This is a genomic window from Cyanobacteria bacterium FACHB-DQ100 (assembly GCA_014695195.1).
Taxonomy (GTDB): Bacteria; Cyanobacteriota; Cyanobacteriia; order Leptolyngbyales; family Leptolyngbyaceae; genus Leptolyngbya.
Genome location: JACJNW010000028.1, coordinates 346,029 through 807,401 on the forward strand (window position 1 = coordinate 346,029; position 461,373 = coordinate 807,401).

Genomic DNA, 461,373 nt, shown 5'->3' on the forward strand with positions numbered 1-461,373 from the left:
TGAGCGGGGTCGATCTTCGATCGAAGAATATGGCACGGGCAGATCTAATCGAAGCAACACTGGTGAGAGCCAGCCTGATTAGCACGGATTTAACCGATGCGCGGCTCATTAGTAGCAATCTGGCACATGCAAATCTGACCGATGCGACGCTGACGGGAGCAAACTTAATCAATGCAGATTTAACGGGTGCGGTCTTGGTGAACGCCACTTTAGATGGTGCGAATCTGACGGGTGCAATTTTGACCGAGGCGAAGTTGAGCTATGCAGATGTACGACGATCGACATTAACGAGTGCAGACTTGAATGGAACGAAGCTGAGTGAGACGAACTTAAGCTACGCAACGCTGCGGCGGGCACACTTGATCAATGCAGACTTGAGTGGGGCAAGTTTGTATGGAGCCGACCTGACTGGAGCAGATCTACGAGGCGCAGTATTGTCTGATACGAATCTTGTGGGCACAAAGGTTGAGAGAACGCGGTTTAATGATTCCCGCTGGTTTTCGAGAGATGCAAAGCGGGATTTGATCCAGCGCGGCGCGATGTTTGAAGCTTAGATATTTGAAGCTTAAAGGTGCCAACGCACCGCTTCTTGTCCGGCAGGCGGCTGAACTTGCTTTGCCTCAACTGCATACAGCCTCACCGACTCTGGTAGCTTATAGAGTGAGAGTGCAGTTGCTTCAGCATGACGAACTTGGCTGGAGAGAGGCTATTGAGGGTTGCGAGCAACAGAAGAGGGAGTAATGTAGCTTGCTGTAAGGCGGAGTCGATCGAATCGATATAGTGAGTATGCCTCATGATAGAGGCTTCTAGCTTCAGCAATGAGAGCGCTTAAAAACACGCTAGGATCAAGGACACACCTCGATTTCGAAAACTTGGTCATGGCGCAAGAAAAACCTCCTCAGTCTGGCGGTGGAATGGCAGTCGTGCAATATTGGGCGGAGCAAACGTTATCGCCGGATGGAGCCAAGATTTGGCAAACGCTGTTTCATAAAAGCGCGTGTTTGTCCTGTGCCTGGGGAACTGGCGGACAGAAAGGTGGATTTGTCAACGAAGACGGGGAAGTGTTCCAGCGATGTGCCAAAAGTGTGGAAGCGATCGCGTCTGAGCTACAACCTGCCACGGCTTTTGAGCAAGAGTATACGATCGCTCAATTGCAAGCTTTAACTTCCCAAGAAGCAAACAATCTAGGGCGCTTAAGTCATCCCCTGATTCTGAGAAAGGGTAGTAACCGCTATGAGCGCATTAGCTGGGATGAAGTCTATCAGATTGCAGAAGCAGCCTTTCAGAAAGCTCCAGAACGAGTGGCATCTTATAGTTCAGGACGATCTTCAAATGAAGCTGCCTATCTATTACAATTGATGATGCGAGCTTTGGGATCGAACAACTTAGCCGATTGTTCCGATTTGTGTCATTCTGCTTCGACAGTAGGGCTGAAAGATATGTTTGGCTCCGGCACATCAATGGTGAGCTTAGAGAGTCTGAAAAAAGCGGATTGTGTTGTGTTGATTGGATCAAATGCGCCTGCAAACCATCCGCGATTGATGAATGAATTGATTCAACTGCGCGATCGTGGCGGTAAGGTGATTGTGATCAATCCTACGATCGAGGTTGGATTGGTTAAATTCGGTTCTCCTGCATTTCCGATTAAATCCATGTTGAAGGGCGGCTCTGACATTTCTTCACTATATCTACAACCTATTCCCGGAAGTGATGTTGCATTGTTCGTGGGGTTGCAAAAAGCACTAATCGAGCAGAATTTAGTGAAACAAGACTTTCTTGAAGCCTATACAGAACAATGGCAAGCGGTGATTGACTATGCCCAATCAACTTCTTGGGAAACCATCACCGAAGTCTGCGGAGTGTCTAAGCCTGAAATTGATCTCGCTGCAAATTTCATTGGCACTTCAGAAGGAGTCGTTTTCGCCTGGGCAATGGGTGTGACTCAACAAGAAAATGGAGTCGATAACATCTATAGCATTGCCAATACAGCCCTGATTAGTGGCAATGTGGGGAAAGAAGGGGCAGGAACCATGCCGATTCGGGGACACTCGAATGTGCAGGGCTTTGGATCAATGGGTGTCACCATTCACCTGAAGAAAGAGATTCAGCAAGCATTAGAGAAATTATTGCAAAAGCCTTTGAGCCGGATTCAGGGCTATGATACTCGCGCCTTGATTGAAGCCGCAGATGCAGGTCAGATCGATACTTTAATCTGTTTAGGTGGTAATTTATATGCTGCAAACCCTGATTTAACTCAGGCAAAACGCGCTCTCGGCAGCATCGAAACTATCTTCTATGTTGCAACTAAGCCAAACTTAGGACATTTTCACGGACTCGCTCGCCACAATACGATCGTCATTCCTGTGCTCACTCGGTTTGAGAATCCTCATAAAACGACGGCTGAATCCGGCAACAACTTCGTGCGCCTAAATGATGAGGGTCACACTCATCTGAAAAATGCGGAGTTGATTTCTGAAGTGGGATTTTTAACGGAGATTGCCGATCGCGCCCTCCAAGAATCTCCAGTCCAGTGGCGCAAGCTTCAAGATACAAAGTATGTGCGGCAGTTGATCGCTCAAACGATTCCAGGCTATGAAAAGATCGGTGAAATCGATGACACCGAAGAAGAGTTTACGATCGCCAATCGCGTGTTTACAACGCCGAAGTTCCCCACAGCTAGCGGAAAAGCTTCAATGTTTGTCGCACCTTTACCAAGGCTCTCAATTCCAACAAAACAAGACTTTGGTCTACCAGACTCAATTCCCGGATTGACACTGATTTTAGGTACAGGACGCAGCTACGCACAGCACAATACTGTGGTGTACAAGCCTGGAGATAAATATCGCGCTATGCCGCACCGTAATTGTATTTTGATGAATCAAGCAGATGCAGAGCGGGCAGGATTTCGAGAGCATCAGCGCGTCACGGTGCAGGGCGATGCAGGTAAGCTCGAACAAGTTGAAATCATCTACGGCATGATTCGATCGGGTGCCGCGATGATGTTTTATCCTGAGGTTAATGCTATTTTCAAGGCTAAGATTGATCCACGATCGGGAACGCCCGCTTATAAACGAGTTCCCGTTGTCGTTTACGCACCTGAAGCAGTCTCGACTAAATAGAGCGAATGAGAAGAGAAGCCTCTAGAGCAGCAACTTACGGATTGATTGCAATCCTACTGATGGCAGCAATTCTTCGGTTTTATAAAGTTGATCAGCCCTTTATTGATGCAACAAGTTGGAGACAGTCTGATACTGCCACGATCGCGGATAACTTTTACAGAGGAAACTGGAATATCTTTTATCCGAAAATTAGCTGGAATGGGCCAGGAGATCAAGTTGTCGGATATGAGTTTCAGACGATCAGTTATCTTGCGGCGTTGTTGTACCGCATTGTCGGGCAGCATGATTGGGTTTGTCGCGCGATTGCAATCGTCTTTGGCGTGTGGGGCATTTTCGCGTTTTACCAACTGTTGCGCCGCGTTTGGGGTCAGAACTATGCCGTTGTCGGGGCCGCAGTCCTAGCGCTGTTACCCGGTGCAGTTTATGTCGATCGCTCCTTTCTCCCCGATCCAGTTATGCTATCGCTGGTGATTACGAGCGTTTGGCTACTTGTCGCCTACCTGCAAACAGAAAAACTGCATTACTTACTACTCGCAAGCTTGGCTGGGATATTCGGCTTTCTGACCAAGATCTCCGGCTTGATTGTAGGAATCCCGATGCTTTATGCGATCGTTACCATTCTAGGCCAGAAACAAAATCGACGCTTAAAGCAGCTTACTTTAATTGCGGGTGCTGGCGTTGTCACTCTAATTCCGGTCATTGCCTATTACGCTTGGGCACTCCACCTTTTTCGCACCCAGCCGCCTTACTATGTAGCCGCTGGCGAATACTGGGTTTGGAAATATGGGCTATCGCGGTTTCTAGAACAGAATTACTTTTTACCAAAACTTTTATATCAATTGCGCTGGTTCTGGACATTGCCCGTCATAGTTCTCGCGATCGTTGGATTGTTTCTGCGTCCACCGTCTCACAACGAGTATAAAGCGCCTTGGCTATTTCACATTTGGATGCTTGCATTTGGGTTTTACTACGCGATCGCCGCTCAAGGCTTAGTGAATAATCCGACAAACCTGAACCTATCAAATCCTGCTACAGCGGCTCTCACCGCCCATAGTCTGATTAAAATCGCTGCATGGATTCGAGCAAAACTGGGAACACGAGCATCATTAGCGTGGATGGCTGTGGTTTTACTCTTGATTGGTGGACTTGGGCAAAGAGCATTGCACCGATTTGCGCTGCGACCTTTTGCCGAACAGGACTTCAAACTCGGACTCGCTTTACGGCAGGCGGCTCAAACCAATGAACTGGTTGTCACTGCGACTTCAACACCTGGGGATGCTGTTACAGTTTATTACAGCCAGCGTCGAGGATGGGTGTTTCCTCCGCTTTATGCTTGGTCTTCGTCACTCTCTCAGTTGGAGGATGAAGAAGGAATTCGATTGTTAAAAGAGCTTGCAGGCAAAGGAGCAGATTGGTTTGGACTGGTTAAACCCGAGCAGTTTGCGAGCCAGCATCCTCAGCTCATGGAATATCTCGATCGCAACCTATCTCGCTATCAAGCTAGTCCGGAGTTCACAATCTACCGCATTGGGCCAAAAAAAGGGACATCGATCAATGCCCCTTTTTCATCTGATGTGAGAAACGAAACTAACTAGCAATATACTCGCGAACGTTTGCTTTGCGACGACGTAGATGATCCAACGCTTGCCGCTCAAGCTGACGAACCCGCTCACGGCTCAGATTCAAACGATCGCCCACCTTCGCCAGCGATAGCTCGTAACCATCCTGCAAACCGTAGCGCAGGCTTAGAACTTCGCGCTGTTGCGGAGTCAAGTCAGTCATCAACGTCTCAAGATCCTGGCGTAAAAGCTCCTGAGTCAAGTGCATATCCGGCGAAGGGCCGTTATCCTCTAACAACTCCTGAAGCTCGGTATCTTGGTTGTCCCCGACGCGCAGATCGAGCGAAACCGGCTGACGTGACATCATCAGAAACTCACGAATCTGATCGGGCTCAAGCTCTAACTCGGTGGCAATCTCAGCTGCAGTCGCAGCCCGTCCAAGCTTCTGCGCTAACTCACGCTGAACACGCTTGATCTTGTTGAGCTTCTCGGTGATGTGAATCGGTAAACGAATCGTGCGGGCTTGCTGAGCGATCGCTCTCGTAATCGCCTGACGAATCCACCAGTACGCATAAGTTGAGAACTTATAGCCGCGAGTCGGGTCAAACTTCTCAACCCCGCGCTCTAAGCCCAGCGATCCTTCTTGAATCAGATCCAGAAACTCAAGATTGCGCTTCTGATACTTCTTGGCGATCGACACCACTAGGCGCAGATTCGCTTCGATCATCTTCTGCTTAGCACGACGACCCCGCGTAAAGATGCCAGTCAACTCAGCATCGCTCAGATGAACGTGCTCAGAAAACTCTTGCTGCGTCGGCTCGTGACCAAGCTTCTTAGCAAGCTTCTCTTTCTTCTCTTGCAGCGTCATCATCTGCTGCACTTGCTTGCCGTAGAGAATCTCTTGCTCGTGGGTCAGCATCGGCACACGACCAATCTCATGCAGGTAAGTACGCACCATATCGGCGCTGTAGGTGGACTTGGGAGCGGATTTAGATTTGGTGTTGGCAGTAGCCATGTGCAGTCAACTCCATGAAATGAAAACGATTGGGGCGGCGAAACTCTGATGGATCGAGGGTAAAGACTAAGAAGCAGGTGCGCTCAGAACTGAGGCATCACGAAGGCAATCACTTAAACACAGAATGTGGAAGAGAACAACCTGAACTGAAGGGAAATAGGGTAAAGGTCTACGCTGTAAACCTGACGACAAAAGTAAGAGCTGGGTTCCTATGTCGAAGTCAATTCGACTTTAATTTAATAATAGGACGAACTCGAACAAAAGTAAAGAGCCTCGCAGGACTTTCTGGGAAAATCTCAGAAAATATATCGCTTGAGAGAACAAAACGCGAGGCATAGAGCGATCCAAAATAGAACTGAAGGTCGGTTAAATTCTTCTTTTATCATGACGGGTCTGTGAGGGAATGAATAGACGATCGCGTGGGGGATAACCGTACCATTTTTAACAATAGGAGTTGTGATTTCTACCAGTTAGATTCTTTAGCGATGCTAAACGCTCGGAAGTCTTGCCACGTGCCACTTTTGAGAGTTCGAGAAAATTTGCTCTAACAGTTTCAGGACAGCTTTATGTTTGTTAGATTGTGGCTGTTCTAACCTAGTTTTTAAATGTGAAAATGCAGTGACATTTAGATGACGATCGCATAAAAAAATAACGATCCTTAATACTTTCAATCGTATGTAGATTGATTGATCCATCGTCCTCAATTTGATAGAAATGGCACTTATACTCAACGCGATTTTGTATGCGTTCGTTAAGCTGACAGGTAAGTTGTTTCAACATGAGGAAAAAGGCTTATGCTGACTGTCGCTCAATCTCGACCGACAGAGCGTGCCCAGTTTATCCAGAAGACCTATCTACACTTAGCTGGAGCCGTGGGCGCGTTCATTGTTCTTGAAGTGCTGCTGTTTCAGTCTGGAATTGCTGCCGCCATTACTGGGTTTATCGCATCGAGTCGATTTACCTGGCTGGCGATTTTGGGAGCGTTTGCGCTGTTGGGCTGGCTGTCTCGATCGCTCGCTGCAAAAGCGGATTCTGTACAAACGCAATACACAGGTTTGGCAATCTACGTCATTGCAGAAGCCCTGATTTTTGCGCCGATTCTTTACATCGCCGCGACCTTTTCTGATCCCAGCGTGATTCCGACTGCCGCAATTTTGACCTTGCTCTTATTTGCAGGTCTGACGGCGGTTGCCCTGACGACGAAAAGAGATTTCTCGTTTTTGGGCGGTGTTTTGACGATCGGTGGATTTATCGCGCTGGGTCTGATTCTGTGCAGCGTGATCTTCGGCTTTACGCTGGGGCTGATCTTCTCGGTTGCAATGGTGCTCTTTGCCTCGGTTGCGATCCTGTATGACACCTCAAAAGTCATGCACCATTACGCGACGCACCAATATGTCGCAGCCTCCCTAGAGCTATTTGCATCGGTGGCATTGCTATTTTGGTACGTGCTGCGGATTGTCATGTCGCTATCTTCGCGCCGATAGGTTCGGAATGCTCAAGCGTCGATCGCCTGAGCACTTCCTTATTCCAGTTCAGAAATCGCTCGATTACTCGCGGCTTGCAGCATCGCTTTCAGGCTTTGGGGTTCTGGATAGGCAGGAGTCGGGCGCTCGAACTTCAGCGGCAGATTTGTGAATTTTGGCAAAATTTCTCGGCAGAACGCATCCGCAGCTTTCGATCGATATCGAGTCGGGTTAATAATCACCGAGAGATTGCGCTTCACGACTACATCTTCAATTCTGGCGCGATGCAGCATTCCCATTTGCAACTCTTTCTCAATCGCAGACACCGACACAAACGACGCGCCTAAACCCGACTGAACCGCGTTTTTAATCGCTTCGATCGAATTCAGCTCCATCTCAATTTTGAGGCGGCGGGTTTCAATGCCACAGCGTCCTAAAACTTGGTCGATCACCTTGCGAATCGTCGATTGAGAGTCGAGGGCAATAAACTGCAAACGATACAAATCGTCTTTCTGGATCGTTTCTAGGCGGGATAAAGGGTGAGACGGAGGCAAAATCAGCGCGAGTTCGTCTTCGGCATAGGGAATAATTTCAAGCGAGTCTTGAAGTTCAGGAGAAATCTCACCGCCAATAATCGCCAGATCGATCTGACCATTCGCCACGCTCCAAGAGGTTCGTCGTGTGGAGTGGACGTGCAACTGAACCGCTACATCCGGATACTGCTGTCGAAACAACCCAATCATGCGCGGCAACAAATAGGTTCCCGTCGTTTGACTTGCGCCAATAATCAGCGTCCCGCCCTGGAGATTCTGCAAATCTTCGATCGCGCGGCAAGTCTCCTGACAAAGCGTTAGGATTTTCTCCCCATAATTTAGAAGCAAATGTCCTGCTTCGGTCAATTGCGCTCGTCGTCCACCACGATCAAATAAGGGCACGTCAAGCTGGCGTTCTAAATTCTGAACCTGTAGACTTACCGCTGGTTGAGAAACGTATAAGCTATCAGCAGCCCGCTTAAAGCTGCCCTCAGACGCGATCGCCTTCAAAATACGTAACTGATCGAGAGTGAAAGGAAGGTCAGACATACGGCTAAGCCTAAAGTGTGAGGAGCTTGAATTACACCGGGAGATCAATGCGTTCACTCTAAACTGGGAAGCCAGCTAGAGAGTGTGAACAATTATGAAGAACAATCAAAAATGGAAAAAATAGGCAAGCTTTAGTTGCGCGATCGCGCTGAGTCAAATTTCCTCCAGCGATTGATGTGGCAAGTATTGTACAAAACGATGAGCAAATCAGCCTATGAACCAGGAAGTTATTCAGGACTTTCTGAATGTACCAGGAATCACGGGAATCGCCCTATTTATTAGACAGTCTGAGCCAGTTTTTTACAGCAGTCATCCTGAGATTTTTCAAGGGTGATCGCAATTGCTGGCTGAAGGCATTCTACGAGTTGTCGAAACTATCCCAACTGAATATGAAGTGCTTGAGTTTCAGTGCGCTCAAACTCAAGTGGTGCTGCACGACTGGTTTCGCGCTTGGGTGGCTCAGTTTATTCGTCGCTGTTCTCAAGCGGTGAGCGATTATGCCGTCCTCGTCGAACAACACGCCCTCACGGATACCCAAAAAGCTCTTTTATTGCCCTAAACACTATTGCCCTAAATATGGTGAAAACGTTACGCCTTGAACCGATCGCCCAAGACAGCGCGATCGAAACAATGGGGAATCTCCTCTCGGTGCTTCTCAACAAAGATTTAGATGTTTTAAAAGAATGTGGCGGGCATGGAAGGTGCGCGACTTGTCATATCTACGTCAGGGATGGAATGGCTTCTTTGACTCCAATCGCTCGACGTGAGCAGCGCACTTTGGAAGTGATCACCTCTTGTAAGCCGAATTCACGATTGGCGTGTCAAGCGAGAGTTATCGGGAGTGGAGTCGTCGTGGAGCTACCTCCAGGAATGTATGTCAACTCGATCAAAGACATCGAAGCGCTAATTGGTCGCAGAGCTGAACAGGATCTCCTACATCCTTTGACCGGGCAAGTTCTGGTGGAAGCGGGAAAATTAATTACCTGATCGATGCTGAAAAAAATCGAAGACACGACCCCTTTCAATCCGTCAAATTACTTCTCGAATTCGTCTAGCGTTTAGATTCACAAAGAAACAGGGAACGCTTCAAACAACTCTAAATCGATAACGCTTATGTTGAGTCAGATCCAGCGGTTAACGCAAGAAACCGAAGGACGCTACGCCACCGATGAGGAACTCCGTTTTCTAATTGAGTATGCTCGATCGTATGAGTTGCGCGTCCAAACCTATCAGAAGCTGCAAGCCTTTGAAGCGGTAATCATACAGCAGGTACAAGCGAAAATGAGAGCGATCGATCCGATGTTGTTTCGTCAGGGCAACGAGGATTTAACAAATAAATGGAAGCGCGATACAGTGCGAGTTCTGCGCTACTCTGCCGCTACGATGCTGATTGACGACCCAGAGTCGATGCGGGAACGGTTTCTCTTTTGGTTTCAGACGATGATGCGGGCGTTTAATGCTCAGAAAAGCTGTGGTGTCACTTACACAGTAATGCAGGATGTGATTAAACAGGTTTTAACGGTCAATGAAGCGAATTTGATTTTACCGATTCTAGAATTGAATCGCCGGATGCTTGGAACAGTTTAGCAGCCAGCTTTTCGCTTCGTTCTAGACAGAGAGATGCTCCTAACTTCCCCATGAGTAGAAGACTTGAAGCAGGAAAGTTTCAAAACTCCGAATCTGGGCACACTGAAACCCATCAGCGCATCTGTTGTCGCTTCACTGATTGGCTACTTATTGCTTGACCCCCCTAGAAAACTTATGCCCATTGCACTTTCTCATCAAACCTCAGCAAAGCTCAAGAATCCGAAAAAACATAACCACTACGGATTCAAAGACTTTTATCAATTCAATTCGGATACAGGCACGATCGTTGATTGGAACAACAGTCAAAACATTCTCACATCTGAAGATTTCATCATTGGTTTGGTTGAAGGACTCGAAGAAGAAGTGGGTGATGCTTCAGCGGCAACGATGTACACGATCGGCTGCGAGTGGGGTCAAAAAGATGCGTTCTTTTTCGAGAAATGGTTTGAAAAAGAATACGATCGCCCGATGCGTCAAACCAATCTAATGTTCTTGCTTGAAACTTGGTGGTGGTCGTTTACCGCCCAGGGTTGGGGACGCTGGGAAGTGGATTTGGGCGATCGCAAACAAGGATTCATGTTCATCAGTGTGTTTGACTCAGCCGTGGCGCGGACGCTGGGGGATGTGGGTAAACCGGTTTGCTTTTTATATGCTGGATTGTTTGCTGGCTTTTTTACGGAATTGGTGAAAAAACAGCTTAGCTGCATCGAAATTCAGTGCTATTCGATGGGCGAAACCTACTGTAAGTTCCTCCTTGGCGGACAAGAACGGATTGATGCAGCATCCTTTTGGCTGAATGAAGGCGCGACTGCAAGAGACATCGAAAAACGGCTCAGAGCAGGAGAACTCCGATGACTCTCATGCTGGAACAGAACGACCTCCAAGGTACTCAGAATTGGCTATATTCTTCGGTTCAAACGTTTTTCACAACCTGCAATTGGGAAGATCAACCTATTGCTCCAACGCCGCAGGTGGTTCAACAGTTGGAACAAGCCGCCGCGATCGAGCCATTGACAGAACTTTCATTCAACTTACCAGTCGGTCAATTTTTCGCTGCAATTCATTGGGAAGGAACCGCAGCCCGACTTTCCCTAGTTGAACCTCTCGAATCTTCTTCAGAACCGACAGATGACTTTACCTTGACTGATTTTTCTGATTTGTTTTAATGTGACAGGAACGCTTATGCAATCTCCCATTCACGAAATTTTTGATGAAGCCGAACACCGCTACCTCAAACCCGAAGAACTTCAATTAATCGGGCACTATGTTGGCTCAATCACAGACCGCATCCATGCTTATCGAGCCTTGCGCGATCGAGAGCTTGACTTAATTCAACAAGCTGCCGATCAGCTCCAATTCGATCTGCCTGATGCAGAACTCGCCGTGTTAGAGCGAGCAATTAAAAACGGAATGTTAATCTTACGCCACTGTGGAATGGCGATGCTGCTAAATGACCCGAACTTTGTGCAGTCTCGGCTGCTAGATTGGCTCAAAGACTCGATCGAACTGCATCAAGCACAAGGTGCAGATGCTGCTTTCTTTGAATTGATGAAACAGCAACTGCGTCTGTCACTGGCTCCACAGCAGATGGCGCTTCTACAACCGTTTCTCAATCAAGCCGAAGCGATCATGCCAGCGCAGCCCGAAGAAATGCTCACCGTCGCAGGGATTTTCTAATCATGATTTCTGTTAGCGATTTATTGATTCGCGATCGTCTGCCCGCGAACTACTACGCCAGCGATATCTATGTGCGCGGCGATCTAGAAATGGGGTTGCTTGAAAGTCGACGGGGAGATCGATTGCTCTCGCTGCCTGAAGCATTCATTCAGGGGATTTACTCTGGGCTGAACAAAGAAACAGGTCAAGCTTCGCGATTGGTTTTATTTAACTGCGGTCGCTGGTGGGGGAGAAATTTCTTTAATCGCTTCCGGGATGAAATGAGCGATTATTATAGAGCGCCGCTAGTTGAAATGCCAATGGCAGACTTTTTGCAAGCTTTGAAGCAATGCTGGATGACTTACGGTTTAGGCAAACTGAGCTTAGATCAGACCTATCACGATCGCGGATTTCTCGTTGTGGAGACAACAAATTCGCCGTTTGCGCGAGTTGCGATCGATCCTGTGCTGCCATCTTGTCATCTAGAAGCAGGAGTGTTTGCGGCAATCTTTAGTCAGCTTGCAGAGCGAGAGCTACACTGTGTGCAAACGCGCTGTGAATCTTTGGGAGCTGCAAGTAATCTGTTTGTGGTTGGGCTGAAAAAGCGGCTAGAGCAGGCTGAGAGTTTGGTGGAAAAACAGCTTGACCACGAATCTATTCTGCCTCGTTTATTGGTCTAGCGTGGGATCGATTGAGAGGTGTCTACGCTATCAGACGCTAAGTTCAAGCCATTCAAGTATCGCATTCTAGGATTGGTGGGTCGGGGGCAGTTTGGGCTTTTCGGGTCTGCACACAGAAATCATAGCGGCGCATCTCAATCAACCTGTGCGTATTCCAGCGCATATTCCAACATCGCTGCAAACTGCGATTTCTACAGCGCTTGAGAAGTTAAAGGCGCGAAGATTTCAGTCTGCGGCTCAAATGCGGGCTGCGCTGCAGTCTGCGGCTGCACAAACATTTCAAGTAGGTGCTCAAAATCGAACAACTCCGATCGCTCCGCTATTCTATCTGCCTGAGATTTTGCGGAACGAACGGTTGCCCGCTCAATCTGGGCAGATTGGAGTCGTAGAGACGGCTACCCTTCCCCAGTACGATCGCTATGTTCGTCGATCCGCCTTAATTTTTCTCAGTCACGTCGAAACGCTGCAAGCTCGTTCGTATCCGATGGGATTCGTCGATCGCCGAAGTGGAAAAGCTTTACCCATTGCTACCCTTGCAGAGCCAATTCGGGAATTAACTGTGCGATCGCAAGGCTGTTTTGCGGTGACAGAGCGATCTGTTTACCGGCTTTCTGAGCAAGCGCCGCAATTGATAACTCGACTGCATCACCCATCGCGAATCGCGATCGAGCCACAAGGGCGCTGGATGGTAGTTGCAACGTTGAGAGACCAGGAGAGTGCAAAGCTTTTGGGCTTTTGGACGCTGCCGCAGCCTTGCTGCAACCGAAGTTGAACATGAACGATCGCTGCTGTTAGTGCATCTCAAACCGTATCGGTTAATTCGGCTTACGATCGCAATTCGTCCTCAATTTGTTGCGGCTTTTCCTTGGGGAGTGGTTGTTTGCGACGAGGAGCAACTCATTGCAATGGATTACAACGGGCAGCAAATTGGACAATCAGAAATTCCGCAAGGCATTTGCGCGATCGCGGCGCATGGAGAAACGGGACTCGCGATCGCAACGTGGCATCAAGCGGAAAGCGCACTTTACAGCTTGAATCTTGAAGCGATGCGCTCCGCGAGCTTGTAAGCTAGATTTATTCTTCAAAGTTCGGTTAGGTATGGCTTTTGACTGGTTGACTTCCAGCCATTTCATTATGTTTGGATGGCTCGTCGGGTTCGCGATCGCGCATAGTGGGCTGGCATCACTGCGAATGGTGGCAGAAAAACGGATCGGGGCACGACTGTATCGGGTGATTTTTGCGCTGGTGAGTCTGAGTATTGCGGTACCCATGCTGATCTACTTTTTCAATCATCGCTATGACGGCTTACAGCTTTGGAATGTTCAGGGCGTTCCAGGCGTTTCTACGATCGTTTGGATTTTGTCAGCAATTTCGTTTTTGTTCCTCTATCCTGCGACGTTTAATCTGTTAGAAATCGCGGCGATTCAAAAACCGCAAGTGCATCTATATGAAACGGGCATTATTCGGATTACGCGACACCCGCAAATGGTCGGACAGATTATCTGGTGCGTTGCCCATACCTTGTGGGTGGGCAGCAGTTTTATGGTTGTCACTTCGATCGGGTTAATTCTGCATCACTTGTTCGGAGTGTGGAACGGCGATCGGCGGTTGACGGCGCGATATGGTGAAGCGTTTGCAGCGGTGAAAGCGAGAACCTCGATCGTGCCGTTTGCCGCGATCGTCCAAGGTAAGCAGACGCTTGAACTCAAAGAGTTTTTGCGGGTTGCTTATGTCGGAGTGGGGGCATTCACTCTATTATTTTGGTGGCTTCACCCAATCGTAATTCGTGCATCTGGGAACGTAGGCTGGTAGCATGATCCCAAGCCTTAGTAAAAGCAAATAATAATTTTTGGAGAACTATGCAAGCAGGAATTAGCGAAGGGGCGTTTAACCAAGAAGTTCTTGAATCAACGACCCCGGTTCTTGTGCATTTCTGGGCACCTTGGTGTGGGATCTGTCGCTTGATCGAGCCATCGCTGAATTTACTCTTGAAGCAGTATGGCGATCGACTCAAATTGGTCGGAATCAACGCAGATGAAAATTTGAAGCTGGCAAGTCGCTATCGAATTACCACACTGCCAACAGTATTGCTGTTTGAAGGGGGTCAGGTGCTGCATCGGTTAGATAGTTATCAGCGGCGTGAAGAGCTACGATCAATTCTCCAAGAACTTCTGGTTGCGCCTGCGAGATCTCGGTAAAGCCGCGATTTATCGCGGCTTTGCGAGGGCACTGGTACTAATCCAAAGGCGCTTCCAACTTGACTAGAATTCTGCAACTCGTGACGATCGTCTGCGCTTAGAAGCCAAATTAGATTTTTCCTTGAAATTCTAAAAATTCGATCGCGTCTTCCAACTGGTAGATGCGAACTTGTAGACCTATGTTCTTTGATAGATGGAAACGGCTCGACTGGGACGAGGCTCTCATTAGCGTGTAGATCGGGTAAGAATTACCCAATTGGGATCGACTCATCACACGTAAAGGAGAGAATCGCCCCTGCAAAGTGCAGAGTGCATGAGTTGGAACACCGCCCATGATGACTTTGAGTTTGCCTGTATGACCCATAACCTCATGCGGAATCTGTCCTTTGATCCTCAGCCATGTAATCTGTTACCCAATCCGACATCTTATACAGCGAGCGGAGTGCTGCAACTGGCAAGAGGCAGAATTCAGGGATGCGATGCGATCGCGGCTCAGCTACTCGGTTACTCAGTGGAAGCGTTACTTGGTCGCCGATTGTTTGATCAAGCTTGGCAGATTACGCATCTAGATGGATCACCCTTGCCGCTCGACACCGCGATCAACTGCAAGTATCACCGTGAGATCCGGCTAGGGTTAAATCGACCTGATGGCAAACGCCTCTGGCTGCATCTCGCCCTTACCCCCTTATTCCAAGCGACGACAACCGATACTGTCATTGCGACCCTTACTCCCATCACTTCACCTCAACCCCTAACCGAGCAGCAACCGCAGTTTCAGCACCTAATTCAGCAGATCGCCGCTACAGTTCCCGGCATGCTGTATGTGTATGACCTGATTGAGCAGCGCAACGTTTATATCAATCGCCAAGTTGGTGAGATTCTAGGTTACACACCCGAACAGTTCGAGCAATTGGGCGATCGCGTACTTGCGCTACTGATTCATCCGGAGGATTCAGTGCGATTAATAGATCACTTGGGTCGGTTTCAAACGGCGATCGATTCCGAAGTGCTGGAATTTGAATACCGAATGCGCCGATCGGATGGCGAATGGTGCTGGCTGTTGTCGAAAGAGACCATCTTCAGCCGAACTGATGCAGGTGCGCCCAGACAGATTCTCGGTGTAGCTCAAGAAATTACCGCTCTTAAGCAGCGAGAAACCGAACGCCAACAAGCAGAAGCAAGTTTACGCGAGAGTGAAGCGCGATTTCGTCTCATGACTGAACTCTTGCCCCAAATCTTCTGGACAACGACGATCGACGGCTCGTTTGATTACTTTAGCCCGCGCTGGGAGGAGTATGTCGGCATCGATCAAACTCTGACGATGGGATGGAATTGGAGCCCGGTCGTTCACCCAGACGATTTGCAAACCACAGTCGATCGCTGGACAGAAGCCCTGCAAACCGGGCAGTTTTACGAATGTGAACACCGACTGCGACGCTATGACGGTGAATATCGCTGGCATCTCAGTCGCGCCATGCCCCTGCGCGATCAGGCTGGGCAAATCATCCAATGGTACGGAACCGCGATCGACATTCACGACCTGAAACAAACGACAGCCGCGCTGCACCAAAGTAACGCAATTTTAAACACGATTAACGAATCGACTCCGACGCTAGTTTATGTTAAAGACCGAGCCGGACGAATGCTGGTGGTCAATCCGGCAGTTCTCGCTCTCATCGGCAAACCCGCAGAAAAAATTGTGGGTAAAACTGCGCTGGAATTTGTTGAGCCGATCGACGAAGCTGAGAAAATCATGGACAACGATCGCGTTGTGATGCGGACTGGAGAGCCACAGCAGTTTGAAGAAATTGTCGAAGTGGTTGGGGGGCGAAGAGTCTTTCTCTCAGTGAAAGCGCCTTACCGGGATGAGCGAGGCGAGATTATCGGCATTATTGGGGTTTCGAGCGATATCACCGATCGCAAGCAAGCGGAACTAAAGCGAGAACAGCTTTTAGCCCTTGAACGACAATACACGAACCAATTGCAAGGGTTGACCGCAGCCTCGATCGCGATTAATTCTGCGTTTTCGGTTGAACAAGTGCTGCAAACCATTACGGATCAAGCGGCAGCGATCGTCGGGGCGCATCAATCAGTAACGAGTTTGACGAGCGATCAAAACTGGGCACAGGCAATTACTGCCGTTTACCTTTCGGAAAAATACGCGCAGTGGCGGGACTATCACGCCCCATCTGATGGCGCTGGCATCTATAGCTGTGTGTGTCATAACCAACCCATGCGAATGACTGAGGCTGAACTCGAAGCCCATCCCCATTGGAAAGGATTTGGTAAAGAGGCAGAGCATCATCCGCCGATGCGGGGGTGGCTGGCGGCTCCCTTGGTTGGGCACAACGGGCAAAATATTGGCTTGATTCAACTTTCGGACAAACTCGACGGAGAGTTTACCGAAGCCGACGAAGCAATTTTGGTGCAACTGGCGCAGCTCGCGTCGATCGCGGTTGAGAATGCTCGCCTCTACGAAGCCGAACAACAAGCGAGATCGATCGCAGAAGCGTCTCGTGAAGAAGCGCAAGCGGCAAACCGAATCAAAGATGAATTTCTGGCGGTCTTATCTCACGAACTCCGCACTCCCCTGAATCCAATTCTGGGCTGGATTAAGCTGCTGCAAAACGGGCGTTTAGATGCGGAAAAATCTAACGCAGCGCTGGCAACGATCGAGCGCAATGCTCGATTACAGTCGCAACTGGTCGAAGACTTGCTCGACATTTCTCGTATCATGCGCGGCAAGCTCACCCTAAACAAAAGCAGCATCAACCTCAAGGCGATCATCGGCGCGGCGATCGAGACGGTGCGGTTAGCGGCGGAGGCAAAGTCAATCCAGCTTCACTCAATCCTTGACTCTAATCCACAGGGTGCGATCGGCGATGCGGTGCGGCTTCAGCAGGTAGTCTGGAACTTGCTCTCAAATGCGGTAAAGTTCACACCAGGAGGCGGGCAGATTTGGGTGCAGTTAGCTCAGGTGGGTGATTACGCTCGCATTCAGGTCAGCGATAACGGCAAAGGCATTGATCCTAACTTTCTGCCGTATGTGTTTGACTATTTCCGCCAGGAAGATAGTTCGACCACCCGCAAGTTTGGTGGACTCGGCTTGGGACTCGCGATCGTGCGTCAAATTGTCGAGCTTCATGGAGGAACAGTTGCAGTAGACAGCAACGGAGAAGGGCGAGGAGCAACCTTTACCGTGAGATTACCGTTGCAGGTGAAGTTTGATTCTAATCACTAAGTGTTGTGCGCGATACTGCTGACGTGACTCTAGAGTTTTACAGCGAGATGAATCAAGACTCGATTGAGAAGAAACGAACGGGTAAGGACATAGGGCGCAGTGGGTTGTAATAGGTATACCCAACATTCTGTGAAGGGGGATTAGGCTTTAGAGCCGTATATTTCCCGAAATCGGTCGTTGAATTTAGAAGAGTGCAAACAGATGGCATCGGTGAGGCTTATGCTAGAGGTGATCTTGAGCCTCTGATGTTTATGCCTACTCCCTGTCACATCGTAGTCGAAGGAAATCCAGCGATCGTTTATGCCAGTCGGAATGGTGCGCCGGAGAAGATGCTGCCGATTTTGGAATCGTTTCTAGATACGTTTTGGCAAGAGCGGGATGCGTTGGGTGAAACGCAGGATACACCCGAATGCCTGGTGGCTCAGGTGGTCGTGCGGTTTGGGTTTGAGATTTGCGAGGATGATTTCTCGAATCTCAAAGTGGGCTTGAAATACGATCCGAATGCGGCATATCTCTATTTCATCTCGACGGAGCGGCAGTTGAGCGTGTGGATACCGAGCGACGATTATCGATCGAACCCTACTTTGGGATTAAGAGGGTGTCATCAACTGAGAACCGTGTCGATCGGGTGACGAAAAGGTGTTAGGAGTTAAATAGCTCATGCGATCGCACGATTAAATTTTATGGCAACGATTTGGGAACTTGACTACTACTCACGTCCAATTTTGGACGAGCAAAATAAGAAGGTTTGGGAAGTGCTAATTTGCGAAAGCCCAACCGCTGTGGATGTTGAACCGGAGAAGCTGTTTCAGTTTTCCAAATACTGTCCGAGTACAGAAGTGAATTCCGGCTGGTTAAAAGATGCGATCGAGGCGGCAATTGCGAACGCGCCGAATCCCCCGGACAAAATTCGCTTTTTTCGGCAGGCGATGTCGAATATGATTACGACCGCCTGCAAGGGATTGGATGTGCCTGCTGTGCTAAGTCGCCGTACTTTTGCGCTAACGACTTGGATGCAGGATCGCGCTCAAAACGTCTATCCAAAGGATCCGGGGTATCAGCCGTCGATTAATCCTTCGGTCGTGTTTCCGGTGCTACCGCCGCAAGTCCTGCCCGACGCATTACAGGGTCAGAAATGGACGTTTGCAACCTTGCCGCTAGAGGCGTTTGCGGATATGGGCGAATGGTCGATCGATTTTGGGGAAGCATTTCCCTTGAGTTTGACGCAGCTTGAACCGGATACGCCTGTGCCGGGGCTGATTATTTTCACGAAACGCGCGACCGCAATGGCGGCTTGGATGTCGGGATTAGAGATTGCTGCGGTTAAATATGATCTAGCGTTGCCGAATCGGTTGTTGTTGGAAACTGGGGTGAACGATCGCTGGTTTTTGACCACCTTGGACCAAAGAGCGGTTCCAGAAGCGCAGCAATTTGAAGCGGCAAAGGAGCGATCGAATCAAGTTCATTTTCTAGCAATTCAGGAAAGTCCCGATGTCGAGGCGTTTGCAGGATTTTGGCTGATGCAGGAGATTGGGTTTTAAGGTGACAATGCTCATTTCAAAAGTGTCTCTTTGATAAACATGATGGTGGAATAGAACTGAAAGTCAATGTTTTTCTTCTTGGAGAATCCGTGTCCTTCATCTTTTGCCATCAGATACCACACAGGAACACCATTATCTCTCACGGTTTTAACGATCTGTTCTGCCTCGTTCAAGGGAACACGCGGATCGTTTTTACCGTGAATGACAAACAAGGGCTTTTTGATTTTTTGGGCATTGTTAAGCGGCGAAATTTTTAACAGAAACTCGCGCATTTTTGGATCGCGTTCATCTCCGTATTCAACGCGGCGCAAATCTCGACGGTAACTCTCAGTGCGCTCTAAGAAGCTAACGAAGTTTGAGATTCCCACAATGTCGATCGAAGCGCGAATGCGATCGCTGTAATTTGTTGAAACTGCCAGCGACATATAGCCGCCATAGCTTCCACCTGTGACCAAAATTCGGTCTTTGTCCAAATTTGGTTGAGTCGCAATCCAATCGAGTAATGCACCAATATCTTTAACCGAATCTTCTCGCAAAGCACCGTTATCAAGCTGCAAAAATGTTTTACCGTAGCCCGTAGAGCCGCGCACATTTGGAAACAGAATTGCAACACCTAACTCATTTAGGTAATAGTTATTGCGTCCTAAAAAGCTCGGTCTAAATTGTGCTTCAGGCCCACCGTGGATATTGATAATCACAGGGCGCTTACCCTGAAATTTTGCAGGAGGACGATAGAGAAATGCCGAAATTGTCCGATCGTCAAAACTCTTCCACCGCACTAATTCAGGTTCAGAAAAGTTAGTGGTATTTAATCCGCCTGTTTCGCTTTCTGTCCAGCGATCGATCTGATTTGTCACCACATTGAGCGAATACGCATCCGCCGTCGATCGAGCTGAAACGAGCGTAAATCCTAAATCCTGACTGTTCCGATGCCAGCTAATGCCGCTAACTTGTCCGATCGGTAATTTTGGTAAAGGCTTCTCCTGATTCGTTGCCGTATCAATCAAATGCAGAACACTAATTCCATCTTCATTTGAGACATACGCCAGGGATTTCCCATCTTCTGAGAGATCAAATTCTTCAACATCCCAAGGAATTTGACTGGTCAAATAAGTGTGCTTGAAAGTGGCAAGATCAATATAGGCAAGTCGTTGAAATTCCGAGTCGCGATCGGTAACAACGTATAAACCTTTTCCATCTTTACTAAACACGCCGCCTTGATAAGAGACTTTCTCTTTTCCATCTTTTGGCGTAATCAGTTTCTTCTCACCGGAATTCGTGTCAAATATCCAAAGATAACTCTCGTTTACAGAAACGAACTCCATCACCAATAGCTGTCGATCGTCTGGCGACCAGCTCATGCCACCCCAACCGCCTCCTTCCACCTGAGCCAGTAAACGATCGCTCTTTGGATTCGTCGGATCAATGCTGTAAAAATCGTTATCTTTTCCGGTGCGACGAGTCGAATTGTAAATCATGCGATCGCCTTTATTCGACCACACCCCGCCACTGTTGCGCGATTTTCCATCGCTCAGCAGCGTTACATCACCTGTCGCCAAATCATAGCGATACAGTTGACTAAATTCATTGCCACCAATGTCTTTACTAAAGACAAAGTAATCGCCTTTTGTCGGTTGATACGATGCCCGAAACACAGGTTCACTGAAGAAGGTCATCTGCTGTCTGCTGCCGAGCGGAAACGCGACGCGATGCACTTGAGCTACATCGCCGAACCGAGTTGTAATCAAAACCTCTCGACGCTGGGGATGCCAGCTTAATAAGCCCGCCGATCGAAATTGCGTGTAGCGATCGACCGTTTGCGCTAATGCTGCGGGAATCGGCGGAATGCTTTCGACGACAAGGTTATCGCCCGGAGTGATGTCTGCTGCTTGTGCGACTGTCATAAGCCCTGAAAGAAGGAGAACCGCGAGAACTGTGGCAAGAAAACGGGTAAAAAATTTCATTGTCTAAGTGTAATCCGTTCGGACAGTCGTGCTTAACGCTTTAAATTTCTTGTTAATGATCGCCATCGTACGGTCAATTTGTCGAAATCGCGAGTTGCGGGATCAATCTTTAATAAGTCCTCTTGCTGCACTTGCGATCGACGCTCCAACAATTGGATCTCATGGATCTCACGCTCGAATTGTGCTTGTCCCTGCTTAAAGAAGTCCTGAGCATTCGTCGGGGTTAAATCGCGGGTGAGGCATTGACGATCAACAATCGGTAAGCTCGGAAGCGACTGAGCAAACGCCGGAAAACTTGCCATCAACACAACACCAGGAACAATCAGGAACATAGGTCTAAACATAGATCTAAACATTGCGACCTCAGCAAGTACAATCAGCAAGTACAAATTGATGCTTTTAATCTATCGAATCTTCGTGTCCTTGCACTTCATCAGGTAGGCATAACAATGCTGGAAGATGCGATCGTACCCTGATCGAATGTCCTTCCGTCGGGTGAGTCAAACACAGCTCATAGCTGTGCAACAAATACCCACAATCACTCGGAATCGAAGTCTGATTGATCGGAATTCCACCCGTCCCATAAAGCGGATCGCCCCAAAGTGGGTGTCCTGCTGCTGCTAAATGAATTCTGATTTGATGTGGTCTACCTGTTGGAATCGTCACCTCTAGCAAAGTTGTATTTGAACAACGATCGCGCCTCAGCACAACACAATGACTCATGGCTTCTTTTCCGGTTTTTGTTGCTGCGTACAAATAGCCCAACTGAGGATAAGCCACCTTGCCAATCTGAGCCGTTACTGTGAAGCGATCGAGGTCTGGAATACCTGTTGCTAGAGCACGATAGCGTTTTTGCAGTGTGCGATCGCGCAAATCCTTCGAGAGTTGCGATCGAGCCTTCTCCGTTTTCGCAAGTACCATCACTCCCGATGTCCCTCGCCCTAACCGATGAATGGGAACTGGAGGAATCACATACTGCCGTCTTAGCCATCCCCACACCGTATTCTCAAGAAAGCGTCCTCCCGGTAATACAGGCAATCCAGAAGGCTTATCAATGATCAATAAATCATTGTCCTCGTAGAGTGTAATCACATTAAATGGAACATCCGGTTCAGCCCAGGGCGATCGCTGATAAGCAAGTTGTTGTCCTGAGCCAAGCAATGTCTCTGGATCAGTAACCGGAACATCATTGATCGAAATCGCTCCAGATTGAATGCGATCGCGCCATTCCTGCTGAGTCGAATGCGTATAGCGCTGAGTGTAATACTCCAGCAACGTTATTCCTGACTGACTGACTCGATCTGTATAAATCCAGCCTTGATTCAAATGGATCATTCTGGCTGTTCAACAAACACCGTCACCGCTGCAACCGCAACATACATATCGTCGTTTTTATCGTTGAACTCTGCGATCGCTCGTCCCTGCACAATCATGCCTCCCGATTCGAGCTTGAGCGTTTTACGCCCAAACGGTAGAACTTGTAACACCTCGTCTTCTCGCACCTGCTCAGGATGAGGAACCGCCACTTGCACTTCGATCACCATCTCGCTCGGATGCTCCAATTTAGCAACTTCCCAAATTCCGGGTAAGGCATTGTGCGCGATCGCATTTCTCACGGCTCTTGCTGCCGCAACGGTCGGATCTTGTCCATGCTGATCCACACCCATTCCCATCTCGATCACAAACCGTTTTAGCGCCATTTCACTTTCGAAACACAGCCTCTTGATCGTATCAATCGATCGCATTCAACGATTCACTAAGTTATCAACGTATGGAACATTTGGGGACTACTTAAATACCCAAATGAAGCGAACGTTTTTGATTGAACTCACGCTAAATTAAAGGGTGAAGTATCAGATTGACGATCGCTTGCTACAAAAAAAGATTCTCCAAGTTCAGCTTGATTTCGATGACTTAACCACTGTTCCTGCTGCGTATATTGAAGTCGGATCAGGAATTCCATTGCTAATGCTACATGGATTTATGGGGAATGCGTCCTGCTGGGTGCCACTCAGCGATCGCCTAAAATCCAATTTTCGCTGCATCAGTTTAGACTTATTGGGATTTGGAGAATCGGCACGCCCGACAATTCGCTACGACATTGCTAAAGAAGTCGCCTTTTTGCGGCAAGTCGTCGAAGCCCTGCATTTAAACTCGTTTTACTTGATGGGGCATTCCTTTGGCGGATGGGTCTCTGCGGCTTATGCACTGAAGTACCCGGACTCGCTCAAAGGATTGATTCTCGCGGCTCCCGCCGGAATTCGCGACGACAGTTTTGTGGGACGCTACGATCACCTCCGCCCGATCTTATGGCAGACTCCGGTGATCGACTGGGCGCTAGACTTAATTAAACCGATCGCACCCCTGATCGCCCAAGAAAAAACGATCGCTCAGATCGCCTGGATACGCCGCGAACTGAATACTCAACCCGCCGCCCGATCGTTTCTCGTCGATCGGATGCGTCCTGAAGACGCGATCGACACGGTGGAAAAAGAGATCGATCGCTTAACTGTTCCGACTCTGGTGATTACAGGCGACCAAGACGAAACAATCCCGCTCTGGCATAGTCAAACCTACGCCAATCAAATCCCCAACGCCCAGTTGGTAATTCTGCCCAATGCTGACCACAGCCTACCGCAGAAATTTGTCCCTGAACTCGCTGCACAGCTATCCGCCTGGTGTCTGTCCCTGACGTAACCGTTTATCCCGATACGATTGTGGGCAAGATAAATACAGTACCGTCGCATTTCCTGTATTCTGGTGCAGAATATTGCGATCACGCTTTATCAGTTGACGTGAAAAATCGAACTCATTCACACAACAAATTTAATAAGGTGTGTTTCCTTCTGAATTGCATTATCTCTTCAAGGTAGCAGGCATGGCAAAGTCGATCGATCCGGAGTGCTCTAACCAGCCCGCAGCAACCGATCCCAGCCCTGCATCCGCGCTGATTCAAGAATCTGAGTGGTTGCTGCAAACCGTCGTGGAAAATCTCAGCGACGGAGTTGTGATCACCGATTTGCAAGATCAGGTACTCTACGTCAACTCACGTCTTGCCAAACTGGTGGGATGTTCCGCCGCAGAAATGGTGGGTAAACCTGCCCATGACTTTTTTCATGAAATTGAAGGATGGCGCGATTTTCAGGACGCTGCCGAACCACAACCGTTCTATGGCTGGAAAGAAGGACAGTTACGCCGCAAAGATGGTCGCAAGTTCTGGGCAGAAGTAAACGTCACCCAACTCGAAGATGCAGCCGGATCAGCGACCGCAACCCTGATTACCGTCAAAGACATCACTGAGCGCAAATGGCTTGAAGAATACCTGCGCCTGTTGGAGTCGGTGGTGGTGAACGCAAATGAAATCGTGATGATTTCGCAGACTGAAGAAGCGGTCGCTGACCCACTCAGCTTAAGAATTATCTATGTCAATGATGCCTTCTCACGCACCACAGGCTATTCCTCTGGCGAAGCGATCGGGAAATCAGCGCTGGTGCTGCTGGGCGAAAAAACCTCAATGGCAGAAGTGAATCGCATCCGTACAGCCTTAAGAAGCTATCAACCTGTACGGGCTGAAGTCGTTCTCTACCGCAAGAACGGCACTCATTTTTGGGTCGATGTCAACATGGTGCCGATTCGCAATGAGCAAGGACAGGTGACCCACTTTGTTTCGGTCATGCGCGAAGTCACCGAACGCAAAATTGTCGAAGAACAACTGCGCCGCAATGCGTTTCACGACTCGCTGACCGGCTTGCCGAATCGGTTGCTGTTTATGGAGCGTTTAACCCAAACGGTTGAGCGTGCTCATGAAGATGAGTCTTATCAGTTTGCGCTGCTGTTTTTGGATCTCGATCGCTTCAAGGTGATCAACGACAGTCTCGGACATATGCTGGGGGATCAGTTGCTAGTTGCGATCGCTCGCCGGCTCGAAGGCTGCCTCAAACAGGAAGATATGGTCGCAAGGCTCGGCGGCGACGAATTCACGATTTTGCTAGAGAACATTCAGCAAGATAGCGATGCGGAAAAGATTGCAGAACGAGTTCAACAAGCCCTTTCAGCGCCGTTTAATCTGAGTGGGCATGAGGTGTTTACTTCTGCGAGTATTGGGATTACGCTCTCTTCAACTGAGTTCGATCGTCCAGAAGATTTGCTCAGGGGTGCAGATATTGCCATGTATCGCGCCAAAGCACAGGGGAAAGCGTGTCATGAAGTGTTTGACACTGATATGCACACGCATGTCGTCGCGCTGATGCAGCTTGAGAATGACTTACGCAAAGCGGTCGAGCGGCAGGAATTTGAGTTGTATTATCAGCCGATTATCGAGCTTGCCAATGGGCGGATTACGGGGTTTGAGGCGCTAGTGCGGTGGCAGCACCCGGAGCAAGGCACGATTTCTCCGGCAAAATTTGTGCCGATCGCCGAAGAAACTGGACTGGTGATTCCGCTGGGACAGTGGGTACTGCGCGAAGCTTGCCGGCAACTGAAGCAATGGCAAGACCAATTTGCATCAGAGCCACCGCTGAGCGTTAGCGTTAACCTTTCGAGCCGACAGTTTTCACAGCCCTATTTGATCGACCAAGTGCGGAAAATTTTGGCTGAAACAGGAGTCGATGCTCGCTGCTTAAAGCTCGAAATTACCGAAAGCGCGATCATGGAAAACACCAAATTTGCTATGGATATGCTGCTGCAACTCAAAGCAATGGGCATTCAGCTATCGGTGGATGACTTTGGCACCGGATATTCTTCACTGGGATATCTCTACCGCTTCCCAATGGATGTGCTGAAAATCGATCAGTCTTTTATCAGTCGGGTCGATGTGGATGGAGAGAAGCTCGAACTGGTTCGCACCATTATTACCCTCGCTTGGAATTTGGGCATGGATGTGGTTGCGGAAGGGGTAGAAACCATGAAGCAACTGACACAGCTAAAAGCGCTGAAGTGTGAGTATGCTCAAGGGTTTCTGTTTTCGGAGCCAGTACCTCAGAGGGATGCAGAAAAACTGATTGTGCAGTCCCAACCTTTTTTGCACCTGAGCCAGACTTTGCCTACCAGCAGCCGATTAGCTGAAGATGCTTAACGCGATCGTTTCGGCGCGTTTATCAAAGTTCGCTAAAGATATCGAGTTGTTGGGTGGGATCTTTCACGGGTTCATTCGGTTTCGCTTTGCTTTTTCGCAGACCGATCGCGATTTTGCTGTGTTTTTCAATTTGTGCCATGACTTGCCGCGCTCGATCAATCACCGAACTGGGTAAGCCTGCGAGCCGTCCGGCTTCGATGCCATAAGAGCGATCGGCTCCTCCGGGCTGGACTTTGTGCAGAAAGATGATCTGCTCTGGCATTTCACGTACCGTAACTTGATAGTTTGCCACGTTGGGCAGGATCGAGGCGAGTTCGTTGAGTTCGTGGTAGTGCGTGGCAAAAATGGTGCGGGCGCGGATTTCGGCGGCGAGATGTTCGGCGACTGCCCAGGCGATCGACAATCCATCAAAGGTGGCTGTCCCGCGTCCGATTTCGTCGAGCAGAACGAGCGAGCGATCCGTTGCGTGATTGAGAATGTTTGCGGTTTCGTTCATTTCCACCATAAACGTGGATTGTCCGGTCGCGAGATCATCAACTGCACCGACGCGGGTAAAGATGCGATCGCAAATTCCTAAACGGGTGGATTCTGCCGGGACGAAGCTTCCGGTCTGAGCTAACAGTTGAATTAAGCCAATTTGCCGCAGGTAACAGCTTTTACCGCTGGCATTGGGGCCTGTCAGGACGATTAGATCGGGTGCAGGGGTTCCGAGTTCTGCCGAGTTGGGGACAAAGAAACCCGCAGGAATCGACTGTTCAACGACGGGATGGCGACCTTCGACGATCGAGATCTCCCGCCCCGGTAAGAGTTTGGGACGACAGTAGTTTTTGAATACAGCTAGTTCAGCGAGTCCCGTAAGGGCATCGACTGCCGCGACTGCGTGAGCGACTTTGCGAATCAGTTCTGCGTGTTCTCCGACTTGCGATCGCAGTCCGACAAAAATCTCGTATTCCAGTTCGCTGATTTCTCGCCGCGCATTCATGATGCGGTTTTCGCGCAGCTTCAGTTCGTCGGTGGTAAAGCGTTCTTCGTTGGTTAAGGTTTGCTTGCGCTCGTAGCCTTCCGGGGGGTGTCCGGCTTTGGCGCGAGAGATACTGATGTAGTAGCCAAAGGCTTTGTTGTAGCCGACTTTGAGCGTTTGAATGCCGGTACGATCGCGTTCGTTTTTCTCTAGTTCTGCCAGCCACTTTTCGTCTTCTGCGGCTTGCGATCGCATTTCGTCGAGTTGAGCCACCCTGTTTGATCGAATCAGTCCGCCCTCTTTGACGGAGATCGGGGGACGTTCGACAAAATGCGTGAGCAGCGTTTGTCCCAACTGTTCTAGAACAGGCGGAACGGTTTGCAAAGCGCGGAGATGCGGAGAGTTTGCACGCGCTACCAAACGCGCCAATTCTGGCAGTTTATTCAGCGATTCTCCGATATGCACTAAATCGCGGGGGGTTGCAGTTCCCGATCCGGCTCGACCTGCTAAACGCTCTAGATCGTAGATTTGGTGCAGCATTTGCTTGAGATCTTCGCGCAGAACCCCATCTTTTACCAGTTCCTCGATCGTGTCTTGGCGCGTTTCAATCTCAGCAATATCAAGCAGGGGCTGTAATAGCCAGCGTCGGAGGGCGCGACTGCCCATCGGGGTTTCAGTGCAATCGACTGCCCACAGCAATGATCCATGAAACGTGCCATCTCGAACGGTTTGAGTGATTTCTAGGTTACGTCGAGTTTGCGGATCAAGCGTGAGATATTCGGTAATTGTGTAGGTGCAAATGTGCTGGAGGGGAACTTGGGTCGCTTCTGGGATTTTTGATTTTGTGGTGTCGAGAACATTGCGTTCTGAAGTTGATTCGATGTATTCCAGCAATCCACCCGCCGCCCGAACCGCTAACGGTAAATGCTCACAGCCCATGCCTTCAAGAGATCGCACCTTGAAGCGCTCTAACAATCGCTGTCGGGCTTCGGCTTGAGAAAACGGAGTCTGCGATCGCAGTGTGTAGCAAAATTGCGTGGGTAGAGATGCAGGAATGTGAGGCGATCGTTCTCCGGGTCGCAGCAGTCCGCCTAAATCGGGTGCATTCGTCGGAATTAGCACTTCCGCAGGCTGTAACCGCATCAATTCACTGCTGAGCTGATCAAATCCGGTTGATTGCGTGGTTAAAAATTCCCCTGTTGAAATGTCTGCGTATGATAATCCCCAATGATTTCCAGCAATCACAATTGCTGCCAAAAAATTATTGCGCTTCGCGTTCAACATTCCTTCTTCGAGAATGGTTCCCGGAGTAATCACGCGAGTGATTTCACGACGAACTAATCCTTGGGCTTCAGACGGATCTTCTACTTGATCACAAACCGCGATCGCGTATCCTTTTTCCACTAACTGAGCCGAATAGCGATCGAGCGCGTGATGCGGAATACCGGACAATGGAACCCGCCCGACTTCTTTGCCGCCATCTTTTGAAGTCAGAACAATCTCTAATTCACGGGAAACAATCAGCGCATCTTGGAAGAACGTTTCATAAAAATCCCCCACTCGATACACCAAAATCGCATGAGGATATTGATCTTTGAGATCCGCATAGTGCCGCATCATCGGCGTGAGATGCTCACGCTTAACGGCGCGATGATCTGCATAGCGAACCGAATGCTTGATTAAGCGATCGGGCACCCCTTGAGTTGGATCAGGTTGAGTCGGAGAAACAGACATGAAATAGTACGATTTTACTAAATTTAGCTTACCTTAACTCCTCATCTTACCGTGACCTATTTGGGGCCAACTGAATCAAAGCAGGCTCGATTGAGCAACGATCGCTTTAATCAATCCATCTAAAGTGAATTCTTCTGCTTCGATTTCCACGCGTCCAAGCAGAGCGCGACAGGTTTTTGAAGTTTGAGGGCCGATCGACGCAAACTTAACAGTCTTGAGCGATTCAACCCAGTGATCCCCGATCGTTTGCTGCAACAGTTCACAGAAATGTTTCACCGTTTTGGAACTGGCGAACGTGACCAGGTTGGCTGCTTGCTCTTGAATCACAGCGATTGATTTGGCATCGGGAATTCTTGGGCAAGTCGATTGATAGGCGGCAACTTCAGTGATGATCGCACCACGATCGCTAAAGGCTCTCACCAGCACATCGCGTCCACCTGTTTCGACTCTGGGAAAGAGAATTTTTTTCCCATCGACCGACTCTGGGAAATTCACTACCATTGCATCCGCAATATACTCAGGCGGAATAAAATCAGGCTGCAATCCCCGTTGTCTTAAGCGCTGCGCCGTTTTTTCTCCCACAACCGCAATCTTAATCGCTGCTAGACCGCGCAAATCTTTGAGCTGAGACGCTAACCGCTCGAAAAAGTAATCCACGGCATTGGTAGAAGTCAAAATTAGCCAGTCAAACTCACTCAGGCTTGCGATCGCGTGATCTAATTGATCCCAACTTGACGGCGGCACAATTTCGATCGTCGGCATCTCGATCACCTTTGCACCATAATTTTGCAGCGAGTACGAAAACTGACTCGACTGCCCTGCTGCACGAGTGACGACAATGGTTTTTCCAAATAAAGGCAAATTCATAAGAACGATCGTAGCCTAACAACTTCCCCAATCACAATCACACAAGGCGACAATCGTTGCGGATTGACCTCTGCTAGAATCTCCGAGAGTGTACTGCTCCAGATCTCCTGCTGTGGATGACCCGCCCAGCGAATAATCGCGATCGGGGTCTGTTCTGATTTTCCCTGATGGCGTAGCTGTTCGACAATCAGAGGCAAATGTTTTCCTCCCATCAGAATGACAAGTGTATCGAGTTGGGCAAGATTCTGCCAGTTGAGCCGTTCTGGCTCGTGGGCAGTGATCACCGTAAATCCGCGACTTAGGACAGGATCGGTAAGCGGAATGTTGGCAAACAATGGAGCCGCTAATGCTGAAGAAATTCCCGGAACGACTTCGTAAGCACAATTTGCAGATTTGAGTGCCTGAATTTCTGAGGTGGTTCGCCCGAAAATGAACGGATCACCGCTTTTGAGCCGGACGACTTGCTTACCTTGCTGACATTGTTCAACGAGGAGTCGATCGATCTCGTCTTGTTTCATGCTCGGCTGTCCGCCCCGTTTGCCCACATTGAGCTTGAGACAAGTTTCTGGAGCAAGTTCTAGAAATTGCGAATCGATTAGCGCATCGTAAACGAGGACTTCTGCTTGAGTAAGCAGTTGATAAGCTCGCATGGTTAAATTGCCGATGTCGCCAGGACCTGATCCGACAAGGAAGACTTTACCTGACATAAAATAGCGTTCCTGCAATCATTTCCGAATAAAAGCGATCGGATCTTCTGCCACCCACCCTAATTTAGAGTTCGATCGCACTTCAAAATGCAAATGAGGTTGCGAGGTCGTTGGGGTTCCAGTCTGTCCAACGGTTCCGATCGTCGTACCGCGCTTGATCTTTTGCCCCACTTTGACGTTAATTCTTGCCAATTGAGCATAGCGCGTTTGATAGCCCTGCTGGTGATTGATCACAACCAGGTTTCCATATGCGCCTTGATTACCCGCAAACGCAACGGTACCCTCGCCGATCGCTTGAGCCGGAGTTCCCAGACTTGCCAGTAAATCAATCCCACTGTGAAACACAGGTTTCGTCGCTCTATTCGGCAAGTACCAACCGAAACCAAGCGCGATCGGGGCTGATCCCGACAAAGGTGAACCCGATAACACGCTGGAAACTCCCACCAAGGTTGGTGCGGTTGCTTCATTCGGCGACCAGTTCACACCCGGAACAAATACCACTTTTGGCGATCGCTGACAGCCATTTACCTCATACAGCACATCGGGGCGCACTCGATACCGCGCTGCCAAATCCTTTAGGCTCTGTCCAGAGGGCACTTCTACGCGAATTCCGTTGTAGGGGGGAATCATCAGTTGTTGTCCCACCGTGGCTTTTCCCGATCGCACATTTGGATTCAATCCCATAAGGGTTGCCGGGATTAGATTGTAGCGAGACGCGATCGACTCTAAGCTTTCTCCAGATTTAACGGTATGCCGCGCCATACGAGATAGAGCCGGAGCCGGACAGCCCACCTCAGCCGACTGAGCCAGCGGCATCATTCCAAAACTCAACATTCCAGCAAGGAGCCACCCACGGTACTGCATAGCTTGATCAATCAATATAGTGCTGCCGATTGTTGGACGAGTCTAGCACTGGGTTGTTTCACATTGGGCTAAACTGCTTGTCTTTTCAGAAATGGAATTAGGGCTTCGCACACTTTTTCGTGCCAGTCTTCTTGCGGGTAATGTCCCACTTCATCAAGCTCAGCGAGTTCGGCTTTGAGCGATCGTGCCGGAGCGATCGACAACCAAGGATCACGCATTCCCCAGCCGATCAGGAGTGGATTTTTCCAAGTCGCCAAGCCTGCCTCAATTTCTGCGGTCGCTTGCTTAAGCTGTAAGTTTTGAAGAATCGCCAGCAGCGATCGACCCACATCCGAAGTTTTCAGCCACGGACGACGATACACATCGAGATCAGAATCTTCGATCCGATAACCACCAGCGCCCTCTAGGGTGCGATCAACCAGAAGTGGATCTTGCGTCATCATGTCGCCCACCAATGGAATGCTCATTTGTTGTAGTTTCCAAGGCAGTTTTGCACCTTCAGCGATCGGACAGTTAAAAATCGCCAGTCGCTCAACCTGCTCCGGGTGTCTGAGCGCGTATTGAATTCCGACTGAACCGAGAAAGCCTTGAGCGACGATCGACACCTTTTCAAATCCAAACTGAGCAATCAACGCTTCGAGTGCCGAAATAAACGCATCGGGCGTATAAGCAAAGTCGCGGCGATCCGGCATACTCGAATACCCACAGCCGATCCAATCGGGTGCGATCGCTCTAAATCCTTGTTCTGCTAGAACGGGTAAAACATTGCGCCAGCTGTAACCCTGAGAAACTAAGCCATGCAGCAAAATGACCGGAGTGCGAGCGCTATCATTCGTCGGTTCTGCCTCACGGTAAAACCAATTCAGCGATCCAACCTCAATCCGCTTGCCTGACTCCATATTTGTTCCTCCTGCGCCTTCCTGTGAGCTTACCGTGTTTCGGAACGCTAATCTATTGTCAGGAACTTATAACAAAGTAATATTTTGTAGTTTTAGATACAGAATTTATCTGTTATATTAGTCATATAGACAAAAAGGAGAACAGAGTATGTCGATTCAAGATCAAGCACGGGCATTAATGGTGCGTCACCGTCAAATGGCGCGGAACCGCGAACAGTCCATGTTGACTCGTCAAGCAAATGAAATTGGAATGCCTTCAGAATCTGCGCAAGTGGTTCACAACAAAACAACGAACCTCGAAGGCTACGATCGCAGCAACGTCGGCTTAAGCTGAGCAGAAATTTTGGAATTAAAGTTAAACAGGCGTTCTTCAAATGAAGAGCGCCTTTTAATGTTGGGTTGAGTCTTAGTGGGGCGAATCAATTCGCTCCCTCCAAAAACGAAATAAATGTGTCAAAGTTAAAATATGTAGCTATTGTGAAGTGTCACGGTGGCGGCTTTTCTTCGTCACCAGATTCAACTTAAAAAGAACTCAGGGTTTTTACTCAATCTGTTGTTTAGTTGCTGAAGTTTCTGTTATGAATAGTGCCTTCCTAACCCGCCTTCATAGTCCTGAGCGCCCTGTCATTGTATTTGATGGCGCAATGGGAACAAATATCCAGTCACAGAATTTAACGGCTGAAGACTTTGGAGGGGCAGAGTACGAGGGCTGTAATGAGTATTTAGTGCAAACAAAACCAGAAGCGATCGCCAAAGTTCACTGTGATTTTCTAGCAGCAGGCGCAGACGTAATTGAAACCGATACGTTCGGTACCAGCCCGTTTGTGTTAGCAGAATATGGATTACAGGATCAAGCGTATGATTTGAGCAAAAAAGCCGCAGAACTGGCGAAACACTGTGCAGCAGAGTTTTCAACTCCGGAGAAACCTAGATTTGTTGCGGGTTCAATGGGCCCTGGAACAAAGCTGCCGACGTTGGGACACATTACTTACGACGAACTCAAAGAAGCCTTTACGATTCAGGCAGAAGGTTTGTTTGACGGTGGCGTGGATTTATTTATCATCGAAACTTGTCAGGATGTACTGCAAATTAAAGCAGCATTAAACGCAGTAGAAGCGGTGTTTGCCAAAAAAGGAGAGCGTCGTCCTTTGATGGTTTCGGTCACGATGGAAGTTCAGGGCACGATGCTCGTCGGAACCGATATTAGCGGTGTGTTAGCGATTTTAGAGCCGTATCCGATCGATATTCTCGGTTTGAACTGTGCGACCGGGCCCGATCGCATGGCAGAACACATTAAATATCTAACTGAAAATGCGCCATTTGTTGTCTCCTGTATCCCCAACGCAGGCTTACCCGAAAATATCGGCGGTCATGCTCATTACAAATTAACGCCTATTGAACTTCAAATGGCGCTGCATAAATTCATTGAAGATTGGGGCGTTCAAGTGATCGGTGGTTGTTGTGGCACTCGTCCAGACCACATCAAAGCATTGGCAGAAGCAGCCGCGACGATGACACCGAAGGAACGTAAAGTTCGAGTCAGTGAACGCGCTTGGATGAATGGTCAGGTCTTTGAATCTAAAACACCCAGACCAACGCTCGGATACACACCTTCAGCAGCATCAATTTACACAGCACAACCCTATGAGCAAGATAATTCTTTCTTGATCGTCGGTGAAAGATTGAACGCTAGCGGCTCAAAGAAAGTCCGCGAATTGTTGAATGTGGATGATTGGGATGGATTAATTGCGATCGCAAAATCCCAAGTCAAAGAAGGTGCTCACGTTCTCGATGTCAACGTCGATTATGTCGGACGCGATGGCGAACGTGACATGAAAGAATTGGTGTCGCGCTTAGTTACAAATGTCACGATCCCCCTGATGCTTGACTCGACCGAATGGCAAAAGATGGAGGCAGGGCTGAAAGTCGCGGGCGGTAAGTGCATTCTCAACTCGACCAACTACGAAGACGGTGATGAGCGATTCTTCAAAGTGTTAGAGCTTGCCAAGGAATATGGCGCAGGTGTCGTGATTGGAACGATCGACGAAGAAGGCATGGCGAGAACGGCGGAGAAGAAATTCCAGATTGCTCAACGGGCTTATCGGGATGCGCTAGAGTTCGGCATTCCGCCGCATGAAATCTTTTTCGATACCTTAGCGTTGCCGATTTCAACGGGGATCGAAGAAGACCGTGAGAATGCCAAAGCGACGATCGAGTCGATTCGGATGATCCGCGAGAATTTGCCGGGTGTGCATTTCATGGTGGGTGTCTCGAATATCTCATTCGGGTTGAGTCCAGCCGCTCGGATTACACTGAATTCTATGTTTCTGCACGAAGCCACGATCGCAGGAATGGACGGCGCGATCGTCTCGGCAGCAAAAATTTTGCCGATCGCGAAAATTGACCCCGAACATCAAGAAGTTTGTCGAGATTTGATCTACGATCGTCGCCGCTTTGAAGGAGATATCTGCGTTTACGATCCGCTGACGAAGCTGACCGAACTGTTTGAAGGCGTGAGCGCGAAAGATGCGCGATCAAATAATACCCTGGCGGATTTACCGATCGAAGAACGCCTGAAGCAGCACATTATTGATGGCGAACGCATTGGATTAGAAGATGCGTTGAAGATTGCATTAGAAACCTATGCACCTTTGCACATCATTAATACTTTCTTGCTTGATGGCATGAAAGTCGTCGGTGAGTTGTTCGGTTCTGGTCAAATGCAATTACCGTTTGTGTTGCAGTCTGCGGAAACGATGAAGTCTGCTGTAGCATTTCTCGAACCATTCATGGAAAAAACCGAGAGCAATGACAGTGGTAAAGGTAAGTTCTTGATTGCAACGGTTAAAGGTGATGTTCACGATATCGGTAAGAATCTCGTTGACATTATCTTGACTAACAACGGTTACAAAGTGATTAACTTAGGTATTAAACAACCTGTTGACGCAATTATTGATGCTTACGTTCAGCATCAACCCGATTGTATTGCGATGAGTGGTTTGCTGGTGAAATCTACCGCATTCATGAAGGAGAATCTGGAAGTTTTCAACGAAAAAGGGATCAATGTTCCGGTGATTTTGGGGGGTGCGGCACTGACTCCAAAATTTGTCTATGAGGACTGCCAGAATGTTTACAAAGGTCAAGTGATCTACGGTCGAGATGCGTTCGCAGATTTGACCTTTATGGATCGATTGATGCCTGCGAAGAAAGAAGGGTTCTGGAGTGAGACCGAAGGCTTTCAAGGCGATTACGCTCAGTTTAATCAGAAAGGTCGTAAAGCGATCGAACAAGCCGAAAGCGAATTGAACGGTGAACCAAAGCAGAAATCGGACGAACCGGAAGCGATCGATTTAGTGCGATCGGAATCGGTCGCGATCGACGTTCCGCGCCCAACGCCGCCCTTCTGGGGAACGAAGGTTCTCAATCCTGAAAATCTTCCGATCGATGAACTCTTCTGGCATTTGGATCTGCAAGCGCTAGTGGTGGGGCAGTGGCAATTCCGCAAGCCAAAAGACCAATCGCGTGAAGAATACGATGCGTTTCTGGCTGAGAAAGTTTATCCGGTCCTCGATCGTTGGAAGCAGCGCATCTGCACCGAACATCTTTTGCATCCTCAATTGATTTACGGCTATTTCCCTTGCGTTGCCGAAGGCAATTCCGTTCACGTTTACGATCCGGCTGTGATTGAGAAAGGCTTAACGCCTGAAACTGCCACTCCGCTCGTCACCTGGACTTTTCCGCGCCAGAAGTCACTCCGCCGTTTGTGCATTGCTGACTTCTTCCGCCCGATCGCCGAAAATCAGTTCGATGTTCTGCCGATGCAAGCCGTCACAATGGGACATATTGCCACCGAAGTAGCACAGGAGCTTTTCAAAGCAAACAACTACACCGAATATCTCTACTTCCACGGTATGGCGGTACAGATGGCGGAAGCGCTGGCAGAGTGGGCACACGCTCGAATTCGTCGCGAGTTGGGCTACGGTGATTCCGAACCCGATAACATTCGCGATATGTTAGCGCAGCGTTATCAAGGGTCGCGCTATAGCTTCGGCTACCCGGCTTGCCCGAATGTGTCTGATCAGTTTAAACAGTTAGAGCTATTAGACACAGAGCGAATCGGAATGTCGATGGATGAAAGTGAGCAGCTTTATCCAGAGCAATCGACGACGGCATTTGCGGTCTATCACCCGACTGCGAAATACTTCAGCGCGTAGGAAGCGATCGATTTTAGGATTGGCGAGGTGCGATTGCTCCAGAGTGCGATCGTATCTCTCTTGCTATCGTATAAGCAGAACATTGCAGGAAATTATCATGCAATCTACTGAAGTTACACGCTACACACCTGAAGAGTACCTAGCTCTAGAAGAGACAGCCGAATTTAAAAGTGAATATCATGATGGAGAAATCATCCCAGTGACGGGTGGATCGCTGAATCACAACGAAGTTATCACAAATTTGTGCGCCTTAAAGCCTCTGTTGCGCCGTCAAGGATGTCGTTTCTTCTCTAGTGATGTTCGATTGTGGCTTCCGCAGTATCGTAAGTTCGTTTATCCAGATGTAATGGTGATTGAGGGTGAACCTGTTCTCTACCAAAATCGAGTTGATACCGTGGTCAATCCTAAAGTGATTATCGAAGTTCTGTCGAAATCAACACAGGACTATGACATGACTGATAAATTTAGATATTACCGATCGATTCCCGAACTTCAAGAATATATTGTGGTAAGCCAGTATTTTGCAGATGTGCAGCAATACACAAAAACCGATCAAGACTTTTGGATTTATCGCAGCTATGAATTGATCGAAAACACTTTGAAGTTTGGCACGATCAACGCTGAAATTACATTATCCGAAATCTACGAAGGCATCTCTTTTGATGCAGTTTAAAAACCAAAAGACGATCGCGCATTTTAATCTCGGTAAGGCGTTAAAAGTATCCGAGTAGCGCGATCGTCGAAAAATTGTTTCTTATCAATCTAAATCTAATCTCGATGTTCTTGAGACTCGCAGCCTTGCATCAAACAGCGTTCTAGCAATGCAACGCGGTAATAATACGAATAGCGCCGCGGATTTAGAATTAACGGGCAGGCGATGTGAAAAATTGGCTGATTAAGATATTGCCAAAGCGGGAATCGAAGTTTTAACATGAGCAGCCATGATGAAAGTACCAAGTGAAGGGCGACACTGAGGAAGTTAAAACTTCGCCCCCTGAGTCGTCTACTGGTTCTAGAATGACAAACTTGCCCCCTAATTTTCCTGGTAAGGATTGCGGATTCTGCTTGAGCGCTTCACTCCCAAAGATCAGTAATTTTAATGAGAGAATCTAGCGTGTAATAGGGACACCAAAGATTTTCCTAGATACTCGTATTGCTCAGGGGTGTTGTAAAGCTGAGCAGAAATGCGAACTAACCGATGCGGGGCTTGGGGAAACGGCACGATCGGCACTTCGATCTCAAATTTCTCGAATAGCGCATCCTGGAGTTCAACATAAGAGCCATCGGGAAGCGGAATCGTTGCCAGTGAGCCGACCATTTCTTCAGGACAAGGTGGCGCGACATCCAGCAGTTCACAAAGTCGAGTTCGAGCCGCGATCGTGGTCGATCGATTTCTCGCTCTCAGTTCTGCCCAGCCGCCCGGAAGCAGCGAACCCATAAACTCGATCGCGCTCTTAACTGATAAATAAGCCGTTGGATCATCGGTTCCCATCCAATCAAACTCAAGCTGAAACCGAGAACGATCGCGCCTTGGAGAATTCGCGCCATGACTGATCGTGAGCGGTCGAATCTCAGCTTGTCTCTCCTTTTTCACGTACAGAAAAGCTGCTCCTTTCGGCGCACACATCCACTTATGACAAGTCGAAGCGTAATACGTTGCGCCCAGTTCGGTTAGATTCAAATCCACCATGCCAGGAGCATGAGCACCATCGATGAGCGTATCGATTCCACGATCGGACAAAGCCCGAACTATCTGTGCGATCGGAAAAACCATCCCCGTTTGGCTCACCACGTGATCAATTAAAGCGAGTCGCGTTCGATCGCTCACTTTAGAAAGCACTGCTCCAGTCACTTGCTCCGGAGACTCGATCGGATAGGGAATCTCTGCCACAACAACCGATGCCCCTGATCTCGCCGCCACAAAATCGAGCGCATTTCGACAGGCGTTGTATTCCTGACTCGTGGTGAGAAGTTCATCGCTTGGAGAGAAGGTGAGCGATCGCAACACCGCATTCACGCCCGTTGTCGCATTCGGCACAAACACCAATTCCTCAACCTCTGCCCCAACAAACGCCGCTAGTGCTTCTCGCGCTTGATCCAATAGCCCTTCAAATTCGCGACCTAAAAATCGGAGCGGCTGCCGTTCTAGCCTTGCGCGCAATTCTTGCTGCACTTCTAGAACCGCGATCGGGCAGGCACCGAACGATCCGTGATTCAAAAATGTGCAGATCGGATCAAGTGACCAAAACTGCAAAAACTGATTCTTCATTTAAACTCCCCAGACAGGATTCGAACCTGTGACCAATCGATTAACAGTCGATCGCTCTACCGCTGAGCTACTGAGGATTGCGCTCTCTTGCGAAAACAATAATAACAACAAAGCAGCGATCTTTGCAAGATATTTCTCAAAATTGCTAAATCATCAATCAGACAGCGGAGTATGGTCAAATGAAAAAACCGCGATCGAGGCAAGCTTCATGGTATCAGAACCCCCCACCCTTCACCGTTTACTCAGACTCTCCAGCGCGATCGACCGATTCAACGAAGTGATCGGACGCTTGACGCTTTGGCTCGTTTTGCTGATGGTTGCACTCGGCGTGTGGAACGTCATTGGACGGTATGTGGGCAAAGCGATCGGGCAAAATCTCACCTCGAACTCTTTAATTGAGGGTCAGTGGTATGTGTTTGATTTGGTCTTTCTGCTCGGAGCCGCCTACACGCTAAAGCACGATGAGCACGTTCGGGTGGATGTGTTCTACAGCCGTTGGAGCCGCAAAACGAAAGCACTGGCTGATTTTTTAGGGACGCTGTTCTTTTTGATTCCGTTTTGTGGGCTGGTGATTTATTTTTCCTGGGGGACGATCGTGGAATCGTGGATCACGCGCGAAGGTTCTCCTGATCCGGGTGGCTTAGCACGCTATCCCATTAAAACGATGATTATTGTCAGCTTTACGCTGTTAATCGTGCAGGGCATTTCGGAACTAATCAAGAACTGGGCGATTTATCGCGGACATCTACAGGAGCGCGAGTAATGGACTTCTGGAATCAATACGAGATTGTTTTCGATTCGGAGTGGTTGGGGCCGCTGATGTTTGTTGGGGCGCTGGTGCTGCTATCGTTTGGCTATCCGGTGGCGTTCGCGCTGGGGGGAGTTGCGATCGTCTTTGCCATTATCGGGATTGTATTAGGCGTATTTGATCCGGTGTTTCTCACGGCAATGCCTCAACGGATCTTTGGCACGATGTCAAACTATACGCTGTTGGCGATTCCCTATTTTATCTTTATGGGATCGATGTTAGAGCGATCGGGCATTGCAGAACGATTGCTCGAAACCGTTGGAATTTTGCTGGGAAAGTTACGGGGCGGTTTAGCCTTAGCGGTGGTGTTAGTCGGCGCATTGTTGGCGGCAACCACCGGAGTCGTCGCGGCAACAGTTGTGGCAATGGGACTGATATCGCTGCCGATTATGCTGCGGTATGGCTACAACAAAGAATTAGCAACCGGGGTAATTGCAGCATCGGGAACGCTGGGACAAATTATTCCGCCGAGTGTGGTGCTGGTGGTGTTGGGCGATCAGTTGGGGGTGTCGGTCGGGGATTTGTTCGTCGGATCGGTGATTCCTGGATTGATGATGGCGGGAGCGTTTGCGCTGCACGTCTTGATTGTGGCTTGGATTCGTCCCGATGTTGCGCCTGCCTTGCCCGAAGCAGTGCGGAAAGACTTTGGCGGAAAAGGGTTTCTGCAGCGGGTGTTTAGCGCGATCGTGCCTCCTCTGGTTTTAATCCTGCTTGTTTTAGGCAGTATTTTCTTCGGGTATGCCACCCCGACCGAAGCGGGGGCAGTCGGAAGTTTAGGCGCGATCGTGCTGGCAGCGTTAAACCGCCAATTGAGTTGGGAATCGCTCAGAGGCGTGTGCGATGTGACGCTGCGAAATACCAGCATGGTCGTGTTTATTTTGTTTGGTTCAACTGCGTTTAGTTTGGTATTTCGGGGATTGGATGGCGATCGCTTTGTGTTTGATGCGCTGACAAACTTACCGGGCGAAGAAGTAGGATTTCTAGCGGTCAGCATGTTTGTGGTGTTTCTGCTAGGATTTTTTATTGATTTCTTTGAGATTTGTTTTATCGTTGTACCGCTATTTGTTCCGGTGGCGCGGGAGTTAAATCTGGATCTCGTTTGGTATGGGGTAGTGTTGGGCGCAAATCTGCAAACTTCCTTTCTCACCCCACCGTTTGGATTTGCACTGTTTTATCTTCGGAGTGTTGCGCCCAAAGGTGTAACCACTACCAACATTTATAAAGGCGTGGTTCCGTTTATTTTGCTGCAATTGTTGGTGTTGGTGTTGATCATTGTATTTCCGGGAATTGTAGGATTCTTGCCGTCGCTCGCAAAAACATAAATTCGGTGAAACACTGTCCATAGAATCGGTTTTACCAGTAAGCTGAACAGTGCTGCTTACTCAGGGCTATGCAAGTTCAGATTCAGACCTTCACAGTTCATAAACGGTTCGCGCTTAAAATTAGTCGCGGCACAACGGCTCAAACCACTAATGTCTGGATCAAAATTGAGCAGGATGGAATCGAAGGTTGGGGCGAAGCATCCCCGTTTTCGATCGGCGAACAACCGCAAACAACCGAAATCATTGCCCGCTCTTTGCAAGCGATCGCGCCTCTCTTCAAAGCGATTCATCCGCTCGAACGTCAGCGAATTGATCAGCTTTTGACTCAATCAAAACTGCCTTCTGCGGCTCGTGCTGCGATCGATCTTGCTTTACACGATTGGTTAGGAAAATCCGCCAATCTACCCCTGTGGAAACTGTGGGGCTTGGAGCGCGACCGGATTGTGCCAACTTCGGTAACGATCGGAATTAACACGCCTGAAGGCGCAAAACAACGAGTTAAAGACTGGCTTGGTCAAGGAACGATCGAATCTCCCTGGCAGGATATTCAAGCGCTGAAAGTCAAGCTCGGCAGTCCTGAAGGAATTGCAGCAGACCAAGCTATGTTTGAAGCGGTGCGAGAAGCGGCTCCAAACATTAATCAGATTAGTGTCGATGCAAATGGGGGCTGGACAGTTGAAACAGCGCTGAAGATGGCGCATTGGTTAAACGATCGCAATGTCACTTACATCGAGCAACCTTTAGCGAAAGGACAAGAAGCTGAATTACCTAAACTATTCAATCTTTCACCATTGCCGATTTTTGTTGATGAGAGTTGTTTTGATAGTCGATCGATTCCAGCGTTGAGCGATCGGGTTCACGGTATCAATATTAAGCTGATGAAATCAGGCGGTTTGAGCGAAGCGCTCCGAATGATTTATGTCGCTAAAGCACACAATCTCAAAGTGATGTTTGGCTGTTATTCAGATAGTTCATTGTTGAATAGCGCGATCGCACAGTTATCTCCTTTAGCAGATTATCTCGATCTCGATAGTCATTTGAATTTGATTGATGATCCATTTGTCGGTGCAAGCTTTCAAAACGGGCGCGTCATTCCAAGTGATCGTTCAGGGTTAGGAGTTGTCCTCAGAGGAGAGAGATGATGCTGAGATCGAACGATCGGGTTGCAGTGCTTTTACACAAGGGCATTCAGGGCACACAGGGAAAAACAGGACTCACTTTTACTCGCTATCGTTCTGATGCAGTAGTTGCAATCATTGATCAAGACTGTGCAGGACAATCTTTTCGAGCATTAACCTCGATCGCGTGTGATGCCCCGATTGTCAGTTCGATAGTTGAAGCACTTAAGTATCAGCCAACTGTGCTGTTAATTGGAATTGCACCATCGGGCGGAGTGTTACCGGATGCTTGGTTAACAGAGATTGAGCAAGCGGTTGATGCGGGACTGTCGATCGTGAATGGACTTCATACAAAACTCACGCCCAGACTGAAAGATCGCTTACAGTCTGGACAATGGAGCTGGGATATTCGCCAAGAGCCGATCGGACTAAAAGTTGGAAGTGGTGCAGCGCGATCGCTCCCCTGCTTAAGAGTATTAACTGTGGGAACTGATATGAGCATCGGTAAGATGTCTACCAGTTTAGAACTGGATCGCGTGGCTCAAAAACGGGGGATACGATCGAAGTTTCTCGGTACAGGTCAAGCCGGCATGATGATTTCCGGTGATGGCATTCCTTTAGATGCGATTCGAGTAGACTTTGCTTCTGGAGCCGTTGAACAGTTAGTCATGCGCTCTGCGAACTTTGATCTGCTCCACATTGAAGGACAAGGTTCAATCTTTAATCCCGCTTCGACTGCAACTTTACCCTTGATTCGAGGTTCCCAGCCTACGCATTTAATTCTGGTACACAGAGCCGGACAAACACACATCCGCAACTTTCCTCACGTCCCGATTCCACCCCTGAAAACTGCGGTTCAGGTTTACGAGTCGCTGGCAGCAGGGGGTGGAGCGTTTACAGCGTGTAAAGTTGCGGCGATCGCGCTCAATACCGCTCATCTGGATCAAGAAGCAGCAGAACGAGCGATCGCACAAACTCAGACAGAAACAAACTTACCTTGTACCGATCCCGTTCGATTTGGAGCAGATCTGCTTTTAGATGCAATTCTGAATACTGAACCCGCAATCTAAGTGCAAAGCTCCATCCACATTACTTCCCAAACTAGCTGCGGTTGTACATAAGCCAGCAATTGTTCTTTTGCTTTCTCAAGCAATTGAATCGATCGAGAACTACGGCTCTGTGCCCAATACACCTGCTGCAAATAATCAATTAGCCAAAGCTGCGTTTCACCATCGATCGTTTTTGCGATCGTTCTTGCCACGGTTAAAGCTTGCCTCAACGACTTCGGAGGATTGACGACCGATTGAATCAGTTCTGGTGGAATCGATTCGAGCGTCTGTTGATGAGCGATCGCCGCTCCCGGACTGCCTTGTGCTAAGGCTAACAATTGCGGTTTCGATAAAATCTCTGCGTGTCCCACTTGTTTCAGGACTTGCGCCATTGAATCAGTATCGAGTCGTGCAAACGGAATGCGCTGACAGCGAGACACGATCGTCGGCAAAACCGAATCTACACTGGTTGCTAATAAAATAATCGTTGCTCTTCCCGGTTCTTCGAGCGTTTTTAGTAACGCATTTGCGGCGGCTTCCGGCATCGTTTCTGCTTGTTCGATCACGATCGCCGATCGTCGAGCTTCTAGCGGCGGACGACTGAGAAACTGACTCACTTCCCGAATTTGCTCTAATCGAATCATCGGCGGCGTTTTGCGCTTGACTCCAGCCGCTTCGGCCTCGATCGCGCTCAGTCGTTTTCCTTGATGCAAGTAAGTCGGCCCAACCCAAAGTAAATCGGGATGATTGCGACTGAGAATCCGAGCGCGTGAAGACGACAATAGCGATTCGAGAAAGCATTCAGCCGCAAGACGCTTTCCGATGCCCGCCGTTCCAGTGAAGAGATAAGCGGGCGCGAGACGATCGACCGTGATCGCTCGTTCTAACAGTTCAACGGCGTGAGACTGACCGATCAGGGTTGCAAAAGCAGACATGAGCTAGCGCAATGGTGAATGCTTAGTGTAATTCAATTAGAAGCACGTTGCATATGGTTTAGCTTTGCTGACCACAACTGCAATTTTTCGCCGATCTTGTTCAGCAATAATTAGCTTTTCTACGCCGAGGTCAAAGAAGAGACTAGTAAGGCCTGGGATCGGAAGCGTGTACGGTTCCTGGTGATTGTCCAACCCTCCTTTTGCAGTGCGGTTTTTACAATGCCGTGAAAGCGGTCTTTTGCAAACATTACGATACGATCGCAATTCTGAGAAACTCATTTCCATCCCAATTTTAACTTGATAGCTTTTTGCCGATGATTTCTCGCTTAAATTCAGCTTGGCAAAACTTAATAAAGAGTCAATCCACTTTGAAGAACCGCCTTTTGGTAGGATTGATAACTGAGATTGCCCATCAAAACGGCGACAAATCAGCAGTTGGAGGACTTATTACGTGGAAAACACGCTTGGTTTAGAAATCATTGAAGTCGTAGAACAGGCGGCGATCGCCTCGGCTCGTCTGATGGGAAAAGGCGACAAGAATGAAGCCGATCGCGTGGCAGTCGAAGCGATGCGCGAACGTATGAATAAAATTTATATGCGCGGTCGGATCGTAATCGGAGAAGGAGAACGCGACGACGCACCGATGCTCTACATCGGCGAAGAAGTCGGAATTTGCTCTCAGCCAGATGCTGCAAATTACTGTAACGTCGATGAATTGATCGAAATCGATATCGCCGTTGACCCCTGCGAGGGAACTAACCTCTGTGCCTACGGTCAGCCCGGATCGATGGCAGTATTGGCAATTTCGGAAAAAGGAGGTTTGTTTGCGGCTCCTGACTTCTACATGAAGAAGCTGGCTGCTCCTCCGGCTGCAAAAGGAAAAGTAGACATCACCAAGTCGGCAACCGAAAACCTGAAGATTTTATCCGAATGTCTCGATCGAGCGATCGATGAACTTGTGGTCGTCGTGATGAAGCGCGAACGCCACAACGACTTGATCAAAGAAATCCGGGAAGCCGGCGCACGAGTGCAACTGATCAGCGATGGCGATGTCGGTGCAGCGATTAACTGCGGTTTTGCTGGAACCAACATTCACGCGCTAATGGGTATTGGTGCGGCTCCTGAAGGCGTAATTTCGGCGGCAGCACTCCGTTGTTTGGGCGCACACTTCCAAGGGCAACTGATCTACGACCCGGAAGTGGTCAAAACCGGACTAATCGGAGAAAGCAAAGAAGCGAACATTGCTCGACTCAAAGAAATGGGCATCAATGACCCGGATAAAGTGTATTCTGCCGAAGAACTGGCATCCGGTGAAACGGTGCTGTTCGCGGGAACGGGCATCACTCCGGGTAACATTATGAACGGAGTGCGCTTCTTCAAAGGTGGCGCAAGAACTCAAACGCTGGTCATTTCTAGCCAATCGAAGACGGCTCGATTTGTAGACACGATCCATATGTTTGATCAACCGAAGATCGTTCAATTGCACTAATTGAGTGTGGGGAGTCGGGGTAGGGAGTGGAGAGTCGAGCGATAATAGTAGAAGCGTCTGACTCCCCACTCCCCACTTTCCCACTCCCCATCTCTTCTCCTTCACCCTGATCGACTTATTAGAGCGTCTTTTAATATGAACATTGCTGTTGTTGGGCTGACTCACAAAACTGCACCGGTCGAAGTTCGTGAGAAGTTGAGCATTCCGGAACCTGTGTGTGATAAAGCGATCGCACAACTCTGTAGCTACCCGCATATTGAAGAAGTCGCAGTCTTGAGTACCTGCAATCGGCTGGAACTCTATCTGGTGACTTCTGACACTGAACAAGGAATTCGCGAAGTTAATCAGTTTTTATCAGAACACAGTAAGTTACCGAGTGCGCGTCTGCGTCCCTATTTATTTACCTTGCTGCATCAGGATGCGGTAATGCACTTGATGCGAGTGTCGGCAGGGTTAGATAGTTTGGTGTTGGGAGAAGGTCAGATTCTCGCCCAGGTGAAACAATGTCATAAGCTTGGACAACAGCATCGCGGTATCGGACGCATTCTCAATCAATTGTTTAAACAAGGCATTAGCGCTGGAAAACGGGTGCGGACGGAGACGAGCATCGGAACGGGTGCCGTGTCGATCAGTTCGGCGGCGGTAGAACTGGCGCAGATGAAGGTCGATCAGCTTGCGGATCAGCGCGTGACGATCATTGGTGCCGGGAAGATGTCGCGGTTGCTCGTGCAGCACTTGTTGTCAAAAGGTGCAACCAACATTGTAATTTTGAATCGATCGATGGATCGAGCGCGAGAATTAGCGAATCTGTTCCCGGATGCTCATCTAAGACTATTGCCGATTCACGACATGATGGACGCGATCGCACAGTCGGACATTGTATTTACGAGTACGTCTTCGACGGAGCCGATTCTTGATCGTGCCAATCTTGAAGCCGTTCTCGATCCGAATCAGCCTTTGATGGTGATTGATATCGCTGTGCCCCGGAACGTTGCAGCCGATGTGAACGAATTACCGACGGTTCGAGCCTTTAACGTGGATGACCTCAAGGCGGTAGTTGCCCAAAACCAGGAAAGTCGGCGGCAGATGGCGATGGAAGCGGAAGCGTTGCTAGAGGAAGAGGTCGAAACCTTTGAAGCTTGGTGGCGATCGCTTGAAACCGTATCGACGATTAGCTGTCTGCGCGACAAAGTAGAAGCAATTCGGGCGCAGGAACTGGAGAAAGCGCTATCGAGACTGGGGACGGAGTTTGGCGATCGACATCGCGAGGTGATTGAAGCGCTGACCAAAGGAATTGTGAATAAGATTCTGCATGATCCGATGGTGCAATTGAGAGCGCAGCAGGATATTGAAGCGCGGCGGCAGGCGATGGAAACGCTGGAGGTATTGTTTAACTTGGATCGGCAACAAGCAGGCATTTAATCGAGACGATCGTCGGAGTTCAATCGGCTATCACAATCCTAAATCGTGTTCCGACGATCGATTTGTTCTTGCTTAAATAGTTCTAGCGTACTAAAATCACCAGCGAAATCACTTTTTTGGTAGAGGAGTGATTTTCGGCAGTACACTAAGCTCTGTTTAAGGGACAAGGATATAGAGTAATGGATTCAGTCGCACATCTCACCCCGGAGCTTCAACAACGCGTACAAGAACTCAAACGTCTGTTACAGAAAGCAAGTTACGAGTATTACGTGCTAGACGCGCCGACGATCGACGATGCGGTTTACGATCAGCTTTATCGCGAACTTCAAGCCCTTGAGACACAGTACCCAGAATTAATTTCACCGGACAGTCCGACTCAGCGCGTGGGTGAACGTCCTGCCAGTCAATTTACTTCGGTCAAGCACAATATCTCACTCTATAGTTTAGAGAACGCTTTCGGAAATGCAGACTTAGCCAACTGGGAACAGCGATGGCGCAAAGTTGCGCCAGAAGTCAGCGAGTTTGATTATATTTGTGAACTGAAAATCGATGGAAATGCGATCGCGCTCACTTACGAAAAGGGTGTTCTAGTGCGGGGCGCAACTCGCGGTGATGGCGTTACAGGCGAGGAAATTACCCAAAATGTGAAAGCCATCCGATCGATTCCCCTCCGCCTCAATCTAGAAAATCCGCCTGAGATTGTAGAAGTCCGGGGTGAAGCGTTTCTCTCGCTTGATACCTTTGAGCAAATTAACCGCGATCGTGAAAAAGCCGGAGAATCCCTGTTTGCGAATCCCCGGAATGCAACGGCAGGAACGTTACGCCAGCTAGATTCTCGGATTGTGGCTCAGCGTCAACTCGATTTTTTTGCCTATACGCTGCATTTTCCCGGTGAGTTGAAAACGCAGGCAGAAGCATTAGAAACCCTGAAAAAAATGGGGTTTCGCGTGAATCCAGAGCGATCGCTCTGTGCCAACTTACAAGAAGTGCAGGAATACTGCGATCGCTGGGCAATCGATCGCACCAAACTGCGCTATATGACCGATGGCGTTGTGATTAAGATTAACTCCCTCTCGCTACAAGAAAGATTAGGATTTACGCAAAAATTTCCGCGTTGGGCGATCGCGCTCAAGTACCCTGCTGAAGAAGCTCCAACGATTTTAGAAAACATCAGCGTCAATGTGGGACGCACCGGAGCGATTACACCTGTTGCAGAACTTCGTCCGGTACAGTTAGCTGGAACGACTGTATCACGGGCGACTTTGCATAATCGCGATCGAATTGCCGAACTCGATTGCCGAATTGGTGATACTGTTATCATTCGCAAAGCAGGTGAAATCATTCCTGAAGTGCTGCGCGTTCTTACAGAGTTACGACCCCCTAAAGCGCAACCGTATCAAATGCCCTCGCATTGCCCAGAGTGTGGCGAACCTGTGGTTAAACCTGAAGATGAAGCGGTAACTCGATGTATTAACGCTTCCTGTCCAGCAATTTTACGCGGAGCGATCACGCATTGGGTCAGTCGTGATGCTTTAGATATTAACGGTGTCGGTGAGAAACTGGTTGCACAATTGGTTGATAGTAATGTTGTTCATTCAGTTGCAGATTTATATGGTTTGACGATCGAAAAACTGCTCACCCTGGAGCGCATGGGCAAAAAGTCGGCTGAGAAAATTGTCGCAGCGATTCAGCACTCAAAATCTCAACCTTGGTCGCGGGTTCTCTACGGCTTGGGCATTCGGCATATCGGTAGCGTCAACGCTCAAACACTCACCGGAACTTTTCCGAAAGTTGAGCTACTCGCGCAAGCCACACCGGAACAGATTGAAGCCGTACCTGGATTTGGATCTGAAATTGCTCAATCGGTGTTTCAGTGGTTTCAGAATCATGGAAATCAGAAATTAATCGATCGCCTCCGTCAAGCGGGAGTTCAACTTGCAGGCGAAATAACTCCAGTTGTCAAAGACACAGCCATTACAGGCAAAGCCTTCGTAATCACTGGAACCTTACCGACGCTGAAACGCGATGAGGCAAAGGCTTTGATTCAAGCAGCAGGCGGTAAAGTAAGCGATTCTGTGAGCAAGAAAACAAATTATGTCGTGGCGGGTGAAGAAGCAGGCTCAAAGCTCGAAAAAGCTCAGGCATTAGGAATCACAATTCTCTCGGAAGCGGAGTTAGTGGCGCTGATTCAAGCTTAGTGATTCGTTATGATAGCGGTATCCAAATCGGTCGATCGATGCGTTATGAACAAGGTAGGTGTAGCTTACGTTCTCTGGCTGGGCGGTCTATTCGGCTTATCTGGGCTACATCGTTTGTACAATGGCGAGAAAAAAACGGGCTTGCTCTGGTTGGGAACGTTTGGACTATTTGGCTTTGGGCAATTGTTGGATCTGATTTTGATTCCAAAGATGGTTCAGGTGCATAACGAGCGATTGAGCGAAAAGTACAAGCCGCTTTTAGAGCAAAACCCAATGACTCTAACCATTGGGCAAATCACGCTCCGACCCTCAAAATTCACAGGGGTCAAATCCCCGAAACTGATTGATTCAACGCCGCCGATTTCTCAACAACAAGCCACGATCGCGCTTCTCAAAGCAGCAGAAGCAAGAGGTGGAAAGCTTTCTGTGACTCAGGGGGTAATGGCAACGGGGCTGAGTTTTAAGCAAGTTGAAGCGCTGCTGATAGAGATGCTGAAGAGCGGATATGTCGAGATCGGCAACGACGCAGAAACGGGGACTGTGCTGTACGAATTTCGAGAGCTTTAGAGGGATTTTCAGCCTCCGCTTTTTATCTTATGAGTCTCCATAGATTCAATCAGGATAATTAATAGCTATTTTTACCTAACAAAATTCCAAATTTGACAGCAATCCGGGCGAAAATTGCCTTAAGATTATCGTAACAATTAAGTTTGTGAACATAGAACTTGCTGAGATAACCAGGAGAACTTGATATGGCGCTTGTCCCGATGCGGCTATTGCTGGATCACGCGGCTGAAAACGGTTACGGCATCCCTGCATTTAACGTCAACAACATGGAGCAAATCCAGTCGATCATGCTGGCTGCCCACGAAACCAATAGCCCAGTCATTCTGCAAGCTTCCCGTGGCGCTCGAAACTACGCAGGCGAAAATTTCCTTCGCCACTTGATCTTGGCAGCGGCGGAAACCTATCCTCATATTCCGATCGCGATGCACCAAGACCACGGTAACGAGCCTGCAACCTGCTATTCAGCAATGAAGAACGGCTTCACCAGCGTCATGATGGACGGTTCACTCGAAGCGGATGCGAAAACTCCCGCCAGCTACGAGTACAACGTCGCAGTCACCGCAGAAGTGGTGAAAGTGGCTCACGCGATCGGAGCTTCGGTCGAAGGTGAATTGGGCTGTCTTGGATCGCTCGAAACCGGAAAAGGCGAAGCAGAAGACGGTCACGGATTTGAAGGTGAATTGGATCACTCGATGCTGCTCACCGATCCCGATGAAGCGGTTGATTTCGTTGAGCGGACTCAAGTGGATGCGTTGGCAGTTGCGATCGGAACCAGCCACGGTGCATACAAGTTCACCCGCAAACCGACCGGAGAAATCCTCGCAATCAGCCGCATCGAAGAAATCCACCGCCGCTTGCCGAACACCCACTTGGTGATGCACGGTTCTTCTTCGGTTCCTGAAGACCTGATCGCAATCATCAACCAATACGGCGGTACGATTCCTGAAACCTACGGTGTTCCGGTTGAAGAAATTCAAAAGGGCATTAAGTCAGGTGTGCGTAAGATCAACATCGACACCGATAACCGTTTGGCGATCACCGCAGCCGTGCGTGAAGCGCTGATGCAGAACTCGAAAGAATTTGATCCGCGCCACTTCTTGAAGCCATCGATCAAGTACATGCAGAAGGTTTGTGCCGATCGCTATAACCAGTTTGGTGCAGCAGGTCAAGCAAGCTCGATCAAGCAAGACTCGATGGAGATCTTCGCTGTGAAGTACAAGAAAGGCGAACTGAACGCTGTGACCAAAACCGCAGCAGCAGTCTAAGCTAGAAGCTTGAATAAAAAAACTGGGTAGTTTCACCGCTACCCAGTTTTTTTATTCAGTTTTTTTAAGTGCATTTGCTGAAGCCTATTAAGTAACAGTTTTATCGATAAATTATTATAATTTCGCTCCTTGAAATAAACAGCAATGTATTAGCAGAGTCCAGATTTATTAAGCTAAGTCGATTAGATATTTATATCGCATTAAGTAAATGCAATGAACGAAGGTACACTCTTCGAAGTTCGTTTCATCATTACTTGAATGACTTTTAATTTGCAAGCGAAAGGGATTTTCGCCCGGTTTCATTTGTCTAAAATTACAAGCGCGATCGTCCTTACGATTGGGATTCCGATTTGCGCTGCTACTGTAGCTCCAGGAAGAACATTTGCGATTCCGGAAACTGCTGCAATTTTTCAGACCCAAAGTGATATCGCCCCTGAAGTTATCCTGATTCGGCAAGCCATTATTGGTCAGGAAAGTGGCGCGAATTTTAGGGCGGTTAATCCACATTCTGGTGCATTGGGCTATGCACAAATCATGCCGGAAAACTTGCCGAGATGGTCAAAAGAAGCCCTTGGATATGTAGTTTCAAGAAAAGAGTTTTTAGCGCGTCCCGATTTGCAAATCGCGATCGTCGATTACAAATTAAACCAATATTGGCAGAGATCATTTGCAGCAAGTAACGGAAATGTTGCGGTTGCAATTCAGCGAGTCGCGGCATGGTGGTACAGCGGCAGACCAGAGAAATACACTTCAACGACTACACAGTTTTATAACGGACACCGCTATCCCAGTATTGCGTCATATAGTCGAGCCGTTTTAATGCGCTATCAAGCGATTTGGGACGCACAGAACGCCATGCGGAATGCAGCAGTGCAAAATGTCGGCGGTTAATTGCGCTGCAAAATCTTAGAGGTGTTTGGGATTTGGAGTAGATCGGGCGTGAATTAAATCACGCTCTTCAATTACGCGATCGCTTTGGCGGCATCTTTTGATCGATATAAAATCTCTTCTTGGACAACTTCAAAATTCTGGTTCAACCAAACCAGCGATGCTTCTATGACGCTGCTGTCTTGTAAGGTGACGATCGAGAAGTTTCGCAGGCGATCGCCATTTTGCTCAATGATTCTCGGCACTCTTGCAGCGTTAAGATGAACCGTTCCAGCAGCATCCACGTGAATCGGGCGGCGTAGCTCGGTTTTGGTGTGTCTCAGCGAATGGTGCATATGTCCAAATACAGCTAGCGGCACCGATTTTCCGCGATCGCGGGTTTGAACGATCGCTTCTGCGAAATCAGGATCACCATGATCACCGCCGATCGGCTGCCAATCTCGACCGCAGGGATCTTCGGGGCGATCTCCCAAGCCTTTCGCGCCGTTGTGACCGATGAAAAGGATCGTGTCGGTTTCAGTTTGATCAACTGCATCGAGGATACGATCGACCGACTGATCAAAGCTCTCAACTCCGTAGCGTTCCCGATAGAATCTCTCATTTTTCCAGCCAGGGCCACCCCAGCTAAACGGGCGGCTCCCGACCACGCTGAGATTCAACTGCGGAAAATCAAGCTTGCCATACCCAACGTGCGCTTCACCCAGTAGATCTAATTGTTGCTGCACCCGATCCTCTTTTTTGCGATCGTAAGGGCATTTACTAATTCCCCAATCGGTTGCTGTGTACCAAGCATCGTGATTTCCCATAATGGCGGCTTTGGGAATCTGCATTTCGGCGATCAGCTTGACAATATTGACTGATTCATTACCAAAGTCGCCTACGAACAATGCCAGATCAACGCCGAGAGATTTAAGCGCTGCTTCATCTTCAGCTTCCCATCGATCGTGAACATCACCGATCGCAGCTAATTTGATTGTCTGGTTCGCCACCTTCCGTTCTCCCTTGTTTTCTCTGTTTCTAGAATAGGCGGGGTAGGTAAATTTGGCATAGATCTAAGGATCAGCCTTCGTCCTTTACCCAGGTAGATTTCCAGGCGAGCTGGGCTTGAGCGATCGACTGCTCGCGGCGTTTCTTCTGGTAGTCCCGCGCCATTCCTTGGAGTTGCTGCTTGAGATCGCGCAGTTTGTTGCGCCAGGATGAAACGGCTGGGTCATTAAATTCGAGTTCTGAAACCCGCAGATTGACGGCGACAACGTGCATTAGGGCGGTAATGACGGGCTGCGAAGTTTCCGCGTCCTCGGTTTTTTCACTGGCGTTGACGAGAACGTTAAGCAGGTTGGCTGCGTTGGAGGCGCTGCCTTCTGCTTTTGCTGCGGCATCCAGGACGGCTTGTGGGAGGCGCTTGGGTAGGATTTCAGCGTCTTGGAGTAGGCGATTGGCGGCGCTGGAGGCAGTTTTTAGGGTTTTATTAATCGATCGCTCTAGCTGTTCTTGCCAGATGGTAAGGGCTTCGAGTGGCGTGAGCGAAGATTCGCTGGGCAAGTCGTAGTCTGTTTCGGACAAGAGGGCTTCGAGTTCATCAGGGAGATCTTCGGATTCGGGTTCAAGGGTGATTTGGGCGATCGGGATGAGCAGATCGTTGAGGTCGGTTATGGTTTGACGCGCTAGGGCTTGCAGGTTTTCCTGGAGCTGCTGCCGCTGATTGAGGGAAAGCGATAAGAAGCGGGTGGGATAGTTTTCAGTGCAAATCCGATAGCACGACAGGATGATTTGCTGCTTGACAGTTTGTCCAAGCTGCTTGAGATAGCCGCGATAGGTTTCGGTGAAGGTGTCGCCCATTGCCTCGATCTTTTGATCGAGGGCGGCAAGCTGTTGTGTAATTTGTTCGATCGATCCAGCCATGTTTAATGTTTTAATCCCTATTCTTTTTTAGGATAGCGATCGCGGTTGAATTTAGCGCAGTGTTGCACAAAGCGTTTGGGAATTTCTGGAGTTGCGCCCCAGTGTAAATGCAGGTAGGAGGCGTGTAAGTTGGGCGATCGCCAGCCGTCGAATTGCTCGGTTTCGGTGAATTGGAACAGGGGGTGGGGGGGTGGAGAGGTGGGGGTGGAGCGATGGAATTCGTGTCCGTGAACGATCGTATTTTGAGCGACGATCGGTGTGTCTTCCAGCGTCATGGCACGACGATAACCGAGTGTCAGCCGCGATCGCATGACTGTTGTTGTGGGAATTGCTCCAACCATTGGAAAAGTATCGCCGGAGAAATCCACAATATTTTCACTCAGATACATTAATCCACCACATTCTGCATACGTAGGCATTTCCGATTGAATTGCAGTTTGGATGGCTTTGCGTGTCGCTTGATTTTCACTTAGCGTTACGGCAAACATTTCAGGAAAGCCGCCACCGAAATACAAACCGTCGATGTCTTCGGGGAAATCGTCGTTTAGAGGACTCCATTCAATCAAGCTTGCACCGGATTGTTTGAGGAGTTCTAGATTGTCTTCGTAATAGAAATTAAAAGCGGCATCACGGGCGATCGCGATTCGATACGTTTGGCTACGTTTGGGTTGATCGCTGCCCCCTAAATTCTCCACTTGTGGGGGACTTTGAACGGAAGTTAGGGGCATTAATGCTGCCCAATCGAAACAGGTTTCGCCGAGGTGAGCTAAGCGATCGATGAGTTCATTTAATCCGGGTAGCTCGTCGGTCGGGACTAAACCGAGATGGCGATCAGGAATTTCTATCGCATTCTGTCGCCTTAATACTCCTAAAATCGGAATTTCTAACGGTTCTAGAGCAGATTTGAGCAATTCTAAATGTCGATCGCTGCCGACTCGATTCAGTACGACCCCTGCGAATTTCAAGCGGGGATCGAGTGAGCGATATCCATGCACGATCGCGGCAACTGAATACGACAAACGGCTACAATCGACCACCAGTAAAATCGGTAAATCGAGCAGTCGAGCAATGTGAGCGGTACTGGCAAAATCTTTTTGTCCGGCTGCACCGTCGAATAGTCCCATTACGCCTTCAACGATCGCGCAATTTCCCGCCTTTTGGGAAAAACACTGCTGCACATACGCTTCCGAAGTCAGCCTCGGATCAAGGTTGTAACAAGCCTGACCGGTGACATGGCGATGAAACAGCGGATCAATATAATCAGGCCCGACCTTAAACGATCGTACCTGCAAATTTCGCCGTTTCAGAGCCGCTAACAGCGCTAACGTGACTGTGGTTTTCCCGGCTCCGCTCCGTTCCCCTGCAATTACAAACGCCATACTTTAGAGCAAAACACTATATTGATGTCAGTTGTTCGCTTCGATCATAAGTTCGAGTTGCCCCCAAATCCCCCTGAGTGGGGGATTTGGGGGACACGATAACTCAAAACGCAGCGAAACCGATCGCACTGACACCAACCTACAGCTTAATGATTTTTGCTGTTACTGCCATGCTTTCTTCGTACAGCACATCCTGACCGACTCGGTGAAGCTGCTCACTCAAGAGCGTTTCTGCCTTTTGATCATTCAGCGGTGTCACCTGATTGATTCGACAAGACTGTGCGCCGCCGCTCGCTTCCATTCGCATACAGCCCGTTGTGCCAGAACACAAGACCGTACAGCAATCCACATTCGGATTCGTCGAAGACAGCTTCAGGCTCACCATGTCGCCCTTGATTTCTCCGATCGCAGCCGTCGGAATTCCGGCTAATTCCGCCTCAATCTTGCGACCGTTTGAAGCCGTAAAATATACCCGTTGTAAATCGTAGATATCTCCTTCGTGTTCACGAGAATCCGGTTCCCAGCCGAGCCGACCTGCTAACCAGCCGAGATACATCAGCGCTTGTGCCGGATTGCCCTTCTCGTAGTCGATCACCACACGATCGACTTCCCAAATTGCCTCGCGTCGTCCAGGCGCATCGAACGCCTCTGCCGCAAGTTCTTGCCAGGCGGCTAACCGTCGCCAGTTCAAATCGATCACAGAAACACCATCGTCAATCAGCGCGGACAGCTTCAGCAGGTCGCCCTCGGTATCCGCAGTAAATCGGCTCGAATCGAAAATCACCTGGCTTGAGAACTTTGCCAACCGTTGAAACAACGTTTGGTCAAGATTGGGCGTACCCTTCCACCAGATAATTCTAGGCAATTCACTAATCAACAGCGACGAAGTGAGATCGTCCACTCGCTCAAGCGCAGATTCCGTTCCCCGGAGCATGATGTATTCGCAGCACACCAGCGTTCCGTGATTTAATTTATTAATCGGACAGTACGCCGAGACCTGAGCTGAGACGCCTTCATCTTCGCCTGCAATCGGAAACAGCGAAATAATGCGGCAAGGGTTCTGGCTGGCAACTACATCAGCAATTCCACTTCCAGCAGCATCAGACACATAGCGGGGTGCGTTGCTATCTCCGATCGATTCACCCTTACGTTTAGCCAGGTCTTCACGCAGTTTCGTCAGCAGTCCGGGGCTGGACTTGCCATCGATCGGTAAGCCGTAAGCCGCTTGAGCCGCATGAAGTGCGGCTTCGGTGCGAGGGCCATCAATACCATCGACAGGCCCGGTATAAAAGCCCATCATCGCAAGCAATTGCTGGGTTTCTTCTGGCTCATAAACCACCAGGGTAAACGATGTCGCACGAGTCGCAACCATGGATGAGCCGTCGCCTGTCGCGCTGTAGGACTGCCAGATCTGATTGAGTTCCTGCTCGATGTCGTTCAGTGAGACATCTTTTGGGGCTTGGAGGGAAACGAGCGGGGCGGTTTTAGTAGCCATAAGAGAGTAGGGGTTTAGATTTTAGGGGTTAAATTTTGGCTTTTAGCGTTTGCATCACATCGCTGATCTAAAAGCCAAAATGGCTAGAGTCTGCGCCAACGGCGACCATCGCGGTTAATCAGTTGCTCGGCTTCGGCGGGTTCCCAGGTTCCTGCTTCGTACTGCGGGATCAAGCTGGGATCAGTGGGAGCTTCCCAAGCGGTGAGCGCGGGAGTCACTACGCGCCAAGCGGCTTCTACTTCGTCAGAGCGAGTAAACAGCGTTTGGTCGCCCATCATGCAGTCGAGTAAGAGGCGATCGTAGGCTTCTCCCCCAGTCACACCGAACGAACTGCCGTAGCTGAAATCCATCTCGACCGATCGGGTTCTCAAATCTGCTCCCGGCATTTTGACTTCAAACCGCATTCCGATGCCTTCGTTCGGTTGAATTCGCATGACGAGAACATTGGCGTTCGCTTGTTTTGCCGCCGACTGGAAGATCAAAAACGGCACATCGCGGAATTGAATGGCAATCTCGCTCACTTTCTTCGGCAATCGCTTTCCGGTTCGCAGATAGAAGGGCACACCCTGCCAGCGCCAGTTATCCACTAAAAACTTCATTGCCACATAAGTTGGTGTGGTGGAGTTCCGATCGACTCCGGGTTCTTGCCGATAGCCGGGAACCTCCTTGCCTTTCATCCAGCCTTCAGAGTATTGCCCGCGAATGGCCGAATTTTCTAGGCGATTAGTATCTGCCAGTCGAGTTGCCTGAATCACCTTCACCTTCTCAGTCCGAATACTATCGGCATCGAGTGAGTTCGGGGGTTCCATTGCGGTGAGACAGAACAGTTGCATCAAATGGTTTTGTACCATGTCGCGCAATGCTCCAGAAGATTCGTAGTACCCCGCCCGATCTTCGACACCGACGGTTTCAGCCACCGTAATTTGAACGTGATCAATGAATTGGCGATTCCATAGGGGTTCAAAGATGGCGTTGCCAAATCGGAACACCAATAAGTTTTGAACCGTTTCTTTTCCTAAGTAGTGGTCAATCCGATAAACCTGATTTTCCTGACAGACTTTGTTGACCACGCGGTTGAGGTTCTGAGCCGAGCTGAGATCGCGACCAAAGGGTTTCTCGATCACAAGCCGCGTCTTTTGGGCATCTTTCAGCATTCCTGCATCGCCCAACTGCCGAATCGCTTCGGGAAAGAACTTGGGCGCAACAGACAGATAGAAAACGCGATTGCCTCTGGTGCCGCGTATATTATCAATTTCTTCTAGCCGCTGTTTCAGCTTTTGATAGCTTTCGGCATTGTCAATGTCTCCAGGACAGTAGAACAATCCTTGGGCGAAATCTTGCCACAGCGCCTCAGAGCCGACTCCATCAGAGAATTCTTCGACTCCTTCGCGCATTTGCTCCCGAAAATAATCGTCACTCCATTCGCGACGGGCAACCCCGACGATCGTTAATTCAGGCGGTAGTCTGCGCTCTCGTTTGAGGTGATACAGCGCGGGAACGAGCTTGCGTTTGGTTAAGTCACCGGACGCACCAAAAAACACAATGATATTCGGTTCGGGCATCCGCTGCTGTTGGAGTCCAACACGGAGCGGGTTTTGTAGGAGAGTGACCATAGTGAAGGGGTGGAGAGTAGCCTGTGTGGTGGTGTGCCCTCATCCCCCAACCCCTTCTCCCACGAGGAGAAGGGGAGCCGGACTCTTGCTCCCTCTCCCTGTGGGAGAGGGCGGGGGTGAGGACAGAGTTTCTAGACTTTAGCGAGCCGATCGACCTTTTCTTGCATTGAACTCATCAGCGAGTTGAACGGCTGGACGAATTTATCAATGCCGTCTTCGAGCAGGTCGCTCATGACTTGATCCAAGTTGATATCAATGTCCGGATCTTTCAAGCTTTCAATCAAGTTGTAGGCTTCTTCGACTCTGGTATCAATTCGGGGAGCTACATCGCAATGATCGGCACAAGCTTCGATCGTGTTCGGCGGCAAGGTATTCACCGTCTCGGCTCCAATCAGTTCATCGACATACATCACGTCGCTGTAATCGGGGTTCTTGGTGCTGGTGCTTGCCCAGAGCAGTCGCTGTACGTTTGCGCCTTTTTCTTTCAGGGCTAACCAACGGGGATCAGCCACGATCTTCTTGTATTCTTGGTAGGCGACTTTGGCGTTTGCGATCGCCACCTTGCCTTTAACTGCAGCCAGTTTGGCTTCTTCTTGCAACATATCTGCGCCCTTAGCTAGTTTCGCATCGATCATTTCATCGATCTTGCTATCGATGCGGCTGAGGAAGAAGCTGGCAACTGACGCGAGCTTGCTGATGTCTTCACCTTTTTCGACTCGTTTCTCTAGTCCACGAATGTAAGCCCATGCAGTGTTGATATAGCTTTGAACTGAGAACAGCAAAGTAACGTTAACGTTGATGCCTTCTGAGATCACTTGTTCAACGGCGGGTAAACCTGCTGAAGTTCCCGGAATCTTGATCATCACGTTCGGACGACCAATTTCTGTGTAGTAGCGCCGAGCTTCGCTGATTGTTTTCTCAGTGTCGTTTGCGATGTTGGGCGGAACTTCGATACTGACATAGCCATCCAATCCACCCGACTCTTCGTAGATCCCAGCGAAGATGTCACACGCATTGCGAATATCCTCGAAAATCAGCGACTCATAGATATCAAGCAGTGGCTTACCAGCGCTGATGCCTGCCTCAATGTCCGCATCGTAAATCTTGTTGCCGTTAATTGCTTTTTCAAAGATTGCAGGATTGGAAGTAATGCCGCGCAAGCCTCGATCGTCGATCATGCGCTTGAGTTCGCCCGACTGAATCAGATCGCGGGTCAAGTTGTCCATCCAAATGCTTTGACCGTAATCTTTGATTTCTAAGAGATGGTTTGTCATTGGGAATCTGCTCCTATTTAAGGTGTGTGGTGAACTACGCTTTACAAAACGGCTTTTTCTCGAATGCGCTCTTTTACAAATGATTCAACCAGCGCAACATCATTTTTACTGCCAATAATCAACGGCACTCTGGCATGAAGTCGATCGGGCACAAAATCAAGAATGTCCTGAGTTCCAGTGCTAGCCCGTCCACCTGCCTGCTCAACCAAAAAGGCTAAGGGTGAGGCTTCGTACAGCAGTCGCAGCTTACCGTCCGGTTGCTTTCCAGTGCCGGGATAAAGGAATACACCGCCTTGATAGAGAATGCGATGAAAGTCCCCGATCAATGCGCCACCGTAGCGGGCGGTATAACCTTCATGCCGATGCACATAGCGAATAAAATCGCGATACGACTCTTCCCACTGCCAGAAGTTCCCTTCGTTCACGCTGTAGATCGGCCCGTGCTCAGGAATGCGAATGTTTTCGTCTGCCAGAATGAACTCGCCTAAGCTGGGATCAAGCACGAATGAGTGAACCCCATTGCCGATCGAATACACGAGCATCGTACTCGGCCCGTACAGAATGTAGCCTGCAGCAAGCTGATTGCGTCCACTCTGCAACAAGTCCTGCGCTTGCCCGTCGGTGTCCTCGCCTTCTTGCTGCCGAATCGCAAAGATTGATCCCACGTTGATGTTGATATCGACATTCGAGGAACCATCGATCGGGTCATACAGCAAGGTGTAGCGCCCGATCGGGCAGTTTTCTGGAATGTAGTAAGGCTGCTCCATTTCTTCAGAAGCGAGACGGCAGACTAAACCGCTTTGCTTGAATACAGAGATAAATACCTCGTTGGCATAAACATCCATCCGTTTAACGGATTCGCCTTGCACATTGGTATCGCCCGTAAAGCCTAGAACCCCTTCCATCAGTCCAGCTCGACTGAGGCGACGTGCAATCAGCTTTCCGGCAAGCGCAATGCGCGTCATGATGGCGCTGAGATCTTGTGCCTCGGCTGAAAAACTGTGGAGTTGTTCTAGCACATGACGCGAGAGCGTCGTGCAGTCTCGATCGAGCAGAGTATCGCGATCGGTAAGCTGCGGATAAGCATCGACCATTCGAGTTTCCTCCCCTGAGATTCAGGGTTTTCACATTCACACTCTCTGTAGCGTAGTCAAGACAAGAGAGTGCTTACTTCTATCTTAAGAAGGCATTTCTTAACCGTGGAGTTCTTTAAGACCAACTACAGAAAGTCTCGATTCACTCGTAGCCAAAGCTACAAATTGGAAGCCGCTTGCTGGGATTGATTGAGATAGCCCTTATCGCTAATCTAGCAAGCCGCGAATCCTCTTCGACAACTGGTTCACTCAGGTAAAGTATGTACGACAATATCTGCAAGTTTCTAGCTGAAACCTTTTCCAGCGATTTTGCCTCGTGGCTTTTGGGAGAAGCGATCGAGCTAACCGAACTCAGTTCATCGGAGCTATCGCTCGAACCGATTCGCGCCGATAGCTTAATTTTGCTGCAATCTGAAGCAACCGTGCTGCATCTCGAATTTCAAACCGAACCCAGCGCAACGATTCCCTTCAGAATGCTCGATTATCGCGTTCGGCTCTACCGCCGATTTCCGAGTAAAACGGTGCGTCAATTTGTGATTTATCTTCAGCCCACGACTTCAGAACTGGTGCAACAGTCAAGCTTTGTCCTAGAGGAAACTCGGCATAATTTTGGTGTAATTCGGCTTTGGGAGCAACCGACAGATCTTTTCTTGCAGTCTCCTGGACTTTTACCGTTTGCAACGCTGAGTCAAACGAGCGATCGTACTCAAGCGCTTCAGCAAGTCGCCCAAGTGATCGAGCGCATACCAAACAAAGAAACGCAGCAAAATGTCGCTGCCTCCGCATTTATCCTAGCTGGATTACTATTAGATAAAAGTATCGTTCAACGACTTCTACGGCAGGACATTATGAAAGAATCTGTCACTTACCAAGCACTGATGGAAGAAGGAAGAGAAGAAGGAAGAGAGCAAGGAAGAGAACAAGCGCAAAGAGAGGTCGCGATCGCAATGCTACAAGAAGGCATGGAGATCGAGGTGATTGCTCGGATTACAAAGCTCTCGATCGAGCAAATCCAAGCAATCCAATCGGCTGACAGTTCTCAAGCTTGAATGACCTGATCAACCACCCAATCTTGAATCAATTGGTTGACGTGATCGGGAATTTCATCATGCGGACAATGCCCTGCATCCAGATAGTATTCCGTTAGTTGCGGATGATAGCTGCGGAACTTTGCACCCCGCTCTCGGGCATTAATCCACGGATCGCCTTCGCCCCAGAGCATTAAGAGCGGTCGAGTTAATTGATGCAGCAATACATCAACCTTTTCACCTTGGGGAGTGCGGAACACTGAAGCAAACACCTTTTCCGCTCCGGTATCAAAGGCAGGGCGCTGAATCTCTTCGATTAAGCGATCGGTAACTGCGCTCTGATCCAGATACACCTTTTGCAGCGTGTTCCGAATCACCGACTTCTGCCGCACATATTGAAACAGCAGCCAGCTCGCCCAATCTTGATGAAACAGCGTCATCACAAAGCTGCCCATCACCTGACGAATCGGATCAGGTTTGGTGGTGCCTTGAATATCCGTAAACGGGCCAGCACTGTTAATCAGAATTAACCCGGCTGCGGATTCGGGACGTTGAGAGGCAACCGTGAGCGCGACGTATCCACCGAGTGAATTTCCGGCAAGCACCGCAGGCGCACCGATCACCTCATTCATAAATTCGTGAATTTGATCGCGCCACAGCTCACCGCTATAGCGCCAATCTGGTTTTGACGATCGCCCAAACCCCAATAGATCGATCGCCCAAACCTCAAACTCGGAACTTAAACCGATCACATTCTTGCGCCAGTGATCGGTAGAAGCTCCAAACCCGTGAATCAACAACAACGGGGGGCGATTTTTCCGCTCCCCCATTCGCACATAGTAAACTGGCTCATTCCGCCAGTTCCAATACTGTCCCGGAACCGACTCGATCGAAGAAGCGACCTGCATGACACAATCCGCAATACATCATGTATTCAATTGTAAAACCTAAAAGCGATCGACGTTTTCAAAGGTCTTTTGTCCATACGCTTTCGCTGCTTCTCCGCAAGTCCGGGGAGTCGGAAATAACTTCGTCGGATTGGCGATGCCTTTCGGGTCAAAGGCTTGTCTTACCCATTGCATCGTTTCCAAATCCGCAGGCGTAAACATTTCCGGCATATAGCAGCGTTTATCGGCTCCGATACCGTGTTCGCCAGAAATACTGCCCCCAACTTTGACACAGAGCTTGAGAATTTCGCCGCCTAACTCTTCGACTTGCTCTAATGCACCGGGAATTGCATTATCGTACAGAATTAACGGATGTAAGTTGCCGTCTCCTGCGTGGAAAACATTCGCCACTTTGTAGCCATGCTTTGTGCCTAATGCTTCAATCTCACTCAGCACATATTCCAACTTCGTTCTGGGAATGACTCCATCTTGCACATAGTAATCCGGACTCATTTTGCCCATTGCGGCGAATGCTGCCTTACGACCTTTCCAGATGGTGAGACGTTCATCGGCTGCGGTGGCAACTGTAACGTTACGCGCCCCATTTTGCTTGCAGATTTCTGCGACTCGCTGACAGTTGACTTCGGCTTCGACCTCTAATCCATCGACTTCGACTAGCAAAATTGCAGTCGCATCACGCGGATAACAGCCGGTCGCAACCACATCCTCGACCGCATTAATGCTCATGTTGTCCATCATTTCCATCCCACCGGGAATGATGCCTGCACTGATAATGTCGGAAACGGTTGCACCTGCGGCTTCTACACTGGTAAAGTCTGCCAACAGAACGCGAATCGATTCTGGCGTTTTGAGAATTTTGAGCGTGACTTCGGTAGCAATTCCGAGCGTTCCTTCTGAACCGACAAACACACCCGTTAAGTCATATCCCGGCATTTCAGGAATTTCACCGCCCAGATCGACGATCGATCCATCGGGTGTGACAATTTTCACGCCCAATACGTGATTCGTCGTTACACCGTATTTGAGGCAATGCACCCCGCCCGAATTTTCAGCGACGTTCCCGCCGATCGAGCAAATGATCTGACTCGATGGATCAGGCGCATAGTAGAATCCCGCGCCGCTTACCGTCTGCGTCACCCAGCTATTAATCACGCCAGGCTGAACGACGACGCGCTGATTTTCCAAATCGACCTTGAGAATCTTCCGCATCAGCGACGTGACAATCAAAACGCAGTTCTCGATCGGTAAAGCACCCCCCGATAATCCCGTGCCCGACCCCCGCGCCACAAACGGCACCGAAGCGCGATCGCACACTTTCACCACCGCCGCCACTTCTTCAGTCGTGCGCGGCAGAACGACGATCGCCGGACGTTCTCGATAGCTAGTCAAGCCGTCGCACTCATAAACCAACAATTCTTCGCGTTTCCGCACGACTCCAGACTTTCCAACAATGGCTTCAAAGTCGCGTGCGATCGCTTGCCAATTGGGTTGAGTGCTTACCGCCGTCATGATCCTGCCCATACAACGTCACCCTTAACCTACCAAAAATAAGCCCCTGCGTACCGAATGGCAGCATTTGTAATCTTGTAGATTGAGCATTACAAAAAATCCGATCGCCCTGCCTGAGTTCGGCTGAAGACTGCTTTAAGCTCTGTCCAGCGCTCCTGTTCAATCAGATCAATGATGTTATCGAGATGCTTACGGTAGGACAACAGCGATCGCAGCACCTCTGGCTTGTTGTACTGCGCCATCATTAGCCCCAATTCAGGATTACCGCCCCCAACACGGCTAGTATCTCGAAATCCAGAACTTGCTAATGCTTCAGCCAGCTTTAACACCCTTGAATCTGACTCATCTAAACAGGTCGCAATTAAACTTGCACTCACCATCACAGGCAAATGAGAAATCGCAGCGACGGCGCGATCGTGATCTTCAGGTTCGCAATGAAACAATTTCACCTGTAGCGGACGCAACAACAATTCAACTCGTGCGATCGCGGCTTCGGGTGTCGTTTTAGTCGGGGTTAGGACGTAGGGATTTCCGACAAGCAATCCATGCACTGCCGCTTCAATTCCGCTATCTGCTGTGCCTGCCATCGGATGCCCGCCGACAAAATTGCTCCATAACGGTGCGATCTCGTTCACGATCGCAGCCTTCACCGAGCCCACATCGGTTAAAACGGTGCTGGGTGTGAGATGTGGAATTAATTGCTGCACGGTCGGAACAATCTGAGCGATCGGCGTACAAATAAAAATCACATCAGTATCAGATAGCAGCGACACATCCGTTTCCGCCGTATCGACTGCGCCCCGCGCCACCGCAATCTCACAGGTTCTCGGTCTTCGACTCACACCCAGCACCGTATGTCCCTGCGATCGCAAATCCAGTCCCAGCGATCCACCAATCAATCCCAGTCCCACAATTCCAATCTGCATCATCTCTTCCTTAACGCTTTACTCTGACCTACATCTGGGTACGTTAACGCTAAAGCCACCCGAATTTCTAGGATAAGGATCAAAACAAGCTCATGAAGGTTGAGGAACTGCTGGAAAAATACGCTGATAATATCCGGGAATTTTCGGAGCTAAATCTGAGTGGGGTACATCTTCCAGGCGTGAATTTAAGTCGATCGACCCTGCGGAACGCTAACTTCAAAGCGGCAAAACTCACAAGCGCAGATTTTAGCTACTCGATTTGCCAGAAGGCTAAATTTCATGGTGCAAATCTTATCCTGGCAGACTTCCGGCATACCGACCTTGAGCAAGCCGACCTCAGCAAAGCAGAACTGACCCGCACCGATTTTAGCGCTGCAAATTTACAAGGAGCTGATTTGAGCTGCGCGGATCTGCGGGATGCCAAACTTCGCGGCGCGAATCTCAATCGAGCCAACCTGAATCGATCGGATGTGCGGTACGCCAAGCTGATTTCTGCCAATTTACACTCGGCAAATCTCAGCAGCTGTGACCTGAGCAGTGCAGATTTGTCTGGAACCGATTTGCGTCAGGCAGAACTGCGACAGGCGACCCTCAATCGGGCAAATTTGCAAGGTGCGAACCTGCAAGGGGCAAATTTACGCTGGGCAGACTTGAGCGGGGCGGATTTGCGCTGGGCAGATTTGAGTGGGGCAAAATTGAGCGGCGCGAATTTGACGGGAGCCAATCTCAGTCATGCCACACTGCTGGATGCCACCTTAGTTCACGTCGATCTATCCCGATCGAACCTTGCCTTCGCTGACTGGACAGGTGCAGATTTAAGCGGCTCAAATCTCACAGGCGCAAAACTTCACGCCGTTGTTCCGTATGGCATTAAAACCACTGGAGCCACTTGTCACTGGATCGATTTGAGTCAAAACGGAGATCAAAGCCAAATCTACCGCTTTATTAGCCAAGATCCGAGCGAGTATTTTCACGAAACGCCGCCGATCGTTGAGGTGGTGATCGACGACCGCCTCAGCCCGGATGCTCATTGTGCGTTAGCCGTGGCTTATCAGCAATTCGCTCGACGAGGCAACGCGATCGTGCCGCCGCAGATCCAAACCCACAAACAAAGAACGGTGCTAAGATTTCAGCTCGATCGAGACCAAGACCTGTTTTGGACTGCGTTTATCGCTATTTTGCCGTTTGCCGATGCGAACTTGACGCAGCAAGCATTAACAACGCTGGTGCGATCGATTCCCATGCAAGCCGTGAGCCACAGTCCAGAAAGCCTACAGATGTTTCAGACGCTTGTAACCACGCTGAGCCAGTCGATTCAGAAAGTGGACACCGCAAAACTTTTACGGGCAATTCCGGTCGCGATTCAGAAAATCCGATTTTTTCGCGCTCCGACGCGATCGACGTTATTCAACTCAGCCCATCGCTCTATCTTGCTGTACGACAATCCACAGTTTGGTAAACGGCGAATTAAATATTCTGAAGCGGAGGCAGAGTTCGCATTTCTGGCTCAGCCCGCGACCTTTGTACCGCCAACGCAGACTGAGGCGATCGACTTTCTGCAAGGATTTCATATTCGGTAGGCGTGCAGGATTCGAGAATGTCCAAATCCTGCACGCCGATTACACTAGCGGAGACGCTTGCAGTTGAGTGGCCTGCCACAGTTTGTAGACAAAGAACTCGGTACGATCGCTCAACGCCGTAACAAACATTCCAGCGTGTGCTTCCACTGTCGTTGCAATCCAGCTTCCTTCGACGCTAATTTCGACAAACTGATCATCGACAGGCACGATCGACACTGGCACCTGCTCTAACCGCACCAGCTTTTCTAACTCTGCAAACCCAGGAGCCGCGATCGACAGTAAAAATGCAGCTCGGCTTGGCTCGATATGTAGCGTTTGTCCGGTTCGCAGCGCCAGAACGATTCGCTGGGAAACCAGCGCTTCTAAGGAAATCGTGACACGCTCTAAGTGCAGTCCAGATTCGGTGTAGATGAGCTTTAACATCCGTTTGCTCCATTGAAATTGGCGAAAAATTAACCCCCGTCTCAGTGGTTTGAGCGGGGGTTATCAGAACTCTGTATCCTGATGTGCTGCCTCAGATTGGTGTTAGACGGAAACACCACCCGCTTTTTGTGTTGAATAGATTAAATTTTTGTTCTTCGCTGCCGTGAAGGTCGAATGGACGAACACCTGCTGGTGTAGCGAAGCTAACGAAGTGAATCGCCTGCACACTCACTCTGATCCATGCTGTTATCATCCATAGCCGCGCCAATACCGCACACCCTTGTTGGGGTGAGTCGGATGGTTTGATATGGCGCGACGAGATGGAACGAGTCATAGTCCTGAGTAAAAATCTGTCTTTCTATACTACAAGTGTAATATCGAATTGTCTACACCTTTTAGAAGAAAAATTTGAGCAAGTTAGTGGGTACGAAGTAACTCCAGTTCTTCAGGGGTTAAGTCGCGCCATTGTCCCGGAGATAAATCGCTGAGGCAGAGCTGGGCGATCGCAACTCGAATCAATCTGAGAGTGGGAAATCCCACGGCTGCGGTCATGCGCCGAACTTGACGATTTTTTCCTTCGGTTAGCGTGATTTCGAGCCAAGCGGTTGGAATGTTTTTGCGAAATCGAATGGGTGGATCGCGGGGGGGTAGATCGGGTTCATCGAGACGATCGACGGTCGCCGGACGAGTGCGATAGTTCTGGATCGTCACGCCTTGACGCAGTTGAGCGATCGCGCGCTCCGTGGGAATGTTTTCAACTTGTACCCAGTAGGTTTTGGTGTGGTGGAATTTTGGGTCGCTGAGCCGATGTTGGAGTTGTCCATTGTTTGTCAGCAGCATCAAGCCTTCGCTATCTTGATCGAGCCGCCCGACTGGATAAACATCGGGAACCGGAATAAAGTCTTTGAGGGTGAGTCGCGGTTCTGAAGGGGGCGAGTCGTCTGTAAACTGGCTCAGGACGTTGTACGGTTTGTAGAACAGGAGATAGCGATTGGGCATATCGCCTAAGAGAATTTGGTGCTGTACGATTCTACAAGATCAAGCAGACTGAGGTTGGTGAATCAAACTTCTAAATTTCAGCCATAATGATCAAGCTGTTCGCACTGAAATAATGGATCGCCCTTTGCCCTTGTTTAAATTTCCGTTGTCTTGGACATTAGTGTTAGTGATTGCGATCGCCCTCTGTTTCAATACGCCGATCGCTCAGACTGCTAAACCCCTCAGCGAGTTAAAGATTGCGCTGCAAGTTTCAGAAGCAACCTCAACCGGACGATCGCGCCGTTGGATCAAAGTATCGCTGCTGGGATTTTAGGAAATTTGTCCTTCGATCACGCCTTCTGCTTCAAGCACGATCTCTCTTAGTTGCTCTAGGGTTTTCTCGTTGGCTTGTTGCCAAAATCCGCGCTGATTGGCTTCGAGCAATCGTTCTGCCATATCTCGCAGTGCCCAAGGATTTTTAGATTGAATAAAATTCTGTACAGTCGAATCGAATAGATACGCTTCGGCAACCCCTTGATACATATAGTCTTCAACGCATTGAGCCGTGGCATCGTAAGCGAAGAGGAAGTCGATCGTCGCCGCCAGTTCAAATGCGCCTTTATAACCGTGTCGCATCGCGCCTGCAATCCATTTAGGGTTAATCACCCGCGATCGATACACTCGCGCAATTTGTTGTTTGAGCGATCGGATCTTCGGATTTTCAGGCAGGGAATGATCACCAAAGTAAGTCGTGGGATTTTTGCCTTGAGTCGAGCGAACGGCTGCGGTTAATCCACCTTGAAATTGATAGTAATCGTCGGAATCGAGTAGATCATGTTCCTGGTTATCCTGATTTTGCAGAACGATTTGCATTTGGTTTAATCGATTCTGGAATGCTTCAGGAGCAGATTGAGCAACACCGGAACTACTGTAAGCGTAACTACTCCAGTTAATGTAAGCGCGAGCGAGATCTCCATCGGTTTCCCAATTCTGAGATTCAATCAATCCTTGGAGTCCAGCCCCATACGCACCCGGTTTTGAGCCGAAAATGCGATGGCGCGATCGACGATCGGCAAGTTCAGCACTCAATCCGGATGCTTGCCAAACTTCTGATTCTTGCTTGACCTGAGCCGCTAAGGGATTTTGATCGGGGGGTTCATCGAGTTGAGCGATCGCACTTACTGCTTGATCAAATAAATCAATCAAATTCGGAAACGCATCGCGGAAAAATCCTGAAATCCTCAAAGTGACATCGACACGCGGACGACTCAGCACCGATAACGGCAGAATTTCAAAATCAACCACGCGGCGAGAAATGCCATCCCAAACAGGTTGAACTCCGAGTAATGCTAAGGCTTCTGCTAAATCGTCTCCGCCTGTTCGCATCGTCGAAGTCCCCCAGATTGAAAGCCCGATCGTGCGGGGATATTCGCCGTTTTCCTGGGTGTAGCGTTCGACGATCGCTTCTGCGGCTTTACGTCCGACTTGCCATGCGCTTTCGGTGGGAATCGATCGGATATCAACCGAGTAGAAATTCCGTCCGGTAGGTAGAACTTCGGGTCGTCCGCGTGTGGGTGCACCTGATGGTGCGGCGGGGACGTAACCGCCATTTAAGCCATGCAGCAGGAAGTCGATTTCTTGATGAGTGTTTTGCAAAGCTGGAAGCAAAAAGGATCGAATCCAGTTGAGTTCGGCGGTGTAGGCGCGGTCTTGGGGGATGTCTTGCTGGAGTAGGCGATCGATTAAGTTTGCGGCTTCGGTTTCGATCGCGGCGATCGCGTCTCCGACGGTTCGGAATTTTGCGCTTCGGTTGGGTGAGTTCTGCCCCCTAAATCCCCCACGAGTGGGGGACTTTGAAGTGCGTGAATTCCCTTGCAGTTGGAAAACCTCCTCGATCTCAAAGTCCCCCAGAATGGGGGATTTAGGGGGCTTCCCGGACTCCTCATCGCAGCGAATCACTTCAAGCGACTCGTCTAAACGCTCTGCCGGATCAGCCGTTAACGGATCAAAATCAAGTCCCCAATCTTCAGCAATGGCGCGGGTTAACCCAACTCGATCGGGCTGCGGATGACGTGCGATCGCCACAATCAAATCTCTCAATTGCCGCCCTTCTGGACATTTTCCGAAAATATGTAATCCATCTCGAATCTGTGCTTCTTTTAATTCGCAGAGATAGCGATCGGTATCCGTAATCAAATCGAGAATCGAATCCGCATCGCTAGGAAGTTCAGATTTAAGATTATCTTGTTCAACCAGATCAATAATGCGATCGCGAACCACATTTAACCGGGATGGATCAAGATTTTGCGCTTCGTAATATTCATCGATCAGCGCCTCTAATTTCTGCAAGCCACCATAAAGCTCTGCACGAGTCATCGGTGGCGTAAGGTGATCGAGAATGACCGCTTGGGCGCGACGTTTAGCTTGGGAGCCTTCACCCGGATCATTGACGATAAACGGATAGAAATGCGGTAAAGCGCCGATCGCAATCTCAGGAAAACAATTCTCAGAAAGCGCCACGCTTTTTCCCGGAAGCCATTCGAGATTTCCGTGTTTGCCAACGTGAACGATCGCTTGTGCGCCAAAGGTTTCTCTCACCCAGTAGTAAAACGCTAAATATTGATGCGTAGGTTCTAAATCTGGAGCGTGATAGTTCAAAGACGGATCAAGATCATATCCGCGTGCAGGCTGAATTCCAACGAACACATTACCAAACTGAATTCCAGGAATCGCAAACGATTCTGCGGCTGAACTCCAGCGATCGACGATCGATTCTTGAACCGATGGCGGTAATGTTGAAAAATAGGTTTGATATTCCGATAACGATAGCGACTGATTCACATTGCGTAATTCTCTCGCCTCTGGATCATTGGTCACACCTCTCGTTAATTGCAGAACTAATTCATCTCCATTCTCAGGAATATTATCAACCGTATATCCTTCGCGTTGTAGCGCTTTGAGAATTTCAATACAGCTTGCAGGTGTATCCAAACCAACACCATTGGCTAGGCGACCATCGCGAGTTGGGTAATTCGCTAAAATCAGCGCAACTTTACGATCGCGCTTCTCACTCCGCCGCAGTTCGACCCAATTTCGAGTTAAATCCGCAACGAATTCGACGCGATCGTGTACCGCCTGATAAGTTACAACTTCCGTTTGCAACTCCGGATGTCTTGCTTGCACCGCCTTAAACGAAATTGCTCGACTAATAATCCGTCCATCCACTTCCGGCAATGCCACATTAATTGCAGTATCTCGCGGCGAAAGTCCCCGCAGTTGTGCCTGCCATTGTTCCACTGTGCCACCGCTTAAAATCACTTGCAGCACCGGAATATCTAACGTTTGCCAGAGTTCAGGTGCATCCGCAGCAGCAGTCATTCCAAACGGAATCGCAGAACCCAGCGAGAAGCTTGTGGTATTCAGCAGAATATCAATACTCGATCGATCCTTCGGTTGAAAATAAGTCAGCAATTCACTTTGAACATCCGGATCACGCAGCGAAGAAACAAAAACGGGAACGGGACATAAATCACGATCGCATAACGCTGCACACAGGTCATCGATCACCGCAGTATTACTCGAAAGATAATGAGCGCGATAAAATAAAATTCCAACTTTGCGATCGCTGCAACGTTTACCCGATCGATAGCTACACTGCTCACCTGTTCGATACAATCCCACACGTGGCACAACCTGTGGATCAGCGAACTCAGCCTCAACGCCCAAATAAGTCTTCGCTAAAAACTGAAGCGCATTGCGATAGTTCTCGGCTCCACCTTCGTTGAAATAGCGCCAAACTCGCTCAACCTGAGCAAACGGAACCGTTGAATGGCTCATCAAATCTAAATCCGGTCGATCGTCCCCTGGCAGCACAATCAAAGTCGCCCCCGAATTTTCTGCCGTTTCGCGCACGACTTCCAACCCATACGACCAATACGACCGCCCCCCAATAATCCGCAGCACAATCACCTTTGCTGCTTCTAACACCTCTTCTGCATAGGTATCGATCGTCAATTGCTGCTGAAGCTGAAGCAAATTCACACCCCGCACTTCGGGAAATCCGGAGGGCAATTGAGTAATCGCGCTGGAGAGCGTTTGAATATCGGTATCTGCTGCCGTGATCACCACGATCGGGGCAGGAGCTTGCTCGATAAAGACAACGCCTTCGAGATCAGGAGTCCAACCTCCAGGAGTCGCAGCGATTCGGTGCATAAACACATCGTGAGAGGGCAAGCTCTTAATCTACCGTGAATTCGCCGAAACGCCGAATTACTGCATCGAACAATCCACAATTTTTGGCTTATTGCGATCGCCCATTATGATCGAAGCTGAGAGTGAGGAAAAACCATGACGCAATCTTCTCCGATCGTTCAAAACTACATCAATGGTGAATGGTCTACACCGACTGCCGAAACCTATCTAGAAGTGATCAATCCCGCCACGATCGAAGTCCTCAGCAAAGTTCCTCTCTCTCCCGCAAGCGAAGTCGATCGCGCTGCCACCGCCGCTCAAACTGCCTTTCCTGCCTGGAGACGCACCCCCGCGACCGAGCGAGTTCAGTACCTTTTCAAACTCAAAGCACTGCTCGAAGCACACTTTGAAGACATCGCCCAAACCATCACCCTCGAATGCGGTAAAACGATCGCAGAATCCAAAGGCGAAATGCGACGAGCGATCGAAAACGTTGAAGTCGCTTGCGGCATTCCCATTCTGATGCAGGGCTACAACTCCGAAGACATTGCCCGTGGCATTGATGAACACATGATCCGGCAACCTTTGGGAGTCACGGCAATCATTACGCCGTTTAACTTTCCAGGCATGATTCCCTTCTGGTTTATGCCGTATGCGATCGCCTGTGGCAATACCTGCATCATCAAGCCTTCTGAACGGGTTCCGCTGACGATGCAAAAGATTTTCAATCTGATCGAGCAAACAGGCTTACCCAAGGGTGTGATCAATTTAGTCAATGGTGCGAAAGAAGTCGTTGATGCCTTGCTCGATCATCCAAACATTCGAGCCATTAGCTTTGTGGGTTCCAGCCCAGTCGCGAAGTATGTTTACAGCCGCGCCGCCGCAAACGGGAAACGATCGCAGTGTCAAGGGGGTGCCAAAAATCCGGTGATTGTTCTGCCCGATGCAGACATTACTATGACTACGAAAATTATGGCGGATAGCGCTTTTGGCTGTGCGGGTCAGCGCTGTTTAGCCGCCTCGATCGCCATCACCGTCGGCAGTGCCAAAACCACTTTTACGGATGCGATCGCCCAGGCTGCTACCACTCGACAAGTCGGATTCGGGCTCGATACGGGAGTGCAAATGGGCCCTGTCATCACCGATCAAAGCAAAACCCGCATCGAAACAATCATCAATCAAGCTGAAACCGAAGGCGCAAATATTCTAGTCGATGGTCGATCGCCGCGAATTTCCGGCTACGAAAACGGCTACTTTGTGCGCCCAACCATTCTGCAAAACATCGATCCGACCGGGAAAATTGCTCAGACTGAGATTTTTGGCCCGGTGCTGAGTCTGATTCACTTAGACTCGATCGACGACGCGATCGCCCTGATTAATCGCAGTCAGTACGGCAACATGGCATCGCTATTTACCTCAAGCGGAGCCGCCGCCCGCAAATTCCGCTATGAAGCCGAAGCCGGAAACATCGGCATCAATATTGGCGTTGCCGCGCCGATGGCTTTCTTTCCGTTTAGCGGCTGGAAAGAAAGCTTCTTCGGAGATCTCCACGGTCAGGGCTGGCAGGCGATCGAATTTTTCACCCAAACGAAAGTGATTGTCGAACGCTGGCAAGATTGGACGCGGCAATTCTAATCCGTTTTATTCAGATTGAACGAAATCTCTTCTTGGAGTTCCGAAAAGTCAATAAATGCACCATTCCGCACTTCTGCATTGTTTAACCGCTCCAGCACTTCAGGATGTAGCGCCTGAACGACCCGTTCTTGAACACTCACAAAAAAGAAAAATCGAGTGCTCCCCACATAGATGCAATCTCCATCGTGAAGTGGCTGGCGCTGTTGAACCCGAACACCATTGACGTAAGACCCATTCATACTGTTGAGATCGATCAGATAAAACCGACCCTCGCGATACAGAATTACCGCATGACGACGCGATAGTTTGCGATCTTGCAGAGGTAGCGCTGCTGATCGATTCCGCCCGATCGTCCAGACTCTCTGCGACTGTCTTAGGGTGATCGATTCCTGTTTTAGTAAGTTGGTCACAAGATGAGCTTGTGTCCCGATGACAACACCTTGAATGTAGCGGGGCTTCGCATCCGGCAGTCCGGGCGGTGGCTCGATCGTCGCCTGAGCATCGCGCTCGATCGTTAATGTCTCGTTTCTGTTGCTCTGCGGGTCTTCAAAATTCTCCTCATCGAGTCCATCCCAAAACTCAGCCAAGGCATCCGGTGGATTCACAGATGCCGGAAACGCAGCGTAACGATCGTCAGGGCTGTAGAATTCTTGCTTCATGAGAACTTCTTAAATCAAAGACGCACTTCCGGTGTATCCCCCTAGACTTCCCCAACATCGCGCAGATTCTGACTATAAGAATGAAGAACTGTTATAAATCACGATTCACCTGCCCATAATGAAAATTTTGGATAAAAGAAATTCAAAGTCGCAAGTCGTGCAGAATGAAGAGTAATAGCAGTTTCCAGAAGTCCTGCGACACATCACTTCCCTCGTAAAAGCGTAGTAGAGGAATGCTAAATTAACGCACGATCGCTAAAGCACTTTGAACCGTTGGCGGTAGTCGTCTTAAAATCTTGCCTTTTTCCATATCCACCGCAACCAGCACCACCCGACCACTGACGTACAGCACCGTGTGATCGAGCGAGCGAATCTCATACCCAACCGGAAGCTTGACACCCTCGATCGGCATCAATTGCGTTCTCACGATCGCCTTCATCCCCATGCGAAGCGACTGATGATAGCGAATCGAGAGATCAATCACAGGCAAATTGCAGCCCATTTCTACCAACTGCGCGAAATCAATGCCACGCGACTTGAGAAACTCGATCCGGGCTTCTTCCAGCCAAGCAATATAGCTACCGTGCCAAACAATCCCGGCAAAATCCGTATGGTGAGCGTAGACCGTGATCGGATAATCAAACCAATTAGGCGAGATCGGCGCAGGAACGAGATCCGAAGGGGGTAGCTGGGGAGATTGAGGCACGATCGTACTTTACAAACCATAATGAACACAGAGTAGCGCCACCGCCTAGACTTGAAACAGGCGCAGACCGAGAAAAATCACTCTCGATCTCTAAACACCACTCTGTTTTAAAGTCTACGCAGAAACGAGGCGAAGCGATGATAGAAAAAATTTTATTAGCGGATTCGGGTACAGGACGTTCCGAGGATATGCTGAAAGCGCTGATGGCGATTCCGTCGATCCAGCGAGCCATGGTAACAGTGCTGCACGTCGTTCCCCCGCAAACTAGCGCAGACGCGATGACTGAAAAGTGGGAAGAAGGCGGAAAAGTGCTGGCACAGGCGGTACAGTCGCTTAAACTAGAGCCGAATCACGTTTCGGCAATGCTGCGGCAGGGCGATCCCAAAACGGAAGTGCTAAAAGCTGCCGACGAAGTGAATGCAGACTTGATCATCATGGGATCGCGAGGACTCAAGCGACTGGTTTCGATCCTAGAAAATTCTGTCAGTCAGTATGTGTTTCAGCTTTCGTCACGTCCGATGCTGCTGGTCAAAGATGACATCTACGTGCGGGCAATCAATCGGATTGCAGTGGCGATCGACAAGTCCGAAGCCTCAAAGCAATGTCTCTCTTTAGCACTCTCTCTACTGCGGGATATCAAAGGCGGACAGTTGACGCTCATCCACATCGACTCTAATCCCAAAGCCAGTGAAAAAACCGGAGCCGAAGCCGAGAAAGATTCGGTTTTTGCAGAAGCGATCGCTCAAGCGAAACAGTACGGAGTGAGCTATCGCGCAGTTACAGCAGTCGGTAAGGCAGGTCAAGCGATTTGCCGTGTCGCTGATGAAACAAAAGCAGATTTATTGATGCTCGGATCACCCGATCGCAGACCTTCGGTTGCCAAAGGACTGCCAGATCTCGATCGCCTGTTGGGAACATCGCTATCCGATTATGTGCGAGTGTATGCAAACTGTCCGGTGCTGTTAACGCGAACCGTTAGCTAATCACGATCACTCACATTTGAATTTTCAACCGGAAGCGGATTGGCAAATGCAAATCGACCTTTTCCGGTTTTTTTTGCCTCATACATGGCCTTGTCTGCCAGTTCAATCAGGGCTTCTAAGCGATCGCTGTGATTGGGAAACAAGGCAATCCCAATGCTTGCCGTAACGGATAATGTTTCTCCCGAAATCGCAAAGGCTTGCGATAAGGTATTGAGAATTTTGCGTCCAACTTGTGCGACATCCTGTACCCCTGGAATCGTGGGCAGTAGCACCACAAACTCATCTCCGCCCAATCGCGCAACCGTGTCACTCGTTCTTAAACATCCGGTCAATCGTTTCGCAACTGCTTGCAACAATAGATCGCCGATCGGATGACCTAATCGATCATTAATCTGTTTAAATCCATCTAAATCAATGAACATCAATGCCAGAATTTGATCGCTTGATCTTGCAATCCCCAAAGCTTGACTAATGCGATCGTAAAGCAATGCACGATTGGGTAATCCGGTTAATACGTCGTGATTTGCAATATAGTTTAATCGCTCTTGACTTAAGCGGAGTTGCGCGTTCGACTGAGACAATTCTTCTGCGGTTTGTCTGAGTTGAGCTTCGATCGTTTTTCGCTGTGTGATATCTCGAATCACGCCCACTAAGAAAAAATTGCCCGCTGCATCTTTATGCAGCGATCGTTTTGTAGCAATTTTATAGGTGATACCGTGCGCATTGGTGAATTCTTCTTCGTGTTCTATTTCATTCCCATGTTTGAAAACTAGATCATCTTGCTGCCAAAAGACTTCCGCTTCATGTTCGGGAAAGACTTCATAATCTGACTTTTCAATCATCTCGGAGATCGGCTTTCCGAGCAGTTTCGAGTAAGCCTCGTTCAGCACAATCCAGCGATGCTGCTGATCTTTCACAAAGACCGGATCAGGAATCGACTGAATAATCGAATGTAAAAATTCCTTCGATCGCTTCAATTCTTCTTCAGAATGCGCGATCGCAGCAATCACCGCAGCAGTTGAAGCGGACAGTACGATGCCTGCCGGGATTAATGGCACAATCCAGCCCGCCAGAAATAAGCCGTAGCAAATTGCAACCAAGCCGCTACCGATCACAAACACAGCGATCAAATTTCGCTGAGGAAGCCGCAGATGCCAACTCACGCTGATACCCACGATCGACCAGACCCAGATCCAAATCGCATCGATCGGCTCACTCCAGGATTTAAGCTGCGTTCGCCCATCCAGTGTTTCACTCAAAATCTGGCTAATAATATTCGCCTGAATCTCCACTCCTGCCACGTCTTCCGGGGGACGATTGATGCTGCCAGAATACGAGGTCGCGGAAAAATCCTTCAGGCTGGGGGCAAATGAACCAATTAACACAATGCGATCGCGCAGTTTCTCAGCCGGAACCTTACCTTCTAGAATGTCCTGCATCCAAACGGTGCGAAAGCGTCCCGCCCCACCCCGGAAGTTTGCCAAAATCTGATACCCGCCTGCATCGGCATTCGCATAAACGCCATCGCTAGACTGAAAGCGTTGAAATACTGCCTGTCCAAGCTGCAACTGTCTACGATCGAGCTTTGCGCCTTCTTCTTGAATGCCCTTTTGTTTGAGATACAGCAGCGCCAACTGCATTGCAAAGCTGCGATGCTTGCGCTTGTCGGCATCAAACCAGTACAGCAGCGACCGCCGAATTTTGCGATCGGCATCATAGATCACATTGTTAAAACCGACCTGTTTTAGCTCCTCCAGTACGGGCGGAGGTGCAACCCCTCGTCCTGATGAATCGGGCATCTGCTGAATTCCAATCAGGTTCGGCATCGCTCTAAAGGTAGTCAACAGTTCGGCGTGTCCATCATCAACTCGGACATCACGATAGATATCTAGCCCGACCGCACGGGGCTTTGCAGACTGAATGGTTTCCAGCAGTCTTGCCAGCGTGCGATCGCCCAGCGGCCATTTGTAGCGCTGCAACTCTTCTTCGCGAATGCCGACAATGACGATGCGATCGTCTACGGCTTCAAGCGGACGCAACCGAAAGAAGATGTCGAGACTGCCGAGTTCCCAGGATTGGAGCGCGCCTGTGAATCGGAGTCCAATCACGCAGCCTGCAATAACAGAGGCGGGAAGCCAAATTTTGGCGCTCCGTCGCAGCTTAGTTGAGACTTTTCTGCAAAATCCGAGTGGTCGCGTGAAAGGTTTACTCATTGCAGTTCACATTAGTCTGACAGACAGAACGCTTTGACTAACAAGCACGATACCAACAGGGAGTGAGTTCGATCGTCGGCTGAGAGTGAAGTTTTCCGATTCGGTCATATCTTCATCGTCTGGTTGTAATTTCTTTACCTCGCCTTGACCGATGCAGCTGATCCGTTAGGTTAGCTTGGGTGCAGCAAGGGTTGGTAGGTCACCCTTGTCAGGGGTAGTTAGCGCAAGGGGGCTTGTCGCTGGCTACCTTCTTTGGAGCCGTTAACTCAGGAAACACCTTATTTCTGCTTCACAAGCTCGATCGATTGAATCACCTGCACCGCTAACTGAGTATTGTTGAGTCGATCGACCTCACGAATTCCGGTCGGACTGGTGACATTGACTTCAGTGAGGTAGCCACCAATTACGTCGATACCGACGAAAAATAGACCGTCTTTCTGTAGAGTTGGAGCGAGTTGGGCACAGATTTCGCGTTCTCGATCGGTGATGTCAGTTTGAGCGCTCCGTCCGCCGACTGCCATATTGCCGCGAAATTCGTTGCCTGTGGGAATGCGGTTGACGGCTCCGATCGGTTCTCCATTCAGCAGAATAATCCGCTTGTCGCCGTCTTTAGCTTGTGGGAGGTAGGTTTGCACCATGATCGGGAGTGTCCCTTGCTGGGTGCTAATTTCGATCATGGAATTGAGATTGCGATCGCCCGATTGCAGAAAGAGAATACCCTCACCCGCTTTGCCGCCTAGAGGTTTGAGGACAGCGGTTCCTTGTTGTTCGAGAAATTGTAGAATCACGCGCTTTTCTTGCGTCACGATCGTTTCGGGAATCGCTTCGGTAAATTGCAGCGCATACATTTTTTCGTTTGCTGCCCGGATGCCGGAGGAGGAGTTAATGACTTTAGTTTTGGTCGGGTCGATGTAGTCGAGGATGTAGGTCGCGTAGAGATAGGCAGTGTTGACTGGAGGATCGGTTCGCATAAACACGGCATCCATCGTTTCGAGCGGCGCAAAGCTGGGCGGCTCGATTTCAAACCAGCGATCGACGGCGATCCAGCGATTATCACCCAAGGTGACGGGAACCAGTTTGACTCGTTCGAGCGTTGCCCAAGCTTTCCCTTCGACGACGCTGAGCCGATTTGCCTGTGTGATCCAGACTTCATGCCCTAGCTGTTGTGCTGCTTCCATAAACGCCACGCTGGTGTCGTGGGTGGGGTCGAGGCGATCGATGGGGTCGATGATGAATGCAATTTTCACGGTAGTTAAGATGTGTGGTGGAGAGTGGGGAGTGGGGAGTGGGGGAGTAGATGGCGTTACGCTTTGCAAGCGGGAAAAGTGAAGTCACAGTTCTTTCTTCCTACTCTCCACTCCCTACCCATCTTCGGATCAACTATGCTGCCAGCAGCGGATCAAGCTTGCCCGATCGCTCTAGAGCGTGAATATCGTCGCAGCCGCCGATGTGCTGGTCGTTGATGAAAATTTGGGGGACAGAGCGGCGACCGTTAGCGCGTTCTGCCATTTTTGCGCGTCCGGGTTCGTCTCCGTCTAGACAGTATTCGGTGTATTGAACGCCTTTACGATCGAGCAGAGCTTTGGCGCGGATACAGAAGGGGCAGGTGCTCCAGGTGTAGATTTCAACGTTCGGACTCATAAGTGTCTCAAGCATTAGCAACGCTTTTAATTTTAGTCATAGTGTGACGTTGTGTGACGTTTCGCGACGAATCCAACCATTCAGAGTGAAGCGACTATCGGCAAAGTGGCGCGATCGACAAGTCACAGGTAGCACTTCATGGAGAAAATGACTGGGAAAGAACACGATACTGTTGTTAATCGGTTCGATGTCTTGATAAGAATCAGCTTGAATATAGGAGCTATTTTCTAAATTTAGATCGTATATTCTTAATGCACCTCCGAAGAAACTCTTAGGTTCTCGATGGAAGTAGTAGACATAGGAGATAATTCGATTTGCAGCTTCTTCACTTCCATTATCGTTGTGAACTTTGTAATAGTTTCCATCGTTATGGGCTGTGAGTTGAATTTCGATTTGAGAAATCGAAAAAGCTTGAATGTTCCAGGCTTCTATTAAAGACGGGATAATCAGCTTAACCTTCTCAATCATCCAGTTCTCGTATTCTTTGAAGTAGTAAAGAATGCTGGATTGGCGATAGTTGATCGCACCTGTTGAGGTTGTAGTCGCAGCAAATTGATCCTCGCGAGCAAGGACGTAATTTAACAGATTAGTGCGATCCTCGAACGATAGAAAATCATGAAGCTGAATGAATTGAGCGGGTTGATAGCAAGACAATTGATAGCAAGACATAGTAGCGTTCGATCGTAATACACCCATTTCATCCTAAGTCGAGCAAACAGGAATAAGCGTTCAATAATCTTTGATGATTTTAGCGATCAACCTAAACCGGGCGATATTCCCGCGCCAAAAGATCAAATTCACGGTTCGCAGAACGTCCTGGATCATATCCCTCATTTCGGACTCGACGACGCAAATCGCCCAGATCTGGTGAGGCTTTCACCGCATCTTCTGGCGTAATCTTACCCAGTAGAATTAACTCACACAGCGCTTGATTCATCACCTGCATTCCTTCATTCGTATCCGTTTCCATCAATCGGAATGCATCAATCTCGTTGCCTTTGATCAAGTAATCTTGCATGGCAGGCGTGTTAATTAGAATCTCGTGTGCCGCTGTTCTTTGCCCGTCTGTTGTGGGTAATAGCTGCTGAGAAATGATGGCAAGTAAAGAGTCTACAATCTGAATTTTCATTGCAGCCTGCTCATCAGGATTGTAGAAATTGAGTAAGCGATTGAGCGTTGGAATTGCACCCCGCGTATGCAGCGTTCCTAATACTAAGTGTCCGGTTTGTGCCGCCTTTAATGCCGTATCGATCGTCACGCGATCGCGCATTTCTCCAATCAAAATCACGTCCGGATCTTCACGTAATACTGCTCTTAAAGCCTGATGAAATTCGTGCGTATGTAAACCAACTTCTCGTTGACTAATCAAACATTTTTCAGAGGTGTGAACATATTCGATCGGCTCTTCGATGGTCACAACATGGCGCTGCTCGGTTTCGTTCAGATGGCGAATCATGGCTGCGATCGAAGTCGATTTTCCTGATCCGGTGGGTCCTGTCACCAGAATTAAGCCTTGCTGATGACTGACGAGATATTTCAGCACCGAAGGCAATCCTAAATAATCGATCGTCGGCACTTTTAGCGAAATTAGCCGCAGCACGATCGCGCCCCCCGTCAAACTCTCAAAGCAGTTCACTCGACAGCGCAGCAATCCCGGATAGTGAATTGCGGTATCAAGTTCTTTTTCTTGCCGAAATCGATCGCGCTGTTCTGGAGTGAGAATTTCCGAGAGAAACTGAGCAAACAGTTCTGAAGAAATCGCAGGCTGAGACTGAAGTACCATCTGTCCACCCACTCGATAGCGCGGCGGTTCTCCAACCCGAAGATGAATATCAGATGCCTGTTTTGCAAAAGCGTCTCGTACCATCTGGCGAATCGTGGGTGTAGCCAACTGCTCCCGATTAGCTCGTGCCGGCATCATTGGTGGTGGTGGAACATTGGATTTGGCGATCACCGGATCGAACGATCGCGCTCGGATTGGCTCATTACTAGGATTTTGTGTCATAAACTCAGGCTGACATGAAGACCATCATCGGAAGCAATGGGCAAATCGGGGGCAAGGTGAGAAGTGCAATGTGAGAAACGTGAGAAATACTTTAATTTTTACGACTGTAGCGGAAATTCTGGATCGTATAAACACAGAGAAACTAAATTTGCAGAAAGTTTGTGAACGTAAAATCACGGAAGGTGCGATCGAGTCTGCTAGAAATTACTGAAGCACTTGCAGCAAAAGGTTCGTAAAAGGTTCGCCAATGGCTCAGTCTGTGCATCCTCAACTTAGACTTCTTTATAAATCCTTCACAGATCATGCGTAGCGTTACTCGGCTGACCGATTGGCTCGAATCTCGGTGGACAAATCCTGCTTATAGTGGCTGGCTTCTGGGAGGGATGGGGTTATTTTTCTTTCTCGCCGCGACCAACTCGATGGCGGGTTGGCTGTATGTCATGAGTGGCGTTGTATTTGCGCTGATGGCGATCGCAGCCGTTCTCTCCCGGCGAACCCTGCAAGGACTCACGCTCACCCGCCGCCCGATTCAGCCTGTAAGCGTCGGAGAACCCGTGACGATCGAGCTATTGATCCAGAACTCAACCCGCCAGCGTAAATCACTCATTCAAGCGGAGGATTTAATTCCTTCGGTGCTGGGATCGCCCGTCCAGCGGGTAGTGGAGTTGATTAACCCCAACAATTCCTACTACTGGGTGTACCAGCATCCTGCAACGCGACGCGGCATTTATCGATGGCATGAGGTTCGATTACGCACGGCTGCTCCTTTGGGGTTGTTTTGGTCGCGCAAATCTTTTCAAATCGACGCGATCGCGCTGATTTACCCCACCGTTCTTCCACTACAACGCTGTCCTTTAATTGATCAACTCGGACAGCAAAACAGTTTGCAGCTTCAAGCGCAGCGCCCGATTCCAGCCACCGAGGGCATGACGCGATCGCTCAGACCCTATCGCTGGGGCGATCCGATGCGGATGATTCACTGGCGCAGTAGTGCCCGATACGGAGAATTACGGGTGCGCGAGTTGGAAACCTTCACCAGTGGGCGGGAGATTGTGGTTGCGATCGACAGTGCAGCCAACTGGAAGGCGGAAGCGTTTGAAGAAGCCGTGACCGCAGCGGCATCGCTGTACTTTTATGGCGATCGTCAAACTCTACCGATCCGACTTTGGACAGCAGGAACCGGACTGATTCGGGGACGTTCAGCCGTGTTAGAAACTTTGGCAGAAATTCAGCCCAACGAAGACACACAATTCTCCCCGTTGCTAGATGCAACAGTGATTTGGTTAACGCAAAATCCACAAAGCTTGAACACTTTACCAAACGATAGCCGATGGGTGTTGTGGGGCGATCGAATGCCAAGTTCGGCGCGTCCGGGGATTATTGTGGGAAAGGAGCGATCGTTGCAGTCGCAATTACAGGATAAGGTTTAGGAGGGAGATGGACACCGAAGTTTCAGAAGAATTTTGGCAAGGCATCGATCAGTTTAATCAGGGTGAATTTTACGCTTGTCACGACACGCTAGAAGCGATTTGGATTGAAGCTCCGATGTTCGAGAAGAAGTTTTATCAGGGCATTCTACAAATCGCAGTGGGGCTGTATCACCTCGGAAATCACAATTGGCGAGGGGCTGTGATTCTGATGGGAGAAGGCTTAAACCGTCTGCGAGAGTACCAACCGGAATATGGTGGAATAGACGTGGAGCAATTGATCGATGAGGGTTCTGAATTGCTGAGCAAAATTCAAGCGGCTGGAGCCGATCGTGTTGCTCAAATCGTTCTCACTGCCGATCCACCGCAGGACGGTGACGATCGCATTTTCCTACGTCCGCCAATGATCCAAAAGCGTTAGATGGACTTGATCTGAAACATGTTAGGCTCGCCACTCGTCGTTAGATACAGCACACTATTTAGATACAGCACACTAGATTGACGGAATATTCAAAGATGCAGTTGATCAAATTTGATTAACTTTCTTACAGTGATATATTCGAGGTCATCCCGATCCTTTATGCAGTTCTCAGCCATGCTTCGTCTCCGATCGCTCTTCTTCCTCCCGATCCTTGCTGCCTCAGTGATTGCCAGCGGCAGCAGTTCTGCTCAAGCTCCCGCCGCTACTTCAACCCCGCTCACCCTCCGAGCCAACACCACCGAAGCCAACGCCAAAACTGGAGTCGTGGTAGCAAGGGGCAATGTGCAAATTAATTACCCCGCACGTCAAATTCAAGCGACTTCTGCCCAAGCGATTTACTACAGCAACGAGCGGCGCATCGTGCTGTCGGGCGATGTCTACGTGCTGCAACAGGGCAACAGCCTGCGCGGGGAAGTCATTACCTATTTAGTCGATGAAGGGCGATTCGTTGCGCTGCCCCAGCCGAACAAGCAAGTCGAAGCCATTTATCTGATCGAAGCTCCCGCGACACCTGCCCAGCCTACACCCGCAACTCCCGCCCCGTTCAGTCCGAGACCTCAGTTTCAATCGAAGAATCGCTAACCAGTTGTCTTTCTCTGTTGATAGTCCCAGGAGCGGGTTTTGAGAATCGTTCTAGAAAACATTCACAAATCGTTTGGCGATCGCTTGATCGTCAATCGGGTTAGTTTGTCAGTCGCTCAGGGCGAAGTGGTTGGGCTGTTGGGGCCAAATGGAGCCGGGAAAACGACGACATTCTATATCGCAACTGGGTTAGAAAAGCCTGATAGCGGTAAAGTTTGGCTAAACGATCAAGATGTGACCGATCTACCGATTAACAAACGCGCTCATTTAGGGATTGGCTATCTGGCGCAGGAACCCAGCATCTTTCGGTATTTAACCGTGCGAGACAACATTCTGCTGGTGCTGGAGCAAACCAAAGTTCCGCGCTGGCAATGGCGCGATCGCCTCAACAACCTGCTGAAAGAATTTCGGCTCGAAAAAGTTGCCTCGTCGCTAGGCATTCAGGTTTCTGGAGGAGAACGCCGCCGCACCGAACTGGCAAGAGCGCTGGCAACCGGAGTCGAAGGCCCGAAATTTCTCTTTCTCGATGAACCGTTTGCCGGGGTTGATCCGATCGCCGTTGCCGAAATTCAAGAGATCATTGCTCAACTGCGCGATCGCCAAATGGGTATTCTGATTACCGATCACAATGTTCGCGAAACTCTAGCAATTATCGATCGCGCCTACATTATGCGAGACGGTCAGATTCTCGCCTCTGGCAGCGCTGAGGAACTTTACAACAATCCCTTAGTCCGTCAGTATTACCTTGGAGATAACTTCCAGCGTTAAAGCCTTATGTCTTCCGCTTCCTTCCGACTGCGATCGCCAATTTCTGTGCTTGATCGCTATATTGCTCGTCAATTAGCAAGTCCGTTTATATTTGGCGTAGCGGCGTTTTCGTCGATTTTGGTGTCGGTTGGGGCGATTTTCGATCTCATCCGGCAGATGACCGAACTGGGACTGCCGATCGCGATCGCTGCCCGTGTTCTCCTGTTAAGAACACCAGAATTTATTGCGCTGTCGTTTCCGATGGCAACGCTGCTTTCCGCCTTAATGGTTTATAGCCGTCTGTCTACAGATAGCGAACTGATTGCGCTCCGGAGTGCGGGGATTAGCATTTATCGCTTGATCGTGCCTGTGGTAGTGCTGAGTTTTCTGGTTTCGCTGCTGACCTTTGCATTTAATGAAGCGATCGTTCCCGCCGCGAAATATCAAGCAGGAGTCACCCTAGAGCAAGCCTTAAAGCAAGACAAGCCGAGGTTTGACGAAAAGAATATTGTGTTCCAGCAGTATCGCGAGGTGAAGCAGGATGGAGCGTCGCAGCAGCAGCTTGAGCGAATTTTTTACGCCCAGCGATTCGACGGAGTGCAGATGAAAACCTTAACGGTGCTGGATTTTTCCCAAGAAGGACTCAACCAGATTATCACCGCTAATTCTGCCCAATGGAACTTCGAGCAGCAAACCTGGGACTTCTCCGACGGCACGATTTATCTCGTCGATCCGAATGGCTCATACCGAAATATTCTCAAATTCGAGCGGCAGCAGATCCAACTCCCCCGCACCCCGCTCGACCTTGCCACTCGTAAAACCGATTCCGCCGAGATGAATATCGCTGAGGTGCAGGACTATATCAAGCTGGTGGAGCAGAGCGGCAACCAAAAGAGCGTCAACCAGCTCACGATGAGAATTCAGCAAAAAATCGCGTTTCCGTTTGTCTGCTTGGTCTTTGGGTTGGCAGGGGCAACGCTGGGAACTCGTCCTCGACGCGGCGGCAAAGGCACCAGTTTTGCGATTAGCATTTTGATTATCTTTACGTATTACCTGCTTTCGTTTGTGTGTGATGCGTTCGGGCGATTGGAGATTTTCACCCCAGTTCTGGCGGCTTGGTTGCCCACGGTGGTAGGACTGAGCGCGGTGAGTTGGCTATTGGTACGGGCAGCACGATAAGCATGGATAAACCGCTCTTTCTTCGGAATCTCTGGTATTACGCGCTTCCGGGCGGAGCGCTGAAGCCGGGACAAACGATCGCAAAAACTCTTCTAAACGAACCGATTTTATTCGGACGAACGCGATCGGGTGACGTTTTCGCGCTGCGAGATATTTGTCCGCATCGCGCAGTTCCCTTAAGCTGTGGACGATTTGACGGCGCTGAAGTGGAATGTGCCTATCACGGCTGGCGATTTAATCAAACTGGAAAATGTTCAGCAATTCCAGCCTTAACTGAGGATCAAACGCTTGATTTTTCTCGATTTCGGGTGCGATCGTATCCGGTGCGAGAGCTTCAGGGGAATGTCTGGATTTTTATGGGAGCTGAGGATCAGAGCCTTCCCGAAGATGAACCGCCGCAGGTTCCAGGGTTCGACAGTACCTATCAAGCTGTGGTCGTGATGAATTTCCCCGCGTATCTCGATCATGCGGTCGTTGGATTAATGGACCCGGCTCATGTGCCATTTGTCCATCGATCGTGGTGGTGGCGTTCTGATCCAACCTTAGCGGAAGAAGTGAAAACCTTTGATCCATCGCCGTTAGGGTTCACAATGCGGCGGCACAAACTGGAGCGATCGACGCTGCTCTACGATTTAGTTGGTGGTGGTCCAGAGGTCGAGATTTCGTTTCAGCTTCCGGGTGTGCGGTTTGAGCAAGTGATTACCAAGCAGCATCGCGTTTGTAATTTAACAACGATGACCCCCTTGAATGACAATGAAACTGAGGTCACAACGCTGTTTTATTCAACCATTCCTTGGTTTAATCTACTCAAGCCGTTTTTGGTTCCAGCGACTCGGACATTTCTGAATCAGGATCGTGAAATGGTGGTGAAACAGCAAATCGGGCTAAAACACAATCCTGGATTAATGCTAATTAAAGACGCAGATACTCAGGCGCGGTGGTATTACCAATTAAAGGCGGAATTTACGCGATCGCAAGCCGAGATGAGATCGTTTGTAAATCCCGTAAAAGAGCAGATTCTCCGGTGGCGGTGTTGATAGCGTTCTACTTTTTTTCAGGCGATCGGCACACAAATTCCATCACTTTATGCGTACTGCTCCCCGCTTTCGGTTGCAGCAACATTCCCGTATCGCCATAGTCGAATTTTTGAATCAGCTTCCGATTCGTTGTGTAAGCGTTCACTTTTCTAAGACGCTGCGATTGAGCAGCACAATCCGCCGACCAGCGCATGACTGCACCATGTACAGGCTGATCAACCTTCACGTCGAGTAGCGCATTATTCGCGTCTGGAAACTGGCGATATTCCCAGTACCAGACGATCGAGCCATTTCGCTGAATCGAACTGGTATCGACAAAAAACTGGTCTTTGACCGAATTTTCTGTGATCTTTGTCCACTGAGCCGTCTGAGCAAGAGTCGATCGCATTGGGAGAATCGTCGCGCCCAACAGTAAAGTAGCGCTACTCAAAAATGCAGCAGAGCGATTTACAAACTTCAAAGCATTCATAACTTTCCTAACGGTTCGTCGGTTTCTCAGTCATCGGAGTGGTGCGGCTAGAGCCGCGATTTGCAGTCCCTAGATTGCGGAGGGCTTGCAGGGCAAATTGATCCTGTGGACGCTCATCGAGTGCCCGTTGGAAGTAGAGCCGAGCCGCTTTTTGATCCTTGCGCTGAGCAGCGGCATAGCCCGCGGTCATGTAGCGATCGTAGAATGTTTCGTTTCGGCTCGGTTTCTCAGGCTTTTCCGCAACGGTGGGCTGGTAGGCCCTCAGTGCTTTTTGCACATAAGGCGCGATTTCTCGTGCATTGAACTTATTCGCGTCGCCCGTCATCCACCAAGCTGCGACTCGTTGAACCGCAGCCGTTTCATTATTGCCGATCGCTTTTGCTTCTTCTTTCAGCACGTCGCGCACGATGCACGTCACAATCGATCGAGCAATGCCTGAATTTGCTTCAAATTCAGATGGAGACAGCGATCGTCCGGTACAGGCTTTTGACCAGCGTGGGATATTGTCGGGCTTGACTTGCCAATCACTGAATAGTCCAGTGTTGGGCTTTTCGGGTTTTGAGGCTTGGCGTAGGGCTTCAACGATCCGATCGACTTGAGCATTGCTCAACTGCGCCGATGCGGGCAGCGCAATTAAACCGAAAGCGCTGATCACGAGTAATGGTCTGATTAGCTGTTTACAAAAGTGCATAGCCGCTAAAGGTTGCATCAAAAATATGATCGTTATTTTGATCTTAAAGTGCCTGACCCTAACAAATCTTGTTTGGATCGAGCAGTGCTGATATCAAAAAACTATGAAGGAATCAGGCTTCGAGGTCAAGCCATTGTGTGACAGCCAATTCAACAAAAACAGGGGGCTGATTTACAGCCCCCCGATTTCACGACCGTTGCGACTGCGCTCTATTGCGTCACACGACCAACCACTTGTTCTTTGAGCTTGTTGAACTCCTGCCCTAATTCCTCACGGTTGGAGGCTTTCAGCAAATATCGATACACAAACCAGATGCTGTAACCCAATCCAACCAGTTCAAAGGTCGGCTGTAATAGGGGAACGTCGTTGATCGCACCTAAAAGGGCGAGGGTAAGCTTGACCGAAACGATCGAGCCAAAAATCAGTCCGACCGTCACCAAAGGTTTGCGGTACTCTGAGAAAAATCGACCGAGATATTCCGGCAGCGATGCCAAAACCGAATAAGTCTTGTCGGCGATTTCGCGCCACTGTTCGCTGCTTGAATTGCTAGAGACAGGCGCAAGCGTTCCAGCTTCGTCCATTTTGATCGTCGGAGTTTCGACGGTGGAGGCTTCCATTTCTTTCACTTCAGGTTCCATACTAAATACCTTGGAAACAATAACCTAGTTTGTCTCGCTGGAGCAAAATTCCAGCATTCGGACAGTAGCAGAATTCAACTTTAATTTTCGCTATCTTTCAAACATAGCGAAAGTTCAGAGATAAACTTGTCTCTTGCAAGATAGATAATCCTCAAAAATCTGAACTCTGTAAACCCTACTTTCGAGCAGATTTACCCTCCAGTTAGGAGATGTAAAGGTTAATAGTGTATTTGTTCTATAACTTACCATTAGTCAAACGCGATTGCATCACTAAGATTTTATAAGCTGCAAAATTCCTGAATCGCTTGCCAAATCTGCGCTTCTTGATTCACTAGGCTGTGATTGCTATCCAATTCGATCAAATTTACCCACGATCGATCTTTTACATACAAGCGGCTTTGAGCGATCGGAATCACTTCGTCGTGGACTCCATGTAAGACCAAGGTTGGAATGGGTTTCTTGATCTGGGCTTCGTCGTAGTTTTTGAGGTCTGAAACAATATCGTAATTCAAAGACGCTGATCCACCTAGGCCATAGTGATAGATCAAAATTGGCACCCCGGATCGCCATCGCTCTAGGTCAGATGGGTCGAATGCGGGAAGCCAATGATTTAAATAATTAAATGCAGGTGCAAGCAAAACGACGCGATCGATTTGATCACACTGCTCGGCAATCCAAGCGGCAGTTAATCCCCCAAAGCTAGAACCAATTAACGTTACAGGTTCGTCGTGCAACAGGCTTTTAACCTGCTGAATTTGGCGAGTCAGGGTGAGATGTGGAAAATCGTTTTGATTTAGATCAGGAACTTCTAGGGAGAGATGAATCGATCGGAAACGATCGCAAAGTTGACGAGCTTTGGTCGATCTTGGACTTGAAGCAAATCCATGCAGATAAAAATATTTCATCTCTCCGCAGAAGCTAGTAACTGATTTGTAATGTGACCGATCCTTCGACTCGTTGTTCTCCCCCAACGACCGGACTCGGAGCGGCTTGAACCTTTGTATTTCGTAACTCCATCACCGCAGCATCCCGGAAAATAGGCGGCGGTGCAGAGGCTCCATTCACCTGAACATTCACAATGTCTTTACGGGTTAGATTCAAGGCACTGAATACTGCATCTGCTTGAGCTTGTGCCTCTTGAGTGGCTTTACGGAGCGCTTGTTTTTGGGCGGCGGTGATCGCTTCATCTGACGCGACAAAGCTGACCCCATCGATCCGACTTGCGCCTCTCTTCACCGCTTCATCGATGATCTCGCCTGATCGCTCGGTCGGAACTCGAAACGAAACATTATTCGATCCCGTGTAGCCGACTAGGGTTTGACGGTTGTTGGTGTAATCATATCGAGGACTCAAATTGATTCCCGTGGTTTCGAGCTTATCGACTTGGCGCGATCGCAAGAAGGTGACGACTGCATTCGATTTGCGAGCCACTTCTTGCTGCACTTCATTAGCGGTTTTGCCTTGGACTTCGACGCCCAATCGCACTTGCGCCAGTGTCGTTTGGATATCTTCGAACCCGCGACCTGTGACAGTTAAGGTTCGCACTAATTTCTCCTGAGCCTGAACCGGACTGATCATCGATAAGCTAACAATACCGATTGCCATTGGGATGGCACTCAACCGTTGCCAAGGTGACTTCTGAATGGATTTCTGAACTGGACTCATCATCACAATTGCCGTACTTAAGAATGTACCTACTTTGCCATCGCATTGGATGAATCGTGCGATCGGTTACACTTTTCGCAACTTAAGACGGGTTGTGCTTGCGCTCATGAAGTTTCAGACGAATCTCTGCGTGAACTTCTCGCGTGATCGGATAGAAATACACCAACACCATGCCAATGAGCAGCGCGATCGTGGGAACAGGGCCGATCGACAGTCGAATCGCTAACAACACCTCATCTGGCTGAACAGGCAGTTGAACTGCTTCAGTTGGCTTGACGTATCCTGCCCACCCTAAACTTTGCAGCACGATCGCCACCGCAATCCCCAAAGAAACCTTTTGCAGAAATGTCACAAAGCTATAGAAAATTCCTTCGCGGCGCTGTCCAGTTTGCAGCTCATCGAGTTCGATCACATCCGGCAACATTGACCAGGGAATTAAATACGCGACCGATACCCCAAATCCTGACATCACTGCCAACACGTACATCAAGGTCAACTGTCCCGGCTGTAAAAAGAACAATCCGCCTTGTGCAATAATCCACAGCACCATGCCCGCAGCATAAACGCCCCGTTTGCCAATTCGCTGACTCGCCGCATTCCACAGCGGAAGGACGAGCATTGCAGTCAGTTGCACGGCTAATACCACGCTTGGAACTGCCCACGGGCTATTTAGTCTCATCCAGCTTCCGACAAAGTAAGGAATAATCGCTGCTGTAAGCTGAAAACTCAGCCAAGAACACAGATAAATCCCAACGACAAATAGAAATGGACGGTTGCTGAAGGCAATTTTGATTTGTTGCGCGATCGGTATCGAGACAGGTTGCTCTGATTCAGGACGCTGTAGCCCGATCGCTTTCATCCGATCGAACGTCCCCCAAACACACCAAAACAACGGCAACGATCCCAAAACGGCACAGACGGCACCAATCACCAGATAGCGCTGCCGCACTTCGGGAAACATTGATCCAATGATGCCGACCAGCACGACTGAGAGAATACTGCCGCCGATCGAGAACGCAAATCGGTAACTGTTTAAACTGGTGCGCTCATCGTAATCCTGCGTCATCTCCGGCGTGAGTGCTGTGTAAGGCAAATTCACCACCGTATAGAGCCACCCAAACGCGATCGAAATAAAGGTGTAATACCAAAACAACCCCCACTGCTGCCCGTCTGGATTGTTGCTAAACTTGGGCACAATCCATTGCAGGAAAAAGAAAAAACCGAACGGAATTGCACCCGCCAAAATCCAGGGGTAGCGGCGACCAAGGCGCGATCGAGTCTTATCGCTCATCACCCCAACCATTGGATCGTTGACTGCATCCCAGACCTTCCCGACCAATTGTGTCTGTCCAGCCAGTCCGGGATTTAACCCCGCCACGTCCGTCAGAAACGGCGAGAGATAGAAGATCAAAATATTTGCCGTGATTGCAGGGCCTAAATCTCCGGCTCCATAAGCAATTTTTGTTTTGAGGTCGAGTTTTTCAGAAATCGGCTCGTTAGCAGAATTATTCATAACAAAGTCGCAGAATCCGGGGTAACAGTTGTATTATTTTCATCGTCTTCACCTGTGTAATCCGCAGGTTGCAGAAAAACTTATCTATTTTTGACTTCACTATGCCCGATTCCACTCAGTCCGATCTTCATGTCAGTTGGCCAGATTATCATCTGTTAATCGAAAAGCTTGCAGCTCAAATTTACCGATCGGACTGGCAGTTTAATCAAATCGTCTGCTTGGCAAAGGGGGGATTGCGCGTCGGCGATGTGCTTGCCCGCATCTTCGATATGCCGCTGGCGATTTTATCGACTTCCTCATATCGCAGCGGCAGTCAGTCGAGGAGTACACTCGTCTTCTCAAAAGATCTGACGATGACGACGCTGAATTTGGGCAGTCATGTTTTGTTGGTCGATGATCTAGTGGATTCGGGCGTGACGTTGCAAAAGGCGATTCCTTGGCTCGATCGGCACTACGGCTTCTATATCGAGGAGGTTCGTACTGCCGTTCTCTGGTACAAAGCCTGTTCTGTGATCAAGCCCGATTATTATGTGGATTATTTGGAGCATAATCCCTGGATTCATCAACCGTTTGAGAAATATGAAAAGATGGAACCGTCGGAACTCTTGAAGCTTCCTGAGTAAAACCTGTGCCCTAGTAAATAGAGCTGAGTTTCTCCTGTCCAGATGTCATCTGCAATATAAGGCTAGGAGCGGCTAATCATGTATGGAGCAGACCCAAAAGATAAGCATCCAATGAAGGGATTTCCGCAAATCTGCTTCATTCAAAATACGGTGTCAAATCCCAATATCATTATTGGTGATTATACTTACTACGATGATCCAGAGGATTCAGAAAATTTTGAGCGCAACGTTCTATATCATTTCCCATTCATTGGCGATCGCTTAATCATTGGAAAATTCTGTGCTTTGGCAACAGGAATTAAGTTCATCATGAATGGTGCAAATCACAAATTGAGCGGGTTCTCGACTTATCCGTTTGACATCTTTAACAACGGTTGGGAAAAAGTAACTCCTCAACCTGAAGAACTCCCCTACAAAGGCGATACCGTCATCGGTAATGATGTGTGGATTGGTTATGAAGCGGTGATTATGCCAGGAGTGAAGGTGGGAGACGGAGCCATTATTGCTGCAAAATCTGTCGTGGTCGGTAATGTGTCACCCTACACGATCGTGGGGGGCAATCCAGCCAAGCCTATTCGTCAGCGCTTTGACGATGACGTAATCCAATCGTTGCTTGAAGTTGCTTGGTGGAATTGGGACATTGAGAAAATTACGCGCAACCTGGAAACGATCGTAGCAGCAGATATTGAAGCCCTAATCAATTGCAAGTAAGTAGCCTAATCGCTCAAACAAAAAAACGGGTTAACTGTAAGAAGTTAACCCGCCAGCTTGGGAACGCGCAGAGAAACTATTTTTGAACAACCAATTTCACGTTTGCATTGTTCAAACCAGGGCGCTTGACTTCAGCCAAGGTCTTGTTCACAGCGTACTTCTGGTTGATCGAGTTGATCAGCTCAGTTTGGTTGTGCTTCTTCGCAACACCCCAGAGGTCAGCGATCAGGTCAAACGAACCATCAGCGTTACGCGACCAGCCCAAATCATATTCGCCGTCGAGAACTGCAACAATGTCAGAACGAACGCGCTGACCGTTGTAGCCACGAACATCAGCTTCGGTCTTAACCGAGATGCCCAGATCGCGAAGCGAGGACTTGAGGATTTCAGCGTCGGTGATTTTGGTGCGAAGAGTGCTAAAGTGAGACATTTTAGGTTTCCTCCGTGGAAAGTTGATAACAACGACAACGTTTAGGTTTTAGATGTTTTGTAACTCCAAGTACTTGCGTACTCAAGTTGCAAAACAGGTGTTCATACTGCTGGACGGTTGCCCAGCCCTTTGTCCTGTGGGAAGCAGGACAAAAGCCTTTTAGAACTCAAGTCGCTGATATTCAGCAACTGAGGCTGCCGCAGGTCGCGCACGCTGCCTAGCCCAATCCCGAAGGGCTGTAACCTGCTCAGTCATTGTCTTGGACAGCGGCAGAGTCGCTCTCGATGCCGCGATGATGTCCAACTGGGTAAACTCTCGATCTTGAGCGAATGCCTCGTACATGGCTGCCACTAAGGCTTGCTCAATTTCCGCTCCCGAAAAGCCGTCGCAGACGTTTGCGAGTTGGTCGAGATCAAAGCGTTCGATCTCTCGGCGGCGTTTCGCGAGGTGAATTCGGAAAATCTCTTTACGCTCTTCAGCGGTCGGGAGGTCAACGAAGAAGATTTCGTCAAATCGACCTTTTCTAAGGAATTCTCCCGGAAGGCGCTCGACTCGGTTCGCAGTCGCCATCACAAACACTGGAGAGGTTTTCTCTTGCATCCAGGTGAGGAAGGAACCAAAGATCCGACTGGAAGTCCCGCCATCAGAATCGGCTGAGCCAGTGGTTCCAGCAAATGCCTTATCCATTTCATCGATGAAAAGGATCGCGGGTGAAATCGATTCCGCAGTTTTGAGCGCGTTGCGGAGGTTCGCCTCCGATCGACCCACCATTGAGCCGTCGTAAACTCGACCCATATCTAATCGCAGGAGAGGCAAGCCCCACAGCCGTGAAGTCGTCTTGGCAATCAGTGACTTTCCGCAACCGGGAACACCCAGAATTAGCATTCCTTTAGGTTGGGGCAGTCCATACTCTCTTGCTCTTTCGGTAAAGGCATCGGATCGCTGTCTTAACCAGTGCTTCAGTTCATCGAGTCCACCCACCGAATCGATCGTTTCATCTTCTTCGATGTACTCTAAAATGCCATTGCGTCGAATCAGTTGCTTTTTCTCAGAAAGAACAATGTCAACTTCTTCTTCGGTTAAGCGTCCGGCAGTTACCTGAGCTTTACGATAAACTTTTTCTGCCTCGTCGCGGGTCAGACCTAACGCCGCTTTTAGAAGCTTTTCGCGGGTCTCGGTCGTAATCCGGCGAGTCCGAACTTGATCAAGCTGAGCGGTGAGAACTTGATTCAACTCAGCCATGTTGGGGAGTGGGAAGTCCATCACAACGACTTCTTTCTCCAGCTCGATCGGGATGTTTTGCATCGGAGACATCAGCACGATCGCTTTTTGCGTTCCTTTGAAGCTGGCGATCGCGTCACGCAACCACCGAGTCACCGCAGGGGAATCAATAAACGGGTGCAAATCCTTGAAAACAAAGATGCCGGGTTCGCGCTGTCGCATCACCCACTCGATCGCAGCTTCTGGAGAAACTGTGTTGTGCTGGGTCACGCTGCGAGGCTGACCATACTCCACAATTCCGTGAGTCACTGTCCACAAATACAACCGCTTGGAAGGTTTCGTCTGAGCAAGAATCGAGATCGCTTGCTCTGCCCGCTCTTCTTCCGAAGTTACAAGATAAATTAAAGGATATTGAGCCTGTAACAGGATATTTAGCTCTTCTTGCATAACCGCGACCCACTAACAACGGTGCAGATGTGTGAAGCGAACCGATCAGACTGCGAACTCTGCGATGGAAACTAGCAGGGAACGACAACCTTCTCTTCGCTGGAAGACCCGATCGAAACGGTCGATAGCTCATCCTGAGTAACAGCGTTCGAGGAGTGCCCTAAAGCAGTCAACTCGCCGTTTCGCAGGACTACCGGAGTGGTACAACTGGGACAGTCGTAAATCCGATGGGTTTGACCATGAGCTTCTTCTTGCTGCTCGACAACCTCCGGGTATGTGAGGTAAAAGTCGAGCGCCCTCTCTGCGAGGACTGACATCGCCTCTGAACTCATCGCCGCTTGGATTTTTAGCTTGCGGTGCAATTCGGGCGGGAGATACAACGTAACTTTCTGCTTGTCTTGCATAGAACTTTCAGTCGTTTTACCCGGGTATGCAATTACGATATCTGGCATATCTGGGGCTGTCAAGACGGTATGCCAGCATGACGGCAATATTGTTACATTCATTTACATTATGAAGCAGGGTTTGAGTTGGATTTTGGTGGGAGTGATTGGGCTGACAAGCTGCAATGGCTTGCCGTGGGAGCGATCAAGTTCTCAGCAGGACAGTCTTCCTGACCGCTGGCAGACCTACCGGAATCCTCGATTTGGTTTTGAGTTTTTGTATCCGGAGGGCTGGATTGATTCGATTCCACCGGAAAATCAAGACGGCATTGTGTTTAGCGATCCGAAGAATGCGGGGTTTGAAATTCGCAGTTGGGCGCAGTTAAAGCGATCGACTCAAAAATCGCAGCCGACGAACTTTACAACGGCGCAGGGGATACCCGGACGATTAGAGGTGAAGGTCGAGGCGCAGACTAGCACGATGATGTTAACGATCGACCATAAAGACGTGAGATATCACTGGCGCGGCATTGCTCCGAGTGGGCAGTTCAGCAACTACTACCGATTTTTCTCGTTTATTGCTACTCGGTATCGAGTTCCGAATTAGAGGGATTGTTGAGAGCGATGGGGTTAAATCAACCTTCTGTATAAAGCGAAGAATATATGGAAAGTTTCTGTATATGCAGCCGTAAGAGCGTACTATAAAAAATCTTTCTCCATATTGCTCTGCACCAGCGTGATAACCCGAAGTAATTCATTCTAGTCAGCCAATTTGGGACGCTATGCGGAAAAATTCAGTGCAGTTAGACCGCTAATCTTTCTGTGGGGCGTAGCGAGAGATGATCGGTGAGTTTGCGATGACCAAGCTATTACGAGTTCTCTCCGAGGGCATCGTTAGGGCATTATTTGGTGAGGTGCAATCAGCTTTGCTGCTGTCCGCTGCACACGTGAAGGTTAAGTTGTAAAATTAATAAGATTTCCTGATACCTAGATTTAGCTTGGTATATAACTCAATTAGAGTAGTTGAACACTGAATCAATTTGCGCCAAAACTTAAGAAACAGAAGCAAACTTGTCGATTAACAATTCGTTTAACTCCCATGAGAGGCTACTTAGGAAAACTACTGGAGTGGTTCAAAACCCTCCTTCGGAGATTGAAACGATCCCGCGATCAGAAGCCAAAGTATACGCTTCTGACCCGAAAGTCGTCTGAAGCTGAGTTGGAAAAATCTGTAGGTGAGTCTTCCTCCTTTTCAGCAAAGGTAGAATCACCTGATGAACAAGCTAACCCACAGCCACCTCCTTCCATAGAAATAGATACGTCTCAGAAGCCGGCAAATTACCCACCAATGCCACAACGGGATCTTCTGATTGATAGACCATTTGAGGTTAAGCCGTCTCAGAAGCCGGCAAATTACCCACCAATGCCACAACGGGATCTTCTGATTGATAGACCATCTGGGGTTAAACCTGAACAGGATAGAGCTAGCTCGCCTGCGGCTTCAATACAAGAAGAAAACACCTCTGTTCGTGTTACTCCACAGTCATCAACATTTAGAAATAAAACTCAATATACTGATAAATTCAGCCGAAAGCGTCCATATATCAAATGTCATGTTGACAAGCTTGAGAGAATTGTGAATTCGGAATGGAATAATCCGGATGTTTTGAGGGAAGTACATCATGAGTTACAGTTCCGAACTCGAAAAAAAGCTCGAACTTTGCTCGCCCGTATTTCAGCAAGATTAACAGAGTTAAAGGACACAAAAACATTTGTTTGGCCAACTACCACTGCAACAGTAAAGGTTGGATCAAAAAATTTATCTGAAGATGTTTTCAAATATGAGGAAGGACTTCTGAAACTCTATGGGTATAAAGTTGGTGTAAATGGGCTACCAGAAAATCAACGTAGGCAGATTCTTGATGATATCTTCTTGCATTCTTTGCCATCCATAGATAACGTCGCCTACTTAAGTGAGTGGGGTCAACTAGGTACGGCTAAGAGACTGAAAAAGCTAGCTGACTCTATTGCAGCATTTACACGCAATGCGAGACGCCGTAACGCAGGTGCTTTTGATAAGGCAATTCGGGATTGGGAAGCTGACTTAGCTTATTTGAAGCGCACTTACTATGATGAGCGATTTAGTTTTCAATGGCCTCGGACAAACACTGCGAGTCGTGAGTAGCATGGTTTAACAATGTCCATGTACCCGACCGGAGGTTTTCTGTTAGAGTCTAAGGCTGTTAGCGGCAAGTGATGGGCAACGTTAGTTCGGATTACGATCGCTCCCAATATTCTTCGCCAAAGCGCGATCGCGCTACTTTCAGGCTGATACCCAAGACGAGCGATCGTAACTATATGCCAATGACTTTGAGCGTAATGCGATCGCGCCCCTGTCGCTTTGACTCGTACAAACCTTCATCAGCGGCTTGAATTAAATCGTTTACCTGCAAACTAGGATTGGGAAGACAGATCGCAACGCCCAAGCTAGCAGTTACATAAGCCGCAACGGAAGAACCGGGATGGGGAATTCGCTTTTGATGGAGTCGCTGACGAATCAGTTGGGCAATACGAACCGCTCCTTCCGCATCTGTATCCGGTAAGATGACAACAAATTCTTCACCGCCATAGCGTGCAACCACATCCCCAGCGCGATTCACGACCGTCAGGAGTAGGTTGGCAAATTGAATCAGGCAGGCATCCCCAGCTAAGTGCCCGTAAGCATCGTTGTAGCGCTTGAATTCATCGATATCCAGCAAAATTAGGGAAAGGGGTTTCTGGATACGGCTACAGCGTCGCCATTCTGCTTCAGCCGATTCCTGAAAATGAAGTCGATTCGGAATCGCAGTAAGACTATCTCTGCGAGCTTGCAGTTGAAGTTGTAATTCCATTTTTTTGCGATCGCTAATATCCATCACAATGACCCCCACCTTGGAAGGTGCATGATGAGTCGATGTAATGGGGAAATAGGAGGTTAACCAGGTACGCTTCACTTCTGGCTGTACAGGACTTTTACCACTTTCCTCCTGATTTAAAACGGGTTGCCCAGTCATGAGCACCTTTTGATAAACGGGTTCCAGGTTGGGAGCCAAATTCGGAAGCACCTGCCAGATGGTTTGACCTAGATGTCGCTCGATCGACAAACCATTCATCTTTGACAGGAGTTGGTTAATCCGCACGTATCGCAACTGGTGATCCACAATCCCTAAACCGACTGGAGCTGCTGCAAAAAAACCATCGAGAGTTGCCTTGCTCTCCTGCAACTCAGCCGTCCGCTCTTCGATTTGCTGCTCTAAAGAGTCCAGCGTTCGTTCTAGAGCCAGCTCCGCTGCTCTACGCTCCTGGATCACCGCCCCCAATACTAATGTCGTAATAGAACACACGGCAATAAACGACTGCAACAACAACAGGGAACCTGTTGTAGAGTTGGTTATGAATGATCCCAATCCCTGAGAGGTCATCACGATCGCGATCACCGAGATGATGCAAACCAGTACACTGGTGAAAAATCCACCGCACCGAAAAACTGACCAAATTAAGATAGGCAAGAACGTATATTCAATGGGATAGTTCTGAATAAACACGACCCAACCGATCACCAGGCTCAGTCCTAAAGCGAGAACCATCCCGCAGAACTGAGCGCGTGAACAAAATCTCCCGTTTGATCGCCACAGGAGTAGAGGAGGGGTGAACAGCAGATGAGCCAGCATACTCGCCAGCCACCAGGTCAACCAAGCGACACCATAGTCTATCCACGGCGTAAGCTGTACTGAGCACGTAGAAGTAATCCCGATCGTGGCGGATAACATCGGCGAAACTACTGCTGCTACGATAAAACCGTTCACAGACTGGACTTGATTAAATGCAGGCGACGTACCGGTTAACCGTTTAATGAGGGCAACGCCAGCAGCTGGCTGAAGGCAATTAGCAACAACGCATACAAGATTTAGGAAAACGAAAACAGGAATTGAAAGGGGCGGCTCTACTTTGAGAAAATCCGGTACTACCCCAATCAGTGACCCTAGAGCAATCCCTGGAAATGCCAACCATCCACACCAGGTAAAAAATGCCAGAGTTAATCCGGAGGGCAACCAGATAGCGGTCACTTTACCTGGTAAGGGGGCAAAAACTAGACAAAGGGTAGCGGAAACGCTGTAAGCGATCGCAATGCTCAAAGTAACAATGACCCATTTCACTATCTGGTTCAACCTAGTAGAGGACATAGCTGACAATCAATTCCCAAGTAGAATGAATCACTCGCACAACTTATCACACGTTCAAATGCCAAAATTTGGGTGATAATTCGGGATGAGCAAGAGGAGCGCGATCGACCCACACCGTATCTTCCACTCTATGCGGAATGAGGAGACACCGATAGAGACCTCGAAGTGCTTCAGATTTTCGGAACAGAAGGAAAAGCTTTTAGACGCTTACTCTGTGGTTCGGTATTGGTAGCTTGACCGCGTTTATTTCTGAATGCGCTATCGTTTCAGGATGCGTGAGAGACTAAATCAAGTGAACAAGAGTTTAGGCAATGATGCGATCGGTGCAAAACAGTCAAATCAGTCCGCGTGAACGATCGTGGTTTTATTGGTTTACAGTGCCAATTTATCCCTATAGCCAGCGTCGGACGATCAGGCGCGAAGTCGTCGAAAATGCTGTTTGGATATTTGAACAGCTTCAGGGAATTTTCTACGTTGTTACACCGATTCGGATGACGGTTGTAAAGCTTGATGCAGGTGGGCTTTTAGTATATGCGCCTGTTGCCCCAACTGTTGAATGCTTGCGATTGCTGGATGATGTTGTTTCCGTTCACGGTGATGTTAAATATATTATTCTCCCAACTGCTTCGGGTTTAGAGCATAAAGTATTTATTCCACCATTCGCTCGGAAGTTCCCTAATGCTCAAATTTATGTTGCACCCGACCAATGGAGCTATCCAGTTAATCTACCGTTGTCTTGGTTGGGATTTCCTCGCGATCGGACGCATTTACTCGATGGTCGATCGGTTCCCTTTGGCGATCAGTTTGAGTATGCGAAATTAGGCCCAATTCGATTGGGATTAGGCCCGTTTGAAGAGATTGCCTTGTTCGATCGACGCTCTAAAACACTGATGGTGACGGATTCTGTTGTATCGGTTCCAGAAGTTGCGCCAGAAATCCTGCAAATTGATCCTTACCCGTTGTTGTTTCATTCGCGTGAGACGGGAGCGGAGGGCATTGAAGATACCGAAGCCAATCGCCGTAAAGGCTGGCAGCGCGTTGCATTATTTACGTTTTACTTTCAACCCAGTGGTTTAGAGGTTGCCGATTTAGTTCCGTCGGTACGTGAAGTCGCCAAAGCGCCCGATCGCTCGAAAAAAGCCTTTTTCGGTTGGTATCCGTTCCACTGGAAAGCAGGGTGGCAGCGATCGTTTGAAGCATTGCGAAAACATCGATTGATCGTTGCGCCAATTTTGCAGAGATTGATCCTGAATCGGGAACCGCAGATCGTGATTGATTGGGCGGAAAAGGTTGCTAGTTGGGACTTTGAGCGCGTGATTCCCTGTCATTTGGAGGCACCGATCGCAGCCGATGCTAAAGAGTTTCGGGCGGCGTTTAACTTTCTAGAGAAGAACGGCGATCGAACTTTACCTGATCAAGATTTTGAACTGTTGAAACAACTTGAACAGGGCTTGATTAAAACGAAAGTGACACCCCCACCAAAAGACAAGATCTAGAGAAACAGGATAAGGAATTTTCCCTATCCTGTAGGCGCTAAACGATACAGGGCTGGATCTAACTTACGTATATTTAACGCACCGCCTCTAACATTCGCGAAAAATAGAATTTCGTACTGGTCATTGCTGTGCGCTTAACCTTAAAGCCACAGCTTTCCAGCACTTTCACAATATCGGCTTCACGATGCTGATAAGCGCGAGTGGTTTTACTAGGGCCCGGAAAAAACTCTCCGATCCGCTTCAGAATCGTTAGCAAAAAGGTTTTTGGTGCAAAACTCAAAACCAAACGATCGTCCGCCAAACTTGCCAAATGCTTGATCATCTCTGTCGCTTGTTCCGTCGGATAGTGAATCAACACATCCAAACAAACAACCGTGTGATACTTGCCGCTCAGTGTTTCTAAGTCTTGTACAGCGAAAGCCGGATTGTCTTGAAGCCCAAGTTCGCTCGCTCGCTCCTTTGCTTCACCCACCATCTTTTCGGAAATGTCGCTAGAAAACAGCTTCGCGCCTTCTTGCGCTAGCGGAATGCTCAAACTTCCGACCCCGCAACCCGCATCACAAATGGTTAAACTTGCTAAATTTCCATCACTTCTGAGCCAGCCAAGCAGCGTATCAACCGTCTGTTGATGTCCAGTGCGGATATCAAGCTGGACTTTATTTACCTCACCATCGCCATAAATTCTGCGCCAGCGATCGAAGCCCGTTGCGTTGAAATACTCACGCACTTCGGTTTTATCATCGACTCCGTTCATAAATCTGTGTTTCTTTTTGTTGATTCCCTTTTACCTATCGTATTACTCGATCGTCCCCGGCCTACGAAAAAGTTAAACGAGCCAGTCCGCAGCAATTTTTCTCAATTAGCAATCAAGAGAATTTTTGAATTGCTAATAATTTCTGTAGAAACATGAGGTTCTGATGAAATTTTGATGTAGGGGCACCTATGGCACAAATCACTCAGGTATTCTACGGAGAGGCAAAACCCCAAATACCTCAACAGTGGCTCGTGATTCTACGGGTTTGTTCGAGGCTGTGAGGGAACTTTTGCTTTGACAAGTCAATCTGAGTATCTTGGGGGCACCTGAACCGTGCCCCGTTTTTTATGCAAGCTTTTTATCAAACGTGAGTCGCTGCGGTGCGATCGTTCCATTTTTTCGCCATCTCAAAAAATTAGCAGGTTGCTTCAGGAAAGAATGAGGTAGATTGATCGCAGCGCGTGGAGCGGTTGTTGCAAGCGCGATCGCGGTTCCAAGATCACAGATATTCCAGTTCACTAAATTTTGCACCCCAGACAAGAGTGATCGCGTCGTTCCCGCAAGTGTGCCATCAAGTAATCTTGCTGTTCCGTGAATCACCTCAATCTCACGCGAATCCCAAGGGTAGCGCCCATCGGGTAATCCAAGCGGCGAAAGCGCATCGCTGACCAAAAAAATTCCACGATCGTACTGACTAGAGCGCAGCAAAATCTCGATCATGCTCGGTGAAACATGCTGTCCATCTGCAATCAAACCGCAGTACACACTCGGATTAATGATCGCGGCTCCGAGCAGTCCGGGTTCCCGGTGGTGCAAACTCGGCATCGCGTTAAAAGCATGTGTCACCATCGAAGCGCCCTGATCAAAGGCTTGCTGCGCTTGCTCCGCAGTGGCTTGCGAATGTCCCAAACTCACCGTAATTCCCAAAGATTTGAGATATGCGATCGCTTCACCAGTTGGATCAAGTTCGGGAGCCAGCGTGATCACTTTAACAATTTCCGCATAATCACCTAACACCCGCTTTACAGTTTCCACATCAAGCGGCAGAAGAAATTCTTCGGGATGTGCGCCGCGCTTCTGTCGATTGAGAAAAGGCCCTTCGAGATGGACACCCAGGATTTGAGGTAGGTTAGAGTCGGAAAGAACCGAGAGCGATCGTTGGATATTGTCGATTGAAGTCGTAACGATCGTCGGCAAAAATCCATCCACACCTTGATTCCAGAGAAACTGACAAATTTTCTCTAACTGGTCGCAGTTTTCCGAATTGAGATCTGGAAATGCTAGTCCCAATGCACCATTAATCTGTAAATCAATACCGCCCAGAGAAATCCAATCCCCGACAACATCAACGATCGGAGCCGTTATTTCAATCCGAGGCGCAATCTCTAAAACCACCTCATCGATCAAAATTTGCTGCAATCCTTGGAAACCGGGTACTTGAGCATTGATAATCAAAAAGCGCATTTGTCACACTTGATTGCATTCGTTTTGGATCTTCGCATATGACTCAGCCGTTGATTGGAATTATTATGGGCAGCGACTCGGATCTGCCGACGATGCAAGCTGCGATCGCGGTTTGCGAAGAATTCGGTGTCCCTTGCGAGGTCGAAATTGTCTCAGCCCATCGCACCCCAGAACGGATGATGGAGTACGCAAAACAGGCACACACAAAAGGTTTGAAAGTTATTATTGCCGGGGCAGGAGGCGCAGCGCATTTGCCAGGAATGGTGGCATCGATGACAGCTTTACCTGTGATCGGCGTTCCGGTACAAACAAAAACGCTGCAAGGTGTGGATTCGCTGTACTCGATCGTGCAGATGCCGGCTGGAATTCCGGTGGCGACGGTTGCGATCGGCAATGCCAAAAATGCAGGACTCCTCGCGGTGCAAATTCTCGCAAGCCACGATGCCGAGTTATTTGCCAAAGTGCAAGGTTACCGTCAAAGCCTTGCAGAAATGGTACGCGGAAAACAAGCGAAACTTGATGAATTGGGCTACAAACAATATCTAACAGAATCTTAAACGACCCACACATTCAACCTTCAATCTCATCCCAAACGAACAAGTACAGCTTGATCTCGCTTATCAGATCCGGCGCTTTCTCAAGGGCTACAACCTAGCCCCTGAATCACTCGACCGGGGCAAATCGCGCTAGAATAGTACCAATGTATCGATGCGAAACGCCATGCCGTTACGATTTCGGCAGCAACGCCATGATCTGATCCACAAAGGCTTGATGATCAACGACAGGCTTCGAGATATATCCATCTGCACCGCTTTGCTTCAGAAAGTTCTCTCGATCGCCCTCCATCGCGTGTGCTGTCACCAAAATAATCGGCAAGGTTACAGTTTTGGCATCGGCTTTCAGCAGTTGAGTCAACTGAATTCCATTCATCGCCTTACCTTGGTACATACTGCGAGAGAGAGACACATCCATCAAGATAATGTCTGCCTCTCCGGACTGTGCAATCTGAATCACTTCGTCTACATTCTCAGTATGCTTGACTGCCAGACCTCCGCGTTTTGTCAGAATTTTGGAGAAGACCCTCGCGTTAATCAGATCATCCTCCACAATCAGAACGGTTTGCATTATAAATTCCTCTTACGAAATGCACTGGATACGGCAAAATAGAACGATTGTAAGGTAGCTCAACTGTATTAGTATTTTCAGGCAAGAGCGATCGACCCTTCGGAACCCCCAAAACTCCGACTATTGTAAAAGTTCAGCAGGATAAATAGGCTCATGGCGCGGACGCAACCTCAATCACAACAGTTAAACATTCTCCCAACCGGACAGGTGATCCCAACTGCTCTACATACGGAGATGCAGCAGTCCTATCTAGAATATGCCATGAGCGTGATCGTAGGACGTGCGCTGCCGGATGTCCGCGATGGTTTAAAGCCTGTTCATCGTCGTATTTTATACGCGATGCACGAATTAGGCTTAACTCCCGATCGACCTTACCGTAAATGCGCCCGTGTCGTCGGGGATGTCTTAGGTAAATATCACCCGCACGGCGATCAGGCGGTTTACGATGCGCTGGTGCGAATGGTGCAGGATTTTTCTAGTCGCTATCCGTTAGTTGGGGGTCACGGAAACTTTGGATCAGTTGATAATGATCCGGCTGCGGCGATGCGATACACCGAGACGCGACTCTCTGCGATCGGGAATGAAGCTTTATTAAATGAAATTGGCGAGGCAACGGTTGATTTTGTTGGTAACTTTGATAATTCACAACAAGAACCAACCGTATTACCCGCGCAGTTACCGATTCTGTTGCTAAATGGCAGTTCAGGGATTGCGGTGGGGATGGCGACGAATATTCCACCCCATAATTTAGGTGAAGTTATTGATGGGTTGGTGGCGTTGATCGATCGACCTACCTTATCAGATGATGAATTACTCGCACTAATTCCGGGGCCTGACTTCCCTACAGGCGGCGAAATTATTGACACAAATGGAATTCGAGAAGCTTACTTAACCGGACGCGGAAGTATTCCCGTTCGCGGAATTGCTAATCTTGAAGAAGTTAGCACTGGACGCGGCAAGCATCGTAGAAGCGCGATCGTGATTACAGAGTTGCCTTTCCAAGTGAATAAGGCAGGGCTGATCGAAAAGATTGCGGAACTTGTGAACACAGGCAAGATCGAAGGCATTGGGGACTTGCGGGATGAGAGTGATCGCGAGGGGATTCGCGTGGTGATCGAACTGCGCCGCGATGCGAATCCTCAAAAAATTCTTAACCTGCTCTACCGGCAAACTCCACTGCAAACCAATTTCGGCGTAATTTTGCTGGCGTTAGACAATGCTCAACCGCGCCAAATGACGCTGCGAGAATTACTGAATTCATTCTTATTGTTCCGCGAAACCACCCTAACTCGGCAATATCGCAACGAATACGAGCAAGCCGAAAGCCAACTTCACATTGTTGAAGGTCGATTAAAAGCGTTGTCGAACCTTGATGACGTGATTCAAATTCTGCGGAATGCTCCAGATGGCGGCACTGCTAAACTTCAGCTGCAAGAGCGGCTAGATTTGAGCGATCGACAAGCCGATGCAATTCTTTCGATGCCGCTGCGTCGTCTCACCGGAATGGAGCGTCAAAGCCTGCAAACCGAGCATGACGAACTTGTTGTGAAAATGCAGGAGTTGAATAAGCTCCTCAGCGATCGCCGTGAATTACTGAAAGCGCTGAAGAAAGACTTACGATCGCTAAAGAAAAAATACAGCGACGATCGACGAACTAAAATCGTTGCGGCTACAGAAATTGCAGCCGAAGTCAGCGAAAAAGATGATGTTCCTGCGGCAAAATCAACAACAAATTTATCATTTGAGTTTGAGGAAGAAGAACAGTCCGCAGTCGTGGAAGTGACACGGCGCGGATATGTGCGGCGAATGACTCCGAAAGTGTACGATCGCGTCAGCAAGAATCGCAACGATGACACCGCCACGAAAGAACTTGAAGACGGAGACGATTTCGCAACGCAAACCGATTTCACCACCACAGGTAAAACGCTAGTTGTGTTTACGCGCAGTGGAAAAGCTTTTGCGGTGAAAGTCCGCGACATCCCACAAGCGAATAACGGCAAATCGAAAGGCACACCGCTTGTAACTCTCCTGCCACCTGCCGCACAAGCAGAACCGGATTCGATCGCAGGCACGTTCATCCTGCCAGACGCGATCGAGGATCAATTTGTCCTGCTGCTCACCGAACAAGGACGCATCAAACGATTACCACTCTCTGAATTTACAGATTTAACCGGGCGGGGACTCACCGCATTGAAGCTCAAAGAGGGCGATCAGCTTTTGTGTGTGAGTCCGGTGCAAGTCGGAGAACAAGTCTTACTCGCAACTTCAAGCGGACGAGTCTTAAGATTTGAGGTGAACGATTTGCAGATTCCGATCGCAACTCGCACCTCTCAAGGTCAAACCGGAATGCGCGTTTCTAAGAAAGAACAGATTGTCGGTTGGGCGATCGCTAACGAAGACGATACGTTTCTGATGATTTCTGATCAAGGTTACGCGAAACACATGGAGGTGAGAGCCTTACGTCGAGCAAGCGCGGGAGAACTCGGAACCCAATCCTTCCACTTCAACAACAAAACCGATGTAGTGGCAGGAATCGTTGCCGTATTACCTCAATCGCTGGTGTTCCTGTTAACGAATGAGAATCACTTAGCGCGGATTGATGTAGACGAGATCGATCTGAGCGCGAGAGACGATCGTGGTAGTCGAGTCGTCAAACTGAGCAAAACTGAGCGGGTGACTCATGTAAGTTTGCCTGTGCTGTATGGAGACGAGGAAGCGATCGAATAGATCGATGTTGCGGTGGGCAGATGGCTAAATCTCTGATCACCGCGACACAAATGAATTAAAGCTGCGACTTAAAGGATCTTGTTAGCTTAGGTAGCGCAAAAAAATGATTTGTGAATCTTGTAGCGGACAACCTATCTTCAGAAAAGTGAGACGACAACATTGGCTAAACGACAGCCTCTACATTGTTGAAAATGTTGATGCTGAAGTTTGTCCAGACTGTGGAGAGCGCTATTTTCATGCCACCGTTTTAGACAAAATCGATCGACTACTCACCGCAGAACATATCCGGTCAAGCAGCTCTCCGCAAGGAGCATGACTTCCCAGATGGTGATAGGACTTAACCATAATTCAGTGTCGGAGTCTGAGATTATATTCTTCAAGTTCTGGGAAAGTTGTGGGTCATCAAACAGATACCAGAGTCAAATATGCGTATCCAGCAGGATTTTTATTGCAGCACTTCCCAAGGCTGCTCAATGGGAGAAACGATATCACCTAAAATTTCACCACGACCTTTCATACATCCAGCAGCAGGACGGGGCTTATGAGATTGCGCTGGAGTGATGATCGCAATAGGTTTGCCCTCATGAATTACAGTGAGGGGTGTATTGGTTCGTTGAAGTTCTAGTTGAAGTTCTAACAGTATTGCTTGCAGAGCTTCAGGAAGCTCATTCGTCGTAATCGTCATTGAGTTAGATTAAATGAATAAACTCTATGTTTATTCGTTACTCATTTTCTTGAGTTGATTTGAGGCATTCGCGATCGCACCCTCACACGACGAAATGTAACAATTTGTCAAGGCAAATGAGAGAATCCCCTTTCGCATCGTGCCCGAAACTCGGTAAACTACAAAGTGACTTCTGAGATACTGCAATAACAACATGAGCGTAGTTAGCCAAGTTATCCTACAAGCCGACGACGAGCTTCGTTACCCAACGAGAGGCGAACTCAACGGGATAAGAGAGTTTTTTCAAACCGGAGAACAGCGCACTCGGATCGCGAGTGTTTTGTCTGAGAGCGAAAAGAAAATCGTAGAACAAGCCAGCAAGCAATTGTGGAAAAAACGCCCCGATTTCATTTCTCCGGGCGGTAACGCTTACGGAAACCGGGAACGGGCGCTGTGTTTACGCGATTACGGCTGGTATTTACGCCTAGTGACTTATGGCATCCTCTGCGGTAGCACTGACCCGATCGAGAAAATTGGCGTGATCGGTGCGCGGGAAATGTACAACGCGCTCGGTGTTCCAGTTCCGGGAATGGCAGAGGCAATTCGTTGTCTCAAAGAAGCTTCTCTGGGTCTCCTGAGTGAAGCTGATGCAACAGAAGCGGCTCCCTATTTCGATTTCATTATTCAAGCGATGTCATAAGGCATTCAACTTATCGACTCCCCGGAGTCTCTGGCAGACGATCGTGACACTATCGCGGCGTTTTTGGAGGCTTTGGGGAATTTTGCTTTTTAAAGTTCCGAAATTTTATAGAGATTGATTGGAGAAAAAGATGACTGCTGTTGAAGTTTTATCGTTCTGGTTCGGGGACAAGCTAGAAATGCGGAAGGAATGGTTTACCAAAAATCCAATTTTTGATGCAGAGGTACGATCGCGCTTTCTCCCCCTTTACGAGCAAGCCGCATCGAATCAGCTTGACGACTGGAGCAGTTCTCCCGAAAGCTGTTTAGCGTTGATCATTGTGTTAGATCAATTTCCGCGCAATCTGTTTCGGGACACACCTCGATCGTTTGCGACAGATACTAAAGCATTAGAAATTGCGAAAGATGCGATCGATCAGCAGTTTGATCAGCAAGTTGCCCCAGTCCAGCGATTCTTCTTCTATTTGCCGCTCGAACACAGTGAAAATCTCGACGATCAAAACGAATCAGTCCGTTTATTTGAGCAATTTAAAGGCAATCCTGAGTTAGAAGAAATTTACGATTACGCTTTGCGCCATCGAGCGGTAATCGAGCAGTTTGGGCGGTTTCCTCACCGCAATCAAATTCTGGGTCGTTCTTCTACGCCAGAAGAAATCGAGTTCCTGAAACAGCCCGGATCGTCGTTCTGAAATCTTTTTAAGCCAAAATCATGAACATTGCCGCTGACACGATTCCCACGCTTGAGCAAATCAATCAAACGAAATCTGCGATCGATGCCTATATTCAATCTCTCAATCAGAATCCTGATGGTAGAGACGGTGCACTGCCGTATTACTTATTTCACGAACCGGGTCGATCGATTCGCGGCACGGTAATGATTTTTCACGGATTCAGCGCCAAACCGCATCAAATGTGGCGATTGGCAGATTATCTCTTTCGCAATGGGTTCAACGTTTATCAACCCTCGATCGCAGGACATCCGCTCATCAATCCAGCCAAAAACTGGTGTCAGGTCGATCTCAAGCCCGAATATGCAGAACCGATTAAAGAAAAGGTGCAAAAAGATCCGGTGCTGCAAGCGTATATCAAAAACTTCACGAATAATCCAGGAGCTACCCGTCCCGGATTTATGCAACAGATGGGATTGATGGCGCGATTAGTCATGATTGAGCCGCAACTGCTCGATATTATCAAAGCGCTAGAATTGCCCGATGATCCAGATTTCGATCGCTATTTCATTTCTTCGCATTTACGCTATCTCACCGAAGCGCAAGCAAGATTAAACGAACTTGCGGCAATGCCGGGAGATATTTTCACGGTGGGCTTGTCGGTTGGCGGTGCGGCTGCCTTGGGATTAGCGGCATCGCGTCCCGATCGCGTCCGGAGAGTGGTTGCTTATGCGCCCTTGCTGAAGATCTACGGGGAAGAACGGCGGCGCTATGTGAACTTAGCAGGCCCGTTGGACATTAGCGAATCGGGTTGGGATGCGAATTTGAGATTTCCGGTTGGATGTCTGACGGCTGCCGATCGCTTTGGGAGCAGCATGGTTTTGAGTGACAAATCGGTGCGATCGCTCTCAAACATTCCCACGTTCTTAGTCTTGACTGAGAACGAAGATGCAGCCGATATCGAAACGAATCAAGACTTTTACCAGCGCATCGGTGGAGAAGGCGAAGGACATCGATTTTTCCTGTATCCCAAAGAAGATCTCGTGCCGCATCCGATGGTTGATCCAACTGAAGTCAGCCAAAATATGAGTAATCGATTCTGGCAGAGCCTGTATCAGGAGACGTTCCGCTTTTTGACTGCTGGACGAGTAAACACGACTAACTTGCATAGCATTGAGCAAGATCCAAATTTACCGATCGTGCCTCCTGTTTAATTGCAGTTGCGATGGGTGCTTTCTGAACACAGCGATAAAAGCACTCATCGCCCAGCGTTGAGAATTTGTTCTGCGGTAAGTTGCAAGTGTGGAAATGTGAGAGAAATGACGCAATTGCTCCCCTGAAATCGCTTGACTTGATAGACTCCATCCACCAACGAGTACACGCTAACGGTCGGACGTTTCGGAGAACCAATATACTTTGCTGCTCCAAACGGATCAGGATCAACAATCCAATATTCTCGAATTCCTTTGTTTTGGTATTCTGTCACCTTCTCGCGGTAGTCTTGCAGCGCAGTGCTATCGCTCACAACCTCCACGATTACAATGGCAGCAGTCGTTAAGATAGCAGGTCGATCAATAGATTCTTCAACTGCTTCGATTGGCACGATCGCGACATCTGGAAGGCGAGAGGTGTTTTCTTCTGTTTGCTGTCCAGGATCGCGATGTGCTTCCCAGGGGAGCTGTCGCCGAGTAATCTCATCGTCGAATGCGCGTTCTAGAAATTTAGCAATTCGATAATGTAACCAAACAGGCGGAGTCATTAGCTGTAATTCTCCCCGGACTAATTCGTAGCGCTCTTGACTTGTTTCACAGAAGTCCAAATATTCCTGAAAAGTCAGTTTCTTCGTCTTTGCGATGTTCATGCGATCGTGCCTCGCCACTCCGGTAAGACAATCATAGCGAGCGTCGTAGTTCTTGAATACTCTGACGAATTAGGGGAATCGTTGACACTAAGATTAATCCGGCGATCGCTAAGCTAATCGCGCCATCTGCCCACATCCAATGAAAAACAGCAACGGAGAGCGCTGCAACAATCACCCCAATCGCTCCTAACGCGTCCGCGACAACGTGCAAAAATGCCGCACGTAAGTTCAAATCGTGATCGCTGCCTTGATGCAAGATTGCAATATTAATACCATTCACCGCTAAACCAACGATCGCAGTAATTAGCATCGGTAAGCTAGAGATCTCAGGTGATGTTGTTTGAAACCGGGCGATCGCTTCCCACATAATCCACAGCGACACTACGATCAGTCCAACTCCGTTTAGCAAAGCTGCCCAAGTTTCCGGCGAGCGACTCGGTTTGATGGTAACGGTATTCTCGCCGATCCAGCCCCACTGCATCGGAGCCTGAGCCATCCGCGTCGCTAATAATGCCAACACCAGCGCAAAACAATCAGACACTAAATGTCCTGCCTCCGCCACCAGCGCGAGACTGTGACTCGATACGCCGATCGCGCCTTCAACTCCGGCAAAGCTGCCTACCACAATCAGCGCAGATAAAAGCTGACGTTGCTTGGTTTGGGGATCGTGGACAGGACAGGCACAATTGAGAGAATGAGGAGCGTGCATCGGCATCTCAACGAATACAACGGGATCATTGACTGTGACCAGTGTAGATGAGTTTCCGCTGAACGCTCCAGAAATCTACCACTTCTTATAGGGCAGGAATTTACCATTCATGGTCAAAAGGACGCGATCGCCCTTCGGATCTTCGATTTTCTCGATGTCGAGGGTGAAATCGATCGCGCTCATGATGCCATCCCCGAATTTTTCATGAATGACTTCTTTGATCGGCATTCCGTAGACCTGCATGATCTCGTAAAAGCGATAAATCAACGGGTCAGTCGGAACAACAGGGCCTAAACCTTTCACAGACGATTGAGTGAGTTCTGAAGCAAGATCCTGACTCAATCCCAAAGCGTGTAATAGCTTTGAGGCTTCATCTTCAGAAGCCGTCGCTTGGCGGTAAAACAGGGACGCAATCCAAACTTCGTCGCGTCCGAGCATGGCTTCTAGATCGGCGAAGCTCAACCCCTTTTCCTTTTTTGCGGCTAGGAGTTTTTGTGTGATTTCTGGGATAGTCATGGGATGTATCAAATTCGGGTCGGTTCTACTTGTAGGCGAATTTGATCCTATAGATTTGTTGCGATCGCTACCGTTCGATCATTTGGAGCGATCACGATTCCTGCCAAAATAAATAGAGACAAGTCACCGACTTGTCTCTACCATCGTTTGGATTTCCCGACACAATCCAGGAATACAGCAATTAAGATTCAGTTTAAGACTCAGTAGTTGCCTCGTCTTTCGAGGGTTCGACAGTTTTTGCTTGGGCGCGTTCCTCGCGTTTCTTGCGATCGGCAGCCAGCGCATCTGCAATCACCGCTTGAATCTGCGTCATTTTCTCCAGATTGCTGCGGTACAGTTCCAAATCTTTTTGCATCTTGTCTTGCGACACGTTCAAGGCTTGACCGACTTGTTTTAAGGCTTCAGTTAGTTTGGCAGTATCCTTGACCGAATCGGGGCTAGCCGTTTCGAGAACCGTGTACAAACCAACCGCAAATAAACGGCTGTATTTGAACTTCGGATTTGATGCGATCGCGGCTAGCACCTCGCGAAACTCACCCGCCTTGTCGGGAATTACAAGGTTCTCCCAAGGATTTTGCGATGCGGCAGAAAGTAGGTGCTGGGCATCGTTGCGATACTGTTGCGGATCGGATTCGAGGGCGCGACAGAGCGAGCTGAAAATCGATTCTTTGTCGGCTTCAGGGCGATATCCCTGCATAAAGCGATCGAACGTCGTCACCACACCCAGCGCATAGAAGGGGTCGTAGCGGAAGTCCGTGTTGACGGCAAGCAGGTGCATTTCGACCATCAGTTCTTCCACCACTCGCCGGAAAATCGAATTCACCGGACGGGTGTGCAGATTGTAAAACGATCGCTTGGTATCAGAAACGGTACGAACACTATTCACGGGATTTTTCGGGGATCTACGTTAAACCATTGTAGAGGGTAACGGGAGATCGATATTGTTTTTGCCGCGATTCGCTCTCAATTTAGAAATTGTGATCTGTCAGAATTGTTCAAATTAGTTTTAAGGGAGATGGGTATGAAAACGGTGGCGACGGTAGCGCTGGCGCTTGCAGTGTTGGGTCAGGGTGTAGCTATCGCAGCGCTACCCGATGTGGAGACGTATGAATTTGTGACTAAAAAATACAATTTGCTGATGCGTCAGAGCCGCGATGGCTGTGTTTTTTATGCTGATCCAGAATTTATCGTCGCGCGAAGCGAAAAGCCCGATCGCTCCGATAAAAATATTCGTCAACTGATTGTGTTGCAAACGATGACGAAAGACGGCGGTTCGGCTTGTAGTGGTGTGTTTCAGTTTCAATATGCAGATGTGAATTGCAGAACCAACACAGTCACCTACACGGATGGTGTTGGTTCTCCCGCAACTTGGAAAACGGCTAGCTATTCTGATCCCGCAATGGCTAAGAAAATCTGCGCTTTACCGACGGTTGAATTTGCCACGCCTACTCAGAATCTGCCACCCGCAAGATAGTTTTCGAGACTAATCGCGTTTTTTTGCGATCGGCTTCCGATAGTTCTCCGCCTGCATTTAACTGAGTTGCGTTATTTTGCAAAACGGTTGCGGCATTGCGATCGCCCAGTTGAAGCGCGGTTTTTGCCGCCGTTTGCAGCATTGTGACAGCACCTTGACGATCGCCCTGCTGTAATTTCGTTTCGGCGATTTGGGTTTGGCGGTATTTCGCAAGTGTCAAGATATTCTGCTGAACTTCTGGATCAAGTTTGGGTTGATATTGTGCTTGCGAAGCGATTTCGACGGGGAAGGTTTCGGACGCGAATCCGGTCTGTCTTGCTGCGGGATCATCGTATCTAATCTGAACTGCGGCGATCGTGTTTTTCCCTTCGGGTAACTGATTGACATAAAGATTTGCCAGAATTACACGGGGCGCATTGGTCATCAAGTCGCCTAATCGGACGATCGCCAAATTTCCTTCTTGCTGTACCAAAAGTTCGATCGTTTCGGGAGCAACTTGAGCGATCGGTTTAAGTTCTGCAAGCCGAGTTCCAGGAGCCAGCGTGAGGTGCAGAAACGCATTGGTAAGTCCGATTGATTGAATGCGATCAAACAGTCGTCCGAATTCTGTTACCGCTTGTTCAGGTTCCTGAATGTACGAGAGCGCTCCACCACCCGCATCGGCAATCTTTTCTAAAACATCTTGATTCCAAGAGTCGCCAAATCCAAGGGAATTGATCGATAAACCCTGATTGGTGGCAACTTGAGCCAGCTTGAGGCAGCGATCGTTATCGCCATGCTCGTTTTCGCCATCGGTGAGGACAAACAGTTGCGAAATGGCTTCTCTTTTACCTTTAGCAGTTTCTTCGATGCCCAATCGAATGCCCTCGTCGATCGCTGTTCCGCCTGCGGCTTCGAGGCGATTTAATGCTGCTTTAAGACGGTTTGGATCATCGACGATTTGATTTGGCAGGAGAACTTTGGCTTTGTGGTTGAACGTGACGATCGACAGCCGATCTCCTGGTGACAAGCGATCGATTAATCGTTCTGCGGCTTGCTTGACGGTTGAGAGCGATCGTCCTTCCATCGAACCGCTTTGATCGAGTACTAGACAGAGATTAAGCGGCACTGTGCGACCGGAGGAACTGGGGAGCGCTTCAATTGCGATCGAAAGTTGTCGTTGGCTACTTGATTGAGCAGCGTCTAGATGAGCATCACTCAGCGCACACTTTAAACCGACTTGCATTGCAATCACTCCATCTGTGGAGAATTCAAACTTGCTAACAACTACAGCTTATCTCAGGCATTCTCCGCATTCGAATTCCCGCCTTTGGAGTCAGTCATCTTGACGAAATTTGCCCCAGATCAATTAGTATCTTTTAAGTCTGCATTGCTCAGGTTGTCGCTCAAACATTATTCATGCAAGCCAATTCTCTCGTCATTAAAGTCGCATTGTTTGAGCGCGATTACAGCGATATCGTCGCGATTCGGACACGGGTTTTTCAGGAGGAACAAGGAGTCGATGCAGCGCTGGAATTTGATGGGCGGGATCAAGCCGCGACGCATTTTCTAGCGTATTGGGGAGAAAGAGCGATCGCGACGGCGCGGATTCGATTTCTAGATGCAAAGACTGCAAAATTGGAGCGGCTTGCAGTTTTAGCGACCTTCAGAAATCAGGGAATTGGTAGAAAAACTGTAGAAACTGCTCTAGAATTTTTGGCTGATAAAAACATCTCTGATTTACGCATTCATGCTCAAACCTCGGTCGTTGCGTTCTATCAGCAATTAGGATTTGTTACGGAAGGTGAGGAGTTTGAAGAAGCGGGGATTCCGCATATCAAAATGAACTACAAATTTCCGTGACTAATGAACTACAAATGAACTACAAATTTCCGTGACTTTAGTGAACTGGGATTGACGGGAGTGATTGCAAAGCAGCAAGAGCAAAAGTGGGTAAAAGGCTTCTGGGTCGTGGCAATCGCTTGGGCGATTGGGGCCGCGATCGATCGCATTTGGTTTGCCGTTGATCGATCGATTCCTGCCTGGGATCAAGCCGAATATCTAACGGGCGCAATGAACTTTTGGCGGGCTTTTCAGCAGCCGGATTGGTTTTCTCAGGCTTGGTGGACAAGCGTTTGGTTGCTTTCTTCTAAAATGCCACCACTTGTGTATTTAACTACTGCACCATTTATTCATTCATTCGGTTCTGGACAAGATCGATCGACGCTCGTTAATTTGCTATACAGTGCAATTCTACTTGCATCAGTTTATGGATTAGCGGTTCGATTATTCAGTGTTCAAGTTGCGGTCTGGTCGTTGGCATTGTGTCTAATATTGCCTGGATTATATGTAGTTCGGTTAGATTATTTGATCGATTTTCCACTGGTCGCGATCGTTACGCTGACGTTTTTTTGTCTCACACTCTGGGCAACAGAAACAATCACACCTAAATCTCATCATTTGTCGGCGAGCAGTGATCAAGCTGCTTCTGTACCCATTACGCAATCGTTTGCGATCGTACAATCTTTTTCATTTCCAAAGATTCAATCCTTACGATCGTGGTTCTATGCGGTTGCATTTGGAATTTCATTAGGACTTGCGTTTCTGACAAAACAACCTGCACTCTTTTTTCTGTTTACACCGATCGTTTGGCTTAGCATTCTCGCAATCAGAAAAAAAGCATGGCAGCGATTGCTGCAATTAGTCTCAGGTCTCATCATTGCGGCTCTAGTCTGTTTGCCCTGGTATCGAACGAATTGGCTGATTATTCTTACGGCAGGAAAACGCGCAACTGTCGATAGCGCGATCGCAGAAGGCGATCCACCGTTGACCAGTCTGGAGGCTTGGATTTATTACTTCAAGGCTCTACCCGCTTTAGTTTCTGTACCGCTATTCGTCGTGGGCTTGGTGGGATTGTTGCTGTACTGGAAGCGATCGGTGATTCAAGAACAGTGGGAATGGATCGACGGGCGATGGCTGAAAATCGCGGATTATGGTGGTCTGGGCAGACGGGGATACCGCCGCGAGATTCATCACGCTTGGTTGCAGTCGGTTCGCTGGTTATTGATCTTTTTGATTGGCGCGTACATTCTTTGTTCTGCAAATGTGAACAAAGACGATCGCTATATCGCACCCTTGCTACCTGTGTTGGCGATTTTACTCGCACAAGGATTGCTGTTATTTCCCGATCGCTTACGCATTTTTCGCTGGGGCGCGATCGTGCTGTCAACCATTTTTATGATCGCGAATCTATTACCGATGCAATACAGTCCTCGATTTCTGCAAACGGCTCACGCTCGTCATGCAGTGCTTTCGAGTAATTGGCATCAAGCGGATGTCGTGAATGAAGTGATTAGTGCAGAACCATATTTGCAAAGTACGATCGGGGTTTTGCCGTCGCTCCCAGAATTGAATCAGCACAATCTGAATTACGCTGGCATCTTAAGAAATTATCAAGTGTATGGGCGGCAGGTCGGAGCCGATCGAAAGCAGGTTGAACCGGATGCGCGATCGCTCTCCTGGTATGTGACAAAAACAGGCGATGCCGGATCAATTCGTCGTCCAGAAGCTTACGCTGCGGTCAGCCGAGCGATTACCAATAGTCCAGATTTCCTGCTGCACAAGTCCTGGGAACTGCCCGACAACAGCAAACTCGAATTGTATCGTCGCTCGATCGCACCCGTGCGCGTCGCACCCTCTCCTCAACCCGCCGAGCAAATCAAACTCGAACAAATTCGCATTCCCAACCAAGCCGCCCCCGGAAAGCCGATGCCGATTACCTACCGTTGGTCAGGTTCTTGGAAGCAGTTACGCTCTGGCTCTGTGTTGCTGACTTGGACGCGAATTGCAGACGATACCACTAAAAAGCCTAGAGAGCGATGGTTTCACGATCACGCGATCGGGCTCGGTACGCTCCATTCTCCCGCAAACTCTGATAACGCTGCTTTCCAAGTCACCGAGAGCATTGCGGCCTTACCGCCCCCGAATGCTGAAGGCGTTTATACATTGACGGTTGCCTATCTCAATCGCGAGACCCAAGCGACTTACGCGATCGACAGTCCTGATGTGCGCTTAACCATCGCTCCAACCGCTACGATCGAATCGCCCGAAGTGGATGCCATGACTCAACTCCGCGCCCTCGCTGCGACCATGCCACAGGGAATTAAGGCGCTCGATCGTATCTTTGCAAAAGTTGGACAACTGAATCAATACGATCCGAATCAAGATTACGTTACACAAGCGAGACAGATTCTAGAATACCGACTACAACAGGAACCGAATAATCTAGAGTTCGCTTATGGATTAGCTTTAGCGAATGTTTTGAAACGGCGGGTACAACCCGCGATCGACGCTTTTGAGCGTGTGACTCAACTCGATGCCAGAAATCCGATCGCTTACGCTTATCTTGCTTTTGTCAATTTGTATGATTTTCGTCCTCATGCAGCACAAAAGGCAATTAATTCTGCGATCGCGCTTGATCCGAAACTCAAAGAACTGCCTACGTTGAATGCTGTTGCTGGATTGATGCAGGGAAATTTGGTACAGGCTTGGCAGGAATATCAGCGATCGCGCTAAAGTTCCGCCCACGACATCAACATTCGAGTGCTAGGCTGAAGGAGCGCAACTTATTTGAGTTTGATCGTTTTCCAGTGACTTCTCCTTTCTCGTCCGAACGCCTATTGTTCACGCCTGCAACACCGATCGCAGACGCAGTTCCGCTTATCTTTGCTTTTCCAAACGAATACAGTGTCGGAATTACTGCACTGGGCTATCAAGTCGTTTGGGCAACGCTGGCAGCACGATCGGATCTCGATGTGGCGCGATTGTTTACGGATGTGCATGAATCTTTGCCGTCTGAACCAGAGCTATTGGGCTTTTCGATGTCCTGGGAATTGGATTATGTCAATATTTTGGGACTGTTGGAATCGTTAGATATTCCGATTTGGAGCCGCGATCGCACGGATGAGCATCCGATCGTCTTCGGTGGCGGCCCGGTACTCACCGCGAATCCTGAACCCTTTGCAGATTTCTTTGATGTGTTCTTACTTGGAGATGGAGAAATTCTGCTGGATGCGTTTATCAATGCGTATCAAGCAGTTCGTCACGCCGATCGCGCCACACAACTAAGGCATCTAGCGCAAGTACCGGGAATCTATGTTCCAAGCTTGTATGAAGTGACTTACGAAAGTGCAGAGGGTGCGATCGCGGCAATTGTTCCGACTGATTCGACTGTTCCCGCTCAAGTTCAGAAGCAAACCTATCGCGGCAATACGCTTTCTGCTTCGACTGTTGTGACCGAGCAAGCGGCTTGGGAAAATATCTTTATGGTCGAAGTGGTACGGAGTTGTCCGGAGATGTGCCGTTTCTGTTTAGCAAGTTATCTCACCTTACCGTTTCGGATTGCAGATGTCGAAGCTTCATTGATTCCAGCGATCGAACAGGGCTTGAAGTACACCGATCGATTAGGCTTACTGGGTGCATCGGTGACACAACATCCAGAGTTTGAGAACTTACTGGACTATCTCAATCAGCCCCAGTTTGATCAAGTGCGATTAAGCTTATCTTCGGTACGAACCAATACTGTGACCGAAAAGCTTACACAAACATTGGTGAAACACGATGCAAAGTCCATCACGATCGCTGTTGAAAGTGGCAGCGATCGCATCCGGCAGATTATCAATAAAAAGCTGGCAACCGATGAAATTACCCAAGCTGCAATCAACGCTAAAGCAGGCGGGTTAAGTGCGCTGAAGCTTTACGGCATGGTGGGACTTCCCGGCGAAGAGCAAGAAGATTTAGAACAAACCGTTGCAATGATGCGATCGCTGAAAAAAGCGGCTCCAGGTTTGCGGCTGACCCTTGGATGCAGTACCTTTGTGCCGAAATCACACACTCCGTTTCAATGGTTTGGTGTGAATCCGCAGTCCGAAAAACGCCTACAATTCCTGCAAAAACAACTCCGATCGCAAGGCATTGATTTTCGTCCTGAAAGCTACAACTGGTCTGTGATTCAAGCAATCTTATCGCGAGGTGATCGCCGACTTTCTAAGTTTTTAGAACTCGTCCGTAACTATGGAGATTCACTCGGCAGCTATCGACGAGCATTTAAGGAACTGAAAGGACAGTTACCAGATTTGAATCATTATGTGTTCGATCTCTGGGAACTCGATCGCGTGTTGCCGTGGAGCCATTTACAAGGGGCATTACCGCAAACCACGCTAGAGAAACATTTAGCAAGTGCGATCGATCAGTTCAAACCTTTAACTGTGTAATCGCAATCTGACCCGATAAGCAAACATCCACATCAGAACCTCGATCGCGCTTTCGTGCCCCATAGTTACCACAGTAGTAAAAATCATCGCCCTCAATGCGAAAATCACTCGGAAGCGGTTGTGTGCAAGGTTCGCAGAAGACAATTTTCGGATCAGGCGCATCCGGCTCAACATAGGGAAGATTTACATTCCAGTAGAATCCCGGCTCATAGGAACGATCGCTCAATTCCTGCAAAACTTTCGCGGCGAGATTAGCCGATCGATTCCAATCCACCGGAATCTTACCTTTCTTATATTGCGAAATGGCAATCCCTGGAACGCGATGAAATGCCGCTTCTCGAATGGCTGCAACCGTTCCAGAGATATAAACATCAACACCCATATTCCCACCTGCGTTAATACCGGATAAAACCAGTTTTGTATCAGGAAAAAGATAGTTTAGAGCAATGCGACTACAATCCGCAGGAGTGCCAGCGATCGCATATTCTCGATCGCTGCGTTTTTCCACTCGAATCGGTTGAGTCGTTGTCACTTGATGACCACAGCCGGAATAGTGACCGCTCGGCGCAACCAACACTCCGGCTCCATTTACCGCACTTAACAATGCCCGAATTCCCGGCGCATCAATGCCATCGTCGTTCGTCAAGATAACCGTCATCAGTCTCCCAAATAAATTCCGAGTTCACGCGCAGTCTTCACCAGTGTACTGTCTGCATCGCATCAAGCTCCAGTAGCCGATACTCGTTAAAATTCCGATTCGTTTGACTTCAGCCATAATCTCATACACTGAATAAGCTGTGAGTTTAGTACGATCGAAACCAACAGTATCCAAGATTACAGAATAGATTTAGGAATGTCAGAAGAAACAGACATTTTCACGATTCCCACCGCACCCGAAGATTATCGATCGGGCTTTGTCGGCATCATTGGTCGTCCCAATGTTGGCAAGTCCACGATTATGAATTTCCTGGTGGGTCAAAAGATTGCAATCACCTCCCCCGTGGCACAAACTACGCGCAATCGGTTACGCGGCATTCTCACCACTCCTGAGGCTCAGATTATTTTCGTAGACACCCCCGGAATTCATAAACCGCATCATCAACTCGGACAGGTGTTAGTCAGAAATGCTAAGGGCGCGATCGATGCGGTTGATGTGGTCTTATTTGTGGTGGATTGCTCAGTCGAGCTAGGGGGCGGCGATCGCTATGTTGCCGAACTGTTGGAGCAAACGGAAACACCTGTGATTTTGGGTTTAAACAAATCAGATCAGCAGTCTGATGATGCTTTAGATAAACAGTATCGGGAATTAGCAGAAAATAGAGGCTGGACGATCGCGAAATTCTCAGCGCTTCAAGGCGATCACATGGAAGCACTGCAAACCGCTATCATCGAAAAGCTAGAACCGGGGCCATACTACTATCCGCCCGATTTAGTCACCGATCAGCCAGAGCGCTTCATCATGGGCGAACTCATCCGAGAGCAAATTCTACTTTTGACCCGTGAAGAAGTGCCGCATTCAGTCGCGATCGCGATCGAAAGAGTTGTCGAGGAGCCGAAGCTGACACGAGTTTTTGCCGCAATTAACGTCGAGCGTCCTTCACAAAAAGCAATTCTTTTAGGAAAAGGAGGCAGCATGATTAAAACGATCGGTACTGCGGCTCGCGAACAGATGCAAAAACTGATTGAAGGCAAAGTGCATCTAGAGTTATTTGTGAAAGTGCTGCCGAAATGGCGACAATCGCGGGTACGATTGGCTGAATTTGGCTATCGAGAAGAAGATTAACGAGCGTTCACTAAGTCTCTAAAACTCGCCCAAATTTGTACACTGAAGGAGACAAACGTTGGTGTCCTCCTATGGTGCGATTGCGGATTTGGCAGTGGATTGTGTTAGCCCTTCCGATCGCGCTTGTGGTCGGATTTCTGCTCGTTGCCGCAGGCTTGCAAATTCAAGCTTGGGGCATTAGCTGGATTTGGGCGATCGTCGGATTAATCTTCTTCGCTTGGCGATGGTTGTTGGTGAAATGGACACAGCCCGCCTTACAGCAAGTCGAAGCCATTGTTGCCGAACTATCTGAGGAAGCAACCGAGTTAACGGATTCACCCGCAACTGAAGTTACTCGAAAAGTTGAAGCCGAAGTCCAAAAGATTTTGACGGAAGCACAATCTGATTCGCCGCTCTGGGAAGACTGGAATACCTTTTGGCAGCGCTGTTTGGGCATGATTCGAGCGATCGCATCAGTCTACTATCCAGAAGCTCAGAAACCCTTATTAAACATCTATGTTCCGCAAGCTTACACATTGTTGCGCGGAACAGTCGATGACTTAGATCAATGGATGCGCCAACTATCCCCTGTGCTAAATCAAGTCACGGTAGGACAAGCAGTACAAGCTTACGAGATCTATCAAAAACTTGAACCCTCCGCCCGAAAACTTTGGAAGGCTTGGGGTTGGGCACAATGGTTACTAAATCCAGCCGTAGCAGTCACTAAAACCGTCACACAGCGTAGCGGCAATCAAGCGACACAAGAACTACTCGGAAATCTCAGTCAGCTATTGCGAGAAGCCGCATTACGCAACTTAGCTCGACAAGCGATCGCGCTTTACAGTGGCACAACTCCCCCGGCTTTAACAACGATCGAGCAACCTGCTACACCCAAGTTTCAAACCCTACGAGGCATCATTGCTCAAGCAAATCCAACGGATGTCGTCGAACAAAAACCTGTCAGCTTATTGTTAGTGGGTCGCACCGGAGCCGGAAAAAGCAGTGTGATCAATACTTTGTTTGTTGAAGCTCAAGCCCAAGTTGATGCGCTTCCTTCAACCGATCAGATTCAGGACTATCAGTGGCAAACAGAAACCGGAGATACACTGACACTCTGGGACACACCCGGATACGAACAAGTCGAGCGTCCTGAACTCCGCGATCGAGTATTAGACTATGCCAGAAACACGGATTTAGTGTTGCTAATCACGCCCGCACTCGATCCAGCCTTACAGATGGACTTAGACTTTCTGAATGAACTACGATCGCTCTCATTACCCACTATTGCAGTCGTCACTCAAGTCGATCGCTTACGTCCAATTCGCGAATGGAATCCACCCTACAACTGGCAATTCGGCGACCGACCCAAAGAAGTCTCTATTCGTGAAGCGGTTGCTTACCGTCAGGAAGTACTAAGTCACGTTTGCTCATTTGTGCTGCCGCTTGTGACCCTTGGAAACCATCGTGAACCTTGGGGAGTAGATGCCCTATCGATGTCGATTCTCAACACGATCGATCCCGCTAAACAAGCCCGTCTTGCTCGATTCATGCGAAACATCGATGCTCGAAGCGCCGCAGCAGCAAAGATTATCGATCGCTACACCTTCCAGATGACCACTACTCAAGGTCTAACTACCTTTCTAAAAAGTCCCATTCTGCGATTCATCTCAGAAATCACAACAGGTTCACCTACGCTTGCATTTCTCTTAGCCGAACGCATTCCGATCGAACAATTGCCGATCGTCATTGGCAAACTACAGATGGCTTACGATCTCTACACACTGCTACAACCTAAAACTCCACTTGACCTTAAATCACTGTGGAACTTGATTGTAGATAACACAGCCACTCCGGATCGGGTTGCTTGGGCGTTTGGTCATGCACTGACCGAATACTGGACACAGAATTTATCGATCAACCAGCTTGAAGTCCGCTATCACAACTATCTCAGCCCTGAGCAACAATCTCCCAAGTGAAGCACAGATTATTACAAATTGTGTGTTTCTAGCACAATCAAACCATTAAATCCGATGATTCCAAACAATTAAAGCTTAATCTAGTTTTAAATTCAGATTAACCTTGAGCATCGCGAGTTTGTTTATTGTATTGGAGGGTTTGTTCGCCAACAATTCCAGATTACTTTTTATTGTGAGTGTTCTTCAAATTTCCACCGATTGACAACTCTGAGCAGTTTGCTCGATCGCTGTTATTGGCTCACTTATGCGGTCGCCTGGACTATCCATTACGCCTAGTTTTTATCAAGCCTCTATCTTAGTGATTGACGATGAAACTGTCATTCTCGAATCGCTCACTTCAGCCCTGACTCAAGAAGGATATCGAGTCTTGACAGCCAGAGATGGACAGCACGCACTGGATATTATTGAATCCCTAAAGCCCGAAGATCCGGCGATCGATCTCATCATCCTCGATCTCATGCTGCCTCGCTTAAGTGGACTTGATTTATGTCGAATTCTGCGTCAGCGAGGAAACACAGTTCCAATTTTGATACTAAGTGCCCGCGCCAGTGAAACTGATATTGTTGTCGGTCTAGAAGTCGGTGCAGATGACTATCTCACCAAGCCGTTTGGACTGAGAGAACTGATTGCACGCTGTCGAGCATTGCTGCGCCGTCGATCGCAAGACCAACCCGAAACACAGGCGATTTTGCAATACGAAGATATCACACTGTATCTGCAAGAGTATCGCGTTTTCGTGCGGGGACAGGAGATCAATCTATCCCCCAAAGAATTCTCCCTGCTAGAACTGTTCATGAACAACCCGCGCCGCGTGCTCTCGCGAGAACAACTGTTAGAACAAGTTTGGGGAATAAGCTATCTAGGTGATTCTAAAACCGTAGATGTGCATATTCGCTGGTTGCGCGAGAAGCTAGAACTTGATCCAAGTACACCGCTATACATTACAACCGTTCGCGGATTTGGCTATCGATTTGGATAGCAATCTAACGACGATCGCCCCGATATGCACCTACATATTCACCTACAGTGCAGGGACGATTCGGCGAATCCTACGGGGGCACGATCGACCTACGTTAACCAGGTTCCCACCTGCGGCACGATAAATTTGTTGATCAACCATCCCACCCACAAGCCCTCCCAGCCAATGATCGTTAACGTCCGCATCACAGACGATCGGCGAAATCCTGCTCGCTCCATCCGATACTTCGCTCCCCCAACCGCCCACAGCCAAATGCCTGTCGCCACCAGCCCCGCCGCACTCCACCGCGCCAACTCTGCGTTTTGATCCCGCAGCAGCACTCCTGCAATCGCACTCACACCCGCCAAACTCAGCACCACTAGCCCGCTTCTACCCAACTGAAGCGATGACCCAACCGCTACCGCCAGCGCCGCCAGCGCCGCACAGACCCAAATGCCACCCGCCACCCGCGAAGCAGCCAGCCCCCAGCCAGCCAGCACATACACAATCCACAGCAATGTCAGCCCAGATAGCGGAACGCGATCGAGTTCCCGGCGTGGAACCCGAAACGCCGCGATCGCGCTTAACACTCCTCCCAAAACCGTAATCAGCACATCTATCTGTGTCGGAACCTGAAGCATTCAACCATCCTTAGAAACCCAAACTGCCTCCAGGTTATCAAACCCGTTCATGTGTTACCCTAGATAAGCTGTTAAAACTCTCACATTCAGGATTTCGGGTGGTGCATTCTAACGAATCGCTGCTTTCTGAATGGACGATAAACCCGAACTAGGAGATCAATTCATGCCAGTTGTTTCGTTGGCTCAACTACTTGAGTCGGGAGTCCACTTTGGGCATCAGACCCGCAGATGGAACCCCAAAATGAGTCCCTACATCTACACCGCTCGTAACGGTGTACACATCATTGACCTGGTGCAAACCGCTCAATTGATGGACACCGCATACAACTACGTGCGGACTGCATCAGAACAAGGGAAAAAATTCTTATTCATCGGCACAAAGCGTCAAGCTGCGGGCATTATTGCTCAAGAAGCAAGTCGCTGCGGCGCATATTACGTCAACCAGCGCTGGCTAGGTGGAATGCTCACCAACTGGGCAACGATCAAAACCCGCGTTGAGCGCCTCAAAGATCTAGAGCGCCGAGAAGAAACAGGCGGACTCGATCTGCTGCCGAAGAAAGAAGCATCGGTGCTGCGTCGGGAATTGGAGCGACTCCAGAAATATCTGGGCGGTATCAAGAATATGCGGAAACTGCCTGATGTGATCATCATGGTCGATCAGCGTCGGGAGTACAACGCAGTTCAAGAATGCCTGAAGTTGAACATTCCGATCGTGGCGCTCCTCGACACCAACTGTGACCCCGATACCGTTGATGTCCCGATTCCGGCAAACGATGACGCGATTCGATCGATCAAGCTGATCGTCGGACGCTTAGCGGATGCAATCTACGAAGGTCGTCACGGTCAACTCGAAGCCGAAGAAGAGTACGACTACGAAGGCGCAGAAGAAGAGTACGAGTACGACGAAACTGAAGTTTCGGACGACGAAGAAAGCGCAGAATCATAGGACAATGTGGAGGAGAATATTTCTCCTCCATCCTCTCTAAAGACATTGGGAACTGAGGCAAATGGCAGACATTTCAGCAAAAGCGGTGAAAGAACTGCGCGAAAAGACGGGCGCAGGGATGATGGATTGTAAGAAAGCGCTGACCGAAAACGGCGGCGACATGGAAAAGTCGATCGATTGGCTTCGTAAGAAAGGCATCGCGTCGGCGGGCAAGAAAGAAGGCAAAATCACGGCTGAAGGTCTGGTTGACAGCTATATTCACATCGGCGGACGGATCGGTGTTTTAGTAGAAGTGAACTGCCAAACGGACTTTGTGGCGCGCAACGATGCGTTCAAAGAGCTAGTTCGGAATATTGCTAAGCAGATTGCCGCCAGCGCGAATGTAGAGTATGTCCGCGTTGAAGATATCCCGGCAGAAATTGTCGAGCGGGAAAAATCGATCGAGATGGGCAAAGATGATATCGCTGGCAAGCCCGACAACATTAAGGAAAAGATCGTTCAAGGTCGGATCGATAAGCGCCTGAATGAAATGTGCTTGTTGCCCACTCCTTACATCAAAGATCCGAATATCACCGTTGAAGAATTGGTGAAACAGAACATCGCGCAACTCGGCGAAAATATCCGGATTCGTCGCTTTGTTCGCTTTGTTTTGGGTGAAGGTATCGAGAAGGAAGAAACCGACTTCGCTGCAGAAGTCGCCGCACAAATGGCAGGCGGAAAGTAAGGATTTGATTGAAACAAAAAAGCGAGGAGACAATCTCCTCGCTTTTTTGTTTCATGCCTTGGGTGCAACGATCGTTAACTCTTATCCTCGCTTCGCAACCCTTTTGTAATCCGAGACAGATCGCTCTTCTCGTCGATCGCAACCCGAGTCGGCGACCCACTAATAATGCGCTCAAAATTGCGGAACGAATCCTTAATCTCAGGCCCTTGATCGCTGATTGTATATTCCCGGATTCCTTTATCGTGCCAAGATCCGCGCATCTTAAACACATTCAGCGCTCTCGACATTTCTCCCCGAATTTCTACATATTGCAGCATGATAATCGTGTCGGTAATCGTCGAGATATGCGAATCCGTGATCGAATGTGACCCCATAAATTGATCGGTGGTGTTCGTGAAGAAACCTGTAATCTCTTCTTGCTTTGCGAATCCAGTCACCCCAATCACAAACTGACGAAACGCATTATTACTCACCCCTCTTGCCAGCGCCGAAAGCGAATCGATCGCAATTCGAGACGGCTTGAATTCTGCAATTTCAGATTTAATAATCTGCAAGTGATCCTCAAGTCCTGCCGACTCCGGATACGCGCAAATAATTTTCAATAAGCCCTTTTGCTCTAGATCTTCAAAGTCAATGCCCCAAGAGTAAGCGTTTCTCGATAATTGAGCGCGAGATTCTTCGTAAGCAAACAGAATCGCTCGATCGCCCCTGGTACAAGCTTCTTGTAAAAACTTGCTCACCAGCAGCGTTTTTCCGGTTCCGGTTGCACCCGTTGCCAGAATGATCGAATCTTTGAAAAAGCCGCCGCCGCACATTTCGTCGAGCGTTTTTACACCTGAAGAGACGCGCACATTCGACGATCGCTGAGTCAAACGCATCGCGCCCAACGGAAAGATATTAATTCCCTGATTCGTAATCGTGAACGGATACTCTCCTTTCATATGCGTCGTGCCGCGCAGCTTCAGAATCTCGATCGTTCTTCTACGCCGTTCGCCTTCCAGCACATTTCGCACGATCGCAACGTTATCCGAAACGAACTCCTCTACTCCAAACCGCGCCACCTGACCATACTCCTCGATGCGCTCTGTGGTCATAATCGTCGTTGCGCCCACTTGTTTGAGCCGCGCCACTAGGCGAAAAATCTCGCGCCGCACCACCGATGCTGCATCATACTGTTGAAACACAGCCGTCACTGAATCGATCGACACCCGCCTCGCTTTGTATTTACGAATCGCATATTGAATGCGTTCGATCAAAGCAGATAAATCAAAATTTCCAACAACATCTTGACCCTCTGGATCGGGAGAAGCATCGAGAATAAACAGCTTTCCTTCATCAATAAATTTTTGAAGATCCCAGCCGAAGCTAAAGGCATTTTTGATAATATCTGCGGGCGATTCTTCAAACGTGACGAATACGCCTGCTTCATCAAACTGAGTAATACCGTTGTAAATAAATTGAACTGCAATCAGCGTTTTTCCAGTGCCAGAAGTGCCGCTTACTAAAGTTGTCCGACCAATCGGTAAACCGCCATGACTAATATCGTCAAAGCCTTCAATCATCGTGCGGATTTTCTGGACACCGGTAAGCTGCGGAGGGTTACGCTGTTCGATCGGGTTGCTCGAAGTCATAGGGTTAGAATGTCACACAAACGGAGCAAGCTCCTTATTAGTTATGAAAAAATTAAAGCGGGACTGATCCATCTATTTACCACAAAAATTGCAACTAAAAAGTTTGATTCAGTGTTGTCAGGCTGTTTTATTCTGCATCAATTTCTTCTTCGCGTAATTCTTCATAAAGCAAATCCAGTCCAATTAAAACTTTTTCTCGATCGGACAAATCTCCAATAATTTTACGCACAGGTGGGGGTAGAATTTTCGCCAATGTGGGTGTTGCAAGAATTTTGTCTTCTTCGGCTAACTGCGGATTCTTTAACACATCAATGACTTTCAGCGCATAAACACCTTGAAACTCCTTTTCAAGAATATTATTCAGCATCTTTAGTGCACGAACCGAGTTTGGTGTATTGCCGGCAACATACAGCTTCAAGACGTAGGTTTTTTTCAAAGGACTCATATTTTAATCGATCACGATGAACACTAGCGTAGCGCTCACGATGGGCTGAAGAATCCGAATTCTAAGTTAAGATTCACGCGGAATTGAGCGACGGTACATCTCGCAAAGATGGGCGATCGTATCAATCAAGGTGAGTCGATAATCGAGGAGAATTTCTTCGCTTCTTCCTTCTAATTTTAGCTGTTTTGCAAATTCGTCCATCAGCTCCATATGGATCTCAACGATGTGCGACACAGGCACATCTGCAAAAAACGCCGCATTGACAAAATTGTCGATCCGTTGATTGAGATCGTGATCGTCCTGGAAATAACTCAAGATAATGACGCGATACTCGATCCGAAGCTGCTCTAGAAATTCCGCCTGCTCATTGGGAGGTAAGTTTTTGAGAAAGACTTTTGGACTGCGTTTGTAGTAGATTCCTAAGTAGCCTAATCGCTCTTTGAGTTTGTCGGTCAGTCGGCGCTGTTGCATCATTAGAAAGTTCTGCGCGAGCAGATCGCGAGTAAAATCCGGGGTCGTAATCGGATCAGGAAGCTGACACATCGGGGACAACGCTAAAAACGCTTCGATCGCTTGAGCAATCGAGATATCGAGGCGATCGAGGTCTGCGAGTGACACCCAGATCTTAGCGGTGTGGTAGAGAAAGGCGAGTTTGTGGTCAATCTGCCGTGGTTCAGGTTGAACAATCACAATCGGAAGCAAGGTCGCCGCTGTATGGAGCCACTCTAGGACAGACATTAAGTTCTGCCCGTCCTCTAAAATCAGACAATCTAGCTGCTGTTTTTGGTGCTCAATCAGTTGGAAAAAATCGGCTTCGGACTGCGCAATCGACAAAGCATAGCGGTCTTGTAGCATCTCGCCTAAAAGTGACTGCTCGACTAGCCGAGTCAGATCAGGGGAATCGAGGTACACACCGATCGAAAGCTGCGGACGCACGATCGAAGAAACAGGAACTGTCAAAACGAAAAACCTGAATGGAATGAAGGGAGCTAAATCGTATTCTAAGATTCTTCCTACAAAAATGTTGAAGAGAAAGTGCCAGAGTTAGGGCACAGACTTTTATCAAAGGTCTAATTTAGATTGAAGCGTTTGGCGCTCCGTTAATTATAATTACATAAAGCTTTTTCTCTCATATATAGGTTTCCCACTGTGTCATGATTTAGGCTTAAATAAATTTAAATTCGCTTCAGTTGAGTGTGAGCACTCAACCTCATATAAATTCCATTTCAGTTAGTGCTTTTGCAGCTCGATAAACCGTAATCAGACCTTGATCAGCGATTAAAATCAAGGACAACGCTGATTTGCAATCTTCTGCCGAATCGGTCAGGATAAAGCGATGGTGATCTATCCAGCCTCGATTCATGATTTCATCGAGCCTGCCCCCGTTTGTTTGCAGTCGGCAACTTCGGCTGAAGTAATCGAACTGCTGGGGCGGTATCACGCTGACCGCTTGGTGTTCGTGGATGAGCGGCAGTCTCCGATCGGCGTAATTCATGCGTATGCGTTGCTCTCTCAGGTCGGACAGGCGGAAGAGTGCGACCTTGAACCCTTGATCGAGCCGCTACCGACGATCGCAGACACGACGGATTTACTTGGACTTGAATTTTCGAGTCCGATTCGGTATTGGGCAGCGGTGAACGCCGCGCATCAGTTTCTCGGATTAGTCGATAGCGTGGTGTTACGCACCTGGTCAGAGTTTTTGCAGTCCGAGCCGATTAAGCCGAAGGTTTCCTCTGAATCCCTCTGGCATCGCGCCAAAACCGAAACCTGTGCAGAACTGGAACGATCGCGCCTGAAGCTCTCACCTGCAATGAATCAGCTTCAGCAGCAAATTCAAACTCAGACTGCCAAACTTGGCTATGAACTCGTTGACTGCTCTATACGCTTTGATGCAGTCGCTGAACCTGACTCAAACGCAACGTTAATGCAATTTCTGGATCACCTACCGTTGCCCTTGATGCTGCAAACTCAAACTGGAGAGGTGATTGCTCAAAACAAAGTGTGGGCAGAGCAACTGGGAGATATCCTCGATCCAAACTGGGTGCAGCGAGATGCAGCCACGATCCTAGAGCTTGCCGCGCCTGCTGTTCAATCTTCAACCCGTAGCGCACCCGTGGTTGCCTCTGTGACGGCTAACCTTTGCCAAAAAGGCTCTGCACCAAATACCTGTATTTGCGTTTGCCCGCTAAAAAATGGACAAGAGCGCGTGTTACAGTTTGCCAAAATTCCGCTTGGGGAACTGTTCTCACACCAGCATATTCCAGCGGTAGATTCTGATTCAGCGTTTCGACTGGCAGCCTTTGAGCAAGGGACAGCGCACTCCGATCGTTCCCAAGCACCGATGCAAGAGAGCGTTTGGCTGGTGCTGGCGCAAGACATCACGGAACAACAGCAGCTTTCGCGAGAACTCGCAGCCAAAAACGCCGACCTGATTCAACTCAATCGTCTGAAAGACGAATTTCTTGCCTGTATCAGTCACGAACTCAGAACCCCACTCACCGCCGTTCTCGGCTTATCGAGTTTGCTCAAAGACCAGCTTTCTGGAACGCTGAACCAACGCCAGATTCGCTATGCCCAACTGATTCACCGCAGCGGGCGGCATCTGATGGCGATCGTCAACGATATTCTCGACTTGACGCGGATTGAAACTGGACAACTCGAACTGACCTTTTATTCTGTCCGCCTGAAGTCTCTGTGCGATCGAGTAATCGAGCAAGCGCAGCAAGTCTGTTTAGAAGAAGAGAAACCAGAAACTAGAACAGTTCTCGACGCGATCGGAGCTTTGCCAGCATGCACCCTAGAAATTGAGCCAGGACTGGAAGCCTTAGTTGCAGATGAACTGCGCCTGCGTCAAATGCTGGTGCACTTGTTGTCGAATGCGTTAAAGTTCACCGATATTTCTGGCAAAATTGGCTTAAAAGTAAGTCGTTGGGAAGGCTGGATTGCTTTTACCGTCTGGGATACCGGAATTGGGATTCCTTCTGAAAAGCAGCATTTAATTTTCCAGAAGTTTCAGCAGCTTGAGAATCCGATGACTCGTCGATTTGAAGGAGCTGGATTGGGATTAGTGCTGACGCAGCGTTTAGCACGACTGCACGGTGGCGATGTCTCGTTTGTGTCTAAGGAGAATCAGGGCAGCGAATTTACGCTTCTGCTGCCGCCCACTCATCCGCATCCCACCGATCGCATTGCTGTTTCTCGCCCGAAATCGAGCAGCAATCGCCTCGTTCTAGTCGTCGAAGCCGTAGTGAAGTCGATCGAACTGCTTTCAGAACAGCTTGCCGAGCTAGGATACCGCGTGGTGATTGCGCGATCGGGAACCGAAGCGATCGAAAAAGCCCGTCGTTTACAGCCTTGTGCAATGTTTATCAATCCGCTGTTGCCGACGCTCTCCGGTTGGGACGTGCTGACGCTGCTGAAAGCTGAGCCTGAAACGCGAGAGATTCCGGTGATTGTGACGGGAACTCGTGGCGATCGCGATCAAGCCTACCGCAATCAAGCCGATGGATTTGTAGCATTGCCGATCGTGCAGAAAGCGCTTCAGCAAGTCCTCAACCAACTCACGCCCGATGAGGTATCGGTGCCGTCGATCGTGGAGCCACTGCCCCAAAGCATCGTGATTTTGCGGCTGAGTCCAACCCGCTACGGGGAACTGCATCGGTTGGGAAATCGATCGGGGATTGATCTGAATGCTTTGCTGCACAGCCAGAATTACCGCGTAGTCGAAGCAGACGACCTAGAGCAAGCCGAACTGCTCGCACAGGTCTGGAAGCCGAATATCGTGCTACTCGATGCGGCGGTCTCTGACCCGATTGGCTACCTGAAACTATTAGGAGACTGTAGTTTTCTAGCTTCGCTACCCTTGGTCACGCTCGATCCGGTGACGGCACAAGCCGCGAATCAAGTGCCTGGATTAACTGTGTTTCCTTGCTTAGCACCCGTTGACGAAAGCGCAGAATCCTCCGCACTGCTGCAAGTGATTCAAGTGGCAGCAGGCTTTGCTTGGCGACCGTTCGTGTTGGCGATCGACTCTGCTAAGTTGCGCTCTCCCGAAGCTAAGCGCTCAGATTGGCTACAAGCCGTGATGCAATACTTTCAAACGGCTGGATTTCGCGGCATGATTGCGCGATCGTGGCAAGATGTCCTACAAAAGCTCGATACCCAAAGCATCGATTTACTCTTGCTTCATGCTTTGGACTTGGATCAATCCACGATCGAGCGGCTTTCATCCTTAAAGCGATTCCGGGAAACCGTTGCGATCGTGGTCATCAATCATCAGCCCGAAAATACGCCGCTGCTCGAAGCGATCGCGACCGTTGTACTGCCGCCAATGCCCATGGAAGATTTGCTCAATCGCGTTAACAGCATTTTGACGAAATGACCCTGCATGAAATTGCGGCTATCAATGCCTGGGTTGAGCAGACGTTTCCGATCGACTGTCTTTATTCTCTCGACTCTGTGTTAGATGAAGACTGGCTACCCGAAAGTTAGTTCGTTGCTAAAAACTCTAAATATGAGCTGCTAATTTCTTTGACTGCCAACTCATAGAATTGTTTACCGTGTTCGGGAGTGGCAAGTGCAGGATTCGACCCCATGCGTCCATCAGGGTAGTGATTGCGAAAATCGATCGCGCCATAAATTCGATGCCCCTTCGCTACAGGTTCACTCAACGGCGCAGATTTAATCGCTTCGGGATAAACATACTGAGTTAGTGCAACTTCACTCGGCGTTGCATGAGATCCCTCTTGATCCCCGTATAACTCTTTTGCCAGCTTATACACCGAGCCGCACATATACCAATTACTCACCACACACTGAACACTGTGCGAAATTCCTGAATCCGCTAGATAATCATACGTTTCTGAAAATGCCGCTTTTAACGTTGCAACATTTCCCCCGTGTCCGTTAATAAAGAAAAATTTGCGAAATCCCGCTTTCGCCAAACCGGAAACGTAATCCTGAATCACCAGAATCATCGTACTCGGTCGTAAACTCATGCTGCCGGGGAACGCCATGTGATGCAGCGCCATTCCCACATTGATCGTTGGCGCAACTAAGGCATCGATCGACTCCCCGGCTCCTTTGGCGATCGCTTCCGCACAAATCGCATCCGTTCCGATCAATCCCGTCGGCCCATGTTGCTCAGTCGAACCGATCGGAACAATGATGCCCGTCGATCGCGTCAAATACGTCTCTACTTCTTGCCAAGTCGATAAATGCAGCAACATAAGTGTTTTTTCAAATTCCTCCTTCCAGTTTCCTTCATTTCGCCTACAGAATCGCGTTATCATTTCCTATATTGACGTTGCTTAGAAAGCCGATTCCGTAGGCGCTGTGGACTTAAAACAAATATTCAAAACCCAAAACCCCATCATTGGGGTGGTTCATCTCCTGCCCCTGCCGACTTCTCCGCGCTGGGGCGGTAGTTTGAAGACCGTTCTCGATCGCGCCGAACAAGAGGCGACTGCCCTCGCCGCTGGCGGCGTAGACGGGATTATTGTGGAAAATTTCTTTGATGCCCCGTTTCCCAAAGATCACGTCGATCCGGCAGTGGTCAGCGCCATGACTGTGATTATTCAGCGCCTGCAGCAAATGATCACGTTGCCGATCGGGATCAATGTGCTGCGGAATGATGCTCAGAGTGCGTTGGCAATTGCCTCTTGTGTGCAGGCGCAGTTTATCCGCGTCAACGTCTGGACAGGCATTATGGCAACGGATCAGGGCTTGATCGAAGGACGCGCTCATGAATTGATGCGCTACCGTCGCGAGTTGGGCAGCGATGTGAAAATTTTTGCAGATGTTTTGGTGAAACACGCTCGTCCGTTAGGATCGGTGAATTTGACCACAGCCGTACAAGATACGATCGAGCGTGGATTAGCCGATGCAGTGATTCTGTCTGGCTGGGCAACGGGCGATCCACCTAACCTAGAGGACTTGGAATTAGCGCGGGATGCGGCTGAAGGAACTCCTGTATTTGTGGGGAGCGGCGCAGATTGGGAAAATGTGCCGCAAATGATGCAGGTCGCAGATGGTGTAATTGTGTCAAGTTCGTTGAAGCGGCAGGGAAAGCGAGAGAATTCGATCGATCCAATTCGCGTCAGCCGATTTGTGGAAGCGGCGAGAAGAGGGGTTCCGCTGCAGAAAAATGAGAAGTCAGTTCCGCCCGTGAAGCTGCGAAACTTTTAAGTTGCCAAAATGCCGTAATGATGAGATGCGATCATGCTTCACTCATTTACGTTTAACCGATGGCTTCACTCGGCGAACGAGTTGAAGTTGAGCAGTGCGATCGCTAGAACGGAGAGTTGATCGAGCGAAAATGCGATCGTTGAGATCATCTGGCAATTGTCGATTATTTGCTGTAGCAGCAGCGAAATTAGCCATCAATGGATTGACGCTTACACCTGACACGGATGTAACTTTGCCTACCTCTTCCCTTTCCGTTCTTACGGATATGAGTCGATTGGCATTCTGGGCATTGCATTAAAGCTGATTCCAATTTCTTCCTCTATTATGCAATGCCCAGATTTTTGCGAGTTGCTTCTCGATAATGCTGTTCTCAAGGGTGCTTATCTCGATCGCTCAATTGCCCCGCAGTTTCCCGGCTCGTTGCATCGTGCGGATGACCATTTAGATGACCATCCACGGTCTGATCTGTCTTGCCATTTACCGTCACAGTTCTCAAGGGTCGTTTAATCCGATCCTCAAACGACTTGATCACAATGTACAGCACTGGAACAATAAACAAGCTGAGGAAGGTTGCCACCGCCATCCCCCCGACGATCGCAGTTCCGAGGGATTGTCGGGCTGTTGCACCAGGGCCCGTCGCAATCACAAGCGGCACAGCCCCGATCGCCGTTGCGATCGCGGTCATCAGAATCGGCCGCAGTCGTTCCTGCCCTGCGGCAATCACCGCGCTCGCAATCCCTTTACCGCGATCACGTTCTTCGTTGGCAAACTCCACAATCAGAATCGAGTTTTTACTTGCCATCCCAATCAGCATGACAAAGCCGATTTGAGTGTAAACGTCATTCGAGCTTCCCCGCAGTAACACTGCCAGTAATGCACCTAAAATTGCCAAGGGTACAGTCAGCAGAATGATAAAGGGATCAACATAGTTCTCGTACTGTGCCGCAAGCGTCAAGAACACAAAGACGATCGCTAATCCAAAGATAAAGAGTGCTGCACCGCCTGACTCAATTTCTTCGAGGGATAGTCCTGACCACTCGAACCCGAACCCTTTGGGTAAGGCTTCTTTTGCAACCGCTTCCATTGCCTGAATTGCTTGTCCTGAGCTTGACCCCGGCGCGGATGTGCCGTTGATTTCCACTGAGCGGAACAGATTGTAGTGCGTAATGATCGAAGGGCCATTCTTTTGGCTCACTCTAACTAAGTTCCCTAGCGGAATCATGCGTCCGGGTTCACCATTTGCACCCGCACTGCGAACATACAATCGCTTGATGTCTTCAGGATTCGATCGAAACTGTTGGTCAGCTTGTACATACACGCGATAGGCTCGGTTGAACTGGTTAAAGTCATTAATGTAAGCAGAACCGAGAAAGATTTGCAGTGTACTGAAGATATCTTGAATCGAGACATTGAGTTGATTCGCCCGATCGCGATCGACTTCAATGGCAATCTGCGGTGTATTGCCATTGAAGTTCGGGCGCAAGCCAGACACTTTCGGACTTTGTGGCGAAGGATAAGTAGAGGCACGCTGCATAAAGTTACCTAGCGTCTCACCGAGAGCCGGAAAGCCTAAACCCGTGCGATCTTGTAAGTGAAACTCAAAGCCACCAAAGTTACCGATACCCGGAACCGCAGGTAAGTTAAACGGCAGAACTACCGCCTCTTGAATAGCTGCCATTTTTGGAAACAGTCCGGTTGGTCGAGGGAAAAAGCCACCAATGATAGCTTCTAGTGATTGATTTGCTCCGGTTCTTTCTTCCCAAGGTTTGAGGGTGGTAAAAATCAAGCCATTGTTCGGTGTTGCTCCACTAAAGCTAAATCCACCCACCGCGAAGATGTTAGCAACTTCTGGCTGTGCTTTCAGAATTTCCTCAGCTTGTTCTAGAACTTTCTCGGTGTAGTTGAGTGAAACTCCTTCAGGGGCTTGAACAATGGTGATAAACACACCTTGGTCTTCATCTGGAATGAACGCTTGAGGCACAAAGTTATAGACAAAGTACGTCAGCGTCAATGCTCCTGCGAACAGTGCCAGAATCAATCCTTTTCGACGTACCGCCCGATCGAGGTTTCGTCCATAACTTTCACGAGTTTTATCAATGATCCAATTCACTCGCCGGAAAAACCAATTGTTGCTTTTGGTTTGTCCGGGTCTGAGCAACAATGCCGACAGCATTGGCGTAAAGGTCACCGCATTGAAAGTTGAAACTATAACTGAAAACGCGATCGTTAATGCGAACTGTCGATAAAGCTGTCCGGTTGTTCCCGGAAAGAAAGCTACAGGCACAAACACAGTGATCAATACTAACGAAGTTGCAATCACCACACCAAACAATGTGTTCATCGATGCGATCGCAGCTTCTAAAGGTCGCTGTCCTTCTTCCTGAATCCGTCGGGTAATGTCCTCAATGATTACGATCGCATCATCTACAACTAATCCCGTTGCCAGTGTTAATCCAAACAATGTGAGCGTGTTAATCGAGAATCCCAGCAGTTTCACAAAGATGAACGTACCGAGAAACGCGATCGGAATCACGATCGAGGTAATAAACGAAGCTCGCCAATCTTGTAGAAACAGAAATAGAATCAACACCACTAGGATGATGGCTTCAAACAGCGATCGAATAACTTCTCTTGCACCGGCTTCAATAAAGGTTGTGGTGTCAAATGCAATCTCATATTTCAGTCCCGGCGGAAAGCTTGCCGAAAGGTTCTGCATTTCCTCTTTGACCGCTTTGGCAACATCGAGCGCGTTACTGCCAAACTGTTGGTTCACGCCCAATCCTACGCCTCGGTGGGTCACCCGATCTTCGGTTGTAAATCTCAGCAAAGAACCATAGTTCTCAGCTCCAAGCTCTGCACGACCGACATCTCTCAGCCGCACTAAAGTTCCAGTCCCCGCAGTTTTAATAACTAGATTGTTGAATTCCTCAGTGTCTTTGAGTCGTCCTTGTGCAGTGATCGAATACTGATACTGCTGTCCGGGAGCTGCGGGAGCCTGTCCAATTTGTCCGGCTCCTACCTGGATGTTTTGCTGTTGCAGTGCAGCAATCACATCTTGAGGCGTGAGTGTTCGACTAGCTAACCGCTCTGGATCAAGCCAGAGACGCAGTGCATAAGTTCGCTCACCAAAGATCTGAACTTCACCGACACCTTTAATTCGGCGAACTGCATCAGCTAGATACAAATCTGCATAGTTACTGAGGTAAAGATCGTCATAGAGATCCTGATTTTTCGCCTCGTCTCGCTCGGAATACAGCCCGATCGCTAACAGAAAGTTATTGTTTGTTTTAGCAACTTGAACCCCGGTTTGCACCACAGGGGCAGGTAAACGCGACTGCACCGTAGACACTCGGTTCTGCACATCCACCGCAGCTAAATCCTGATCGCGTCCCAAGTCAAACGTTAGATTAATCTGACTCACGCCATTGTTGGCGCTAGTGGATTTGATGTATTTCACACCATTAATCCCGTTCAGTTGCCGCTCTAGAATGTTCGTGACCGTTGATTCGACGACTTCAGCATTTGCGCCCACATAGGCCGAAGTCACACTGACTTGAGGCGGAGCAATTTCTGGGTACTGCGCTACAGGTAAGGTCGGAATACAAGCCAGTCCCAGCAGCGTGATCATGATTGAACACACTGTTGCAAACACAGGGCGTTTAATGAAAAACGTGGAAACTGAGAAAATCATAAATTAGCGCCAGTGGTTAAGGTGAAGGTGGACGCTGAATCTGTGCGGCATCTGCGATCGGCGCACAGTTTTGCAGTTGTAAAATTCCCGAAGTTACGATGCGATCGTTGGCTGTGACTCCTTCTAGCACTTCTTGTTCGTTACCGATAATCCTGCCTAACTGAATTGGCTTTTGAGCCGCAACTAACTGATCAGGCGTAACCTCAATTTTTCCACCGCCTCTAGGAGCAGCAGGTGCTTCACACCCTGAAGCATTAAACGGAGCCGCGACAAACAGAAAATCCCTTCCACCTAAGCGTGAAATTGCTGTGGTTGGAACTAACACACCCGGACGAGTCCCCCAAACCACTCTCGCTCTGACAAATTGCGAAGTTCGTAGATTTCCAACATTGGCAAATCGCGCTTTCGTCAGTACAGATTGCGTCGTCGGATCAACGTTCGGTGCAACAAAGGAAATTTGTCCGGTTTGGATCGGTTGGTCTTTCTCGTTTAGCAGCTTGACAGGTAATCCCGTCTTAAGTGCGGAAGCTCGCTCTAGAGGAACTTGAATCTGAATTTCTAGCTGTTGGTTTTGCGTGACGTTGAGTAGTTGAGTTGTATTGCTCACCGTGTCACCCACTTTCACAGGAATGTCCCCGATCGTGCCTGCAAACGGTGCTGTAATCGTGAAATTTTGTAACTGGGCAGCGCCTTCAGCCGTATTCGCTTGCGCCTGTTCGACGGCTCGCTGATTTCGAGCAACGGTCGTTTCTGCCCGCTGAATGGCGGCACGTTGAGCAGCGAGATCCGCACTGGCTTCCCTGAGGGCAGCTTGAGCGGTTTGCAGCGCATTTAATCGCTGATCCACGACTTGCTGACTGGTCGCGCCTTCTTTTTGCAGTTGCACAAAGCGGTTGTATTCTTGTTGCGCTAATTGCACATTTGATTCGGCGGTAGCGCGTCGAGCATCAAGCGATCGCAAGTTTTCATTCGCGGCTGCTACATCTGCCCGTGCCGATTCCACCTCAGCTTGAGCGGTTTGTGTTGCAGACTGCCGACTCGCAAGCTGAGCGCGTTGTTCGGCGGAATCAATCTGAATTAAGGGTTGCCCTGCTTCCACTTGCTGTCCGGGGCGCACAAAAATCGCTGCAACTTGCCCAGAGACCCTTGGCTGCAATGTTACCGACTGGCGGGAATCGAGGCTGGCGGCATAGTCAGAGCTATCTTCGATCGTCGCTGCCTTCGGATTTGCAAGCGGTACCGGAGTCGGTTGCGGTTTCATCTGACTGGCAATCATGATCGGCAAAATCAGTCGATTAAACAGAATCCAACCCAATCCGCCGACGATCGCAGCTCCAATTAAAGCAGGAACCAAATATCGTCGCCAACGAGGAGGTTTTCGTTCTGGAGGGGTTTCGGTAGAAGTCTGAAGCGTCAGATCTCGATTAGTTTCTTCGCCGTTCATTAGTTTAGCCACTAAGGTCTAGATACGATCGGGCGTGGAGCGTAAGGACAAATTCAAGGATCAAATGGCTTTCTATATTACTATGGATGCGAACTATTTGATCTCTGCCTGTTGATAGAAGATCTATCTGGGGATAGTTAGCAAGTCGGCAGAAGTCCTTCAGCGGTCAGATGCACGAACAGTTTCAGAACAGTAATACTTTTCAGACAAAACAGTTTTACCATTTATTTTTATGAGTAGCCCGATCGAATTTAATGTGTTCGCCCCACGCAACGAAGCGGTTCATCTCGTTGGTTCTTTCACTCAAGAAGATATCCCAATGCAGAAGGGCGAAGATGGGTTTTTTCGGGTAAAAGTCAATCTCGAAGATGGGCAATATCAATACAAACTGCGCGTAAAATCAAACAGTCCCGCCTTGCAAGGACAATGGGTTGAGACAAATGATCCATACATGACGGAGATGGATCGTAAAACAGAAAATGGAGTTGTACGAGTAAAAGACGGACAACGCATTTCAGATACATATATCTGGCAACACGATCGTCAACCGCTTCCCGAAAATCGCGATGTGATTCTCTACGAAATGCACATTGCAGATTTCTGCGGAAAAGGCACTGATATCTCTGATCCCACTAAGTTTAAGCAGGTCTTAGACAAGCTCGATCATTTAAGCGAATTGGGCATTAATGCGATCGCCCTCATGCCCGTTACCGAATACGATGGCGACTATCGCTGGGGCTATATGCCGCTTCACTTTTTCGCACTTGAAAGCAGCTACGGCAAACCCGAAGACTTTAAACGCTTGATCGATGAATGTCACGGGCGCGGAATTCGCGTTTTGATTGATTGCATTTTCAATCACACAAATGAAGAAAGCCCGTTGTTAAAGATCGATCGTGACTATTGGTACTACCACGATCGGCATTATCCCGAAGATGATGCAAACTATTGGGGGCCTGAGCTGAGCTACGAAAATTACGACAGCGATCGCAACATTCGACCGACCTGGAATTTTGTTCGCGATGTAGTGCAATTCTGGATTCGCGAGTATCACATTGATGGTATTCGCTATGATGCCGTGCGCCAAATCGCAAACTATGAATTCTTTGGCTGGTTATTTCAGCAAATTGAAATTAAAGATAAGCCTTTTTATCAGATTGCAGAGCATATTCCTGATACCAGTGAGGTTTGCAGCCCCAAAGGTGTGTTTGATGCTTGCTGGCATGAAAGCTTCCGCTACTTCCTGAAAGACGCGCTTATTGGTCAATCCGTCGATTTAGAGGAACTCAAGAAAGCGATCGATGCTCGTCAACAAGGGTACGCTGGCGCAACCTCAGTGATTAACTATCTAGCAACACACGATCGCGAACACATGATTGTTGAACTGGGCGATGTTGGCATTTTTGATCAGCCTGCTTTCGATCGCGTCAAATTCGGCGTGATTCTTCAGCTTACTGCTCCGGGTATTCCCATGATCTGGATGGGTGATGAATTCGGACAAGCCACCCACAAAACGCAAACAACTCTGGAGCCGAACCAATTAGATTGGTCGTTGCTCGACCACAATCGCGATTTGTTTGAGTTCTACAAACGAACGATCGCCCTCCGTCACGAAAAATCCTCGCTCCGCACCGACAATATCGAATTTTTCTTCGAGCATCTAGACGATAAAGTTTTGGCGTATGTGCGCTGGAACGATGACGGCGAAAGGGTGATTGTGGTCGCAAATTTCTCTGACCAAAATTATGAGAACTACGCGATCGACAATCTTCCAACCGATTGCTATTGGCAAGACTGGAACAACGGCAGCGAAATCGAAGTGAATGAGGGGAGATCTGCGATCGACCTCCCCAGCCTCAGCGCAAAAGTTTTGTTAAGTCATTAAGGTAAGGCGTAGAGGGATTAATTTTTCTCCTCTACGCCCCACTCCCCAAAATTTCCCTTATCTCTCCCCCGAATTGCTGTGATAATATTAAAAGCTGCCGTATTCATCGCAATTCAGGACAAACTCTCAATGGCACTGGTACAAGAACGCAAACAAGAAATTATTAGCCAATATCAAGTTCACGAAACCGACACCGGATCGGCAGACGTGCAAGTGGCAATGCTCACCGAGCGCATCAACAAGCTCAGCCTGCACCTCAGAAGCAACAAAAAAGACCACGCTTCCCGCACCGGACTGCTGAAAATGATTGGTCAGCGCAAGCGCCTTCTTGCCTACATCCAGAAAGGCGATGCCGATCGCTATCGCGCTCTGATTACCCGTCTTGGTATCCGGGGTTAAATCCATGCCCGATAACGCCCCTGATCCCAACTCAGAGCGACTTCCATTCGAGCCAGGACGCAAGAAAGCGAAGTCATCCGCAAAACCCGCGCCCGAACCCGCGAAAACTCCCGCAAAAGAAGCAAAGCCAGCCCTAATCGAGAAGCGCCCCAAATCTTCTCCGAAAAAGGCTCAGGCCCCCGCTCCCAGCCGCGAAGATCTCGCTGTCCCTGAAGTGGTCAGTCGGCGGATGGCGCGGCGGATGGCGTTCTTTTGCGGCGTTCCGACGACGTTGGGCATCGCTACATTTGTGGTCAGCTATTTCATCGTGACCCAAGGCATTTACAAATTGCCGAATACTGCGGTTGTGCTTGTGAGTATGCTCTTTTTTGGGTTAGGGGTGGTTGGATTGTCCTACGGCATTCTCTCAGCCTCGTGGGACGAAGATCGCGTCGGTGGAATTGTTGGAGCCAGCGAATTCTCGACCAACTTTGGACGACTGACCGGAGCCTGGAAAGAAGCCCGCGAGCAGCAGCGCCAAAAACGCAGCCAGAATTAGGGATTCGATCGAGTACGGTACGATTAATTGACAGCAGACTGATCCGGGCAGTTCACTGCTCGATCGGCACAAGAATCAACACATTCAGCAGGAACGTTTAACATGATTGTGGTTATGAAAGTCGGCTCCCCGGAAGCCGAAATCGCCCGCCTCACCGAAGAGTTCTCGACTTGGGGACTCTCTCCCGAAAAGATTGTTGGAAAGCATAAAGTCGTGATTGGCTTGGTCGGTGACACGGCTGAGATGGAGCCACTCCAGATTCAAGAATCCAGCGATTGGATCGAGCAGGTTTTACGAGTTGAGCAACCCTTCAAGCGGGCAAGCCGCGAGTATCGTCACGGTGAAGCCAGCGAAGTTCCGATTTCAACCCCGAATGGTGTCGTTTACATCGGTGAGAATCACCCAATCGTCACGGTCGCAGGCCCTTGCTCGGTCGAAAACGAAGAGATGATTATCGAAACGGCTCGTCGAGTCAAAGCAGCAGGCGCACAGTTCCTTAGAGGTGGCGCATTCAAGCCCCGGACTTCTCCCTATGCATTCCAAGGACACGGAGAAAGCGCACTCGGTTTGCTGGCAGCAGCACGTGAAGCGACCGGACTGGGGATTATTACAGAATTAATGGATGCCGCAGATCTAGAACCGTTGGCAGAAGTAGCTGACGTGATTCAGATCGGCGCACGCAATATGCAAAACTTCTCGCTGTTGAAGAAAGTTGGCGCTCAAGACAAGCCGATTCTGCTCAAGCGGGGAATGGCAGCGACGATCGAAGACTGGCTGATGGCAGCAGAATACATCCTTGCTGCCGGAAACCCGAATGTAATTCTGTGCGAACGCGGAATTCGGACATTCGATCGCGAATACGCCCGAAATACTTTAGACCTCGCAGCGATCCCCGTTCTCAGAACGTTGACCCACCTGCCCATCATGATTGATCCAAGTCACGGAACCGGACGCGCTGAGTACGTTCCTGCAATGGCGATGGCATCGGTTGCAGCAGGAACTGATTCGCTGATGATCGAAGTTCACCCGAATCCGAAGAAAGCCTTATCGGATGGGCCGCAATCGCTCACCCCGGATCAGTTTGATCAATTGATGAAGCAGCTCGCGATCGTCGGTAAACCCCTCGGACGCTGGACAGAACAACGTCAACCCATCGCCGTTTAGGTCTATCGGTTGAAATCTTACGCCTCCTGAAGATCTTCAGGAGGCGTTTGTTTTTGCACTTCTTCCGCAATGGAGAGACGATCGCTACAGCCGCTTCGCTAGAATCCTCGACTGATAAATCAAAAGGAGGTGTGAATTGCGATCGCGCAGGTTTATCTTCACGGTTGTCTTAAGCATCTTACTGATGTTGAGTTCTTCGGCTCTAGCGCAGAATCCTGTTCTACCGAGTCCAAAACTGGAACTCCCGCAATTTAGCAATACCGAGGTCAGAACGGCTCCAGTCCGTCTAGATGGACGAGAACTGTTTCAGATTGCGGTTCCAGCCAACAGTGGAGCAAGTCAGCCGAACCAAAGCAGCGCGCTTCAAGTCCGAGTGCAAGGCATCGAAGCAACGCTACAGCGCCTCGCAAATCAAACCAGCGCGGCTGCACCACAGGTTACCGCGACGATCGACACCAGCAGTAATCTGCCTATAATTACGGTGAATCGGCAGTATCTCATGACTGTGACGACGCTGGATGCTCAACTGCAAGGACAAGAACTAACGACTTATGCAGAAAGTTTGACGCAAATCATTCGGGACGGTCTGATTCAGGCACAGCGCGAACGGCAGCCTGAATTTATTGCACAACAGGCAGGGAAGGCGAGCGCGATTTTGTTGGGTATGGTTGCTTTAAGTTGGCTGGTTTCTCGCTTGCAAGCTTACCTCCGAAGGCATCAAAGACACCAGCACAGCGAAGCATTATCTCTCTCTGAATTGCCGCCCAATACGCCTGAAATGGCGAGTTCTCGCACTCAGTTGATGGTGAAACAACAGTTAGCAAATCGTCAGCAACGCACCATGAAAGATGTGCGCCGTCGATCGCTTCAGCTTGTGCAGCTCATCATTTGGGCAACGGGTGGATATACGATTTTAGGGCTGTTTCCGCAAACGCGATCGCTTCAGCCGCTTGTGCTTTCGACTCCGTTGAAGGTATTAGGAATTATTGTTCTAACCTATCTAGCGATTCGATTCAGTGAACTATTAATCGATCGTCTCTTTATTGCGCTTGATATTCCCCAGCAATCTACTCCGGATGTTTCTCAACGAGTGGCGCTGCGTGTCTCGACTTTCTCCCGCGTTGTCAAAGGGTTATCTACACTGATTTGGGTCAGCATTAGTTTGATCACAATCTTATCGATTCTTGGGATCCAAGTTTTGCCATTGTTAGCAGGTGCGGGAATTATTGGACTTGGCATCTCTTTAGCGTCGCAGAACTTAATTAAGGATGTGATTAATGGATTTCTGATTCTGTTGGAAGATCAGTACGCAGTCGGAGATGTGATCCAAGTTGGAACGATGACGGGATTTGTTGAATCAATTAGCTTAAGGATTACGCAGATTCGCAATTCAGAAGGGCGATTAATTACGATTCCAAACAGTGCGATTTCGATCGTCGAGAATCTTTCTAAGGATTGGTCGCGGGTTGATTTATCGATTGCGATCGCGTTTGATGCCGATGTGGATCAGGCGATTCACTTAATCGAAAAAGTTGGACAGGACATTAGCCACGACCCAAACTGGCAAACCAAAATATTAGAAACACCCCAAGTCTTAGGAGTTGAAAATATCAGCAATGAAGGAGTCACAATCCGAATTTGGATTAAAACTCAACCGTTGCAGCAATGGTATGTGGGGCGCGAATTTCGGAAGCGATTAAAGCGAGCGCTGGATGCGGCAGGAATCTCGATCGCCATTCCGCAACAAGCTTTTTCGGTGCGAGGCGCGATTGACGATGAAATTTTTGACCCCAATGAGAATGAGAACTCTAACCTTCAACAATCCTCTAACCCTAATAAGGCGAATTGATGTTAAAAGATCGAACAAGTCACAACTGCACCAAACGATGCTTCGATATTCCCTTATTACGCGAGATTTAGTAATTGTTGAATGCTACGACTTCAAGCTCCGATCGCTCAATCAGCGTTTCTAATGCCGTTTTCATCTCCGTTGTCGTTGTCGTTGTCGTTCCGAATCGTCTCACCACAATACTTGCTGCTAAATTGCCTAACACCACTGCTTCCCAGACCGTTGCGCCTGCAATTAATCCAAGTGTTAACGCAGCGACCACCGTATCTCCGGCTCCAGTCACATCAAAAACCTTTGTACGATTGAAAGCGGGAATATGCTGCTCGTTGCCGGAACGATCGAACAATGTCATCCCTTGTTCACCACGGGTGATCAGAATGTATTGCGCGTGCGTTAATCGTAGTAAATCTCGCCCTGCTCTAGACAGCGATGCAGCATCACCGATCGCATATCCAACGGCTAACTCTGCTTCGGGTAAGTTAGGCGTAAAAATCATTGCATCCTGATAACGCGGAATCTGCTTTTGCGAATCAACGATCGTTCTTGAATGCTCTAATGCTGCTTCGATCACCGGTTGCGTTAGCGTCCCATCGCCGTAATCAGAGCAGACGATCGCATCAACGTGATCAATCTGATCGCGAATATAAGCGGCTAACTGCTGCTGAAGTTCAAGCGCGGGTAACGCATTCGATTTACGATCAATTCTCACAATCTGCTGTGTTACAGACTGGCGCGAGTGTCCTGTAATTCGAGTTTTGGTTACAGTGGGTCGATCGACCTCCCAAACGACCCCTTCTATATCGACTCCTGCTGCTTCTAACAGTTGTGCTAGTGCTTGCCCTTGAATGTCTTTTCCGAGGAGTCCCACTGCTTTAACTGTCGCTCCCAATTGGGCAAAATTGTAGATTGCATTCGCGCCGCCGCCCGGAATTTGCTGCGTTTCTTCGTGGCGCAGAATCAGCACCGGAGCTTCCCGTGATACTCGTTCGACTTCCCCATTGAGAAATTCATCTAGCGTCAAATCTCCGACCACTAATACAGTCGCTTCAGAAAATCGATCGATTAATTCAAATAGGCGATCTCGATGCGATCGTAGTAACTCAATCCCGTCATTCATAGCCCAGCAAACCTTCAATTTGCGCTCTATTATGTCGGAAATGAAAAAATTCAGAATGCTGCTTGAGACAGATGAAAGCACTTTTTTCGTATTCAGCAGGTTTTGTGAAAGTAATAGTCTTTCGGCAGATTTCTTTCATGTAGAACATAGTTCAATGAAAACTATAAGCAACATTTTTGCTTACGACTACTCATCGAACCCACAACACTATCATGCAAGACAAATTTAAAATCTCCTTCAAAAGCCTAGCAGACCTAGAAAAGGCAGTTGCCCTCATTCTTGGCATTACTTTTCTAACGATCGGAATCGCTGGATTTCTTCCTCAATTCATGGCACTACCTGGAAGTGCCCCTGTAACGGGTGATGTCTATATTCCTCGCCTGTCTTCTTCGGATGGTTACGGTCACTTGTTTGGATTGTTCCCGACCAACTATGTGCATAATGCAGTGCATATCGTTGTTGGTTTGTTGGGACTTGCCGCAGCAACTAGCTTCAGCGGTTCACTTGTCTATAACCAAGGTTTTGCAATCGCTTACACCGCGATCGTACTGTTCGGCTTGATTCCTGCAACTAATACCACCTTTGGTCTGATGCCAATCTACGGTAACAATGTTTGGTTTAACGCTCTAACGGCTGTACTCGCGGCTTATGCGGGATTTGTAAAACCCGCGGAACTGGCAAAAGCAACCGAAGCATAATCTCGCTAGATTGCTTCTCGCACAGGCGTTTTCAAAATTCGTTTCACGATCTCAGGAATCTCAGAAGGGCGTTCAGCCACTGGGATTCCTGCACGTTTAAAGGCTGCAACCTTGCTTTCTGCGGTTCCCAAATCAGGCCCAACATTCGCAGCCTGTAAATCAATAATGGCGCCCGCGTGTCCCATGCGGCGATTTCGGGGAGCGCTGCGACCTGCCACATAGGCAATCACAGGTTTGTCGATCGCTTCTGCAATATATCGGGCTGCGGTTTCTTCAAAGTCCCCGCCAATTTCCCCAACCAGCACAATCACATCAGTCTGATCATCTTCGTCCAAGATCTGAAGCCACTGCGGAAACGTGGAACCCGCGATCTGATCACCTCCTAAGCTCACTGCGATCGATTGTCCATACCCCGCCTGTGTCAGCGTCCAAGCCACTTCATACGTGAGCGTTCCATTGCGGCTTACAAGCCCGATCGCACCCGGTCGGTAAAACTCTGGCGGATGAATCCCTAGCAGCACTTGTCCCGGTACAATCACACCCGGACTGTTTGGGCCCACAATCAAGGTTTCAGTTGCCTCAGCTTTGCGAATCAGATGTACCATATCAAGTGGGGGAATTCCGTGACTGACGAGGACAATCTGACGGATGCCAACCGAAATTGCTTCGAGGGCTGCATCCAACGCGGCATAAGGTGGCGAGAAAATTACTGTTGTATCTGCCCCACCAACCTTTGGTAAGGCTTGTTCGAGCATATCGAACACTGGAATTCCTGCAAGCGTCTGCCCACCGTGACCCGGACTCACACCCGCGACAATTTGTGTGCCATACTGCTGCATGAGTGGCGCATAGAGTTTTCCCAATGGCTCTAGGATGCCCTGCACAATGACTTTGCTAGCTGGCGTAAAATTCATAAGAAGGTAGGTAAGCAAGGGATAAATAAATCATTCCGAGGAATGATGTCGGTTACTGTTCAAAGTGAGCCTTTTGCTAGGAATATAAACGGTCAGTTTCGACGAATGCAACCTGCCCAAATTGTTGAAACGAGCGGGTACGTATTCGTCTTTTGCAAGACTTACCGAACAGTGAGCAAATTGAATTTGAATCTATCTTTTTGCCGAGTGCTAGAACAGGCAAATTTTGGCTATTTCTCAAATTATAGAAGGCGCAGCGAGATTGGAAATCCTTAGATTTGCCAAAATCAACAAATGCAACTTAATTTTGTCTAGAAAAATCAGTAGAATTACCTGATTATACCTTGATTAAAAATAGATAAGAGCGCTTAACTCTCTCGTTTTTTCGCAAGAGCAATTAACCGCGCGATCGCACTATCCAAATCATCGATCAGAATGGCTGGAGTGACCGAGAGTTGCTCTTTTGCTTCGGTTAGGTTCGTGCCCAATAGCCGCACAACCAACTTTGGTGATGGAGCGCCCCGACTGATTCTAAGATCTTCTTTGTTGCTAATGGCTCTTGTCGGTGCAGGCGGACGCAGAAAGCGAACGATCGCGGTTGCAACTTGGTCGCTCTTGACCGTTCCGCTCACCATGTTGATTAATATCGCTTTAACTTGCTTATTTCTTGATAGCAACGATAAACCTTGCTCTAGTCGATCGCACAGCGTTTCGGGTTGCCAGTTGTGGTGCGTGTCACTGCCGATATTGACATAGTGCAGTAATTTTCCGCCTGCTTGAGCGATCATATCCATCGTTGTCATCGTTAAAGCGGCTCCGTTGCACAAAATCGCAATCTGTCCCTCTGGATCGATCGTCGTTAGCGACTCTGGTAAGCGATCGATGCCAAACTTGCGAGGACGGGGATCGAGAGCAGCTAACGCAGGATGACGACCCAAAGCGGCATCATTGACGGTGATTTTCCCGTCGAGTGCCATTAGCTCACCTGTCGCACTTACGCCGAGTGGATTAATTTCAACTAAATCTAAGTCTTTGTCGATGAACAGGCGATACAGTCGCTCAACAATCTCACTGAAAGCGTTAATGAGGTTCCCTTGTAGTCCCATTTTCAGCGCTAAGCGTCGCGCATAAAACGAGGAGAATTCTTGATCAATGATAACGTGCTGCATTTCGTCGATCGCCGTTTGCACATCGATTCCCCCTTTTGTCGATCCCAGAATCACAGGTCGTCGAATTGATTGATTGAGAACAACGGCGAGATAAAGCTCCTGCTGCGCCTCATACTTTGCTTCTGCCAACAAGACTTTAGGATATTCCCCCATAATTGGCAGATTAAAAATTGAATGCGCCGCTGCGATCGCGTCGATCGTATTCGACACAAACCGCACACCCCCAACCCGTCCACGCTCACCTACATAGACTTGAGATTTGAGCGCGATCGGATACGGGATTTTCAGCGCTTTGAGATCGGTCGGACGCTCGATACATTGCGAAGGCAGCACCGGAATGCCGACTTCGCGGAACAAATCTTTGGCTTGATATTCGAGGAGATCCATTACAGGGAGGGCTGACGGTGACGAGTTTTCCATTCCTTGGCAACGCGATCGATGCCGTAGAATCTTTGCCAAAAGCGATCGACGATCCATGTGGGAAGTGCCTTTGTCATCATAAATACAGTCAAGCCGCCTGCGGTCGCTGCAATGTAACGAGAGCGGGGATGCTTCGCCACGATCGCCTTGATGATCACAGTCGCGACACGCTCCGAAGTCCAAGCCTGACGTTTTGTAATTTTATCCAAGTTTTTCAGTTGCTCAAACGCGGCTCGATAGGGTGTATTCTTCCCATCGGGCATCGTGTTATGAACTTCACGATCGACCACATCAAAAAATTCTGTACTGACAGGCCCCGGTTCAATCACGCTGACTCGAATATTAAACGGCTCTAATTCCCGCCGCAGACTATCGCTGAGCGATTCCAGCGCAAACTTAGAAGCGCTGTACAATCCACCAAACGGAAACGCAATCCGACCTCCGAGCGAACTGACATTAATAATTTTGCCGCCGCCGTGATCGCGCATCACCGGAATTAAGGCTTGAATCAATCCGATCGCCCCAATCACATTCACCTGAAATTGTCGCTGAACGGATTCGATCGGAATCAACTCAACAGGCCCCATCTGTCCGTAACCCGCATTATTCACCAGTACATCTACGCGCCCAAACTTGTCGATCGCCGTCTGCGCCAACGCCTTGACCTGATCCGGTTGTCCCATATCCGTTGCGACAACGAGAACTTCAACTCCAGACTGACGAATCCGATCGGCGATTTTTTCTAATTTATCGATGCTCCGAGCCGCCAGAATCAATCGGACGTTGGGCAAGCGATCGGCTAACGTTTGCGCGAGTGCGGCTCCGATTCCCGCCGATGCACCCGTAATTAAAACGACTTGAGACGACGCAGACATAAGCAAAAGGAGTGATTTCTTCTCATCGATCCTATGCTATCTGAATCAATCCGAGCAGCAGAGTTATTAGAACTTCTCAATCGGCGTAGTGGTATCGGCAAGAAATTACGGTTAAAGGCTCGTCATCTACTGCATAAACACTGCATAAACTAAGCGATGGGTCTCATCAATACGCCGCGACCAAAATCCTGCCAAAACTATTTCTTGTACAAGATTACTCATTTCAATTTGAGTCAGCAATGGTTAACTGAACCTTTCTAAACCCGTTGCAGTCTAAACAGTATCTTGAATGGATGGCACTCGGTCAGTGACTACGGCAGAAATTTCTTGGATAGGTTCTATATTCCCGGTGCAAGCAGATGATTCTCCCTCAAATTTTGCCGATCAGGGCGATCGCGAACTGATCAAAGACAGCATTGCGGGAAATACTCAAAGCTTTCGCCGCCTCTACAGACGCTATCAAAATCGCGTCCGGGCATTGCTCTACCAACTGTGCGACCCTCACGCGATCGATGATTTGGTTCAAGAAGTATTCTTGCGGGTTTGGAAAGGCTTACCCAAGTTTCGCCAAAATTCCCAGTTCTCCACTTGGCTGTATCGAATTGTCTGGAATGTGGCATCCGATTACCGCCAAGCGGCAGCAAAAAGCCGATCGCGCCTCGAAGTCCTGACCCAACACGCCCCCACCCAGCAAGATGCCCCCGATCTGATGCAGATGCACTACGAAGATATTGTCATGCGCGGCTTGAAGGAATTGAGCTTCGACCATCGCACGATTTTAGTGCTGCATGACTTGGAAGGAATGCCGCAAAAAGAAGTCGCTGATATTTTAGAAATTCCGGTTGGTACAGTGAAATCAAGGTTATTTCATGCACGCGGGGCAATGCGCCAATTTCTCGATCGTCAAGGAGTTCAACTATGAAGCCATTTTCCCAAGATGACGAGGATCTCGCTCAGTTTCTTCGGCAGCATCGATCTTCACCGCCTGCCGCAGCACCGGATTTAGAAGATCGAATTATTCAATCTTTGCCAAAGCGCCGCGTTTCTCGTCCGCTTATCTTATTTACTGCGGGAATTGCAGCAAGTTTTATTGGTGTGATGATTGCTCAACCTGTTCGATCGCCGTCACCCGATGCTGCAACCCTCGAAGCCTTTATGGAAAGTAGCTGGTCAACGGTTTTAGACGGAACTAGCGATACCAATTCTGATTACCTTGCGCTGGTCGATTCTACTAATTAGGAGTTCAGTACTATGTTGCGTCGTGTTGCCCTGATTGCAACTTCATCAGTTTTAGTATTAGTTGGAAGTGCAGCAGTATTACGGGCGGTAGATTTCCGACAAGATCGTTTCACCGAAACGATCGCCCAAGTTCCCGATCGTTCAATGCGCGATCGTCCCGGTAGAGGCGACGGAGGATTGATGCGTGAACTGAATCTTTCAGCCGATCAAATGACCAAGATTCAGCAGATCCGATCGCGCTATCGGGATGAGTTAAGTAACGATCGAAACGCTGCTCGCCAAGCACAGCAAGAACTTCGCGCTCTGATGGCGGGAACTGCAACCGATGCTCAGATCCAAGAAAAATATCGTCAAGTCAAAGATCTGAGAGCCAAGGTCGCAGATGCTCAGTTCAACAGTATGTTAGAGATCCGAAATGTGCTGAGTATAGAGCAGCGGCAGAAATTTGCGGAGCGCATGGACAAACGTAGAGGAGAACTGCGAGACCGATTACCGGGACGATCTCCAGGAATTTAGCGGGGAAGACTCCCCGCCCAGAGATTCTAGAAATCTTCTTCGTAAGCGGAAGTATCTCCACCTTCGTTGTCGCGCTTTGAGCCGAGAAGCTGCAAACGATCGACCAAAACCACAGGACTCGATCGGGCGGCTCCCGTGTTTTTGTCTGTCCAGGTATCCAGCTTCAGCGATCCCTTAACTCCAATCAAGCTGCCTTTGCGAACATAATTTGCTGCCACATCCGCTTGCTTGCCCCAAAGCTCCAAATTAAACCAATCGGGCTGGTCACTATTTTTTGTTTGTCGATTCACCGCCAGCGTCAAGCGACATTTAACGCTGCCCGACTCAAAATATTTGACATCAGGTTCCCCACCAACCCGTCCAACCAGCGTCACGACATTTAAGCTCATAGTTCATCTGTACCCTATTTAGCGATCGCCTCTATGTTAATCGATTTTGCTGCCTAAACGAAGACTCGATCCTTTTGGTGAATTTCATCTCACGGCTAGGTAATTCTTCGGAAATGCCCCTAGACTCAGGGTGGAAACTATAATAAGATCCACTATCGACTGACATCATTGCGTAGCATTGCAATCTTCAGCATACTCATTACACTTTAAGAGGCAGGAATCTAGTGGGTCTTTTCAGTCGCTTCTCCCTCTCGCGGGACATGGGTATCGATCTCGGTACCGCTAACACCCTAGTCTACGTATCTGGCAAAGGCATTGTTTTATCTGAACCGTCCGTTGTCGCGATCGATCAAACCGACAAAGTTCCACTAGCCGTAGGTGAAGATGCCAAACGAATGCTGGGTCGCACACCCGGAAACGTAGTCGCCCTGCGTCCCCTGCGTGACGGTGTAATTGCCGATTTTGATACGGCTGAGTTGATGCTGAAACACTTCATTCAGCGCGTCCACGAAGGCAAAGCGCTCGTTTCCCCTCGCATCGTGATCGGCATTCCTAGTGGAGTCACTGGAGTCGAGCGTCGTGCGGTGATGGAAGCAGCTTCACAAGCCGGAGCGCGTGAAGTGTATTTGATCGATGAACCTGTTGCTGCCGCGATCGGTGCCGGTTTACCCGTAGCAGAACCGACCGGAAACATGATCATCGATATCGGTGGAGGCACAACTGAAGTCGCGGTTCTGAGTTTGCAAGGAACAGTTTTGAGCGAGTCGGTACGAGTCGCAGGGGATGAATTGAGCGATGCGATCGTTCAGTACATGAAAAAGGTTCACAACCTGGTGATTGGAGAACGCACGGCTGAAGAAATCAAAATCCAAATCGGTTCTGCTTATCCGAGTGCCGCCGACGAAGAAGTCATGGAAGTACGAGGCTTGCACTTGCTGTCTGGACTGCCGCGAACCGTGACGATTAAAGGGCCTGAGATTCGCGAGAGCATGTCAGAGCCACTTTCTGTGATTGTCGATGCTGTCAAGCGCACTCTAGAGCGCACACCACCGGAACTTGCAGCAGACATTATCGATCGAGGAATTATGCTGGCAGGGGGTGGCGCATTGCTCAAAGGACTGGATACCCTGATCAGCCACGAAACCGGAATTGTGGTTCACGTTGCCGCCGATCCGCTCAGTTGTGTTGTGTTGGGGACAGGTCGCGTGTTAGAAAACTTTAAGCAATTAGAGCGCGTTTTCAGCACTCGTCCGCCCCGCTAGATTGTCCTGATCAGGCGCATCAAAGCGTGGAAATTATGTAAGGTCTTGCATTGGTAAGACTCAGTTTGCTATGCAGTCTATCTCTTGAGAATGCTGAATGTACGAATTGCGCCGCTGGTGGGATCGCTTTGGAGTCCCATTTACTCTTGCTACCCTGGGACTAGGAACGGCACTCTTAGTTCGGCAGACTCAAGCTGGTTTTGTGATGGAAACCTATCAATGGCTTACCCGTCCATTTCAGTCCAAGCCTGTTTTACCCGAACAATTAGTCACCGCTCAGAATAACGAACTGCGCCAGCGGCTGATTGAGCTAGAGAGCAAAAATCAGAAATTAGAAGAATTACTGGGACTGGCTCGATCGAAGCAAGTGAAAGGGATTCCGGCACCTGTGATCGGGCGCAGCGCAGGCCACTGGTGGCAACAAGTGACGCTTGGACGTGGCACAAATGATGGGGTCAAAAAAGGGGCTGTTGTTCTGAGCCCAGGAGGACTCGTCGGGCGAGTGACGCAGACGACCGCGAGTACAAGCCGCGTTCTCCTGCTGAGCGATCCATCCAGTCATGTGGGTGTGGTAATTAGCCGTAGTCGGTTTATGGGATACCTGCGCGGTAAAACGGGAAATCGGGCAGTGGTGGAATTTTTTGAAAAAGTCCCCGATGTTCGCAAAGATGATGTGGTCACTACTTCTTCGTTTAGCCAGTTGTTTCCAGCAGGAATTCCAGTTGGACGAGTGGAATCGGTTGATCTCACCAAAAGCCCTGCTCCTGAAGCGACGATCGAGCTAACCGCTTCAATCAACTATTTAGAGTGGGCAATCATTTATCCACATACACCCGCCCTTGCAGATCCTCAGCCTGCTGCTCCACAACCCGCAGCATCGCCCTTGCCAGAGGCAACGATTGCACCTGATGGATCTTCCGCTTCGCCTGCTCCAACCGCCTTACCCAGCCCTACGCCATGACTCTTCGTGCGATCGCAAAATTCACGGATACCTATCCGATCGCTCGCCCACTCCTCAACGGCGCGATCACGGTGGGATCGGTCTGGTTATGTCTGCTGTTGCTCCCGCTACGATTGCCTGGAATGGAATTAGCGGGAATTAGCCCGAACTGGCTTTTAATTTGGGTTGTGGCATGGAGTGTTAAGCGCGTCGTCTGGCAAGGGGCGATGGCAGGATTAATTTTAGGGTTACTACAAGATGGAATGTCTTCATCCCATCCTACTCATGCGCTTGGATTGATTGTGGTGGGGGCGCTGACCGCAAAGCTGCAAAAGCAGCGCTATGTCCAAGAAGATTTTATTTCAGTGGCGCTGATTGTTTTCTTGATGGCAGTGGTTTCGGAGACGATCACGGCGCTACAATTTAGCGTTTCCGGGGGTCGATCTCTCTCCGACATCTGGACGTATCACCAATTTATTGCGCTGAGTTCTGCCATTCTCAGCAGCTTGTGGGCACCTGTGGTTTACTTCCCGCTGAATCGCTGGTGGGAGACAATGAGCATTGCAGAACAGAAACAGAATTAATGCGATCGTCTTCCACTGTCGCCACTGCCATAGCCAGCACTCGCACAAATCCCAAGCCTGCAATTCGATTCGGATCAACTGCATCCACAGTTTGTAATTTCATTGCCAACACTCCCGTATTCACTGCAATACTCAGACTTTAGGGGGTGTAGCCTCGGCAGTGAGATCAAATTCTCGCGCGGACTAATCGAAATCCTGCTCAAATCTGTAGACGAACTCATATAAGCTTGATAAGAAAAAACTGTAGTGAAAGGCACATTTTCTCCGTTTCGAGCATAATTGTTACGGTATCCTGACAATAGTTCAACTTTAGTTCAACTATTGAGTGCTGTTATGAGAAAGCTCTTTTCCGAAAGCCACGCTGAAACCTTGACTCGATCTCGATCGACGGTACGATCGCTGCGATATTTCTTACAGCACTTTGGAACTACCAACCAACCTCAGTTCTCTTACAGCCAAATTCTGCTCTGTTGGCTCGGAAGTTTCCTCAGCATTGCAACGCTGGCTTATCTTTCAGTACACACCCACCATCCGCTGATTGCGGCTCCCTTTGGTGCAACTGCCGTCATTCTCTCCACCCTCCCCGACAGTCCGCTTGCTCAACCCCGCAACGTGATTTTAGGAAACTGTATTGGCGCGATCGTCTGCATTCTCTCGGTTCACTACTTTGGGACGGCTCCTTGGGTGATGGCGCTATCGGTTGCTACAGCTATCAAGCTGATGCAATTAACCAAAACGATCCATCCTCCGGGCGGCGCGGTTGCCTTAGTCGGCGTGATGAATAGTGCATCTTGGGACTTTCTCTTCACTCCCGTATTAGCCGGATCGCTGATCATGGTTGGTTGTACTGCGGCGTTCAGCCATTTCGCTACAGGAAAAGGGTATCCGAAGCGCTGGTTCTAGCGATCAAACAGAAGTATCCATTGAGGTTGACGAATCATACCTATAGAAAATTTAGAACGTTATTAGGACTTCTGTTCGCTAGATCTTGAAAGAAGATTAAATAATAGATGGTGATTATGACAAGCTTAGGAACGAAAACTTTGGGAGCGCTACTGATCAGTGCTTCACTGCTGACTGGGAGCGTTTTACTGACAAGCTGCGGACAACCTGAAGCTGAGAAAAAACCAGAATCGCAAGCGCCACAGGAAGCCGTGAACCAACCAGCCAATCAGCAGCAACAAAACCAGAATCAAGCCCAAGATGATGACGACAAGAATCAAGTCCAAGATGACGACGACAAGAATCAATCGCCTGGTAAAGACGATGACGACGACAAGAATCAATCGTCTGATAAAGACGACAATGATTGATCGTCTTGAACAAGTCCCCTAATTCATCGTCAACTTTCAAGACAGTTTGATCAGCGTTCTAGGGTGTTGATGAACCCGTGTCGATCGGTTTTGCTGCGGATTGAGGGGGTACAGGCTGTGCGGTTGGTGCAGCTAGAATCTGAGCAATCTCGGCTTGTTGCTGGAGCTGTTGCGTCGAAGACACCAAGCCGCTTAATCCGTTAATTAATCGCCTCAAATTATCGCGCAGCTTTGGATCGCCCGTTAGCTCATCTAAATCTGAAGTGATCTTTTGCGTATTCTCAAAGGTTGCTCTAGCAGAATCTAAAGTCTGTTGCAGCATAGTCACCGTTGTCGGATTGTTCAGCGTGGCTGAAACATCCCGGAGATTTGCGGAAGTTTGAGCTGCATTTGCTGACAGTGTTTCTAAGTTGCGGAGCAAATTACTCCCCTCAACTTGATTTAGCAACGGACTGAACCGCGCTACACTGCCGCGGAGTTCAGTGCTTGTCGCACTCAAATTATCCAACGTCGAAACCAAGGTCGATCGATTCGCTGTAATGAGCTCATTGATTTGCGCGATCGTCAATGTGGCTTGATCTGCCGTATTTGCGATCGATCGTGCCGTAGATGAAAAAGTTCTCACTTCAGTTCGTGCCGTTCTCACCAATCCGGTGACTTCGCGGCTGAGCCGGGCAATCTCAGAGGCTGCCTCGCTGCTATTTTTCGTCAGGGTATTGATATTGCCAGTAAATTGAGGATTGCTATAGGTATCTGCAAAGCGAATCGTCGCCCGAATCAACTCATCGGTGCTAATCCCAATGACGCCTCTGATGCGGGAATTTTGGCAGAGAATTAGTTCGCGATCGCAGTTACGATCGCGAGGCCCCGCCGAAACCGCTGTCTCAGGAATCGCTCGACGTGGCGTAATATCTAGCACCGTTTCACCGAGTAAGCCTGTTTGATTCACGCTCAGGTCTGAATCTTTCGGAATCGCGAGATCCGACCGTGTAATCTCTAGCCTTACCTCGACCCCATTCGGCCCTGGAACGATAGTTTCAATTCTGCCCACGTTCACGCCCCGGTAGCGCACCGCAGACCCCGTTTGCACCCCATTAATCGCGGCAAAATCCGCATAGACCGTAAAACTTTGATTCGCAGGATTCAGCCCCTTAATCCATAGCACCAAGCCGCCAAACAGACCCACGCCTGCCAAAATCATCAACCCGACTGAACCTTCTCGAACCGTTCGCGATCGCATAACTCCTACCTTAATACCTGAATCGGCCCATCCACACTGCCACTCAAAAACTGCCGAATTAACGGCTCGTCTGTCGTATCGAGTTCATGTACCTTGCCTTCCCACTGCACCTGCCCCTGATGGAGAAATAATACGCGATCGGCAGTCCGTCGGATTGTACTCTCTTGGTGTGTCACCATCACATAACTTTGACAGCCCCGCTGCGGATCTTGCAGCACTCGCACCAGATCCTCAATCACCGTCGAAGCGATCGGATCAAGGCCCGCTGTTGGTTCATCATAAAGTAGCACAGCAGGCGTATCTTCAGGATTCTCAGGGTTCACCATGATCGCTCGCGCAAAGCTCACCCGTTTTCTCATGCCGCCGGATAACTCTGCTGGATAGCGCTGCCCGATTCCCGACAGTCCCACCATCTCTAAGCGCTCCTCCACCAGTTGCCGAATCTGGCGACGAGACAGCCGGGAATGCTGATACAGCAGAAACCCGACATTTTCTTCAACGGTGAGTGAATCAAATAGCGCCGCTTGCTGAAACACCATGCTGATGAGTAAGGGGTCGGGAGCATCCTCGATTAATCCTTTGCGCCGTTTGCCGCCGACGTGAATTTCTCCCTGATCGGGAGCCAGCAGTCCTGCAATAATTCGCAACACTGTTGATTTCCCCGTCCCCGATGGGCCGATCACCGCCAGTGCTTCTCCTGGATAGATCGTCAGATTCACTCGATCGAGGACTTTGTTTTCCCCAAACGTTTTGCTGACTTCTCTAAGTTCAATTAACGGCTCAGCCATGCGCCTCTATCCTCGATCTGTGAATGCCAGATTGCAGCATACGCAAGGCTGTCAACAGGCGACTAGACTATCACACCAATACCAAATTAGCGATTCTCTGACGAGTTGGGCTAGGACAGATACAAGAATTTGCTAAGTATTCCAGCTAAGTATTACAAGCATCCTCTAACAAGACTTAAACATGAGTTTCCAGGCGATTTTCTCCACGATCGTATTCACACCTTCATGATGGAGTTCGATCGGTTGCTTTTTCAATCGTCGCAGTTCGGTCATGGCTTTGCGCGTGACCGCATGGCTTGTATCATCGGTGAGCAATAAGACCACATCGGCTGTCTGAATCTGCTGCACCGCTTGATCCACAATCAGCAATCCATCTTCCACAGTAGACCAGACAAAATAAACCTTGGGCAATTTCTCCTTTACATAGGTTCGCGTCGTTGTGTGTCCGCCAAACACGACTACTTTTCCCCGTAGATGGGTGTAGGATTCTTTTTCCTCAGCTTCACTGTCGGATTCACTGTCAGACGGTGCAGGCTTCGATCGTTTTTCGCTAATTGGTCTTGGTTCAGATTGCGATTGCGACCAAAGCTTACGGGCATGAGCATCCATGATCTTGAGCCTCTGGATCGCAGTCCCTTGAATCGTAATCGGCTTCTCGCTGAGTGCTTGAACTCGGTTATACAAAAACTCTACGACTTCATCTAAGCGATTGACTCCTTTTAAATCTTCGCGGTAGTGATAGACATCCATGGCTAAGTACGACGCATCATAATAATTCGTCTGTTCGCGAATGCGATCGAGCAGCTGTTCTGCGGTTTCATGCCGCTCCTGCGTTAATCTTTCGGCTTGGTGCTTACTCATCTGCGCTTCGTATTCGCGCTGCGCCTGTTCTTCTCGTCGCTCTTCGATGATTTGTTTGATCAGGTCAATGTCAGCCGTGCTTTCCCCATTGTCCGCTAAAGACTGACGCGCTTCGATTAAGCGGCGAGATAGCTCCGGTAAGTCATGCTGTATCTGCGTGCGATAGTGCCGGATAGCAGTAGATAGTTGTTCGTAAGTTGCTTGCGCTTGAGTATCACTTTCGAGGATGCCTTTTTGGTCAAAGCCCTGCTTGAGTTCTTCTAGGCGAACACAGTATTGTTCTAATCGCTGTTGAATGTCTTGACGAACTTCCATTAAGCGGAGCGTTTCTTGTGAAATACATTCGAGATCGTCGATCGAGAGAAAAGATTGCATCGGGAATTCCTCTTTACTTTATAAGTCAATCTGTGAAAATTTTTGACACAGGTAATTTATGCCACTCCGTCTAGGATCTAGAACAGGTCTGAAATAGAAGCATTTTTATTCAGTCTGCCCATTGTACTGTTTGTTCGATAGATCGCGACCGAGTGAATATTCAGCATCCGTATTACTGAGTCGATGGCTAGCGAAGTCCCAAACATTAAACGCTGCCGCGAAATAATTCCTATAGTTCATGAGATGGTGAACTACCACATCTTTAGCTATACGTACACAGGGAAGTTGACTAATGTTTTTACTGAGCGCGCGATCGGTTGCGGCGAATTTGTTTGTGATTGAACCCGTGATGTAGCGATCGGGTGTTGAACTGGCTCAATTGAAGAACAATTTGATGCTTAGTATCAAGGAGCCAGAGATCTCTTGTTCCCTCTCCCTAAGGAGAGGGTTAGGGTGAGGGCTGAAACGCGATGCGTTCACAAATCGACTAGGCTTGCTCTATCGTGTTTCTACACAAAATTAGCCTCTGCACAATCAAGATGATCACACAAGATGATCACAAGCGAGATGCACAGAGCGCGGCTCCAATCAGTCCAACTTGTGGATTCAACACAACCTGAACAGGAATCCGTTCCATCAACGATCGCATTCTGCCCTTTAGCGCAAACGATCGTAAAAAGCTGCCTTCTTCCATCAACGGCAAAATCTTTGCTGCAATTCCACCTGCAATGTACAATCCGCCATACGAAAGCAGTTTCAGCGACAGATTTCCTGCTTCTGCACCGTAGGCTTCAATGAAGATCTGCATCGTTTTTTCTGAAAGCCGATCGCGCTTCTCCAGTGCCGCTTGCGAGATTGCGGCTGCCGGATCAACCGTTTTCTCACTCTTGCCGATTTCCGATTCCCAGACCTGCATCAGCTTTGCAATTTCAGGAGATTCGGCTGCGAAGTGGCGATCGCGCAGAAACTGATAAATTGACACAATGCCCTGTCCAGAAACGATACGCTCGGCGGACACTCGCTCGATATTAAGCTTCTCTAATAGATAGTGCGATAGTTGAAACTCTAGTTCGGTGCGTGCAGAGAAATCTGTATGCCCACCTTCTGAACCAAAGACTTGATACTCTTTGCCGTTGTGAATCAGATATCCCTGCCCTAATCCTGTGCCCGCACCAATCAGCGCGATCGGCGCACTCGGTTCGCGCTTGCCAACTTGTAGCGTTTGCAAATCCGATTCATCTAGCGCTAAAAGCCCATAACCAACCGCCGCAAAATCATTGATTAGCGAAATCTGTGGGATGGATAGCTGTTCCGATAAACGATCGGCTTCCAGTGTCCAGCCAACATTAGTAACCTTGCTTGTGTTGTCTACCACAGGCCCTGCGATGCCAAAACAGGCTTTTTGCGGCTGAAACGTCTGTCCGGTTTCTTCTTGCGCTTGCTTGAGAAACGTCTGCACCATTGGTACGAGATCTGGGAATTCACGGCTGGAATAGCGTTTCTCAAATCGGTTGTTTCGGGCGGTTTCTATGTGATCTGCTTCCGCTTCCACCAGACGTAGAATCGTTTTCGTTCCCCCAATATCGCCAGCAAGTAACAGCGTCATTCGTTGTCGTCCTCCGATCGTGCAAGTCTTCAGTAATCTACTCTGTGTCTTTAATACAATGCAATTAGGACAAAGAATGCAATTAGGACAAAGATAGATAAAAACGATGGCTACTTCCTCGATCGCAGACCTCAGAAAAGACTACACCAGAGAAACGCTCAACGAAACAGATGTTGATTCAAATCCTTTCGAGCAGTTTCGCCGCTGGTTTGATCAAGCGGTGAAGGCAGAACTACCCGAACCCAACGCGATGACCGTAGCGACCGCATCGCAAGACGGCATGCCCGATGCCCGAATTGTCTTGCTTAAAGCGGTGGACGATCGGGGCTTTACCTTTTTCACGAACTACAACAGCACCAAGGGCAAAGAGCTAGAAACCAATCCTCAAGCCGCACTGGTGTTTCTGTGGACAGAGTTAGAGCGCCAAGTGCGAATTGTGGGCGCGGTCGAGAAGGTTTCACCAGAAGAATCGGATGGATATTTTTCTAGTCGTCCACACAATAGCCGCTTGGGAGCTTGGGCATCCGAGCAAAGCGAGGTGATTCCGAACCGTGAGGTGTTAGAGCAAAAGTTAGCGGCATTGAAGCTTGAATACGAGAATCAAGAAGTGCCGCGCCCGCCGCACTGGGGAGGATTTCGAGTGATTCCGCGTGAAATTGAGTTTTGGCAAGGTCGATCGAGTCGCTTGCACGATCGATTACGCTATCAGCTTCATGATGGGCAATGGGTCATCGATCGTCTGTCCCCCTAAGCAATAATGAAGGAGCGTATTCAAGCCAGCAGTGGGAGTTAAAAGATGGAACTGTCGCTTCCCCTCAAGTTGAATCTGGATCATGTTCATCTCAGTGATGAGCAGTTTTATCAACTCTGCATTCGTAATCCTAAGTTGAACATTGAACGGAACACGAAAGGAGTGTTAATCGTTATGCCCCCGGTTGGCGGAGATAGTGGCAAGAGAGAGGCTAACTATATCATCGATTTAGGAATCTGGAATCGCCAAACAAATCTTGGAGAAGTATTCAGTTCCTCAACATTGTTTAGGCTCCCTGGTGGGGGTGATCGCTCGCCCGATGCAGCATGGGTTGAACGATCGCGCTGGCTGGCACTCACCCCGGAACAACGCCAAAAATTTCCCCCGATCGCGCCTGATTTTGTAATTGAACTGCGCTCTCGAACCGATAGTCTGAGCGATTTGCAAGAAAAGATGCAGGAATATCTCGATAGCGGTGTTCGGCTGGGGTGGCTGTTTAATCCACAGGATCAGCAGGTCGAAATTTATCGACAAGGTCAGGATAAAGAGGTCAAATCCCTGCCGACACCATTATCTGGAGAAACAGTTTTACCTGAATTTGAGTTGCAGGCTGATTTATTCACCGATGAGTGAGTGATTGATTTTTACGCGAGGCATTCGTTATCTTTGAGGACAACGTTTGTCCTTTTGCAAAGATGTCGATCGATTTACTTGTCTTTAGCATCACGGTTGATCCAAGCGCGATTGCGGGGGCTTGTCTCTGGGCGTTGGCGCTCTATTTGGGATTCTCGCCTGTGAGCGATTGGGTGATGGAGCAACTGAATCGCTGGTTTAACTATGCGGAGCGATCGCTCTATTCATCGATCGAAGAGTTTGAGCGCACTCGATCGGCGCGAGAAGCTCAGAATGCGTTTTATGCTTCGATTCTGAGTATTTTCCCGTTTTTGGGCATCGGGGCGCTGTGCAATTTTGGGGTGGAGATTGGTTTGGGAAGAAGTTGGGCAATTAGCGTTGGAGTGCTTGCCTGTATGGGCTGCGGTGTTTATGAACTGGGTCGCCGGGATGGGCAGAAATCCGAACGCTAATTGCTTTTTCAGGTTATCGAACTACGGTTAAAGCTGAGGTGGGCTGCACTGGACGACTTACCTCTTCTTTGAGTAACACTTCTCGAATCAATCGCGCTGCGAGTCGCTGAGACAGATCGCTGATGATTTGCTGCCCCATCTTCTGAGTTTCAGGTTTCGCTAATAAACGCGGGATTAATGCAAGCATTTTCGTCTGATTGAAGCCGCGTGTTTCTCTCAGGATATTCCACACCCGCTTGAGATGGTCTAAAGTGGCTTGGTTTTCAGGCGGTAAAGGCGATCGTTCGACTGCTAAACCCACTCGTTCGCGAAAACCATAAGACAGGGTTTTCCAAGCAGTTTGGCTCAGTGAATCTAATGCTTTCGCAATTTCATCGACTAAGTTTGCGCGAATAAATTCACCCCGATCGCTAAACAAATAGTCGGCCGCCTGATCGAGCGCCTGATCTAAGTTGTAGTCTGAATTGTCTCGCGCATTCTTCAGCAAGTTCTCTAACCGATTCCAGCGAAAACTTCCATCTTTGAACAAGAGATCGCGCAGCGATGCCCGCAGTTCTGGAGCCGGATCAGTTAAGAGCCGTTTTGATACATAAGGATAAGCTTTGCTCAGAACTTTGAAATTGGGATCAACATTAATCGCAATTCCTTCAAGCGTGACCAGCGATCGAATAATTAACGCGAAGAATGCAGGCACTTGAAAAGGATACTCGTACATCAGCGCCGATAATTTATCGGTGATGCTTTTGATGTTGATTTCGGCAACAGAAGCACCTAATGCTTCGTTGAATACTTCCGCGAATGCTGGAATGATCGGAGTCAGATCCATCGTGGGCGATAGAAATCCCAGATTGACATAATCTTGAGCTAAGCCCTCAAAATCCCGGTTTACCAGGTGGACGATCGCTTCGATTAGCCCATATCGCTGATAAGGTTCAACCTGGCTCATCATGCCGAAATCGAGATAGGCTAAGCGTCCATCGGGCATTGCCAGTAAGTTGCCAGGATGTGGATCGGCGTGAAAGAATCCATGCTCTAGAAGCTGTCGGAGCGAACATTGCACCCCAACATCAATCAGGTGAGTTGCATCAATGCCCTGAGCGCGGATCGCTTCGAGTTGCGTCAGCTTGTTTCCGGTAATCCATTCCATTGTCAGAACTCGCCGTCCCGTATATTCCCAGTAGATCTTAGGAACGTAGATCTCTGGCAGGTGTCCGTAGAGTTCTTGGAATCGCTCGGCGTTATGTCCCTCATGGGTGTAGTCCATTTCTTCAAAGATGCGAGTCGCTAATTCATCAGCGATCGCAACCAAGTTACTCCGGATTTGCTTGATGTTTTTCATCGCCCACCCTGCCAAACGCCGCAGAATGAACATATCCAGAGCAATGCTTCGCGCCAGTCCCGGACGCTGAACCTTGACCGCAACGGTTTCGCCTGTTTTCAGCTTGCCTTTGTAGACCTGACCTAAAGAGGCAGCGGCGATCGGCATCGGACTCAATTCTTCGTAGATCTGATCCGGGGTTTTGCCTAACTCTTCGCGAATAAATTGGAATGCAACTTCGTTGGGAAATGGAGGAAGCTGGTCTTGAAGTTTGGTTAATTCTTCCAGATAAGTCGGCGGCACTAAATCCGGTCGCGTAGATAGTGCTTGCCCAATTTTGATAAATGCAGGGCCTAAATTCGTCAACATCTCGCGCAGATGTATCGCCTGTTTGGGCTGACTTTCAATCGTTCTTCCGGTAATGCGATCCCACCACAGCCGCGCTGCAAAGAAGAGAAACGGTAGAAAAATTCCCAGCGTGCGCTGCCACACTTTAAGCGATCGCGTCCGATAATAGGCTGCAATCAAATCAGGGTCATAGCGCAGCGTTGTCATATCGGCTTGATTCGGAACCAATGCTAACTCCGATGTGATCATGCCGTTCTCGGTGCGAATAAAGGGAAGAGTGTCCGTAGGTTGAGGCGCTTCAGCAGCAATAGAGGAAGGAGAGGTTGCATTCATCGATCGACACCGGAGGCAAGAATTATAAAGTATTGTAACAACAAGCTCTTAAGGATTGACTGTCTTTAGTTAATCATTTTGCGGAAGCTTTGAGAGTGCCCGCGATTGTTAGATTACCGAATGCCATACATCAGGAAATCCTCACCGAGTACGAGAAGTCACACCAAAATCTTCATCTGCCTCCCTCTTGACGCAGAGATAGAATGAATTTGCTCTATCTAAAATCAAATCTTTCTTGTTATTTGCATTCTCCTCGTTCATCTTCAACAGAAATAATTACTTTGAATAAATAGAAATAGAGAACGTTCGACCCTGGTTCGACTCTGGTTCGACTCTAGGCGGTCACTTCGTGGAGCTAAGCGATCGCTTCAAGTTCTCGTTTGAGCTAATCCAGCACGATCGCGATCTAGCTTTTTCAGGGCCCAACTCTAAACTCCGTCGTCCTGTCCTAACTTCATGCCGAATATCCCGCCAAAGGTTCTCAAAGTCTTCCACAGAGCGCTGCTGCATTAAATGAAAGTGCCGTCCCTACTCCCTACTTCCTACTCCTTTTAGCGTTCACGACTCAAACGGGATCGCTATAGGTCTACGGTTTATGTTTTTTGTTTGAAGTGCTTTCAGAAGCGAATAAGTTGCGTCACAATATGGAACGGGTTGGAGTCGAAGAGAACACTTGATGCAAATTGAAACGCGCTCTGACATGCAAAGAATTGAGACAGATCGAGGCATTCGGTTCTGTCAAAGTTTCACGATCGCTAACACAGCGCCAAATGCAAAATACGTAGCAATTCACTATTGGCTAGAAGTCACCGAACCTAGCTTCTTTTCCCTGCTGGAATGGCATTCCTTCTCACCGACATCGCCAACGGCCATCGCACCGGGAGAAATCAAAACCATCACGCTCAACTTTGATATTCCCGCTCATGCGGCTCCGGGCATTTATCACTACACGATCGCCTACAAATCTGAGCAACACATCAACAAAACAATTCGCCATCCGCTTCAGTTTGAAGTCCCGTCCATTCAGCCCCAGCAAGAAACGCTAAACGTGAGGATCGATCCAGGAACGACGGCTGAAATGCCCTGTCTATTACGCCCTGGCCGCTCCGTTACCTTCACGATCAACATCGAGAATCGTTCTGCATTCTCTGATTTGATCTATCTCAACTGTGCGGGACTGCCACCAGAGGCATTCACGATCGAGTATCTCAATCGCAATTCCCAATCCGTCGATGCGGCTGAATCCGTCGATGGCTTACGGCTCGAAGCGCGGCACTGTGGCGAAATTCGCTTTACGGTTCACCCGCCCAAATCTACGCCTGCCGGAAACTATTCGCCGACCTTGCAACTGATCTCGATGAACGCTTCAGAACTGTTGACGCTCGATGCGCTTCATATTCAAGTGTTAGCCGAAGCGCATCTCGAAGCTGAACTCAGCCCCAAAGTGCGATCGGTGCCCCAAGAAGATGCCAGCTTTACGCTAACCATTCGTAATCGCGGCAACGTTGAACAGACGCTACGCCTTGATGCCAGAGATTCAGAAAAGCGCTTCCAGTTCACGATCGAGAACAGTACGGTCACAGTTCCACCAAATCAGGAAATGGCGATCGTCCTCAACGCCACACCCCGGCAGCAGTGGCAGCGCCCGTTCTGGGGCAAGCCAATACGCTCATTGGTCAGCTTGTATCTGATTCCCACCGATCTCGTCTCAGCGACTCCGCCTTATCCGCCGCAAGCAAAACTCCTCTGGTTTCCGCAACCGAAATGGGTTTTAGCCGCTTTGCTGCTGCTTGGAGCCAGTACCATTCTCAGTCTGTTGGGTTTGGTTTATCGATTCAACCGTCAACCGATCACAACGGCTGATGTGCTCACGTTTAGTCCGACCAAGCGAACCTATCTTGAAGGCGCAAGCAATGCGGTGCGCCTAAATTGGGCAGTGCGAAATCCTGAAACTCTGAACCGACTGGTGCTGGTTCAGTTAGATGAAGGCGCAGAAATTCAAAGCAAAGCCTACAATTTTTCCACCTCAATTCCTCAAGAACTGCAAGCGAAGTCCGATCAGGACAATGGCTGCCGTCGTGTCCGCCCAGAGATACCCGCTCAGTCTGCACCTGTTCTTTGGGAACTCCCGCTTCCTGACCTGCCCTGGTTTTCCTCGCTTCAGCAGCCCGCAAACTATACGAAAATTGAATGTCAGGGGATTCCCTTTGTCTCGTCGCAGTCCGGCACGTTTAAATATCGCCTGAAATTGTTCTCGAAATCGGACACCCGCGTTCCGATCGTTCAGCAAACCACTGAAACCGTCACCGTAAAATCAACCGGTTCCTCTCAGTCGTCTGAGCAATCTCCTTTATTTATTGAGCGATCGTCGGAAACCGATCGACGACCTCAAATTCTTTCGTTTACCCTCAACGGACAAGATGCCACAAGCCAACTGACACACACCTTTCCTGTTGCAAGTGGAGATGTTGCGAATGTGGAGGTTTCTTGGCAAGTTGCAGACGAAAATGGCTTAGAGGTGGAGCTTTTGCCGTTTTCGGGAGCGGTCAAGCCGCGAGGCTCAATCACCTATCCGATTATGCCGGGTAACTTAAAAACGATTACGCTCACGGCTCGAAATCGCAACGGGCAACAGGTTACACAGTCGGTGGATATTCAAGCTGTCGTTGCCGATGTTCCCCGTTCTCCTCGGCGGATGCCACGTCGATCGATGCCGCAGCCTTCACCGAGCACGAGTTCTACGCCTTCACCTGAAGTGACTCCGACTCCTGAAGTGACTCCGACTCCTGAAGTGTCTCCCTCACCTCAACCGAGTGTATCGCCCATGCCTACGCCTGAAGTGTCTCCCTCACCGAGTCCTTAACGGTGCAGCAATACAATTCCGTCTTGAGCAAAGACCTGCTTCAATCCATAGGTTTGCTGAAGCTGCTGAATTTCTGCTTCAGACATCGATCGCCGCACTGCCCAGACTCGTTTGGCGTTGATTAACACCGCATCATATGGCTCTGATTGCTGTCGTCCCAATTGCTCGATGACTTTTCGATGACTTAGGTGGGGAACCAAACGCGCATCTGCCAGTACCCGATCGTCTTCACGAATCAGGGCGATCGCGGCTCGGCTCGCTGCCCAAGTGTCCATCCGCCGAATGTAAAACGTGAAGTAGCCATACTTGCCGAGAATGAATAATCCCACGATCGACCAGGCTAAAATCGCTCGGCGGCTCGGCAACCATTTCGGCGGATTGGCAACGGTTGCGATCGCAATTAGCATCAAAAACGGCAACAATGGCAGCGCATATTGATCGGTGAGGGTGCGCTGTCCGTCTTCCTGAGACAGCATATTCATCGCCAGTGTGGGAACGGCTGCAACTAAAGGAAGCCAATTGCGTGGATGACTTGCCCAGACGATCGGCGCAAAACTCAAAACGATGTACTCAAAGTTCCGAAAGGTGAACAGGGTCTTCAGAAAAAGCAGCGGATTGAAGATGAGATTTTTGGCGATTTCGCTGTAAGACCTTCCCAAATGGGCATAACGGAATAGAAACCGATCGATAGAAACGCCGCCCTCAGCGCTCGGTATGATCACCTGCGTTGCAATCACAAACCAACTAATCCCGGCAAGAAGCGCGATCGCACCATAAACCCGCCGATCTTCACACAACCAGAGCCAAATTCCCATCGCTGCCACACTCAATCCGAGTGCATCCCGGCAACTCAGAATAATCGCCACACAAATACAGAATTGCCACAATCGCTGAGCGCGGGCAAACCACACTGCACCTAAGAATGCGGGAACGGCGATCGTTTCAGGATGAAAATCGGCAATATTCGCATTAAACGTTAAGGGATACAGCAAATACACCCCCATCAGCAGCGTTGCCCATTTCGGTGTGATCTTTGCCTGAAGTGCCAGTTCTCGCACCATCCAACCGCCAATCACAAGCGCGATCGTTTGAATCAACAATAACCAGTACACACTGGGGTAAATCTTGTAGAGCAGGGCGATCGGGTAAAAAATTACGGCAGCATGATCGCCCAAAATATGAAATCTTAACAGCGTCGAAAACGGGGTTTGACCCTGGCTAATCAGATAAACTGCCTGATCAAAAATTCCGAGATCCCAAGCTTCAGACTGCATCATAAAATGCCGCATTCCGCTAAATCCAAACCCAATGATGCCTGCGATCGCCAAAATTCGCCAAGGTATGCTTGCGGCTGGATCGTTTTTCGCTTCATTGGGGTTGGATTTGAACATGGTGGAATCTACGACCATACGATCGCGAAGTTCTGGAATTCGCAACAGTATCCCATCAAATCTGCATGAAAAAACCGATCGATCCGACTCGATCGGTTTGCTAAATTTGACTCAAATTAATCGACTAATCACGCTGACCCATTGCAATCAGAATGTATTGCACCAATTGAAGCACCGCATACAGCGCGGTTGCTACGTAGGTAAACGCTGCTGCATTCAATACTTTCCGCGCTCCCTGATTTTCCTCACCCTGCAAAATGCCCAACTCATCGATCAGCCGCAATGCCCGACTCGACGCATCAAACTCAACCGGCAAAGTCACAATGTGGAAAATAATCACTGCGGCAAACAGCGCAATTCCAAGCGGGATAAATACCTTGCCCAGTGCGCCGATAAACAGACCCGCCATGATTAAGATCGGGCCAAAATTCGCACCCAAGTTCACCGCTGGAACCAGCGCCGCCCGCATATTCATGGGTTTATAACCCTTCACATCTTGCAGAACGTGACCACATTCATGGGCGGCAACGGCTGCGGCAGCCAGCGAAGTCGAATTGTAAACCACTTCAGAGAGTCGGACTGCTTTCGCGCTTGGATCATAATGATCAGTTAGTTCGCCCGCAACGGGTTCAACCGTGACGTTGTAGATGCCCATACGATCGAGAATCATCTTTGCTACCTGCGCTCCAGTCATTCCCCCACGCGAGGGAATCCCTGAGTATTTGCGATAGGTGTTTTGAACGCGCTGCTGTGCCCAAAATACCAGAATCATGCCGGGAATCAGCAGGAGATATGACCAGTGAAAAAACATCGCCCTTTTACCTTTGCTTAAGTTCTGTACAAGACTTAATTGACTGCTTTTATCCCGTATGCTATCACCTGAAATTCCAAGTGTCTGCCGCAAAAACCGAACTTACGACCGGAGCAGTCGAGAATAGAGAGTTACGTTAAAATGAGGACAGAACTGAGAGGATGCAAGCGCTAAATGTCGAGGATTACTTGCTGTGTGTCGCTGACTGGAGTTAGCCACATATATGCGTGAATTGCCCAAAGCACTACAGACTGAAGGGACTTCGCCGCAGGTGAATCAATCGATCGCGCTCTCAGGTTTACTGCCTCCACCGGATCGAACTCGCGCTAGAGTCTTATCCTGGCTAAAAGGAAACGTGCCTGAAACTCGAATTCGACATATTCTGCGGGTGGAGCAGTTTGCGATCGAGCTTGCCGAGTTGCATGGTCTCAATGTCGAAAAAGCGGCTCAAGCGGCATTGATGCACGATCTCGCTAAGTTCTTTAAGCCCAAGCGATTGTTAAATATGGCGATCGCCGAAGGCTTAACGCTCGATCCGATCGACGAGTCGAATCCACATCTTCTCCATGCCGATGTGGGGGCGATCGTAGCGCGGGATGAGTTTGGAGTGCAGGATCAATCAGTATTGGATGCCATTCGTCATCACACGTTGGGCAGTCCGAACATGAGCTTACTCAGTTGTGTGGTGTATCTGGCAGACGGGCTGGAGCCGGGACGCGGGGACACCCCAGAGCTAGAAGAATTGCGTGATTTGAGTCGGCGAGATTTGATTCAGGCAACTTGGCGATCGGCGGATGCCTCGCTCAAGCACCTGATTCAAGCGGGTCATTTGATCCATCCGCGTACCGTTCAGACGCGCAATGCGTTCTTGCAGCAGTATAAAACTGGGGCACGATCGCGCTGAATCACAGTTTACTAAACCACTTCGTAAAAGGAATTCAAACCTGAATGACAGAACTTTCTAACCAACAAACCCTTTCCACACCGATTGCAAATCTCGACGATCGCAGCGCTACACTGGCACGTTTGGCGGCAGAGGCTGCCGATGAGCGGAAAGGGAGTGAGATTGTGTTGCTGAAAGTGGGCGATGTGACGGTTCTGGCAGATTATTTTGTCATGGTGACGGGCTATTCAAAAGTGCAAGTACGGGCGATTGCTCGATCGATTGAAGAGAAAGTCGAGGAAACGATGAACCGGAGACCGATTCGCTCCGAGGGCTTTGCGGAGGGCAGTTGGATTGTGGAAGATTACGGCGATGTGATTGTGCACGTCATGATGCCGCAAGAGCGCGAATATTACGGCTTAGAGTCGTTTTGGGGTCACGCGGCACGAGTGCCTTTTGTTGAGTTCTAGAGTTGTAAATTGAATCGATCGGGAGGTCACAGCTTGACCTCCCGATTTTTTTGACTGCGATTCTATTAAATTTCGAGCTTGCTGAAATGACGTGAACTTCGGTGATAGATTGTACTGTGCAAGAAATCGCATCGCACTTCTAGAGGATGATTTTGATCTAGAGAGCAACTCAAAAGAGCAGATTTTAGCCGATTTGAAAGAGTCCCTTCGCGAAGCGGAATCAGAACAAACGCTGCCGCTCTCAAAACTTTGGGGTGGCATTGTTTTACGTCTCCTTTCATCCTCTAGCTAAGTCTTTTATACTAAACGATATGTTTTCCTTTCCTCGGCTTGATCATGAACTCAGTTAGTTGTCCCGTTCCTGAAGAACAGCGACCAATCAACGAATATCAAGACCTGAAGGAATCTTGGTTTTTTCGGTGGGCAACGCTTGATCGCATTGGCTACCTGAAGCCGATTGCGGTTCTTTGGGCGATCACCTGGCTCATTTCTGCTCCCGTTGCTGCCGTCAGTTTTCCACCTGCGAAACATTTGCCGCAATTTCTCCTATTTGCATCGGCAGGAGCGCTGGTGATTCCGGGTCTAGCTTTGCTGCGGCTTTATTTGGGATGGGCGTATGTGCAGCGACGATTGCTCAATCCAGCCGTGTTTTATGAAGAGTCGGGCTGGTATGACGGGCAAATGTGGGAAAAGCCGCCGGAAGTATTGGCGCAGGATCGATTGGTGGTGAGTTACCAAGTTCAGCCAATTTTAGAGCGGTTAAAGAAGACGTTTGGGGCGGTCGCAGTTGGAATTACGATCGGGGTTGCAGTTTGGTTCTTTTTGTAAAACAGAACTTATAAAACAGAAAAGGGTGACGCATTCTAGTAGCGTCACCCTTTTTTATAAAATATTGCGAATTTTATAGGCTGGTTAAGAATCCGATGATGCCATGTCCGGTAAAGGCTTCTAAAAGCAGGAGCGAAACGAAGCCGATCATTGCAAGCCGACCGTTCAAGCGTTCTGCGTTGGTGTTGAAACCGAACTGAGGCTGGTCAGTGACATACATCTGGGGTTCGATCGCAAAATTATTTAACTTGCCTTGGTCGTCAACAATTGAACCGCTTCTCATTTTGTTTTTTCCTTGATTTCTTTACAAAGCTTAACAGGGATTGTTGAGTTTTGTAAAGAAACTGAGATTAAACGTTTGCAATCGCATCTTCGACGATCGCGATTTCTGGTGGTTCGAGTCGGACTTGTGCGGCTTTGATCGAGTCTGCGATCGTTTCTGGGCGGCTGGCTCCGGGGATCGGAACAATGCAAGGCGATTTCGAGAGCATCCACGCCAGAAGCAGGCTGTAAATTGATAAGCCTTTTTCAGCCGCGAGATCGGTCATTCCGGTGAACTGCTGTAATTGCTTGACGCGACTCATGCCACCGAGCGGACTCCAGGGTAAGAAAGTGATGCCTTCGGCTTCGCAGTATTCGAGTACGCCATCATATTCAGGGTTGCGATGCCAGGGATTGTATTGGTTTTGCACTGAAACAATTTCGACTACATCGCGAGCTTGTTTGAGCTGATCAATGCTGAAGTTTGATACGCCGACATAACGAACGATTCCCGCATTTTGGGCTTCTTTGGCGGGAGTGAGTGCATCTTTGATCGAGTAGTTGGGATCAGGGGAGTGATATTGCCAAATGTCGATCGGCTTGTCTCCGCCCAATGCTTCAAAACTTTCGCGAATGGTTTTACGCAAATGATCCGGGTTGCCGTTCTGTGTCCAAGAGCCGTTCGGGCGCATCAATCCGCCTTTGGTGGCAATCATGACTTGGCTTTTATCGCCTGTGTATTGTTGCAGAGCTTTGTAAATCAGTTTTTCATTGTGATGCTTGTCGGATTCATCGCGACAGTAAGCATCGGCGGTATCGATTAAAGTAACACCGAGTTCTAAAGCTTTATGAATGGTGGCGATCGATTGGTCTTCCGGTGGACGATCGCGGATTGACATCGGCATTCCGCCAAGCCCGATCGGGAAGACCATTTCTCGCGTGATTCCGAGTTCTCTTAAATGGGACATTGACATTACTTTGTCCTGAGTTTCCATAGCAACACCTCTAAACTGTTTTTCAGTAAAACGGTATTCGCTCTGTTCCTACGTCCTGCCCAAGAAAGAGTTCAGAGATAATTAAGTTTATCGAGTTAAAGTAACAATTCAAGCTCAGTTTTGAGTGAGTCAATGTCGGCAACACGGCTGACAAGAAGGCTTTCTTTGCCTGCATCTTGGAGTCGATCTTTCCAGTGGTGAATCAAATCAGAATTTTGCATCCAAAAGTTCACAACGGTTCCGACAACTTGGTCTAGATGCCAGTTGTGCTGCGGGCTGACGGTTTCGACTGAGTGAATTAAAGCATCAAGTGTACATTCAAAAGTTGAGAGATATTCAACTCCTGTAGATAGATTTTTTTGAGTAATAGTTTGTTGTTGATTGAAGAAAGACAAAACTGGAGAGACTCCAACAATATCAAAGGTATACATTAATACCGTTTCTCCTCAGAACTTCGTTAATTTTTGAACGTTATTTTAAAGAGAAACAATTTGATTTGAGTAGATTTGTTGAACAAATTTAACGTAAGTTCGACAGAAGTTTGTGGCTGCGTTTGGAGCGGTGGAAAGCCCCCTAAATTCCCCATTCTGGGGACTTTGCAGGTTGGAGAACTCTCTAAGATGTGGAAAATTACGCTAATTCTTCACTTGTGGGGGATGTATACCAAATTGATCTTTAATCGCTACAGATCTTGTAAGCCCCCTAAATCCCCCACGAATGGGGGACTTCAAGTCAAAGAAGGATTAAATTCTCAAAGTCCCCCATTCTGGGAGATTTAGGGGGCGAAGGATCTGTAGCATTAACAAACTGATTGGGTATTAGGAGGCACGATCGAACACCAATGACGCAGAAAATTTCATCGCACTTACGTCAACTTAATCCATACTTGGAAGGTTTGTTATAGTTCCATTCATCCTTTGAACTTACCGTTTGAACTAAGCCTAATAAGTTTCTAATTCGGTCTAGCTAAAGTTGCGATCGCCACCGCTAATTGAATCGGCTCAACGGGTTTGGGAATGTGCATCTGAAATCCCGCCTCGATCGCTCGTTGTCGCTCATTCTCACTGGCATAAGCGGTGAGGGCAACCACAGGAATTTGCCTACCTGCATCTAGCGATCGAATCTCTCGAATCAGCCAATGCCCATCGTATTCGGGCATTCCAATGTCGCAAATCATCACATCATAGCGATCAGCATTAGCCCGCAAAGCAGATAAGGCTTCTCTAGCAGAATAAACGTTTTGCACTTTAGCCCCATACATCTCTAGCGCCAGTTTGCAGAGATCGCCGGTATCTCGTTCATCGTCAACGGTTAAGATGCACAATCCATCTAAAACAGGCTCAACTGTATTGTTCGTAGAAGTTGACCAAGACGGCGTGAGCCTAGAGGGTGCTATTTCCGAGGACACATTTTGCAATGGAAGCCGAACCGTGAAGATTGCGCCTTGTCCCTCACCCGGACTTTCCGCCTGCACGGTGCCTCCATGAAGTTCGACCAAATGCCGGACGATCGATAATCCCAATCCCAGCCCTGCTTCTGCTTTGGTCGTGCTGGAATCGCCTTGACGGAATCGATCGAAAATGTACGGCAGTAAGTCTGCTCGAATTCCGCGTCCGGTGTCGCTGACTTGAATTTGCGCCTCGGTTTCAGTCGAGGTCAGCGTCACTTTAACCTGTCCCCCTGCCCTTGTGAATTTGATCGCATTCGAGAGCAAGTTCCATATCACTTGCTGTAAACGATCGACATCGCCAAGCACGATCGCAGGTTCTAAGTCTGAGACAATTTGAATGTTTTTGGCTGCAGCTGAAAGTTGAACCGACTCGATCGCTGCTTCAACCCCTAACCTCACATCAATCCAACGGCGGCTGAGATTGATTTTACCGCTCGTGATGCGTGAGATATCGAGTAAATCTTCAATCAGTTGAGATTGCATTCTGGCGCTGCGATCGATTGCTGCTGAAGCACGATCGATCACAGTTTCGCTATGCGTGTGATTGCGAAGCATTGTTGCCCAACCGAGCATCGTGTTGAGCGGGTTCCGCAGTTCGTGCGAGAGATTGGAAAGAAAGTCATCTTTCATGCGGTTGTCGGCTTCTGCCTGCTGGCGGGCGAAGCGTTCACGCTCAAGCTGTTCGCGCTCGGTCACATCTTCGATCGACAGCAAAATCATGTCTGCACCTCCGTCTCGTTGCAGCTTACACGCATTCAGCAGCATGATTTTTTGCCCGATTCGCTCAAAAGTACGACTCACCTCAAAATTGTGAATCGGACGATCTTGAGTCAGCACTGCTTCGAGCATCGATCGCAGTTCGGCAAAATCCCACTGTCCGTTAGTGAACTCGGAGAAAGAAGCAGGGACAGTTTCTGAAGGAGAAACCTGAAACGTTTCATAGAACGATCGATTGACTTTGCTAATTCGCAGCTCGGTATCGAGTACCACAAGCGGGATTTGCACGGTTTCAATGATTGATTCTGCATAATTACGCGCCGCTTCTAGCACTTCACTATGGCGTTTGAGCGCATCGATATCTAGGAAAACCATTGTCACACCGTCAATCTGGTTTTGGGTCGTGCGATACGGACGAATGCGGAGCGCATACCAGTAACCGGATTGAGTTTGAATCTCTTGCACCTTTGTGTTGAGGGTGTCTAACACCTCTAAAGCCATTGCTTGTAAGTTCTCCGCATCAAAATCGGTGCGGAGGTCGTGAAACGGTCGTCCGACATCGCCAGGAATGAAATTAAACAAGCGCTGTGCGGCGGGAGTAAAGCGGTGAATTCTCAAATCGTTGGTCAGCATCAGAATGGGGACATTAATGCTGTCGATAAAGTTGTTGAGATCGCTATTGTCTCGGTTTTGTTTTAGATTGCGGTTGCGGAGTTCTTCATTCGTTGTCGCCAGTTCTTCATTCGCGGCTTGAATCTCTTCTTTCGCCGTTTGCAGTTCTTCGTTCGTGCTTTGCAGTTCTTCGTTGCTCGATAAAATCTCCTCGTTTGCGACTCTCAGACTTTGGTTGAGATAGTTCTGTTCTTGAATCACGGCTTGCAGATGAGCTTGGGCAGAGAGTTCTCGCTGAGTCGCAGCGACGAGGGCTTGCCGCAGTTGGACGATTTCGCGCTCTAAATCTTCTGGCTCTCGTCGTTCAACCGGGATTGCAGTCGAGGGCGCGATCGGCGGCGAAACCGCTTCAAAAATCACCAGAAAATAAAGCGTATTCGCGTTCGCAGGCTGGAACGGAATCACTTCTAGATTGAGCAGCGTTGTTCGCTCATCGGATTCAATCTCAACTTGTTCTTGTCGAATCAAGGCGTTTTGAGCTTGAGCGCGATAAATTGCGGTGCGAAGGGCGATCGACAATCCTTCTCGCGCCATCAGCAGCAAATTTAACTCAGTGCTACTGGGAGCCAGCTTCAAGTAAGGGTCGGTGTCGCCGCGCACTGACAAAATCTGCATTTGGTCATCGACCACTACAGTAACAGGCGCATATCGATTGGCAATCAGTTGATCGACTTCTCGCGTTAGATCAGATGACTTGGCGATGGCTTCAGCTACGCGCTGCTGGCTATGGACGTTCGTAAGCGAGAAAGAAGGTGTGGTAAATGCAAACAGAGAACGGTTTGCGCTTAACTTTCGGGTGTAGATTTTAGCGGATTCATTGATCGCACTGAACAAGTCTGAAGCAGCCTTGATGCTTTCTGAAGTGCCGAGAAGCAAACAGCCCGTTAGGTTGAGACTATAGTGAAACAACGCCATAATCCGCTCTTGGAGCGGATCGGATAGATAAATCAGCACGTTGCGACAGCTAATCAAATCGAGATTCGAGAAGGGCGGGTCGCCGCCGATGTTATGTCGAGCAAATACACACAGTTCTCGAATCGCGCTGCTAATTTGATAGCCTCCATTGGGTAGGGGGACAAAAAAGCGATCGCGGCGCTTTTCTGAAACCCCGTACATTTGGCAGTCTAAGTAGATGCCTAGTCTGGCTTTGTTGAGGGCGGATTCGCTGATATCGGTTGCAAAAATCTGAATCGGCGGAGGGGTAGCGCAATAGCTAAGAAACTCCAACAGACAGATCGCGATCGAGTAGACTTCTTCTCCGGTAGCACAGCCTGCGACCCAAATTCGGATCGGAGTGTCTGCGGTTTTGTTTTGGCTAATCGTGGGAAAAACCTGCGTTTTCAGTTGCTCAAAGACTTCCGGATCGCGAAAGAAGCTGGTGACATGAATCAGAATTTCTTCATACAATGCCCGCACTTCAGCCGGATGTTCTTCGAGGTATTGAGCGTAGTCTTCTAGGGTTTCGAGCCTATAGAGCAACATCCGTCGCTGAATGCGGCGATTCAGCGTGGTGGGTTTATAAGCGGTAAAGTCAACGCCAGTCCTGGTTCGCAGCAGCGCAAAAATCTGGGTTAAGGCATCGCCGGGTTGGGTGACTTGCTTAACGAATTGCAGTGGCTTTGAGTTAAATAAAGCGGGTTTACGGCTAAAGGTTGCAAGTTGTTCGGCGATCGCTTGGGGCGGCATCACAAAATCGACGTTTCCGGTAGCAACGGCGGTGTTTGGCATCCCGTCAAATTTTGCGGTGGCCTCACACTGAGCGAACGTTATACCCCCTGCAACTTTGATCTCGGTTAATCCTTGTGCCCCGTCTCCATCTGTGCCTGATAGCACAACCGCAACCGCTTTGGTTCCGCGATCGGCGGCTAATGAGTTGAAAAACACATTTGCAGGTAGGAATTTGCTCTTGCTCCGCTGCCGTGGTGCTAAATGTAGGGTGTTATTAGCGATCGTTATTTCTGTGTTTGGCGGAATCACATAGATTTTATTTGGCTCAACGATCATCTGGTCTTGCACCTCCTGTACCGGCATTTGAGTCACTCTACCGATAATTTCAGCCAGCAAGCTTTCATAGTTAGGAGACAAGTGCTGAATCAGCACAAATGCCATACCTGTGTTGGACGGAAGATGGCTAATGAGTTCTGTAAACGCTTCTAGTCCACCGGCTGAAGCAGCAATCCCAACCACAGGAAAGAGGGCATCGCTCTGAGGGGATTGTACTGAGTTCATCGGTTCACCTGAGCGCGAAGCATCTGAGTTTTCTCTGGGGGGGGGAAGAAGTCATAGCGGGAAGGATGGGAGTTGGAACACTATACGAAGCAACAAATACAAAGCAACAAATTAATCAATCAATTCTTCAGCAAACTTTGATAAGTAATCTACTCTTTAGAGTAGAAACGATAAGGAATAAGCCCTGATGAGAAATAAATACTATATTTACAGGATTTACAAGCTAAGCGCTTTTGTTTCTTGGAAATTTGACGTTCAGTAAAAAGCTAAAGTTTTATATCTCATCTCATACTTCAGCGGATGTGTGCGAATCGTAAGTATAAATCACTCGATGTTCGCCTAGCATCTTCTCTAGGTATATTTTCGACTTAAACTTAGAGCGAACGAAAGCTCTCATCCTATAGCAATCCTAAGTCATTTGTGAGATGCGTAGTTGATCGTGCCCCCTAAATCCCCCACGAGTGGGGGACTTTGAGCAAGAGGCGTTGAGTTTCAAAGTCCCCCAGAATGCGGGATTTAGGGGGCAGAAGCATACTGAAACGGAGCGACAAAGCCGCATTTATAATTCATTTAGGATTGCTATGGCAATCAAGCCTTTTCAAGGACTGTATAATTTCTGACTGATGTTATCCGAACTATTGCTGAATGCTGAATGAATTTATCTTTAGGGATTGATTTTGGAACTTCTGGAGCAAGAGCGATCGCGATCAATTCCACAGGTGCGATCACAGCACAAACCAGCGTGACCGCTTCTTCAGATTGGAATCAAATGTTGTGGCAATTGCTCGACGCATTACCGATCGAGGTGCGATCGCGTTTAAGTCGGATTGCGATCAATGGCACATCTTCAACGGTGTTATTGTGCGATCGTGCGGGTGTTGCGATCGCTGCGCCATTACTGTACAACGATGCTCGTGGTGCAAGTGTGTTAGAGCAGATTAAAGCAATTGCGCCTGCTCAACATACGGTAATGAGCGCAACTTCTAGCCTTGCAAAACTGCTTTGGTGGCAAGCAAATAATGAAAGTTTTTCTAATGCACAATACTTTCTACATCAAGCGGATTGGTTGGCGTTTCAACTTCACGGACAACTTGGAATTAGTGACTATCACAATGCTTTGAAGCTCGGTTACGATGTGGAACGATTAGAGTATCCCAATTGGTTGCCACTCCGAGAACTATTGCCGATCGTCGTTGAACCTGGAAGCGCGATCGCACCGATTCAAGCAGCGATCGCCCAAAGATTCAACATTCCATCCGCTTGTCAAATCTGCGCGGGAACGACGGATAGCATTGCGGCCTTTATTGCAAGTCAAGCCAATGATAGTGGAGATGCAGTTACTTCACTTGGCTCAACATTGGTGCTGAAGTTATTGAGTGATGTTCGGGTCGATCGATCTGACTTTGGTATTTATAGTCATCGATTTGGCGAGCGGTGGTTAGTCGGCGGAGCTTCTAATACGGGTGGAGCCGTGTTGCAGCACTTTTTTACATCGGATGAACTGAGGGAATTGAGCGATCGTATTCCCGCTCAAGAAAGTCCGCTTGATTATTATCCGTTGTTGCAAGTGGGCGATCGTTTTCCGATTAATGATCCGACGCTTGCACCGCGATTAGAACCGCGACCTGATGATCCGGTGGAATTTCTGCATGGTTTGCTGGAAAGTATTGCAAGAATTGAAGCGCAAGGATATCGCCTGCTCGAATCATTAGGGGCGACACCATTGAAGCGAGTTTTGACCGCAGGCGGAGGAGCAAAGAATATGGCTTGGACAGCAATGCGGCAAAGACAGCTTGGGGTTTTGGTGATGCAGGCGGATCAAACTGAAGCGGCTTATGGTGCGGCGCTATTGGCAATGCGGGGAGGATTGGAGAATTAAGGGTGATTGGGGGTTTCTTTGTGGAATGAATCTAATGGGATGTGGGTTCGATGGATTCTCTTTGCTTCGTTTCAAGAGGCTTCAGCCCCCTAAATCCCCCATGAATGGGGGACTTTGAGATTTGAGAAAGGAGAACAATTCGGATTACTGGGGCACTCTTAGGGGAATTTATGAGTGATTGAATTGATGGATTCTCGGCGTATTCGTGGAACAAATCCAAATATTATCGCTGCGGCTCGTCAGCTTCGGCAGAATCTTACGCCTGCTGAAAAGATATTGTGGCAAGCACTCAACAAACGCCAACTCAATGGATTGAAGTTTCGTTGTCAGCATCCAGTCAAATCTTTTATTGTCGATTTCTATTGTCCGCAGCATCGGTTGGTGATTGAACTGGATGGTGAAATTCACGATCGACAAGTGGAGTATGATGCTGCCCGAACAGAGAAGCTAAATCAGCTTGGGTATCGAGTGATTCGATTTCGGAATCAAGAAGTCATGTCCAATTTAAGTCGAGTTCTACAAAATATTATCACCGAAATTAAGAGTTAGTTTCACTTTCAAAGTCCCCCAGAATGGGGGATTTAGGGGCAGAACCCACCTCAAACGAAGCCGAAAGACTGATCAAAATTCACGTTGTTTCAATATGAATTTGATAGAAATGGTTTGCTGCGTTGATGTATTCGCGTTAGCCCCCTAAATCCCCCATGAGTGGGGGACTTTGAGATGAGAAGGTTTTGATATTCAAAGGGAGTTTTTGGTTTTGTTGATTCGTCGTTGATCGACAAGTCACGATCGCAGTTTCAATCCATCAGCAAATCGCTCCTGAAAATGCTCGATCGTACTTTATCCTTCTCAAAAACAAATAAAAGGGGCACAGGATAATCCCATGCCCTTAAATCACTAAGAATTGTGCTGTGATTAATTCAGAGAAAGCGACTTCCCGTTGTTAGAATTCGAGCCATTCTTTTCAACGGTTAATGTCGGTAAAGCTTCGGGTGCAGATTGCGAAGCAGCTTTCGATCGTTTGCGATTTGAGCCACCCGCTTTGCCGTATTCGATGCTGGATTTGCCGTATTTGGTGGCAACTCCGCTCAACATCCGTTCGGACATTTGGGACAGAGCTTTCTCGGTTTGTTCCAAATTTGCCCGCGCTTCATCGACTTTTGATAACAGCGTATTGTAAGCTTCCAGCGAGTCACGAGTCTGTTCGATCAGTTCGCTGTAGTTGACATTGGTTAATCCGTAACCGAGATCTAGATTTTCGTCGATCGATTTGAGTAAAGCCAATCGTCGCTGTGCTTTATCGATCGCAGCAGAACCGCGAGTTTTCAATGCCATGAGAGATACTACCTGAATGATTTAAGTTCTTTCTAAATTAATCCTGCTTCCTTCTTAATGAGATTCGTATTTCTATTGATTTATTATGGTTAGACTTTAAAGTTTCTATGTTGTTCGAGTCGGTTTATTCGCACAATTGCAGCAGTCACGGAAATCTACCTTTCAAATTGATAGCTGCATATCGTACAGCGCGAATTTGATAGGAAGCGAACAGCTTTGCTGCGCGTGAAACGAGATCGCTACGGTGCTGAATTCGGATCGCCCCCTAAATCCCCCACAAGTGGGGGACTTAGAGAAAAGAGATTCTCTCACTTTCAAAGTCCCCCACGAGTGGGGGATTTAAGGGGCACAAGCCACCAATAACGAAGCGAAAATTTCATCAAACTGACGTTAAAAAAATTCAAAATGAACGTTCAAAACCTGAATTTCAATCTTCCAGAACAACAAACGGACATCCAAAAATTAAAAATAGATATCCTGAAATTAAAAATAGATGTCCTGAAATTAAAAATAGATGTCCCAAAACAATAAACGGGCATCCCGAAGCAATAAACAGACATCCAACAACTGAAACTACACCGCTCGATCGAGCAAACGCCGATAGTTTTTCAACATGGCTCATACAAAATGATGCGATTGCCGTCCGGATCGTAAGCATACGCCTCACGCCCATGAGAAACCGATCGAATCTCACCCACAAACGCGTCCACTTGATCGAGATGAGCGATCGTACTTTCCAAGTTCTCAATCTGCACACACAGACTCACCGCTGGAAATAACGTGATCGGCGCTTTCTCTGGAGATTCTTCCGTAGTTGGGCGATAAATTCCCAGTCGAATCCCAAATGCCTCAAACTCGGCATACTTCGCAGGCGTAAACAGTGACGGTTCTTGCTGGAACAAATGGCGATAAAACTGCACCGATCGATCAAACTCCACCGCCGCGATCGTCACCCAGGCTTTCTGAATTCGCATAAAAATACCCTTACAGACATAAGCCATTTTGAACCTAAACGTTAGAGTGAATGAGAACAGTATTGAGGAAACTGCGATGACCGCTACACTCTCTGCGCCTCAGTCAGTCACATCTTGGCTAGGGGATGAAGGCGAAGACTTACTCACTCACAAAGCGAAAGTTTCTAAAGACTTACTGCATTTACCCGGAGCGGATTTTCTCGATCGCATCTTTGTACAAAGCGATCGTTCTCCCCAAGTTTTGCGGAGTTTGCAGCAGCTTTATTCATTCGGGCGGTTAGGCAATACTGGATATATTTCGATTTTGCCTGTGGATCAAGGCATCGAACATTCCGCAGGCGCTTCGTTTGCTCCGAATCCGATCTATTTTGATAGCGAAAATATTATTAAATTAGCGATCGAAGCGGGTTGTAATGGCGTTGCGACTACATTAGGCGTATTAGGCAGCGTTTCGCGCAAATACGCTCACAAAATTCCGTTTATCGTCAAGCTAAATCATAATGAGCTCCTCACCTCTCCCAATCAATACGATCAGGTGATGTTTGCCTCGGTGGAGCAAGCTTGGAACCTCGGAGCTGTTGCGGTTGGTGCAACGATCTACTTTGGATCAGACAATTCAACCCGCCAAATTCAGGAAGTCAGTCAAGCATTCGCTCTCGCACATGAATACGGCATGGCAACGATTCTTTGGTGCTATCTGCGAAACAATGCCTTTAAGCAAGACAAAGACTATCATCTCGCGGCAGATTTGACCGGACAGGCAAATCATATCGGCGTAACGATCGAAGCCGACATCATCAAGCAAAAACTACCGGAAATCAATAACGGCTATGCTGCTGTCGCCAAAGCCACCGGACAAAGCTATGGCAAAACCGATCCGAAAGTGTACAACGAACTGACCACGGATCATCCGATCGATCTCACCCGCTATCAGGTTCTCAATTGTTATGCCGGACGTGCCGGATTGATTAATTCGGGCGGTGCTTCGGGTAAAAATGATTTTGCTGAAGCGATTCGGACAGCCGTGATTAATAAAAGGGCTGGTGGAACGGGGCTGATTTCAGGGCGCAAGACATTCCAGCGACCCTTTGAGGAAGGCGTGAAGCTGTTTCATGCGATCCAGGACGTTTATTTATCGCCGGAAATTACGATCGCATAAACTCAACTGATTCTGAACGCAGGAGAGAGGCTTGAGTTTGACAAGTCTCTCTCCTGCGTTCAGAGCTAAAACCAATCTAGAATCAGTTTCTCAAGCGTCGCGCTAAGAGGGCGAATTATTTTGATTTGCGATCGCGCTTAAAAGTCCTCGCGAGCTGCACAACATTAATGTCAGTTCGATGAGTTTTTTCGCTTCGATTTGAGCGCTCTGCCCCCTAAATCCCCCACGGGTGGGGGACTCAGAGAAAGAATGGCAATTCTCTAAATTTAAGAAGCTTTCTAACCTTCAAAGTCCCCCACGATTGGGGGATTTAGGGGGCTACCCGCAGATCCGAACGCAGCCAAGACTTGTATCGAACTCACGTAACATTAGAAGCAATCTGTGATTAACGCTCATTAAACTGAGGTTAAAGTTTGCGGCACAACGATCGAGGATCGCGTTAGAATCCTTTAGTTGCGTCCGGTTAAGACGCTTCCCTTCACCAGCCACCTTGATTCAAAACCGTTGATATGAAACTGGCAGCACGAGTAAGTCAGGTAACGCCTTCGCTCACCCTCGCGATCGATGCAAAAGCAAAAGCCATGAAGCGCGAGGGCATTGATATTTGTAGCTTCAGCGCAGGTGAACCCGACTTCGACACGCCAGAACACATCAAGCAAGCCGCCACTGATGCGCTCAAACAAGGAAAAACGCGCTACGGCCCCGCAGCAGGTGAACCGTTGTTGCGAGAAGCGATCGTCCGCAAACTCCAGCGCGAAAATCAATTAACCTACAAGCCTGAAAACATCATTGTGACGAATGGCGGAAAGCATTCGCTCTACAACTTAATGATGGCAATGATTGATCCGGGGGATGAAGTGATCATTCCGGCTCCGTACTGGGTGAGCTATCCCGAAATGATCAAGCTTGCGGGCGGAACGCCGATCGTGGTTAAAACCACCGCAGAAACTCAATTCAAAATCACTCCGAATCAATTACGAGAAGCAATCACGGATAAAACAAAGCTGTTTATTCTCAATTCGCCCTCGAATCCAACCGGAATGGTTTACACACCGGATGAAATTCGAGCGATCGCTCAAGTGATCGTTGAGAAAGATATCTATGTTGTTTCCGATGAAATTTACGAACGCCTGCTGTATGACGGTGCAGAACATTTAAGTATTGCCGCAGTGAGTCCGGAAGCATTCGATCGCACCCTCATCAGTCATGGATTTGCCAAGGCTTATTCGATGACCGGATGGCGGGTTGGTTATCTTGCGGGTAATGTTGATTTAATTAAAGCTGCCAGCAAGATTCAGGGACACAGCACCTCGAATGTGTGTACCTTTGCTCAATATGGCGCGATCGCAGCCTATGAAGATCCGCGATCAAATGAATCAGTTGAACTAATGCGGCAGGCATTTGCAGAACGCAGACAAGCGATCGTCGATTTAGTCGCTGCAATTCCAGGATTAAGCTATATCAAACCCGATGGTGCATTCTATCTGATGATTGATATCAGCAAGTTTGGCATGAGTTCACTAGAGTTTTGTGATGGCTTATTAACTGAGCAGAAAGTAGCGGTGATTCCTGGAATTGCCTTTGATGCGGATGATCATATTCGACTGTCTTACGCAACAGATATGGCAACGATTGAGAAGGGGATCGATCGTTTAGCAACGTTCGTCAAATCAAAGCTGTAGAGGTGAAAAGCAGACTAAGTGAATCGCCAAGATAAGCTGCTGGTCAAAATTCTTCTCGGAACCTCCGATGCTAATATTCCATTTGAATCGCTGTGCAACCTTCTGACAAACCTGGGATTTGAGCAACGCATTCAAGGAAGCCATCACATCTTCTTCAAGGAGGGAATTGAAGACATCTTGAATCTTCAGCCCAAACAAGGAAAAGCAAAGCCATATCAGGTTAAACAAGTTCGTAACGTTATTTTGAAGTATCAACTTGCAGGCGAAGAAGATGAAGATTAAGTATGAACTGATTATTTACTGGAGTGAGATCGACCAGGCATTCATTGTCGAAGTGCCCGAACTGCCTGGATGCGCCGCAGACGGAGAAACGTATCAAGAAGCTGTGCAAAATGTTGAAGTCGTCATTCAGCAATGGATTGCAACTGCTCAGGAGCTAGGACGATCGATTCCCGAACCGAAAGGGCGTTTGCTTTTCGCGTAGATTGCTAAAATAGCGAATCAGATCCCAGTGATTGATACCGAATTAAACATAGAACGCGACAGATCATACTCAAAGTCCCCCAGAATGGGGGATTTAGGGGGCGAGAATCTGTTGCATCCACAAATCAATTTGGTATGAGTTGAATACAATCGATGAAATTTAACTTGGATGAACTTTACAAGATTTTGATTGTCGCACTGCGGATTTATGCGATCGTCTGTCTTGTCCTATTTTTTATTCAGACTCGATTTATCTTCATCCCAACGCGCACGGTCTACAAAACGCCTGCAACGCTCGGTCTATCGGCTCAAGAAGTTTGGATTCCGGCGAAAAATTGGTTAGGTCAAACCGAACGGATTCATGGCTGGTGGCTTCCGGGCAAAGATCCAAGCTTAGGAACGGTGCTTTATTTTCATGGCAATGGTGGGACGTTGGGCGGCATCGATCAAATGGATCGACTTCATGATTTGGGTTTTTCGGTGCTGGTAATTAGCTATCGAGGATATGCAAAAAGTGAAGGCGGATTTCCCTCAGAATCGCAAGTTTACGCAGATGCTGAAGCAGCCTGGAACTATTTGACAAACGATCGCAAGATTCCACCGAATCAAATCACGATTTACGGATATTCGATCGGCGGTGCAGTTGCGATCGATCTTGCGACAAAACATCCTGATGCGAGAGCGCTAATTGTTCAAAGCTCGTTTACCTCAATGAAGGATATGGCGCTGAGACAGAAGCATTTTCGCTTGTTTCCGTTGGAGCTAATCTTGACACAGCGATTTAACTCGATCGACAAAGTACGATCTCTAAAAGTACCTGTGCTGTATTTTCATGGCGATGCAGATAGCTTAGTGCCACCGTCGATGAGTCAGGCTTTATACGAGGCAACTCCGACTCGAAAGCAATTAATCTTTATTCGAGGCGCAGAACATAACGATGCAGAATTTAGCCTCGAAGATTTAGAAGCGATTCGGAAATTTGTGCAAATCGTTCGATAATGGTCGATCGTGAATAAATTCTCGAAGCAAGAACAATGCTTGATTTACCTCCGTTAAACTCCGATACGATTTGGGCGATTTTGAACGACACGATCGACGATACAACCGCAAATCGCTTGGTTTGTCACTATCTCGGTTACGATGACGGAACTGCTTCTCCAGAATGGTTAGAAACCTATCCTGAACCGCCGAACTTTATTGAAAGTCGTCCAGCGGTTGTGAAATTAACGCGATCGATTCCACCAGAAAATAAGCAGCTATTGAAAGAAAAGCTTGGATTTTCGGGATATACCGTCGATCAACTCGTGCCGCGAAAAACTCGACGTGCAACAATGGCGAACTGGTTGCTAAGTTATATGCAGCAGAATCAAATTGAGGTTTAAATCATGGGAATCGAACGCCGGATGTCGAGAACAATGTTTCTCCCTGCTGAAACAGTTCAATTGCGTCAAACTTGCTTTACACCCGGAAAAGTTTATCAACCGGGTCGATACATTGCAGGCGAACTTCCTGATGTTGCCTTTGAAATGGGTTTAGTCGATAAACTGCCCCCGGTGCGCGGTAAAAATGCAGAAATTCGAGAGCAACCGAATGAAGAATGATCCGTATGCTTGGATTGAACAATCGTTAAGGTCGATCGACCGCGCAGGTTGGCATCGATCGACTAAAACGATTGATCGTCCCGGTGCAGTCATTCAGATTGATCACCGCGCTTATCTCAACTTTGCAAGTAATGACTATCTTGGACTCGCAATCGATCAGCGTTTAATTGATGCTGCAATTCAAGCTGTTGAACAATACGGAACAGGAAGCACCGGCTCAAGATTGCTCACGGGACATCGACCTTTACACCGAAAGCTAGAATCCGCGATCGCACAACTGAAACAAACTGAAGATGCGATCGTGTTTAGCTCTGGCTACTTAGCAAATTTAGGAACGATCGCAGCCTTAGTCGGCAAACGTGACTTAATTCTGTCTGATCAATACAATCATTCGAGCTTACGAAATGGTGCAATTGTGAGCGGTGCAACGATTTTGGAGTATCGGCACTGTGAAATGCAGGACTTACGCACCAAGCTCGAACAACAGCGATCGCACTTTCAAAAATGCCTGATTCTCACAGATACCGTATTCAGCATGGATGGCGATCTCTGTCCGTTGCCTGAAATTCTGGACTTAGCAGAACAGTTTGACTCAATGGTATTAGTCGATGAAGCTCACGCGACCGGAGTGATGGGCGCAACAGGTGCAGGATGTGTCGAGCATTTTGGTTGTACCGGACAGGCACTGGTGCAGATGGGAACTTTGAGCAAAGCATTAGGTAGCTTAGGTGGTTATGTAGCTGGTTCTGCATTACTGATTGATTTCCTTAGAAATCGTGCGCCAAGTTGGATTTACACAACAGGATTATCACCCGCTGATAGTGCTGCGGCTTTGTGTGCCATTCAGATCGTTCAACAGGAGCCAGAACGGCGATCGCGGCTTTGGCAAAATGTCGCTTATCTCAAATCAAAGCTAACGAACTTCGATCTGTTGCCTTCGGAATCCCCGATTCTCTGTTGGCAATTACCCGATGTTCAAACGGCTCTAAAAACCGCACAAGCATTACAAAATCAGAGCATCTTTGCACCAGCGATTCGACCGCCGACTGTTCCAACGAGCCGAATTCGGATGACGGTCATGGCAACTCATACAGCAGAGCATTTAGATTGCTTAGTTCATTGTCTCGAAAACTCTGGCTCTAACTGTTGATAGAGCCTTTCATAGCGTTCAAATTGCTTGTGATATTGTTCGGATAGCTGTAAGTTTGGAGAATGTCGATCGCGAATCCGAATCATTGATCGTCCTTCCTCTAGCTGATCAATCTGATTAATCGCATACATCGCTAAAACAACTGCTCCAAATCCACTCGCTTCATAGACTTCGGGCACAAGCACTTCGATCCCAAACACATCAGCCATCATTTGCCGCCAAAGGTACGATCGTGCAAATCCCCCGGATGCCAGAATCGTTTGACTCGTTCCAGTCAGTTCACTCAGCACAGTGTTAATGCTATAAGCAGCAAACAAAACACCCTCTAAGACAGCGCGAACAAAGTGCGATCGCTGATGCTGTAAAGACATACCAAAGAACACTCCTCGCGCCTCTGCATTCCAATAGGGCGCACGTTCACCAGAAAGAAACGGTAAAAACAACAATCCCTCTGCACCCGCCGAAACAGTCTTAGCCAGTTGAATCAGGGAATCATACGAATCTTGTTGTCCAAAGTTATCTCGAAACCACCTTAAGACAATACCCCCATTGTTAGAAGCACCGCCAATCAACCATTGTTTCTCAGTAATGGCATAGCAGAATGTTCTGGCTTGTGAATCGGTTAAAGGCTCAGACACTACTTTTCGGACTGCGCTACTGGTGCCGATCGTGATTGCTAACTGATTTGATGTAATTGCCCCAACTCCAATATTGGCTAACGCTCCATCACTCGCACCAATCACAACCGGAACATTCGGATCAAGTCCCATCCGTTCTGCATATTGTGGTTTCATGCCTTGCAGAATGTGGGTCGTTGGAACTAGCTCACTTAATTGATTCGGTCGAATTTGTGCAAGTTCAAGTACATGCTTGTCCCAGGCCAAAGTTCTGAGATTAAACAATCCAGTTGCAGAGGCGATCGAGTAATCTACTACATATCGATCGAACCACTGATACAGAACATACTCTTTAATCGAGATGAACTTTGCAGCCTTGTTAAATCGCTCTAAATCGCACTCCCGCATCCATAGCAATTTTGTGAGCGGTGACATCGGATGCAGAGGGGTTCCGGTGTTTTGATAAATCCAGTTTTCTTGTTGCTTCAAGGCTTCTGCTTGCCTCACACTCCGACTATCTGCCCAAGTAATACTCTGGCTCAAAGCAGAATGATCTGCACCCATGACAATCAAGCTGTGCATTGCAGAACCACATCCAACCGCAGCAACATCTCGACTTGATAACTGTGCTTGCTGTACGGCTGCTTGCACGGATCGCAAAACAGCCTCAAAAATTACGTTTGGATCTTGCTCTGCAAATCGGGGCTGGGCAGAAAGTAAGGGATATTCCTGACTAGCAATACTTTTAACTTCACCTGTCGATGAAACGACGATCGCTTTTGTACTGGTTGTCCCAATATCAATGCCAATAAAGTGCTTCATATCGCTTTGCCAAAACACCAAAAACCCTGCCTTGAGAATAAATCAAAGCAGGGTGAATACGTATCCATTTTAAGGGTTGACCATTGGTTCCCTGAATAGGCGGTGGTTGCAAGGTCTCAGACTTGATGATCTTAGTGCCAGTCATCCATCAATAACTTCCCCATCTTTTGGTACTCGCGCTGAGTCGCTCGAATTAGATGCGTCATCGTAATCACACCGCCCTCACTCGCCGCTAGAAATGCGGCAGCTAGAGCAATATTGCGAATATTGGCACCGCTAATTTCAAATCGCCGCGCCATCGCAGATAGATCGACATCAGGACTACGCGGGGTTGCGGCTGGAAAAATTCGCTCCCAGATGCACAAGCGATCGCGTTCATTCGGCAGGGGAAAATCGATCATAAATCGCAATCGCCGCACAAAAGCATCATCCAGACTGCTGCGTAAATTCGTCGTGAGGATAGCAATGCCTTCATACTCTTCCATCTTTTGCAACAGATAGCCAATTTCAATGTTGGCGTAGCGATCGTGGGAATCCTGCACCTCCGATCGTTTGCCAAACAGGGCATCGGCTTCGTCAAACAACAAAATTGCATTGGAGTTGGCGGCGGCGGTAAAGATGCGATCGAGATTCTTCTCGGTTTCGCCAATATACTTACTTACAATCTGCGACAGATCAATCTGATACAGATCAAGCTGTAACTCCTGAGCAATCACTTCTGCCGCCATTGTTTTGCCTGTTCCCGGTAATCCCGAAAACAGCACATTTAAGCCTTTGCCCCGCGATAATCGTTTTCCAAAACCCCAGTCTTGATAAACTTTCGGTCGATACTTTGCCTGATTGCAGAGTTCTTCTAGCTGTGCTTTTGAATCGGTGGACAGGATAATGTCATCCCATCCATACACTGGGTTGATTTTGCGGGCCAGTCCAGTCATGTCTTGTCCCGATTGAGCGCGAGCCGCAGCAAATAAGTTGATCGGCTCTGACTTCCATTCCGCAACATGACGAGCGGTTGCGATCGCATCAACAATCTGAGTGTCTGTCAGCCGAAACCGATCTGCCAAGGCATCAAGATCACTTGCAGCGATCGCAAGATTCACTTCTTCTAAATACTTTTTCCAAGCTTGCTGACGTTGAGTAAAATTTGGCATCGGAAACATCAGCGTCACGATTCCAAGAGGTTCAGCCGAGCGAAACGGTTGTTCACCCGACAGAAGCATCCGAGTTTTGCGGAGTGCTGGAACGGTTTCAGAATCAATCTCAACATAAAGCAATGCGTTTTGAAACCAGGCTTCTCGAACCCAGTAAGCAATATCAGTCGCTTGGGCTGCAATCAGTAAAGGACAATTCAAAGCTTTCGCCAAGGCTTGCGCTGCTTTTCGTTTGAGGGCGCGATCGCTGCCCTGAAAGTATACGGGCATCTGCCAATCTTGATCGACCAATGCCTTTAACTGCTGGCTCAACTCATTGGGGAGTTCTTCTAAACTGACGATTGATTGCACGAGTTCACCACCGCGATCAAGTCCAGGCTGATGCAGCAAGAATCGAATCAATTGAGGGTTGAGATGTAACTCTTGGGCAAGCAGGGTCGGTCTAATTTGCTCAGATTCTAAAGAAAGCAACCCTTCTCGAATCGAGGGGGCGGTCGAAGCAAAGCGATCGCGCTTTTCCAATCGCTCGATCGCATCCGAACATAGGAGATTTAAGGCGAGATCAACGCTGGGACGTTTAGCGCGAACATCATCTTGGAGATAAGCATACAGAGACTCATAGCGGCGATCGAGTTCGGGCGCAAGCGCGATCGCGATCACGTCTAGGTCGAACTGAGACAAGCTGAACTTCTGCTGCACTGAGGCAAGCCGCGAATCAGGTGAAATGTCTGCAGTCAGAATTAGGGGACTTTGCTGCTTCTCATCGCTTGCTGCTTGTTCCAGCAGTCGATCCAATCGCTGCAAGAGAGGCAGAAGTAAGGCTAACTCGGACTGATTCATGAAGGTGCTGGAGCAGATGATTTCACATTAGAGGCTATGGCTTACCAGTCTGTTTGACCAGATGCAGAGGGGCAAAGTTTGGCAGAGCCATTTACCGATCGCTGCAAATAGAACAGTAGATAAGCTTAGGGATTATTGCTTCAGTCTTGTTCCTCCTTGCTCTTTTTTCGAGCGTGACTAATCAATTCTCCTAGAGTTGAAAGCATCAGTAGCTTAGGATTCAATGTCTTTCCTGTTTCTTGCTCATAGTCTGCCAAGAATTTAGAGTTAATCACTTTCTCAAACCATTCTTTTTCTTTTTTAAGCCTCTTTGGGGGATTTGCTGCAATACTTTCTAGCCCCTTTTTGATCTCCTCATAGTGGCTATTTCTCTGCTCCTCCTTCTGCTTCTCTTTTGCTTCATGTAGACTGCGCTCTTCTGCCTCACGTTTCTCTGCTAGCTTTTGCTTTTCTTGTCTCTCAATCTCTGGGTTGAAATACCTTTCTGCTCCACTTAAACTTACATTCTCTAACTTATTTTTTCGGAAAATTTGCACTTCCACGACAGCATTTCTAGGGACTTCTACCAGTAATGTTTCTCTATTTTTTTCTGCACTATATTTATACAGCTCTAGTTCCCTTTTCGCTGTATTGTTGTATTCTTTATTTCGCAAAGATGTTTTGAAGTGATGAGACTCCTCAAGATGTTGATTGTAAATTTTATCCTGATCGATTTTAGCAAGATCGATTTTAATAACAGCCTCACTCGTAAACAATTCTCCGTGATTGCTGTGAACTAATCGCTTAGGCTTTGCATGAGTCACTGAAAGCATTCGCTGATCATCACCACTTCCATCCCGCTGCTGTAGGAACTCTCGCTCTTCTTGAGTGATATTCTCCTGTTCTCCTCTGCTCACAAAATCATATTTTTTAGCTTGATTGCCAATTATCATTGTTGGATTTCGAGGAGACATTTTACCCTGTGTGAAAAGCTGGTTCATTTGCTGATAGCTACAACCTCTATAGACATAGCGGGTAATATATAGCCCCCGTTGATCTTGAACATATTCTTTTGAGGTTCCTTTCTTTTTATAGGCGGGATTACGCAATGGTTCCATCCCTTCTTGGGTAATGGGAGATCCAAATCTCTTACCTGCAAAAAGAATGCTGTACAGCGGCTTCTTAGTTTTTTTGCTAGTGACGACAATCTCATCATTAACGTTCTCTCCAAAGCTAACTTCTCCATTTGTTGCCTTCTCGATCTCCGTTTGAAGTTTATCTAAATTCCACCCTGTCGTAAGATAGCTGTCATGGTATGACTTCAGAGTCTCTACTTTTTTCTCTTTGTAGTTATCTCTAATCTCTTTACTTTCGCTTTTGGCATTCTCCCCCGATTGAACTTGCTTAAGTTTCTGTTCCTCTTCTCTAGTTAGCTTCACGATATTGGCATCTTTGCTAGACTCAATCTTATCTTTCGCACGTCTTTTTGATTTCTGATGTTCCGCGATCGCCACTTCGATTTTCTTAATTAATTCAGCATCATTGTTATCAGTACTTGGCTTTGCCTCAAACGCAATCTTATCTCCTGCCCGTTGAATCGCTGGGGCAGCTGGATTAGCGCTTTGCTGGACAACATGCGCTAGTTCATGGGCAATCAATTCCTGCCCTTTGCGGCTTGTAGGATCGTAGCTTCCCTGCCGAAAGAAGATATCCTGCTGGGTGGTGAAGGCGCGAGATTGCAAGGAGTGATTCAGTTGATTTGCGTTCGCATCTGTGTGAATCCGAACCTGCTGAAAGTTCTGCCCAAAAGCATCTTGCATTGAGTGCTGCAAATGGTTGGGTAATGGCTGTCCACTGCCTACTGCTTGCTGAATTGAAGCTTCCAGGGCTGGTGTCGCATTCTTGCCTTCATTAAAAGCGGGTTGCTTCAATGGCTGTAGCGATTCAGTTCGTTTGGCTTTGGGCTGTGCAGGGGCATGAATTTGCTCAACTACACGAGTAGCTGTTTGTTCCGCTTCTTGTTCAAAGCGATCGCCAGCCTCGCCAACCGCTAGTTTGGTTTGAAGCGACATCAATTCACCTGATAAACCACGGAATGACGGTTTATCGGGTGAAAAAATGGACTGGGAAGTGGGTTGAATTGACCGGATAGAAACGGGCTGCGATGACACAATTTCAGGTTTTGTTTGACGCATAGATTGCCGCATAACACGCTCCTAAATAAACGATCGATCATTGATAAGCTAGTTCAATATATCAAGTCAAACAGAGTAGATTTCACGCCGCTTCCTCTGAAGTTGGGCGTAAGAGATTAGGGGACGATCACAGGCGTTTCAACCTGCGAGTAGTTATCAGATTCAAGTGTAGAGTCTGTTTCTAAAACTTCTTCTAGAACTTGAATCGCTCCATCAATTCGCAAGAGTGTTTCTCGGAGATTCACCTGTTTTGCTTCTAAGTCCACCAGCATTTTTTGTCCAGTTTCATATTCATTTCTGAGCTGTTGTAAGCGTTGTTCCATTTTTTCTCTCATGATGCACATCCCTTAGATCTTGATGATGAAGCAGAGCGCATAATACGGGGGTCTATTTTCGTGGGCTTGGTTGCCTCCAGCATAATTTGTCTGGACTTGATAGTTTGCAAGGACATTCACCTGTTGATCAGACTTTGCCATGCTGTGACTGGTCACACTTCCGAATCCTCCCCCTCCACTATCAAAATCTAATGAGTGATTGTGGCTTGGAATCTGATTGATATTCAAAGTCACGGTATCTTCTCCGCCCGTATTGCCCAATGCATAATTTCGACCTGCTCCGACAATGAACCGATCTTGCAAATCTGGGGTTCTGCTCTGACCATTATTGTAGGCTTGACCATTGCACAGTAACCATCCTGCTGGAACTGCATTTGCGGCTCCTGACCACATGACGATCATGCCCGTTACAATCATGTTTTCAGCAAAGATTCTTACGTAGGCATCTGAGTTGAGATCGCCGTGTTTGAAATGAATTCCATTACTTTGGGCTTCAATCCGATGCCAAAAGCGTCCTCCATGGTGGAATCGAAGCGAGGGAAAGACTTCTGGAACCGTCACACTCGGATCTTCTTGGAATAGCTCCAGAAATAAGTGTTTTCCGCCCGTGGTTTCGGTACGGCTGCGGATTAGACGTAAATGTTCAGTCGTTGCAGCAACTGTCAACCTCGCAGTCGATGCCCCGGTTCCAATTCCGACTGTTCCGCCATTGTGCGCGATCGCGAAATTCCCCGTACTGCAATCTAACGCCAATCTTTGAGTCCAATTTGCGGTATTCGTGCTGGCGGTGGCATACACTTCAAAGCGGGGTTTTTCTCCTGTATCGTCCATTTCTAAAGTCACGGCTGTGCGAGCGCGATCGGGGAACACCCAATTACTGTTATTTGCATTGCGATGGGCATTGTAGGACAAACTACTACCACCCGCATTGCCGCTCAGGTACAAATAGTTTTGCCGAATTCCAGTCGTGCCGCTCACGTGCAATCGATTCGTGGCTTCATTACTGCCAATGCCAACATTTGCGCCGCTAGGATTAATGAGCAATGCTCCACCTCCCGTATTCTCAACCACAGAACTATTGCCACCCGCACTGAGAGGGCGTACCACTAGATTGGAACCAATGTGCTCAAGTTTGAGGCTAGATTCTGTGGAAGCACTCGCTAATTTGACTTCTAGCTTGGCATTGGGGCTGGTTGTGCCGATACCGACTTGATCGGTGACGTTTAAGCTGCCGCTCAGGGTTGCCCAACTTCTGCCTGCCATGCCGCGCGATCGCAAGTTCAAAGTCGCGCCATCGGCAGTGGGAAGCTTGATGCCTGCATATTGCCGCACGGTTTGATCGCCGTCGTGGGTGACGTTGCCGTCGCCATTGAGGGTTAACCTTGCCAGTCGAATGGCGTTTTCCGGCGGCGATTCATCTGTTTTCTGTACCGTAATCGCGGGATCTTCGTGCCAGCGCCGATTTGATTCTCCGCCTTCTTGAGCCAAATCGGATGCCACTTCTCGATAGGCAATGAACACGTCGATCGCTTGATTGCGAAACTCTTTGAGCGGCAAATCTTTGAGGCTGCCAAGGACAATTTGTTGCCCTTTGGGGTCGATCGCAGTTCCAGGTCGGACAATGGCGCGATCGACATCATCTCGCGATTGCTGACTGCCTGGATCGATCGTTAAACCTTCGACAATTCCAGGACTATGCAGAAACCGGAGGGAGCGACGTTGGCGATCGAGATGGTACTTTTGCTCATCGACAAAATCTTGGTCTTTTAAAAATTGCCCATCAAAATAGCGGACTCGTTTTTCGATCGGATCGTATTGCCTGTAATCTGCTGCCATAAAGTTCTCCTGGCGTTACTGCCCTAGCTGGCTGGTGCCTAAAATTGTGTTTTCGCCCACGATTAAGCCAACGCGGGGGTCATTTCTCAATTGCATAGTAGGAATGACAATTTGTAAGGCATAAAACGTGTGGGCAGGCTTCTCTTGGTCGATGATGCTGCGAGCAATTTGCTGTTTGCGGCGGAGTAACCCGCGATCGTTCGCGCTCAGGGTCATCTTGACCTGAAAATAGTGTGTTATGTGCTCAAATTCTTCGATTTCGACTTCTTCATTCGTATAGAGTTTGAGCAATTTTTCTAAGCCTGCTTTCGTTCCCCGTTGGCGATAGAGCGGCACAATCTGGCTAATAAAGCGCCGTTTGACCTCTTCCTCCCAATCTTCTCGCAACGTTAGGGCGACCCAATTTGCAAGCCAAGGGAGAAAGGCTTCTGGGGCTTGCTGGGGATCGAAATAGGTATGAATGCGATCGATCCATTCTTCTAATCCAGGTTGTTGAGCGATCGGATCTTCCGGGTCGGGCGGAAACAGTCCACTCAAGACCCGCTCAAACGCTAGCAGAAAGCGTTGAATAAACGGATCGGTTTGGACGATCGCAGGTAAGTATTGCTCATAGCTACTGGTGCGCTCGATCATCTATGCCTCTTGGATTGTCAAGCTATTGGGAGTGAGTGCGATCGCCACAAGCTGATGCTGCTGGAGCGGAACCTCGGTCAGCGCGCGATCGTTTTGAAGCGTTACGTTAGGGACATAATCGACTCCCGGAATTTGATCAAAGAGTTGATAGGCTTCTGAAAGATAAACGCTTCGACCAAACTCCCAACGCAACGGATGAAAGAACGCTTGCAGCGCTGCGATCGCTCGTGGACGCAGTGTGTCTGCCTGAATACCACGTTCTAGGCGTAGTTGAGCCGTGATTTGTACGGGAACGTAATTGGGCGCAATGATGTGGTGGCGAGTGGTGAGTAGGCGGCGCGGGTCGAGCCATTTCCAGAGTGCGGCTCGTAGTGCTAGGGTCGGCTGAGGTTGTAACTCCGTTTCGGGGGCATCGGGAATTACCACGATCGTGATATTTCCGGGTGCAGCGTCATGAGAAATCGCTAAATTGCGCTCTGGTAAACATTTCACTCGTCGCACAATCCCCTGTTTGCCCAATGCCTGCGCCGTGGGTGTGGTGTGCCAATCTTCTAAAATTAAGTGTTCAAAATCGTCTGCGCTAGCGGCTCGGTGGCGTTCCCGTAGCGATAAGATGGTTTCTCGAATTGCGGTTTCTAATTCGGTTGGCGGAATGGAATCTGCGCCATTTAAGAGTTTTAAGAAGGTTGCGTAATTTTTATTGGGAATTTGATTGACGCGATAGAGCACCATTTCGGTGAGCCAAGCGAGCAATTCCATCAGAATGATTCCGGTATCGCTGGGGTTGTGATCCGTCCATTCTGGGAATTCGCTGGGGATGAGCGATCGCATCTCTGCGACAAGGTCAGCGTAGGTGTGATCGTCGAGGTTGGGGAGCGGTAGAGGCATAGAATTTTAGAGTCTGGAGTTTAGAGTTTGGAGTTTAGATTAAGGAAGAATGATTTGGTGATTGCCGGAATAGATGAGAAAGCGATCTAGCCGATCGGCAGGTAAAGGCGTAATGGTTGGGTCATCTCCGAGAGAGGGAATGCTGACAATACTTAAACTGGTAACGTGGTCAATCTCCGGAATGGATTCGAGAACAGCATACAAGTCAGAAGGAAACGGACGGCGACCGAAAGACCAGCCTTGCCCGCTAGAACCTCCAGTGAGAGGATGAAGGAACCGAGTCAATACAGCATTTGCAGCCGTTCTAGCAGCATCCGCAACATCTAGAGAAACCGGAACGACTACTGCACGAACCGTGACTTCTACCCAGTCAGGCTCTGTGACTTGGAGATCGAGCGTGGGAGAGGCGCGATCGCGTAAGTATTGTTCAACCTGATTGATCAACATCAAGCTTGGAGTGGGCTGTGCTGCCGTACTTTGAGGCACAATCATTAACTCGACTTTGCCTGCATCTGTAATCTCGCGATTTGCACTACTTGCAGGCGCTTCCAACCCGTGGTTTTGCGAACCGTTGGGCGTTGTAATGGTTAGTGTCCCTTGCATATTGTTGTCGTTGTGATTCACAACAGTGATTTTCCAAGCATTGCCTAGCTCGAAGAGTTCTGGTGTGACAGTAAACGTGAGTCTGTCTCGATTTGATCGGAGAATTTGCTGAGCATAAGCATTCGATTGGGCTGAACCGTAGAGCTTAACTTCTAAATCCAAATTAGCGGCTCGGCTGGCATCGACAGCAACGCTGACTTGGATCTCCCCAGCTTGATCTAAGCGAATCGGATAGGAGGGAAACCATTGCAGCGTAATCGGATCAAAGCGGGGTGTGATTGCTTTTGCCCGTGCCACTGCAGGAGAAGCAACCAATGCTAAATCTTCTAAGTCTTCAGCAGTCACCGCGCGATCGCGGTGGCGCAAAAATTTGGCACCCCGCGCTTTGACTCGCTCGATCGCTTCCGAGGCTGCACCGCCCCCCGCCGGTTCTAAGTTAGTGACGCGATCGACCGAAGGAATCGTTGTCTTGAGTTGCGTGATGGTTTCTACGGCTTGATTTCCTTGCGTTCCTCCGCCTGTGCGATAGTGCAATCGCAGATTATTACTCCCCGCAGGCGGAATTCTGCCCCGCTGCCCATCGCCAAACCGAATCGTGCCTGTGAGCCGATCTAGGGTGTAGTGTCGATCGGAGGCGCTAGAGCCATAGAAATCGGAGACTTCCTGCCATGGCACTGTCTCAGATTCTTCAATGACTTCGAGCGTTTGTCCCTCTAAAACTGGAGTCTGGATCGAGCGAAAACTTTGATGCGGATTGCTCGTACTGGAGCCAAGAATTTCATCGGTTAGCGTTTTGGTTTGGCTTGCCCACATTGTATTGGTGAGCAGACGGCGCAAACGCGGCGGCACTCGGAAACTCCCCGTTTCCCAACGACATCGCAGCCAGTACAAAGCTTGCCCAAACTCCCGCCGCACGGCAAAATTATCCGGTGCAATCAACCGAATTAAGCCGCGATCGCTAAACAGTTCTGTCTCGTCTTGCACGTCTAAACGCGCCCAACCTGTGGGCGTTGTATACTCCCAAACGAGTTGTACCGGAGTCTCTGGACGTGGATTGTTCGTAATTTCTCCGGGCGTTGGGGGATCAACTTGGAAGTAAAGTGCGATCGTGCGATTTGGCAAAGGTCGATCGAAGCCTAAATACAAGGTGGGTTGGGTATCCTCAACAGGCAGAAAAGGTTGGAAATCCCGGATTACAGAGGTGTGTAATACGTGAGCATGAGTCAGCGGAGAGTCGAGGGTTACGATCTTAGTTGTAGGATCAATCTGAGTAATTTTCTTTGCTTCAGAATTGCTATTGGTGATGCGAATCTGATCGCCAACAATCCAACCCTCAACACTTTCTAGCTTTAAGGTTTTCTCACCTGATTTGCGTTCTTGAATCAATTTTGTGGTGCGATCGATAGCAAAAGGATCAGTGAGAGTCAGGCGATCGTAAACCCGAACCGCAGAAGCAGCGATCGGTGCAGCATTATATCGATAGCGCAGTTTTAAGGATGCGAGAGATGGTGGCTTAAAGGTTGCATCAATCAGCTCATAAGCTGGAGGATTGCTATTCGGAATTCTTCCAGAGAAAGCAGCAACACCGTAATCTCCCTTGATAACGCGAGCGCGAACCCAATAATTTTGTTCGCCGTTGATAGTTGTTTGGGCGATCGTTCGAGGTATCGCTAAAGTAAATTCGTTTGGATTATCAGTACCGAAAGCAGCAGGAATGTTATTTCTAGCTGTGATGATACGTTCCCAAGCTTGTCCGTTCCAACTTTCCCAAGACAGCTCGATATTATCGTTTTTAACAGTCTTACCTTCAGTCAGATCAATCGTTACCGTGATATCTGTGCCTGCTTTCGCAAAGGCATCTTGACTCGCAATATAAAAGGTGTCATTGAAGCGGGGCTGCTCACCAAACGGATAGAAATCTTTGCTTAAGTCAATCGGTGCAGTGTTGAAAAAACAACGATCGGGCTGAATATCACTGCGCGTCATTGTCACCTGCACCTGAATCTGTTCGATGTGCAGGCGGGGGGATTGACTCGATAAGGGTGTATTAAGTTGACCTTGTAACCAACCTGCGGGAGCTTCGCTGTTGCCTCTGGCAATCGTGCCTTCCAGCGAATGCGGCTTGAGGGCAGGCAGATTCGTTAACGTAACTTGCCATTTGCCATTAATGAATTGAGAGGTTTCGGGAGTGACCTGCCAATCAGTTCCATTCCAATAAGACCAAGTGATGGCTAGATTTTTGAGTTCCTCTGCGGTCGGAGAATCGACGATCAGCGTTGCAGTTTTAGTCCCCGGAAGCGTCAATAGCTGATCGCAGGCAACATATAAACTGCGTTCGATCGTTTGTTCCCCCACAAACGCCGGAAACGCTGCATCGATTTCTCCGAGAGCAGAAGCAGTACGATCGCTATATCGATTGGGCTTAGGCTCATGCACAAACACCGCTTTTAGCTGCGCGATCGTGGCTAACAAACTATGCTCGGTCTCAAACACCACTTCCTCTGGTTCTGCGGGTGCTGCTACAGGAGTCTGAGCAGGCACCAAAACATCGGTCGTAGTTCCCTCTGCTAAATAGAACGTTAATGGGACACGAGCTGCTTGAGGTGGCAGAACTTGCGCCCCAATCAAATCGAGAAACGCGAGAAAGTTTTTCTCAGGCACTTGATTCAAGCGATCGCGCACCAATACCGCCATCCGGCTAAACAGGCGAATCATTGCCCAGCCTGCATCCGGCATAACTTTTACATTGATGCGGCTCAGGTTTTGTTGAACAATTCGCTCCGCCAAGGGCAAATCGATCCGAGTGCCCCTTAGCGCGATCGGTTGATTCCGATTGGCAGGATTAGCAATATCTTGATTGAGCACTTGTCCAAATAGCGACTCGATCGTCGGTTCGATGTCGATCACGCCCGGTGACGATCGCACTTTCACCCAAGTTAATCCCTCAATTTGACTGATTCGTTCTGCTAAGGCTGTATCGATCGAGGTGCCGCGAGCGGCGATCAGTTCCGTTCCATCTAACACATCTTGATTCAGAATATGTCCGACCAGTGCAGAAAGGGTGGGGCGAACTTGACTGGTGCCGGGTGGATACCAACCGCCTCTAACTTTGATGTGATCGCGGTTTTCCTGTTGAGCAAGCTGACTAATTTGTTGCGCGATCGCTAACTCCAAAACAGTTCCCTGTGAAGCAATCCCCTCAATATCTTCGTCCAGGGTGCGATTCAGTAGGTTAGCGATCGTGGGTTCAATTTCACTCTGTAAATCGTGCGTGAAATACTCCGCTAACATTGCGACCTGGGCAACGATTTCGTCATAGGAACGGGAATCGATTTTCGGGGGCAACAGTGACATGGGGGCTACTCTAAATAGAACGGATAAACTAAATTAAAGCGATTGTTGGTGGTACGAACTCGGTAATGAATTTGAATCAGTAATTGACTCGACTGTTGTGGATCTGGAAACACATCGACTGCTTCTAAATCGATTCGAGGTTCCCAAGTAATCAGCGCATTGCTGACCGCGCTCATCACCTCGCCGATCGTTTCACCACTCATCGACGCAAACACGAATTCGTGAATGCCACAGCCAAAATCAGGACGCATCAATCGCTCACCCGGAGCCGTACTCAGAATCATCCAAATCGATTGGCGCACCGCAGCTTCTTCCTGCGCGAGGTCAACCTGTCCCTCCGCATTCAAACGGACTGGCGTTGTCCATCCAACTCCTAAAAAATCACCTGGCATGACTAAATTCCTTTTACTCGCAGTTGAGCAACGGCAACCGTTAAGGGCGTTCCGGTCGGCACACAGACGGAGGGACTATCTTGCAAGATTACGGGCTGTCCCATCGATTTGATTCGCATTGATCCACTTGTCCAGTTGGCAGTTGTGCAGGGGCCAACATTGGCATTGGGTGGTGGATTTGAGCAACCTGCGATCGTATAAGGACTCGTCTGTAATACGGTTGGTTGTCCGCCCAATTTCACCCGCGGATTCGGCACCGTTGGTTGAGCTTGCCCACCGTGGGCGCAGATCACGGTTGCCCCTTGTTGAACCAAATAAGCTGGCATTAAGTCACCTCCAACGCACCATCGTTGATCTTTACGCCCGCCAAACATTTGATGCCAATGCTGGTGTTAGCTGCGATATCACAAGTCGCGTTTGCTTTGATTTCAATCCCTTGTTGAGCATTCACTGAAAATTTGCTGCACTCAATTGCGACATTGCCGCTATTGGTGCTTAAGCTGATATTTCCTTTCGCTTCGATCGCGACATCTTTTTCGCTTTTAATCACAATCACATTGTTCTTAGAATCGATAGAAATTTCGTTGTTGTTTGTTTTATCTTGAATGACAATCTTTTCTTCTCCTTGAGTATCATCAAACAGAATCGTATGTCCGCTGCGCGATTTGAAGAGGCGTTGATTGTTTTTGCCATCCTCATTCGTGCCAGGCGGTTTATCTTGACCATTCCACAAAGCGCCCAGAACATAGGGAAACTGAGGATCGCCCTGCTCAAATGCAACTAAGACTTCATCCCCAACTTCGGGCAGCAGATACAATCCCCGTTGCTTACCTGCCATTGGAGATAAAACCCTTGCCCAATCACTTTCATCGGTATCTGAGAGCCAGGGAAACTTGACCTTAACGCGCCCCAGGTTGTCGGGGTCTTTGCTGTTCGTCACCACCGCGATCGTCACGCCATAGATGCGATCGTTCTGTGGGTTTCCATTGCCAAGCAAAACGTCCATGCCCATCATGCTGCTGTTCTCCTAACGGTAAATTCCGTGCGATATCCTGCTTCACCAGAAATGGTGTGCGTCACTGCGACCACGTAATAGCGACCACTAAACCGTTTTCCCACCCCTTTAACCTCAATCACGCTGCCCGCTCGGATTTTAGGATTGCCGATGCAGGTGCCTTCTCCGGTAATGTAATGCAGCGCCCTCTCTTCAAGTTGTCCCTGTGCCATCGCATCGGCTTCAGCTTTACTTTGCACAGGCTGATCCCCAATCTGCCGATTGGCAGCACCAAACGCCCTTTGGCTAGCTCTGACACCGATTTGCGAACCTCCCATTGAGGCAATGGTGTTGTCACCCGATCGGCTGGCAATCGCCTGTTTCTCTTTCCAATTCCATCCGCGCACCTCAACCTGTGTCACCTGACTCAAAAGGCTCAAGCGGGGCGAAAATTCCAGCACGTCTTGCTCGAAGTTTAGGGTTGTGAGTGCCAGTGTTCGATATTGCGGCGGCTGGAAATGCAGGGTTTTATCTTCGATCCAAACTTCATAGCCGATTCGCTGCGATCGCGTCTGCAAAAATGCCAAATCGCTCACATTATTCTGCAACACATAATCCAAGCTCACCTTAGTATCCGTGACCTTTGCCAGTAATCCATTCTGGCTCGCAATCTGTTGAGCAATTTGGCTATCTTTCAACTTGATAAACGTATTCGTATGCGTTCCCCGCAGTAACCGATGACGGCGATCGTGCCCCCGCACAGTAACAGTCGATCCCTGTTCTTGCGAAAACTCTGGCTCCAGTCCCGTAATTTCTCCTACTATGACTGTTTCCAGAGTGTTACCGTAGCCCAATGAGATCGCGATCTCATTGCCTGGACTTAACCGTGAATCATCTACCCAATTCAATTTATCGTTGATCTCATCGTAAGTATTTAAGGTCATCGCAATCATACTCGGCGCTTCCAAATCTTCCGTGACCGTAATGCTTTCGACATCTTCTGCCAACTTAAGCATTGGAGCATTGTTGATCGAAATCGCATAGTTAGGAATTTGACTTGTCAGTACCGTGCTAAACATCGCAAATCTTCCCCGCTAATCACTTACAAATCGGTCGGTCGAGGCGGAACAGTCAAGCGTTGTCCCGGAACAATCTGCCGGGGATTATCCAGTTGATTTGCCGTTGCAATAATCCGCCAAAGCGCCGGATCGCCAAATTCTTCTGCGGCAATGCTACTCAAGGTTTCTCCCCGCTTCACCACTCGAATTGGATCATCGATCGGATTGCGGACTTTGAGCAGGAATGATTGATCCAGCACTTCCTCGAAGTTGCAATTCATCGTGGCGCGTACCGGAGTGCCATCTTCCAGGAAATGCGTCAGCGTTTTGGTGACAGATTTGAGAAAGCAGCGCTCTAGCAAGACATTCCCATAGCCCCAGCGCAATTTGCAAAATGGGGGCTTTTCTTTGCCCGCTTTGCGCGTTAGGTCATAAATCGGCTGAGTATAGATGCGGACATCTTCTGGGCGCAGTGTTGAAATGAGTTTGTTCGAGACGATCGAGGGCAAATTATCTGCGGCTAAGTTGCTGAGAAAGGAGTTCGATCGCAGCAAAGTTGTATCAAAAAAGAGCATCAGCGAGATGCTGGTTGGTTGATCGCGCCCGAAGAACTTGCCATTCCATTGGCTCCAGCCGCTGCGAGTCACTTGAATTTGCTGGGGATTAAACAGAGCTTTGATCGGCTTGGGTTTGCCCTCGATTAAGATAGTGAGTTTTTCTAGCGCCATCGGGTTTGTCCTCTGCGTTCACTTTCTACAACGAGGCGACGAAGAATTTTGCGTTCGACTTGGGTGGTGAGGGTGTCGAGGTTAATGGGAGGTGGGGGAGGGGGAGAGGAAAAGGTGTCGGTCAAGGAGGGGGAGGAAGGGAATTCGCTGAATTGAGCAAGCTCTGGAGGAGTTCTGGAAGAGGATTGAGGGGAAGGAGTGGCTAGGTTGGGTTGGGCGAAGACGATCGGGAGCGTAGTTGCGGTTTCGTTGAGGTGAGTGCGGGTTTGCCAAGTTGCGGCCGGGGGAGCGGCTTCGGTTCCGGTGCGGACTGTAATGATAGGCGGGGAGGTAGAAGCGGGAGGATCAGATGTTTTTGGGCGGGTGGGTGTGACTTGAGGTAGGGGTTTTTGCCCTAAATCTCGCAATTCTGGGGGGCTTTGAAGTGTGGGGGTTCCTAAAATTTGTGGATGAACTGTGGGTATTGGATTGGGGCGATCGCTCTGGAATGGTTTGGAAATGTTTTGTGCATAGACGATCGGTGGAGTCTGCGAACTCAGGCTAGGCGATCGCGGTGGACTGGGAGATGCGATGGCATCCGCAGATTCTGTTCGCAGCAAGAACTCTGGTTCTCGCCTCAATTCCCCAACGCTCAGATTCGTTGCATTAGAGGTGTAGTTATTCAAGGGTTCTTGCCTCGATTCTCTAATGCTTAGATTTGTTGCATTGGAGGTGTAGTTATTCAAGTGTTCCTGCTTCGAATCTTCAATGCTTAGATTCATTGCATTAGAGGTGTAGTCATTCAAGGTCGAATTTGAAATCAGAGCTGCTTGAACGATCGTCAGGGGTTCACTAGCAGTTTCTATATGCGAATGCACAACCTGAACAGAACTAGACGGTTGAGCATAGACAATCGGAATTTGCTCCGGCTGAAATACGCCAGCTTGTCGCTCTGCAAACTGAACTAACAACGGTAAATGATTCGTCATTCGCTCAGTTCTAGCCAGAATCGAATCGCCCAACTGGGAACCGATCGCACCCGGTTGCACCAAGGGACGCATCAATCGCCTCACTAAACTAGAATCTACTGCCGATTGCCAAGCCTGTTCCGTCATGCTGCACCTCCTAGAACGGTAGTTTGTCTAGAATTTGCTGCGTTCCCGTAAAGCCTGCGGCTCCCGCGATCGTCCGTGCCACCGAGAGCGCTTTCGAGGCAGCAGGCTTCGTGATTCCGTGATGCACCAACTCCAATCGCTCGATCGCATAGCTAGACCCATCGATCGCACTTAACTGCGGCCCTGTCCAACGAATCGGATAAGCATCCTTAAAGTTCCACCACATCACCGGCAGCAACTGTCGATCGAGCAGCATAATCGTGCCATTTTTGCGGCGAACTTGACCATGCGCTGCATCGTCATACCAATTCCATAGCGCATTAGAATCACTCAAGCCTCGACTCAATACCAAGTTGGAATATTGAATTCGAGTCGGAAAGTGATGCGTATACTCATTCACGCCACCTTCTTGGTATTCCTCGGTTTGGAGTTGGCTTTCTAGTCCAGAAACTTCCGTGAACCCTCCAGTGAGTAGCCCTTCAATTTCGACTAGAAAGTTATAGTTCATGTAAGGCTCACGACGACTGCCCCGAAGGGTTGCGCCCGCAGAAAAAACAGCGTTTATTGGCAGAATTGGCATGGTGTTTTATGCAAGTCGGGAGGATGAATCATTCAAGGTTTGATTGATACGGGAAAGTTCTGCCACCCATTGTTGGCGTTCTCGATGCTCCATTCCCATGATCTGTTCATAAGACCAGTGAAAATGGTAGGACAGGTAAGCTACCTCCTCGCGTAGTCGGTCTGAGGGGTAGCAGGTGACTCCCCCACGGGAACCGGTTCTACCTCGAATTCTCCAGAACAATGAGGACAGGTGACGTGTAGACGGCTGTGACCGTTTTGGTTAATCCGTTGGTAGAAGTCCTGGAGATAGATGAGATCGGCGGAGTAGAGCCCTTCGATCAGTTTGGGGTTGAGTTGTTCGAGGCTGCCGAGTCGAGTGATCACCCGCGAAAGCAGAATCAGAACTAGATAGCCTGGGTTTGCCTGGACGCGCGGATCGCGTAGAGGAGCGATTTCATCGTAGGCAGTAGAGAGCCGCATGATGCCGTCGCGATGGGTATTGCCCTCGGCATCGACATAGCCAAGGGGAAGGGTGAAGGGAAATTCGGTAGAAGTCATGGGTTTCGTTAAAAGTTAAGTCCATTTATCAACACTGATGCCTTCGTGGGCGAGTTCCAGGGTTTCGATCGCAGCCCCATCCGTTGTTGCATCCATGTCCGGAGCTGTCCAAGTGACAGGCAAACAGTTGCTCAGATTCCAGCGAATCTTTTCGGTTCCGGTTTGGTCGAGCAAGACGATCGACACTTCGCGACGATCGACGTTCCCTTTCATCACATTTTCACGCCACCTCCATAGCTCAGCATTGTTCGTAATGCCACGCTGCAGCGTAATGTTGCCGTAGGTGTTTAGTCCGGGGAGTTTGCGCGTTGTGGGTGGATCGGTGCCTTCGCGATACTCACCCATATTTTGCGATGTCGTGAGTCCGGTACATTGGCGAAATCCAGCGTGTAGAATGCCGTTCCACTCCACGTAAAAGTTATAACTCTGATAAGGATCAGGTTTATGGGGCGGTTTAATACTGGGCATACAAAGACCTCAATAGAATAGAAAACTAAAATGCGAATGCAACACCTGCATTGCCGTGAATCAAACGAACCACAATAAACTCCGCCGGACTCGCCGGAGCTAGTCCGATTTCGGTAATCACTGTGCCTGCGTCTCGCACTTCAGGAGGATTCGTTTCCGCGTCACACTTGACGTAAAACGCTTCTGCGGGTGTACTGCCCTGAAGCGCCCCTTGACGAAATAACGCCTCACAAAAGGCAGTTAACTCGCGCTCAATCCTGACCCAAAGCCGGAATTCATTCGGCTCAAACGCCACATCTGCAAACGTGCGATCGCACCATCGCGCTAACGTCACAAACAATCGGCGCATATTGATATAGCGCCAATTCGCATCCGTACTCAGCGTCCGCCCACCCCAGATCCGAATGCCCCGTCCAGGCAGCGATCGCAAGCAATTAATCCCCAATGGATTCAGTCGCGCTTGGTCGGCATCCGATACCGCTACACTCAGATCGACGACTTCTTCAAGCCGAATATTGGCAGGCGTTTGACCAACTCCTAGATCGCGATCGCGCTGGGCATAGATGCCCGCAATGTGACCACAAGGGGGAATCATTCGACTGCCCACCTGCACCCACGGGAAATACAACGCGCCAAAGGCAGCGCATTCGGAGCTAGAAAGCCGCGCCTGCTGAACCAGAACTTGAGTCGGCAAGGCATCTAGAATTGCAAAGCGATCGTTCAATGCCTGACAATGCTCTAGAAGCTGAGTCTGCATTCGGAGAACCGTCTCAACATCGAAGCGAACCAGATCGGGAACACAAATCAGATCGAGGGCATTGATAGTGGCTAATGCTTCCAATGCCTGTTCTAATGCAGCTTCGATCTCTAGAGTGTCGTTCAAGCGAATGACATAAGCAATGTGTCCGCCATTGCTAAAAAAGCCCTGCACCGCATCTGAGAGATATCCCTCCGACACGGGTTCACCAAACCGTGCACTAAATTGAGTCCACAAGGTTAGGCGCTCTGGCTGATTGATTGTTCCTTGGCTCGCAAATCCAATGAATGCGGGGACACCCGTCAAAAACTCTGGAATTGGTTTGGGAAATAGATCTTCGCGGTAGATGCCGGGGATCAGATAGCTCGTCACGATCCTTGCTCCCCGCTCGATTGACTCAGCTTGAAGATCACAAATTCCGCAGGCTTGACCACGGCAACGCCAATCTCTGTCACCACTTGACCTGCATCGCGAATTTCTGGTGGATTCGTTTCCTCATCGCATTTGACATAAAACGCCTGTTCCGGCGTATTGCCAAACAGCGCCCCTTCTTGCCAAGCAATCAACAAAAACGCATTGATATTGCGACGAATCTTAGCCCAGAGATCGGGTGCATTCGGTTCAAAGACTGCCCATTGCGTGCCTTCATCGATCGATTCCCGCAGGTAGTTAAACAGCCGACGAATGTTAATGTACTTAAATTCTGTATTTCCGTCGCCGCCGAGCGTCCGGGCACCCCAAATGCGGATATTACCATTCAGACTCCGAATGCAGTTGATGCCCTGTGGATTGAGCTTGTCCTGCTTACTGCGGCTGATGTCATACTTCAACCCCACTGCACCTAACACGGTTTCATTGGCGGGCGCTTTAAACACACCCCGTTCGGCATCTACCCGCGCGTACACACCCGCTATATGACCACTGGGCGGCGCGTAAATCGTCTGACGACTCGCGGGGTCAAACACTTGAATCCAAGGAAAATACAACGCGGCATAGTCCGAGTTATCCGGGATTACTTTCTGTTGATTGTCCGGTTTGAGTAAGCCGAGATCAAGGCTGCCATTGGTTTCGACTTCTAATGGTGCATCAAAAATTGCAACTCGATCGCCCAAGCTCTCACAGTGCGCCGCAATACTCGTCAGCACTGTTCTACTGGTGATTCCTGGCGCTGCCACGATCGCAATGTCATCGATCGCTTCAAACTGTTCTAGGGCTTGGTCAATCTCGCCCTCTTGATTCATCCACACCACATAACAACTGGTGCCGCCATTTCGGAAAAATCCAAACACCCCATGAGCCAGCAAATTCTGCCCTGCATTGTTCGAGAAATCACCAAAGAATTTTTTGAACTCTGAAAAGTTTGTACAGAGCTTAACTTGATTCGCCGTTGCAAGCGTTGAAGATACAGGTGTCGCTACCGTTGCAGCAGGGGCAGGAGTTGCAGTTTCTTTGAGTTGGAAAAAGCCCGTAATTTCAGCCTTGTTATCCGGAGCATCTCCAGTAAATGTAAGGGTTGCCTTCCCATCTTGCAGGGTCAGTTGCACATCTTGGCGTTCAGTAGTACCTACAAAAAATCCAAACGTTCCCGCAGTTGTCACTACTTCTGCGCCTTCAGACTGCGGCAAATCAAAGCTTTTTTTCCGGCCTGTTCCCGTTCCAACGGCAGTCGGTTGTTCTCGTGATCCAATCGATCGAGTCGTTACTGTGGGAGCCGCTGGAGCGGGCGCACTGGCAGCGCCAAATACCCCAATAAATCCCGCCGTACTGGTTCCGACTCCTGCGATCGGCGCTGATCCAGACGGCACTTCCTTAACATACACACCCGGAGATTGGTAGGCTGAAACCATAGTCACTCCCTAGTCTTTAGTCGATTACTTGCGCGTCAAAGTCAGATCCAACGATTTCATTTCGCCCACGCTCAACCAAACGCCTGACGTGGCGCTCTGATACCCTTGAGCCGAAACCGTTACCAATGGTCTAGCGGACTGAGAAGCGCGATCGCGCCGCCACACTTCTAGTCCAGTCAATCCATAATCGCCATTGCGATCGCTAAACACCGCTACAGCATTGCCCTCAATTTGCACTTTCGCCATCGCCACCGGTTTTTGCTCCGAATCTAGGATTCGTCCTTTAATTCCCGTGGGTGGCAAGCTGAGATTGGCGATCGCAGCTTCGCTCGTCACGTTGAGATTCTCGACTTGACGCGTGCCATAGCGAGTCCCCAGATGCGGCAAAGCGACTTGCAAACTGTAGATTCCATCGGGCAGATCGATGAAATAGTAGTGACCGTCCAATGCGGTGTAGGTCACTAGAAGCAAAGCATCCTGTTCCTGCACTAACGTCAAAGTTGGATTCAGTTGAATCCGCCCGTCTCGGTTGAGCACATGCTCAAATGGCAAGGCTTTGAGCGCAAGCCAATGGTTGAAAGCAGTTGACACTTGCCCAAGTTTGACCTCAGCACCTGAAATCAGCTCGCCTGTTTCAGCATCACTGACGATGCCCGCGATCGCAACTTGATGTTGGGTTGGTTGCAACTTCATCCATGCTGCCACTTTAGAACCTCGCTTTCGGGACAATGTAGCCTTTGTTCTTTTGGTCTAGGGTCAATTCTGAAGTAGCGAATTCGCTTTAGCCATAACCAATAGGATTTCTTCAGCTTTGATGTTGCAATCTTGAAATTCAAATTTGCGTACTCATGACTAAAGGCACAGATTGTTCAGCTTCATCTTCAACCGGAAGCGCGAGCGTCACGGTATAGTTCATGGCTGGTTTGGGTCTGCCGCCCATTGCCTGCCAGAATTCTCCTAAGCTTTGTAATTGGGGTGGGCGCAGTGTCAGCGCTCTAGGAACGGGGTCTTGATCGCTCAAACTTCCCTGAAGCACTGCTTTGGGAATGGTAGGGTGACGTAGCAGGGCTTTCATTACTTCCCCCAATAAGCGGTGTTCGGTCTGAAAATCTGCTGGGTCTTTTGCCCAAACTGTTACTAAATAAGAGCAATCGATCCGCACGGGAGGACGCCGCCGAGCCGCGCTCCCATTGCCCTGGCGCTGCACCGTCCATTCAGTGTTTCGCAACTCCAAATTTTCTCGCACATCGTAAAGAAAAAGATCGATCGCAGGTAGACTGATTTTCTTTGTGAACTCTTGATCGGGTGTAGCAAAACTAATCGTCACGGGTGTCCGTGCTTCCGAACCCACCAAGCTAGGAGGTAATTCTCGTTTGAGCAGTTCTTCTAGGGTGCTGTCTAAGTCATTGAGCATTGCAGCAGCTATCCTAATCGGTTAAAGTAACTCTCAACTAGTAGCCCAGGTTTCCAAAAATACACCCCTCGCCATAACAATTCTTCAAGGTTAGGATGTAATAGACGAACGAGACCCGTTTGTATTGCTTTAAGCGCTCACTCCGAAACGTTCATTAATAAATTAGTCTAAAAAAATTAACTAACACCAGGATTGTTCAGTGAGAGATTGTGCAACAATTCGCAGATATTGGCTTCGATCACGTGGTAGCCCACATTTCCATTCAGTCTTTGCCGTCCTTTGTTAAAAATCAAGGTAGGACTCACAGAAACCGTGTGTTCTTCCACCAATCAGAACATCGCTTTTTCTAGTATCACTGATAGCCTGCCGCTTGAATCGCGAACAAATGCGCGTATCGTCCCCCTAACCTCACCAATTGTTCGTGGCTCCCTTGTTCCACAACTGCACCTGCTGACATCACAAGAATCCGATCCGCCATTCGGACGGTTGAGAATCGATGTGAAATCAAAATTGCCATCTGATTCGGGGTCATTTCGCGAAAACGATCGAAGATTTGTACCTCTGACTCTGCATCCATTGCAGAAGTCGGTTCATCTAACACCAAAATATCGGCGCTAGTTCGCATAAAGGCACGCGATAGTGCAATTCGCTGCCATTGTCCTCCCGATAGCTCTCGTCCCGTTTTGAACCATCGCCCTAAACGGGTATCAAATGCTTCTGGCAGTTCTTTGATAAAGGAAAGGGCGTTGCCTTTGTCGGATGCAATCTTCCAGCGATCGCGATCGTCTAAGTTCAACACATCGCCCACACCCACATTCTCGCCGACGCTAAATTGATAGCGCATAAAGTTCTGGAAAATTACACCGATTCGGCGCTGCAATGCTTCGAGCTTCCAGGCTTGCAGATCTAATCCATCGAGCAGAATGCGTCCCGAAGTTGGCGTATAGAGTCTTGTGAGCAGTTTGATCAGCGTTGTTTTACCCGAACCGTTTTCACCAACGATCGCTAATTTTTCTCCGGGCTTGAGATGAAATGAAACGCGATCGAGGGCAGGCTTATCAGCTTCGGGATAGTAGAAGGTGACATCTTCAAAGCGCAAACCGTCACCGGGTAAGGTTCCCTGCGTTGCACTGCCTTGCGATCGGGGAATGTCCTGACCTAGAAATTCGTAGAGATTCGATAGATAAAGCGAGTCTTCGTACATTCCCCCAATTGAAGTCAGAATTGATGCAAACGCGCCCTGTCCTTGACGAAAGACGATCAGGTACATCGTGAGTTCACCGAGTGAGATGTTGCCTGCGATCGTTTCCCACACAATCCACACATACGCCCCGTAAAATGCAGCAGAGCTAACTAATCCCAGCAAATAGCTCCAGATGCCCCGGCGGACTGTCAAATCTCGGTCTTCGGCATACAATCGCCCGAAGATAGTTCGATAGCGATCGAGCAACAATTCGCCCAACTGATACAGCCGAATTTCCATTGCGGGTGATTCGTTTGCAATCAGCCATTCAAGATAATTTTGTTCGCGGGTTTCAGGCGTGCGCCAGCGAAACAACCGAAAGGCTTCCCCAGCAAATCGCGTCTCTGCAATAAAGGCAGGAACGGCGGCAACCATCAGCATCACCACTGCCCAAACCGAAAATCCGATTAACAAACCGCCATACGTAATCAAAGTCAGCGAGTCTTGCACAATGCCAAACGTGCGACCAACCAAGCTGAGGGGACGGCTTGAGGCTTCTCGTCTTGCCCGCGTCATTTTGTCGTAGAACTCTGAATCCTCAAAGTGCGTCAAATTCAGCGTTAACGCCTTTTCCAGAATCAACTCATTTACTTTCTGACCGAGCAGCACTCTCAGCAGCGATTGCACCAAAACTAAGCCTTGCTTACTGCCTGATTGAATCGCGACCATCACCGCTTCAAAGCCCAGATAGCCTAATGCTGTCCAGCGATCGTTCTCCAGTCCCGTTCTTGATGCTAATACCACCGCATCGACAATCAGCTTACCTGCATACGCAACCACCGCAGGCACAAGCCCTCCGATGAGCGTAAACAGTGCCAGAACGATCGTTAAGCGTCGATTCGTTGTCCAAACTAGCTCGATCGCCCGTCCGCAATAGCGAAAAATCGATAGAAATTGAGTAGTGCTCCTGAAGAAGCGTTGAAGTCGTCTCTGCATTCTTTTACGATAGCGTTTGATTGTGCAGTTGAGGAAGAGAGAATGCAGCGATCGCCAATTTGTAAAGATAAGTTGTTCCACACTCTACCGAATCCAGCATGAAGCGCATTGTTACTTGTCAGGGAAGCATTCAACTCATCGCGGCACTATCCGCACTGTTCTACCGGGATCGATCGGGCACAGCAAATGTTCAAAACTATCTTGTCATCTACGAGCTTTATGCGCCAGAGCAGCAGCATTATCAGTTCGCTGAATTCATTCAGCGCATGGCGGAATCTGTGTGTGATTGGGAAAAGATTGTTTATCTCACCCCGGAACAACTAAACGCGATCGGATATCAGTTAGATTCCACGCCACCCCACCGCATTTACAACAAAGTTCATCAATGGATTGGCTTAGATGATGCAGACGAACTGTATCTCTGTCGCAATTGGCAGTTCACAAATCAACTATTAAGCAATGCCTATCCTTCTGCAAGTCGAATTTGCTACGGCGATGGCATTGGATTGTATTTTTCTGAGCACTCTGCTGTAGTGCGTCGTCCTTTCACACCCCCGCCCACTCCGAATCAGGTGATCGCTTGGACGCGGTGGAAACTACGATCGCTCTATCATCGAATTCGCGAACGCTTAAAGCTGAAAACCAAGCTGTATTTGATGCCATTTGATGTCGGCTATTTTGTGCTGCCAAAAATCTTTGGTGAAACGCCGCCAATGCCGATTGTTCAATTAGCACCCTCCAACTTACTCACCTGGTTCGAGCGGTTTACCTCTTTTGTCGATGCGGCTCAGGTAGCGAAAGTACAAGCGGCGATCGAAAACTCACCTGTTACAGTTCTGCTCACCTCTAATTTTTCAGAAGGCGATCGCTTGCCTCAAGAGCATGAGATTCTTGCTTATCGAGAATTTCTAACCTCATATGAAGTTCTCCCAAATAGCGTTTTGATCATTAAGCCGCATCCCAGAGATGATCTGAATAAGATTTACCGGTTGAAAGAAAGCTTATCGGATTTATATCGCGAGATTGTGGTGCTTACTGAACCAAACCTGTTCTTTTTGCCGTTTGAAGTCTTTTTTCTAAAAGCTTTCCAAACCTTTGAAATTCGGGTGTTCGCATTTAGCTCAGCTTGTCTATCTCTAAAACTTCTATTTGATGTTCCTAGCTTTATTGGTTTTGGCACAGCACTAACAACTTGCTACTTTGCTCCAGAATTTGTTGCCGCCCGATTAGAACATGAGCAAGTTTTACAAAACGCGATCGCACAGCTTTAGAATATTCCCATGATTAGAGCAATTCGTAAGCTCCTACGCCTCATTCCATATTATTTTCGATAATCCAGCGCGATAGTTCGGTTCGATTGCTCAACAGCGTCTTTTTTAACATATGACTAATGTGACTTTCGATCGTCCGCTTACTCGCATTCAGTCGCTGAGCAATCTCTAAATTCGACAATCCCTGCGCCACCAATCGCGCCACAGTTAATTCTGTATTCGTCAATCTCACGCCATCAGGCACTGCAATTCTAGACTCTGCTCGCTTGGCTCGACTTTGCTGAATCAACTGAGACGATCGTAGCGCTGATTCAATTTGCGCGTTCAACTCTGCAAGATCAAGCGGCTTGGTCATGTAAGCCATTGCCCCCGCACTTAATCCACGCACGCGATCGTGAGTTTGATCCCGTGCAGAAAGAAAAATAATTGGAATCCAATTACTTTCTGGCGATGTACGGAGAGTCTCTGCAAACTCATAGCCATCCATTTCCGGCATTCCAACATCTGAGAGAATCAGATCCGGCTTCACATCGCTTAACCGCTCGATCGCTTGTTTCCCCGTTCCGGCGGTCGTCACGTCATATCCGTGGTGTGCTAAATATCCAGTCATCAGCGTGACAAAGTTTAGATCATCATCGACCAATAGGATTGAACTCTTTCTGTCTACTTGCAAAACCATACCCTCTGCTATTCGTATCTTTAGTCGAGTTTGACGAACGTTCAGTATTCCATCCTGTTTAGGACTGACCCGATTGTCATCCGCATAAACGTCTGCTTCAAATTTCCCTAACGACCCAGAATTTACGTAGGTACATTTCCATAATCTCCGTATTATTCCTCAATCTCTCTTTTCAGAAGAAAGTGATTCTCTCGATCGTTCCCGGCTCACTGCTGCTCAAAGTACCACTCCAGCTAGGCTTCGCGCCATTTGTTCATCGGTAACTCGCCTTCAAGCGCTTCTCTGTTCTCAGTCGTAAAAACCAGGATAATGCTGACTCAGCGCCAGAAAAAATCCGTAGGACGGATTCTCCAATATTGGCAAACGATAGGACGATCGCACCTTGAAGCCGCACTCAATCTAGCGGATATCAGCTTCCACATCAAAATTTTACAAAACTAGCATGAAAATTAAGCTGCATACGTAATTATCGTTTCTTCCTGATATCGGTAATTACGGTCGTAGTTCTATATAGTTCGGACTTAAAACTTAACCTTGGCTTGATGGAGCGGGCTTCGATGGTCATTTGATCTCAGTCTCTCCCCCGTAACCTTCATTCAGACAGGAGGTCGAATTGCAGAAGCGGTGTGATCGAAATCGGAAACGCTCTAAGCGGCGCAGTCTTTACTGCCCGAAGCATAGATGTTATCTGCACAGCGTTAGTCAGAAGCATCCAATCTATGCCGATCGTGCAGAACAGTTACAGCAGCGAGGACTCACTCGCCGACATGCACTCCTCGCAGTTGCGACCCGAACAACAGTCATGCTGCAAGGTGAATGGCTAGAAGCTTTTTGGTGCGACGAGTGCCAAACGCGGGAGTGGTATCATGTACGGCGCTTAGAGAACAATCAATATGAAGTGTCGATCGCGCCCCCAGAGCTATGGCAGCAAGCGATAGGCGTAATTCAGCCCCAAGGAAACCCTTCCGTCAGCGAATTTACGCGTAAAAGTTCTCGTAGGACAACCTATCAAGGTGTAAAAGACTTTAGCTGTATTGGATAACGCTGGGCTGAAGCTTTTTGCGATCTTTGCGATCGCTTCCGCTCGTTAGAGCCAACTTAACAGCGGAAGCGAAACGCATTCTCTATGCTTCATCATTCACAAGACCCAGCATGTTGAGTCGCGCAGATTAATTGAGAAGTCATGCAAAAAAAACGGCAACGATCGAGATCCGTCAGACCCTTGCACCCCAGCCATGCAGATCAGCAGGTGGTGGTCTATCGCCCTGATAGCCAGATGCTTAATCCCCTCCGACTATTTAGAGCCATGTGGTTCGATCTCTTAGGGTCACGATCTCTTGCATGGCAACTGATACGGCGTGATATTAGCGCCAAGTACCGTCAATCTTTCCTCGGTCTATTCTGGGCATTCTTGCCCGCCCTGATCATGGCGGCTGGCTTTAGCCTTGCAAGAGGAAGCGGTGTCATTAATATCGGCAAAACGGATTTGCCTTACCCCGCTTATATTATGTTCAGCATGACGTTATGGCAGACCTTTGTTGAAGCATTAAACGCACCTGTACAAGCAGTTGCAGGCGCGAAATCTATGCTTTGTCGCGTGAATTTTCCGCGTGAGGCATTGATTCTCGCAAAGCTTGGTGAAGTTGGATTTAACTTTGGCATTAAGCTAATTTTCATTGTTGCATTGTTCTTATGGTTTCGCATTCCCGTAACCTGGAGTGCAATTCTGGCTCCTGTCGCGCTGATTCATCTCATCGCCTTTGGCACATTTTTAGGCTTGCTACTAGCTCCGATCAGCGCTCTGTACCAGGATGTTTCGATGGCACTCACGCTGATGACAGGACTGTGGCTGTTTGTCACACCAGTCGTGTATCCCATTCCTCAGACTGGCGCTTTTGCACAGATTGTGGCGCTCAATCCGGTGACTCCGCTCTTGGTCACAGTTCGAGAGTTAGCAACCACGGGGATTGTGTCGAATCCTACCGGATTCTGGATTGCAAGCGCGATCGCGCTGTTTGGCTTACTGTTTGCTTGGATTTTTTATCGGCTAGCGCTTCCGTTTGTTGTTGAGAGAATTAGTTCTTGAGAATTATGGCTGTCACCCATTCAATCGTTCCTGAATCGATCCCGTCGACTTCGCAAGAGGTGATTCTCTCGGTAAATGGAGTCTCTAAAAAGTTCTGTCGAGATTTGAAGCGATCGCTCTTTTATGGCATTCATGACATTAGCTCAGAATTAGCCGGTCGCAGACGCTCCCGTACCTCGTTGCGGTCTCATGAATTCTGGGCATTACACGATATTAGCTTTGAACTGCGACGCGGAGAAGCACTCGGACTGGTCGGCAAAAATGGCAGCGGCAAGTCTACGCTGCTGCGGATTATCTCAGGCTTGATCCGACCCGATCAAGGACAGGTCGAGGTTCGCGGTCGCGTTGCTCCTTTGATTGCGCTTGGAGCCGGGTTTAATCCGATCCTTACAGGACGAGAAAATATCTACGCCAATCTGTCGATTTTAGGCCTGAGCAAACCGCAGATCGATCGCGTATTTGATCAAGTCCTAGAGTTTGCTGAAATCAATGATGCAATCGATTCTCCGGTACAAAGTTATAGTTCGGGAATGGCAGCGCGATTAGGCTTTGCCTGTGCCATTCATACTGAACCGGACATTCTGCTGCTCGATGAAGTCTTAGCGGTTGGCGATTTGAGATTTCGAGCCAAGTGCTACCGCCGACTGGCAGAACTGCGCGATCGCGGAGTTGCGTTTATTTTGGTGTCGCATAGTTCCAACACGATTCTGTCGAAGTGCGATACAGCCCTGTATTTATCGAAAGGACAGCTAATTCTGTCGGGGGATGCGGCAGTCGTGACGCGACGGTATGAAAATGAACTATTTCTAGAGGGTGCACCGCCTGCAACCGGAGAACTTCAACGCCCGCAGCGAGCCACGCACGAAAGTTCTGGATTAGATATTACCGGAGTCTTTTTCCGCGATCGCAATGCCACTAAAATTACAACGCCGATCAGCGGAGAAAAGCTAGATCTTTGTATTCAATCCGAAGCACGGCATTCGATTGCTGAAACAAATATGGTTGTCTCCATTCGAGAGCGAGCAGGAGAAGGAGATAAAGTTTTAGTGCTGAGTACTCTACATGACAAAACTCCGATTCGTGTCACTGCTGGAGCGAATGAGATTCGAGTTGAATTTCCTTACCTTGGGCTAAAACCTGGCTCTTACTTATTAGATCTACATCTCTATCAGGGCAACTACATTTTGCTTGATTCGATCAAGGAATTTAGCTTTGCAGTAGAAGGAACAGGCAGCATGAGCGAATGTTCATTTTATCAGCCTCGATGCTGGACTGCCGTTCAGACCGAAGCGGAATGAAGGTGCATCGACAGAGAGAAACTTGATGGTTGTTCGGAGGATGTGATGAGATCGTTATTTGATGCCGTAGAAAAGCATGAAGTATTTACTGAACCTTTTCCGCATGTAGTGATTCGCGATGCGTTAGACGAAGACCTTTGTACTCAATTGATCGCTGAATTTCCTACTATCAACACCATTACGCAAAGTCCTCAGTTTGTTAGCAACGAGCGGTATAGCTATCCAGCCCGCGATGTGTTTGCTAATCCGCAGATTAGCGACCTTTGGAAGTCTTTTATTCAGCTTCATACCTCCGATCGCTTTCTCAAACAGTTCGGCATTTTGTTTGAAGATCACATCCGCCAGTATCATCCAGAGTTTGAGCAGGTAATCGGTGAGATTCGCGCACTTGAAGCAGGTGTGCGAAAAATCGATGACTTTTCGAGTGCTGATGTGTTGATGGATGCCCAAATTTGCATTAATGCGCCGGTCACTGAAGTCCCCAAGCCGATCAAGCAAGCCCACATTGATCGGCCTCAAGTTTTATTTGCTGGACTTTACTACTTGCGACATCCAGACGATCGTTCAACGGGCGGGGATCTCGAAATTTATCGCTTCAAGTCCGGCAAACCCTACGGTTTTCAGGGACAATTTATCGACGATCGCTATGTTGAACTCGTGAAGACGGTGAAATACGATCGCAATGTCTTAGTTCTTTTTCTCAACTCAATTCATTCTTTACACGGTGTAACGGCTCGATCAATTACGAACTCTCCTCGCTGTTTTGTTAACTTAATCGGAGAAGTAAAGCAGCCTTTATTTAACTACCGCCTTTATGAAGAACAGACAAACTTAGTGCGTCAGTTTACGCGGAAACTGCGGGGGTTAGTACCTTAGGGAAAGCACTGAGATTGATGTAATGTGTCATTCGTGGTCTTGGTCGCTTGAGTAAAAGCAGTGGTTCAGCTTTCATTCTTAGAACAGATTGCTCAGATTTGAAGAAAACAGCATCAGGGTGGTTCATCCTCGCATCAAACTAAAGGTGTGCGTTCGTCTTAGCACCCTTAAACCCAATGTTCGTTTGTATCAAACATTATTCTGTTTCTAAACGCCTTTCATGTTAATCAACTATAATACCTTCTCAGGCGCGACCGGACTCGCCCTGAATGGCAATGCGTCTTTAAATGGTGGCGCTTTACAATTAACCCCCGATGCCTCGCTGCAACGCGGTAGCGCTTTTTGGAATACGCCTTTATCATTGAGTGGAAACGCATCGTTCTCTACAAATTTCCAACTTCAGATTACGGGTAGTCGAGGCACAAACGGTGCAGACGGAATGACCTTTATGCTGCAAAATAGCAGCCAAGGCATTGCCGCACTCGGAGGGGTGGGTGGACAACTCGGTTACGGAACGATCGACAAAAGCTTAGCGATTAAATTTGATACTTGGGCAAACACAGGCGAAACGAGCCGTAACTATGTTGGAGTTGTTCTGAATGGGGCTTCGGTTGGCGGAGTGGTGGGAACCGAAGCGCCCGTCGATCTCAATGGTGGCAAAGCTGTAAATGTTTGGATTGATTACGATGGGCAGACTGATAAGCTTGCTGTTTTTATTGCAGGCGACACAGCGACTAGTAAGCCCACCAATCCGCTATTTACCTACACAGTCGATCTGCTTAGTCTGCTCGGTACTCAAGCTTATACAGGCTTCAGTGCAGGCACTGGAGGGGCAACCAACGCACATCGCATTAATCGGTGGCAGCTAGATACCTCGCTCCCCACTGTACCCAACCCGACTCCTGGAACTTCGGGTTCGTTTAACTATAGCGATTTCTCTACGCTCACCGGAATCAAAACAAACGGGAGTACCTTTCAATCAGGGAACGTACTGCGATTAACCTCCGACCAACAGCTTCAAGCGGGAACCGCATTTACAACAACCCCGATCGATATCTACGGTGATACTTCATTTAGCACAAACTTTAGACTACGATTTTCAGGCGTTCGGGGAACCAATGGCGGCGACGGAATGACCTTCCTACTGCAAAATAGTAGTGCAGGTGCAAACGCAGTTGGAATTGCAGGCGGCAGCTTAGGGTATGGCGGCATTAATGATAGCTTGGCGATTAAATTTGATACTTGGCAAGGGACAGGTGAATTAAGCAATAACTATGTTGCAGTCGTAACGAATGGCAATGCCACAAAGACCTACGACTGGGCAGATCAAAATAGAGTCACCTATTTTTCTCAAGCGCAATCGCCCTTCGACTTAAACGGCAGTGGAACGATCGTCAATGCTTGGATTGACTACAACGGAGTCACCGATAACTTACGGGTGTACGTTTCTAACACCTCTACAAAGCCAACCAATCCTTTATTCAGCGCCAGAATACAGCTTTCAAATATCGTTGGATCACAAGCCTTTGTAGGATTTACTGGGGCAACTGGTGGAGCGACTAGCACTCAGGATGTATTGAATTGGAGTTTTTCGACTTCAACTCCCCCACCACCTGCCGTTCAGTCCGGAGTGACTCGGCTTCTGACGCTAGGGGATTCGATTACCCTGGGAGTCACCTCAAGAACCGACGATCGCAATCGCACTGCAATTCCAGGCGGCTATCGTCGTGTCTTGTGGAATAAGTTCAGCGAAGCAGGTCTTAGGGTTGATTTCGTGGGTAGCGAAACCGATGGAACTTCTACAAATCCAGCATATCAATGGACAAACGGGGGAGATAAGAACGATCAAGGCATGTCAGGTTGGAGAATCGAAAAAATCATTGCCAATGTGGAGAACTATCTCAAGCGAGAGAAGCCAGACATCATTACGCTGATGATTGGAACGAACAATCTCTTTACAGATACTTCGGGAGCGCAAATGCTCAGCAGGCTCAATACTCTGATTAATAAGATTACTGCATTCTCACCGAATACGAAGCTGCTGGTTGGTTCGATCCCACCTGCTTATCCTGATATCGATCGATTCGCGACTCCTGAACGAAGTCAACAACAGATGCAAATGATCACAGACTACAATAATGGCATCCCCGGACTGATCAGCAATGCTCGTGCAGCGGGTAAGAAGGTTTACTTCGTCGATATGCGATCGCTGACGCTTTCTGATCTCGCACCGCGCAGCGATGATAATGGGTTACATCCCTCAATGGCGGGCTATGACAAGATTGGCACCCTGTGGTACAACGCTTTGCTTGATCCCAACGTAGTTGGAGTGAATGGAAATACGCTGAAAGTAGCATAGAGCGATATCGCGCCAGGATTTGAATCTTTCAACCTGGCGCGAAAATTCTCCGGGTTACGGCACTCAGAACTGTAAGACTGGTAAGAATGCTAGTTCGACAGAATCTTTCGTTGCGTTTTGGGCAACTTCTGCCCCTCTAAATCCTTTACTAGTGGGAACTTTGAGAGCGTCGGCTCGAAGTCCTCTATTCTGACAATTTAGGCAGCAGCCTAGATTCAGTATCGCAGCGAATTCTTTCTGTCGAACTGACATGGCGACATCTCAGATTGATTAGATCATCGTGAACTGTGGCTCTTTTCTTTTCCGGCACACAATGACAACCCCTCTACTCGATCCGAGAGCCGAAAAAACGCAGCGCAAGGCTAGTCTTTTTCCCTATGTGATTGCTCTGCGCCCCCACCAGTGGACAAAGAATTTAGTTGTCTTTGCGGCTCCTCTGTTTGCCTTTTCAATCCGCCTAGAGACAGTTCTTGAGAGTGTATTTGCGTTTGCGCTCTTTTGCTGTGTTTCTAGCAGTTTTTACTTAATTAACGACATTGCAGATGTCAAAGACGATCGCGCTCATCCCATTAAATGTAAACGCCCGATCGCGTCTGGAGCCGTCAAGATTCCCGTCGCGGTTGGGATGGCAGTTACGCTCTTGACTAGTGCTTTGGTTTTTGCGTTTCTGCACTCAATAGCGTTAGGTTTTACGATGATCAGCTATGCTGCTCTTCAGACGGCGTATAATCTTCGGCTCAAGCGCATGGTGATTTTAGACATCATCGCGATTGCAATGGGGTTTGTGCTGCGAGCTTACGCGGGAGCAAGCGCGACTGAGATTCGGCTCTCGATTTGGTTCGTGCTGTGTACCGCAATGTTGGCATTGTTTCTAGGCATTGAGAAACGTAAGGCAGAATTGAGACTGCTACAGCGCAAGGGCGGAAAAACGCGATCGGTGTTACGCAAATATTCGATGTCCCTGTTGACCCGGATGGAAAGTACCGTCGTCACAGGAACGGTGCTGACTTACGCACTTTGGAGCGCGGGGCCAAAACTGTCAGGTGCCTCGACTCCTTGGATGGTGATCACATTACCGTTTGTGCTGTATGGCGTATTTCGGTATCAGTTACTGAGCGAAATCATTGGGGATGATCCAGAGTGCGACAAAACGGAGCGACCCGATGAAGTGCTGCTGACGGATCTGCCCATTTTGCTCACTGTGCTTTCCTGGGTCGCTACTGTTTTTGCGATTTTGCTGCTCAAGCACTATGAAATTCTTCAGTAAGGCGCGATCGGTCGTCGTTTAAGCATGACAAAGATTGGATTTTGGCTTGAGGTGATCGGGTGGAAGCTGCTTCATCTTGTTCGCTTTTCTAAGCATTTTTTACCGATTTCACGAGTAGATTTGTTGGCAGACATCAGCTTAAGACTGTTGTATGCCCACGGAATTCGCGGTGTGATATTGGATTTAGATAATACGATCGTGTCCGAGGATGATCGCTATGCTTCTCCAGAAGCAGAAGCTTGGATTGACACCGCGAAGCGAGCATCATTCAAGCTTTTGATCCTAACAAACGGGAAGCGCCAGGGACGGATCGACTACTGGACAAAGCGCTTGGGAGTTCCAGCGATTCACCCAGCCCGCAAGCCTTTTCCAAAAGCATTTCGTCAAGCTTTGAACCGAATGCAACTCAAACCGCATCAAGTTGTTGTGATTGGGGATAGTCTTCACACTGATCGATTGGGTGCGTGGTTTGTGGGTTGCCCAATGATTCAGGTTGCCTCTTTGCCGCACCCAAAGCGATCGTGGGAGCGAGTGATCGGGCGAGTTGTGCATCGGTCTTACCCACGCGATCGCGAGCTTTGGACAATCACAGATGGCAATGTTAACTGTTGATTCTGGATAAACGCACTGTACTCTCGCAAGAACAACTTGCCTCAGAGAAAATGTCATTTCTGAGGCGATTGGCGTTCTTCCTGATGATTGACGCGATCGCGTTTGGCAACCCGTTGCATTGTTTCTCAGCTATCTAACAACCAAACTATGAAGTGTGTTTCAGAACTTTACGATCGCTATCCAAACAGTGATATCTATGTGGTTGGTACTGGCGCAAGTCTGCGAGTCTTTCCCCTCTCGCTGCTAGACAACAAAATCACGATCGGACTCAACCAAGCCTGGAAAACGGTTCCAGTTCGCTACAGCATCACCATTCACCCGGAGTTGAGCATTCCAGAGTTTCTTCCCAGCGAACCTGCTCATCCAGAAATCACCTGGATCACGAAGTACGAAAAAACAAAGGGCGTGGCTACCCCTGAACAACTCCGCTATGCAGAGGAGCAGTTTTACTTTTTTGAGACGGCAGGGCGACCGAACACTCAGCCGCCGAACAAGCCATCAGACACAGGACGCATGTTAGATTGGGTACGCCGACCGACCGACGATAAGCTATATCTTTGGACTTCGATCGCTCAATCTGGGGTTAACTTAGCGGCAAATATGGGCGCAAAAAATGTCTTTCTGATCGGCTGTGACAACTGTGCGCTGCTTGGTAACAATCACGCTCACAAACAACACACCCGCTGGCGCGATGCTTCTGCCGACAGCCGCTATCGAGAATACTATGAAGGCTTAGCAGAAATGCGTCCGGTGCTGCGAGAGCGAGGAGTCAACTTAGTCAGCTTGACTCCGTTTCTGAGCTTAGCAGCACCCGAACAAGACTTTATGCGACTTTGTGAAGACCTCGATCGACCCAGCTTGATCGAAAGCGGTGCCGATATTTCTCCAAAGTTAGATTACACAGGCTACTATGTCGATCGCTTCAAAAAATTTGCTCGTAAAGTGTTAGCCGCCCGTTGAGACTCCTGATGAAAGCTAAAGTCATTCCACCTGTTGCCGTTGCGCTGAGTTCGTATCGTGCTGATGTAGTGATTGTGAGTTTGTTGCTGGTTGTGACAAGTGTGATCACTTATGCGACTAGTCAGATGATCGATCCAGTTTTGCTGAAAGATTTCACCGAAGATGTTTGGTTTGGCTCTGATATTGAGCGTGTGTTCTCAAACATGAGCATACGATCTGCACCGAATACGCGGGCACGGGTGCATCCTTTATTCGCATTGTTAGTGTTTCCCCTAGTGAAGGGGATACGGGCGATCGCGCAAGTGCCGCCTGAAACCGCAGTCATGTTGCTCAATGCAGCGACGACTGCGATCTGGGTCAGCTTGCTATATGCGACACTGCGGTTAATGGGCTGTCGGCGGTTCGATGCGACGGTGTTTAGCGTTTTATCCTTGTCGAGCGCGGCGCTGCTTTTTTGGACAACGATCCCCGAAACTTATCTATTTGGCTCGTTGAGTCTGCTTGTGCCGTTGTTTTTGGTCGTGCTGTCCCAGACAAGAAGATTACCGCTATGGAGCTATGTGATAGTGAGTGCATTCTCGCTCAGTATCACCACGACCAATTGGATCGCGGGAATAGCAGCAACAATCGTGAATCACACCTGGAAGCGGACGATCTCGCTGACTGGAGCCGCACTCGCGATCGTCTTGGGGTTGTGGGTGGTGCAGTATCGAATTTTTCCGGGGACAACTTTCATTACTGACATTGCAGGAGAAACAAACTATATCCTGCCCAAGACCGCCGGAGGCCCGTTGCGGATTGTATTGGGGCTATTTCTTCACCCGATGGTTGTTCCCGCCCTGCAAGTCATTCCCAGCAATCGCAATCAACCGGAATGGCCGATGCTGAGTGTGCAGCACTCGCTTCCTGGATCGGGGGGTATCACCGGCATGATTGCATTGCTCTTGTGGATCGCACTGCTGGGATTCGGGGCGTGGGCTTGCTGGACAGTGAGACAGAATCAGAAATTACGCATTGTCGTTGGGTTGGTACTGTTGGGACAGCTTGCTTTGCATCTGGTGTATGGCGAAGAAACCTTTCTTTATGCAATTCACATGATCCCCTTTCTCTTGATTGTGGTTGCAATGACGACGTTAACGAAATGGCGATCGCTCGTTCTGGGTTTAGCAGTGCTGCTGATTGTGTTTGCTGGGTTGAATAATGGAGCGCAGTTTTCACACGCAACTGAATTTCTTAAGTACCGGGGTCACTTGCGGCAACAGGTTCCACAAGTGAGATCAAATCATACTGAACCTTTGATCTCTGCTCAATTCATTCAGACTTCTGTATCCCCGATCGTTTCATGAGCAATAGTGCTGCTTTTCACTTTGGACAAACATTCCAGAAAGGAACAAAGCTGATTCAACGGCTGCTCGCAAAGCTGCAACATCTTATAAAGACCGTTGTGCATCAGCTCAGTTGGGAGATCCAGCTTAAGACCTACGATCTGGTATTTGTCACAGATGCAGGTAATAAAGGCTGGATTTTAGATGCAATCTGCCATGAAATCGAAGCTTATTTTTCTGGAACCTGCCGCCATTATTACTCGACTCATTTTCTGCCGCCTGCAAAAGCCTACTTTTTCTCGCACTATTCGCTTTATCCTGCTGCGCTCAAAAGTACGCCTCAGATTGCGAATTCAGCGGCTCTAATTTGGTACACGCACCCCAAGCCTTTAGACATTCCTGACCAAGAACTGATCGCAGCACTCAATCAAGCTTCTAAGGTGATTTGTACTTGTTCAGGCTACGAGAAACTGCTGCATTCTCAGGGACTAGCGCCTGAGCGAACTACAGTAATCTTAGGGGCGGCTGATCCTGAACTGTTTCAACCTCATGCACGATCGCAGGGCGCCGTTGGTTTCTGCACCGCCTACTATCCCCGCAAAGATCCCGATCGCATCTTCAACATTGTTCGAGCAATGCCGCATCGATCGTTTATTTTGCTAGGGAAAAATTGGGAGCAGTATGAACGGTTTGAAGCGTTGTGCAGCTTGAAGAACTTTACTTACATCAAAGCAAAGTATGCGGATTATCCGAAATACTATGCTCAGATGGATGTGTTTGTTTCTGCTTCTAAATTAGAAGGTGGCCCAATTCCGCTGATTGAAGCCATGATGTGCAATGTATTTCCCGTTGCCAGCAATACCGGATTTAGCCCCGATATCATTCGACATGGCGAAAATGGATTTATTTTTGATATCGATGCGCCGATCGAGGAGATCTGCGATCGCATTGATCAAGCGTTCACCCTGACCACCGATGTTCATGAAACGGTCAAGCACTTGAGTTGGAAAAACTTTTCACTGGATGTTCAAAAACTGCTGTAGGAGTAACCGCTGATGATAGACCCGATTCGGATTTTTATTGGCTCTAGCCCCAAAAACACTATCGAAGAAAGCGTTTTTCGCTATACCCTGCTCAAACAAACTCAGCACCCAATCGAAATTTACGCGATCGATGGAACGAGCGGCTCTGCCAAGAATTTAACCACAGGTGAAGTGAAACGCTTGCCAGCAGGTGTGAGCGATCGGATTCAAGGCGCGACGGCGTTTTCCCTAGCACGTTGGGCAATTCCAGAATGGTGCAATTATCAAGGTCGCGCCATTTACTGTGACTCAGATCAGATTGCGCTGCAAGACATGACTGAACTCTGGAACTATGGCTTAGGCGACAGTAGCCTTGCAGCCGTTCCGGTCAAACAAGCCAAATGTTATCAGCATTATATTGCAGATTCAATGGGGGTGTTTTTACACACTGAGGAAACGTTTTATCTTGCTAGTGTCATGCTGATGGATTGCGAAAAGATTCAGTGGAATCTCAGTGAGCTTGTCGAGCTACTCGATCGCAATGCCTTTTCTTTGCCGAATTTGATGTATTTGGGGGAACAGTTCCGGCAGCATTTTAATCTAAGCGTTAGCGCATTACCGAGCGAATGGAATCACTTAGATTATGCTGATCGTGAGTCTAAAATTGTTCACTTTACGGATTTAACCAGCCAACCTTGGAGATTTCATCACAACCCGATCGCTGAGGTCTGGGAAACGGTTTTTCTAGCCGCAGTGGATGACAATGCTCTAACCCAAGCTCAGCTTGAGACTGCGTATGCAAACGGCTGGATCAATCGCAGAATCAAAGTTCTCGCTCAACTGCCAAGTCTAGTTCGCCGCCCGATCAATTGGGTTTGGCGGAGTTGGGGAGCAACAGTGTTCAAGGTAAGAACCACGCTCGATCGTCAAGTTCAGCGATTGAAATCAGGACTATTTCGCTTAACGCAGTGGAAAACCATCCGAGCTTAAAGTTATGCCCGTTGAATGTTCGCGAATTGATCAAAATCGCGTGATTGCCGATCTCGATCGCTTTGCTTGGGATGCGATTTGCGATTGGTCAAAGCATACGCAAGCCCGCACACACTACAACGGCATTGATTATGCAGAACTATCCCGATGTTTTCTGTGGGATAAAGTAGCGAGAGCCATTCGGAAGCAGACGCACCCCAAGCGATTCGAGTTTGAGCAAGCCCTGCTCGATCGTCGCCCTATTCCGAACTTACCTACGCCTAATCCAAATCAATTCAAGTTCTGGCTGAAGCGATCGCTCACCGCTCTGCAAACCTGGCAAGATGCGCGATCGCTGTCGTCAAAACGAATTTTATATGTTCCTCACGCTCATCCTACGCTGCAAACGATAGTTCGCACCTTGGCACGGACTCTTCCGGTAGTTGCGCCTGAGAACGCATTCGATCAAATCCCAGAACTCCAAACCATCCGTTTGCCTTTGTGCGGAGATTCTCCAAGGTTGGCTCAAGTCAATGAGCTGCATCGCGGTATTCTGGAGGGATTGCAGGCGTTTGCAATTGCATTATTACCTGAAGATATAGTTGTTCTTCGCGCTCAACTTGCTCAGCTTTTTCTTCGCACTGAGCAGATCGATCGAGAACTTTCGCTGCTTCGCCCTGCTGCAATTCTAGTGTTTGCGGACAATCACTTTCCAGTTCAAAGCTACGTGTTGGCTGCGCGTAAACAGGGAATCAAAAGCATCATGCTCCAGCACGGGCTAGATTGCGAGCATTACTGCTTAGATGAAGCTTATGCAGATATCATTAGCGTTTGGGGAAAGTCGAGGCTCCAGCGCTACCAGACTCAATCGAGCTGGCAACCTGAACAAATTCAAGTGAATGGCAATCCAGAATATGATTCATTCAGCTTACCGCATCAGATCGATCTCGCTGGCTGCTACTGGTTATGGGCAACTCGTCCACACTGTCCCGAAAAATGCTACAGTCCTTCACGCCATCCCCAAGAAGGCATCCAAATTTTAGAAGCACTGCTAACGGCATTAGCGAGATTGCCGCAGGCTCGGCTAGTGATTAAACCGCATCCACTCGATCAGATTGATTTGTATCAATCCTACCTTGATGAACATTGCCTTGCAGATCGCGTTGCAATCTCAACGGAATCGGTACGATCGTTGCTTCCAGAAGCAACCGTTGTGATCTCGGAAGATTCAACGATCGGGCTAGAAGCCATGTTTTTCGGCAAAATCGTGATTCACGCACACTTCGCTGCTTCTGAACCTGTGCTCCCATTGGTGCAATATGGTGCAGCACTGCCCGGATATTCACCGCAAATGTTACAAACAGCGCTGCAAACCCTAGAACAGTTGAGCGACACCCAATTGCTTGCCGCAGGACAGCGCCGATTTATCCAAGAGTTTGCGGACTACACTGGACAAGCTCAAGAACGAGTGACAGCAATGATTCGAGGAGTGTTAGATCAGTGAAAATTGCCTTTATTGCCGTGAACAATACCGCCCCTTGGGGCGGCAGCGAAGAACTCTGGGCGCAGACTGCGATTTACCTAGCAAAATCTGGGCATCAGGTCGCAGTCAATGTCAAGGGCTGGGCAACGAAGCCCGCTCAGATGCAAGCCATAGAAGCAGTCTGCTCAACCACCTATCGCGGCTACGATCGCAATTGGATGGAAAAGCTCAGCTTTATGGCACAGCGCGGCAAAAGCTTTTATCGCTGGCTCGATCGAGTGCGTCCTGATCTCGCTGTCATTTCTCAATCTAGCAACAATGACGGGCTTTCCTGGATGGAAGCTTGCAGCAGCAGAAGCATTCCTTATGTCACGATTTCGCATATTGCAACAGAGAATTATTGGTATGCGGATGCGCTCAATGCTCGATTGGCGATCGCCTACACTCAAGCAAAACGAGCCTATTTCGTCTCGCAAAACACTCGCGATATCACGCTTAAACAAATCGCAACGCCTCTACCCCAAGCCCGAATTGTCAGAAATCCGTTCAACGTCGCTTACACGGCTACGCCCCCTTGGCAGCCTACCGAAGCTGGATTCAAGCTGGCTTGCGTGGGAAGACTGCATCCTCCTAGTAAAGGGCAAGATCTGTTATTTGAAGTCTTGCGATCGCCCAAATGGAAAAATCGTCCGCTCACCGTCACGCTGTTTGGCAGCGGTAGCCACACGGAAACGCTCAAACGCCTGCAAACTCTGTGGGAACTCGACCAAATCGAATTCGCATCCTTCACCTCGGATATCGAAGCTCTTTGGGCAACGCATCATGGATTGATCCTGCCCTCTCGGTATGAAGGATTACCCCTTGTGGTGGTCGAAGCAATGCTGTGTGGACGAATGTGTATTGTGACTGATGTGGCGGGTAACACAGAACTGGTCGAGGACAATATTAATGGCTTCGTTGCCAAAGCTCCCACACCAGAACTACTTGATGAAGCGTTGGAGCGGGCTTGGCAGCAGCGAGAATCTTGGTATGAACTGGGAAAAGCAGCAGCAGAAAAGGTGCGCCAGGAAATTCCACCCGATCCGATTGCCGTCTTTGCCGAAGAAATAGAATCCTTAATGAATTAGAGGCAGTCTAATTTCTACGTCCTTCTACAGCCGTCTCCGGACGGATTTCACCCTTGTTTACTTAGGATTTATCTAAGCGAATTTCCGCACAACATCTACGAATTTTTCCTGAAAGTGCAATTCAACTTGGAATAGAAGGGTAGCAAACTGCCGTATTTTCACCAGGTTGAGCTTCGATGGTCGCTTTTGATCTCAGTTCACCACCGTCTTGCATCTAGCTCTGGAAGTGGATGTAGGCATTTAACAGAGTTTATGTATCAATCAGACTAACAAAGAAACGGCTCCAATCTATCTCAAATCTATCCTGTTGTCCTTATTTTTTGGTGGGAGGCTCTTAAACGTGCCATTGACTCAAACTGAGCTACATTGGTCGCACGTTCAATCGCTGCTGCAACTCGAAGCAGATGCGATCGCAAAGACGGCTCAGCGACTTAATCCCCAAGCGGTGAATCTCGCAGTGACGCTGTTACTAAACTGTCGCGGCAAAGTGGTGCTGTCAGGGGTTGGAAAGTCTGGAATTGTTGCTCAAAAAATTGCTGCAACCCTCAACAGCATCGGAACGGTAGCTGTATTTTTACATCCGTGCGATGCGCTGCATGGTGATCTTGGAATTGTCAATGCTGCAGATGTGGGGATTGTGCTGAGCAATAGCGGCGAAACCGATGAACTGCTTCAGATGATGCCTCACCTGAAGCATCGCAACGTACCCGTGATTGCGATTTTAGGCAATCTCAGTTCAACCTTGGCCCAGCAAGCCACGATCGCGCTAGATGCCTCGGTCAATCGCGAAGCTTGTCCGCACAACCTAGCACCAACCACCAGTACAACAGTCGCACTCGCGCTTGGAGACGCACTAGCAATTAGCGTGATGCAACTCAAAGGTACAACCCCCGAAGAGTTCGCGTTTAATCATCCTGCCGGTCGGCTTGGAAAGCGATTAACCCTGACCGTGCGCGATTTGATGCACCCAGATAGTCCGACGCTAACTTCCCAAGCCTCTTGGCTAGAAGTGATTGAAGGTATCAGTCGGGGTGGACTTGGAGCCGTGAATATCGTCGATCAGCAAGGCAAGCTGCTAGGCTTGATTACAGATGGAGATTTACGGCGCTGCATTCAGAGAACCAAGCCAGTCGACTTAGAAACCCTGACGGCGGCTCATATCATGACCCAAAATCCGGTTTCGATTCAGCCAGAAGTGCTTGCCTATGACGCGCTGAAGCTCATGGAGAATCGTCCTTCTCAAATCTCTGTTTTACCTGTAGTAGATGAAGCGCAACACTGTATGGGGCTGTTGCGCCTGCATGACCTGTTTCGCAGCGGACTCTAGCGATCGATCGTTCTGCTTCATTCTCTTTCAGCGATAACAGATTGTATGTTCTATTTATTGGGTTTCAAGAATCGTTTAACTCAGGTTTTGCCAACTCAAGCAGATCCTACAGTTGCCTGAAACTCTGGTGCTGCTCCAATGTGATGAAAAAACGCATCGATCGCCCAGAGGCACCATTCTGATATCAAATTAATTTGGTATGAAGTTTAGCGAAACAGAACGCCAGAACTTACTGGAATGGTATGCGGCTGACTATCAGTTTCTAGATCTCTGCAAGCGATTGTTAGCGCAGGAGAACCGCAGCACCGAGGAGATGAAGAAGTTGGTTTTGCGCTAGCCGCGATCGTGCCACAGGGCTAAGTCATAGTTAGATTCCGTTTCCCTATCCCTTTCCTGTCCCTATGCAATTAGAACAGACCAGCGATCGCCGCAATACCTACATTGATTTTCTCGATCCCATCCGTGGATTTGCAATTATTGGTGTTTCTATTTTCCATGCTTTGGATGCTCTTGCCGATAACTATGCGCAGCTTCCCTGGGGAGACTGGTTTCGGACGCTACCCACACCGCGATGGTTGCTGCTAGTTACCCCCGGCACCCTCGGTTGGGCAGGCGTTGCCGTTTTCTTCGCTGTCAGTGGCTTTTGTATTCATTTGAGTTTTGCCCGTGGTCGTCAACCTAACTTTACGACCTTCTTTCTGCGGCGGTTTTTTCGCATTTACCCACCTTATCTGTTCGCGCTGATTCTCTTTGCGTTCATCATTCCGCGTCGAGAACTCGCATCAGGCCCGTTTTCAGCCTGGACGCAGTTGGGTGTGCATCTGGCGCTGATTAACAACATTGATATCCACTCGATCTATCGGGTGAATAACTCGTTTTGGAGCATTGCGATCGAGGCTCAACTCTATGTTATCTATCCAGCGCTGTTGTTTCTGGCATCCAAATTTGGTTGGCGTAAATCACTTGCGGGATTAGCAGTGCTTGAAGTCTTTTTGCGACTTGTGGCGCCCGCTCTCTTTCTCAGTTTTACAGCGCAAACGAGGATTCCCACTTGGATTGAATTTTCACCCTTTACCTACTGGTATAGCTGGTCGATCGGGGCGTGGCTGGCAGAGGCGTATTTGCTCAAGCAGCCCTTACCGTTTGCGCGATCATCCCTCTGGCTCTGGTTTGCGCTTGCGGTCGGAACCTACTGCTTTAAGCCGCTCTATCCGTTGTCTTTTATGTTTTTTGCGATTCTCTCTACCACCTGGATTGCCAAACTGCTGAATGGAGAGCAATTTAAGCTGCAAGTACCACAGTTCTGTACAACTTATCTCAGTCGGATTGGTCTCTTGAGCTATAGTATTTATCTGCTTCATCAGCCGTTAATGGAGCAGCTTGTGATGTTGATGATTAGACTGCGTCCTAGTTTGTTTGCAGACCCGGTCCCGAAGTTCTTAGTCGCATTATCCGCTTGGCTCTTTATTGTTCCGCTATCGGCTTTGTTGTATCGATATTGCGAGTTACCAAGCATTCGTCTGGGCAAGATTGTAATCGAAAAATTGGGAACAGCAAAGGCGCAATAAGTCTGATTCGGAAAACCGATCGGCGCAATAAGGTACTCAGTTTCAACTGCTTCGAGATTAGCTGTGAATACTCAAAAATTTCAAAATCATGATGCAATCCTTATTATCTTCCAGTGTGGAGCAAGATATCGTTACTGATCCTTTTCCTTATTTCAGTACTCAAACTGCGATCGCTCCAGAAGTTTGTGCTCAGTTAATCACTGAGTTTCCGCCTTTAGAAACTGTGACGCAAGGAATGCCCACTGCGAGTAACGAACGTTTCAGCTATCCAGCAAGACTCGCTTTATCTAACAAGGGTTTAAGTCCGCTTTGGCGTGAATTTATCGAGTATCATGTTTCTCAAGCGTTTTTGAATCAATTTGTTCAGTTATTCCAGAATCAGATTAGAGCTTGTTATCCGAATTTTGAGGCTGATTTTGGTCGTATCGATCAGTTAAGGGCAGGCATTCGCGGTCTTGATGATTTCTCGAATGCCGATGTGCTACTCGATGCTCAGATTTGTATTAACACCCCTGTTGTTGGCGCTCCTTGCTCGGTACGACGCGGGCATGTGGATGCTCCAAACAAGCTGTTTTTCGGGCTATTCTATCTTCGTCCTGAGGCAGATTTCACAACCGGCGGCGACTTAGAAATTTATCGGCTAAAAGACCGAGAACAAGTTTATCGAGGTGGCTTTGTAGACGATCGCTATCTCAAACTGGTGCAGACAATTCCTTATCAAACGAATCACTGTGTGATTGGAATCAACAGTATTCGCTCGCTGCATGGTGTGACTGTTCGTAATGTCACCGATCAGCCAAGATTATTTTTTAATCTTGTCGGTGAGGTCAATCGTCCGCTGTTTGATACCAGTCCTTATGCGTTGTCGCCTACCTGGGTTGATCGCACTATCGAGCAGTCGGCGAAAGCAGTCAAAAAGCTTGCGAGAGTGGTTCGCTCAAGAACTGCTTGAAGTGGCTCAGGGTACTCAGACTAAACTAAGGAAAATTTTACGGTTTGGTCTGAGTATTTTCCATTGTTTCTTTATCAAGGCTCTCGATGATGCAAATTCTTGCAGTGATTCCGGCTCGATACAGTTCCCAACGCCTTCCTGGAAAAGTATTGCTCAAAATTGGCGATCGACCCATGGTGCAATGGGTCTATGAAGCAGCGATTCAGTGCCCGGCTTTCTCAAAAGTGGTGGTTGCAACCGATAACGAAGCAGTTGCCGATTGTGTTCGGGGCTTTGGAGGGACAGTTGAAATGACATCGAATCAACACGAAACCGGAACTGACCGAGTTGCGGAAGTGGCAAGCCGCTATCCTGAGATGGATGTCGTAGTGAATGTGCAAGGCGATCAGCCCTTTGTCACCGCTGAAATGCTATTAAAGCTTGTGCAGCCTTATCTACAGGGCGAAACGCCAGAAATGACCACTTTGGCGACTCCGCTCGATTACGAAGCGGGATATCACGATCCGAATGTGGTGAAAGTCTTGTGCGATCGCCATCAATACGCTTTATATTTTTCGCGATCGCCGATTCCTTATTTTCGCAATCGAGGCGAGGTTCCGGTACACCATCATCTGGGACTGTATGCGTTTCGACGAGATTTTCTCGCGGATTATGCTCGCCTCGAACCGACTCCCTTTGAGCAATGTGAAGCACTTGAACAACTGCGGGTGTTAGAACATGGCTTTCGGATTCGAGTCTGTCTGTCTGAGCGAATGACGCTCGAAGTGAATACAGCTGAGGATTTGACGGCGGCAAAGGATTTGGTGATGAATTCATCGCTGACTGTTTAAGCAAATTTGCGGAACGAGCAGCAAGCCCGGTTTCGCCTACCGATTAATTGTCTCTCGGTGATTGCTCCAGAGATTTTTCAAGCAGTTCGAGGAGCGGCAGTGGTCAATCAGCAATTAAACTCTATAAAACAGTCCAGCATTCAGCAAGTCGTTGTGCAATACAATCTATGTTGGGGGAATGCGATTTCTTGAACGGGAAATTGCTTGGACTGAGGTGAAACAAAATCAGCCACTTCCTTGCCAAAAGCGCACTCAGTTTTGTCGATCGAGGACTCTATTTTGTCCAATTTCCTAAACGATAAAAAAGTTCAGTCATCTTTCTTAAATCCATCATGAATCTAGCAACGATCGGTTCAAACCTCACCATTGGCGAAGGGCATCCACTAACTTTAATTGGCGGTCCTTGCGTGATTGAATCAGAAGATTTCACGCTGAAGATGGCAGATGAAATTAAGCAAGTGTGCGATCGCTTATCCATTCCGTTTATTTTCAAATCTTCGTTTGATAAGGCGAACCGAACTTCGATCAACTCGTTCCGGGGACACGCGATCGACGATGGCTTAGAAATTCTGCGAAAGGTCAAAGAAAAGATTGGTGTTCCGGTGCTGACTGATATTCACGAGAGCAGTCAAGCGGCAGTTGCGGCTGAGGTTGTAGATGTGCTGCAAATTCCAGCATTTCTCTGTCGTCAAACGGATTTATTAATTGCTGCCGCAGAAACAGGACGGGTTGTGAACGTGAAAAAAGGACAGTTCCTCGCACCTTGGGACATGAAAAACGTGGTGCGTAAGCTGGAAATCAGCGGCGCGCGAAACATTTTGTTAACCGAGCGGGGCACTAGCTTTGGATACAATGCGTTGGTTGTAGATTTCCGATCGCTGCCCCAGATGCGAGAATTCGGGTATCCGATCGTGTTTGATGCGACTCATAGTGTGCAAATGCCGGGTGGACAAGGCGATAAATCCGGTGGGCAGCGTCATTTTGTTCCGACTTTAGCGAGAGCCGCAGCCGCAGTGGGGATTGACGCGCTGTTTATGGAAATTCACGAAGACCCGGACAATGCACCGAGCGACGGTCCAAACATGATTCCACTCTCGCAATTAGAATCTGTGTTAAAACCAATTCTGCAAATTCGAGCAGCAGTATCAGGATCATGACAATCATTGCTCAGGCTGAATTTGAAGCGCGACTCGCTCAGGTGCAGTTGCTTGCGCTAGATGTCGATGGCGTTCTCACGGATGGAGGACTCTACTACACCGAAACAGGCGAAGAACTGAAAAAGTTCAATGTCAAAGATGGGTTAGGCATTCAGCGAGCGATGGGTTGCGGTGTTCAAGTTGCGATTTTTTCGGCGGGTTCTTCTTCAGCAACCCTACATCGTGCCAAGCGTTTAGGAATTAAGCACATTTATCTTCGTGTTCCAGACAAGTTAGCTGCAATCAAACAGTTGTGTGAAACATTAGCGATACCGCTCGATCGCGTTGCTTACATGGGCGATGATCTGGTGGATATTCCTGCTATGCAAACTGTGGGAGTTCCAATCACGGTCGCCGATGCCATGCCAGAGAATCAAGCGGTTGCGGTCTACATCACCCAAAAATCAGGGGGGCAAGGCGCAGTCCGCGAAATTTGTGACTTGATTGCAAAACAACATTCATCTACCGATCATGCACGTTCTTCATATCAATCAATCTGATATTTTTGGTGGAGCCGCGATCGCAGGGTATCGTTTGCATCAAGGACTGTTGCAGCAGGGAATTGATTCGCGCTTGCTGGTGGGTCGAGTCAAAACACAGAGCGATCGTGTGGCTCAAGCTCCGCGCGAGTCCTGGCTTGATCAAAAGCTCAAGCGAGTTACGGAAAAAGCTGGTTTGAACTATATTGCACAGCTTTCAACCTTTAAAGTGCAGCAACACCCGTTTTATCAAGCGGCTGAAGTCCTGAATTTTCATAACTTACATACTAGCTATTTTAATTATCTTGCAGTTCCCGCCCTGGTTCGTCATAAGCCTGCGGTTTTAACGCTGCATGATATGTGGTCGATGACTGGACATTGTGCCTATAGCTACGGGTGCGATCGCTGGAAAATCGGGTGTGGTCAGTGTCCTGATTTACACAGCTATCCCTCCGTGCGCCGGGATAGTACCCGCTGGGAATGGAAGCTGAAAAACTGGGTATATCAACATACAGAGTTGTCAATCGTTGCTCCGAGTCAGTGGCTAGTGGATGTAGCAAAAACAAGCCTACTCAACCAATTCCCGATCCACTACATTCCGTATGGAATTGATACGGAAACCTATCAACCCGAAGATCGCAGTCGCGCTCGTGCTGCGTTGAGAATTGAGAGCGATCGCAAAGTCTTGTTGTTTGTGTCTCAAACCCTGGAAGATACGCGTAAAGGCGGAGATTTATTGTTAAAAGCGATTCAGGATTTACCTGAATCGCTGAAATCTGAGGTTCTTCTACTTACCATGGGCGAAAGCCAAATTGCTCAAGATACCTTTGGGATCAAAACCTTGAACTTAGGGTATGTAAGTGAAGATCGAACCAAAGTGACTGCATTCTCTGCCGCTGACTTGTTTGTGTTTCCGACTCGTGCTGATAACTTGCCGCTGGTACTTCAAGAAAGCTTAGCTTGTGGGACTCCAATGGTGTCTTTTCGTGTGGGTGGAGTGCCTGATTTAGTTCGTCCTGGAGTGACGGGATATCTAGCAGAACCGGAAGATGCAGCCGATTTGAGTCGCGGAATGGTTCAGCTTTTAGAAAACGATGAGTTGCGCGATCGCATGCGTCAGAACTGTCGGGAGGTCGCTGTGCAGGAATACGAGATCGGGCTTCAAGCTCAGCGATATTTAATGCTTTATCAACAATTGGTGCAGGCAAAAAACAGCCTGAGAAAACATGACCAATAAAAAAAAAGATGCGTTATCACTTTGAAGCAGTGCGATCAAATTCAGATTCTAAACATTCTTGAATTGCCCGCTTGCCTCACTCAATATTCAACTCATTAATCTTTACGATTTAATCACTGTGATTACGATTATTACTCCGGTCTACAACGGCGATCGCTTCATCGAAAGCTGTCTGCAAGCCGTGATTCAGCAGAACTGCTCAGAAGTCGAACATTTGATCGTAGACGGTGGCTCTAGCGATCGCACGATCGAAATAGTCCAGCGCTATGCTCAACAGTATTCACAGATTCGCTGGATCTCCGAGAAAGATCGGGGACAGTCCGATGCGATGAATAAGGGCGTTACTTTAGCAAAAGGCGAGATTATTGGATTTCTCAATGTGGATGACTACTACGAGCCTAATGTTCTCAACCGAGTTCTAGAACTCTTTCAGTCCCTTCCTCAGCCGAGTTTTGTAGTCGGAAATTGCAACGTTTGGAATGATGCAGGTGAATTAAAAAAATACAATCGTCCTGCTAAATTACGGTTAACGGATCTGCTGCTGGGTGCAGAAGTGAACCCTCATCCGATCAATCCATCTGCTTACTTTTACCACACTGCTCTACACGACGCGATCGGACTCTACAAAGTCGATGAACATTTTGCGCTGGATTTAGACTTCATCTTGAGAGCCGTACAAGTCGCTCATGTAAAGCATATTGATGAAACTTGGGGAAATTATCGCGAAATCGAGGGAACAAAAACAATCTTAGATTGGCGATCGGGCGAAGGGGCTAAGCGGGCACAAGCATTACTGAGAACCTACCGCAAACAGCTTCCACCGCATTTGCAAATTCAAGTGGTGATGCTTTATTTTCTGCTGAATTCTCCCCGACAGACGGTGAAATGGATGAAGAAAGGAATTGGTAGAACAGTGCGATCGCTGCCCAAGGTCTTACAAACATGAAAATTGGTTATTTACACATTGGCGCATTGCAGCACGGCATTCGTCGTTATGGACGTTTACTTGCCGCAGAAGCTCAGAGTCGATCACAGCTTCAAGTGATCGAAGCGGAAGTAAATTTAACCGGAGACCGACAGCACGATCGCACCAGTCTCATTCATGCAGCTCAAACGCTTGCTCAGGCAGATGTCGTTCACTTTCAATACAATCGTGCAATCTGGCGGGATCACTGGAGTCAGCTCAGCTATCTTGATGCGTTTCTCAATCACTGCTCTCGTCCTTTGGTTGTGACGCTGCACGACATTTTCTACCCACCCTCTAGCGCCACGCTGACCCAACGATATTTCTCCCATCCTGGTACAGTCCGCTTCTCTGATTTAGCAAAAGCAGTCCTGCGCGATCGTGTCGCGCCGCATATTTTAGCCTTACAGAAAGTAATTGCTCGATCGCGAGTTGCGATCGTCTGTACTCAAGAAGAAGCGCAACGGCTTAGCGATCGCATCGATCGAGCAAAACTTAGCATTATTCCTCATTTTGTTGAATCGCGGCACCTCCAGAACGATCGAGCAGAAGCGCGCAGGATATTAGGATTAGAGCCGTTCACGGTGATTACACTGCTGGGATTTATCTATAGCGGCAAAGGACATTCACTCCTGATTCGAGCTTTGCCAAAGCTTCCAGAGACGGTCAAAGTTATCTTTGCCGGGGGAGTGAGCGTGGGACATGAAGCGTATTATCAAGAGTTGCTGGCACTTGCAGAGCAAGTAGGAGTTCGCGATCGTCTGCGAGTGACAGGCTACTTGTCCGAAGCAGAATTAGAACAATATCTGCTCTCAACCGACCTTGCCGTTTGCCCCTTTAGGCAAACTTCGGCATCAGGATCACTTTCGACCTGGATTTCTGTAGAGCGTCCAATTCTTGCTTCAAACATTCCCCAAGTCGAGGAATACAACCGGTTACAGCCCCATGCAATTGCGACATTTGAACCTTATACGAGTGACGCGATCGTAGATGCCTTAAACCATCTCATTCCCAGCTGTTCACCCGAACCAGACCCAAATGTTTCCCGCCTGCGTCATCACCTGTCGATGCCCAAAATTTTCGATCAGCATCTGAGCCATTATCAAGCCGCCTATGAATCTCAGTCCTACTCGTCCGCTAAAATTGCCTAAACAGACCACCCCTGTACCTACCAATGCTGTACTGATTGATCCTTTTTATCCGTTGGATGTGAATGGGCATGGCGGTTCCCGGCGTACAGTGCAGGTGATTGAGCTTTTACAGAAAGCGGACATTGAACTTTCGCATCTAGAGCGAAAGATTTTGCGAACTCAGCGCGATCGCTATCTGACGGGGATCAGTTCTGTGTTGAATCCCAACACACTACGATTCATTGTTCAAAATCAGCTTCAGATTCGTTCTTCTTTGCAGTCACTCGCATTTTGCGGCTTTCAACGTCAGGTTTACCACGACGAATTGAGCCATCATCAAGGCAGCAAGCTGCTGCTCTGGGAAACGACAAAAAACTATGTTGCGCCTTATGTTGCCAAAGCGATCGGATATCGCGTGATTGCATTGCCGCACAATATCGAAGCGCTGATTCCCCGAAATGACTGCTGTGAAACACTAGAAACCGAGATTGCATCTTTAGGCAAAGCCGATGCGGTCTTTTGCATTGCTCGCGAAGAAGAATGGCTATTAAAAGCCAAAGGCGTAAATGCGTTTTATTTACCTTACTATCCACCCGACCCAATCCTCAAAGACCTGGCAACCGTGCGTCAAGCCAGATTAACCACCCAGAAACAACGATTTCTCATTCTAGGAACCGCCAACAACACGCCGACGCTGCTTGGAATGATCGAACAGATCGAATGGTTAAAGCAAATTCAATCCACGATCGAGTTTGAGGTTGACATTGTAGGATATGGCACTGAACAACTCAGCCGTTACTGCGATCTTCCGGGCTTCACGGTTCATGGTGCTGTCGAAACCAAAACGCTGAACCAATTCTTGCAGTCGGCAAAAGCGGTTTTAGTTCATCAAAAAGCAGGAGTCGGCGCACTCACTCGCATTCCAGAGATGATCATGGCGGGAATTCCGGTGATTGCCAGCAGTAATGCTTGTCGAAGTGCGTTTGAATATGCTGGAGTCTATTGTTATGAAGATTGGCGAGAGCTTGCAGAATGGTTGAGCCGTGATTTAGCCATGCCAGAAGTCCTACCGCGTCCAATTTCCGCCGAGCAGCGATTGATTGAATGGGTGTTACAACTGGCGCAGGCTGAGTAGAAGAAATTCTGCTTTGTTTACCAAAGTCTCCGGTTGAAGCGATCGAGTCTCTGAAGGGTACAAAAGGCAACAACCCAGAATACTCTATGAGAATTTGCCATGTTATCTATATTCCAAGATTTTCAGGGGCGGAAATCTTAGTGCGGAGTCTTGCGATCGCGCATCAAGCCTTGGGGCATCAAGTTGCGGTGATGGCACTCATGCCGCCGCAGCCTTCGTTTTTGAGCGAACTTGCCCAAATGCAGGCAGCTCAGGTTTCGCTGTTTCTCCCTGAACAAGAACTCAGCAAAAGGGAGCGAATCACATTCCTAGTCCAGCATTTGAAGCAGTTTAAGCCAGATGTCGTCGTTGCTCATGCAGTGATCCCCAGTTTATATGCGCGAATTGCGGTGAGGTTGGCAGCGCTTCATCACACTTCGACCCTGAGCGTGTTACACGATGCCTCTCAAGACGACTACGCATCGCCTTATTTCCGCGCCCTTGAACGCTGGTTCGTGCCCGCGCCTGACGCGATCGTCGCTGTCTCGCCAACAGGAGCAGAGAACTACTGCAACCGCATTAATTCGATCGCGAAGCCTGTCGTGATTCCTAACGGAATTAATTTAAGCGCAATCCAGCAAGCGGCGACTCAGCGAGACAGAGTCAGGCAGACCATCTTTGCCGTGCAGCCAGAGGAGGTTGTGTTTTTGCAGGTGGGGCGGTTTAGCTCGACCAAACAGCAGCATCTTTCGTTACAAGCCTTTGCTCAGGCACAACAGCAAGCGCCTTTTTCAGGAAAGCTGTGCTTTGTGGGGAGTTCCGAAGACCAGCCTTACGAACAACACCTGAGACAACTTGCACAGCAATTTAACATTGAAGATCAACTCCTCATTCTGGGGTCTCGTTCAGATGTTCCTGACCTACTATCTGGCGCAGATGTGTTCCTGATGCCCTCAAAAATCGAGGCGCACTCGCTTGCATTTATTGAAGCACTCTCTAGCGGCATCGCGATCGTCGCGTCTGACATTCCCTCTTTGCAGTATGGCAAAGCCTTTCCGGGCGTGAAGCTTATTTGTCCTGAGCTGATCAATGAGTTCACTCGTGCGATCGTTGAGACTGTCCGTAGCAGTGTCAAGGTTCGCTGGCAGCGAGATTTGAGTGCATATTCAGTGGAACAAACCTCCAAAGCTTATCTAGAGCTTTTTGGCAGATTGAGCGCGATCGCAAGTTGAGGCGAGATAACCAGACGAACGTAGTATTGCAGCACATCATCGCCGTTGAGGACTCAAACTATGCTGTCTCAGTGTGATCTATCCGTTTCAACCCAATCGAGTAGCGATCGTACCCTGTTGCTGTTTGATCTCTCAGCAAGAGGACATCACCCAGTTTATTTTAAGCATTTGGTAAAAGACTGGTCTCAGCAGCAGCGACCCGGATGTTTGCACTTGGTCGTTTCTCCGGCGTTGGTCAAGAACCATCCTGACTTAATCGCATTTAGCACAGAATCAACGCTGAGTCGTATTCGATTTAGTTCGATCACTGAAGCAGAATACCAAACCTATCTTCGCGCTCGATCGCTCGTCGCCAAGTCTTTTATCGAGTGGAAGCTATTTTGTCGTTATGCCAAACGGCTCAACCCGACTCAGGCGCTTTTGATGTATCTTGATAGCCTGCAGTTGCCTTTAGCTTTTGGAGAACGATCGCCCTGCCCCGTGTCGGGAATTTACTTTCGTCCTAGCTTTCATTACCATCAGTTCTCGGCACATCCTCTTTCTGCAAAAGAGCAGTGGAGACAATGGCGGCAAAAAGCCGTACTTGCCCGGATTCTCCGGCGATCGCAGTTCAAAACGCTGTTTTGTCTCGATCGCTTTGCAGTGCCAGAAATTCAGCAGTTGACTCAAAAGCCAATCTTGCCGCTGGCTGATCCGGTTGAAGTTCCTGCTTGCCAGCCTGCTGAAGTGGAAGCCTTGCGCCGGAAACTTCAGATTCTGCCGGATCGACATCTCTTTTTGCTGTTTGGTGAACTGAGTGGTCGTAAAGGAGTTTATCAGGTGCTACAGGCTCTAAAACAACTGCCGATCGAGACGCAAAGCCAGCTTTGTCTCGTGCTTGCGGGGTCAGTGAACGAGCGCGATCCAGAGATTCGGACTGAAATTGAGCAGCTCAAGCAGATTACTCAAGCTCAGATTGTGTTATGCGATCGCTATATCAAAGGTGCAGAAGTGCAACAATTCTTCGAGCTTGCAGATACCGTGCTGGCGCTGTATCAAAAGCATGTAGGAATGAGTTCGATTTTGGTTCATGCTGCTGCTGCTCATAAACCTGTTCTCTCCACGAACTATGGATTGATGGGAGCAATGACACAACAGAATCAACTGGGACAGACCGTTGATTCTGAAAATCCAGCCGCGATCGCGAAAGCCCTGCAAGCCGCGATCGCGCAGCCGATCTTCTGCAAGTTATCAAAAATGAACCAGGTGGTAGATGAAAATCGTGCTGATCAATTTGTCAGTGCTTTGATGTCTGATTTTTTGTCGAGGTGCAGCCATGAATGAGCTTTCATTCAAAGCAAAATTGATTGCAATTCTGTTAGCTTGTTACGTTCATGGCTTAACTTTCTACTTTTCGGTGAGTGGGCTAGTCGGCGCTCGTACAACGCTCTTGACTGCCATCTTTCAGGTCACTTTGGTGACGATCCCGTTTGTGCTAATTGTGCTAACCCGCGCACCCCGACAGCGATTGTTTCGCGTTAGCTTCGTCGAACTCTTTTATCTGGCGTTTGTCGCAATGTTCTTAGTGGACTATATGACAATCAAGGATAAATCTACTTTCCCAGAAAATCTCCTCATCTATTTTGGTGTGTACTGGACTGCCTTGTGTTTGATGAGAAGCCTAACGCTTGCACAGTTTCGACTGTTGTGCCCCGCTTCTAGTGCGATCGCGGTTTTCACCTCGCTGATTTTGCTGGTTCAAGTGCTGACTGGAGGTGCTCAATGGGCGGACAACGGTGGACGGTTAGTTGCAGGCACATCCAGTAATCCAATCTTAGTTGCGTATACGGGCGCTTATGCGTTTCTATCTTGCCTAGTGATGTGGCTAACGGGTCGGTATGCTGGCAATCCCTTGTTATTAGTTCTGATGGTTCCAGGTTTTTTGGTGTCTTCTTTTGCAGGAACACGTAGCGCTACACTTTCCGTTCTGGTGAGTGCAGCATTTGTTGTGATCTATACGGTCAATCTGTTAATGTCTTCTAACAAAAGTGCTGTGAGAGCGATTTCTAACTTTCTTTTGTATTCGGGGGTTGGGTTAGCCAGCTTGCTTATGTTATCACCGCTCTCAGCCGCGACTAGTTCGAGCAAAGCTGAAATGTCCCCGGTCGAGCGTGCGCTTACCAATGGCTTTCAGAGAATTGACATCTTATTTAAGCTGATTACGGGTAGCGGCGGTGGAGATAGGTCTATTCAGGGACGAGAAGCCATGTATAGCGGTGTTTCAAGCTTGTTCTTTAGAAGCCCGATTTGGGGTCATGGTCTCTACAGTTACGGAAGCGTCCATAATGCCTTTATGCAGGTTGCGATCGAGTTTGGCATTTTCGGAATTATTACGTTTGTGTTGCCGTTTCTCTACTTGGCATTCCGCGTGATGCAGATTGCTTTATCTCCAGCGAAGCAGTGTGCAGAGGCTCGCCAATCTCCCTCTCAGTTTGTTAAAAGCGACTATGCCATGATGACCTGCTTTACGGTTGTCTTTTTGTTCCAATCCATTTGTCTATTTAGCTTTCACGGAGATCCGTATCGAAACTACCTGCCGATCGCTTCGGTGGGGTTAATGATTGCCTTTCTAAGATTCAGTCGGCGAGAGACTCAAGCCGCTTCTCAGTCGCAGAACTTTCCACCTCTTCTCTAAACTATGACGAGTGTTGCGCTCCTGTTTACAAACTATGGGCCTTATCATTTTGCTCGATCGAATGCAGCTTATCAGCGATTCGAGCAGATAGGGTGGCAACTCCATGCGATCGAGCTTGCTCGCGCTGATCAGGACTATGCTTGGAAAGCAGCCGTTGAACAGTCTGATTGCCCGTTTATCACAGTGATCCGGGATCAACCGTTGCAAGCGGTAACACCCAGCCGATTATTTCAATCTGTTCATAACGTCCTATCCCAAATCAATCCTGATGTCGTGGCGATCGCAGGCTACTTTCAAACGGGCATGTTATCAGCACTATGTTGGAGCCGTTGGCATCGCAAGCCTGCAATTCTGTTATCTGCTTCTAAAGAAGATGATGCTGCGCGACACGGACTGAAAGAGCAGGCAAAACGGTTGTTGGTGAATCAGTATCAATCGGCATTAGTGGGAGGACAGCCCCAAAAGCGGTATTTACTCAAGTTGGGAATGCCAACCCAGAGCGTTTTTACCGGATACAACGTGGTGGGAAATGATGCGTTTCATCCCGATCGACTGCGATCGCTGCCAAATCCGACCAAGGCTCCTTTCTTTTTGTCGATCAATCGATTCCTCGAAAAGAAAAACTTACCCAATTTAATCACAGCTTATGCAGCTTATGCTGCCCAAACTTCATCGCCTTGGGATTTAGTGCTTTGTGGGGATGGTGAGCTTCGACCCCAGATCGAACAACAGATTCAGGCTTTGGGACTGAGCGATCGCGTTCATCTACCCGGATTTCTTCAGCAGGATGAATTATTGCCGTACTTTGCTCATGCTAATTGTTTTGTTCATGCAAGCCAGCAGGAGCAGTGGGGATTAGTCATTAATGAAGCAATGGCGGCAGGTCTACCTGTATTGGTCTCCAATCGCTGCGGATGCTTTGAAGATCTAGTCATTGAGGGCGTGAACGGCTGGGGATTTGATCCAGACAATGTAGAACAGATGCAGCAATTGATGAGCAAAATAAGCTCAGACCCGCAGCTTGCGGAAACCATGGGAAACGCTGCCCTAAAACACATCCAGAACTTCTCTCCTCGTTATTTTGCTCAGGGCTTACATCAAGCCGTTGAGTATGCACTAAAACAGAGAGCGCTATGAAAGTTTTAATCGTCATTCCTGCGGTTAGTTTGGTTTACGGTGGAACCTCTAAGCTGCTGTCTGAGCTGGCTCAGGCACTCGGCGATCGCGATCTGCACGTTGATGTTGTTACAACCAATGCCAATGGTTCGACCAATTTAGAGGTTCCACTTTGTACCTGGCAGCAAGCAGGCTCTTATCGAATCCAATATTTTCCCAGATGGGGAGTAAGCGAATATAAGTTTAGTTATCCGCTGACCGCTTGGCTGTTTCAGCATCTTAGAGACTATGATCTGGTGCATACGATTTCGCTGTTTACCTATCCGGTTGCGATCGCACACTGGCTCTGCCAGCTCTACAAAATTCCCTACATTGCCAGCCCTCACGGAATGTTAGATCCCTGGGCATTGAATTACAAAGCCTGGAAAAAGAAGGCTTATTACACGCTGATTGAACGACCCATTTTATGCAAAGCCAGTATGATTCAAGTGCTTTCCCAATCTGAAGCCAATGCCGTGCGATCGTTAGCCTTACCCACTTCATTAACAATCCTTGCCAATGGCATCCACCAGCGCGACTTTGAATCTTTGCCTGATCCGGAACTGTTTTACCAAAACTTTCCAGCCCTGCGTGGCAAAACCTTGATTCTATTTCTAGGACGAGTTGATCCGAAAAAAGGACTGGATCTCTTAGCCCCTGCTTTTGCTCAAGTTCACGCTGAATTTTCTCAAACTCATTTAGTGGTAGCTGGGCCGGATAACATTGGATTTCTGCCGACGGCTCGATCGTACTTTGCCCAAGCAGGATGTCTTGAAGCCGTCACATTCACAGGAATGCTCACGGGAACACTGAAATCCGCTGCACTTGCAGCAGCCGGTCTGTATGTTGCTCCGTCTTATTCAGAAGGTCTGAGCCTGTCGGTGCTTGAAGCGATGGCATCAGGATTGCCTTGTGTATTCACGACTGGGTGTAACTTCCCGGAAGCCGCGATCGCGGCTTCCGCGCAAGTCGTTGAGATTGATTCAGGCGCGATCTCTCAGGCAATGAAAGAGCTACTCTTAGACCCGAATGCAGCCAAGCAAATGGGTAAACGAGCACAGCAATTTATTTTTGATCACTATACCTGGCAACAGATTGCAGCGGGCTTGAGCGAGGTTTACAGCAAGATCGTATTCGAGCACGATCGTCTTTCTTAGAGTTTCTCGATGTTAATGCAAAAAGACCTTCCACCCACCTATTTTTGATCTAGTAAGACGTATGCTAGTCTTCATTATTCCATTGAGAAGTGCCCAGTCCTCAAAGTCTTGGGAAAAAGTATCGAAGTTATTAGAGCGTACGCTTCGCTCAATCTGTCATCAGACCTCTACGGAATATCATGTCATTATTCTCTGTCACGATCGTCCAATTCTTCAGGATGACTATGCTCAAGTTGAGTTTGTAGAGGTTGATTTTCCGGCACCAAATCAAGCAAGTTCGATCGCAGAAAGACGAATCGATAAAAACCGCAAGCTTTGGACTGGAATTCATCACGCTGCGAAAAACTTCAAAGATGCACATCTGATGATTATGGATGCGGATGATTGCATTCATAAAAATCTTGCAGCATTTGTCGCTCAACATCCACAGGCAAATGGCTGGTATTTTAGCCAAGGCTATCAATATCAGGAAGGAAGCTGGTTGATTCGACACCGCAAGCGAGGATTTGAGCAGTTTTGTGGAAGCTGCAACATTGTGAAAGCTGGAATCTTACTGGATTACATCAAAGAAGTGCAATTTTCAGACATTACCCAAAGCTTTTTACTGCATACCCAGCTACCTTATCGCCTAGCTGAGCAGAATATTCCTTTGAAGTCTCTGCCTTTTCCTGGTGCAGTTTACATTACCGACCACTCGGAGAATACCTTAAACCAAGCAGAAACGATTCGGCGAGAATTCATAGGCAATCATCCCTTCAAACTGATGAGGTTTTATGTTCTGAGGCTGTGTAAGCCTTTCATTTCTCAGATTCTATCAGCCTCAATTCGAGATGAATTTAATCTTTATCGGATTAGTTAAAACACAAAACCTTGGGACAATCATTCACGAGGGGATAAGACAATGCAGATAAATATCGCGATCGCTTCAGATCGAAACATGGAAGTTGGGCTACACGTTACGCTCTACACTGCTCTACAGTTTTTAGATCCGGATGCCTTCGTCAACATTCACCTGTTCAGCAAAGATTTCTCCAGTCAGGCGAGCGAGCGAATTCATCAAACTCTGTCTCCTTACCGCGATCGATATCATCTACAAACCTATGATGTCGCAATCTTAGATTTAGGAAGTGGCAAGGGATTACACTACAACAAAATGCCTTATGTAATTCTCTTGGCTGCGAATCTCGTCGAAGCGGAAAAGCTGTTGTTTTTAGATGCAGATCTCATCATTAGAACTGACTTATCTAAGCTATTTGCCTATCCCCTTGAAGACAAAATTATTGGAGCAGTGTTTGAATCTTATGTTTCAAAAACTTGGAACAAAGAATACGGGCTACTCAAACAAATTGGTCTACCGGATGATGCCCCTTATTTTAATTCTGGCGTGGTCTTATTCGATGCAAAAAGATGGAAGCAGGAGCAGATGAGCCTTCGCTGTTTCAAGATTATTGATGAGTATGGAAAGCTTCTGCACAATACCGATCAGACTGTTCTGAACGCAGCAGTAGGCGGAGAGTTTCTTCTGTTGCCTCACAAGTACAATCGTCCCTTTTATCCAGGAGGATACGGAATCACAGATGACTCAGATTGTATTTGTCATCTCGTGGGTTCTCCAAAGCCCTGGGATCTGTTTGGTGAAGTCTTGCATAACAGCTATCCTGCCTTTTATCGGTACCTCAAGGAAACCGCCTTGCAGAATTATAAAAGCTATTTAACCCCTTCAATTCCTCGCCTCCAGCGAACCTTTGCGTTGTCTCGCTCCTATTATTCATTGGTGAAATGGCAAGTTAAACAACGATTCTTCACCAATTCAGCATTAGACAAAAGAGCTAACTGAGGACACTATGCTTGTTTTTGTCATTCCACTGAAAAGTAGGGTTGCCTCAAAGTCGTGGGAAACAGCTTCTAACCTGCTTGAGCGCACGCTCCAGTCGGTCTGTAACCAAACTTCTCCCGATTTTCAGGTCATTGTCGTCTGCCACGATCGACCCAATCTACAACACGATTACTCCAAAGTTGAGTTTCTAGAGGTTAATTTTACCCCACCGAGTCGGCTCACTCCTTCGAGCGGCATGGCTGATCAAGAACGAAAGCTCAGAATTGGAGCTGATCATGCAAGCACGATCGCACCTGCTTCGCATTTGATGTTTGTCGATGCGGATGATTGTGTCAGCAGCAATCTGGCTGAATTTGTCAAACAACATCAGCACTGTCATGGCTGGTTTCTGGATCAAGGCTACGAATATCAGGATGGAAACCCCAGACTAAAACATCGAAAGCAAGGGTTTTCTAAGATTTGCGGTACATCGAATATCGTCAGAGCCGATTTGATCCATCAGTACATCGAAGACTTGCAGCTACTCGAAACCCGATTTGCCGAAAAACGACTGTTTCACACTGAGATCGCGAAAGCAATGCAAGCAAGAGCAACGCCGCTGTCTCCTCTCCCTTTTCCTGGCGCAGTCTATATCACCGATAATTCAGAAAATCTTGAAAATCAATCTACACTCGTGCTTCAGCAAATCAGAAGCCAGCCTGTGAAATTGACTAAGTTTTACGCCATGAAGCTATACAAAAGGCTAGCTGCTCAACCTCTTACACACGCATTGCAGCAAGAGTTTAAGCTCTACTCGATCGCGGCGATTGGTTCTGCTCAGCGAATAACAACTGATCCACGAGTTCAACAATAGTTAGAGATTAATAGATAGTCAGAGATTTATACATTGTCGTTCCTGCTACCTCGATAAGCTATGCTGATCTTCATTATTTCACTCCGCAGCGCCAAGGTTTCAAAGTCTTGGCACCGGGTATCTAAACAATTAGAACGAACATTACGATCGGTCTGCAATCAAACATCACCAGATTTTCAGGTCGTGGTTGTCTGTCATGAGCGACCTGTGATCCAGTATGAGCATCCTCAGATTAATTTTGTTGAGGTCGATTTTCCAACGCCAGATCCAGCCCATATGGAAAGTAAATGTGCTGACCAACATCGCAAATTTTGGGTGGGTGCCCAGTATGCGATGCAGTTTTCTAGTTCACACATCATGGCTGTTGATTCTGATGACTGTATCAGCAAGCGGCTTACAGCCTTTGTTCAGCAGAATAAAGACTGTAACGGTTGGTTTATCAATCGTGGGTATAAGTACCGCGATGGCAGTACGCTTATCCAACCCTTGAAAAATAGGTTTGAGCAGATTTGCGGTACCTGTAACATCATCAGGACAGACCTTATCTATGCTTATCTCCAAACAATGAAGTTGGACGACATTCAGGATCGGTACTTACTCCATCATAAGGACCTGCCCAACATCATGAAAAGCAGAGGATTTCCGCTTCAACCCCTGCCATTTCCAGGGGCAGTGTATGTGACTGATAATGCTGAAAATATACAAGCTGATACAGCCTCGGCTCTCAAGGGTTTGAGCGGAAGCTGGCGGGGATCAATTAAATATCGACTGTTGCTGCTTCAAGGCACGATCGCGTCACGCCCCCTCACACGATCGGTTCGACAAGAGTTTGGACTGCACCGGCTCAGCTACTAATCGTCTAACTCAGTCTTACAAGCGAATTTTATGAAAGTAACGCCGTTAATTTTGACCTACAACGAAGTCGCCAATATTGGGCGAGTGCTAGAGCGCTTGATTTGGGCAGAGCGAATTGTCGTGATTGATAGCGGGAGCACTGATGAAACCATAGAAATTCTCAAGGCTTACCCACAGGTTGAGATTTTTACCCGATCGTTTGACTCATTCGCCTCACAATGCAATTACGGCTTGTCTAAAATCCACTCTGAATGGGTGCTCTCGCTCGACGCTGATTATGTGCTAACCGATGAACTGATCACCGAGATTCAAGCCTTAGCTTTAGATAAAACCACAGATTACTACAAGGCCCGCTTCAAATACTGCGTTTTTGGCAAGCCCCTGCAAGGCACGCTGTTACCCCCTAGAACGATCCTCTATCGCCGCGATCGCGCCGTTTACCAAAACGATGGTCACGCCCATCGAGTCAAGGTTAATGGAAACCCGCAGATGCTAAGCGGATACATTTACCACGACGATCGCAAGCCACTCTCGCGCTGGCTCTGGGCACAGGATCGCTACATGGTACTGGAGGTCAAAAAACTGCTCTCTACACCCCCTAGCAAACTGAGCTTGGGCGATCGCATCCGTAAAACAAAAATTCTCGCACCCTTTGCCGTTTTGATTTACTGCTTGATCGTTAAGCGTGGCATTCTCGATGGCTGGGCAGGTTGGTACTACACTCTTCAGCGCGTCTTAGCCGAAATTTTGTTATCAATTCATTTAATTCAAGCGGAGAAAGATTCATAAAATGAAAAAACCGAGTACACTGGGTCCAGGGTTCTACCAATGATTCAGAGTTTACCGTGTTATTTCGTACTCGACTGCTTCAGTGCATCGCCGCTGCTGCCGTTCTGCTCGGCTCAGGATATATTCCGACCCGACTGACCATTGCGCGTCAGCAATCTCCCTCTCCAGAGATGATTCTCATTCTGGGAGGCAGTCCAGATCGAGAGGAATACACGACACAACTCGCCCAACGCTATCCTTGGCTCAAAATCTGGGTGTCGAGTGGTTCTCCGAGTGCCGTTCGCATCTTTGAGAATGCGGGCATTCCCCGATCGCGCCTGTACTTTGACACCCGCGCCACCGATACCGTCACCAACTTTACAACCGTTGTTCCGGATCTCAAACGGCGTGGTATTCAGCACGTTTACATTGTCACCTCTGACTATCATATGCCGCGAGCAGAAGCGATCGCGACAGTTGTGTTCGGGAGCCAAGGCATTACTTTTACGCCGATTGAGGTTTCTGGTGAGCATCGCCAAGAATCAAAGATTCGAGTTTTGCGAGATGTGGGGCGCTCACTGGTGTGGTTAATCACCGGACGAACGGGAGCAAGTCTGCGTTATCGATCGTGGTTCAAATAAAGTTTTGCTGCAATCGCGCCTGGGTGCGACACAGCTAGCATTGTTCCTGTTGAACTAACCATGAAAACAAAACCCCTGCTGCTGGGACTGCTTGGGCTTGGGCTGAGCATTGGTGTCCTGGAATTTGCGCTGCGTCTGTTTCTCGGACTGGGCAATCCGCCACTGTACCAAGCAGACAGTCAAACAGGCTACCGCCTCCAGCCGAATCAAAAGCTATTTCGATTTGGCAACTCGATGGAGGTCAATCAGTATTCTCAGCGCAACGGTACAATCTCGCCAACCAAGCCACCGAACACGCGCCGGATTTTAATGCTCGGAGATTCAGTCCTGAATGGGGGTGCCCTGACCGATCAATCTCGCACCATTACAGAGCGGTTTCGCGCTCGACTGGGCAATTCAACAGAAGTGATTAATGCTTCTGCTGGTTCATGGGGCATCGAAAACCGCATCGGTTACTTGCGTCTATTTGGCAGCTTCCAGAGTGATGTAATTATCTTCCAAATCGGCACCAGCGACCTGATTCAGAGAACAAGCACAGGGGGAATGGTTGGAGTCGATTCCAGCTATCCGAATCAGCGTCCTTTGTCAGCGATCTCAGAAGGGATGTCCCGATATTGGATGCGTGTGATCCGGAGATTGACGAGTCAAGCCACGATCGCGCCCGTTTACGCACAACAGGTACGCACTCCGCAAGATAAAGCGGAATGGTTTGCCCGTAACCGTCAAAGTTTCAGCCAAGCAATCCGCGCTTTAAGGAACGATCCCGAAACGAAAAACGTTCCCATCATCGTGTTATACACCCCTAACCTGAACGATGTTGTCCCGACTCCACAAGCACCCCTATACAAAGCAGAATTTTTTAACCTACTGAAGCAACTCCAGGTTCCGGTGGTGGATGCACATCAAGCTTGGTCATCACTACCAGAAAAGACAAAATCAAGCTATTTCAGCGATGTCATTCACCTCACCGAGTCCGGAAACCAAGCGATCGCAGACTTATTGTTTCAGCAGCTTTGTGTTCAATCCAAGTCCGATTGGTGCAAAGAACGAACAACAAAGCAATAGGTTCAGAAAAACTTTTCAAATTTAGGAGTTCCTTGAATGTCTCATATTTGGAATCGCAGGCAGTTTCTTACGCTGCTAGGGGGAAGCATCTTGCTGCCCAGTGCTTGTCAGAGAGTCGAATCTCGTCCCAATCGAAGTGCTAACTCTTTCACGATTTTCGATGCGCTGCTTTACGCTGAGAAGCCGAAGATTGGAATGACTCCGATTCGAGTCGATGATCGAGGATTTTGGAAAAACAAGGATCGATCGCGCCCTGATCGCGATGCCTGTCAGCAAAACGCCCGCACTGCTGCAAAAGACTTTTCTCACTTTGTCATCGACATCGAACACTGGAAAATGAACATCAACCAGGCTGGGAAAGACACAGTTCAAGGCAATATCAAGAAGTACGTCGAAATTATTCAGTGGATGCGAGAAGCAGCACCAGCGCTTAAACTTGGCGTTTATGCGGTTCCGCCCGTGCGTGACTATTGGACACCGGTGCGAAATCAGCCCGCAGGTCTTACCTCCTGGAGAGCAGTCAACCAATTTCTTAAGCCAATTGCCGAAGCCGCGGATTTTATTGTGCCCTCACTCTATACCTTTTATGACGACATTCCCGGATGGGTGACTTATGCACGCGGAAATATTGAAGAAGCACAGCAATTTGGTAAGCCTGTCTATCCTTTTCTTTGGTGTCGATACCATACCAGCAACCGTCTTCGCGGGAATCAATTCATCGAAGGTGATTTTTGGCGAACGCAGCTAGAAACCGTGCGCGATCGTGGTGCAAATGGAGTCGTGCTGTGGGATTGGTTTGGTCATGACAGTCCCAGGACAAACATTTTGGATACACGACAAGGTTGGTGGCAAGAAACGGTCAAGTTTGAAGCCACTCTCTAATTCCTCTTGCTCTGAAGTCATTGTTCTGACGTTATTGCCTTAAAATCCTGTGAGCCTGATTCATCTCAATCAATACACACCCGGAGAATATACCCCAGGCGCATCGGTCTGGAAGCAGCTTTTATGGTTCTTTCTAGGCGATCCGATCGTCAAATCTCGGCTGCTTCCGCTCTCCAGCCTGAAAGTAGGGATACTTCGATCGTTTGGAGCATCGATCGGGCAAGGAGTCCGCATCAAACCGGGAGTACAAGTAAAATTCCCGTGGCGCTTAACCATTGGAGATCACTGTTGGATTGGCGAGGATGCTTGGTTCGATAACCTTGCGCCCATAGTTCTTGGCGATCATGTCTGTGTGTCGCAATCGGTTTATTTCTGTACTGGAAATCATGATTGGACTAAGCCAACCTTCGATCTCCGGATCGCTCCGATTTCGGTTGGATCAGGAAGTTGGTTAGCTGCACGATCGACGATCGCGCCCGGTGTCGAGATCGGAGAAGGTGCAGTGCTGAGTTTGGGGAGTGTTGCGGTGCGATCGCTTGCTCCCTGGACAATCTATGCGGGAAATCCAGCCGCTGCGATTAAGCCTCGCATCCTCAAAGACCAAAGCTTGTCTTCTACAGTGTTAAACGCATGAGAGTTTCTATTATTACAGTCACCTACAATGCAGGCGCGACGATTCGAGACACGATCGAATCGGTGCTGGCTCAAGATTATCCCAACATCGAACATATCATTGTGGACGGAGCATCTAGCGATAACACCGTCGAGATTGTGCAATCGTATGGCGATCGCGTTGCGAAGTTTATTTCTGAACCCGATCGCGGCATGTATGACGGCATGAACAAAGGAATCAAGCTAGCAACGGGCGATGTGGTTGCAATTTTGAATGCAGATGATTTCTATGTGAATTCGCAAGTGATTTCGACGATCGTCGAGCAGTTTGAGCAGCATCAGGTTGACTCTGTGTTCGGAGACTTAGTGTATGTCAAGCACGACAATCCAGATAAAGTCGTGCGCTACTATAGTTCTGCAAGCTTTCATCCGGGTAAGTTTGCGTATGGTTGGATGCCTGCTCACCCGACTTTTGTGGTGAAGCGATGGGCATTCGATCACTATGGCTATTTCAAAACAGATTATAAAATCGCCGCAGACTATGAACTGCTGATTCGGTTCTTAGCGATTCACAAACTGTCTTATCATTACCTGCCTCAAGTGCTTGTGAAGATGCGAACCGGAGGAGCTAGTACCGCCAATCTCTCAAGCAACTGGATTCTGAACCGCGAGATTGTTCGAGGATGCCTTGAGAACGGTATTCAAACCAATATGACAAAGGTGCTCTCGAAATACTTTGTCAAAGTCTTCCAACTCGTTGTACGTCCAGCATGAACTTCTTGATTACTGGAGCGACAGGCTTTGTTGGCTCAGCCCTTTGTCAGCTTTTAGAATCCTCAGAACATACCCTCTATGGTGTGATTCGTAATCCTGATGCAATCTTACCGGCATCAGTAAAGCCAATTCTGGTGTCCTCGATCGCACAACTCAGCGACCATCCAATTTTGCCCAAGATTGATGTAGTGATTCATCTGGCTGCAAGAGTGCATCAGATGAAAGATACTGCAACTGATCCACTGACTGAGTTTCGGTTAGTTAACACTGAAGCAACAAAAAATCTAGCGATCGCGGCAGCAGCAGCAGGTGTAAAGCGATTTGTCTATCTCAGTTCGATCAAAGTCAACGGGGACGGACAAGCGGAACCCTACACCGAACAGAGCCAACCGCAGCCCAACGATTCCTATGGCATCAGCAAGTGGGAAGCAGAATGTGCCTTAAAGTCGATCTCCGATGAAACGGGTTTAGAAGTGGTGATTCTCCGTCCGCCGCTTGTTTACGGTGCTGGAGTTCGAGCCAACTTTCTCAACCTAATGAAGCTTGTTGAGAAAGGCATTCCTCTGCCCTTGGGAGCCGTCCATAATCAGCGCAGCTTAGTCTATGTCGGAAATCTCGTTGATGCGATCGCCACCTGCGCTACGCACCCAAATGCGACGGGACAAACGTTTCTCATCAGTGATAACGCGGAAGTTTCAACGGCTGAATTAATTCGGAATTTAAGTATATTTCTCAATCAACCTGTCCGGTTAGTGGCAATTCCTCCCGTAATACTAACCATGCTCGCCCAGATCTTCGGCAAAACGGCAACGGTCGATCGCCTACTTGGTTCACTGACGATCGACAGTTCAAAAATTCGCCAAACCCTCGATTGGCAACCTCCCTTTAGCCTAGCTCAAGGTCTGGAACATACCGCGAGATGGTTCAAAAAGATTGATTGACTTGTCAAAGTAACAGTCGCCTTGGAGGTTGTGCCCTGACCAGTTAGAGCAAATAAGTGTTCTCCTGATGAATATATCTCTCAGTCTTTTGCTGGCGAGTGGCGGCTTGAGTTTTCTGCTGGTTGCCTCAATCAAGCAGTATTTCAGTCGCTTTCTATTGGACATTCCCAACGATCGCAGTTCTCACACCCAACCGACTCCCCGTGGAGGTGGACTTGGCTTTGTCGTGGCATTTGCGATCACCAGCGCAGCAATTGCGTCTTTTAATTGGCAAACGGTCGGTCGTGATGTTCTCTCAATTTGGGCAGCTTTGATTCCGCTCGTGGTTGTTGGTCTTTTTGACGATCGCGGTGATGTTCCTGCTCGAATTCGGTATCTGGTTCAACTCAGTTCAGCAGGAATTGCGATCGCAGCTTTCAGCGCGTTTCCGCAACCCTGGCTGACTCAATTTGGCATGATTGGAATCGCGATTGCGATCGTTCTAACAATGATCGGCATGACTGCGCTGATCAATTTCTACAACTTCATGGATGGACTCGATGGACTGGTAGCGAGTGTTTCTGTCGTGCAGTTGTCATACTTAGCGATCGCGCTGAATCAGCCGCTTTTGCTCCTACTTGTTGTGGCGCTGCTGGGTTTTTTGTGGTGGAACTGGTCGCCTGCCAAGATTTTTATGGGCGATGTGGGCAGTACAACGCTGGGTGCAATGGTCGCGATCGCGCTGTTACATCAGTCCGATGATCCCGTTCGTGCTTGGTCATCGTTAGCCATTACCTTGCCGCTCACCGCCGATGCTATTTACACGCTGATCCGCCGCTTGCTGCGTCACGAAAACATTTTTAAGCCGCACCGAACTCACTTGTATCAGCGTCTTCAGCAATCGGGCTGGAATCATGCTCAAGTTGCAACAGCTTATGTCTTGGTGACGATCGCCATTGCTCTGAATCTGTACTTCTTGCACGAAGTTGGAGCGATGCTTAGCGGAGTCGAAGTGATTTGCGCGATCGCGCTCCTAGAGCGTTATCTCAGCCATCAGCAAGGCGTAAGAATGCGAACAGTCATCTATTCTTCGGTACGCAATCTAATTACCGGACTCCGAGCCAGCTAATGCTAGATCTCTAACTGCTCGCTACAGATCCGGGTAAAGACGCGAACCCCTTCGGTGCAGCGAAGCGCCTAATTGCGTCTTTATGAAGGGGGACTGATGTGTTGCAGAACTTCTAGGAATTCGCATAAAGTCTTGCTCAAACACGGAGAAACCTCTGCAACTCTGCAAGATTTCTCCGTGTTTACCGAATTGCTTTAATGAAAAACTCAAAATATCTACTGATATCGCTCGAATCTCTCTGTAGAAGTAAGCAGCTTATCTTTACTGCAACTTACCGGGGTAGTTGATGAATCGCGTTTTGGTAATCGAAGACGATCCAGAAATTTTAGAAAATATTGAAGAAATTTTAGAGCTGCAAAGCTACCAAACTTTAGCGACGAGTAGCAGTCTTACAGGATTACAGCTTGCAAAAGAAATGCTTCCCAGCCTAGTAATTTGCGATGTGATCATGCCTGGACTTGATGGCTATGCCGTTTTGAGTGAACTCCGTCAGCAAACCGAGACGGCAACGATTCCGTTTATTTTTCTCACAGGTCGCGCCGATCGCGCCGATATCCGCCTTGGCATGGAGTTAGGGGCAGACGATTACCTTACTAAACCTTTCACTCAAGCGGAATTAATTGGCGCAGTGCAAAGTTGCCTCACCAAATACGATCGCTTATCGCGCCAATATAAGAGCCTAGCTCAACAAACACAAAGCCTTGAGAAACAGCTACAGACCCTGCAAGAACTCGTAGATTTAAACCGGCTATTGTTGCAGCAGCTCTGCCAGGGATTGCGGCATCCCGTCTCAAACTTGACGATCGCAACTTATCTGCTGAAGCAAGATATCCCGAAAAAAGACTTCGATCGCTACCTTACGATTCTTGAAGAAGAATGTACCCGCAGTACAGCTTTGCTCAGTGAAGTTGCCAGCTTACAGGAATATCTTCACCCCTCTAAGCTTAATTTGCTCCGCAGCAAGCTCAACATCCGCCTATCGCCCTGACTTATCTAAATGGAACGTGAGTTCGAGTGAAATGCTTCGGCGCGCTCTGCAACTCGACGCTGAATCATTGTCGAGTGCCTAGCGATCGTCTACATTTGGTCGCACTCTTTAACCGTTATCGAACTCCATCACAGATTCGGGCGCTGCTGAATGCAAGGATAATCGCCCTCATCCCCAACCCTTCTCCTCAGGGAGAAGGGAGCTAGAACGCTCTTGTTCCCTCTCCCCAGGGAGAGAGTTAGGGTGAGGGTAAATCCAGATTCATGCTTCAATTCAGCAACGCCGAAAAGTTATGCTTCCATCGACAATCCTGGAAATGGGTGAGATTACGATCGCACTTGGACAGGCATCACCAAATAAGTCATCTTCAGATTTCCGAGCGGCGAGAGAACCACAGGACTGGTTGAAGTGTTCAACTGCATTTGGATTTCTGACGTGTTGATTGCTTTCAAGCCATCGAGCAAGTATCGCACATTGAACGCAATCTCCATGCCATCACCAGAGATTTGTGCGGGAACTGCTTCTCGTCCACTTCCCACATCTTGAGCATCAACCGCCAGCGTAAGTTGCTGATTCGTCGGGTCAAGCTGAACTTTGACGATGTTGTTTTTCTGATCCGCAAGCACCGAGATACGCTCTAATGCACTCAGGAAAGATCGACGATCGACCGTCATCTGATGCGTAAACTGGCGCGGTACAAGCTGGCGATAGTTGGGATATTGCCCTTCTAACAATCGGCTCGTGAGGCGCTGATCTGTCCACTCAAAGATGACCTGTCCTTGATCAAACTGCACATTGATCGCGTTACCGTTCTGGCGATCGAGCATTTTCATCAATTCTTGTAACGCTTTGGCTGGAACCGTGACATCGAACTGAGAATCTGCTTCTGGAGCATCCTCTTCGACTGTTGTGACCACCGCGAGTCGATGCCCATCGGTTGCAGCAAACTCCAATCCATCAGACTGCATACTGACGTGAACTCCGGTGAGTACCTGTTTCGTTTCATCGGCACTCGCTGCAAACAGCGATCCTCGTAACCCATCCACCAAACGATCGGCAACTAACTGGGTTTGCTCTCCTTCTTCAATTCTGGGAAGTTCGGGAAACTCTTCAGCGCCCATGCCGCGCACCTGATAGCGTCCAGAGGCAGAGGTGATGGTTGTGACGTGATTGGATTCGATATCGCTTTCGATCGTAATGTCGCCTTCGGGAAGTCGCGATATGATGTCTCCCAGGAGTTTTGCCGGGAGTGTCAGAACGCCGCTCGTTTCGACGTTCGCCGGAAAGCTGGTTTGAATCCCTAAGCTGAGGTCGAAGGCGCTAAGAATGACGCGCTGAGTTGCAGCATCGGCTCTCAGCAGAACGTTCGCCAGGATTGGATGGGTGGGGCGCGAAGAAACCGCCCGACTAACCAGCGACAAGTGTGAATTGAGGTGAGTTTGAGCGCAGACCAGTTTCATAGGAGTTGCCGGAGTGTGGAACAGATGGGGGGGGTTGTGGAAAAGTAAAGCGTACTCTATATAGGTGTAGCTCTAAAATTTGAGGTGCTATATCTAGCGTTTTAATCGATGTTTGAGCATAGTAACACCCTTCGTCGGATCGATCCACTCCCTCTTTAACCTAAGCGCGAAGCTAGAAAGAAACAGTGGTTATAAGTACTATTGTACGACCTGTGGAAATTGTGGAAAACGCAGCAAATCTCGATTCTTTCAGGGGAGTTGCGATCGCAGCCTGTGGAAAACTCTCAATTAACCGATCTCGGCTTCAAAGATTTTCGCAACTTGAGGGTATTTTTCCCACAGGTTTTCCACAGAAACCTAGAAGTTTTCCACAGAGGGGATTTGATAGATAGGAAAAAACTATGAATTGGCAGGGTAACAATAATGTGCGCTTTCGTTGAAGACTCACGTTAATGAGGCTGGTTCAGTTGTTGCAAGGTGCGGATTGGGTTGGAAGCGCGATCGCCTTGCGATCGCGCTTATCTCCAGAGCCATGTGATGAGAAGGACGATCGCAATTCCAGCACAGATCCAGAAAATCCGCTTCATTCGACGCTTGGAGGTGCGGCGGGATTTAGCTGGAGTGGACAGACGACGATCGTGCTTGTCTTGTGTGGGAGTGTGGTCGATCGTCTGAGCGGGAAAGCTGGGAGCGGATAGGCGTTGCTCCGTGGCAATGATTTGATTGAAGTCATAAATGGCCTCATTGCACTCCTCGACCCGATAATCGAGTTTTAATTCTGCATAGATGACGCGGGCTTGCTGGAGAGCGGAGAGGGCTTCAAAGCGACGAGGTTCGTAGTTTAGCAAGCGCCAGGGCTTTATTGAAGAGAGAATCCGCTTCACCCCTGCGATTACCAAGCTCACGCTGAATCTCTAGGGATTGTTGATGAAAGTCAATCGCTCGTTGATACTGTCCTAATGCATGGTAAGCCTTGCCCAAATGGCCGAGAGAGTTAGCTTCACCGCTACGATTACCAATCTCACGCTGAATCTCCAGGGACTGTTGATAAAAGTCGATCGCTCGTTGATACTGTCCTAATGAACCGTAAGCACTGCCCAAGCCACCGAGAGAAGCAGCTTCACCGCTACGGCTGCCAACCTCACGTTCAATCTCTAAGGACTGTTGATAAAAGCTGAGCGCTCGCTGATACTGTCCTAACGCATGGTAAGCATTGCCCAAACTGTTGAGAGAATAAGCTTCACCGCTACGGTTACCAATTTCACGCTGAATCTCTAGGGACTGTTGATGACAGTCGATCGCTCGTTGATACTGTCTTAACGCATGATAAACAATGCCTAAACCTCCGAGAGAAGCAGCTTCACCGCTACGATTGCCAATCTCACGTTCAATCTCTAAGGACTGTTGATAAAAGCTGAGCGCTCGCTGATACTGTCCTAATGAATAGTAAGCACTGCCCAAACTGTTGAGAGAAGCAGCTTCACCGCTACGGTTACCAATTTCACGCTGAATCTCTAAGGACTGTTGGTGAAAGCCGATCGCTCGTTGATACTGTCTTAACGCATGATAAACAATGCCTAAATTGTTGAGAGAATAAGCTTCACCGCTACGGTTACCAACTTCACGTTGAATTTCTAGGGACTGTTGATAAAAGTCGATCGCTCGTTGATACTGTCCTAATGCACAGTAATGATTGCCTAAACTGTTGAGAGAATTAGCCTCACCGCTACGATTACCAATCTCACGCTGAATCTCTAGAGACTGTTGCTGAAAGTTAATCGCTCGTTGATATTGCCCTAATGAGCTGTAAGCATTGCCCAAATTGTTGAAGGAAGCAGCTTCACCGCCACGATCGTCCGTGAAATTGGCGATCTCTAAAGACTGTTGATGACAGTTGATCGCTCGTTGATACTGTCCTAATGAATTGTGAGTAATGCCCAAATTGTTGAGAGAAGCAGCTTCACCGCTACGATCGCCAATTTCGCGGGCAATCTCTAAAGACTGTTGATAGGCTGAAATTGCTGCGTCATACTGAGATTGATCATCCAGAAAATCACCAAATCTTCTCAGCACACCCACAAGCTCGGATTGATTGTTAAGTTTCTGATGCCGATCAATTGAAGTCTCAAACGCAGCGATCGCTTGCTGTCTTTCTTGCTCTAAATTTGCTGCTGCTCCCTTAGCAATTCGCTCTGCATAGACCTGTCCTAACTGGTCATACAGCGTTGCTAAATTCGCTGATTCTGGTGAGGCTGCCTCTAATTGTTGAATCTCTGAAAGCAATTCTTCTAATGGCGGCAGAAACTCCGCATTCGGCTGACTTTCGAGTGATCGCGATCGCGGTTCTTCTTGCCGCAGCGCGATCGATTCCTCTTCCTGCGAAGCAAACCGCAACACCGCTTTCCGCCAACTCCAGAAGTCCGGCGCTCTTTTGCTCATCTCTCGCAAAATCCGATGCGTCACCCACAGCACGATCGGATAGCGAAACTCCCGCAATCCCTCCCGCGTCCACTGCAAATACCCAAAAAACTTATCGAGATCGCTCTGCTCCTCTCCTTCCCGCGTCGTTACCCGCAACAGCCATTCTGCCCCCGTCACGGTTACAACCGCCGCATAGCCTTCTCGAAGCTCCAACCTCGCCAATCCCGATCGCAAACTCGGCTCTGTCCCCAGCACCACCCGAAACGGTCGAATTTTCGCCTGTCTTGCCTCTAACTCATAGCGATCGATCACCCGTTGCCGCAATCGCAGATCATCACACGCCACCAGAATCAACGCCAAGCGCTCCTGATTGTTCTCGATCAGCGAGATCAGACTCTCATACGTCGCCTCATTCTCCGGAGTCAAAGACTTAAGCGGTTGTACCATCCAAAATCCCCTCCCGCACTAGCAAATCGCGCACGATCGGATTCAAGTCATACCAGAGCAACGCATTGCGATACTCCAACACATACAGCCCATGCAACAAATCTAACAGCCGTTGACTCTCCATATCTTGCAGTTTAAGCTGCTCATAAATCAACTTCAACGCCTCAAAATCCGCCTGCCCCAGCGCTTCCGCCGCTTCAATCTGCAACTCCGTCACCACTTCATCTAAAATCTGCTGATCCACAATCACATCCGGCTGGTCAAACTGCTGCCGTCGAATCTGTCCGCGAATCTTCAGCATTGCCCTATCACAACAGCGATCGCTAATCCGAATAAACTCCCGCAACACGCCCCCACTCAGCAAAATGATTTGCCGCTTCACCTCCGGGTCGATCAAGTCTGAAGGCAATCGTCGCGCCAAAATCTCTTCAAATACCTGCACACAAGCTTCGTCGGGTACTCGATCGGGTTTCCTCACCGTCGCTTTACTAAAAAACTTTGTCACTCGCATCGTGTGAATCTTGTTGACATAAGTTGTGATGCTGGTTTTGATGGCAACCTCACGTAACGTTGCGATCGGGATTGTGTAGAGAATTCGACAGTTTGGATCAAGCAAAGACTGGATGTTTTTGCGAAACATCGTCTCTGTCACGCTCAAATCCAACTTATCGAGATCATCAATAATCACTAAAACTTGCTGCCCTGTAGCATTCTCAATATAAGCTTGCAGTTGATTAATCTGAGCAACCAAATCCGAAGTGCGTCGAGCAAACTCGATCGAGATCTCCTGCCGAATCACCGAATTGATTTTCAGCTTGGATCGAATTTTGGCTAAAAACTCCAGAATCACTGGAATTCCACCTTTAACCGTCGCTTCTGTGTTTGCCTCAATTTCTGCCTCGACGGCTTTCGATTCGGTCTGCGTATGTTTGCCAAGCCAGCGATAAAACTCTTTCTTAATGCCAGGTTGTAGCCTAATTGCGCGACGTTCCGCCTCTTCAAGCAACTGCAACGCCATCGAAAATAACACATTGACATGATCGACCGCCGATCGCTCGATTGTATCTGCGATCGAGAACATGACTACAAAGTACCGATTCGTTTCCCCCAAGCGAAAGCCCAATTCCGCCAACAACGTCGATTTACCACACCCTCGATGCCCGGTGAATATCAGCTTGTTGGCTTGAGTGACACAATCTTCGATCGCCTGCTCCAATTCATCGATCATCTCCGTCTGATATTCCACACCCAGTCGTGCCAAATCCTCTGGCGTGACGAGTGGATCAAGCTGGAGATTGCGCCCTGCTTCGCGAAAGATTTCTAAACGGCGTTGCAGCGCTTCTAAACTGGACATGAATAGTCTCTACTCAACGGCTTCCCTATTGTATTCGGTCCTAGAACGCCAGAAATGTATTCGGTCATAGAACGCCAGAAACTCTGGATGATAAAAGTGCAAGATAAGGCAAGCAGGAGCGCGATCGTCCTATCCCCTAACGCTGTTGCCGTATCTGTGCTACTTGTCGTCGTGAATATTGCGACGTTATTCGTAAAAACCGCAATAGATACCGTGAACATTCAAACGTTTGCCATCAACGTTTAAGCATTCACCATAAACGGCGGAATTATTTCAGTGAACTTACTCACTCTGACAATATCGCTGCGGAAACTCCTGAGAAACGATCGCAAATCTTCTTGGAAACAACACAAGTTTTTGTGCGATTTACTCAACCAATTTCCTACAGCTAAAAGACAAATTAGCAGTGTAAACCAATTACAGGAAGCATCTCAACCATGTCACGCGCACAACGCATGTCCCGTATTCTCGAAAAAGGACAACTCAGACTCCTGCGGCTCAAAGCGATCGATCCCTACCTGACCCTTGGTACCGATCGTAGTGTTCCAGCCCTCGAAGCGCAAATCGAGAAATTGAATGCAAAATTAAACGAATACAACACCACGATCGCCGCCCTTGATACCGCAAAACAAGAGATTGATCAGATGGAGCGTGAAATGGGTGACTTGCTCGATCAACTGCTGCAAGGAGTTGCGGTCAAATACGGCAATGATAGTCGTGAGTATGAAATGGCAGGCGGGACTCGCAAAAGCGATCGTGTCCGCAAAAGTGCCGTGAGCCGGACAAAGAACAGTGCAAGAAGGTTCACCCTTGCGGCAAAAAACTAACTCTCATTCAACGGTCGATCGTGCCAGAAAGCATTACAAAACAATGCCTCTTGGCACGATCGCAGCAGCAAATTTTATAAGACAACCATTTAGCGAGGCTGATTAGCCTTTTCCGCCCGCACCACATACTTAGATGCCGGAACATTCTGCGATATGGGTTGAGCGTATCCTTTATTCACCATTGCTTGATAAACGATTGCGGCAACTTCCCCACGGGTCGCAGGGCGTAGCGGATTCAACTGTCGCGCATTCGGATGATTGACTACAATGTTCGATCGAGTTGCTTCTGCAACAGGGCCAACCGCATATTTCGGAATGCGATTCGCATCTGTGTAGTATTGATTCAACGACAGGGAAGGCTGCTTTCGGGGAGTGCTAGCTTTTGCCGCAGAGGCAGCAGTTGATTGTGTGGGTGATTGTGCTGGAAGCGCAGCCGCGACGCGATTCGCAGCCGGAGTCACGAATGGCTGAAGTAGCATCATGCTTGCCATAGGAAATGGAAACATTAAACCGCGATTAGCTCGACGTTGCGAAGCGGCTTGATTGTTGACAGGTTGAGTATTTGTGTTTTGAGCGATCGCAGCTTGATTCGTTGCAGGTACTTTTGAATTTAGGTTTAGGTTCTGTGCGAGCGATACTAATGCTTCCACTTTCGTCACAGGCTGATTGGGACGAAAATTGCCGCCCGGATAACCACGCATAAATCCAGCTTCGTAAGCTTCTTTAATTGCAGGAGCCGCCCAATAACCTTTGGGAACATCGCGGTAGTCGCTCCCACTTCCGATTTGTCGTTCTTGGGGTTGGTTGAATGCCGTTCTTAAAATTGCAGCAAATTCATCGCGATCGACGGGTTGATCAGGGCGAAATGTTCCGTCTGGATAGCCTTTGATCACATTGCGACTTGCTAAGGCTTCGATAAACGGCTTTGCCCAATAGTTTTGCGTGTCGCGAAAGTTAGTATTCTGAGCGGTACTAGGTGCAAAGATTGAAGATAAAAGGGCAGCGGAAGTTGCGGTAATGCCAATCCCAACGATCGCGCCATTTCGCATCCAACGATTGCTCCTTAAGTCAGACATACTTTTTCTCCTAAACGGCAGTTAATCCCTGTCAGCGCTTATGCTAGTCGCTTTTGTAGATTATTTCCTCTGCCGTATGATAGAGAGTACGAACGGAATTGCTGCTTTATCAGGGACTGTACACAGGCATCGGTTCAATCCCAAGCTCCGATCGCCATTCTGTTAGTGGTTTTTCCCAGTGTTCTTCCCATCTTTGCGCTAGAAGGGGTTTGGCTTTTGCGCCCATGCGATAGCCCGCAGCAATGCGATCGAGCAATCCCCCTAATTGCTCAGGCTGGTTCAGCATTGTATTCAGAAATGCACCTGCAACGAGTACCCCTGCAAGCGGACGACGAGTTTGAGCAATCTCAAACGCTTTCAGTCCAATTTCACCAGCAACGTCCACACTCATGCCTGTAACGACGTGCCAGATATCATGCGTTTGGCGCGATCGTAACAGTAGGTAAGTTGCATCATCAACGACTTCGATCTTACGATAGAACCCCGGATCAAAGCCTGAAACGGAGATGTATTGAGCAAACGCATATCCCAACGAGTCTGGGGGATAAGTCATTAATTGTTCGATATCCGGAGCAGGAACGGAATAGCGGTCGCGCACCAACGCCGCAATTCCTGGATCGTTCACCATATACTTGACTGCTGCTGCCATTGTTTGCGGATGCGATCGCAAGAGTGCGTCCTCGACATCGTAAACGGAGTCAGTTTCATTTGAACTTCTTAATAAATTTAGAACTGATCTCAGCGTATTCAAATAATTCATATTAAGGCGACGCAAGTCTTTGAAGTGCATAACTTTGAGATCGAGTTAAATGTCATGCCCACCATAATCGATCAGCCTTTTCGGTGTAATCGATTATTTAGATTTCTTCTTACCTTTTTTCGACTTCCCATCCAGTGCGCCTTCGATTTTGGCGTTGAATCCGTACACTTGACGCGATCCAGCCAGCGCAACAAGCGTAACTTCTCGATCGTCTCCAGGTTCAAATCGAACGGCGGTACCTGCGGGAATATCGAGCCGCATTCCACGGGCGCGATCGCGATCAAATTCCAATGCCGCATTCACTTCAAAGAAATGAAAGTGTGAGCCAACCTGAATCGGGCGATCACCTCGGTTTGCCACAGTCAGTGTTACGGTTTCTCGTCCTGCATTCAGTTCGATTTCACCGTCTTCGACGAACATTTCACCTGGAATCATGGCGCTATTCTCCTATCGAATCGGGTTGTGAACGGTGACAAGCTTGGTTCCATCCGGGAAGGTAGCTTCGACTTGGACTTCGTGAATCATTTCGGAAATTCCGTCCATTACGTCGTCTTGAGTCAGGAGCGTGGTTCCGTAGTTCATTAACTCGGCGACGGTTTGCCCGTCTCTTGCTCCTTCGAGAATTGCCGCAGAGATGTAGGCGATCGCTTCGGGGTAATTTAGTTTCAATCCTCTTGCTTTGCGGCGTTCTGCGACTAAAGCGGCAGTAAAAATGAGAAGCTTATCTTTTTCTTGGGGCGTGAGTTGCATCGATTCTGTCTCTGGTCGGCTCGGAATTAAATGTATGACAAAAGCAGAGCAGATGTTGTGAAGAATTTTGGAAATCTTGGATGCGTCCAGCTTATGCCAAATTGGTCTTTTTGATCTTTGAGCACCACAGATCTTGGTGGCCCCCTAAATCCCCCACGAGTGGGGGACTTCAAACCAAAGAATTATTAGATTCTCAAAGTCCCCCAGAATGGGGGATTTAGGGGGCGAAGGATCTGTAGCATTAACAAACTGATTGAGTATTACAACTGATTGAGTATTACAACTGATTGAGTATTACAATTGCGCCCCAAGCGTGGAAAGCAGGCTACTTGCTGCTTCTCGCACTTCTTCGGATTCGTCTTTCTCTGCAAGTTGCTTCACAATCTGCTGCACTTCTGGAAATTGGGCTTGAACTTGCCACAGGTTTCTAAGCAGCGCCATTCTGACCTTAACGGATTTATCCGATTGAATGGCTTGTTTTTGGCTTTGGTAATTCTCTGGCGACATTTCGCGAAATCCTAATGCAACTGCCGCTTCAGCGCGTACCGCTTCTTCTGTGTCGCTCTGTAGGGTTTGATTTAAGCGTCGATCGATCGTTGTCTCAGGAATTAGGCGCAGAGATGAAACAGCGATCGCTCGAATCTCTGCCTGCGGTGAATTTGTCAGCTTTGTAATGGCATCGAGCGATCGAGCCGAGCCAATATTCCCTAACACCAGTAAGTTTTGCTTGATGTCATCGGAAGATTGCGATTTTTGGAGTCGCTCAACAAAGCGATCGGCGATCGAGTTCGCTCGATTCGGCGCAGACTCAAGTAAGTTGTGTGCGGCTGTACCGAGGGCGAGTTGCGCGGTTGAGGCAACTTGCGAGTTGTCAGAGTTGAAGGCGAAATTGCTTAAGAGCGCGATCGTTTCTGGAGTTGGAGATTTTACGGTTGCAAGACTGGGAATTAGCGCCGCGAGTGTTTTCCAATCTTGAGTTTGAGAATTGATGATTTGAACTAAAGCAGCTTGTGCTTGTGAATGTCCAACGGCACTCAGCGCACCTACAACTAATTGCATCGCTGGAGTGGCTTCACTCTTGAGAATGCGTTGAGCAAAAGCTGCACTGGTTTCTGGTTTGAGATAAATCAAAGCTTTGATCTTGAGATACAGATCAGTGGTGTTCTGAGCTTTGTCGGGTGATTTGCTCAGCGCGTCTAACTCAGATAACAAGCTTTCTAAGGTGCTTTCTCCTAACTGTTGGCGCTGAATTTTTGCTTCCGCTTCTTCTTCAGGAATGGTGTAAGAGAGCGCGATCGCTTGCGTTTGCTGCGCTGCACTAGCTTTTTGTAAGGCTGCTAAATCCGTCGCGTTTAATTGTGTCTGTGCAGAATAACTTAGATTCAGTGTTGTTTCGCTTTGTCCAATCTTTTTCTTAGAGACTTCAAAGCTTTGAGTCTCTTTCCCACTCAGGTTTAAAAGGCGACCTGCTTTTATGTCAAATTTTGCGGTTAATTGTCCCTGTGGAGTAATAATGGGTGTGAGTTTGGTGCTTCTAGGTTTTTTATCGGGTTGTAGATAGCGTAGTTTTGACTTTTGGAACTGGTCAAAGTTACTGCGATATTGAGCAATGTACTGTCCGTTCGGATCGTCTTCCTGTGTTTCCCAAGTGCTAACTGTGGGAGATTTTGCTGTGACAAATTGAGTCGAAGCCAGCAGCGATCGTGCAAAACTCTGAGCAATGTTGCTCATGTTCGGATCAAACCGCACCGATAGAATCTTGCCCTGAGCATCAACCTCAGCAAAGATATCTTGAGCGAGATCTTTCTGAATCAGTTGAGACTGTTCTGCAATCAATTGACCATTCGAGAGAATCTGCACATTGAGATTTTGCAAACGATAAGCAACTGTGACGCGATCGTTCTTCTGCTCCAGAACAGTCATGACTAAATCTGCTTGTATCCGATTGTCAAAGTTACTTACAAAGGTACTTGGAGCCTCTGCATTACTATCTGGTTTTAGATCCCCAAACAAAGCCCGTAAATCAGAATTTCCGATATTGCGATAGTCCAACTTGTACGTCAAACGATCGCCCACTTTGAACTGATACTGCGGTGAAGGTTGAGCAACAATCGACGAACTCAGAATTGTGCCAAATTCACCAATCTGTTTGCCATAGGTTAGTGTTCCAGGAATAGCGATTGCAAGTAACAATCCAGATAATGCAAACAGCGATCGACGATGCAGAGGCAACACTTTTTGTAGAGGCAACACTTTTTTAGAAGACATAATCTGATCTCAAGAGCAGTAGAGTGGCGTAATTCTGTCTTTCGGGACAGTAAAAGACAGAATTAAATCGAACGAACCGTTACAGCGCAACTTTGTAAGATTCATCAAACAGATAACCGTCGGTCTTGAAGCCCGTCCAGCTCCAGATATTCCAGTTCCACTGTTTCTTCTTCCACGGTGGGATACCAAACTTCGGAACATACATATAGGCATAAGCATAAGCATTACCGCTCAGCGCTTCCAGCGAGTTGTATGCCGATAGCTGCATCATCAAGTAAGGATTGTTGTTCTGAAGTGCCAGATAAGCCCGACCCCGCATATCTAGATCATCGCGTACCAGCACTAAGTTTGCACCAACTCCAGCCCCAGCCACATAGATATCCGCGCCACCCTGACCATAAGCTCTTGCATCCACAAACGGGCTGACTTGAGCATACGCCGAGACAATGGCTGGATTTGCGATCGCGAGATACTGAATACCTGCGCTTCCCCGCACCCCAAACGAGGCTCGCATCGGAATTGGGCCTAAGCTAAACCGCAGATCCGCAACCTGACGATCGACTGATCGCGAGAAGCTATCAGACTTGATTAGCAGCGTGTTACGACTGTCTTGGAAGTTATAAACGCTCTGTCCCAGCACATTCAGCCGGACATCAATGGTAGAGTTGCCAGACTTCTGCGAGTTCATTGAAGCAGTCGCCCGGATCAGGTTGGCTTGGTTGTTAAACATATAGCCACCCGCATTGCCCTCCGCATAAGCATTCGAGAAATTCGTCGAGCCTTTAAGCTGAAGTTTTCCGTTGACGTAAGCGGAGAAGGTGCTGGGATTGCCGAGGTTGTAGTTCCAGGCTTTGTTGTAGCCTTTGGGTGCAGGCGGGATGACTCGGATTAAATCGGGATTGATCGGCTTGAACACGGGCGATCGCAGTTGCTTTTGCCGCAAAGTGCCGAGATCGGGCTGCTGGAGAGTATCAAGATCAAATTTAGGATTGAGTTGCGATTGTAGTGCGCCGGGTCGGAGTTCTAAGTTGGGAATGGCTTCGGGTTGCCTGAGAACTAGACTCGGATCAAGCGTGGTTTTAAACAGCGATCGTTCTAGACTGATCTTGCGGTGATCACCTGAAACAGAATCAATCTGCCGTTTCAGTTCGCTTTGATCAATCACCGTCTCTTGCAACAAGACACTCTCTTCTGGTTGTCGGAATGAATAACCAATCTGGCTGAATTGTTGCTCAAGACGATTCAGCTCAGCATAGTATTCGCCTGCTTTGACTTGTTTACCATCTGGCAGCGTCAGAACCGTGTCCGGCGAGATTGGCTTTCCGGTTTCGGGATCTCGCACCTCAAAAGGTTGAAATTGAACGGGTGCCCGCCTGTTGATCCGGACAGTCTCCGGGTTGATTCTTGCAGCATTTGGATTGATGTCGAGTTGACGGGTTTGCGCTGAGACGGACAGGGTGCTTGCTAGATTGAGTGCAGAGAGAGTTGCGATCGAGCTAAGCGCAATTAAACGTTTAGACATAGGTTAGTTCGGCTCCATCGAATGAATGGGGGGATACCACTTCAGCTCTGAACGAGGGGTAGTGAAGTGAATCTTGGTTCAATCGTATGCAGCGCGATCGTGTTTCCCTCTTACCCGTTTGGGTAATTCCTCGGAGAACAAAGTGTTCTAAAGCTGCCAAACTCTCGGAATGCAAATCGGGCGACCGGACATCGATCGCACCAATCCCCAAACTGCAATTAGCCAGCGTCGGACTTTGCTGCTAGAGTGACCCCGATAGCGGCACAGTAAGCCCAAGGGTAAGCGCGTTACCCCAATTTCGCCCTCACTTCCTGTCCAAAGGGCGCGTGCTTTTTCCACCAGTTCGGACTCTACGGTCTGTCCAATCCAAGCGAAACTAGCAACGATCGGGCAGCCTGCTAATCCATGCGAACTGTTGAAAGTGGTTTCACTGCCTGGAAGCCATTGTCGATCGATCCAAATGGGTTTTCCCGCTTGCCAAACTTCGGTGTGCGATCGCCAATTTCCTTCGAGAAATCGTTCCCCTCCGGCACTCCGTCCAAAGCGGGTAATCTCCCACCCAATCCACTCTGCACCCGGAGCTAAGTTCACGCGCATTGCTTGGCGGAATGAGGCTTGATTAAACACGATCGTTTCGAGCGGCAACCATTCTAGACAAGCGCCTTCTGCTAAATCGATCTCGGTGATTTGCTGAGCTTCGCGCCCATTGGTGCGATAGATTTTGGCGGCGGCGGGAGTGGTGATTAGTGCTTGGCTGTGAGGTGCAAGTTTAACATCGAAAGTTAAGCGATCTCCCCCGACGATTCCGCCTGCGGTGTGCATGATGACACTGTGGCAAGTTCCGCTATTTTCTGGATAGAACGGGCGCTGGACTTTGAGCGGCGCTTTTCCCTGATTTTGAATCAGTTGAGTAATCCCACGGCGATTTTCAAATTCGAGGCGCAAACTACCATGCCAATCGGTTTGGGTTAGCTCAGAAGCAACAGGTCGAGGATGATTCACAGCAATAGAGCGGCTAAAGTTTCGTATTTTTAGCTTCTATCGGGAAAGGCAGCGATCGCAAAATTTACAGAAGCTTTTCAGATTTGCGATCGGAATGCCACAATACTCACAACTTTATTACAGAATGTAAAGGCTATTTCAAAGGAGAAAACCGTGCGAAACCCCTACCCGAAGCTTGCAGCCTTGACCCTGTTTGCAGGCTTAATGATTCCGATGATGGCGCAGGCAAAATCGACCAGTAATTTGAAGATCGTGGTCAACGGTATTCAAAGACAGCAAGGACAGGTCTGTGTCAGCTTGTTTGCAGGCAGTCAGGGATTTCCCGACAAGAGCGATCGAGCGGTACGGGCGCAGTGTCTTCCTGTAGGGCAAGGGCGCACCGCAGTCACGTTTCAGAATTTAGCGTTAGGCAATTATGCGATCGCGGTGTATCACGATCGCAATGGAAATGGGAGGCTCGATCGCAATTTTGTTGGCATTCCCACCGAGGGATTTGGGTTTTCGCGCAATCCGGTGATTCGGACAGGTGCGCCGCGATTTAGTGAAGCGGCTGTGTTTGTCGCAGGAACAGAGACAACCGCTCAGATTCAGTTGCAGTATTTACTAGGCGGTTAAGGTCTAGGTCAATGCGCCGCCGCATGAACTTCCTGCCCCGGCGGTGCAGCCGAAACAATGTCGCCCAGTTACGATCGTCCGATTCCTCAGCTTCTCTAAATCGAGATCCCGCAGGTGTGGTGTTTCACATTTCAAATCAAGCATCTGATTAAAGTCGCAATCATATAAGTATCCATCCCATGAGATCGATAGTGTGTTGCGACACATTAATCCGTTGATTGTTGAAGGATTGAACGAATTGACTAACAATTCCATGTAGCCCTGTAAGTTTCCGGTGGATTCGAGCCATTCCAAAAATCGCGAGATTGGCATGTTGTTCAGCGTGATTAAGCGATCGAAGCTCACGCCTTGATATTTCATCAGTCCAGCTTTCCATTCTTGTTCGAGTTTGGCTTGTCCACTGGCAAGAAATGCGCCAACTGGATTGCTCATTAGAGTTAGCTGCCGATCGGGATCTCCCGTGCCATAGCCTGCTGCATTTAAGCGCCTCAAAGCTTCGATCGATTTCTCAAACGTACCATCACCGCGTTGAGCATCGGTGTTTCGTTGGCGATAATGCGGCAAAGAGCAAACGACTTCGACTTTCCGTTCTGCTAACCATTCGGGCAGATCTTCCATCGTGGGAAGCAGTAAAACCGTGAGATTACAGCGATCGATTACTTTTTTCCCACGCGCCACACATTGATCGACCAAGTAACGAAAATTCGGATTAAGCTCCGGTGCGCCACCTGTGAGATCGACCGTGTGAGCATTTGTTTGATCCAACGCCTGCAAACACAGATCCACGGTTTCGCGAGTCATAATTTCTTTGCGATCGGGACTCGCATCGACATGACAATGCCGACAGGTCATATTACACAACTTGCCAACATTAATTTGGAAAATCTCCAGTTCAGCGGGTTGAAGGCTATCCCAACCGTGAACAGCTAAGCGATCGGAGAAATCTCCGTTGTTTAACGGCAGATTGTCTAAAAGGCTTTGCTGATAATCGGTTGAGGTGAGGGGCGATCGGCGCTTTAAAAGTGAAGTCATGCTCTACATTGCTAACTTGTTAACTTGATCCAGCATTTGCAGCCCGTGAATCAGCGATGATCCACCTCGAATGGCTGTGGCAACATGAACCGCTTCGGTCATTTGCTCTAGATCTGCGCCTTGCTGGAGGCACTCTTTAGTGTAGGCATCAATGCAATAAGGACATTGAACCGTGTGAGCGACCGCGATCGCAATCAGCGCTTTTTCGCGCTTCGACAATGCGCCTTCTTCAAACACGGCACCATAATACGCAAAGAACTTTTCAGCCAGTTCGGGATTGCCTTCGCTGATTTTGCCAAAGTTGGGTAAGTGGTCGGGATTGTAGTAGGTATCCATGTTCGATTAAATGGTGGGCTATAACAATCCTAATTGACCGATGGGTTGAGCATCTTGTCTAACCTACTCCAATACCCAATCTGCCGCAGCCTCCCAACCTAATCCTTTTCGCACGATCTCAGGCTCATCGGTGGTGAGATCCAGAATCGTCGATACTGCCTGTGTCGGTTCCTGTCCGGTATCGACAATCAAATCAACCAGCCGATCCATACTGTCGAATAGTTCTGGTAGCGCTAAATTCTCTGGATTGCGTACCTTAAGCGGAATCGTTTCATCCTCCACTGGAACATGGGCAGAAGTCGAGATAATTGGATTTCCGAGCGATTTTAGCAGCGCCTGACAAACGGGATGATCGGGAACTCGAATTCCAGTCGTTTTCCGCTTGGGATTCATCACCAGCTTAGGCACTAATTTCGTCGCAGGCAGGAGAAAGGTATAACTCCCCGGAACCAGACTCCGCATAATCCGATACGCCCGATCGCTCACCACGGCATACTGAGAAATATCAGAAAGCGAGGAACACAGAAACGTTAACGGTTTTTCGTTTGCCAGTTGCTTGAGTTGTCGGACACGCTGCACTCCGGATTTAGAATTGAGATCGCAGCCGATCGCGTAAACCGTATCCGTTGGATAGAGCATCACGGCTCCATTACGCAGTTCTGAAACCACGTGATCGATGCTGCGCGATTGGGGTGTATCCGGATGAATTTTGTAGAGGGTTGCCATAGCTGAGCGGGTGTATTGTGGAGAGGTATTTAACCCTTTTCATGTGTGATGAGCAAGATTGCGTACCTGGATTGCCCCACGGGAATTGCTGGGGATATGTGCCTTGGAGCATTAGTCGATATGGGCGTTCCTCTAGGGTATCTAACCGAAAGCCTCGATCGACTAGGCATTTCGGAAGAATATCAGCTTGAAGCCGAAACGGTACACCGCAATGGACAACGCGCAACTAAAGTTCATGTGCGATTAAAGTCGGATGCTCAATTCTCACCTGATCACAATCATCCTGCTCAGGAGCATTCCCACGCTCACGCTCACAATCATCCTCATGACCACGCCCATTCTCACGCTCGCAATCATTCGCATAATCACAATCATTCGCATAATCACGAGCATTCTCATAACCATGAATATCAGCACGAGCATCATCACTCCCATAACAAGCTACGCCGCCTACCCGAAATCGAGCGCATGATCCACGGTGCAAACCTGTCTCCACGGTCAGAAGCTTGGAGTTTGGCAGTATTCCGGCAGTTAGCGATCGCAGAAGGAGCCGTCCACGGCATTCCACCCGAAGAAGTACATTTTCACGAGGTCGGCGCGATCGATGCCATTGTGGATATCGTTGGAACTTGTATCGGATTTGACTGGCTGAACGTCGATCGCATTGTTTGCTCACCTTTACCCACCGGAGGCGGCACCGTCTGGGCGGCACACGGACGCTTACCCGTTCCTGTTCCCGCCGTGCTGAAATTATTTGAACTGCGGCAAGTCCCGATCTACAGCAACGGCATCGAGCGTGAATTAGTCACTCCCACCGGAGCCGCGATCGTCACCACTCTTGCTGCAGATTTTAGCGCTCCGCCAAAGATGACGCTGCAAAAAATCGGACTCGGAGCCGGAACGATCGATCTCCCGATTCCGAATATGATGCGAGTTTGGATCGGCACCACCGAAGATCACCAATCTACAGCGCATCAGATGACCACACCGCAAACGGTTACAGTCCTCGAAACTCAAATTGATGATCTCAACCCCCAAGCGATCGGATATGTCTTCGATCCCTTATTTGAAGCTGGAGCGCTCGATGTGTTTACGCAAGCGATCGCGATGAAGAAATCACGTCTCGGAACATTATTAACAGTGATTTGTCCACCAGAAAAGGCAGCAGAGTGCGAAACAATTTTATTCCGCGAAACAACCACATTAGGAATTCGACGCACAACACAGCAGCGAACAGTCCTTGATCGTAGATTCGAGCAAATCAGCACGGAATATGGCTCAGTTCAGGTCAAAATTGCTTCTCAAAATGGCGCGATCGTCAACGTACAGCCCGAATATGAAGACTGTGCCCGCATTGCGCGAGAAGCAGATTTACCCTGGCGAGAAGTGCATCGCATCGCCCTGCAAACCTGGCATTCTACGCATTAGGAAACTTGCTGCCGTAGCGGAATTTCAATGACAAATTCTGCACCCTGTCCAGGCGTGGAAAAACACTGAAGCGTCCCTCCGTGGTTTTCCGTAATAATTTGATAGCTAATCGACATTCCCATGCCTGTGCCTTTGCCCACAGGCTTTGTCGTAAAGAACGGATCAAAAATACGCTGCTTCACCGCTTCTGGAATGCCGACACCATTGTCTGCAATCCGAATCTGAACGCGATCGCCATTCAAGACCTGAGTGCGAATCTCAATGCGGTTGGGAGATGCTTTAATCTGCTCAAAAGAGCGGTGTTGATTTTGCTCCTCTAGTGCATCTAGCGCATTCGCTAAAACATTCATAAACACCTGATTCAGTTGTCCGGCGTAGCACTCCACCAACGGCAAGTTGCCATATTGCTTAACCACTTCAATTGCAGGTTGCTCAGCTTTTGCTTTGAAACGGTTTTCTAAAATGATTAAGGTGCTATCAATGCCTTCATGAATGTCCACTTCTTTACAAGCTGCCTCATCCAACCGTGAGAAGGTTCGTAAAGAATGAACAATCTGACGAATACGATCGGCTCCCATCTTCATCGACGTGAACAAGCGAGGTAGATCCGCCTCAATAAATTCCAAATCGATTTCCTCGATCTTGTCTTGAATGACCGGAGATGGATTCGGATACTGCGTCTGGTAAAGGTCGATTAATTTGAGCAAATCCTGAATGTACTCACCCGCAGGCGCGACATTACCATAAATAAAGTTCACTGGGTTATTGATCTCGTGAGCAACACCCGCGACTAACTGACCCAAAGACGACATCTTCTCAGCCTGAATCATTTGCAGTTGGGTGCGCTGGAGTTCCTGCAATGCCGCTTCTAGCTCCTGTGCTTTCTGTTGCAGAATGATTTCAGCTTGTTTTTGTGCTGTGATGTTGCGAATAATTGTAGAGAAATATTCAGGAGTGCCATCGGCTCTTTTGTGAGCAATGACGACCTGTGAGACCGGAATTTCACATCCACTACGGGTCAAGACGATCGACTCGCCTTGCCAAATGCCTTGCTGAATCGCGATCGGAAACGCTTGAGCAGCAAGCATTTTACTGGCGGCTGGCGGATGCACACTATCAATTGGAAAACCAATCAGGTCTTCTTCAAGCGGAATTTCAAGTAAGTGGTGTCCCGCCGCATTGAGATAGAGAATTCTACTTTGCATATCCGCAATGCCGACAAAGTCAGAGGTCGCCTCTAGAATAGCGGTGAGTCTTGCCTGTGCTTGTTCTGCAGCTTTGCGATCGCGAATATCGCGAATGATTGATAGAGCGCAAGGCTGATTGTTATAGAGAAAAGGAACCGCAGTGACTTCAATATCAATGCAAGTGCCGTCTTTGTGCAGATTGATCGCCTCGCAGAAAAACTGTTTTCCTGCCTGAATTGTCTCAACAAACCGAAAGAACTTTGGAAAAGAGTCTGCATGAATGTACTTAGACGATTCAAACTGAAGAAATTCTTCGGCGGTATAACCATGCATCTGGCAGAACGCAGGGTTAACGGCGACGACTCTGCCTGTTTCTAAATTAACGATGCTGATCCCATTGTTGATCGCTTCAAAGATACTGCGGTAATGGACTTCTGCCTGTTGCAGCGCAGTTTCAGCCGCTTTGCGATCGGTGATGTCAAACGAGGTCACGACAATCCGGCAAATTCTGCCGCGATCGTCTTTAATCGGATTGAGAGTGGTTAACCACCAGACATCACGTCCTCCGATTGGTAAAAACTCTTCGTAGGTAATTGAAGTGCCCGCGTCTAGGCAGCGATGATAATCCTGCCGCACCATTTTGCCATGCAGTTCACCCATTAACGATTCTGGCGTTTGACCGACGATCGCTGCACTGGAAATTCCGGTAATTTTTTCGGTTGCAGGATTCCAGCCGACAAAACAGAACTCTCCATCTTCTCGCACATCGACCGTCGTGATGCTGTGTTCGACCGCTTCGTATACACTGCGAAGAAGTTGCTCCTGCTCTTGCAGGTGAATCTCTGTGACTTTGCGTTCCGCCTCGCGGTGCTTCGCATCGTCGATGTCTCGCACAATTCCTTGCAGCCCGATCGCGTTTCCACTGTTGTCTTGAATTAATGCCACATTCAACGACACCCAATGCCAGCTTCCAGCTTTGAGCGCATGACGAAACTCAATACCTGAGAGATTTTCACCCGTTTTGATTACATTCTGTAAAATTGCTTCGATTCGGAGAAAGTCTTCAGGATGGCTCAGGGGCATCCACGATCGTCCCACCCATTCTTCTGGTGCATACCCGAACAATGTCTGGAGTTGAGGCGAAATGTAGGTTAATGTCCAATCTAACTGACAAACCCAACTGAGATCATTGGCTGCTTCAACCAAGCGCCGAAAGTTGATGCCATCCTCTGGTTGAGCATTCTTTTCTAGGTGACGGTGAATGGTATCCTGCATAAAATTGAAACAGGGACAAAACAGGTAAAGGGCGTTACCTCAGCTCAAGCAATTGAGATGGGGTGTATGTTTCCAGGATGCCCCTGTATTAACTTTTCTATCGAGCAGTACAAAATCTATTCCTTCAAGAAATCGTCGTCTGTGCGATCGGTTGAATCAACAGTGACTTAATATCTCTAGAAACCGATAAATTACAATTCGATCGCGGCTCGGAACTTTGGAGTCAATTTGTCAAACGAATTAATTCTCTTTTCACCCATAGATACTCAGAGATCGAACGATGGTAGCTTACACTAGAAGCGTTTGTTAACCCATTACACCGATCGTCATGACGATATTTGTGGGCAAAACGCTCTCAAACGGCAAATATACCCTCGATCAAGAACTCGGACGGGGAGGGTTTGGCGTGACCTACCGTGCGACTCACCATTGGCTCGCTCAAGTCGTGGTGATTAAAACAATGAATGATGCACTGCGGCAAGACCAGAACTTTGCCAACTTCCAGCGTCAATTCCAAGATGAGGCAAAACGGCTCGCGATGTGCGTTCATCCAGGCATTGTGCGGGTCAACGACTTTTTTGCCGAAGAAGGCTTGCCCTACATGGTGATGGATTATATTCCGGGTCTGACGCTGGCGCAGGTCGTCGCTCATTCGCCCTTGCCCGAAGCGACCGCGATCGCCTTCATCCAGCAAGTGGGAGCAGCGTTAACAGCCGTGCATCAGTTGGGATTACTGCATCGGGACGTGAAGCCACAAAACCTGATTTTGCGTCAGGGAACCGATCAGGTGATTTTGATTGATTTTGGTACAGCGCGGGAATTTTCTCCAGGCTTAACGCAAGCGCACACGAGTATGTTTTCCGAGGGCTATGCGCCGATCGAGCAGTATTTACCCCAAGCCAAACGTACCGCTGCAATCGATGTCTATGGACTGGCGGCAACGCTTTATACTCTCGTCACAGGTCAGGTGCCGATCGCATCAGTTTTGCGCGATCGCCAACCCCTCCCGGAACCGCGACACCTTCGCCCCGATCTGAGTCCGAGAACGAATCAGGCAATTTTACAGGGCATGGCACTTGAACCGCACCACCGACCCGCCACCGTGGAAGACTGGTTAGCCTTGCTGCCAGAACTAAAGCAGGAAGCGATCTCGGCCCTGCCGATCGCATCGGTTCCGGCTCCAAGAGCACCCATTAGCCAAGTTGCTACCCTCGCGGTTGGCTCACCTCATTCTGATCGAACGGATCGAACGGATCGCGTGAACGTTCACACAGAACCGCCGCTCCCCCAACGCCACGATCGATCCAAACAGCCTTGGCTCTGGGGTGGGATTGCTGCGATCGGGCTAGCAGTTCTGAGCCTGTGGGCAACCCGATTCTCAACACCATCCAGCACTCCAGTGTCTCCTCAACCCACTGTGTCACCCCAGGATGAGCCATCGATCAGTCCAAGGCAGCGTGAGGATATCGTTGCACCGTCTGCGCCAGCGCGTCCCAAGCCAGCATCGACTCCAGCCAGCCAACCGTCTGCTCCTGAAGCATCGCCCTTGGTTACACCAGAGCAATCCCCTGATCCCCTACCGCCAGAACCAACGCCCGCGCCAGAACCGCCAACGATCCCATCGCCTTCTGCCAGCCCGACGACTTCGCCGTCTCCAGATCTAACCCCTGACCCGCTACCCCCTGCGGTGCAACCCATTCAATCCGAGCAGGAGGACAAAAAAGAAAGAAAAGAGCAGCGCCAAGACGAGAAACGAGAAGAAAAAGGGGAGAAGCCAGACAAAAAGTAGCTACTTGTGCCGATTCGGCGTAGGCTCAAATTCTGCAAGCTGTGTAAATAGACCTAGATAGAGCAGTTATGTTTGATTTTCAATTTGTGTCGTTCCCTGCTGACTGGCAGGCTTTGGCGCAACATCTTCCCATTGCTTTCATCGCAAAAGCCTTTTTAACACTCTTTGTGATCGTCGATCCGATTGGATTAGTTCCTCTGTTTATTACCCTAGTTGAAGGTCGATCGCCGGAGGAACAATCTCGCATTGCTCGACGCGCTATTTTAGTCTCAGCCGGGATTCTCTCAACCTTCGCCCTCACCGGAGCCTTTGTCTTACGCTATCTTGACATCAGCATGGAGGCGTTTCAGGTTACAGCCGGAATTTTGCTCTTCAAGATTGGGATTGATATGGTGTTTGCCCAACGAGAACGGGAAACCAAAGAAGAGGAGCAAGAAGCGCAACTGCGTGAGGATGTGAGTGTCTTTCCGTTGGCAATTCCATTAATTGCAGGTCCTGGTACGCTCGCCAGTATGCTGATTTTGATCAAGGAAGCGGATAGCCATGTGCTGGGAGAAGTAATCGTTTTGACAGATGCTGCGATCGTGCTGGTGATCGCTTACGCATTGTTGATCCTGGCAAAGTATTTAGCTCAAGCCCTGGGTCGAACCGGGGTCAATGTGGTGACTCGGATTTTAGGGGTGTTGCTGGCGGCGCTGGCGGTGCAATACATTGCGGATGGCACGATCGCTTTGTTACAAACGGGCGTGATCCACTTTTTGCAGCAGTACCAAGCTTAGGACTCTGTTATGCAGAGAGTTGTAAATTGCAGCTTGCTAACTTCGGTTGCTTATGTGAAGTAGCGATGTCATTGATGCAATGGCGAAGATTGCTCAGGCTGATGCTGCTTTGTACAGCACCAAACGTCAGGAACGTAATCGGGCAATCGCTGATCAGGCTTAAGTCAGTGTCCTCGCTGCAATTACAACTGATTGGTTACTAGTTCAATAGTTTAATCATTCTAGATGTAACGAAGCCAACAATGAAAGCAAGCAGAAATGGCACAATAATTACCCAAAAAATGAAAGTTACGATCATAATGTCCACACCAGGAAGAGAAACATTGGAATTTGAGTTGAAATCGAAGTGTAATTGATCGGCTCTAATGGCTCCTAGCTTCAGACAGAACCTACCGTTGTGTGTTAGATGACTGCCACCCCGGCAGATACCGCTTAACATAGTCATCCGCCCACCCAACTAGACGCTGAAGCGATGATTGTAATTGCGTTATCAAGTCCTGTTGCATCTTGTCGGGGTCTTGTCCTAAAGCTGCACCTAGTGCAAAACCAATGCCCCAAATCGAGAAAATGAGCGCGATCGCAAAGAGCAGTAGGAAAAACAGCAGCGCGATCGCTTGCTTCAGGAGCATCCAGGTTTTACTCAGCGCTTGCTTATAAATCACAGCCGTTTCCCGCTCTGTGAGCGTTTCCCAAAGGGCGGTACTGTAGATTTGAATCGGAGTCGTTTGGGCTGAAACTTTCTGGAGCTCGCCCCCGGAACTAAGCTTTACCATAGCCGATTGAGATTTAGTGTCTACTGAAGGGGTATTCATCACCATTGCTCTCCTATTGTTCTAAGGATTTCATTTCTAATACCTGATTGTTTTTTGTGGTCATTGTTTTTGTTAACTCCTCTTCTAATACTTGAATCGCGCCACTAATTCGCAGTAACGTCTCTGTAAGATGTGTCTTTTGACTCTCTAACTCAGACAATGCTTTCTGACCTGCCGTAAATTCTGCTTTTAATTCTTTAAGCCGTTGTTCTAGTTGTTCTTGCATGAGTAAAATCCGTTTTCTTAGCCAAACCAAGATTTTTTATCTGCTTTCTGTTCTAGCATTTTAACTTGTTCTTGTAACCTACAAATCTTCCATTGCTGGCGATCGCAGAGATACGACAATGTTAAGGTTGTCTGTCGTTGATCTTGAATCGCTTTCGTCAGAATTGCCAGGATATCTAGCGGGTTAATGGCTTTCTTGTCCATTGATGCTACTAAATCGGGAGCATCTTCAGAAATGAAACCTACCCGAATTTTATCTGCCTCCGCTATATAATTAAACTTAACTGGATGCAATTCCTCTAGAAGTTGATCCACCTCTTGGCTAGATAGTTGAGTGATGTTCTTTTTCAACGTTCGAGAAGAAAGTTGCTCAATGTCCCCTCTCACATTGTTGCCAAAGATATGTCCATTCACATACAGTTTTGTTTCTAACAACGGTGTACTGAACTGAACTGGACGATCGGAATCGAGTTTGCCAATGACGACTAGACCGTCTGCGGTAATCATTAATTGGTTTTCGCCCTTGCTGTTTGCAAACCGTGCGATCGGCTGGTTGTATTGCAGGGTGGCTGCTGTTGGAGCTGTTTCAAAGTGAGGGACGAACGAAAACATAGAACCCTCAGCACGAGTAATGAGCCGCGGGGATTGTCCTGCGAGCGTAATCGTATCACCTACATGCAGAGCAGCATTCGATCGAACTAGGGTGGAACCAATATTAATCACATTGCCTTGCTGAGCAGTAGAGCCTTGCACATACAATCTGGCAAGTTCTCCGGGCTGAAGTTCAGTTGCAGGGGTGGTGGTTAAATTCCCGGCGATCGTCAGTGTTTTAGTGGTAAGGTCTGTCTCAGCAGATTCATCAGTGTTCGAGGGATTAGCAAGACGAGATAAGCTTTCTGCTAACCGAGTATCAACATAGGTTTTGACAGCTTGTTCCGTTGGTACAGCCCTCGTTGTATTTCGTAACCTTCCATCTGTAGAAAATTCATTGATGTCGGCACCATGCAGCAGTTTCAGAATGCCATCAACAGCCAAATTTTGGACACTAAAATCAACTTGATTAGAGCCATTGAGAAGTGCTCGTTCATTGAGCGTTGTATTCAATCGGTTAAAGCTGGCATCAACGTAAGTTTTAATCGCTAGCTGAGTAGAGAGCGTTTGGTCATTGGCATTTTGAAGCCTGCCATCTGTAGAAATCTGATGAATGGACTGTCCTGTACTAAATCTAAATGAACGATTGATCACTAAGACACCAGTTGTACTGGTATTCGTGACACTCAAGTTTGTTGTATTGACTTGACCATCTACCCATACTGTTGCCGTTTCCTCCCCTGCTTTTTCGATAAACACATGATTGTCGATCGTAAGTCCCCCTGTGGCACGGCTACTTAGCTTGGTGCTTCCTTGAGTAAACTGGAGTGCATCGCCTTCAAATTCTGTTGCTTTGACTATCCCTGTTACTTCTAGGGGAGCCGAGGCGAACAGACGATCGTTTTGTCCTTTTAAGGCCCCTCCATTCACCAATTCCAATTGCTCTTGGAGTTGAACAACTCTTGCTTTCAGCGTTCCTACTTCAAAGGTGCTTTGTGGCGGTAGCTTGAGGTTATCTGTCTCGATCGTGCCTCTCACTTGTAAGGCTTCGGTAGGGGTCTCTGTGCCGATGCCAACTTTTCCATCAGCCGCCACAATCAGGCGAGTAGAGTTTGTGCTGTCTAGAAAACGAGCGATCGCAGATTGGTCTGATTGTCCTTGAACAGACAGTTTTGCTGTTGGTGTCTCTGTTCCGATGCCAACGCGACCTTGGGCAGTAATGATGACTTCAGTCTTGTCTTCATTGTTCTCTAAGCGCGAGAAACGAGCGATCGGCTTTTGATAACGGAACTGCCGATCGGCACCTAGATCGATCGGAGGCTCAATTTGCAAAGTTCCAGACTGATCGTCTGGTAAAATCTTTGTGATCAGCGTGGTTTGGCCATTAGCAATAATCGTGTCGCCAGGATTCAAATCCTCTTTCTTCAAACTTTCTTTGTCATCGATGCTTGTGACTGTTACTTCGTTGGGTTTATTCCCTGGGGAAATCCTGCCCTTTTCGATTTTTTCAGCCCCTTGAACATGCAGTTTTGCAAGTTGCTTTGCTGCTCCTAGGTTCAAACCTTCGGTCGTCTGTAAACAAGCAAACAAAGGAGAAAACTTTTGCCGTAAGTCCTTTACTTTGCTAAAAGCTCCGTCCTGATAATGCACCTGTGCTAGGCGACAATAATGATGATGAATGCCTTCACGAGGTCTAAACGCGGAAGAATCAGCCACATTATCCCCGCCATTCACCCCTTCAATCTCCTTGGCAGCACGGGTTGGAATTAGCCAGTAATCTCCAGTCTCGTAAACAAATTCTGCTCCAAACTGAACTTGAATACCCTCGTTGCCCAACGGAATCGGTTTTGCTGAATCGGTAGGAATGCCAGGCTGAGTCGTATCAGAGGTGTAGTCCCAACGACGAACTTTGAGCTTCTGGTCTTTAGCTGCCTTCTCGGAGATAAATTCTGGTAGTGGCACATTGGAGTTGTCTGAAGGGGCAATTTTGCCAAAAAACAGCTTATCATCAAAAACTTGTACTAGGCGAACTAATGTTCCTGGCTTTCCTTTTAATTCTTGTGCTTCATCGGTAATTTCGAGCCACTGATCTGGCTGAGAAGATTGCCAACTCTCAGCACTTTTCCGACTAATCGTAATAATATTGCCTTCAATGCTCCCGATTTTACTCACAATCGTTCCATTGTTGCGTGACCATTTAAAGGTTGCAGTTCCAACGGGTCCAGGAACATGAATTTCAATTCGATATAAATTATTCTCTAGCGTACCGCTTGTAGATACTTGGATCGCTGGCTTGCGATCTTGTTTTGACTTAAAAAACTCATTCCATTGCTCATCAATGGAACCTGTGCCTTTTAGTAAGTGTAATTTGACTTGGGCGATCGTTTGAGTTCGCGTTGCCGTGTCTGCTCCATTCAATGCAACTTCACAAATGCCTGGATCTTCGATCGCAGTGATGTGACGTTGCCAAACATCGAGATAGACTAAATAGTCTTTGTTATCTTCTAAACCATTCTTTAAATCTGTTTTGAGTGCGTCCTGATAGTGCTTTTGCGTTGCGTAGGTGATGGATTCCTCTAATTCACAAAGAATGCCATCAACGTAAATTCGCCCCCACCCAATCTTCAGATCTTTGCCATCGGCTGTTGGTTCGATATTAAAATTTTTAGGTGATGTGGGGTCTTCCACCGCTCGTGGTGCCCCACTTAACCCAATGATGTCCCGCACTTGAGTTTGCATCAAGTGACTTTGAATATCAACTTGCTCATTCCAGTCAGCATCTAACTGCAACCGTCCTTGCTGCATTCGGACACTGCTATAGTGTTTCTGTGGTTGAAATGTAGACCGAGTAAAATCCCCTTTCATAGCTCCCGCTCCCTAAGTCATGTAAAAAATGCTTGTTTTCAAACCAAACCGCAAATACTCTTTGAGACTTGCCCGTAAATTTTCTTCCCGTTGGGGTTGCTTCAGAAAATGGAACGCACCCATTTCAGACCCATCCTCCGCGCCTCGGCGAATTGCTTGAGCACAGGTTTGGCTCAGTTGCCCATAACCGGGTTGACCATGATCAGGAGAAGTCCAGATTGGCTGAATGCGGCTCAGAATTGGAATTGTATTGTCAATGCTGGGTAAGCCTTGATTGTGAGGAGCCCAACTGTTCCCGTGGTCGGTGGAATAAAGAACGCTGCCGATCGATGTCCCCGCGCAGATCATGCCTGTTTTTGCATCGACAATGATCGTAGTGATGCTGCGATCGCTCAAGCGGAATGGCGACGTAACCACTGTCCAATTCTTGCCCTGATCGCTCGATCGCCAAATTCCACTGCTCATGGTGCCTACAAACAGATAGGAACTCGTAAACGGCACTTCGCCTGACACTTCAGGACAAAATTCACGATCGAGCGTGCTTTCCCAGGTCTGCGGGTTCACCTTACCCACAATCCGTGTTTGTCCTCGAATGGTAATTGTGCTTCCCTCAGCTAAGTGTTGCAGATCCGTGCCTTGAATGCTCAACCCAGCTACCGTAATCTTGCCTGTCACTGATTGAATTGCTAACGAAGTGATGGTTGATCCAGATAGATTCTGGCTCACGGCAGACCAGCGATCGCCCGGATAAGCGGCGCGAAAAACTTGACCCGCTTCAGTTCCAACAAAAAGTTGTCCATTATGGTCGATCGCTAGGGCAGTAACAAGCTGATTTTCTAATCCTCGATTCAGCGATCGCCATTGCTCTGGTAGATCTGTCGAGCGGAACAAACCACTTCTCGTTCCCACTAAAATGCGTCTTTCTGAATCGATCGCTAGTACAGTAATATCCTGGTTTGGCAAGCCTTTCATCGGCTTCCAACCCGTTGACTCGCTGAACTGAAAAACGCCATCTCCGGCGGTTCCAGCCAGTAGCATTGCCTCCTTAAAGGGTGGTGCGTCAGCCACAAGGGCGGTAACTCTTGTTCTGATTGGGCTGTCGCTCTGCAAAACAGTCCAACTTGTTTTACTATCTATTTTACTGTCCATCAATCGATAAACTTCTCCACTCCCTGCTCCAGCTAAGAGCGAGAGGTTAGTTGGAACAAAGAAGAAGGGAGTATTCGATAAATTACGGCTAAAGGGTTTGTCGATCGTTAGAGTATGGTCAGAAGCAATATCTTCAATGCTTCTCATTTCATTACCAATAATAATCAGGCTTTGTTTCTTTAGCTGTGTTGTAAATTTGGTAGTGTCGCGATCCACCGTACTATCTGTAATCGTTAGTCCATTGCAATCTACATTGCCGTTTCCTTGACTTGGAATCCAGAAAACGGTTTCCGTTTCCAAATCGGGTTGAAAAGGTTCGTCGATGCTGACTACTGTATTGCTATAGCCCGCGACGATTCGGACTTGTTTTTGAGCGATAAAGATACCCCTGTCTGATACTTCACGGCTAAAGTTAGTTTGATCACTGCCAATGATAGTATCACCGATGCTAGAAATTGTTCCTGTTCCAGGTTGTGCAGTAAACAGCGCAGTTTCTTCTGGTATCTCGGAGCCGAATGGTTCATCGACGGTCAAATCATTGCCGTTAATGCTAACAATGGTGCGAATGCGCTGATCGGATGAAAAAAGGATGCTGCCTTCTTCGACATTGAAATTATCGAGAAGCGTGCCTGGAGCGGTCTGGAATGTGGTGCGATCGCTTAAAATGCGTCCTGTTAATCGGTGTGGGAAAAATAGGATTGTACTTGCTGGTACGGTTTCGCCAAATGGCTCGTTTACAGTAAGTTCATTCTCATGAATAGCAGTAATGGTTCTGATGCGTTGATCGGCTCCTAGCACAACATCCCCTATCCTCAAGTTCAAGTTATCAATCAAAATGCGATTACTGACTTGGAACTTAGTACGATCGCTTGAAATCTGTCCTGTCTCCTGTAGAGGGACGAAGAAGAACGGCTGATTCTGCAACTCAGGAGCAAACTTTTCTTGAATTTTAAGCGCAAAATCTTTCACGGTTCGGATCTGATCTTTGGCAACAATCGGAGTGCCGATTCTCAATTGAGCGGTGAAGTCTGTGTGAGTTCCATGAACAGTAATGCCCCTACTCTGAATCTTTCCTGTTCCTCGCAGCGAATCTGTTTCATAGGTGTGTAGTGCAGAACAATCTAGCAGAGCAGGAGAAGTGCTTGAGTCCTGTTCCCATTGTTTCTTTGAAGTGTCCCACTGGAAGATACCGCGTCCTGCGGTTCCTAAAATCATCTGCTCGTTAATTGGATTGATCGCGATCGCAGTGATCGCAGCAGGTAATTCTGTTAGTTCTTGGAGTGCCAGATCCGGTTGGCATCGATAGCGCGAGGGCGTTTTTGAACCAAGAGGAACATAGCAAAACCGCATACAGCCCGATTGTTGATCAAGGACAGACACGAGTTCAGCAAAAATGCTATCGCTGGTGCTGAGGCTCCGAACTCGCGTAGCACCGAAAACGGTTGTGGTTTGAATCTTTACTGTTGCTCCCGGCGCGACGATCGCAGTCTTTCCAATGGAGCGCAATCCATTTTCATCAATACCAACATCAATAATGCTGTCCTGAATGCTTAATTCTGGAACTGAGTCTGCCAGGAGAATGCGTCCGCAAATGCTATGGTCGATTGCGATGGATAGTTCATCCTGCATTCCCAGGTTGGTTGAAACGGTGTCTGGACAGAACCATGAGGACAAGCATGAATCGATGGAGCCGTCTTGCTCTGAGCGCTGACACTGAGCGAGGTTTTCTTGTAATGCACAGTAGACTTGGGACAGCCCAATTTTGAGAAACTGAGTGAGTTGCTGAAGGCGGTGTTGGGGAGACAGATCACGACGATCGAAGCTGAGTTGAATCAGTTGCTTCAGCATTGTGAGACTATAAAGCATGATCGCAAGCAATCCCCAGCTATCGGAAGGTTGCTCCTCATCGCGATCGCGATTTGACTCTTCTTGGATAGTGGGCTGCGTTGATGCAGTTTTGACTTCTAAGCCCCACTCGGAATGAGGAACTAGGGTGCAATGGGCAAGCCGTAGCTGTTTGAGATAACCCGGTTGAATCGTGAGTTTGCCTTCAATTAAAAACCCATCCAGCAATAACTCACCGGGCTGAAACAAGGATTTCTGTGCACCAACTGGAACACTCGCCTGCACTGAAAGATCGCCGCAGAGGTGAGGACGGCATCCATTAGCAGCAACGATCACTAACTGTGTCTGCAGCTTCTCAGTGGAGGGAATTACAAGGGTGAGATCTCCTGTGTAAGTCTGATTGTCTTTCACAAGAATTACGCCCATTTTCTTCGATCGTTTATCTTGGAACTGAGGTTCTACAGGAACAGTCCCAAGATGTTGCCAGCTTTTGCTCATCTCAGCAGGCTTCACATCAAGGGGTTTCCATCCCTGATTTCGTTCGTGAGCAACGAAGAGAACTAGCGATCGATGAGGGTACTTGCCGAGATCCACTTCACACGGCTCTTCTAAGGTAATCAATCGTCCTAAACAATCAGCAGCTTTTCCTGCGCTAACGCTCACTTTGCCATTGGATAGTGAAGTGACACTCAGACCCTGAATAATGCCTGGATTGAATTGAACACGGGCATCTATCGGCGACGCTGTGAGTCTTCCTGTGAGTCCGATCGACAAGCGAGCTAACTTCAAATAGTGCTGGTTTACAGGGTCGGCGGCGGCTTCAGCGCTCAGAAATTTGATCTCCCACTTAGGTTCCCAGGGCTGAGATCGAGCCGCGATCGCAACTGTCACGGTTTGATTGCGATAGCGTGCTAAATTGCCAATTCGATAGGGACGGTCTAGCTGAATTTCTTCTCCTGTTGCACCGATCGCCCTCCCCGCAGCAATGGTTAAGCTCCAAGCTCCTTTCTCGGCTTGCACCTGTAAATCTTGCTGCTGAATCACACCAGGCGTAAAAGGAGGCAGGTTAGATGGGCGATCAAGAATATCAGTCTTGACAATAGGTACAGAAATCTCTGCCAACCGAATATATATTGCTTGGGGATAGTGCTCTAGCTCTGTTTTAGGCAGAATGTGGATTTGCCAGTTTGCATCAGCGGGCATTTCAGAATACACAATCGCCAACACGATCGTTTGATTTTGATAGTCTCTCAGATCAATCGGGATGTTGCGATCGAGAAGCATGGTTCGACCTAATTGGTCTACTGCGGTTCCTGGGGTCACGATCGCTTCTAAAGTCTCTGGAGGCGTGAGCACTGTCAAGCCCTGTACAATTCCGGGTTGGAAGGAGCCAGATTGCGGCGTAAACGAGGTTTCAATCTTGCCTTGGGCATCGACGCTAAGTCCAACTAATCGCAGATAAGTGCCTTCCGAATACTGCTCTACTTGCGCTTGAGAAATGAGATTCAGTTGATAACGAGGTTCGATCGAGGTTGCCCAATAGGAAAGCACTATCCAGAGTGTTCGTTCTGCTCGAAGCTGAGCACTCAACTGGCTCAGGTGCAGGACATCTATTTGGTCGTACTCGATCGCACGTCCCTGAGCATCGACCGCTAATCCCGTATTCACAATCACTTCATCGGTTCCGATAGTTGCGATCGCGCTCAATCCCTTAACAATTCCCGGATGAAACCGAGGGCGGATGTTAGCTTGGCTCTGGCTCACTCGACCTGGAGAAATAGTGATCTGGGCAAGGGGAATGTGAGTCAGATCATGCAAATTCTGCCAAGCTTTCACTGTTCCATTCCAGGTTTGAACAGCTTCAGCTAGAGGGTTTTGATTGCCCGATCGCGCTTGTTCCACTTCCCAATACAACGGATATAGATATTTGCTGTCTGCGTCTTCCCTAGAAGATGAGTTTATCCATAGCTCTGAAGACAATTGTTCTGAAGACCAAAGTGGTGTGAGCGATGCACCGCGACCGTAGGAACCGCCACCCATATCACCGCTAAAACCATAGGCATAGTTGACTTCTACTTGGCTAGGGAGTTTGTCGTTGAGAAAAGCGATCTGTCCCAATTTAGGATTGACGGCAACGACTTTAGTTGCTGCTGGAGGTTGCGTCAATAGAGACGGCGTTTGTTGTAGAGTTTCTAATTGGGTATTCTCGTCGATCTCCAGATGAGTGATCAGCACCTCTTGGGCTGGAATTGGCTGGGGCTGACGATTGATGAAAATTTGAAAAACGGGTGGCTCCGCACGATATCCAGCATAGTCTGGGTCAGGTCGTAATTTGCCTGGAACATTTACTTCCTCAGCAAGCTGTGTGATCTCTGTTTGCGTTTGAGGTTGGTTAAAGAGATTAACCTTGGCATCTCCTAAAGGATTAAACGTATAACAGCGATCGCGGAGTGAAGGATGGACTTTTTGAAGAACGCCAGCATTTCCTTTAGTAATGGGGTAACTTTGCAGCCGCCAGAGAAACAGACCCAGATTAGCAATGTTATAACGACCTTGTTGGCGCACTTCTGCGGTGTAAGCAACCTGTTGTTCAAATGGGGTTCCTAACCGTTGGAGAGCACTGGACGATCGCAGATCGACGGTCGCATTTCCAGAGCGGATATGGTTCACATTTTGACTGATTGCCAGTTGCTCAAAAAATTCGACAGCCCTAGCCTGCCATCTCGTCACATCTCGCGCCAGTTGTTCTAAAACCGAAGCAGTTCCCTTTCTGCGCCGATACGCTAGCGTATTGGCGACATAAGCTCGTTGTTCCTGTTGCCCGTAAGTGCGCGATCTTAAGCTTGTGATGGCATTACGAGTGCTGACCCCGCTCACGCCTAACAAATCTCCGATATACGGAACCACCCAATCCGCGCAAGTTTCAATGAACCAGTTTTCGTAGAGTTCGGCAATATCGCCCTCTAGAACATTCAGTTCTTGCTCAATCAACCTCAGCAGCGATCGGAGTTCTTGCCGTTCAAGATCGAGTTCTTGCGGGTCTTGCCGTTCAAGATCGAGTTCTTGCGGGTCTTGCTGTTTGAGGTCTCGGAGCTTTTGTCGATCGAGATCTCGTTCGCGGTAAATCGCGGGTAATAGTTTATAGAGACGATCTGAAGGGAGAGTCATAGCGTTGCAACTGGGGTGAGCGTAATATTCGGGAGACGAAGCAGTAACAATTGAGCGGGCTGAATTTGGTTTTTCTGGGCATCCCAAGCTGCCGGGTTAGCAGATAACCTCGACTGAAGCGTTCGGCTAGCATCGCGCCGATGTAGGGCATCTAAATCGACCGCCAGAACCCCCGGAACAGACTGAATGGCAGCAATGACTTCAGATTGGGTCACGGGTTGAGCAAAGGCTCGTCGCTCGAACGCAAACTGAGCTAAAAGCTGCTGGCGGATAGCAGCCTCGACCTTATCTGCTTGATAACCCGCTTGCACAAGAAACCTTGCGTCCAATTTGAAAAAGAGCGGTTGAAACGAATTGACTTGAACTCGTTGAATGGGATCACGAACGGCATCGATCGCGCTCACTAAGCTGCGATACAGGTCTGAATCGGTGGCGACCGTTTCTCCTGCCACTGCCGCAACGGTCAGATGTACAATTTCTGCTTCGCCGTTCCACAATGACACTGCCTGAGCTTTTCCAATTCCAGCAAAGGTTTGGGCAAAGTCTTCAAAATCCTGTAGCGACACAATGCGATCGAGGGTGCGGGTTATGGCAGGAACGCTTGTGCGGGCTGAGTCTAACGATTCTCTAGGTGCAGCTCCGGTGGCGGGAAGAGGATTGGTCACGCCCAGAATACTCGATGGCCCCGTTTTCTTTTGACTGATGCGACCGGCTCCTGTTTGTCCACTCAGACCAATTCCACTGCGATACATGACCGAGATATTTTCCCGTCCGCTGGGCAACCGTGCGCCCCGTTGACCATCGCCAAACGTGAGCAGAGTTGTTCCATCTTCCTGAATTTGCACGATGTAGCGTTGATCTTGCCTGCTGAGCGGATAGAGAGAAGCAGCTTCCGTCCATTCAACGTCATTGACAAAGACTTTGAGCGTACTCTGACCACCGCTGGGGGTTGGGGCGGCAGTATAGGTTAGCGGTGGCTTATTTAAGGCAAAGCGTTGGTTGGGAATGGCACCATTTCCACTGCCCAAGATTTCGCGAACGGTTTCACCATGCGTTGCTTCAACTACATTTGCATGAACGCTTACTGTTGCTGGATCATAGCTATATTGCAAGGGCTGTGCGAGCGTCAGAATAGGGCGGTCTTCGTCGTCAGGAGGAACTTGCAAAACACAGGTTTCACTCACGATCGGATCGTCTTCTATCGCGGGTTCTAACTGGATATCTCTAGCATCTATGATCGTGAGCTTGCCTTGAAACCCGTTGCGATCGGAAACAATCCATTGCTTTGCGGTTTGGAAGTTAGAATCGGTTTCTGATAGGACAGTTGGGGCTTTCACGACTTGGAGCAAGTCATCGACTTGTAGTTCTACAGAGGTGAGAGAATCCGGTGATGATAAGATGCCAATTCCACCAACATAGAGATTGCGCTGTTCAATCAAAATGGCGCGAACATCAATATTGGTCAGCTCGGTTTGAAAATCTGCATTGGGTAGCTTGGTTCCTAGTGGTTTCCAGGAGGCGCCTCGATCAGTTGATCGAAACACACCACTCATTGCAGTGCCAACAAACAAATGCTGAGTTTCTGGATCACAGCGAAGACAGCGAATTTCTAAATCATTGGGATTCAATCCGGTATTAATGGCTTCCCAGCGTTGCCCTTGATTGGTTGATCGAAAGATTCCACTCCCCGCAGTTCCAGCAAACAGGACAAAGGATGATCCGGACGGAACTAATACCAAAGCAGTGATGTATAGATTTGATAGACCAGTGTGAAGCGTGAACTGTGTTCCTAGCTTGAGCGCAGGTTTGAAAGGAGAATCGACCACCAGGATTGCAGGATTGTTCGGATCGATGCTAATGACTGTTCGGGTTTGTCCTTCTGCTTCAAGCGTATCGCCTGGTCTGAGTTCTGCTAAAAAGTTGGTACTTTTTTCTCCGATGACGATCGCGCCTGTGCTAGAAATTGTAACTGCTCCGGTTCGAGTATCTGTTAATTCTTTCCAACTGCTGCCTTGATCATTAGAAAGAAAAATACCATTGCCATAACTGCCTGCGGCGATCGTTCCATTACGGCTGGCTAAGGTTCGGACGTTCTGCTTCGTTAAACCAACAGGTATCCAGGTTTGACCGATATCGATCGATTTATAGATTCCATTGCTTGTTGTTCCTGCAAATAGAGTTTTTTGATCCTGATGCTCATACTTCATTAAGGTTTGCACATTGGGACGGACAACACCAAGGTTAATAGGTTCCCAGCTTTTGCCGCGATCGCTAGAATAAAACAATCCTTCCTTTGTTCCGGCAAAAACCTTAGAGTCAGAGCCTGAGATCGATTCAACGTGCAAGGTTTGAACTTCTAGATTTCGTAGCCCTTGATTCACAGGTTCCCAACTTTCTGCTTCAGTTTTGGAGCGAAAAACACCCGATCGAGTTCCAGCAAATAGATACAGTTGATTGTCTATGCGACCAGAAGCCAGTGCTTGGACAGTATGGTAAGCAAGACCTTGATTCGCATGTTCCCAGTGAACATCCGTCCAATTTTTACCATCATCGGACGAGCGGAAAATCCCTGCATTGGTACTTGCTAACAGGAATCTTTTCTCGGTATCGATCGCAAGACTATAAATTTCTGGACTTACCAATCCAAAATTAAGCGGTTCCCAAGAATTACCATGATCGTTAGAACGAAACACACCTTTGTGTGTGGTTCCTGCAAACAAATAATTCTTGCGAGAATTCACAGCTAAGCTACTAACCTGATTCAGATCTTGATTATTAATTAAGTCCCAAGAACCACCATCATTGTTCGATCGAAACACTTCTGAACTAGCAGTTACAGCAACAAGATAGGTAGTGTCAGATTTTGTATAAACTACTAATGCCGTGACGGACTTTAGTTCTAGCTTCGATTCGCTAATAAACTGTGGCTGAGTTGAGGTCGTTTGCTTAAATACACCTTGATCCGTTCCGATGTAAAGTTGCCCATCTACCGAGTTAACAGCTAAAGAGCGAACGGAATTGATACTAGCAATTCTCTGCCATGCTTGTTTTTTATCAGCATTCACACTTAAGCGAAAAACTCCGTCCTCTGTTCCCGCAAACAATGTGTTGAGATCATACGATCGAGACCTCCATGAATTTTGGGACAACGGACGATCGATAGTGAGATAGATTTGCTGAGGGATTTCATCCTTAATATTGGTAATGATTCTAGATTGTTTCTCAATAACGATCGTATCTCCAACTTGCGGTTTGTTGGAATCAGAAATACTACCACTAATTCGTATATTCAATCCGTCATTTGCAGCGACTTCCCCGCCTCCTTTTCGTGTATAGGCTGCAAGGCACTGAATCTCTTTATTTTCTGGATTTTTAATCAATTCTTTCCAAGATTTTCCCTGATTCTCAAAGTATAAAATTTGATCTTTAGTGCTAGCAAAGATAGCACTATCAGGCTGATAAATGACAAGAGATTGAATAGCTTTATCGACAGGATTTGCTGTGGAAAAATCCCAATTGCGCGATCGAAAGATTCCTCCCGTATTTGCCCTTGCGCGAATATGCTTACCGCTCACAACGAGCATTTTTCCTGGTGCCAAACCATGAGTGTACTGGTTCAAGAAAATTTTATTATCCCAAATTGGATCTTGAAAAATTTTCTCCTTCTGTACAGAAACCGTTAGGCTTTCTTCTGCGATCGTTAACAATTCGCTTTGAACTAATGCAACGCTTGTCCGCAAGCCAAAATCTCTAAAGTTACTAATATCTTGTTCTGGCAAAATACGAGTAACTTTTGTGTCTAATGTAAAGTCTTGACGCTGAACGGTTGAAACGTCTGCAACTTGTACTACAGCGTGAGTGGGTGTTTTGTCGGCATCAGCTTGATTGCCGTCTTTCTGATTAATTAGAACCATCCAGCTATCTTTCAAGACTTTAGGATAAAGACTATCTAAATCAACCTGGTTCTGCCGGACGTGAAAATTTTTCCATTCTGCTGGTTCTGAAGGATCTTGTCTTTCTTCAACAAAGCCGGAAAAACGTGCGCTAGTAAATACTTTCTGGGTATCTGGACTGATGACGATCGAAGTCAAATCTGTAGTAGTTAACCCTTCATTAATTTTTTTCCACTGCCAGTTTTGATCAGCAGGTGGAAGCAGGGTCGCTTGAAACATGCCCTGCTCGGTCACTGCAAAAACTTTTTGAACGGTATCATCCGCATAGATCGAAAAAACAGTTGTCCCTTCTACATTTTTTAGTTGCTTTTCTAAGGTTGGTGGCGATGAATTGATGGAGTAATACCAGACCCCTTCATTTGTTCCTGCTAATAAATAGGCATCTGTTCCAACTTGATAAGTTGTTAACGAGTAAGTAATTTTGTTTGAAAGAGGTTCTTCCCAACTTTCGCCATGATCAATGGAAACATGGATTCCTTGATCCGTTGCTGCAAAAATTTTACTTAATGTAGACTCAAATGATTTTTTCTCTAAATCTTTCGGAAAATTCCGATCAAGTGTAAGTACATAGCTTTCTATTTTGGAAATTTTTTGCGTTTGTGTCCCAACAGTGAGCGTATCTCCAGTCTTCAGAGTTCCCTTCGGCAACTCAACCGTTATCGCTGTACCGCTAATTTCGCTAAGTGTCCCAGCTGCATCTGTAGAAGATGTAAACGATGCTCCACTGATCACGCTAGCGTCAAAACTTTGCTCAAGATTGATTTTAATCGTGTTAATTTCAGTGATTTTCCAAGTTTGCCCATCAACAGCGATCGAGCGACCTGTTACAGGAGTATTAGTCGCATCTTTAACTGTAATTGTTTTGTCACCGGAAGCTGTCTCAACTTTGCCAGTTGTAATTCCTGAAGTTTCTGAAATACTCAGCAAATCATACACAACTCGATTGGGCAAGCCCTGTAGATGCTGATAAGTTTTTGGATCTTGGATATCTGTTGAAATCTTTTCTGAAGACCAATCTTGCCCTTGGTTGGTCGTGCGATAGATGCTATCGTCTGTTCCCGCAAAGATATAGTAAGTTTCCCCTGCTGCATAGGCGAGCAATGAGCGCACAACCACATTCGGTAAACCCGTATTCACTGCTTTGATTTGATCTCCCGCGCCTTTTTCAACACGGACATTGCCAATATGAATCGGACTCCAGGTGTCGCCATTGTCCTTCGATCGATAGACTCCGCCTCCAGGAGTTCCAGCAAACAGATCTCGCTCATCGTGCACAAACAAGGCTTGCACATTCAGATTGGCCAATCCCGTATTCACTGCCGTCCATTGCATGGAATCCGCTTCAGACGCTGGAATACTACTGCGGAAGATTCCTCCTCCGGCTGTTCCGGCAAAAAGCAATTTGGTTTGATTCGTAGATTTAGATGCAAGACAAAAAATATCTTGGTTAGGCAATCCCTTGCTGTTCGCCTCCCACACAGGTGACTCAGCAGTCATAGAAGCTGCAAAGACCCCTCCTTTGAGTTTGGCATTGCCCACAGTGCGCTTGATGTCATCGGAAACATTTTGCCAGCGAGGAGCACTGTTGCCGAACAGTCCAGCCCGTTGTCGAAACGCAAAAAACTTGGGGTTGCGGAGGATTGTTTTATCGTCTAGCTCTAGTGGCGGTTCCCAGGTAACGAAAGTGTTGTCAGCCTCCAGATTCTCCTGAACTGTAGTAAGAGTGAGCAAAAACCGCTTGGGCTGCTGGTCTTCTATTCCCGTGAGTAAAATCCAATCTCCTGCTGCCAGCGATGTATTAATGCCTGCAAGATAGAGCTGGCTCGTATTGCGCGTAATAACCTGCGGTTTTGTAAGACGTGGCTTCAGCGCATTCCAGTGGGGATGCGCCAGCAAATTTTCACTCGTTTCAAACGTTTGAGGCGCACCTCCCTCATCGGGAACACTCATCAATTGTGTTCCCTGGGGAATCAGAACCGTGTCCGGTGCTTCAGGATTGTCTTCGATCGTAAACGCAATCTGGGTACTCGCAGCCACCCCTGGCTTGAGTTCGTATCCCACCAATCGCGCCAATTCGATCATGGATTGTCGTTCCGTGGCGGTTCCCAAAAAACCTTCATTGGCAAGGCGTTCTTGATAAAACGTCAGCACATCTGAAACAACTGCCCAAGCATCCAGCAACGCGATCGCACTGTCCTCTGGATCACGGGTTTTCAGTCGGGGGAGCAATTCCGGTAAGTGAGCCAGCAAGCGTTCCCGAAAGGTAAGATAGGTACCAATTCGGTAATTTAATGCGGATAAACCAGGGCGATTATTGATTTTGGGGGGATCAGGAATGCCGTTCATAAGCCGCCCTCCAGGTTAAATTCAATGCGTCCTTGATGAGGATTGCCAGGATCGTTATTCAGGCGAGGAATTTCTAAAGCGCCAAAGGTCATTTCTCCGGTTTTGAGTTCTGCTTGAGCACGTCTACCCCAGCGTTGGAAGCGAGTCACCTCCACCGATCGAACGCCCTCAACCTGTACCGCCGTTTGAATCACCTGGCTCAAAAAGATCGATTGCCCAAAGGTCAGTTGATCTGGATAGAAAAATCCAACCTGCCCATTGGGAAGCACGCGGTTACTAAAAACATCTACGAGGGCTTGCTTCACAGCCGTCTGGAAATACCCAGGATCAACCTGTACCGCGATCGCAATGTCCAGCGGCACAAAGCGCGGTTCCTCGATCGCGAGATCCTGCCCTGCCATGCGAAAGGGTTCTAAAAACGATCGCAGATTTTGTGTAAACGACTCGTCTAAGGGTTTGCCCCCCTCGCGATCGACAGCTAGAAAAATCGTGTACCAACTGCCCGTCCAGCGCTGAGTCGCCCGGACTCTTTGCACTTCTGGAAAGCGTTGAGCTACTTCCTCATAATCTTTTGTCGTTACTGCTCGTTGCGGCACCCGAAACGCTTGAGGAGCATACAATTTGACCTGCTCGATCGGTTCTGGATCAATCCCGCCTTGAGCCGGTATAGGATTACGAACAGCGAGAATGCCCTGCTGCTCGCTGACAATATGCGCGATCGCCTCGGCACCCACATTGCCCGCACTCCCATTGCCTACCCGATACGTTACTTCAAAATAAGTCCCAACTTCGGGCTGCTTGCCTAACACGCCATCACCAAAGCGCAGATAAGCTTGTCCATCATCTTCGGTCTCGACGACAAAATCGCGGGAAAATCGCTCACTATTGAGCAAATCCCGCTGATAGTTCCAGCTAAATTCCTGAGCATTGTATTCTTTCAGGGTAATACTGGGACGCACAAACCGCCGTTTTTGATCCAGTTCTTCTCGCGTTGCTTCTTGTGCCTTATATTCTTTCTGGGCAAGCCGAGAACGAGTCTCGCGGTTTTGCCACTTCAGCGCCGCTCTAGCCGCTTTTTCAGGGTCAACTAACACCCATCCACCCTGTTGACTCAAGACATAGCTTTGTTGAGTGAGAGGACTATATTTGAGGCGAGGGCGGTAGCGATCGAGCGGCATCACCCGATTCAGTTTACTGGCATCCAAAAGGGTTGGATTTTGATTTGCTTGCGCTTTTGCTGGTTCAATCAGATCTTTGTCGATCACAGCATCTGGATACGTGCGACCGTGATCCACTAAAACGACATTGCCCCGGACTACACCGATGTCGGAGTAAACTCTGCCTTCAATGCGTTTAGAAATCCATAGATCAAAGGGAAGTGCATCTTCTGCATACCATTCCACTTCAACTAAGCTTTGGCATTGAGTTGGATCATTGGCATCTGCTAGAAGCAGGTCTGTTTTAGGTTGCACGTTCTTGAGCCGAACGGCGTGGCGGTGAGTCAAGTCAATGCCTTGTCCTTTGCCCGTATTGGGATTGCGGATTTCCTCGAAGATAAGCACCTTTCCCTGAGTTAAACAGTGCTGTAACTTACCGCCGGAATCTTTCAACGTTGCTTGAGTAGTGCCCACAGGCAAGTAGCAGTCTGGTTCTCCCCAAGTGTAAATGTGAATGTTATTGCAAGCTTGGTATAGCGTAATGTTCTCTAAGGTTTCAAAGACTTGGGCATCAGAATTCAAGGCTTGGCGGATCTGCTCTTGATTGTCGTGCGGATGCAATACGGGAGGCAATCCGTTAATTTGGCTGAAGAAGCGAGTTCCAGCACGGCGATCGCGGGGGGAAGCTCCCAAAAGGTGAATCCCATCGGTTCTAGGATTGAATCGTTGCGGATCTGCTTGCGGTTTTTCCACCTCTAAAGCGACCCAAGCTCGTGCATTGCATCCGTCATGCACAAAGTAATCTAACAGGCGAGCATGACGACGCACCGAAACCCGTTTGCGAGCCGTTCCGAGATAGGCTTCTGTCGCCACCGCATCTTGATGGTAACTAAGGTGATCAGCAGCGTAGGCGAGTATCTCCACCAGCATCACACCGATATCTGACGGGTTCCGTTCTTTCCATTTCGGCAGAGTGATGGTTAATCGATCGAGCATCAGTTGCCGAAAACTAGCATAGTCCTTTGCCAGATAGTCAATCTCCGGTGGCGGTACGATCGCATCTAATGGCGGAGCTTGAGGTTTGCAATCAATGTCGCTATTACCCGGTGATCGCAACGAGAATTGAATTTCAGAGAGTTGGGGATCGAATCCAGTCGGTGGCTCGATGCTGTTCAATTGCCCTAATTGGAGGCGTTGTAGTGGAGATGCCACCAAGCGCAAGAAATAGCTAGATGCGCGATCGCCATCCGGTTTCAGCCGCAGGCTGAACCGTTTACCCGTGGCACTCGCACTGTCGATCGCAACACTCTGACCTGTAGCGGTTGTGATTTGAATGTTGTCTGCTGTGAAGCGATCGTTGCTCTGTAGCTCGTGCAGCAGATGAACGATCACCGTATTTTGATCCGAAGCAACCTCCAGATAGTCAATGCCGTTAACATACTGCCCATCCACTCCAGGCTGAGTGCGAGCGATCTGACGGCGAAGCTGATTCTGGCAGTGATACTGGCTGAGCATCTCAGACCTCCCGGACAAATCGGCTAACCTGGCGCTGCTGAGTTCGGCGCACAATGTATTGAATCGTGATCACCAAGCGAGAGTCGTCACTATCGACTTGAACTCCCTCCACGACAATCACATCTTCTAACCAAGTCGTGAGTGCACCTTGAATCAGAAATTGAGTAGCGGTAGCTAGTTCGTCGCTATTCGGCGCAAACACCAGTTGTAATAAGCCGCAACCAAAGTCAGGGCGATTGACTCGTTCTCCCGGATTGGTAAACAGCACCTGCTCAATCATTTGGCGGACGTGAGCTTCGTAGGGCGTTTCTGCGACTCGTCCCCGACGATCGATTTCAAAAGGGTAAGCAATATCCATCATTACATTCCTCTCACACGCGTCTGCGTCAGAACAACCGTGAGCGGTGTTCCAGTAGGGGCACAGATTGCTTGGCTATCCTGCAACAAAACTGGCATTCCCATCGCTTTGACCCGCAGAGCCGCTACAATCCACATTCCAGTGATACAAGGCCCAACGTTGGCAGGTGGGGGCGGGTTGGCGCACCCAACAATGACATAGGGCGGTGGCTGTACTGTTACGGGCATTCCCATGACTTGCACACGCGGGACTGGCATGGTGGGTTTTGCCTGTCCACCGTGGGCACAAATCACAACACTAGAAACATTGAGTAGGAATCCGGGCATAACATATCCTCTGAGGGGCAATGAGGAGAATTAGGAAGAAGGAAGCGCGATCGCACGGTAGAGAGAGGCGGTAGAGAAAGATTGTGGCAGGAGTTGCAACGGTAAGCTGAACTAAATGACTTCTAATGCGCCATTATTAACATTCACGGTGACGGGTGAAAGCTTGATGTTAGCGGCAGCATTACTAAGTTCGATTTGAGCAGGCGTAAGCTTTACGCTGGGGGCTGCAACGCTCAGTTCAATGCCCGTCGAATTTAGTTTTGTGCTAGCAGGACTATTGTTTAACTCAATTCCCGAGGCGGATGATAGCTTGACTGTCGCTGGATTGCAGATCAAATCGATCGTAGTGGCTGTCAATTTAGTTTCAGTGCTACTTTCTTTGAGCTGAATGGTGTCTGCTGTCAGGGTGACGGTTGAATTGGCTCGATTTTTTAGTTCAATGATATCAGCTTTGATTTTAATCGTGGTTTCGTCCTTGTTATTAATTTCGATGCCCTCTGCATTAAAAATCATCTTTAGTTTCCGTTCGACCGTGGGCGACTCTACCTCGATCGTTAATCCTTTTTTGTTCTCCAGATTACTGAGTGTAAGGGTCATGCCATGGGTTCTAAATACCTGCACTTTGTCCTGTTGCTCGACTTTGGCATACTGCGGCAATTCATCTTTTCCCCAAAAACAACCGCTCCAAATTGGATAATCGGGATTACCTTCCTCAAACTCCACCCAAATGTTCGATCCCACGGGCGGCACTGTGAAGAACCCAATATCCTTACCGGCATAAGGAACGGAAGGAAGTGCCCAAGAATTCCGCTCGGCTCCAAAAACGGACGGTACCTGAACTCGGATGCGTCCTAAATTCAGCGGATCTGCCACAGCCGAAACTTTGCCTCGATATTTCCCAAAAAACTTTCGCATGTTGGATCTCACACAGGTAATCGATCAACAGTTGAGGTAATCCCCTCACGAGTTAGCGTAAAGCTCTGTTTGTACTCTCCTTTTCGCAGTTTGTGTGTAACTTGTTTCACGTAATAGTGACCGTCATAGCTATAGCCCAGTCCCCGTAGCCCTACCAGTTGCCGGATTTGCAGCAGTGCTCCATAACGCACAGTATCCACTTCTCCTGTCGCCGTCACAGCAGCATCCACCGATTTGTTTGTCATCGCTTGGGCGCGGCTACGGGCTTCAGTGAGGGTGTGTCCGGTTTGCTCGAAAAACGTTTGCTTCACACAAGTTTTGTTTTGGATTGATGGATTGGCGGATAAGTGGGGTCGATCGCTGTCTGCGATCGTAAAGTCTTCAATCCGGTTGCTTTGGCGATCTTGCAATCGACCAACCACCTTAGTAGGCGAGAGCGCATTGTGCTGGAAGCTAATCGAATCGAGATTGGTGTACGAACCCATATTCGCAGTGAGGGCTTTTTGGGCTTTTTCTCTCGGTTTTTTCGGTGGCCCCCAGTAGGCAGTATTCTTTTCTAATCCAGGGCCTGGAGTGATGTAGAAGACAAAGCCATTGCGCTGGGCAAGAAACTGAATTTGTCCTAGATCGGTACCTTGCTTCATGGGGATGCGGTCTTGCTCAGAAGGCGCACTCAAGGGTGGTTTTTCCACTTGAGGCTGCACACCATAATCGCTGTAGTTCTTGAGCAACTGTTCAACAATTCTCTGCTCATCTTGCTTTGGATGTTGAGCGGGCTTTTCTGCTCGATCCATCATGACGCTCACATCTTCACCGGTGATTGTGAAGCTAGAAGCACCTGGCTCCATACTCGGTGAAAACTGTTGATGCGTAATGATTCCATCTATGAGCAAATAGGCTTTGGCATTGAGGGTAACGATTAGGATGACCCGATGACCGGGTGTCAAGAGCGGATGTTTGAGCAGTTGATAGTTCTTTAAATCCGCAGGGCCTAAACGACCCACTTGCAGCACGATCTGAAAGCCCGATCGCCCCTCATCTCGATGAGTAACTTCCACCGATTGAATCGCATCCACGATCAGTCGGGGAGCAGGGTCGGTTTTCTTTTCGCCGAGACGTACTGTTAACGTAATCCCCGTTGGCAACATACTGTTCTCCTCATACTTGCGGCATGGGGATACGGAGCCGTTGCCCAAGTTGAGCCGTGAGTGCCGCCGGATGCATCGCATCATTAGCATCTGCAATCTGCCAGAATTGTTCTGCCTCTCCTAAAGTCCGGGCGGTGATTTGATCGAGTCGATCGTCTTCCCGAATCACGACTTCTTCCAAGGTGGGCAGTGCTTTTCCAGCAGGCAAAAAGCGCCGCTGCACGTGAGTAAGGGTTCGCCCATCTAAAGTGGTAAATTGGGTCGTTTTGAGATTGTAATAACGGCTTGTGGGTTCAAACATCGTTTTCTCCAATCTAGTTTTTCGGTGCTTGCTCTGGTATTTCTAGCTTGTTAAGTAGACTCCGGAACAGAGCGCGGTAGCTATCGGAAAATTTGTTGAACTTCGACTCCAGTTTGCTTGGCATCGTATCCAAAGTCTCGTTGAGTTGCCAAAGCTTCTTTGCGCTGGTGGTGTGCAAAAAATAGCTTAGAACCCCGTTGATTCCAGGGTAAGTCATCGTAGTTCAACACGCGCACACTGAGTGAGACCTTGGCGCGAATGGGATTGAGATTTACATCGTATAGTTCTTCGGTGATGCTGAAGTCGGTTAGTCGTACCGGTAGCACCCGATTTTTGCCCCAGATCAGTAACGTCATCGGCGCTTCCAAGGGCACAATTTCCACGATGCCTTGTTCTGCTTGTTGCATTGTGTCCCTAACTTGAGCACTCTTCGGGTAAATCAGGGTTTCCAACGCAGAGAGTTGGGGATAGATTCCCAAGCTGAGGGCGTTCTCTTTTTCGGTTTTGGACAGTGGGCCGGTGGAATCAAACTCAATGTCTAGTTTGATTGTTTCGATCGGCGCACCCTTGAGCCGCAGGGTTTCGCTGCGATCGCCGCCTTCTTTCCCGCTCGCTTGGGCTTTGAGGGTTCGTGTTAGCGTTTCTGGATTGTATTGGAAGTATAGAGTGCTAGAGATCGCATTGGCTGAGGGGTCAAGCACAACGATCGCACCCTTGAGCAAGCGGGGAAAATTGCTAGGAAATTGAGTCGGGGGCTGAATAGTGACCATGCAAATTAACCAAGAATGAAGGCAACACGAATCAATCGATTCTTGGTACACCCATCTCTCACCAGGAGCTAAGGCAGGCAGACTCTGTTACCAAAAATAGAATTGATTTCGTTGACGTAGCAAGTCGTAAACTTTGTTTCGGAGCGTTAGTTTAATCACAGATCTGCTATTTTGTTCAAGCAAATACTGTTGTCAAAATAAATCAGTTCTACAGACGTGACTAAATCGTAAAGCTGATTTCGGAGCTTTGCTCTAGTAACAAGCGGGTTAGTTCTAACGTCGGTCAATTATTAGTCAATCTGCCGTCCAAGGCATTGCCCCCAGATGTTGTACTAGAGGCATAGCTTGTAGTTCTAGGCTTGTAGTTCTAGATGCACCTTCAAAGATAACTTCTTCATTTTGTTTTGCCTCGATTCTTAACCTTTTGTCTTAAACTTTCATCGTTTTTCATACACTACCTATTTATTCTGGAGCATTATTCAGCTAGACAAGGCAGAGACAAGCGAACAACGAATGTAAAAACCATTTATGTCTTTTTTTTACAACTCTGTTTGTTTCTAGACAAATTTGATTTCATTGAAGGAGAGCTAAGGCAATTTTCTGAAGTTGTGTTGTTTCGGACTCGCCTGATCGAAGTATTTCCATTAATACCTGCGGGTATCTTACGTCTGATGACTACCGAGCTATCACGGCAAATTACGCTTCACTAGCCAGCTGTTAGGGTTTGCTTCAACTGCGATGAATTTTATGCTGCTCGTAGGTCTTTTGATAGCGCAGGCTTAATTCCTCTTAAAGACTGACTTAAGCCGCTCATTATCTCTCTAGGTTGAATTGCTAAATTCTGCTGCACTCACACTGAATAACAATAAGGAAGGTTTGATCCATGACTACGATTAAAGTAAGCATAGGGGCGCAAATTGAGAAAGGACCTCAAGTTTCCATCTCTAAAGATATACCGGTTAATACTTACGATAAAATCGACGAAATCGTCATTGCTCCAGGTCAAGAACGAACGGTCAATGTTCAACCCAGTTCTAAAGATCAAATCAGCTTTTTATTGATTACTTCTAGCTTATACACTGATCCCAGCAAGCCAGAGCAGAAGATAAGTTACGGGGTTGATGCCCCAACAATTGGATTAGATCAGCCCCATATTTACTTGGGCAAAGGCTCGGTGTCGGTCTTAGGGGGCGATCCGAAGGTTCTTAAATTTAAAAATGACTATCCTGCTCCTGCGGCAGACGACAAAAACGCGCCCAAAAATGAAGCGAAAATAGAAATTTTAGTCGGACGAGATGCGCTACAGCCTTCTGCATAGCCTCATTAATCGCAGCCTGGTTGATTCTTTTATTGGATTGTTTCACGCTCAATTAAGAAGGTAAAGAGTTATGCCTGTTACCCCAACCTATCCTGGTGTTTACATTGAAGAAGTTCCAAGTGGTGTTCGCACGATCGTGGGGGTCGCGACATCCATTACAGCATTTATTGGACGCACGGCGAGGGGTCGTGTCAACGAACCGATTCGGATTCAAAGTTATGCTGATTACGATCGAGAGTTTGGCGGGCTGTGGGGAAAAAGTACAGTCAGCTATGCAGTGCAGCAGTATTTCCAGCATGGCGGACAGGATGCCATTATTGTGCGCGTCCACAAAGGTGCAACGAATGCAACTTTGAGTATTTCTGGTCTAGACCTTCAAGCATCTAGTCCAGGCGCTTGGGGTAACCATCTCAAAGCTACGATCAATCACAACACGAGGGATGAAGATGGTGATAATACATTATTCAATCTCGTGATTCAGCAGCTTGAAAATCCAGCCGTATCCTACAACAAACCCCTTACTTCAGATGATGTGGTGGCGACAGAGACGATCCGAAACCTCTCGACTGCTGAAGATTCTCCTAGATACTATAGGACGGTAATCCGAGAAGAAGCAAAGCTGATTGATCTGCGGAATGACACACCACTTACAGGACGACCGGGCGAAGCTACAGCAAATGCAGGTGGCGGCAGTGATGGGGAGGACATTACTGATGCTGAAATCACTAGCGATGATTTAGAAGACAATCGACAAGGGCTATATGCGCTCGAAAAGGCAGATTTGTTTAATATTCTCTGTATTCCACCCCTGACCCGCTCGAAGGACGTTCCGCTTCCGAGCTATGCAAAAGCAGCAGCATACTGCAAAAAGCGTCGGGCAATGTTGATTGTTGATCCTGCCTCAACTGTGAACACAATACCTGAGGCAGTAGAGGCGATCAACAGGCTCCGTGGCGAGATCGGCAACAAACTCGGTACAAACGTCGCCGTCTATTTCCCGCGCCTGAGAATGGCAGATCCGCTCAAGGAAAACTTGACCGAGGAGTTTGCTCCCTCTGGAGCAGTTGCAGGCATCTATGCTCAGACCGATGTGAGCCGTGGGGTTTGGAAAGCACCTGCGGGCATTGATGCTTCACTGGTCGGAGTCCGCGAACTTTCCTACAAAATGACGAACGGCGAAAACGGGATCTTAAACCCATTGGGAATGAACTGTCTGCGATCGTTCCCGGTTTATGGACAAGTGGTATGGGGCGCAAGAACCCTGGTAGGAGCCGATCAGCTTGCCTCAGAGTGGAAGTATGTTCCCGTGCGTCGATTTGCGTTGTTTTTGGAAGAGAGCCTTTATCGAGGAACCCAATGGGTCGTCTTTGAGCCAAACGATGAACCATTGTGGTCACAGATTCGGCTCAATATCGGGGTGTTTATGAACGACTTGTTCCGTCAAGGTGCGTTTCAAGGTAAGACTCCGAGTGAAGCTTACTTTGTCAAATGCGACAAAGAGACGACAACCCAAAGCGATATTAATCGGGGCATTGTCAATATCATTGTCGGTTTTGCTCCGCTGAAACCCGCAGAGTTTGTAATCATTAAATTCCAACAACTTGCTGGTCAACTCGTCACGTAAGCAGGCGATGGAAAACTAATACGGCTCAGTACAACGGCAATTGCAAGCAAGGAGAATTCAACATATGCCTGCCCCTCAATTTCCTGTGAATACTCTTCGGTACGATCCCTATAAAAACTTTAAGTTCCGCGTGAAGTGGGATGGTCGGTATGTTGCTGGCATCAGTAAAGTCGGTGCTCTGAAACGCACAACAGAATCGGTTGAACATCGTGAAGGGGGCGATCCGAGTATGGCGCGGAAATCTCCTGGCCGCACGAAGTATGATCCGATTACGTTAGAGCGAGGTGTGACCCACGACAAAGATTTTGAACAGTGGGCGAACATGGCATGGAACTATGGTTCTGGGCTAGGAACAGAAGTCTCGCTAAAAGACTTTCGTAAAGACATCATCATCGAATTGATGAATGAAGCGGGTCAAGTCGCGATCGCTTATAAAGTTTTCCGCTGTTGGGTGTCAGAATTCACGGCGCTGCCGCAGTTGGATGCGAACGCCAACGCGATCGCGATTCAAAGCATTCAGCTCCAGAACGAAGGCTGGGAACGAGATTATAGCGTGACTGAGCCAACGGAACCAGAACGATTGATTGAACCCACCTAACCTTAATGCTTCGGACAATAACAACGAAGGTGAAACAGTTCGGGTGCGGGACAATCTACGCACCAAAATTGCCGGAATCATTCGGTTTGACTAAAACAGTTGACATCAATAGTAAATTCAACCACTGGAGAACGTTATGTCTAGAATTATGGTTTTGATCGATGAAGCGATTTGCTACGACACCGAGGACGTCACAGGTGCAGATGAACTTTATGTCGTTGGCGCAATTAGAACTAATAGTGGTCAAACTTCAGGCGGATTTGTGACTCGCCCTATCGGCATTAACACGAATGAAACCCGCAAGTTTACCTTTGGAGGTGGGATCGTATTTGACAAAGAGGTACCTGATAGCAGCCCTTTGCAGATTGAGATGATTGTTTTTGATGAGGATGCTTCAAGAGACGTGAGTCGGTATGACCAAGCAAGGGCATTGGTCGATCAGGCAATAACGGCTGTCCCAAACCCCCTCTCCGCAGTGGCAAGCCTTCCTTTAGATGCGATTAGAACGTTTATGGTGTTAGATCAAGATGATGAACTTGGTACGAATCGAGAGACGCTGTTTGTCGGAAGCGTGCCGCATGGCTGGTCGTTTCACCAATGGAATACACAGGAAGCTGGCCTTTGGTCAAGTTGGAATTACTGGATTCGCTATTGGATTGGTCGGTTCTAAGTTCATCACATGCTGTGCTAGTGCTGCGGATTTGAAAATTTAGGAGGATTGCAGATGGTGTCCAAACTTGATCTAATCCGCCCAGATGACTTAAACCTGTGATGCACGCTTTATCTGCTCGTGAAATTGTGCAAGTTTGGGAAGCAGGGCAAAGTCAGCACCCCATCGATCGAGCTTTGGCGCTGCTGGCTTGTGGCTCTCCAGAGCTATCCGTGCCCGATCTGGTGGCGCTCACCGTTGGACAACGAGATGCTTACTTGTTGACCTTAAGGGAACTCACGTTTGGATCTAAACTCAATAGTGTTGCCGCCTGTCCTCAGTGCCGGGAACAGCTAGAGTTTGATCTGAATGTGCCGGATATTCGCGTAGCTGATCTAGATCGTCCCATTCAACCCGAATATGCCTTGACGACAGAAGGGTTGAACTTACGCTTTCGCTTGCCCAATAGCCAAGATCTTGCTGCCATTGTTGAGTCTAAGGATGTTGCGATTGCAGCAGCAACGTTAGTTCAGCGCTGTGTGCTAGCAGTCGATCGCGGTGATAAGTCAGAGATAGATGAACCGTTGCCGCAGAGTGCGATCGCGGCACTAGCAGAGTATATGACTGAGTGTGATCCACAAGCTGAGATTTACCTTGCACTGACCTGTCCGGCTTGTGGTCACGCTTGGTCAGTTCTGTTTGATATTGTGGATTTTTTCTGGACAGAGCTGAGTGCTGAAGCTCAACGCTTACTACAGGAAGTGCATTTGCTTGCTAGGTTCTATGGTTGGAGCGAGGCGGATATTTTGTCGATGAGTGCAGTTCGACGGCAGTTCTATCTCAATTTAATCGGATCATGAGTGACTTTTTCACACGACTTGCTGAACGCACGCTGGGATTCCTCCCAACGGTGAAGCCTCTGATTGCTCCGATGTTTGCACAGGGGCTGATCTGGGGGCGAGATCGTGCTTTTACTGCTTTGTTCCGTCGTCAAGCCAAAGCTAATCTATCGGAGCAGGAAGAAGCATCAAAAGGGTTGATGAAGCCTTCTACCCTGCGGGTGCCTCCATTAGTTGCTACTTCAGTTACGACTTCAAATCAGATGGTTCCTTCAGGGTTGAGTTCTGCACCGATCGCAGATAGAGCTGGGAACAATTCCTCTTTTCCTGGGGAAGTACCTACTGTTGCTCAGACAGTTCTGGAGCCACCTCACCAAGCGAGTTTGAGCAAGGCGCTAACGATTTCTGCGTCTGGGGAGGTGCAGTCTTCGGAAACAATTCAGCCTCAAACTCACTTGGCTCATTCCGTTATTCAACGTTCTTCGGATCAGGCGATCGCTCTCCCAGAGATTGATTCTTCTGAAGTGCGAGTTGTAGAAAATCCGTTACCAACATCTAGCACATCTAGTTTTCCTAGTAATCTAAGCGAGTCTAGTTCAACCGGTCTAGAAATTGACTTGAATCGGTCACTCCCTGAATCCGAGAGAACTCAACTGCGGACTAATGCCATAGCGCCGCTTCCGATGGAAAACCAGCCGTTTGACTTTGAGCCAACTCACAACTCAGATTCTCGCGATCGATTAGAGCAATCCATCTCAACTCATCTTCAAGCAACACAGTCCCAGTCTTTGGCTAGAACTGTAGCAGATCCATCGAATCCGTCGGTGTTCTCTAGTTCTCCTGTCTTACCGCTTGTACGATCGCACTCTTCCCAGACTAGGGTTCCTTCATTGCGCCAAAGTAGCGTTGCTGAATCAAGAGATGAATTGTTGTGGGATGGTTCATTGAGGAGCGATAACTCGGTCAGTCCTCAAAATTCCGCCAATCTGAAAGATTTTGAAGGATTGGAAGCCAGAGACATTTCAGGAACTTCACCCACTTTTCTGTCCGATGCTTCTTCCCTGATTCGATCGAGTTCTGATTTGGAAGTTGCACCACTAAAACTGGCTTCGCCCTCGGCAATAGAGATCGAAGAAGATCCACTAACGCCAACATTACCCGCATCAACATTACCCACATCAGGAACGTCAACATTACCGATAACGTCTACAGAGCAACAACTCGTTCCTTCGAGGGATTTTGAAGCTGCGCGATCGACAAATCCACGATTCTATTTCCGCTCTAGCCTGACCGCTGCGGCGGCTCCCGTTGCTGTTAAACCTCGTCTCGAACCGACAGAATCCTCCGTGATTGGGTCTGACTTTCCTGGAGCATTACCCTCTAGTTCAGCAGAGCGCCGATCGCTATCTCACCCATCACTCACAACTGAACCTGCCCCAACTATTCAGGTGACAATCGGGCGCGTAGAAGTTCGAGGCGCAACGCCTGCCCCTGCTGCACGATCGCAAGAGCCATCCACTCAGCAGAGATCACGGCTTTCCTTAGAAGACTACTTGAAGCAGCGAGAGGAGGGACACGGATGAGTAATGCCTTAGCGATCGCTCACATTACGGCTGCGCTAAAAAAATTCCTCCAGGAAAAAGCAACCTGGAGCGTTCCCGGTGCAGAAGTAACCACACTACGCCCTCAAGCAATGACGAATCGGGCTGCTGATACGGCAACCCTTAACTTGTATCTCTATCAAATCGTTCCAAATGTAGCATTTCGGACGGCAGATTTACCCACCCGCCGATCTGATGGCACCGTGATGCAGCGCCCTCAATCCGCTTGGGATTTACATTACCTCTTTAGCTTCTACGGCAATGAACTGGACTGGGAAGATCAGCGGCTGCTTGGTAGTACCGTCAACATTTTGCACGCACAGCCTTTTCTCAATCGTCAAAAGATCCGAGAAGCGATCACCGACAATGGTTTTCTTGCAACCTCCGGTTTGTCGGAACAAGTGGAATCAATCAAGTTTTCACCGCTGCTGCTCAATCTGGAAGAACTCTCGAAAGTGTGGTCGATCTTCTTCCAAACGCCCTATGCCTTGTCGATCGCATACCAAGCTTCTGTAGTGTTGATCGAAGCTGAAGATACGCCGCAGCCTGTATTACCAGTACGAACCCGCAACATCTATCTCGTCCCATTCCGTCAGCCACTGATCGAGCGTCTACGATCGCAAGCCGCAGAAGGACAGCCTATTCTGACAGATCAACCGATTTTGCCGGGATACCGATTAATTCTAGAAGGTCAACAACTGCGAGGCGACGATACTCAAGTCAAAATCGGTCGTGTAGAAGTGCCGCTCAATCCAAATGAAGTGAGCGATACGCGCATCAGTTTTGTCATTCCTCCAACCGTCAGGGCAGGAGTACAAGGACTGCAAGTGGTGCAGCGCATTCCCATTAGTGAGCCGCCGCGCCCCTATCGCTATGTCGAGTCCAACATCGTAGCGTTTGTCTTGCGTCCCCGCATTACTGGTGAAATTACCCCCACAGTGGGACAACTCACGATTCCTGTGACTCCCGCGATCGCGCCCAAACAGCGTGTGGTTCTGCTGATGAATGAATTGTCTGGTGATCCATCTCGAAGCGATTTGGCAGCCTACTCTTTCACCGCTCCCCTCAGAACTGAGGAAACCAGTTCGATTCCGATTCCAATTACTAACGTTCGACCAGGGTGGTATCTTGTGCGCTTGCAGGTCGATGGCGCTGAAAGCTTACTTGCTCTCGATCTTGATCCCAATAGTTCTACGTTCAACCAATACAATCAACCCACTGTGCTCATCTCATGACTTCTTCTGCGCGCGATCGCTGGCTGGAGTTGAACCAGCATTACTTGATGATGGCTTTAACAGAAGTGCGCCAATGGCTAGAACTTCTGCTAAAGCGTCTGCGCCAGGCTGATCTTGCTCAGGCTGAGCAAGATCAGCACAACGCTGTTCCTAACGTAGATGCAGCATTAAACGCGATCGCAGCAGAAATGCAAGATCCCCCAGCGATCGAGCAGCTTTGCGAAGTCTTCGGACTCACGCCGTTTGAACGCAAAATCCTGCTCCTCTGTGCGGGTGTGGAACTAGATTCTACGGTGGCTGCTTTGTGTGCAGCCATCCAAGAAGACTCACGGCACGCCTATGCCACCTTTGGTTTAGCGTTGAGTGCTTTTCCTGCATCCCATTGGAGCGCATTGTATCCAAACCGTCCGCTACGTCGCTGGCGTTTGGTCGAACTTGCAAATAGTGGGAGTCTCACCCGCAACGCGCTACAGATTGATGAGCGAGTGTTGCACTATCTCACAGGTGGGCAGGATCTCGATGCGCGATTGACGAGCCTCGTCGATCGAATTCCAGTTCCTAAGGATTTAGTTCCTTCTCATCAGGTGTTAGCGGATCAGATCGCTGCAAGTTGGGTTCAAACCTCTTCAGGAACTCGCTTGCCTATCGTGCAACTATCTGGAGAGGAAAGCGGAAGTCAACGTGCGATCGCATCTCGTGCTTGTGCCTCATTAGGACTGGATTTATATGTTCTATCCGCCCAAAATCTTCCTCTAGCACCCGCAGAACTAGAAGCATTAGTCCGGTTGTGGGAGCGAGAAGCTGCATTCAGTCAAAGTGCACTGTTGCTGGATTGTCGATCGCTGTCAGATGCTAGCCGAGAACCTGCGATCGCTCAATTCATGGAAACACTCAACAGTGGATTAATCCTTGCGAGTGCAGAGCGTCGCCAGGCAGAAAACCGAACACTGATTACGATCGATGTTCATTCTCCGACTTCTGAAGAACAACAATCCCTCTGGGAACAGACGTTAAAGTCAGCTTCTGTAGATCTCAACGGAACGATTCCCGCGCTCGTGGCGCAGTTTGACCTGAGTGCTCCAACGATTCGATCGATCGGAGCAGAAGCACAGGCACAAGCCGCGATCGCGCAAACTGCTTCAGAAGGAATGCCCACATCCCCCAACCCATCACTGCAAACGCTTCTCTGGAATGCCTGCCGTGCTCAATCTCGTCCTCGTTTAGCAGAATTAGCCCAGTGGATTGCTCCCGCCGCCACCTGGGAAGATTTAGTTCTACCAGAGCCACAAAAACAACTCTTGCGCGAGATCGCCATTCAAGTGCGCCATCGTAACACGGTCTATGAACGGTGGGGATTTGCTTCTAAAGGCGCACGCGGGTTAGGCATCAGTGCCTTATTTTCCGGGTTAAGCGGCACAGGCAAAACAATGGCGGCAGAAGTTTTAGCAAATGAGTTGCAGCTAGATTTGTACCGCATTGATCTCTCGTCGGTGGTGAGTAAATACATTGGCGAAACGGAGAAAAATCTGCGGCGAGTATTTGATGCGGCGGAACAAGGGGGTGCAATTTTGCTGTTTGATGAAGCAGATGCCTTGTTTGGGAAGCGGAGCGAAGTCAAGGATAGCCACGATCGCTATGCCAACATTGAAGTGAGCTATCTACTACAGCGCATGGAAGCCTATCGAGGGTTAGCCATTCTGACAACAAACCTGAAAAATGCCTTAGATACTGCCTTTCTCCGTCGCATTCGCTTTATTGTGCAGTTTCCCTATCCAGACGTGGCACAACGCGCCGAAATTTGGCAACATATTTTCCCCGCCAAGACCCCCACAGAAGCATTAGATGTACAGAAGTTAGCGCGACTGAACGCATCTGGCGGAAATATTCGTAATATTGCAGTATATGCTGCCTTTCTCGCCGCAGAGGAGCAAGAATCGGTGCGAATGAAGCATCTTTTACGAGCTGCCCGTATGGAATTTGCCAAATTCGAGAAAACGCCAACTGAGGCAGAAATTCAGGGATGGGTTTAGGGAAATCAGGAGGATAGTTCTATGGGAAGTAGTCGAGTTCATGCTGAAGCCAAAAAAAGTACCACGCTTCCAACTCCTGCGGTTACCTTGCAGCGATCGCGCTTGCTACAACGAAATCCTGACGAGAACGACCAGGAAACGATTCAGACAAAACCCTGCGGTTGCTCAGGACAAGCTAGTGCTTTGCCTCTCGGTCACAGTTTTGGACAAGTCTCAACACAAAATTTTCCAGTGTCACGCATTCAACCTAAGTTGACGATCGGTCAACCGAATGATCCGTATGAGCAAGAAGCCGATCGCGTCGCAGATCAGGTGATGCGGATGCCTGAACCTAAAATTCAGCCCCTCTGTCCCGAATGCAAAGATGAACTGCAACGGCAGCCTATAGAGGAAGAGGAGAAGGAGGAAGAAACCTTACAAACTAAGCCACTCGCAGAGTCAATTACTCCTCTGATTCAGAGGCAAACTGAAGCAACGGAAGAAGAAAAGCAAATGGAAGAGGAAGAAACCCTACAAACTAAAACTGCTTCTGGTGAGACACCAACTGTATCCTCCAGTCTCCAAAACCGGATTACAGCTTTACATGGCAGAGGCCAGCCCTTGCCTCAATCGGAGCGTAATTTCTTTGAATCCCGCTTTGGGGCTGATTTTTCTCAAGTGCGTATCCACACAGACAATCAAGCATCTGAAGCAGCGCGTGCTGTTAACGCTCGTGCTTTTACCCTGGGTCAGGATGTGGTGTTTGGGGCAGGGGAGTATCAACCGCGATCGGCTGAAGGGCGAAGACTATTAGCCCATGAATTAACCCATGTAGTACAGCAGCGCGGTACCCCCAAAAAACATCCAGCGCGACTTTCGATTCAGAAAAATGCTGGACACCGAGTGATGAGAAGTCTTGCGCTTGATAGTACGGTCAAGATATGTCATAGAGTATTAACTTCCAGAAATATTAAAGTGTCACAAGGTGGTTTAAGAGTCGTTCTGCTTCTCAATCAACTTGATACCACAATTCCGAACTGTCAGAATCATAAATTTTGGGTGACATTAACCAAGTCTGTGGATTGGGGGTTTGACGATGAAATAGCAACTTGTCAGGGAGAAACTGGAGGAACTAAATCATTCTCCTTTGGGAATCTTTCCTCTGGCACGTACTATTTGACGATTCATCGAGTTTTTGATCATCCCCATTGTTGTCTGGAAGGCGATATTCTTGTTTTTGATGAACCGATTCGTGGAGACTCCTCGGGTTGTGTGCGGGATAACGATCCTTCCGTAATGGATGTTGTGCATGGTGCTCTAGACATCGCTGGATTTATTCCAGTGCTTGGAGCGATTCCTGACGGGATCAACGCTGGAATTTATGCTCTGGAAGGGGATTGGGCAAATGCTGGGCTTTCCGCAGTTGCTATGGTTCCCGCTTGGGGAGACGGTGTTAAGTTGGGTGCAATAGCGGGTAAAAGTGCAATAAAAATCTCTGAAAAAGCCGCTATAAAATTAGGAGAAGAGGGCATCGCGAAAGGCTTAAAAGAAGTGAAAGCGGCAAGTAAAACAGTTCATGCTGCGGAAGAGACAGGAAAAGCTGCAAAGTTAGGAGAAGCAGCAGCTGGGAAACTTGAAAAAGAAGCCGCTGAGAAACTTGAAAAAGAAGCGGCTCAGAAAGCACTTGAAAAGAAAATTGCCGAATGTGAAGGCATTCACGCATCCTACAAAGCCTTGAAATGCTCTTCGTGCAAACCAACCGATACTCGTGCAGAGCGCCTTGCCAAAATCGCATGCCTTACGGCTCTCCTTGCTGGACGAAGAAAATATCTGCAAGAGAAATGCGACTACGTGCTAGCAGGAAGCATTGCTAGGGGAAGCGCGGTTGCTGAAAGAGGGCATGAGATACAGGCTGAGCAAATTGCAAAGATGCTATTAAAGTGTTCCACTCTACCAACAAGCTAAAGGAGATTGTTCGATGAGGTTGCCTAGCGAAGACGAGATCAATATTCACAACTCCTTGGATGAAATATCTGCAAGTAAGCATTTCTTGAACAAGACCTTACAAGAAGCTGAAGCATTGTTCCAGGAAAACAGTGCATATTATCAGGAAGATCTGATGTGGATGGGTTCTCAAGCGTTCCAGTTTTATTTACAAGCTGTAATAAATTACTTGAAAAGCGAGCATTCCTTAGGCGACGATCACCTAATTGATTGCTTGTACGAAATTGTAGTGTTTAGATCACAACAAGATGGTTTCTTGGTGGCTCTTGATCGCGTCAAAGAGATGATTAATTACGTGATAGAAAACTATGCAAAATTTGACGTTGATGAAGATGTTTATGGTGATTTATTAGGGAAATACAGGCAACTCCAAAGCCAGTTGAAGGAATGACGGGTAGTTAGGGAGTCTGGGAAGGCGATTTTGCTTTGTAGATATTACGCGATCGCCAATCTAAAAGGAGCGTTAGATGACTACACACACTCAGGTAGAAGCAAAATCAACATTGACTCCGATTCCGGCGATGCAGCCTGCCCATTCTGGTTTGTTGCCCCAACAGGAACAGGAGGAACTCGATCGATCGCTCCTCTCTTCAGAAGATCAGCTGCGATCGCCCAGTTCCCCAACTCCACCGCCTATTAATCCATCAGTAGGGCATAGTTTTGGAACAATGGCAATTGGTTCTATGTCCTCACCTGTGCTGCAACGAGCAGCGATCGCAAATAACATGGTGCAACGGCAGGACAACACCGAGGAAGAAGAGAAGCAGGAAGAAGAACCGATTCAAGCAAAAGCGATCGCTCCCCTCTCAGCAACCTTTCTTCAACAACAAGAAGTTACTGAGGAGCAAGAGAAGGACGAGACAGAATCCATTCAAGCCAAAGTATTTCCTGGGCAGGGATTGACTCATTTCAGCCAAAGCTATGGGCAGAGGGTCACTGAGATGGGGGTGCAGAATACTTCCAGAGTACCGATGCTGCAACGGAAATTGACGATCGGGCAACCAAATGATCTGTATGAGCAGGAAGCCGATCGAATGGCTGATCAGGTGATGCGAATGCCGGAGCGATCGTTAGAGGATGAGACAGAAGTAGTTCAAACTCAGCCTCTAGCAAACTCAATCACGCCTCTAGTACAGCAGGAGCGGGAAGACAAACCAGCAGAAGGAGAGATTCAAGCCAAGGAAGGTACAGTTCCCACAGTAACACTTTCCTTAGAAGCTCAGTTGCAGGAGCAGCAAGGCAAAGGGCAACCTTTACCAGAGAAAACTCGTACCTTCATGGAGTCTCGATTTGGAAGAGATTTCAGCGGTGTGCGGGTGCATACTGACAGCAATGCAGAACAGATGAACCGAGAGTTAAAGGCTCAAGCATTTACCCACCAGAACGACGTATATTTCGCATCGGGAAAATATAATCCAGAGTCGGGGGAAGGGAAGCGCTTGCTGGCGCATGAGTTAACGCATACCATTCAACAAGGAGGAAATACTCTCCATACTCAACAGCAAACCGAAGCACCTGAAGCACAAACTTTAAAGCCTAATACACCCAACATCCAAGCAGCTTGGTATAACTTCGATATTCCTTTTACAGATTACCAGTTTGATCCTAGTATTGAAGGAATCAAAACTGCAGCAAGCATTGCTAAAGAGACTGTAGTGGAAGGTTTTGAATGGTTCTTTGATAAGATTAAAAGTCTTGTTTCTGCTGGAATAGATTGGCTAAGTGAGAAGTGGAGCTCTATTCAAAAACTCGCATTATCAGGCTTTGAGACCATAAAAAACTCTTTCACCAACATTATTCGTTTTATCAAAAGCCCGCTCAGCTACATCGCAGATGCTGTAATGAGCTTTAGTACAGAATCATTGGCTACAGCTTGGGCAACATTTAAGGGAATAGTTACCAAGGTTTGGGAAGGATTCAAGTCATTGACTGGAAATTTGCTTCAATTGGTTAATAGTGTATGGGGCAAAATCAGTGGATATGCAACTTCATTACTAAACAAGGTTACAGGACTTACTCAAAACTATTTGTTCAAAAAACTGCCTAATGCTTTACAGCAAATGGCATATAGCCTGATTAATAAAATCAATAACCTATGGAAGAGCATTAGTGATGGATGGACAAAACTGTTTAATAGAATAAAAACATGGATTGATAGCGCGTTGGATACAGTTCTTCAATTTGTTCGTCGCGTCATGTCCTTTGGAATAAATGTTGTCATTGATGGAATTAGACAGTTTGGAAAACTGGTGCTATTCCTCAAGGATCTATTTACAAATCCTCGCAAGTACGTCGATATTCTTGCGAAGAAGAGCGTAAAGGCATTTGAGGGCGTAGAAAGTCATTTTTCTTCGATAGTAAGCAAGTATTTTGGAGACAGTAAAGCAGCTACACCAACAGCAAACATAACCGGAACCATTCAGAGGCAACCCAGTACAGATAGTGCTCCTGAAGCAAAAGGCTCAGCAAGCTGGGGCGAAATAGGTCACGGTATCTGGGAAATGATGGGCAAGAAATGGCAGGAGCTTAAATCCAACCCGTGGTCTATTGTGACTAGCTTGCTGCTAGATATGGTTCTTCCAGTTGTCGGAAATGTCAAAGACATTATCCAATTATTTAAGAATATTAAAAAAATAGTAACTGCGCCTTTAAGTGCAGGTTCTCTTAAAGAGTTATGGACAAGTTTTTTGCAGATACTAGATATCCCCATTCTTATCTATCATACGGTAGTTAGCATCTTAATGAGAACGCTAACTTTGCCTCTAATCGTTGCTTCATTCATTCCGCATCCACTTGTCAAAGCAATTGCTGCCGCTGTTGGATATGGCTTGTTAGGTGCATTTGTCCAGGCTGAACAGGTTAATATAGGGCACAAATTGTTACTTCTCAAAACTGGAGCTACAACAAAGGCTCAAAAAGAAGAAGCCTATAACCGAATTGCAGATAGCTTTATTGCCTTGGCAATGGCAGTCGTCATCATCGTGATTATGATCATTCTGCATTTCCTTGCCCAAGTTGCGAAGGGCATCTACAACTTTGTAAAAGGAAAGATCTTTTCAGTTAAAGAACCCCCGGTGGAACTGAAAGGTGGCTCGTCCAGTGAAGGAAAAGGAGGAAAAAGCACACCAGAAGAGGGAAAAGCTGGAGAAGCAAAAGGTTCAAAAGAAGGGCTTCCCAGTGAAGATGGTAAACGAAAGATCAAAATCAATGAGGAAGGAAGGTGCGAAGTATGTGCATCGCCTTGTGATGAGATAAGAAAGAAATATGCTTCTGTAATGACTCCGGAGATTGAAGGTAAAGTAAAGGCGATCGAAAGTAACCCTACACTAACCGAAGCACAAAGAATTGAGCAACTTAAGCCCATTGAGCAAGAGCTTGCTAATTTAAAAGGAGCCCCTGTTCAGCCAGAAAAAGTAGAACTACAAGCTGAAATTGATACAACTAAAATTGAAACTGGAGAAGCTAAAGCTAATCCTAAGGCTGGAGAGCCAGGATCACCAGAGCATAAAGCTCTTAGATGGAAGGAATATCAACAACGTACAGGAGGAAAAGGATGGAGTTATGAAAGATGGAGTAAGCAATACGACATTAATATGAAGCAAGCGTTGCAGGCAAATAAGGCTGTTGACGCATTCCACAAACAATTAGGGTGGGGAAAACGTGAAGCTACTGTACCCGTTGAAGGTGTCGATAGAAGGCTGGATATTGCTGATGTAAGCGCGAGGAAGGGAATAGAGTATAAGACTGGAGAGACTTATGCAACTCAAGACATCTTGTGGGAGGTAGCAAGGGATGAAATTTTGGTTAGACAAGGGTGGGATATTACTTGGGTTTTTGAAGGAACAGCAAGTAAACCATTACTAACAGCCTTAGAAAAGGCAAAAATCAAAGTTCAATTTAGGTAAGATGACAATTACAGTATGTAGGAGATTCTATGAGTAACAATGCTATTTCAAGGGATGATTTTGATCAGTGGATATTTCTTATGGATGATGCATTGGAAGAGTTTTTTCAATCTCTGCCAGCAGAACTCAGAGGCAAGTTAGATCATTCGATCAGCTCACTTGATGTAATAGAAGGGTGGATTTTGAGTAAATACAGAACTATTCAAGAAATTCAGGCGCCAGGTGAAGCGACGGTATTAGACGGGCTAGCTCGATACGTAGGCGAGACATTCAGAAAAAATCTTGGTGGGTATTGGGATATTGATCTAAAAAATGAGAAAAGTATATACTTCAATTTTCCAGTTATTACAGGTTATAAGGAAAATTCTACTCCTATTGGTATTCACTCTTTAGTGACAGCAAGTATAGATCGAAGAACCGGAGAATTTATCAAAACTGTTCTATTGAACACACTAGATAGGTAGCTTCTTGATTTGAAAGATGACGAGAGAAATGCAGGTGTAGTTATGTAGAAACATCTGCTTGAAGAAACCAGATTAATAATGAAAGCCAATGCTGAAATACCTATTCAAGGTAGCGCTCAATTACAGTGTTACGAACCTCACTCATCGAAGCAGCACAGTAATCTTAGCTTGCTTCCACAATAGAAACGAAGAATCCCGATCAAAGCTATGTCAGAAATGGATAGAATTGCTTCCAAAACACATGAGATCGATCCCCAATCCCAAGTACGTCAAGACCTCAATGCAGGACTTCGCTTTCTCCATCTCATGAGTATGCAAACCAAGCTCGACTTCGCCGCTCTCACAAGCACCTTGTTTGCTCTACTCGAAGAATTGGTCGAAAGCGGACAACTCAATGCTAATCGCTTTGATGAACGCCGATCGCGCCTTCAAGAGCAAGAAGAAGCCCGTTTGAAAGAGCGTCCTCGGGCAATGGGACTATTCCAAGCTCTATCCAATCGCTTAACGGAGAAAATGATCGATTTCACATCAACATTCTTATGAATATCAACCTTCACATCGATCGTCTCATTTTAGAAGACGTTGATCTTTCTCCCTCTGAACGTCTTCGCTTACAAGGCGCGATCGAAGCTGAATTATCTCGTCTTTTAACAATCAAAGGTTCTTCATCCCGTTGGGGAAGTAACAACTGGATTCCTAAGCTATCTATACATCTCGATCAAACTACAACAACAAATTCAGTTCAACTTGCACATGAAATTGCCCAGTCTATTTATGCAGAAATGCAGTCTCACTCTTAGTTCTGGTGTTCAGGCTAATGTAGAGATATTGTCAAACATAAACGGGGTGGCAAGAAGATAGCAGGACGATCGCCTCAGGAAGCAGTTAGGCTGAATGATATTTGATTGGGGGAACTGTCGCATGACGATCGTGTCCTTAAAGTATATTTGCTTTAGTCCCCCTCACCCATCTATCCACTAATCAAAGCTTCTACAAACTCGTAGCTAGAAAAGGGACGTAAATCTTCGATGCCTTCTCCGGCTCCAATAAAGCGAATCGGCAGTCCAAGTTGCTCGACCACTGCCAGCGCAATTCCGCCTTTTGCGGTTCCATCTAACTTCGTAAGCACAACTCCGCTGAGTTGTGCTGCTTGTGCAAAGACTTCTGCTTGTTTCAAGCCATTTTGTCCCAAAGTGGCATCAAGAACGAGCAGCGATTCGACCTTAGCATTTGCGGCTTTTTTGTCGATGATGCGGCGAACTTTGCTGAGTTCATCCATTAAGTTCTTTTTGTTCTGAAGTCGCCCTGCGGTGTCAATTAACAGCAGCTCTGTGCCACGAGATTGAGCTGCAGTAATGGCATCGAACACCACTGCTGCTGGATCAGTATTTTGTCCGGGATTGGCGATGACCTCGACGTTGCTGCGCTGTCCCCAAACTTTGACTTGCTCAACTGCCGCCGCTCGAAAAGTATCTGCCGCTCCGATGAGACATTTGTAGCCAGACTTTGTAGCGATGTGGGCGAGTTTGCCGATCGTCGTCGTTTTCCCCGCACCATTCACACCCGTCATGAGCCAAATGTTGAGGACATCTTTTTCGGGTGCGAAGAAGGCGCTATGGGAACCTTGGAGGGGCTGATCCAGCAAGTCTCGCAGGATTTGCTTCAAGTATGCGATCGCTTGATCTGGCGGTAAGGTTTCTTGGCGTAGCTTAGTTTGCAGCGCTTCGATAATTTTGTCAGTTGCCTCAACCCCTGCATCGGCTTGTAGCAACAAGGATTCAATTTCGTAGACGGCATCTTGATTTAGAGGCCCTTGACCAACGATCGCTTTTAGCTGATTGACTAAGCTGCGACGAGTTTTATCGAGTCCCTGACGCAAGCGTTTGAGCCAGGTGATCTCTTCGATCGAGACATCTTCTGCCCGACGACCCATCGCCGCAAGCACATCCGCTGACCACATAAAGCCCTCGTCGATCGTAAACACTGGCAGCTCTGGGACGAGTGCTTCGGCAACAGGTTCGACGGATTCGGGTTCTTCTTCGATCGCGGTGGCTCTGAGGCGTTCGAGTCGAGCTTGGCGATCGGCTTCGGCTTGTGCCCAGAACGGTAGCGCCGGCTGGGGGGCAGTTTCGGCTTCGTCGGGTTGGTCGGTCACGGATTCAACGGCTTCTGGAGCTGCTGCCGGAACTTCGGTCGATGCTCCAGGTTCAACGACTTCTGGAGATGTTGAAATGTCTGAGACTGCTTCAACCGATCCCACAGGTTCAGCCGTTTCGGTCGATTCTTCCTCAGCCGATTCTGTAACTTCAGGCTCCTCAAGCTCTGCGGTTTCTTCGTTGATTGCGTCGGTTTCTGCAACGGGGGCTTCGGCTTGCTGCGCTTCTTCTTGCTGTTTGCGGCGAAACGCTTCGACGATCGCTCGTGCATTGGCGATCCGGATGTCTTCCTCGGAGGGTTGCTCGTCCGCAGGTTCAGCAGACGTTTCCTCGATAGCTTCGCTTCCTGGAAGGTTCGGTGTTTCAGCCGCCGGAGTGGGTTCGGGCTGATTTTGCTCGTCTTTTTTGTTAAACCGATTGAACCAATTAAACGTCATACCAAAATTCCAGATCGCTTATCTTCACTTTAATGGAAATTAGCGATTCACATTGAGTGAGTCGGTGACGCGGCGGAGAATTCCGTTAATAAACTTGTGTCCGTCTTCGTTGCTGTAGCGCTTTGCCAGTTCTACGGCTTCGTTGATTGCCACTCGATCGGGAATGCCCAGAAACATCATTTCGACTGTAGCGATGCGGAGAATGTCGCGATCGATCGTCGCTAAGCGCTCAACCTTCCAATCGACCAAAATATCGTTGAGCAGCTGATCGATGGCTGTACGCTCAACTTGAAGCCGCGTGATGATTTCCATCGCATAAGTGCGGACTTCGGCTTGGTTTGCCAGTTGAATGAATTCGGGAAGCTCGATCGCACCGCCGATACGATTAATCGCGCTTTGAGCCAGGGCGATCGCTTCTTGTACCATCGTGCGGGCAGACTCAAGATTCGCCGCGCGGGTTTGACTTTTGAGCAGTTGGGCATCGCCGCGTTGCAGTTCTGCCGCAGCCGTTTCAAGCGTGTCGCGGGCTTCAGCGGCGAGTGTCCGAATGGAAGCAAGAACGAGATCTTGAATTCTTTGTTGACTCACTTTTTCCAAATCAGAAGGAAGCTGGCTGATGCTGAGAAGTGCCAGTTCACGGGAAATTCGACGGGCTTGCATGGCAGGTTTGGGGTTCAAATTGGCTCACGTATCTTACTGTATTCGAGACCCCGCTTAAAGACCTGATGTTAGATCCGTCAATCCATCAGACGGTTTACCCACCGCTAATTTTGGCTTTATATCCCAATTCTGTGAGCAATTGCAGCAATTTTTGCGCGTGATCGCCCTGGATCTCGATCGCCTCTTCCTTGACCGCTCCCCCCGTTCCACACTGCGCCTTCAATTTCTTGGCTAAATCACTCAAAATTTCTGGTTTGTGTTGAAATCCTGAAATTATCGTCACCGTTTTACCGCCGCGCCCTTTGCGAGACACCTGAATGCGGACATTTTGCTGATTGGGAGGCAAGTCAGGCACAGCGCGTTCAAACACTTCTGAATTGCCGAACTCAGAATAAACAACGCGGTCACGCTGGCGTGTGCCGGAGGCATCGCGATCAGGCTTCAGTTTCTTTCCCATAGCAAATCCTGATGTATCCAAATATTACAGACAAACACAACTGAATCTTAAGGAGGGCTGAGTCTCGAAAGGGAGAATGTTAGAATTCCTAGCAGAATCACTTCAGAAGCTGAGCTTGCTCAATTCTAAACGTGATGGGTGCTGTGGAAACGCAATCCCGCTGCAACGATATCAACCTCGATTTAATAAAACTCTCATCCGACTTGTGCATACCCAGAAGCATCACAAGATTGATCTCGGTACGGATTATCCCTGCCCGTGCCGCCGTCGCGGTCGCTTGATCCCGATCGCGCTGACCGAAGCGTTTGGCTGTAATCGCTGTCAGCAGATTTTCGTTGTTGAAGAAAATGGTTGTGTGATTGAACAGCTTGCCACCACTTATCCGTATAAGCGATCGTGGCGCTGGACAGGACACCAGTGGAATGTGGTGCAACCGGGATTAGGAGATAGCTATCTGCCTTTAGCGCTCGGTATTTTGCTGGTTCTGCTGAGTATTTGGCTACCTGTTGCGCTGCATTCGCCCTCCGGAGCAAGTATTATGTTGTGGGCGATCGTGGCATTGGTGTTAGCGGTGCTACCTGCGCTCATGGTTTGGTTAGCCTATCGACGGTAGCCCAATGACGACGGATAATTTGGGGGCATTTGACCCGATTTCAGCCCTACGTGCGGCTCATACGGCTTCGGTAACATTGTCATCTGCAAGCGGCGTGAATCGGAGTCGAGCAGTTCAAGCGATGGCGCAGGCGTTGTGTCGTCGCCAAAATGACATTCTAGAAGCGAATACGCTCGATCTCGAAATTAGCCGAGAAATGGCGATTTCGGAGTTGCTGCTGGAGTGGTTGAAACTAACCCCAGAACGGCTGCAAAACGTCGTGCAAATTCTCAATCGGTTAAGCGAACTGCCAGACCCGATCGGGCGTGTGATGCCTGCGAATTTTCAGACCGATCGCGCTCAGACGTATTCGCAGTTAATGCCGCTGGGTGTGATTGCGCTGATTTACGAAGCGTTTCCCGAACTCAGCGCGATCGCGGCTGGGTTGTGTATCAAAACGGCAAACTGTCTGATTCTCAAGGGAGGCAGCGAAGCAAGCCACTCGAATCTGGCGATCGCGGAAACATTACAGCAAGCGCTAGAGGATGAAGGTTTACCAATTGAAAGCGTGCAGTTGCTTCCGGCAGAAGACGCGCCGATTCGAGATTTGATTATTCAAGATCGATATTTGAATTTGGTGATTCCCTACGGGCGACCGAGTTTGGTGCAGCAAGTTGTGCGGCAAGCGACTGCGCCTGTATTGAAATCGGCGATGGGAAATTGTTATCTGTATTGGTCGCCGTCGGGGAGTTTGGAGATGGCGCGATCGATGATTATTGATAGTCACCTGAGCGAACCTGATCCCGTGAATGCGATCGAGAAAGTGCTGATTCATCGACAGCAGAATCCCGCATCTCTAGTCATGCTTTGGGATAGTTTGCGTGAAAAAGGATTTGAAATTCGAGGTGACATGACGTTAGCCAACGAATTCCCGAGCCTTCGGCTGGTTGAGGATTCGGAATGGAATCAAGCGTATCTCGATCGCATTATTAGCTTTCGGATTGTGGATGGGTTGCCAAGCGCAATCAACTGCATCAATCATTACAGTAGCGGTCATGCGGATTGCCTTGTCACTGAGTCCTACCAAGAAAGCCGCCAGTTCGCTTTGGGAGTGAATAGCGCGACAACGTATATCAATGCGTCGCCTCGGTTTTATCGCAATCCGAAACGCGGAGATGCCATCTTTTTGGGTATGTCGAATCAGAAAGGGCATCGACGCGGTTTAATCGGCCTAGAGACATTAACCACTGTAAAACATATTGTTCAAGGAACTGGACTAATGTAGCGCTTGGGCGAACATAGACCTCATGTCAGTTCAACGAATTAGAAGGCAGCCAGAATCGCTCTACCCCCAGCCTAAAAAAATCTCGAATCCCAGCCTTGCGGACAAGCCAGAATTCGAGAAGGGTGAGCTACGGATTTGTGAATTGCTTTCTAGACACCCCTAGGGCTGTCTGCACGCTTTGAACTCGTTCTTAAAGTTCTGCGGCCCCTTATAGCCAGACCTCTCTGCTAACTGCTGCAACGTTTGCCGCCCACTGTAAAATTGTCCGTTAACCTGCCAAGTCGGAAATCCTACTTTTTGCCCCGTCTGCTTTTCTGCCTCTCCTAAAACCCGCTGACAAGTCTCGATTTGAGCATCTTTTCCGCCCTCAGCGCATTCTACATAAGGGAATTCTTTAGACGCTTCCTTACCAAAGAATTGCTTTTGTTCGCAGCAGTGCGGACACCAGTACGCCCCGTACATCGTGGCTCCGGTCTGCTTCAAATGCTGTGCCAACTGCGTCTCCGCCTCTCCCGACGTATTCTCGATCACAAAATAAGGATTTCCCTGCGCGTCTGAAATTGTGACCGCATCGGCAGAAACTTGCCCAACCGAGGCACCCCAAGCGATCGACCCGATCAGCGTCACAATCCCGACGATCGACCCCAAGAATACTAATTGTCCGCGATCGTTCCAGTCCCGCCCGATCAGCGTCAGCACAAACATCAGCGTGGCAAAAGTCGCCGATGCCAGACAAAAATAACAAATCCCGTTGACCCCAAATTGCGACACAAATTTGGAGAACATAATGTACATCAAGTAGCCGCTAAACAGCAGCATCGCCGTTGCGCCCGCAAACAGCAACAGCCAAGTCTGATTTTCTAAATTCGTGCGTAACGATTTCTTTTCCTCTGGATTCACCAGTAGCGGAGCCAGCGCAAACACCGCCATCGCTAAATAGGCTAGCAAGCCGTACAGCGATAGCGGTAAGCCAAATAGCACGGCATACGGACTTTCTAGCACCCGTTCGCATCCAGTTGTGGGGCAGGCAACGGTGGCACTAGCCAGTTTGTTAAAGGTGATATAGCCCGTGTTGAGAATACCGAGTGCCGCGATCGCGCCGATCAGCAGGCGAGAGTTTCGGTAAATCCAGGGCGTAGAACGTCGGCGAGTCATAGGATGATTTCAAAGGAAGTCGCTTTGTACTCTATCAGGGTAACGGTTGCAACCATGACTTGGAGTCTGTAGTTTATTTTGGCTGAATTTTGGGCGATCGTACCGTTTGTTTTCCTGACTGTAATTGCAGCTCTAAGTTTCTTGGCAAATTCACTTGCAAAGTTTTGGTTCTTTTGCTAAGTTAATTAAGCGCTGAAAAGCGCAGTCGCCGGGATAGCTCAGTTGGTAGAGCAGAGGACTGAAAATCCTCGTGTCACGAGTTCAAGTCTCGTTCCTGGCATAGGTTCTAGAGTTTGGCGAAAAACGTTCCCCCAAATTTCCCCCAGAACCTGCTTACAGCTGAATAACGTGGACTGCGGATCAATGCCGTATTCACAACTTTTAACGGGGAGAAATACCCCTATAAAGTTATGAATACCGATACTGATACTGCAAGTTTCGGTGTGTGAGAAGCTGATTTATTTAACTAGAACGCTATACTCCGGTTCTCACACACATTATTCTGAGGGACTCAACAACTAGAAGAGTGAGTTTTTGCTCTGCTGAATATAATATCTACGTATCCTGGAAATTTAGGCAGAGAAATAAAGGGCAGATTTGATGGTTAAGCCAGCATCTGAGCGTCTTCAGCAACATACAGATCGAATCATGCAGCTATGGGAGGAGCGGGCACGGGCTGAAATCAGCGCCTCCCTGCATCACACCTCGCTGATCTTGCAGAATTCGCTACCGCAGTACTTAAACTTCCTCGTCACTGAATTATCAACCGCCATTGAACGCACCTCTACCCGTATCAACGCTGATAAAGTGGAAAGCGATCGAATTGGCAGGAAGCATGGACGGGAACGCGCGGGATATGCAGATTACTCAATTACTCAACTGATCCTTGAGTATCACCTTCTCCGCCAGGTGGTTTTTCAGGTGCTAGAGGAAGAAGCGCCGTTAACCCCACGGGAACGAGACATTATCATCAGTTCCATTGAGCAAGCTGTCAATGATGCAGCAACGCAGTTCTCCCAAACGTTGAGCGAGATTCAAGAGTTGTTTATGGTGACCCTGACCCATGACCTGAAAAATCCCCTGAATGTGATAAAAATGGGCACACACTTGGTTTTACGCCGATTTGAACGAGGTGATCGCCACTATGATGTCACAGCCAAAATGATCGGTGCGATCGGCCGACTGGATGGGATGATTCAAAATTTGCTTGATGCGAGTCGGTTACGGGCAGGGCAGGGCTTGAGTTTAACGTTCGAGAATTGCGATTTAGAGCAGCTCCTTCAGGAGGTTGTGGAGGATTTGAACTTTGCGTATGAAGACCGCTTTGTGCTGGTTTCTGATGGTGCAGTTGAAACCCGTTGCAGTCGCAAAGACCTACGACGGGTGATTGAAAACATCGCGACAAATGCTGTGAAATACGGCGCTTCTGATACGCCAATCACGCTCACACTGCAACACACGGCAACAGCAATCCACATCACGATTCATAACGAAGGTCAGCCCATTTCTCCAGAGGCGCGATCCATTCTTTTTCAACAATTTCGTCGTACTAAGACTGCTGGAGAGCAGGAAGGATGGGGCTTAGGCTTATTCCTGGCGAAGAGCTTGACTGAAATGCATCAAGGGACAATTGAGGTTGAAAGTGCAGGGGGCAAGGGGACAAGCTTCATCATCACGTTGCCAGTAGTATCGGCTGACACAACTAAATCCTAATCGATCCAGATTGAGTGCGACCGCTGAACCCTGATAACGTCCCCCAGAAGGACATTTAATCTTGTGTTCCCCCAGTGACTTAGGAGCTTATGGGAGAGCGGCGCGATTCATCTGTTGAGGGCGTGCTGAATTCTTCTATTGAGGCAAAGATTTTGTGAAGTATCAGGACGTGTAGGAAGAAAGCCGTAGAGTGAAGTGCTTCCTTCAGCTCGACCGGATTATGGAAAGTAGGCACAAACTCAGTTGGGCGCAGCCTTGCAACTGCGATCGCGCACAAAGATACTTCATCAATCTAGGGGGTTCTAAGTATGGGTACATTTGATCGCATCAGTCGCATTGTTCGCGCCGAAATGAACAGCCCTAAGTCTCAGTCAAGCTATAACTCAAATCAGCAAACGAGAGAACTAGAAGAACAGGCTATTTCTCTACGTCAGCAAATTGCAAATTTAGAAGCTACGAATAAAGACTCGATGAGTAGCGCATTGCGGCAAGAGTATGCGACTACGATTTCAAACCTCAAGCGATCGCTGGCAACGCTAGAGCAGACGATCCTTAATCTTGGTGGGTCTATTGAGCCGAGCGCCGATAAATACGCTCTTATTGATGCAGAATTAGAAATGCTAAAGCAAGCGTTAGACGAACTCTAAAGCGATCGCACTCAATCTGGAAACTCTGAGCTCGCAATCCCGCAATTCGATTTGAAGGGGGGTTAATTGGGTTTGCAGCTCGACCACAATCAAAGTGTCCATAGAAAACCGCCCTTATTGGGAGCGGTTCCGTTGGTGGATTCAGTTTGCGGGAATGAGATCGATCGAGTCCTGAATCTACAGCGCTTTTCACGCGAATGCACAATGCAAAATCATTCAACTGCCGTTCGAGCCATGACTCTCTGATGCGCTAACCGACGTTCTGCCCGCCTCATTGACGCACACCTGACTGGCGAATGGGCAGCTCAACGACAAATTCAGCACCCTGACCGGGAGTTGAGTGGCAGTAGAGTTTACCATGGTGCTTTTCGACGATGATTTGGTAGCTAATCGACATGCCCATGCCTGTGCCTTTGCCCACAGGTTTCGTCGTGAAGAAGGGATCAAAAATCCGTTGCTGAATCGGTTCCGGCACGCCCATGCCGTTATCCGCGATTGCAATCTCTACCCAGTCATCCACCACGGAAGTTCGGATGGTGATTCGCGGCTGGGCGGTAGCTTCGAGTGCATCGATCGCATTGCTCAAGAGATTCATAAAGACCTGATTGATTTGACCTGCACGACATTCGATTTGAGGCAGTGCAGCATAGTCTCGCACGATGAGAATTTCAGGACGCTGAGGCGAGGGTTTCAAGCGATGTTGCAGAATCAGGAGTGTACTTTCGAGTCCTTCATGCAAATCGACCGCTTTGAAATCGGCTTCATCGAGCCGAGAGAAGTTGCGTAGCGACAGGACGATTTCGCGAATGCGAGTGGTTCCAATCTCCATTGAGTTAAGGAGATTGGGGAGATCGGAATGAATAAATTCAAAATCGGTCGCCTGCAACTGGCGTTGAACAGCGGGGTGTGGGAATGGATGATGAAGTTGATAGAGGTTCAAGAGGGTCAGAATCTCAGTGACATAATCATGTAAATAAGTGAGATTGCCGTGAATGAAAGAGACAGGGTTATTAATTTCATGAGCAATGCCTGCTACTAGCTGTCCCAGGCTCGACATTTTTTCACTCTGGATCAGTTGTGTTTGACTGCTTTGGAGATTGCGGAGGGCTTGTTCTAGCTGAGCGGTTTGCTGTCTCAACTTCTCTTCGATCGTGATGCGCTCAGTGACATCGTGACAAAAGCCCAGCACTGCGAAAACCTCACCCTCGGCAGATAGAGGAATTTTCTGTGTATCAAAAATACGGGTGGTGCCATCCGCTGCGGTTGCTGGGTCGTAGGAATTATGAATTCTTTGTCCTGCAAGCGCAGCCTGATCGTCCGTCCGAAACCCGCGAATGCCTTGATCTGGATTACCGAGGACGAGATCCACAGGAAAGCCTAATTCCAGATCATCTTTTCCGAGCATGTCTTGGACGGTCTGTCCGATGGCGGTGGCATAGCTTTGGTTCACCAAGAGATAGCGAAACTGCTGGTCTTTGACAAAAATCCAATCTTGCGTTTCGTCGATCACTGTTTGCAGCAACTGCGCTGGTTGTTCTATGGTCTGACAGGACGGTACGGGTTCCCTTGAGCGAGCTTGAGCAAGCTGCAAAGACTGTGGTTCATCCTGACCGGTGACAGGCGGTTGCACAAACAGAATACCATTCCAAAGCTGTCCTAAAGCGGTTAGTGAGTCTGAGGTGGCAATCAGTTGAATGAGCTGAATCTGTCCAGATGCCAACCGCCATCGTCCTTGCCATTGCCATGACTGTTGTGTTTGGGTCGCTTGGGTGAGCGTCCTATGAAATGTCGCCTGATCGTCCGCTTCAATCTGAGCGAGCCACTGTGAGACATTGGCTTGAATTTCAGTAAATGGGCGCTCGAACACTAGGATGCAGTTTGGACTGATAAAGGGAAGGGTAATTGACCCATCAGAATGCGAAAGCAATTGGAAAATCACACCAGGTCCTGTTTCCAAGATTTGCTTCAAGGGAGGCTCGATCGAGCTGTTCTCACTGCGCTGCAAATTATGTAAATCAATCTTTGCGGGAAGTGGGGAGGCGTGGGGCATGAACACACTGAGGGACAAGCGACAGCAACCCTATTTTTCCCATCCTTCAACAAAACCCGCTTTAAGGCAGAACAAAAATTACAGAGAGAAGAAACAGTGCTCTATAGCACATTGCGAATGGTGATAATACTTTATCATTACTTAATATTTTGTTGGATTCCGTGACCTAGCCCCCGGTATGTGAGGAAGATTGAATGAAAAGGTTCTTGTCTCAAGCCATGAATGTAGATCATCGTGGCTGTTTTTGGACTGCGCTAGATCAGCCTTGGGCTGAGGTGAACTATGTGGAAACGTTAGCAAACAAAGTGCGCGGCAACCACTACCATCAGTACACCTATGAGCTTTTCTTTATCATCTCAGGTGAAATCGAGATCAGCATTGAGTCATTACAGTCTGGAGAGCGCACCACCTTCTTGGCGACAAAAGGAGAGCAAATTCTGATTGAACCTTACGAGTTGCACACTTTCCGGACAAAGACCAACGCTCAATGGATTGCAATGCTGTCCCAGAAAATTGACCCCCACAATCCAGATTTTCATCGCCTTTCCAGTGCTGCACCCGCTCATCAAGAGGGAGACATCGATGTGGGTCTACCCAGTTTGGTGCCAACCCAACCCTTGAGTCTCCTGGATAATTGAGTTCGCCAAATGTGTCACTCTGGCTCTAAGAACATGCTTGACTGAGTATCGTTAGGTGTACCGAGACTACAGCAAGGGAGCGGATTAATTTGAGAATTGCTGTAGTCTCGGCATTGCTCCCATTCAATGGAATCATGAGTACAAAAGATACGAATTGTCTCTCCCTGCGCCTGCTTCACTTGCCGTAGGCGTTCTTGATTGCGGCGACGAACAAAAGAATCCACATCTCCAAGCCGTTGTAGAATCGACAACCCAAGTGGACAGCGAGGCATTTCCGTCATTTCATCGCGATGATAATAAGCATCTCCAATGTGCAGCAACCATCCTTGCGAACTTATTCCAACTAGATCGGTTCTGGCATCGCTAAACTGCGTAGATTTCTTTCCAAGTCAGTGGTTGCAGCCTAATTGCTCAGACGATCACTCGCCCACCCGTTTGGGAACACTCAACAACTCAATTTTTTGTTGTCATCCCGTCAGTCTGGTGGGATTTTTTGTTTGAGAATGAGCGTGATCGCTCAGCTATAACCCTTAAAGTCGATTGCAGGCGCAAGCGTCCCTTAAAGAGGGGAATCCTTAAAACATTCCCTTTTTAGATAGCGATGAATAAATTCCAGTGGCGCTCTCAATGGCATATCAGGCGCGATCGTATCCCCCAGATGATTCTCGTCATTGCGATCGGTATAGTCCCCCTCAGCTATGCGATCGCTCGGGTGTCTGACGAGTTTCGACTATGGCAGGCAGGCGGAAAATGGTGCGTTCAGATTGCGCCAAGCGGTGAAGAAAAAGCTCTCTACGGCTCTGAATGCACTGGGTTTAGATAGCGCGATCGACTCCTGATAGGGCGGTGTCGATTTGCAGATCCGTCGATCTCACCCACCGCGATCGGAATTTGCACCCAATTCGATTTCAATGATTTATTTAGCGAGTCCAACACACAGAATTATTGGACTCTAATGCTTGCAAGCACTGAACAGAGGTAGCATTACTTGGTGTTTCCAAGATTTTCAGCGTTTTTGGATCACGTTGGTACTCTCTTGCAGGCACTCCATCGAGTGTTGGAGTGTCAGAAAAGCGCGAAACCCATCGAATCTGAGTTTTAACTCCGTCCGACCAACTTAAAACAGAGCTAGTGTCAAAATCTTCCAGTTTGCAAATCTCCCGCCGCTCAAGCTTTGATCCCATGAAGTGATAGCAGACAACATCATGAGTGATAGACATAGCCGTGGCTGGGGCGATGCGACCAAATTCTAATACTACGATCGTCGCTATAGTTGCCTTTAGCAATGTATACCTCTCTTAAGTTCCTGGTGTGAATCTGAAGATACTGAATATGTCTGCTCTAGAAGCTGGATTTTGAGTTGATGTACACTCTAAAACTTTCAGATAGTTTTCCGAAATTCGGCATCTAGCACCCTTTAGAAAACTAACTTGCCCCGAAGCATTCCGAACAATGAACTGACTTCCTTGTGGTTCAAAATTCAAAGTTCCGACAACCTGTCCTTTTCCCAGGTCACAGCCCAATCCGCCGCACCGGGCATACTTACCAAAGAGATCGAGCTTATATGTGTTGTATATATTTAGGGTGTTTTGTTTAATATCAACGTACACAGCACTCGAATAAATTTCTCCTCCATCTTCAGCCCGTACCCAGTCAAAGGAAGTGAAACCATTGGCATCAGACCAAGCTTCTCTCAAAGTGCGATTATTCTGCTGCGCTGAAACAAAGGGAGCGCTAGTCGCGTAACTAACCCCGATAAAACTCAAAACTGTGATTAATGCTCTCAAACTTTTCATAGGGGGCAATCTTGCTTCATCCACCGCATAGTAGCCCTAGCCCGCAAAAATATACGTGAAGGCTTCGTAATTTTTTTAGCAGAAATTGTGTAGCAATTTGCCTGAACTCACTCGACCTCGGAATCCCCCGTAATTTTGACGAGCAGCGATGGATTGCGGCAAAGTTCCATTGAAAGATTAATACTCCACGATCCACCGTTGTCTTGAACGATCGCTTGATTGTCTGATCGCTTCAAGATTTGATTTACGACTCCTGATCGTGTTGTGAAAATTCGCACCATCTTTTCTGCATAGTCGTAAGCGATCGTGGTTTCGTGTTCAGTGATCGACATTTTTTTCTGCTCGTCGTTTGTCTCTATTAGTCTAAATCGAGACTTAAATCGAGAGCATTGATAACTCTGTTTAATGAGTGTATTTGTTCTTATCGGGTGAGAGAGCCTGATCATTTTTGGACGAATGCGATCGCGATCGCGGAAATTTAGTCCAATTTTAGTCCAGAAGATTTAGTCGACCTCTTAAAGTGTTGCTGTGATTGAAATCTGCATTTATGGACTTCAGCTTGAAGGCAAAAGTTCAACGAGAAATTACACAATTTTTGAGACCATAAATCCGTTAATCCCTTGTGTAGCAACGATTTCAGGGGCAAGCCTGATTTGGAAATGTTGGACTAAGCAAAAATGTATCTAGTCCAGAAGTTGCGCGATCGAGTTCATCCGCTCAACTTATCGATCGCACTCTAAATTCCTGCATAGCAAGGGAGTGCCGATTAAGACGATCGCATCAATCACGGGGCACGAATCCTTGAATGAACTCTCTCGATATTTGGAAATGACCCTAGAGCAGCGGTGATCGGCGATCATGCAACTTCTTTAAGCATTGCAGCATCTCAAGGTCTATGGAATTCCCCATACACCTTACAAGCCCTGCATCTACAAATCCCTTGTTACAGCTGGACGTAAAAACTTACCTCCATTTCGTGTATAAGTCATATTCAAATACACGAAGAAATGCCTGATAGACCATGCAATGTGATTGATGCCCATCTGAAACTATTTCTAAGATGCCTAGTTATTCGAGCGCGGCTTGTCTTCCCCATGCGGTCAAGGCTCGATGCGAAAGCGGACAGGACTCCGACCAACGATTCTGAGTTGGTTCTGCTGATAGAATTCGAGCAGCGCGTAAACCAAGTTGATATGAACGGCTCTGATTGCAATGCTGTCATCCAGCAAAAACAGCCGCGATTCTCCGGGATAGCGCTGCTGAAGATCCGGCACACTAAAAGACTGTTGCTGAAACTGCTCTTGCAATTCCAGCTTGATTTGCTCGATAGCACTGAGATCGATCTCCTCATCGGACGATCTGTCGGTTGCGAACCCCATGCCTCACATTCCTTTCAAGGTTGAGGCGCTCCAGGTCGGGCGGAATGAGACCGTTCCCTTCCTGAGGAGCGCTTGAGCTAGAATTTCCTGCGGCATGACTCAGGAATCGCAGTGCTGAGGATGTTTATTGTCTCCTCGCAAAAAACGTCCGAGTTTGAAGCAAGGAAAAAGACCTGACTGAAGAACTTGAATGGGGAGGAGCTGGGCTAGATACTGATTGACATCCGAGCGCTGCTTTTGGCTCAGTGAAGCCCTTCGAAGTTTAGAGTGCAGCATCGAGGCGAGCACTTCGTGGTGCAGAGCATTCGCTTTCTTTTGTATTGTCATTAGAGATAAGAAACAGGCTAGTGGGTCCAAAATGCAGCACGATTACATGGCTTGTCTAACGAGATTGCACCCAGCGACGGAGCGAGTCTACTTCAGAAAAAGAGTCACAACCCATCGAACACAGGCATCATAGGAAAAGGCAAAAGCAGTTGAACAGAGTGACAGGACACGCTAGGAAGGTGGCGCGCCGTCTTGCTCACGCCTTCCTCTCCGTGCAATCGCTGAGAGAAATGCGAGGTGCTCGTTGATGTGTAAGGCACACACTTGGCTAAATTAGCGTGATTTTTCTGCAACTAGACTAATTCTGAGCAGTTTGCAGTGTTTTATACACACAGAGACAATTATTTATGCCACAGTGAATTGCAGATCTCATCCTTCACCTGCAATCTCTCACTTCTTAGGTCTACCCCAGTCATGACAAAGATGCTCCGCGCTAATGAATCGGACTGCCAGTTGTTTAAGTTCTGGTTCTGCGATCGCGTTTGTGATGGCATTCATTATCAAAACCAATTGTTCCTTCAGCTTGCCAGCTTTGGTCTTGATTGCCGTGAGCAAGCCCATAAGCTCAGTGCAAAGTTGATAAAGCGTGGATTTCAGTCATTTTCTGCTGCTCTCAGGAGCAATCCTTGCTCGGCATCAATCCTTGCACGGGCTGGGCTGAGCTTGATACGAGCGGCAAGCGGCAAGCGTTCGGCGAAGGGCAGGGTAGGGCAACAGCCTTGTTTGCAGCCTGGGTGCTTCAGACTTAATGGCAAAAACCACTGCACCAGTATGCTCATACTCGGTCAGCAATTCCGCCCCTGATGATGGAAGATGTGCTGTGGATTACTGTATCGACTCTCATATTTGTGAAATACTAAAAAACTGATGCAAAATATCTTGTGATAGCCCAAGCTTTGATTCAAGCATAGAGAAGCCTCGATCTCAGGAACCGTGAGTACTAAAACTGTCTCATGCTCAAACAGCAAAACAACCCAAAGATTTCCGACACCCTGTTGGATCAGATTGTGAATGCCGTCTCGCTTTCTGGGGATCACGAAATTGCAAAACTGGCCATGGTAATTAAAACGTTGAGAAGCTTCAAACTAGGGTTGGTTGCGGCTGATCTATCCCTACAGTATGCGAGTGAAGAATACGATCAAGCGCTCTGCTTGAGTTTGTACCGAGCGCTGCAGCAAGTGAATGCGATGAACCGTGCTGGGGGTGTAGACGTGAGTGTATTGCACGAACTTTGGAAGCGCAAACACAGCCCGCTGCTCGATTCAATTGCAGGACTCTCCGACTCTTAAAGAAGCTGTGCTGTCTGTGGTTCAGCGACGCTTTCTGGAGGAGCGAACTTCATGAATCGATCGAATCGATAGGCAGAGATCGCTGTCCTTTGGCATGCAACAGGGATAAGGACAGGATGAGGGTTCTCTAACACGCGCAATCGCAATACTCTACCCAGATTGCCCAATTTTACTGATCAATGGGGTAAACCTACTTCGATAGTAAGAAACGCAAGAGCACGATCGCGAGCGTTAATGCTATGAGACAAAAGGATAGTTATACATCATGATGACTAGAAGGCGGCGCAAGCCTTCTTTTTTATGTATTGGTCACCTTCATCCCTCAATAACAATCCCCTAGCCAGTCAACTAGAGGAAGGGTTATCTGAAAACGTGAATATCTTCAGGATGCCCAAAGCAGTTGACATCGATCACAGTGTACAGCGTTTGTTCGTATCAGCTTTTTCTGGTCTTGGCTGAAGCGAGAGCAGCGGGTCGGTGTCGTGCTAAAAAGGCGCTTTTTCAGCAGGTGTGAATCGCTCAAGTCTGAATGGCGCAATGTTCAAATTTCAGCAGGTCTCGGTGATGGTGGACAAGTTAAAGGAATCAGGGAAGTAATTAAGGAGATTCGAGTCGAGTTGCAGATGGCAGAAGCGATCGCCCACTTAACGATCGCATTTTTGTAGTTCTGAAGTGAACCAGAGCAGCGCCATGATTCCAACGGCTTCAGCAACGGCTGTGATCATTTTTGGATCGCGATGATCACCCGTCTCAATCTTTTGACCCAATTCATAAACCATCGTGCGAAGTGCCTGACTGCTCAAGGATTTTTCGGCTGAATTGATCGACCTCATTTATCAACCTCTGCATTTCGATAACAAGCTGGCCCCGTTTTCCGTGTCGCAATCGATTCTTGCTGACACGCTGTTTCCCTTGCTCAGACTTCGCGCCCGTCGATTTCAACCAGGGGCGATTCTGTTGCATCCATTGACGCTGCTTGGCTTTCTGCAATTCGCGCTCGATCGGGTCGTTGCTCCATCGCGGCATGAATTCCCCCTAATTGGTTCAGTTGCTTATCGACATAGCTCTTGATGAACTGTGTTGGCTTCTTGGGATTTTTAATCGTATCGATCGCTAGAATCAGCTTTCTACAGGATTCCTGCGCTCGAAACATCAATGAGAACAACGTTTCTGCGCGATCGATATCTTCAAGTGAGGCAAAAGCTAAATTGCTCAATTCCTGCGTAATCGATTCCATCAAAACAAGCTGACACGACAAGGCTTTTACCGCTTCACCTGGAAAGTCTGATTCAATTGCTCGAATACGATCGCGGCAAGCTTGGACAAATTCCGCTGTTAACTCCGTTGATTCCTCAGGCGATCTCATTACAACCGAAAGCCCAAAGCCCAGCGCTGGATCTGTAACGGTTTTTGGCAGCGCGGCTGTAAAACCTTGTGCTGATTTGGCTCGACTGGCAGCACGATTGCGGTGTGAAACATCCATCAGCTTATCCAACTGTTGCAGCAATTCCATTTTTTTCATCACTGGTTGCATTCAAACTAATCATGACAAATATTTTTCAAACTCCTGCATAAAAAAGGCGGAGTTTCGTGAGTTTCGTGATGCAAAAGAAAGGGGAGTTTCGCGAGTTTCGCGAGTTTCGCGGCATCAATCACAACTTTGTTCTACAAGCATCTGTGTAATCAAGAATGTTTGACGACGAGTGCTGAACAAAAACGGCAAGTCAAGGGGTGTTGCCATATATCGGGAAAAAGCCTCATCTCGCCGTAACATCGCATTAAGGCAGAGATCGGACACAATTTGCATTACTGGGGTCGGATTCGGGCTTGGTTGATTCCCGCAGGCAATTTTAATCATTTCGCGAGTTGCGCCCGTCATATCAGGTACAAACGATTTCCCAACATTCGGTGTAACCAATGATGAATCGCAATTGACCGAAGCTTGCACCAAATCTTTACCGATTAGATACCGCATCGTACTGAGACACACGATCGATTGAATCCATATCGATCGCAACCGTTTCGCGAGTTCGACTTGATACTCCCACCGTTCGCCAATCAGTAGCGGTCGCAGGCAGAAACAAAGATGATAAGACAGCGATCGCGCTTCCGAGAATGAATGGTTTCAACATAACTCTTGAGATAGGAGCCTGCTGAAGATAATAGCGATACTCCTCAGCATATATATGCATTCCATCAAGACTTTTATTACACATCACGTTGATAAAGCGCTGATAAAAAACAGCAGTCTCTTTCCCTTTAATCCGGTGAGAATGCTTGCCATCTGGATTTCTCCACATTGTGTGGAGTCGAGAGCGATCTCGGTCGGCAAATTGCAACAATAAAAAAGCACCCTCGATCGGGTGCATTCTGCCTTGTTGTGATCCGTTTCTCTCTTCAGTGCATCACGATCGCAAATCAAGAAGATTCTGCCTAAAGAATGAAAGCTAGAGCCACTTGAAAATTAAGGCTCGAACTTGGGAACGCTCTTAGGTAACTGCTCATAAGAGAGGACAAACAGCAGTGTTATTAGGGGCACTGCTGTTTTATTTATTGACTTTCAAACGTTCTCAATCCGGTAAGAATGCTTGCTGTCTGCGCGATCGCTTCCGTAAAAAAATCCCGCGATCGTTATGATTAGCGGGATTTTTGCTCTTATTAACGTGGAAAGAATGCTTGCCATCCATTTTCAGCGATGATCTCATCGACTCGTTCTTTACCAGACGCGATCGCTGTTCGATGTAACCCGCTGAAAGATTTCCTCGGATCTAGCTTCTCTAATAGATCCCCATGTCAGACTGATCCTCGCCGCTGAAAATGGAAGCTGAATAATCTGAGTTCTAGGTGTAAATTATATGACAGGGTTAAAGCATCAGTTATTGGTTAAACCGAATGAAACGTCAGTTGAGTACTGCTGTGTCTGTTGCAATTGCTTCAGTATTATCTCTAGCAAGCGGAAGTGCGATTGCAAACCAACAGAAGACCTCGGCAGACACCTTTTGCTCATTTAGACACAATCAAACTTCTTTGCGTGACAGGTGCCATGTTGAATATTCAGGAGATAAAGTTTCCTATTTGTACAGAATCATCACTTTGCGCTGGAGCGATGGTGTGATAACCAATATCGAACTGAAGTCGGCAATGAAAACCGATGGGCGTGGAGGGGTCTATCATCGTGGTATTGCAAAAGTAGATAATGCAGAGGCAATTTTCACGGAAGGAGAAGACATGACGTGCTTTGAAATTCCTGAAAATAGTAAGGCTATTTGTTACTATTCGTTTTAGGTTAATTTGCTTCAAATTCTAATAGTTTCAACTAGGGGTTGCAGGGCATCATAATTTATCTGATGCTTTGACACGGGCGACACAGATCGACTGATATGCCCCCTGGCGGGGCTGACACGGGGGCGTGTCACGTCTCTTTTTGCCCGTGTCACCCGTGTCACTTAGAATCGAGACTTTCAATTTGTGTTAGCAAATATCGAAATTGAGGACGACTAAAACCTTTTCTCGCTGCGTTATCCAGACGGGCGCGAAGAAAGTCGGTACTGCTCTGAGTGTGTGGGTTAAAGCAATAAGGAAATTCTAGAAGCAGTCATACCTCTCAGAAACTTATGCCTTCTAGCAACACTATTAGACTAGAGCCGATTTCGGTCGATCTTGAGGCTGTTAATCAAATTATTGAGCAAAGCGATAACGGGGGGGGGGCAGGAACGGAGGCACGATCGTTGCAAGTGGTAGCCCTCTCCCTTTTGAGTTTGTGATGACAATACCTCAGCTTCGCGACTTTTTGATATCACTCTATCCTCCTTATTAGCAGTGGACTCCTGAAAGGCAGAGGGAAGAACGAGAGAAGCTATATCAAAAGCTTTATTCCAGGACTCGCCCAAATTACTACCTGGAGTTTAACGAGAGCCTTCATGCAAGATACACGTGCTAATAGTAGGTGGAAATGGATCAACCCACTATTGGCACGTGTATTGTGATGAACGACTTAGGAGCCGAATCGAATTGTTGCTTAGTCGGTCAGTCTCCGCTTTCACCCTTGCTGTCCAATATTCTTTTAGATGACTTGGACAAAGAGCTAGAAGCCAGAGGACACCGTTTTGTGAGGTATGTGGATGACCTAGTAATCCTGGTCAGAAGCAGACGCGCAGGGCGACGAGTGATGGCAAAGATTAGCTGCTACTTGACTCAAACGCTGAAGCTCAAAGTCAATCGGGAAAAGAGTCAAGTGGTCAAGATTGAGGATCTAGACTATTTCGGATTTACCTTCTGAGGCATTCGCATCTTCACCTCTGATCAAGCTCTACAAGTAAACATCGACTGCGCGGCTTAACTGCTCGCCGTTGGGGAGCCTCAATCACAGAGCAATTCGAGCGCTTGAACCGATATTTGCGAGGGTGGATGAACTACTTCGGCATTTCTCAGCATTACACCCCGATCGAAGAGCTAGATGGTTGGCTTAGGCGCCGGATTCGCATGTGCTACTGGAAACAGGGGCGCAGACCGAGAACGCGCATTGCCAATCTGCTCAAGTTGGGAACCAGTAAGCGCCATGTGATTTTGACAGGCATTAGTCGGAAAAGCTTTTGGCGTTTGTCAAAGACATTAGCAACGCAAACGGGAATGACGAATGAGTGGTTGGAACAACAGGGATTGTTACCGATTCGCCAACTCTGGATGAAAGTTCAGGGTTACGCTTAAGTCATCAGTGCTGTCCGCGCGTCTTCATGAACCGCCCATTGCGGGCTCCTAGCGCAATCCGGACACTGTAACATCCCGTACTACTGCTGTACCAGAATTCAGCAGCACTACCCCAAAGACAACTCCTTGTCCGTTGTTAGCCTGATGGAAGTTGGGAAAACCCGACGCATACCCGTTTCTCATTGCCCAATCATTAACTGCGCGGAACCGCTCCTCATTATTTGAGGGATGACCTAACTCTGCCACAGGCACAGCGCGTACTACTGCAGTGCCAGGATTGAGTGACACACCACCATAAACGAGCCCTTGTCCGTGGTTAGCCTGATGGAAGTTAGGAAAACCCGACGCATACCCGTTTCTCATTGCCCAATCATTAATAGCACGAAACCTGGCATCAAATGACAAACCTGTAATGGGATTTGGAGGAGAACTGTAACGTTCACAGCGAGCAGAGCTTATATTGTCATTCCATCCGCTAGGAAGGGATTCAAACCTCATTGCTCCAGTGTGTTCTACCCTAGCGTTAACTCTACCTGCTTGGGGATCTTTATCTAGTCTTGCTAGCTCTTCTTGTAAGTTTGTATCTCTGAAGGTACGTATGCGATAACCTGGCTCAACTCTTGCGGAGGATATACCAGATAAATCCCTACGCGGTACTCCAAGCCTAATTGGATACTCTTCACCATATAAGCCTCCTTCTGAGAATAGAACTCCACAAACCACTTGAGCGGTTGATGGTGCGTCTGGGGTTGATCGGAAACAGGATATTTCGCCAAGAGTGTATCGTTCCCATAAAAAAATCCCGCTAATCATAACGATCTCGGGATTTTTGCTCTTACTGACGCGGGAAAAATTGCTCCCATTCATTAGACTTCTTGCGTGAATCGTTTTTTGGCACGAGTTTCTAATAGTTTGAACTTTCTAATTTGCCATTCACGCAAGAAGTCTATTCTCAGAAATCAACTCATCAATTCGTTCTTTACCAGCCGCGATCGCTTCTTCTGGAGTCTGAAACTGCATCAAGCTTTTTGTGATGTAGGCGTGTTCAGGTTCGATGACTGTTCCGATCTTTCCTGTGGGAGTTAGCACACGATCGCCCACTTGAAATTCATGCGGCTCTCGATTTGAATTGATTTAGTCTCTTTTGATGCGTCATCCACAAGCCGATATCGCTTTGATTTTTCCAGCATTCGAGCAGGGCAGCGCGTTTCTTTTCACTCAGTCCAGCGATCGGGCATTCCTTCCAACTAGAAGACTTGGGAATCCATCTGAATAAGCGATCGCTTTTCTCGTTGATCGGCGGAATCCAGAAATAAACCTGCTCACTTCCAAGCTTTTTGGATGTGGCATTAAATTTCAAACCGATCGGATCAAAATGCTTGAATTCGGGCAGACGAAATGATGCTAATTCCATGCGTTAACTCTGAGTATTGTTAATAGCTTAATCATGCAATTGTAGAAAGGTAAAATTCTTTAGTCAGCTTAGTCCGTTTTTTAGTCGCGCCCTTAGTCGCGGCTTTAGTCCCTTTAATCACGCGGACTAAGCGCACTTTTGCCACCCCGGACTAAACGACTAAGGACTAAAACTGAGAGATTAAGTATTACCTGAAAGCTCTAACATCCGGGCAAACATTTGCATCTCGCTCGCATAGCTTTCGATGTACTCACAGATAACAAAGGGTGAATCTTTATGCCCTCTGCTCCGGTATCTCGTAGGAAACTGAAGCATTTCTCCTTTAGTCCTCCAGATGTGCCCCTCGTAGGGGAAATGTTCACCTTTGACGGGTTTGGTATTAAATCCAATCAGGAATTGTCCTCGCACTTTAGCAACCTCGATCGCGCTCATTTTCTCAGCTTGGTTATCTGGTAAATAGAACGCGCACAAGATCCATAAGCGCGGCTGTTTTATGCGGATATGATTTTCGATTTTCGCTGCCGCGATCGCTTCTGAGAATTCCATTTGCAAAAGTCCTTAAGGGTTAGAAGTCGTAATCGTCCGTGTCGGGTTGTGCGATTGCAGCCGAATATTTCCCGGACTCCTCAATCACAAATCCTTTGCTCTGAAGAGCCTTTAACAGTCGCTCTATCGTCTCGTTGTCGAGGCTTGCGTCAGTTCTCAACCGCTTAACGTTTCGGATCTGTGCGGCTGAGTTGCACTCTCCCGGCCGTTTCCGCATCCAGTCCAGTACAAACGATGCAACCTCAAGAGATTTCTGTTTCCAGTTTGGGAATGCAGCCTTAAGCTCTGCCTGAGATGAGGAAACCTCGATCGCGCTCTCGTTCACCTCATGTTGAGCGCTAGGGGCGTTATAAAGTCGCTCCAAGTCCTGAGCGCTCGTAATGGGTTTATGCTCTGTAATCTCCATCGGGATAAGTTCCCTAGCAACCTCAATCAACTTAGAGATGTCTGCAAGCTTGCTGTCAATAATGCAGGGGCGATCGTGCTTGGAGATGTCCACTCCGCATTCCTGAGCGTGTTTCTCCGCAAAACCTTTCAAGTAAACGTAAGTCAGGTTATCCCGTAGACTGCCCTCGCCCTCAATGCCGAGCGCTTTAACTTCTTGACCTTGAGCTAATAGAATCAGCCGTACCTTGCTTGTTCTGCCTGCTCGGATGATGAACTTTAGATTTCTCACGACATCCAGACCCAGATCCTTACAGCCAGCAACGAAGGTCAGAACTTCATCCAGAATCACGTTGATCAGGAGGAAATTATCATCCCCGCTTGCATTCATTTGGGCTTCTCGCTGCTTAACGAGTTGCTCCAATCCCTCAAGATTTGCCGCGATCGTTGGGAAGTCATAAGGCAGTCCGATCACCTGCATTCCTTCAAAGTCTTTCGGTTTCTTCTTGGGAGTGATCACCAGTGTGGAGCCATTCAAGAACCGCCCCAACTTCTCAGCTAGATAGGTTTTTCCGCCGCCCGTCTTGCCCAAGATGAGCAAATGCGGAAAATCGTCGTAATGGGTGTTTAGTAAGTTCCAATCAAACAGCTTTGACTCTGGCGAGGCAACAGGCAGGACAAAACCTTGATTCGACTGTGCTGGAACATTCACCGCCCCTAGTTGTGGCTCACCCAAAGCAAACAGGCATTTTCCGCCCACTTTGGCATCGAATCCCTAACTGAAACTGACCCTCTGAAAATTGAGGTACTGATAGCAGCGCAAACTTACTACTGTGAGATGAGCGCTCTACGAGGCGCACAAAAAGCAGTGGCGCGGGAATACCTAATCTCGGTTTTGCAAGAATCAGGGCACCAAATCACCATTGAGGACTGGGGCAAAGATCCTGAAGAACAAACGGCTTTAAGCCAAGTTCAAAAAGAAATCGACATCGAAGATGCTCAACAGTGGGCAAACTCTCCGACCTACGAAACTTTAGAGGAAGCGCATAAGAAACTGGCTTCAGAGTGCAGTTTAGAGGACGAAATTAAGGCACTGAAAACAATTGAGTGCGATCGCTTCCCCGATGTTGATTTTGACGATGTTGATAACTGCTTATGGATTTTGATTCAGCATCGCGGCAAATTGGGACGCGGAGCGCAATTACAAGCGGCAATCGAAAATATTGCGGCTGCAAAAGAACTCGATCGCGAATCTGTCGAAACTGTCTGTTCGAATGAGTTGGGAATGGCTCACCGATTGCCTACGCAATACGTCCGGGCGCAATTACTCAGACAGAGCGGAATTCTCCAACTTGCTGATCGCGGCGTTGAATTCTCAAATTCTGATTCTCGCTGTATTCAGGTTCAACAGTTTGCTGTCAAACACTTGAAGCAGTTTCGATATTACTTCGGACTGACGATTGCACCCGAATACACGGACTCGAAAGGCCGCAAACAACATACACCCGTTGACGTTTGCGGCAAGCTGCTGAAGAAGATTGGCTTACAGTCTGTCGTTATCAAGACTCAAGGCAAGCGCGGGGCACAAGAGCGCGTGTACACCGTAGCAATCGATTACGTCAAACAATCCGAGCAGGATACGGCTTGGGAGTATCGTGATCGGGCACTAGCAGCAGCGCGGCAACGATTGAATCTGATCGTGCCAGTTGAAACAGATTCCCCAGAACCAGAAACAGAACACAGAACGGAAGAAAAGCAAAGTTCTGAAACTGACACAGAACAAGACTTGAAGACTCCGTATTCACCGGATTTTCGGAGGCGAGCGGCATGAGCGAAGCTCCCGAAATTAATACAGAGACAATCTCACACCTAGATGAGGTGCGCTTGCGATGCCACAGATTGATCGATCGCATCGCCAAACGTCCCGGATCAACAAAATTGCTGCAACTGGCAGAGAGAGCATTAACCAATTTCGCAAATTACAAGAAGAATCGTAGCTATGAGCGGTAAGACTTGGTATTTCACCAATGAGGCAGCGATCGCGCTTGATTTGACTGCTAAAAAACTGAGAGAGTTATATCGATTGGGAATGTTCAAGGTGGGATACCACGTCAGAGATGTGTCGCCACCAAACTCAAAGCGTCCCACACTGCAATTTCATGTTGAACGCTGTTCTAAACAGCTAGAAACCCCGCCAGAGAAGCGGAAACAGTATTAAAGCAATGACAACAAGAGAAGAAGTAAATGCACGCCTTAAGGCGGCGAAAATCGGCATATCCGTTGAACAGAATGGCGATCGCTTGCACCTGCGCGGCATATTTCCACCTAAACCAGGTGAAACTAAGCGCAAACAACGGGAAATCACGCTGAATGTCTACGCCAATCCATCAGGATTCAAACGAGCAGAGGCAGAGGCAAGGAAGATTCGATCGCAAATTGACTTGAATCAATTTAACTGGCTCGATTGGGATGAAAAGCTGCGACTTGCAGCAGAAATGAAGACTACACGTACTATCAGGCAATGGGTTGAGCTATTTGAGGAGGATTACTTTAACCGTCGATCGCGCACTCCAAAATCTGAAACCACATGGCGAACTGACTACAAACAACCGTTCGGACAACTACCGCAAAAAGCACTGCTAACGCCTGAAATTCTGCGTCAGTCGATTCTTGAGACTGAGCCAGACACCCGCAATCGTCAACGGCGCTGCATGGCTCTGGGGCAGTTAGCAAAGTTCGCAGGCTACGAGTTCGATGCGACTGCATTAAGAGGGGATTATTCACCGAAACGCCTGAATCCGCGTGATTTGCCAACTGATAAAGACATCAGCGAATGGCGCGATCGCGTTCCTAACGAGCAGTGGCAGTACGCATTTGGCTTAATGGCTGCCTATGGATTGAGGAATCATGAGCTATTTCATATCGACTTAGAAAAGCTACGAGAAAGCCCAGTTCTCAGCCTAACTGATGACCTTAACGGAGGTGGCAAGACAGGCGCTAGGCGGATTTGGGCTTGCTACCCGGAATGGTGGGAAATGTGGCGATTGTGGGATGTGAAGCTGCTTCCCAAAGTCACAGGTAGATCAAATTCTGATTTAGGCAATCGAGTAACTCAGGCTTTCAAGCGTTACGGAATCTCGAAACCCTACAATCTTCGTCACGCTTGGGCGGTTCGGACGATCGAGTTTGATATTCCCGTCGAATTAGCAGCACAACAGATGAGACACAGCTTGAAGGTGCATTCTGAGATTTATCATCACTGGATTTCAGATGATGTGCATCAACAGGCATTCGATCGAGCAATGCAGCGCCCAGACCGTCCTTTACCGCCGTGAAAAATCCCCCTAAATTCCCCCTAGATTTTGCCGATCTTTCAGAACAATTCAGGATAATTTAGTACATTCGCTCAACTGGAAAGCCTTGATTTTATAAGGGTTTTAGCCTGTATCCCAGCGGTACAGGCGTTTTTCCTATGTGGTCTGAAAATCCTCGTGTCACGAGTTCAAGTCTCGTTCCTGGCATTCAGATATATCAAAGGAAAAGGCTTGAGGTAGAGCACTTCAGTGCCTTTTCATCGTATTGGCACATTGAACATTATCTACCTTCAAACCATAGATACACGCATGGTTTTTCTACAAACAAGACTTATCTATAAATGGATCTTACCCACTTTTAGTAAACTGAAGTTTCCGATCGTCTTTGCGCTTAACGAATGTGCGGGATCCTGGGCTGCTCAGATGCTTGTTTTCACCAAACATTGATACTGACTTGAAAATCCAGCACACTATGCTGCTGAGGAAGGGGCTTTTGATTGGAGAGCGACCTCATATCCCAAATTTTCTAGCCGTTCTCAAATTTTCTAGCCGTTTGACCAATCGCTTCTGGGTTGCCTATGAGCGCGCTTGGTCAACCAGCACTGCATACTCATAACCGCTTATGATTGTCAAACGACATCAGCTCAGGAGAATACAGAAACCATGACCTCAGGAACACTTCATCGTCTATCAGCTTTTACGACTGATCCGAATGGAGGCAATCCTGCTGGAGTTTGGATCGGAGAGGCTCTGCCAGAACCGGACACGATGCAGCGCATTGCGGCTGAGGTTGGCTTCTCAGAGACTGCTTTCGTTGCGCCTTCTGTTGGCGCGAATCGAACCGTTCGCTACTTTAGCCCCGAAGCCGAAGTCTCATTCTGCGGACATGCCACGATCGCGACAGGGGTCGTGCTTGGAGAAGAAAACGGAGAAGGTATTTACCAACTCTCGACCTCTGTTGGACTTGTCTCCGTTACGGTTAATCAACGAGACGGAATCTATGAAGCATCGCTGACCTCAGTTGAGCCAGAAGATCAGCCTGCGTCCTCTGCATTGGTTCATGAGGCCCTTTCCGCTTTGAGATGGACACAGGCTGATCTTGACTATTCGGTTCTTCCTGCCAAAGCTTACGCTGGAGCATGGCACTTAATTCTGGCCGTTGTCGAGGCAGACCGCTTAGCAAATCTTGATTATGATTTCGAGGCGCTCAAAGCGCTGATGCTGCAAGAGAATCTCACGACACTGCAATTAATTTGGCGGGAAAGCCCTGATGTCTTCCATGCTCGTAATCCTTTTCCGGTCGGTGGAATTGTCGAAGATCCAGCAACAGGTGCGGCTGCCGCAGCTTTGGGAGGATATCTACGATCAGCGAAGTTAGTCGCAGCACCAACCACGATCTTGATTCGCCAGGGAGAAGCAATGGGTCGCCCTAGCCGACTTGTTGTTAGCATCCCATCTGAGGGTGGAATTGTCGTCACGGGTCAAGCGGTCAGGATTTAATCGCTCCGTCTTCATCAAGCTTAAATGAAGACCAGATGCGAAATGCAAGCAAATGCGAAATGCAAGCCTGATATTCATAAAATTCTATCTGTAGCCAGACCTTGATTCTTGATTAATATCAGCAATTTCACAGTTAGGGATGATTAGATAGTTTGCATAGTATTGCCAATGGTTCAACAAGGCGAGAATGTTGATTATCTACCGATGTCATTGGAGCGTCACAGGGCAAGAGCTGTTGCGTGTCTGATTCAGGAGTCAGCACCAGAACCCTGATCGTCCAAAGAATTGCCTATTACGAAAATAGCTGATCTTCAACGGCTGAAAGACTAATCTCTTCGTCAATATCAAATGCGTTCATTAATTAGAGCGAAATCCCCTTAAATTGACAATACCAGTCCAAAGGCGTGTAGCAACATTTAAGTTATGGACTCATGTTGCGAATTCTTCTGTAGAATAGTCCAAAATCTTAACATCTTTTTATCAAGCTGACATTGCTCGACTGAATCTACGGTTCCGACAATGCTCAACAAATCTATAAGATAACCAGGTTTGATTCGGGTTAGCCTTGGCATAGGAGAGCTGTATCTATACGATTTATGTTCTATTGTTGCGGCTAGCGAGTATGAAAATTCTATTGATAGAGGACGATTCGCTAATTGCTGAACCGCTTGTCAAAGCTTTGAGCGATCAAAACTATGTCGTAGAGGTCGCAACTGATGGACAGGCGGGATGGTCACTGCTGGAATCCTTTACCTATGACTTAGTTCTGCTAGACGTAGTATTACCGAAATTGGATGGTATTAATTTATGTCGAAAACTCCGGTCACAAGGCAATCAGACTCCAATTCTTTTGTTAACGGCTCAGAATGCTAGCACTAACAAAGTGGCGGGATTAGATGCTGGAGCAGATGACTATGTGCATAAACCCTTTAATTTGCAAGAGTTACTGGCGCGTATCCGGGCTTTACTCAGACGAGGCGGCGCTGCATTGCCTCCGTTGCTGAAGTGGCGGAATCTAGAGCTTGATCCCAGCACTTGCGAAGTGACCTGTAATGGTGAAATGGTGCGGTTAACGCCAAAAGAATATGGTCTGTTAGAGTTGTTTCTCCGCAATCCGCATCGCATCTTTAGTACGGGTGCGCTGATTGATCACATTTGGTCTTTTGAGGAAACCCCAAGCGAGGATACAATCCGCTCCCATATCAAAGGGTTACGGCAAAAACTGAAAACAGCAGGGATTTTAGGTGATCCGATCGAAACTGTTTACGGCATTGGCTATCGACTGAGATCTGCACAGGAAAAGCATAAAGAAGGCAAGGAGCAAAGGAACAAAGAGGCAAAGGATGAAGACAATAGTGAACCGACGATCGCAACACAAACGACTGCTGGGATGAGCAGCATCTGGAACGAGGTTAAAGAGACTGTTGCTCATCGGATTGCAACGGTTGAGCGGGCAGTGGCGCTGTTGCTACAAAACAAACTGAACCCAGAATTGTGGCAACAAGCTGAACAGGAGATCCACAAGTTGGCGGGATCGCTGGGGATGTTTGGTGCAGATCAAGGCTCTCGTTTAGCCCAAGAAATTGAACCGCTTTTCCAAAAGGGGCGATCGCTGAGTCATCACGAGATGCAGCACCTCTCTAAACTTGTCGCTGCTCTACGTCAGGAGTTGCAGCAATTGGACGCTGAGTATTTAACGAACGAGCAGCAAACGGTTACTTCAGTCAGTGAGCCGATTGATCAACGTCCTTGGTTACTGATTGTCAGTTCAAATTCAACACTCACCGCACCGTTACAGGAAGCATGCTCTAGCTGGGGCTTACGAGTTCAGGTTATTGCCAATCCTGTTACTGCTAGAGAGCAAATTTCTGGAACGCATCCAAATGTTGTCCTCCTTGATTTTGCTGCTGCTGCTAGCGCAAACAACTTGATGTTGTTGTCCGAACTCAGTGCTTGTACGCCGCCAGTTCCTACAGTAGTGTTAACCGAGGAGGATAAATTAATCGATCGAGTCAAGATCGCCCGCTTAGGTGGACGGTGGCTTCAACAGCCTGTCACGGCACCTCAAGTCTTAGAAGCAGTCAATCAAGCACTACAAAATGCCCGTCTGAGGCAAGCGAGAGTGCTGGTTGTAGATGATGACGCGCAAGTATTAGTGGCACTTCAGCGTTTACTCATTCCCTGGGGGCTTCACGTTTCGGTACTCGACAATCCACTTCTATTTCTAGAGGTTCTAGAAGCGAATCCGCCTGATCTGCTGATTCTGGACATTGAAATGCCACATATTAGCGGGATCGAACTCTGTCAGGTTGTTCGTAATGATTCGCGCTGGAGTGATCTGCCGATTCTATTTCTCACGGCTCACACGGATGCTGAAACTATGCATCAAGTCTTTGCTGTCGGTGCGGATGACTATGTGAGTAAACCGATCGTTGGGCCAGAGCTAGTAACACGGATCTTGAATCGACTAGAGCGCACTCATTTCCTCAAGAGCTTGGCAGAGATTGATGCTCTGACGGGCATCGCAAATCGCCGCAAATCTACCACAGCATTCACTCAGTTACTTCAGTGGTGTGACCAGTGTCAGCAGTCATTTTGTTTAGCACTGCTAGAGCTAGCCGACTTGAAGAACATCAATCAGCAGTATGGTCATGCAGTTGGAGACGAAGTGTTAGCACGCTTCGGGGAATTACTGCGGCGATCGTTCTGCAATGAAGATGTTATCGGTCGTTGGGGAGGAACAGAATTTGTTGTCGGTATGCCTGCTATGACCAAAACGGATGGAATTCAACGTATTCTTGATTTTCAGCAATCCTGGCAGCAGTTTAAGTTCGAAGTGAATGGAGCTTTGTTGCAAGTCAGTCTAAAAATGGAGGTTGTTCAGTATTCTCAAGATGGTGCAGATCTTCAGTTGTTGTATCAAGCTGCTCGCTCTAGCTTAGATGAGGCTGAGAATGTGAGGCGCTCTGAGGAAAGTCCACAATGAAAGCGCCATTCCCAGCCAATGAATCTGATCGGCTAAATGCTCTCCAACAGTACAACATTCTAGATACTGTCCCTGAATCTGCATTTGATGACTTGACTCAGCTTGCAGCCTTTATCTGTGGTACACCAATTGCTTTAATTAGTCTAATCGATGATTGTCGCCAGTGGTTCAAATCTAGATTTGGGTTAGAGGCTACAGAAACGCCTCGTGATCAGGCATTTTGTGCCCATGCCATCTTGCAGCCTCGCAATGTATTGATTGTTCCAGATGCACTCCAGGACGATCGATTTGCAACGAATCCCCTCGTAACGGGTGAGCCTCATATCCGATTTTATGCAGGCGCACCGCTCATTACTTCAGATGGCTATTCCTTGGGAACGCTTTGTGTCATCGATCGCGTCCCTCGACAGCTCAATGCTGATCAGATTCAAGCCTTACAAGCCTTAAGTCGTCAAGTCATTTCTCAACTAGAGTTACGACGTAATCTCGTTAGGGTGGCGCAAACAACAACCGAATTGCAGCAAGCAGAGCAAACTCGCATTCAGCTTCTTGCCCAAGAGCAAGCTGCCCGCAGCCAGATTACAGATATCCTGGAGAGCATTACTGATGCTTTTTTTGCGCTAGATCACAATTGGCGGTTTACTTATCTCAATCGGCAAGCGGAGTTGTTGTTGCAGCGAAAGCGAGAAGCATTGCTGGGCAAGGGCTTATGGGATGAGTTTCCGGAAGCGATCGGTTCAACTTTCTATCGAGAGTATCAGCGTGCTGTTGTGGAGCAGGTCAGTGTTCATTTTGAAGCATTTTATCCACCCTTAAACCATTGGAGTGAAGTTTACGCCTATCCCGCCAAAGATGGACTATCGGTCTACTTCCGAAACATCAATCAGCGGAAAGAAGTAGAGCGAGCGCTACACGAGACTCTAACATTCCAGCGAGCGATTTTAAACAGCGCCAACTATAGCATCATCTCGACCAGTGTTGATGGTACGATTCTCACCTTTAACACCACAGCAGAGCAATGGCTCGGCTACACGGCAGCAGAGGTCATTGGACAAACAACGCCCGCATTGATTCATGACTGGCAGGAGATTGTGCAGCGATCGCAGGTGCTGTCACAGGAATTAGGAGAGCGAATCGATCCAGGATTTGATGTGTTTATTGCCAAGGCACGTCGCGGAACGATCGATGAGCATGAGTGGACTTACATTCGCAAAAATGGTTCGCGCTTTCCTGTGTTATTGTCGATCACAGCGCTCAAGAATGCAGAAGATCAGATTACAGGATTTTTGGGAATTGCTAGCGACATCACCGAACGGAAAGCGGCTGAAGAGCAGCTTCAGAATTTAAGTAAGGCGTTAGAAAGTGCGATCGAAGCCATTGCTCGATTAGATACACAAGGACAATATGTTCAGGTCAATCTTGCCTATGCTGCGATGTTAGGCTATCAGCCTGAAGAACTATTGGGAGTGAAATGGCAACAGACAGTTCAGCCGGAGGATATTGCTAGTGTAGAGGCTGCCTATCAGCAAATGTTGGAGCATGGCAAGGCGGAAACAGAAGCGAGAGCGATTCGCAAAGATGGCGGAGTTCTCGATAAGCAAATTGTGATGGTGAAAGCTTATGACCAGCAGCAGCAGTTTAACGGTAACTATTGCTTTGTAAAGGATATCAGTGAGCGGCGTGAAATTGAGCGCATGAAGGATGAATTTATTTCAATTGTGAGTCATGAACTCAGAACTCCGCTCACCTCAATTTCTGCTGCTTTGGATCTCTTAGCTGAAGGCGTTTTGCAAAATCAGCCCGAAGACGCGCAACAAATGCTGCAAATTGCGGCAAACAACACCGATCGATTAGTGCGCCTGATTAACGATATTTTGGACATTGAGCGGATTGAATCGGGCAAAATTGTCATGACCAAACAAGTCTGCGATGCTGCCGATTTGATCAATCAATCGGTAGAAGCCATTCAAGAGATTGCAGAACAAGCCGAAATCACGCTCTCGGTTGCGCCGTTAACCGTTCGTCTTTGGGCTGACCCCGATCGAATTATCCAAGTTCTGACAAACTTACTGAGCAATGCAATCAAATTCTCCCCGCCTGGTAGCACAATTTGGTTAAGCGCAGAATTGATCACCCCTGAGGCATTAGAAGCCGACTACAACCAGAATGAAGATCAGCAAGGTTCTTCCAACTTGCTTCTTATTAAAGTCATCGATCGAGGACGCGGTATTCCATCCGATAAACTAGAATCCATCTTTGAGCGCTTTCAACAAGTTGATGCCTCAGATTCACGTCGTAAAGGAGGTACTGGATTAGGATTAGCGATCTGTCGCAGCATTCTCCAGCAGCATGAAGGACAAATCTGGGCAGAAAGTACATTAGGAATGGGCAGCACTTTCTGTTTTACCTTACCGATTCTGAATACCTCTGAAAGTTCGCAAGCTTCAAGTTTGATGTTTGACTTAGCCGATTCAGCACTAGACATCAAAACACAAACTCCACTGGTTTTGGTCTGTGATGATGATGCTTCGATTCGTAAAGTGGTGCAAGTGATGCTGGAACGGCAGGGCTACCAGGTGCTGACAGTGGCTTCGGGACAGGAAGCTGTAGAACAGGCGCGGGCTCATCAGCCGAATGTGATTTTGCTGAATCTGATGATGCCCGGTATGAATGGCTGGGAAACGTTGACAGTTTTGAAACAGCAATCTGAAACGCAAGCGATTCCCGTCGTCATTCTGAGTGGACTGCTACCCGATGCTAGAGAATCACCCTATGATGGCGTGAGCGATTGGGTCGTAAAACCGCCCGATCCCAGAGTGCTCCGGCAAGCCCTCGATCGAGCCTTAGTCAATCAGAACCAACCTTTGAAAGTTCTGATCATTGAAGATGATTTGGATTTAGCGCAAGTTCTCACAACTTTATTGTCTCGCCATCAAATCGAAACCTTTCACGCTCAAACCGGACGAAATGCGATCCAACTAAGCCAGCAGGTCATTCCTGATCTGCTCGTCCTTGACTTAGGACTACCGACTGACGATGGTTTTACCGTTGTAGACTGGCTGCGTCAGCATAATCGTCTCTGCCACGTGCCCTTGGTGATTTATACGGCTCGCGATCTAAATGACCACGAACGGGAACGGTTAAGACTTGGGCAAACGCTATTTCTGACCAAAGGACGCATTACTGCACAAGAATTTGAGCAGCAGGTCATTCATCTGCTCAACCGAATGATTCGATCGAAGGCAGGAGACAGTCTCGATGACGACTAAACACATTTTGATTATTGATGATGAATATGACATTCGGGCAGTGGCTCAACTCACTTTGAAGACGGTGGGTGGCTGGGAGGTATCGAGCGCCTCTTCAGGTCACGAGGGACTTGCCAAAGCAGTGAGTGAGCAACCAGACGTGATCTTGCTCGATGTCATGATGCCTGAAATGGATGGAATCGAAACTGTTCGTGCTCTTCAAGCGAATCCAATAACTCAGGCGATTCCGGTCATTTTCATGACCGCAAAGGTGCAAGCAGCAGAGCAGCGGCGGTTTGCAGAACTAGATGTGGCAGGAATTATCACAAAACCTTTTAAGGCAATGAAACTTCCAGAGCAAATTTCCAACATCCTTGGTTGGAGTCAAGCGTGATGGCTGCCAGTTTAATTTTTCGTCTACACAAGTTCTGCACTTTTCAGATCTAACTTAGAAACTATCGGAGGTGGAAGCGAGATTCTTTTGCATCCGACGATCGTTTCTCCCAGGGCTTGACTCCCTGACCTACCGTGAACTCCCTAATCATTCGTCACTTGAGCACTCTCCTCTACCCGATTCAACAACGGCTAGAGTCGATCGAAATTTCTAATCCTCAAACAGCACGGTCACTCTGCAAAATGATTCCGGCTCGTTGCCCGTTTGAACGGCAGATCAAACTGTTTGATTACACGCTTGTTCGGATTCCACCGCTTTGTAAATTAAATCCTTTCTACGATCAAATCGTAAGTCTTCGCTTTAAATCTTTAGTCTATCTAGCAGACCATTGTGGCGAAGATGTGACGCTTTATTCCTAACTCCATTGTGGGGAAGGGGTTCTCTCTAAAACTGAGGTCCTGATGCCAACAACACATACACCCGAAGAAATTCCAGCAACGCTTCTCAAAAAGCCTTGCTACTCAGAGCATTTGACAAATGGCAACAAAAATAAATCGATTAAAATGCCACAAAATTATGAATCAGATCACGCTCGTCTAGATCACGGTCGAGTCGCGATCTTTGTTGACGGTTCAAATTTATTTTATGCTGCTTTACAGCTTGGGATTGAGATTGACTACTCAAAGCTACTGTGTCAGCTAGCTACGAACTCTCGGCTGCTGCGAGCTTTTTTCTACACCGGGGTCGATCGTACCAATGAAAAACAACAAGGCTTTTTGCTTTGGATGCGTCGTAATGGCTACCGAGTGATCACAAAGGATCTGATTCAATTGCCAGATGGCTCCAAAAAAGCGAATTTGGATGTCGAAATTGCGGTAGATATGTTAACTTTGGCGGCTCACGTTGATACTGTCATTTTAGTTAGCGGTGATGGAGATTTAGCCTATGCTGTCAATTCCATTGCTTACAAAGGTGTTCGCGTCGCTGTCGTCAGCTTACGCTCAATGACAAGTGATAGCTTGATCAATGTTGCTGATTCCTACATTGATCTTGACACAATCAAGGAGAACATTCAAAAGCCTACTGTTTCTGGCTATGCAGACTGTGTTACTAGAACCACGTAATTCAAGAAGTGCTTGCTCAATCTAGACTTTCGGTAGTGCTAGAAGACGCTCCGTTTTCTGAAGTCGAACCACAAGCAGCAATCCACCCGTATGCAGTCCCAGGAACACCGCATCCATCACACCCTCTAAAGACGGTGCATTGCTAAGCATTTGCTTCTAACTGATCCGATCTCAGATCGGCACAAGTCTAGCTCCTAGAAGCCTTGGTTTATCTACACCCTAAGCCCCACTTTGGCAAATCTCTTTTTGAAACTCAATAAACGTTCAAGAAATGCTTATAGCCATCAGTAGAATTCCATTGCATTCTGCTGCTCAATAGAGAAACAAAGCAAATGATTTCTATCAGATGGCGGGGAAGTTATGTTAAAGGTATTCGCAGACAGAGGCGGTACGTTCACTGATTTAGTCGTAGTTACAGAGGAGCAGTCAATCGTCGATCGACTCTCCCAACAGCCTGAACGTTTCCAAATCACTCCCCTCACAAATCAACAGTGGATTGTCATTTACAAGTTGCTGTCAGAGCAACCCGAACATTATCAAGACGCTGTGATTCAAGGGATACGAGACATTTTGGGATTAGCACGCGATCAACCGATTCCAGCCGGAGCCGTTGAAGTGGTGAAAATGGGAACCACGGTAGCAACCAATGCGTTGCTAGAGCGCAAAGGAGAACGTACCCTTCTCCTGATTACCAAAGGCTTTGGTGATGCGCTCTCTATTGGATATCAGAACCGTCCAAAGATTTTTGCCCGTCAGATTGTCCGATCGCAACGTCTGTATAAACGGGTGATCGAAGTGGAAGAGCGCTACACTGCTCAGGGCGAGGAGATCATTGCAATTGCGCCCCAAGAAGTGATGCGACTGACCACAGCCTTGCAGGAAGCTTACAACGATGGGTTTAGAGCTTGTGCGATCGCGTTTCTGCACGGTTACCGCTACCCCCAACACGAACAGCAAGTCGCTGAGGTTGCCCGCAGCGTCGGCTTTGAGCAAGTTTCGGTCTCTCATGAAGTGAGTCCCTTGATGAAGCTAATTCGTCGAGGTGAGACAACTGTTGTCGATGCTTATCTCTCTCCGATTCTGCGGCGGTATGTCGATCAAGTCAGAGCCGCATTACAACCGCACCCATCCGGGACGAAGCTAGAATTCATGAAATCCGATGGCGGTCTAACTGAAGCGCAACGCTTTCGGGGCAAAGATAGTATTCTCTCAGGGCCTGCGGGTGGCATTGTGGGAGCGGTCAAAACTAGCCTAGCTGCCGGATTTGACAAAATTATCGGCTTTGACATGGGAGGGACTTCCACAGATGTCTCGCACTTTAATGGCGAGTATGAACGCACCTTTGAAACCGAAGTGGCAGGGGTACGACTGTGCGCACCAATGATGTCTATCCACACAGTTGCAGCAGGGGGCGGATCGATCTTGCGATTTGATGGTTCTCGCTATCGCGTGGGACCTGAATCTGCGGGCGCACACCCCGGCCCTGCTTGCTACCGCAAAGGTGGATCGTTAACTGTGACCGATTGCAATGTGCGTCTAGGGAAGATTCAGCCCGACTTTTTTCCGCAGGTATTTGGAGCAAGCAGCAATCTCCCCCTCGATCGCACGATCGTGGAGCAAAAATTCGCCGATCTCAAAGCCGAAATCCAGACAAAAACCGGAGACAGCCGCAGCGATGAACAAGTTGCCGAGGGATTTCTCAACATTGCGATCGACACGATGGCAAATGCAATCAAAAAGATTTCCGTCCAGCGGGGCTATGATGTCACCCAATATACGCTGTGTTGTTTTGGTGGCGCGGGTGGGCAACACGCCTGCTTGATTGCTGAAGCCTTGGGAATGACAAAGATCTTCATTCATCCGTTTGCGGGAGTATTGTCGGCGTATGGCATTGGGTTAGCAGAGGTGCGGACGCTGAAAGAAAAGGCGATCGAAGCGCCGCTGACCACAGCGGAAACTCCCACATTAGCGCAAACCCTCGCCTTACTCAGTGCAGAAAGTCGAGCAGAAATCTCGGCTCAAGGCATTCCCGACGATCGCATCCAGGTCCTGCACAAAGTCCGCCTACGATACGCAGGCACAGACTCTACTTTGCTTGTAGATTTCGATCGAGCGGAGATAATGCGAACTCAGTTTGAGGAAATCTACCACCAACGCTATGGGTTTTCGATGCCGCATAAAGGCTTAATCGTAGAAGCAGTTTCGGTTGAAGCGATCGCGCAAGCCCCCTCCCTGACAGAACCGACCCTTCCCCTGGGCAGAACAGAACCCCTCAGCGCGGTCGCAACCGTTCAAATTTACACTAAAGGCGCTTGGCATGAAACTCCTATCTATCGCCGTCAGGATCTCAGACCCGGCGATCGCATCATCGGAGCCGCCTTGATCCTAGAACCCACGGGAACTAACGTGATTGAGCCAGGATGGTGTGCCGAACTGACGCAACAGAACTATCTGATTTTAAGCAAAACAGAAGCGGTGAAGGCTACATCAACCGCAGCGTCACCTGCCGCCACCACTCCTGATCCGGCGCTGCTAGAAATTTTCAACAATCTCGTTCGAGCGATCGCGGAAGAAATGGGCATTACTCTGCAAAACACGAGCTACTCCGTCAACATCAAAGAACGGCTCGACTTTTCCTGCGCAATTTTCGACCCGCACGGACAACTCGTTGCCAATGCTCCGCACATTCCAGTGCATCTCGGCTCAATGAGCGAAAGTGTCAGCAATCTCATTCGAGCGAGAGGCAAGACGCTAAAGCCCGGTGATGCCTTTGCGTCCAACAATCCTTACAACGGCGGCACGCATTTACCCGACATCACCGTGATCACGCCAGTATTCATCGCTGGTAGTTCAACGCCCATGTTCTATGTGGCATCACGCGGACACCATGCCGATATCGGCGGCATTACCCCAGGTTCCATGCCACCCCATAGTACAACGATCGACCAGGAAGGCATTTTGCTCGACAATGTTCAGATTGTGAATCAAGGCCGCTTTCAAGAAGCCGCATTATTAGAGCGTTTGAATGCTAGTCACTATCCCGCCCGCAATCCCGCGCAGAATTTAGCAGATCTCCAAGCCCAGATTGCCGCGAATGAACGAGGCGCTCAGGAACTAAGCCGCATGGTCAAACATTATGGACTGGAGACGGTACAAGCCTATATGCAGCACATTCAAACCAATGCAGAAGAATCGGTGCGACGAGTAATCGATGCGCTAAAACCAGGCAGTTTCACCTATGCAATGGACGATGGCAGCAAGATTTGCGTCAGGATTACGATCGACCCCACGACCCGTTCTGCCTGCATTGATTTCACAGGCACTTCTTCCCAGCGATCGACCAATCTTAATGCTCCCTTAGCGATCTGCAAAGCTGTGGTGCTCTATGTATTTCGGACGCTGGTTGATGATGATATTCCCCTGAATGCAGGCTGTCTCAAACCTTTAGACATCATTGTTCCAGAGGGTTGCCTGCTGAATCCTCGCCCGCCCGCAGCCGTTGTCGCAGGTAATGTAGAGACTTCGCAGGCGATCGCGAATGCGCTTTACGGGGCGCTGGGGGTAATGGCAGCTTCTCAAGGCACGATGAATAACTTCACCTTCGGCAACGAGCAGCATCAGTATTACGAAACTATCTGTGGCGGTTCTGGTGCGGGGGCAACCTTTGATGGTACCGATGCGGTGCAGACACACATGACGAACTCGCGGCTGACCGATCCAGAAGTCTTAGAGTGGCGGTTTCCGGTGTTTGTTGAAACGTTTTCGATCCGGTCTAACAGTGGTGGAGCTGGCAAATATCGGGGCGGCAATGGAGCGATTCGCCGAATTCGGTTCCGCGAAGCTATGACTGCTGCGATCTTGTCAGGGCATCGCAAGGTGGCACCGTTTGGACTGGCGGGAGGTGCTCCCGGCGCAACGGGGCGCAATTCTGTCGTGCGCCAAGATGGTGCCGTCGAACTGCTAGAGAGTAAGGCAGAAGTGTTGATGCAGCCAGGGGATGTGTTTGTGATTGAAACTCCTGGAGGCGGTGGATTTGGCACGATGTTGCAAGAGCCGTAGGTAGACGCAATTAAACTGAAGACCTTCATCCTCACCCCCTCCTGTGGGAGAGGGTGAGGATGAAGGTGGATCGGTGATCTTATGTTTAACCAGGCTTGTCTACTTATCGTTGTGCAACTTCAACAAACAGTTCATCGTAGTCTTTCGCAAAGTTAATCCGAACATCTGCGAACTCTCCAGGGCTGACCGCTTGGCTGAGAACAGTCATGACAGTTCTTGCGGAAGTTGCCGCAGCCTCCACATCAACCCCTGCTCTTTGCGAGATCCGAGTATAGAACTCCTCGATTTTGAAGTTATCACCCATCTGTCCTTCCCGTCCGCGTAAGCATTCTGCTAACTCTGCGGGGAGTTGTGCAGCAAGATTGCTAGCTTCATCACCGAGCAGTCTTTCGCACATCGTTTCGAGCGTTGCTTTTGTTGCTTTGATTGCACTATCGCGATCGCTAAAGTGCCCGGTCTCTTTCACGGTTTTGATAAACTGGTCGTAATTCATTGCTGTAATTCCCAAAGTTTCTGTTCTTAATGTTCGTATCTATGTAGAAAGATGAATCTACATCTTGACTGAAGTTAGTAGCGGAACACTGCCGCGATCGGTGCAGGTGCAGGCATTGCATCGGGTGCAACCGCATACACTGTTCCACCATTGAGGATGGTTTGCAGTGCTGCTGCATCAAGCAAATCTTCATCTTCAGGTTGAGCTTCTTTGTGAACCTCGATTTCGTTGGTATTTGGATTGAATCTGCCCCACTTTTGCACACCCACCGCGACAAACAAGCGATCGACGCGCCCATAGTAGGCAGCAGGAACCGTTTCTTCGAGATTGGTCGAACTCAAGTCAGTGTTTGATAACTCGTGATAAGCATTAACGGCTTTCTCCTGCGCTTGGGTAAAGAAGGGTTCAACAATTTTCCAAGCTTCCGCGTGTAGTTCACCAAGTTGATCATCTTTGACATTTCCGGTAATGCCTTCTTCCATCAAATGCGGGAAAGTATTGGCTTCCCGGTAAATCGGCATTAGATACTCAACACAGGCGAGAACTAATGGCGCACGTTTTTGATTGAGGAAGTCATGCAGCGCCGCATCGATCGCGTAGAAGAACTGCCGATACCGTCGGGTGACATCATCGCGATCTGGTGAACCTTGACCATGAAACACTCCGGTTCCAGCCGACGAATTGTTATAGTTCGATGCGCCACTGGTTGTCCCGATGCGAAACTGTCCTGCCTTTTGGCTTTCGTCGTACTGAAGTAATTCATCCATGTTCTGAGGCAAGTCCGGAACCTGAACTTCACGAATATGATCGCGATCGCCCTCATACAGTTTGACGCGCTTCTGGCTCAGTTCCAAAATATAGAACGTACCATCTCCATTCAGCAGCGGCAGAATCGGCTTCAGGTGAAACTGATCGGTCACGACGACTAATTCAAACAACTCACGCGGCACCTTGAAATAATGGAAAAAACCATCTGTGACAAAGATTGCAAGTCCGCGATCTTGTTGCTCCCAAAAGTCATCTTGACTGTTGATTGCTTCCAGCATCGGACGCAAAAACTCGTTCGCCTCGTCTTCACTGAGCCCAGTCTCTTGAAGCTCTTGAACAGCTTGACGAACTAAGTTCTTAAACCGAATTTCATTTTGTCGAACTTCCGGCCCAGCGACGATCGTGGGCATATAAATCGAGACACACCAGCTTTTTGGGCGCTCGATCAATGACTTCACTTGTTCAACGGTTAAAATGCTCATAAACGCCTCCAGAAAGTAACGATGTTCGCTAGGACTGTTTCTGTTCTTTTTCCGTTGATGATTCTTGCGGGCGCTCGAATGTCGCTTCATTTACCGGAGTCACGTCTTGATCATCCCGACTGAAATCCGGTTCTGTGGGTGTATTGCCTGGATCTGAATCAATCAAACCGTTTTGGTTCGTATTGGTTTTTGTAGGGCTAGATCTATGGCTAAAAGAGTCTGGCATGATTTTTTCGCAAATAGTGTATCCCTCTATTCAATTAAGGTTTAGAGAAGCAAAATCTGTCGGAAGAAGGGTTAGTGTAAAGTTTCGTATCTATCCTGAATTCGCCTTTTGGGCCGGAGGGACTAACCCAACTACAGAGGGTAGGTCATTGGGCGCACGGCATAGTAGAGGAACCTAGAGATGAACAGTGATGACTAGTTCCATGTTTCAGCCGCGCACCCTTCTCCAGCACGTGAATCCGTTCTTAACTCAGTTCAAAACAGACCTGTGGGAGTTTGGTAATCTAGCTTGGCTATTTGCAATCATTGATCGCACCATCACTGCCTTTATCAACGGTCTCCCTTCTGCCGTTGATCTAGCGCAGATTTTTATGGTGAGTGTTCTTGCATTTGGCTGGCTGATTCTCAGCCCCGATCCCGATACGATGGCGTTAAAGCTGTACGATCGCTTCCAGCCCGTATTTTCGCAGCCTCCATCGGCTCCAGATCTCCCAACCATTGAGCGATTACAGCGATTCGGCTATCAGCAATCATTCCCGTGGCGGGGCTGGAAAGTGCATCACACCGTTTTTCCGAATCCGAAAAGCCAAGTCCCTCTGATCTTTGTGCATGGTTTTGGCGGCTCGATCGGGCATTGGCGGCAAAATATGTCTGCGCTATCGAAGGATCACAGTGTTTACGCTTTGGATTTATTAGGATTCGGCGCGTCGGATAAACCTGACATTCGCTACTCGATCGATTTGTGGGTCGATCAGGTTTATGAGTTTTGGCGCTCTTGCATTGGTCAAGGCAAGCCTGTGATCTTAGTGGGAAATTCGATCGGGTCGCTGGTTTGCTCCGTTGCAGCCGCAAGACATCCTGAAATGGTGCGGGGTGTGGCAATGGTTAGCTTGCCGGATACCGCAAGTCATCATGAAACAATGCCGGCTGTGATGCGCCCGATCGTGCAGTTCCTTCAAACGATCTTCATTTCTTCTTGGCTGCTGTACCCCTTGTTTCATGTGCTGCGTCATCCTCAAGTGATTCGTCGCTGGGTCGCGGTCGCTTATGCAGGCAAAGAAGCCATTACCGATGAACTGCTCGAAATCTTGACGAAGCCAGCGCGTGAACGCGATTCAGCCCGCGCCTTCTGTGCGATTCTCAAAGCAATGGTGCACCCCAAGTTTAGTCCGAGTGTGCGATCGATTCTCAGCAACATTCGCACTCCGGTTCTACTTTTGTGGGGCAAACAAGACCGCATGATTCCGGCTGCTTCTGCGCGTCAATTCCTTAAATACAATCCCAACTTGCAGCTTGTTGAATTAGACAATGCGGGACACTGCGCCCATGATGAATGCCCAGAGCGCGTCAATGCTGAATTAGTGAATTGGATTCAAAGCGAAATTATCAATCCAGCCCCCCGCACAAAAATCCTGATTCACGGAGCTTAGGCACGATAAAATCAAACTGATTACTTGGTTCAGTGGAACCTTTGGGAGTGGGGAAATGGCGTTAATTGTTCAGAAATATGGGGGAACATCGGTCGGAACGGTCGAACGGATTCAAGCAGTTGCACAACGAGTCAAAAAAACGGTTGAAGCTGGCAATTCTGTGGTTGTGGTCGTTTCGGCAATGGGAAAAACCACAGACGGCTTAGTGAAATTGGCAACTGAAATCTCGGCAATGCCGAACCGTCGCGAGATGGATATGCTGTTATCGACCGGAGAACAAGTGTCGATCGCGCTGCTGAGTATGGCACTCCAAGAAGCCGGACAGCCGGCGATTTCGATGACCGGCGCTCAAGTTGGGATTCTCACCGAAGCGCACCACACCCGCGCCCGCATTCTGAAAATTGAAACCGATCGCATCGAGCGCCATTTACAACGCGGAGAAGTCGTGGTCGTTGCTGGATTCCAAGGCATCAGCAGCACCGAAAACTGGGAGATTACAACCCTCGGACGCGGCGGGTCGGATACTTCTGCGGTGGCGTTAGCGGCAGCATTAAAGGCAGATTTCTGCGAAATTTACACAGATGTTCCCGGTATTCTGACGGCTGATCCGCGCTTGGTCGAAGATGCTCAACTGATGAGCGAAATTACTTGTGATGAAATGCTAGAGCTTGCTAGCTTAGGCGCGAAAGTGCTGCATCCTCGTGCCGTTGAGATTGCGCGAAACTATGGAATGCCGCTGGTGGTGCGATCGAGTTGGACAGATGATCCGGGCACTTGGGTACGCTCTCCGCAACCGCAATCGCGATCGCTCGAAGGCTTGGAAATTGCGCGTCCGGTGGATGCGGTTGAATTCGATACGGATCAAGCGAAGGTGGCTCTGCTGCGGGTTCCCGATCGTCCGGGTGTGGCAGCAAAATTATTCGGTGAAATTTCCAGTCAGAAACTCGATGTTGATCTGATTATTCAATCGATTCACGAAGGCAATTCTAATGATATTGCTTTCACGGTTGTCAAAAATTCTCTCACTCGTGCCGAAGCCGTTGCCAATGCAATCATTCCAGCATTAACCGCAGGATATTCGCTCTCAGCGGAACTCGCTCCGGACGTGATGATTCAGCAAAAGATCGCGAAAGTGACGATCGCGGGTGCAGGCATGATCGGTCGTCCGGGTGTTGCCGCGCAGATGTTCTCAACTTTAGCGGATGCAGGCATCAACATTCAGATGATCTCAACCTCTGAGGTCAAAGTCAGTTGTGTGGTTGATGAGGCGGATTGCGATCGCGCGATCTCTGCACTTTGCAAAGTCTTCGAGATCTCACAATCGGGAATCAAATCGCCTGTTGCGATCGTGCCCAATTCCGCTGCAGTCCGAGGCGTGGCGCTCGATCTGAAGCAAGCACAGGTCGCCGTTCGCCACATTCCCGATCGTCCCGGTATGGCAGCGAAGATCTTCCAACTGCTGGCAGGGCAAAATATCAGCGTTGACATGATTATTCAGTCGCAGCGATGCCGCATGATTGATGGCGTGATGACGCGGGATATTGCGTTTACTGTGGCGCAAATGGACGCGGAGAATGCAAGACAAGCGCTGGAAGCCGCGCGATCGGAGATTGGGTATGGGGAAGTCGTGGTCGATAGCGCGATCGCCAAAGTCAGCATTGTGGGTTCAGGCATGGTGGGACAACCGGGAATCGCGGCGCGAATGTTTGAATCGCTTTATCAGCACAAAATTAACATTCAGATGATTGCAACCTCTGAGATTAAAGTCAGTTGTGTTGTGGCAGAAGATCAAGGTGTGATGGCACTGCAAGCGATTCACGCAGCATTTGACTTGGCGGGAACCGAGCGGATTCAGGTGTCTGCTTAGTTCTTTAGAATGCAAGCGGTATCTAGCACAGTCACATTATTGGGAGATGCGATCGCACATTTCCCAATAATGTTCTGCATCGCCGGAACTCGACCTGCCTTTAATGTGGCGATCGCACTGCTGACATTCGGCTCAAACAATCGAAACCAGCGATAACTTCTCAAATAATCGGGTGCAAACGCATTGGCATCGAGTAACCAATGTGTGAGTTTGTATTGTTGAATCAACTGTTTGGCAGGTTCTAAGCTTTCACTATATTGAGCCTCGATTAAGTCGATCGCCCGTTTTCTCATCGGCAAGTAGTAGCCCAAATGAAACGGAACCGCATACTCTTGTGCAGTGAGCGTCGATCGTAAAGACATCATCGGTAAATTATTACCATCTTCACCGAGATAAGCCGTTAGCGTCGATTTCGGAGTTGTCTTGAGAAACTCATACAATGCTGGGTGCTTACCAGCGACATAGCCTGTATTGGGAAAATCGCGCCAAGCCAAATGCGGATAGAGCAGCATCGCACCACTAAGAACAATCAGCACTCCAATTCGCCAAGACCTCAAGCGCTGAAGACCGATCGCAATCACAATTCCCGCCGCGATCGCCATCGCAATTCGCCAGCTATGCGTCGTGTAACGACTAGGAAAATGCAGCTTCACAAACAGGGCATGAGCCAGGAAAAACCCGATCAATCCGGTGCCTGCAAGCTGCGGCAACAAAATCCAATCCGGCTTTAACGCTTGCAATTGGGAAAAGCGATCGCGATAACGTACCAGCAATGGCAACACTAACCCCAGTCCAATCAGCGGCGGATTAAACGAAATCTGGAATCCGCTATCGGTGCCATCAAACCAGAACCGCAGCGGATTCGGATGAAAAAACGGCAACCGTCCTCCAGGCTGAAATTCTGGCATCAATCGTGCCTGAGCCGCATTCACAGTCGGTGCAAACTCCGACTGACTCAACACATACGGCAACAACAGCGCGATCGTCACTCCTAAAATGATCCATTCCATCCGCTCCGATCGTCGCTTCAACAATCCCCACGCCCCGCGCACCCCAAGCCACAGCCCGATCAACACCGCCGCCAGCGGACAGACTAATCCCATGACTGCAACACAAAGTGCCATCGCAAGCCAAGCACGTTTGACAAAATAGTACAGAAACGCAGTCAGCAACAGCGCCCAAAACGATCGCGGCGAAGCCGAAGCCAAATCATCGCGCTGCCAACAACTTTGCAACAAAATCACACTGCTGAAAAATCCAGCGATCGGCACGGGAAATAATGCCAGCGTCAACCGATAGCCGTACCACACCAGCAGCAAACTCAACCCCGCAGGCAGCAATTTACTCATCAACACAGGTGCAAGTCCAAGCTGCGTCCCGATCCAATACAGCATCCCCAATCCCCAAGGGGTGACGGAATGAAAATACTTTGCCATCCAATCCTTCGGAAACACTTCCGGATCGACAAATCGCTGCATCCAAATCAAGTAAACCCGCACATCATCTTGAATGACGATCGGGGCTGAAAATGCTTCCCGCATCGCCAATCCCGCATAAAATACCGCAATTCCCCAGCTCAAATACAGCCAGAGAACCGAAAGATTTTTGCGAGAACCTTGAGCCTTCATGCCGCGTTACCCTGTATTGCCCTCCTCACAATACTGGACGATCAACCCACAATTATTCAGATCACCGGATAAATTAAGCACCTAAAGTTTTGAAGAGAGGTTTAAGCATCAAAGCTTCATAAGAGGTTTTAATAAAGTTCTCCGTACAATTGCTGACAAGGGTTCGGTTTTTACCGATAAAAGGATGGAGCGCTGCCTTTGGCGATGACGCTCTACCCGTAATCCCTTTCTTAATTTTTTAACTTTATGGCTGGCATTACCCAACTCCAGAAACCAGAATACGTATACTTTGGCGGGAAAATTTCCCGTTGGGAAGACGCAAATTTTCACATCTCTAGTGAAGCAGTGTTACGCGGTCTAAATGTCTTTGAAGGTCTAAAAGGCTATTGGCAACCCGACGGACGGTTTGGAATTGTGGCCATGCGGCGACATTACGAGCGCTTGCGTCGATCGGCAAAAATCCTCTACATCCCGTTCGACATGAACTATGAGGAATTTGAGAAAGCACATCACGATTTGGTGAAACTTCTCTATCAGCGCGATCGCAATATGTGGATTCGCTCCACTCTCTACGGAGATGAAGGTTTCTGGGGAGAAGGTAGCACGAGCAACCTAGTTCTGACTGCCTACCACACCCCAACGAAGCGCCCCGATCCGATCGATCTCGGTGTGACTCCATGGAAACGCGGCACCGATTTAGCGCTGCCTTGTCGCGTCAAGACCAGCACGAACTATCAAGTTGCTCGCTTGGTGAAGATCGAAGGACGCGATCGGGGTTACTCGGACATGATTATTCTCAACCAAGCTGGACGAGTTGCGGAAACTACGCAGACCTGCGTATTAGTGGTACGGGATGGTAAAGTCTTCACGCCACCCACTTGGGAAGGAGCGCTGGAAAGTATCACGGTTGACATCATTGAAAGCCTGTGTAAATCGATGGGAATTCCGTTTGAGCGTCGCCCGATCGAGCGCACCGAGCTTTTGATTGCGGATGAAGTTGCGCTGGCGGGAACGCTGGCAGAAATCACCCCTGTTCGCTCGATTGAAACGACTCAGTACGGCGAAACTCCGATTATCAATGCGATTAGCGATCGCTTTTTCGATGCAGCTTTAGGAATCGATCCGCACCCTGCGGTTGATTTTTCATTTGTTCCAGCTCAGCGTAAAACTGCATTTGCGTCGATCGAATGCACAGGTGCAGCGTGAGATTGATAGCAGTTTCCTGAGTCCAGTGTGAAAGTAGGGGGATAGGGCAAAATTTACGCCCTTTCTTCCTCCAGCACTTTTATAAATCAGTTGGACAGCAGAATTAGCATCATTCAACGAATTAGAGGCACGTTTTTTTTGTATGCTGAGTCAGCTAGACGGATTTAAGCCGATCATTAGGACTCAGATGGCATGTCGATCGCAAAAGTTCTGATTATTGCAGAAGAACCCTGGATTACGCTTGATCTCAAATATCGTTTGCAGCGCTTGGGATATAAAACTATCGTTGCATCCAAATCGTTGACCTTACAGGATGTGATCGATGCTGAGCAACCAGATCTGGTGTTGCTAGAAAAGCAAAAAGTTGAGAGTGAAACAGTTGGCACGATCGAAGCGGCTGATCTACCTATCATTTGCTTCAACGCAGAAAGCCAGCCGTTTGAAATTCCGATCGATCTGCCCTGTCTGGCTTATCCCTATCAAGAGAACCTGCTCGACGCAGCGATTCGCGCAAACTTGCGTCACCACCGCATCCAAACCCAGTTAGCCCAGCAGTTAAGCGACAACCAGAAACAAATCGAGCTTTTGCATACCGTTGAACATGAACTCCGCGATCCGCTTAGCTCCCTGCTAATTACCTTAGATTGGATCGAGCTAATGGAACAAGCAGAACAGTCGCCCCAATCGCTGCAAAAGCTCGATCACTTAGCCCTGGCGCGAAACTCGGTACAACATATCGCTGAGCTGCTCGATCGTACTTCGCTGGTTTGCCGTTGTCAGGCTGGAAAACTGTCTTGGGAACCCGTTTGGATTGATTTAGGTGAATTTTGCCAAGACTTAATTGCTGAGATTGAGCAGCTATACAGTAATGCAAACATTGATTTTGTTTGTCTATCTGCTCACCCAATGATCGAGTTTGATGAAATGACGCTACGACAGATTCTTAGCAATTTACTGACCAATGCAGTGAAATATTCACAGGACAGTAGCCCGATCTATTTAAGCCTGACTCGCAATACTAATCATGTGATCTTCCAAGTTCAGGATCGCGGGATTGGAATTTCGGAAGCCGATCGAGCGCTAATTTTTACCCCCCTGTACCGTGGATCAAATGTTAAAGAGATTCCAGGGACAGGTATGGGATTGGCGATCGTGCATCAATTGGTGTCAGCCGCTAGAGGCAGCGTCACCGTTGAGAGCACACCGACGGTCGGCAGTACCTTCACGGTGACACTCCCACTGTCTTTATGAAAAAGTCTCATGAAAAAAGCCTTTGCAGAGTTGCAAAGGCTGAATGAAAAATTAGATTGAACAGTCTACGCGGCGATCGTCACAGGTACTTCTGCACGACGAATAACCACTTGCTGATCTTCATCGACATCCGCGATCGCGGTATCTCCCGATTGAATTTGTCCCGCTAAGAAGGCTTCCGCCAAACTATCTTCAAGCAACCTAGAGATTGCACGACGCAACGGGCGCGCGCCATAGCTGGGGTTGTAACCGTCTACCACGACGCGCTCCTTGAAGAGATCGCTGACTTCGAGAGTAATGCCTTGCTCTGCAATTCGGACTGCAGCTTCTTGAATCATCAAGTCGGCAATCTGAACCACTTCGCTGCGAGTCAACTGACGGAAGACAATAATCTCATCGACACGGTTGAGAAACTCCGGTCGGAAATATTGCTTCAACTCGTCGTTGACTAAAGTGCGGATGCGATTGTACTGCGCTGACTCAGCCGAACCGCCACTAAACTCAAAGCCTAAGCCACTGCCACCTTTCTCGATCACTTTCGAGCCTAAGTTCGAGGTCATAATCACGAGCGTGTTCTTGAAGCTGACAGTACGACCTTTAGCATCCGTGAGCCGCCCATCATCTAAAAGTTGCAGCATCATGTTGAACACATCCGGGTGAGCTTTTTCGACTTCATCGAACAGAATCACCGTGTACGGATTACGGCGAACGGCTTCAGTCAGTTGTCCACCTTCGTCATACCCGATATATCCAGGAGGCGAACCGATCAGCTTAGAAACCGTGTGCGATTCCATGTACTCAGACATATCGAGGCGAATCATCGCATCTTCAGAACCAAATACCGCTGCTGCTAGGGCTTTCGCAAGTTCCGTTTTACCGACTCCGGTAGGCCCTGAGAAAATAAACGACGCGATCGGACGATTCGGATCTTGCAGCCCAACCCGCGATCGCTTCACGGCTCTCGCTACGGCAGTCACGGCTTCATCTTGTCCAATTACTCGCTGATGCAGCACTTCATCTAAGTGCAACAACATCGCAGATTCAGATTCAGTCAGCTTGCTCACCGGAATGTTCATCCAGGAAGAAATCACCTGCGCGATATCCTCTTCAGTCACAGTCGGAAGCTCAGAGGTCGGAACATCTGTCGCTAATTGCCGTTCGAGTTCGATTTCTCGATCGCGCAATTGACCCGCTTTATCAAAGTCCTGAGCCGCTACGGTCGCTTGCTTTTCTTTCTGAACCTGCCGCAGTTCTTTCTTCAGCGCTTTTAATGCTGGATTAGTATTCCGCAACCGCACCAAAGAACCTGCTTCGTCGATTAAGTCGATCGCTTTATCCGGCATGAATCGATCGGTAATATAGCGATCGGCTAGCTTCGCTGCCGCTTCGACCGCTGCATCTTCGATTTGCAATTGATGGTGCTGTTCGTAACGCTCGCGCAATCCGCGCAAGATGTCGATCGTTTCTTCGACCGTCGGTTCTCCCACCATGACAGGCTGGAATCGCCGTTCTAGCGCTGCATCTTTCTCAATATGCTGGCGATATTCATCCAGCGTCGTCGCACCGATACATTGGAGTGCGCCCCGTGCTAGAGCGGGCTTCATCAAGTTTGCAGCATCCATTCCGCCGCCGGTCGAGCCTGCACCCACTAGCGTATGAATTTCATCGATCACCAAAATAATGTTGCCGGACTGCTGCACTTCATCGAGGATCTGCTTCATTCGTTCCTCAAACTCACCCCGGAAGCGCGTTCCTGCCAACAATGAACCCATATCAAGCTGCACCACTTGCTTACCTTGCAGCAAGTCGGGAACCGCTTGATCATAAATGCGTTGAGCTAATCCTTCGGCGATCGCGGTCTTACCGACTCCAGGTTCACCCACTAAAACAGGATTGTTCTTCGAGCGGCGACCCAGGATTTGAATTACGCGATCGAGTTCTTTTTGCCGTCCGATCATCGGATCGAGCTTACCTTCTGCGGCTCTTTGCGTCAGATCGGTGCCAAACTCATTCAGCGCAGGCGTTTTATTAGAAGATGCCGCTTTGCGGGGAGCGGCGGGCTTCGTTGCACCGACAAGTTCAGTTTGAGCGAGATCGACTTCAGCGCGAATCTCGTCTAGATTCAAGTTCAACTGCTTCAGTACCTTGATCGCGACACCCTGGTTATCGTCGATCAAGGACAACAGAATATGCTCTGATCGCACATAGCGCATTCCCATCATCTGGGCTTGTTGCAGCGCACGTTCAAGAATTTGGCGCGTTTTGGGCGTAAAGGGAAGTTCTCCAAACGACGAGCCAGATCCGCGACCGACAATTTTTTCCACTTCTGAGCGCCCAGCTTCGAGTGCGGCTCCCAGCTTATTTAAAACCAATGCTGCGATCGTGTCATCTTGTCTGAGCAAGCCCAGCAAAATCGCTTCTGTTCCCACGGCGTTTTGCCGAAGCCGACGGGCTTCTTCCTGAGCAAACATGATGGTCTCAATCGCCTGATCGGTGAAGTATTCAAACATCGGGCTTTCTCCACTATGCGAGGTCTGTGCTGTCGCCTTGTAAAGGGTTGTGCAGCAACAGAGAGCTACGAACTAAGTTAGTTGTAAACTTTCCTGTAGTTCTTTCACCCACTCTAGCGGGGGAATCTCGATCGCAGCGAGGGAGGATAACCGTCAAAAAGCAGAGACAACCGTACTAGGTCGAGAGACGGAGAGGAGCGAGTAGAAAAGATGATTTCTCTTCTCGCTTTCAGGCGCGATCGTCTTCGGAGATGTCGGTTTCTTCGGGTTTAGTCAAGCCTTCTTTGAAGTTACGAAGGGTTTTACCAAACGTTCCACCCAGTTCAGGAATTTTCTTTGGGCCAAAAATCAGTAGGGCAACGGCGCAGATGACTCCGATTTCGACCCAGCCCAAGTTAAACATAATGTCTCTCCGATGCAATGTTTTTAATGTAGCGGTTTAGGGGACAGGTTTGATACGGGATTGATAGAGTTTGCGTGAGAATTGCCGCTTCGTTTAGGGCGATTGTGCCCCATTTGGGGCTTATCGCTGCGCGACTCCATCTTCTCTCGCGGCGCGTTGAACCGCTGCTGCAACCACGGTCGCCACTCGTTGATCAAACACCGAAGGAACGATGTGTTCACGATCGAGATCGTCCGTCTTAATCAAAGACGCGATTGCCAGCGCTGCTTGTAAATACATATTTGTAGTAAAGGCAGAAGCCCGACAATCCAGCGCACCCCGGAACACACCCGGAAACGCCAGCACATTATTGATTTGATTCGGATAGTCGCTGCGTCCGGTTGCCATCACGGCTACATCGTCTTTCACCAGTTCGGGCTGAATTTCGGGGATCGGATTCGCCATTGCAAAGACGATCGGATTAGTTGCCATCGCCCGCACCATTTCAGGCGTAACTACTCCAGGCGCACTCACTCCTAAAAAGACATCTGCTCCCTTCATCGCGTCGGCAAGCTTTCCAGATTGTTCGACCGCAAAGGTGCGTTTTTGATCGTTTAAGTCGGCACGATCGAGCGAAAGAATCCCTTTTGAGTCACACATCACAATCCGGTTTGCCCCGTTCTTTTTCAGAAGAGTGGCGATCGCCACTCCGGCTGCTCCTGCCCCGTTAATCACAATCTGCACCTCTGACATGGCTTTTTTGACTAATTTCAACGCATTCGTCAAAGCAGCAAGGGTGACGATCGCGGTTCCATGCTGGTCGTCGTGAAACACTGGAATATTTAATTCTTGCTGAAGTCGCGCCTCAATTTCAAAACAGCGAGGAGCCGCAATATCTTCCAGATTCACACCGCCAAACACCGGAGCAATTCGCTTCACTGTTTCCACGATTTCATCCGTGTCTTGAGTCGCCAAACAAATCGGAAACGCATCAATTTCTCCGAACTCCTTAAATAACATCGCCTTGCCTTCCATCACCGGCATCGATGCTTCCGCCCCCAGATTTCCCAAGCCCAAAACCGCACTGCCATCCGTGACGATCGCCACCATATTTTGCTTGATTGTCAGTTCGTAAACTCGATTCGGGTCTTGCGCGATCGCCGTACAAATCCTCCCCACACCGGGAGTGTACGCCATCGCGAGATCTGCCTGCCCTCGGAGGGGAATCTTACTAACAACACTGATTTTGCCGCCCCGGTGCAGCGTGAAGGTGCGATCATACACTTCCAGCACTTTAATATGAGGCAATTGTTTGACCGCCTGCACGATCGTTTCTGCGTGTTCGGTGCTGGCAGCATCGACTGTAATATCGCGCATCGAAATATCCCGCGATTGTTCGATCAGATCAATCTGCCCCAAACTACCACCGCGCGCCGAAATCACTTGAATCACACTAGCAAGCATTCCCGGACGATTGGGAACCTGAAACCGAATCGTCAAGCTAAAACTGGAATTGGGAGTAAGAAGGTCTGACATGAGTAAAATCTGGGTGATTTGCGACTCGGCAAATCTTACCGCACTTGAGGGTCAGGAATTGTAAAAAGCGAACGACTAGGACTAGAACCCATGCCAAGTTTGTACACCGAAATCGATATTCGTGCAGCACGATCGCAAGTGTGGCAAATTCTCATTGCCAAAGAGCGCTGGAAATATTGGAATACCTTTTTATATGACTGTGATCCCTCACTGCCGTTTATTCAGGGGCGCGATGTTGCGCTCTCGCTGCTGCGCGTACCGGGAGAAGAAGAAATTCAATTTCGCCCGATCGTCACATTGGTTCAGCCTGATTACTGTCTTAAGTGGCTCTCAACGATTCCAGGTTTGCGAAACGAGCACGTTTTAGAGCTTCAGGACGTGGGCGTGAATCAAACGCGGTTTTTCTATCGACAGAATTTCTCTGGTACGCTGGCTCGGTTTTTGATGCCTTTTATTCGGCAGGATGAGCGCCAAGGCATTCAGCGAATGGCATGGGAACTGAAGCAGTACGCCGAGCATCAGAGCAAATCTGCTCGGTTCAACCGCTGAGGAGACGATCGCGCTGTGTTCTCGCTTCTAGAAAGTTCGGGTTAAAGCTGAGCGCAGTATCGAAAGACGCGATCGCCTGCTGTTGCTGTCCAATGCGGCTCAGAACGATACCGCGCCTGTACCAAACTTTGTCGCTTTCGGGATTGAGAGCCAGGGCTTGATCGTAGCTGTCGATCGCGCACTGAAGCAGTCCCAATTGATAGAGGGCATTTCCTTGACTGTGCCAACCTTCATCGAGGTCAGGGCGGATCTTCAACACCTGCTCATAGCTCTTCAAAGCTTCCTTGTAGCGTCCTAAACGGTAAAGCAGATTGCCTTGATTGTAGTGAGCTGCAGAGAAATAAGGGCGCAAGATGAGGGCGCGGTTGTAGCTCTCGATCGCGTCCTCGAAGCGCTTCAGGTGCGTCAACACGATGCCTCGGTTGTACCAAGCTTTGGGATAACTGGGCTTGAGTTTTAGGGTTTCTTCGTAGCTGTAGAGAGCTTCGTAGATTGATCCGATCTTGAGTAAAGCGTTACCACGGTTGTACCAGACCTTGTAATTTGTGCCGCAAAGCTTGAGGGCTTGATCGTAGCAAGCGATCGCCTCCGCATGACGCTCAAGCTTAGAGAGCGCCACGCCTTGTAAATTCCAGGCGAGTTCGTGATCCGGCTTGAGCAAAATTGATTCTTTAAAGCTAGCGATCGCGCTGTCGTATTGCCGTAGTTGATAAAAAACTTTCCCGCGCTCAAGCCAAGCGATCGCTGCACTCGGCTGCTGCTGCAGAAGCTGATCGAGTGCAGCGATCGCCTCGTCGTAGATTCCCGCTTTGCTAAATTGCTGCGCTTGTTGAAGGTAAATTTCAGACTGAGGATCAACAGGATCGGTCATAACAAACTAGAACGCAAGGCCCGACTTAGTATGGACAGCAAAAATGCTCAACCCCCTGCTTCTCCAAAAGAAAAGCAGATGAGCCTAACCAGTTCTCATCTGCTTTCGCAATGCTTGATGATGAAGCTGCTTTAGACTTTAAGCGGCTCTTCTTGAAGCGATCGCGCGATCGGCGTTTCGACGGGGGCTGAGGTCGTATTGGTAATCAATCGCGCTCCTCGTCCGCGAGTGATGTAGCTCCAAGTCCAGTGAATCATCACGACAAGCTTGTTATTAAACTCGATCAGGAAGTAGATGTGAGCCACAATCCAGATAAACCAAGCAATGAAACCAGACAAGTGAATTCCACTCAGGTTGGCAACGGCGGCATTCTGCCCGATCACCGCAAGGCTACCAAAATCTTTGTAGCTAAATGCAGAGAGCGATCGACCTTGTAATCTTGCTTGAATCAGTCTGGCAACGTATTTTCCTTCCTGCATTGCCACAGGTGCAACTCCTGGATAAGGCTTGCCTTCAGGATCAGCACAGTGCGCCAAATCGCCAATGATAAAAACATTCGGATGGTTCGGAACGCTTAAGTCTGAATTGACCATGACGCGACCCACCCGATCAAGCGATGCGCCTGTGCGCTCAGAAATCACGCGACCGACACCAGATGCTTTCACCCCTGCTGCCCACAGAATCGTTTTTGCCGAAATCGTTTCGCATTGGTCGTTGTATTCGATCTTCAGCGTTTCGCCCTCGATCTGCGTCACTTTGGTTTTAGTCAGTACCGTAACACCCAATTTTGTCAGCGATTCTGCTGCTTTTGCAGACAGCTCAGCCGGGTAAGGCGGCAGTACGCGATCTAACCCTTCGATTAATAAGATCCGGGCTTCGGTCGTATCAATGCTGCGGAAATCATGCTTGAGCGTATTGTTTGCCAGTTCCGCGATCGCGCCTGCTAACTCAACGCCCGTTGGGCCGCCGCCGACCACGACAAAGGTAAGGAGCGCTCTACGCTTTTCGGGATCGGTTTCTTTTTCTGCTGCCTCAAATGCCATGAAGATCCGGCGGCGCATCTCGATCGCGTCTTCCACGGTTTTTAAGCCGGGTGCGGTATCTTTCCACTGGTCATTGCCGAAGTAGTGATGGCTGACTCCAGTGGCAACGATTAGCGAGTCGTAAGGAATTAATCCCTGATTTGTCTTAACGTGCTGAGTTTCGGGATCGATGTCGATCGCTTCTTCCATGAGCACTTTGGCGTTTTTCTGACGGCTGAGGATCGAGCGCAGAGGCGCAGAAATGTCAGAAGGAGAGAGGCTTCCGGTAGCAACTTGGTAGAGGAGCGGCTGGAATAGATGGAAATTACGTTTATCAATCAGGGTCACATCAATATCAGCGCGGTTGAGATTTTGAGCAGCATATAAGCCCCCAAATCCACCTCCGATAATGACCACACGATGCTTGGGCAGGTTCGTCACTGGTTCCATAGGTTGTCAACAATGCTTATGTGGGCAGGCAAGGCTAGGAAGAATGCACTCGAACGGATAAAGCAGTCCGAAAAGCCAAGTGATAGGGTGATAACGTTCAACTCATCGATCTCGGTTCCTCGCTCCTCGTTCAAAAATGCCCGATCTCTACTTCAGTGTACTTAGCCTGATCGTAAATTTGTGACAGATTGTAACCGAATTTGGAAGATTTTACTATAGCGTCATAATTTGCTGATATTTGAGCGACTTTCTTCATCTCTAATTTGTGCTTTCGGTAGGTGCAGGACAAATTCAGGAGTATCTATTGCGATCGCTTAGCGTTCTAAGAATCGCTTATCTTCTGACTAATCAATAAATCCTGTTATTTTCATGGATTGTGTCGCGGGTGGATGAGGCCAAATTAGAGCGACTTTTATCGGAACATGATCCATTTAAGAAGTAGTAATGAGAGTGGAGAGTAGGGCGTAGAAATCTTTCTTGATCCCCCACTCTCATTACTACTCCCCACATTTGTCTAGAATAATCGCAGTCCCTCGATCTCTTTTTGCATGACTCAACCGCCGCTGCCCCCTCGCCGATCGCAAACCATGCTTGGCAATCTTACGCAAGCCGTGAAAACGTTGACGCGGATCAATTTCTCTAAGCTGAAGTTGAGACCGAATGCGCGTGTCCCGGAGTTGTTGGTGCAGGATGCAGATGCGCCGAAAGCGCAGGTCTTTCCGCTGCTGGGCGATCGCTATTCGGTGGGACGCAGCTCTAAATCCTGCGATATCGTGGTTCGCAATCCGGTGGTCAGCCAGGTTCATGCGGTAATCAAGCGCGATCGCAAACGGAAATTCTTGGGACTGCCGACGCGATCGAGATTTATGATTCGCGATGAAGGCTCAACGAATGGGCTGTATCGCGGCAAGCGCAAGCTGAAGTCAAAGATTCTCTACAATGGCGATATTGTGAGCTTAGGGCCACCTGAACTTGCTGCCTCCGTCCGTCTTCAATATAAAGACCCGCTGCCGTGGTATCTCAAAGCGGTGCGCTACGGTTTGTTCGGGATTAGTGGCGTGACCGCCCTAACTGCATTTGTCATTGGAATCGAATGGCAGCGATTTTCGGTCTATCCCTTACCGGAATCGGTGCAAGGCCCTGTGGTGATCAATTCACGGGATGGACAGCCGTTGCGAACCCCTAGAACCGATCGCCACATTGAAGTGGAAAACCTTTCAGGATTTTCGCCTTATCTCCCTAATGCAGTGATGGCTTCTGAAGACTCGCGGTTCTTCTGGCATTTGGGGGTTGACCCGATCGGGACTGCCCGTGCGCTATTTACCAATGTTCGAGGCGGTGAGATCCGAGAAGGAGGCAGTACGCTCACACAGCAGCTTGCCAGAAGCGTTTTGCCGGATTATGTCGGGCGACAAGATTCCGCAGGGCGCAAACTTCGAGAAGCGATCGTAGCCCTCAAGCTCGAAACGGTCTATAGCAAAAATTTCATATTAAGAACGTATCTCAATCGCGTCTATCTTGGTAGCGGAATTTATGGCTTTGAGGATGCCGCTCAGTTTTACTTTGGAAAATCGTCAAAAGATCTCAATCTCTCGGAAGCAGCAACGTTAGTGGGAATTCTGCCCGCACCAAATAGCTTTAATCCGGTAACAAACTACAAAGCGGCGATCGAATATCGCGATCGTGTCCTAGAACGGATGGCGCAGCAGGGCATGGTGGCACAAGAAGAAGCTGATCGCGCCCGACGATCGCGGATTGAGATCAGCCCCAGAGCTAGACAGGAACTGCAAAGCGCGATCGCTCCTTATTTTTACAGTGCAGTCTTTGATGAGCTTGAATCTTTACTCGGTGGCAGTCTTGCGAGTGAAGGGAATTTTATTGTCGAAACAGGACTCGATCGCCAAATGCAAGCGAGAGCTGAAACTAATTTGAGAAATAGTGTGGCGACAAGCGGCGCAAGCGCAAATTACTCACAGGGTGCGGTTGTGACGATCGACGCGAAAACAGGCGAAATTCTAGCCATGGCTGGAGGAGTTGATTATCAACAAAGCCAGTTCAACCGAGTGACGCAAGCTCTGCGGCAGCCCGGATCGACGTTTAAAATCTTTGCTTATGCGGCTGCGATCGAGCAGGGCATTTCTCCTGGAACGAGCTATTCTTGTGCGCCCTTGAACTGGGGCGGACAGACATTTGCAGGGTGCGGGGGCGGAGCGGCAGATTTTTACACCGGAGTCGCGCAGTCGTTAAACGCCGTTGCGCTCAGAGTGGCTCAAGATGTGGGATTAGACAAAGTGGTGCAAATGGCGCAGCGCATGGGTGTAAAGTCCACTCTCAAAGCGGTTCCGGGGCTGGTCTTGGGGCAAAGCGAAGTCACTCCACTAGAAATGACTAGTGCTTTTGGAGTGCTGGCAAATCAAGGAGTACGAAACCGTCCTCATACGATTAAGCGCATTCTGGATAGTGGAGACTGTAAAAATCGCCAAGACATCAATACTTGCCGTGTGATTTATCAGGCCGATCAAGATGGCGAGAATAATCAAAAGGTGATTGCGCCGGAAGTTGCGAATACGATGACGACGCTGCTGCAAGGAGTCGTACGATCGGGAACCGGACGCGGTGCCGCGATCGGGCTGGGTGAAGCCGGGAAAACGGGAACGACCAACGACAATAAAGATCTGTGGTTTATTGGCTATGTTCCGAGTCAAACGATCGTCACTGGTGTTTGGTTGGGCAATGACAATAATGCGCCCACGGATGGAAACAGTGGACTTGCGGCGAAACTTTGGGGTGATTATATGCGGCAAGTTGTGCGGCAATAGGGCAATCAATATTAAGTCGCTATTTCTACTGACGTGATCCGACGGTATGGCAGATCGCGTGTCTTATCTCAGTTCTGGTAAGAAGAACAGGGGCTTCGATCGATCACTACCCGGTTTCATTTGTAACCAGTGATTATACGGTAAGGCGGACTTCTATCTCAGGATAGATTGTCCTAAAGCTCTGTGAAACCTTTAATAATCTCAGAATTCAACCTCTGTATACAAGGGTCTGGCATCGCCACATGACAACAACATCGGTGCAACTACGGGAATTTTCTACTACGGCAACTGCCGCAGCCTCTGATTCCGAGAGCGGACTCTGCTCTCTATTCGCTACAATTCCACCGGAGAGAATTGGTCTAAATGGTGAATATGATCATCATGGTTTAGCCAAGCGGGTGTGGCAGGCGCTTAGGGTTCGCTTTTCTGCTAGAGATCTTGAGAAATTGAGGGTCATGCAGCGAGGAAAAGTCGTTATTTTCCTGGGGAGCGTTGCATCGTTGGAAGTGTTGAAGCACTTTGTTTCGATCGCGCGAGAAATCGAAGGCGCGATCGATGTGGAGACGCACGGCGTTCGGATCAAGTAATCTCGAACTCAACACCGTAGTCTAGGCGCAAATTGCAAGTATCGTGATCCGCAATGTTGGTATCACTGAGTTCGAGATTGTAGAAATCAACGATCTCATCGTCGAAGTAGGGGCCAGCGTGCCAGGTGCCGATCTCTAGTTTGATGAAGCAGTTTCCTGGAATGCGGAAAGCTCTAAGATCCGAGAGCGCTGGACTCACGCTTTCACCTGGAGGCGCAACCACGATCAGCCATTCTTTGCCTTCTAGAGAACCGAGGCACTGAGTGCACTGCTGATGGCGCGTGATTTTGTGAAATTTCCGCCCGCGATGCTGGAGTCGCATAATGTAGAAGCGGGGAATTCCCTCTTCAAGATAGAGCTGAGCATCATCTCGATCGAAGCCTTTCCCGTCGGGTGAGGCTTGAATCAGTTGTCCAAAGGGACGAAAGGCTTCAGCGGTGATGGGTTGGGCTTGAATTGAGCGAATTGTTGACGGTTGCATGAAAATCTCTCCTGTGGTTCATCGTGAACCTTTCTTCCGGTTGACGATCGTTTTCTAAATTCTTTCTAGGATTCATGAGTTACTTCAATTTTGAGGATATGACTCATGAATAGATTAAAGCTAGTGTTAAAAGAATTTCGTCTCGCTGTATTAGCAATTCTACTGTTTGCAGTTCTGTTGCTTGCCCCGATGCAAGTCGCTCACGCGGCAGCAGATCCGTCTTATTCTCCAGGTGCGCCAGATAGCCCGAATAAGAAAGAAAAAACTCTGTACGAAGGTCGTCGGGTGGTGAGTGCAGAAGAGCAACCTGGAACTCAGAACTTGATGGGCAAGATCAAGCAAGATTTACAAAGTGACACCAGCGATCGCCCCAAAACCACCGGAGAATGGAACCGCGAAGCTCGTGAAACTTCCGGTAACTTGGGCGAACGTCTGAACCGCATTGGGAAAGAAACAGGCGAAGCGGTGAAAGATTTCGGACAAATGTACCCGGATACCGCAGAGCGTAGCGGTGATGCCCTGCAAGACAGCCTGAATCGATCGAACTAATTTAATTTTGTTTCAACAGGATGTTGACCATAGTAGGGGAGCGCTTCTGACCAATGGGGGCGCTCCCCTTTTTTCCAATTGATGAGCGCGATCGCGCTTATCCCCTCAACATAGCGTCCTTGATGCGGCTCCGCTTCAACTCGGAAATCAATCGATTGTTTTATTTGCTCCCATTCTGGGGCGGTCATCACGGCATCAGGTTGCATGACCTTTAATGTTTCATCGCGCTGATAGATTGCAGTATAAAGTTCACCTCGCTGCGCCGGCATTTGCACGGCGATCGTGCCACGGTACCCCGATTGAAGCGCGATCGCTGCTAAACTCGACACTCCAAATAATGGAATTTCTAGCTGTTGTGCAAGCGTTCGGGCGGCAACAACACCGATACGAGTGCCAGTAAATCCACCTGGGCCGATGGCGACAGCAAGAAAAGCAAGATCTTGCCAAGATTGAGGTTTGAGAAATTCGGTGAGGTGAACGTGCAGCGAACTCGATAATTCACGTCCTAAATTTTGAACGGACGATCGCTGATTGCCCTCAAAATCTGAAATCATCAATCCCAAATCAGGACTACTGGTGTGAATGGCTAAAGCATAAAGTGACATAGCTTAGAGCGACATAACTTAGAGTGACATAACTTAGTTTCGATTAATTTGTACCGAATAACAGAGACGATCGCCGCGTGAGATGGATTTACCGTGTACGATCGCACAATTCCCTTCGATATAAGCAGTGTGCTGATAAACGATGAGCGGATGTCCCAGGGGCACTTCTAATTGCTCACTGGTTTCGTCATCTGCTTGTGTACATTCAATCACAGCATCAAGCTTCTCTGTAAAAATTCCATGCTTCTCAAGCACGGTGAGGCTGAGTTGCTGCTTAAGATCTTCCGCATAAATCTCCCCTAGCTCTGGAACAATGTAAGTAATATCAACACAGCCCGGAACCCCATTGAATAGCAATACTTTCTTTTGAAAGTAGGCGATCGACACCGCCAAGATTTCCTGAACATCCTGCGGAACGGTAACTAATTCAAACACTAACGTCCGAACTGTGATCGTTACGCCTTGCTGCGCCATATCTGCTTCGAGCAACAATGGACTCGATAAAGAATGCGTGACTTTCTGCTGACTGGCGACGAACGCCCCCTTCCCTTGCTGCACGACGACTAAACCCTGCTGCATCAGATTTGCGATCGCTCGTCTTGCTGTAATCCGGCTGACTTCAAACTCCGACATTAATTGATGCTCACTCGGTAGTTGATCTCCGGGTTTATACTGACCGCTAACCATACGATCGCGTAGTTGTTTGGAGATTATCGCGTGTAGAGGAGTTCCCATGATTTAGTAGCATTCATTACAGAGTTTTGGTGATATATTGCTATTCTTGCTTGTTATAACAAGTTCAGCTTAATGGTAGGAAAAAGACGATGACTTCATCCATTTCTGAGTCTAACTTGATTGAATCCGAGTCAAAGCGCTACACACCTCTCAGTAGCGAAGCTTTGAAAGCGTTGAATACGCGATCGACCCTGAAGGGGCTGCTTCAACTTTTTGGACATTTAGCGATCTTAGGCATTAGCGGTTATCTTTGGGGCACGAATTTAGGACACAATTGGGCAATTGCAATTCCCGCCGTGATTGTTTACGGGTTTGGGTTTGCTGCGATGTTTGCTCCAATGCACGAGTGTTCACACCGGACTGCATTCGAGAACAACTTGTTGAATGATGTCGTTTGCTGGATCGCAGGTCTCTTATCTTTTTACAATGGTGCGTTCTACCGTCGCTATCACAAATGGCATCATCGCTACACCCAACTGATTGACAAAGACCCAGAACTTGGCGATCCGCTTCCTCAAACTTTAGTAGACTATCTCATTACTATGAGCGGTATTACTTGGTGGTGGGGCAAGCTGAAAACGCATTTTCGCGTTGCTTTGGGACAGTTAGAGGATTATCCCTACATCTCGGAAGAAGCTCGTGCGGGTGTAATGCTTTCAGTCCGATCGCAGTTAGCCGTGTATGCGATTGCGATCGCGGTTTCAATCTATGCTCATCAGCCTTGGTTTGTCGTCTATTGGGTGCTGCCGTTAGCCGTTGGACAGCCGATTCTGCGGATGATTCTGTTGTCGGAACATACCGGATGCACCCATGATGACAATCCGTTTACGAACACTCGATCGACCAAAACCCTATTTCCGCTTCAGTTTTTGATGTGGAATATGCCCTTTCATGCAGAACACCATCTTTATCCCTCAATTCCGTTTCATCAACTTCCCGCAGCACACCAACAGTTAAGAGAGCAGTTCACCTTCAAAGATCAAGGCTATGTTGAAGTGAACTACAACTTTGCAAAAGAGCTAGTATGACCCAATCTGCAAGTTGTTTTACGCTGAAAAACTTCCCGTTGTACTGTGGTGCAACCTTGCCCGAAGCGCAGATCGTCTATCAAACCTACGGGACGTTGAACCACGATCGTACCAATGCCATTCTCTACCCCACTTCATACGGAGCGCAGCACACCGATATCGATTGGTTAATCCGCCCCGACGGAATCTTAGATCCAAGCGAATGGTTCATTATCATTCCGAATATGCTGGGCAATGGTCTATCAACCTCGCCCAGCAATAGTGATGTTGGTTTAGAAGAACAAGGCTTTTGGTTTAGTCACTTTGACAATGTTCGTGCACAGCAACAGCTACTTCAGGAATTCTTTCAGATTGAACAACTTGCCCTGATCTATGGTTGGTCAATGGGCGCACAGCAGGCGTACCACTGGGGAGCGCTTTATCCCGATCGTGTGTTACGCATTGCTGCCCTCTGCGGTACGGCTCGAACCACCGATCACAATCGCATCTTTCTGCAAAGCTTACGAACTGCACTGACGGCTGACCCAGCTTGGACAGGAACGCGATTTGAAACAGTGCCCGATCGTGGATTTCGAGCCTTTGCCCGCATTTATGCAAGTTGGGCGGCTTCCCAGGCTTTCTATCGAGAGGGTTGCTACTATCAGCTTGGATATAGTTCGCTGGAGGACTACATCACGCGATTTTGGGAAATGAACTACCGCAAGCGCAACCCGCACAATCTTTTAGCCATGATTGATACTTGGCTGCATTGCGATGTCAGCGACAATCCAATCTACCAGGGAAATTACCTTGCGGCGATGAGTGCGATTCAGGCAAAAACATTTGTAATGCCTGCAACAACAGATTTGTACTTTACACCGGAAGATTGTGCAGCAGAAGCTGCTCTCTTGTCGAATGCAGAATATTATGCAATCGACTCGATCTGGGGTCATCGAGCGGGCAACCCCTATGACAATCCCAACGACGCAGCCTTTATCCGATCGCATATTCAAACCCTACTCCAGCACTCATTATGACGACGCTTTCCCAAATCGCTCAATCTCAAGGGATTCGCTACTTTCTGATTTCGTTTACGGATTTGTTTGGGGTGGCGCGATCGAAGCTCGTTCCGACTGAAAGCATTGATCAAATGGCAATCAGCGGAGCCGGATTTGCAGGCTTTGCCGCTTGGTTAGACATGACTCCCGCAGATCCAGATATTTTAGCCATTCCCGATCCATCCAGCTTAATTCAACTGCCTTGGCAACCCGAAGTGGCTTGGTTAGCTGCGGATTTGCACACCATTACCGGAGAGCCTTTAGAGCAAGCGCCGCGTGTTGTTTTAAAGCGAGTTCTACAACAGGCACAAGACCTCGGATACCGAGTGCGAACGGGCGTAGAATGCGAGTATTTCTTGCTCAGTCCAGAGGGTGAACAGATTGCAGATGGGCGCGATCGCCAAAGCAAGCCTTGTTACGATCAACAGTCTTTAATGCGTCAATATGAGGTCATTCGCGAAATCTGCGATGCGATGTTAGGACTCGGATGGGGCGCATATCAGAATGATCACGAAGACGGAAACGGGCAGTTCGAGATGAACTGGATGTATGCGGATGCGTTAGTGACGGCAGATCGACAAGCGTTCTTCAAATACATGGTCAAATCGATCGCAGAAAAGCATGGACTCCGAGCCACTTTCATGCCAAAACCGTTCGCCCATCTTACCGGGAATGGTTGCCACACCCATGTTTCACTCTGGGACAATGCCGGACAGGAAAATCTCTTCTACGACCCGCAAGGCGAGTTAGGACTGTCCCAACTCGGTTATCAATTCATCGCGGGTGTGCTGCATTCGGCTGAAGCCCTCTGCGCCATCACGAATCCAACCGTCAACTCTTACAAACGCATTAATGCACCTGTCACACTCTCCGGTGCAACTTGGTCTCCGAACACAGCGAGCTACAGTGGCAACAATCGCACACATACGATTCGCATTCCCGACGCTGGACGCTTTGAATTCCGTTTAGCCGATGGTGCAGCGAATCCTTATCTATTACCAGCCGCATTAATTGCAGCCGGATTAGATGGCATCGTTCAAAAACGTGATCCGGGCGTTAGACGCGATAACAATAGCTATACTGATCCGCTACCCGTGGGTGAAGCAACACCGTTACCTAAGAATCTACTCGACGCTCTGCGGTGTTTAGCATCGAATGAAATGATTACTCGATCGCTGGGTAAACCATTCGCCACTGCTTATCTCAAGCTCAAACACCAAGAATGGAATCAATTTACGAGTTGCGTCACGCCTTGGGAACTGGAAAACACTTTAGATTGCTAATTGCATTGATTGGGGCCAGCTTTTATCTGACCCTTTTATGTTTGCATCGAAATCAGCGTCTTCAAATCTTCAATCAGGCTGGTGAAAAATCTTGCTGCATCGACTTCGGTGGCAACCCAAGCATTTGCAGGTTGCTTTGCAAGATTACGATCGTCGATCAATGTTTGTCCTCGTGTCCATTCTCCCCGCGTTTCGATCTGCACTCTTGCCCGTTTCCACATCATTGTTTCTGGGTAAAACAAGTACCCTAGAGTTGCCGCATCATGCACAAGAAACCCTGAGATTCCATTTGTTTCTCGATACTCTAAGGCAGTACCAATCATGAACTCACAAAGACTGATCAAAAATTGTGCTAATTCACTGTGTGGATTGCTTTGAACGATCGACTGTGCCACTTCTCTCGTAAAGATCAGTCGTCGCGTAATATCGAGCGGAGTGATCACCAAATCACAACGACTATTCAGCACAATCTCTGCTGCTTCTGGATCAAACCAGACATTAAATTCTGCATGAGAAGTAATGTTGCCGGGACAGCTAAATGCACCGCCCATGATGATAATTTCCTTTGCTTTTCTGAGAACACCGGAGGCTTTTTTCTCTGCGGCTGCGAGATTTGTGAGTGGCGCGATCGCGACGATCGTAATTTCCCCAGGCATCGCATTCAATCGATCAATTAGAAGATCATCAGAGTGCCGAGCCATTTCATAGCTGTGAATCGCATCGGGAAGTTGCGAGGATAAATTACCCATGCCATCGTTACCGTGAATGTGTGAAGCATCATTGGGGGAATGAGCGATCGTAACTCCCCGCCCCACTTCCACCTCTGCCAATCCCCCTAAGCCTAGAATTCGACTTGCACTAGAAAATGTCTTTTCAGTCGAGACATTGCCGCCTGCAGTCGTGACCGCAATCAATTCTGCTAAACCTTGTTTCGCGAAACTTTGCAGCCAAAGCAGCACAAAAATATCATCGCCACCCGGATCGGTATCGAGAATGATTTTGGGAATGTTTGAAGATACGGGCATGATGATTGAACTCGATGATCACCTGAATTCTACTGTTAGCCTGCGAATTAGGGATTGGAATGGGTTTGCTCTATAGTTAGTGCAACTCGATACGATCGAGGGGGGCGACGTTAAGATTCAGTCTCTAAGTGAATTGGAATCGATCAATTAAGCACTACACCCGCTCATCCGAATGTTAAGAATCTTGAGAAACCTCAGATCCGTGTCACCCTTCACAGGTACATTCACAAATGGAATCATCTAACGAATAGGAAACTTTTCTTATGACAGGTTCATACGCAGCTTCATATCTGCCCTGGATTCTCATTCCCGTCGTGACCTGGTTAGTTCCCACGGTCGTCTTCGGTTTGTTGTTCTTGTACATCGAGCGCGAAGATCCAAGCGGCATCTAGCCTCTAGTTCCAAACGCATTAGCATACAAAAGCCGTCCAACATAACCCATTGGACGGCTTTTCCTATTTGAACGGTTCGATCTGCTTATAGCGACGAACCAATGCTGGTATAGGAACCGTAAAAGAACAGTCCCAAAACACCGATTGCACCCAAGCCTGCAACCGTTGCCACAAGCCACAAGGGAATTCTTCCACCAGTTTGCACAGTCTTATCCTCCTAACTCAAATGAAACAGAGTATCTAGTTGAAGAAATAGCTAGAGAACAAAATCCCCAGCGTGAAAATTAGCAAAAGACCCAAATAAAGCGAAGTCCGATTCAGCTCAACGGGCTGCTTGTTTGGGTTTGGAGAACCTTTAATTCCTGCCACAGTTCAAGCTCCTATCGTTGAATAAATTGCATTGAAGCGATCGCGCCAATGAAGAAGATCGCTGGAACTGCCAAAGTATGCACTGCTAACCAGCGAACGGTAAAAATCGGATATGAAATCGGTTCGTTCGGAGTGTTGCTTGTCATTGTTTTATAACCTCGTAGAACTAAAAACTACTTGCCAACTTGCGAGGCAAACTTATCAACCTGCTGCTTTGCTTCGGAGCGGTTGCTGACGATCGGCAACTGCTCTTGACGGGCAGTGGGATAGTATTCATTCGGGCGAGGCGTACCAAAAACGTCGTATGCCAAACCTGTGCTGACGAACAACCAACCTGCAATAAACAATGCAGGAATCGTGATGCTGTGAATCACCCAATAGCGAATGCTTGTAATAATGTCCCCAAACGGACGCTCACCAGTAGTACCTGCCATGTATTAGCTCTCTCCAGAAGTCAACGAACAAAAGCCTTATCTGTATCATACGGGACGGGAGATACCCTCACAAGGGAATCTGTGAAATTGATCCCCTGATCCTCAGTTATGCAGTTTGCGGAGTGGATTCATACTTCAATAAAGTCCCGCGCTGACCCATGATGAATCCTGTGTTTGAGTCGAAGAAAATAACTCTGTAAAGGTTTGCGGGAATGTTTTCAACATCGCGATCCTTTTGCCAAGTTTTACCGCCATCAAAGCTTGCTAAGAGATTGCCACTTCCGCCGACAACCCAGAGTTCTTCGGGAGTGCGATATCCCAAATCTAACAGCCCCCAACTGGTCGAGAATTCAGGATTTTGAGCTTCTAGCCAATCTTCTGGATTGTCTGAAGCAGTGAATTGAATTTGTCCACCTCTAGCTAACATCCACAAATGACCGTCAGGAGCAAAGCCCATGTTCTGTAGCTTGCGTGAACTGTTACGGTTGTAAGGTTGCCAAATATCTTGACCGGGCTTCCAGGTCGAGAAGAAGTTACCTGTTGAAGAAACAGCGAGGTACTTGCCATCGGGAGTGCGATCGATACTCCGCATCACCCCAAACGCCTCGGAAACAAGCGCTTTCCAGTTCTTCCCCCCATCGGTGGTGCGATAAATTGCACCCACATCGGTAGTCATCTCAGCACTGTCCTTACCCAGTGCAACAATCTTCTCCGGAGATCCGGGAAGCTTACTACTCAGTGGCAGACGTGACCACGATTTACCGGCATCGCTAGTATGCAGCAAAATCGAAGGCTGACCGGCAATCCAACCATCGTTTCCTGAGAAATGAACTGAAGTGAGGCGATATTTTTGTTCACCCAGTTCTAAAACCTTCTGCTTCCAGATTTTACCGCCGTTTGTCGTTTCAAGCAGCGCTGAATTCGTACCCACCATCCAGCCATGCTGCTTGTCACCCGTGAACCCAATATCGAGCATATTCTCCTCGATCGGCAGCGGCACCACTTGCCACGGATTATTTACAACGGCGGGTAAAAACCCTTTACAGCCAGTCGCCAGGAAGACAACCGCTAACAAAATTACAAACTGTTTCCAGGCTCTCAAAATCCGATACATCGCACTTGATCTCAGTGAATAAAGGGTTCAATCCGTTGCACTACTGCAACCCGTAAAGACTTAGAAAGAAAATAAATGCCAGAATCAGTCCGCCAAAGATGAGGAGGTTCTTTTGCCCTGGCGTTAAGGTGTTGACCCCCAACCCGTAGCTTAGATTCTGCTTGAATCCAGAAGGTGCATTCAGCGGCCCCACATTCTGAAAGCGCTTTTTCGGCACACCGCAAACTGGGCATTTCCAAGTCGACGGCAAATCCTCAAACGCCACGCCAGGGGGGATATCGTTGCGATCGTCGCCCTTTGTTGGCTCGTAGGTGTAGCCACAGGCTGCACACTCATGTCGATCGAGGTCTCTCGGATCGATAGGCTTAACTTCAGGCTCTAGCGCGTTTTCTTTCGGATCAGCAGCTTCGGTACTCATGGCAAAACGTCAGGGAGTGACCCAAACCTTAAAGTGTTCGTTAATTATTATGACATTATTGCGATCTCCTCAAACATCGATCGTCTAAAGCGAAAATGTTTGGCGATCGTCATATACTCTTTCTAGAAATGACTCAGCTTCGATAGATTTCTCTTGATGACTTCGATTCAGAAGCGATCGCATCAGAGTCCTTGATTTGGGCGCGGTTTCAGCGCACGATGATATGTTGCGGCACACTATAATTAAAGTGTAAAGCGACGTAAACCAGTCCACTTTGTAGAACGAGAGGCGGCGAATACCTGTGTATGTCCTAAGCGGCTATGAATATCTATTAGGCTTCCTGCTGATTTGCAGTTTAGTTCCGGTTCTGGCTCTTCTGGCTTCTAAGCTAGTTCGCCCTAGCCGTCGAGGTCCCGAGCGTCGTACCACTTACGAGTCAGGGATGGAACCGATCGGGGGTGCATGGATTCAATTCAATATCCGTTACTATATGTTCGCTTTGGTCTTCGTGATCTTCGACGTAGAAACGGTGTTTCTGTACCCTTGGGCAGTCGCTTTCAATCGCCTCGGATTGCTGGCGTTTATTGAAGCCCTGATCTTTATTGCGATTCTAGTTGTCGGTCTGGTCTACGCTTGGCGGAAAGGAGCATTGGAATGGTCATGAATCCTGAAGCACCTGCTGTTAACAGTGGGTCACTTATCAATCCCATCGAGCGTCCAGGTGTGACGCAAGAATTATCCGAAAACGTCATTTTGACGACGGTAGACGATTTGTACAACTGGGCTAAATTATCGAGCTTGTGGCCGCTTCTGTTTGGAACGGCTTGCTGCTTTATCGAGTTTGCCGCATTGATTGGTTCTCGATTCGACTTCGATCGCTTTGGTCTGGTGCCCCGATCAAGCCCTCGCCAAGCGGATCTGATCATTACGGCAGGCACAATCACGATGAAGATGGCTCCGGCTTTGGTGCGTCTCTATGAGCAAATGCCCGAACCGAAATACGTGATCGCAATGGGTGCTTGCACGATTACAGGCGGAATGTTCAGCGCTGACTCTACGACTGCGGTTCGAGGCGTGGACAAGCTAATCCCAGTAGATATCTATTTGCCGGGATGCCCTCCACGGCCGGAAGCGATCGTGGATGCGATCATTAAACTCCGCAAGAAAATTTCAAACGAGTCGATTCAAGAACGGGGTGAACTGCGGCAAACGCACCGCTACTACAGCACGACTCACAACATGCATGCTGCACCGCTCGTTCACGATGGTAAATACCTGCAAGCGGATACCCGTATTTCACCGCCACGTGAGTTGGCAGAAGCGCTGGGTCTAGAAGTGCCTGCGGTATTAGAAGCAGAAAAGGAGAAGAGCGATCGTGGCTGAAGAAAAACAAGCGACTGAAACAACGATCGTTGAAGCTGGCAAAACTTCAAAGTGGCTGACTCAGAACGGCTTTGATCATGAGTTCATGGGACTCGATGCCAGTGGCGTTGAAATGATTAAAGTTGAACCGGAATTGCTGATTCCGTTTTGTACCGCGCTGTATGCGAGTGGCTTTAACTGCCTTCAGTGTCAGGGTGGATACGATTTGGGTCCTGGCGATCAGTTAGTGAGTTTTTACCACCTGATTAAACTAACGGACAACGCCGATCGACCGGATGAGGTTCGGTTGAAAGTGTACTTGCCGCGTGAAGATCCGAGAGTGCCGTCTGTGTTCTGGATTTGGAAAGGTGCAGACTGGCAGGAGCGAGAAACGTTTGATATGTACGGGATTGTCTTTGAAGGACACCCAAACTTGAAACGCTTGCTGATGCCGGAAGACTGGGTAGGCTATCCACTACGGAAAGATTACATCTCCCACGACTTCTACGAACTGCAAGACGCTTACTAAATGAAAGCCTTGCTAACGTTGAAAGCTCTCCTGCATTGTCAGGGGAGCTTTTCTTTTTTAAACACGCTCTTCAACCTAGTGTTGTAAACATAAAATCCTCGTTAAGGAAATACTGTAACTTCTACGTAAAATCGAATACAAATGTTAGTATTCGCCTCAGTATAAGTTCTTGCACACTGACATAGATACGGCAGGCTTAACTATTCAATCCCTTACTCGAATACCCCGGTTTTCCTTATGATTGATGCGCTCTCAGAACGAGTGATGCGTAAGGTTCAATGGACTTTGACTATCGGCTGGCTAATTCTGATTATTTCGCTGTTTTACGATCCGATTTCGGCTCAATTAACCGCTCCTAGCAGCACTTGGAGTCCACTCCGTATCAATCAAAGCAGCTATCAATGTCCGATCACCAACGAAGAGAAATCCTCAATTGATTGGGGACAGTATTCCCCTGGAACTGCTGATTCTCGATGTCCGAGCATTCAAAACCGCTGGGTTGTAAATCATGCTTACCCCTTAGGAACACATATCTTCTGGGCAAGCGTATCGCTGGCTGCACCACTGCTGCTGATTTTCGGGCACAGTGGTTGGAGAAGAATTTGCCCACTCTCGTTTCTCTCTCAGCTTCCCAAAGCGTTAGGGTTGCAGCAAAATCGCAAAATCAAAAATGAATCTTGGCTTGGGCGGTACTACTGGGTTTTGCAGTTTGGCATTTTATACCTGGGGCTAACGCTGCGAATTCTTTTAGTCAATTCGTCTCGTCTTGGACTTGGCGTGTTTCTTCTGTTCACAATCGCATCGGCAATGCTGATAAATCTGATATTCAAAGGCAAAACCTGGTGCCACTATTTTTGCCCATTTGCACCGGTTCAGAAGATTTTGACTGGAACTGGTGGACTACTGGAAAAAACGAAGTCTACTCGTAGCTCGATTCCTCAGTCGATGTGCCGAACGATTGACTTACAGCAGCATGAAGTCAGTGCCTGCGTTGGTTGTAAAACTGCCTGCTCCGATATTGATCTCGAACGCTCCTACTGGTCTGAGTTGTTTAAGCCGGGGCGACGATTTGCTCAGTACGGCTACGTTGGATTAGTCGCTGGATTTTACGGCTATTACTTTCTGTATTCAGGCGATTGGGACTACTACTTTTCCGGCGTTTGGACGTATGAAAGCGACGTGGTTGAGCAGTGGTGGCAGCCTGGACTGTATTTACTAAAGTGGGCTGTTCCGATTCCAAAAGTGATTGCAGCACCACTGGTATTGGCGATCGCAACTGTAAGCAGTTATTGTTTAGGTGTTGGATTAGAACAACTCTATCGCCGTTGCCGTCAACAACTGGGGCATTCCATTTCCACAGAAATTGCCCGTCGTCAGTGCTATAGTGTGGCTTCTTACATTGCATTCAATCTCTTCTACTGGTTCGGTGGCAGATTATCTCTGGAAATACTGCCTGAACCATTGAGCTGGGGCACTAATATCGGAATCTTGCTTGCAAGTAGTGTATGGCTCGGTCGTGCTTTGTGGTACACAGTGCCCCCTAAGAGCAGTAAGCATGTTTCTGCGATCGCTAGCAAAACCGGAACTAGCAGAAAATCAAGTTTAGGTATCGTCGTTGCAAGTGTTGTTTCGATATCATCGCTTGCAAGACGATCGAAGCTGAAAGTGCATAAACCTGAATCCAGTTTCACTCTGGTAGCGCAACATCAAATTCATGATGTTCGAGTTGCTCAGTTGTTGAGTAGCAAGCGGTAATTAGGGTGCGATCGCAGCATCAACACATGAGCGATTGCAATACCAAAAGTGAAAAGCGGCGGGAAGTTCTAGAACCTCCCGCCGCTTCTGGTTATTGATCGTCAGAACCTATTCTGCTGCTTGCGGCAACAATTCGCGTTCTTGACCATGTAGAACCGTCACTTGTCCATTTTCATCCACGTCAACGGTTGCAGTATCGCCATCTTTCACCCGTGCTGACAGGATTTCTTCAGCTAACGAGTCTTCTAGCAGTCGCATGATCGCCCGACGTAATGGACGTGCGCCATAGCTTGGATTGTAGCCTTCATCGACCAAACGATCCTTGAATCGCTCGGTAACTTGCAGCGTAATTCCTTGCTCTTTCAAACGCTTGAACACATCGTTGAGCATGATGTCGGCAATTTCCTTGACCTCTGCCTTGTTCAACTGACGGAACACGATGATTTCATCAAGTCGGTTCAAGAACTCAGGACGGAAGTATTGCTTCAGTTCTTCGTTCACCAAGGAGCGGATGCGGTTGTACTGCGATTCCGATTCGTTCTCGGTGGAGAACTCGAATCCAAGTCCGCCGCCGCCTTTCTCAATTACCTTAGAACCAATGTTCGAGGTCATGATTAGCAGCGTGTTCTTGAAGTCTACGGTGCGTCCCTTGGCATCGGTCAAGCGACCATCTTCCAAGATTTGCAGCAGCATATTGAAGACATCGGGGTGCGCTTTTTCGATTTCATCGAATAGCACAACGGTGTAAGGTCTGCGACGAACGGCTTCGGTTAATTGACCGCCTTCGTTGTAACCGACATATCCAGGAGGCGAACCGATCAGTTTAGAAACGGTGTGACGCTCCATGAACTCCGACATATCTAACCGGATCATCGCTTCTTCTGAACCGAAGAAGTAAGCGGCAAGCGCTTTCGTCAATTCGGTCTTACCAACTCCAGTGGGACCGGAGAAGATAAAGGATGCGATCGGTCGGTTCGGATTCTTCAAACCAACTCGCGCCCGACGAATGGCTCGCGACACGGCTTTCACTGCTTCGTCTTGACCGATCAAGCGAGTATGCAGCGTGTCTTCCATGTGCAGCAGCTTCTCGGATTCGGATTCGGTGAGCTTGTTCACCGGAACACCTGTCCAAGATGCAACAATTTGCGCGATGTCATCTTCGCCCACAACTGGGGAAGCATTTTCATCAGTGGATTCTGTCTTGCGAGTTTGTGCGATCGCTCGAATCTCTGCTTTGATCTCCATTTCTCGATCGCGCAGTTCACCTGCTCGATCAAAGTTTTGGGATCTCACTGCATCATCTTTGTCTTTCAGGACTTGACGCAGTTCGCGATCGAGTTCTTTCGCGGCTGGTGGCAATTGTGAATTGATCAACCGCACCCGCGATCCGGCTTCGTCAACCAAGTCGATCGCTTTATCCGGCAAGAATCGATCTGAGATGTAACGGTCTGAGAGTTTTGCCGCAGCTTCGAGAGCTTCGTCAGAGATCTTCAGCTTGTGGTGCTGCTCATAGCGTTCGCGCAAGCCACGGAGGATTTCGATCGTTTCATCAACCGAGGGTTCACCGACCATGACAGGCTGGAATCGACGTTCCAGGGCGGCATCTCGTTCGATGTGCTTGCGATACTCGTCGAGCGTCGTTGCACCGATACATTGCAGTTCACCACGGGCAAGGGCAGGCTTCAGGATGTTGGCGGCATCGATCGCGCCTTCTGCTGCACCCGCACCGATTAGGGTGTGAACTTCGTCGATTACCAGGATGACGTTTCCGGCAGAGCGGATTTCATCCATGATCTTTTTCAAGCGTTCCTCGAATTCACCTCGATACTTCGTGCCTGCAACCAGCAGACCGATATCGAGCGTAACCACGCGCTTATCTTCCAAGATGTCAGGAACATCATCATTGGCGATGCGCTGGGCGAGTCCTTCTGCGATCGCGGTTTTACCCACACCGGGTTCACCGATCAGAACGGGGTTATTTTTCGTCCGGCGACCGAGGATCTGGATCACTCGTTCGATTTCTTTTTGGCGACCGACCACGGGGTCGAGTTTGCCTTCGGCTGCCATTTGGGTGAGATTCGAGCCGAATTCGTCCAAAGTCGGGGTTTTGGTACGACCCTGGCTACCGCCGGAAGTGACTTCGGCGGTTTCACCGAGCATCCGAATCACTTGGGTGCGTACTTTCGAGAGGTCAACGCCAAGGTTTTCTAAAACTCTTGCAGCAACGCCTTCCCCTTCTCGGATGAGACCTAAAAGCAGGTGTTCGGTTCCAATATAGTTGTGACCGAGTTGGCGAGCTTCTTCAAGTGATAGTTCCAAGACGCGCTTTGCACGTGGGGTAAACGGAATTTCCACTGCGACAAAGCCCGATCCGCGACCGATGATTTTCTCAACTTCGATGCGAGCGTCCTTGAGGTTCACTCCCATCGACTTGAGGACTTTGGCAGCGACACCCGTTCCTTCTCCGATCAGACCCAGGAGGATCTGTTCTGTACCCACAAAGTTATGACCCAAGCGGCGTGCTTCCTCTTGGGCTAACATAATCACCTTAATGGCTTTTTCTGTGAAGCGTTCAAACATGGCGTATTTCCATCACCTGCTGCGTAGGTCTGATTCTAGCATAGTGGATCTTTCCGGTTATGACGCTTCACAACAGGGAAATGGGGAGATTACCGAACGTGTGCGATCGGTTCTCGGCTGGAAATGGTTAGATTTACGACCAAAGAGAGATTCTTATCGATTTCTTATGGTTTAGTCAAGCTAGTTTTTTCGAGACTTAGTAGAGATTCGGGATCGCTCAGTATTCGATTGTGCTGCGTGAGACGATCGCGAATCTCCAGCCACTTTTCTTTCAAAAGGCTCTGAAATTCTGCTGCTTGGAGTCCGCCACGCCAAAGAATCAGCGCATTTTCGCCTGTGTCAGTGTAGTAGTCTTTACGCTGCCCCGCAACCTTAAACTGAAATTTCTCGTATAGGGAAATTGCGGATTGATTAGAAATTCTGACTTCTAATGTAGCGTGTTTCATCTGACGCTGACGAGCACGATCGAGTAACGCAAACAAAAGCAGTTTTCCCAATCCTTGCTGCTGATGATCAGGATGAACGGCAATAATCGTAATGTGCGCTTCGTCTACGATCGCCCAGAAGCATCCATATCCAATCAGACGATCTTCAAAGGTGATGGCGATGAGTTCGCTGTTCAGGCTATCGATTTCGCGCTGATAGCCTTCGAGCGTCCATAAACCACCGAAACAAATGCGATCGAGTTCGAGGACTTGGGGGAGGAGAGCGGAGTCGATCATTTGGAGCGTGATGCGGTTCACAAGGTTACAAGTAGCAGAACGGTTCTGATTGTATCGAAGCTTGATCTTGTTAGACTGAAACATGGTTTTGTTTCGGAGCGAAGCACGATGTCAGAGCTACTCGGAAGGATCACGATTAACCCCAAGCAATGTGGAGGTCGCCCTTGCATTCGAGGGATGAGAATTCGAGTATCAGATGTTTTAGACTTATTTGCTGCTGGATTGAGTGCTGAGCAAATTTTGGAAGAGATGCCCGATTTAGAAGCAGATGACTTAAAAGCATCTCTTTTATATGCTTCACGTAAGCTCAATCATCCAGTGTTAGTTGCATGACGATCTGGATCGATGCACACTTGTCGCCTGCGATCGCACTTTGGATCACGAATACATTTGGCATAACTGCATTCGCCTTAAGAGATGCTGGTTTGAGAGATGCTGAAGATCCTGAGATTTTCGAGGCAGCAAGAGAGCAATCCGTTATTCTGATGACAAAGGATAGTGACTTCGCTGATTTAGTAGATCGGCTGGGTTCGCCGCCGCGGGTAATTTGGCTTACCTGTGGAAATACTTCTAATACTCGATTGCAGGAGATTTTAAGCGCTGCTTTACCGCAGGCACTGGAGCTTTTACGATCGGGCGAGGCGTTAGTCGAAATAAGTGGGAATTAGCGACGTGACTAAACGATCGACGTTTGTGACATTTGCGGCGATCGTTATTACTCAGCCGAGATTTTGCATACGGCTCATGCGGTGATAACGGGAGAGCGATCGCTTAAACAGACTGAGTAAGTTCCGATCGCTCATCTCGAATCTGCTTAACAAGTAAATCTTTGTGTTGTCAATGGATCTTAAACTCAGCATCCTATTTTTCGACGATTTTCATCCTCAGCTTTTGGCTGCCCAAACTTCTGAACCAGAGCTAAAGCTGCATGATATTGCTCCAAATTACCTTGCTGTTTGTACAGTGCAGCAGCTTGTTGTAAATTAGCAGTTGCTCGCTGGCGATCACAGTAATACTTGTACATCGAGCCTCGAAAGAAAAACGGATCAGCAAGATCAGGTTTGAGTTTTGTAGCCAGATCAAAATCTATGATTGCTTTTTTCGCATCACCAAACCAGTACAAGTAGATTGCGCCTCGACCACTGTAAGCTTCTGCCAAATCAGGTTTAAGCTTAATTGCTTTCTCATAATCAGCCATTGCCTCTCTAAATGTGGATTGAATAGCTTCGACTTGCTCAAGGCTATTCATTTTCTCGTTTACATAGTCCAACTTCAGACGCGTATTGCCTCGACTGCTGTAAGCTTCAGCAAAATCAGGTTTGAGTACGATCGCTTGATTAAGATCTGCAAATGCTCTTCGGTAATCTTTGTTGCGATACCGTTCTGTCGCTCGATCAAACAATGCCTGTGCAGTCAATTGCCTTTTAGTGGCTGAGCTTTGTGACTGTGAAGGAAATGCCTCTATTGGTTTTAATGGTGTAGTGACACAAGTTACGATCGTTAAAAATGAAATGACTGTAATTTCAAGTTTGAAAGCCAATCTCGTAAAATTCATCCTTCTCGTAATTCTCAGAGAGTTGTTCCTGTAATAATTGGCAAAAAAGATCGATTAGTTTCAGATTTGCAAAAGTTCAATCACTTTCGCGATCGCTTCCGTCAACTTGTCTGGCTTTAATTGACCTGGGGTAGAGAGAATGATTTGTCGATCGGCAGTAAACAATCGATTCGGTCTGATGTTACTCGACTGCCTCAAGCCGCCGGAACTGAAATCAGAAGCCTCAAGTTGTACGGCATATTCATCTGAAATCTGCTGACTGGTAATCTGACTCAAAATTAAATCATCACCGCGCAAGACTGCCAGCACCAAAGCAGGTCGCCGTTTTGCATTCGTCAAATCTGAGAACGGAAACGGCACGATAACCACATCACCCTTCACAAATCCTGCCAAGCTTCGTCCTCCTCTGGTCTAAGCCAGTCCTTTGCCAAAGCGGACTCACTCATCGCACTGATTTCTAGTTTGTTCTGCAAATGTTTCGACTTCAGAAATTGAACAAAATCTAGAACCTCTTCGAGTAAGAAGTCAGGCATTTCGTCAATCTCATGCAGCAATTGTTCTTTCGCTTGCATAGGGTTCGATCGCAGTAGGCTTCATTTCAGTCTACACAGAAGCACATAAATCACAGCATTCCTTAAGCCTCTGAGATCCGCTTGAATACACTTGCGCTTGTACACTAGAACAATGTGGCAAGATTGCCAAACTCCCCAGAATCATTGAGGACACAAAGCAAGCAATGGTAGTGACGCAAGCGCAAGTCGCGCACAATTCGGGTCGCCAGTATTTACCGGAATCCGGTTCCGATCGCTCTCCAAACCAATTTCTGATGCCGCTCACCGCTAGGGTGAACGATCGAGATCATCTCGAAATCGGCGGCTGTGATGTCACCGAATTGGTCAAACATTTCGGATCTCCGCTCTATATTTTAGATGAGGCAGGATTGAGAACGGCTTGCCAACAGTATCGTGAGGCGTTTCGCCGTTACTATCCGGCAGAAGCTCAAGTGCTATATGCCTCGAAAGCTTGGAACTGTCTCGCGGTTTGCTCGATCGTGTCGCATGAAGGTCTGGGAATCGATGTTGCAACCGGAGGCGAACTTTATACGGCGCTTCAGGTAGGGGCTGATCCCGCCAAGATTTATCTGCATGGAAATAACAAATCGATCGCTGAATTGGAATTGGCGGCGAAATCGGGCTGTACGATCGTCGTCGATAATCTTTTGGAATTGCAGCGATTGACGCAGATTGAGAGCGATCGTCCAATCCGAATTATGCTCCGTATCACACCCGGACTGGATTGTCACACGCATGAATACATCCGCACCGGACACTTAGACAGTAAATTTGGATTTGATCCAAACCACGTTGAAGAAGTGTTCCAATTCGTCAGCCAGAATCCAAGCGTTTCGCTGATTGGACTTCATGCTCATATCGGATCGCAAATTTTTGAACTGCAAGCACACCGGGATTTAGGCGGCGTGATGCTGCAATGGGTGAAAAAAGCCGCGCAGTATGGTTTGACGATCTCAGAGATTAACGTGGGTGGCGGTTTGGGAATTTGCTACAACGAGAACGACGATCCGCCAAGCATTGATGAATGGGTGAGAATCGTTTGTGAATCGATGATCAAAGCGTGTGAAGCAGAGAATTTACCCCTGCCGAAACTGCTTAGTGAACCGGGTCGATCACTGATCGGTTCTTCTTGCATCACCGCTTACACCGTTGGCGGACGTAAAACTGTTCCGGCGATTCGCACTTATATTAGTGTTGATGGCGGAATGTCCGATAATCCGCGACCAATTACGTATCAATCAGTTTGTCGGGCAGTGATTGCGAATCGGATGTCGGATGAAGCAAAAGAAACGGTGACGATCGCTGGAAAACACTGCGAATCTGGAGATGTTTTGATCAAAGACATCACGCTGCCAGAGGCGCAACCGGGTGATATTCTCATTGTCATGGCAACGGGAGCCTACAATTACAGTATGTCATCGAACTACAACCGTCTCACTAAGCCTGCGGCGGTTCTCGTTTATGAAGGAGAAGCAAATATTATCCTAGAGCGAGAAACTTACGAAGATCTGATTCGACACGATCGAGTCCCGGACAGACTGAAATAAGGACGAAGCATGGAACCATAAAGGGTGAGGATTGGCAAAGATGGTAATTCAGTGGCAATTCTCCGCTCTAAGCTTAGAGAAAGCCTTGATTGACGTTGCTCCATCAAAGACGATCGCTCAATCCTCATCCTTGCTTCTCCTGACAACCGCTTTGCAATCTGTGCTGACCTTTGTTGTTCAAAATCTGCGATTTCTGCTTGACGTAGGACTGGTGCTGGCGCTTACCTACGTCATGTTGGTGATCATTGGGCGAGAACGGCGGACTCTGTGGATGGTGCGCGGTTTTATTGTACTGATGCTGGCAGCAGCAATTAGTCGCCGAATGGATCTGGCGCTGCTGAGCTTTGTGCTGAATAATCTTGTCGTTGGGGCAGCAGTGGCGATGGCGTTTATTCTACAATCAGAATTTCGTCGATTTCTAGAGCAGCTTGGACGCGGGGAAATTGCACAACTGTTTCAGCCCTCGAGCCGGAGCCTGCCAGGATCAGACAGCGTGAGCGATGAGATTGTAGAGGCGGTGAAAGGGCTGTCCCAAAATCGAACTGGGGCATTGATGATTATTGAAACAGGAATTGCGATCGACGATCGAGATTTCTCAGTTCCAGGTGTTAAACTGAACGCGGAACTTTCTAAAGAACTTCTACAAACAATTTTTCAGACCACGACGCTCTTACATGATGGCGCAGTTCTAATTCGGGGGTCACGCATCATTGCCGCCGGAGTAATTCTGCCGCTGTCAGAAAAAACTGCCTCAAGACAACTCGGAACTCGTCACCGTGCCGCAATGGGAATTACGGAAAAATTGGAAAACTGTATTTGCGTTGTTGTATCTGAAGAAACGGGATCAATCTCACTCGCTGAGCGGGGAATTTTAAATCGTCCCTTAACGAGCAGTAAACTAAAGGAACTTTTGGAAGAACGGTTTTCACAGTCGGGCGATCGCGAACCCGTCTCACGCGATCTGAAAAGTCTCGGTCGTCAATTCCGGATAAAGACAGTATCCTTATTCTCGCGTTTACTGAATGAAGGTCGTGTAAAAGATCGCCGGATTCCAAACGAACGCAAGCGTGGCGACTCTTAATTCTGCTAAAACCAGATTGATTTCTCATCCCTTTCATCGGCGTTCCCCCGAAACCACAATGACTACTGCCAAGCACACGATTTTACGAGACCTGCCTGCTGATTTAGACCACGATCGCTTACCCCGCCACGTTGCAGTGATTATGGATGGGAACGGGCGCTGGGCAAAACGCCAAGGCAAGCCCCGAATTATGGGGCATCGTCGCGGTGTGGATGTGTTGAAAGATTTATTGCGCTGCTGCCGCGATTGGGGAGTTGAAGCGCTAACGGCATACGCGTTCTCAACTGAAAATTGGGGACGACCGCTTGAAGAGGTGGAATTTTTGATGACACTGTTTGAACGGGTGCTGCGTCAAGAATTGCGCGAGATGATGAAAGAAAATGTGCGGATTAAGTTCATCGGTAATTTAGATGCGTTGCCGACGAGCTTACAAGCAGAAATTGAGCGATCGATGTTAGAAACTAAGGACAATCAAGGCATTCGCTTCACCATTGCAACGAACTACGGTGGGCGGCAAGAAATTATTAAAGCGTGTCGCTCGATCGCCGCTCAAATTCAGCAAGGGATCATTCAACCTGACGATATTGACGAAAGCTTATTCGAGCGGCATCTGTACACAGCGGGAGTTTGTGACCCAGATTTACTGATTCGGACGAGCGGTGAAATGCGATTGAGCAATTTTCTGCTGTGGCAAGCGGCTTATTCGGAGTTGTATGTCACCGATACGCTTTGGCCTGATTTTGATCGCACTGAGTTTCACCGCGCCTTGCTTTCCTATCAACAACGAGAGCGCCGATTTGGAAAGGTGGGAAATAAAATCTAGGCTATCGTCCTGCGGCCAAAATCTGTGCAGCCATTAGCGTTAAGTCCGGGAAAGTCGGGGAAGAAATACAGTCTTTCTCCCTGAACTGTCCCACTTCCCGGTACTGCTCTCTTTCCAAGTACAGCACAATCACGACTTTGCGAGTCGGATCGATCAACCAATATTCAGGAATGCCACGGGCTGCATATTGAGCGCGTTTTCTTACATAATCGCGAAGGTAGTTTTCACTATTTGTATCACCGGGAGAAACGATTTCAGCCACCAGAATGGGCGGCGGCATCTCTGAGGTAATGGTGAGTTGCGATTGGGTTAGCGCAAGATGCTCTTCTCGCAAAACGACAAAATCAGGAAACCGATTTGCCGCATCTCCAGATTCGATTACAGGAACTTGAAGTTGACACGCATAAAGCTTGATGAGTCGGCGTGAGACGATTTGCGCGGTTGCAAACAGCCAAAAGAGTTCTTGCGCGATCGCAGTATTCGGTTCCGATTCTGGCGGCAATTCAACTAGCTCTCCGTCTATCCATTCGTATACCCGATCGCTGCCGTCATCATAATTGAGGTACTCTTCAAACGTGCTGAATCTCGGTTTGGCTTGCGTCATTGGGGTTAAGGTCCTGCAAAGACAGCATCCTCGATATCTTGGCGGCTGAGCGAATATTTGAACGATCGCTGAACATCGCGCCCGTTCACATTGAGATAACGCACACTCAGTTGATCGACATCAAGCATTAGTTCGGCTTGCCATCTAGGGCGCTCGATCGTCCAGCAGTGCAAGTCTTGTGGGTCTTGCTCACAGCCTTGCTCGGTTAGCCAAGCTTCGATCGCAGGCAAAGGATGGTTGTAAAGCGGAGTATCACCGGGAGGTAGAGTCATAAGAGGGATTCATTTCAGCAGATTCTATTGTCGCTCGATCTGGAGAAAGCGTGGGAGCGTTCTGGATGAATTCTACCGGCTGAACCTGTGGACGTTGGACGGTAAGCGGCTGAAAAGCTTGATCGCCGCGAGTAATGCCGATCGTGATCGCCAAAATCAAACAGCCGACAAATGTGATTCCAAGAATAAACAGCGCAAAGACTTCTCCGGGCGAAAGCGGGCGATCGGTGGCATCTAAATAAGCAGAAGAGTTCGGTTCTGGCTTGTCAGTTTTGTGCAGGCTGGGTAACGGGCGCACCGCGACTAGGCGAGAGTACCCGATCGACAGATCGTAAGCTGCGCGACGTTCAGGATTGCTTAGCGTCGCGTATGCTTCATTTAGGTACTGAAATTTTCTGAGTGCAATCGCTTGCGGTAGCTCAGTGGTATCAGGATGATAGAGCTTGCTCAATTCTCGATATGCCTGCCGAATCTCTCGCACCGAAGTCGAAGGATGCAACCCTAACAGCCCGTAGTAAGTTGACTCGATCGATGCTTTACCGCTTGAAACTGTTTTCTCCTGTGCCACTGGCTTACCCTTTCGCTAAGCGTTAGCAACTATTATTGTCGCCAGAAGCGGAAGTCTGCAAGTCGCACTCGCGCCACGCTCTGGAGAATTCATCGTCAAATCTTAACCAAACGCCAATCTGGAAATTACCTGTCCTTGGTATTAGAGCTTTAGAGTGAGAGACGGGATTTCAGCACGGGAGCAGAATTCATGATCCAATCGTTCGCAGCACCGTTGATTGAGCTACCTGATTCGCGCCTTCTTCTCGAACAGCTTTATCGGGAGCGGACTCTACAGCCATTTCGCGGCGGTCAAGGAATTCCTTTACGTTCAAATGAGCTTTGGGTAGTATGTCGAGGCGTTGTTCTTCTTAACACGCTGCACCCGACGGGAGATGAGGCGTTACTGGGAATGGCAACCCCTTCGATGCCGTTTGGCTTGCCGCTGACGTGGATTTCGCCGTATCAAGCGATCGCTTTGACCGATGTCGATTTGTTGCCCTTGACCGTTGCAGAAGTTGAGAAATCTCCGGCGCTGTGTCAAGGACTCTTTCGCCATCTCAGCCGCCGATTGCAGCAATCTGAAGCGTTTCTCGCGCTATCGGGTTGCCGTCGCGTTGAAGAGCGATTGAAACAGTTGTTGGTTTTACTCCAGCACGAAGTTGGACAACCTGCTCAGCGCGGGACAAGGCTTCAGGTGCGATTGACTCATCAGCAGCTAGCCAATGCGATCGGCACTACCCGCGTCACCGTCACGCGCCTGATTGGACAGCTTAAACAAGAAGGCTGGCTGACGATCGATGCAAAGCGACACATTATTTTGCATCAGTAGCCTGTAATCACGCGGGCGACCTGTTGCGGCGGTTTTTTAGTTTGTGCAATCAAGGCAGATTCCATCACTGTGGCTTCGATCGGCACGACTCCGCGCTCCTCGCTGTTGAGCAGCCTTGCGGCTCGCTTAGACAAGTCGAGGACGCGATTATCAAAATAGGGGCCACGATCATTGATCCGCACGATCACACTCTTGCCGTTGAGCCGATTTGTCACTTTGAGAAAGGTGCCGAGCGGCAGGGTGGGATGAGCGGCAGTGAGTTCGTTTTGATCGAAGATTTCGCCGTTTGCGGTTTGGCGACCGTGAAAATAAGGGCCATACCAGGATGCCATGCCGCCGATGCTGTAGTCGGTTTTTGCTAACTGGTACATCTCTATCTGCGCTTCTGCTAAAGGAATGCTGGTTTGTCCAAGCGCAACCCGGAGATTGTTCACCCACTCAATGGCTAGAAGTTCAGCAGGGCGACCGAGCCGAGAGGCAACACGATCTCTGATGGTGAAAATGGTGCGATCACCCAGTTTTGCTGCAAACTGGTTGTTGTCGAGTACGGCTTTGAGCGTTGTAGCATCAAGGTTAGGAATTTCGAGCAGTTGCGTGACCTGATCAGCTAGCATTTGCGCGGAGGCCCGATCTCGGACTGTGGCAATTTGACAACCCTTGACCCAAAGCTGAAAGCCACTGGATGCAGTTTTAGTAGTGGGACAGTGCCAAAATCCAAGCCTGGGGACGAGAGATTCTGAGTGATTTAGCGGAGTTCCGTCATCTGTCACCTCTACGATCGCGACCGATGAAGCTGTGTCTTTCGAGGGAGCAACTACTGGCAACTGTTCAAACAGAGATTGCATTGAATCAAGGAACTCGCTGAGATGATGGGAGTTCGAGCTTGAGGATAAGAGTAATTCTTCGACTGTGTTCAGCCAGCTTGATTGAGTATGATTGTGGGAGATTGATGCGGTGAGATCAAAGTTGAGAGAGTTCTGGGCTGCGATCGCGAGGTGTGGCGAGGACGATCGCGGCAGCGTGGATTGACACACGCGGCTATGACATAGAACATGGGTGAGATATTTGGGTGTGTCTAGAAGCTTGCTTCCCAAACTGGGAATGCCGCTAAACCACGACGCGACCCACATAAGTCCAAGTATCAACATTTTAGTTTGACTTCAAAATTGTAAACAGCAATACTTTTTTGTCAGAACTTAGTATAAAGTTTTCCTGGTACAAAATGGGACTGTCCGGAGGAGATAGATCTTCTTCACATTAAAAAGTGATTTGTCTTTTAATGTATCTTCTGGCACATACTGGAGGGGAATGAATGTCGCTACCGTTCTACATTGTGGATGTATTTGCTGAGCGTAAGTTTGCTGGAAACCAGCTTGCCGTCTTTCGTCAAGCTGAGACGCTGACAACCGAGCAAATGCAGGCGATCGCAAAGGAAATGAACTATTCAGAAACGACGTTCATCCTGTCGGAGACACCCCAGAACGAGGGCTATCCAGTCCGCATTTTTACTCCAAATCAGGAGCTTCCCTTCGCAGGACATCCCACCTTAGGAACAGCGTTCATTTTGCAACAAGCTGTCATTCAAGAATCAGTATCTACTGTTAGCTTGAATCTGCAAGTTGGGCAAGTTCCCGTTACAGTAACGTATTCCGGTAGAGTGATTGACCTACTGTGGATGCGGCAAAATACACCAACATTTGGGAAACAGCTAGAAAGAGAGCAGATCGCATCTGTCTCGGGACTGAATCCGGAACAGATTGACGATCGTACTCCGATTGAGGAAGTGTCTACAGGTCTACCATTTATTATTGTACCGCTCAAGAATTTAGCTGCCTTGCAACAAGCAAAGGTGAATCGAGACGCACTGTTTAAGCTAATCGAAACGACTGAAGCAAAGGCAATTCTGATTTTTTGTCCTGAAACTCGGAGTGCAGCGAATCATTTAAGTGTGCGCGTGTTTGTTGAAGCGATCGCAGGAACACCCGAAGATCCAGCCACCGGTAGCGCAAATGGATGTTTAGCAGCTTATCTGGTGCAGCATGATTATTTCGGTCAGAGGTCGAACGCGAAGCGCGGTGCAAGCATCGACATTCGAGTGGAGCAAGGCTACGAAATTGGGCGACCTTCATTGTTGCTGCTACAAGCGAAAAAGGAAAAGGAAGCTTTTGAAATTTCAGTAGGCGGCAAAGTTATCTTAGTTGCAAAAGGTGAGTTTGTTTAATAGAGGTGTAGATGCAAGAGACCACTGCAAGACTACGATCGCACCTCGAAGCGGTGGTGCGCGATCGCGATCCATTTTTTGCAACTCAGGGGCATTTCTATGTTCAGCAATACATCCGCGAACAGTTTGCACAATGGGGAGCGGTTGAATCTCATGCGTTTCAGGTTGGCAAGCGGACGCACTACAACTGGATTCTGAATCTACCAGGGCGTGAGAATACAAAGCCTCCAATTTTGATCGGCGCACATTATGATGCTGTACCAAATTCTCCAGGTGCAGATGATAACGCAACTGGGGTAGCTGTGCTGTTAGAGATGGCAAAGGCATTTTATGAACAATCAGCACGGTATCCGATTCGATTAGTTGCCTTTGATTTAGAAGAGATTTTTACACAGTCGGATACCTTCGGGAACACACAGTATGCGATTTCATTAAACGGTGAGCCGTTGCGATTGATGATTGCTTTAGAAATGTTGGGATACTGTAATCATGATCGCAATTCACAACGCTATCCCGCAGGATTAGAGCGATTTTATCCAGATCAGGGAAACTTTATCGCGTTGATTGGCAACATTCCAACAATTCCAGATTTGATTCGATTGAGTCGAGGAATTCGTCGATCGGACGTTGGTTGTGAATGGTTGCCTGCTGGAATGCGGGGAAAGATTGTTCCGGATACTCGTAGAGGCGATCATGCTGCGTTTTGGGATCGAGGCTATCGCGCATTAATGGTTACAGATACGGCAAACTTGAGAAATCCGCACTATCACAAACCGAGTGATCGCATTGAAACAATTGATTTCGACTTTCTTACACGAGTTTGCGAAGGATTGATTCATGCAATTCGATCATTGTAGAACTCTAAATTGTTTCTAAAACTATCTTTGTCTTTAGCTATTTTCCCTATGATTAAAGGCTAATTGCCACCTACAAGGAAACACGCATGATTCACGCTTACGCAGCTAAAACAGCAGGCGGAACACTGGAACCCTTTGAATACGATCCAGGAGCGCTGAAAGATCAAGAAGTCGAAATCAATGTTGAATACTGCGGGATCTGCCACAGCGATTTGAGTATGCTCAAAAATGAATGGGGAATGAGTCAGTATCCGGCGGTTGCAGGGCATGAAGTGGTAGGAACGATCGCGGCAGTGGGCGATCAAGTAACAACACTCAAGATCGGTCAACGGGTGGGGCTGGGTTGGTTTTCACATTCATGTTTGCATTGCTCATCTTGCATGTCAGGTGATCAGAATTTGTGTGCGACCGCAGAACAAACGATCGTCGGTCGGTACGGCGGATTTGCGGACAAAGTGCGGGCGTTTGAAGAATGGGTGACTCCGCTACCCGAAGGACTCGATCCAGCCAAGGCAGGCCCGATGTTCTGTGGGGGAATTACGGTGTTTAATCCGATCGTGCAGTTTGATGTGCAGCCGACCGATAAGGTCGGGGTGATTGGTATTGGTGGGCTTGGACACATGGCGCTTCGATTTCTCAAAGCTTGGGGCTGTGAGGCGACGGCTTTCTCAACGAATCCTGATAAAGCGGCTGAAGCTCAAAAGATGGGTGCGGCTCATTTTGTGAACTCTCGCGATCCAGAAGCACTCAAAGCATTGGCGGAGTCGTTTGATTTTATTCTCTCAACTGTGAATGCAGATTTAGATTGGGGAGCTTATATCAATGCGCTGCGTCCCAAAGGGCGATTGCATTTTGTTGGAGTCGTTCCAGGTGCAATTCAGTTAGGCGCTTTTCCTTTGATTGCTGGACAGAAGTCTGTATCAGGGAGTCCGCTCGGTAGTCCAGCAACTGTAGCAAAGATGCTGGAGTTTGCGGTGCGGCATGAAATTGAACCTGTGACAGAAACCTTTGCCTTTGATCAAATCAATGAAGCATTAGCGCATTTAGAAACTGGAAAAGCGCGGTATCGCATTGTGCTGAAACGGTGACGGGTGTAGTTTAAGCGATATTTCTTTCTTTGATGAGTTCTAAACGCCTCTTAAGCCGTAGCAATATTGGTTTAGGAGGCATCAGTATTGACGATCCTATAATCTTCAAAATTGGGCAATCTTAATAGAGTTTGTGACAGTATTCAGAACCTGTGCCCAAAGCAAATCGTCAAGCAGGACAGAATGTGCGTGAGCTAGCAGCAAAGAGACGAGTAAAAGCTATCACTTCTTTTGCTGAAGCAGGATTTTGTATTTTCTTACCTTTCTTTTTAGTTAGAATCACTAACAATTTCTTAAAGCAAATTCCTTCTATCAATGTTTCCCAAGCTCAAAGTTCGCTAAATTTCGCATTTATCTTTCATGTACTTTTTGCGATCGCTGCCTTAGGTTTCGCTGCTAATGGAATGTTTTGGTGGAAGCGTGCTAATCATGCTGATCAAGGTGCGAAGGGTGAGGAGGAAATTGCTCAGGAACTTTCTCAGTTAAAGCAGGAGGGCTGGGAAATTGAGTATGGTATGCGCTTAGGAAATAGATTAGGAGATGCTGATATTGTTTGTATCTCTCCTCAAAACAAAGCGTATGTGATTGATGTAAAGTCTCATCGAGGAGAAGTCACAACAGATGGAAAACAATTACTTCGATGTATAGGAAACAGAACCTATCCTTTTGAGAAGGACTTTTTCCAGCAGGCTATGAAGCAGGCTTTACAAGTAAAAAAACAAGAAAGCTTACAGTTTGTAACGCCGATCGTAGCTTTTTCTGATGCTAAAGTTTTAGTTCCAAATGGCAAGTTACAGAAAGTTTATGTTATCGAGAAAAGCAGATTAACAGCATTTCTGCGCTCACTTGGTTAACAGGTAGTCTATCGCTACTGAACTCTATCCAAGCTAGTTTGCCATCGCTGCTTCATGCGACTTAGACATCAAATACTAATTGCTTTGCAGTACCGTCATCTTCGATTGATTGTTCACCAATCCCAATCATCTCAATGAGAAGTGTTCGATCGCTCGGTTGCCACTGTCCCTGTCGTGCTTCAATCTCAACAGTTAAATTGTTGACTCGATAAGTTGTGGTAGCAAACTGACCCGATTCATAGTCAAACGATCGACCATCATCCTCATACAGCGTAAATTCACCTTCACCTGGATAAACTCGCAATCGAAGCTGGTCGATCGGATGTTCATCGACATATTGCATCACAGGCTGCATTGGAATAATTGCGCCCGCTTTGACATACATTGGCATTCGTTCTAGTGGAGCATGAGCCAAGATATGTTGATTACCACTGAACTTTTCACCTGTCCACCAATCAAACCAGGTTCCCTCTGGTAGATAAACGGCGCGATATTCCACACCAGGACGATAGACGGGAGCTGCCATCAAATGTGTACCGAGCAGCACTTGATCATGAAGGTGATAAGTCTTTGAATCATTTGGATACTCATACAGCAAGGGTCGGAGGATCGGCGCACCTGTTTGTGAAGCTTGCCAGAATAAAGTATAGGAATAAGGCAGCAATTGATAACGTAATTCAATGTATTCGCGGCAGATGGCTTCGACGCGATCGCCAAACACCCAGGGTTCATGTTGCGCTGTGGTGAGTGCCGAATGTGCCCGCATCAAAGGATAAAGCATTCCCACCTGCATCCAACGCGCAAATAGTTCTGCGGTTGCATTTCCGGCAAATCCACCAATATCAGCACCCACAAAAGGAACCCCGGATAATCCCATGTTCGATAACATTGGTAAGGATATTTCGAGATGTTCCCAAAGCGATTGATTGTCACCCATCCAAACCGAAGACCAGCGCTGAATTCCGGCAAATCCTGAGCGCGTTAAAACAAACGATCGTTCACTTGGTCGGAGCCGTTTTAAGCCTTCTGCCGAAGCACGCGCCATATTGTAGCCATACAGATTGTGTGTTTCTGCGTGGGTTCCCTGTTCTTCAGGATTGCCTTGGGGTGCATCCATTGGGAAAAAGATATATTTGCCTTCATCTCCGAAGGGTCGATCGGCAATGCAAGGTTCGTTCATGTCATTCCAAATGCCTTCAACTCCAACATCAGTTAAGGTTCGCTGCCAGTCGCCCCACCAGTGACGCACTTCGGAGCGCAAGAAATCAGGAAACACAGACTTATCAGGCCACACATAGCCCGCGACTAACTTACCGTCTGCACTTCTCACAAAACAATCTTTCTCTAAGCCTTCGTGATAGACCGGATAGTTTCCATCCGGTTCATATTTCACACCCGGATCAACGATCGTCACCGTCTTAAAGCCATTTTGCTTCAGTTCAGCAATTAGCTTTGCTGGATCAGGAAAGCGCTTTGGACTCCAGGTAAACACCCGATACCCGTGCATGTAGTCGATGTCGAGATGGATCACATCGCAGGGAATTTTGCGCGATCGAAACTCCTGGGCTAGTTCCTGCACGACATCTTCAGATTCATAGCTCCAGCGACATTGATGATAGCCGATCGACCATTTCGGCGGGAGCGGCATTCGTCCGGTGAGTTCTGTGTAGGTTTCAAGAATCTGAGCCGGAGTGGTGCCATGAATGATGTAGTAGTCTAATTCTGGACTCTGAGCTTGCATCTGCCAGGTGCCTGGTTCAGTGACACCTAAATCGAACTGACTGAGATGTGGGATGTTGAGAAAGATTCCGTAAGTTAGCTGAGGTCTGAGTGCAATAAAAAACGGGATCGCTTGATACATCTCATCATCAATCGACGAATAATCCAGCGCATCGACTGTCCAATTGGTTTTGATCTGCGATCGTTTGTCTAATAGTCCTGCCCGTTCCCCAAAGCCGTAGAAATGTTCGTCAGCTTCGATCGTTTTCCAGCAAGCAACTTGTCCCATCCGCCAAGCAATGTTTGTATCTTGTGCAAACGGTTTGCCTTCTAGATCAAAACAGCGAATGCGACAGGGAGAACGTTCAATCACGACCCGCATTTGAGCAGTTCGGATTGTGATTGTTTCTTTATCTTCGATCTCAAAGTGGACTGTTTCCCACTCTTCATCCGGTCGATTGACAGCCCACGATCGACGCGGCAGAAATTTGCCCGTTGGGGCAAGTTGCACTCGAATTAAATTCGTCGCCAAAATACTAAGTTTTAAGCAAGCCTCGCCGCAGGTGAGCAAAATTGAGCGCTCGGCAATGTCAACGCGATCGACATTACCTAACGAAATCCAGGGCTGACGAGTGGTAGGAAGCTTTCCAAAAACTTGAGGCATGATCTTGACCAGATAAACAATTTAGCCAACTAACATTAGCTAACTAACATTAGCCAACTAACAAAGATTCTGCACCATCGATCCAAACTTCTGTACCTGTGATGTGACTCGCGGCATCCGAAGCAAGAAAGAGCACCAATTCAGCCACTTGCTCGGCTCTTCCAGGTAAGCCACCATTTAAGGGCACAGTGCCATGCGGATATTCCACAGGCTCTTTGATTGTTTCGATGTGTTTTGGATGTGCAGTGTTGAAAATATTGGTTCCGATCGCACCTGGACAGATTGCATTCACCCGGATCTTATTTTTTGCGAGTTCCAGTGCAATCATCTTCATAAAGGTGACTTGGGCAGCTTTGGTACAAGCATACGCTGTTGCACCTGTGTTACTAAAGGTTCGAGTTCCATTCACGGAGGCGGTTACAATCACTGCCCCACCCTGTTTTTTTAAATATGAAACAGCATATTTGACCGTATAAAATGTTCCGTTCAAATTTGTATTGACAGTTTCATTCCATTCTTCAGGAGTAATCTCTTCAAGCGGTGCCCAAACGCCATTAATTCCAGCGTTAGCGAAAACAATATCAATCCGCCCAAATTTTTGAGCGATTTCATTCATCGCACATTCTACTTGATCCGGTTGAGAAACATCAGCCACCACTGCGATCGCACTGCCGCCCCGATGCTGAATTTTTTCAACCGTTTCCCCGATCGCGCTTGCAGACCAATCGATTCCAGCGATGATGGCACCGTGTTCAGCCAGCAATAGTGCTGACTCTCGTCCGATTCCTGATCCTGCGCCTGTAATGACTGCAACCTTACCTGTTAATGGCATAGTTTCCTCATCGAGAAGTCGTCCGCTTCTACCTTCGTTTTTATTGGCTTAAGGTTCCTCTGTCTTTAGCAGGGTTCAGAAGCATCAGGATTTAAGTTTCGCTGTACTCAAAGCGGTAGAATACAGGTTGCGTTTTTCTCCGAATGGTTATGCAACTTCAACAGCGCGGACATTTACTCACCGAGCAAGTTAATCCAGCGAGTGCAAATCTCGACCAGCTTTCGTCGATCGAGCTGGTTGATGTGTTTAACCAGGAAGATGCGAAAACGATTAGCGCGATCGCACAGGCACGAGAACCTTTAGCGAAAGCGATTGATTTAACTGCAGAAAAGTTACGTCAAGGCGGACGGTTGTTTTATGTCGGTGCAGGAACAAGCGGTCGTTTAGGCGTGTTGGATGCGGCAGAGTGTCCGCCTACTTTTTGTACATCTCCGGAAATGGTGCAAGGAATTATTGCGGGTGGCGCGGATGCTTTGGTGAGAAGTTCAGAAGGGCTAGAAGACTTGGCGGATCAAGGAGCGGCGGCGATCGCGGAGCGGCAGGTGAGTACGATCGATGTTGTGGTGGGTATTGCCGCAGGTGGGACGACTCCTTATGTTCATGGAGCTTTAGCAGAAGCAAGAAAACGCGGAGCAACCACAATTTTTATGGCTTGTGTGCCTCAAGAACAAGTTCAGATTGAGGTGGATGTTGATATTCGCTTGTTAGTCGGGGCAGAAGTGTTAGCAGGTTCTACGCGGCTAAAAGCGGGAACCGTGACCAAACTCGCATTAAATATTCTTTCAACTGGAACAATGGTGCGATTGGGTAAGGTTTACGGCAATCGCATGATTGATGTGGCGGTGACGAATACTAAACTGCACGATCGCGCCTTACGAATTCTCTGCGACCTCGCCGATTTAGATCGAGAACAAGCCGCAGCATTACTCGAAAAGAGCGATCGCTCTGTGAAGACTGCTTTGATGATGCACTGGACAGGACTTTCAAAAGCAGAGTGTGATCGCTTATTGGCTGAGCATCAAGGAAATCTAAGAGCGGCGCTAAATCAGCCTAATTGACACCCTGTAGTTTGTACTGCACCTAAGATTCGCCAGACTGCAAACACAACGATCGTGCCTGCAATTGCCACTCCACTGCGGTACAGCATCAGCCAGAAGCCGATCGGCTTTTCATTGACAAGTTTCAAATAGCCCCAAGCTAGTGCAGACATAAAGATGCTAATCACACCTGCCCGAATTGAGCCATAACAGTCTGAGGTTGTAATCAGAAATCCACAGGAACCTAGAAATAGACACACTAAACTGACTAATGCTGCAAATGATCGAGTCATACGCCTGATAAATGTGCGATCGCACCTAGATAATCAGCGAACAATTTAGCATTGAGTGTTCCAATTGTTACAGGGTGTGATCACCATTTTTTCAGGGATCGATTACATCAGCGATCAAGCCACCATCTGTAAAGAAGCTTTGATTTCTGAAACGATGCCGCTAATTTGTCAAAGACTGTCGGTATAGTGAGATAATTCCTTTATTTCAAACCGTTGTGTGAATTTTCCTGTTTATATCGGGATTGGTGCATTTAAGATTCATCCTCACATTTTCTTTGAGGCGATCGCTTATACCGTTGCGCTGCGGTTGTCGCTGCGAAATTTCCGCCGAGATACGATTAAGCCGACGCAAAGAAGCTCGATCGTGGTTGCTGGCATGGTCGGGGCGCTAATTGGTGCAAAAGTGCTGGTGATGTTGCAGCGCATTGATCTTTGGTGGCAGCAAAGAGGACTCTTTTAGTTGATGTTGCTAGTGATGGTTGCATTGATTAACTTTGGTTGCTATCTGTTTCTGATTACTTAGTTTCGATAGTCAGCATTTACCGCTTCCTTGCAATCTGATAGGCAGAAAGGTTGAAAAGCTGAATCTTGCCCTCGAATTGCTGGTTGATCGCACTCCGCAACCCCAGAAACAACGCTTCTCGCGTCGGTGCATTCAAAGCGATGTACGGCGAATAGCTGCTTAGAAGCTCCAAATAACGATCGACCTCATAAACCCGATCACAATCGATCGTTTCCGTTACTGGAGCCTCAAATAGTCCTGAATCACCGATTAACTTTCCAAGCCCTTGCAAAATCTCTTCCTGAGTGTCCTTGCCCTCATACTGGGGAGCGATCGACGGTGCGATCTGCTGATAAACCTCATCCAGTACCCGATGCACTTCACGGCTCGGCTCAAGTGGCATATTCCATAGCAACACCAAAGCACCATTGTTTTGTAATGCTTCAGAGGCTTTCACATACTTGATATCAGATGCAATCCAGTGCCAAGCATTTGCCGCGAGTACAATCTGATACTTTCCAGACTCAACCTGCCACTCTTCAAAGGTCTGAGGAATAATGTTCACCTGCGGATAAGCGGCACAGTTCTGCTGAGCTAATCGGCAGAACTCCAAATTCGGCTCCACCGCATCGATCGCATATCCCAACCGAGCAAAATCTACTGTCGCCACGCCCGATCCGCAACCGACTTCCAGAATTCTCGATTCAGGCGACAACTGAGCAACCTCAACCACTCGTTGAATCAACGCTTCTGGATAGCGGGGTCGTGCTCGATCGTAGGCTTCCACAACCGGAGAATACCAAACCTTCCGCTGCTCCAGATCTTTCGTCGAATACTCGTTGAGAACTTCTACCCAGTTTGACATGATATTTAAGCAGAATGCTCCTCTTCGAGTCGGCGCTGATGCAGTTCGGGAAGCTGCCACCAAGCCAAATCCGGGCGCTCATGATGCTCTAAGTGATAGCCAAAATGGTAGCAGCTAAGAAACGACCAGAGCGGCGACCAGCTCGTACTCTGTGAACGGCTTTCATTCTGATATCCGCCTACCGGCTCACGATGCGGCAAGAAGGTTCCAAAAAAGAACAGTTGAACCGAACTCAAAATTGATGGAATCGCCCAAAACAGGGTTAGATTTGCTTCAGGAATGTGAAATAAGCGATGTGCAATGTGGAAAATTGCAACCAGTCCAAAGATGCGCGTCCAGCTCCAGTACCGCACCATGAAATAGGAATACCAGGCAAAGAAATTTTTGTGTTGACCGTCATGGAAATCAGGATCAGACTCAGAAGCAGGATGGGCATGGTGTTGCCAATGCGTCCGAATCATTTCTTTCAATGAAAACAACGCATAAACGCGGAGTGCAACCGAGCCAATAAAGTCATTCAGTTTACGATCGCTAGGAGAAACAGCGCCGTGCATCGCATCGTGAGCCGTAATGAATAATCCGGTATACAAAAATGTCTGTAGCGCGATCGCTGCAATCTTTACAAACAGCGGCATCGAGTTGACATCGGTAGTGAGCAAAATTGTCAGGCTCGCAGCCCACACACCAATAACCGAGAGCGCAACGAAGACACCACGATCGATGTCGATTCCAGAATCATGTGTAGACCGAATCGGGGCGGAACGAAAAGAAACCACGGGATAACTCCACAAACATTCAGAATGAGCGGCAAATTTCCACAGGTGCTGCTTCAACACAAACGCTTTGCAAATATTAACATTCTTAGGCGGTGTTGTAGAACTTGATCAGACAAAGACCGAGCTTTTAACAAGAAACTTTCTAAATAAGTTTTTGTTTTACCATGCAGAAACAGCAATGAAATTGCATTACATGACAGCTTAGAAACTTAACGACACAATGCTATCTCTCTGAGGGGCGAATCTCTACTCTGCCTTGAAACTTAAGCCTTTTCGCGTATCTCTAAATATTAACTAAATCTGCTTATTTCGCCGATTAACTATCAAAATCTAACGCAGGTTAGACGAATTTGATAGGATTCAAACCACACTAAAAGTACGCTTTATCTCAATGATTGTTATGGCTTCTACAGTAATTATCACAGGCGCATCTCAAGGAATTGGGAAAGCCACTGCCCTCCGCTTCGCTCAAGGTGGCTACAACCTTGTATTAGCATCCCGTAACGTCGATCGCCTCAACGCCGCTGCTCAAGAATTAAAATTAATCGCGCCCAGGGTTACGGCAATTCCAACCGATACCCGCGATGCAGACCAAGTAAAAACACTGATCGATCGAGCTATCTCTGAATACGGATCGATCGATGTGTTAGTGAATAATGCAGGCGTTTATATCTCAGGGCCTGCCGATAGTTTTACGCTCGAAGATTGGCATACGGCAATCGATACAAATCTGTGGGGATACATTCACACCATTCACGCCTTGTTACCGCATTTCCTCTCAAAAGGAAGCGGCACGATCGTCAACGTTTCATCTTCAGGGGGTAAGGTTCCTATCCCTTACCTTGTGCCTTACTCGGCCTCTAAGTTTGCTGTAACCGGACTCACTCAAAGCTTACAATCTGAACTTTCCCCCAAAGGGATTACCGTCTGTGGCATCTATCCGAATTTGATCAAGAGCGACTTCATGGAGCGGGCAATTTTTCGCGGCAAGGATGAAGAAGACGTGATCGCTCGTCGCAAGCAACTAGAGCAAGTTCTCAGCGTCCCAGTCGTCGAGAAACCAGACGATGTAGCGAAAGCAATTCTAGACGCTGTAAAACATAAAAAGACTGAAGTGATTGTTGGGTCTGCGGGAGCCTCAGTGTTCTCAAATCGACTGTTTCCAGACCTCTTACAGTGGGTGATGCGGCGGACGTTCAAAAACAGCGACAAAGATTATTAGGCTGTAACCCCAGATTCGAGCGGTCTCCAGTCTGTTAATTGTGAGACCGTTTCAAGCAGTTCTGTCAGTTGGTAAGGTTTGGTAATAAAGGTGTGAAAGCCCGCACTGACCGCCTTATTTTGCGCCTCAATCGCAACCCAAGCCGAAACCGCGATCGCAGGAATCTGACCGCCTTGCTCTGGAGGTAGGGTGCGGATCTGGCGAATTAGCTCGTAGCCATCGATATGAGGCATTGCCAAATCTGCAATCAAGATGTCAGGCTGCGATCGTAGTTTCTGCATAGCTTGATCTGCACAGAAAGCGGAAGTCACATCAACCCCGTGCATTTCAAGCAGTGTGGTTAACAGAATTATAGAGTCCAAGTCATCGTCAACAATCAGAGCGCGAAGTGGCGAGCTAGAAAGTAAATCATTCATGGGGTCTTACCGCGTATCCCTACTATAGATACTTAATTCTGAGCGGGAAATAAAGAAAATCTTAAGATATCTTATGCTTTCGTGATGTTTTGTACGATAAGCAAAAGTGCTTACTCAGACTTTATGAAAAATAGCAAGGTGGAAAAGCGGACAAGCAGTGCCATTAACCTCATCAGGCGCTTGGTATTCGAGCTAGTTTAACTCAAATCCTCCTCATGGGTCTCTATCGAGCAAGATTTAGCTTAGGTCATTCTAGCGCTCACTCAAGGTTACACAGTACACAGTTTAAGAGAATTCCCCTGTAATACAGACGTGATTCTTACGTTATCACCATTGCAACGTTGGCGTTTCTGCTGAGCAGTCGCGGGCTATTCGCCTTTCAAGCGAATCTCTTTCCATGGATATACCGCAGTAGAGAAGAACTCAATTCCCCCGGTAGAGATAGTGTTTGGGCGCGATCGATACAAATAATAGAAGGATTAACCCCAACCGTGCGCCTCACTCCTGTCACCATGTCGCCCTCAGAAAAGCCTCTCCTCCGTACCGAAATCGTTCAACCCCCTGCGGATCGTGCAACCGCAGACTCGCAAATTGTGCAGGATGCCTCGCTCCTGCTCGTACCGATTTGTTTCGTTGCGATTTGGGCAGGCGTTGTGTGTATTATTGCCGACACCTGGAAACTCAGCCGCAAAGAAGTCAAAACCAATCGCCAGCTTGCCCAGTATCCGTGTAAGAAGTGCCAATTCTTTAATAACAATCCCTACATGAAATGTGCAGTTAATCCGCATAGCGCGATGACCCCTGCGGCAAAGGATTGTTTAGATTTTCGATCGCGCCATTCTAAGCAAGCCCAGCCCTATCATCGCTAAAACTTCTTTGTGCATTGTCAAAATTTAGAAGACTTTGCCCATACTGATCCTTGAAGCAAAGATAAAGTCTTATTGCTCTCATGGAACAATATAAATAAGGTGGTTAGTATGGGTTTTCAGACGGTTGCTCCAAGCCCGGACGCAGAACTGTTCAGTCGAGTCACGTCTTGGGTGCGGCGATCGCAACACTTGTCTGGAATTCTTGAAGCAGCCGTAACTGAAATTGGTCAGTTTCTCAATTGCGATCGCGTCAAGATTTACCAGTTTCAAGCCGATGAGACCGGGCGGGTCGTTGCGGAGTGGATTCGAGAGCAGCGCTTACCATCACTGCTTGGATTAACCTTTCCCGCAGATGATGTTCCACCCCACGCTAGGGAACTATTTGTCAAAGCGCGAGCGCGATCAATGGTGAATTTAGCCGAGCGCCAGATCGGACAGAGTGGAATCGATCCGGCAGCACCAGAGGAAATTCGCTATCGTCCGCTTGATCCTTGCCACGCGGAATATCTCACGGCAATGGGCGTTCAATCGTCTCTAGTGATTCCGATCTTGCAGGAGACAGTGCTGTGGGGATTGCTAGTTATCCATCACGTCGAGCCGCAGACGATCGCCGAAGAGCAAATTGAAGCGCTACAACTGGTGGTCGATTTGCTCACTGTTGCGATCGCGCAATCGACGCTGACCGAGAAAGCCCGCGCTAAGGCAGCGCGTGAGGCAATGCTGAATCAAATTAGTGGATTACTGCACTCGCTATCTACGATCGAACTCCAAGCTGCATTAGAGAGTACGGTTGCTGCGTTTAATGGTTCCGGGGGGCGGTTGTGGGTCTACGCCGAATCTTTGGCAGCGATTCCGCCTCGCAATCCGCAGCTTCCGAGTAATTGTGTCCGGCTATTTCAGGCAGGGAGCCAGCCAACAATGCCTGAAAATGCGCCCTTTGCACTGCTTGAAGAATATAGTGCCTGGAAAGATCGATTTCAGCATGAGCAAGCGCCCATTTGGGAGATTGCAGATCTCTATAAAGAATCAAGTTTGCGGAACCTCCAGCCTGCATTCCGATTCACCAATATTCGCGGCTTATTGGTCATTCCGCTCTGGTACCGACGGCAATTGTTAGGATATCTCACTATATTTCGTGACGAGATCGAAACAGAAATTCTCTGGGCAGGAAGAGTCGATCCCGATCATCGACAACTCTACCCGCGTCAGTCGTTTGAGGTCTGGCGCGAATCTTGCCGAGGAAAAATTGAGCCTTGGACGGCGACGGATTTAGAATTTGCGGGTGCGATCGCGCAGCAATTTGCAACCGCGATTCAACAATACGAGACGCATCAAAAATTGCAGGCGCTCAATGCCAGCTTGGAACTACAGGTGCAAGAACGGACTGCCCGACTGGAGCAAGCAACCGAGCAGCAGCGCATTTTATTTAATGTCGTCACGAATATGCGGAAGTCGCTCCAGGTTGAGACGATTTTTGCAACCGTCACTCAAGAACTGCGAGGATCGCTCAGCGTCGATCGAGTTTGCATCTATCAGTTCGACTGCAGCAGCGAGTACAATTGGGGAAAAGTCATTGCCGAGGATGTCGGGACAGAGTTTCCAGCGATTCTAGGTTTGGATGTGGAAGACCGTTGCTTCGACGAGATGTATCCGCGCAATCGACAGGGGCGCGTTAGCTCGATTTCCGATGTGAATCAGGTTGAATTTCAGCCTTGTTATCGGGCCTTACTCGATCAATTTGAGATCAAAGCCAACATTGTTGCACCGCTTTTACGAGGCAATTTGCTGTGGGGCTTACTTTGCGTGCATCAATGCGATTTTCCGCGTCAGTGGACAGCTGCCGAGATTCGGTTTGTGAGTCAGGTTGCAGTGCAATTAAGCATTGGGATTGAACAAGCGGAGTTGTTGATTCAAACGCGCCAGCAGGCAAAGCAACTAAAGGACGCGCTTTCTACTTTGAAACAAACTCAGAGCCAATTAATTCAGACTGAGAAAATGTCCAGTTTAGGTCAATTGGTGGCGGGTGTTGCTCATGAAATTAACAATCCGGTTAACTTTATTCACGGGAATCTCAGCCATCTCAGCATCTATACGAACAACCTCCTGAGTATGATTGATGCGTATCAGGCATACTATCCTAATCCTGGAGCGGAGCTTTTAGACCAAGCCAGCGAGATTGATTTGGAGTTTTTGCGCGAAGACTTACCTAAGATCATTGCTTCAATGCAAGTTGGAACTGAGCGAATTCGCCAGATTGTCCTATCGCTGCGGAACTTCTCTCGGCTTGATGAAGCGGAAATGAAGGCAGTGGATATTCATGAGGGAATTGATAATACGCTAATGATCTTGCAGCATCGGCTCAAATCAGACAGCGCCTCTCGCGGAATTAAGGTGATCAAAAACTATGAAGCTTTGCCTTTAATTGAATGCTATGCCGGACAACTCAATCAGGTATTTATGAATATTCTGAGTAATGCGATCGATGCGCTCGAAGAATCGGATCAAGAAGTGCCAACACTTTGGATTACGACAAAGCGAGTTGAGGGCGATCGCGCTTTGATTTCTGTTCGGGATAGCGGCAAGGGGATGGGAGCGGAGACCCAAGCTCAAATCTTTGATCCCTTCTTTACAACAAAGCCGATCGGGAGAGGAACGGGGATGGGGTTGGCAATCAGCTATGAGATTGTGGTGCAAAAACACAGGGGTTTGCTAGAGTGCCGCTCTCAATTGAATCAAGGTACCGAGTTTTGCATTGAGATTCCGATTTGCCAGAAATAAGCAAGAGCGATCGTAAACTCGATCGCTCTTGAATTTGCACTAGCCCGTTGTCCGACGAACGTGATCCAAAATTCGCTGTTTACGCTCTAGAGAGCTTGCAGGCAAAGGTTTGCTAAAGTCGTTGGTACTGCGGGATAGGTGTTCCATGATGCGCTTTTTGCGATCGTCCATCTGTGCCATGTTGTTACTCAAAGATTGCGAACGATCTTCATTCTGCCGCAATTATTCAGGGTTTTGATATTGTGGGTTTAATGGAATCGCTCTCTGACAGAGATGCCGTAAAGCCTTTGAGAGCACGCTCAATCGTTGATTGAAAGCACTTCGGCAAGACGAATCAAAGTCGATTCGTCTTGCTCAAAATTCAACTATTTCGTTCAGCTATTTCGACAGTTCGATCGATCGTTTAACCAATCCTTCTGCCGTGATGCCGTTAACTGCCATCAGTTCCCCAGCCGTTGCAGTCGTTTCACCCCGCTTCCAGGCAAACGTATCGCGCTTCGCGGTACTCCGGAGCATAATCGGCTCTAGCATTCCGCTTGCACCTCCTGTCACCCCGATCAGTGCGTCGCCACCGAACAAGGTTTCAAACGTTGCATCGTCGATAAATCCGCCATCTGGATCTGAGCAAATCTCCCAAGCGACATCACTGGCACGATACAGCCGTCGCGGATTCACCACTGACACAATTCGCACTCCAAACCCTTGCGATTCCAAAGTCGAAGCGGCAGCAAACACAGGGTTAAGCGTCATATCCCCGATCACCGCAAACACGATCGTTTTCGATCCCGTAGATTCATGCAGCACGATCGCACCCTGCTCGATCGCTTGTCGAGTCTGCTCAAACGTTGTCCGAATCGGTAACGGTGACTTACTTGCGGTAATCACAATTCCTTTATTTTTCGTCGTCAGCGCCCATTCGTAACAGGCTTGAATGCTGTTCGCATCGGGTGGGAACAACGGAAATACGTTGCCGTTTCGCATCATTGCAGCAAAATACGCTTCGATTTCGGGGCGTTGGTGTGTCCAGCCATTGCGACCTTGCTCTAATGCGCCAGCCGTAAATAAGGTAATGGTCGAAGGTGTAGAACGGCGTAATTCTGCCATCGCTTGCGTCACCGTTTGCCAAATCGGTAAACCATTGATCGCAAACGATTCATAAGAACACCACAGCGATCGACTTCCCATGAGTGCCAATCCTGCTGCCAGTCCCGCACAAGCATCTTCACTCAGCGGCTCATACACTTGACCATTCGGCGCTTGATGGTAGAGCGAATCTTCAGTCGGGTGAATAATCTTCAGCGCTTGGTTAATATTGGCGATTCCCGAAGCTTCGTTTCCGTCTGCATTGGTGACGAGAAAAGCACGATCGACCTGGCCCACATGCCCCACCAATCGACCCATTGCCGTGGTTGAAACCTTAGCATCACCCCCAACCGCATATTCTTCAAGCGGCAACTGTCCTAAGTCTGGTAGAGTGCGCTCAAATTCAGTCACGACCGTTTTACTTGCCGATCCGCCGCCGGCTCGTTCACAGTTCGATCGCACCAGTTCCCAAGCTTCTGGAGTTAGAGCACGGGCTTTCAGTGCAGCGATAATGTCTTCGTTCTCCAAAGTATGCTGTGCGTAAAGGTTGTGAGACTTCGACCCTTTAGCGTGAACCCCTGCGCCTTTAAGCTGCTTGATGATGAACACCGTTAACTGACCGCCGAGCGCTAGTGTTGCGGCTTTGTCGGCAGCAGTCAGAACGGCGTTCGCGAACTTGATGCGCTGTTCCAGCGAGAAAACGGTGCTATCAACGTAATCGCTGGGTTGATTGCGATCGTCAAAATCCTTCGCATCCACCAAGATCACATTCTCAAATCCGTTGCCCTTCCAGTATTCGATCATTTGCTCGTTGGTTTTGAGCGAGACCATGCTGTGATGCTCTTGCGAATAGCCGTTCCACACCAGCACCGGAAGGAAATTCGTCACGCCTGGAAATGCCGTATTGAAGTGCGCCATCGAACTCATGATGTACGGCTCACCCAAGCCTCCGTCGCCCACCGTGAACGGGAAAAGTTTATCGCGGTGTAACAGCGCGGCTGACATTGCGAAGTGTTGTCCCTGACCGAGCGGCCCTGCGGGCGCAAGAATGCCTGGAATAAAACCGGACAAGTGACCGAGCAAACCATGTTTTTCGCGGAAGCGATCGCGCAGTTGCTGAACGGTTTCGATGCCCATATCTTCGAGGGAGCGATCGAGGAACATAGCGCTATAAAAGCCCGGTGCGTGGTGTCCGACTTCGGTAATGATATTTTTGTGACCGAGCATCACGAATGCAGCATAGGCTTCGGCTTGGCTTGCAAACCCGCCCGGATGACCCGACGCTTTACTTGCAGTCATTTGCAGAATCAAGTAGCGCAGCGCGTCCGCAGCCAGAAGCGTTTGATAGCCTGCGGTCGGATCGGTTGGATCAGAAATAGCGGTTTGTCCGATTGCGATCGCAGACGTTTTGCCATACGTCTCAAACCCTGGCACTGTATCGCTAAAGTATTGAATGCCTTCGGTAAAGGCGGGTTTGGTAGACGTTGGATTGGGAGTCACTGCGGTCATGCTTCACCTGCTACATCTGTAAATAGGGTCTAGACACTCTATGGTACACAGGCAATGGACGCTTGAGAATAAAGTGCAGTCGTCGGTATACCATAGATTTTTATTGATGCTGATTTCGCGAAGGATAGAAAACGAAGCAGCGCTCTATGCGAAAGGTGCGATCGCATCAAAAGAAAATGCTACGCTCTCAACGGTAAAGGAGCGCGAATGTCATGTCTCAAATCTCAATTTTCCTAAAAGATCTTTTCCGATTTATGCGGGCCTATTTTATCTATTTATTGCCGTCTGTATTCATTATTTATCTAGTTTTGGAGTCCTATCAAATCGATTTTCGTCCTTATTACATTGCAGGAAAATCGGTTCTCTACGGTTTAGATCCATATATCAATCATGTGACAAAACATCCTGAGTTCTTCGTTCCTGTGAATGCAGGAGAAGCACCTATGTCGGGATTTATTTACTTACCGATCGCCGCTTTATTTTTCACACCGCTTGCCCTATTTTCTTATTCAACGGCAAAGATCATCTACAGTTCGTTTATCTTAATTCTATTGTGGCTTCTTTTATTTGAGTTAGTTCGTCGAAGCAATTTCAAAATTAAAGGAGAAGCACTACTATTTGCGATGACTTCTTTTCCTGTTCTTGCTGCATTTGAGCGAGGACAAATTGATATTCTTGTTTGCTATCTCACAATTTTAGGTTTCTTTTTACATCAGCAACATCGCCAGAGATTTCTAGCGGGGGCACTATTTGGATTAGCTTTTTGTATTAAGCTATTTCCTGCGATCGCCATTCTCTACTTCATTGCAAAACGCCAGGTTAGAGTCGTTCTCTACTCATTTGCTTCGATCGTAGTTCTACTGCTTGCACCCCTACCTATCCTGGGAAACTCTATCTATACAAGCTATCTCAAACGGATGTTGCCCGGAGTATTTGGAGGAATTACAAGCGAAGTACCGATCACAGTACATGGACAAGCGGTGATTAATCGTGTTGTGATGTCAGTCGATAGCACTGGATTACGAGTTACGCATGATTTTGTGCATGGATTTATGAATCCATTTTTGCGAGGAAAGCCGATCGCATCTTTAACCGTTGGATTCATTGCCTTTTTAATTTTGATGTATTACCTAAGACGCGAATCGGCTGAACATCAGTTCTTTTCGATCGTTAATTGTATTCATCTGTTCAATCCGCAAACCTGGATTATGGGAATTGTTTGGTTTATTCCGCTGTTTGTCCACTTATTTGGAAAAGCGAATCATTTAGGAAAGTTTGTTTTAATTCTGCCGCTGTTTATGCCTCCATTTCTAAACAGCAGCGGAATGCTAGCATACGCCGTCACGCTACTCTTTGCAATTCCGCAAATGCGAGAAAAACTCCTTGCAAAAGATGACTATTATCAGTTGAATCAAGCCTAACGTGGCTGTTTCTCGGCTTGATAGATATAAAACTTGCCCATCAAGCCAACCGTTTCTAACTGAAAAGCAGGTAAATCCAGAAAAATCGGCAAATCTGGAATGATTGATCGCGTTGATAGTGTTGTGCTGTAGAGACTAAACAATCCGTAATTCTGGCGAGCAGTGCTTTGCAGAATCAGTCGTTTCACCTGTGCCTGATTCTCTTGCACAAATCGAGGACACTGACTACGAATAAATTGCGGTGCTTCTTTACATCCTTGAGTTTTAACCTGCTCTAGCGCAAATTCGCCGAAAGCTGCTTCATCAGGATTGGTCAGAACCATGAGTCCTGCAAATCCAACCACACCTAACCCCAACACACCTAGGACAATTTGAGAAGTTTTCATCACACACCACTTCGACTGTCGATCCAAGTTCTTTCGACGTTGTATCACGTTTACAAGTTCTCTGAATTTTTCATCAATCTTCGTTTCTTGTGCTATACTAAGTATCGCAATGGCGAGCGTAGCCAAGTGGTTAAGGCAGAGGATTGTGGTTCCTCCACTCGGGGGTTCGAGTCCCCTCGTTCGCCCTAGTTCTAGAGATTCCCGGTTTAGCGATGGACTAAATCGGGACTAGAACTAAGACCAAAAAAGAATATCTTGGAATCGGGTTAATCATCATCCTTATTGGGTTGTGACAAAAATCAGAATATCTGTGACAGAAATTTTGTCACAATTGTCACGGCTAGAGGGCTTGCTGGATAAGGGTTTCAGAAAGCCGTGACAAAGTCCATTTTCATTCTGTCAAAGCTAGAAGCATTGCTGCACACAGGTTTCAGCTACTTTGTGACAAAAATTGCGATTTTTTTGCTCAAAATTTCCGAGTTTTTTATCTGGAGTTGGTACAGGCTGTATCCCTAATAAAAAACTAATCTTTTATAGAAAATGTTGTCTTTTTTGTCACAGGTAAGCCCAAACCTTTGTAGGGTAAGAGTTTGGGGTATGACAAAAGTGTGATAAAACGAGACAGTATTTTTGTCACAGCTCCTAAAATGCCCACGGCGCAAGAGTTGTAGCTGTGACAAAAATTTGTCACAGCTATTCAATCTCTCCAATGACGATCGACGCTTGGCTTATTCTTCTGCTGATGCTTGGGTTAGTGGCTTGGGGGATTCTCTCGGAGCGGCGGGATTTGGGGAAGTGATCAATTGAAGGCGCGATCGCAAGTTCAATTCTTCACAACCTTTGCTGGAACAATTCTGTAGGACTAGAACATTGCAGGCTTCGGTTTGCTAAGGGTGTTTGTGTTAAATGCTGGGAAGCTAAAACAATTACGAATCACCTTGGACTCTACGCTGCCCTCTTTTTCTCATGAAGCAAACCTTACACTTCGTATCAAAAAGAACATTTTATTTGAATTTAGTATAAATTTAAACAGATCTTAAGATTCCTAGTTCCTCCTTGGGAACGTTGACAGCACGCTGTCACGGTGCTAAAGGCTCTTGCTGGTCGAATCTTGGTTCAATCCTTGGTAATTCCGGCCTTGATTGATCTAACTCATCAGCAGATTAGTCCCCCTACTCTGTTGGCTTTGACAACTTTGCTTGACTAACCCTCATGATCTACCTCCACTCAGGAATAGCTCGTCGAATAAAGCCAGGACGGCTAGTTGTGTTCCCCCTAAAACTCTTAGGAGGTTAGAATGACTTCGGTTAGTTCTCACTTTCAAAACAGTGAGCAAGATTCAAGCCAATCTTGCTCGAAGCTAGCAGCAATATCCCAGCGGTGTCTTGCTGAGTGCCAGAAAATTAATCAAGCCCTACAGCAGGAATTAAGCGCTTGTGAGCGATCGAAGACAGCATTAGAGCAGTTACTTCAGGCAATCGTTGAGCTAACCCCCTTACCAATTGCTCTGGCCTGTACAGAGAATCATCAAATTCTGCTGAAAAATGAACTCGTGCAGCCTTTATTCGGCATTCCAGATAGCGAGATTTTTGACAGGATCGAACCTGAGTATTACGCCAATCCTGCTAACCATGCTCAAATCCTGAACAAACTGCAAGACAAGGAACGGTTGATTCGCTATGAGCTTCAGCTAAAAACAGCACAGGGGGAGCTTCGAGATACGTTAGTCTCCGCTCAGACCGTTGAGTATGAGGAGCAACCGGCAATCCTCTGGATCTGGACGGACCTAACGGAGCAGAGACAGCCCAGTGAGGCACCCCTAGCACAGAAAAAGCCAGAAACGGGGCTGCAACAGAGCGAAACTCAGTTCCGAGTAATTGCGGAGGCCGCTCCCATTTCCCTCACTGTTAGCCGTGTGACGGATGGACAGCTCCTGTATGCAAATCAACAGGCTGGGCAAACCTTTGGACTTCCTTGCAACCAGTTTGTCGGACGTACAGTCCTCGGTTTTTACAACAATGCCCTTGACCATCAAGCAATAGTTCAGCGACTTCTGCAAGAGGAATATATTTCTTACTATGAAGTGCAAGCTAGAAAAGCGGACAATACCCCCTTTTGGGCTGCTGGTTCTCTTCGACTCCTGACCTGGAATGATGAACCTGCGATTTTCAGTGCTTTTTATGACATTACAGAACGTAAACAAGCCGAAATTGCTCTCCAGGCACAGGCGCACCAGCAGGCTACAGTGGCTCAATTGGGGCAACTAGCACTTGAATCGAGCAATCTCGCTCAGCTACTGGACGAAGCGGTCACTTTGATTGCTCAAGTTCTTGGAGTCACGCTGTGTGGAATTTGGCAACAGCTTTCCAATAACAGTACATTGTTGCTGCAAGCTGGCGTTGGCTGGCAAGAGGGACTCATTGGGTCTACCCTCGTTGGCACCCAGTCCAATTCCCACTTGGGGTATGCACTTCTTACACAGCAGCCTGTGCTAATCAAGGACTTTCGGACTGACACCCGATTTAGTGGTTCGCCCCTATTACATAATCACCCAGTTGTGAGCGGTGTAAGCCTTTCCATTTCTGGTCAGTCCCAGCCATTCGGTGTTTTAGGTTGCTTTACAGATAAGCTTCGCACCTTCACACCAGACGATCTTCACTTTTTACAGGCGATCACCAACATCCTGTCTAATTTCATTTCGCGCCAGCAGTCAGAAGAACGATTGCATTTGATGGAGCGGGCGATTAACGCTAGCAGTAACGGAATTGTGATCACTGATGCCAATCAACCCAATAATCCAATCATTTATGTCAATCCAGCCTTTGAAGCAATTACTGGATACAAGGCAGCTGAAGTAATCGGTCAAAATTGTCGCTTTCTTCAAAGGGGCAATTTTGACCAACCTGCACTAGCCGTATTACGCTCTGCTATCAAGGCACAGGAAGAATGCCACGTGACTTTGCGAAATCACCACAAAGATGGCACGCTCTTCTGGAATGAACTGTATGTTGCACCAGTGTTTGATGCTGCGGGATGCCTGACTCACTTTGTGGGAGTACAAACTGATATCACTGAGCGCAAAGCAGCAGAAGAATTGCTGCGGCAACAGGAGGAACAGTATCGCCGCATCGTAGAGACGGCAACCGAGGGAATTTGGATGCTGGATGCAGACAGCAATACCAGTTTTGTGAATCAACAGACCGCGACCATGCTAGGCTACAGCCCCGATGAGATGCAAGGGAAGCCTTTGTTTGCCTTTATGGATGAGGAGGGCAAGACGCTTGCCAATCTTTACTTAGAACGTCGCCGTCAGGGTGTTTGTGAAATGCACGATTTCAAGTTCCGCCGCAAAGATGGAGCAGACTTGTGGGCCATCCTTTCCACGGCTCCCTTATTTAATGAGCAAGGGAACTACATTGGTGCCTTAGGGATGCTTACCGATGTAACCGATCGAAGACGAGCCGAGATGGCTCTGCGGGAAAGTGAGCAACGACTGAATAACATTCTTGGCTCACTCGAAGATGTGGTCTGGTCCGTTTCAGCCGCAACCAGGGAAACGCTTTATCTCAATCCTGCGGCGGAGAGGATTTACGGTCGGTCAATCGCAGAATTTTTTGACAACTCGAAACTATGGCTGGAGGTAGTTCACCCAGAGGATCAAAAGCGGGTTCGGATTACTGATAAAGCTTTGCTGAAGCAGAAAGGGTATGAATTGGAGTATCGAATTCTTCGACCTGATGGTAATGTGCGTTGGCTGCATGAGCGGTGCCACGTCGTTTATGATGCAGCTCGTAAACCCATCCGGATTGATGGCATTTCCACTGATATTACGGAGCGTAAGCAGCTGGAAGCCCAATTAGTGCATGAGGCTTACCACGATGCTCTGACTGGGCTGCCTAATCGGGTGCTGTTTATGGATCGGCTGAAGCAGGCGATCGCCCGCACGAAACGTCGCTCCAACCATCGATTTGCGGTGCTCTTTGTCGATCTCGATCGCTTTAAGGTGATCAATGACAGTCTGGGGCATTTAGTGGGCGATCAATTATTGATAGAGATTGCCAAACGCCTTGCAAGCTGTCTGGGTTCCGAGCAGACGATCGCTCGTTTAGGGGGAGATGAGTTTACGATTCTACTGGAGGCGATCAAGGACGAGAAAGATGCCACTCTGGTCGCTGAACATCTGCATCAGGCATTAAAATTACCGTTCAACTTGAATGGGTATGAGGTCCTTACCACGGCAAGTATTGGGATTGCATTGAGTGGGATAGGCTATACTCAGCCTGAGAACATGTTGCGTGATGCGGATACTGCCCTTTATCACGCGAAAGGAAAAGGCAAAGCTTGTTGGGCAGTATTTAATGCAGCGATGCACAGTCAGGCGATGTCGCTGTTGCAGCTAGAGATGCCCTTGCGTCGGGCAATTGAACGACAGGAACTTCAGGTCTACTATCAACCCCTTGTCTCACTCACTACTGGTCGGATTACTGGATTTGAAGCTCTCGTGCGCTGGCTGCACCCGGAGCAAGGATTAATTTCTCCGGCTCAATTTATCCCAGTCGCAGAAGAAACCGGACTGATTGTGCCGATTGGGCAATGGGTATTGTATGAGTCTTGCCGCCAGCTTCAACGATGGCAAACCCAATTACTCACAACTGCTGGATTGACCATGAGCGTTAACCTTTCAAGTAAGCAATTCGCTCAGCCCAACTTAGTGGAACAAATTAACCAAGTTTTGCAAGAGACTGGGCTAGATCCAGGCAATTTGAAGTTGGAGATTACTGAGAGCGGTATTATGGATAATGATGGATCTATGGCTCTTCTGCAACAGCTTCAGGCACTTGGGGTGCAATTGTGCATTGATGATTTTGGTACAGGCTATTCTTCACTCAGCCGGTTACGCCAGTTGCCGATCCAAACATTAAAGATTGATCGCTCCTTTGTTAGCGCGATGCAGGAATCAACAGCTGATGCAGAGATTGTCCAGGCTATTATCACTCTCGCTCACAATCTGGGAATGACTGTAATTGCAGAAGGAGTTGAAACGGCAGACCAATTAGCTCAGCTAGTCCGATTACATTGTGAACAAGGGCAGGGTTATTTCTTCGCAAAGCCCCTGAATTGCCAGGCAGCAGAAGCAATGCTGATTGCTGGTTCGCAGATGTAAAGGAAGCTTCTCCACCAATACCGCTGTTGGTGTTCTGTATTCTATTACATTCTGAATAGGAGAAGTCGCGGTTGAGATCAAGCGTTTTGATCCCAGCGTTGGCAGTTGGCGTTCCTTTAACGATCGTGTTCACCGGATTAATCTGCTACTCCTATCATCCGGTGCGCGCCTTTACTAACCGATAGGAATTGGTGCGCTCGATTCTCCCCGCATGGAACAAGAGCAATTCTCTACGGCTCCGAGTGCGATTAGCTACGTCCCACCAAGGACAGAGCAGCATAACGCTCCCGTCCACCCGCCACAGATAACCTCGAACTCAACATCAGTGGTTCGTCCGCTGCCGTGAAGTGTTAGCCCTCATTCACAGACTTAGGACTACTTGGCGCTATCTCTGGCGGGATTTTTCTTTTGGATTTCCCAGGGTCAATCCTGAAAAGTTTTGTGTTCGTGACTTAATTGTGAAGCTTTAGCGTCCGGACGCTGTAGCAGGAACAAGGGAAGGCGAAGGACTCACCCTATCTCCGGGACTCTCCATATTCCTTAGGCATAATCCTTCAGGTTCCCTAGGGGGAACCTCTAAAGCAAGGCGGGAGAAAGACTGATGAAAGGCAAGATCAAAATCGTTTTGGCTGTGTTGGCACTTCCCGCAATTTGGGCACTTGGAGCCAAGACGGGTAAAGGCAAGCTGTTTCGATGGTGGCTAATGCTGAGTCTGTATTATTCTCCTGTAACGATCCTTAAAGAGATTGCAAGAGACCCTCGCGACAGCAACAACACGACAATGATCTCGCAACCTGTAGATCGAGGGCAGCTTTTTGCCGACAGTTTTCAAGGACAGATTAAAGCAAGGTCGGCAGAAGGACTCCGCACAGAATACGCTTCGGAGGTTTTCTCTGCCTGGACTAATCAGTTATTGAATCACAGTGAAACCTTTAACGCTGCTTTTAACAATGCTTGTGCTGAGCTACAGGAATTCCAAGGAGACGCAAATAAAGCAGGATCTTTAGCTCACAGCGTTAATGGATACACAAGAACCCTCGATCAGTACGTTGTGTATAACCAGATCAAGTTTGACGCTGCAAAGCAATCGGGCTGTACACCCTAGTACCTCGCTAACCTCTCAGGTCTTCCATAGGGATCGTCCTTAAGGGTTGACGCACTTGAAACACGCTAACAAATTTCTCCCATGACGATCGAGGCTTAGCTTGTCCTTCTGCTGATGCTTGCGCTCGTATCTTGGGGAATTCTGTTGGAGCGGCGTGATTTGGGGGAGTGATCGATTGAAGGGCGCGATCGCACTTCTTGAGGATTGCTCATACCTAAAATGAGAGAGATTCTTGTGGGTACGCAGCAATGGCGAAACAGACACGCCCTCGACTATCAAGAGACACAAAAAATCTAGCGCTGCTAATTGCAATGGCTGTCCGCAAGCCTGTAGAGAGTTCAATTGGGACGACTGGACAGACAACACGAAGCCAGAACTAGATGCGGTTAAGGATTGGTTAGAGCGCTTTGAAGTCGATTATTTTCAACGCAGGAAGCGTACACCCAAAAGCGAAACGACGTGGAAGACTGACTATAAACAGCCCTTTGGACAATTACCAGCCGATGAACCGTTAACGGCGGAATTGTTGCGATCGTTCATCCTTAAAACAGAGCCAGACACCCGCAATCGGCAACGGCGGTGCATGGCTTATGGACAGTTAGCCAAGCTTGCCGGGTTGGAAATGGATGCAACCGCATTGCGGGGGGACTATTCCGCTAAACGATTGAACCCACGCGACCTCCCAAGCGATAAAGAGATCTCAGAGTGGCGCGATCGCATCAATAAGGAGAATGAGTCTTGGGGATATGCTTTCGGGTTGATGGCTTGCTATGGTTTGCGAAATCATGAGCTATTCCATATCGACCTACAAAAGTTGCGAGATAGTCCAGTGCTAACGCTGCTGGAGGATGAAAACGGCGGCGGAAAGACGGGCGGTAGGCGTGTTTGGGCGCTCTATCCCGAATGGTATGACCAATGGCATTTGTGGGACGTAAAGCTACTGCCACAGGTAACAGGCAAGACCAATGCAGCATTAGGAAACCGTGTGACGACTGCGTTTGCTCGATACGGTCTCCATAAGCCTTACAACCTGCGTCATGCTTGGGCGGTAAGATCGATCGACTTCTTGCCCATTGAACTTGCAGCCGCTCAGATGGGACATTCGCTAAAGGTTCACTCGGAAATTTATCACCATTGGATTTCTGACGAGACACACCAACGGGCTTATGATGCCGCAATAAATAGATCAGATCGACCCTTGCCGCCTTGACGGACTAAATTTGGACTAAATAACAGCAATGGTCTGGAGTGTTTACCGATAGTTTGGTACATTCGCTCAGTTAAAAAAGCTTGATTTTATAAGGGTTTTAACCTGTATCGCCTTGGTACAGGCTTTTTCCGTTTTGGATTGTGGTTCCTCCACTCGGGGGTTCGAGTCCCCTCGTTCGCCCTGGTTCTAACGATTGGCTTGAACTTGTGAGCCAAATCTGATCGAGACGAGAACAAACTGAATAACAAAAACGGCAGCATTGATTCCGTATTTGCAGCTTTTAATGGTTATTTCACCTATAAAAGCTGTAAATGCTGAGATTGATGCCGCCGTTTTTGTTGTGTGTGAGAAGCTGATTTGTTTAACTAGAATGCTTATACTGCAGTTCTCACACACACCAGAATGTCTAGCAGACGATCTCCCGCTCTCCGTAACAGTTGCAAGCACTGATAAAGTTTGCGCGAAGGTTCACGCAAGCCGAACTCATCATTTGATTTTGCGTCACTATAAGTTATAGTCACATTCCCAAACGTGAGGGCAGAGACATGGCACTCGGAATCAGGCGCAGCACAGGGTTAACGGTTATCGCTCTGCTCACGGTGCTATTGCCCAGTCAGCCAGGATTTGGAAAGGAAAGAAGCGAGTCTAAAGCTCCTTTAGTGGCTGAGATTGCGTTTCAATATGCTGCAATTGATCGATCTCCCTCGGCTATGAGCGTTTTGAACCAGGCGCTATCCCTCACAGAAACGATGCAGAGTGATTGTTATAAAGCAACACCGTTGATGCGGGTTGCCAACGGCTACACGCTGGTCGGTCAAGCGAGTAAAGGGCAACAATTGCTCACAAAAGCGTTCCAGATTGGACGTGCTCAGACGATCGCGAACTGTACCCTCAGTGCCACCTCACCAGAAGAATCATTGCTCAACAGAGCGGGTGAATACGCAAAAGCAGGGTATTACGATTTTGCGCTGGCAATTATTCGAGGAGTAGATAACTGGTTTCGCCCGATCGCCATGATCAGAGTAGTGGAATCGTATCAGAAGGATCAAAAGCCTGAGCAAGCGAGGCAGATTTTAGATGAAGCGATCGCCTTTACTCAACGCAATCCAAATCTCCGAATGCGGCGACAAACTCTCTTGGGGATTGCCTTTGAACTCAAGCGCACTGGGCAATCAGAATTCTTGCCAGTTGTGCTTCAGCAAGCTCTAGAGAGTATTCGCGCTCGTCCTCAGTCGCCATCGCAAGCAGATATTTCCTGGGATATCACGCAAAAACTTCAAGTTTCCGATTTGCTGATTGGGAGTGGACAGAAACCGCAAGCGATCGCGCTACTCAATCAGGTTCTACCGGAAATTCAAGCCCTGCGATCAACTCAGTTTCCCTCCGAGCCAGTCCATCTTCTCAGCAAAGCTGCGACTCAGTACGCAGCCGTAGGGGAGTTGAGTCAAGCTAAGGCGATTTTAGCGACCGCTCAATCGAAAGCACAGGCATTAGCCCCATCTCCATTTCGCAATTCTGCCGTTGCCCAAGTAGCCAGAGGATATGCTGAAATCGGACAGCTTCAGACTGCGCGTGACTTGGCAGGTCAAATTAAAACGCAGACAGACCGGGAGCAAGTGTTGCAAGCGATCGCGCTGCGGTATGCCAAAGCTGGAAAAGCTGCTGAGGCGGTGAAGGTGGCGAGATCGCTCGCCACTGCAAAAAACTTGGCTCTCTCTGAAATCGTCAGACATTATCTGGCAAATCAGCAGTATGACCAAGCGTTGCAGATTGCTCAACGAGAACGAGTTCAAGGCATCCTTCCTGAAGTCGCGCTTGCTTATGCTGAGGCAGGAAAACCACAGCAGGCACAGCAAATTGTGCAGTCGATTCCATCGCTGTCTAATAATCCTGCTCATTTAGATTGGTTGATGCCTGCTTTAGCACAATCGTTTGCCCAAATTGGACAATTTGAGCAAGCTTTACAAGTTGCCCAACGGACAGACACGAAGGAGTACAAGAGCCGAGCACTGACCGCGATCGCGACTCAGTACCTTGCCAAAGATGAAGTTGCAAATCGAGCAAAAGCGACTGAAATCTTGAATCAGGCTCTTCAGGTTGCGCTGTCGATCAAGTAGCGAAATTCTGTCCTCGCAGTGCAGAGGTTCTCAAATCTGAGCAATCGCATTTAGTCCAACATTGCATTGATCGATTTCATCCACCAAACTTATCGATCGCTCTGAGAGTTCCTGTCTGCAATCGCTTCAATGCACCATCCCGAAAAGCAAGAAATCTTACAATCACCGCATTTCCAGTGATTGAGCGAAAAATAGAACGAAAGTTCTCTTTCACGAAAGGACAAACACAATAGGTCGATCGAGCTTTCCAACCGTGACCTGGTTCAGCAGTTGCACGTAAACATTCAAGAGCTAAAGGAAGCCAGACTCTAACCTTCGCGCTCATTTGGCATTACGCATTCGAGACACAGGGCTGATCACTCCGACTCAGATCTAGACGACTCGATCGGACGAACTACAACTCGACCGTTTTCGACAACAGTACAGAGCTTATGAACCTTTGCAGCAGGCTTCGCCAGGGGATGCTTTAGGGCATCACAGTGCTCGATCGCCGCATATTGCTGATCCTGCAACACTCGAACAAAGCCTGCACAAGATGAAGTTGGAGAAGCCATAGACGTTTGAATTCCTCCAGTTTCATGATGTGCCTGCGTCAGAACCCAGCGATCGCGGATTCTGCCACCGACGAAGACGAAGTGTGGACATTACAGATTGCGTTTAACGCTGGGTTTCGACGGGTGAAGGGATCTTTGCGTAAGCTGCATCACTGGCAATCAGCGTCCAGCCTGCTTCGCGTAATTTTTGATAAGTTGTCCAGCCCTTCGAGGCACCGCGAATCTGCAAATCGGGGACGCGATACTGAGGAAAAGCTGTATAGGGTGTCCAGGGTTGGTGAGGGCGTTCGCGAAGGTGAAGAATCTTCGTGCCTCCGCCCAATCCTGCTAACCAACACATTTGTCCAGCCATTGCCGTGATCTCCAGTGAAACAACTTCGATATTTGAGGTACTTCAGACCCAACCCTATCGATTACGTCCAGATTATGTCTCTTTTATTTAAATATCATTGATAAAAAGGCAGAAACATGCGTAAACAAATTCCCTCTTGAGATCGAGAAACGAAGAACCTGTGCAGAAGAAATTGTCCTGAAACGCTTCAGTGAGAGTACACTGCTTAAGAAGCGAACATCTAATTTCACCGTTTGGTGACTCTACTGTCTCGCTTTCGCTGCATCTAGCTCACTTGGAGTAACATTTTTTCAAACTTTTCTGTCTACTTCAATGAATTGCGGCTAGATATATTACAGAGCAAACCTACTGATATTCCGGCATCTCCACTTATCTCGTTAACATCGCTTTCAGTCTTCCTTAATTCTCCGTAACATCCCGGTATGGCATCAGTTGTAACTTCTGAGATCTCTTTGTTTGAGCTTGTAGCGGGTTCAGCCTCAGCACCGCCAGTCATGCACGTCAGCCCAGTTACGTTCAAAGCGCTGATGAGTAGTTTAATCGATCTGCTCATCGATCAGGGTGAGCCAGCATTAGTGTGGGCAAAGTTGCCGAAAGGAGAAGCGTGGCAATTGGAGTTCGATCGCTATCTCGATCGACTGACCCCGCTTCAGCAAATCTTTTACTTTAAGAACCCGCGCGACGACCTTCCAGAACCCGCATTAGGACTGAAAGCGGAACTCGAACCCTCATTACCCGCCTATCCGATCCCCGCGCTGACTACGATTACCCTGCCGTTAGAGAGTAGCTTAAGAAAAGAATTTTTTTTGCTGATTTGGTCGAAGCAATTTTGCGGATTGCTGGTTGGGCATCGCGCTAGAGTGCCCAACCGCGAAGCAGATGCGCTAGGAACAAGCACGATCGACGAAGATGTCACCGAAAAAAAGCAGTCCCTGATGGCATTTCTAGTCATTGAGCCGGAAGTAATCCGGCAGGCGATCGCGGTGCTACAGCCGTTTGCGCCAAGAAGCGAAACGCTTCCAGAATCGAGTCCGCTTGATCTAGCCGTTATCAATCAGCTTTTAGCAAAACAGATTCAGCGACAAGAAGACCTGTGGCAGCGATCAAGTACGCATCGTCGGCAAGCTGAATTGGCAAATTTGCTCCAGCTTCAGAACGAGGAGCTAATTAGCACGATTCGATTAAAAGATGAGTTTTTGCACAACGTGGGGCAAGAGCTACGCACCCCGTTAACCAATATGAAGACAGCGCTGACGTTGCTCAATTCACCCACACTGAAACCTCAGCAAAAGCAGCGCTATATGGACTTGCTGGCAAGGGAGTGCGATCGGCAAAGTTCGCTGATCAAGAGCTTACTGGATCTGGTTAGTCTAGATCAGCTTGCAGAGCATCGGACGGCTCAGGCACTCCGGTTGAGCGAGATCGTTCCGGGCGTTGTCAGCACGTATCAACCTTTAGCAGAAGAGAAAGGAGTGAGGTTAGCGTATGTCATTCCTGAAGAGCTGCCAGCGATCGCCTGTTTATCGATTTGGTTAAAGCAGATTGTCGTGAATTTGCTGCATAACGCGATCAAATTTACCCCGCGTGGCGGGCAAGTTTGGGTACGGGCGAAACAGCAGGGAGATTATATTCAGCTTGAGTTTCGCGATACGGGGATCGGGATTCCATCGACTGAAATCCCCAAGATTTTCGATCGCTTTTATCGAGTTAGACAATCCGTGGATGATGATATGGGCGGTGCTGGCTTGGGATTGACGATCGTGCAGAAGTTGCTTCTACACTGTGGCGGCTCAATCACTGTGAAAAGCCGCATCGGGGAAGGATCAACGTTTAACGTCTTACTTCCGGTTTATCGCCACTCTGAGGAGAGCTGAGTCGCTTCTGCATAGGGGCTGTGATGCAGAACGACTCTAGAACACGTTATCAATTATGATTCAGTGTTGAATTTTAGCGACGATCGTAGTAAACCTTAGGGGAAACTGCGAGACATCATCCCCATTATGCAAGAACGTTTAATCAGAACTCTTGTTCTATTTATTGTTCTAACGGTTCTTTTTGGCATTCTCGAACGGCTTTTCCCTAGCATTCCCAATCAGCCTAAATGGCGGCGTGGAGTGTGGCTCGATACGTTTTATTGGTTCTTCACGCCAATGGCGATTCAGATTTTAAGCATCATCTCGATCGCGCTGATATTTGTGCCGATTTACTTACTCTTGGGTCGCTCACTGGCTTGGCATGATGTTCTCGCGGGATACGGCCCAATTGCACAGTTGCCCTTGTGGCAGCAGGGATTACTCGCGATCGTCATGGGCGATTTTGTGGGCTACTGGACGCATCGCTGGCATCACACTCAGCAGCTTTGGGATTATCATGCGGTGCATCATAGTGCTGATACGATCGACTGGCTCACGGCGGTGCGTTTACATCCCGTCAACGATATTATCTCGCGAGTGTGTCAATCGTCCCCGGTTCTGCTGCTTGGGCTTTCTCCGATCGCGGTTGAAGCTTACGTGCCGCTGCTGTCTGCTTATGTTGCGTTCATCCATGCAAACGTGCGCTGGACATATGGGCCGCTTCGCTATCTGCTTGCGAGTCCAGCGTTTCATCGTTGGCATCACACGACGGACGAGGACGGGCAGGGCAAAAACTTTGCGGGATTGTTTCCCATTTTTGATGTGATTTTTGGGACGTTTTATATGCCTTGTGGTAGACAGCCCCAGAATTTTGGTATCGCTGGAGAAACGATTCCGGAGAATTTTCGCTCTCATCTGCTTTATCCGTTCCGCAATTGGCGACAGGCGAAAAGGGTTGCTGAGTGATGCGGTAATGCTACATCTCTAACGACTCGCTACGGATCTGGGAGAGACGCGATTAGAAGCTTCGCTGCACCTACGGTGTTCGCGTCTCTAGGCGGGACTGGTGGGTTGTAGAACTTTTGGAGACTGGTATAAAACGATCGCTCCAATGAAAAACTCCGGGTTAAGATTCCCGGAGTTCTCGTAAAGTGATTTATTTTTCAATTTCGGATTTCATTCGGGCTAGCGTTAACGCCATTTGATCAAACATCTGCTGGGGAGTCATCCCAAACTGCCCCAACTGAGTTTTAAGCTGCTCAACGGTCATCTGAGCGGAGAAATCCTCGGAAAGCTCAAAGCGCTTCATAAAAACCTTGTAGCGATCCATAATGGCTTCCATCTGCTCAATGTACATCAGCTTGCCTTCACGATCGAACTTGCCATAACTACTGCCAAGCTGAACCAACGATTGATAGTCGTGGAATAGTTTTTTCGCTTCTTCTTGAACAATCTCGGAGTCAAAGAATCCCATTGCCTTAATCTGAGGTCACGCAGGACGCGGTAAATAATAGTTGCACAGGTGGTGCCTAAATTCATCATATTCCACGTCTTTCGCCGGTGTAAGTAGTGTTTTCACTACCTGAGTCGATCGAACAGGAATCAAATGTCTGCAACTGTGCCATTCTTCGCTATATTGAATCCACGCTAATTGCAGTAAAACATATGTTCAGTCAACCAAAAAGCCGAAGAGTTGCCGCGCTGTTAGCGATCGTCGGGGTTGTGCCGATCGTCGGTGGTTTTCATTTAGTCGGCTTACACAAACTCTATTTGGGACAACGCTGGTGGTGCTTGGTTTATCTTGCACTCGCGCTCACTGGAAGTAAAATTGCCTGGATTGCAGGGCTATTTGATGCGGTGTTTTACTTGATTCAGAATCCAGATGAGTTCGACGTGAATTTTAATGATGAAGCGGTGTCCGAAATAGGGACAATTAGCCTGCAATCGAACTCAGTCGTCACCGTTTCTGAAAGTTTGCGAGAACTCGATCAGCTCCGGCAAGATGGTTTAATTTCAGAATACGAGTTTGAACAAAAACGACGAAAACTCCTCGATCGTATTAAATAGCGATGCTCAATTGGTTCTCTTCTGCGCTGTTGAAGTCCAAAATTCAGAATGATCCGTATTATCGGTTTCAAACATTGGCTGAGATTCGGATTGCAGCGGACTTGGGCATTCAAATCGATGTGAATCAGGCGGGTGTCGATGATTGGCTAAGATTGCCAGGGTTATCCATTCATCAAGCGAAAACTTTGACGCAACTGAGCGAGTTGGGAGTGCAATTTCTCTGCGTCGAAGATGTTGCAGCCGCATTAGGATTATCTCTTCAGCGCTTGAAGCCGTTAGAACCGGTGATGAAATTCTGCTATTACGATCCTGAGAGTTTGCATCAGATTCAGCGAGTGAACTTGAACATGGCAACGGCGATAGAACTCACTCAGATTCCACAAATCCGATCGGTACTCGCACGAGCGATCGTCCGCAATCGTCAATCTCAAGGCAGCTATAAAGACCTCGTAGATCTACAACAGCGCCTTTCGCTACCAAATCATTTAATTGCAGAATTGATGCACTATTTACGGTTTTGAACAGCAATCAGGCACGCAATTCAGACGCAAATTCAGACACAATGTAGAAAACCGATCGTAAAACTGCGATGACTCAGGCAAAATCTAAATTTTCTAGTTTTGAAGAGTATCTAGCCTACGATGATGATACAGACCAGCTGTACGAATTAGTGGATGGGGAGCTAGTTGCGTTGCCGCCTGAGTCGGGTCGAAATAGTCAAATTCTTATGTTGATCATTCTGGCGATCGCTCCGCTCATTGATCCGCGCAGAATTCGAGTTCGGGGGTTAGAACTGGAAGTTCGAGGTAATCCGAGAAATCGCTTCCCTGATTTAACAATTCTCCACGAAGAACATATCGAACAGTTACAGCGCCGAGATACGATTCGACTTTCGATGCGCCCTCCTTTGTTGGTTATTGAAATCGTCAGTCCAGGCGAAGCAAATCGAGCCAGAGATTACAGCGACAAGCGTAACCAATATCAAGACCGTGGTATTCCTGAGTATTGGGTTGTTGACCCTCAAACGCAAGCTGTAACAGTATTAAAGCTAAACGAATCTGGAATTTACATCGAGCTTGGTGTCTTTCAGAACGACCAGCGCATTGAATCCCTTCTATTCCCAGAATTCAATCTGACTCCAGCACAGATGTTTGCGGCATGACGATCGAGGGAAAAGCCACGTTCAATGTCGGCAGTGCGTTCTACAATCCCAACGCTGCGATCGTCAGAGATTTAGCGGTACTTGCCGCTGCCGTCTATCGGCGCGATCGCGGACAGTTGCGGGTGTTGGATGCGATGGCGGGTTGCGGAGTGCGATCGCTGCGGTACGTCCTTGAAAGTCAGGCAGATTTCGTTTGGGCAAATGATAGTAATTCAGACATTCAAACCGTGTTACGCGAGAATCTAGCGGTACTCAAGCCAGAACAGTATCAGGTGAGCGATCGTGATGCGATTCGAGTATTTTTTGAGTGTTATAACCGTCAGGATTACTTTGATTTAGTGGATGTCGATGGGTTTGGCTCTCCGGTTCCGTTTGTTTCTGCAAGTCTGAGCGCTTGTGCAATTGGAGGATTAATCTATCTCACCAGTACAGATGGGCGCACTGTGACCGGACGCGCTCCAGAAAACTGTGTTGCAGATTACGGAGCTTATGCGCGAATTCATCCGGCAGCGCATGAACAGGGATTGAGACTGATTCTGGGAACTGTTCAACAACAAGCGGCTGCTCGCGGAATGGGTGTAAAGCCTGTATTTTCTTATTTCACCGGACAAACTTACCGAGTCATGGTGCGATTGGTTTCCTCGATCGAACTCACCGAGCAGAACTATGGATTTCTAGGCTTTTGTCATGAGTGCGGTACTTATCAACCTGTCGAATGGCGCAAGTTAGGTCGAGCGCAGTGTAGGAATGAGGGTCGATCGCTGGTGCTGAGCGGGGCAATGTGGTTAGGTAATCTACACGATCGACATCAGATCGCTCGCATGATTGAACTGGCAAATGCCTGGAATTGGTCATCGCAAGTTCGATTACTGGAATTGATGCAGGCGGAAGCAGAAATGCCGCCGTACTTCTACACGCTGGGCGAAATTGGACGACGCGGAAAATTAGACATTCCCAAATCAAGTTATCTGATTCAAACGCTGCAAAATTGGGGATATCGAGCCAGTTTAAGTCACGTCGAGCGAGAAGCAATTAAAACAGATGCAGATTTACCGACTTGCATTCGGGCGGCAAAGTCTTTTGCGATCGAGTAAACAATCGGGTAAACCGAAGTTGACTAAACCGCGAAGGACAGATTACCCTGGAGCTAGGAATGACCAAAAGTTAAGTTTTTTGGGTTCCGATCGCTCTCAAGCAAAGAAAGCAATTTTGGGTTAAGTTTTGGAATTGCTTTCGCGCCCAAAAGCAGTAAACACGGTGGTTTTATGCACTATCTAAAAGAAGTTCCAGACATATAGCGGGCATTGCTACAGCCTCGTCGGGAAGCACAATTTAGTGATTTGCAATTAGAGTTTGAGCCATTTTAATCGTTGTTTTCTGATGTGTTCTGCATAACATATCAGGATTAGTGGTTTTGATGTTTTTTCTGATTTTCTAGTGATTGGTGCAATTTCGTGATTGCATCCAGCACTCTGTTGTGCGACTGAATACTTTTACATTCGAAGATCCGTATTTTGTAGCATTTGAAAAAGGAAAAGTTTGTATGTTATCCGTTGATGTAAATGTTGCTTATCGCATTGCAACATCGAAAGACGTGGATGTTTTACTCGAATTGGTTCAAGAGTTTCATCAAATTGAAAAACTACCGTTCGATCCGGTTCTCGATCGTGGTTCGCTCCAGCAATTTCTCAGTAATCCTGCGCTCGGTCGAGTTTGGTTAATTACCGAGCGCAATCAGGTTATCGGTTACGTTGCTGTAACCTTTAGCTATAGCATTGAATTTCGCGGTCTCGGTGCTTATATCGATGAGTTGTATCTCCGTTCTGCCTATCGAGGACAGGGCATCGGTACTCAGACGCTGAAGTTTGTTGAGCGGTTTTGCCGATCGCAGAACATTCCCTCGATCTCCTTATCTGTCCACGATGATAATGAACGCGCCTATAAGGTGTATCGCAAAGCAGGATACGACGATCGCGGCTATCAAGTGATGATGAAAGCAATCGCGTAAATCAAACCTTTGATAACGCCTGATCTTGCTTCAAATCATTTTGATTCACCCAGATCGATCGCTGACCGTTAGAAATCCGGCATAGATAGAACGCTTTATCGTGGATTACCTGCTCGACATTCAGAATTGTCCAGCCTGGTTTTCCACGGTAAAGCACAGCTTCTCCGACTCTAGGAACCCAAGAGCCGATCTTATGAGTTGGAGTCAATCTTGCATCGGTGTAATGCCAAAGCGCGATCGCTCCTCGCTCAATCCAGGGTGTGACCCGATCTGCGATCACCGCCAAAATCAAGGTTCCAACGACCATCAATGGCAACACCTGATAGTACAAATCAAGCTGATTGCGAACATACAAATTTAAGGTTCGATCGACCACAAAATTATGAATCAGAAAATAACTATAGCTATGAGTACCCAGCCATACCATCACAGTGCCTAGCTTGAGACGATCGCTCAGGAATCGGAACACCACCATGCAACAGAGTGTTAGCCCGATCGCTAAGAGAAAATCATCAAAAATCCAACCCAATCGATAGAACTGAGCCACAAAACCGATCGCATATAGGCTCAGTCCGATCAACAATGCTCTCGAAGACCGCCAGAAAATTGCACCCTTTCCTTGCACATACTGACGCGCTACAACCATGCCTAAAACGAAGGTACTGAGCTTCGCAATGAAATGCACAAAGGGTTGCCAACCTGCTGCCGCACCGACGATCGCATAAGTCGGATGTCCCCCAAAAACAAACACCCCGAACGCACGATAGATAAACGTGACCGCCGTTGCCACAAGCAGTAAGTTGCGCGATCCCCAGCGATTCATCAAATACCAAAGCACCGGAAACACTAAAGCAAAGCTCAGAATCAGGGGCACAAACCACCAAGGGCCACTGGTGGGTAGCAACAAATCGCCGCCGTAATCAAACAAAATCGGAAACGACATTCCCGCAAAAGTATGCCACGCATCCGGGATATAGCTATTGGTTGTTTTCCCAACAATCCACAGCACCGGATACGATAGCCACGCAACTGTCCAGAACGGCAACAGAATCCGCAGCAATCTGCGTTTGAGAAATCGTCCCACCTCGATCGGCTTGCCCTTCAGAGACAGCACCAAACTAAAGCCACTCACCAACACAAACACATCGACAAACTGATAGCCAAACCAAATCGGCAAGCTCAACGCTTGAGTGATCCAACTCTCTCCGAGTTGGCGAGTGGCTGCAAAAAGCTGCTGCATATTTGCAATCAGTCCCGTCGGCTGAGGCGTAAAGGCATAGCGCGTGAACAATAGCTGAGCATGGTAAAACAGCAGCAACGCCGCCGCAAAGATCCGGATGCCTTCTAACCACGCCAACCGCCTTAATCCTTTTGACTCAGCCATTCGTTCTCTCCACTCAACTGCTGCATTGCTTGACGATCGTTCCACCGCTTAAGTTTCTCTGGCGTTTGGGTGCAGTGTCTCGTCAGCCTGCCACTCTATCACCTCTTTGATTACTCAACGTTAACAGTGAGTTTATAGAAGTTCATCTCGCACAAGAAAGACTAATGGGACACTGAGCGAATACGGAAGGTAGATCAGCTTAAACTCTCTGCGCCCAATGTTCTATCCATATTCTATCCATCCGGAGTGACGGACATTACTCATATAACAAGAATAACGCTCGTATAAAACAACACCATTACCCGTGAATTTACTCATTGAAATTAGGAAGAGAAAATAAAAATCCCCAATTCCACCGTGTAGATCCTTGAATAAATCCGATTCAATCTGTGCAAGACATACGAGATCCTCATTATGAAAATTCGATTCACCCCCAAAGACTTATCAGTGCTCGAAGACTTTCGGATCGATCGATTAAGACAGCTTTATGTTCAAACGTTGTCCGGCTGCGCCCTAGAACTGAAATTTAATACCCTCTTAATTCACTGCTCAGAACCCTGGTGCGTTGATCAGGTCATGGAAGAACTCGATCGCCTTGTCAAAGCCTCATGGATTGTCTTAGGCGTGAAATCCGTCTCAATCTGCTACGCCACTGAAGAAGTCTGTCGGATTAACACTCGCGCTCGTCAGCAAAAGTGCATCACAAGCTAAGGACATTCGCCGTTTACCATAGAGCATAGAGCCTTTGGGTAAACGAAAACGATGACACTTCCTTCAGTCAAAATCGCGTTAACGATCGCCGGATCAGACAGTGGCGGTGGTGCGGGAATTCAAGCCGATTTGCGAACGTTTGCGTTTCATTGCGTTCATGGAACTAGCGCCCTGACTTGTATTACCGCACAAAATACGCTGGGAGTGACACGAGTAGATGCGCTGCCACCCGAAGCAGTCACAGCGCAAATTCAAGCCGTTGTTCAAGACATCGGCGTACAGGCGGCAAAAACCGGAATGCTGCTGAATCAAGGCATTATCACAGCCGTGTCCGAACAAGTTGCTGCCTGCCAAATTTCCAATCTCGTCGTTGACCCAGTGATGGTGTCCCGCACTGGAGCACAACTCATCGACAATGCAGCGATCGATGCTCTGAAAACGCTTCTCATCCCCCAAGCGATCGTTCTGACTCCGAATCGCTACGAAGCTCAGTTACTGAGCGGCATTGAAATTAATACCTTAGAAGAAATGCAGACCGCCGCGCAGCGCATTGCTGAACTGGGGGCGAAGTCGGTTTTAGTCAAAGGAGGCGGCATGACTAATGCCCTGCGTGGAGTCGATGTCTGGTTTGATGGCGCTCAGTGCGAAACCTTTGCAGCTCAGCGAATCGATACAAAACATACGCACGGCACAGGGTGTACCCTTTCAGCCGCGATCGCCGCAAACCTAGCGCTTGGAAAAGATCTGCGATCGGCAATCAAAGCTGCAAAAGATTATGTGACGACTGCATTAGAGTACGCACTGGCGATCGGTCAGGGGCAAGGGCCTGTGGGTCATTTCTTTCCGCTGATGCAGAGATCGATCTAACCATTACTGAAATCTCTTCCAAATGATACGGTTTTCCTCCTGTTCCTGAATTCGCCCAAGTTTGACTAAACCGCCACAATAGAGAAAATAACTAAATTTCTGCTCATCGTTTGTTAATTTGAGAATTCACCTTTGCAGAAGGACTGGATGGATCTACTCCTTGTGCTGTAGCTGATTTTCCCCTGAGCGCAGCTATATTGGAGTGTTTTCATGTCTTCGTTTGCGGCTTCTAGTGCGCTAGAAAATCGCCTACTTTCAGCGCTTCCTTTCGAGATTTATCAAAAATTAGCGGCTCATCTAGAGCCAGTCATGCTCTCACCGCAGCAAATTCTCCACCCGATTGGTGAAGGGATCGCTTACGTTTATTTTCCGATCCGATCGCTGGTTTCGCTGACGACGTTACTTTCAAACGGCTCGATGCTCGAAGTCGGATTGGTAGGACGCAACGGATTTGTAGGAGCTTCCGTGGTTTTAGGACGCCGCGAAAGCGTCCAGCAGGCGATCGTTCAAGTGGGCGATTCTGCCTTTCGTTTACCAATCGAACAGCTTCTAATTGAATTCGAGCAAAGTCCAGCTTTACAGTCACTTTTATTAGAATACGTCCAGGTTTTATTACTTCAAACTTCGCAGCTCGCGGCGTGTCATCGCTTTCATCACATCCGCGAACGGCTGGCACGACAATTATTATTAATTCAATCTGCCTTAAGCATCGACGAATTTACCCTGACTCATGAGGCGCTTGCACAGATGTTGGGCACTCGTCGATCGGGCGTGACGGTTGCGATCGGAGAACTAACCCAACTGGGAGCAATTCAGTGCAGTCGGGGGCGCATTTCGATCGTTCAGCCGCAAGTTCTCGAATCGATTTCCTGCGAATGCTTTGCGGTGATTCGAGAAGAGCGCAACCGATTTAACTACAGGCATCCGCGATCGCGCTGATGTTTAAGCGTCTGCTGCAAGTTCAGGTGGCTGAGCTGATAACTTCGCTGCGGCATGGGGCGCATAGTAGCTTGCGACTAGAGCAACGCTGAGCCACCATAACACACTCACTTCTGGTCGATACCAAACCGTATCGACCGCACCATGCCCCAACATTCCCGCGATCGTCGTGATCGCGCCAATCAGCCAGAATCCGTCTGAATCGCTCATCGCTCTCAAGCGCCGTAGCTGCAAAAATCCCTGATTAAATGTCACCAGCAACAACCACAGAAATGCTGTCAGCCCAATCAAACCTGACTCGACTGCAATCTCTAGCAGCACCGAGTATGCACTTAAGGCACTAAATCGTGCGGCTGCGTACAGTGGATAAATGCGCTTGAAGACTAGATCCCCTGGGCCAAATCCTAGAATCGGACGATCGCGAATCATTTCCAGTACCGATCGCCAAACGTTCAATCGAAACGCATTACTACTATCGCCACTGCCCGCGAACATACTGCCTACTCGGTAGCGGAACGGTGTGACAAAAATAAATCCCAGCACCAAAATCCCCGCCAGTCCCCCAAACACAAGCGGTAACGCCCACAGCCGCAAGAATCTCGGCAAATACGCACTCCACCAATACCGCAGCAGCACCACGAGCACTAACGCCGCAACGACTAATCCGATCCATCCTCCCCGGCTCTGGGTCAACAGTAAACACGCTGTATTGATCCCAAACATAACGATCGCCAGCACTTTCGGTAGCCAGCGTTTCCAGACAAAGATCGCACTAAACGACAGCCACACCGCAGGCATCAAATATCCAGCTAGTAGATTCGGATTGCCTAAAAAACTATATACCCGTGTAGACTGCGCCAGCGGTGACTCTGGATCAACCCACGTCGCCAACGCATCCGCACCGTGAATCGACTGCCGAACTCCATAGCTGCTCACCACCAGCGCCACAAGTAGAAACGCGGTGATACAGAACGATCGCAGCTTCGGCGATCGCAGCACTCGCGCCATCAAAATGAAAAACATCAGATAGAGTGACAGCTTCCCCAATCCCAAAAACGCCAAGCGCTTGACTGGAGAAAGCGCTGCCGCTGTTGCAGCAATTCCCCAAAACAACAGCACTAGCAAATGAATCGGCGTAAACCCCAAACGGGGATCACCGTCAGAAACCGTTAACAAGATCCAGAACAAAATACAACTCGCAAGCAGCCAACCGATCAGATTCGTGGCAACAAACGGAGAAAGAGCAAACACAAGACTGATCAGCAGTGCCCCGATTGCATCTCCCTGCTGCATCAGCCAACTGTGCTGTCGCCAAGTGGACAGCGATCCCACCAGTCGATGAACATAGCTCACCTGCCCCCACTGCCAAACGGGGAGCGTGGTCAGTGTCACTTGTTGCCAAACCGAATTCATACGCGGATTTCCTGTGCTTTGAAGCAAAAACAGCCCTAGCGAATTAGGCTAGGGCTATTATCCGCGATATTGGCGTTTTGACAAGGCTACTGCGTTAATCGGGGCAAAGTGATCACATATCGGTATCCCGGTTCTGATGATCCTTGAATCAAGATTTGCCCACCGTGCATCTCCGCAAGTTGCCGACTCAGCAGCAAGCCGAGATTCTTCCGGGCGGTGTCAGCATCGGTTTCCGAGAACTGATCAAGGTTGTTAAACTTTGGAGCACTGAGGGCGGTCGCAACCGGGATGAGTCCCGCGCTTGCACGATGCCCATGACTCTGCATCTCGTACTCAAATGACGCGATCGCGCTGGTTTGCGGCATTAGCATTTCGTTAAAACCAAGCCCCTCGCCGAGACAGGGGTGCGCCGCCCAAACCGTTAGCCGCAGTCCGCTGCTCTTTTGCGAAACGTGCAGGCGCACGATACTACCCGCTGTCGAGGACTGAACCACGCTAAACAGCAAGTGATAGAGCATTTGGCGGATCTTGTCTTTGTCGAGTAGCCAAATACGATTACCGGGTTCAACCGATAGCCGAATTTGCTGCTCTCGACGATTGGCAGCTTGCTCTAAGGTACTGATTGCCTGCTGACAGACCATCTCAATGTCGATCGACGATAAGTTCAGCGCTCGGCTTTGGTCGTCAAGCTGCGACAGTTCTAGAATTTCCTTTACTAAAGATAATAGGTACTGCCCGCTGTGATGAATGATATCGAGATACTCTTTTTGCTTGCTAGTCAGGGGGCCGTAGATTTCGCGATTGAGTACACTTGCCATTCCCATAACGGAGGTCAATGGGGTGCGTAACTCCTGAGTGAGTTGAGCCAGGAGTTCAAACTTAATGGGGTTTGAAGGCGGAGGGAGGGCGGCAGGCTGAACTCTCGGTGCAGGTTTGACGACTTGAGCTTTAACCATTTGCAGGCGCTCATATTCACTCATGCTGAGGCGGGCAGTCAGCAGGAGAAATTCGATATCCCGTTCTGTGAAGTTTCGGGGGCGAGAATCCATGACACAAAGCGTACCGACACACTCGCCGCTGACCGTCAGCAGGGGCGCACCGAGATACGCACGAATGCCGTACTGTTGACACAGCAAAGAGTTGGCAAACGCTGGGTGCTCAAGCGTGTCCTCGATCGCCAAAACCTGCTGGCTATCCATCACATGCACACAGAAGGCGTGTTCGCGGGGCAGTTGTCGGGAAAGCGCCAAGTCATTCATTAAGCCCAAGCGCGAGAGACCAACCGCAGATTTGAACCACTGACGCGATTGATCGATCGCGCTGAGCAAGCTAATTGGCGCACCGAGCGAGTGAGCAGCGGTTTGAGTTGCTTCCTCAAAAATCGGTACAACTTCGGTATCGAGCAACCCGAGTTCCGTCAGTACCAGTAGACGCTGCTGCTCACGAGCAGCAGCCGTTAACCCATCTAATCGGCAAAATAGCCTGATTTCGGGGATTCCCATTCCAACCCCAATCCTCGATCTAAAGAACTCCTCGACCATCTGACAATCCAGTGCTTTAGGGAACAACGACTGTCAAACAGTCTTCAACTATACACAGATTGCCCTGACTTGCTGGTAAATCAACGTTCACTAGCAAGAGAGATTACGGAAGTTTAAGGGTTTGGGCGGTTCTAGTCTGATGAAATTACGGACAAAATGACTCCAGCAGATTATTTTGTCCAAGCGGAATGATTTAGGAGTGCAGCAATCACTCGAACGCCGCGGAGCTGATTGGAGAGCGGCAAGTGTCCTTTAGGCGCATTCAGACTCCAGGTAAAGCCGTCGGGATAGCGCGTCCAGGTGTAGCCAGATTTCCAGCCGATTTTTTCCCACAGTTTTTCCCATTTTTTGCCAACACTGAGCCAGATTTGCCGCTGCACCGAAAAGCCGTAGCGATAGTCGGAATGAGCCAGCCACAAGGCATCGATCGTGTGTAAATCTGGGGTCGGGAAGTTCTCAACCTCGGTGAAGTAGAGCCATTTGCGAAGGACGGCGGATTCTCCCGCCAGTTCACACAGTTTTTGAATTGTGAGGAGATCGGCGGCTTGGAATTTCTGCTGGGCGAGGAGTTGCTGAAGTTCGGTGTAGTCGATGTTGCGATCGGACTTGAGCGGGATGGTTCCAGTGGGGAAGTGCTGCTGAAGAAACTCCAACACTTTTGGCGCTTGAGTGTTGAACAGGGTTTGATAAATTTTGGCGCTGACTCGGCTCGATTCAGGACGATCGAGCAAAAATTCCATCAGCGCAGGAAATCCGTCTTCACCAAGGGCGGAGAGTTCGTCGATCGCCTGAAGCTGCACCTTTTCGGAGTCTGATCGAAGCTTCAGTTGGAGCGTCGCAATGCTACCGGGAAGATCGAGGGCTGAGGAGGTTTCTAAATTAGTCATGTAAACCATGTGGGTGTTAGGGGGTTCGGGTTACGCCTCTCAAAATTCGATCGACGATCGCTGTCGTTGAAGACGGTACTTCAATATCGATGAGACGAACTTGTCCGCCGTAGGATTGTACGATCGAGGCTTCGGGCAATGTCTGTAGATTGTAGTCACCACCTTTAGCATAAATCTCAGGGCGGAGCGCTTCAACTAGCTCGCAAGCAGTTTTTTCAGAAAAAATCACGACTCCATCGACAGATTTCAGCGCCGCTAAGACTTCGGCACGTTCTAGCTCAGTCACAATCGGACGGGGTGGGCTGCGATCGGGCTTAATTAATCGAATTGATTCGTCACTATTTAATCCAATCACGAGTGATTGTCCGAGCTGTCTGGCTGAGTTGAGGTAGCGCACATGACCCAGATGCAGCAGATCGAAGCAGCCGTTCGTCACCACAAGCGGTCGCCAGCGAGCGGGATCAGATGCGATCGCAGTCTTTAGCACCTTCAGAGAATAAATGCCCACACTCATGCGTTTTCTTCATGGGTTACAGGTTCAGTAGAGGGCAGTCGGTAGCCTCTTTCAAACGCATAGCGCACGAGTTGCGATCGATTTTCAAGCTGTAGTTTGCTCAAAATGTTGCTTAAATGCGTTTGCACGGTGCGCGGACTGACAAATAAATGATCGCCAATCTGCTTGTTGGTGTGACCTTGAATGACTTCCCAGAACACTTTTTCTTCAGCAGGAGTTAGGGGTAGTGGATTTACGGTTTGCGAGGATGTTTCGTTCGACGGTTGGCTCGACTGCTGCATCAGGCGCACAATTTCGGTGTGGATGCGGCGCGATCGTTCCAATTGCCCTTCGATCTTTGCTAATAATTCTCTTGGTTCAAAGGGTTTGGTCAAATAATCATCGGCTCCGATCGAATGACCTTGAACGCGGTCTTCTACTTCGCTGCGTCTGGAGAGAAAGATAAAGGGAACCAGTTGTCCGGTTCTGAGCGATCGTAAGCGGCGACAGAATTCGAGTCCGTCCATTTCTGGCATAACCACGTCAGACACCACTAAATCTGGCAAATCTTGTTCAAATAGGGCTAATCCTTCGATTCCCGATGCTGCACCCTGTACCGCATATCCGCGTTTTTCTAAAAATTGAATGAGTGCGACTCGCAGTGCAGTATCATCATCGACAATCAAAATTTTTTTCATGCGCCTCTCCAGAAGCTCAAGCCGATTCATTTCTACCTGTCGTGCGATCGAAACTAAGAAACGAACTTACCTATTCACTCAGTTAGTCAACGGATTAACCGAAAGTTTTCCCTTATTATGGTATCCCAGTGACTGATGGCTCTGAGGTTTCAGGCTTATCTTTACGTTCTAGCTGCGTGAATTTGTCTTGCTTTTACCTAGCCAATAAGAGATAAATTGCAAGATTGGTTTGCTGATTTAGCACACCGCCCAACTTATCCTAACTTGAGAATTGCTCGATCATGTACGAAAAAATTACACCTCCTTCGACGGGTTCTGCGATTAGATTTGAGAACGGAGAACCGATCGTTCCAGATAACCCGATTATTCCATTCATTCGAGGAGATGGAACGGGCATTGACTTGTGGCCCGCATCGCAGAAGGTCTTTGATGCGGCAGTTCAGAGGGCATACGGCGGGAAGCGTCAGATCACTTGGTTCAAGATCTACGTTGGCGATGAGGCTTGCGAACAGTATGGAACGTATCAATATTTACCTGAAGACTCGCTAGAAGCGATTCGAGAATTCGGTGTGGCGATCAAAGGCCCATTGACAACCCCGATCGGCGGTGGGATTCGATCGCTGAATGTAGCGTTGCGCCAAATCTTTGATCTGTATGCCTGTGTGCGTCCCTGTAAGTATTACGCCGGAACACCTTCGCCACATCGCTATCCGGAGAAACTCGATGTCATCATCTATCGTGAGAACACTGAGGATATCTACCTGGGGATCGAGTGGAAACAAGGCAGCGAGATTGGCGATCGTTTAATCAAGCTGCTGAATGAGGATCTGATTCCCAGCACTCCAGAACACGGGAAAAAGCAGATTCCGCTCGATGCGGGCATTGGAATTAAGCCGATCAGTAAGAAAGGATCGCAGCGTCTTGTGCGTCGAGCGATTCAACACGCGCTCCGGTTGCCGAAGCATAAACAAACGGTGACGCTGGTTCACAAAGGTAACATTATGAAGTACACCGAAGGCGCGTTTCGGGATTGGGGATATGAACTAGCGACAACGGAGTTTCGATCAGAGTGTGTGACCGAGCGTGAATCCTGGATTCTTGGTAACAAAGAGAAAAACCCGAATCTGACGATCGAAGAAAATGCCCGTCAGATTGATCCGGGTTATGGTTCGATGACTCCGGATAAGCAAGCATCAATCTGCAAAGAAGTGCAAATGGTTCTTGATTCCATCTGGGAAACGCATGGGAGCGGGAAATGGAAGGAAAAAGTAATGATTAACGATCGCATTGCGGATAGCATTTTCCAACAGATTCAGACCCGTCCGGATGAATACTCGATTTTAGCGACGATGAACCTGAACGGAGATTATATTTCCGATGCTGCGGCTGCGATCGCGGGTGGTTTGGGCATGGCTCCCGGTGCAAATATCGGAGATGCCTGCGCGATTTTTGAGGCAACTCATGGTACGGCTCCGAAACATGCAGGACTTGATCGCGTGAATCCCGGTTCACTGATTCTTTCTGGTGTGATGATGCTGGAATATTTGGGCTGGCAAGAAGCAGCAGATTTGATCAAGGGCGGATTGGCGAAGGCGATCGAGCAGCGCGAGGTAACGTATGATTTAGCGCGATTGATGGAACCTCCGGTTGAGCCGCCGCTGAAATGCTCTGAATTTGCGGATGCAATTATTCGGAATTTTTAAACCGAGAATCGGGATTGTTCAAGCGTCGTTCAATCCCGATTTTTTCAGGGATTCGAGAAGGTGTTGATATTCCCGCCGCCGATCGTGCGGCCGGGAATCGATCGCGGTACGGAAAACGGTTGCTGATTCACCACTGGAGCATTCTGCATTACACCGAAATTTTGAGCTTCAACGGGTTGGGGTGTGAGAGCTTGCGGTGCAACAGGTGAAGCAACAGGTGCATTGATCGCAGGTGCAATGGGTAAAGGCGCAGAAACAGTCGGAATGGTTCCAGGAACGATCGGCTGTGTCCCTTCGATTAGCGCTGAAAACGAATTTTGAGGGGCGGCATTGATTGAGGTTCCTGTATTGGGAGTATCCAAGCGAATTGTGCCTTCGATCGGAGGTTGCGAGACGATCAAACGGTTCTCAGTGGCTAATTTCGTCAGTGCCTCTTGCAGTCGGTTTGGCGGCAGTGCGGCTTCAGGTACAGCGGGTCGCGTTGTGTAGGGAAGCCCAAGTTCTGTTGATGGGGCGCTTCTAAGCGTTCCGGTTGTTTCTTGTGTTTCTGGCTCAGATTGGGCGATCGCATCAGTCGGGGTAGAAAAGAGCCGATTTGGAGTCGCAGCATTTTGCGGTGTTGCAGTTGGAGCAGTAGGCGCGATTAAAAATTGAGCCGTTTCCGGTCTGGATGCCGCTTTGATGTCGTTCATCAAGAGCGACAAAGAATCAATATCGGCACCGATCGCCCGATCTTCTGGTGACAGGGTGCCCTCAGCCGCCGGGTTCTCAAGCTCACGAGCAACTTCTGTGCGGCTGAAGAATTCCCAGGTAAACAACACCAAAAACAACAGCGCGATCGCAGGTGCCCAAACGACAGGACGACCGATCGGGCGCAGCCGCGCTAATCCATACCGAACCCAGGATGGCTGATGCCGCATAGACTAAATCCATGATACTTAAGGCTGATTGTATTCTATTTAACACAGAAGAATTGAGAAAATCTCGTCAGTCTTTACTAAGTTGTGCAATACAATCCGGGGCATCGTGGGTCGGACTGTTGACGGTTAGCGGAACCGGATACGATCGCATAGTAGCACTGGCGTAGGGGTGAAGGAGCGATTGGGCTGATTTGAAGCTTGGATCGAGCCAGTGATCGTACTCGTCTTTGCTGAGGATCACGGGCATTCGATCGTGAACGGTTGCTGCAAGCTCATTCGCTTCAGTCGTGATAATTGTGCAAGTTTCAACAGTTTCACCGTCTGGAGAGTTCCAGCGCTCCCAGAGTCCGGCAAAGGCAAAAGGTTGATGGTCTTCTAATTGGAAGTAGAACGGCTGCTTTTTACCCGCTTGCTTTTTCCATTCGTAGTAGCCATCCGCCACAACCAGACAGCGACGGCGCTTAAATGCATCGCGGAATGAAGGTTTCTCACTGACTGTTTCAGCGCGGGCGTTGATTAGTTTATTTCCGATCGCCGGATCTTTCGCCCAAGCGGGAATCAATCCCCAGCGTAAGAGTTTGAAGTGATGCGGTTCGACGATCGCGCCGATGGGTTGAGTGGGGGCAATGTTGTAGCGCGGTTGCCAGTTAGGAATTTCGTCGAGGTCGAAGGTTTGGGCAATCGCGTCTGCTGTATGAGTTTGGGTAAATCTTCCGCACATAAAAATCGTGATTTTGGAGGCTTTCCTCAGTACACAAGAACTCCGACTTCGTTGAGAAAATCGGAGTTCTTGTTAGTTTAGGAGAATCGCAAAACTCTATGGCTTTTCAAAATCGATCTCTTGACGTTCAAAGTGGTTTTTCACATTGTCTACCACGTTGTAAGCATTCTTGCCCGGATCAGCGAGAGATTCGTCAACGCCCTCGGTCGAACCTGCAACCGCTTTCCAAGCGTCCAGTCCACCTTTCAACTCTGAAACACTGTTAAACCCTGCTTGACGCAGCAGGTTTGCAGCTTCAGCCGTTTCTTGATCGCTTGCACCGTAAACGTAGATATCGCGATTCGATTCAAAGTTATTTTTTGCTAAATCGACCAGCTTGTCGATCGGAAACTCCATTGCTCCCATGATGTGACCTTGGTTATAAACATCACGCGGACGCACATCTAGAATCGTCAGTCCGGGTTCGCCCCACTCTAAGCGAGACTTCAGATCATGAACTGAAGACTGTGCCTTCAATCCAGGCGGCGTAGGAGTGATATTCGGCAGCATTTCTTTAGCTTTTTCAATTGCATCTTCTACTTTAGACATAATAAAAATTTCCCGTAGAGGTCATGATCAATCTAACGGGGAGGCGTGGGATCGCTTATCTGGCTAAAGTGAGAAGGTGCCGATCGTCGCAAGGTAGATTTGCGAAACTTATTCAAATGGATTCGTGCGCCAAGGGGTTGGATCGACGGCGGCACCATGCAAGAATAAGCCCCAATGTAAGTGAGATCCGGTTGCGGCTCCGGTAGCTCCGATCGCACCGATGCGCTGTCCGG

Annotated in this window: 428 protein-coding genes, 3 tRNA genes and 4 pseudogenes (2 of these 435 running past the window's edge); 230 read left to right on the top strand and 205 right to left on the bottom strand. The window is 48.4% G+C overall.

Annotation, left to right across the window (positions count from 1 at the left end; all coding sequences use genetic code 11):
- From H6F51_12780 to H6F51_12790, 3 genes are all read left to right on the top strand, one after another.
- Positions 1–554 carry the 3' portion of a pentapeptide repeat-containing protein gene (locus H6F51_12780; protein MBD1823356.1) on the top strand. Its footprint begins 136 nt before the window's first position, so only the last 554 of its 690 coding nucleotides appear in the window; the start codon falls outside the window, past its left edge; it ends in the stop codon at positions 552–554.
- A gap of 324 nt (positions 555–878) precedes the next feature.
- Positions 879–3,119 carry an FdhF/YdeP family oxidoreductase gene (locus H6F51_12785; GenBank protein ID MBD1823357.1) on the top strand — a complete coding sequence of 747 codons (2,241 nt, stop codon included), beginning with the start codon at positions 879–881 and terminating at the stop codon, positions 3,117–3,119.
- 5 nt (positions 3,120–3,124) lie between these two features.
- Positions 3,125–4,714 carry a glycosyltransferase family 39 protein gene (locus H6F51_12790; protein ID MBD1823358.1) on the top strand — a complete coding sequence of 530 codons (1,590 nt, stop codon included), beginning with the start codon at positions 3,125–3,127 and terminating at the stop codon, positions 4,712–4,714.
- Here H6F51_12790 and H6F51_12795 read toward each other — a convergent pair.
- Positions 4,707–5,693: an RNA polymerase sigma factor, RpoD/SigA family gene (locus tag H6F51_12795; GenBank protein ID MBD1823359.1), complete on the bottom strand. Its 987-nt coding sequence runs from the start codon at positions 5,691–5,693 to the stop codon at positions 4,707–4,709. The genes H6F51_12790 and H6F51_12795 overlap by 8 nt on opposite strands.
- A gap of 794 nt (positions 5,694–6,487) precedes the next feature.
- Here H6F51_12795 and H6F51_12800 point away from each other — a divergent pair.
- Entirely contained in the window at positions 6,488–7,177 is a 690-nt protein-coding gene (locus H6F51_12800) for a US12 family protein (GenBank protein ID MBD1823360.1), read from the top strand.
- A 38-nt stretch (positions 7,178–7,215) separates the two neighbouring features.
- Here H6F51_12800 and H6F51_12805 read toward each other — a convergent pair whose 3' ends face one another.
- On the bottom strand, positions 7,216–8,238 hold the full coding sequence (locus H6F51_12805) for a LysR family transcriptional regulator (GenBank protein MBD1823361.1): 1,023 nt from the start codon (positions 8,236–8,238) through the stop codon (positions 7,216–7,218).
- Positions 8,239–8,578: 340 nt separating this feature from the next.
- Here H6F51_12805 and H6F51_12810 point away from each other — a divergent pair, with 340 nt between their 5' ends.
- From H6F51_12810 to H6F51_12875, 14 genes are all read left to right on the top strand, one after another.
- Positions 8,579–8,797, top strand: coding sequence for a hypothetical protein (locus tag H6F51_12810; protein ID MBD1823362.1), 219 nt, complete (start codon positions 8,579–8,581; stop codon positions 8,795–8,797).
- A 17-nt stretch (positions 8,798–8,814) separates the two neighbouring features.
- Positions 8,815–9,225, top strand: coding sequence for a 2Fe-2S iron-sulfur cluster binding domain-containing protein (locus H6F51_12815; GenBank protein MBD1823363.1), 411 nt, complete (start codon positions 8,815–8,817; stop codon positions 9,223–9,225).
- Between the two features lie 126 nt (positions 9,226–9,351).
- Positions 9,352–9,825: a phycobilisome protein gene (locus H6F51_12820; protein ID MBD1823364.1), complete on the top strand. Its 474-nt coding sequence runs from the start codon at positions 9,352–9,354 to the stop codon at positions 9,823–9,825.
- Positions 9,826–9,999: 174 nt separating this feature from the next.
- Positions 10,000–10,680 carry a 4-vinyl reductase gene (locus H6F51_12825; GenBank protein MBD1823365.1) on the top strand — a complete coding sequence of 227 codons (681 nt, stop codon included), beginning with the start codon at positions 10,000–10,002 and terminating at the stop codon, positions 10,678–10,680.
- Positions 10,677–10,991, top strand: a complete 315-nt coding sequence (locus tag H6F51_12830) for a hypothetical protein (protein MBD1823366.1) — start codon at positions 10,677–10,679, stop codon at positions 10,989–10,991. The genes H6F51_12825 and H6F51_12830 overlap by 4 nt, the downstream gene beginning before the upstream one ends.
- Positions 10,992–11,007: 16 nt before the next feature.
- Positions 11,008–11,502, top strand: a complete 495-nt coding sequence (locus H6F51_12835; protein ID MBD1823367.1) for a hypothetical protein — start codon at positions 11,008–11,010, stop codon at positions 11,500–11,502.
- Positions 11,503–11,504: 2 nt separating this feature from the next.
- The gene (locus H6F51_12840; protein MBD1823368.1) at positions 11,505–12,161 is read left to right on the top strand and encodes a 4-vinyl reductase; all 657 of its coding nucleotides are present in this window, start codon (positions 11,505–11,507) and stop codon (positions 12,159–12,161) included.
- Positions 12,162–12,306: 145 nt separating this feature from the next.
- The gene (locus H6F51_12845; GenBank protein ID MBD1823369.1) at positions 12,307–12,933 is read left to right on the top strand and encodes a hypothetical protein; all 627 of its coding nucleotides are present in this window, start codon (positions 12,307–12,309) and stop codon (positions 12,931–12,933) included.
- Positions 12,878–13,228, top strand: a complete 351-nt coding sequence (locus tag H6F51_12850; GenBank protein ID MBD1823370.1) for a hypothetical protein — start codon at positions 12,878–12,880, stop codon at positions 13,226–13,228. The genes H6F51_12845 and H6F51_12850 overlap by 56 nt, the downstream gene beginning before the upstream one ends.
- Positions 13,229–13,259: 31 nt before the next feature.
- Positions 13,260–13,973, top strand: coding sequence for a hypothetical protein (locus H6F51_12855; protein ID MBD1823371.1), 714 nt, complete (start codon positions 13,260–13,262; stop codon positions 13,971–13,973).
- A 47-nt stretch (positions 13,974–14,020) separates the two neighbouring features.
- Positions 14,021–14,359, top strand: coding sequence for a thioredoxin family protein (locus H6F51_12860; GenBank protein ID MBD1823372.1), 339 nt, complete (start codon positions 14,021–14,023; stop codon positions 14,357–14,359).
- A gap of 313 nt (positions 14,360–14,672) precedes the next feature.
- Complete coding sequence (locus H6F51_12865; protein MBD1823373.1) at positions 14,673–17,600, top strand: PAS domain S-box protein; 2,928 nt, start codon at positions 14,673–14,675, stop codon at positions 17,598–17,600.
- Between the two features lie 251 nt (positions 17,601–17,851).
- Positions 17,852–18,232 (top strand): histidine kinase, encoded by a 381-nt coding sequence (locus tag H6F51_12870; GenBank protein ID MBD1823374.1) that lies wholly within the window; start codon positions 17,852–17,854, stop codon positions 18,230–18,232.
- A gap of 51 nt (positions 18,233–18,283) precedes the next feature.
- Positions 18,284–19,141, top strand: coding sequence for a Tab2/Atab2 family RNA-binding protein (locus tag H6F51_12875; GenBank protein MBD1823375.1), 858 nt, complete (start codon positions 18,284–18,286; stop codon positions 19,139–19,141).
- A gap of 11 nt (positions 19,142–19,152) precedes the next feature.
- Here the strand turns inward: H6F51_12875 and H6F51_12880 are convergent, their stop codons facing one another.
- The 4 genes from H6F51_12880 to H6F51_12895 all read right to left on the bottom strand — a co-directional run bounded on the left by H6F51_12880 (position 19,153) and on the right by H6F51_12895 (position 22,805).
- Positions 19,153–21,045, bottom strand: coding sequence for a S9 family peptidase (locus tag H6F51_12880; protein ID MBD1823376.1), 1,893 nt, complete (start codon positions 21,043–21,045; stop codon positions 19,153–19,155).
- A gap of 92 nt (positions 21,046–21,137) precedes the next feature.
- A complete protein-coding gene (locus H6F51_12885; GenBank protein MBD1823377.1) occupies positions 21,138–21,437 on the bottom strand; it encodes a hypothetical protein in 300 nt (99 codons plus the stop codon).
- Positions 21,438–21,504: 67 nt separating this feature from the next.
- Positions 21,505–22,440: an RluA family pseudouridine synthase gene (locus tag H6F51_12890; protein MBD1823378.1), complete on the bottom strand. Its 936-nt coding sequence runs from the start codon at positions 22,438–22,440 to the stop codon at positions 21,505–21,507.
- Positions 22,437–22,805 (bottom strand): Lin0512 family protein, encoded by a 369-nt coding sequence (locus H6F51_12895; GenBank protein ID MBD1823379.1) that lies wholly within the window; start codon positions 22,803–22,805, stop codon positions 22,437–22,439. The genes H6F51_12890 and H6F51_12895 overlap by 4 nt, the downstream gene beginning before the upstream one ends.
- A 169-nt stretch (positions 22,806–22,974) precedes the next feature.
- Here H6F51_12895 and H6F51_12900 point away from each other — a divergent pair, with 169 nt between their 5' ends.
- Complete coding sequence (locus H6F51_12900) at positions 22,975–23,802, top strand: alpha/beta hydrolase (protein MBD1823380.1); 828 nt, start codon at positions 22,975–22,977, stop codon at positions 23,800–23,802.
- Between the two features lie 181 nt (positions 23,803–23,983).
- Entirely contained in the window at positions 23,984–26,179 is a 2,196-nt protein-coding gene (locus H6F51_12905; protein ID MBD1823381.1) for an EAL domain-containing protein, read from the top strand.
- 22 nt (positions 26,180–26,201) lie between these two features.
- Here the strand turns inward: H6F51_12905 and mutS are convergent, their stop codons facing one another.
- The 5 genes from mutS to H6F51_12930 all read right to left on the bottom strand — a co-directional run bounded on the left by mutS (position 26,202) and on the right by H6F51_12930 (position 32,211).
- A complete protein-coding gene (gene mutS / locus H6F51_12910) occupies positions 26,202–28,874 on the bottom strand; it encodes a DNA mismatch repair protein MutS (protein ID MBD1823382.1) in 2,673 nt (890 codons plus the stop codon).
- Between the two features lie 75 nt (positions 28,875–28,949).
- On the bottom strand, positions 28,950–29,741 hold the full coding sequence (locus tag H6F51_12915) for a uroporphyrinogen-III synthase (protein ID MBD1823383.1): 792 nt from the start codon (positions 29,739–29,741) through the stop codon (positions 28,950–28,952).
- On the bottom strand, positions 29,738–30,448 hold the full coding sequence (gene cobA, locus H6F51_12920; protein MBD1823384.1) for a uroporphyrinogen-III C-methyltransferase: 711 nt from the start codon (positions 30,446–30,448) through the stop codon (positions 29,738–29,740). Before cobA ends, H6F51_12915 begins: the two co-directional genes overlap by 4 nt.
- Positions 30,449–30,466: 18 nt before the next feature.
- Positions 30,467–31,312, bottom strand: a complete 846-nt coding sequence (locus tag H6F51_12925; GenBank protein MBD1823385.1) for a M23 family metallopeptidase — start codon at positions 31,310–31,312, stop codon at positions 30,467–30,469.
- Positions 31,313–31,380: 68 nt separating this feature from the next.
- A complete protein-coding gene (locus H6F51_12930; GenBank protein ID MBD1823386.1) occupies positions 31,381–32,211 on the bottom strand; it encodes an alpha/beta fold hydrolase in 831 nt (276 codons plus the stop codon).
- A 148-nt stretch (positions 32,212–32,359) separates the two neighbouring features.
- Between H6F51_12930 and H6F51_12935 the strand changes: the two genes are divergently transcribed.
- The 3 genes from H6F51_12935 to H6F51_12945 all read left to right on the top strand — a co-directional run bounded on the left by H6F51_12935 (position 32,360) and on the right by H6F51_12945 (position 37,098).
- On the top strand, positions 32,360–32,545 hold the full coding sequence (locus tag H6F51_12935) for a hypothetical protein (protein ID MBD1823387.1): 186 nt from the start codon (positions 32,360–32,362) through the stop codon (positions 32,543–32,545).
- 244 nt (positions 32,546–32,789) lie between these two features.
- Positions 32,790–36,425 carry a methionine synthase gene (metH, locus tag H6F51_12940; protein ID MBD1823388.1) on the top strand — a complete coding sequence of 1,212 codons (3,636 nt, stop codon included), beginning with the start codon at positions 32,790–32,792 and terminating at the stop codon, positions 36,423–36,425.
- Positions 36,426–36,522: 97 nt separating this feature from the next.
- Positions 36,523–37,098 (top strand): Uma2 family endonuclease, encoded by a 576-nt coding sequence (locus tag H6F51_12945; protein MBD1823389.1) that lies wholly within the window; start codon positions 36,523–36,525, stop codon positions 37,096–37,098.
- A 95-nt stretch (positions 37,099–37,193) separates the two neighbouring features.
- Here H6F51_12945 and H6F51_12950 read toward each other — a convergent pair whose 3' ends face one another.
- The 3 genes from H6F51_12950 to H6F51_12960 all read right to left on the bottom strand — a co-directional run bounded on the left by H6F51_12950 (position 37,194) and on the right by H6F51_12960 (position 38,771).
- Positions 37,194–37,358 carry a hypothetical protein gene (locus H6F51_12950; protein ID MBD1823390.1) on the bottom strand — a complete coding sequence of 55 codons (165 nt, stop codon included), beginning with the start codon at positions 37,356–37,358 and terminating at the stop codon, positions 37,194–37,196.
- Positions 37,359–37,521: 163 nt separating this feature from the next.
- A complete protein-coding gene (locus tag H6F51_12955; protein MBD1823391.1) occupies positions 37,522–38,694 on the bottom strand; it encodes an aminotransferase class V-fold PLP-dependent enzyme in 1,173 nt (390 codons plus the stop codon).
- A gap of 5 nt (positions 38,695–38,699) precedes the next feature.
- Positions 38,700–38,771, bottom strand: a tRNA-Asn gene (locus H6F51_12960).
- A 131-nt stretch (positions 38,772–38,902) separates the two neighbouring features.
- Between H6F51_12960 and H6F51_12965 the strand changes: the two genes are divergently transcribed.
- From H6F51_12965 to H6F51_12980, 4 genes are all read left to right on the top strand, one after another.
- Positions 38,903–39,457 (top strand): TRAP transporter small permease subunit, encoded by a 555-nt coding sequence (locus H6F51_12965; protein MBD1823392.1) that lies wholly within the window; start codon positions 38,903–38,905, stop codon positions 39,455–39,457.
- Complete coding sequence (locus H6F51_12970; GenBank protein MBD1823393.1) at positions 39,457–40,824, top strand: TRAP transporter large permease subunit; 1,368 nt, start codon at positions 39,457–39,459, stop codon at positions 40,822–40,824. Before H6F51_12965 ends, H6F51_12970 begins: the two co-directional genes overlap by 1 nt.
- Before the next feature lie 68 nt (positions 40,825–40,892).
- A complete protein-coding gene (locus H6F51_12975) occupies positions 40,893–41,966 on the top strand; it encodes a dipeptide epimerase (GenBank protein ID MBD1823394.1) in 1,074 nt (357 codons plus the stop codon).
- Positions 41,963–43,012 carry a DUF1611 domain-containing protein gene (locus tag H6F51_12980; GenBank protein MBD1823395.1) on the top strand — a complete coding sequence of 350 codons (1,050 nt, stop codon included), beginning with the start codon at positions 41,963–41,965 and terminating at the stop codon, positions 43,010–43,012. Before H6F51_12975 ends, H6F51_12980 begins: the two co-directional genes overlap by 4 nt.
- Here H6F51_12980 and H6F51_12985 read toward each other — a convergent pair.
- Positions 43,009–43,926 carry a DNA polymerase III subunit delta' gene (locus tag H6F51_12985; protein MBD1823396.1) on the bottom strand — a complete coding sequence of 306 codons (918 nt, stop codon included), beginning with the start codon at positions 43,924–43,926 and terminating at the stop codon, positions 43,009–43,011. The genes H6F51_12980 and H6F51_12985 overlap by 4 nt on opposite strands.
- 119 nt (positions 43,927–44,045) lie before the next feature.
- The gene (locus H6F51_12990) at positions 44,046–44,174 is read right to left on the bottom strand and encodes a hypothetical protein (GenBank protein ID MBD1823397.1); all 129 of its coding nucleotides are present in this window, start codon (positions 44,172–44,174) and stop codon (positions 44,046–44,048) included.
- A 203-nt stretch (positions 44,175–44,377) separates the two neighbouring features.
- On the opposite strand from H6F51_12990, the gene glpX reads away from it, so the two are divergent.
- From glpX to H6F51_13020, 6 genes are all read left to right on the top strand, one after another.
- The gene (gene glpX / locus H6F51_12995; GenBank protein MBD1823398.1) at positions 44,378–45,415 is read left to right on the top strand and encodes a class II fructose-bisphosphatase; all 1,038 of its coding nucleotides are present in this window, start codon (positions 44,378–44,380) and stop codon (positions 45,413–45,415) included.
- 135 nt (positions 45,416–45,550) lie between these two features.
- Complete coding sequence (locus H6F51_13000) at positions 45,551–46,837, top strand: glutamyl-tRNA reductase (GenBank protein MBD1823399.1); 1,287 nt, start codon at positions 45,551–45,553, stop codon at positions 46,835–46,837.
- Positions 46,838–47,016: 179 nt separating this feature from the next.
- On the top strand, positions 47,017–49,035 hold the full coding sequence (ligA, locus tag H6F51_13005; protein MBD1823400.1) for an NAD-dependent DNA ligase LigA: 2,019 nt from the start codon (positions 47,017–47,019) through the stop codon (positions 49,033–49,035).
- A gap of 45 nt (positions 49,036–49,080) precedes the next feature.
- Positions 49,081–49,602 carry a TM2 domain-containing protein gene (locus tag H6F51_13010; protein MBD1823401.1) on the top strand — a complete coding sequence of 174 codons (522 nt, stop codon included), beginning with the start codon at positions 49,081–49,083 and terminating at the stop codon, positions 49,600–49,602.
- Positions 49,603–49,787: 185 nt separating this feature from the next.
- A complete protein-coding gene (fba, locus tag H6F51_13015) occupies positions 49,788–50,867 on the top strand; it encodes a fructose-bisphosphate aldolase class II (GenBank protein ID MBD1823402.1) in 1,080 nt (359 codons plus the stop codon).
- A gap of 258 nt (positions 50,868–51,125) precedes the next feature.
- Positions 51,126–51,758: a lytic transglycosylase domain-containing protein gene (locus H6F51_13020; GenBank protein ID MBD1823403.1), complete on the top strand. Its 633-nt coding sequence runs from the start codon at positions 51,126–51,128 to the stop codon at positions 51,756–51,758.
- Positions 51,759–51,829: 71 nt separating this feature from the next.
- On the opposite strand, the gene H6F51_13025 is transcribed toward H6F51_13020, so the two are convergent.
- The 7 genes from H6F51_13025 to fbp form a co-directional block, all read right to left on the bottom strand.
- The gene (locus tag H6F51_13025; protein ID MBD1823404.1) at positions 51,830–52,744 is read right to left on the bottom strand and encodes a TIGR04168 family protein; all 915 of its coding nucleotides are present in this window, start codon (positions 52,742–52,744) and stop codon (positions 51,830–51,832) included.
- 70 nt (positions 52,745–52,814) lie between these two features.
- Positions 52,815–53,657 (bottom strand): hypothetical protein, encoded by an 843-nt coding sequence (locus tag H6F51_13030; GenBank protein ID MBD1823405.1) that lies wholly within the window; start codon positions 53,655–53,657, stop codon positions 52,815–52,817.
- A gap of 17 nt (positions 53,658–53,674) precedes the next feature.
- Positions 53,675–55,036, bottom strand: coding sequence for a cobyrinate a,c-diamide synthase (locus tag H6F51_13035; protein ID MBD1823406.1), 1,362 nt, complete (start codon positions 55,034–55,036; stop codon positions 53,675–53,677).
- Positions 55,037–55,175: 139 nt separating this feature from the next.
- On the bottom strand, positions 55,176–56,531 hold the full coding sequence (gene opcA, locus H6F51_13040; GenBank protein MBD1823407.1) for a glucose-6-phosphate dehydrogenase assembly protein OpcA: 1,356 nt from the start codon (positions 56,529–56,531) through the stop codon (positions 55,176–55,178).
- An 83-nt stretch (positions 56,532–56,614) separates the two neighbouring features.
- A complete protein-coding gene (locus tag H6F51_13045; protein MBD1823408.1) occupies positions 56,615–58,144 on the bottom strand; it encodes a glucose-6-phosphate dehydrogenase in 1,530 nt (509 codons plus the stop codon).
- Between the two features lie 131 nt (positions 58,145–58,275).
- Positions 58,276–59,418 carry a transaldolase gene (gene tal, locus H6F51_13050; GenBank protein ID MBD1823409.1) on the bottom strand — a complete coding sequence of 381 codons (1,143 nt, stop codon included), beginning with the start codon at positions 59,416–59,418 and terminating at the stop codon, positions 58,276–58,278.
- Positions 59,419–59,459: 41 nt separating this feature from the next.
- Positions 59,460–60,512 carry a class 1 fructose-bisphosphatase gene (fbp, locus tag H6F51_13055; GenBank protein ID MBD1823410.1) on the bottom strand — a complete coding sequence of 351 codons (1,053 nt, stop codon included), beginning with the start codon at positions 60,510–60,512 and terminating at the stop codon, positions 59,460–59,462.
- A gap of 260 nt (positions 60,513–60,772) precedes the next feature.
- Here fbp and H6F51_13060 point away from each other — a divergent pair, with 260 nt between their 5' ends.
- Positions 60,773–61,561 (top strand): Rpn family recombination-promoting nuclease/putative transposase, encoded by a 789-nt coding sequence (locus tag H6F51_13060; protein ID MBD1823411.1) that lies wholly within the window; start codon positions 60,773–60,775, stop codon positions 61,559–61,561.
- Here the strand turns inward: H6F51_13060 and H6F51_13065 are convergent.
- The 3 genes from H6F51_13065 to H6F51_13075 all read right to left on the bottom strand — a co-directional run bounded on the left by H6F51_13065 (position 61,552) and on the right by H6F51_13075 (position 64,883).
- Positions 61,552–62,448 (bottom strand): alpha/beta fold hydrolase, encoded by an 897-nt coding sequence (locus H6F51_13065; GenBank protein ID MBD1823412.1) that lies wholly within the window; start codon positions 62,446–62,448, stop codon positions 61,552–61,554. The genes H6F51_13060 and H6F51_13065 overlap by 10 nt on opposite strands.
- A 39-nt stretch (positions 62,449–62,487) precedes the next feature.
- Positions 62,488–63,957, bottom strand: a complete 1,470-nt coding sequence (glcD, locus tag H6F51_13070; GenBank protein MBD1823413.1) for a glycolate oxidase subunit GlcD — start codon at positions 63,955–63,957, stop codon at positions 62,488–62,490.
- Positions 63,958–64,046: 89 nt separating this feature from the next.
- Complete coding sequence (locus H6F51_13075; GenBank protein MBD1823414.1) at positions 64,047–64,883, bottom strand: prephenate/arogenate dehydrogenase; 837 nt, start codon at positions 64,881–64,883, stop codon at positions 64,047–64,049.
- Between the two features lie 92 nt (positions 64,884–64,975).
- Between H6F51_13075 and H6F51_13080 the strand changes: the two genes are divergently transcribed.
- Positions 64,976–66,463: a pentapeptide repeat-containing protein gene (locus tag H6F51_13080; protein MBD1823415.1), complete on the top strand. Its 1,488-nt coding sequence runs from the start codon at positions 64,976–64,978 to the stop codon at positions 66,461–66,463.
- Between the two features lie 39 nt (positions 66,464–66,502).
- Here H6F51_13080 and H6F51_13085 read toward each other — a convergent pair whose 3' ends face one another.
- The gene (locus H6F51_13085; protein ID MBD1823416.1) at positions 66,503–66,886 is read right to left on the bottom strand and encodes a hypothetical protein; all 384 of its coding nucleotides are present in this window, start codon (positions 66,884–66,886) and stop codon (positions 66,503–66,505) included.
- A gap of 417 nt (positions 66,887–67,303) precedes the next feature.
- Positions 67,304–67,885 carry a pseudouridine synthase gene (locus H6F51_13090; protein ID MBD1823417.1) on the bottom strand — a complete coding sequence of 194 codons (582 nt, stop codon included), beginning with the start codon at positions 67,883–67,885 and terminating at the stop codon, positions 67,304–67,306.
- A gap of 112 nt (positions 67,886–67,997) precedes the next feature.
- On the opposite strand from H6F51_13090, the gene H6F51_13095 reads away from it, so the two are divergent.
- Positions 67,998–68,198, top strand: coding sequence for a hypothetical protein (locus H6F51_13095; protein ID MBD1823418.1), 201 nt, complete (start codon positions 67,998–68,000; stop codon positions 68,196–68,198).
- Here the strand turns inward: H6F51_13095 and cobN are convergent.
- The gene (gene cobN, locus H6F51_13100; GenBank protein ID MBD1823419.1) at positions 68,195–72,076 is read right to left on the bottom strand and encodes a cobaltochelatase subunit CobN; all 3,882 of its coding nucleotides are present in this window, start codon (positions 72,074–72,076) and stop codon (positions 68,195–68,197) included. The two genes, H6F51_13095 and cobN, sit on opposite strands and share 4 nt — an antisense overlap.
- Positions 72,077–72,211: 135 nt before the next feature.
- Here cobN and H6F51_13105 point away from each other — a divergent pair, with 135 nt between their 5' ends.
- Entirely contained in the window at positions 72,212–73,690 is a 1,479-nt protein-coding gene (locus tag H6F51_13105; protein ID MBD1823420.1) for a CoA-acylating methylmalonate-semialdehyde dehydrogenase, read from the top strand.
- Here H6F51_13105 and H6F51_13110 read toward each other — a convergent pair.
- Both H6F51_13110 and H6F51_13115 read right to left on the bottom strand, forming a co-directional pair.
- Positions 73,687–74,349: an FHA domain-containing protein gene (locus H6F51_13110; protein ID MBD1823421.1), complete on the bottom strand. Its 663-nt coding sequence runs from the start codon at positions 74,347–74,349 to the stop codon at positions 73,687–73,689. The two genes, H6F51_13105 and H6F51_13110, sit on opposite strands and share 4 nt — an antisense overlap.
- Before the next feature lie 241 nt (positions 74,350–74,590).
- Positions 74,591–75,055, bottom strand: coding sequence for an acyl-CoA thioesterase (locus H6F51_13115; protein ID MBD1823422.1), 465 nt, complete (start codon positions 75,053–75,055; stop codon positions 74,591–74,593).
- Between the two features lie 137 nt (positions 75,056–75,192).
- Here H6F51_13115 and H6F51_13120 point away from each other — a divergent pair, with 137 nt between their 5' ends.
- A complete protein-coding gene (locus tag H6F51_13120; GenBank protein ID MBD1823423.1) occupies positions 75,193–76,038 on the top strand; it encodes a universal stress protein in 846 nt (281 codons plus the stop codon).
- Here H6F51_13120 and H6F51_13125 read toward each other — a convergent pair.
- The 5 genes from H6F51_13125 to H6F51_13145 all read right to left on the bottom strand — a co-directional run bounded on the left by H6F51_13125 (position 76,035) and on the right by H6F51_13145 (position 81,897).
- Positions 76,035–78,251, bottom strand: coding sequence for a CHASE2 domain-containing protein (locus tag H6F51_13125; GenBank protein MBD1823424.1), 2,217 nt, complete (start codon positions 78,249–78,251; stop codon positions 76,035–76,037). The genes H6F51_13120 and H6F51_13125 overlap by 4 nt on opposite strands.
- Positions 78,252–78,529: 278 nt before the next feature.
- Positions 78,530–79,498: a glutathione synthase gene (gene gshB, locus H6F51_13130; GenBank protein MBD1823425.1), complete on the bottom strand. Its 969-nt coding sequence runs from the start codon at positions 79,496–79,498 to the stop codon at positions 78,530–78,532.
- A 133-nt stretch (positions 79,499–79,631) separates the two neighbouring features.
- On the bottom strand, positions 79,632–79,892 hold the full coding sequence (gene grxC / locus H6F51_13135; protein MBD1823426.1) for a glutaredoxin 3: 261 nt from the start codon (positions 79,890–79,892) through the stop codon (positions 79,632–79,634).
- Positions 79,893–79,928: 36 nt separating this feature from the next.
- Positions 79,929–80,561 carry a 2OG-Fe(II) oxygenase gene (locus H6F51_13140; GenBank protein ID MBD1823427.1) on the bottom strand — a complete coding sequence of 211 codons (633 nt, stop codon included), beginning with the start codon at positions 80,559–80,561 and terminating at the stop codon, positions 79,929–79,931.
- Positions 80,562–80,652: 91 nt separating this feature from the next.
- Positions 80,653–81,897, bottom strand: coding sequence for a PilT/PilU family type 4a pilus ATPase (locus H6F51_13145; GenBank protein MBD1823428.1), 1,245 nt, complete (start codon positions 81,895–81,897; stop codon positions 80,653–80,655).
- 302 nt (positions 81,898–82,199) lie between these two features.
- Here H6F51_13145 and H6F51_13150 point away from each other — a divergent pair, with 302 nt between their 5' ends.
- From H6F51_13150 to H6F51_13175, 6 genes are all read left to right on the top strand, one after another.
- Positions 82,200–83,327 carry a DUF58 domain-containing protein gene (locus tag H6F51_13150; protein ID MBD1823429.1) on the top strand — a complete coding sequence of 376 codons (1,128 nt, stop codon included), beginning with the start codon at positions 82,200–82,202 and terminating at the stop codon, positions 83,325–83,327.
- Positions 83,328–83,334: 7 nt separating this feature from the next.
- Entirely contained in the window at positions 83,335–83,745 is a 411-nt protein-coding gene (locus H6F51_13155) for a DUF309 domain-containing protein (protein ID MBD1823430.1), read from the top strand.
- 159 nt (positions 83,746–83,904) lie between these two features.
- Positions 83,905–84,387, top strand: coding sequence for an ostA-like family protein (locus H6F51_13160; GenBank protein ID MBD1823431.1), 483 nt, complete (start codon positions 83,905–83,907; stop codon positions 84,385–84,387).
- A gap of 39 nt (positions 84,388–84,426) precedes the next feature.
- A complete protein-coding gene (gene lptB, locus H6F51_13165) occupies positions 84,427–85,155 on the top strand; it encodes an LPS export ABC transporter ATP-binding protein (protein ID MBD1823432.1) in 729 nt (242 codons plus the stop codon).
- 6 nt (positions 85,156–85,161) lie between these two features.
- Positions 85,162–86,313, top strand: a complete 1,152-nt coding sequence (locus H6F51_13170) for an LptF/LptG family permease (protein ID MBD1823433.1) — start codon at positions 85,162–85,164, stop codon at positions 86,311–86,313.
- Positions 86,314–86,315: 2 nt separating this feature from the next.
- Positions 86,316–87,350, top strand: coding sequence for an aromatic ring-hydroxylating dioxygenase subunit alpha (locus H6F51_13175; GenBank protein ID MBD1823434.1), 1,035 nt, complete (start codon positions 86,316–86,318; stop codon positions 87,348–87,350).
- A 7-nt stretch (positions 87,351–87,357) separates the two neighbouring features.
- On the opposite strand, the gene H6F51_13180 is transcribed toward H6F51_13175, so the two are convergent.
- The 6 genes from H6F51_13180 to H6F51_13205 all read right to left on the bottom strand — a co-directional run bounded on the left by H6F51_13180 (position 87,358) and on the right by H6F51_13205 (position 92,326).
- Positions 87,358–87,819 (bottom strand): hypothetical protein, encoded by a 462-nt coding sequence (locus tag H6F51_13180; GenBank protein MBD1823435.1) that lies wholly within the window; start codon positions 87,817–87,819, stop codon positions 87,358–87,360.
- A gap of 7 nt (positions 87,820–87,826) precedes the next feature.
- Positions 87,827–88,510, bottom strand: coding sequence for a hypothetical protein (locus H6F51_13185; GenBank protein ID MBD1823436.1), 684 nt, complete (start codon positions 88,508–88,510; stop codon positions 87,827–87,829).
- A 209-nt stretch (positions 88,511–88,719) separates the two neighbouring features.
- Positions 88,720–89,148 carry a CAAD domain-containing protein gene (locus tag H6F51_13190; protein MBD1823437.1) on the bottom strand — a complete coding sequence of 143 codons (429 nt, stop codon included), beginning with the start codon at positions 89,146–89,148 and terminating at the stop codon, positions 88,720–88,722.
- 278 nt (positions 89,149–89,426) lie between these two features.
- Positions 89,427–90,053 carry an alpha/beta fold hydrolase gene (locus H6F51_13195; GenBank protein MBD1823438.1) on the bottom strand — a complete coding sequence of 209 codons (627 nt, stop codon included), beginning with the start codon at positions 90,051–90,053 and terminating at the stop codon, positions 89,427–89,429.
- A 13-nt stretch (positions 90,054–90,066) separates the two neighbouring features.
- On the bottom strand, positions 90,067–90,816 hold the full coding sequence (locus tag H6F51_13200) for an SIMPL domain-containing protein (GenBank protein ID MBD1823439.1): 750 nt from the start codon (positions 90,814–90,816) through the stop codon (positions 90,067–90,069).
- Between the two features lie 79 nt (positions 90,817–90,895).
- Positions 90,896–92,326 carry an MFS transporter gene (locus H6F51_13205; protein ID MBD1823440.1) on the bottom strand — a complete coding sequence of 477 codons (1,431 nt, stop codon included), beginning with the start codon at positions 92,324–92,326 and terminating at the stop codon, positions 90,896–90,898.
- Between the two features lie 101 nt (positions 92,327–92,427).
- Here H6F51_13205 and H6F51_13210 point away from each other — a divergent pair, with 101 nt between their 5' ends.
- Both H6F51_13210 and vat read left to right on the top strand, forming a co-directional pair.
- Positions 92,428–92,949 carry a phosphoribosyltransferase gene (locus H6F51_13210; protein ID MBD1823441.1) on the top strand — a complete coding sequence of 174 codons (522 nt, stop codon included), beginning with the start codon at positions 92,428–92,430 and terminating at the stop codon, positions 92,947–92,949.
- 78 nt (positions 92,950–93,027) lie between these two features.
- Positions 93,028–93,660 carry a Vat family streptogramin A O-acetyltransferase gene (gene vat / locus H6F51_13215; GenBank protein ID MBD1823442.1) on the top strand — a complete coding sequence of 211 codons (633 nt, stop codon included), beginning with the start codon at positions 93,028–93,030 and terminating at the stop codon, positions 93,658–93,660.
- A gap of 76 nt (positions 93,661–93,736) precedes the next feature.
- On the opposite strand, the gene H6F51_13220 is transcribed toward vat, so the two are convergent.
- From H6F51_13220 to H6F51_13230, 3 genes are all read right to left on the bottom strand, one after another.
- Entirely contained in the window at positions 93,737–94,090 is a 354-nt protein-coding gene (locus H6F51_13220; GenBank protein MBD1823443.1) for a DUF1257 domain-containing protein, read from the bottom strand.
- Positions 94,091–94,249: 159 nt separating this feature from the next.
- Complete coding sequence (locus H6F51_13225; GenBank protein ID MBD1823444.1) at positions 94,250–95,758, bottom strand: AAA family ATPase; 1,509 nt, start codon at positions 95,756–95,758, stop codon at positions 94,250–94,252.
- Positions 95,759–95,829: 71 nt separating this feature from the next.
- Positions 95,830–96,162 carry a hypothetical protein gene (locus tag H6F51_13230; GenBank protein ID MBD1823445.1) on the bottom strand — a complete coding sequence of 111 codons (333 nt, stop codon included), beginning with the start codon at positions 96,160–96,162 and terminating at the stop codon, positions 95,830–95,832.
- A 169-nt stretch (positions 96,163–96,331) separates the two neighbouring features.
- Between H6F51_13230 and H6F51_13235 the strand changes: the two genes are divergently transcribed.
- Positions 96,332–96,748, top strand: coding sequence for a hypothetical protein (locus tag H6F51_13235; GenBank protein ID MBD1823446.1), 417 nt, complete (start codon positions 96,332–96,334; stop codon positions 96,746–96,748).
- A gap of 612 nt (positions 96,749–97,360) precedes the next feature.
- Positions 97,361–98,326, top strand: a complete 966-nt coding sequence (locus H6F51_13240) for a hypothetical protein (protein MBD1823447.1) — start codon at positions 97,361–97,363, stop codon at positions 98,324–98,326.
- A 169-nt stretch (positions 98,327–98,495) separates the two neighbouring features.
- On the opposite strand, the gene H6F51_13245 is transcribed toward H6F51_13240, so the two are convergent.
- Positions 98,496–100,364, bottom strand: coding sequence for a diguanylate cyclase (locus H6F51_13245; GenBank protein ID MBD1823448.1), 1,869 nt, complete (start codon positions 100,362–100,364; stop codon positions 98,496–98,498).
- A 314-nt stretch (positions 100,365–100,678) separates the two neighbouring features.
- On the opposite strand from H6F51_13245, the gene H6F51_13250 reads away from it, so the two are divergent.
- Positions 100,679–101,860: a DUF4336 domain-containing protein gene (locus tag H6F51_13250; GenBank protein MBD1823449.1), complete on the top strand. Its 1,182-nt coding sequence runs from the start codon at positions 100,679–100,681 to the stop codon at positions 101,858–101,860.
- 73 nt (positions 101,861–101,933) lie between these two features.
- Here the strand turns inward: H6F51_13250 and H6F51_13255 are convergent, their stop codons facing one another.
- Both H6F51_13255 and nagA read right to left on the bottom strand, forming a co-directional pair.
- Positions 101,934–102,614 carry a magnesium protoporphyrin IX methyltransferase gene (locus H6F51_13255; protein MBD1823450.1) on the bottom strand — a complete coding sequence of 227 codons (681 nt, stop codon included), beginning with the start codon at positions 102,612–102,614 and terminating at the stop codon, positions 101,934–101,936.
- A 345-nt stretch (positions 102,615–102,959) separates the two neighbouring features.
- Positions 102,960–104,078: an N-acetylglucosamine-6-phosphate deacetylase gene (gene nagA, locus H6F51_13260; protein ID MBD1823451.1), complete on the bottom strand. Its 1,119-nt coding sequence runs from the start codon at positions 104,076–104,078 to the stop codon at positions 102,960–102,962.
- A 38-nt stretch (positions 104,079–104,116) separates the two neighbouring features.
- Between nagA and purE the strand changes: the two genes are divergently transcribed.
- Complete coding sequence (gene purE, locus H6F51_13265) at positions 104,117–104,635, top strand: 5-(carboxyamino)imidazole ribonucleotide mutase (GenBank protein MBD1823452.1); 519 nt, start codon at positions 104,117–104,119, stop codon at positions 104,633–104,635.
- Positions 104,636–104,804: 169 nt separating this feature from the next.
- Here the strand turns inward: purE and H6F51_13270 are convergent, their stop codons facing one another.
- Positions 104,805–105,203 carry a response regulator gene (locus H6F51_13270; GenBank protein MBD1823453.1) on the bottom strand — a complete coding sequence of 133 codons (399 nt, stop codon included), beginning with the start codon at positions 105,201–105,203 and terminating at the stop codon, positions 104,805–104,807.
- A 153-nt stretch (positions 105,204–105,356) separates the two neighbouring features.
- On the opposite strand from H6F51_13270, the gene gyrA reads away from it, so the two are divergent.
- Positions 105,357–107,930 carry a DNA gyrase subunit A gene (gene gyrA, locus H6F51_13275; GenBank protein MBD1823454.1) on the top strand — a complete coding sequence of 858 codons (2,574 nt, stop codon included), beginning with the start codon at positions 105,357–105,359 and terminating at the stop codon, positions 107,928–107,930.
- 145 nt (positions 107,931–108,075) lie between these two features.
- Positions 108,076–108,246, top strand: coding sequence for a YgiT-type zinc finger protein (locus H6F51_13280; protein MBD1823455.1), 171 nt, complete (start codon positions 108,076–108,078; stop codon positions 108,244–108,246).
- A 129-nt stretch (positions 108,247–108,375) separates the two neighbouring features.
- Here H6F51_13280 and H6F51_13285 read toward each other — a convergent pair whose 3' ends face one another.
- Positions 108,376–108,615 carry a type II toxin-antitoxin system Phd/YefM family antitoxin gene (locus H6F51_13285; protein MBD1823456.1) on the bottom strand — a complete coding sequence of 80 codons (240 nt, stop codon included), beginning with the start codon at positions 108,613–108,615 and terminating at the stop codon, positions 108,376–108,378.
- A 193-nt stretch (positions 108,616–108,808) separates the two neighbouring features.
- Between H6F51_13285 and H6F51_13290 the strand changes: the two genes are divergently transcribed.
- The 3 genes from H6F51_13290 to H6F51_13300 all read left to right on the top strand — a co-directional run bounded on the left by H6F51_13290 (position 108,809) and on the right by H6F51_13300 (position 111,175).
- Complete coding sequence (locus H6F51_13290; GenBank protein MBD1823457.1) at positions 108,809–109,294, top strand: allophycocyanin; 486 nt, start codon at positions 108,809–108,811, stop codon at positions 109,292–109,294.
- 130 nt (positions 109,295–109,424) lie between these two features.
- Positions 109,425–109,982 (top strand): DUF924 domain-containing protein, encoded by a 558-nt coding sequence (locus H6F51_13295; protein MBD1823458.1) that lies wholly within the window; start codon positions 109,425–109,427, stop codon positions 109,980–109,982.
- Between the two features lie 20 nt (positions 109,983–110,002).
- Positions 110,003–111,175 carry an alpha/beta hydrolase gene (locus H6F51_13300; GenBank protein MBD1823459.1) on the top strand — a complete coding sequence of 391 codons (1,173 nt, stop codon included), beginning with the start codon at positions 110,003–110,005 and terminating at the stop codon, positions 111,173–111,175.
- A 44-nt stretch (positions 111,176–111,219) separates the two neighbouring features.
- On the opposite strand, the gene H6F51_13305 is transcribed toward H6F51_13300, so the two are convergent.
- From H6F51_13305 to H6F51_13320, 4 genes are all read right to left on the bottom strand, one after another.
- Positions 111,220–111,822: a Uma2 family endonuclease gene (locus H6F51_13305; protein ID MBD1823460.1), complete on the bottom strand. Its 603-nt coding sequence runs from the start codon at positions 111,820–111,822 to the stop codon at positions 111,220–111,222.
- Positions 111,823–111,853: 31 nt separating this feature from the next.
- A complete protein-coding gene (locus tag H6F51_13310; GenBank protein MBD1823461.1) occupies positions 111,854–112,531 on the bottom strand; it encodes a cation transporter in 678 nt (225 codons plus the stop codon).
- A gap of 75 nt (positions 112,532–112,606) precedes the next feature.
- Positions 112,607–113,047: a cyanase gene (cynS, locus tag H6F51_13315; GenBank protein ID MBD1823462.1), complete on the bottom strand. Its 441-nt coding sequence runs from the start codon at positions 113,045–113,047 to the stop codon at positions 112,607–112,609.
- A gap of 193 nt (positions 113,048–113,240) precedes the next feature.
- Positions 113,241–113,933, bottom strand: coding sequence for a photosystem II biogenesis protein Psp29 (locus H6F51_13320; protein ID MBD1823463.1), 693 nt, complete (start codon positions 113,931–113,933; stop codon positions 113,241–113,243).
- 135 nt (positions 113,934–114,068) lie between these two features.
- Here H6F51_13320 and H6F51_13325 point away from each other — a divergent pair, with 135 nt between their 5' ends.
- A complete protein-coding gene (locus H6F51_13325) occupies positions 114,069–114,521 on the top strand; it encodes a hypothetical protein (protein MBD1823464.1) in 453 nt (150 codons plus the stop codon).
- On the opposite strand, the gene H6F51_13330 is transcribed toward H6F51_13325, so the two are convergent.
- Positions 114,493–115,746, bottom strand: coding sequence for a VWA domain-containing protein (locus H6F51_13330; protein ID MBD1823465.1), 1,254 nt, complete (start codon positions 115,744–115,746; stop codon positions 114,493–114,495). The genes H6F51_13325 and H6F51_13330 overlap by 29 nt on opposite strands.
- A 173-nt stretch (positions 115,747–115,919) precedes the next feature.
- Between H6F51_13330 and H6F51_13335 the strand changes: the two genes are divergently transcribed.
- From H6F51_13335 to H6F51_13345, 3 genes are all read left to right on the top strand, one after another.
- Positions 115,920–116,363: a GNAT family N-acetyltransferase gene (locus H6F51_13335; GenBank protein MBD1823466.1), complete on the top strand. Its 444-nt coding sequence runs from the start codon at positions 115,920–115,922 to the stop codon at positions 116,361–116,363.
- Between the two features lie 63 nt (positions 116,364–116,426).
- Positions 116,427–119,075 carry a phospholipid carrier-dependent glycosyltransferase gene (locus tag H6F51_13340; GenBank protein MBD1823467.1) on the top strand — a complete coding sequence of 883 codons (2,649 nt, stop codon included), beginning with the start codon at positions 116,427–116,429 and terminating at the stop codon, positions 119,073–119,075.
- Between the two features lie 74 nt (positions 119,076–119,149).
- The gene (locus tag H6F51_13345) at positions 119,150–120,772 is read left to right on the top strand and encodes a radical SAM protein (GenBank protein MBD1823468.1); all 1,623 of its coding nucleotides are present in this window, start codon (positions 119,150–119,152) and stop codon (positions 120,770–120,772) included.
- Here H6F51_13345 and surE read toward each other — a convergent pair.
- Positions 120,753–121,430, bottom strand: a complete 678-nt coding sequence (gene surE, locus H6F51_13350; protein MBD1823469.1) for a 5'/3'-nucleotidase SurE — start codon at positions 121,428–121,430, stop codon at positions 120,753–120,755. The genes H6F51_13345 and surE overlap by 20 nt on opposite strands.
- Positions 121,431–121,625: 195 nt before the next feature.
- On the opposite strand from surE, the gene era reads away from it, so the two are divergent.
- The 3 genes from era (at position 121,626) to H6F51_13365 (ending at position 125,489) form a co-directional block, all read left to right on the top strand.
- Complete coding sequence (era, locus tag H6F51_13355) at positions 121,626–122,555, top strand: GTPase Era (GenBank protein MBD1823470.1); 930 nt, start codon at positions 121,626–121,628, stop codon at positions 122,553–122,555.
- 71 nt (positions 122,556–122,626) lie between these two features.
- On the top strand, positions 122,627–124,510 hold the full coding sequence (locus H6F51_13360; protein MBD1823471.1) for a 50S ribosome-binding GTPase: 1,884 nt from the start codon (positions 122,627–122,629) through the stop codon (positions 124,508–124,510).
- A 244-nt stretch (positions 124,511–124,754) separates the two neighbouring features.
- Positions 124,755–125,489 (top strand): response regulator transcription factor, encoded by a 735-nt coding sequence (locus tag H6F51_13365; protein ID MBD1823472.1) that lies wholly within the window; start codon positions 124,755–124,757, stop codon positions 125,487–125,489.
- Between the two features lie 89 nt (positions 125,490–125,578).
- On the opposite strand, the gene H6F51_13370 is transcribed toward H6F51_13365, so the two are convergent.
- Positions 125,579–126,109, bottom strand: coding sequence for a hypothetical protein (locus H6F51_13370; GenBank protein ID MBD1823473.1), 531 nt, complete (start codon positions 126,107–126,109; stop codon positions 125,579–125,581).
- Between the two features lie 163 nt (positions 126,110–126,272).
- On the opposite strand from H6F51_13370, the gene rpsB reads away from it, so the two are divergent.
- Together rpsB and tsf are read left to right on the top strand one after the other, a co-directional pair.
- A complete protein-coding gene (gene rpsB / locus H6F51_13375) occupies positions 126,273–127,055 on the top strand; it encodes a 30S ribosomal protein S2 (GenBank protein MBD1823474.1) in 783 nt (260 codons plus the stop codon).
- Between the two features lie 61 nt (positions 127,056–127,116).
- On the top strand, positions 127,117–127,779 hold the full coding sequence (tsf, locus tag H6F51_13380) for a translation elongation factor Ts (GenBank protein ID MBD1823475.1): 663 nt from the start codon (positions 127,117–127,119) through the stop codon (positions 127,777–127,779).
- 74 nt (positions 127,780–127,853) lie between these two features.
- On the opposite strand, the gene kaiC is transcribed toward tsf, so the two are convergent.
- The 3 genes from kaiC to H6F51_13395 all read right to left on the bottom strand — a co-directional run bounded on the left by kaiC (position 127,854) and on the right by H6F51_13395 (position 130,791).
- A complete protein-coding gene (kaiC, locus tag H6F51_13385) occupies positions 127,854–129,410 on the bottom strand; it encodes a circadian clock protein KaiC (GenBank protein ID MBD1823476.1) in 1,557 nt (518 codons plus the stop codon).
- Between the two features lie 127 nt (positions 129,411–129,537).
- Positions 129,538–129,855, bottom strand: a complete 318-nt coding sequence (gene kaiB, locus H6F51_13390) for a circadian clock protein KaiB (GenBank protein ID MBD1823477.1) — start codon at positions 129,853–129,855, stop codon at positions 129,538–129,540.
- A gap of 66 nt (positions 129,856–129,921) precedes the next feature.
- Complete coding sequence (locus tag H6F51_13395) at positions 129,922–130,791, bottom strand: circadian clock protein KaiA (GenBank protein MBD1823478.1); 870 nt, start codon at positions 130,789–130,791, stop codon at positions 129,922–129,924.
- A gap of 400 nt (positions 130,792–131,191) precedes the next feature.
- Between H6F51_13395 and H6F51_13400 the strand changes: the two genes are divergently transcribed.
- Positions 131,192–134,236 (top strand): response regulator, encoded by a 3,045-nt coding sequence (locus H6F51_13400; protein ID MBD1823479.1) that lies wholly within the window; start codon positions 131,192–131,194, stop codon positions 134,234–134,236.
- A 106-nt stretch (positions 134,237–134,342) separates the two neighbouring features.
- On the opposite strand, the gene H6F51_13405 is transcribed toward H6F51_13400, so the two are convergent.
- Complete coding sequence (locus H6F51_13405; protein MBD1823480.1) at positions 134,343–135,083, bottom strand: creatininase family protein; 741 nt, start codon at positions 135,081–135,083, stop codon at positions 134,343–134,345.
- Positions 135,084–135,189: 106 nt separating this feature from the next.
- Between H6F51_13405 and H6F51_13410 the strand changes: the two genes are divergently transcribed.
- On the top strand, positions 135,190–136,041 hold the full coding sequence (locus H6F51_13410; GenBank protein MBD1823481.1) for a BtpA/SgcQ family protein: 852 nt from the start codon (positions 135,190–135,192) through the stop codon (positions 136,039–136,041).
- A gap of 42 nt (positions 136,042–136,083) precedes the next feature.
- Here the strand turns inward: H6F51_13410 and H6F51_13415 are convergent, their stop codons facing one another.
- The 4 genes and pseudogenes from H6F51_13415 to H6F51_13430 all read right to left on the bottom strand — a co-directional run bounded on the left by H6F51_13415 (position 136,084) and on the right by H6F51_13430 (position 141,176).
- A complete protein-coding gene (locus H6F51_13415; protein ID MBD1823482.1) occupies positions 136,084–136,236 on the bottom strand; it encodes a hypothetical protein in 153 nt (50 codons plus the stop codon).
- A pseudogene (locus tag H6F51_13420) lies at positions 136,235–136,336 on the bottom strand (IS1 family transposase). Before H6F51_13420 ends, H6F51_13415 begins: the two are co-directional and overlap by 2 nt.
- A 75-nt stretch (positions 136,337–136,411) precedes the next feature.
- Entirely contained in the window at positions 136,412–139,732 is a 3,321-nt protein-coding gene (locus tag H6F51_13425; protein ID MBD1823483.1) for an efflux RND transporter permease subunit, read from the bottom strand.
- A 16-nt stretch (positions 139,733–139,748) separates the two neighbouring features.
- A complete protein-coding gene (locus H6F51_13430) occupies positions 139,749–141,176 on the bottom strand; it encodes an efflux RND transporter periplasmic adaptor subunit (GenBank protein MBD1823484.1) in 1,428 nt (475 codons plus the stop codon).
- Between the two features lie 232 nt (positions 141,177–141,408).
- Here H6F51_13430 and H6F51_13435 point away from each other — a divergent pair, with 232 nt between their 5' ends.
- From H6F51_13435 to H6F51_13455, 5 genes are all read left to right on the top strand, one after another.
- The gene (locus tag H6F51_13435; GenBank protein MBD1823485.1) at positions 141,409–143,061 is read left to right on the top strand and encodes an alpha amylase C-terminal domain-containing protein; all 1,653 of its coding nucleotides are present in this window, start codon (positions 141,409–141,411) and stop codon (positions 143,059–143,061) included.
- Positions 143,062–143,190: 129 nt separating this feature from the next.
- Positions 143,191–143,460, top strand: a complete 270-nt coding sequence (rpsO, locus tag H6F51_13440; GenBank protein ID MBD1823486.1) for a 30S ribosomal protein S15 — start codon at positions 143,191–143,193, stop codon at positions 143,458–143,460.
- Between the two features lie 4 nt (positions 143,461–143,464).
- Complete coding sequence (locus tag H6F51_13445; GenBank protein MBD1823487.1) at positions 143,465–143,998, top strand: PAM68 family protein; 534 nt, start codon at positions 143,465–143,467, stop codon at positions 143,996–143,998.
- 102 nt (positions 143,999–144,100) lie between these two features.
- Positions 144,101–145,162: a 3-deoxy-7-phosphoheptulonate synthase gene (gene aroF / locus H6F51_13450; protein ID MBD1823488.1), complete on the top strand. Its 1,062-nt coding sequence runs from the start codon at positions 144,101–144,103 to the stop codon at positions 145,160–145,162.
- A gap of 184 nt (positions 145,163–145,346) precedes the next feature.
- A complete protein-coding gene (locus tag H6F51_13455) occupies positions 145,347–147,011 on the top strand; it encodes a mechanosensitive ion channel family protein (protein MBD1823489.1) in 1,665 nt (554 codons plus the stop codon).
- Positions 147,012–147,078: 67 nt separating this feature from the next.
- Here H6F51_13455 and H6F51_13460 read toward each other — a convergent pair whose 3' ends face one another.
- Entirely contained in the window at positions 147,079–148,128 is a 1,050-nt protein-coding gene (locus H6F51_13460) for a bifunctional hydroxymethylpyrimidine kinase/phosphomethylpyrimidine kinase (GenBank protein MBD1823490.1), read from the bottom strand.
- A gap of 212 nt (positions 148,129–148,340) precedes the next feature.
- Between H6F51_13460 and H6F51_13465 the strand changes: the two genes are divergently transcribed.
- Positions 148,341–148,826 carry a DUF4383 domain-containing protein gene (locus H6F51_13465; GenBank protein MBD1823491.1) on the top strand — a complete coding sequence of 162 codons (486 nt, stop codon included), beginning with the start codon at positions 148,341–148,343 and terminating at the stop codon, positions 148,824–148,826.
- Between the two features lie 5 nt (positions 148,827–148,831).
- On the opposite strand, the gene H6F51_13470 is transcribed toward H6F51_13465, so the two are convergent.
- The 4 genes and pseudogenes from H6F51_13470 to H6F51_13485 form a co-directional block, all read right to left on the bottom strand.
- Positions 148,832–149,740 (bottom strand): CoA-binding protein, encoded by a 909-nt coding sequence (locus H6F51_13470; GenBank protein ID MBD1823492.1) that lies wholly within the window; start codon positions 149,738–149,740, stop codon positions 148,832–148,834.
- Positions 149,741–150,108: 368 nt separating this feature from the next.
- Positions 150,109–151,296 carry a succinate--CoA ligase subunit beta gene (locus H6F51_13475; protein MBD1823493.1) on the bottom strand — a complete coding sequence of 396 codons (1,188 nt, stop codon included), beginning with the start codon at positions 151,294–151,296 and terminating at the stop codon, positions 150,109–150,111.
- Complete coding sequence (locus H6F51_13480; GenBank protein ID MBD1823494.1) at positions 151,296–152,204, bottom strand: SDR family oxidoreductase; 909 nt, start codon at positions 152,202–152,204, stop codon at positions 151,296–151,298. Before H6F51_13480 ends, H6F51_13475 begins: the two co-directional genes overlap by 1 nt.
- 76 nt (positions 152,205–152,280) lie before the next feature.
- A pseudogene (locus H6F51_13485) lies at positions 152,281–152,426 on the bottom strand (type II toxin-antitoxin system YoeB family toxin).
- A gap of 67 nt (positions 152,427–152,493) precedes the next feature.
- Between H6F51_13485 and H6F51_13490 the strand changes: the two are divergent.
- From H6F51_13490 to H6F51_13500, 3 genes are read left to right on the top strand one after another with little or no spacing between them, the layout of a single operon-like run.
- Positions 152,494–153,126, top strand: coding sequence for a sigma-70 family RNA polymerase sigma factor (locus H6F51_13490; protein ID MBD1823495.1), 633 nt, complete (start codon positions 152,494–152,496; stop codon positions 153,124–153,126).
- Positions 153,123–153,443 carry a hypothetical protein gene (locus tag H6F51_13495; GenBank protein ID MBD1823496.1) on the top strand — a complete coding sequence of 107 codons (321 nt, stop codon included), beginning with the start codon at positions 153,123–153,125 and terminating at the stop codon, positions 153,441–153,443. Before H6F51_13490 ends, H6F51_13495 begins: the two co-directional genes overlap by 4 nt.
- Before the next feature lie 12 nt (positions 153,444–153,455).
- Positions 153,456–153,959, top strand: coding sequence for a Spy/CpxP family protein refolding chaperone (locus H6F51_13500; protein MBD1823497.1), 504 nt, complete (start codon positions 153,456–153,458; stop codon positions 153,957–153,959).
- A 26-nt stretch (positions 153,960–153,985) separates the two neighbouring features.
- On the opposite strand, the gene H6F51_13505 is transcribed toward H6F51_13500, so the two are convergent.
- Positions 153,986–154,348 carry a single-stranded DNA-binding protein gene (locus tag H6F51_13505; GenBank protein MBD1823498.1) on the bottom strand — a complete coding sequence of 121 codons (363 nt, stop codon included), beginning with the start codon at positions 154,346–154,348 and terminating at the stop codon, positions 153,986–153,988.
- A 260-nt stretch (positions 154,349–154,608) separates the two neighbouring features.
- Here H6F51_13505 and H6F51_13510 point away from each other — a divergent pair, with 260 nt between their 5' ends.
- The 5 genes from H6F51_13510 (at position 154,609) to H6F51_13530 (ending at position 158,447) form a co-directional block, all read left to right on the top strand.
- On the top strand, positions 154,609–155,610 hold the full coding sequence (locus H6F51_13510; GenBank protein MBD1823499.1) for a rod shape-determining protein: 1,002 nt from the start codon (positions 154,609–154,611) through the stop codon (positions 155,608–155,610).
- A gap of 97 nt (positions 155,611–155,707) precedes the next feature.
- Positions 155,708–156,571, top strand: coding sequence for a rod shape-determining protein MreC (mreC, locus tag H6F51_13515; GenBank protein ID MBD1823500.1), 864 nt, complete (start codon positions 155,708–155,710; stop codon positions 156,569–156,571).
- Positions 156,568–157,134, top strand: a complete 567-nt coding sequence (mreD, locus tag H6F51_13520; protein ID MBD1823501.1) for a rod shape-determining protein MreD — start codon at positions 156,568–156,570, stop codon at positions 157,132–157,134. The genes mreC and mreD overlap by 4 nt, the downstream gene beginning before the upstream one ends.
- A gap of 333 nt (positions 157,135–157,467) precedes the next feature.
- Complete coding sequence (locus H6F51_13525; GenBank protein MBD1823502.1) at positions 157,468–158,037, top strand: HPP family protein; 570 nt, start codon at positions 157,468–157,470, stop codon at positions 158,035–158,037.
- A 107-nt stretch (positions 158,038–158,144) separates the two neighbouring features.
- Positions 158,145–158,447: a hypothetical protein gene (locus tag H6F51_13530; GenBank protein MBD1823503.1), complete on the top strand. Its 303-nt coding sequence runs from the start codon at positions 158,145–158,147 to the stop codon at positions 158,445–158,447.
- A 58-nt stretch (positions 158,448–158,505) separates the two neighbouring features.
- Here the strand turns inward: H6F51_13530 and H6F51_13535 are convergent, their stop codons facing one another.
- The 4 genes from H6F51_13535 to H6F51_13550 form a co-directional block, all read right to left on the bottom strand.
- Positions 158,506–159,687, bottom strand: coding sequence for an MCE family protein (locus tag H6F51_13535; GenBank protein ID MBD1823504.1), 1,182 nt, complete (start codon positions 159,685–159,687; stop codon positions 158,506–158,508).
- A gap of 5 nt (positions 159,688–159,692) precedes the next feature.
- Positions 159,693–160,475 carry an ATP-binding cassette domain-containing protein gene (locus tag H6F51_13540; GenBank protein ID MBD1823505.1) on the bottom strand — a complete coding sequence of 261 codons (783 nt, stop codon included), beginning with the start codon at positions 160,473–160,475 and terminating at the stop codon, positions 159,693–159,695.
- A 165-nt stretch (positions 160,476–160,640) separates the two neighbouring features.
- A complete protein-coding gene (locus H6F51_13545; GenBank protein ID MBD1823506.1) occupies positions 160,641–161,711 on the bottom strand; it encodes a hypothetical protein in 1,071 nt (356 codons plus the stop codon).
- A 556-nt stretch (positions 161,712–162,267) separates the two neighbouring features.
- Positions 162,268–163,317 (bottom strand): glucokinase, encoded by a 1,050-nt coding sequence (locus H6F51_13550; protein MBD1823507.1) that lies wholly within the window; start codon positions 163,315–163,317, stop codon positions 162,268–162,270.
- Positions 163,318–163,423: 106 nt separating this feature from the next.
- Here H6F51_13550 and pdxH point away from each other — a divergent pair, with 106 nt between their 5' ends.
- The 3 genes from pdxH to H6F51_13565 all read left to right on the top strand — a co-directional run bounded on the left by pdxH (position 163,424) and on the right by H6F51_13565 (position 165,153).
- Positions 163,424–164,068 carry a pyridoxamine 5'-phosphate oxidase gene (gene pdxH / locus H6F51_13555; protein ID MBD1823508.1) on the top strand — a complete coding sequence of 215 codons (645 nt, stop codon included), beginning with the start codon at positions 163,424–163,426 and terminating at the stop codon, positions 164,066–164,068.
- Between the two features lie 45 nt (positions 164,069–164,113).
- Positions 164,114–164,701, top strand: a complete 588-nt coding sequence (locus H6F51_13560; GenBank protein MBD1823509.1) for a Uma2 family endonuclease — start codon at positions 164,114–164,116, stop codon at positions 164,699–164,701.
- A gap of 62 nt (positions 164,702–164,763) precedes the next feature.
- Complete coding sequence (locus H6F51_13565; GenBank protein ID MBD1823510.1) at positions 164,764–165,153, top strand: hypothetical protein; 390 nt, start codon at positions 164,764–164,766, stop codon at positions 165,151–165,153.
- A gap of 13 nt (positions 165,154–165,166) precedes the next feature.
- On the opposite strand, the gene H6F51_13570 is transcribed toward H6F51_13565, so the two are convergent.
- Together H6F51_13570 and H6F51_13575 are read right to left on the bottom strand one after the other, a co-directional pair.
- Entirely contained in the window at positions 165,167–167,152 is a 1,986-nt protein-coding gene (locus tag H6F51_13570; protein MBD1823511.1) for an AarF/ABC1/UbiB kinase family protein, read from the bottom strand.
- A gap of 342 nt (positions 167,153–167,494) precedes the next feature.
- Complete coding sequence (locus H6F51_13575; protein ID MBD1823512.1) at positions 167,495–167,662, bottom strand: hypothetical protein; 168 nt, start codon at positions 167,660–167,662, stop codon at positions 167,495–167,497.
- A gap of 166 nt (positions 167,663–167,828) precedes the next feature.
- Between H6F51_13575 and H6F51_13580 the strand changes: the two genes are divergently transcribed.
- Positions 167,829–170,015: a hypothetical protein gene (locus tag H6F51_13580; protein ID MBD1823513.1), complete on the top strand. Its 2,187-nt coding sequence runs from the start codon at positions 167,829–167,831 to the stop codon at positions 170,013–170,015.
- Here H6F51_13580 and H6F51_13585 read toward each other — a convergent pair.
- The gene (locus H6F51_13585; GenBank protein MBD1823514.1) at positions 170,012–171,406 is read right to left on the bottom strand and encodes a DUF2079 domain-containing protein; all 1,395 of its coding nucleotides are present in this window, start codon (positions 171,404–171,406) and stop codon (positions 170,012–170,014) included. The two genes, H6F51_13580 and H6F51_13585, sit on opposite strands and share 4 nt — an antisense overlap.
- A 124-nt stretch (positions 171,407–171,530) precedes the next feature.
- A complete protein-coding gene (locus tag H6F51_13590; GenBank protein MBD1823515.1) occupies positions 171,531–172,217 on the bottom strand; it encodes a zinc metallopeptidase in 687 nt (228 codons plus the stop codon).
- Between the two features lie 223 nt (positions 172,218–172,440).
- On the opposite strand from H6F51_13590, the gene yqeK reads away from it, so the two are divergent.
- The 3 genes from yqeK (at position 172,441) to H6F51_13605 (ending at position 174,398) form a co-directional block, all read left to right on the top strand.
- The gene (yqeK, locus tag H6F51_13595) at positions 172,441–173,121 is read left to right on the top strand and encodes a bis(5'-nucleosyl)-tetraphosphatase (symmetrical) YqeK (GenBank protein ID MBD1823516.1); all 681 of its coding nucleotides are present in this window, start codon (positions 172,441–172,443) and stop codon (positions 173,119–173,121) included.
- Positions 173,122–173,165: 44 nt separating this feature from the next.
- A complete protein-coding gene (gene rsfS / locus H6F51_13600) occupies positions 173,166–173,570 on the top strand; it encodes a ribosome silencing factor (protein MBD1823517.1) in 405 nt (134 codons plus the stop codon).
- A 336-nt stretch (positions 173,571–173,906) separates the two neighbouring features.
- Entirely contained in the window at positions 173,907–174,398 is a 492-nt protein-coding gene (locus tag H6F51_13605) for a CGLD27 family protein (GenBank protein MBD1823518.1), read from the top strand.
- A gap of 73 nt (positions 174,399–174,471) precedes the next feature.
- Here H6F51_13605 and H6F51_13610 read toward each other — a convergent pair whose 3' ends face one another.
- From H6F51_13610 to H6F51_13625, 4 genes are all read right to left on the bottom strand, one after another.
- Positions 174,472–174,681, bottom strand: coding sequence for a high light inducible protein (locus tag H6F51_13610; protein MBD1823519.1), 210 nt, complete (start codon positions 174,679–174,681; stop codon positions 174,472–174,474).
- A gap of 67 nt (positions 174,682–174,748) precedes the next feature.
- Positions 174,749–175,654 carry an aldo/keto reductase gene (locus H6F51_13615; GenBank protein ID MBD1823520.1) on the bottom strand — a complete coding sequence of 302 codons (906 nt, stop codon included), beginning with the start codon at positions 175,652–175,654 and terminating at the stop codon, positions 174,749–174,751.
- A gap of 95 nt (positions 175,655–175,749) precedes the next feature.
- Positions 175,750–176,085 (bottom strand): hypothetical protein, encoded by a 336-nt coding sequence (locus H6F51_13620; protein MBD1823521.1) that lies wholly within the window; start codon positions 176,083–176,085, stop codon positions 175,750–175,752.
- A gap of 521 nt (positions 176,086–176,606) precedes the next feature.
- A complete protein-coding gene (locus tag H6F51_13625; protein ID MBD1823522.1) occupies positions 176,607–180,722 on the bottom strand; it encodes a PAS domain-containing protein in 4,116 nt (1,371 codons plus the stop codon).
- Positions 180,723–181,374: 652 nt separating this feature from the next.
- On the opposite strand from H6F51_13625, the gene H6F51_13630 reads away from it, so the two are divergent.
- Both H6F51_13630 and H6F51_13635 read left to right on the top strand, forming a co-directional pair.
- On the top strand, positions 181,375–182,601 hold the full coding sequence (locus H6F51_13630) for an FGGY-family carbohydrate kinase (protein MBD1823523.1): 1,227 nt from the start codon (positions 181,375–181,377) through the stop codon (positions 182,599–182,601).
- 186 nt (positions 182,602–182,787) lie between these two features.
- Complete coding sequence (locus H6F51_13635; protein ID MBD1823524.1) at positions 182,788–183,150, top strand: endonuclease domain-containing protein; 363 nt, start codon at positions 182,788–182,790, stop codon at positions 183,148–183,150.
- A 369-nt stretch (positions 183,151–183,519) separates the two neighbouring features.
- Here the strand turns inward: H6F51_13635 and H6F51_13640 are convergent, their stop codons facing one another.
- The 3 genes from H6F51_13640 to H6F51_13650 all read right to left on the bottom strand — a co-directional run bounded on the left by H6F51_13640 (position 183,520) and on the right by H6F51_13650 (position 184,913).
- Positions 183,520–183,939 carry a hypothetical protein gene (locus tag H6F51_13640; GenBank protein ID MBD1823525.1) on the bottom strand — a complete coding sequence of 140 codons (420 nt, stop codon included), beginning with the start codon at positions 183,937–183,939 and terminating at the stop codon, positions 183,520–183,522.
- 427 nt (positions 183,940–184,366) lie between these two features.
- Positions 184,367–184,561: a hypothetical protein gene (locus H6F51_13645; GenBank protein MBD1823526.1), complete on the bottom strand. Its 195-nt coding sequence runs from the start codon at positions 184,559–184,561 to the stop codon at positions 184,367–184,369.
- Complete coding sequence (locus H6F51_13650; protein ID MBD1823527.1) at positions 184,548–184,913, bottom strand: VOC family protein; 366 nt, start codon at positions 184,911–184,913, stop codon at positions 184,548–184,550. Before H6F51_13650 ends, H6F51_13645 begins: the two co-directional genes overlap by 14 nt.
- A gap of 76 nt (positions 184,914–184,989) precedes the next feature.
- Between H6F51_13650 and H6F51_13655 the strand changes: the two genes are divergently transcribed.
- The 8 genes from H6F51_13655 (at position 184,990) to bioF (ending at position 190,988) form a co-directional block, all read left to right on the top strand.
- Positions 184,990–186,072, top strand: coding sequence for a class I fructose-bisphosphate aldolase (locus H6F51_13655; protein ID MBD1823528.1), 1,083 nt, complete (start codon positions 184,990–184,992; stop codon positions 186,070–186,072).
- Between the two features lie 509 nt (positions 186,073–186,581).
- A complete protein-coding gene (locus H6F51_13660) occupies positions 186,582–187,754 on the top strand; it encodes a pyridoxal phosphate-dependent aminotransferase (protein MBD1823529.1) in 1,173 nt (390 codons plus the stop codon).
- Positions 187,755–187,772: 18 nt separating this feature from the next.
- Positions 187,773–188,036 carry a type II toxin-antitoxin system HicA family toxin gene (locus tag H6F51_13665; protein ID MBD1823530.1) on the top strand — a complete coding sequence of 88 codons (264 nt, stop codon included), beginning with the start codon at positions 187,773–187,775 and terminating at the stop codon, positions 188,034–188,036.
- Positions 188,026–188,238 carry a type II toxin-antitoxin system HicB family antitoxin gene (locus H6F51_13670; protein MBD1823531.1) on the top strand — a complete coding sequence of 71 codons (213 nt, stop codon included), beginning with the start codon at positions 188,026–188,028 and terminating at the stop codon, positions 188,236–188,238. The genes H6F51_13665 and H6F51_13670 overlap by 11 nt, the downstream gene beginning before the upstream one ends.
- Before the next feature lie 152 nt (positions 188,239–188,390).
- A complete protein-coding gene (locus H6F51_13675) occupies positions 188,391–189,236 on the top strand; it encodes an alpha/beta fold hydrolase (protein MBD1823532.1) in 846 nt (281 codons plus the stop codon).
- 35 nt (positions 189,237–189,271) lie between these two features.
- The gene (locus tag H6F51_13680) at positions 189,272–189,619 is read left to right on the top strand and encodes a DUF1823 family protein (GenBank protein MBD1823533.1); all 348 of its coding nucleotides are present in this window, start codon (positions 189,272–189,274) and stop codon (positions 189,617–189,619) included.
- A gap of 3 nt (positions 189,620–189,622) precedes the next feature.
- The gene (locus H6F51_13685; GenBank protein MBD1823534.1) at positions 189,623–189,838 is read left to right on the top strand and encodes a hypothetical protein; all 216 of its coding nucleotides are present in this window, start codon (positions 189,623–189,625) and stop codon (positions 189,836–189,838) included.
- Positions 189,828–190,988 carry an 8-amino-7-oxononanoate synthase gene (gene bioF / locus H6F51_13690; protein MBD1823535.1) on the top strand — a complete coding sequence of 387 codons (1,161 nt, stop codon included), beginning with the start codon at positions 189,828–189,830 and terminating at the stop codon, positions 190,986–190,988. The genes H6F51_13685 and bioF overlap by 11 nt, the downstream gene beginning before the upstream one ends.
- On the opposite strand, the gene H6F51_13695 is transcribed toward bioF, so the two are convergent.
- The 22 genes from H6F51_13695 to H6F51_13800 form a co-directional block, all read right to left on the bottom strand.
- On the bottom strand, positions 190,955–192,427 hold the full coding sequence (locus H6F51_13695; GenBank protein MBD1823536.1) for a gluconokinase: 1,473 nt from the start codon (positions 192,425–192,427) through the stop codon (positions 190,955–190,957). The genes bioF and H6F51_13695 overlap by 34 nt on opposite strands.
- 131 nt (positions 192,428–192,558) lie before the next feature.
- Positions 192,559–194,418, bottom strand: a complete 1,860-nt coding sequence (locus H6F51_13700; protein MBD1823537.1) for an ATP-binding protein — start codon at positions 194,416–194,418, stop codon at positions 192,559–192,561.
- 140 nt (positions 194,419–194,558) lie between these two features.
- Complete coding sequence (locus H6F51_13705; protein ID MBD1823538.1) at positions 194,559–196,604, bottom strand: DUF4157 domain-containing protein; 2,046 nt, start codon at positions 196,602–196,604, stop codon at positions 194,559–194,561.
- A gap of 104 nt (positions 196,605–196,708) precedes the next feature.
- Positions 196,709–196,927, bottom strand: coding sequence for a hypothetical protein (locus tag H6F51_13710; GenBank protein ID MBD1823539.1), 219 nt, complete (start codon positions 196,925–196,927; stop codon positions 196,709–196,711).
- A 12-nt stretch (positions 196,928–196,939) separates the two neighbouring features.
- Positions 196,940–197,758, bottom strand: a complete 819-nt coding sequence (locus tag H6F51_13715; protein ID MBD1823540.1) for a tail fiber protein — start codon at positions 197,756–197,758, stop codon at positions 196,940–196,942.
- A 1,020-nt stretch (positions 197,759–198,778) separates the two neighbouring features.
- Positions 198,779–199,396 (bottom strand): phage tail protein I, encoded by a 618-nt coding sequence (locus H6F51_13720; protein MBD1823541.1) that lies wholly within the window; start codon positions 199,394–199,396, stop codon positions 198,779–198,781.
- Positions 199,397–200,284 (bottom strand): baseplate J/gp47 family protein, encoded by an 888-nt coding sequence (locus tag H6F51_13725; GenBank protein ID MBD1823542.1) that lies wholly within the window; start codon positions 200,282–200,284, stop codon positions 199,397–199,399.
- 39 nt (positions 200,285–200,323) lie between these two features.
- The gene (locus H6F51_13730; GenBank protein ID MBD1823543.1) at positions 200,324–204,241 is read right to left on the bottom strand and encodes a baseplate J/gp47 family protein; all 3,918 of its coding nucleotides are present in this window, start codon (positions 204,239–204,241) and stop codon (positions 200,324–200,326) included.
- Between the two features lie 5 nt (positions 204,242–204,246).
- Entirely contained in the window at positions 204,247–204,633 is a 387-nt protein-coding gene (locus H6F51_13735) for a GPW/gp25 family protein (protein ID MBD1823544.1), read from the bottom strand.
- Between the two features lie 2 nt (positions 204,634–204,635).
- A complete protein-coding gene (locus H6F51_13740; protein ID MBD1823545.1) occupies positions 204,636–204,959 on the bottom strand; it encodes a hypothetical protein in 324 nt (107 codons plus the stop codon).
- Complete coding sequence (locus tag H6F51_13745; protein ID MBD1823546.1) at positions 204,959–205,648, bottom strand: phage tail protein; 690 nt, start codon at positions 205,646–205,648, stop codon at positions 204,959–204,961. Before H6F51_13745 ends, H6F51_13740 begins: the two co-directional genes overlap by 1 nt.
- On the bottom strand, positions 205,645–206,679 hold the full coding sequence (locus H6F51_13750) for a phage late control D family protein (protein MBD1823547.1): 1,035 nt from the start codon (positions 206,677–206,679) through the stop codon (positions 205,645–205,647). The genes H6F51_13745 and H6F51_13750 overlap by 4 nt, the downstream gene beginning before the upstream one ends.
- 50 nt (positions 206,680–206,729) lie before the next feature.
- Positions 206,730–207,413, bottom strand: a complete 684-nt coding sequence (locus H6F51_13755) for a LysM peptidoglycan-binding domain-containing protein (protein ID MBD1823548.1) — start codon at positions 207,411–207,413, stop codon at positions 206,730–206,732.
- The gene (locus H6F51_13760) at positions 207,404–208,507 is read right to left on the bottom strand and encodes a hypothetical protein (GenBank protein ID MBD1823549.1); all 1,104 of its coding nucleotides are present in this window, start codon (positions 208,505–208,507) and stop codon (positions 207,404–207,406) included. The genes H6F51_13755 and H6F51_13760 overlap by 10 nt, the downstream gene beginning before the upstream one ends.
- A 10-nt stretch (positions 208,508–208,517) precedes the next feature.
- Positions 208,518–209,087, bottom strand: coding sequence for a phage tail protein (locus tag H6F51_13765; protein MBD1823550.1), 570 nt, complete (start codon positions 209,085–209,087; stop codon positions 208,518–208,520).
- A gap of 140 nt (positions 209,088–209,227) precedes the next feature.
- A complete protein-coding gene (locus H6F51_13770; protein MBD1823551.1) occupies positions 209,228–209,626 on the bottom strand; it encodes a phage tail assembly protein in 399 nt (132 codons plus the stop codon).
- Between the two features lie 15 nt (positions 209,627–209,641).
- Positions 209,642–210,094 carry a phage tail protein gene (locus H6F51_13775; protein MBD1823552.1) on the bottom strand — a complete coding sequence of 151 codons (453 nt, stop codon included), beginning with the start codon at positions 210,092–210,094 and terminating at the stop codon, positions 209,642–209,644.
- A gap of 25 nt (positions 210,095–210,119) precedes the next feature.
- On the bottom strand, positions 210,120–211,226 hold the full coding sequence (locus tag H6F51_13780; GenBank protein MBD1823553.1) for a phage tail sheath family protein: 1,107 nt from the start codon (positions 211,224–211,226) through the stop codon (positions 210,120–210,122).
- Positions 211,220–212,698 carry a phage tail sheath family protein gene (locus H6F51_13785; GenBank protein MBD1823554.1) on the bottom strand — a complete coding sequence of 493 codons (1,479 nt, stop codon included), beginning with the start codon at positions 212,696–212,698 and terminating at the stop codon, positions 211,220–211,222. The genes H6F51_13780 and H6F51_13785 overlap by 7 nt, the downstream gene beginning before the upstream one ends.
- Positions 212,699–212,722: 24 nt before the next feature.
- A complete protein-coding gene (locus tag H6F51_13790; protein ID MBD1823555.1) occupies positions 212,723–213,391 on the bottom strand; it encodes a carboxypeptidase regulatory-like domain-containing protein in 669 nt (222 codons plus the stop codon).
- Positions 213,392–213,530: 139 nt separating this feature from the next.
- Positions 213,531–214,112: a DUF4255 domain-containing protein gene (locus tag H6F51_13795; protein ID MBD1823556.1), complete on the bottom strand. Its 582-nt coding sequence runs from the start codon at positions 214,110–214,112 to the stop codon at positions 213,531–213,533.
- Between the two features lie 352 nt (positions 214,113–214,464).
- Positions 214,465–216,291, bottom strand: coding sequence for an ABC transporter ATP-binding protein (locus H6F51_13800; GenBank protein ID MBD1823557.1), 1,827 nt, complete (start codon positions 216,289–216,291; stop codon positions 214,465–214,467).
- Positions 216,292–216,389: 98 nt separating this feature from the next.
- On the opposite strand from H6F51_13800, the gene H6F51_13805 reads away from it, so the two are divergent.
- Complete coding sequence (locus H6F51_13805) at positions 216,390–217,562, top strand: hypothetical protein (GenBank protein ID MBD1823558.1); 1,173 nt, start codon at positions 216,390–216,392, stop codon at positions 217,560–217,562.
- Between the two features lie 40 nt (positions 217,563–217,602).
- On the opposite strand, the gene H6F51_13810 is transcribed toward H6F51_13805, so the two are convergent.
- Positions 217,603–218,241: a response regulator transcription factor gene (locus H6F51_13810; GenBank protein ID MBD1823559.1), complete on the bottom strand. Its 639-nt coding sequence runs from the start codon at positions 218,239–218,241 to the stop codon at positions 217,603–217,605.
- Positions 218,242–218,854: 613 nt separating this feature from the next.
- Here H6F51_13810 and H6F51_13815 point away from each other — a divergent pair.
- The 42 genes from H6F51_13815 (at position 218,855) to H6F51_14020 (ending at position 261,964) form a co-directional block, all read left to right on the top strand.
- Positions 218,855–219,283: a hypothetical protein gene (locus H6F51_13815; protein ID MBD1823560.1), complete on the top strand. Its 429-nt coding sequence runs from the start codon at positions 218,855–218,857 to the stop codon at positions 219,281–219,283.
- 264 nt (positions 219,284–219,547) lie between these two features.
- A complete protein-coding gene (locus tag H6F51_13820; protein ID MBD1823561.1) occupies positions 219,548–220,327 on the top strand; it encodes an ABC transporter permease in 780 nt (259 codons plus the stop codon).
- 5 nt (positions 220,328–220,332) lie between these two features.
- Complete coding sequence (locus H6F51_13825) at positions 220,333–221,625, top strand: ATP-binding cassette domain-containing protein (GenBank protein MBD1823562.1); 1,293 nt, start codon at positions 220,333–220,335, stop codon at positions 221,623–221,625.
- 45 nt (positions 221,626–221,670) lie between these two features.
- Positions 221,671–222,501 (top strand): hypothetical protein, encoded by an 831-nt coding sequence (locus H6F51_13830; GenBank protein ID MBD1823563.1) that lies wholly within the window; start codon positions 221,671–221,673, stop codon positions 222,499–222,501.
- Between the two features lie 220 nt (positions 222,502–222,721).
- Entirely contained in the window at positions 222,722–224,860 is a 2,139-nt protein-coding gene (locus H6F51_13835) for a hypothetical protein (protein ID MBD1823564.1), read from the top strand.
- 313 nt (positions 224,861–225,173) lie between these two features.
- Positions 225,174–226,127 carry a decaprenyl-phosphate phosphoribosyltransferase gene (locus H6F51_13840; GenBank protein MBD1823565.1) on the top strand — a complete coding sequence of 318 codons (954 nt, stop codon included), beginning with the start codon at positions 225,174–225,176 and terminating at the stop codon, positions 226,125–226,127.
- 24 nt (positions 226,128–226,151) lie between these two features.
- On the top strand, positions 226,152–226,739 hold the full coding sequence (locus H6F51_13845) for a YqeG family HAD IIIA-type phosphatase (GenBank protein ID MBD1823566.1): 588 nt from the start codon (positions 226,152–226,154) through the stop codon (positions 226,737–226,739).
- 147 nt (positions 226,740–226,886) lie between these two features.
- On the top strand, positions 226,887–227,699 hold the full coding sequence (locus H6F51_13850) for a hypothetical protein (protein ID MBD1823567.1): 813 nt from the start codon (positions 226,887–226,889) through the stop codon (positions 227,697–227,699).
- A gap of 8 nt (positions 227,700–227,707) precedes the next feature.
- Positions 227,708–229,045 carry a hypothetical protein gene (locus H6F51_13855; protein ID MBD1823568.1) on the top strand — a complete coding sequence of 446 codons (1,338 nt, stop codon included), beginning with the start codon at positions 227,708–227,710 and terminating at the stop codon, positions 229,043–229,045.
- Positions 229,042–230,067 (top strand): glycosyltransferase family 4 protein, encoded by a 1,026-nt coding sequence (locus H6F51_13860; GenBank protein MBD1823569.1) that lies wholly within the window; start codon positions 229,042–229,044, stop codon positions 230,065–230,067. Before H6F51_13855 ends, H6F51_13860 begins: the two co-directional genes overlap by 4 nt.
- Positions 230,068–230,079: 12 nt before the next feature.
- Positions 230,080–231,036 carry a hypothetical protein gene (locus H6F51_13865; protein ID MBD1823570.1) on the top strand — a complete coding sequence of 319 codons (957 nt, stop codon included), beginning with the start codon at positions 230,080–230,082 and terminating at the stop codon, positions 231,034–231,036.
- 4 nt (positions 231,037–231,040) lie between these two features.
- Entirely contained in the window at positions 231,041–232,519 is a 1,479-nt protein-coding gene (locus H6F51_13870; GenBank protein MBD1823571.1) for a hypothetical protein, read from the top strand.
- The gene (locus H6F51_13875; protein MBD1823572.1) at positions 232,516–233,625 is read left to right on the top strand and encodes a glycosyltransferase family 4 protein; all 1,110 of its coding nucleotides are present in this window, start codon (positions 232,516–232,518) and stop codon (positions 233,623–233,625) included. The genes H6F51_13870 and H6F51_13875 overlap by 4 nt, the downstream gene beginning before the upstream one ends.
- A gap of 340 nt (positions 233,626–233,965) precedes the next feature.
- Entirely contained in the window at positions 233,966–234,952 is a 987-nt protein-coding gene (locus H6F51_13880) for a KpsF/GutQ family sugar-phosphate isomerase (GenBank protein ID MBD1823573.1), read from the top strand.
- Between the two features lie 199 nt (positions 234,953–235,151).
- A complete protein-coding gene (locus H6F51_13885) occupies positions 235,152–235,289 on the top strand; it encodes a hypothetical protein (GenBank protein ID MBD1823574.1) in 138 nt (45 codons plus the stop codon).
- A gap of 64 nt (positions 235,290–235,353) precedes the next feature.
- Complete coding sequence (locus H6F51_13890) at positions 235,354–236,520, top strand: acyltransferase (GenBank protein MBD1823575.1); 1,167 nt, start codon at positions 235,354–235,356, stop codon at positions 236,518–236,520.
- An 88-nt stretch (positions 236,521–236,608) separates the two neighbouring features.
- On the top strand, positions 236,609–237,472 hold the full coding sequence (locus H6F51_13895; protein ID MBD1823576.1) for a hypothetical protein: 864 nt from the start codon (positions 236,609–236,611) through the stop codon (positions 237,470–237,472).
- An 89-nt stretch (positions 237,473–237,561) separates the two neighbouring features.
- Positions 237,562–238,302, top strand: a complete 741-nt coding sequence (gene kdsB, locus H6F51_13900) for a 3-deoxy-manno-octulosonate cytidylyltransferase (protein ID MBD1823577.1) — start codon at positions 237,562–237,564, stop codon at positions 238,300–238,302.
- Between the two features lie 332 nt (positions 238,303–238,634).
- Positions 238,635–239,459 carry a 3-deoxy-8-phosphooctulonate synthase gene (gene kdsA / locus H6F51_13905; protein MBD1823578.1) on the top strand — a complete coding sequence of 275 codons (825 nt, stop codon included), beginning with the start codon at positions 238,635–238,637 and terminating at the stop codon, positions 239,457–239,459.
- Positions 239,456–239,998: an HAD-IIIA family hydrolase gene (locus H6F51_13910; GenBank protein ID MBD1823579.1), complete on the top strand. Its 543-nt coding sequence runs from the start codon at positions 239,456–239,458 to the stop codon at positions 239,996–239,998. The genes kdsA and H6F51_13910 overlap by 4 nt, the downstream gene beginning before the upstream one ends.
- Entirely contained in the window at positions 239,970–241,214 is a 1,245-nt protein-coding gene (locus H6F51_13915; GenBank protein ID MBD1823580.1) for a glycosyltransferase family 4 protein, read from the top strand. The genes H6F51_13910 and H6F51_13915 overlap by 29 nt, the downstream gene beginning before the upstream one ends.
- A gap of 118 nt (positions 241,215–241,332) precedes the next feature.
- Entirely contained in the window at positions 241,333–242,160 is an 828-nt protein-coding gene (locus tag H6F51_13920; GenBank protein ID MBD1823581.1) for a glycosyltransferase, read from the top strand.
- Positions 242,157–243,329, top strand: coding sequence for a glycosyltransferase (locus H6F51_13925; GenBank protein ID MBD1823582.1), 1,173 nt, complete (start codon positions 242,157–242,159; stop codon positions 243,327–243,329). Before H6F51_13920 ends, H6F51_13925 begins: the two co-directional genes overlap by 4 nt.
- A complete protein-coding gene (locus H6F51_13930; protein MBD1823583.1) occupies positions 243,292–244,443 on the top strand; it encodes a glycosyltransferase in 1,152 nt (383 codons plus the stop codon). The genes H6F51_13925 and H6F51_13930 overlap by 38 nt, the downstream gene beginning before the upstream one ends.
- 86 nt (positions 244,444–244,529) lie before the next feature.
- Positions 244,530–245,654: a glycosyltransferase family 4 protein gene (locus tag H6F51_13935; protein ID MBD1823584.1), complete on the top strand. Its 1,125-nt coding sequence runs from the start codon at positions 244,530–244,532 to the stop codon at positions 245,652–245,654.
- 60 nt (positions 245,655–245,714) lie between these two features.
- Entirely contained in the window at positions 245,715–246,977 is a 1,263-nt protein-coding gene (locus H6F51_13940) for a glycosyltransferase (GenBank protein MBD1823585.1), read from the top strand.
- On the top strand, positions 246,970–248,328 hold the full coding sequence (locus H6F51_13945) for an O-antigen ligase family protein (GenBank protein ID MBD1823586.1): 1,359 nt from the start codon (positions 246,970–246,972) through the stop codon (positions 248,326–248,328). The genes H6F51_13940 and H6F51_13945 overlap by 8 nt, the downstream gene beginning before the upstream one ends.
- Positions 248,329–248,331: 3 nt before the next feature.
- Positions 248,332–249,465 (top strand): glycosyltransferase family 4 protein, encoded by a 1,134-nt coding sequence (locus tag H6F51_13950; GenBank protein ID MBD1823587.1) that lies wholly within the window; start codon positions 248,332–248,334, stop codon positions 249,463–249,465.
- Positions 249,462–250,640 carry a glycosyltransferase gene (locus H6F51_13955; protein ID MBD1823588.1) on the top strand — a complete coding sequence of 393 codons (1,179 nt, stop codon included), beginning with the start codon at positions 249,462–249,464 and terminating at the stop codon, positions 250,638–250,640. Before H6F51_13950 ends, H6F51_13955 begins: the two co-directional genes overlap by 4 nt.
- Positions 250,641–250,701: 61 nt before the next feature.
- On the top strand, positions 250,702–251,499 hold the full coding sequence (locus tag H6F51_13960; protein MBD1823589.1) for a glycosyltransferase family 2 protein: 798 nt from the start codon (positions 250,702–250,704) through the stop codon (positions 251,497–251,499).
- Between the two features lie 42 nt (positions 251,500–251,541).
- The gene (locus H6F51_13965; GenBank protein MBD1823590.1) at positions 251,542–252,477 is read left to right on the top strand and encodes a hypothetical protein; all 936 of its coding nucleotides are present in this window, start codon (positions 251,542–251,544) and stop codon (positions 252,475–252,477) included.
- Between the two features lie 7 nt (positions 252,478–252,484).
- Positions 252,485–253,330 (top strand): glycosyltransferase family 2 protein, encoded by an 846-nt coding sequence (locus tag H6F51_13970; protein ID MBD1823591.1) that lies wholly within the window; start codon positions 252,485–252,487, stop codon positions 253,328–253,330.
- A gap of 60 nt (positions 253,331–253,390) precedes the next feature.
- Positions 253,391–254,185: a glycosyltransferase family 2 protein gene (locus H6F51_13975; GenBank protein MBD1823592.1), complete on the top strand. Its 795-nt coding sequence runs from the start codon at positions 253,391–253,393 to the stop codon at positions 254,183–254,185.
- 30 nt (positions 254,186–254,215) lie between these two features.
- Positions 254,216–254,974: a glycosyltransferase family 2 protein gene (locus H6F51_13980; GenBank protein MBD1823593.1), complete on the top strand. Its 759-nt coding sequence runs from the start codon at positions 254,216–254,218 to the stop codon at positions 254,972–254,974.
- Between the two features lie 56 nt (positions 254,975–255,030).
- Complete coding sequence (locus H6F51_13985) at positions 255,031–255,594, top strand: YdcF family protein (protein ID MBD1823594.1); 564 nt, start codon at positions 255,031–255,033, stop codon at positions 255,592–255,594.
- 60 nt (positions 255,595–255,654) lie between these two features.
- A complete protein-coding gene (locus tag H6F51_13990) occupies positions 255,655–256,659 on the top strand; it encodes an SGNH/GDSL hydrolase family protein (GenBank protein ID MBD1823595.1) in 1,005 nt (334 codons plus the stop codon).
- A 36-nt stretch (positions 256,660–256,695) separates the two neighbouring features.
- Positions 256,696–257,541 carry a hypothetical protein gene (locus tag H6F51_13995; GenBank protein MBD1823596.1) on the top strand — a complete coding sequence of 282 codons (846 nt, stop codon included), beginning with the start codon at positions 256,696–256,698 and terminating at the stop codon, positions 257,539–257,541.
- 58 nt (positions 257,542–257,599) lie between these two features.
- Positions 257,600–258,175 carry a colanic acid biosynthesis acetyltransferase WcaF gene (gene wcaF, locus H6F51_14000; GenBank protein MBD1823597.1) on the top strand — a complete coding sequence of 192 codons (576 nt, stop codon included), beginning with the start codon at positions 257,600–257,602 and terminating at the stop codon, positions 258,173–258,175.
- A complete protein-coding gene (locus H6F51_14005) occupies positions 258,172–258,927 on the top strand; it encodes a glycosyltransferase (protein MBD1823598.1) in 756 nt (251 codons plus the stop codon). The genes wcaF and H6F51_14005 overlap by 4 nt, the downstream gene beginning before the upstream one ends.
- Positions 258,924–259,868, top strand: coding sequence for an SDR family oxidoreductase (locus tag H6F51_14010; GenBank protein MBD1823599.1), 945 nt, complete (start codon positions 258,924–258,926; stop codon positions 259,866–259,868). The genes H6F51_14005 and H6F51_14010 overlap by 4 nt, the downstream gene beginning before the upstream one ends.
- Before the next feature lie 67 nt (positions 259,869–259,935).
- The gene (locus H6F51_14015) at positions 259,936–260,976 is read left to right on the top strand and encodes a glycosyltransferase family 4 protein (GenBank protein ID MBD1823600.1); all 1,041 of its coding nucleotides are present in this window, start codon (positions 259,936–259,938) and stop codon (positions 260,974–260,976) included.
- Between the two features lie 286 nt (positions 260,977–261,262).
- Positions 261,263–261,964 (top strand): response regulator, encoded by a 702-nt coding sequence (locus H6F51_14020; GenBank protein MBD1823601.1) that lies wholly within the window; start codon positions 261,263–261,265, stop codon positions 261,962–261,964.
- 326 nt (positions 261,965–262,290) lie between these two features.
- Here H6F51_14020 and H6F51_14025 read toward each other — a convergent pair whose 3' ends face one another.
- Entirely contained in the window at positions 262,291–263,424 is a 1,134-nt protein-coding gene (locus tag H6F51_14025) for a DNA polymerase III subunit beta (GenBank protein MBD1823602.1), read from the bottom strand.
- A gap of 452 nt (positions 263,425–263,876) precedes the next feature.
- On the opposite strand from H6F51_14025, the gene H6F51_14030 reads away from it, so the two are divergent.
- The gene (locus H6F51_14030) at positions 263,877–264,122 is read left to right on the top strand and encodes a hypothetical protein (protein ID MBD1823603.1); all 246 of its coding nucleotides are present in this window, start codon (positions 263,877–263,879) and stop codon (positions 264,120–264,122) included.
- 121 nt (positions 264,123–264,243) lie between these two features.
- On the opposite strand, the gene H6F51_14035 is transcribed toward H6F51_14030, so the two are convergent.
- Together H6F51_14035 and H6F51_14040 are read right to left on the bottom strand one after the other, a co-directional pair.
- Positions 264,244–266,292: a tetratricopeptide repeat protein gene (locus H6F51_14035; GenBank protein ID MBD1823604.1), complete on the bottom strand. Its 2,049-nt coding sequence runs from the start codon at positions 266,290–266,292 to the stop codon at positions 264,244–264,246.
- Positions 266,276–267,646 carry an AAA family ATPase gene (locus tag H6F51_14040; protein MBD1823605.1) on the bottom strand — a complete coding sequence of 457 codons (1,371 nt, stop codon included), beginning with the start codon at positions 267,644–267,646 and terminating at the stop codon, positions 266,276–266,278. The genes H6F51_14035 and H6F51_14040 overlap by 17 nt, the downstream gene beginning before the upstream one ends.
- A gap of 437 nt (positions 267,647–268,083) precedes the next feature.
- On the opposite strand from H6F51_14040, the gene H6F51_14045 reads away from it, so the two are divergent.
- Entirely contained in the window at positions 268,084–268,473 is a 390-nt protein-coding gene (locus H6F51_14045; protein ID MBD1823606.1) for a hypothetical protein, read from the top strand.
- 89 nt (positions 268,474–268,562) lie between these two features.
- On the opposite strand, the gene H6F51_14050 is transcribed toward H6F51_14045, so the two are convergent.
- The 7 genes from H6F51_14050 to H6F51_14080 all read right to left on the bottom strand — a co-directional run bounded on the left by H6F51_14050 (position 268,563) and on the right by H6F51_14080 (position 275,851).
- Complete coding sequence (locus tag H6F51_14050; GenBank protein MBD1823607.1) at positions 268,563–269,522, bottom strand: S-layer homology domain-containing protein; 960 nt, start codon at positions 269,520–269,522, stop codon at positions 268,563–268,565.
- A gap of 136 nt (positions 269,523–269,658) precedes the next feature.
- A complete protein-coding gene (locus H6F51_14055) occupies positions 269,659–270,339 on the bottom strand; it encodes a hypothetical protein (GenBank protein MBD1823608.1) in 681 nt (226 codons plus the stop codon).
- A gap of 63 nt (positions 270,340–270,402) precedes the next feature.
- Positions 270,403–270,744 (bottom strand): urease subunit beta, encoded by a 342-nt coding sequence (locus H6F51_14060; GenBank protein ID MBD1823609.1) that lies wholly within the window; start codon positions 270,742–270,744, stop codon positions 270,403–270,405.
- A 12-nt stretch (positions 270,745–270,756) separates the two neighbouring features.
- Positions 270,757–271,059, bottom strand: coding sequence for an urease subunit gamma (ureA, locus tag H6F51_14065; GenBank protein ID MBD1823610.1), 303 nt, complete (start codon positions 271,057–271,059; stop codon positions 270,757–270,759).
- Positions 271,060–271,353: 294 nt separating this feature from the next.
- The gene (locus tag H6F51_14070) at positions 271,354–273,327 is read right to left on the bottom strand and encodes a HEAT repeat domain-containing protein (GenBank protein ID MBD1823611.1); all 1,974 of its coding nucleotides are present in this window, start codon (positions 273,325–273,327) and stop codon (positions 271,354–271,356) included.
- Between the two features lie 79 nt (positions 273,328–273,406).
- Entirely contained in the window at positions 273,407–274,849 is a 1,443-nt protein-coding gene (locus H6F51_14075) for a hypothetical protein (protein ID MBD1823612.1), read from the bottom strand.
- Between the two features lie 147 nt (positions 274,850–274,996).
- Positions 274,997–275,851 carry an urease accessory protein UreD gene (locus H6F51_14080; protein ID MBD1823613.1) on the bottom strand — a complete coding sequence of 285 codons (855 nt, stop codon included), beginning with the start codon at positions 275,849–275,851 and terminating at the stop codon, positions 274,997–274,999.
- A 204-nt stretch (positions 275,852–276,055) separates the two neighbouring features.
- On the opposite strand from H6F51_14080, the gene H6F51_14085 reads away from it, so the two are divergent.
- Entirely contained in the window at positions 276,056–276,466 is a 411-nt protein-coding gene (locus H6F51_14085; protein MBD1823614.1) for a DUF2141 domain-containing protein, read from the top strand.
- Between the two features lie 3 nt (positions 276,467–276,469).
- On the opposite strand, the gene arsS is transcribed toward H6F51_14085, so the two are convergent.
- The 3 genes from arsS to H6F51_14100 all read right to left on the bottom strand — a co-directional run bounded on the left by arsS (position 276,470) and on the right by H6F51_14100 (position 278,560).
- Positions 276,470–277,498 carry an arsenosugar biosynthesis radical SAM protein ArsS gene (gene arsS / locus H6F51_14090; protein MBD1823615.1) on the bottom strand — a complete coding sequence of 343 codons (1,029 nt, stop codon included), beginning with the start codon at positions 277,496–277,498 and terminating at the stop codon, positions 276,470–276,472.
- A 3-nt stretch (positions 277,499–277,501) separates the two neighbouring features.
- Entirely contained in the window at positions 277,502–277,834 is a 333-nt protein-coding gene (locus H6F51_14095) for a carboxymuconolactone decarboxylase family protein (protein ID MBD1823616.1), read from the bottom strand.
- Between the two features lie 63 nt (positions 277,835–277,897).
- Positions 277,898–278,560 (bottom strand): threonylcarbamoyl-AMP synthase, encoded by a 663-nt coding sequence (locus tag H6F51_14100; protein MBD1823617.1) that lies wholly within the window; start codon positions 278,558–278,560, stop codon positions 277,898–277,900.
- A gap of 48 nt (positions 278,561–278,608) precedes the next feature.
- Here H6F51_14100 and larC point away from each other — a divergent pair, with 48 nt between their 5' ends.
- Positions 278,609–279,988 (top strand): nickel pincer cofactor biosynthesis protein LarC, encoded by a 1,380-nt coding sequence (gene larC / locus H6F51_14105; GenBank protein ID MBD1823618.1) that lies wholly within the window; start codon positions 278,609–278,611, stop codon positions 279,986–279,988.
- Here the strand turns inward: larC and H6F51_14110 are convergent.
- On the bottom strand, positions 279,985–282,450 hold the full coding sequence (locus H6F51_14110) for a PAS domain S-box protein (GenBank protein MBD1823619.1): 2,466 nt from the start codon (positions 282,448–282,450) through the stop codon (positions 279,985–279,987). The genes larC and H6F51_14110 overlap by 4 nt on opposite strands.
- A gap of 334 nt (positions 282,451–282,784) precedes the next feature.
- Between H6F51_14110 and H6F51_14115 the strand changes: the two genes are divergently transcribed.
- Positions 282,785–284,239: a protein kinase gene (locus tag H6F51_14115; protein ID MBD1823620.1), complete on the top strand. Its 1,455-nt coding sequence runs from the start codon at positions 282,785–282,787 to the stop codon at positions 284,237–284,239.
- A 68-nt stretch (positions 284,240–284,307) separates the two neighbouring features.
- Positions 284,308–285,018 (top strand): MarC family protein, encoded by a 711-nt coding sequence (locus tag H6F51_14120; protein ID MBD1823621.1) that lies wholly within the window; start codon positions 284,308–284,310, stop codon positions 285,016–285,018.
- A gap of 389 nt (positions 285,019–285,407) precedes the next feature.
- Here the strand turns inward: H6F51_14120 and H6F51_14125 are convergent, their stop codons facing one another.
- The 12 genes and pseudogenes from H6F51_14125 to H6F51_14180 form a co-directional block, all read right to left on the bottom strand.
- Positions 285,408–285,791, bottom strand: coding sequence for a hypothetical protein (locus H6F51_14125; GenBank protein ID MBD1823622.1), 384 nt, complete (start codon positions 285,789–285,791; stop codon positions 285,408–285,410).
- Between the two features lie 52 nt (positions 285,792–285,843).
- A complete protein-coding gene (locus H6F51_14130) occupies positions 285,844–286,056 on the bottom strand; it encodes a hypothetical protein (protein ID MBD1823623.1) in 213 nt (70 codons plus the stop codon).
- A 17-nt stretch (positions 286,057–286,073) separates the two neighbouring features.
- On the bottom strand, positions 286,074–289,511 hold the full coding sequence (locus tag H6F51_14135; protein ID MBD1823624.1) for a tail fiber domain-containing protein: 3,438 nt from the start codon (positions 289,509–289,511) through the stop codon (positions 286,074–286,076).
- Positions 289,512–289,523: 12 nt separating this feature from the next.
- A complete protein-coding gene (locus H6F51_14140; protein MBD1823625.1) occupies positions 289,524–295,673 on the bottom strand; it encodes a hypothetical protein in 6,150 nt (2,049 codons plus the stop codon).
- Positions 295,670–301,972, bottom strand: a complete 6,303-nt coding sequence (locus H6F51_14145; protein ID MBD1823626.1) for a putative baseplate assembly protein — start codon at positions 301,970–301,972, stop codon at positions 295,670–295,672. The genes H6F51_14140 and H6F51_14145 overlap by 4 nt, the downstream gene beginning before the upstream one ends.
- Positions 301,969–304,644 (bottom strand): putative baseplate assembly protein, encoded by a 2,676-nt coding sequence (locus tag H6F51_14150; protein ID MBD1823627.1) that lies wholly within the window; start codon positions 304,642–304,644, stop codon positions 301,969–301,971. Before H6F51_14150 ends, H6F51_14145 begins: the two co-directional genes overlap by 4 nt.
- Position 304,645: 1 nt before the next feature.
- Positions 304,646–305,002 carry a GPW/gp25 family protein gene (locus H6F51_14155; protein MBD1823628.1) on the bottom strand — a complete coding sequence of 119 codons (357 nt, stop codon included), beginning with the start codon at positions 305,000–305,002 and terminating at the stop codon, positions 304,646–304,648.
- 2 nt (positions 305,003–305,004) lie between these two features.
- Complete coding sequence (locus H6F51_14160; protein MBD1823629.1) at positions 305,005–305,328, bottom strand: hypothetical protein; 324 nt, start codon at positions 305,326–305,328, stop codon at positions 305,005–305,007.
- Positions 305,329–305,439: 111 nt separating this feature from the next.
- Positions 305,440–306,243: a hypothetical protein gene (locus H6F51_14165; protein ID MBD1823630.1), complete on the bottom strand. Its 804-nt coding sequence runs from the start codon at positions 306,241–306,243 to the stop codon at positions 305,440–305,442.
- Positions 306,244–306,251: 8 nt separating this feature from the next.
- Positions 306,252–307,388 carry a hypothetical protein gene (locus tag H6F51_14170; GenBank protein ID MBD1823631.1) on the bottom strand — a complete coding sequence of 379 codons (1,137 nt, stop codon included), beginning with the start codon at positions 307,386–307,388 and terminating at the stop codon, positions 306,252–306,254.
- A gap of 13 nt (positions 307,389–307,401) precedes the next feature.
- Positions 307,402–307,692, bottom strand: coding sequence for a hypothetical protein (locus tag H6F51_14175; GenBank protein ID MBD1823632.1), 291 nt, complete (start codon positions 307,690–307,692; stop codon positions 307,402–307,404).
- A gap of 146 nt (positions 307,693–307,838) precedes the next feature.
- Positions 307,839–308,462, bottom strand: a pseudogene (locus tag H6F51_14180) (hypothetical protein).
- 883 nt (positions 308,463–309,345) lie between these two features.
- Here H6F51_14180 and H6F51_14185 point away from each other — a divergent pair.
- The 14 genes from H6F51_14185 (at position 309,346) to H6F51_14250 (ending at position 325,508) form a co-directional block, all read left to right on the top strand.
- Complete coding sequence (locus H6F51_14185; GenBank protein MBD1823633.1) at positions 309,346–309,780, top strand: hypothetical protein; 435 nt, start codon at positions 309,346–309,348, stop codon at positions 309,778–309,780.
- A 70-nt stretch (positions 309,781–309,850) separates the two neighbouring features.
- Positions 309,851–311,404 carry a phage tail sheath family protein gene (locus H6F51_14190; GenBank protein MBD1823634.1) on the top strand — a complete coding sequence of 518 codons (1,554 nt, stop codon included), beginning with the start codon at positions 309,851–309,853 and terminating at the stop codon, positions 311,402–311,404.
- A gap of 64 nt (positions 311,405–311,468) precedes the next feature.
- The gene (locus tag H6F51_14195; GenBank protein ID MBD1823635.1) at positions 311,469–312,002 is read left to right on the top strand and encodes a phage tail protein; all 534 of its coding nucleotides are present in this window, start codon (positions 311,469–311,471) and stop codon (positions 312,000–312,002) included.
- Between the two features lie 136 nt (positions 312,003–312,138).
- Complete coding sequence (locus H6F51_14200; protein MBD1823636.1) at positions 312,139–312,672, top strand: hypothetical protein; 534 nt, start codon at positions 312,139–312,141, stop codon at positions 312,670–312,672.
- A gap of 101 nt (positions 312,673–312,773) precedes the next feature.
- The gene (locus tag H6F51_14205; protein MBD1823637.1) at positions 312,774–313,511 is read left to right on the top strand and encodes a phage baseplate protein; all 738 of its coding nucleotides are present in this window, start codon (positions 312,774–312,776) and stop codon (positions 313,509–313,511) included.
- Positions 313,508–315,073, top strand: coding sequence for a hypothetical protein (locus tag H6F51_14210; GenBank protein ID MBD1823638.1), 1,566 nt, complete (start codon positions 313,508–313,510; stop codon positions 315,071–315,073). The genes H6F51_14205 and H6F51_14210 overlap by 4 nt, the downstream gene beginning before the upstream one ends.
- Positions 315,070–316,326, top strand: coding sequence for a DUF4255 domain-containing protein (locus H6F51_14215; protein ID MBD1823639.1), 1,257 nt, complete (start codon positions 315,070–315,072; stop codon positions 316,324–316,326). Before H6F51_14210 ends, H6F51_14215 begins: the two co-directional genes overlap by 4 nt.
- Positions 316,323–318,356: an ATP-binding protein gene (locus H6F51_14220; GenBank protein ID MBD1823640.1), complete on the top strand. Its 2,034-nt coding sequence runs from the start codon at positions 316,323–316,325 to the stop codon at positions 318,354–318,356. Before H6F51_14215 ends, H6F51_14220 begins: the two co-directional genes overlap by 4 nt.
- 252 nt (positions 318,357–318,608) lie before the next feature.
- Complete coding sequence (locus tag H6F51_14225; protein ID MBD1823641.1) at positions 318,609–320,300, top strand: DUF4157 domain-containing protein; 1,692 nt, start codon at positions 318,609–318,611, stop codon at positions 320,298–320,300.
- Positions 320,301–320,313: 13 nt separating this feature from the next.
- Positions 320,314–320,730, top strand: a complete 417-nt coding sequence (locus tag H6F51_14230) for a hypothetical protein (protein ID MBD1823642.1) — start codon at positions 320,314–320,316, stop codon at positions 320,728–320,730.
- A 550-nt stretch (positions 320,731–321,280) separates the two neighbouring features.
- On the top strand, positions 321,281–324,244 hold the full coding sequence (locus tag H6F51_14235) for a DUF4157 domain-containing protein (GenBank protein MBD1823643.1): 2,964 nt from the start codon (positions 321,281–321,283) through the stop codon (positions 324,242–324,244).
- A gap of 29 nt (positions 324,245–324,273) precedes the next feature.
- A complete protein-coding gene (locus tag H6F51_14240) occupies positions 324,274–324,708 on the top strand; it encodes a hypothetical protein (GenBank protein MBD1823644.1) in 435 nt (144 codons plus the stop codon).
- A gap of 207 nt (positions 324,709–324,915) precedes the next feature.
- Positions 324,916–325,251 carry a hypothetical protein gene (locus tag H6F51_14245; GenBank protein ID MBD1823645.1) on the top strand — a complete coding sequence of 112 codons (336 nt, stop codon included), beginning with the start codon at positions 324,916–324,918 and terminating at the stop codon, positions 325,249–325,251.
- Positions 325,248–325,508 carry a hypothetical protein gene (locus H6F51_14250; GenBank protein MBD1823646.1) on the top strand — a complete coding sequence of 87 codons (261 nt, stop codon included), beginning with the start codon at positions 325,248–325,250 and terminating at the stop codon, positions 325,506–325,508. The genes H6F51_14245 and H6F51_14250 overlap by 4 nt, the downstream gene beginning before the upstream one ends.
- Before the next feature lie 170 nt (positions 325,509–325,678).
- Here the strand turns inward: H6F51_14250 and ftsY are convergent, their stop codons facing one another.
- The 3 genes from ftsY to H6F51_14265 form a co-directional block, all read right to left on the bottom strand.
- Positions 325,679–327,301: a signal recognition particle-docking protein FtsY gene (ftsY, locus tag H6F51_14255; protein ID MBD1823647.1), complete on the bottom strand. Its 1,623-nt coding sequence runs from the start codon at positions 327,299–327,301 to the stop codon at positions 325,679–325,681.
- Between the two features lie 39 nt (positions 327,302–327,340).
- Positions 327,341–327,961, bottom strand: a complete 621-nt coding sequence (gene nusB, locus H6F51_14260) for a transcription antitermination protein NusB (GenBank protein MBD1823648.1) — start codon at positions 327,959–327,961, stop codon at positions 327,341–327,343.
- A 94-nt stretch (positions 327,962–328,055) separates the two neighbouring features.
- Positions 328,056–328,418 (bottom strand): translation initiation factor, encoded by a 363-nt coding sequence (locus H6F51_14265; protein MBD1823649.1) that lies wholly within the window; start codon positions 328,416–328,418, stop codon positions 328,056–328,058.
- Between the two features lie 205 nt (positions 328,419–328,623).
- Between H6F51_14265 and H6F51_14270 the strand changes: the two genes are divergently transcribed.
- Positions 328,624–329,031 (top strand): hypothetical protein, encoded by a 408-nt coding sequence (locus H6F51_14270; GenBank protein MBD1823650.1) that lies wholly within the window; start codon positions 328,624–328,626, stop codon positions 329,029–329,031.
- A gap of 4 nt (positions 329,032–329,035) precedes the next feature.
- The gene (locus tag H6F51_14275; protein MBD1823651.1) at positions 329,036–330,295 is read left to right on the top strand and encodes a glutamate-5-semialdehyde dehydrogenase; all 1,260 of its coding nucleotides are present in this window, start codon (positions 329,036–329,038) and stop codon (positions 330,293–330,295) included.
- A 159-nt stretch (positions 330,296–330,454) separates the two neighbouring features.
- Here the strand turns inward: H6F51_14275 and H6F51_14280 are convergent, their stop codons facing one another.
- Positions 330,455–331,450, bottom strand: a complete 996-nt coding sequence (locus tag H6F51_14280) for a vitamin K epoxide reductase family protein (GenBank protein ID MBD1823652.1) — start codon at positions 331,448–331,450, stop codon at positions 330,455–330,457.
- 207 nt (positions 331,451–331,657) lie between these two features.
- On the opposite strand from H6F51_14280, the gene H6F51_14285 reads away from it, so the two are divergent.
- The 3 genes from H6F51_14285 (at position 331,658) to H6F51_14295 (ending at position 333,810) form a co-directional block, all read left to right on the top strand.
- A tRNA-Phe gene (locus H6F51_14285) sits at positions 331,658–331,730 on the top strand.
- Between the two features lie 368 nt (positions 331,731–332,098).
- Complete coding sequence (locus H6F51_14290; GenBank protein ID MBD1823653.1) at positions 332,099–333,163, top strand: HAMP domain-containing histidine kinase; 1,065 nt, start codon at positions 332,099–332,101, stop codon at positions 333,161–333,163.
- 308 nt (positions 333,164–333,471) lie between these two features.
- Positions 333,472–333,810 (top strand): hypothetical protein, encoded by a 339-nt coding sequence (locus H6F51_14295; GenBank protein MBD1823654.1) that lies wholly within the window; start codon positions 333,472–333,474, stop codon positions 333,808–333,810.
- Positions 333,811–334,081: 271 nt separating this feature from the next.
- On the opposite strand, the gene H6F51_14300 is transcribed toward H6F51_14295, so the two are convergent.
- Complete coding sequence (locus H6F51_14300) at positions 334,082–335,860, bottom strand: PAS domain-containing protein (GenBank protein MBD1823655.1); 1,779 nt, start codon at positions 335,858–335,860, stop codon at positions 334,082–334,084.
- Positions 335,861–336,054: 194 nt separating this feature from the next.
- Between H6F51_14300 and H6F51_14305 the strand changes: the two genes are divergently transcribed.
- Positions 336,055–336,498, top strand: a complete 444-nt coding sequence (locus H6F51_14305) for a hypothetical protein (protein MBD1823656.1) — start codon at positions 336,055–336,057, stop codon at positions 336,496–336,498.
- Between the two features lie 14 nt (positions 336,499–336,512).
- Here H6F51_14305 and H6F51_14310 read toward each other — a convergent pair whose 3' ends face one another.
- Entirely contained in the window at positions 336,513–336,779 is a 267-nt protein-coding gene (locus H6F51_14310) for a hypothetical protein (GenBank protein MBD1823657.1), read from the bottom strand.
- Between the two features lie 320 nt (positions 336,780–337,099).
- Here H6F51_14310 and H6F51_14315 point away from each other — a divergent pair, with 320 nt between their 5' ends.
- Entirely contained in the window at positions 337,100–337,321 is a 222-nt protein-coding gene (locus H6F51_14315) for a hypothetical protein (GenBank protein ID MBD1823658.1), read from the top strand.
- Positions 337,322–337,418: 97 nt separating this feature from the next.
- On the opposite strand, the gene H6F51_14320 is transcribed toward H6F51_14315, so the two are convergent.
- The 5 genes from H6F51_14320 to H6F51_14340 form a co-directional block, all read right to left on the bottom strand.
- The gene (locus H6F51_14320) at positions 337,419–337,718 is read right to left on the bottom strand and encodes a hypothetical protein (protein ID MBD1823659.1); all 300 of its coding nucleotides are present in this window, start codon (positions 337,716–337,718) and stop codon (positions 337,419–337,421) included.
- Between the two features lie 78 nt (positions 337,719–337,796).
- Positions 337,797–338,318, bottom strand: coding sequence for a hypothetical protein (locus H6F51_14325; GenBank protein MBD1823660.1), 522 nt, complete (start codon positions 338,316–338,318; stop codon positions 337,797–337,799).
- Positions 338,319–338,401: 83 nt separating this feature from the next.
- Entirely contained in the window at positions 338,402–338,626 is a 225-nt protein-coding gene (locus H6F51_14330; protein MBD1823661.1) for a hypothetical protein, read from the bottom strand.
- Between the two features lie 768 nt (positions 338,627–339,394).
- The gene (locus tag H6F51_14335) at positions 339,395–339,673 is read right to left on the bottom strand and encodes a hypothetical protein (GenBank protein MBD1823662.1); all 279 of its coding nucleotides are present in this window, start codon (positions 339,671–339,673) and stop codon (positions 339,395–339,397) included.
- Positions 339,674–340,593: 920 nt separating this feature from the next.
- Positions 340,594–340,779 (bottom strand): hypothetical protein, encoded by a 186-nt coding sequence (locus H6F51_14340; GenBank protein ID MBD1823663.1) that lies wholly within the window; start codon positions 340,777–340,779, stop codon positions 340,594–340,596.
- A 174-nt stretch (positions 340,780–340,953) separates the two neighbouring features.
- On the opposite strand from H6F51_14340, the gene H6F51_14345 reads away from it, so the two are divergent.
- Both H6F51_14345 and H6F51_14350 read left to right on the top strand, forming a co-directional pair.
- Complete coding sequence (locus H6F51_14345; protein ID MBD1823664.1) at positions 340,954–341,289, top strand: hypothetical protein; 336 nt, start codon at positions 340,954–340,956, stop codon at positions 341,287–341,289.
- A gap of 482 nt (positions 341,290–341,771) precedes the next feature.
- Entirely contained in the window at positions 341,772–341,954 is a 183-nt protein-coding gene (locus H6F51_14350; GenBank protein ID MBD1823665.1) for a hypothetical protein, read from the top strand.
- On the opposite strand, the gene H6F51_14355 is transcribed toward H6F51_14350, so the two are convergent.
- From H6F51_14355 to H6F51_14370, 4 genes are all read right to left on the bottom strand, one after another.
- Positions 341,934–342,122: a hypothetical protein gene (locus tag H6F51_14355; protein MBD1823666.1), complete on the bottom strand. Its 189-nt coding sequence runs from the start codon at positions 342,120–342,122 to the stop codon at positions 341,934–341,936. The genes H6F51_14350 and H6F51_14355 overlap by 21 nt on opposite strands.
- Before the next feature lie 83 nt (positions 342,123–342,205).
- The gene (locus tag H6F51_14360; protein ID MBD1823667.1) at positions 342,206–342,811 is read right to left on the bottom strand and encodes a hypothetical protein; all 606 of its coding nucleotides are present in this window, start codon (positions 342,809–342,811) and stop codon (positions 342,206–342,208) included.
- Between the two features lie 126 nt (positions 342,812–342,937).
- Positions 342,938–343,264, bottom strand: coding sequence for a hypothetical protein (locus tag H6F51_14365; protein ID MBD1823668.1), 327 nt, complete (start codon positions 343,262–343,264; stop codon positions 342,938–342,940).
- Positions 343,245–343,421: a hypothetical protein gene (locus H6F51_14370; protein ID MBD1823669.1), complete on the bottom strand. Its 177-nt coding sequence runs from the start codon at positions 343,419–343,421 to the stop codon at positions 343,245–343,247. The genes H6F51_14365 and H6F51_14370 overlap by 20 nt, the downstream gene beginning before the upstream one ends.
- Before the next feature lie 760 nt (positions 343,422–344,181).
- Between H6F51_14370 and H6F51_14375 the strand changes: the two genes are divergently transcribed.
- Together H6F51_14375 and H6F51_14380 are read left to right on the top strand one after the other, a co-directional pair.
- Positions 344,182–344,574 carry a hypothetical protein gene (locus tag H6F51_14375; protein ID MBD1823670.1) on the top strand — a complete coding sequence of 131 codons (393 nt, stop codon included), beginning with the start codon at positions 344,182–344,184 and terminating at the stop codon, positions 344,572–344,574.
- Between the two features lie 667 nt (positions 344,575–345,241).
- Positions 345,242–345,996, top strand: a pseudogene (locus tag H6F51_14380) (maturase).
- A gap of 48 nt (positions 345,997–346,044) precedes the next feature.
- Here H6F51_14380 and H6F51_14385 read toward each other — a convergent pair.
- The 5 genes from H6F51_14385 to H6F51_14405 form a co-directional block, all read right to left on the bottom strand.
- Positions 346,045–346,359, bottom strand: coding sequence for a hypothetical protein (locus H6F51_14385; protein ID MBD1823671.1), 315 nt, complete (start codon positions 346,357–346,359; stop codon positions 346,045–346,047).
- A gap of 570 nt (positions 346,360–346,929) precedes the next feature.
- Entirely contained in the window at positions 346,930–347,085 is a 156-nt protein-coding gene (locus H6F51_14390) for a hypothetical protein (protein MBD1823672.1), read from the bottom strand.
- A gap of 19 nt (positions 347,086–347,104) precedes the next feature.
- A complete protein-coding gene (locus H6F51_14395; GenBank protein MBD1823673.1) occupies positions 347,105–347,410 on the bottom strand; it encodes a hypothetical protein in 306 nt (101 codons plus the stop codon).
- Between the two features lie 180 nt (positions 347,411–347,590).
- Positions 347,591–347,956 carry a hypothetical protein gene (locus H6F51_14400; protein ID MBD1823674.1) on the bottom strand — a complete coding sequence of 122 codons (366 nt, stop codon included), beginning with the start codon at positions 347,954–347,956 and terminating at the stop codon, positions 347,591–347,593.
- Between the two features lie 19 nt (positions 347,957–347,975).
- On the bottom strand, positions 347,976–349,100 hold the full coding sequence (locus H6F51_14405; GenBank protein ID MBD1823675.1) for a hypothetical protein: 1,125 nt from the start codon (positions 349,098–349,100) through the stop codon (positions 347,976–347,978).
- A gap of 78 nt (positions 349,101–349,178) precedes the next feature.
- On the opposite strand from H6F51_14405, the gene H6F51_14410 reads away from it, so the two are divergent.
- From H6F51_14410 to H6F51_14460, 11 genes are all read left to right on the top strand, one after another.
- Complete coding sequence (locus H6F51_14410; protein ID MBD1823676.1) at positions 349,179–350,171, top strand: hypothetical protein; 993 nt, start codon at positions 349,179–349,181, stop codon at positions 350,169–350,171.
- A complete protein-coding gene (locus H6F51_14415; protein MBD1823677.1) occupies positions 350,168–350,350 on the top strand; it encodes a hypothetical protein in 183 nt (60 codons plus the stop codon). Before H6F51_14410 ends, H6F51_14415 begins: the two co-directional genes overlap by 4 nt.
- Positions 350,340–350,558: a DNA-binding protein gene (locus H6F51_14420; GenBank protein ID MBD1823678.1), complete on the top strand. Its 219-nt coding sequence runs from the start codon at positions 350,340–350,342 to the stop codon at positions 350,556–350,558. Before H6F51_14415 ends, H6F51_14420 begins: the two co-directional genes overlap by 11 nt.
- A 4-nt stretch (positions 350,559–350,562) precedes the next feature.
- A complete protein-coding gene (locus H6F51_14425) occupies positions 350,563–351,675 on the top strand; it encodes a site-specific integrase (protein MBD1823679.1) in 1,113 nt (370 codons plus the stop codon).
- Positions 351,676–352,317: 642 nt separating this feature from the next.
- Positions 352,318–353,154 (top strand): PhzF family phenazine biosynthesis protein, encoded by an 837-nt coding sequence (locus H6F51_14430; protein MBD1823680.1) that lies wholly within the window; start codon positions 352,318–352,320, stop codon positions 353,152–353,154.
- A 622-nt stretch (positions 353,155–353,776) separates the two neighbouring features.
- Positions 353,777–356,140 carry a response regulator gene (locus H6F51_14435; protein ID MBD1823681.1) on the top strand — a complete coding sequence of 788 codons (2,364 nt, stop codon included), beginning with the start codon at positions 353,777–353,779 and terminating at the stop codon, positions 356,138–356,140.
- Positions 356,137–359,409, top strand: a complete 3,273-nt coding sequence (locus H6F51_14440) for a PAS domain S-box protein (GenBank protein MBD1823682.1) — start codon at positions 356,137–356,139, stop codon at positions 359,407–359,409. Before H6F51_14435 ends, H6F51_14440 begins: the two co-directional genes overlap by 4 nt.
- Positions 359,399–359,782 (top strand): response regulator, encoded by a 384-nt coding sequence (locus H6F51_14445; GenBank protein MBD1823683.1) that lies wholly within the window; start codon positions 359,399–359,401, stop codon positions 359,780–359,782. The genes H6F51_14440 and H6F51_14445 overlap by 11 nt, the downstream gene beginning before the upstream one ends.
- Before the next feature lie 134 nt (positions 359,783–359,916).
- A complete protein-coding gene (locus H6F51_14450) occupies positions 359,917–360,201 on the top strand; it encodes a Mo-dependent nitrogenase C-terminal domain-containing protein (GenBank protein MBD1823684.1) in 285 nt (94 codons plus the stop codon).
- A gap of 144 nt (positions 360,202–360,345) precedes the next feature.
- The gene (locus tag H6F51_14455) at positions 360,346–360,906 is read left to right on the top strand and encodes an NYN domain-containing protein (GenBank protein ID MBD1823685.1); all 561 of its coding nucleotides are present in this window, start codon (positions 360,346–360,348) and stop codon (positions 360,904–360,906) included.
- 360 nt (positions 360,907–361,266) lie between these two features.
- Positions 361,267–364,965, top strand: a complete 3,699-nt coding sequence (locus H6F51_14460; protein ID MBD1823686.1) for a hydantoinase B/oxoprolinase family protein — start codon at positions 361,267–361,269, stop codon at positions 364,963–364,965.
- Between the two features lie 103 nt (positions 364,966–365,068).
- Here the strand turns inward: H6F51_14460 and H6F51_14465 are convergent, their stop codons facing one another.
- The 3 genes from H6F51_14465 to H6F51_14475 form a co-directional block, all read right to left on the bottom strand.
- Positions 365,069–365,458 (bottom strand): DUF2267 domain-containing protein, encoded by a 390-nt coding sequence (locus H6F51_14465; GenBank protein ID MBD1823687.1) that lies wholly within the window; start codon positions 365,456–365,458, stop codon positions 365,069–365,071.
- Positions 365,459–365,532: 74 nt separating this feature from the next.
- A complete protein-coding gene (locus H6F51_14470) occupies positions 365,533–366,708 on the bottom strand; it encodes a hypothetical protein (GenBank protein MBD1823688.1) in 1,176 nt (391 codons plus the stop codon).
- 28 nt (positions 366,709–366,736) lie between these two features.
- Positions 366,737–366,934, bottom strand: coding sequence for a hypothetical protein (locus tag H6F51_14475; GenBank protein ID MBD1823689.1), 198 nt, complete (start codon positions 366,932–366,934; stop codon positions 366,737–366,739).
- 202 nt (positions 366,935–367,136) lie between these two features.
- On the opposite strand from H6F51_14475, the gene H6F51_14480 reads away from it, so the two are divergent.
- Both H6F51_14480 and H6F51_14485 read left to right on the top strand, forming a co-directional pair.
- Entirely contained in the window at positions 367,137–368,363 is a 1,227-nt protein-coding gene (locus H6F51_14480; protein MBD1823690.1) for an alpha/beta fold hydrolase, read from the top strand.
- A gap of 55 nt (positions 368,364–368,418) precedes the next feature.
- The gene (locus tag H6F51_14485; GenBank protein ID MBD1823691.1) at positions 368,419–370,230 is read left to right on the top strand and encodes an aspartate kinase; all 1,812 of its coding nucleotides are present in this window, start codon (positions 368,419–368,421) and stop codon (positions 370,228–370,230) included.
- Here H6F51_14485 and H6F51_14490 read toward each other — a convergent pair.
- A complete protein-coding gene (locus H6F51_14490; GenBank protein MBD1823692.1) occupies positions 370,227–371,858 on the bottom strand; it encodes a hypothetical protein in 1,632 nt (543 codons plus the stop codon). The two genes, H6F51_14485 and H6F51_14490, sit on opposite strands and share 4 nt — an antisense overlap.
- Before the next feature lie 246 nt (positions 371,859–372,104).
- On the opposite strand from H6F51_14490, the gene H6F51_14495 reads away from it, so the two are divergent.
- Complete coding sequence (locus tag H6F51_14495; GenBank protein ID MBD1823693.1) at positions 372,105–373,064, top strand: aminotransferase class IV; 960 nt, start codon at positions 372,105–372,107, stop codon at positions 373,062–373,064.
- Between the two features lie 192 nt (positions 373,065–373,256).
- Complete coding sequence (locus H6F51_14500) at positions 373,257–374,315, top strand: hypothetical protein (protein ID MBD1823694.1); 1,059 nt, start codon at positions 373,257–373,259, stop codon at positions 374,313–374,315.
- 65 nt (positions 374,316–374,380) lie between these two features.
- On the opposite strand, the gene H6F51_14505 is transcribed toward H6F51_14500, so the two are convergent.
- From H6F51_14505 to H6F51_14515, 3 genes are all read right to left on the bottom strand, one after another.
- Positions 374,381–376,825 (bottom strand): ATP-dependent Clp protease ATP-binding subunit, encoded by a 2,445-nt coding sequence (locus H6F51_14505; GenBank protein ID MBD1823695.1) that lies wholly within the window; start codon positions 376,823–376,825, stop codon positions 374,381–374,383.
- A gap of 229 nt (positions 376,826–377,054) precedes the next feature.
- Positions 377,055–377,228: a twin-arginine translocase TatA/TatE family subunit gene (gene tatA / locus H6F51_14510; protein ID MBD1823696.1), complete on the bottom strand. Its 174-nt coding sequence runs from the start codon at positions 377,226–377,228 to the stop codon at positions 377,055–377,057.
- A gap of 120 nt (positions 377,229–377,348) precedes the next feature.
- The gene (locus H6F51_14515; GenBank protein ID MBD1823697.1) at positions 377,349–378,743 is read right to left on the bottom strand and encodes an ACT domain-containing protein; all 1,395 of its coding nucleotides are present in this window, start codon (positions 378,741–378,743) and stop codon (positions 377,349–377,351) included.
- A 90-nt stretch (positions 378,744–378,833) separates the two neighbouring features.
- On the opposite strand from H6F51_14515, the gene H6F51_14520 reads away from it, so the two are divergent.
- Positions 378,834–379,292: an SRPBCC domain-containing protein gene (locus H6F51_14520; protein MBD1823698.1), complete on the top strand. Its 459-nt coding sequence runs from the start codon at positions 378,834–378,836 to the stop codon at positions 379,290–379,292.
- On the opposite strand, the gene H6F51_14525 is transcribed toward H6F51_14520, so the two are convergent.
- Both H6F51_14525 and H6F51_14530 read right to left on the bottom strand, forming a co-directional pair.
- A complete protein-coding gene (locus H6F51_14525; protein MBD1823699.1) occupies positions 379,282–380,163 on the bottom strand; it encodes a tetratricopeptide repeat protein in 882 nt (293 codons plus the stop codon). The two genes, H6F51_14520 and H6F51_14525, sit on opposite strands and share 11 nt — an antisense overlap.
- 131 nt (positions 380,164–380,294) lie before the next feature.
- Positions 380,295–381,635: an NAD(P)/FAD-dependent oxidoreductase gene (locus H6F51_14530; GenBank protein MBD1823700.1), complete on the bottom strand. Its 1,341-nt coding sequence runs from the start codon at positions 381,633–381,635 to the stop codon at positions 380,295–380,297.
- A gap of 548 nt (positions 381,636–382,183) precedes the next feature.
- On the opposite strand from H6F51_14530, the gene H6F51_14535 reads away from it, so the two are divergent.
- Entirely contained in the window at positions 382,184–384,454 is a 2,271-nt protein-coding gene (locus H6F51_14535) for a PBP1A family penicillin-binding protein (protein ID MBD1823701.1), read from the top strand.
- Between the two features lie 242 nt (positions 384,455–384,696).
- Positions 384,697–385,041, top strand: a complete 345-nt coding sequence (locus H6F51_14540) for a hypothetical protein (protein ID MBD1823702.1) — start codon at positions 384,697–384,699, stop codon at positions 385,039–385,041.
- On the opposite strand, the gene H6F51_14545 is transcribed toward H6F51_14540, so the two are convergent.
- Positions 385,034–385,522, bottom strand: a complete 489-nt coding sequence (locus H6F51_14545; GenBank protein ID MBD1823703.1) for an ureidoglycolate lyase — start codon at positions 385,520–385,522, stop codon at positions 385,034–385,036. The genes H6F51_14540 and H6F51_14545 overlap by 8 nt on opposite strands.
- A 105-nt stretch (positions 385,523–385,627) precedes the next feature.
- Between H6F51_14545 and H6F51_14550 the strand changes: the two genes are divergently transcribed.
- The gene (locus H6F51_14550) at positions 385,628–386,071 is read left to right on the top strand and encodes a hypothetical protein (GenBank protein MBD1823704.1); all 444 of its coding nucleotides are present in this window, start codon (positions 385,628–385,630) and stop codon (positions 386,069–386,071) included.
- Here H6F51_14550 and tsaB read toward each other — a convergent pair.
- Both tsaB and H6F51_14560 read right to left on the bottom strand, forming a co-directional pair.
- Positions 386,068–386,676: a tRNA (adenosine(37)-N6)-threonylcarbamoyltransferase complex dimerization subunit type 1 TsaB gene (tsaB, locus tag H6F51_14555; GenBank protein MBD1823705.1), complete on the bottom strand. Its 609-nt coding sequence runs from the start codon at positions 386,674–386,676 to the stop codon at positions 386,068–386,070. The genes H6F51_14550 and tsaB overlap by 4 nt on opposite strands.
- Before the next feature lie 33 nt (positions 386,677–386,709).
- On the bottom strand, positions 386,710–387,411 hold the full coding sequence (locus H6F51_14560) for a GntR family transcriptional regulator (GenBank protein ID MBD1823706.1): 702 nt from the start codon (positions 387,409–387,411) through the stop codon (positions 386,710–386,712).
- Between the two features lie 89 nt (positions 387,412–387,500).
- Here H6F51_14560 and H6F51_14565 point away from each other — a divergent pair, with 89 nt between their 5' ends.
- Genes H6F51_14565 through glnT form a run of 3 tightly spaced genes read left to right on the top strand, consistent with a single transcriptional unit; the run spans position 387,501 to position 390,759 of the window.
- Positions 387,501–388,439 carry a fatty acid desaturase family protein gene (locus H6F51_14565; protein ID MBD1823707.1) on the top strand — a complete coding sequence of 313 codons (939 nt, stop codon included), beginning with the start codon at positions 387,501–387,503 and terminating at the stop codon, positions 388,437–388,439.
- The gene (locus H6F51_14570; GenBank protein MBD1823708.1) at positions 388,436–389,455 is read left to right on the top strand and encodes an alpha/beta fold hydrolase; all 1,020 of its coding nucleotides are present in this window, start codon (positions 388,436–388,438) and stop codon (positions 389,453–389,455) included. The genes H6F51_14565 and H6F51_14570 overlap by 4 nt, the downstream gene beginning before the upstream one ends.
- Entirely contained in the window at positions 389,452–390,759 is a 1,308-nt protein-coding gene (gene glnT / locus H6F51_14575; GenBank protein ID MBD1823709.1) for a type III glutamate--ammonia ligase, read from the top strand. The genes H6F51_14570 and glnT overlap by 4 nt, the downstream gene beginning before the upstream one ends.
- Before the next feature lie 35 nt (positions 390,760–390,794).
- On the opposite strand, the gene H6F51_14580 is transcribed toward glnT, so the two are convergent.
- Positions 390,795–391,784: a nucleoside hydrolase gene (locus H6F51_14580; protein ID MBD1823710.1), complete on the bottom strand. Its 990-nt coding sequence runs from the start codon at positions 391,782–391,784 to the stop codon at positions 390,795–390,797.
- A 263-nt stretch (positions 391,785–392,047) separates the two neighbouring features.
- Between H6F51_14580 and H6F51_14585 the strand changes: the two genes are divergently transcribed.
- Complete coding sequence (locus H6F51_14585) at positions 392,048–392,176, top strand: photosystem I reaction center subunit VIII (GenBank protein ID MBD1823711.1); 129 nt, start codon at positions 392,048–392,050, stop codon at positions 392,174–392,176.
- Positions 392,177–392,261: 85 nt separating this feature from the next.
- On the opposite strand, the gene H6F51_14590 is transcribed toward H6F51_14585, so the two are convergent.
- The 6 genes from H6F51_14590 to H6F51_14615 all read right to left on the bottom strand — a co-directional run bounded on the left by H6F51_14590 (position 392,262) and on the right by H6F51_14615 (position 394,511).
- Positions 392,262–392,381 (bottom strand): photosystem II reaction center protein J, encoded by a 120-nt coding sequence (locus H6F51_14590; GenBank protein MBD1823712.1) that lies wholly within the window; start codon positions 392,379–392,381, stop codon positions 392,262–392,264.
- Between the two features lie 35 nt (positions 392,382–392,416).
- On the bottom strand, positions 392,417–392,536 hold the full coding sequence (locus tag H6F51_14595; GenBank protein MBD1823713.1) for a photosystem II reaction center protein L: 120 nt from the start codon (positions 392,534–392,536) through the stop codon (positions 392,417–392,419).
- A gap of 20 nt (positions 392,537–392,556) precedes the next feature.
- Positions 392,557–392,691, bottom strand: a complete 135-nt coding sequence (locus tag H6F51_14600; GenBank protein MBD1823714.1) for a cytochrome b559 subunit beta — start codon at positions 392,689–392,691, stop codon at positions 392,557–392,559.
- 27 nt (positions 392,692–392,718) lie between these two features.
- Positions 392,719–392,979, bottom strand: coding sequence for a cytochrome b559 subunit alpha (locus H6F51_14605; protein MBD1823715.1), 261 nt, complete (start codon positions 392,977–392,979; stop codon positions 392,719–392,721).
- Between the two features lie 106 nt (positions 392,980–393,085).
- Complete coding sequence (locus tag H6F51_14610) at positions 393,086–394,093, bottom strand: photosynthesis system II assembly factor Ycf48 (protein MBD1823716.1); 1,008 nt, start codon at positions 394,091–394,093, stop codon at positions 393,086–393,088.
- A 40-nt stretch (positions 394,094–394,133) separates the two neighbouring features.
- Positions 394,134–394,511 (bottom strand): rubredoxin, encoded by a 378-nt coding sequence (locus H6F51_14615; GenBank protein ID MBD1823717.1) that lies wholly within the window; start codon positions 394,509–394,511, stop codon positions 394,134–394,136.
- Positions 394,512–394,812: 301 nt separating this feature from the next.
- On the opposite strand from H6F51_14615, the gene ndhC reads away from it, so the two are divergent.
- The 4 genes from ndhC to H6F51_14635 all read left to right on the top strand — a co-directional run bounded on the left by ndhC (position 394,813) and on the right by H6F51_14635 (position 398,157).
- Positions 394,813–395,175 (top strand): photosynthetic/respiratory NAD(P)H-quinone oxidoreductase subunit C, encoded by a 363-nt coding sequence (gene ndhC / locus H6F51_14620; GenBank protein MBD1823718.1) that lies wholly within the window; start codon positions 394,813–394,815, stop codon positions 395,173–395,175.
- Positions 395,172–395,894, top strand: coding sequence for an NADH dehydrogenase subunit K (locus tag H6F51_14625; GenBank protein ID MBD1823719.1), 723 nt, complete (start codon positions 395,172–395,174; stop codon positions 395,892–395,894). Before ndhC ends, H6F51_14625 begins: the two co-directional genes overlap by 4 nt.
- The gene (locus H6F51_14630) at positions 395,887–396,402 is read left to right on the top strand and encodes an NAD(P)H-quinone oxidoreductase subunit J (GenBank protein ID MBD1823720.1); all 516 of its coding nucleotides are present in this window, start codon (positions 395,887–395,889) and stop codon (positions 396,400–396,402) included. Before H6F51_14625 ends, H6F51_14630 begins: the two co-directional genes overlap by 8 nt.
- Before the next feature lie 237 nt (positions 396,403–396,639).
- Positions 396,640–398,157: a hypothetical protein gene (locus H6F51_14635; protein MBD1823721.1), complete on the top strand. Its 1,518-nt coding sequence runs from the start codon at positions 396,640–396,642 to the stop codon at positions 398,155–398,157.
- A 108-nt stretch (positions 398,158–398,265) separates the two neighbouring features.
- On the opposite strand, the gene H6F51_14640 is transcribed toward H6F51_14635, so the two are convergent.
- Together H6F51_14640 and rimI are read right to left on the bottom strand one after the other, a co-directional pair.
- On the bottom strand, positions 398,266–400,737 hold the full coding sequence (locus H6F51_14640) for an ATP-dependent Clp protease ATP-binding subunit (protein ID MBD1823722.1): 2,472 nt from the start codon (positions 400,735–400,737) through the stop codon (positions 398,266–398,268).
- Between the two features lie 164 nt (positions 400,738–400,901).
- On the bottom strand, positions 400,902–401,459 hold the full coding sequence (gene rimI, locus H6F51_14645; protein ID MBD1823723.1) for a ribosomal protein S18-alanine N-acetyltransferase: 558 nt from the start codon (positions 401,457–401,459) through the stop codon (positions 400,902–400,904).
- 108 nt (positions 401,460–401,567) lie between these two features.
- On the opposite strand from rimI, the gene H6F51_14650 reads away from it, so the two are divergent.
- Positions 401,568–401,792, top strand: coding sequence for a DUF433 domain-containing protein (locus H6F51_14650; protein ID MBD1823724.1), 225 nt, complete (start codon positions 401,568–401,570; stop codon positions 401,790–401,792).
- Positions 401,789–402,127, top strand: a complete 339-nt coding sequence (locus H6F51_14655) for a DUF5615 family PIN-like protein (protein ID MBD1823725.1) — start codon at positions 401,789–401,791, stop codon at positions 402,125–402,127. The genes H6F51_14650 and H6F51_14655 overlap by 4 nt, the downstream gene beginning before the upstream one ends.
- Positions 402,128–402,312: 185 nt before the next feature.
- On the opposite strand, the gene H6F51_14660 is transcribed toward H6F51_14655, so the two are convergent.
- The 3 genes from H6F51_14660 to H6F51_14670 all read right to left on the bottom strand — a co-directional run bounded on the left by H6F51_14660 (position 402,313) and on the right by H6F51_14670 (position 403,586).
- The gene (locus tag H6F51_14660; GenBank protein MBD1823726.1) at positions 402,313–402,876 is read right to left on the bottom strand and encodes a tetratricopeptide repeat protein; all 564 of its coding nucleotides are present in this window, start codon (positions 402,874–402,876) and stop codon (positions 402,313–402,315) included.
- Positions 402,877–403,074: 198 nt separating this feature from the next.
- Complete coding sequence (locus H6F51_14665) at positions 403,075–403,407, bottom strand: type II toxin-antitoxin system PemK/MazF family toxin (protein ID MBD1823727.1); 333 nt, start codon at positions 403,405–403,407, stop codon at positions 403,075–403,077.
- Positions 403,392–403,586: a DUF2281 domain-containing protein gene (locus H6F51_14670; protein MBD1823728.1), complete on the bottom strand. Its 195-nt coding sequence runs from the start codon at positions 403,584–403,586 to the stop codon at positions 403,392–403,394. The genes H6F51_14665 and H6F51_14670 overlap by 16 nt, the downstream gene beginning before the upstream one ends.
- Positions 403,587–403,750: 164 nt before the next feature.
- Between H6F51_14670 and lysA the strand changes: the two genes are divergently transcribed.
- Genes lysA through H6F51_14685 form a run of 3 tightly spaced genes read left to right on the top strand, consistent with a single transcriptional unit; the run spans position 403,751 to position 407,037 of the window.
- The gene (lysA, locus tag H6F51_14675; protein ID MBD1823729.1) at positions 403,751–405,133 is read left to right on the top strand and encodes a diaminopimelate decarboxylase; all 1,383 of its coding nucleotides are present in this window, start codon (positions 403,751–403,753) and stop codon (positions 405,131–405,133) included.
- 40 nt (positions 405,134–405,173) lie between these two features.
- Positions 405,174–406,214 carry a TIGR00159 family protein gene (locus tag H6F51_14680; GenBank protein ID MBD1823730.1) on the top strand — a complete coding sequence of 347 codons (1,041 nt, stop codon included), beginning with the start codon at positions 405,174–405,176 and terminating at the stop codon, positions 406,212–406,214.
- 58 nt (positions 406,215–406,272) lie between these two features.
- Positions 406,273–407,037, top strand: a complete 765-nt coding sequence (locus tag H6F51_14685; protein ID MBD1823731.1) for an isoprenyl transferase — start codon at positions 406,273–406,275, stop codon at positions 407,035–407,037.
- Position 407,038: 1 nt separating this feature from the next.
- Here H6F51_14685 and H6F51_14690 read toward each other — a convergent pair whose 3' ends face one another.
- From H6F51_14690 to H6F51_14700, 3 genes are read right to left on the bottom strand one after another with little or no spacing between them, the layout of a single operon-like run.
- A complete protein-coding gene (locus tag H6F51_14690) occupies positions 407,039–407,641 on the bottom strand; it encodes a Uma2 family endonuclease (GenBank protein ID MBD1823732.1) in 603 nt (200 codons plus the stop codon).
- A 5-nt stretch (positions 407,642–407,646) separates the two neighbouring features.
- Positions 407,647–407,913: a DUF3143 domain-containing protein gene (locus tag H6F51_14695; GenBank protein MBD1823733.1), complete on the bottom strand. Its 267-nt coding sequence runs from the start codon at positions 407,911–407,913 to the stop codon at positions 407,647–407,649.
- A complete protein-coding gene (locus H6F51_14700; GenBank protein MBD1823734.1) occupies positions 407,894–408,481 on the bottom strand; it encodes a J domain-containing protein in 588 nt (195 codons plus the stop codon). The genes H6F51_14695 and H6F51_14700 overlap by 20 nt, the downstream gene beginning before the upstream one ends.
- A 189-nt stretch (positions 408,482–408,670) precedes the next feature.
- Here H6F51_14700 and H6F51_14705 point away from each other — a divergent pair, with 189 nt between their 5' ends.
- On the top strand, positions 408,671–409,291 hold the full coding sequence (locus tag H6F51_14705; protein MBD1823735.1) for a Crp/Fnr family transcriptional regulator: 621 nt from the start codon (positions 408,671–408,673) through the stop codon (positions 409,289–409,291).
- Here the strand turns inward: H6F51_14705 and H6F51_14710 are convergent.
- Entirely contained in the window at positions 409,285–410,439 is a 1,155-nt protein-coding gene (locus tag H6F51_14710) for a septal ring lytic transglycosylase RlpA family protein (GenBank protein MBD1823736.1), read from the bottom strand. The two genes, H6F51_14705 and H6F51_14710, sit on opposite strands and share 7 nt — an antisense overlap.
- 164 nt (positions 410,440–410,603) lie before the next feature.
- On the opposite strand from H6F51_14710, the gene H6F51_14715 reads away from it, so the two are divergent.
- From H6F51_14715 to H6F51_14730, 4 genes are all read left to right on the top strand, one after another.
- Positions 410,604–411,512, top strand: a complete 909-nt coding sequence (locus H6F51_14715; GenBank protein ID MBD1823737.1) for a PhzF family phenazine biosynthesis protein — start codon at positions 410,604–410,606, stop codon at positions 411,510–411,512.
- 11 nt (positions 411,513–411,523) lie between these two features.
- Positions 411,524–412,369: a M28 family peptidase gene (locus H6F51_14720; GenBank protein ID MBD1823738.1), complete on the top strand. Its 846-nt coding sequence runs from the start codon at positions 411,524–411,526 to the stop codon at positions 412,367–412,369.
- A gap of 86 nt (positions 412,370–412,455) precedes the next feature.
- Positions 412,456–413,457: an NAD(P)-dependent alcohol dehydrogenase gene (locus tag H6F51_14725; GenBank protein MBD1823739.1), complete on the top strand. Its 1,002-nt coding sequence runs from the start codon at positions 412,456–412,458 to the stop codon at positions 413,455–413,457.
- Positions 413,458–413,609: 152 nt separating this feature from the next.
- Entirely contained in the window at positions 413,610–414,311 is a 702-nt protein-coding gene (locus H6F51_14730) for an NERD domain-containing protein (protein MBD1823740.1), read from the top strand.
- A gap of 61 nt (positions 414,312–414,372) precedes the next feature.
- Here H6F51_14730 and H6F51_14735 read toward each other — a convergent pair whose 3' ends face one another.
- A complete protein-coding gene (locus tag H6F51_14735) occupies positions 414,373–416,694 on the bottom strand; it encodes a glycoside hydrolase family 31 protein (GenBank protein MBD1823741.1) in 2,322 nt (773 codons plus the stop codon).
- A 49-nt stretch (positions 416,695–416,743) separates the two neighbouring features.
- Positions 416,744–417,526: an SDR family oxidoreductase gene (locus tag H6F51_14740; GenBank protein ID MBD1823742.1), complete on the bottom strand. Its 783-nt coding sequence runs from the start codon at positions 417,524–417,526 to the stop codon at positions 416,744–416,746.
- Positions 417,527–417,675: 149 nt separating this feature from the next.
- Between H6F51_14740 and murQ the strand changes: the two genes are divergently transcribed.
- Positions 417,676–418,584, top strand: a complete 909-nt coding sequence (gene murQ / locus H6F51_14745) for an N-acetylmuramic acid 6-phosphate etherase (GenBank protein MBD1823743.1) — start codon at positions 417,676–417,678, stop codon at positions 418,582–418,584.
- On the opposite strand, the gene H6F51_14750 is transcribed toward murQ, so the two are convergent.
- Positions 418,572–418,856, bottom strand: a complete 285-nt coding sequence (locus tag H6F51_14750) for a hypothetical protein (GenBank protein MBD1823744.1) — start codon at positions 418,854–418,856, stop codon at positions 418,572–418,574. The two genes, murQ and H6F51_14750, sit on opposite strands and share 13 nt — an antisense overlap.
- A 217-nt stretch (positions 418,857–419,073) precedes the next feature.
- On the opposite strand from H6F51_14750, the gene H6F51_14755 reads away from it, so the two are divergent.
- Entirely contained in the window at positions 419,074–419,316 is a 243-nt protein-coding gene (locus H6F51_14755; protein ID MBD1823745.1) for a hypothetical protein, read from the top strand.
- A 79-nt stretch (positions 419,317–419,395) separates the two neighbouring features.
- Here the strand turns inward: H6F51_14755 and H6F51_14760 are convergent, their stop codons facing one another.
- Both H6F51_14760 and H6F51_14765 read right to left on the bottom strand, forming a co-directional pair.
- Positions 419,396–420,223: a class I SAM-dependent methyltransferase gene (locus tag H6F51_14760; GenBank protein ID MBD1823746.1), complete on the bottom strand. Its 828-nt coding sequence runs from the start codon at positions 420,221–420,223 to the stop codon at positions 419,396–419,398.
- Between the two features lie 5 nt (positions 420,224–420,228).
- On the bottom strand, positions 420,229–420,999 hold the full coding sequence (locus H6F51_14765) for a fatty acid desaturase (GenBank protein MBD1823747.1): 771 nt from the start codon (positions 420,997–420,999) through the stop codon (positions 420,229–420,231).
- Positions 421,000–421,399: 400 nt separating this feature from the next.
- Here H6F51_14765 and H6F51_14770 point away from each other — a divergent pair, with 400 nt between their 5' ends.
- Entirely contained in the window at positions 421,400–422,221 is an 822-nt protein-coding gene (locus tag H6F51_14770; protein MBD1823748.1) for an SDR family oxidoreductase, read from the top strand.
- Here the strand turns inward: H6F51_14770 and H6F51_14775 are convergent.
- Positions 422,218–422,637: a response regulator gene (locus H6F51_14775; GenBank protein ID MBD1823749.1), complete on the bottom strand. Its 420-nt coding sequence runs from the start codon at positions 422,635–422,637 to the stop codon at positions 422,218–422,220. The two genes, H6F51_14770 and H6F51_14775, sit on opposite strands and share 4 nt — an antisense overlap.
- A gap of 341 nt (positions 422,638–422,978) precedes the next feature.
- On the opposite strand from H6F51_14775, the gene H6F51_14780 reads away from it, so the two are divergent.
- Both H6F51_14780 and H6F51_14785 read left to right on the top strand, forming a co-directional pair.
- A complete protein-coding gene (locus H6F51_14780) occupies positions 422,979–423,506 on the top strand; it encodes a hypothetical protein (GenBank protein ID MBD1823750.1) in 528 nt (175 codons plus the stop codon).
- A 108-nt stretch (positions 423,507–423,614) separates the two neighbouring features.
- Entirely contained in the window at positions 423,615–426,284 is a 2,670-nt protein-coding gene (locus H6F51_14785; GenBank protein ID MBD1823751.1) for a GAF domain-containing protein, read from the top strand.
- A gap of 39 nt (positions 426,285–426,323) precedes the next feature.
- On the opposite strand, the gene H6F51_14790 is transcribed toward H6F51_14785, so the two are convergent.
- Positions 426,324–426,464 (bottom strand): hypothetical protein, encoded by a 141-nt coding sequence (locus H6F51_14790; GenBank protein MBD1823752.1) that lies wholly within the window; start codon positions 426,462–426,464, stop codon positions 426,324–426,326.
- A gap of 198 nt (positions 426,465–426,662) precedes the next feature.
- Positions 426,663–428,876, bottom strand: coding sequence for a phosphoketolase (locus tag H6F51_14795; protein MBD1823753.1), 2,214 nt, complete (start codon positions 428,874–428,876; stop codon positions 426,663–426,665).
- 212 nt (positions 428,877–429,088) lie between these two features.
- On the opposite strand from H6F51_14795, the gene H6F51_14800 reads away from it, so the two are divergent.
- The gene (locus H6F51_14800; protein ID MBD1823754.1) at positions 429,089–430,297 is read left to right on the top strand and encodes a DUF2029 domain-containing protein; all 1,209 of its coding nucleotides are present in this window, start codon (positions 429,089–429,091) and stop codon (positions 430,295–430,297) included.
- Here the strand turns inward: H6F51_14800 and H6F51_14805 are convergent.
- Complete coding sequence (locus H6F51_14805) at positions 430,294–430,683, bottom strand: DUF4359 domain-containing protein (protein ID MBD1823755.1); 390 nt, start codon at positions 430,681–430,683, stop codon at positions 430,294–430,296. The two genes, H6F51_14800 and H6F51_14805, sit on opposite strands and share 4 nt — an antisense overlap.
- A 112-nt stretch (positions 430,684–430,795) precedes the next feature.
- Between H6F51_14805 and H6F51_14810 the strand changes: the two genes are divergently transcribed.
- From H6F51_14810 to H6F51_14830, 5 genes are all read left to right on the top strand, one after another.
- A tRNA-His gene (locus tag H6F51_14810) sits at positions 430,796–430,868 on the top strand.
- 1,112 nt (positions 430,869–431,980) lie between these two features.
- The gene (locus tag H6F51_14815; protein MBD1823756.1) at positions 431,981–435,847 is read left to right on the top strand and encodes a PAS domain S-box protein; all 3,867 of its coding nucleotides are present in this window, start codon (positions 431,981–431,983) and stop codon (positions 435,845–435,847) included.
- 601 nt (positions 435,848–436,448) lie between these two features.
- Positions 436,449–436,952 carry a hypothetical protein gene (locus H6F51_14820; GenBank protein ID MBD1823757.1) on the top strand — a complete coding sequence of 168 codons (504 nt, stop codon included), beginning with the start codon at positions 436,449–436,451 and terminating at the stop codon, positions 436,950–436,952.
- Between the two features lie 232 nt (positions 436,953–437,184).
- Positions 437,185–438,162: a site-specific integrase gene (locus tag H6F51_14825; protein MBD1823758.1), complete on the top strand. Its 978-nt coding sequence runs from the start codon at positions 437,185–437,187 to the stop codon at positions 438,160–438,162.
- 545 nt (positions 438,163–438,707) lie between these two features.
- Positions 438,708–440,279 (top strand): hypothetical protein, encoded by a 1,572-nt coding sequence (locus tag H6F51_14830; GenBank protein ID MBD1823759.1) that lies wholly within the window; start codon positions 438,708–438,710, stop codon positions 440,277–440,279.
- 356 nt (positions 440,280–440,635) lie between these two features.
- On the opposite strand, the gene H6F51_14835 is transcribed toward H6F51_14830, so the two are convergent.
- Entirely contained in the window at positions 440,636–440,833 is a 198-nt protein-coding gene (locus H6F51_14835; GenBank protein MBD1823760.1) for a hypothetical protein, read from the bottom strand.
- Positions 440,834–440,936: 103 nt separating this feature from the next.
- Complete coding sequence (locus H6F51_14840) at positions 440,937–441,185, bottom strand: hypothetical protein (protein ID MBD1823761.1); 249 nt, start codon at positions 441,183–441,185, stop codon at positions 440,937–440,939.
- A 422-nt stretch (positions 441,186–441,607) separates the two neighbouring features.
- Between H6F51_14840 and H6F51_14845 the strand changes: the two genes are divergently transcribed.
- Positions 441,608–443,059 (top strand): histidine kinase, encoded by a 1,452-nt coding sequence (locus H6F51_14845; GenBank protein ID MBD1823762.1) that lies wholly within the window; start codon positions 441,608–441,610, stop codon positions 443,057–443,059.
- Between the two features lie 126 nt (positions 443,060–443,185).
- Positions 443,186–444,004: a sterol desaturase family protein gene (locus H6F51_14850; protein MBD1823763.1), complete on the top strand. Its 819-nt coding sequence runs from the start codon at positions 443,186–443,188 to the stop codon at positions 444,002–444,004.
- A gap of 190 nt (positions 444,005–444,194) precedes the next feature.
- On the opposite strand, the gene H6F51_14855 is transcribed toward H6F51_14850, so the two are convergent.
- A complete protein-coding gene (locus tag H6F51_14855) occupies positions 444,195–444,512 on the bottom strand; it encodes a DUF1825 family protein (GenBank protein MBD1823764.1) in 318 nt (105 codons plus the stop codon).
- A 191-nt stretch (positions 444,513–444,703) separates the two neighbouring features.
- Between H6F51_14855 and H6F51_14860 the strand changes: the two genes are divergently transcribed.
- The 5 genes from H6F51_14860 (at position 444,704) to H6F51_14880 (ending at position 448,275) form a co-directional block, all read left to right on the top strand.
- Positions 444,704–445,105, top strand: a complete 402-nt coding sequence (locus tag H6F51_14860) for an SHOCT domain-containing protein (protein MBD1823765.1) — start codon at positions 444,704–444,706, stop codon at positions 445,103–445,105.
- 2 nt (positions 445,106–445,107) lie between these two features.
- Positions 445,108–445,626, top strand: coding sequence for a ComEA family DNA-binding protein (locus tag H6F51_14865; protein ID MBD1823766.1), 519 nt, complete (start codon positions 445,108–445,110; stop codon positions 445,624–445,626).
- Between the two features lie 68 nt (positions 445,627–445,694).
- Complete coding sequence (locus tag H6F51_14870; protein MBD1823767.1) at positions 445,695–446,267, top strand: Uma2 family endonuclease; 573 nt, start codon at positions 445,695–445,697, stop codon at positions 446,265–446,267.
- Positions 446,264–447,361, top strand: coding sequence for a tRNA (guanine-N1)-methyltransferase (locus H6F51_14875; GenBank protein ID MBD1823768.1), 1,098 nt, complete (start codon positions 446,264–446,266; stop codon positions 447,359–447,361). Before H6F51_14870 ends, H6F51_14875 begins: the two co-directional genes overlap by 4 nt.
- Positions 447,362–447,810: 449 nt before the next feature.
- Positions 447,811–448,275, top strand: coding sequence for a GNAT family N-acetyltransferase (locus H6F51_14880; GenBank protein ID MBD1823769.1), 465 nt, complete (start codon positions 447,811–447,813; stop codon positions 448,273–448,275).
- 1 nt (position 448,276) lies between these two features.
- Here the strand turns inward: H6F51_14880 and H6F51_14885 are convergent, their stop codons facing one another.
- On the bottom strand, positions 448,277–449,659 hold the full coding sequence (locus tag H6F51_14885; protein ID MBD1823770.1) for an acyltransferase: 1,383 nt from the start codon (positions 449,657–449,659) through the stop codon (positions 448,277–448,279).
- A gap of 414 nt (positions 449,660–450,073) precedes the next feature.
- On the opposite strand from H6F51_14885, the gene H6F51_14890 reads away from it, so the two are divergent.
- The 3 genes from H6F51_14890 (at position 450,074) to H6F51_14900 (ending at position 452,176) form a co-directional block, all read left to right on the top strand.
- Positions 450,074–450,370: a hypothetical protein gene (locus tag H6F51_14890; GenBank protein MBD1823771.1), complete on the top strand. Its 297-nt coding sequence runs from the start codon at positions 450,074–450,076 to the stop codon at positions 450,368–450,370.
- A 51-nt stretch (positions 450,371–450,421) separates the two neighbouring features.
- On the top strand, positions 450,422–451,237 hold the full coding sequence (gene thiD / locus H6F51_14895; protein MBD1823772.1) for a bifunctional hydroxymethylpyrimidine kinase/phosphomethylpyrimidine kinase: 816 nt from the start codon (positions 450,422–450,424) through the stop codon (positions 451,235–451,237).
- Positions 451,238–451,447: 210 nt separating this feature from the next.
- Entirely contained in the window at positions 451,448–452,176 is a 729-nt protein-coding gene (locus H6F51_14900) for a Crp/Fnr family transcriptional regulator (protein ID MBD1823773.1), read from the top strand.
- A gap of 3 nt (positions 452,177–452,179) precedes the next feature.
- Here the strand turns inward: H6F51_14900 and ictB are convergent, their stop codons facing one another.
- The 5 genes from ictB to H6F51_14925 form a co-directional block, all read right to left on the bottom strand.
- Positions 452,180–453,589, bottom strand: coding sequence for a putative bicarbonate transporter, IctB family (gene ictB, locus H6F51_14905; GenBank protein MBD1823774.1), 1,410 nt, complete (start codon positions 453,587–453,589; stop codon positions 452,180–452,182).
- An 86-nt stretch (positions 453,590–453,675) separates the two neighbouring features.
- Positions 453,676–455,091: a GAF domain-containing sensor histidine kinase gene (locus H6F51_14910; protein MBD1823775.1), complete on the bottom strand. Its 1,416-nt coding sequence runs from the start codon at positions 455,089–455,091 to the stop codon at positions 453,676–453,678.
- 209 nt (positions 455,092–455,300) lie between these two features.
- Complete coding sequence (locus H6F51_14915) at positions 455,301–456,017, bottom strand: GUN4 N-terminal ARM-like repeat domain-containing protein (protein ID MBD1823776.1); 717 nt, start codon at positions 456,015–456,017, stop codon at positions 455,301–455,303.
- A gap of 16 nt (positions 456,018–456,033) precedes the next feature.
- Positions 456,034–456,531 carry a D-glycero-beta-D-manno-heptose 1-phosphate adenylyltransferase gene (rfaE2, locus tag H6F51_14920; protein ID MBD1823777.1) on the bottom strand — a complete coding sequence of 166 codons (498 nt, stop codon included), beginning with the start codon at positions 456,529–456,531 and terminating at the stop codon, positions 456,034–456,036.
- The gene (locus tag H6F51_14925; protein MBD1823778.1) at positions 456,528–457,208 is read right to left on the bottom strand and encodes a response regulator transcription factor; all 681 of its coding nucleotides are present in this window, start codon (positions 457,206–457,208) and stop codon (positions 456,528–456,530) included. Before H6F51_14925 ends, rfaE2 begins: the two co-directional genes overlap by 4 nt.
- 281 nt (positions 457,209–457,489) lie before the next feature.
- On the opposite strand from H6F51_14925, the gene H6F51_14930 reads away from it, so the two are divergent.
- Entirely contained in the window at positions 457,490–458,911 is a 1,422-nt protein-coding gene (locus tag H6F51_14930) for an NADP-dependent isocitrate dehydrogenase (protein ID MBD1823779.1), read from the top strand.
- Positions 458,912–458,955: 44 nt separating this feature from the next.
- On the opposite strand, the gene H6F51_14935 is transcribed toward H6F51_14930, so the two are convergent.
- The 4 genes from H6F51_14935 to H6F51_14950 all read right to left on the bottom strand — a co-directional run.
- Positions 458,956–459,831 carry a hypothetical protein gene (locus tag H6F51_14935; protein ID MBD1823780.1) on the bottom strand — a complete coding sequence of 292 codons (876 nt, stop codon included), beginning with the start codon at positions 459,829–459,831 and terminating at the stop codon, positions 458,956–458,958.
- A 67-nt stretch (positions 459,832–459,898) separates the two neighbouring features.
- Positions 459,899–460,552, bottom strand: coding sequence for an SOS response-associated peptidase (locus H6F51_14940; GenBank protein MBD1823781.1), 654 nt, complete (start codon positions 460,550–460,552; stop codon positions 459,899–459,901).
- A 96-nt stretch (positions 460,553–460,648) separates the two neighbouring features.
- Complete coding sequence (locus tag H6F51_14945) at positions 460,649–461,140, bottom strand: rhodanese-like domain-containing protein (GenBank protein MBD1823782.1); 492 nt, start codon at positions 461,138–461,140, stop codon at positions 460,649–460,651.
- Positions 461,141–461,248: 108 nt separating this feature from the next.
- Positions 461,249–461,373 carry the end of a M23 family metallopeptidase gene (locus H6F51_14950; GenBank protein ID MBD1823783.1) on the bottom strand. Its footprint extends 694 nt past the window's final position, so the window shows 125 of its 819 coding nt (coding positions 695–819); its start codon lies beyond the right edge, outside the window; the stop codon is at positions 461,249–461,251.

Coding starts and splice junctions, on each gene's coding strand:
- H6F51_14610 (MBD1823716.1), bottom strand. CDS start 394,093: ATGTATCGGATTTTGAGAGCCTGGAAACAGTTTGTAATTTTGTTAGCG.
- H6F51_13575 (MBD1823512.1), bottom strand. CDS start 167,662: ATGCAGCAGCGCTCTGTGGAAGACTTTGAGAACCTTTGGCGGGATATT.
- ureA (MBD1823610.1), bottom strand. CDS start 271,059: ATGCAACTCACGCCCCAAGAAAAAGATAAGCTTCTCATTTTTACTGCC.
- H6F51_14035 (MBD1823604.1), bottom strand. CDS start 266,292: ATGGTACAACCGCTTAAGTCTTTGACTCCGGAGAATGAGGCGACGTAT.
- H6F51_14095 (MBD1823616.1), bottom strand. CDS start 277,834: ATGGATACCTACTACAATCCCGACCACTTACCCAACTTTGGCAAAATC.
- H6F51_12860 (MBD1823372.1), top strand. CDS start 14,021: ATGCAAGCAGGAATTAGCGAAGGGGCGTTTAACCAAGAAGTTCTTGAA.
- mreD (MBD1823501.1), top strand. CDS start 156,568: ATGACTCTTCGTGCGATCGCAAAATTCACGGATACCTATCCGATCGCT.
- H6F51_14845 (MBD1823762.1), top strand. CDS start 441,608: ATGGCATCAGTTGTAACTTCTGAGATCTCTTTGTTTGAGCTTGTAGCG.
- H6F51_13975 (MBD1823592.1), top strand. CDS start 253,391: ATGCTGATCTTCATTATTTCACTCCGCAGCGCCAAGGTTTCAAAGTCT.
- vat (MBD1823442.1), top strand. CDS start 93,028: ATGTATGGAGCAGACCCAAAAGATAAGCATCCAATGAAGGGATTTCCG.
- H6F51_14840 (MBD1823761.1), bottom strand. CDS start 441,185: ATGGCTGGACAAATGTGTTGGTTAGCAGGATTGGGCGGAGGCACGAAG.
- H6F51_13590 (MBD1823515.1), bottom strand. CDS start 172,217: ATGTTTTTTCACTGGTCATATCTCCTGCTGATTCCCGGCATGATTCTG.
- bioF (MBD1823535.1), top strand. CDS start 189,828: ATGAAGAATGATCCGTATGCTTGGATTGAACAATCGTTAAGGTCGATC.
- H6F51_14320 (MBD1823659.1), bottom strand. CDS start 337,718: ATGTCTATCACTCATGATGTTGTCTGCTATCACTTCATGGGATCAAAG.
- H6F51_13495 (MBD1823496.1), top strand. CDS start 153,123: ATGAAGCCATTTTCCCAAGATGACGAGGATCTCGCTCAGTTTCTTCGG.
- tal (MBD1823409.1), bottom strand. CDS start 59,418: ATGACAAACCATCTCTTAGAAATCAAAGATTACGGTCAAAGCATTTGG.
- H6F51_14760 (MBD1823746.1), bottom strand. CDS start 420,223: ATGTCAAACTGGGTAGAAGTTCTCAACGAGTATTCGACGAAAGATCTG.
- H6F51_14785 (MBD1823751.1), top strand. CDS start 423,615: ATGGGTTTTCAGACGGTTGCTCCAAGCCCGGACGCAGAACTGTTCAGT.
- H6F51_14600 (MBD1823714.1), bottom strand. CDS start 392,691: ATGACAAGCAACACTCCGAACGAACCGATTTCATATCCGATTTTTACC.
- H6F51_13965 (MBD1823590.1), top strand. CDS start 251,542: ATGCAGATAAATATCGCGATCGCTTCAGATCGAAACATGGAAGTTGGG.
- H6F51_13865 (MBD1823570.1), top strand. CDS start 230,080: ATGATAGACCCGATTCGGATTTTTATTGGCTCTAGCCCCAAAAACACT.
- thiD (MBD1823772.1), top strand. CDS start 450,422: ATGACACTTCCTTCAGTCAAAATCGCGTTAACGATCGCCGGATCAGAC.
- H6F51_13610 (MBD1823519.1), bottom strand. CDS start 174,681: ATGAGAAGCGGTTCAATTGTTGACGACCAAGGCAAGTTAAATAATTTT.
- H6F51_12890 (MBD1823378.1), bottom strand. CDS start 22,440: ATGATCCATTTGAATCAAGGCTGGATTTATACAGATCGAGTCAGTCAG.
- H6F51_13630 (MBD1823523.1), top strand. CDS start 181,375: ATGAATTTATCTTTAGGGATTGATTTTGGAACTTCTGGAGCAAGAGCG.
- H6F51_14110 (MBD1823619.1), bottom strand. CDS start 282,450: ATGCAGGATACCATTCACCGTCACCTAGAAAAGAATGCTCAACCAGAG.
- H6F51_13870 (MBD1823571.1), top strand. CDS start 231,041: ATGCCCGTTGAATGTTCGCGAATTGATCAAAATCGCGTGATTGCCGAT.
- H6F51_13910 (MBD1823579.1), top strand. CDS start 239,456: ATGACAATCATTGCTCAGGCTGAATTTGAAGCGCGACTCGCTCAGGTG.
- H6F51_14860 (MBD1823765.1), top strand. CDS start 444,704: ATGTTCAGTCAACCAAAAAGCCGAAGAGTTGCCGCGCTGTTAGCGATC.
- H6F51_14440 (MBD1823682.1), top strand. CDS start 356,137: ATGAAAGCGCCATTCCCAGCCAATGAATCTGATCGGCTAAATGCTCTC.
- H6F51_13825 (MBD1823562.1), top strand. CDS start 220,333: ATGGCTGTCACCCATTCAATCGTTCCTGAATCGATCCCGTCGACTTCG.
- H6F51_14465 (MBD1823687.1), bottom strand. CDS start 365,458: ATGAATTACGACCAGTTTATCAAAACCGTGAAAGAGACCGGGCACTTT.
- H6F51_14055 (MBD1823608.1), bottom strand. CDS start 270,339: ATGCACTTCAAAGACTTGCGTCGCCTTAATATGAATTATTTGAATACG.
- H6F51_14025 (MBD1823602.1), bottom strand. CDS start 263,424: ATGAAACTGGTCTGCGCTCAAACTCACCTCAATTCACACTTGTCGCTG.
- H6F51_13760 (MBD1823549.1), bottom strand. CDS start 208,507: ATGACGGAACAGGCTTGGCAATCGGCAGTAGATTCTAGTTTAGTGAGG.
- H6F51_14125 (MBD1823622.1), bottom strand. CDS start 285,791: ATGGTAAAGCTTAGTTCCGGGGGCGAGCTCCAGAAAGTTTCAGCCCAA.
- H6F51_14410 (MBD1823676.1), top strand. CDS start 349,179: ATGAGCGCTCTACGAGGCGCACAAAAAGCAGTGGCGCGGGAATACCTA.
- H6F51_13935 (MBD1823584.1), top strand. CDS start 244,530: ATGAGAATTTGCCATGTTATCTATATTCCAAGATTTTCAGGGGCGGAA.
- ligA (MBD1823400.1), top strand. CDS start 47,017: ATGGATTCAGTCGCACATCTCACCCCGGAGCTTCAACAACGCGTACAA.
- H6F51_13190 (MBD1823437.1), bottom strand. CDS start 89,148: ATGGAACCTGAAGTGAAAGAAATGGAAGCCTCCACCGTCGAAACTCCG.
- H6F51_12965 (MBD1823392.1), top strand. CDS start 38,903: ATGGTATCAGAACCCCCCACCCTTCACCGTTTACTCAGACTCTCCAGC.
- H6F51_14120 (MBD1823621.1), top strand. CDS start 284,308: ATGTTTGATTTTCAATTTGTGTCGTTCCCTGCTGACTGGCAGGCTTTG.
- H6F51_14775 (MBD1823749.1), bottom strand. CDS start 422,637: ATGAATGATTTACTTTCTAGCTCGCCACTTCGCGCTCTGATTGTTGAC.
- H6F51_13300 (MBD1823459.1), top strand. CDS start 110,003: ATGAACATTGCCGCTGACACGATTCCCACGCTTGAGCAAATCAATCAA.
- rsfS (MBD1823517.1), top strand. CDS start 173,166: ATGACAGAACTTTCTAACCAACAAACCCTTTCCACACCGATTGCAAAT.
- gyrA (MBD1823454.1), top strand. CDS start 105,357: ATGGCGCGGACGCAACCTCAATCACAACAGTTAAACATTCTCCCAACC.
- H6F51_14335 (MBD1823662.1), bottom strand. CDS start 339,673: ATGGGGTTCGCAACCGACAGATCGTCCGATGAGGAGATCGATCTCAGT.
- aroF (MBD1823488.1), top strand. CDS start 144,101: ATGATTGTGGTTATGAAAGTCGGCTCCCCGGAAGCCGAAATCGCCCGC.
- H6F51_13890 (MBD1823575.1), top strand. CDS start 235,354: ATGCAATTAGAACAGACCAGCGATCGCCGCAATACCTACATTGATTTT.
- H6F51_13430 (MBD1823484.1), bottom strand. CDS start 141,176: ATGAACGGCGAAGAAACTAATCGAGATCTGACGCTTCAGACTTCTACC.
- H6F51_13000 (MBD1823399.1), top strand. CDS start 45,551: ATGAACATTGCTGTTGTTGGGCTGACTCACAAAACTGCACCGGTCGAA.
- H6F51_14875 (MBD1823768.1), top strand. CDS start 446,264: ATGACGATCGAGGGAAAAGCCACGTTCAATGTCGGCAGTGCGTTCTAC.
- H6F51_13510 (MBD1823499.1), top strand. CDS start 154,609: ATGGGTATCGATCTCGGTACCGCTAACACCCTAGTCTACGTATCTGGC.
- H6F51_13855 (MBD1823568.1), top strand. CDS start 227,708: ATGAAAGCTAAAGTCATTCCACCTGTTGCCGTTGCGCTGAGTTCGTAT.
- H6F51_13995 (MBD1823596.1), top strand. CDS start 256,696: ATGTCTCATATTTGGAATCGCAGGCAGTTTCTTACGCTGCTAGGGGGA.
- H6F51_14925 (MBD1823778.1), bottom strand. CDS start 457,208: ATGAAAAAAATTTTGATTGTCGATGATGATACTGCACTGCGAGTCGCA.
- H6F51_14830 (MBD1823759.1), top strand. CDS start 438,708: ATGGCACTCGGAATCAGGCGCAGCACAGGGTTAACGGTTATCGCTCTG.
- H6F51_14585 (MBD1823711.1), top strand. CDS start 392,048: ATGACAGGTTCATACGCAGCTTCATATCTGCCCTGGATTCTCATTCCC.
- H6F51_12885 (MBD1823377.1), bottom strand. CDS start 21,437: ATGTTCCTGATTGTTCCTGGTGTTGTGTTGATGGCAAGTTTTCCGGCG.
- H6F51_13210 (MBD1823441.1), top strand. CDS start 92,428: ATGCCCGATTCCACTCAGTCCGATCTTCATGTCAGTTGGCCAGATTAT.
- H6F51_13460 (MBD1823490.1), bottom strand. CDS start 148,128: ATGAATGACGGGATTGAGTTACTACGATCGCATCGAGATCGCCTATTT.
- H6F51_14030 (MBD1823603.1), top strand. CDS start 263,877: ATGAGGCTGGTTCAGTTGTTGCAAGGTGCGGATTGGGTTGGAAGCGCG.
- H6F51_12855 (MBD1823371.1), top strand. CDS start 13,260: ATGGCTTTTGACTGGTTGACTTCCAGCCATTTCATTATGTTTGGATGG.
- rpsO (MBD1823486.1), top strand. CDS start 143,191: ATGGCACTGGTACAAGAACGCAAACAAGAAATTATTAGCCAATATCAA.
- H6F51_13155 (MBD1823430.1), top strand. CDS start 83,335: ATGGACACCGAAGTTTCAGAAGAATTTTGGCAAGGCATCGATCAGTTT.
- era (MBD1823470.1), top strand. CDS start 121,626: ATGTCAGAAGAAACAGACATTTTCACGATTCCCACCGCACCCGAAGAT.
- H6F51_12970 (MBD1823393.1), top strand. CDS start 39,457: ATGGACTTCTGGAATCAATACGAGATTGTTTTCGATTCGGAGTGGTTG.
- H6F51_14205 (MBD1823637.1), top strand. CDS start 312,774: ATGCACGCTTTATCTGCTCGTGAAATTGTGCAAGTTTGGGAAGCAGGG.
- H6F51_12870 (MBD1823374.1), top strand. CDS start 17,852: ATGCCTACTCCCTGTCACATCGTAGTCGAAGGAAATCCAGCGATCGTT.
- H6F51_13625 (MBD1823522.1), bottom strand. CDS start 180,722: ATGAACTCAGTACAATCCCCTCAGAGCGATGCCCTCTTTCCTGTGGTT.
- H6F51_14750 (MBD1823744.1), bottom strand. CDS start 418,856: ATGACTCGATCATTTGCAGCATTAGTCAGTTTAGTGTGTCTATTTCTA.
- H6F51_12880 (MBD1823376.1), bottom strand. CDS start 21,045: ATGACAGTCGCACAAGCAGCAGACATCACTCCGGGCGATAACCTTGTC.
- H6F51_13530 (MBD1823503.1), top strand. CDS start 158,145: ATGGTGATTATGACAAGCTTAGGAACGAAAACTTTGGGAGCGCTACTG.
- fba (MBD1823402.1), top strand. CDS start 49,788: ATGGCGCTTGTCCCGATGCGGCTATTGCTGGATCACGCGGCTGAAAAC.
- H6F51_13755 (MBD1823548.1), bottom strand. CDS start 207,413: ATGGCGCTAGAAAAACTCACTATCTTAATCGAGGGCAAACCCAAGCCG.
- H6F51_14435 (MBD1823681.1), top strand. CDS start 353,777: ATGAAAATTCTATTGATAGAGGACGATTCGCTAATTGCTGAACCGCTT.
- H6F51_13525 (MBD1823502.1), top strand. CDS start 157,468: ATGAGAAAGCTCTTTTCCGAAAGCCACGCTGAAACCTTGACTCGATCT.
- H6F51_13805 (MBD1823558.1), top strand. CDS start 216,390: ATGAAGCGCATTGTTACTTGTCAGGGAAGCATTCAACTCATCGCGGCA.
- H6F51_12925 (MBD1823385.1), bottom strand. CDS start 31,312: ATGCAGTACCGTGGGTGGCTCCTTGCTGGAATGTTGAGTTTTGGAATG.
- H6F51_14640 (MBD1823722.1), bottom strand. CDS start 400,737: ATGTTTGAACGCTTCACAGAAAAAGCCATTAAGGTGATTATGTTAGCC.
- H6F51_14520 (MBD1823698.1), top strand. CDS start 378,834: ATGCCAAGTTTGTACACCGAAATCGATATTCGTGCAGCACGATCGCAA.
- ftsY (MBD1823647.1), bottom strand. CDS start 327,301: ATGACGTTTAATTGGTTCAATCGGTTTAACAAAAAAGACGAGCAAAAT.
- H6F51_14040 (MBD1823605.1), bottom strand. CDS start 267,646: ATGTCCAGTTTAGAAGCGCTGCAACGCCGTTTAGAAATCTTTCGCGAA.
- H6F51_14010 (MBD1823599.1), top strand. CDS start 258,924: ATGAACTTCTTGATTACTGGAGCGACAGGCTTTGTTGGCTCAGCCCTT.
- H6F51_13675 (MBD1823532.1), top strand. CDS start 188,391: ATGAAATTTAACTTGGATGAACTTTACAAGATTTTGATTGTCGCACTG.
- H6F51_13120 (MBD1823423.1), top strand. CDS start 75,193: ATGATAGAAAAAATTTTATTAGCGGATTCGGGTACAGGACGTTCCGAG.
- H6F51_13150 (MBD1823429.1), top strand. CDS start 82,200: ATGCGTAGCGTTACTCGGCTGACCGATTGGCTCGAATCTCGGTGGACA.
- H6F51_14475 (MBD1823689.1), bottom strand. CDS start 366,934: ATGCCAGACTCTTTTAGCCATAGATCTAGCCCTACAAAAACCAATACG.
- H6F51_13230 (MBD1823445.1), bottom strand. CDS start 96,162: ATGCAAGACAAGCAGAAAGTTACGTTGTATCTCCCGCCCGAATTGCAC.
- H6F51_13560 (MBD1823509.1), top strand. CDS start 164,114: ATGGAACTGTCGCTTCCCCTCAAGTTGAATCTGGATCATGTTCATCTC.
- H6F51_14535 (MBD1823701.1), top strand. CDS start 382,184: ATGACTCAACCGCCGCTGCCCCCTCGCCGATCGCAAACCATGCTTGGC.
- H6F51_14685 (MBD1823731.1), top strand. CDS start 406,273: ATGACTACTGCCAAGCACACGATTTTACGAGACCTGCCTGCTGATTTA.
- H6F51_14915 (MBD1823776.1), bottom strand. CDS start 456,017: ATGACTAATTTAGAAACCTCCTCAGCCCTCGATCTTCCCGGTAGCATT.
- H6F51_13360 (MBD1823471.1), top strand. CDS start 122,627: ATGGTGCGATTGCGGATTTGGCAGTGGATTGTGTTAGCCCTTCCGATC.
- H6F51_13140 (MBD1823427.1), bottom strand. CDS start 80,561: ATGTCTTGCTATCAATTGTCTTGCTATCAACCCGCTCAATTCATTCAG.
- H6F51_13295 (MBD1823458.1), top strand. CDS start 109,425: ATGACTGCTGTTGAAGTTTTATCGTTCTGGTTCGGGGACAAGCTAGAA.
- H6F51_12820 (MBD1823364.1), top strand. CDS start 9,352: ATGTTGAGTCAGATCCAGCGGTTAACGCAAGAAACCGAAGGACGCTAC.
- H6F51_14445 (MBD1823683.1), top strand. CDS start 359,399: ATGACGACTAAACACATTTTGATTATTGATGATGAATATGACATTCGG.
- H6F51_13850 (MBD1823567.1), top strand. CDS start 226,887: ATGAAGTGTGTTTCAGAACTTTACGATCGCTATCCAAACAGTGATATC.
- H6F51_13735 (MBD1823544.1), bottom strand. CDS start 204,633: ATGCCAGGTGATTTTTTAGGAGTTGGATGGACAACGCCAGTCCGTTTG.
- H6F51_13370 (MBD1823473.1), bottom strand. CDS start 126,109: ATGCTTCAGGTTCCGACACAGATAGATGTGCTGATTACGGTTTTGGGA.
- H6F51_13205 (MBD1823440.1), bottom strand. CDS start 92,326: ATGAATAATTCTGCTAACGAGCCGATTTCTGAAAAACTCGACCTCAAA.
- H6F51_13400 (MBD1823479.1), top strand. CDS start 131,192: ATGGTGATCTATCCAGCCTCGATTCATGATTTCATCGAGCCTGCCCCC.
- H6F51_14015 (MBD1823600.1), top strand. CDS start 259,936: ATGAATATATCTCTCAGTCTTTTGCTGGCGAGTGGCGGCTTGAGTTTT.
- H6F51_14230 (MBD1823642.1), top strand. CDS start 320,314: ATGAGGTTGCCTAGCGAAGACGAGATCAATATTCACAACTCCTTGGAT.
- H6F51_13180 (MBD1823435.1), bottom strand. CDS start 87,819: ATGAATGCTTTGAAGTTTGTAAATCGCTCTGCTGCATTTTTGAGTAGC.
- H6F51_13415 (MBD1823482.1), bottom strand. CDS start 136,236: ATGGCTAATTTCGCTGCTGCTACAGCAAATAATCGACAATTGCCAGAT.
- H6F51_12835 (MBD1823367.1), top strand. CDS start 11,008: ATGCAATCTCCCATTCACGAAATTTTTGATGAAGCCGAACACCGCTAC.
- H6F51_14370 (MBD1823669.1), bottom strand. CDS start 343,421: ATGTTGAAACCATTCATTCTCGGAAGCGCGATCGCTGTCTTATCATCT.
- H6F51_13500 (MBD1823497.1), top strand. CDS start 153,456: ATGTTGCGTCGTGTTGCCCTGATTGCAACTTCATCAGTTTTAGTATTA.
- H6F51_14485 (MBD1823691.1), top strand. CDS start 368,419: ATGGCGTTAATTGTTCAGAAATATGGGGGAACATCGGTCGGAACGGTC.
- H6F51_14295 (MBD1823654.1), top strand. CDS start 333,472: ATGGGTACATTTGATCGCATCAGTCGCATTGTTCGCGCCGAAATGAAC.
- H6F51_14540 (MBD1823702.1), top strand. CDS start 384,697: ATGACAACAACATCGGTGCAACTACGGGAATTTTCTACTACGGCAACT.
- H6F51_14305 (MBD1823656.1), top strand. CDS start 336,055: ATGAAAAGGTTCTTGTCTCAAGCCATGAATGTAGATCATCGTGGCTGT.
- H6F51_13915 (MBD1823580.1), top strand. CDS start 239,970: ATGCACGTTCTTCATATCAATCAATCTGATATTTTTGGTGGAGCCGCG.
- H6F51_13570 (MBD1823511.1), bottom strand. CDS start 167,152: ATGAATGCAACCTCTCCTTCCTCTATTGCTGCTGAAGCGCCTCAACCT.
- mreC (MBD1823500.1), top strand. CDS start 155,708: ATGTACGAATTGCGCCGCTGGTGGGATCGCTTTGGAGTCCCATTTACT.
- H6F51_14800 (MBD1823754.1), top strand. CDS start 429,089: ATGTCTCAAATCTCAATTTTCCTAAAAGATCTTTTCCGATTTATGCGG.
- H6F51_14425 (MBD1823679.1), top strand. CDS start 350,563: ATGACAACAAGAGAAGAAGTAAATGCACGCCTTAAGGCGGCGAAAATC.
- H6F51_12830 (MBD1823366.1), top strand. CDS start 10,677: ATGACTCTCATGCTGGAACAGAACGACCTCCAAGGTACTCAGAATTGG.
- H6F51_14885 (MBD1823770.1), bottom strand. CDS start 449,659: ATGGCTGAGTCAAAAGGATTAAGGCGGTTGGCGTGGTTAGAAGGCATC.
- H6F51_14415 (MBD1823677.1), top strand. CDS start 350,168: ATGAGCGAAGCTCCCGAAATTAATACAGAGACAATCTCACACCTAGAT.
- H6F51_13645 (MBD1823526.1), bottom strand. CDS start 184,561: ATGAGCCATGTTGAAAAACTATCGGCGTTTGCTCGATCGAGCGGTGTA.
- H6F51_14215 (MBD1823639.1), top strand. CDS start 315,070: ATGAGTAATGCCTTAGCGATCGCTCACATTACGGCTGCGCTAAAAAAA.
- H6F51_13635 (MBD1823524.1), top strand. CDS start 182,788: ATGGATTCTCGGCGTATTCGTGGAACAAATCCAAATATTATCGCTGCG.
- H6F51_13060 (MBD1823411.1), top strand. CDS start 60,773: ATGTACGACAATATCTGCAAGTTTCTAGCTGAAACCTTTTCCAGCGAT.
- H6F51_14835 (MBD1823760.1), bottom strand. CDS start 440,833: ATGGCTTCTCCAACTTCATCTTGTGCAGGCTTTGTTCGAGTGTTGCAG.
- H6F51_13065 (MBD1823412.1), bottom strand. CDS start 62,448: ATGCAGGTCGCTTCTTCGATCGAGTCGGTTCCGGGACAGTATTGGAAC.
- H6F51_14770 (MBD1823748.1), top strand. CDS start 421,400: ATGGCTTCTACAGTAATTATCACAGGCGCATCTCAAGGAATTGGGAAA.
- H6F51_13695 (MBD1823536.1), bottom strand. CDS start 192,427: ATGAAGCACTTTATTGGCATTGATATTGGGACAACCAGTACAAAAGCG.
- murQ (MBD1823743.1), top strand. CDS start 417,676: ATGCAACTTCAACAGCGCGGACATTTACTCACCGAGCAAGTTAATCCA.
- H6F51_14200 (MBD1823636.1), top strand. CDS start 312,139: ATGTCTAGAATTATGGTTTTGATCGATGAAGCGATTTGCTACGACACC.
- H6F51_14605 (MBD1823715.1), bottom strand. CDS start 392,979: ATGGCAGGTACTACTGGTGAGCGTCCGTTTGGGGACATTATTACAAGC.
- H6F51_14365 (MBD1823668.1), bottom strand. CDS start 343,264: ATGCGGTATCTAATCGGTAAAGATTTGGTGCAAGCTTCGGTCAATTGC.
- H6F51_13085 (MBD1823416.1), bottom strand. CDS start 66,886: ATGTTAAAGCTCATCTACACCGAATCTGGACTGCACTTAGAGCGTGTC.
- H6F51_14625 (MBD1823719.1), top strand. CDS start 395,172: ATGAATCCTGAAGCACCTGCTGTTAACAGTGGGTCACTTATCAATCCC.
- H6F51_13305 (MBD1823460.1), bottom strand. CDS start 111,822: ATGAACATCGCAAAGACGAAGAAACTGACTTTTCAGGAATATTTGGAC.
- tsf (MBD1823475.1), top strand. CDS start 127,117: ATGGCAGACATTTCAGCAAAAGCGGTGAAAGAACTGCGCGAAAAGACG.
- H6F51_13010 (MBD1823401.1), top strand. CDS start 49,081: ATGAACAAGGTAGGTGTAGCTTACGTTCTCTGGCTGGGCGGTCTATTC.
- H6F51_14670 (MBD1823728.1), bottom strand. CDS start 403,586: ATGCAAGCGAAAGAACAATTGCTGCATGAGATTGACGAAATGCCTGAC.
- H6F51_13125 (MBD1823424.1), bottom strand. CDS start 78,251: ATGAGTAAACCTTTCACGCGACCACTCGGATTTTGCAGAAAAGTCTCA.
- glcD (MBD1823413.1), bottom strand. CDS start 63,957: ATGACGGCGGTAAGCACTCAACCCAATTGGCAAGCGATCGCACGCGAC.
- H6F51_13090 (MBD1823417.1), bottom strand. CDS start 67,885: ATGCCCAATCGCTATCTCCTGTTCTACAAACCGTACAACGTCCTGAGC.
- H6F51_14495 (MBD1823693.1), top strand. CDS start 372,105: ATGGCTGGCATTACCCAACTCCAGAAACCAGAATACGTATACTTTGGC.
- H6F51_14565 (MBD1823707.1), top strand. CDS start 387,501: ATGACTTCATCCATTTCTGAGTCTAACTTGATTGAATCCGAGTCAAAG.
- H6F51_13700 (MBD1823537.1), bottom strand. CDS start 194,418: ATGAATCAGTCCGAGTTAGCCTTACTTCTGCCTCTCTTGCAGCGATTG.
- H6F51_14795 (MBD1823753.1), bottom strand. CDS start 428,876: ATGACCGCAGTGACTCCCAATCCAACGTCTACCAAACCCGCCTTTACC.
- H6F51_14805 (MBD1823755.1), bottom strand. CDS start 430,683: ATGAAAACTTCTCAAATTGTCCTAGGTGTGTTGGGGTTAGGTGTGGTT.
- H6F51_14455 (MBD1823685.1), top strand. CDS start 360,346: ATGCCACAAAATTATGAATCAGATCACGCTCGTCTAGATCACGGTCGA.
- H6F51_14690 (MBD1823732.1), bottom strand. CDS start 407,641: ATGACGCAAGCCAAACCGAGATTCAGCACGTTTGAAGAGTACCTCAAT.
- H6F51_14190 (MBD1823634.1), top strand. CDS start 309,851: ATGCCTGTTACCCCAACCTATCCTGGTGTTTACATTGAAGAAGTTCCA.
- H6F51_13955 (MBD1823588.1), top strand. CDS start 249,462: ATGAAAGTTTTAATCGTCATTCCTGCGGTTAGTTTGGTTTACGGTGGA.
- H6F51_14355 (MBD1823666.1), bottom strand. CDS start 342,122: ATGAGGTCGATCAATTCAGCCGAAAAATCCTTGAGCAGTCAGGCACTT.
- H6F51_13225 (MBD1823444.1), bottom strand. CDS start 95,758: ATGCAAGAAGAGCTAAATATCCTGTTACAGGCTCAATATCCTTTAATT.
- H6F51_14100 (MBD1823617.1), bottom strand. CDS start 278,560: ATGGCAACCCTCTACAAAATTCATCCGGATACACCCCAATCGCGCAGC.
- H6F51_14870 (MBD1823767.1), top strand. CDS start 445,695: ATGACTCAGGCAAAATCTAAATTTTCTAGTTTTGAAGAGTATCTAGCC.
- H6F51_14220 (MBD1823640.1), top strand. CDS start 316,323: ATGACTTCTTCTGCGCGCGATCGCTGGCTGGAGTTGAACCAGCATTAC.
- H6F51_13455 (MBD1823489.1), top strand. CDS start 145,347: ATGTTGAGTTCTTCGGCTCTAGCGCAGAATCCTGTTCTACCGAGTCCA.
- H6F51_13145 (MBD1823428.1), bottom strand. CDS start 81,897: ATGACACAAAATCCTAGTAATGAGCCAATCCGAGCGCGATCGTTCGAT.
- H6F51_14075 (MBD1823612.1), bottom strand. CDS start 274,849: ATGTCTAAACGTTTAATTGCGCTTAGCTCGATCGCAACTCTCTCTGCA.
- H6F51_13490 (MBD1823495.1), top strand. CDS start 152,494: ATGGATGGCACTCGGTCAGTGACTACGGCAGAAATTTCTTGGATAGGT.
- H6F51_14275 (MBD1823651.1), top strand. CDS start 329,036: ATGACGACGGATAATTTGGGGGCATTTGACCCGATTTCAGCCCTACGT.
- H6F51_13200 (MBD1823439.1), bottom strand. CDS start 90,816: ATGATGAGTCCAGTTCAGAAATCCATTCAGAAGTCACCTTGGCAACGG.
- H6F51_13080 (MBD1823415.1), top strand. CDS start 64,976: ATGAAGGTTGAGGAACTGCTGGAAAAATACGCTGATAATATCCGGGAA.
- H6F51_12975 (MBD1823394.1), top strand. CDS start 40,893: ATGCAAGTTCAGATTCAGACCTTCACAGTTCATAAACGGTTCGCGCTT.
- H6F51_14820 (MBD1823757.1), top strand. CDS start 436,449: ATGAAAGGCAAGATCAAAATCGTTTTGGCTGTGTTGGCACTTCCCGCA.
- H6F51_14005 (MBD1823598.1), top strand. CDS start 258,172: ATGAGAGTTTCTATTATTACAGTCACCTACAATGCAGGCGCGACGATT.
- tsaB (MBD1823705.1), bottom strand. CDS start 386,676: ATGTCACTTTATGCTTTAGCCATTCACACCAGTAGTCCTGATTTGGGA.
- H6F51_13785 (MBD1823554.1), bottom strand. CDS start 212,698: ATGGTTTCAGCCTACCAATCTCCGGGTGTGTATGTTAAGGAAGTGCCG.
- H6F51_13775 (MBD1823552.1), bottom strand. CDS start 210,094: ATGCCCAGTATTAAACCGCCCCATAAACCTGATCCTTATCAGAGTTAT.
- H6F51_13405 (MBD1823480.1), bottom strand. CDS start 135,083: ATGTTGCTGCATTTATCGACTTGGCAAGAAGTAGAGACGTATTTGACG.
- H6F51_14525 (MBD1823699.1), bottom strand. CDS start 380,163: ATGACCGATCCTGTTGATCCTCAGTCTGAAATTTACCTTCAACAAGCG.
- H6F51_14020 (MBD1823601.1), top strand. CDS start 261,263: ATGAATCGCGTTTTGGTAATCGAAGACGATCCAGAAATTTTAGAAAAT.
- H6F51_14580 (MBD1823710.1), bottom strand. CDS start 391,784: ATGCCCGTATCTTCAAACATTCCCAAAATCATTCTCGATACCGATCCG.
- H6F51_12945 (MBD1823389.1), top strand. CDS start 36,523: ATGCAATCTACTGAAGTTACACGCTACACACCTGAAGAGTACCTAGCT.
- H6F51_14725 (MBD1823739.1), top strand. CDS start 412,456: ATGATTCACGCTTACGCAGCTAAAACAGCAGGCGGAACACTGGAACCC.
- H6F51_13020 (MBD1823403.1), top strand. CDS start 51,126: ATGACTTTTAATTTGCAAGCGAAAGGGATTTTCGCCCGGTTTCATTTG.
- H6F51_14160 (MBD1823629.1), bottom strand. CDS start 305,328: ATGCCCGGATTCCTACTCAATGTTTCTAGTGTTGTGATTTGTGCCCAC.
- H6F51_13685 (MBD1823534.1), top strand. CDS start 189,623: ATGGGAATCGAACGCCGGATGTCGAGAACAATGTTTCTCCCTGCTGAA.
- H6F51_14710 (MBD1823736.1), bottom strand. CDS start 410,439: ATGTTGATACTTGGACTTATGTGGGTCGCGTCGTGGTTTAGCGGCATT.
- H6F51_13075 (MBD1823414.1), bottom strand. CDS start 64,883: ATGCAGATTGGAATTGTGGGACTGGGATTGATTGGTGGATCGCTGGGA.
- H6F51_13110 (MBD1823421.1), bottom strand. CDS start 74,349: ATGAAGCAAGAATTCTACAGCCCTGACGATCGTTACGCTGCGTTTCCG.
- H6F51_12980 (MBD1823395.1), top strand. CDS start 41,963: ATGATGCTGAGATCGAACGATCGGGTTGCAGTGCTTTTACACAAGGGC.
- cobA (MBD1823384.1), bottom strand. CDS start 30,448: ATGTCAGGTAAAGTCTTCCTTGTCGGATCAGGTCCTGGCGACATCGGC.
- H6F51_13885 (MBD1823574.1), top strand. CDS start 235,152: ATGAAGTTTAGCGAAACAGAACGCCAGAACTTACTGGAATGGTATGCG.
- H6F51_13310 (MBD1823461.1), bottom strand. CDS start 112,531: ATGCACGCTCCTCATTCTCTCAATTGTGCCTGTCCTGTCCACGATCCC.
- H6F51_13765 (MBD1823550.1), bottom strand. CDS start 209,087: ATGCCAATTCTGCCAATAAACGCTGTTTTTTCTGCGGGCGCAACCCTT.
- H6F51_12795 (MBD1823359.1), bottom strand. CDS start 5,693: ATGGCTACTGCCAACACCAAATCTAAATCCGCTCCCAAGTCCACCTAC.
- H6F51_13325 (MBD1823464.1), top strand. CDS start 114,069: ATGAAAACGGTGGCGACGGTAGCGCTGGCGCTTGCAGTGTTGGGTCAG.
- H6F51_13565 (MBD1823510.1), top strand. CDS start 164,764: ATGTCGATCGATTTACTTGTCTTTAGCATCACGGTTGATCCAAGCGCG.
- H6F51_13650 (MBD1823527.1), bottom strand. CDS start 184,913: ATGCGAATTCAGAAAGCCTGGGTGACGATCGCGGCGGTGGAGTTTGAT.
- H6F51_14330 (MBD1823661.1), bottom strand. CDS start 338,626: ATGTCGATCACTGAACACGAAACCACGATCGCTTACGACTATGCAGAA.
- H6F51_14650 (MBD1823724.1), top strand. CDS start 401,568: ATGTCAGAGCTACTCGGAAGGATCACGATTAACCCCAAGCAATGTGGA.
- H6F51_13740 (MBD1823545.1), bottom strand. CDS start 204,959: ATGCCAGCTTATTTGGTTCAACAAGGGGCAACCGTGATCTGCGCCCAC.
- H6F51_14695 (MBD1823733.1), bottom strand. CDS start 407,913: ATGACTCTACCTCCCGGTGATACTCCGCTTTACAACCATCCTTTGCCT.
- H6F51_13845 (MBD1823566.1), top strand. CDS start 226,152: ATGACAAAGATTGGATTTTGGCTTGAGGTGATCGGGTGGAAGCTGCTT.
- H6F51_14855 (MBD1823764.1), bottom strand. CDS start 444,512: ATGGGATTCTTTGACTCCGAGATTGTTCAAGAAGAAGCGAAAAAACTA.
- H6F51_14900 (MBD1823773.1), top strand. CDS start 451,448: ATGTCTTCGTTTGCGGCTTCTAGTGCGCTAGAAAATCGCCTACTTTCA.
- H6F51_13160 (MBD1823431.1), top strand. CDS start 83,905: ATGCAGTTCTCAGCCATGCTTCGTCTCCGATCGCTCTTCTTCCTCCCG.
- H6F51_14470 (MBD1823688.1), bottom strand. CDS start 366,708: ATGAGCATTTTAACCGTTGAACAAGTGAAGTCATTGATCGAGCGCCCA.
- H6F51_13095 (MBD1823418.1), top strand. CDS start 67,998: ATGGATCGCCCTTTGCCCTTGTTTAAATTTCCGTTGTCTTGGACATTA.
- H6F51_14935 (MBD1823780.1), bottom strand. CDS start 459,831: ATGCGGCATCAGCCATCCTGGGTTCGGTATGGATTAGCGCGGCTGCGC.
- H6F51_13220 (MBD1823443.1), bottom strand. CDS start 94,090: ATGTCTCACTTTAGCACTCTTCGCACCAAAATCACCGACGCTGAAATC.
- H6F51_12955 (MBD1823391.1), bottom strand. CDS start 38,694: ATGAAGAATCAGTTTTTGCAGTTTTGGTCACTTGATCCGATCTGCACA.
- cynS (MBD1823462.1), bottom strand. CDS start 113,047: ATGACTATCCCAGAAATCACACAAAAACTCCTAGCCGCAAAAAAGGAA.
- H6F51_13445 (MBD1823487.1), top strand. CDS start 143,465: ATGCCCGATAACGCCCCTGATCCCAACTCAGAGCGACTTCCATTCGAG.
- H6F51_13835 (MBD1823564.1), top strand. CDS start 222,722: ATGTTAATCAACTATAATACCTTCTCAGGCGCGACCGGACTCGCCCTG.
- H6F51_14060 (MBD1823609.1), bottom strand. CDS start 270,744: ATGATTCCAGGTGAAATGTTCGTCGAAGACGGTGAAATCGAACTGAAT.
- H6F51_14175 (MBD1823632.1), bottom strand. CDS start 307,692: ATGTTTGAACCCACAAGCCGTTATTACAATCTCAAAACGACCCAATTT.
- H6F51_13820 (MBD1823561.1), top strand. CDS start 219,548: ATGTGGTTCGATCTCTTAGGGTCACGATCTCTTGCATGGCAACTGATA.
- nagA (MBD1823451.1), bottom strand. CDS start 104,078: ATGCGCTTTTTGATTATCAATGCTCAAGTACCCGGTTTCCAAGGATTG.
- H6F51_14490 (MBD1823692.1), bottom strand. CDS start 371,858: ATGAAGGCTCAAGGTTCTCGCAAAAATCTTTCGGTTCTCTGGCTGTAT.
- H6F51_12930 (MBD1823386.1), bottom strand. CDS start 32,211: ATGGAGTCAGGCAAGCGGATTGAGGTTGGATCGCTGAATTGGTTTTAC.
- H6F51_12790 (MBD1823358.1), top strand. CDS start 3,125: ATGAGAAGAGAAGCCTCTAGAGCAGCAACTTACGGATTGATTGCAATC.
- cobN (MBD1823419.1), bottom strand. CDS start 72,076: ATGCACCGAATCGCTGCGACTCCTGGAGGTTGGACTCCTGATCTCGAA.
- H6F51_12805 (MBD1823361.1), bottom strand. CDS start 8,238: ATGTCTGACCTTCCTTTCACTCTCGATCAGTTACGTATTTTGAAGGCG.
- kaiB (MBD1823477.1), bottom strand. CDS start 129,855: ATGAGTCCTTTGAAAAAAACCTACGTCTTGAAGCTGTATGTTGCCGGC.
- H6F51_14480 (MBD1823690.1), top strand. CDS start 367,137: ATGTTTCAGCCGCGCACCCTTCTCCAGCACGTGAATCCGTTCTTAACT.
- kdsB (MBD1823577.1), top strand. CDS start 237,562: ATGCAAATTCTTGCAGTGATTCCGGCTCGATACAGTTCCCAACGCCTT.
- H6F51_13860 (MBD1823569.1), top strand. CDS start 229,042: ATGAGCAATAGTGCTGCTTTTCACTTTGGACAAACATTCCAGAAAGGA.
- H6F51_12785 (MBD1823357.1), top strand. CDS start 879: ATGGCGCAAGAAAAACCTCCTCAGTCTGGCGGTGGAATGGCAGTCGTG.
- H6F51_13930 (MBD1823583.1), top strand. CDS start 243,292: ATGAATCTCAGTCCTACTCGTCCGCTAAAATTGCCTAAACAGACCACC.
- H6F51_13255 (MBD1823450.1), bottom strand. CDS start 102,614: ATGAACGGAGTCGATGATAAAACCGAAGTGCGTGAGTATTTCAACGCA.
- H6F51_12800 (MBD1823360.1), top strand. CDS start 6,488: ATGCTGACTGTCGCTCAATCTCGACCGACAGAGCGTGCCCAGTTTATC.
- H6F51_13895 (MBD1823576.1), top strand. CDS start 236,609: ATGATGCAATCCTTATTATCTTCCAGTGTGGAGCAAGATATCGTTACT.
- fbp (MBD1823410.1), bottom strand. CDS start 60,512: ATGGTCGATGCTTATCCGCAGCTTACCGATCGCGATACTCTGCTCGAT.
- opcA (MBD1823407.1), bottom strand. CDS start 56,531: ATGGCTACTAAAACCGCCCCGCTCGTTTCCCTCCAAGCCCCAAAAGAT.
- kaiC (MBD1823476.1), bottom strand. CDS start 129,410: ATGACTTCGAGCAACCCGATCGAACAGCGTAACCCTCCGCAGCTTACC.
- H6F51_14735 (MBD1823741.1), bottom strand. CDS start 416,694: ATGCCTCAAGTTTTTGGAAAGCTTCCTACCACTCGTCAGCCCTGGATT.
- H6F51_13480 (MBD1823494.1), bottom strand. CDS start 152,204: ATGTCTGCGTCGTCTCAAGTCGTTTTAATTACGGGTGCATCGGCGGGA.
- purE (MBD1823452.1), top strand. CDS start 104,117: ATGACTCAGCCGTTGATTGGAATTATTATGGGCAGCGACTCGGATCTG.
- H6F51_14865 (MBD1823766.1), top strand. CDS start 445,108: ATGCTCAATTGGTTCTCTTCTGCGCTGTTGAAGTCCAAAATTCAGAAT.
- H6F51_14680 (MBD1823730.1), top strand. CDS start 405,174: ATGGTAATTCAGTGGCAATTCTCCGCTCTAAGCTTAGAGAAAGCCTTG.
- H6F51_12815 (MBD1823363.1), top strand. CDS start 8,815: ATGGTGAAAACGTTACGCCTTGAACCGATCGCCCAAGACAGCGCGATC.
- H6F51_14635 (MBD1823721.1), top strand. CDS start 396,640: ATGATTGATGCGCTCTCAGAACGAGTGATGCGTAAGGTTCAATGGACT.
- H6F51_13830 (MBD1823563.1), top strand. CDS start 221,671: ATGAGATCGTTATTTGATGCCGTAGAAAAGCATGAAGTATTTACTGAA.
- H6F51_14195 (MBD1823635.1), top strand. CDS start 311,469: ATGCCTGCCCCTCAATTTCCTGTGAATACTCTTCGGTACGATCCCTAT.
- H6F51_14395 (MBD1823673.1), bottom strand. CDS start 347,410: ATGGAATTAGCATCATTTCGTCTGCCCGAATTCAAGCATTTTGATCCG.
- nusB (MBD1823648.1), bottom strand. CDS start 327,961: ATGCAAGCCCGTCGAATTTCCCGTGAACTGGCACTTCTCAGCATCAGC.
- H6F51_13795 (MBD1823556.1), bottom strand. CDS start 214,112: ATGCTCAATGACTTAGACAGCACCCTAGAAGAACTGCTCAAACGAGAA.
- H6F51_13605 (MBD1823518.1), top strand. CDS start 173,907: ATGAACTCAGTTAGTTGTCCCGTTCCTGAAGAACAGCGACCAATCAAC.
- H6F51_14235 (MBD1823643.1), top strand. CDS start 321,281: ATGGGGGTGCAGAATACTTCCAGAGTACCGATGCTGCAACGGAAATTG.
- H6F51_14045 (MBD1823606.1), top strand. CDS start 268,084: ATGTCACGCGCACAACGCATGTCCCGTATTCTCGAAAAAGGACAACTC.
- H6F51_12905 (MBD1823381.1), top strand. CDS start 23,984: ATGGCAAAGTCGATCGATCCGGAGTGCTCTAACCAGCCCGCAGCAACC.
- H6F51_14720 (MBD1823738.1), top strand. CDS start 411,524: ATGCAAGAGACCACTGCAAGACTACGATCGCACCTCGAAGCGGTGGTG.
- H6F51_13505 (MBD1823498.1), bottom strand. CDS start 154,348: ATGAGCTTAAATGTCGTGACGCTGGTTGGACGGGTTGGTGGGGAACCT.
- H6F51_14930 (MBD1823779.1), top strand. CDS start 457,490: ATGTACGAAAAAATTACACCTCCTTCGACGGGTTCTGCGATTAGATTT.
- H6F51_14940 (MBD1823781.1), bottom strand. CDS start 460,552: ATGTGCGGAAGATTTACCCAAACTCATACAGCAGACGCGATTGCCCAA.
- H6F51_14430 (MBD1823680.1), top strand. CDS start 352,318: ATGACCTCAGGAACACTTCATCGTCTATCAGCTTTTACGACTGATCCG.
- H6F51_13925 (MBD1823582.1), top strand. CDS start 242,157: ATGAAAATTGGTTATTTACACATTGGCGCATTGCAGCACGGCATTCGT.
- H6F51_13715 (MBD1823540.1), bottom strand. CDS start 197,758: ATGGACGATACAGGAGAAAAACCCCGCTTTGAAGTGTATGCCACCGCC.
- H6F51_14515 (MBD1823697.1), bottom strand. CDS start 378,743: ATGTCAGACCTTCTTACTCCCAATTCCAGTTTTAGCTTGACGATTCGG.
- H6F51_14250 (MBD1823646.1), top strand. CDS start 325,248: ATGAATATCAACCTTCACATCGATCGTCTCATTTTAGAAGACGTTGAT.
- H6F51_13550 (MBD1823507.1), bottom strand. CDS start 163,317: ATGACGCTGTTACTTGCTGGCGATATTGGGGGAACGAAAACGATTCTA.
- H6F51_14850 (MBD1823763.1), top strand. CDS start 443,186: ATGCAAGAACGTTTAATCAGAACTCTTGTTCTATTTATTGTTCTAACG.
- H6F51_14240 (MBD1823644.1), top strand. CDS start 324,274: ATGAGTAACAATGCTATTTCAAGGGATGATTTTGATCAGTGGATATTT.
- H6F51_13465 (MBD1823491.1), top strand. CDS start 148,341: ATGCAAGACAAATTTAAAATCTCCTTCAAAAGCCTAGCAGACCTAGAA.
- H6F51_14280 (MBD1823652.1), bottom strand. CDS start 331,450: ATGACTCGCCGACGTTCTACGCCCTGGATTTACCGAAACTCTCGCCTG.
- H6F51_13175 (MBD1823434.1), top strand. CDS start 86,316: ATGGATAAACCGCTCTTTCTTCGGAATCTCTGGTATTACGCGCTTCCG.
- H6F51_14085 (MBD1823614.1), top strand. CDS start 276,056: ATGATTCCGATGATGGCGCAGGCAAAATCGACCAGTAATTTGAAGATC.
- pdxH (MBD1823508.1), top strand. CDS start 163,424: ATGGCTACTTCCTCGATCGCAGACCTCAGAAAAGACTACACCAGAGAA.
- H6F51_14655 (MBD1823725.1), top strand. CDS start 401,789: ATGACGATCTGGATCGATGCACACTTGTCGCCTGCGATCGCACTTTGG.
- H6F51_13290 (MBD1823457.1), top strand. CDS start 108,809: ATGAGCGTAGTTAGCCAAGTTATCCTACAAGCCGACGACGAGCTTCGT.
- H6F51_13705 (MBD1823538.1), bottom strand. CDS start 196,604: ATGCGGCAATCTATGCGTCAAACAAAACCTGAAATTGTGTCATCGCAG.
- H6F51_12895 (MBD1823379.1), bottom strand. CDS start 22,805: ATGGCGCTAAAACGGTTTGTGATCGAGATGGGAATGGGTGTGGATCAG.
- H6F51_12875 (MBD1823375.1), top strand. CDS start 18,284: ATGGCAACGATTTGGGAACTTGACTACTACTCACGTCCAATTTTGGAC.
- H6F51_13245 (MBD1823448.1), bottom strand. CDS start 100,364: ATGTCCTCTACTAGGTTGAACCAGATAGTGAAATGGGTCATTGTTACT.
- H6F51_14300 (MBD1823655.1), bottom strand. CDS start 335,860: ATGCCCCACGCCTCCCCACTTCCCGCAAAGATTGATTTACATAATTTG.
- H6F51_13800 (MBD1823557.1), bottom strand. CDS start 216,291: ATGCAGAGACGACTTCAACGCTTCTTCAGGAGCACTACTCAATTTCTA.
- H6F51_14890 (MBD1823771.1), top strand. CDS start 450,074: ATGAAAATTCGATTCACCCCCAAAGACTTATCAGTGCTCGAAGACTTT.
- H6F51_13365 (MBD1823472.1), top strand. CDS start 124,755: ATGCGGTCGCCTGGACTATCCATTACGCCTAGTTTTTATCAAGCCTCT.
- H6F51_13475 (MBD1823493.1), bottom strand. CDS start 151,296: ATGGATCTCCTCGAATATCAAGCCAAAGATTTGTTCCGCGAAGTCGGC.
- H6F51_14615 (MBD1823717.1), bottom strand. CDS start 394,511: ATGAGTACCGAAGCTGCTGATCCGAAAGAAAACGCGCTAGAGCCTGAA.
- H6F51_13680 (MBD1823533.1), top strand. CDS start 189,272: ATGCTTGATTTACCTCCGTTAAACTCCGATACGATTTGGGCGATTTTG.
- H6F51_13655 (MBD1823528.1), top strand. CDS start 184,990: ATGACCGCTACACTCTCTGCGCCTCAGTCAGTCACATCTTGGCTAGGG.
- H6F51_14155 (MBD1823628.1), bottom strand. CDS start 305,002: ATGGATATTGCTTACCCTTTTGAAATCGATCGTCGGGGACGAGTCGCA.
- H6F51_14420 (MBD1823678.1), top strand. CDS start 350,340: ATGAGCGGTAAGACTTGGTATTTCACCAATGAGGCAGCGATCGCGCTT.
- H6F51_12825 (MBD1823365.1), top strand. CDS start 10,000: ATGCCCATTGCACTTTCTCATCAAACCTCAGCAAAGCTCAAGAATCCG.
- lysA (MBD1823729.1), top strand. CDS start 403,751: ATGGTAGTGACGCAAGCGCAAGTCGCGCACAATTCGGGTCGCCAGTAT.
- H6F51_14210 (MBD1823638.1), top strand. CDS start 313,508: ATGAGTGACTTTTTCACACGACTTGCTGAACGCACGCTGGGATTCCTC.
- mutS (MBD1823382.1), bottom strand. CDS start 28,874: ATGTCTGTTTCTCCGACTCAACCTGATCCAACTCAAGGGGTGCCCGAT.
- H6F51_14910 (MBD1823775.1), bottom strand. CDS start 455,091: ATGGGAATCCCCGAAATCAGGCTATTTTGCCGATTAGATGGGTTAACG.
- rfaE2 (MBD1823777.1), bottom strand. CDS start 456,531: ATGAGTGTGGGCATTTATTCTCTGAAGGTGCTAAAGACTGCGATCGCA.
- ictB (MBD1823774.1), bottom strand. CDS start 453,589: ATGAATTCGGTTTGGCAACAAGTGACACTGACCACGCTCCCCGTTTGG.
- metH (MBD1823388.1), top strand. CDS start 32,790: ATGAATAGTGCCTTCCTAACCCGCCTTCATAGTCCTGAGCGCCCTGTC.
- H6F51_13615 (MBD1823520.1), bottom strand. CDS start 175,654: ATGGAAACTCAGGACAAAGTAATGTCAATGTCCCATTTAAGAGAACTC.
- H6F51_14340 (MBD1823663.1), bottom strand. CDS start 340,779: ATGAGCATACTGGTGCAGTGGTTTTTGCCATTAAGTCTGAAGCACCCA.
- H6F51_12935 (MBD1823387.1), top strand. CDS start 32,360: ATGTCGATTCAAGATCAAGCACGGGCATTAATGGTGCGTCACCGTCAA.
- H6F51_14715 (MBD1823737.1), top strand. CDS start 410,604: ATGTCGCTACCGTTCTACATTGTGGATGTATTTGCTGAGCGTAAGTTT.
- larC (MBD1823618.1), top strand. CDS start 278,609: ATGAGCAAGATTGCGTACCTGGATTGCCCCACGGGAATTGCTGGGGAT.
- H6F51_13940 (MBD1823585.1), top strand. CDS start 245,715: ATGCTGTCTCAGTGTGATCTATCCGTTTCAACCCAATCGAGTAGCGAT.
- H6F51_13250 (MBD1823449.1), top strand. CDS start 100,679: ATGCGATCGGTGCAAAACAGTCAAATCAGTCCGCGTGAACGATCGTGG.
- H6F51_14400 (MBD1823674.1), bottom strand. CDS start 347,956: ATGGAATTCTCAGAAGCGATCGCGGCAGCGAAAATCGAAAATCATATC.
- H6F51_13620 (MBD1823521.1), bottom strand. CDS start 176,085: ATGTATACCTTTGATATTGTTGGAGTCTCTCCAGTTTTGTCTTTCTTC.
- H6F51_13170 (MBD1823433.1), top strand. CDS start 85,162: ATGTCTTCCGCTTCCTTCCGACTGCGATCGCCAATTTCTGTGCTTGAT.
- H6F51_14560 (MBD1823706.1), bottom strand. CDS start 387,411: ATGGGAACTCCTCTACACGCGATAATCTCCAAACAACTACGCGATCGT.
- H6F51_13270 (MBD1823453.1), bottom strand. CDS start 105,203: ATGCAAACCGTTCTGATTGTGGAGGATGATCTGATTAACGCGAGGGTC.
- H6F51_12840 (MBD1823368.1), top strand. CDS start 11,505: ATGATTTCTGTTAGCGATTTATTGATTCGCGATCGTCTGCCCGCGAAC.
- H6F51_13470 (MBD1823492.1), bottom strand. CDS start 149,740: ATGAATTTTACGCCAGCTAGCAAAGTCATTGTGCAGGGCATCCTAGAG.
- kdsA (MBD1823578.1), top strand. CDS start 238,635: ATGAATCTAGCAACGATCGGTTCAAACCTCACCATTGGCGAAGGGCAT.
- H6F51_13030 (MBD1823405.1), bottom strand. CDS start 53,657: ATGGCTGGATCGATCGAACAAATTACACAACAGCTTGCCGCCCTCGAT.
- H6F51_14500 (MBD1823694.1), top strand. CDS start 373,257: ATGTCGATCGCAAAAGTTCTGATTATTGCAGAAGAACCCTGGATTACG.
- H6F51_14265 (MBD1823649.1), bottom strand. CDS start 328,418: ATGGGAAAGAAACTGAAGCCTGATCGCGATGCCTCCGGCACACGCCAG.
- H6F51_13185 (MBD1823436.1), bottom strand. CDS start 88,510: ATGCACTTTTGTAAACAGCTAATCAGACCATTACTCGTGATCAGCGCT.
- H6F51_13725 (MBD1823542.1), bottom strand. CDS start 200,284: ATGCCTCTACCGCTCCCCAACCTCGACGATCACACCTACGCTGACCTT.
- H6F51_14070 (MBD1823611.1), bottom strand. CDS start 273,327: ATGTCTTCTAAAAAAGTGTTGCCTCTACAAAAAGTGTTGCCTCTGCAT.
- H6F51_13970 (MBD1823591.1), top strand. CDS start 252,485: ATGCTTGTTTTTGTCATTCCACTGAAAAGTAGGGTTGCCTCAAAGTCG.
- H6F51_14185 (MBD1823633.1), top strand. CDS start 309,346: ATGACTACGATTAAAGTAAGCATAGGGGCGCAAATTGAGAAAGGACCT.
- H6F51_13670 (MBD1823531.1), top strand. CDS start 188,026: ATGAAGATTAAGTATGAACTGATTATTTACTGGAGTGAGATCGACCAG.
- H6F51_14945 (MBD1823782.1), bottom strand. CDS start 461,140: ATGTCTAAAGTAGAAGATGCAATTGAAAAAGCTAAAGAAATGCTGCCG.
- H6F51_13770 (MBD1823551.1), bottom strand. CDS start 209,626: ATGACTTCTACCGAATTTCCCTTCACCCTTCCCCTTGGCTATGTCGAT.
- H6F51_14505 (MBD1823695.1), bottom strand. CDS start 376,825: ATGTTTGAATACTTCACCGATCAGGCGATTGAGACCATCATGTTTGCT.
- rimI (MBD1823723.1), bottom strand. CDS start 401,459: ATGATCGACTCCGCTCTCCTCCCCCAAGTCCTCGAACTCGATCGCATT.
- H6F51_14385 (MBD1823671.1), bottom strand. CDS start 346,359: ATGAGAAACGGGTATGCGTCGGGTTTTCCTAACTTCCATCAGGCTAAC.
- H6F51_14135 (MBD1823624.1), bottom strand. CDS start 289,511: ATGAAAGGGGATTTTACTCGGTCTACATTTCAACCACAGAAACACTAT.
- H6F51_13710 (MBD1823539.1), bottom strand. CDS start 196,927: ATGAGAGAAAAAATGGAACAACGCTTACAACAGCTCAGAAATGAATAT.
- H6F51_14550 (MBD1823704.1), top strand. CDS start 385,628: ATGAATAGATTAAAGCTAGTGTTAAAAGAATTTCGTCTCGCTGTATTA.
- H6F51_13195 (MBD1823438.1), bottom strand. CDS start 90,053: ATGAAATATTTTTATCTGCATGGATTTGCTTCAAGTCCAAGATCGACC.
- H6F51_14290 (MBD1823653.1), top strand. CDS start 332,099: ATGCAGCTATGGGAGGAGCGGGCACGGGCTGAAATCAGCGCCTCCCTG.
- H6F51_14740 (MBD1823742.1), bottom strand. CDS start 417,526: ATGCCATTAACAGGTAAGGTTGCAGTCATTACAGGCGCAGGATCAGGA.
- H6F51_14375 (MBD1823670.1), top strand. CDS start 344,182: ATGAAACGTCAGTTGAGTACTGCTGTGTCTGTTGCAATTGCTTCAGTA.
- H6F51_14245 (MBD1823645.1), top strand. CDS start 324,916: ATGTCAGAAATGGATAGAATTGCTTCCAAAACACATGAGATCGATCCC.
- H6F51_13045 (MBD1823408.1), bottom strand. CDS start 58,144: ATGGTCACTCTCCTACAAAACCCGCTCCGTGTTGGACTCCAACAGCAG.
- H6F51_13730 (MBD1823543.1), bottom strand. CDS start 204,241: ATGTCACTGTTGCCCCCGAAAATCGATTCCCGTTCCTATGACGAAATC.
- H6F51_13540 (MBD1823505.1), bottom strand. CDS start 160,475: ATGGCTGAGCCGTTAATTGAACTTAGAGAAGTCAGCAAAACGTTTGGG.
- H6F51_14570 (MBD1823708.1), top strand. CDS start 388,436: ATGACCCAATCTGCAAGTTGTTTTACGCTGAAAAACTTCCCGTTGTAC.
- H6F51_14705 (MBD1823735.1), top strand. CDS start 408,671: ATGATCCAATCGTTCGCAGCACCGTTGATTGAGCTACCTGATTCGCGC.
- glnT (MBD1823709.1), top strand. CDS start 389,452: ATGACGACGCTTTCCCAAATCGCTCAATCTCAAGGGATTCGCTACTTT.
- H6F51_12985 (MBD1823396.1), bottom strand. CDS start 43,926: ATGTCTGCTTTTGCAACCCTGATCGGTCAGTCTCACGCCGTTGAACTG.
- H6F51_13810 (MBD1823559.1), bottom strand. CDS start 218,241: ATGGTTTTGCAAGTAGACAGAAAGAGTTCAATCCTATTGGTCGATGAT.
- H6F51_12915 (MBD1823383.1), bottom strand. CDS start 29,741: ATGAATTTGCCTTTATTTGGAAAAACCATTGTCGTCACTCGTGCAGCA.
- H6F51_13585 (MBD1823514.1), bottom strand. CDS start 171,406: ATGTTCAAATCCAACCCCAATGAAGCGAAAAACGATCCAGCCGCAAGC.
- H6F51_13285 (MBD1823456.1), bottom strand. CDS start 108,615: ATGACGATTACGACGAATGAGCTTCCTGAAGCTCTGCAAGCAATACTG.
- H6F51_12865 (MBD1823373.1), top strand. CDS start 14,673: ATGAGTTGGAACACCGCCCATGATGACTTTGAGTTTGCCTGTATGACC.
- H6F51_13580 (MBD1823513.1), top strand. CDS start 167,829: ATGCAAATTGAAACGCGCTCTGACATGCAAAGAATTGAGACAGATCGA.
- H6F51_13330 (MBD1823465.1), bottom strand. CDS start 115,746: ATGCAAGTCGGTTTAAAGTGTGCGCTGAGTGATGCTCATCTAGACGCT.
- H6F51_14150 (MBD1823627.1), bottom strand. CDS start 304,644: ATGCTCAGCCAGTATCACTGCCAGAATCAGCTTCGCCGTCAGATCGCT.
- H6F51_14545 (MBD1823703.1), bottom strand. CDS start 385,522: ATGCAACCGTCAACAATTCGCTCAATTCAAGCCCAACCCATCACCGCT.
- H6F51_13990 (MBD1823595.1), top strand. CDS start 255,655: ATGAAAACAAAACCCCTGCTGCTGGGACTGCTTGGGCTTGGGCTGAGC.
- H6F51_13335 (MBD1823466.1), top strand. CDS start 115,920: ATGCAAGCCAATTCTCTCGTCATTAAAGTCGCATTGTTTGAGCGCGAT.
- H6F51_13640 (MBD1823525.1), bottom strand. CDS start 183,939: ATGGCATTGAAAACTCGCGGTTCTGCTGCGATCGATAAAGCACAGCGA.
- H6F51_14165 (MBD1823630.1), bottom strand. CDS start 306,243: ATGCGAAAGTTTTTTGGGAAATATCGAGGCAAAGTTTCGGCTGTGGCA.
- H6F51_14310 (MBD1823657.1), bottom strand. CDS start 336,779: ATGACGGAAATGCCTCGCTGTCCACTTGGGTTGTCGATTCTACAACGG.
- H6F51_13105 (MBD1823420.1), top strand. CDS start 72,212: ATGACGCAATCTTCTCCGATCGTTCAAAACTACATCAATGGTGAATGG.
- grxC (MBD1823426.1), bottom strand. CDS start 79,892: ATGAGTCCGAACGTTGAAATCTACACCTGGAGCACCTGCCCCTTCTGT.
- H6F51_13535 (MBD1823504.1), bottom strand. CDS start 159,687: ATGCGATCGCGAACGGTTCGAGAAGGTTCAGTCGGGTTGATGATTTTG.
- H6F51_14360 (MBD1823667.1), bottom strand. CDS start 342,811: ATGAAAAAAATGGAATTGCTGCAACAGTTGGATAAGCTGATGGATGTT.
- H6F51_12990 (MBD1823397.1), bottom strand. CDS start 44,174: ATGTTTGCAAAAGACCGCTTTCACGGCATTGTAAAAACCGCACTGCAA.
- H6F51_13790 (MBD1823555.1), bottom strand. CDS start 213,391: ATGAAGTTGCAACCAACCCAACATCAAGTTGCGATCGCGGGCATCGTC.
- H6F51_14140 (MBD1823625.1), bottom strand. CDS start 295,673: ATGACTCTCCCTTCAGATCGTCTCTATAAACTATTACCCGCGATTTAC.
- H6F51_14130 (MBD1823623.1), bottom strand. CDS start 286,056: ATGCAAGAACAACTAGAACAACGGCTTAAAGAATTAAAAGCAGAATTT.
- H6F51_13545 (MBD1823506.1), bottom strand. CDS start 161,711: ATGCAATCTTTTCTCTCGATCGACGATCTCGAATGTATTTCACAAGAA.
- surE (MBD1823469.1), bottom strand. CDS start 121,430: ATGACGGTTATCTTGACGAACGACGATGGCATTGATGCGCCGGGAATT.
- H6F51_14145 (MBD1823626.1), bottom strand. CDS start 301,972: ATGAACGGCATTCCTGATCCCCCCAAAATCAATAATCGCCCTGGTTTA.
- tatA (MBD1823696.1), bottom strand. CDS start 377,228: ATGTTTAACTTGGGCTGGGTCGAAATCGGAGTCATCTGCGCCGTTGCC.
- yqeK (MBD1823516.1), top strand. CDS start 172,441: ATGCGTGAATTGCCCAAAGCACTACAGACTGAAGGGACTTCGCCGCAG.
- H6F51_13660 (MBD1823529.1), top strand. CDS start 186,582: ATGAAACTGGCAGCACGAGTAAGTCAGGTAACGCCTTCGCTCACCCTC.
- H6F51_12950 (MBD1823390.1), bottom strand. CDS start 37,358: ATGTTAAAACTTCGATTCCCGCTTTGGCAATATCTTAATCAGCCAATT.
- H6F51_13945 (MBD1823586.1), top strand. CDS start 246,970: ATGAATGAGCTTTCATTCAAAGCAAAATTGATTGCAATTCTGTTAGCT.
- H6F51_13435 (MBD1823485.1), top strand. CDS start 141,409: ATGAGTAGCCCGATCGAATTTAATGTGTTCGCCCCACGCAACGAAGCG.
- H6F51_13960 (MBD1823589.1), top strand. CDS start 250,702: ATGCTAGTCTTCATTATTCCATTGAGAAGTGCCCAGTCCTCAAAGTCT.
- H6F51_13950 (MBD1823587.1), top strand. CDS start 248,332: ATGACGAGTGTTGCGCTCCTGTTTACAAACTATGGGCCTTATCATTTT.
- H6F51_14880 (MBD1823769.1), top strand. CDS start 447,811: ATGTTATCCGTTGATGTAAATGTTGCTTATCGCATTGCAACATCGAAA.
- H6F51_14530 (MBD1823700.1), bottom strand. CDS start 381,635: ATGGAACCAGTGACGAACCTGCCCAAGCATCGTGTGGTCATTATCGGA.
- H6F51_14050 (MBD1823607.1), bottom strand. CDS start 269,522: ATGCGAAATGGCGCGATCGTTGGGATTGGCATTACCGCAACTTCCGCT.
- H6F51_13035 (MBD1823406.1), bottom strand. CDS start 55,036: ATGGCGTTTGTAATTGCAGGGGAACGGAGCGGAGCCGGGAAAACCACA.
- H6F51_14315 (MBD1823658.1), top strand. CDS start 337,100: ATGAATAAATTCCAGTGGCGCTCTCAATGGCATATCAGGCGCGATCGT.
- H6F51_13840 (MBD1823565.1), top strand. CDS start 225,174: ATGACAACCCCTCTACTCGATCCGAGAGCCGAAAAAACGCAGCGCAAG.
- arsS (MBD1823615.1), bottom strand. CDS start 277,498: ATGACTTCACTTTTAAAGCGCCGATCGCCCCTCACCTCAACCGATTAT.
- H6F51_13720 (MBD1823541.1), bottom strand. CDS start 199,396: ATGATCGAGCGCACCAGTAGCTATGAGCAATACTTACCTGCGATCGTC.
- H6F51_14345 (MBD1823664.1), top strand. CDS start 340,954: ATGCTCAAACAGCAAAACAACCCAAAGATTTCCGACACCCTGTTGGAT.
- H6F51_13980 (MBD1823593.1), top strand. CDS start 254,216: ATGAAAGTAACGCCGTTAATTTTGACCTACAACGAAGTCGCCAATATT.
- H6F51_14815 (MBD1823756.1), top strand. CDS start 431,981: ATGACTTCGGTTAGTTCTCACTTTCAAAACAGTGAGCAAGATTCAAGC.
- H6F51_13745 (MBD1823546.1), bottom strand. CDS start 205,648: ATGATGGGCATGGACGTTTTGCTTGGCAATGGAAACCCACAGAACGAT.
- H6F51_14790 (MBD1823752.1), bottom strand. CDS start 426,464: ATGGCACAGATGGACGATCGCAAAAAGCGCATCATGGAACACCTATCC.
- rpsB (MBD1823474.1), top strand. CDS start 126,273: ATGCCAGTTGTTTCGTTGGCTCAACTACTTGAGTCGGGAGTCCACTTT.
- H6F51_13425 (MBD1823483.1), bottom strand. CDS start 139,732: ATGATTTTCTCAGTTTCCACGTTTTTCATTAAACGCCCTGTGTTTGCA.
- H6F51_14460 (MBD1823686.1), top strand. CDS start 361,267: ATGTTAAAGGTATTCGCAGACAGAGGCGGTACGTTCACTGATTTAGTC.